403 protein-coding genes, 1 tRNA gene, 2 pseudogenes and 1 riboswitch (1 of these 407 only partly in view) are annotated in these 440622 nt (G+C 61.4%); of the genes and pseudogenes, 228 read left to right on the top strand and 178 right to left on the bottom strand.

Features of this window, described 5'->3' with window-relative positions; all coding sequences use genetic code 11:
• The 8 genes from BLS60_RS02400 to BLS60_RS02435 form a co-directional block, all read left to right on the top strand.
• Positions 1-109: the 3' end of a FecCD family ABC transporter permease gene (locus tag BLS60_RS02400; protein WP_092364217.1), read on the top strand. The gene continues 905 nt to the left of window position 1, outside the view; the window shows 109 of its 1014 coding nt (coding positions 906-1014); its start codon lies off the left edge, out of view; the stop codon is at positions 107-109.
• Between the two features lie 8 nt (positions 110-117).
• A complete protein-coding gene (locus tag BLS60_RS02405) occupies positions 118-1161 on the top strand; it encodes a FecCD family ABC transporter permease (RefSeq protein WP_420848391.1) in 1044 nt (347 codons plus the stop codon).
• A 40-nt stretch (positions 1162-1201) separates the two neighbouring features.
• Positions 1202-2020: an ABC transporter ATP-binding protein gene (locus BLS60_RS02410; RefSeq protein WP_092364222.1), complete on the top strand. Its 819-nt coding sequence runs from the start codon at positions 1202-1204 to the stop codon at positions 2018-2020.
• 196 nt (positions 2021-2216) lie between these two features.
• Positions 2217-3122, top strand: a complete 906-nt coding sequence (cysM, locus tag BLS60_RS02415) for a cysteine synthase CysM (protein ID WP_070881724.1) — start codon at positions 2217-2219, stop codon at positions 3120-3122.
• Positions 3122-4471, top strand: a complete 1350-nt coding sequence (gene rlmD / locus BLS60_RS02420) for a 23S rRNA (uracil(1939)-C(5))-methyltransferase RlmD (protein WP_092364225.1) — start codon at positions 3122-3124, stop codon at positions 4469-4471. Before cysM ends, rlmD begins: the two co-directional genes overlap by 1 nt.
• A gap of 118 nt (positions 4472-4589) precedes the next feature.
• A complete protein-coding gene (gene relA, locus BLS60_RS02425) occupies positions 4590-6836 on the top strand; it encodes a GTP diphosphokinase (RefSeq protein WP_092364228.1) in 2247 nt (748 codons plus the stop codon).
• A 54-nt stretch (positions 6837-6890) separates the two neighbouring features.
• The gene (mazG, locus tag BLS60_RS02430; protein ID WP_092364231.1) at positions 6891-7721 is read left to right on the top strand and encodes a nucleoside triphosphate pyrophosphohydrolase; all 831 of its coding nucleotides are present in this window, start codon (positions 6891-6893) and stop codon (positions 7719-7721) included.
• A gap of 78 nt (positions 7722-7799) precedes the next feature.
• Positions 7800-8339, top strand: a complete 540-nt coding sequence (locus BLS60_RS02435) for a DUF2058 domain-containing protein (RefSeq protein WP_092364234.1) — start codon at positions 7800-7802, stop codon at positions 8337-8339.
• Positions 8340-8397: 58 nt separating this feature from the next.
• Here the strand turns inward: BLS60_RS02435 and BLS60_RS02440 are convergent, their stop codons facing one another.
• The 4 genes from BLS60_RS02440 to purM form a co-directional block, all read right to left on the bottom strand.
• Complete coding sequence (locus BLS60_RS02440; protein ID WP_070881719.1) at positions 8398-8580, bottom strand: hypothetical protein; 183 nt, start codon at positions 8578-8580, stop codon at positions 8398-8400.
• A gap of 220 nt (positions 8581-8800) precedes the next feature.
• Positions 8801-9517 carry a DUF3108 domain-containing protein gene (locus tag BLS60_RS02445; RefSeq protein ID WP_070881718.1) on the bottom strand — a complete coding sequence of 239 codons (717 nt, stop codon included), beginning with the start codon at positions 9515-9517 and terminating at the stop codon, positions 8801-8803.
• Positions 9502-10176: a phosphoribosylglycinamide formyltransferase gene (gene purN, locus BLS60_RS02450; protein WP_092364237.1), complete on the bottom strand. Its 675-nt coding sequence runs from the start codon at positions 10174-10176 to the stop codon at positions 9502-9504. The genes BLS60_RS02445 and purN overlap by 16 nt, the downstream gene beginning before the upstream one ends.
• Positions 10176-11234 (bottom strand): phosphoribosylformylglycinamidine cyclo-ligase, encoded by a 1059-nt coding sequence (purM, locus tag BLS60_RS02455; protein WP_070881716.1) that lies wholly within the window; start codon positions 11232-11234, stop codon positions 10176-10178. Before purM ends, purN begins: the two co-directional genes overlap by 1 nt.
• Positions 11235-11535: 301 nt before the next feature.
• On the opposite strand from purM, the gene BLS60_RS02460 reads away from it, so the two are divergent.
• The 3 genes from BLS60_RS02460 (at position 11536) to hda (ending at position 14685) form a co-directional block, all read left to right on the top strand.
• The gene (locus BLS60_RS02460; protein ID WP_070881715.1) at positions 11536-12630 is read left to right on the top strand and encodes a DUF2066 domain-containing protein; all 1095 of its coding nucleotides are present in this window, start codon (positions 11536-11538) and stop codon (positions 12628-12630) included.
• Between the two features lie 110 nt (positions 12631-12740).
• Positions 12741-13811 carry an AI-2E family transporter gene (locus tag BLS60_RS02465; RefSeq protein ID WP_070881714.1) on the top strand — a complete coding sequence of 357 codons (1071 nt, stop codon included), beginning with the start codon at positions 12741-12743 and terminating at the stop codon, positions 13809-13811.
• A 169-nt stretch (positions 13812-13980) separates the two neighbouring features.
• Positions 13981-14685, top strand: a complete 705-nt coding sequence (gene hda, locus BLS60_RS02470) for a DnaA regulatory inactivator Hda (protein WP_070881713.1) — start codon at positions 13981-13983, stop codon at positions 14683-14685.
• Positions 14686-14781: 96 nt separating this feature from the next.
• Here hda and BLS60_RS02475 read toward each other — a convergent pair whose 3' ends face one another.
• From BLS60_RS02475 to arsC, 3 genes are read right to left on the bottom strand one after another with little or no spacing between them, the layout of a single operon-like run.
• The gene (locus tag BLS60_RS02475; RefSeq protein WP_244153344.1) at positions 14782-15204 is read right to left on the bottom strand and encodes a DUF2069 domain-containing protein; all 423 of its coding nucleotides are present in this window, start codon (positions 15202-15204) and stop codon (positions 14782-14784) included.
• A complete protein-coding gene (wrbA, locus tag BLS60_RS02480; protein ID WP_092364243.1) occupies positions 15188-15802 on the bottom strand; it encodes an NAD(P)H:quinone oxidoreductase in 615 nt (204 codons plus the stop codon). Before wrbA ends, BLS60_RS02475 begins: the two co-directional genes overlap by 17 nt.
• Positions 15799-16152, bottom strand: coding sequence for an arsenate reductase (glutaredoxin) (gene arsC / locus BLS60_RS02485; protein ID WP_092364246.1), 354 nt, complete (start codon positions 16150-16152; stop codon positions 15799-15801). Before arsC ends, wrbA begins: the two co-directional genes overlap by 4 nt.
• A gap of 230 nt (positions 16153-16382) precedes the next feature.
• Here arsC and BLS60_RS02490 point away from each other — a divergent pair, with 230 nt between their 5' ends.
• A complete protein-coding gene (locus BLS60_RS02490; RefSeq protein ID WP_070881709.1) occupies positions 16383-17612 on the top strand; it encodes a YihY family inner membrane protein in 1230 nt (409 codons plus the stop codon).
• Positions 17613-17952: 340 nt separating this feature from the next.
• On the opposite strand, the gene BLS60_RS02495 is transcribed toward BLS60_RS02490, so the two are convergent.
• Together BLS60_RS02495 and BLS60_RS02500 are read right to left on the bottom strand one after the other, a co-directional pair.
• Complete coding sequence (locus BLS60_RS02495; RefSeq protein ID WP_092364249.1) at positions 17953-18351, bottom strand: hypothetical protein; 399 nt, start codon at positions 18349-18351, stop codon at positions 17953-17955.
• Positions 18352-18455: 104 nt separating this feature from the next.
• A complete protein-coding gene (locus BLS60_RS02500; RefSeq protein ID WP_092364252.1) occupies positions 18456-19847 on the bottom strand; it encodes a PilZ domain-containing protein in 1392 nt (463 codons plus the stop codon).
• Between the two features lie 30 nt (positions 19848-19877).
• On the opposite strand from BLS60_RS02500, the gene BLS60_RS02505 reads away from it, so the two are divergent.
• Positions 19878-20357, top strand: a complete 480-nt coding sequence (locus BLS60_RS02505; RefSeq protein ID WP_092364255.1) for a TlpA disulfide reductase family protein — start codon at positions 19878-19880, stop codon at positions 20355-20357.
• A gap of 75 nt (positions 20358-20432) precedes the next feature.
• Here the strand turns inward: BLS60_RS02505 and BLS60_RS02510 are convergent, their stop codons facing one another.
• The 3 genes from BLS60_RS02510 to BLS60_RS02520 all read right to left on the bottom strand — a co-directional run bounded on the left by BLS60_RS02510 (position 20433) and on the right by BLS60_RS02520 (position 24687).
• Positions 20433-21386 (bottom strand): hypothetical protein, encoded by a 954-nt coding sequence (locus BLS60_RS02510; protein WP_092364258.1) that lies wholly within the window; start codon positions 21384-21386, stop codon positions 20433-20435.
• 17 nt (positions 21387-21403) lie between these two features.
• Entirely contained in the window at positions 21404-23119 is a 1716-nt protein-coding gene (locus tag BLS60_RS02515) for a proline--tRNA ligase (protein ID WP_092364261.1), read from the bottom strand.
• A gap of 272 nt (positions 23120-23391) precedes the next feature.
• Entirely contained in the window at positions 23392-24687 is a 1296-nt protein-coding gene (locus BLS60_RS02520; RefSeq protein WP_092364264.1) for an OprD family outer membrane porin, read from the bottom strand.
• 671 nt (positions 24688-25358) lie between these two features.
• Here BLS60_RS02520 and BLS60_RS02530 point away from each other — a divergent pair.
• Together BLS60_RS02530 and BLS60_RS02535 are read left to right on the top strand one after the other, a co-directional pair.
• On the top strand, positions 25359-25784 hold the full coding sequence (locus tag BLS60_RS02530; protein WP_092364269.1) for an HIT family protein: 426 nt from the start codon (positions 25359-25361) through the stop codon (positions 25782-25784).
• Positions 25785-25991 (top strand): SlyX family protein, encoded by a 207-nt coding sequence (locus BLS60_RS02535; protein WP_070881700.1) that lies wholly within the window; start codon positions 25785-25787, stop codon positions 25989-25991.
• A 57-nt stretch (positions 25992-26048) separates the two neighbouring features.
• Here the strand turns inward: BLS60_RS02535 and BLS60_RS21945 are convergent, their stop codons facing one another.
• Both BLS60_RS21945 and BLS60_RS02545 read right to left on the bottom strand, forming a co-directional pair.
• The gene (locus BLS60_RS21945; RefSeq protein WP_092364272.1) at positions 26049-26651 is read right to left on the bottom strand and encodes a cold-shock protein; all 603 of its coding nucleotides are present in this window, start codon (positions 26649-26651) and stop codon (positions 26049-26051) included.
• A 252-nt stretch (positions 26652-26903) separates the two neighbouring features.
• The gene (locus BLS60_RS02545; RefSeq protein ID WP_070881698.1) at positions 26904-27374 is read right to left on the bottom strand and encodes a Dps family protein; all 471 of its coding nucleotides are present in this window, start codon (positions 27372-27374) and stop codon (positions 26904-26906) included.
• A 304-nt stretch (positions 27375-27678) separates the two neighbouring features.
• Here BLS60_RS02545 and aspS point away from each other — a divergent pair, with 304 nt between their 5' ends.
• The 15 genes from aspS (at position 27679) to BLS60_RS02620 (ending at position 39682) form a co-directional block, all read left to right on the top strand.
• Entirely contained in the window at positions 27679-29454 is a 1776-nt protein-coding gene (aspS, locus tag BLS60_RS02550) for an aspartate--tRNA ligase (protein ID WP_070881697.1), read from the top strand.
• Between the two features lie 101 nt (positions 29455-29555).
• A complete protein-coding gene (locus BLS60_RS02555) occupies positions 29556-30305 on the top strand; it encodes a YebC/PmpR family DNA-binding transcriptional regulator (protein ID WP_070881696.1) in 750 nt (249 codons plus the stop codon).
• Positions 30306-30446: 141 nt separating this feature from the next.
• The gene (ruvC, locus tag BLS60_RS02560) at positions 30447-30971 is read left to right on the top strand and encodes a crossover junction endodeoxyribonuclease RuvC (RefSeq protein ID WP_092364275.1); all 525 of its coding nucleotides are present in this window, start codon (positions 30447-30449) and stop codon (positions 30969-30971) included.
• Positions 30972-30995: 24 nt separating this feature from the next.
• Entirely contained in the window at positions 30996-31601 is a 606-nt protein-coding gene (gene ruvA / locus BLS60_RS02565) for a Holliday junction branch migration protein RuvA (RefSeq protein WP_070881694.1), read from the top strand.
• Positions 31602-32657 carry a Holliday junction branch migration DNA helicase RuvB gene (gene ruvB, locus BLS60_RS02570; RefSeq protein ID WP_092364278.1) on the top strand — a complete coding sequence of 352 codons (1056 nt, stop codon included), beginning with the start codon at positions 31602-31604 and terminating at the stop codon, positions 32655-32657. It begins immediately after the preceding gene.
• 50 nt (positions 32658-32707) lie between these two features.
• Positions 32708-33160 carry a tol-pal system-associated acyl-CoA thioesterase gene (ybgC, locus tag BLS60_RS02575; protein ID WP_092364281.1) on the top strand — a complete coding sequence of 151 codons (453 nt, stop codon included), beginning with the start codon at positions 32708-32710 and terminating at the stop codon, positions 33158-33160.
• A 2-nt stretch (positions 33161-33162) separates the two neighbouring features.
• Positions 33163-33858, top strand: a complete 696-nt coding sequence (tolQ, locus tag BLS60_RS02580) for a protein TolQ (protein ID WP_070881691.1) — start codon at positions 33163-33165, stop codon at positions 33856-33858.
• Between the two features lie 33 nt (positions 33859-33891).
• Complete coding sequence (gene tolR, locus BLS60_RS02585; RefSeq protein WP_070881690.1) at positions 33892-34350, top strand: protein TolR; 459 nt, start codon at positions 33892-33894, stop codon at positions 34348-34350.
• Positions 34347-35360, top strand: a complete 1014-nt coding sequence (tolA, locus tag BLS60_RS02590; RefSeq protein WP_092364284.1) for a cell envelope integrity protein TolA — start codon at positions 34347-34349, stop codon at positions 35358-35360. The genes tolR and tolA overlap by 4 nt, the downstream gene beginning before the upstream one ends.
• Positions 35357-36655 (top strand): Tol-Pal system beta propeller repeat protein TolB, encoded by a 1299-nt coding sequence (tolB, locus tag BLS60_RS02595; protein WP_092364287.1) that lies wholly within the window; start codon positions 35357-35359, stop codon positions 36653-36655. The genes tolA and tolB overlap by 4 nt, the downstream gene beginning before the upstream one ends.
• A gap of 58 nt (positions 36656-36713) precedes the next feature.
• Positions 36714-37211 carry a peptidoglycan-associated lipoprotein Pal gene (gene pal, locus BLS60_RS02600; RefSeq protein ID WP_042553163.1) on the top strand — a complete coding sequence of 166 codons (498 nt, stop codon included), beginning with the start codon at positions 36714-36716 and terminating at the stop codon, positions 37209-37211.
• A gap of 6 nt (positions 37212-37217) precedes the next feature.
• Positions 37218-38036 carry a tol-pal system protein YbgF gene (gene ybgF / locus BLS60_RS02605; protein ID WP_092364290.1) on the top strand — a complete coding sequence of 273 codons (819 nt, stop codon included), beginning with the start codon at positions 37218-37220 and terminating at the stop codon, positions 38034-38036.
• Between the two features lie 187 nt (positions 38037-38223).
• Positions 38224-38871 (top strand): 7-carboxy-7-deazaguanine synthase QueE, encoded by a 648-nt coding sequence (gene queE, locus BLS60_RS02610; RefSeq protein ID WP_092365292.1) that lies wholly within the window; start codon positions 38224-38226, stop codon positions 38869-38871.
• A 1-nt stretch (position 38872) separates the two neighbouring features.
• Complete coding sequence (queC, locus tag BLS60_RS02615; RefSeq protein ID WP_070881686.1) at positions 38873-39568, top strand: 7-cyano-7-deazaguanine synthase QueC; 696 nt, start codon at positions 38873-38875, stop codon at positions 39566-39568.
• Positions 39569-39606: 38 nt separating this feature from the next.
• Positions 39607-39682: transfer RNA gene (locus BLS60_RS02620), tRNA-Lys, on the top strand.
• Between the two features lie 132 nt (positions 39683-39814).
• Here the strand turns inward: BLS60_RS02620 and BLS60_RS02625 are convergent.
• The gene (locus BLS60_RS02625; protein ID WP_070881685.1) at positions 39815-40834 is read right to left on the bottom strand and encodes a branched-chain amino acid aminotransferase; all 1020 of its coding nucleotides are present in this window, start codon (positions 40832-40834) and stop codon (positions 39815-39817) included.
• A gap of 399 nt (positions 40835-41233) precedes the next feature.
• On the opposite strand from BLS60_RS02625, the gene nadA reads away from it, so the two are divergent.
• On the top strand, positions 41234-42292 hold the full coding sequence (gene nadA / locus BLS60_RS02630; RefSeq protein WP_070881683.1) for a quinolinate synthase NadA: 1059 nt from the start codon (positions 41234-41236) through the stop codon (positions 42290-42292).
• 129 nt (positions 42293-42421) lie between these two features.
• Here nadA and BLS60_RS02635 read toward each other — a convergent pair whose 3' ends face one another.
• Positions 42422-43858, bottom strand: a complete 1437-nt coding sequence (locus tag BLS60_RS02635; protein WP_092364293.1) for a M48 family metalloprotease — start codon at positions 43856-43858, stop codon at positions 42422-42424.
• 108 nt (positions 43859-43966) lie between these two features.
• Between BLS60_RS02635 and BLS60_RS02640 the strand changes: the two genes are divergently transcribed.
• A complete protein-coding gene (locus BLS60_RS02640) occupies positions 43967-44218 on the top strand; it encodes a sulfurtransferase TusA family protein (RefSeq protein WP_092364296.1) in 252 nt (83 codons plus the stop codon).
• A 59-nt stretch (positions 44219-44277) separates the two neighbouring features.
• Here the strand turns inward: BLS60_RS02640 and BLS60_RS02645 are convergent, their stop codons facing one another.
• Both BLS60_RS02645 and BLS60_RS02650 read right to left on the bottom strand, forming a co-directional pair.
• The gene (locus BLS60_RS02645; RefSeq protein ID WP_070881680.1) at positions 44278-44748 is read right to left on the bottom strand and encodes a peroxiredoxin; all 471 of its coding nucleotides are present in this window, start codon (positions 44746-44748) and stop codon (positions 44278-44280) included.
• Between the two features lie 10 nt (positions 44749-44758).
• Positions 44759-45316, bottom strand: a complete 558-nt coding sequence (locus tag BLS60_RS02650; RefSeq protein WP_070881679.1) for a glycine cleavage system transcriptional repressor — start codon at positions 45314-45316, stop codon at positions 44759-44761.
• A gap of 225 nt (positions 45317-45541) precedes the next feature.
• Here BLS60_RS02650 and dapA (BLS60_RS02655) point away from each other — a divergent pair, with 225 nt between their 5' ends.
• From dapA (BLS60_RS02655) to BLS60_RS02670, 4 genes are all read left to right on the top strand, one after another.
• Positions 45542-46420: a 4-hydroxy-tetrahydrodipicolinate synthase gene (gene dapA, locus BLS60_RS02655; RefSeq protein WP_070881678.1), complete on the top strand. Its 879-nt coding sequence runs from the start codon at positions 45542-45544 to the stop codon at positions 46418-46420.
• 17 nt (positions 46421-46437) lie between these two features.
• On the top strand, positions 46438-47556 hold the full coding sequence (bamC, locus tag BLS60_RS02660) for an outer membrane protein assembly factor BamC (RefSeq protein WP_092364299.1): 1119 nt from the start codon (positions 46438-46440) through the stop codon (positions 47554-47556).
• 218 nt (positions 47557-47774) lie between these two features.
• Complete coding sequence (locus BLS60_RS02665; protein WP_092364302.1) at positions 47775-48641, top strand: phosphoribosylaminoimidazolesuccinocarboxamide synthase; 867 nt, start codon at positions 47775-47777, stop codon at positions 48639-48641.
• Positions 48642-48829: 188 nt separating this feature from the next.
• Positions 48830-49600 (top strand): SDR family NAD(P)-dependent oxidoreductase, encoded by a 771-nt coding sequence (locus BLS60_RS02670; RefSeq protein ID WP_092364305.1) that lies wholly within the window; start codon positions 48830-48832, stop codon positions 49598-49600.
• Positions 49601-49740: 140 nt separating this feature from the next.
• On the opposite strand, the gene BLS60_RS02675 is transcribed toward BLS60_RS02670, so the two are convergent.
• Positions 49741-52503, bottom strand: coding sequence for an NACHT domain-containing protein (locus tag BLS60_RS02675; protein ID WP_092364308.1), 2763 nt, complete (start codon positions 52501-52503; stop codon positions 49741-49743).
• A gap of 495 nt (positions 52504-52998) precedes the next feature.
• Complete coding sequence (locus BLS60_RS02680; RefSeq protein WP_092364311.1) at positions 52999-53706, bottom strand: abortive infection family protein; 708 nt, start codon at positions 53704-53706, stop codon at positions 52999-53001.
• Positions 53707-53940: 234 nt separating this feature from the next.
• On the opposite strand from BLS60_RS02680, the gene BLS60_RS02685 reads away from it, so the two are divergent.
• Positions 53941-54561, top strand: coding sequence for a tyrosine-type recombinase/integrase (locus BLS60_RS02685; RefSeq protein WP_092364314.1), 621 nt, complete (start codon positions 53941-53943; stop codon positions 54559-54561).
• 210 nt (positions 54562-54771) lie between these two features.
• Here the strand turns inward: BLS60_RS02685 and BLS60_RS02690 are convergent, their stop codons facing one another.
• A complete protein-coding gene (locus BLS60_RS02690; protein WP_092364317.1) occupies positions 54772-55743 on the bottom strand; it encodes a LysR family transcriptional regulator in 972 nt (323 codons plus the stop codon).
• Positions 55744-55889: 146 nt separating this feature from the next.
• Here BLS60_RS02690 and BLS60_RS02695 point away from each other — a divergent pair, with 146 nt between their 5' ends.
• The 8 genes from BLS60_RS02695 to BLS60_RS02730 all read left to right on the top strand — a co-directional run bounded on the left by BLS60_RS02695 (position 55890) and on the right by BLS60_RS02730 (position 79044).
• On the top strand, positions 55890-56681 hold the full coding sequence (locus tag BLS60_RS02695; RefSeq protein WP_092364320.1) for a response regulator transcription factor: 792 nt from the start codon (positions 55890-55892) through the stop codon (positions 56679-56681).
• A gap of 104 nt (positions 56682-56785) precedes the next feature.
• On the top strand, positions 56786-59053 hold the full coding sequence (locus BLS60_RS02700; protein ID WP_167357638.1) for a hybrid sensor histidine kinase/response regulator: 2268 nt from the start codon (positions 56786-56788) through the stop codon (positions 59051-59053).
• Between the two features lie 23 nt (positions 59054-59076).
• Complete coding sequence (locus tag BLS60_RS02705) at positions 59077-61392, top strand: TonB-dependent receptor (protein ID WP_092364326.1); 2316 nt, start codon at positions 59077-59079, stop codon at positions 61390-61392.
• A gap of 439 nt (positions 61393-61831) precedes the next feature.
• The gene (locus BLS60_RS02710) at positions 61832-69073 is read left to right on the top strand and encodes a DUF7933 domain-containing protein (protein WP_092364329.1); all 7242 of its coding nucleotides are present in this window, start codon (positions 61832-61834) and stop codon (positions 69071-69073) included.
• A 2-nt stretch (positions 69074-69075) separates the two neighbouring features.
• Positions 69076-73278: an OmpA family protein gene (locus BLS60_RS02715; RefSeq protein WP_167357639.1), complete on the top strand. Its 4203-nt coding sequence runs from the start codon at positions 69076-69078 to the stop codon at positions 73276-73278.
• Between the two features lie 593 nt (positions 73279-73871).
• Complete coding sequence (gene putA / locus BLS60_RS02720) at positions 73872-77048, top strand: bifunctional proline dehydrogenase/L-glutamate gamma-semialdehyde dehydrogenase PutA (protein WP_092364335.1); 3177 nt, start codon at positions 73872-73874, stop codon at positions 77046-77048.
• Positions 77049-77239: 191 nt separating this feature from the next.
• Positions 77240-78730, top strand: coding sequence for a sodium/proline symporter PutP (gene putP, locus BLS60_RS02725; protein ID WP_092364338.1), 1491 nt, complete (start codon positions 77240-77242; stop codon positions 78728-78730).
• Positions 78731-78831: 101 nt separating this feature from the next.
• Positions 78832-79044 (top strand): VF530 family protein, encoded by a 213-nt coding sequence (locus tag BLS60_RS02730; RefSeq protein ID WP_092364341.1) that lies wholly within the window; start codon positions 78832-78834, stop codon positions 79042-79044.
• A 200-nt stretch (positions 79045-79244) separates the two neighbouring features.
• On the opposite strand, the pseudogene BLS60_RS02735 reads toward BLS60_RS02730, so the two are convergent.
• A pseudogene (locus tag BLS60_RS02735) lies at positions 79245-82354 on the bottom strand (transglycosylase domain-containing protein).
• Positions 82355-82552: 198 nt separating this feature from the next.
• Here BLS60_RS02735 and BLS60_RS02740 point away from each other — a divergent pair.
• Positions 82553-83374, top strand: coding sequence for an aldo/keto reductase (locus tag BLS60_RS02740; protein WP_092365295.1), 822 nt, complete (start codon positions 82553-82555; stop codon positions 83372-83374).
• Between the two features lie 411 nt (positions 83375-83785).
• Here the strand turns inward: BLS60_RS02740 and rapA are convergent, their stop codons facing one another.
• A complete protein-coding gene (rapA, locus tag BLS60_RS02745) occupies positions 83786-86629 on the bottom strand; it encodes an RNA polymerase-associated protein RapA (RefSeq protein WP_092364344.1) in 2844 nt (947 codons plus the stop codon).
• 175 nt (positions 86630-86804) lie between these two features.
• Here rapA and BLS60_RS02750 point away from each other — a divergent pair, with 175 nt between their 5' ends.
• The 7 genes from BLS60_RS02750 (at position 86805) to BLS60_RS02775 (ending at position 91451) form a co-directional block, all read left to right on the top strand.
• Positions 86805-87101, top strand: coding sequence for an aspartate-semialdehyde dehydrogenase (locus BLS60_RS02750; RefSeq protein ID WP_070881669.1), 297 nt, complete (start codon positions 86805-86807; stop codon positions 87099-87101).
• Positions 87102-87136: 35 nt separating this feature from the next.
• The gene (locus BLS60_RS02755; RefSeq protein WP_092365298.1) at positions 87137-87733 is read left to right on the top strand and encodes an alpha-ketoglutarate-dependent dioxygenase AlkB family protein; all 597 of its coding nucleotides are present in this window, start codon (positions 87137-87139) and stop codon (positions 87731-87733) included.
• On the top strand, positions 87730-87888 hold the full coding sequence (locus BLS60_RS21440) for a hypothetical protein (RefSeq protein WP_092364347.1): 159 nt from the start codon (positions 87730-87732) through the stop codon (positions 87886-87888). The genes BLS60_RS02755 and BLS60_RS21440 overlap by 4 nt, the downstream gene beginning before the upstream one ends.
• A 215-nt stretch (positions 87889-88103) precedes the next feature.
• Positions 88104-88220 carry a cytochrome c oxidase subunit CcoM gene (gene ccoM, locus BLS60_RS21700; RefSeq protein ID WP_276325639.1) on the top strand — a complete coding sequence of 39 codons (117 nt, stop codon included), beginning with the start codon at positions 88104-88106 and terminating at the stop codon, positions 88218-88220.
• Between the two features lie 192 nt (positions 88221-88412).
• A complete protein-coding gene (locus BLS60_RS02765) occupies positions 88413-90398 on the top strand; it encodes an FUSC family protein (protein WP_092364350.1) in 1986 nt (661 codons plus the stop codon).
• Positions 90385-90588, top strand: coding sequence for a DUF1656 domain-containing protein (locus BLS60_RS02770; protein WP_092364353.1), 204 nt, complete (start codon positions 90385-90387; stop codon positions 90586-90588). The genes BLS60_RS02765 and BLS60_RS02770 overlap by 14 nt, the downstream gene beginning before the upstream one ends.
• Before the next feature lie 11 nt (positions 90589-90599).
• Positions 90600-91451 carry an efflux RND transporter periplasmic adaptor subunit gene (locus BLS60_RS02775; protein WP_070881666.1) on the top strand — a complete coding sequence of 284 codons (852 nt, stop codon included), beginning with the start codon at positions 90600-90602 and terminating at the stop codon, positions 91449-91451.
• A gap of 251 nt (positions 91452-91702) precedes the next feature.
• On the opposite strand, the gene codA is transcribed toward BLS60_RS02775, so the two are convergent.
• The 6 genes from codA to BLS60_RS02805 form a co-directional block, all read right to left on the bottom strand.
• Positions 91703-92938 carry a cytosine deaminase gene (codA, locus tag BLS60_RS02780; protein WP_092364356.1) on the bottom strand — a complete coding sequence of 412 codons (1236 nt, stop codon included), beginning with the start codon at positions 92936-92938 and terminating at the stop codon, positions 91703-91705.
• The gene (locus tag BLS60_RS02785) at positions 92935-94176 is read right to left on the bottom strand and encodes a PucR family transcriptional regulator (RefSeq protein ID WP_092364359.1); all 1242 of its coding nucleotides are present in this window, start codon (positions 94174-94176) and stop codon (positions 92935-92937) included. Before BLS60_RS02785 ends, codA begins: the two co-directional genes overlap by 4 nt.
• Complete coding sequence (codB, locus tag BLS60_RS02790) at positions 94173-95444, bottom strand: cytosine permease (RefSeq protein ID WP_092364362.1); 1272 nt, start codon at positions 95442-95444, stop codon at positions 94173-94175. The genes BLS60_RS02785 and codB overlap by 4 nt, the downstream gene beginning before the upstream one ends.
• Positions 95445-95689: 245 nt before the next feature.
• A complete protein-coding gene (locus BLS60_RS02795; protein WP_092364365.1) occupies positions 95690-96196 on the bottom strand; it encodes a DUF1993 domain-containing protein in 507 nt (168 codons plus the stop codon).
• 259 nt (positions 96197-96455) lie between these two features.
• Positions 96456-96926, bottom strand: coding sequence for a MaoC family dehydratase (locus BLS60_RS02800; RefSeq protein WP_092364368.1), 471 nt, complete (start codon positions 96924-96926; stop codon positions 96456-96458).
• On the bottom strand, positions 96923-97897 hold the full coding sequence (locus tag BLS60_RS02805; protein WP_092364371.1) for an alpha/beta hydrolase: 975 nt from the start codon (positions 97895-97897) through the stop codon (positions 96923-96925). The genes BLS60_RS02800 and BLS60_RS02805 overlap by 4 nt, the downstream gene beginning before the upstream one ends.
• Before the next feature lie 148 nt (positions 97898-98045).
• Between BLS60_RS02805 and fadD2 the strand changes: the two genes are divergently transcribed.
• Both fadD2 and fadD1 read left to right on the top strand, forming a co-directional pair.
• Complete coding sequence (gene fadD2 / locus BLS60_RS02810) at positions 98046-99734, top strand: long-chain-fatty-acid--CoA ligase FadD2 (RefSeq protein ID WP_092364374.1); 1689 nt, start codon at positions 98046-98048, stop codon at positions 99732-99734.
• Between the two features lie 426 nt (positions 99735-100160).
• Positions 100161-101849: a long-chain-fatty-acid--CoA ligase FadD1 gene (gene fadD1 / locus BLS60_RS02815; RefSeq protein ID WP_092364377.1), complete on the top strand. Its 1689-nt coding sequence runs from the start codon at positions 100161-100163 to the stop codon at positions 101847-101849.
• Positions 101850-102422: 573 nt separating this feature from the next.
• Here the strand turns inward: fadD1 and uvsE are convergent.
• Together uvsE and BLS60_RS02825 are read right to left on the bottom strand one after the other, a co-directional pair.
• Positions 102423-103451: a UV DNA damage repair endonuclease UvsE gene (uvsE, locus tag BLS60_RS02820; RefSeq protein ID WP_092364380.1), complete on the bottom strand. Its 1029-nt coding sequence runs from the start codon at positions 103449-103451 to the stop codon at positions 102423-102425.
• Between the two features lie 170 nt (positions 103452-103621).
• The gene (locus BLS60_RS02825; RefSeq protein ID WP_092365301.1) at positions 103622-104374 is read right to left on the bottom strand and encodes an AraC family transcriptional regulator; all 753 of its coding nucleotides are present in this window, start codon (positions 104372-104374) and stop codon (positions 103622-103624) included.
• A gap of 159 nt (positions 104375-104533) precedes the next feature.
• On the opposite strand from BLS60_RS02825, the gene BLS60_RS02830 reads away from it, so the two are divergent.
• Positions 104534-105754 (top strand): MFS transporter, encoded by a 1221-nt coding sequence (locus tag BLS60_RS02830; protein WP_092364383.1) that lies wholly within the window; start codon positions 104534-104536, stop codon positions 105752-105754.
• An 18-nt stretch (positions 105755-105772) separates the two neighbouring features.
• Here BLS60_RS02830 and phnE read toward each other — a convergent pair whose 3' ends face one another.
• Genes phnE through BLS60_RS02850 form a run of 4 tightly spaced genes read right to left on the bottom strand, consistent with a single transcriptional unit; the run spans position 105773 to position 109003 of the window.
• Entirely contained in the window at positions 105773-106540 is a 768-nt protein-coding gene (gene phnE, locus BLS60_RS02835; RefSeq protein ID WP_092364385.1) for a phosphonate ABC transporter, permease protein PhnE, read from the bottom strand.
• Complete coding sequence (locus BLS60_RS02840) at positions 106537-107364, bottom strand: PhnE/PtxC family ABC transporter permease (protein ID WP_092364387.1); 828 nt, start codon at positions 107362-107364, stop codon at positions 106537-106539. Before BLS60_RS02840 ends, phnE begins: the two co-directional genes overlap by 4 nt.
• On the bottom strand, positions 107358-108155 hold the full coding sequence (locus BLS60_RS02845) for a phosphonate ABC transporter ATP-binding protein (protein WP_092364389.1): 798 nt from the start codon (positions 108153-108155) through the stop codon (positions 107358-107360). The genes BLS60_RS02840 and BLS60_RS02845 overlap by 7 nt, the downstream gene beginning before the upstream one ends.
• The gene (locus tag BLS60_RS02850; RefSeq protein ID WP_092364392.1) at positions 108152-109003 is read right to left on the bottom strand and encodes a putative selenate ABC transporter substrate-binding protein; all 852 of its coding nucleotides are present in this window, start codon (positions 109001-109003) and stop codon (positions 108152-108154) included. The genes BLS60_RS02845 and BLS60_RS02850 overlap by 4 nt, the downstream gene beginning before the upstream one ends.
• A 233-nt stretch (positions 109004-109236) precedes the next feature.
• Here BLS60_RS02850 and selD point away from each other — a divergent pair, with 233 nt between their 5' ends.
• The 3 genes from selD to BLS60_RS02865 all read left to right on the top strand — a co-directional run bounded on the left by selD (position 109237) and on the right by BLS60_RS02865 (position 112348).
• On the top strand, positions 109237-110271 hold the full coding sequence (selD, locus tag BLS60_RS02855) for a selenide, water dikinase SelD (protein WP_092364395.1): 1035 nt from the start codon (positions 109237-109239) through the stop codon (positions 110269-110271).
• Positions 110271-111362, top strand: coding sequence for a tRNA 2-selenouridine(34) synthase MnmH (gene mnmH, locus BLS60_RS02860; RefSeq protein WP_092364398.1), 1092 nt, complete (start codon positions 110271-110273; stop codon positions 111360-111362). The genes selD and mnmH overlap by 1 nt, the downstream gene beginning before the upstream one ends.
• A gap of 452 nt (positions 111363-111814) precedes the next feature.
• Positions 111815-112348 (top strand): REP-associated tyrosine transposase, encoded by a 534-nt coding sequence (locus BLS60_RS02865; RefSeq protein WP_092364401.1) that lies wholly within the window; start codon positions 111815-111817, stop codon positions 112346-112348.
• A gap of 101 nt (positions 112349-112449) precedes the next feature.
• Here the strand turns inward: BLS60_RS02865 and BLS60_RS02870 are convergent, their stop codons facing one another.
• A complete protein-coding gene (locus tag BLS60_RS02870; RefSeq protein ID WP_092364404.1) occupies positions 112450-113619 on the bottom strand; it encodes a cyanate transporter in 1170 nt (389 codons plus the stop codon).
• Positions 113616-114518: a DMT family transporter gene (locus tag BLS60_RS02875; RefSeq protein WP_092364407.1), complete on the bottom strand. Its 903-nt coding sequence runs from the start codon at positions 114516-114518 to the stop codon at positions 113616-113618. Before BLS60_RS02875 ends, BLS60_RS02870 begins: the two co-directional genes overlap by 4 nt.
• Positions 114519-114601: 83 nt before the next feature.
• On the opposite strand from BLS60_RS02875, the gene BLS60_RS02880 reads away from it, so the two are divergent.
• The 5 genes from BLS60_RS02880 (at position 114602) to BLS60_RS02900 (ending at position 117470) form a co-directional block, all read left to right on the top strand.
• Positions 114602-115099, top strand: coding sequence for a MarR family winged helix-turn-helix transcriptional regulator (locus BLS60_RS02880; protein ID WP_092364410.1), 498 nt, complete (start codon positions 114602-114604; stop codon positions 115097-115099).
• A 17-nt stretch (positions 115100-115116) separates the two neighbouring features.
• Positions 115117-115239 carry a hypothetical protein gene (locus BLS60_RS21705; protein ID WP_276325640.1) on the top strand — a complete coding sequence of 41 codons (123 nt, stop codon included), beginning with the start codon at positions 115117-115119 and terminating at the stop codon, positions 115237-115239.
• A 673-nt stretch (positions 115240-115912) separates the two neighbouring features.
• Entirely contained in the window at positions 115913-116458 is a 546-nt protein-coding gene (locus BLS60_RS02890) for a PAAR domain-containing protein (protein ID WP_092364416.1), read from the top strand.
• Complete coding sequence (locus BLS60_RS02895; protein ID WP_092364419.1) at positions 116455-117177, top strand: N-acetylmuramoyl-L-alanine amidase; 723 nt, start codon at positions 116455-116457, stop codon at positions 117175-117177. The genes BLS60_RS02890 and BLS60_RS02895 overlap by 4 nt, the downstream gene beginning before the upstream one ends.
• Entirely contained in the window at positions 117174-117470 is a 297-nt protein-coding gene (locus BLS60_RS02900; RefSeq protein ID WP_092364422.1) for a hypothetical protein, read from the top strand. The genes BLS60_RS02895 and BLS60_RS02900 overlap by 4 nt, the downstream gene beginning before the upstream one ends.
• 180 nt (positions 117471-117650) lie before the next feature.
• Here the strand turns inward: BLS60_RS02900 and BLS60_RS02905 are convergent, their stop codons facing one another.
• Positions 117651-119684 carry an HD domain-containing phosphohydrolase gene (locus BLS60_RS02905; RefSeq protein ID WP_244153345.1) on the bottom strand — a complete coding sequence of 678 codons (2034 nt, stop codon included), beginning with the start codon at positions 119682-119684 and terminating at the stop codon, positions 117651-117653.
• 159 nt (positions 119685-119843) lie between these two features.
• On the opposite strand from BLS60_RS02905, the gene BLS60_RS02910 reads away from it, so the two are divergent.
• A complete protein-coding gene (locus tag BLS60_RS02910) occupies positions 119844-120308 on the top strand; it encodes a FecR family protein (protein ID WP_070881640.1) in 465 nt (154 codons plus the stop codon).
• A 13-nt stretch (positions 120309-120321) separates the two neighbouring features.
• Positions 120322-120915: an OmpA family protein gene (locus BLS60_RS02915; RefSeq protein WP_092364428.1), complete on the top strand. Its 594-nt coding sequence runs from the start codon at positions 120322-120324 to the stop codon at positions 120913-120915.
• A gap of 17 nt (positions 120916-120932) precedes the next feature.
• Here the strand turns inward: BLS60_RS02915 and BLS60_RS02920 are convergent, their stop codons facing one another.
• Positions 120933-123053 (bottom strand): CHASE2 domain-containing protein, encoded by a 2121-nt coding sequence (locus tag BLS60_RS02920; protein ID WP_244153346.1) that lies wholly within the window; start codon positions 123051-123053, stop codon positions 120933-120935.
• 477 nt (positions 123054-123530) lie between these two features.
• Between BLS60_RS02920 and BLS60_RS02925 the strand changes: the two genes are divergently transcribed.
• From BLS60_RS02925 to BLS60_RS02950, 6 genes are all read left to right on the top strand, one after another.
• A complete protein-coding gene (locus BLS60_RS02925) occupies positions 123531-123821 on the top strand; it encodes a hypothetical protein (protein WP_092364431.1) in 291 nt (96 codons plus the stop codon).
• A 421-nt stretch (positions 123822-124242) separates the two neighbouring features.
• On the top strand, positions 124243-124545 hold the full coding sequence (locus BLS60_RS02930) for an ArsR/SmtB family transcription factor (protein ID WP_092364435.1): 303 nt from the start codon (positions 124243-124245) through the stop codon (positions 124543-124545).
• Positions 124546-124697: 152 nt separating this feature from the next.
• Positions 124698-125672 (top strand): zinc-dependent alcohol dehydrogenase family protein, encoded by a 975-nt coding sequence (locus BLS60_RS02935; protein ID WP_092364438.1) that lies wholly within the window; start codon positions 124698-124700, stop codon positions 125670-125672.
• A 37-nt stretch (positions 125673-125709) separates the two neighbouring features.
• The gene (locus BLS60_RS02940; RefSeq protein WP_092364441.1) at positions 125710-126042 is read left to right on the top strand and encodes an antibiotic biosynthesis monooxygenase family protein; all 333 of its coding nucleotides are present in this window, start codon (positions 125710-125712) and stop codon (positions 126040-126042) included.
• A gap of 323 nt (positions 126043-126365) precedes the next feature.
• Positions 126366-130469, top strand: a complete 4104-nt coding sequence (hrpA, locus tag BLS60_RS02945) for an ATP-dependent RNA helicase HrpA (RefSeq protein WP_092364444.1) — start codon at positions 126366-126368, stop codon at positions 130467-130469.
• A 41-nt stretch (positions 130470-130510) separates the two neighbouring features.
• Positions 130511-131395, top strand: a complete 885-nt coding sequence (locus BLS60_RS02950; protein WP_092364447.1) for a serine hydrolase domain-containing protein — start codon at positions 130511-130513, stop codon at positions 131393-131395.
• A gap of 154 nt (positions 131396-131549) precedes the next feature.
• Here the strand turns inward: BLS60_RS02950 and BLS60_RS02955 are convergent, their stop codons facing one another.
• Positions 131550-132455 carry a LysR substrate-binding domain-containing protein gene (locus BLS60_RS02955; protein ID WP_092364450.1) on the bottom strand — a complete coding sequence of 302 codons (906 nt, stop codon included), beginning with the start codon at positions 132453-132455 and terminating at the stop codon, positions 131550-131552.
• A 159-nt stretch (positions 132456-132614) separates the two neighbouring features.
• On the opposite strand from BLS60_RS02955, the gene ycaC (BLS60_RS02960) reads away from it, so the two are divergent.
• The 4 genes from ycaC (BLS60_RS02960) (at position 132615) to BLS60_RS02975 (ending at position 137583) form a co-directional block, all read left to right on the top strand.
• Positions 132615-133247 (top strand): isochorismate family cysteine hydrolase YcaC, encoded by a 633-nt coding sequence (gene ycaC, locus BLS60_RS02960; RefSeq protein ID WP_092364453.1) that lies wholly within the window; start codon positions 132615-132617, stop codon positions 133245-133247.
• 252 nt (positions 133248-133499) lie between these two features.
• Complete coding sequence (locus tag BLS60_RS02965) at positions 133500-135857, top strand: FdhF/YdeP family oxidoreductase (protein ID WP_092364456.1); 2358 nt, start codon at positions 133500-133502, stop codon at positions 135855-135857.
• A 190-nt stretch (positions 135858-136047) separates the two neighbouring features.
• Positions 136048-136953, top strand: coding sequence for an SDR family oxidoreductase (locus tag BLS60_RS02970; protein ID WP_092364459.1), 906 nt, complete (start codon positions 136048-136050; stop codon positions 136951-136953).
• A gap of 78 nt (positions 136954-137031) precedes the next feature.
• Entirely contained in the window at positions 137032-137583 is a 552-nt protein-coding gene (locus tag BLS60_RS02975) for an ATP-dependent Clp protease proteolytic subunit (protein WP_092364462.1), read from the top strand.
• 45 nt (positions 137584-137628) lie between these two features.
• Here BLS60_RS02975 and BLS60_RS02980 read toward each other — a convergent pair whose 3' ends face one another.
• Positions 137629-137853 carry a hypothetical protein gene (locus BLS60_RS02980; protein WP_092364465.1) on the bottom strand — a complete coding sequence of 75 codons (225 nt, stop codon included), beginning with the start codon at positions 137851-137853 and terminating at the stop codon, positions 137629-137631.
• A gap of 195 nt (positions 137854-138048) precedes the next feature.
• Here BLS60_RS02980 and BLS60_RS02985 point away from each other — a divergent pair, with 195 nt between their 5' ends.
• Positions 138049-138489 carry a hypothetical protein gene (locus tag BLS60_RS02985; protein ID WP_070881626.1) on the top strand — a complete coding sequence of 147 codons (441 nt, stop codon included), beginning with the start codon at positions 138049-138051 and terminating at the stop codon, positions 138487-138489.
• Between the two features lie 9 nt (positions 138490-138498).
• Here BLS60_RS02985 and BLS60_RS21785 read toward each other — a convergent pair whose 3' ends face one another.
• Together BLS60_RS21785 and BLS60_RS02995 are read right to left on the bottom strand one after the other, a co-directional pair.
• Positions 138499-138747: a DUF1652 domain-containing protein gene (locus BLS60_RS21785; RefSeq protein ID WP_143024568.1), complete on the bottom strand. Its 249-nt coding sequence runs from the start codon at positions 138745-138747 to the stop codon at positions 138499-138501.
• A 109-nt stretch (positions 138748-138856) separates the two neighbouring features.
• Entirely contained in the window at positions 138857-139081 is a 225-nt protein-coding gene (locus BLS60_RS02995) for a PLD nuclease N-terminal domain-containing protein (RefSeq protein ID WP_092364471.1), read from the bottom strand.
• 433 nt (positions 139082-139514) lie between these two features.
• Here BLS60_RS02995 and BLS60_RS03000 point away from each other — a divergent pair, with 433 nt between their 5' ends.
• Positions 139515-139862, top strand: a complete 348-nt coding sequence (locus BLS60_RS03000) for a hypothetical protein (protein WP_070881625.1) — start codon at positions 139515-139517, stop codon at positions 139860-139862.
• Positions 139863-139999: 137 nt separating this feature from the next.
• Here the strand turns inward: BLS60_RS03000 and BLS60_RS03005 are convergent, their stop codons facing one another.
• The 3 genes from BLS60_RS03005 to BLS60_RS03015 all read right to left on the bottom strand — a co-directional run bounded on the left by BLS60_RS03005 (position 140000) and on the right by BLS60_RS03015 (position 144367).
• Positions 140000-141796 (bottom strand): methyl-accepting chemotaxis protein, encoded by a 1797-nt coding sequence (locus tag BLS60_RS03005; RefSeq protein WP_092364474.1) that lies wholly within the window; start codon positions 141794-141796, stop codon positions 140000-140002.
• A 249-nt stretch (positions 141797-142045) separates the two neighbouring features.
• On the bottom strand, positions 142046-143206 hold the full coding sequence (locus BLS60_RS03010) for an L-talarate/galactarate dehydratase (RefSeq protein ID WP_092364477.1): 1161 nt from the start codon (positions 143204-143206) through the stop codon (positions 142046-142048).
• Positions 143207-143326: 120 nt separating this feature from the next.
• Positions 143327-144367, bottom strand: coding sequence for a LacI family DNA-binding transcriptional regulator (locus tag BLS60_RS03015; RefSeq protein WP_092365307.1), 1041 nt, complete (start codon positions 144365-144367; stop codon positions 143327-143329).
• 171 nt (positions 144368-144538) lie between these two features.
• Here BLS60_RS03015 and BLS60_RS03020 point away from each other — a divergent pair, with 171 nt between their 5' ends.
• The 7 genes from BLS60_RS03020 (at position 144539) to BLS60_RS03050 (ending at position 149856) form a co-directional block, all read left to right on the top strand.
• Positions 144539-145705, top strand: coding sequence for a zinc-dependent alcohol dehydrogenase (locus tag BLS60_RS03020; RefSeq protein ID WP_092364480.1), 1167 nt, complete (start codon positions 144539-144541; stop codon positions 145703-145705).
• A gap of 357 nt (positions 145706-146062) precedes the next feature.
• Positions 146063-146416 carry a DUF3509 domain-containing protein gene (locus tag BLS60_RS03025; protein WP_092364482.1) on the top strand — a complete coding sequence of 118 codons (354 nt, stop codon included), beginning with the start codon at positions 146063-146065 and terminating at the stop codon, positions 146414-146416.
• Between the two features lie 102 nt (positions 146417-146518).
• On the top strand, positions 146519-147019 hold the full coding sequence (locus BLS60_RS03030) for a YciE/YciF ferroxidase family protein (protein ID WP_092364485.1): 501 nt from the start codon (positions 146519-146521) through the stop codon (positions 147017-147019).
• Between the two features lie 236 nt (positions 147020-147255).
• Positions 147256-147765 (top strand): ferritin-like domain-containing protein, encoded by a 510-nt coding sequence (locus BLS60_RS03035; RefSeq protein ID WP_092364488.1) that lies wholly within the window; start codon positions 147256-147258, stop codon positions 147763-147765.
• A 222-nt stretch (positions 147766-147987) separates the two neighbouring features.
• Positions 147988-148467: a RipA family octameric membrane protein gene (locus tag BLS60_RS03040; protein WP_092365310.1), complete on the top strand. Its 480-nt coding sequence runs from the start codon at positions 147988-147990 to the stop codon at positions 148465-148467.
• 115 nt (positions 148468-148582) lie between these two features.
• The gene (locus tag BLS60_RS03045) at positions 148583-149185 is read left to right on the top strand and encodes an SCO family protein (protein ID WP_092364491.1); all 603 of its coding nucleotides are present in this window, start codon (positions 148583-148585) and stop codon (positions 149183-149185) included.
• A gap of 29 nt (positions 149186-149214) precedes the next feature.
• Positions 149215-149856, top strand: a complete 642-nt coding sequence (locus tag BLS60_RS03050; protein ID WP_092364494.1) for a cytochrome c oxidase assembly protein — start codon at positions 149215-149217, stop codon at positions 149854-149856.
• A 45-nt stretch (positions 149857-149901) separates the two neighbouring features.
• Here BLS60_RS03050 and BLS60_RS21950 read toward each other — a convergent pair whose 3' ends face one another.
• The gene (locus tag BLS60_RS21950; protein ID WP_092364498.1) at positions 149902-151548 is read right to left on the bottom strand and encodes a methyl-accepting chemotaxis protein; all 1647 of its coding nucleotides are present in this window, start codon (positions 151546-151548) and stop codon (positions 149902-149904) included.
• Positions 151549-151880: 332 nt separating this feature from the next.
• Here BLS60_RS21950 and BLS60_RS03060 point away from each other — a divergent pair, with 332 nt between their 5' ends.
• From BLS60_RS03060 to BLS60_RS03090, 7 genes are all read left to right on the top strand, one after another.
• Positions 151881-152732, top strand: a complete 852-nt coding sequence (locus BLS60_RS03060; protein ID WP_070881609.1) for an STAS domain-containing protein — start codon at positions 151881-151883, stop codon at positions 152730-152732.
• A 4-nt stretch (positions 152733-152736) separates the two neighbouring features.
• Positions 152737-153099 carry an STAS domain-containing protein gene (locus BLS60_RS03065; RefSeq protein WP_070881608.1) on the top strand — a complete coding sequence of 121 codons (363 nt, stop codon included), beginning with the start codon at positions 152737-152739 and terminating at the stop codon, positions 153097-153099.
• On the top strand, positions 153096-153500 hold the full coding sequence (locus BLS60_RS03070) for an anti-sigma regulatory factor (RefSeq protein ID WP_070881607.1): 405 nt from the start codon (positions 153096-153098) through the stop codon (positions 153498-153500). The genes BLS60_RS03065 and BLS60_RS03070 overlap by 4 nt, the downstream gene beginning before the upstream one ends.
• Complete coding sequence (locus BLS60_RS03075) at positions 153497-154507, top strand: ATP-binding protein (protein ID WP_092365314.1); 1011 nt, start codon at positions 153497-153499, stop codon at positions 154505-154507. Before BLS60_RS03070 ends, BLS60_RS03075 begins: the two co-directional genes overlap by 4 nt.
• A complete protein-coding gene (locus BLS60_RS03080; protein WP_070881606.1) occupies positions 154500-155375 on the top strand; it encodes a sensor histidine kinase in 876 nt (291 codons plus the stop codon). The genes BLS60_RS03075 and BLS60_RS03080 overlap by 8 nt, the downstream gene beginning before the upstream one ends.
• A complete protein-coding gene (locus BLS60_RS03085) occupies positions 155365-157308 on the top strand; it encodes a response regulator (protein ID WP_092364501.1) in 1944 nt (647 codons plus the stop codon). Before BLS60_RS03080 ends, BLS60_RS03085 begins: the two co-directional genes overlap by 11 nt.
• A gap of 200 nt (positions 157309-157508) precedes the next feature.
• Positions 157509-159971, top strand: a complete 2463-nt coding sequence (locus BLS60_RS03090) for a PAS domain-containing protein (RefSeq protein WP_092364504.1) — start codon at positions 157509-157511, stop codon at positions 159969-159971.
• Between the two features lie 23 nt (positions 159972-159994).
• On the opposite strand, the gene BLS60_RS03095 is transcribed toward BLS60_RS03090, so the two are convergent.
• Both BLS60_RS03095 and BLS60_RS03100 read right to left on the bottom strand, forming a co-directional pair.
• Entirely contained in the window at positions 159995-160381 is a 387-nt protein-coding gene (locus tag BLS60_RS03095) for an NUDIX hydrolase (RefSeq protein WP_092364507.1), read from the bottom strand.
• A 477-nt stretch (positions 160382-160858) separates the two neighbouring features.
• On the bottom strand, positions 160859-161260 hold the full coding sequence (locus BLS60_RS03100) for a DoxX family protein (RefSeq protein WP_092364510.1): 402 nt from the start codon (positions 161258-161260) through the stop codon (positions 160859-160861).
• Positions 161261-161526: 266 nt separating this feature from the next.
• Between BLS60_RS03100 and ycaC (BLS60_RS03105) the strand changes: the two genes are divergently transcribed.
• Positions 161527-162159, top strand: a complete 633-nt coding sequence (gene ycaC, locus BLS60_RS03105) for an isochorismate family cysteine hydrolase YcaC (RefSeq protein ID WP_092364513.1) — start codon at positions 161527-161529, stop codon at positions 162157-162159.
• A gap of 369 nt (positions 162160-162528) precedes the next feature.
• Here ycaC (BLS60_RS03105) and BLS60_RS03110 read toward each other — a convergent pair whose 3' ends face one another.
• The gene (locus BLS60_RS03110; protein WP_083328652.1) at positions 162529-162705 is read right to left on the bottom strand and encodes a con-10 family general stress protein; all 177 of its coding nucleotides are present in this window, start codon (positions 162703-162705) and stop codon (positions 162529-162531) included.
• Between the two features lie 379 nt (positions 162706-163084).
• Here BLS60_RS03110 and BLS60_RS03115 point away from each other — a divergent pair, with 379 nt between their 5' ends.
• Both BLS60_RS03115 and BLS60_RS03120 read left to right on the top strand, forming a co-directional pair.
• Entirely contained in the window at positions 163085-163351 is a 267-nt protein-coding gene (locus tag BLS60_RS03115; protein WP_092364516.1) for a DUF1652 domain-containing protein, read from the top strand.
• A gap of 39 nt (positions 163352-163390) precedes the next feature.
• Complete coding sequence (locus tag BLS60_RS03120) at positions 163391-163645, top strand: hypothetical protein (RefSeq protein ID WP_070881600.1); 255 nt, start codon at positions 163391-163393, stop codon at positions 163643-163645.
• A gap of 22 nt (positions 163646-163667) precedes the next feature.
• Here the strand turns inward: BLS60_RS03120 and BLS60_RS03125 are convergent, their stop codons facing one another.
• Complete coding sequence (locus BLS60_RS03125) at positions 163668-166214, bottom strand: PAS domain S-box protein (RefSeq protein ID WP_420848420.1); 2547 nt, start codon at positions 166212-166214, stop codon at positions 163668-163670.
• A 230-nt stretch (positions 166215-166444) separates the two neighbouring features.
• On the opposite strand from BLS60_RS03125, the gene BLS60_RS03130 reads away from it, so the two are divergent.
• Positions 166445-166963 (top strand): hypothetical protein, encoded by a 519-nt coding sequence (locus BLS60_RS03130; RefSeq protein ID WP_092364522.1) that lies wholly within the window; start codon positions 166445-166447, stop codon positions 166961-166963.
• Positions 166964-167230: 267 nt separating this feature from the next.
• Positions 167231-169081 carry a sensor domain-containing phosphodiesterase gene (locus BLS60_RS03135; RefSeq protein ID WP_092364525.1) on the top strand — a complete coding sequence of 617 codons (1851 nt, stop codon included), beginning with the start codon at positions 167231-167233 and terminating at the stop codon, positions 169079-169081.
• Positions 169082-169223: 142 nt separating this feature from the next.
• Here the strand turns inward: BLS60_RS03135 and BLS60_RS03140 are convergent, their stop codons facing one another.
• From BLS60_RS03140 to BLS60_RS03150, 3 genes are all read right to left on the bottom strand, one after another.
• On the bottom strand, positions 169224-170690 hold the full coding sequence (locus tag BLS60_RS03140; protein WP_092364529.1) for an alanine/glycine:cation symporter family protein: 1467 nt from the start codon (positions 170688-170690) through the stop codon (positions 169224-169226).
• Between the two features lie 255 nt (positions 170691-170945).
• A complete protein-coding gene (locus tag BLS60_RS03145; RefSeq protein ID WP_092364532.1) occupies positions 170946-173066 on the bottom strand; it encodes a TonB-dependent siderophore receptor in 2121 nt (706 codons plus the stop codon).
• 570 nt (positions 173067-173636) lie between these two features.
• Complete coding sequence (locus BLS60_RS03150; protein ID WP_092364535.1) at positions 173637-174698, bottom strand: SDR family oxidoreductase; 1062 nt, start codon at positions 174696-174698, stop codon at positions 173637-173639.
• Positions 174699-174783: 85 nt separating this feature from the next.
• Between BLS60_RS03150 and BLS60_RS03155 the strand changes: the two genes are divergently transcribed.
• Positions 174784-175164, top strand: a complete 381-nt coding sequence (locus BLS60_RS03155; protein ID WP_092364538.1) for a winged helix-turn-helix transcriptional regulator — start codon at positions 174784-174786, stop codon at positions 175162-175164.
• A gap of 63 nt (positions 175165-175227) precedes the next feature.
• On the opposite strand, the gene BLS60_RS03160 is transcribed toward BLS60_RS03155, so the two are convergent.
• Positions 175228-178428, bottom strand: coding sequence for a hypothetical protein (locus BLS60_RS03160; protein WP_092364541.1), 3201 nt, complete (start codon positions 178426-178428; stop codon positions 175228-175230).
• 319 nt (positions 178429-178747) lie between these two features.
• On the opposite strand from BLS60_RS03160, the gene BLS60_RS03165 reads away from it, so the two are divergent.
• Positions 178748-179647, top strand: a complete 900-nt coding sequence (locus BLS60_RS03165) for a glycoside hydrolase 64/thaumatin family protein (protein ID WP_092364544.1) — start codon at positions 178748-178750, stop codon at positions 179645-179647.
• 114 nt (positions 179648-179761) lie between these two features.
• Here BLS60_RS03165 and BLS60_RS03170 read toward each other — a convergent pair whose 3' ends face one another.
• Together BLS60_RS03170 and BLS60_RS03175 are read right to left on the bottom strand one after the other, a co-directional pair.
• Positions 179762-180100, bottom strand: coding sequence for a hypothetical protein (locus BLS60_RS03170; RefSeq protein WP_070881590.1), 339 nt, complete (start codon positions 180098-180100; stop codon positions 179762-179764).
• A 58-nt stretch (positions 180101-180158) separates the two neighbouring features.
• The gene (locus BLS60_RS03175) at positions 180159-181604 is read right to left on the bottom strand and encodes a SulP family inorganic anion transporter (protein WP_070881589.1); all 1446 of its coding nucleotides are present in this window, start codon (positions 181602-181604) and stop codon (positions 180159-180161) included.
• A gap of 398 nt (positions 181605-182002) precedes the next feature.
• Here BLS60_RS03175 and fabV point away from each other — a divergent pair, with 398 nt between their 5' ends.
• Positions 182003-183208 carry an enoyl-ACP reductase FabV gene (gene fabV, locus BLS60_RS03180; RefSeq protein WP_092364547.1) on the top strand — a complete coding sequence of 402 codons (1206 nt, stop codon included), beginning with the start codon at positions 182003-182005 and terminating at the stop codon, positions 183206-183208.
• Positions 183209-183281: 73 nt separating this feature from the next.
• Here the strand turns inward: fabV and BLS60_RS03185 are convergent, their stop codons facing one another.
• The gene (locus tag BLS60_RS03185; RefSeq protein WP_092364550.1) at positions 183282-184388 is read right to left on the bottom strand and encodes a Gfo/Idh/MocA family protein; all 1107 of its coding nucleotides are present in this window, start codon (positions 184386-184388) and stop codon (positions 183282-183284) included.
• A gap of 202 nt (positions 184389-184590) precedes the next feature.
• On the opposite strand from BLS60_RS03185, the gene BLS60_RS03190 reads away from it, so the two are divergent.
• Positions 184591-184989, top strand: a complete 399-nt coding sequence (locus BLS60_RS03190) for a DUF1090 domain-containing protein (protein ID WP_092364553.1) — start codon at positions 184591-184593, stop codon at positions 184987-184989.
• 71 nt (positions 184990-185060) lie between these two features.
• On the opposite strand, the gene BLS60_RS21955 is transcribed toward BLS60_RS03190, so the two are convergent.
• From BLS60_RS21955 to BLS60_RS03235, 9 genes are all read right to left on the bottom strand, one after another.
• Positions 185061-187004, bottom strand: coding sequence for a methyl-accepting chemotaxis protein (locus BLS60_RS21955; RefSeq protein ID WP_092364556.1), 1944 nt, complete (start codon positions 187002-187004; stop codon positions 185061-185063).
• Positions 187005-187147: 143 nt separating this feature from the next.
• Complete coding sequence (locus BLS60_RS03200) at positions 187148-187978, bottom strand: metal ABC transporter permease (RefSeq protein WP_092364559.1); 831 nt, start codon at positions 187976-187978, stop codon at positions 187148-187150.
• A 2-nt stretch (positions 187979-187980) separates the two neighbouring features.
• The gene (locus BLS60_RS03205) at positions 187981-188835 is read right to left on the bottom strand and encodes a metal ABC transporter permease (protein ID WP_167357640.1); all 855 of its coding nucleotides are present in this window, start codon (positions 188833-188835) and stop codon (positions 187981-187983) included.
• 6 nt (positions 188836-188841) lie between these two features.
• A complete protein-coding gene (locus BLS60_RS03210) occupies positions 188842-189723 on the bottom strand; it encodes a manganese/iron ABC transporter ATP-binding protein (protein WP_092364565.1) in 882 nt (293 codons plus the stop codon).
• Entirely contained in the window at positions 189723-190628 is a 906-nt protein-coding gene (locus BLS60_RS03215; RefSeq protein ID WP_070881581.1) for a metal ABC transporter substrate-binding protein, read from the bottom strand. Before BLS60_RS03215 ends, BLS60_RS03210 begins: the two co-directional genes overlap by 1 nt.
• A gap of 302 nt (positions 190629-190930) precedes the next feature.
• Complete coding sequence (locus BLS60_RS03220; protein ID WP_070881580.1) at positions 190931-192031, bottom strand: polyamine ABC transporter substrate-binding protein; 1101 nt, start codon at positions 192029-192031, stop codon at positions 190931-190933.
• Positions 192032-192077: 46 nt separating this feature from the next.
• Positions 192078-193106, bottom strand: coding sequence for a histone deacetylase family protein (locus tag BLS60_RS03225; protein WP_092365317.1), 1029 nt, complete (start codon positions 193104-193106; stop codon positions 192078-192080).
• 127 nt (positions 193107-193233) lie between these two features.
• Positions 193234-194238: an AraC family transcriptional regulator gene (locus BLS60_RS03230; protein ID WP_092364568.1), complete on the bottom strand. Its 1005-nt coding sequence runs from the start codon at positions 194236-194238 to the stop codon at positions 193234-193236.
• A 336-nt stretch (positions 194239-194574) separates the two neighbouring features.
• Entirely contained in the window at positions 194575-195372 is a 798-nt protein-coding gene (locus tag BLS60_RS03235; protein WP_070881578.1) for an undecaprenyl-diphosphate phosphatase, read from the bottom strand.
• Between the two features lie 244 nt (positions 195373-195616).
• Here BLS60_RS03235 and BLS60_RS03240 point away from each other — a divergent pair, with 244 nt between their 5' ends.
• Both BLS60_RS03240 and BLS60_RS03245 read left to right on the top strand, forming a co-directional pair.
• A complete protein-coding gene (locus BLS60_RS03240; protein WP_092364571.1) occupies positions 195617-196900 on the top strand; it encodes an MFS transporter in 1284 nt (427 codons plus the stop codon).
• Between the two features lie 73 nt (positions 196901-196973).
• Complete coding sequence (locus tag BLS60_RS03245; protein ID WP_070881576.1) at positions 196974-197414, top strand: HIT family protein; 441 nt, start codon at positions 196974-196976, stop codon at positions 197412-197414.
• 271 nt (positions 197415-197685) lie between these two features.
• Here BLS60_RS03245 and BLS60_RS03250 read toward each other — a convergent pair whose 3' ends face one another.
• Positions 197686-198621, bottom strand: coding sequence for a DMT family transporter (locus BLS60_RS03250; protein ID WP_092364574.1), 936 nt, complete (start codon positions 198619-198621; stop codon positions 197686-197688).
• 102 nt (positions 198622-198723) lie between these two features.
• Between BLS60_RS03250 and BLS60_RS03255 the strand changes: the two genes are divergently transcribed.
• From BLS60_RS03255 to BLS60_RS03265, 4 genes are all read left to right on the top strand, one after another.
• Positions 198724-199524 (top strand): AraC family transcriptional regulator, encoded by an 801-nt coding sequence (locus BLS60_RS03255; RefSeq protein ID WP_070881574.1) that lies wholly within the window; start codon positions 198724-198726, stop codon positions 199522-199524.
• Positions 199525-199631: 107 nt separating this feature from the next.
• Positions 199632-200057, top strand: a complete 426-nt coding sequence (locus BLS60_RS03260; protein ID WP_070881573.1) for a 3-isopropylmalate dehydratase — start codon at positions 199632-199634, stop codon at positions 200055-200057.
• A gap of 74 nt (positions 200058-200131) precedes the next feature.
• On the top strand, positions 200132-200302 hold the full coding sequence (locus BLS60_RS21580) for an FAD-dependent oxidoreductase (RefSeq protein ID WP_244153347.1): 171 nt from the start codon (positions 200132-200134) through the stop codon (positions 200300-200302).
• A gap of 7 nt (positions 200303-200309) precedes the next feature.
• Complete coding sequence (locus tag BLS60_RS03265; protein WP_244153348.1) at positions 200310-201446, top strand: FAD-dependent oxidoreductase; 1137 nt, start codon at positions 200310-200312, stop codon at positions 201444-201446.
• Here the strand turns inward: BLS60_RS03265 and BLS60_RS03270 are convergent.
• Both BLS60_RS03270 and BLS60_RS03275 read right to left on the bottom strand, forming a co-directional pair.
• Entirely contained in the window at positions 201419-202618 is a 1200-nt protein-coding gene (locus BLS60_RS03270) for an MFS transporter (protein WP_070881571.1), read from the bottom strand. The two genes, BLS60_RS03265 and BLS60_RS03270, sit on opposite strands and share 28 nt — an antisense overlap.
• Before the next feature lie 88 nt (positions 202619-202706).
• Positions 202707-203438: a substrate-binding periplasmic protein gene (locus tag BLS60_RS03275; protein WP_070881570.1), complete on the bottom strand. Its 732-nt coding sequence runs from the start codon at positions 203436-203438 to the stop codon at positions 202707-202709.
• A 253-nt stretch (positions 203439-203691) separates the two neighbouring features.
• On the opposite strand from BLS60_RS03275, the gene ahpC reads away from it, so the two are divergent.
• Together ahpC and ahpF are read left to right on the top strand one after the other, a co-directional pair.
• Positions 203692-204255, top strand: a complete 564-nt coding sequence (gene ahpC, locus BLS60_RS03280) for an alkyl hydroperoxide reductase subunit C (RefSeq protein ID WP_070881569.1) — start codon at positions 203692-203694, stop codon at positions 204253-204255.
• Positions 204256-204501: 246 nt separating this feature from the next.
• Positions 204502-206055 (top strand): alkyl hydroperoxide reductase subunit F, encoded by a 1554-nt coding sequence (gene ahpF / locus BLS60_RS03285; RefSeq protein ID WP_092364582.1) that lies wholly within the window; start codon positions 204502-204504, stop codon positions 206053-206055.
• A gap of 66 nt (positions 206056-206121) precedes the next feature.
• On the opposite strand, the gene BLS60_RS03290 is transcribed toward ahpF, so the two are convergent.
• Positions 206122-206517 (bottom strand): hypothetical protein, encoded by a 396-nt coding sequence (locus BLS60_RS03290; RefSeq protein WP_092365320.1) that lies wholly within the window; start codon positions 206515-206517, stop codon positions 206122-206124.
• Positions 206518-206654: 137 nt separating this feature from the next.
• Between BLS60_RS03290 and BLS60_RS03295 the strand changes: the two genes are divergently transcribed.
• Positions 206655-207785: a M14 family metallopeptidase gene (locus BLS60_RS03295; protein WP_092364585.1), complete on the top strand. Its 1131-nt coding sequence runs from the start codon at positions 206655-206657 to the stop codon at positions 207783-207785.
• Between the two features lie 22 nt (positions 207786-207807).
• On the opposite strand, the gene BLS60_RS03300 is transcribed toward BLS60_RS03295, so the two are convergent.
• Positions 207808-210177 carry an ATP-dependent DNA helicase gene (locus tag BLS60_RS03300; protein WP_244153349.1) on the bottom strand — a complete coding sequence of 790 codons (2370 nt, stop codon included), beginning with the start codon at positions 210175-210177 and terminating at the stop codon, positions 207808-207810.
• Entirely contained in the window at positions 210174-211814 is a 1641-nt protein-coding gene (locus BLS60_RS03305; protein WP_092364588.1) for a VRR-NUC domain-containing protein, read from the bottom strand. The genes BLS60_RS03300 and BLS60_RS03305 overlap by 4 nt, the downstream gene beginning before the upstream one ends.
• Before the next feature lie 150 nt (positions 211815-211964).
• Here BLS60_RS03305 and BLS60_RS03310 point away from each other — a divergent pair, with 150 nt between their 5' ends.
• From BLS60_RS03310 to BLS60_RS03340, 7 genes are all read left to right on the top strand, one after another.
• On the top strand, positions 211965-213134 hold the full coding sequence (locus tag BLS60_RS03310; protein ID WP_092364591.1) for a two-component system sensor histidine kinase NtrB: 1170 nt from the start codon (positions 211965-211967) through the stop codon (positions 213132-213134).
• 100 nt (positions 213135-213234) lie between these two features.
• On the top strand, positions 213235-214677 hold the full coding sequence (locus BLS60_RS03315) for an ATPase domain-containing protein (RefSeq protein WP_070881750.1): 1443 nt from the start codon (positions 213235-213237) through the stop codon (positions 214675-214677).
• Positions 214678-214705: 28 nt separating this feature from the next.
• Entirely contained in the window at positions 214706-215068 is a 363-nt protein-coding gene (locus BLS60_RS03320) for a response regulator transcription factor (RefSeq protein ID WP_092364594.1), read from the top strand.
• 334 nt (positions 215069-215402) lie between these two features.
• Positions 215403-216905 carry an ATP-binding protein gene (locus BLS60_RS03325; RefSeq protein WP_092364597.1) on the top strand — a complete coding sequence of 501 codons (1503 nt, stop codon included), beginning with the start codon at positions 215403-215405 and terminating at the stop codon, positions 216903-216905.
• Between the two features lie 475 nt (positions 216906-217380).
• Positions 217381-218487 (top strand): nitroreductase family protein, encoded by a 1107-nt coding sequence (locus BLS60_RS03330; protein WP_092364600.1) that lies wholly within the window; start codon positions 217381-217383, stop codon positions 218485-218487.
• Positions 218484-219800 (top strand): flippase, encoded by a 1317-nt coding sequence (locus BLS60_RS03335; protein WP_092364603.1) that lies wholly within the window; start codon positions 218484-218486, stop codon positions 219798-219800. The genes BLS60_RS03330 and BLS60_RS03335 overlap by 4 nt, the downstream gene beginning before the upstream one ends.
• Position 219801: 1 nt before the next feature.
• Complete coding sequence (locus tag BLS60_RS03340; RefSeq protein WP_070881560.1) at positions 219802-220995, top strand: polysaccharide pyruvyl transferase family protein; 1194 nt, start codon at positions 219802-219804, stop codon at positions 220993-220995.
• 103 nt (positions 220996-221098) lie between these two features.
• Here BLS60_RS03340 and BLS60_RS03345 read toward each other — a convergent pair whose 3' ends face one another.
• The 18 genes from BLS60_RS03345 to rfaH all read right to left on the bottom strand — a co-directional run bounded on the left by BLS60_RS03345 (position 221099) and on the right by rfaH (position 241751).
• Positions 221099-221890: a WecB/TagA/CpsF family glycosyltransferase gene (locus BLS60_RS03345; RefSeq protein WP_244153350.1), complete on the bottom strand. Its 792-nt coding sequence runs from the start codon at positions 221888-221890 to the stop codon at positions 221099-221101.
• 289 nt (positions 221891-222179) lie between these two features.
• Positions 222180-223163: a phosphoribosyltransferase family protein gene (locus tag BLS60_RS03350; RefSeq protein WP_070881558.1), complete on the bottom strand. Its 984-nt coding sequence runs from the start codon at positions 223161-223163 to the stop codon at positions 222180-222182.
• A 257-nt stretch (positions 223164-223420) separates the two neighbouring features.
• Positions 223421-224851, bottom strand: a complete 1431-nt coding sequence (locus BLS60_RS03355; protein WP_070881557.1) for a mannose-1-phosphate guanylyltransferase/mannose-6-phosphate isomerase — start codon at positions 224849-224851, stop codon at positions 223421-223423.
• Positions 224848-225600, bottom strand: coding sequence for a WecB/TagA/CpsF family glycosyltransferase (locus tag BLS60_RS03360; protein WP_244153351.1), 753 nt, complete (start codon positions 225598-225600; stop codon positions 224848-224850). The genes BLS60_RS03355 and BLS60_RS03360 overlap by 4 nt, the downstream gene beginning before the upstream one ends.
• 62 nt (positions 225601-225662) lie before the next feature.
• Complete coding sequence (locus BLS60_RS03365; RefSeq protein WP_070881556.1) at positions 225663-226427, bottom strand: glycosyltransferase; 765 nt, start codon at positions 226425-226427, stop codon at positions 225663-225665.
• Positions 226390-227673: a hypothetical protein gene (locus BLS60_RS03370; protein WP_092364612.1), complete on the bottom strand. Its 1284-nt coding sequence runs from the start codon at positions 227671-227673 to the stop codon at positions 226390-226392. Before BLS60_RS03370 ends, BLS60_RS03365 begins: the two co-directional genes overlap by 38 nt.
• Positions 227674-227743: 70 nt before the next feature.
• Positions 227744-228205: a GDP-mannose mannosyl hydrolase gene (locus BLS60_RS03375; RefSeq protein WP_092364615.1), complete on the bottom strand. Its 462-nt coding sequence runs from the start codon at positions 228203-228205 to the stop codon at positions 227744-227746.
• The gene (gene fcl / locus BLS60_RS03380; RefSeq protein ID WP_092364618.1) at positions 228205-229182 is read right to left on the bottom strand and encodes a GDP-L-fucose synthase; all 978 of its coding nucleotides are present in this window, start codon (positions 229180-229182) and stop codon (positions 228205-228207) included. Before fcl ends, BLS60_RS03375 begins: the two co-directional genes overlap by 1 nt.
• Before the next feature lie 2 nt (positions 229183-229184).
• Complete coding sequence (gmd, locus tag BLS60_RS03385; protein WP_092364621.1) at positions 229185-230309, bottom strand: GDP-mannose 4,6-dehydratase; 1125 nt, start codon at positions 230307-230309, stop codon at positions 229185-229187.
• A gap of 60 nt (positions 230310-230369) precedes the next feature.
• On the bottom strand, positions 230370-231524 hold the full coding sequence (locus BLS60_RS03390) for a glycosyl transferase family 2 (RefSeq protein WP_092364624.1): 1155 nt from the start codon (positions 231522-231524) through the stop codon (positions 230370-230372).
• A gap of 31 nt (positions 231525-231555) precedes the next feature.
• Complete coding sequence (locus BLS60_RS03395; protein WP_244153352.1) at positions 231556-232920, bottom strand: lipopolysaccharide biosynthesis protein; 1365 nt, start codon at positions 232918-232920, stop codon at positions 231556-231558.
• Between the two features lie 22 nt (positions 232921-232942).
• Entirely contained in the window at positions 232943-234289 is a 1347-nt protein-coding gene (locus tag BLS60_RS03400; RefSeq protein ID WP_070881549.1) for a UDP-glucose dehydrogenase family protein, read from the bottom strand.
• A 56-nt stretch (positions 234290-234345) separates the two neighbouring features.
• Positions 234346-235737: an undecaprenyl-phosphate glucose phosphotransferase gene (locus BLS60_RS03405; RefSeq protein ID WP_070881548.1), complete on the bottom strand. Its 1392-nt coding sequence runs from the start codon at positions 235735-235737 to the stop codon at positions 234346-234348.
• Between the two features lie 234 nt (positions 235738-235971).
• The gene (locus tag BLS60_RS03410) at positions 235972-236697 is read right to left on the bottom strand and encodes a tyrosine-protein phosphatase (protein WP_092364630.1); all 726 of its coding nucleotides are present in this window, start codon (positions 236695-236697) and stop codon (positions 235972-235974) included.
• A gap of 49 nt (positions 236698-236746) precedes the next feature.
• The gene (locus BLS60_RS03415) at positions 236747-238978 is read right to left on the bottom strand and encodes a GumC family protein (RefSeq protein WP_092364633.1); all 2232 of its coding nucleotides are present in this window, start codon (positions 238976-238978) and stop codon (positions 236747-236749) included.
• A 2-nt stretch (positions 238979-238980) separates the two neighbouring features.
• Positions 238981-239520 carry a polysaccharide biosynthesis/export family protein gene (locus tag BLS60_RS03420; RefSeq protein ID WP_070881545.1) on the bottom strand — a complete coding sequence of 180 codons (540 nt, stop codon included), beginning with the start codon at positions 239518-239520 and terminating at the stop codon, positions 238981-238983.
• 132 nt (positions 239521-239652) lie between these two features.
• Complete coding sequence (locus BLS60_RS03425; RefSeq protein WP_092364636.1) at positions 239653-240813, bottom strand: outer membrane beta-barrel protein; 1161 nt, start codon at positions 240811-240813, stop codon at positions 239653-239655.
• A 425-nt stretch (positions 240814-241238) separates the two neighbouring features.
• Positions 241239-241751 (bottom strand): transcription/translation regulatory transformer protein RfaH, encoded by a 513-nt coding sequence (gene rfaH, locus BLS60_RS03430; protein ID WP_092364639.1) that lies wholly within the window; start codon positions 241749-241751, stop codon positions 241239-241241.
• A gap of 404 nt (positions 241752-242155) precedes the next feature.
• Here rfaH and BLS60_RS03435 point away from each other — a divergent pair, with 404 nt between their 5' ends.
• Positions 242156-243199: a glycosyltransferase family 2 protein gene (locus BLS60_RS03435; RefSeq protein ID WP_070881543.1), complete on the top strand. Its 1044-nt coding sequence runs from the start codon at positions 242156-242158 to the stop codon at positions 243197-243199.
• Here BLS60_RS03435 and rfbC read toward each other — a convergent pair.
• The 5 genes from rfbC to BLS60_RS03460 form a co-directional block, all read right to left on the bottom strand.
• A complete protein-coding gene (gene rfbC / locus BLS60_RS03440) occupies positions 243193-243741 on the bottom strand; it encodes a dTDP-4-dehydrorhamnose 3,5-epimerase (RefSeq protein WP_092364642.1) in 549 nt (182 codons plus the stop codon). The genes BLS60_RS03435 and rfbC overlap by 7 nt on opposite strands.
• Positions 243738-245099: an NAD(P)H-dependent oxidoreductase gene (locus tag BLS60_RS03445; RefSeq protein WP_092364645.1), complete on the bottom strand. Its 1362-nt coding sequence runs from the start codon at positions 245097-245099 to the stop codon at positions 243738-243740. Before BLS60_RS03445 ends, rfbC begins: the two co-directional genes overlap by 4 nt.
• A 13-nt stretch (positions 245100-245112) precedes the next feature.
• Positions 245113-245889 (bottom strand): glucose-1-phosphate cytidylyltransferase, encoded by a 777-nt coding sequence (gene rfbF, locus BLS60_RS03450; RefSeq protein WP_070881540.1) that lies wholly within the window; start codon positions 245887-245889, stop codon positions 245113-245115.
• A 71-nt stretch (positions 245890-245960) separates the two neighbouring features.
• Complete coding sequence (locus BLS60_RS03455; protein WP_092364648.1) at positions 245961-247007, bottom strand: NAD-dependent epimerase/dehydratase family protein; 1047 nt, start codon at positions 247005-247007, stop codon at positions 245961-245963.
• A gap of 296 nt (positions 247008-247303) precedes the next feature.
• Positions 247304-248275, bottom strand: a complete 972-nt coding sequence (locus BLS60_RS03460) for a D-2-hydroxyacid dehydrogenase family protein (RefSeq protein WP_092364651.1) — start codon at positions 248273-248275, stop codon at positions 247304-247306.
• A 322-nt stretch (positions 248276-248597) separates the two neighbouring features.
• Between BLS60_RS03460 and BLS60_RS03465 the strand changes: the two genes are divergently transcribed.
• The 11 genes from BLS60_RS03465 to BLS60_RS03515 all read left to right on the top strand — a co-directional run bounded on the left by BLS60_RS03465 (position 248598) and on the right by BLS60_RS03515 (position 258640).
• Complete coding sequence (locus BLS60_RS03465) at positions 248598-248909, top strand: YgaP-like transmembrane domain (RefSeq protein WP_070881537.1); 312 nt, start codon at positions 248598-248600, stop codon at positions 248907-248909.
• Positions 248910-248977: 68 nt separating this feature from the next.
• Positions 248978-249304: a thioredoxin family protein gene (locus tag BLS60_RS03470; protein ID WP_092364654.1), complete on the top strand. Its 327-nt coding sequence runs from the start codon at positions 248978-248980 to the stop codon at positions 249302-249304.
• A gap of 83 nt (positions 249305-249387) precedes the next feature.
• Positions 249388-249825, top strand: a complete 438-nt coding sequence (locus BLS60_RS03475; protein ID WP_092364656.1) for a phosphotransferase system, HPr-related protein — start codon at positions 249388-249390, stop codon at positions 249823-249825.
• A 142-nt stretch (positions 249826-249967) separates the two neighbouring features.
• Positions 249968-250351: a MerR family transcriptional regulator gene (locus BLS60_RS03480; protein WP_070881534.1), complete on the top strand. Its 384-nt coding sequence runs from the start codon at positions 249968-249970 to the stop codon at positions 250349-250351.
• Positions 250352-250397: 46 nt separating this feature from the next.
• Positions 250398-251582, top strand: a complete 1185-nt coding sequence (locus BLS60_RS03485) for an isovaleryl-CoA dehydrogenase (protein ID WP_092364659.1) — start codon at positions 250398-250400, stop codon at positions 251580-251582.
• Positions 251583-251626: 44 nt separating this feature from the next.
• Positions 251627-253234, top strand: coding sequence for a carboxyl transferase domain-containing protein (locus tag BLS60_RS03490; RefSeq protein WP_092364662.1), 1608 nt, complete (start codon positions 251627-251629; stop codon positions 253232-253234).
• Positions 253235-253255: 21 nt separating this feature from the next.
• Positions 253256-254044, top strand: a complete 789-nt coding sequence (locus BLS60_RS03495) for a gamma-carboxygeranoyl-CoA hydratase (RefSeq protein WP_092364665.1) — start codon at positions 253256-253258, stop codon at positions 254042-254044.
• 5 nt (positions 254045-254049) lie between these two features.
• Entirely contained in the window at positions 254050-255963 is a 1914-nt protein-coding gene (locus BLS60_RS03500) for an acetyl/propionyl/methylcrotonyl-CoA carboxylase subunit alpha (protein WP_092364668.1), read from the top strand.
• Positions 255960-256862 (top strand): hydroxymethylglutaryl-CoA lyase, encoded by a 903-nt coding sequence (locus tag BLS60_RS03505; protein WP_092364671.1) that lies wholly within the window; start codon positions 255960-255962, stop codon positions 256860-256862. Before BLS60_RS03500 ends, BLS60_RS03505 begins: the two co-directional genes overlap by 4 nt.
• 262 nt (positions 256863-257124) lie before the next feature.
• The gene (locus BLS60_RS03510; protein WP_070881528.1) at positions 257125-257862 is read left to right on the top strand and encodes a BamJ family beta-barrel-assembly machinery protein; all 738 of its coding nucleotides are present in this window, start codon (positions 257125-257127) and stop codon (positions 257860-257862) included.
• 346 nt (positions 257863-258208) lie between these two features.
• Positions 258209-258640, top strand: a complete 432-nt coding sequence (locus tag BLS60_RS03515; protein WP_092364674.1) for a YkvA family protein — start codon at positions 258209-258211, stop codon at positions 258638-258640.
• 43 nt (positions 258641-258683) lie between these two features.
• Here the strand turns inward: BLS60_RS03515 and bdcA are convergent, their stop codons facing one another.
• Positions 258684-259397 (bottom strand): SDR family oxidoreductase, encoded by a 714-nt coding sequence (bdcA, locus tag BLS60_RS03520; protein ID WP_092364677.1) that lies wholly within the window; start codon positions 259395-259397, stop codon positions 258684-258686.
• A gap of 33 nt (positions 259398-259430) precedes the next feature.
• A complete protein-coding gene (locus tag BLS60_RS03525) occupies positions 259431-260636 on the bottom strand; it encodes an MFS transporter (protein WP_092364680.1) in 1206 nt (401 codons plus the stop codon).
• A gap of 110 nt (positions 260637-260746) precedes the next feature.
• Between BLS60_RS03525 and BLS60_RS03530 the strand changes: the two genes are divergently transcribed.
• Positions 260747-261352 carry a TetR/AcrR family transcriptional regulator gene (locus BLS60_RS03530; RefSeq protein ID WP_092364683.1) on the top strand — a complete coding sequence of 202 codons (606 nt, stop codon included), beginning with the start codon at positions 260747-260749 and terminating at the stop codon, positions 261350-261352.
• Between the two features lie 51 nt (positions 261353-261403).
• On the opposite strand, the gene BLS60_RS03535 is transcribed toward BLS60_RS03530, so the two are convergent.
• Positions 261404-261697, bottom strand: coding sequence for a hypothetical protein (locus BLS60_RS03535; protein WP_070881523.1), 294 nt, complete (start codon positions 261695-261697; stop codon positions 261404-261406).
• 92 nt (positions 261698-261789) lie between these two features.
• Positions 261790-262971, bottom strand: a complete 1182-nt coding sequence (locus BLS60_RS03540; RefSeq protein ID WP_092364686.1) for an acetyl-CoA C-acetyltransferase — start codon at positions 262969-262971, stop codon at positions 261790-261792.
• Positions 262972-263149: 178 nt separating this feature from the next.
• Here BLS60_RS03540 and BLS60_RS03545 point away from each other — a divergent pair, with 178 nt between their 5' ends.
• The 3 genes from BLS60_RS03545 (at position 263150) to BLS60_RS03555 (ending at position 265627) form a co-directional block, all read left to right on the top strand.
• Positions 263150-263431 carry a DUF2218 domain-containing protein gene (locus BLS60_RS03545; RefSeq protein ID WP_092364689.1) on the top strand — a complete coding sequence of 94 codons (282 nt, stop codon included), beginning with the start codon at positions 263150-263152 and terminating at the stop codon, positions 263429-263431.
• 78 nt (positions 263432-263509) lie between these two features.
• Positions 263510-264430 carry a lipid A biosynthesis lauroyl acyltransferase gene (locus BLS60_RS03550; RefSeq protein ID WP_092364692.1) on the top strand — a complete coding sequence of 307 codons (921 nt, stop codon included), beginning with the start codon at positions 263510-263512 and terminating at the stop codon, positions 264428-264430.
• A 24-nt stretch (positions 264431-264454) separates the two neighbouring features.
• Positions 264455-265627 (top strand): patatin-like phospholipase family protein, encoded by a 1173-nt coding sequence (locus BLS60_RS03555; RefSeq protein WP_092364695.1) that lies wholly within the window; start codon positions 264455-264457, stop codon positions 265625-265627.
• A 125-nt stretch (positions 265628-265752) separates the two neighbouring features.
• Here BLS60_RS03555 and zapE read toward each other — a convergent pair whose 3' ends face one another.
• From zapE to BLS60_RS03570, 3 genes are read right to left on the bottom strand one after another with little or no spacing between them, the layout of a single operon-like run.
• Complete coding sequence (gene zapE / locus BLS60_RS03560) at positions 265753-266880, bottom strand: cell division protein ZapE (RefSeq protein WP_092364698.1); 1128 nt, start codon at positions 266878-266880, stop codon at positions 265753-265755.
• Complete coding sequence (locus BLS60_RS03565; RefSeq protein ID WP_092364702.1) at positions 266877-267074, bottom strand: helix-turn-helix transcriptional regulator; 198 nt, start codon at positions 267072-267074, stop codon at positions 266877-266879. The genes zapE and BLS60_RS03565 overlap by 4 nt, the downstream gene beginning before the upstream one ends.
• Positions 267071-267445 (bottom strand): hypothetical protein, encoded by a 375-nt coding sequence (locus tag BLS60_RS03570; protein WP_092364705.1) that lies wholly within the window; start codon positions 267443-267445, stop codon positions 267071-267073. Before BLS60_RS03570 ends, BLS60_RS03565 begins: the two co-directional genes overlap by 4 nt.
• A gap of 50 nt (positions 267446-267495) precedes the next feature.
• Between BLS60_RS03570 and BLS60_RS03575 the strand changes: the two genes are divergently transcribed.
• Positions 267496-268092 carry a GNAT family N-acetyltransferase gene (locus tag BLS60_RS03575; RefSeq protein WP_167357641.1) on the top strand — a complete coding sequence of 199 codons (597 nt, stop codon included), beginning with the start codon at positions 267496-267498 and terminating at the stop codon, positions 268090-268092.
• 30 nt (positions 268093-268122) lie between these two features.
• On the opposite strand, the gene BLS60_RS03580 is transcribed toward BLS60_RS03575, so the two are convergent.
• A complete protein-coding gene (locus BLS60_RS03580) occupies positions 268123-268674 on the bottom strand; it encodes a flavin reductase family protein (protein ID WP_092364710.1) in 552 nt (183 codons plus the stop codon).
• 151 nt (positions 268675-268825) lie between these two features.
• On the opposite strand from BLS60_RS03580, the gene BLS60_RS03585 reads away from it, so the two are divergent.
• Positions 268826-269257 carry an acetyltransferase gene (locus BLS60_RS03585; protein WP_092364713.1) on the top strand — a complete coding sequence of 144 codons (432 nt, stop codon included), beginning with the start codon at positions 268826-268828 and terminating at the stop codon, positions 269255-269257.
• A 100-nt stretch (positions 269258-269357) separates the two neighbouring features.
• Positions 269358-270329, top strand: a complete 972-nt coding sequence (locus tag BLS60_RS03590; RefSeq protein ID WP_092364716.1) for an aldo/keto reductase — start codon at positions 269358-269360, stop codon at positions 270327-270329.
• A gap of 1 nt (position 270330) precedes the next feature.
• On the opposite strand, the gene BLS60_RS03595 is transcribed toward BLS60_RS03590, so the two are convergent.
• A complete protein-coding gene (locus tag BLS60_RS03595) occupies positions 270331-270849 on the bottom strand; it encodes an O-acetyl-ADP-ribose deacetylase (RefSeq protein ID WP_092364719.1) in 519 nt (172 codons plus the stop codon).
• A 214-nt stretch (positions 270850-271063) separates the two neighbouring features.
• Here BLS60_RS03595 and pdxY point away from each other — a divergent pair, with 214 nt between their 5' ends.
• From pdxY to rbsD, 8 genes are all read left to right on the top strand, one after another.
• Complete coding sequence (pdxY, locus tag BLS60_RS03600) at positions 271064-271942, top strand: pyridoxal kinase PdxY (protein WP_092364722.1); 879 nt, start codon at positions 271064-271066, stop codon at positions 271940-271942.
• Positions 271943-272084: 142 nt separating this feature from the next.
• Positions 272085-272306, top strand: coding sequence for a hypothetical protein (locus tag BLS60_RS21265; RefSeq protein ID WP_143024569.1), 222 nt, complete (start codon positions 272085-272087; stop codon positions 272304-272306).
• A 196-nt stretch (positions 272307-272502) separates the two neighbouring features.
• Positions 272503-273459 (top strand): sugar ABC transporter substrate-binding protein, encoded by a 957-nt coding sequence (locus tag BLS60_RS03605; protein ID WP_092364725.1) that lies wholly within the window; start codon positions 272503-272505, stop codon positions 273457-273459.
• Complete coding sequence (locus BLS60_RS03610; protein WP_476742259.1) at positions 273456-275024, top strand: sugar ABC transporter ATP-binding protein; 1569 nt, start codon at positions 273456-273458, stop codon at positions 275022-275024. Before BLS60_RS03605 ends, BLS60_RS03610 begins: the two co-directional genes overlap by 4 nt.
• Positions 275021-276001 (top strand): ABC transporter permease, encoded by a 981-nt coding sequence (locus tag BLS60_RS03615; RefSeq protein ID WP_092364728.1) that lies wholly within the window; start codon positions 275021-275023, stop codon positions 275999-276001. Before BLS60_RS03610 ends, BLS60_RS03615 begins: the two co-directional genes overlap by 4 nt.
• Before the next feature lie 6 nt (positions 276002-276007).
• Positions 276008-277006, top strand: a complete 999-nt coding sequence (locus BLS60_RS03620) for a LacI family DNA-binding transcriptional regulator (protein ID WP_092364731.1) — start codon at positions 276008-276010, stop codon at positions 277004-277006.
• 49 nt (positions 277007-277055) lie between these two features.
• Positions 277056-277964 (top strand): ribokinase, encoded by a 909-nt coding sequence (gene rbsK / locus BLS60_RS03625; RefSeq protein ID WP_092364734.1) that lies wholly within the window; start codon positions 277056-277058, stop codon positions 277962-277964.
• Positions 277961-278365 (top strand): D-ribose pyranase, encoded by a 405-nt coding sequence (gene rbsD / locus BLS60_RS03630; RefSeq protein ID WP_092364737.1) that lies wholly within the window; start codon positions 277961-277963, stop codon positions 278363-278365. Before rbsK ends, rbsD begins: the two co-directional genes overlap by 4 nt.
• Before the next feature lie 183 nt (positions 278366-278548).
• On the opposite strand, the gene BLS60_RS03635 is transcribed toward rbsD, so the two are convergent.
• The 6 genes from BLS60_RS03635 to BLS60_RS03660 all read right to left on the bottom strand — a co-directional run bounded on the left by BLS60_RS03635 (position 278549) and on the right by BLS60_RS03660 (position 284173).
• On the bottom strand, positions 278549-279202 hold the full coding sequence (locus BLS60_RS03635; protein ID WP_092364740.1) for an HAD family hydrolase: 654 nt from the start codon (positions 279200-279202) through the stop codon (positions 278549-278551).
• Positions 279203-279468: 266 nt separating this feature from the next.
• Positions 279469-280455, bottom strand: coding sequence for an ABC transporter ATP-binding protein (locus BLS60_RS03640; RefSeq protein WP_092364743.1), 987 nt, complete (start codon positions 280453-280455; stop codon positions 279469-279471).
• Positions 280452-281249 (bottom strand): ABC transporter permease, encoded by a 798-nt coding sequence (locus tag BLS60_RS03645; RefSeq protein WP_092364746.1) that lies wholly within the window; start codon positions 281247-281249, stop codon positions 280452-280454. Before BLS60_RS03645 ends, BLS60_RS03640 begins: the two co-directional genes overlap by 4 nt.
• On the bottom strand, positions 281236-282084 hold the full coding sequence (locus BLS60_RS03650) for an ABC transporter permease (protein WP_092364749.1): 849 nt from the start codon (positions 282082-282084) through the stop codon (positions 281236-281238). Before BLS60_RS03650 ends, BLS60_RS03645 begins: the two co-directional genes overlap by 14 nt.
• Positions 282081-282887, bottom strand: a complete 807-nt coding sequence (locus BLS60_RS03655; RefSeq protein WP_092364752.1) for an alkaline phosphatase family protein — start codon at positions 282885-282887, stop codon at positions 282081-282083. Before BLS60_RS03655 ends, BLS60_RS03650 begins: the two co-directional genes overlap by 4 nt.
• A 227-nt stretch (positions 282888-283114) precedes the next feature.
• Complete coding sequence (locus BLS60_RS03660) at positions 283115-284173, bottom strand: ABC transporter substrate-binding protein (protein WP_092364755.1); 1059 nt, start codon at positions 284171-284173, stop codon at positions 283115-283117.
• A 301-nt stretch (positions 284174-284474) separates the two neighbouring features.
• Here BLS60_RS03660 and BLS60_RS03665 point away from each other — a divergent pair, with 301 nt between their 5' ends.
• Entirely contained in the window at positions 284475-285191 is a 717-nt protein-coding gene (locus BLS60_RS03665; RefSeq protein ID WP_070881496.1) for a UTRA domain-containing protein, read from the top strand.
• Between the two features lie 19 nt (positions 285192-285210).
• Here BLS60_RS03665 and BLS60_RS03670 read toward each other — a convergent pair whose 3' ends face one another.
• Positions 285211-285912 carry a potassium channel family protein gene (locus BLS60_RS03670; RefSeq protein WP_070881495.1) on the bottom strand — a complete coding sequence of 234 codons (702 nt, stop codon included), beginning with the start codon at positions 285910-285912 and terminating at the stop codon, positions 285211-285213.
• Positions 285902-287230 (bottom strand): TrkH family potassium uptake protein, encoded by a 1329-nt coding sequence (locus tag BLS60_RS03675; RefSeq protein WP_092364758.1) that lies wholly within the window; start codon positions 287228-287230, stop codon positions 285902-285904. The genes BLS60_RS03670 and BLS60_RS03675 overlap by 11 nt, the downstream gene beginning before the upstream one ends.
• Positions 287231-287698: 468 nt before the next feature.
• Between BLS60_RS03675 and BLS60_RS03680 the strand changes: the two genes are divergently transcribed.
• The gene (locus BLS60_RS03680; protein WP_070881493.1) at positions 287699-288889 is read left to right on the top strand and encodes a sugar transporter; all 1191 of its coding nucleotides are present in this window, start codon (positions 287699-287701) and stop codon (positions 288887-288889) included.
• A 16-nt stretch (positions 288890-288905) separates the two neighbouring features.
• Here the strand turns inward: BLS60_RS03680 and BLS60_RS03685 are convergent, their stop codons facing one another.
• Positions 288906-289454, bottom strand: a complete 549-nt coding sequence (locus tag BLS60_RS03685) for a GNAT family N-acetyltransferase (RefSeq protein WP_092364761.1) — start codon at positions 289452-289454, stop codon at positions 288906-288908.
• A gap of 74 nt (positions 289455-289528) precedes the next feature.
• Positions 289529-290119 carry an NADPH:quinone oxidoreductase MdaB gene (gene mdaB, locus BLS60_RS03690; RefSeq protein WP_092364764.1) on the bottom strand — a complete coding sequence of 197 codons (591 nt, stop codon included), beginning with the start codon at positions 290117-290119 and terminating at the stop codon, positions 289529-289531.
• A gap of 154 nt (positions 290120-290273) precedes the next feature.
• On the opposite strand from mdaB, the gene BLS60_RS03695 reads away from it, so the two are divergent.
• Complete coding sequence (locus tag BLS60_RS03695) at positions 290274-290597, top strand: putative quinol monooxygenase (protein ID WP_092364767.1); 324 nt, start codon at positions 290274-290276, stop codon at positions 290595-290597.
• 113 nt (positions 290598-290710) lie between these two features.
• A complete protein-coding gene (locus tag BLS60_RS03700) occupies positions 290711-291295 on the top strand; it encodes an eCIS core domain-containing protein (protein ID WP_092364770.1) in 585 nt (194 codons plus the stop codon).
• Positions 291296-291301: 6 nt separating this feature from the next.
• Here the strand turns inward: BLS60_RS03700 and BLS60_RS03705 are convergent, their stop codons facing one another.
• The 5 genes from BLS60_RS03705 to BLS60_RS03725 all read right to left on the bottom strand — a co-directional run bounded on the left by BLS60_RS03705 (position 291302) and on the right by BLS60_RS03725 (position 293891).
• The gene (locus tag BLS60_RS03705; RefSeq protein ID WP_092364773.1) at positions 291302-291658 is read right to left on the bottom strand and encodes a DoxX-like family protein; all 357 of its coding nucleotides are present in this window, start codon (positions 291656-291658) and stop codon (positions 291302-291304) included.
• Positions 291651-292076 carry a thiol-disulfide oxidoreductase DCC family protein gene (locus BLS60_RS03710; RefSeq protein ID WP_092364776.1) on the bottom strand — a complete coding sequence of 142 codons (426 nt, stop codon included), beginning with the start codon at positions 292074-292076 and terminating at the stop codon, positions 291651-291653. Before BLS60_RS03710 ends, BLS60_RS03705 begins: the two co-directional genes overlap by 8 nt.
• A gap of 46 nt (positions 292077-292122) precedes the next feature.
• The gene (locus BLS60_RS03715; RefSeq protein ID WP_092364779.1) at positions 292123-292605 is read right to left on the bottom strand and encodes a hypothetical protein; all 483 of its coding nucleotides are present in this window, start codon (positions 292603-292605) and stop codon (positions 292123-292125) included.
• Between the two features lie 84 nt (positions 292606-292689).
• A complete protein-coding gene (locus tag BLS60_RS03720) occupies positions 292690-293268 on the bottom strand; it encodes a hypothetical protein (protein WP_092364782.1) in 579 nt (192 codons plus the stop codon).
• Positions 293269-293282: 14 nt separating this feature from the next.
• The gene (locus tag BLS60_RS03725) at positions 293283-293891 is read right to left on the bottom strand and encodes a hypothetical protein (protein ID WP_070881484.1); all 609 of its coding nucleotides are present in this window, start codon (positions 293889-293891) and stop codon (positions 293283-293285) included.
• A 414-nt stretch (positions 293892-294305) separates the two neighbouring features.
• Here BLS60_RS03725 and BLS60_RS21960 point away from each other — a divergent pair, with 414 nt between their 5' ends.
• On the top strand, positions 294306-295619 hold the full coding sequence (locus BLS60_RS21960; protein WP_092364785.1) for a methyl-accepting chemotaxis protein: 1314 nt from the start codon (positions 294306-294308) through the stop codon (positions 295617-295619).
• 51 nt (positions 295620-295670) lie between these two features.
• On the opposite strand, the gene BLS60_RS03735 is transcribed toward BLS60_RS21960, so the two are convergent.
• Positions 295671-296108 (bottom strand): Lrp/AsnC family transcriptional regulator, encoded by a 438-nt coding sequence (locus BLS60_RS03735; RefSeq protein ID WP_092364788.1) that lies wholly within the window; start codon positions 296106-296108, stop codon positions 295671-295673.
• Between the two features lie 129 nt (positions 296109-296237).
• Here BLS60_RS03735 and BLS60_RS03740 point away from each other — a divergent pair, with 129 nt between their 5' ends.
• Positions 296238-297137 (top strand): DMT family transporter, encoded by a 900-nt coding sequence (locus BLS60_RS03740; RefSeq protein WP_092364791.1) that lies wholly within the window; start codon positions 296238-296240, stop codon positions 297135-297137.
• Between the two features lie 25 nt (positions 297138-297162).
• On the opposite strand, the gene BLS60_RS03745 is transcribed toward BLS60_RS03740, so the two are convergent.
• Positions 297163-299166 (bottom strand): peptidase U32 family protein, encoded by a 2004-nt coding sequence (locus BLS60_RS03745; protein ID WP_092364794.1) that lies wholly within the window; start codon positions 299164-299166, stop codon positions 297163-297165.
• 272 nt (positions 299167-299438) lie between these two features.
• Here BLS60_RS03745 and BLS60_RS03750 point away from each other — a divergent pair, with 272 nt between their 5' ends.
• The gene (locus BLS60_RS03750; RefSeq protein ID WP_092364797.1) at positions 299439-300080 is read left to right on the top strand and encodes a YecA/YgfB family protein; all 642 of its coding nucleotides are present in this window, start codon (positions 299439-299441) and stop codon (positions 300078-300080) included.
• Positions 300081-300620: 540 nt separating this feature from the next.
• Here the strand turns inward: BLS60_RS03750 and BLS60_RS03755 are convergent.
• The 3 genes from BLS60_RS03755 to BLS60_RS03765 form a co-directional block, all read right to left on the bottom strand.
• Positions 300621-301442, bottom strand: coding sequence for an HDOD domain-containing protein (locus BLS60_RS03755; protein ID WP_092364800.1), 822 nt, complete (start codon positions 301440-301442; stop codon positions 300621-300623).
• A gap of 240 nt (positions 301443-301682) precedes the next feature.
• A complete protein-coding gene (locus tag BLS60_RS03760) occupies positions 301683-302408 on the bottom strand; it encodes a hypothetical protein (protein ID WP_143024570.1) in 726 nt (241 codons plus the stop codon).
• A gap of 143 nt (positions 302409-302551) precedes the next feature.
• Complete coding sequence (locus tag BLS60_RS03765; protein WP_092364806.1) at positions 302552-302899, bottom strand: cupin domain-containing protein; 348 nt, start codon at positions 302897-302899, stop codon at positions 302552-302554.
• A 235-nt stretch (positions 302900-303134) separates the two neighbouring features.
• On the opposite strand from BLS60_RS03765, the gene BLS60_RS03770 reads away from it, so the two are divergent.
• On the top strand, positions 303135-303785 hold the full coding sequence (locus BLS60_RS03770) for a DUF2076 domain-containing protein (RefSeq protein ID WP_092364809.1): 651 nt from the start codon (positions 303135-303137) through the stop codon (positions 303783-303785).
• Here the strand turns inward: BLS60_RS03770 and BLS60_RS03775 are convergent.
• Positions 303782-304975 carry a GGDEF domain-containing protein gene (locus BLS60_RS03775; RefSeq protein ID WP_092364812.1) on the bottom strand — a complete coding sequence of 398 codons (1194 nt, stop codon included), beginning with the start codon at positions 304973-304975 and terminating at the stop codon, positions 303782-303784. The two genes, BLS60_RS03770 and BLS60_RS03775, sit on opposite strands and share 4 nt — an antisense overlap.
• Positions 304976-305205: 230 nt before the next feature.
• A complete protein-coding gene (locus BLS60_RS03780; protein WP_092364815.1) occupies positions 305206-305868 on the bottom strand; it encodes an ion channel in 663 nt (220 codons plus the stop codon).
• A gap of 341 nt (positions 305869-306209) precedes the next feature.
• On the opposite strand from BLS60_RS03780, the gene BLS60_RS03785 reads away from it, so the two are divergent.
• Complete coding sequence (locus BLS60_RS03785) at positions 306210-306953, top strand: class I SAM-dependent DNA methyltransferase (RefSeq protein WP_092365326.1); 744 nt, start codon at positions 306210-306212, stop codon at positions 306951-306953.
• Between the two features lie 125 nt (positions 306954-307078).
• Here the strand turns inward: BLS60_RS03785 and BLS60_RS03790 are convergent, their stop codons facing one another.
• On the bottom strand, positions 307079-308107 hold the full coding sequence (locus BLS60_RS03790) for a hypothetical protein (RefSeq protein ID WP_092364818.1): 1029 nt from the start codon (positions 308105-308107) through the stop codon (positions 307079-307081).
• Positions 308108-308455: 348 nt separating this feature from the next.
• Here BLS60_RS03790 and BLS60_RS03795 point away from each other — a divergent pair, with 348 nt between their 5' ends.
• Positions 308456-310552: a TonB-dependent receptor gene (locus tag BLS60_RS03795; RefSeq protein ID WP_092364821.1), complete on the top strand. Its 2097-nt coding sequence runs from the start codon at positions 308456-308458 to the stop codon at positions 310550-310552.
• A 60-nt stretch (positions 310553-310612) separates the two neighbouring features.
• Here BLS60_RS03795 and BLS60_RS03800 read toward each other — a convergent pair whose 3' ends face one another.
• From BLS60_RS03800 to BLS60_RS03810, 3 genes are all read right to left on the bottom strand, one after another.
• The gene (locus BLS60_RS03800) at positions 310613-311131 is read right to left on the bottom strand and encodes a hypothetical protein (protein WP_092364823.1); all 519 of its coding nucleotides are present in this window, start codon (positions 311129-311131) and stop codon (positions 310613-310615) included.
• 91 nt (positions 311132-311222) lie between these two features.
• The gene (locus BLS60_RS03805) at positions 311223-311531 is read right to left on the bottom strand and encodes a hypothetical protein (RefSeq protein WP_092364826.1); all 309 of its coding nucleotides are present in this window, start codon (positions 311529-311531) and stop codon (positions 311223-311225) included.
• Positions 311532-311699: 168 nt separating this feature from the next.
• Positions 311700-312392: a GNAT family N-acetyltransferase gene (locus BLS60_RS03810; protein ID WP_092364829.1), complete on the bottom strand. Its 693-nt coding sequence runs from the start codon at positions 312390-312392 to the stop codon at positions 311700-311702.
• Positions 312393-312609: 217 nt separating this feature from the next.
• Between BLS60_RS03810 and BLS60_RS03815 the strand changes: the two genes are divergently transcribed.
• The gene (locus tag BLS60_RS03815; RefSeq protein WP_244153353.1) at positions 312610-312996 is read left to right on the top strand and encodes a hypothetical protein; all 387 of its coding nucleotides are present in this window, start codon (positions 312610-312612) and stop codon (positions 312994-312996) included.
• Complete coding sequence (locus BLS60_RS03820) at positions 312980-313165, top strand: DUF1289 domain-containing protein (protein ID WP_092364831.1); 186 nt, start codon at positions 312980-312982, stop codon at positions 313163-313165. Before BLS60_RS03815 ends, BLS60_RS03820 begins: the two co-directional genes overlap by 17 nt.
• Before the next feature lie 177 nt (positions 313166-313342).
• Here the strand turns inward: BLS60_RS03820 and BLS60_RS03825 are convergent, their stop codons facing one another.
• From BLS60_RS03825 to minC, 9 genes are all read right to left on the bottom strand, one after another.
• Positions 313343-313867, bottom strand: coding sequence for an REP-associated tyrosine transposase (locus BLS60_RS03825; RefSeq protein WP_092364834.1), 525 nt, complete (start codon positions 313865-313867; stop codon positions 313343-313345).
• A 393-nt stretch (positions 313868-314260) separates the two neighbouring features.
• Positions 314261-315007 carry a hypothetical protein gene (locus BLS60_RS21270; RefSeq protein WP_143024571.1) on the bottom strand — a complete coding sequence of 249 codons (747 nt, stop codon included), beginning with the start codon at positions 315005-315007 and terminating at the stop codon, positions 314261-314263.
• A 105-nt stretch (positions 315008-315112) separates the two neighbouring features.
• Entirely contained in the window at positions 315113-316366 is a 1254-nt protein-coding gene (locus BLS60_RS03835) for a ribonucleotide-diphosphate reductase subunit beta (protein ID WP_092364840.1), read from the bottom strand.
• Between the two features lie 176 nt (positions 316367-316542).
• Positions 316543-319455, bottom strand: a complete 2913-nt coding sequence (locus tag BLS60_RS03840) for a ribonucleoside-diphosphate reductase subunit alpha (RefSeq protein WP_070883878.1) — start codon at positions 319453-319455, stop codon at positions 316543-316545.
• Between the two features lie 772 nt (positions 319456-320227).
• Entirely contained in the window at positions 320228-322390 is a 2163-nt protein-coding gene (locus tag BLS60_RS03845; protein WP_092364843.1) for a TonB-dependent siderophore receptor, read from the bottom strand.
• Positions 322391-322715: 325 nt separating this feature from the next.
• On the bottom strand, positions 322716-323351 hold the full coding sequence (locus BLS60_RS03850) for an RluA family pseudouridine synthase (protein WP_092364846.1): 636 nt from the start codon (positions 323349-323351) through the stop codon (positions 322716-322718).
• 184 nt (positions 323352-323535) lie between these two features.
• The gene (minE, locus tag BLS60_RS03855; RefSeq protein WP_070883881.1) at positions 323536-323790 is read right to left on the bottom strand and encodes a cell division topological specificity factor MinE; all 255 of its coding nucleotides are present in this window, start codon (positions 323788-323790) and stop codon (positions 323536-323538) included.
• On the bottom strand, positions 323787-324602 hold the full coding sequence (gene minD, locus BLS60_RS03860) for a septum site-determining protein MinD (RefSeq protein ID WP_070883882.1): 816 nt from the start codon (positions 324600-324602) through the stop codon (positions 323787-323789). The genes minE and minD overlap by 4 nt, the downstream gene beginning before the upstream one ends.
• 214 nt (positions 324603-324816) lie before the next feature.
• Positions 324817-325551, bottom strand: a complete 735-nt coding sequence (minC, locus tag BLS60_RS03865) for a septum site-determining protein MinC (RefSeq protein WP_092364849.1) — start codon at positions 325549-325551, stop codon at positions 324817-324819.
• A 248-nt stretch (positions 325552-325799) separates the two neighbouring features.
• Between minC and BLS60_RS03870 the strand changes: the two genes are divergently transcribed.
• From BLS60_RS03870 to BLS60_RS03885, 4 genes are all read left to right on the top strand, one after another.
• On the top strand, positions 325800-326315 hold the full coding sequence (locus BLS60_RS03870; protein WP_092364852.1) for a GNAT family N-acetyltransferase: 516 nt from the start codon (positions 325800-325802) through the stop codon (positions 326313-326315).
• 30 nt (positions 326316-326345) lie between these two features.
• The gene (locus BLS60_RS03875; protein WP_092364855.1) at positions 326346-327251 is read left to right on the top strand and encodes a LysR family transcriptional regulator; all 906 of its coding nucleotides are present in this window, start codon (positions 326346-326348) and stop codon (positions 327249-327251) included.
• Positions 327252-327427: 176 nt separating this feature from the next.
• Complete coding sequence (locus BLS60_RS03880; protein WP_092364858.1) at positions 327428-328642, top strand: MFS transporter; 1215 nt, start codon at positions 327428-327430, stop codon at positions 328640-328642.
• 285 nt (positions 328643-328927) lie between these two features.
• A complete protein-coding gene (locus BLS60_RS03885; protein WP_070883887.1) occupies positions 328928-329596 on the top strand; it encodes a TIGR04211 family SH3 domain-containing protein in 669 nt (222 codons plus the stop codon).
• 241 nt (positions 329597-329837) lie between these two features.
• On the opposite strand, the gene BLS60_RS03890 is transcribed toward BLS60_RS03885, so the two are convergent.
• Positions 329838-330737, bottom strand: coding sequence for a LysR family transcriptional regulator (locus BLS60_RS03890; protein WP_092364861.1), 900 nt, complete (start codon positions 330735-330737; stop codon positions 329838-329840).
• A gap of 140 nt (positions 330738-330877) precedes the next feature.
• Between BLS60_RS03890 and BLS60_RS03895 the strand changes: the two genes are divergently transcribed.
• Positions 330878-332152, top strand: a complete 1275-nt coding sequence (locus BLS60_RS03895; protein WP_092364864.1) for a glucarate dehydratase family protein — start codon at positions 330878-330880, stop codon at positions 332150-332152.
• A gap of 41 nt (positions 332153-332193) precedes the next feature.
• Here BLS60_RS03895 and BLS60_RS03900 read toward each other — a convergent pair whose 3' ends face one another.
• Positions 332194-332763: a cysteine hydrolase family protein gene (locus BLS60_RS03900; RefSeq protein WP_092364867.1), complete on the bottom strand. Its 570-nt coding sequence runs from the start codon at positions 332761-332763 to the stop codon at positions 332194-332196.
• Between the two features lie 246 nt (positions 332764-333009).
• Here BLS60_RS03900 and BLS60_RS03905 point away from each other — a divergent pair, with 246 nt between their 5' ends.
• A complete protein-coding gene (locus tag BLS60_RS03905) occupies positions 333010-333360 on the top strand; it encodes a hypothetical protein (RefSeq protein ID WP_070883891.1) in 351 nt (116 codons plus the stop codon).
• Between the two features lie 95 nt (positions 333361-333455).
• Here the strand turns inward: BLS60_RS03905 and ppk2 are convergent, their stop codons facing one another.
• Positions 333456-334373 carry a polyphosphate kinase 2 gene (ppk2, locus tag BLS60_RS03910; RefSeq protein ID WP_070883892.1) on the bottom strand — a complete coding sequence of 306 codons (918 nt, stop codon included), beginning with the start codon at positions 334371-334373 and terminating at the stop codon, positions 333456-333458.
• 218 nt (positions 334374-334591) lie between these two features.
• On the opposite strand from ppk2, the gene pstS reads away from it, so the two are divergent.
• From pstS to BLS60_RS03940, 6 genes are all read left to right on the top strand, one after another.
• Positions 334592-335623: a phosphate ABC transporter substrate-binding protein PstS gene (pstS, locus tag BLS60_RS03915; RefSeq protein ID WP_070883893.1), complete on the top strand. Its 1032-nt coding sequence runs from the start codon at positions 334592-334594 to the stop codon at positions 335621-335623.
• 75 nt (positions 335624-335698) lie between these two features.
• Entirely contained in the window at positions 335699-336664 is a 966-nt protein-coding gene (pstC, locus tag BLS60_RS03920; RefSeq protein ID WP_070883894.1) for a phosphate ABC transporter permease subunit PstC, read from the top strand.
• Positions 336664-337557, top strand: coding sequence for a phosphate ABC transporter permease PstA (gene pstA / locus BLS60_RS03925; protein WP_070883895.1), 894 nt, complete (start codon positions 336664-336666; stop codon positions 337555-337557). The genes pstC and pstA overlap by 1 nt, the downstream gene beginning before the upstream one ends.
• Positions 337558-337633: 76 nt before the next feature.
• Positions 337634-338395, top strand: coding sequence for a phosphate ABC transporter ATP-binding protein PstB (pstB, locus tag BLS60_RS03930; protein ID WP_070883896.1), 762 nt, complete (start codon positions 337634-337636; stop codon positions 338393-338395).
• Positions 338396-338494: 99 nt separating this feature from the next.
• Complete coding sequence (locus BLS60_RS03935; protein WP_092364870.1) at positions 338495-339193, top strand: hypothetical protein; 699 nt, start codon at positions 338495-338497, stop codon at positions 339191-339193.
• Positions 339193-339828 (top strand): hypothetical protein, encoded by a 636-nt coding sequence (locus tag BLS60_RS03940; RefSeq protein WP_244153354.1) that lies wholly within the window; start codon positions 339193-339195, stop codon positions 339826-339828. Before BLS60_RS03935 ends, BLS60_RS03940 begins: the two co-directional genes overlap by 1 nt.
• A 112-nt stretch (positions 339829-339940) precedes the next feature.
• Here the strand turns inward: BLS60_RS03940 and pgm are convergent, their stop codons facing one another.
• Complete coding sequence (gene pgm, locus BLS60_RS03945) at positions 339941-341605, bottom strand: phosphoglucomutase (alpha-D-glucose-1,6-bisphosphate-dependent) (RefSeq protein ID WP_092364873.1); 1665 nt, start codon at positions 341603-341605, stop codon at positions 339941-339943.
• Positions 341606-341920: 315 nt separating this feature from the next.
• Here pgm and BLS60_RS03950 point away from each other — a divergent pair, with 315 nt between their 5' ends.
• Together BLS60_RS03950 and BLS60_RS03955 are read left to right on the top strand one after the other, a co-directional pair.
• Positions 341921-343558: a methyl-accepting chemotaxis protein gene (locus BLS60_RS03950; RefSeq protein ID WP_092365331.1), complete on the top strand. Its 1638-nt coding sequence runs from the start codon at positions 341921-341923 to the stop codon at positions 343556-343558.
• Positions 343559-343635: 77 nt separating this feature from the next.
• Entirely contained in the window at positions 343636-344037 is a 402-nt protein-coding gene (locus BLS60_RS03955; protein WP_092365334.1) for a hypothetical protein, read from the top strand.
• 19 nt (positions 344038-344056) lie between these two features.
• Here the strand turns inward: BLS60_RS03955 and BLS60_RS03960 are convergent, their stop codons facing one another.
• Positions 344057-344506 (bottom strand): Rrf2 family transcriptional regulator, encoded by a 450-nt coding sequence (locus BLS60_RS03960; protein ID WP_070883901.1) that lies wholly within the window; start codon positions 344504-344506, stop codon positions 344057-344059.
• Positions 344507-344651: 145 nt separating this feature from the next.
• Between BLS60_RS03960 and BLS60_RS03965 the strand changes: the two genes are divergently transcribed.
• The 4 genes from BLS60_RS03965 to epsC all read left to right on the top strand — a co-directional run bounded on the left by BLS60_RS03965 (position 344652) and on the right by epsC (position 349388).
• Positions 344652-345539, top strand: coding sequence for an NAD(P)/FAD-dependent oxidoreductase (locus BLS60_RS03965; protein WP_092364876.1), 888 nt, complete (start codon positions 344652-344654; stop codon positions 345537-345539).
• A gap of 138 nt (positions 345540-345677) precedes the next feature.
• Positions 345678-346103 carry a c-type cytochrome gene (locus BLS60_RS03970; RefSeq protein WP_083328776.1) on the top strand — a complete coding sequence of 142 codons (426 nt, stop codon included), beginning with the start codon at positions 345678-345680 and terminating at the stop codon, positions 346101-346103.
• Between the two features lie 129 nt (positions 346104-346232).
• Entirely contained in the window at positions 346233-348308 is a 2076-nt protein-coding gene (gene treS, locus BLS60_RS03975) for a maltose alpha-D-glucosyltransferase (protein ID WP_420848407.1), read from the top strand.
• Positions 348309-348431: 123 nt separating this feature from the next.
• Positions 348432-349388 carry a serine O-acetyltransferase EpsC gene (epsC, locus tag BLS60_RS03980; protein ID WP_092364879.1) on the top strand — a complete coding sequence of 319 codons (957 nt, stop codon included), beginning with the start codon at positions 348432-348434 and terminating at the stop codon, positions 349386-349388.
• A gap of 305 nt (positions 349389-349693) precedes the next feature.
• Here epsC and BLS60_RS03985 read toward each other — a convergent pair whose 3' ends face one another.
• The 9 genes from BLS60_RS03985 to BLS60_RS04025 form a co-directional block, all read right to left on the bottom strand.
• Positions 349694-350584 (bottom strand): metal ABC transporter solute-binding protein, Zn/Mn family, encoded by an 891-nt coding sequence (locus BLS60_RS03985; protein ID WP_092364882.1) that lies wholly within the window; start codon positions 350582-350584, stop codon positions 349694-349696.
• On the bottom strand, positions 350581-351480 hold the full coding sequence (locus tag BLS60_RS03990) for a metal ABC transporter permease (protein ID WP_092365339.1): 900 nt from the start codon (positions 351478-351480) through the stop codon (positions 350581-350583). The genes BLS60_RS03985 and BLS60_RS03990 overlap by 4 nt, the downstream gene beginning before the upstream one ends.
• The gene (locus tag BLS60_RS03995; protein ID WP_092364885.1) at positions 351480-352235 is read right to left on the bottom strand and encodes a metal ABC transporter ATP-binding protein; all 756 of its coding nucleotides are present in this window, start codon (positions 352233-352235) and stop codon (positions 351480-351482) included. Before BLS60_RS03995 ends, BLS60_RS03990 begins: the two co-directional genes overlap by 1 nt.
• Positions 352232-353167 (bottom strand): metal ABC transporter substrate-binding protein, encoded by a 936-nt coding sequence (locus BLS60_RS04000; protein WP_092364888.1) that lies wholly within the window; start codon positions 353165-353167, stop codon positions 352232-352234. The genes BLS60_RS03995 and BLS60_RS04000 overlap by 4 nt, the downstream gene beginning before the upstream one ends.
• Before the next feature lie 35 nt (positions 353168-353202).
• Positions 353203-353769, bottom strand: a complete 567-nt coding sequence (locus BLS60_RS04005; RefSeq protein ID WP_092364891.1) for a DUF6162 family protein — start codon at positions 353767-353769, stop codon at positions 353203-353205.
• Positions 353766-354092, bottom strand: a complete 327-nt coding sequence (locus BLS60_RS04010; RefSeq protein WP_092364894.1) for a hypothetical protein — start codon at positions 354090-354092, stop codon at positions 353766-353768. Before BLS60_RS04010 ends, BLS60_RS04005 begins: the two co-directional genes overlap by 4 nt.
• On the bottom strand, positions 354092-354634 hold the full coding sequence (locus tag BLS60_RS04015) for a thiamine pyrophosphate-binding protein (protein ID WP_092364897.1): 543 nt from the start codon (positions 354632-354634) through the stop codon (positions 354092-354094). The genes BLS60_RS04010 and BLS60_RS04015 overlap by 1 nt, the downstream gene beginning before the upstream one ends.
• Positions 354631-355818 (bottom strand): PepSY-associated TM helix domain-containing protein, encoded by a 1188-nt coding sequence (locus tag BLS60_RS04020; protein ID WP_070883909.1) that lies wholly within the window; start codon positions 355816-355818, stop codon positions 354631-354633. Before BLS60_RS04020 ends, BLS60_RS04015 begins: the two co-directional genes overlap by 4 nt.
• A 201-nt stretch (positions 355819-356019) precedes the next feature.
• Positions 356020-357078, bottom strand: a complete 1059-nt coding sequence (locus tag BLS60_RS04025; RefSeq protein WP_092364900.1) for an AraC family transcriptional regulator — start codon at positions 357076-357078, stop codon at positions 356020-356022.
• Between the two features lie 199 nt (positions 357079-357277).
• Between BLS60_RS04025 and BLS60_RS04030 the strand changes: the two genes are divergently transcribed.
• The 3 genes from BLS60_RS04030 to BLS60_RS04040 all read left to right on the top strand — a co-directional run bounded on the left by BLS60_RS04030 (position 357278) and on the right by BLS60_RS04040 (position 361792).
• Positions 357278-359308, top strand: a complete 2031-nt coding sequence (locus BLS60_RS04030) for an NADPH-dependent 2,4-dienoyl-CoA reductase (protein ID WP_092364903.1) — start codon at positions 357278-357280, stop codon at positions 359306-359308.
• 186 nt (positions 359309-359494) lie between these two features.
• Positions 359495-360784, top strand: coding sequence for a chromosome partitioning protein ParA (locus tag BLS60_RS04035; protein ID WP_092364906.1), 1290 nt, complete (start codon positions 359495-359497; stop codon positions 360782-360784).
• 72 nt (positions 360785-360856) lie between these two features.
• Entirely contained in the window at positions 360857-361792 is a 936-nt protein-coding gene (locus BLS60_RS04040) for a 1-aminocyclopropane-1-carboxylate deaminase/D-cysteine desulfhydrase (RefSeq protein ID WP_092364909.1), read from the top strand.
• A gap of 12 nt (positions 361793-361804) precedes the next feature.
• On the opposite strand, the gene BLS60_RS04045 is transcribed toward BLS60_RS04040, so the two are convergent.
• Positions 361805-362755: a DUF1853 family protein gene (locus BLS60_RS04045; RefSeq protein WP_092364912.1), complete on the bottom strand. Its 951-nt coding sequence runs from the start codon at positions 362753-362755 to the stop codon at positions 361805-361807.
• Positions 362756-362861: 106 nt separating this feature from the next.
• Between BLS60_RS04045 and BLS60_RS04050 the strand changes: the two genes are divergently transcribed.
• From BLS60_RS04050 to BLS60_RS04110, 16 genes are all read left to right on the top strand, one after another.
• Positions 362862-363752, top strand: a complete 891-nt coding sequence (locus tag BLS60_RS04050) for an NAD(+) kinase (protein WP_042552833.1) — start codon at positions 362862-362864, stop codon at positions 363750-363752.
• Positions 363752-364726 (top strand): metallophosphoesterase, encoded by a 975-nt coding sequence (locus tag BLS60_RS04055; protein WP_070883915.1) that lies wholly within the window; start codon positions 363752-363754, stop codon positions 364724-364726. Before BLS60_RS04050 ends, BLS60_RS04055 begins: the two co-directional genes overlap by 1 nt.
• Complete coding sequence (locus BLS60_RS04060) at positions 364723-365592, top strand: rhomboid family intramembrane serine protease (protein WP_092364915.1); 870 nt, start codon at positions 364723-364725, stop codon at positions 365590-365592. Before BLS60_RS04055 ends, BLS60_RS04060 begins: the two co-directional genes overlap by 4 nt.
• 72 nt (positions 365593-365664) lie before the next feature.
• A complete protein-coding gene (locus BLS60_RS04065) occupies positions 365665-365928 on the top strand; it encodes a YeaC family protein (protein ID WP_092364918.1) in 264 nt (87 codons plus the stop codon).
• Complete coding sequence (locus BLS60_RS04070) at positions 365928-366761, top strand: DUF2797 domain-containing protein (RefSeq protein WP_092364921.1); 834 nt, start codon at positions 365928-365930, stop codon at positions 366759-366761. The genes BLS60_RS04065 and BLS60_RS04070 overlap by 1 nt, the downstream gene beginning before the upstream one ends.
• Before the next feature lie 66 nt (positions 366762-366827).
• Positions 366828-369491, top strand: a complete 2664-nt coding sequence (gene pepN / locus BLS60_RS04075; RefSeq protein WP_092364924.1) for an aminopeptidase N — start codon at positions 366828-366830, stop codon at positions 369489-369491.
• Between the two features lie 628 nt (positions 369492-370119).
• Positions 370120-372063: a DUF1302 domain-containing protein gene (locus BLS60_RS04080; RefSeq protein WP_092364927.1), complete on the top strand. Its 1944-nt coding sequence runs from the start codon at positions 370120-370122 to the stop codon at positions 372061-372063.
• 14 nt (positions 372064-372077) lie between these two features.
• Complete coding sequence (locus BLS60_RS04085) at positions 372078-373439, top strand: DUF1329 domain-containing protein (RefSeq protein ID WP_092364930.1); 1362 nt, start codon at positions 372078-372080, stop codon at positions 373437-373439.
• Positions 373440-373591: 152 nt separating this feature from the next.
• Positions 373592-374635, top strand: a complete 1044-nt coding sequence (locus tag BLS60_RS04090; RefSeq protein ID WP_092364933.1) for a WD40/YVTN/BNR-like repeat-containing protein — start codon at positions 373592-373594, stop codon at positions 374633-374635.
• A gap of 19 nt (positions 374636-374654) precedes the next feature.
• Positions 374655-377033 carry an efflux RND transporter permease subunit gene (locus BLS60_RS04095; RefSeq protein WP_092364936.1) on the top strand — a complete coding sequence of 793 codons (2379 nt, stop codon included), beginning with the start codon at positions 374655-374657 and terminating at the stop codon, positions 377031-377033.
• 270 nt (positions 377034-377303) lie between these two features.
• Positions 377304-377606 (top strand): hypothetical protein, encoded by a 303-nt coding sequence (locus BLS60_RS21275; protein WP_143024572.1) that lies wholly within the window; start codon positions 377304-377306, stop codon positions 377604-377606.
• A gap of 74 nt (positions 377607-377680) precedes the next feature.
• Entirely contained in the window at positions 377681-378037 is a 357-nt protein-coding gene (locus BLS60_RS04100; protein WP_070881743.1) for a hypothetical protein, read from the top strand.
• Positions 378038-378131: 94 nt separating this feature from the next.
• Positions 378132-378716 (top strand): hypothetical protein, encoded by a 585-nt coding sequence (locus tag BLS60_RS21280; protein WP_143024573.1) that lies wholly within the window; start codon positions 378132-378134, stop codon positions 378714-378716.
• A 22-nt stretch (positions 378717-378738) separates the two neighbouring features.
• Complete coding sequence (locus BLS60_RS04105; RefSeq protein WP_143024574.1) at positions 378739-379230, top strand: hypothetical protein; 492 nt, start codon at positions 378739-378741, stop codon at positions 379228-379230.
• A gap of 462 nt (positions 379231-379692) precedes the next feature.
• Complete coding sequence (locus tag BLS60_RS21285; RefSeq protein WP_143024575.1) at positions 379693-380409, top strand: hypothetical protein; 717 nt, start codon at positions 379693-379695, stop codon at positions 380407-380409.
• 219 nt (positions 380410-380628) lie between these two features.
• Complete coding sequence (locus BLS60_RS04110; RefSeq protein WP_092365342.1) at positions 380629-381216, top strand: LysE family translocator; 588 nt, start codon at positions 380629-380631, stop codon at positions 381214-381216.
• Between the two features lie 386 nt (positions 381217-381602).
• On the opposite strand, the gene BLS60_RS04115 is transcribed toward BLS60_RS04110, so the two are convergent.
• The 8 genes from BLS60_RS04115 to BLS60_RS04150 all read right to left on the bottom strand — a co-directional run bounded on the left by BLS60_RS04115 (position 381603) and on the right by BLS60_RS04150 (position 391306).
• The gene (locus tag BLS60_RS04115) at positions 381603-382421 is read right to left on the bottom strand and encodes an AraC family transcriptional regulator (protein WP_244153356.1); all 819 of its coding nucleotides are present in this window, start codon (positions 382419-382421) and stop codon (positions 381603-381605) included.
• A 13-nt stretch (positions 382422-382434) separates the two neighbouring features.
• Positions 382435-384075: a BatD family protein gene (locus BLS60_RS04120; RefSeq protein ID WP_070882835.1), complete on the bottom strand. Its 1641-nt coding sequence runs from the start codon at positions 384073-384075 to the stop codon at positions 382435-382437.
• A complete protein-coding gene (locus BLS60_RS04125) occupies positions 384072-385829 on the bottom strand; it encodes a VWA domain-containing protein (RefSeq protein WP_092364945.1) in 1758 nt (585 codons plus the stop codon). Before BLS60_RS04125 ends, BLS60_RS04120 begins: the two co-directional genes overlap by 4 nt.
• Positions 385826-386857, bottom strand: a complete 1032-nt coding sequence (locus tag BLS60_RS04130; protein WP_092364948.1) for a vWA domain-containing protein — start codon at positions 386855-386857, stop codon at positions 385826-385828. The genes BLS60_RS04125 and BLS60_RS04130 overlap by 4 nt, the downstream gene beginning before the upstream one ends.
• A complete protein-coding gene (locus BLS60_RS04135) occupies positions 386850-387344 on the bottom strand; it encodes a DUF4381 domain-containing protein (RefSeq protein WP_092364951.1) in 495 nt (164 codons plus the stop codon). Before BLS60_RS04135 ends, BLS60_RS04130 begins: the two co-directional genes overlap by 8 nt.
• On the bottom strand, positions 387341-388294 hold the full coding sequence (locus BLS60_RS04140; protein ID WP_092364954.1) for a DUF58 domain-containing protein: 954 nt from the start codon (positions 388292-388294) through the stop codon (positions 387341-387343). Before BLS60_RS04140 ends, BLS60_RS04135 begins: the two co-directional genes overlap by 4 nt.
• Positions 388294-389253 (bottom strand): AAA family ATPase, encoded by a 960-nt coding sequence (locus tag BLS60_RS04145; protein WP_070882840.1) that lies wholly within the window; start codon positions 389251-389253, stop codon positions 388294-388296. The genes BLS60_RS04140 and BLS60_RS04145 overlap by 1 nt, the downstream gene beginning before the upstream one ends.
• Positions 389254-389422: 169 nt before the next feature.
• Positions 389423-391306, bottom strand: coding sequence for a methyl-accepting chemotaxis protein (locus BLS60_RS04150; RefSeq protein ID WP_092364956.1), 1884 nt, complete (start codon positions 391304-391306; stop codon positions 389423-389425).
• Positions 391307-391586: 280 nt separating this feature from the next.
• On the opposite strand from BLS60_RS04150, the gene BLS60_RS04155 reads away from it, so the two are divergent.
• Positions 391587-396455, top strand: coding sequence for an NAD-glutamate dehydrogenase (locus BLS60_RS04155; protein WP_092364959.1), 4869 nt, complete (start codon positions 391587-391589; stop codon positions 396453-396455).
• 78 nt (positions 396456-396533) lie between these two features.
• On the opposite strand, the gene BLS60_RS04160 is transcribed toward BLS60_RS04155, so the two are convergent.
• Positions 396534-397532 carry an alpha/beta fold hydrolase gene (locus BLS60_RS04160; RefSeq protein WP_244153357.1) on the bottom strand — a complete coding sequence of 333 codons (999 nt, stop codon included), beginning with the start codon at positions 397530-397532 and terminating at the stop codon, positions 396534-396536.
• Positions 397533-397629: 97 nt separating this feature from the next.
• On the bottom strand, positions 397630-398493 hold the full coding sequence (locus BLS60_RS04165) for a DUF6685 family protein (protein ID WP_092364965.1): 864 nt from the start codon (positions 398491-398493) through the stop codon (positions 397630-397632).
• Between the two features lie 165 nt (positions 398494-398658).
• On the opposite strand from BLS60_RS04165, the gene BLS60_RS04170 reads away from it, so the two are divergent.
• Both BLS60_RS04170 and BLS60_RS04175 read left to right on the top strand, forming a co-directional pair.
• The gene (locus BLS60_RS04170) at positions 398659-398880 is read left to right on the top strand and encodes a DUF2835 domain-containing protein (RefSeq protein ID WP_070882845.1); all 222 of its coding nucleotides are present in this window, start codon (positions 398659-398661) and stop codon (positions 398878-398880) included.
• Positions 398881-398993: 113 nt separating this feature from the next.
• Positions 398994-400016, top strand: coding sequence for a quinone-dependent dihydroorotate dehydrogenase (locus BLS60_RS04175; protein WP_092364968.1), 1023 nt, complete (start codon positions 398994-398996; stop codon positions 400014-400016).
• A 91-nt stretch (positions 400017-400107) separates the two neighbouring features.
• Here BLS60_RS04175 and rmf read toward each other — a convergent pair whose 3' ends face one another.
• Positions 400108-400323 (bottom strand): ribosome modulation factor, encoded by a 216-nt coding sequence (rmf, locus tag BLS60_RS04180; protein WP_073268316.1) that lies wholly within the window; start codon positions 400321-400323, stop codon positions 400108-400110.
• A gap of 423 nt (positions 400324-400746) precedes the next feature.
• Between rmf and rlmKL the strand changes: the two genes are divergently transcribed.
• Positions 400747-402993: a bifunctional 23S rRNA (guanine(2069)-N(7))-methyltransferase RlmK/23S rRNA (guanine(2445)-N(2))-methyltransferase RlmL gene (gene rlmKL / locus BLS60_RS04185; protein WP_092364971.1), complete on the top strand. Its 2247-nt coding sequence runs from the start codon at positions 400747-400749 to the stop codon at positions 402991-402993.
• 89 nt (positions 402994-403082) lie between these two features.
• Here rlmKL and dacB read toward each other — a convergent pair whose 3' ends face one another.
• Positions 403083-404561 carry a D-alanyl-D-alanine carboxypeptidase/D-alanyl-D-alanine endopeptidase gene (gene dacB, locus BLS60_RS04190; protein WP_070882848.1) on the bottom strand — a complete coding sequence of 493 codons (1479 nt, stop codon included), beginning with the start codon at positions 404559-404561 and terminating at the stop codon, positions 403083-403085.
• 226 nt (positions 404562-404787) lie between these two features.
• Between dacB and BLS60_RS04195 the strand changes: the two genes are divergently transcribed.
• Entirely contained in the window at positions 404788-405132 is a 345-nt protein-coding gene (locus BLS60_RS04195; RefSeq protein WP_070882849.1) for a YggL family protein, read from the top strand.
• Between the two features lie 17 nt (positions 405133-405149).
• Here the strand turns inward: BLS60_RS04195 and BLS60_RS04200 are convergent, their stop codons facing one another.
• From BLS60_RS04200 to BLS60_RS04230, 7 genes are all read right to left on the bottom strand, one after another.
• Positions 405150-406865, bottom strand: a complete 1716-nt coding sequence (locus tag BLS60_RS04200; protein WP_143024576.1) for a cache domain-containing protein — start codon at positions 406863-406865, stop codon at positions 405150-405152.
• A gap of 116 nt (positions 406866-406981) precedes the next feature.
• Entirely contained in the window at positions 406982-408079 is a 1098-nt protein-coding gene (locus tag BLS60_RS04205; RefSeq protein WP_092364977.1) for an FUSC family protein, read from the bottom strand.
• 2 nt (positions 408080-408081) lie between these two features.
• Positions 408082-409413, bottom strand: a complete 1332-nt coding sequence (locus tag BLS60_RS04210) for a deoxyguanosinetriphosphate triphosphohydrolase (protein WP_070882852.1) — start codon at positions 409411-409413, stop codon at positions 408082-408084.
• Positions 409414-409542: 129 nt separating this feature from the next.
• Positions 409543-410703 carry an EAL domain-containing protein gene (locus BLS60_RS04215; protein ID WP_092364980.1) on the bottom strand — a complete coding sequence of 387 codons (1161 nt, stop codon included), beginning with the start codon at positions 410701-410703 and terminating at the stop codon, positions 409543-409545.
• Between the two features lie 82 nt (positions 410704-410785).
• A complete protein-coding gene (locus tag BLS60_RS04220; protein WP_092364983.1) occupies positions 410786-411127 on the bottom strand; it encodes a hypothetical protein in 342 nt (113 codons plus the stop codon).
• Positions 411124-411510: a phage holin family protein gene (locus BLS60_RS04225; RefSeq protein ID WP_092364987.1), complete on the bottom strand. Its 387-nt coding sequence runs from the start codon at positions 411508-411510 to the stop codon at positions 411124-411126. The genes BLS60_RS04220 and BLS60_RS04225 overlap by 4 nt, the downstream gene beginning before the upstream one ends.
• 12 nt (positions 411511-411522) lie before the next feature.
• Positions 411523-411852 carry an ElaB/YgaM/YqjD family protein gene (locus BLS60_RS04230; RefSeq protein ID WP_070882856.1) on the bottom strand — a complete coding sequence of 110 codons (330 nt, stop codon included), beginning with the start codon at positions 411850-411852 and terminating at the stop codon, positions 411523-411525.
• Positions 411853-412219: 367 nt separating this feature from the next.
• Here BLS60_RS04230 and BLS60_RS04235 point away from each other — a divergent pair, with 367 nt between their 5' ends.
• From BLS60_RS04235 to BLS60_RS04250, 4 genes are all read left to right on the top strand, one after another.
• Entirely contained in the window at positions 412220-413428 is a 1209-nt protein-coding gene (locus BLS60_RS04235; RefSeq protein ID WP_092364990.1) for an ammonium transporter, read from the top strand.
• Positions 413429-413536: 108 nt separating this feature from the next.
• Positions 413537-414661: a DUF5610 domain-containing protein gene (locus tag BLS60_RS04240; RefSeq protein ID WP_092364993.1), complete on the top strand. Its 1125-nt coding sequence runs from the start codon at positions 413537-413539 to the stop codon at positions 414659-414661.
• A 60-nt stretch (positions 414662-414721) separates the two neighbouring features.
• Positions 414722-414958: a glutaredoxin family protein gene (locus tag BLS60_RS04245; protein WP_070882859.1), complete on the top strand. Its 237-nt coding sequence runs from the start codon at positions 414722-414724 to the stop codon at positions 414956-414958.
• Positions 414959-415041: 83 nt separating this feature from the next.
• Positions 415042-415929, top strand: a complete 888-nt coding sequence (locus tag BLS60_RS04250; protein ID WP_092364996.1) for a chemotaxis protein CheV — start codon at positions 415042-415044, stop codon at positions 415927-415929.
• A gap of 41 nt (positions 415930-415970) precedes the next feature.
• Here the strand turns inward: BLS60_RS04250 and BLS60_RS04255 are convergent, their stop codons facing one another.
• Positions 415971-416465: a SprT family zinc-dependent metalloprotease gene (locus BLS60_RS04255; RefSeq protein WP_092364999.1), complete on the bottom strand. Its 495-nt coding sequence runs from the start codon at positions 416463-416465 to the stop codon at positions 415971-415973.
• 88 nt (positions 416466-416553) lie between these two features.
• A complete protein-coding gene (locus tag BLS60_RS04260) occupies positions 416554-417132 on the bottom strand; it encodes a DNA-J related domain-containing protein (protein ID WP_092365002.1) in 579 nt (192 codons plus the stop codon).
• 155 nt (positions 417133-417287) lie between these two features.
• On the opposite strand from BLS60_RS04260, the gene ttcA reads away from it, so the two are divergent.
• The 15 genes from ttcA to BLS60_RS04335 all read left to right on the top strand — a co-directional run bounded on the left by ttcA (position 417288) and on the right by BLS60_RS04335 (position 430278).
• Positions 417288-418112: a tRNA 2-thiocytidine(32) synthetase TtcA gene (gene ttcA, locus BLS60_RS04265; protein WP_092365005.1), complete on the top strand. Its 825-nt coding sequence runs from the start codon at positions 417288-417290 to the stop codon at positions 418110-418112.
• Between the two features lie 20 nt (positions 418113-418132).
• On the top strand, positions 418133-418852 hold the full coding sequence (locus BLS60_RS04270; protein ID WP_092365008.1) for a DNA-3-methyladenine glycosylase I: 720 nt from the start codon (positions 418133-418135) through the stop codon (positions 418850-418852).
• Positions 418852-419640 carry an NAD-dependent deacylase gene (locus BLS60_RS04275; protein WP_092365011.1) on the top strand — a complete coding sequence of 263 codons (789 nt, stop codon included), beginning with the start codon at positions 418852-418854 and terminating at the stop codon, positions 419638-419640. Before BLS60_RS04270 ends, BLS60_RS04275 begins: the two co-directional genes overlap by 1 nt.
• A gap of 45 nt (positions 419641-419685) precedes the next feature.
• Positions 419686-420318: a C40 family peptidase gene (locus tag BLS60_RS04280; RefSeq protein WP_092365014.1), complete on the top strand. Its 633-nt coding sequence runs from the start codon at positions 419686-419688 to the stop codon at positions 420316-420318.
• Between the two features lie 137 nt (positions 420319-420455).
• A complete protein-coding gene (locus BLS60_RS04285) occupies positions 420456-420983 on the top strand; it encodes a C40 family peptidase (protein WP_092365017.1) in 528 nt (175 codons plus the stop codon).
• 34 nt (positions 420984-421017) lie between these two features.
• Positions 421018-421248: riboswitch (cobalamin riboswitch) on the top strand.
• A gap of 144 nt (positions 421249-421392) precedes the next feature.
• Complete coding sequence (gene cobO, locus BLS60_RS04290) at positions 421393-422019, top strand: cob(I)yrinic acid a,c-diamide adenosyltransferase (protein WP_092365020.1); 627 nt, start codon at positions 421393-421395, stop codon at positions 422017-422019.
• Positions 422020-422027: 8 nt separating this feature from the next.
• The gene (locus BLS60_RS04295) at positions 422028-423344 is read left to right on the top strand and encodes a cobyrinic acid a,c-diamide synthase CobB (RefSeq protein WP_092365023.1); all 1317 of its coding nucleotides are present in this window, start codon (positions 422028-422030) and stop codon (positions 423342-423344) included.
• Positions 423341-424006, top strand: coding sequence for a 5,6-dimethylbenzimidazole synthase (gene bluB / locus BLS60_RS04300; RefSeq protein ID WP_070882870.1), 666 nt, complete (start codon positions 423341-423343; stop codon positions 424004-424006). Before BLS60_RS04295 ends, bluB begins: the two co-directional genes overlap by 4 nt.
• 12 nt (positions 424007-424018) lie before the next feature.
• A complete protein-coding gene (gene cbiB / locus BLS60_RS04305) occupies positions 424019-424927 on the top strand; it encodes an adenosylcobinamide-phosphate synthase CbiB (RefSeq protein ID WP_092365026.1) in 909 nt (302 codons plus the stop codon).
• Complete coding sequence (gene cobD / locus BLS60_RS04310; protein WP_092365028.1) at positions 424920-425912, top strand: threonine-phosphate decarboxylase CobD; 993 nt, start codon at positions 424920-424922, stop codon at positions 425910-425912. The genes cbiB and cobD overlap by 8 nt, the downstream gene beginning before the upstream one ends.
• Positions 425909-427432 carry a cobyric acid synthase gene (locus tag BLS60_RS04315; RefSeq protein ID WP_092365031.1) on the top strand — a complete coding sequence of 508 codons (1524 nt, stop codon included), beginning with the start codon at positions 425909-425911 and terminating at the stop codon, positions 427430-427432. Before cobD ends, BLS60_RS04315 begins: the two co-directional genes overlap by 4 nt.
• Positions 427420-427941, top strand: a complete 522-nt coding sequence (gene cobU, locus BLS60_RS04320) for a bifunctional adenosylcobinamide kinase/adenosylcobinamide-phosphate guanylyltransferase (RefSeq protein WP_092365034.1) — start codon at positions 427420-427422, stop codon at positions 427939-427941. The genes BLS60_RS04315 and cobU overlap by 13 nt, the downstream gene beginning before the upstream one ends.
• Positions 427938-428993, top strand: coding sequence for a nicotinate-nucleotide--dimethylbenzimidazole phosphoribosyltransferase (gene cobT / locus BLS60_RS04325; protein ID WP_092365037.1), 1056 nt, complete (start codon positions 427938-427940; stop codon positions 428991-428993). The genes cobU and cobT overlap by 4 nt, the downstream gene beginning before the upstream one ends.
• Positions 428990-429556, top strand: coding sequence for an alpha-ribazole phosphatase family protein (gene cobC / locus BLS60_RS04330; protein ID WP_092365040.1), 567 nt, complete (start codon positions 428990-428992; stop codon positions 429554-429556). The genes cobT and cobC overlap by 4 nt, the downstream gene beginning before the upstream one ends.
• On the top strand, positions 429553-430278 hold the full coding sequence (locus BLS60_RS04335) for an adenosylcobinamide-GDP ribazoletransferase (RefSeq protein WP_092365044.1): 726 nt from the start codon (positions 429553-429555) through the stop codon (positions 430276-430278). Before cobC ends, BLS60_RS04335 begins: the two co-directional genes overlap by 4 nt.
• Here the strand turns inward: BLS60_RS04335 and BLS60_RS04340 are convergent, their stop codons facing one another.
• Positions 430279-430608 (bottom strand): four-helix bundle copper-binding protein, encoded by a 330-nt coding sequence (locus BLS60_RS04340; RefSeq protein ID WP_092365047.1) that lies wholly within the window; start codon positions 430606-430608, stop codon positions 430279-430281.
• A 129-nt stretch (positions 430609-430737) separates the two neighbouring features.
• Between BLS60_RS04340 and BLS60_RS04345 the strand changes: the two genes are divergently transcribed.
• From BLS60_RS04345 to BLS60_RS04355, 4 genes are read left to right on the top strand one after another with little or no spacing between them, the layout of a single operon-like run.
• A complete protein-coding gene (locus BLS60_RS04345; RefSeq protein ID WP_092365050.1) occupies positions 430738-431142 on the top strand; it encodes a MarR family winged helix-turn-helix transcriptional regulator in 405 nt (134 codons plus the stop codon).
• A 58-nt stretch (positions 431143-431200) separates the two neighbouring features.
• Positions 431201-432403 (top strand): MFS transporter, encoded by a 1203-nt coding sequence (locus tag BLS60_RS04350; RefSeq protein ID WP_092365053.1) that lies wholly within the window; start codon positions 431201-431203, stop codon positions 432401-432403.
• On the top strand, positions 432400-432525 hold the full coding sequence (locus BLS60_RS21715; protein ID WP_276325642.1) for a hypothetical protein: 126 nt from the start codon (positions 432400-432402) through the stop codon (positions 432523-432525). The genes BLS60_RS04350 and BLS60_RS21715 overlap by 4 nt, the downstream gene beginning before the upstream one ends.
• A gap of 28 nt (positions 432526-432553) precedes the next feature.
• Complete coding sequence (locus BLS60_RS04355; protein ID WP_092365056.1) at positions 432554-433105, top strand: glutathione peroxidase; 552 nt, start codon at positions 432554-432556, stop codon at positions 433103-433105.
• Positions 433106-433167: 62 nt separating this feature from the next.
• On the opposite strand, the gene BLS60_RS04360 is transcribed toward BLS60_RS04355, so the two are convergent.
• Positions 433168-434400 carry an OmpP1/FadL family transporter gene (locus BLS60_RS04360; protein ID WP_092365059.1) on the bottom strand — a complete coding sequence of 411 codons (1233 nt, stop codon included), beginning with the start codon at positions 434398-434400 and terminating at the stop codon, positions 433168-433170.
• A 614-nt stretch (positions 434401-435014) separates the two neighbouring features.
• Here BLS60_RS04360 and dapA (BLS60_RS04365) point away from each other — a divergent pair.
• The 7 genes and pseudogenes from dapA (BLS60_RS04365) to BLS60_RS21445 all read left to right on the top strand — a co-directional run.
• Positions 435015-435869, top strand: coding sequence for a 4-hydroxy-tetrahydrodipicolinate synthase (gene dapA, locus BLS60_RS04365; protein WP_092365062.1), 855 nt, complete (start codon positions 435015-435017; stop codon positions 435867-435869).
• A gap of 56 nt (positions 435870-435925) precedes the next feature.
• Positions 435926-437059: a ribonuclease D gene (gene rnd / locus BLS60_RS04370; RefSeq protein WP_092365065.1), complete on the top strand. Its 1134-nt coding sequence runs from the start codon at positions 435926-435928 to the stop codon at positions 437057-437059.
• Entirely contained in the window at positions 437056-437349 is a 294-nt protein-coding gene (locus tag BLS60_RS04375; RefSeq protein ID WP_070882885.1) for a YcgL domain-containing protein, read from the top strand. The genes rnd and BLS60_RS04375 overlap by 4 nt, the downstream gene beginning before the upstream one ends.
• 15 nt (positions 437350-437364) lie before the next feature.
• Positions 437365-438294, top strand: a complete 930-nt coding sequence (locus tag BLS60_RS04380; RefSeq protein ID WP_070882886.1) for a D-2-hydroxyacid dehydrogenase — start codon at positions 437365-437367, stop codon at positions 438292-438294.
• An 84-nt stretch (positions 438295-438378) separates the two neighbouring features.
• Positions 438379-438828, top strand: a complete 450-nt coding sequence (locus BLS60_RS04385) for a YcgN family cysteine cluster protein (RefSeq protein ID WP_070882887.1) — start codon at positions 438379-438381, stop codon at positions 438826-438828.
• Between the two features lie 136 nt (positions 438829-438964).
• Positions 438965-440191: a gluzincin family metallopeptidase gene (locus BLS60_RS04390; RefSeq protein ID WP_092365068.1), complete on the top strand. Its 1227-nt coding sequence runs from the start codon at positions 438965-438967 to the stop codon at positions 440189-440191.
• Between the two features lie 240 nt (positions 440192-440431).
• Positions 440432-440622 (top strand): annotated as a pseudogene (locus BLS60_RS21445) (hypothetical protein); the annotation flags it as partial.

Below are 440622 nucleotides of genomic sequence, written 5' to 3' on the forward strand. Positions count from 1 at the left end.
GCGCCTGCTGGTCAGCCCCTACGAGCTGCCGATTGGCGTGGTGACCGCGCTGATCGGTGCACCTGTGCTGATCGCCGTGGTGCGCAGCCACCGGTTGCCAACCTTATGAGCCGCACCATGCCCCAGGCACCGAGCGGCTACTGGCTGCTGGCGTTCGGCGCGCTGCGCATACTGTTGAACAGGCGTGGCGTGTTCGCCGCACTGGGGCTCTCGGCTGCCTTGCTGATCATCGCCGGCGTCAGTCTTGCTTCCGGTGCCGCTGGATTGTCACCGTGGACAGCCCTGGCCGCCGCCTTCGGCCAGGGTGAGCCGATGCATGTGTTTCTGGTCCAGGAGCTGCGTCTGCAGCGCCTCGTTGCGGGGTTGCTCACGGGCGCGGCGTTCGGAATTGGCGGCTGCTTGCTGCAGACCTTGGCGCGCAATCGTCTGGCCACGCCGGGGGTGATCGGCATCGATGACGGCGCTACGGCGTTCGCGGTGGCGTCCATCGTTGCGGTACCGACGACCCTGGCGCCCTCGGCGCTGGCGTTGACCGGTGCGACCACCGCCGCGGTGCTGGCGTTCGGCTTGAGTGCCGGCGCGGGCGCGCGCGGCTATCGCTTCATTGTGGTCGGTATCGCTGTGGGCGCGGTGTTTGGCGCGCTGACCAACCTGATGCTGGCGCGCGCCGATATCGATGCCGCCAACGTGGCCTATCCGTGGACGGTCGGCAGCCTCAACGCACGGCCGGCGCTGGCGGTCTGGTTGTTGGGCATCGGCTTGATTGTATGCCTGCCGCTGGTCAAATACCTGGCTCAGCGCCTGGACCTGATGCGCTTTTCCGACAGCGTGGCGGTGGGCCTTGGCGTGCAGCTCAAGTCCATGCGCCTAATGACGCTGATCACCACCGTGCTGCTCACTGCGCTCGCCGTGGCGGTGGCTGGCCCGGTAGGGCTGGTCGCCCTTGCAGCGCCGGAAATGGCCCGTTACCTGAGCGGCCACCGCGGGGTGCCGGTGTTGTGTTCAGCATTGGCCGGCGCGCTGCTGATGACCAGCGCGGACTGGGTAGGGCGCACCTGGCTGGCGCCGATCGAGATTCCCGTCGGGGTGATCACCGCCGGGGTCGGCGGGCCTTACCTGCTGTGGATCCTGTTGCGCCAGCCGTCGCGCAGACTGACATGAAAGGCCACCCGACCCCGGTGGCCACTGTGGAAACGAGCCTATGACCACCTCCAACCTGTTCGCCACCCGGCCCGAGGCCGAGGTCACCCTGCACGCCGAGAAACTGAGCCTGGGCTATCCCCACGCGGCGATCATCGAGGGGCTGTCGCTGCGCATTCCGTCGGGCCAGGTGACGGCTATCGTCGGCCCTAATGGCTGCGGCAAGTCGACACTGCTGGCCGGCCTGTCGCGCCTGCACAAACCGAGCGCGGGCGCGGTGCTGCTCAACGGCAAGGCCATCGGCAGCGTGCCGTCCAAGCAGGTGGCGCGCCAGCTGGCACTGCTGCCCCAGGACGCCACGGCGCCAGATGGGCTGACCGTCTCCGAGCTGATCCGTTTCGGCCGCCAGCCGCACCAGAGCCTGCTGCGCCAGTGGTCAGCGGAGGACCAGGCCATCGTCGACGAAGCGCTGCGCGTAGCCGACTTGCAGGCCCTGGCCGAGCGCCCGTTGGAATCGATGTCGGGAGGGCAGCGCCAGCGCGCCTGGATCGCCATGGCGGTGGCCCAACAAACGCCGTTGCTGCTGCTCGATGAACCGACCTCTGCGCTCGATCTCGGCCACCAGATCGAGGTGTTCGAGCTGATTCGAAGCCTGGCTTCGGTCGGCAAGACGGTAGTCATGGTGGTGCACGACCTGTCCAGCGCCTGCCGCTACGCTGATCACCTGGTGGCCATGAAGGCGGGGTCGATCATTGCCGAAGGCGCGCCGGTCGATATCGTCACGCCGACGCTGGTCGAGGCCCTATATGACGTGCGCTGCACGCTGATGCGCGACCCGGTCAGCGGTACGCCGGTGATCGCCGGCATCACGCGCGGTTAGACGAATCGGTTATCAGGTTAGATCGGTTGGTTTTTTCAATTGTTCGTGGTGGCGCTGAAGGCGCGATATAGCGGGCTGTGTGGCTTATATGAAGCGCCGGCATTCAATCCAGGCGGTCTGTCGTCGGTAGTAGGGCTGGCACCGTTTTGCCGGTATCATGGCCGCCCCCTGCACCCGTCTGGACTCGATCGACGCTATGACCCCGCAATACCCCACGATCGCCGAATGCGTCGGCAACACGCCACTGGTCCGCCTGCAACGTTTGGCAGGCACGACCAGCAACACCTTGCTGGTAAAGCTCGAAGGCAACAACCCGGCCGGTTCGGTAAAGGACCGCCCGGCGCTGTCGATGATCACCCGTGCCGAACTGCGCGGCGACATCCAGCCCGGCGATACGCTGATCGAGGCAACCTCGGGTAATACCGGTATCGCGCTGGCCATGGCGGCGGCGATCAAGGGTTACCAGATGGTCCTGATCATGCCGGACAACTCCAGCGCCGAGCGCAAGGCGGCGATGACTGCCTATGGCGCCGAGTTGATCCTGGTGAGCAAGGAAGAGGGCATGGAAGGTGCACGCGACCTGGCGCTGTCCATGCAGGCTGCCGGCCGCGGCAAGGTGCTCGACCAGTTCGCCAACGGCGACAACCCGGTCGCCCACTACACCGGTACCGGCCCGGAAATCTGGCGCCAGACCGCTGGGCAGATCACTCATTTCATCAGCTCCATGGGCACGACCGGCACCATCATGGGTGTGTCGCGCTACCTCAAGGAGCAGAATCCAGCGGTGCAGATCGTTGGCCTGCAACCTAAAGAAGGTGCAGCGATTCCCGGCATCCGTCGCTGGCCGGAAGAATACCTGCCGAAGATATTCGAATCCGAGCGTGTCGACCGCATCGTCGACATGGCGCAGGCCGAGGCCGAGGACGTGATGCGCCGTATGGCACGTGAAGAAGGCATCTTCTGCGGCGTTTCCTCGGGTGGCTCGGTCGCCGCCATGCTGCGATTGTCCCAGGAGGTCGAGAATGCGGTGCTGGTCGCCATCATCTGTGATCGCGGCGACCGCTATCTGTCCACCGGCGTATACGACGCCCCGGAGCGCTGATGGCCCGCAAGAATGGCGGCTTGCGCTTCCAGCCCAGTGGCGGAACGCGTGCAGCACAGGTGCCGGTCGGTAAAAAGCAGCGCCTCAAGATCGAGCGCCTGGCCAACGATGGTCGCGGTATCGCCTTCATCGACAACCGCACCTGGTTCGTCAGTGGTGCGCTGCCGGGCGAAGAGGTCGAAGCCCGTGTGCTCGACGCCCGCAGCAAGGTAATCGAAGCGCGCACCGAGCGCGTCTTCCAGGCCAGCCCTGAGCGACGCGAAGAGCCCTGCGTGCACGCCCGCGTTTGCGGTGGTTGCAGCGTGCAGCACATGGCACATGAACAGCAGCTGGCCCTCAAGCAGCGCATGCTCGCCGAGCAACTCCAACGCCTCGCCGGGTTGCAGCCCGAGGTATGGGCCGAGCCGCTGAGCGGCCCCGAATTCGCCTATCGTCGCCGGGCGCGTATCGCCGTGCGTTGGGATATGCGCGAGAAACGGCTGGAGGTCGGTTTTCGCGCTGCGGCCAGCCAGGACATCGTCGCCATCAGCGATTGCCCGGTGCTGGTCGAGCCGCTGCAGCCGATCCTGCGTGCGCTGCCCGCATTGCTCAGCGGCCTGCAGGCGCCGCGCGCAATCGGTCACGTCGAGCTGTTCCAGGGTACCGCCAGCGCGGTGCTGGTGCGCCACACCGAAGCCTTGAGCGAGGTCGATCTGGCCCGTTTGCAAGCGTTCTGCTCGGTGCACCACGCTCAGTTATGGTTGCACGGCGAAGGCGAACCGCAACCGGCGGATGCAACGCATGTGCTGGGCTATCGTCTGGACACCTGGGACCTGCAGCTAGCCTATCGACCCGGAGACTTCGTGCAGGTCAACGCTGCGGTCAACGAAGCGATGGTGGCCCAGGCCTTGCAATGGTTGGCGCCGCGTAGCGATGAACGCGTGCTGGATCTGTTCTGCGGGCTAGGCAATTTTGCCTTGCCGCTGGCCCAGCAGGCGCGTGAAGTGATCGCCGTGGAGGGCGTTCAGGCCATGGTTGAGCGGGCCGCCGGCAACGCCCGTGACAACGGTCTGGGCAATGCGCACTTTTATCAGGCCGACCTGTCCAAATCGCTTACTGACGCGGGCTGGGTAGACGGTGGTTTTGACGCCGTCCTGCTCGATCCGCCTCGCGATGGTGCGCTGCAGGTGGTGCAGCAGATCGCAGCGCTCGGCGCCAAGCGTCTGGTGTATGTGTCGTGCAATCCGACCACCCTGGCGCGAGACAGTAGCGAATTGATTCAACAGGGCTATCGGCTTAAAAAAGCCGGTATTCTGGACATGTTTCCACAGACGGCACACGTGGAGGCGATGGCGCTGTTCGAGCGCTAAGATTCAAGCAGTACATGCAGTGGCGCACCGGATTGCGCCGATGTGGTCAAACCGACCGGCTCGCAGAAGCCTGGCGACATTTAGCGGGGTGATGCTCCGCGGTAGGGAAGGTAGCAAGATGGTTCAGGTTAGAGCTCACCAGCCCATCAATGATGATGGCAGTATCAACCTTGAGGCCTGGTTGGAGCACGTTACCAGTGTCGACCCGGCACTCGATCTCGATGCCCTGCGCGACGCCTGCGAGTTCGCCCGAGCGGCGGAGCAGCAGGCCAACGCGGCGCAGAACCTGTGGACTGAGGGCGCGTCCAGCTTCAGTGCCGGGCTCGAAATCGCCGAAATTCTCGCCGACCTCAAGCTCGATCAGGACTCGCTGGTCGCCGCCGTCATCTACCGCGGCGTACGCGAAGGCAAGATTCCCCTGGCTGACGTTCGCCAGCGTTTCGGCCCGGTGGTGGCCAAGCTGATCGAAGGCGTACTGCGCATGGCCGCGATCAGCGCCAGCCTCAACCCGCGCGGCGAATCGCTGGTGCTGGGCTCCCAGGCGCAGGTCGACAACTTGCGCAAGATGCTCGTGGCCATGGTCGACGACGTACGCGTCGCGCTGATCAAACTCGCCGAACGAACCTGCGCGATCCGTGCGGTAAAGGATACCGACGAGGAGCGCCGCCAGCGCGTTGCCCGCGAAGTCTTCGATATCTACGCGCCACTGGCCCATCGCCTGGGTATCGGCCACATCAAGTGGGAACTGGAAGATCTGTCCTTCCGCTACCTGGAGCCGGAACAGTACAAGCAGATCGCCAACCTGCTGCACGAGCGCCGGCTGGACCGCGAGCACTACATCAATGAAGTGATGGAGCAACTGCGCGAGGAGCTCGACGCGACCGGCATTCAGGCGGACATCAGCGGCCGCGCGAAACACATCTATTCGATCTGGCGGAAAATGCAGCGCAAAGGCCTGCAGTTCAGCCAGATCTACGACGTGCGCGCGGTGCGGGTATTGGTTCCGGCGGTGCGCGACTGTTACACCGCGCTGGGCATCGTGCACACGTTGTGGCGGCACATCCCCAAGGAGTTCGACGACTACATCGCCAACCCCAAGGAGAACGGCTACCGCTCCCTGCATACCGCGGTGCTTGGCCCTGAAGGCAAGGTGCTGGAAGTGCAGATCCGCACCTCCAACATGCACGAAGAAGCCGAGCTTGGTGTCTGCGCACACTGGCGCTACAAGGGCACGGACGTCAAATCCGGCTCCAATCATTACGAAGAGAAGATTTCCTGGCTGCGTCAGGTGCTCGAATGGCACGAGGAACTGGGCGACATTGGCGGCCTGGCCGAGCAGTTGCGCGTCGATATCGAACCGGATCGGGTGTACGTATTCACTCCGGATGGCCACGCCATTGATTTGCCCAAAGGTTCGACGCCGCTGGACTTCGCCTACCGCGTGCACACCGAGATTGGTCACAACTGCCGTGGCGCCAAGATCAACGGCCGCATCGTACCGCTGACTTACAGCCTGCAGACCGGCGAGCAGGTGGAGATCATCACCAGCAAGCAGGGCACGCCGAGCCGCGACTGGCTGAACTCCAACCTGGGTTACGTCACCACCTCGCGGGCGCGGGCGAAGATCGTCCATTGGTTCAAGCTGCAGGATCGTGACCAGAACGTCGCGGCCGGCAAGGCGATGCTCGAACGGGAGCTGGCGCGGGTAGCGTTGCCACCGGTGGACTTCGAAAAACTTGCCGAGAAGGCCAACCTGCGCACCGCCGAGGACCTTTTCGCCTCGCTCGGTGCTGGTGACCTGCGCCTGGCGCAACTGGTCAATCTGGCGCAGCAACTGGTCGAGCCTGAACGCGGCAACGAGCAGCTCGAGCTGATTCCTCGCAAGGCCCTGGGCTTCAAGCCCGGCAAGCGCGGCGACATTCAGATTCAGGGCGTCGGCAACCTGATGACGCAGATGGCCGGCTGCTGCCAGCCGCTGCCAGGCGACCCCATCGTCGGCTATATCACCCTCGGGCGTGGCGTCAGTATTCACCGCCAGGATTGCGCCGCCGTGCTGCAACTCGGCGGGCGCGAGCCGGAACGGATCATCCAGGTCAGCTGGGGGCCGGTGCCGGTACAAACCTATCCGGTGGACATCATCATCCGCGCTTACGACCGCTCCGGGCTGCTGCGCGACGTCACCCAGATGTTGCTCAACGAGAAGCTCAACGTGCTGGCGGTCAATACCCGCTCCAATAAGGAAGATAACACCGCCTCGATGTCGCTGACTGTCGAGATTCCCGGTCTGGATGCCTTGGGCCGTCTGCTCGGGCGCATCTCGCAGTTACCCAACATTATCGAGGCGCGGCGTCACCGGGCGCCGTGAGTTATCTGGCGCGAGGTGCAACAGTGTCTCGAGCCGCATCGACTGGATCACACCATGTATCAACTCAACGATCTGCTCGCCCTGATGGCCCGCCTGCGCGACCCGCAGCACGGCTGTCCCTGGGACGTGAAACAGTCCTACGCGAGTATCGTCCCGCACACCCTCGAAGAAGCCTATGAAGTAGCGGACGCCATCGAACGCGAGGCGTTCGATGAGCTGCCGGGCGAGCTCGGCGATCTGCTGTTTCAGGTGGTCTATTACAGCCAGTTGGCGAAGGAGGAGGGGCGCTTCGATTTTGCCGCGGTGGTCGATGGCATCACCCGTAAACTGGTACGTCGCCACCCCCACGTGTTTCCCGACGGCGATCTGTATGGCCCGCTCGATCAGCCGCGGCTGAACGAAGCCGAGGTCAAGCAGCGCTGGGAGGCGATCAAGGCCGAGGAACGGGCCGAGCGGTCGGCGGCGCCGCAGCAATTGTCGCTGCTCGATGACGTGCCGAACGTGCTGCCGGCGCTGAGTCGTGCCAAGAAGCTGCAGGGCCGTGCGGCGCGGGTTGGCTTCGACTGGCCCGATGCTCTGCCAGTACTCGACAGCGTGCGAGAAGAGCTCGATGAAGTGCTCGAAGCGATAAGCGAGAATGACCCGCACGCCATTGCCGAGGAGATCGGAGATTTGCTGTTCAGCGCCACCAATCTGGCGCGCCATCTCAAGGTCGACCCCGAGGCAGCGTTGCGCGCCGCCAACGGCAAATTCGAACGGCGCTTCCGGTTTATCGAGCAGGCATTGCGCGAAGCGGGTCGGCCCATCGAGAATTGCACCCTGGATGAGCTCGACGCTCTATGGGGCGAAGCCAAGAAGAACGAGAAGCAGCGCGGCGGTTGCTGAGCAGGGGCGCATCGGTCGCCTCGACGGAATCCGATGGGCGTGGCCCATCTCTTTAAATTGTCTGCGAATAGGTAGGTTATGGCGATTTCATTACGTGACCAGTTGCTCAAGGCCGGATTGGTCAACGAGAAGCAGGTCAAGCAGGCCAGCAAGCAGCAGCATAAGCAGCAGCGGATGGTGAAGAAGGGACAGGCCGAGGAAGACAACGCCGGTCAGTTGGCTGCCCAGCAGGCCAAGGCCGAGAAAGCAGCGCGTGATCAGGAGCTGAATCGCCAGCAGCAGGAAAAGGCCGAGCAGAAAGCCCGTGCTGCGCAGGTCAAGCAATTGATCGAGATATCCCGGTTACCAAAGTTGACCACCGAGGACTACTACAACTTCGTCGATGACAAGAAGGTCAAGCGCCTGTCGGTCAATGCGCTGATGCGCGACAAACTGAGCCGCGGCTCGCTGGCCATCGTGCGCCATGGCGGCGGTTACGAAGTGATTCCACGGGAAGCGGCGTTGAAAATTCAGGAGCGCGATCCGAAACGCATCCTGCTGCTCAATACGCCAACCGAGGCTGCCGATGAAGATGATCCGTACGCGGCTTATCAGGTGCCTGATGACCTGATGTGGTGAGTGTTGCGCCAGAGCATGAGAAAGCCCGCGATCAGCGGGCTTTTTTGTGTCGATCCAATCAGTGCGTTTGTGCGACTTCGGAGGATTTCAGTTCTGCCTGGTAGGCGACTGCCTCTTCTTCAGAGGGAAATATGCCGACCAACTGGTCGTTCTGATGGACGTCCCAGATGCGTTTTCCTTCGGCCTGGGCTTCATGAGACATGTGGTGTTCGTCACGCTCGGTCACTACTACTACGCTCATTCTTCTTACTCCAGATTTGCCGGATAGATGCGGCGCAAAGCCTTAACGTGCGTGCTTAGTCTGCTAAGCAACGACACAGTTACGACTGTAGTATTTAGTTACAAGTTCCGCAAGCGCTCCGTTTGTCTGTTTTCGATTTGCCCGAGTGGGGGCGAATGAGGCAAATCCCAGGCGTAAAAAAGCCGGGACAAGCCCGGCTTCTTCAGGTGTGGCTTCGGTGTCAGTCGCGACGACCTTCGACGGTCTTGCCGTCGACCGTGCCTGACTTGAGCATGATCTGGTATTCCTTGCCGTCCTTCTCCACTTGATGCAGGCGCACCAGCAGGTGATCCCAGTCCTTGGCGAACCAGAGGATGGTCTTGCGGCTGCTTTGCGTGGGGTCACGGACGCGCTCGACCTTGATCGCATCGATCAAGCCGGCGCTGGTGCGCACCACTTCTTCGCCCAGCACACGGAAGTCGTAGGTTTCGATCTCGTCACCATCGACCACCTGGTAGCTCATGCTTTTCTCGCCAGCGGCAACGTCGTGCTGCAGGGCCAACTGGTAGGTCGACTTGTCCTGCATGCCGCGGTTGAGCGGGAAGCGCACGGGATCGCCGCGGTCGCTGCCGATCACCTGCTTCTGCGACCAATCAAAGTCGAACTCGACGTCCTTGCTCTTGCCCAGGCCGCTGCGCTCGAATTTGTAACTCTGTGGCAGGAAGGCGTCGCCTTCGACCGTAAAGGTACTCTGCTCAGTGAGACCGGCAACCAGCATGGAGGCCTTGAAGACCAGCTGCCAGCGCCCGTCTTCGAGCTTCTGCAGACTACGTTCGGCAGAGCCGCTAACCGGCACCTGTTTCCAGTCCGCGGTGTAATTGGCAGAGAAGGGCTTAGGCTCTTCGGCGAGGGCAGGCAGGCTGAACAACGCCAGGGCTAACATTAAGGCGCGGCGCATGGAGTCTCCTTGCTGTTGATGAGGTAACCGGTGGCCGGAAGGGGATTGCCATCAAGCAATGGACCCGAATCACCGAGGCGTAAGCGGCCCTCGGCAAACCAGCGTACGGCGAGCGGATAAACGTGGTGTTCCTGAGTGTGAACCCGCTGCGCCAGGCTGGCGGCAGTGTCCTGCGACTGTACCGGCACTACTGCCTGTACGACCAGAGGGCCACCATCGAGTTCCTCGGTCACAAAGTGCACCGTGCAGCCATGCTCGGCGTCTCCGGCTTGCAGAGCGCGCTGATGGGTGTGCAGGCCTTTGTGGCGGGGCAGCAGCGAGGGGTGAATATTCAGCAGGCGCCCGTGATAGTGCCGTACGAACGCGGGAGTGAGGATGCGCATGAAGCCGGCGAGAACCACCAACTGCGGCGCAAAGCTGTCGATGGCCTGCATCAGCGCCTGATCGAAGGCGTCGCGGTCAGCAAAGTCGGCATGCTCGAGAACCTGCGTCGCGATGCCTGCTTGCCGTGCACGCTGCAAGCCATAGGCATTGCTGCGGTTGGCGATAACCGCAGCAATACGTGCCGGGTTCCCGCCGTCGCCAGTGCTGTCGATCAGCGCCTGAAGGTTGCTACCCGTTCCGGATAGCAGCACCACCACGTTGCAGGGTTGCGGCATCAGTGGCTTTTCAGGTTGTTCAGCACGACGCGCTCGGCATCTTCGCCAGCTTCAGCGATCTGGCCAATGACCCAAGGCTGCTCGCCAGCGGCACGCAGGGTTTGCAGGGCGATTTCGACCTGATCCTGCGCCACGCAAATGACCATGCCGACGCCGCAGTTCAGCACACGGTGCATCTCATGCTCGTCGACGTTGCCTTTTTCCTGGAGGAAGTCGAACACCACCGGACGCTGCCAGCTGGCCACGTCGATGATTGCCTGGGCGTTGTCCGGCAGTACCCGTGGGATATTGTCGAGCAGACCGCCGCCAGTGATGTGGGCCATCGCCTTGACCGCGCCGGTATCTTTGATGAGTTGCAGCAGCGGCTTGACGTAGATGCGTGTTGGCGCCATCAGCAGGTCGGCGAGCGGCTTGCCATCGAGCTCGGTTTTTTCGATATCTGTGGCGGACACTTCGAGGATCTTGCGGATCAGCGAGTAGCCGTTGGAGTGCGGGCCGGAGGAGGGCAGTGCGATCAGCGCGTCACCGGTGGCAACTTTCGAGCCGTCGATGATCTCGGCTTTTTCCACCACGCCGACGCAGAAGCCAGCCAGGTCATAGTCCTCACCTTCGTACATGCCTGGCATTTCAGCGGTTTCACCGCCAACCAACGAACAGCCGGCCAGTTCACAGCCGTCGCCGATACCGGTGACCACGGTGGCTGCCACATCGACATTGAGCTTGCCGGTCGCGTAGTAGTCGAGGAAGAACAGCGGCTCGGCGCCGCAGACAACCAGGTCGTTCACGCACATGGCGACCAAGTCCTGGCCAATGCTGTCGTGCTTGTTGAGGTTCAAGGCAAGGCGCAGCTTGGTGCCCACGCCATCGGTGCCGGAAACCAGAACGGGCTGCTTGTAGCCGGCCGGGATCTCGCACAGGGCGCCGAAGCCACCCAGGCCACCCATGACTTCAGGACGGGCGGTGCGCTTGGCTACGCCCTTGATGCGCTCGACCAGGGCTTCGCCCGCGTCGATGTCTACACCTGCGTCCTTGTAGCTGATGGAGGGTTGCTTGCTCATAGATCCAGGCCTTTGGAAGGAGAAAAGTCGGAATAGCACCGGCCTTTTGGGGCCGTTCTGCGAAGGCGCGCGATTTTATCAGGCTTGCCCGGCAGCGGCCAGCCACAGCGCCGGGTGGCGGCTGATGTCCGTCTGCCGGGGGCAGGCAATGAAACCCCTATCGGGCGATCGGGTCACAAACCCAACGAACCTCAGCGCCTGGTGAGGTTTGCCCGCTTGCGATGCGGTGGCAACAGCCCCTAAGGTATAACGTCCCGGCTTTTACCGCGCGCCGCCTTCTTTTCGTCGAGAGTTTTATTCCATGCGCCCGACCTTCCGCCCGTTGCTTCTTTGCCTGTCGCTGTTCAGCCTGCCAACTCTGGCAGCCACCGTCAGCGACCTTTATCAGGTGCGGGAAACGGTCGCCAGCCAACAGCCGGAGGAGCGCGATGCCGCTCTGCAGCGCGCGCTGGAGACTTTGGTGCTGCGCCTTACCGGCAAGCCGGAGGCAGCCAAGGGCGACGCGCTCGCGCAGCTGCGCAAGGACCCGCAACAGATCATCAGCCAATACGCTTACGAAGATGACCATCTACTGGTCGATTTCGATGCGGTGTCCACGGACCGCTCTCTACGCCAGGCCGGCTTGCCGCTGTGGGGCGTCAATCGTCCGGCCATTCTGGCCTGGTGGCTGAACGATACCGCCAATGGCGCGAACATGGTTGGTGATGGCCAGGCCAGCGCTGAGCCACTGCGCCAGGCTGCGCAACACCGTGGCCTGCCGTTGCGCCTGCCACTCGCCGACCTCAGCGAGCAGTTGCTGGCGACCGAAGAGAATCTCGCCGCCAAGCAGCCTGATGCCTTGCGTACTGCCAGTGAGCGCTACGGTGCGGACGCGCTGCTGGCGGTTCGCGCCCGTGAAGCAGACGGCGCATGGCAAGCCAGCTGGCAGTTGTGGTTGGGTGAGGAACGCGAGCAAGGCAAGGCGGAAGGTGCCGACCGTACCGCCCTTGCCGATGCCGTGCTGTTGGCAGTGAGCGAGCGCCTGGCGCCGCGTTTCGTGGTCGCCCCGGGGGCCAGCACCGCGCAAACCGTGGAAATCATCGGTGCCGATCTGTCGCGATACGCCGAGTTGCAGCGTGTAATGGAGCCTTTTGGCGCGCAGCTGCAATCGGTGCAGGCTGATCGCCTGGTCTACACAGTCAGTGCCAGTGCTCAGCAGCTGCGCACGCAGCTGGCGCTGTTGCAACTGCGCGAAGTGTCGGCCGATGAGCTGGCGGCCGAAGCGGCAGCCGGCGCCGAGCAACCCGAGCCGGTGGATGCCAGCCAGGCGCCTGTCGAGCCGCAAGCCGAACAGCCTGACAAACCCGCTGCGCCGAGCATTGTGCCGCGTGACGATGTCCTGCGGTTTCGCTGGTAGACTTCCCCTCCTTTGGCTGAACCGCTTCGCTGGCGAGTCCGGGCTTGCTGCTGCTTGCCCGGTCATTGCCCAGTTCGCCTTGATTCATCACTTCCCTTTGAGGATTGAGCATGCCCCTTTCGTCTCGCTGGCTATGGATTGCTGCGTTGCTGGTGCTGGGTGGCTTCCTGTATGTGCTGCATCCGATTCTGTCGCCGTTCCTCATCGGCATCCTGATCGCCTACATCGGCGATCCGCTGGTGGATCGTCTGGAGCGTCTGAAGCTGTCACGCACTTGGGGCGTGATCGTGGTGTTCGCACTGTTCACCTTGCTGATGGCCGTGGCGATGCTGGTGCTCATTCCCATGCTGGGCAAGCAGCTGGCACGCCTCTATGAGCTGCTTCCGCAAATCATCGACTGGACGCAGAACCAGGCGTTACCGTGGGTTCAGGTCAAGCTGGGGCTGAATGAAGGCTTCTGGCGCTTCGATCAACTAAAAGCCGCGATCTCCGGTCATCTGGGGCAGACCACTGATATCGCCGGGCTGATCCTTTCCCAGGTAACCGCCTCAAGCCTCGCGCTGATGGCTTGGGTAGCCAACCTGTTGCTGATTCCCGTCGTCAGTTTCTATCTGATGCGTGACTGGGATCTGCTGGTCGCCAAGCTGCGCGGCCTGGTGCCGCGGGAAAAGGAAAGTGTGGTGGTCAAGCTGGTCGGTGAATGCCACGAAGTGCTCGGTGCGTTCCTGCGCGGGCAGCTGCTGGTGATGTTCGCGCTCGGCGTGATGTACGCAGTGGGGTTGATGGCCATCGGTCTGGAGCTGGGCCTGTTGATCGGCGTGCTAGCCGGCCTCGCCAGCATCGTTCCCTATCTAGGCGTAGTGGTCGGCATTGGCGCCGCGCTGGTTGCCGGGTTATTCCAGTTCGGCGGGGAGCCGTTCCCGTTGTTGGCCATCGCCGGTGTGTTCGTGGTTGGTCAGATGCTCGAAGGCATGCTGCTCACGCCGTTGCTGGTGGGTGATCGTATCGGTCTGCATCCGGTGGCGGTGATTTTCGCGATCATGGCGGGCGGGCAGTTATTCGGGTTCACCGGCATTCTGCTGGCCCTGCCGGTCGCGGCCGTGATCATGGTGCTGGTGCGCCACATGCACGAGTTGTACAAGAACTCCGATGCGTATGGCGGGCACAACCCTACAGTCTGATAATACGGGTCGCTGCAAGCGGTCAGCAGGCACGCCAAGCACCGCTTTTGAGCGCGTAAATCCTTGTATTAGCTTGGGAAGTGCAGCAATGACAGGGCGCGGCTAAGGGTATAGACTTTGCCACCCTTACCCAGAGCCTTTATCTGGCTCCGACGAGCCTTGCCCCAGCATGAAGCCGATTCAGTTGCCCTTGGGTGTGCGTCTGCGTGACGACGCCACCTTCGCCAATTACTACCCGGGCGCCAATGCCGCTGCCCTGGGGTACGTCGAGCGCCTGTGCGAAGCAGAGGCGGGCTGGACGGAGAGCCTGATTTATCTGTGGGGCGGTGAAGGGGTCGGACGCAGTCATCTGCTGCAGGCGGCCTGTTTGCGTTTCGAGCAGTTAGGCGAGCGTGCTGTCTACCTGCCGCTTGCACAAGTGGTGCAGTACGGCACGGAAATTCTCGACAATCTTGAGCAGTTCGAGCTGGTCTGTCTGGATGATCTGGAAGCGGCTGCCGGTCAACGCAACTGGGAAGAAGCGCTTTTCCATCTGTTCAATCGTCTGCGTGACAGCGGTCGTCGCTTGCTGCTGGCGGCCGATGCGTCGCCGCGTGAGTTGGCGATCAAGCTGCCCGATCTCAAATCCCGCCTGACGTTGGCGCTGGTGTTCCAACTGCAATCGCTGTCCGATGAAGACAAGCTGCGCGCCTTGCAGCTGCGCGCCTCGCGTCGCGGGTTGCATATGAGTGAGGAAGTCGGGCGCTTCATCCTCACGCGGGGAGAGCGCAGCATGAACGCCCTGTTCGATTTGCTCGAGCGGCTCGATCAAGCGTCATTGCAGGCGCAGCGCAAGCTGACCATTCCGTTTCTGAAAGAGACGCTCGGCTGGTAATCGACGCCTCGGCTTGTTCGCCGGATGCACGCGCCTTCCATTTAGCCTGCGCTGCCGACCTTTGTCAGGCATAGCGGACACTCAAGGTCAGCGCATCTAACGCCGCTGCACTTCCTCGGTATTGCCAATACGCTGGTATTGCGCGCACCAGCGCGTGTAGAGCAATGCGCTGACGAACAGGCTCAGGCTGAGCAGAATTTCCAGCCAGCCGAATAGCCGTTTAGACGGGTCGAAGGCAGCCAGCACGCCCTGGATGAAGTACAGATTGACCACGAAACAGGCCCAGGAATGGGCGCGTGGGTGGCCGCCGATAATGCCAGGGGCAAGCAGCAACAGCGGCAGCATCTGGAAAGCCAGCACCGCCCATAGCAGCGAACCGGGCACCGCTGCATAGCCCAGGTTCCAGATCAGCAGCAGCGCGGCCAGCAATAAAAAGCTGAGCAGGCTCAGAAGGCGGCAAGCGCGCAGGCGCGGTAACAACCAGGCGATGCTGGGAAGGGAATCAGCGGTTAGGGCCACGGTCGTTTCCCAGCTTGAGGGCGATCGTCGCCAGGCGTTGGCCGAGGGCCCGGCACAGGGTGATTTCGTGTTCATCCAGAGCGCGTTTGCCGTCCGCACCTGCGTGATGACTGGCCCCATAAGGCGTACCGCCACCGTGCGTCTCTACCAGCGCGGATTCGCTGTAGGGCAGGCCGGCAACCAACATGCCGTGATGCAGTAGAGGCAGCAGCATCGACAGCAGGGTACTTTCCTGGCCGCCGTGCAGGCTGGCGGTGGAAGTGAATACCCCTGCGGGCTTGCCGACCAGGCTGCCAGTCAGCCACAGGTTGCTGGTGCCGTCGAGGAAGTACTTCAATGGCGCCGCCATGTTGCCGAAGCGCGTGGGGCTGCCCAAGGCCAGGCCGGCACAATTTTTCAGGTCATCGAGGCTCGCGTAAGGGGCGCCTTGTGCTGGAACGCTATCGCTTACCGCTTCGCAGTCGGCCGATACGGCGGGTACGGTGCGCAGGCGAGCCTCTACACCGTGCATTTCTACGCCGCGGGCGATATGCCGGGCCATCTCGGCGGTCGCCCCGTGGCGGCTGTAATAGAGAACAAGAATGTAATCGTCAGTCATGGCAGCAGTTCCAAAACGTTTTCAGGCGGGCGACCGATCACGGCGCGCTCACCGGCGACCAGGATCGGCCGCTCGATCAGGCGCGGATGAGCGGCCATGGCATCGATCAGGTCAGCATCGCTGAGAGCGGTATTCGCCAAGTTCAGCTCACGGTATTCGTCTTCGCCCGTGCGCAGCAATTGCCGAGCGGAGATGCCCAGCTTGCTGAGCAGGTCACGCAGTTGCTCTGCATTGGGCGGCGTTTCCAGGTAGCGCACCAGTGTCGGTTGTACCCCGCGGTCTTCGAGCAACTGCAGGGTGCTGCGCGACTTTGAGCAGCGTGGGTTGTGGTAGAGCGTCAGATCGGTCATCAAGGGTGGTCGCTTCTGGCGGCAGATGACCGCTATTCTAACCCTGTCGAGGCGGTGCGCTGAACTGGCTGCGGCATTGAGGGCGAACCCGGCAGTCGATGGTGTGTCTGTTGTGCGTCGATATCATCAGGCCGAACCGTTGTAGGTGAGCCTAGCGGCGTTCTTGCGAATGTTTTTTCCAGTGCAGTCCGTTGCTCATATTGACGACCAACGGGCGCCAAGGAGTAGGTATGCAACAGCGTTTGCGTGACTGGCTGGAATTCTGGCGATTTCTCTGGCATCGATTTTTCGCCAACCGCGGCGCCGATAACGCGGCTGCGTTGACCTACACCACGCTATTCGCCGTGGTGCCGATGATGACCGTGACCTTTGCCATGCTTTCCGCGGTGCCGGCTTTCCAGGGCACGGGGGAGCAGATCCAGGCGTTCATTTTTCATAACTTCGTGCCCTCTGCCGGCGAAGCGCTGCAGCAGTACCTGCGCGACTTCACTACCCAAGCGCGTCAGCTGACCTGGATTGGCGTTGCCGTGCTGGCGGTGACTGCATTCTGGATGCTGGTGACCATCGAACGAACCTTCAATACGATTTGGCGGGTGCGTCAGCCGCGACGAGGTATCTCAACCTTCTTGCTGTACTGGGCGATTCTCAGCCTGGGACCGATGCTCCTTGGGGCTGGCTTTGCCATCACCACCTATATCGCCTCTTTGTCGGCGCTCAGCGGGCCCAACGCGGTGGCCGGCGCGCAGACCTTGCTACGGTTCACGCCGCTGCTGTTCAGCGTGGCCGCTTTTACCCTGCTGTACGCCGCAGTGCCCAACGCTCGTGTGCCGCTGCGGCATGCCTTGTTGGGCGGCGTGTTCACGGCCGTGTTGCTGGAGCTGGCCAAGGCCCTGTTCGGGATCTACGTGAGACTGTTTCCGGGTTATCAGTTGATTTACGGCGCGTTTGCCACGGTGCCGCTGTTCCTGCTGTGGATTTTCTTATCGTGGCTCATCGTGCTGCTGGGGGCTGAGTTGGTGTGCAACCTGGGCGTTTCGCTGCAGTGGCGCAAGCGGGCCTTGCCAAAGCTGCTGGTGCTGCTGGGTGTCATCCGGGTTTTCCAGGTGCGTCAGCGCTCCGGTTTGAAGGTGCGCCATCGCGATGTACAGCGCCAGGGCTGGCTGTTACCAGAGCACGAGTGGGAGGAGGTGTTGAACGTGCTGGAGGGCCAACGGCTGGTGGCCTGTACGGGTGGTGACAGCTGGGTACTCGCGCGTGATCTCAGTAGTTACTCGCTGCAGCAACTGCTGCACCGCAGTCCGTGGTCACTGCCACACCTTGAGCAATTGCCCGACGATTTGGAAGAGCCTTGGTACCCGGCGTTACGCCAGGCTTTGCAGCGCCTGCATGAAGAGCAGGAGTTGCTGTTTGGCGACAGCCTTGCGCATTGGCTGGAAGGTAGCGGAACTGACAAAAAATGACAGTTTCTAGCCTCGGAGCAGCATGCCCCGAGGCGAGCAGCTGGCGGGTGCCCCGATGTTGCAGACGATTCGTTGACGTCAGAGTAGTGGCATGATTCTGGCTTTCATTCTGTGAGTACTGTCTTTGTATCAATGCTGAGGGGCGCAACGTGAATAATCGCTTGGGAAATGTAGTCATGCTTCGACCTTGCGATAGCAATGACGCGCTGGCCAGCCTCAACCGCATCACCGGGCTTGGCTTCAGCCGCTGGCCTGAATCCCTCGTACAGACCGTGCAGCAAAACGGGTACGAAAGCGCCCAGGACTGTCAGGCAAGATCCAGCGCATGTGACCCTGTCGGTCAGGCGTACGCTTGATCGCCCGAGGCATTGGCCAGCACCGGTTCGACCGCTTGCACGAACAGTTCTTCCACTTTTACCGCAACATGCGGCAGTGCTGAGCGCAGGCGTATTTGCATGTCTTCTATGCGATGAGCGACGGGAAGGCGCGCAACACCGGAAAGTAGAATTCTGTCCTGAGCGCCCACTTTGGCGTGATCGAGGTTGACCGAGCGCAGCTCCTTGCCATCGCGATAGCTGACCTGCAGCGATACCAAGGTATTGGCCTGGCCAGGTAAATGCAGCCAGGCAGCGATATTGAACTCAGCCACGCGCCCGTCGTAGGTGGTGAGGTGTAAGCGCGCGCTTTGGGTGATGTGGGCCGGCACTTGGCCAATCAGCGTATCGTGGGCGTTGGGCATGGGTCTTGTACCGGGCGGCTAATGTCGTCAGCGGCAAATTATAAAGACGCACCATGCCCCGGGACTGTGCGCCAGGCCAGCGTTCGACGTGACCGCTCTCTCATTTATGGCAGTTCGAGCGGATGGCGGCTGGCCGTTGCACTCATCAGGTTGCAGGGTGGCAGCTGCAGACGGTTCTGGTTGACTGCATTAGGCAATTGCAGCCACAGACTTTCCTGCTCGGCGAATTGATCGCGCGGTAACCACAGGCCATGGTGCCAGCCCGTTCGAGGCTTCGGTGTGCTTTGCAGGATGCCAAGGTGCGCCTGACTACTGGGCGCGCGCCTGACCCAAGTCGGTTGTGCCAGGCCTTTGAGATAGCGCAGGCCGAGATGAAGCCCATCGGCATTCAGGTGTCGCCAGCAGACCAGTGCCAGTACGTCGCTGTCGACGATTAACAGCACCAGTTGGCCGATAGGCAGCGTATCTGCGGCATGGATCGAACAGAGCAGGCGCGCGCCGCCCGGCCCGATATCAAGTATTTTTGCAGCCAGGCAGCGAGGGCGATGCTCCAGCAGCTGAGCGTGAATCGCTGGCATGCCGATGGCCAGCCTGCAGTCGCTCTGCTGAGGCGTCCGCACATGACGCCGCTGATCACCGCCAAGCCAGTGATGCTGCACGCGCTCGAGCAGCTCTTGTTCGGCGGGGCTCTGCAGCGGTGCCGGCTCGTTGAGCGCTACCATGAGTGCGCCCAGCTCAAGACGGCGCAGGGTGTCAGAGCCTGTGTCTGGCCGCTGTCGGTAGTTCAGGCAGTGCTGGGCGTGCTGCAGATCGATCAGCACACCTTCTGATTTATCCTCCGCATCCCAGGGCAGCAGACGAGCGTTGGCTGCCAGCGGTGCTAGAGCGGCAAACAGGCGACTGCTTTCTTCAGGGTGCAACTGCGCTGGATTGCTGAGCGCTAGTAGCAGTATCTGCTGATAGAGCCCCCGCAGGGTGTCGGCGGGCGTTGGCATGAAGGAGGCCGCCATAGGCTCGTCCAGGCACCCTTGCTGCTCGCCCAGCCAATACAGCAAATGACTGTCGCGCCATAGTTCGGCGGCTGGCTCCTGATAGCGTTGGTAGTGGCGCAGCAGCGTTTGCGCGACGAAATGCTGTGCCATGTACAGGCACCATGCCAAATGAGGAGGCGAAGGCTTATGTCCTTGAAGAATTTGCAGCAGCAAACGCTTGAAGCCGATAGCCAACTCACTGCACAGCGAGGTCAATGAAAGGGTGTCGCTTGCGGCTAACGTGTAGCGGCGATACTCATCACTGAAATTTTGCAGCGCGCGCTGCCTTTCGAGTAAGGTCATCGCACTGCGGTTGAGGTGCGAAAGCAGCGTCAGCACTTCCTGCAAGCCCGCTTCTGCAGGCTGTTGCCGAGCTACGCTCAGCTGCTCGGTCAACTCGGCCTGAGTGATCGGCGTGGTCTGCAGCACGTCGGGCACGTCGAGCTGCGCGGCATCGAGCGTCATAGCAACCTTACCGGTATGAGGACCGTTTCCATGGTACAGCGACTCCAGGCAATCATTCGGATCGTGATAGTGCTCGTCGCCGTAACGGCGCTGGCCGGGTGCGGAGAGGATTTAGGTGTCGACCAACATGGGCGAAAGGTAGCGGCTGAGCGCCTCGATGGCCAGTGGCTGGTTATCAATTATTGGGCTGAATGGTGCGGCCCTTGCCGTTCCGAGATTCCCGAGTTGAACGCCCTGGCGCCCGAGCTGGAGAAGCAGTCGGTTGGCGTGTTCGGGGTGAACTTCGATGGCCTGCAGGGTGAAGAACTCACCCGCGCCGCCCAGGCACTGGGCATCGAGTTCACGGTACTGGCCAAAGACCCTGCCGAGCGCTACGAGCTACCGCCCAGTGATGCGCTGCCGGTGACCTATATCGTGGACGACAAGGGCAAGGTACGTGAGCGTCTGCTTGGCGAGCAGACTGCCGAAGGCTTGAAAGCACGCTTGCAGGCGCTGCGCCAGGAAGGTTGAAGGCGTGACTGTATGAGGCAAGCCAAGGCATAGCGGCTGCGGCGGAGGGGCGTGATCAGCGTATTCGCGGCGATGTTAATCTTCGCCAGGGTCGGCAACCAATCGGCCAGCATCGTCAATTAGTGCCTTGAGAAATGCCGCCTGCAGCTCAGGATCGTTGCGGGTCAGCTCGATCAGGCTCTGCTCGAGCTCACTGGCTTCCTCCTCCAGGCCCAACTCCGACAGGCGCTTGACGCGATGCACCCATTGCTCGACTTCCGCGCCTTCCAGGTCGTCGTAGATCAGGTCATGAGCTTCACGCAACTTGCCACGCAGCGTGCGGCTGACCGCGAGGGTGGCTTCGCTGCTGGTCGAGTCCTGGTCGTCGGCAACTGTCAGCAGCAGTGTGCCGACGCGGGCTATATCCTGATCGGCGAACGGCCCGTCAAGCAGGTTCAGGTGCAACACCCCGTTGCGATCGGTGAGTAGCTCGTGGGTTTGCTCGCCAGCTTTGACCAGTACCGGCCGTTCGGCCCAGGGCAGGCTGGAGTATTCAGTGCGAGTATCCAGGCGCTTCTCGTCGATAGCAGCAAGGTTCTGCTGCGAGCGACCATTGGATTCGACGTTCATGAACGGGTTGATGCCCGCCACACCGTAGCTGATCCAGTCCTTGGTGGCTGTGTCGGGGAGTCGCCCCAGCGCTACGACGTTGAGCACGTTGGCACCAACGCCACCGACAATGGCCACTGCGCCCAGCGGCACTTCGTAAAGCTCGCGCCATGGCTGGTAGGGCGTGTAGCGGTCGTAATGACGCGTGACCTCGAAGGGTGTCACCTCGAAGACCTTCTGCTCGTGCACGCGGACACGACGCTGCGGCAGCTCCAGTATCTGCAGCTGCCCCACGTCGATCTGCAGGCTATGGCTCAACAGTTTGCGCTCGATGCGCTCCTCATGCTCACTGCGCTGTGGCAAATGATTGGCACAGCCTGTGAGGAAGAGGGCGCCACAGGTGGTGGCGCCGACGAGGCGTAAGGTGCTTCGCTTGAACATGACGGCTCTTTGGCGGGTCAGCGGCGGATACGGTTCTGGATGAACGACAGGACATCGGCAACCGCAATCGGCTGAGCCTCGGTTTCCACGCGGCTCTTGTACTCCAGATTGCCTTCGGCGAGGCCGCGGTCGCTGACCACGATGCGATGCGGGATGCCGATCAGTTCCATGTCTGCGAATTTGATGCCCGGACTGGTCTTTTTGTCACGGTCATCGAGCAGTACTTCAAAGCCGGCCGCGGTCAACTCTGCATACAGCTTGTCGGTCGCCTCACGCACTGCGTCGGTTTCGTAGCGCAGCGGTACCAGAGCAATCTGGAAGGGCGCCAGGGTGTCGTTCCAGATGATGCCGCGCTCGTCAGAATTCTGCTCGATAGCTGCAGCTACCACGCGGGAAACGCCGATGCCGTAGCAACCCATGCTCAAGGTCACAGGCTTGCCGTTCTCGCCCAGCACCTGGCAGTTCATTGATTCGCTGTATTTGCTGCCCAGCTGGAAGATATGCCCGACTTCGATGCCACGCTTGATCTCCAGGGTGCCCAGGCCATCCGGGCTTGGATCACCGGCCACGACGTTGCGCAGGTCGGCAACAGTCGGCACCGGCAGGTCGCGTTCCCAGTTGACGCCGAAATAGTGCTTGTCGTCGAGGTTGGCACCGATGGCGAAGTCGCTCATCAATTCGACAGAGCGATCGATGATGATCGGCAGCGGCAGGTTCAGCGGGCCCAGAGAGCCCGCGCCCGCGCCGATCGCATCGCGCAGTTCAGCGTCGGAAGCCATTACCAGCGGGTTGGCAACGCCCGGCTGATTGGCAGCCTTGATTTCGTTCAGTTCGTGGTCGCCACGGATGATCAGGGCGATCAGCTTGCCTTCTTCTTCGGCATGCACGATCAGCGTCTTGATGGTGCGCTCGATCGGCAGATCGAAGCCATCGACCAGTTGCTGGATGGTTTTCGCGTTGGGCGTATCGACCAGGCGCAACTCTTCGGCGGCAGCCGGGCGGGTGGATTCACGGGGAATCGCTTCGGCCTTCTCGATATTGGCTGCGTAGTCAGAAACGTTGCTGAACACGATGTCGTCTTCGCCAGATTCGGCGAGTACGTGGAATTCATGGGAGCCCGCACCACCGATCGAGCCGTTGTCGGCTTCGACAGGGCGGAAGTTCAAGCCCAGGCGGCTGAAGATATTGCAGTAAGCCTGATGCATGCGGTCATAGGTCTGCTGCAGAGAGGCTTGGTCAGCATGGAAGGAGTAGGCATCCTTCATGATGAACTCGCGACCGCGCATCAAGCCGAAGCGCGGGCGGATTTCATCGCGAAATTTGGTCTGAATCTGGTACAGGTTCAGCGGCAGCTGTTTATAGCTGTTCAGCTCGTTGCGGGCCAGATCGGTGATGACTTCTTCGTGGGTCGGGCCCACGCAGAACTCACGGTCATGGCGATCCTTGACACGCAGCAGCTCGGGGCCGTACTGCACCCAGCGCCCGGACTCCTGCCACAACTCGGCGGGTTGAATCGCGGGCATCAGCACTTCCAGAGCGCCGGCTGCATCCATTTCTTCACGCACGATCTTCTCGACCTTGCGCAGGGTACGCAGGCCCATCGGCAACCAGGTGTAAAGGCCGGAGGCGAGCTTGCGGATCATCCCCGCGCGCAGCATCAACTGATGGCTGATGACGACAGCATCGGAAGGCGTTTCTTTGAGGGTCGAAAGCAGGAACTGACTGGTACGCATGATGGGCCGTTCTGTCGGTTGCAAAGGAGTTTTATAGCCGAGCATTGTACGGCTAGAGCACTGGTGCGTATAGGACGCAGAGTAGAGGGGCTTGCTGGCTCCGGCGAACGCTCCAGGTCCGTAGTTGGTGAGCTGCCTGGCGTGGGTGTCACAAGGGAGCTTCACAGAGTGCGCATTACCAGTGGCATCATCAGGGCAGGCTCGTTTTTTGCCGCCAATAAAAAACCCGGCCGAAGCCGGGTTTTCTGAGCTGTTATCAGGCTTACGCGAGATTACAGAACGCTGAGCGGGTAGTTGACGTAGAAGCGAACTTCGTTGGTGTCGGTACCAACTTCCGAGTTGGCGCGCAGAAGCGAGCTGCGAAGACGGAAGGACAAATCCTTGGCTGCACCGCTCTGAACGGTATAGGCCACCTGGTTGAAGAATTCGTGCTCTTTGCCATTGGTGGCGGAAATTACGCCCTCGTCATCACGAGACGTGATGTTGTCGGCCCAGATGTAGGCAGTTTTGAAAGCCAGGCCCGGAACACCGTACGATGCGAAGTTGATGTCGTAGCTGGCCTGCCAGGAGCGCTCGTCTTCTTGGTTGAAGTCGGACAGGAAACTATTGGCTACGAAGATCGAACCGCCACCGTCGCCGTAGCCGTAATCGAAGCCACGGTCACCGGTGTTTCGCTGATGAGCAATCGTGAAGGCGTGTGCGCCAAGGCTGTACTTGGCTGCCAGGCTCCAAATGGTGTTGTCGCCGCCACCTACTAGCTTGTCGCTGCTACTGCGGAACTGGTTGTCGTAGTCGCTCTTGTAAATATTGAAGTCAAAGCTTAGAGCTTGTTCTTCGGTGAGCGGCAGGTTGTAGTTCAGGTTCGCGTATTTGCGCTTGTAGGAGTCTTCCAGGTCGCTGTAATACAGTGCAGCGCTGAAGTCTTCGGTAAAGGCATAGGAACCGCCGGCTACGTTGATAGACTTCAAGCCAGCGCTATCGCGACCAGACTGGCGCATGGCATTTTGAGCAGTGAAGCGACCTGCGTTCAGTTCGAGACCTTCGATCTCGGTGCTGGTGATCATGGTGCCTTCGAAGGTTTCCGGCAGCAGACGACCGTCATCGTAAGCCAGAACTGGCAAAGCAGGCATTTGCGAACCGTAGGTCACTACGGTGTTGGAGAAACGGGCCTTGACCGCAGCATTGGCGATGGTCAGGTCTTTACCTTCGTTCTCTGGGAGCATATTAACGCCGCGACGGCCGCTGCCAGTGTCCAGTTGGAACAGGGTGCCAGCATAAGCGTTTACGCCGAAACCAACGGTACCCTGAGTGAAGCCCGATTCGAACACGGCACGAGCGCTGGCGCCCCATTCCTCGGCATAGCCACTTTTGAAACCGCTACCATCAGCTTTAGCGTTAAAGCCAGCGCCATTACGAGCATCACGGTTGTAGTACATGCTGCGCGCAAGGAGCGACAGGCTGCTGTCTTCGACGAAACCCTTGGATTCGGACTGGTCCGAAGCCACTGCCATCTGAGAGGTACCCGCGGCTACTGCCAGGGCCATTACGCTCCACTTCATCACTCGCATCGTGATTGCTCCTTTGGTTTTAGAAGAGTACTTCCGCTGCTCAATTGGTTGTTATGGCGAGCAGCTCTATTTCTTTTTATGTCGGTTGGAACTTATAGCACGATGAGGTTTCTTGGCGATAGTTTCGATCTATCCACTTGTCGCTGTGCCCCGTATTGTCGCAACCAGGCTACAACGCGTCGCTATTTTCCAAGTTGCCGTACGTGCGCGTCCTGCCGGCCACTATTTTAGCCCTCGATCAGCTTCGAATGCGTTACCGCATGGGCCTGATTTAGAGCGCTGCGAGCTTCAAAGCAAAAGTCATGCTCAAAGTCCCGAAAACCTGAAAAAAAGTGGATTTATAGGTGCTCGACAGCTGAAGCTGGCGATGAAAATACACAAGTTCGACATTAATTTTCCCAGCACGTCTGACTGTTAGCTTCCTCATAAATAGGGAGGGTTCATAGTTCACTCGATGCATGAAACTAATTATCATTCCTCGCCTTCGGCTGGGGCACCATTATTACTTCGCGAAACAAAATGGTGCATTGGTACGGGGTGTTACTCCCGATAGCGCGCATTTTTGGTGCGGGCGGGCGATTTAATTTTTTTGTCCGTCCTCGGTATGCTGCAGTCTGTTCCGAGACGCCCAACTTTCTCGGCGTCCCCTTTTACGTTAAGTGGTGAAGTAGATGTTTGATCTGGATCCTCGCCTGCAGCAAGACACCCTTTTGCTGGGAGATTTTCCCCTGAGCCGGCTGTTGCTGAGCAACGACTCGCGTTACCCGTGGTTCATCCTGGTACCGCGACGCGAAGAGGTCAGTGAGGTGTTTCAGCTTGGTGCCGAAGATCAGCGTGCCTTGTGGGCGGAAACTGCTTTGCTGGCTGAAGTGCTGAAGGACGCCTTCAACGCTGACAAGATCAATATCGCGACTTTGGGCAATGTGGTTAGCCAGCTGCATATGCATGTGATCGTGCGTTATCGGGACGACGATGCCTGGCCAGCCCCGGTATGGGGGCGCCATCCGGCCAAGCCGTACGAGCCCGATCAACTGGCGGCACTGAGGGATCGGTTGAAGTCGGTGATGCCCGAGCAATTCCAATTCGGGGGTCTATAAATGAATGGTCTCGAAGAGCGAATTGTCGAGCTTGAGAGTCGCCAGGCTTTTCAGGACGACACCATCCAGTCGCTCAACGATGCTCTTATAGGGCAGCAAAAGCTTATCGAACGGTTGCAGCGGCAAGTGCAGGCGTTAGCCAAGCGGCAGGATGAAGCCAGTCAGTTCGGTATCGCTCAGGATGATGCGCCGCCGCCTCACTACTGATTTTCGGCTGCAAAACGAAAAAGCCCGCATCGCTGCGGGCTTTTTGTCGTGCAATGCTCAGCGTCGGGTTGGTAACGCTGCAATCACGTCTTCGGCTTGCAGGCCCTTGTCACGCTGCATTACCGAAAACTCCACGCGTTGCCCTTCGACCAACACGCGATGGCCTTCACCGCGGATGGCACGGAAGTGCACGAAGATATCCTCGCCCACGTCGCGGGAAATGAAGCCAAAACCCTTGGACGTGTTGAACCACTTGACCGTACCGGTCTCGCGATCACCTAGATCCTGCGGCACGGATGCTTTCTTGGTATCGAAACGCAGGTTGGTGGCCAGATGCAGGGCAACGGCGGCGGCCACGGTCATCAGGCTGAACAGCAAGGCGGGTTGCTCGGCAATCAGTGGCAGCGGTGCGAGCAGAATCAGTGCTTGCAGCAGCGTGCCGAGAATCAGCAATGCACACACCAGGTTTTGCAGTTGTTGACGCAGGTTGTTGTGCCAGAGCGGGAACTGAGTGGCCAGGAGAAGATTGAGGCAGCCGAAGAGAGCCAGGCACAGCGCATCCGGGTGTTGCAGGAACGGCTGGGCATCATCGCTCAGGCTGGGTATGGCAGATAACAGCAGGGCGCTAAGCCCTACCAGCAGGTGGACAATTTTCAACATGTTAAACGCACTCACTTGATAAAGGATCACCAGGAAGAGCTGGCTCCACACGATTTGCCGTGAGGTAAGGGCGATGGAATATACGAGAGGGGCCAGCCTATGCGCCTGCCCGAGAACTCGGGACGACGGCACGGGGCGTATTTAACAGCAAAGGAGGGGGCTTCTCAAATCAAGGTGCGCACTGTGGCGAACATCCAACAGGCGCATGCGGCTGCAACGGCTGTCGGGCGGCAGCCGTTGCGCGCGTCCAGCTTAGGACGCCAGCAGGCTGCGCAGCATCCATGCGGTTTTTTCGTGAACCTGCATGCGCTGCGTCAGCAGATCGGCGGTCGGCTCATCACTGACCTTGTCCAGCAGCGGGAAGATGCCACGTGCAGTGCGCACTACGGCTTCCTGGCCCTGAACCAGCAGCTTGATCATTTCATCGGCGCTGGGAATGCCTTCTTCTTCCTTGATGGAGGAGAGGTTGGCATAGGCCGCGTAAGTGCCAGGAGCCGGGAAGCCCAGGGCGCGAATGCGCTCGGCGATCTGATCGACTGCTAGCGCCAGCTCGGTGTACTGACCTTCGAACATCAGGTGTAGGGTGTTGAACATTGGCCCAGTCACGTTCCAGTGGAAGTTATGGGTCTTCAAGTACAGGGTGTAGGTGTCGGCCAGCAGGCGCGACAGGCCTTCGGCAATGGAGGCACGATCCTGTTCGGCGATTCCGATGTTGATTTCCATGGATTTTTCTCCTGTTGGTGGTGAGGGCGTGTGGCCCAGCAGATGGGCAGAGCCTATCACGGTGGCTGAGAGTGGCTGCGTGCTTTGTATCAATCATTGCGATCACTGAAAACTATGGGTAGCGACCGGCGATGACTTGCTCGGCTGCGCAGTGTTGCTTAACCATATATAATCGCCTGCTTTGCTGCAGCGGCTGATCGTCTCGCTTGTTCGGGTAAATCCCGGCAATGCCATTGCTGGATCGGACGAAAGACGCTGGCTCGCGGTTCAATGAATTTCAGACTCAAGAGAAGCGATTACCACCATGATGCGCAGCCACTATTGCGGCCAGTTGAACGAAAGCCTGGACGGCCAGGAAATCACTCTTTGCGGATGGGTGCACCGTCGTCGTGACCACGGTGGCGTGATTTTCCTCGACATCCGTGATCGCGAAGGCCTGGCCCAGGTTGTGTTCGATCCGGATCGTGCCGATACCTTCGCCAAGGCTGACCGTGTGCGCAGCGAGTACGTCGTCAAGATCACCGGCAAGGTGCGTCTTCGTCCTGAAGGCGCGCGCAACGCGAACATGGCATCGGGCGCCATCGAAGTGCTCGGCTATGAGTTGGAGGTGCTCAACGAAGCGGAAACCCCGCCGTTCCCGCTCAATGAATATTCCGATGTCGGCGAAGAAACCCGCTTGCGCTATCGCTTCATCGATCTGCGTCGCCCGGAAATGGCCGAAAAGCTCAAGCTGCGTTCGCGCATCACCAGCAGCATCCGCCGCTACCTGGACGACAACGGCTTCCTGGACGTGGAAACACCGATTCTCACCCGCGCCACGCCGGAAGGTGCGCGCGACTATCTGGTGCCTAGCCGCACGCACGCCGGCAGCTTCTTCGCGTTGCCACAGTCGCCGCAGCTGTTCAAGCAGCTGCTGATGGTTGCTGGTTTCGATCGTTACTACCAGATCGCCAAGTGCTTCCGCGACGAAGACCTGCGTGCCGACCGCCAGCCGGAATTCACCCAGATCGACATCGAAACCAGCTTCCTTGATGAAGCCGATATCATGCATCTCACCGAAACCATGATCCGCAACCTGTTCAAGGAAGTGCTGGGCGTCGAGTTCGCTGAGTTGCCGCACATGACTCTGGCCGAAGCCATGCGTCGTTTTGGTTCCGACAAGCCGGACCTGCGCATCCCGATGGAGCTGGTCGATGTTGCCGACCAACTCAAAGACGTCGACTTCAAGGTGTTCTCCGGCCCGGCCAACGACCCGAAAGGCCGTGTTGCCGCGCTGCGCGTTCCAGGCGGGGCAAGCATGCCGCGCAAGCAGATCGACGACTACACCAAGTTCGTCGGCAACTACGGCGCCAGGGGCCTGGCTTACATCAAGGTCAACGAGCGCGCCAAGGGCGTCGAGGGTCTGCAGTCGCCGATCGTCAAGAACATCGCCGAGCCGAACCTCAACACCATCCTTGATCGCGTTGGCGCGGTCGACGGCGATATCGTGTTCTTTGGGGCCGACAAGGCCAAGGTGGTTTGCGACGCACTGGGTGCACTGCGCATCAAGCTCGGCCATGACCTGAACCTGTTGACCGCCGAATGGGCGCCACTGTGGGTCGTCGACTTCCCGATGTTCGAAGAGAACGACGACGGCAGTCTGACCGCCATGCACCACCCGTTCACGTCGCCGAAGTGCTCGGCCGAAGAGCTGGAAGCCAATCCGGCCGCTGCGCTGTCTCGCGCCTATGATCTGGTGCTCAACGGCACCGAACTGGGTGGCGGCTCGATCCGTATCCACGACAAGGGCATGCAGCAGACGGTCTTCCGCGTGTTGGGCATCAGCGAAGACGAGCAACAGGAAAAGTTCGGCTTCCTGCTCGACGCACTGAAATACGGCGCGCCACCTCACGGTGGTCTGGCCTTTGGTCTCGATCGTCTGGTGATGCTGATGACGGGGGCAAGTTCGATTCGTGAAGTGATCGCCTTCCCGAAAACTCAGAGTGCTGCCTGTGTCATGACTCAGGCGCCGGGTCTGGTGGATGCCAAGTCGCTGCGCGAACTGCACATTCGCCTGCGTGAGCAACCCAAGGCCGAATAAGCCGACCCCAAGAAGCCTGGTTTTCCAGGCTTCTTTCGTTAAAGGGTGGAGAGGCTCGAATTCTCACACCTTGCACCCAAGCAGAAAAATTGGAGTTGAATATGGCCGGTCATTCCAAATGGGCCAACATCAAGCACCGCAAGGGGCGCCAGGACGCCAAGCGCGGCAAGATCTTCACCAAGCTCATCCGTGAGCTGACTGTCGCTGCCAAGCACGGCGGCCCGATTCCGGCAGATAACCCGCGTCTGCGTCTGGCGGTCGACAAAGCGCTGACCAACAACATGTCGCGTGATGTGATTGATCGCGCCATTGCCCGCGGTGCCGGTAACAACGAAGCCGACAACGTCGTCGAGTTCAGCTACGAAGGTTACGCCCCGAGCGGCGTGGCGATCATCGTCGAGGTGATGACCGACAACCGCAATCGTACCGCCGCCGAAGTCCGTCATGCGTTCACCAAGTGCGGCGGCAACCTCGGCACCGATGGCTCGGTAGCCTACATGTTCGAGCGTAAAGGCCAGATCAGCTTTGCATCCGGTACTGACGAAGATGCGCTGATGGAAGCAGCGTTGGAGGCTGGCGCCGACGACGTGGAAATGGGCGAGGAGGGCGCGGCATTGGTGTCGACCAGTTTCACCGAGTTCCATGCGGTGAACGAGGCCCTTGACGCTGCAGGGTTCAAGGGCGAAGAGGCAGAAATCGCAATGATCCCGTCGATCAGTGCGCCGATCACCGATCTGGAAACCGCCCAAAAGGTGTTCAAGCTGATCGATATGCTCGAAGACCTGGATGACGTGCAGAACGTGTACCACAACGCCGAAGTGTCCGACGAGATCATGGAACAGCTTGGCTGAGCCTGCTTTGTACATAAGCCGGAAGTGCCTATGGGACTTCCGGCTTTTTAATGCCTGGGTGACGGCACTCTCGATGGCCCCTATACTCGCGCACTGGATATGTAGACAGTATGGGCGTGCCGCTGTGCATGAGATAAGCACATGACATTGATTCTGGGCATCGACCCTGGCTCACGAATTACCGGCTACGGCGTGGTACGCGAAACGGGGCGTGGTTGTGAATATGTCGCTTCCGGCTGTATACGCACCGGCAACGGACCGTTACCTGAGCGCTTGCAGATCGTTTTCCGCGGTGTCAGTGAGGTAATCAGTACTTACGGGCCGGTGACCATGGGCATCGAGCAGGTATTCATGGCGCGCAACGCGGACTCGGCGTTGAAGCTTGGGCAGGCGCGTGGTGCGGCTATAGTCGCCGGAGTGGAAAAAGGCCTGGATGTGTCCGAGTACACCGCGACTCAGGTCAAGCAGGCGATCGCCGGTACTGGCGGTGCGGACAAGCAGCAGGTGCAAATGATGGTGATGCACCTGCTCAAGCTAATGCAGAAGCCGCAGATTGATGCCTCGGATGCCCTGGCTATAGCGATCTGCCACGCTCACCATCGACAGAGTCTGATTCCCCATGGGCTTGCGGGCGCTAAAAGGCGCGGCGGTCGTCTTCGTTTGTAGTTTTCTTATTGAAGGAATGCGCCGGTGATCGGACGTTTACGCGGCACCCTGGCGGAAAAGCAGCCGCCGCATTTGATTCTGGATGTGAATGGTCTGGGCTATGAGCTGGAAGTCCCCATGACCACGTTGTACCGTTTGCCCTCGGTCGGTGAGCCGCTGACGCTGCACACTCATCTGGTGGTGCGTGAAGATGCGCATCTGCTGTACGGTTTTTATGAAAAACGCGAGCGCGAGCTGTTCCGCGAGCTGATCCGCCTGAACGGTGTCGGCCCGAAACTGGCACTTGCGCTGATGTCCGGGCTTGAGGTTGATGAGCTGGTACGTTGCGTTCAAGCCCAGGACACGGCTGCGCTGGTGAAGATTCCTGGCGTCGGCAAGAAAACCGCCGAACGCCTGCTGGTGGAGCTCAAGGATCGCTTCAAAGCCTGGGAGACCGTACCCGGCATGGCGAGCCTGGTGGTTGAACCTCGTGCAGGTGGCGCAGTCTCAAGCGCGGAGAATGATGCGGTCAGTGCGCTCATCTCGCTGGGCTATAAGCCGCAGGAAGCCAGTCGCGCCGTAACGGCGGTCAAAGAAGATGGGTTGAGTAGTGAAGACATGATTCGCCGCGCGCTGAAGGGAATGCTGTAAATGCTCGAAGCAGACAGGCTGGTTACGGCCGGTGGTCGTGACCGCGATGAGCAGGTCGACCGCGCCATTCGTCCGCTGTCGCTGGCGGAATATATCGGTCAGCCCGTTGTTCGCGAGCAAATGGAGCTGTTTATCCAGGCTGCGCGGGGCCGTAAGGAATCGCTCGATCACACGCTGATCTTCGGCCCGCCGGGGCTTGGTAAAACCACCCTGGCGAATATCATTGCTCAGGAAATGAACGTTTCCATCAAGAGTACCTCCGGCCCCGTATTGGAGCGTCCCGGTGATCTGGCTGCGTTGCTGACCAATCTAGAGCCGGGAGATGTGCTGTTTATCGACGAGATTCATCGCTTGTCGCCCATTGTCGAAGAAGTGCTCTACCCGGCGATGGAAGATTTCCAGCTCGACATCATGATTGGCGAGGGGCCGGCAGCGCGTTCCATCAAGCTTGATCTGCCGCCTTTTACCCTGGTTGGCGCGACCACGCGGGCCGGCATGCTGACCAACCCGCTGCGCGACCGCTTCGGTATCGTTCAGCGTCTCGAGTTCTATGGCACCGACGACCTGGCAACCATCATCACCCGCGCCGCTGGGATTCTCGGCCTGCCCATCGAGGCGAAGGGGGCGTTCGAGATTGCTCGCCGTGCGCGGGGGACGCCGCGGATCGCCAATCGACTGCTACGGCGCGTGCGGGATTTCGCCGAAGTCCGCGGGCAGGGCGACATCACCCGGCAAATCGCCGACCTTGCGTTGAATCTGCTGGATGTAGACGAGCGCGGCTTCGATCATCAGGATCGCCGGCTGTTGTTGACCATGATCGAGAAATTCGACGGTGGCCCGGTCGGCATTGATAGCCTCGCCGCAGCAATCAGCGAAGAGCGACACACCATCGAGGATGTTCTGGAGCCTTACCTGATCCAGCAGGGTTACATCATGCGTACGCCGAGAGGGCGAGTGGTGACGCGGCATGCCTATCTGCACTTTGGGCTTAACACGCCAAAGCGCATGGATGAGCGGCCAACCCTCGACATGTTTACCGATGGAGAGGCGCAATGAAAAAAATACTTGTCAGGCCGATTGGCAAGACTCGGGACTGGCACTAGAGTATGCGCGCGCAATACGCTGGTCAGCCGTTCGCCCATCGCTGTCGTGTTTATTACGAAGACACCGATGCCGGGGGTGTCGTTTATTACGTCAACTATCTCAAATTCATGGAGCGGGCTCGCACCGAGCAGTTGCGTGAGCTGGGTTTTTCCCAGTCGACGCTGGCTGGTGAGGGCCTGTTGTTCGTCGTGCACTCCAGCGAGGCGCGCTATCACGCGCCGGCGCGTTTGGACGACGAACTGCAGGTAAGCGCTGAAGTAACTGAATTGAACCGCGCCAGCCTGCGCTTTCGTCAACAGGTAAGGCGGGTAGCGGATGATGCGCTGCTCTGTGAAGGGCAGTTTCTGGTGGCCTGTGTGCGCGCCGATACTTTCAAACCCCGGGCCATGCCCTCGTCCATGCGAACAGCCTTCGCCGGACAGGCGGGTACCGGTCTATCTATTGCAGGAGAGTAAGCGTGGAAGCCAACGCCGTTGACCACATGTCGATGTGGAGTCTGATCAGCAACGCCAGCCTGGTGGTGCAGTTGGTGATGCTGATCCTGGTGGCCGCCTCGGTCACTTCGTGGGTCATGATTTTCCAGCGCAGCAGCATGCTGCGTAGCGCCAAGCGCGCCCTGGATAGCTTCGAAGAACGCTTCTGGTCCGGTATCGACCTGTCCAAGCTGTATCGTCAGGCGGGCAGCAATCCCGATCCGGATTCCGGCATGGAGCAGATCTTTCGCGCCGGTTTCAAAGAGTTCTCTCGCCTGCGTCAGCAGCCTGGCATGGACCCTGATGCGGTGATGGACGGCGTTGCTCGTTCCATGCGCGTGGCCATTTCCCGTGAAGAGGAAAAGCTCGAGCAGAGCCTGCCATTCCTCGCAACCGTCGGCTCCACCAGCCCTTATATCGGCCTGTTCGGTACCGTCTGGGGGATCATGAACTCTTTCCGCGGTCTGGCTCAGGTTCAGCAGGCTACCCTCGCAACCGTCGCACCCGGCATCGCCGAGGCGTTGATTGCCACCGCCATCGGCCTGTTCGCAGCGATCCCGGCTGTTATCGCTTACAACCGTTTCGCCGCCCGTGGCGAAATGCTGATCTCGCGTTATTACACCTTTGCCGATGAGTTCCAGGCGATCCTGCACCGCAAAGTACACAGCAGCGAAGAATAAGCTTCCGGCGCACTCAATACAGGTTTCAAAACCATGGCCAGAGCCAGAATTCGCAACAGACGCAAGCCCGTCGCCGAGATGAACGTGGTGCCCTACATCGACGTGATGTTGGTGCTGCTGGTCATCTTCATGGTGACCGCGCCAATGCTCAACCAAGGCGTCAAGGTCGATCTGCCCCAGGTCAGCAGTGAAGTGCTGCCCCAGGACAACGACTCGCAAGTACTGACGATTTCCATCAAGTCCGACAAGTCCTATTACTGGAACATGGGCACTGAGGTGGATACCGACACCGTTCAGGACCGCGCCCTCACGCTCGATGAAATGACTCGCGCTGTCACCGCGATCATCAATCAGACCCGCAGCCAGGGTAAGCAGGTTCAGGTGTTCGTGCGTGGCGACAAGGCCGTCGATTACGGCACCGTGATGTCCGCCATGGGTGGCTTGCAGCAGGCTGGCGTGGGTAACGTCGGTCTGATTACCGAGGCGCCCTGATGCAGCAGCGTGAACGCTCACCTTCGGAAAGCCTGTTCTGGCCGGTGGTCTGGGCTGTAGGGCTGCACGTGCTGATGTTTGGCCTGCTGTTCGTCAGTTTCGCCTTCGCGCCTGATCTGCCGCCTGCAAGACCGATCGTGCAGGCTACTCTGTACCAATTGAAATCGCAGAGCCAGGCGACCACCCAGACCAATCAGAAAATTGCCGGCGAAGCCAAGAAAACCGCTGCGCCGCAATTCGAGACTGAGCAGCTGGAGCAGAAAAAGGCCGAGCAGGAAAAGCAGGCTCAGGCCGAGGCGCAAAAGCAGCAGGCTGCGAAAGCAGCGGAACAAAAGAAAGTCGAGGAAGCTCGAAAGGCCGATGCAACGAAAAAGGCGGAGGCTGATGCCGCGGCGAAAGCCGCCGAGCAGAAGAAGCTGGCCGATGTTGCCAAGGTCAAAGCTGCGTTGGAAGCCGACAAGAAGAAGGCCGCTGACGCAGAAGCGAAGAAGAAAGCCGCCGAGGACGCCAAGAAAAAGGCAGCCGAAGAGGCCAAGAAGAAAGCGGCAGCCGATGCAGCGAAGAAAAAAGCTGCCGAAGATGCCAAGAAGAAAGCCAATGCGCAGGCAGCCGAGCGCAAGGCGGTAGAGGACAAGAAAGCAGCGGCGCTGGCCGAATTGCTGTCCGATGACACTGAGCGGCAGCAGGCACTTGCCGAAACACAAGGCGATCAGGTAGCGGGGAGTCTCGATGACCTGATCGTCAAGCTGGTCAGCGAGCAGTGGCGTCGTCCGCCGTCAGCGCGCAATGGCATGAGTGTGGAAGTGCTGATCGAGATGTTGCCCGATGGCACCATCACCAATGCCAGCGTCAGCCGCTCCAGTGGTGATTCACCGTTCGACAGTTCAGCAGTACAGGCAGTACGCAACGTGGGGCGTATTGCAGAAATGCAGCAACTTGATCGCGCCACGTTCGATCGGCTTTATCGGCAGCGTCGTGCCGTCTTCAAACCGGAGGATTTAGGTCTGTGAATACCCTGATGCGAATCGTTGTGCTGGGCCTGGCCATGCTGGTCGGTACCGTGCAGGCGGCTGATCCACTGGTGATCAGCACCGGCACTGACCGTGCCACGCCAATTGCCGTGGTGCCGTTTGGCTGGCAAGGCGGCAACGTGTTGCCGGAAGATATTTCCACCATCGTCGGTAACGATCTGCGCAACTCCGGCGTATTCGAACCGATTGCGCGTCAGAACATGATCAGCCTGCCGACTCAGGGCAGCGAGATCATCTACCGTGACTGGAAGGCGCTCGGCGCCCAGTACGTGCTGGTAGGCAACATCGTGCCGAACGGTGCGCGGCTGCAGGTGCAGTTCGCTTTGTTCAACGTAGCCACCGAACAGCAGGTGTTGACCGGTAACGTTGGCGGCAGCGCCGATCAGTTGCGCGACATGGCGCACCACATCGCTGACCAGTCGTTCGAGAAACTCACCGGGGTCAAGGGTGCGTTCTCCACTCGCATGCTGTACGTCACGGCAGAGCGTTTCGGCGTGAACAACACCCGCTATACGCTGCAGCGTTCGGACTATGACGGTGCCCGCGCTGTCACGCTGCTACAATCGCGTGAGCCGATCCTGTCGCCGTCGTTCGCCTCGGATGGCAAGCGCATCGCTTATGTGTCATTCGAACAGAAGCGTCCGCGTATCTTCGTCCAGCACATCGATACCGGCCGTCGTGAGCAGGTTACCAATTTCGAAGGCCTGAACGGCGCGCCCGCCTGGTCGCCAGATGGCAGCCGTTTGGCGTTCACGCTGTCGCGTGACGGCAACCCGGAAATCTATGTCATGGACATGGGCTCGCGGAATCTGCGCCGCATCACCAACAATTCCGCCATCGATACCGAACCCTTCTGGGGCAAGGACGGCCAGACCATCTACTTCACGTCTGACCGCTCGGGCAAACCACAGATTTATAAGACCAACATCAATTCTGGTGCGGTCGAACGAGTGACCTTCGTCGGTAACTACAATGCCAACCCTAAGTTGTCTGCTGACGAGAAGACCCTGGTGATGATTCATCGCCAGGAGGGTTACACCGTGTTCAAGGTCGCTGCACAGGATCTTGAGCGTGGCAATCTGCGCATTCTTTCAGACACAAGTTTGGATGAGTCGCCTACTGTTGCGCCCAACGGCACCATGATAATCTACGCTACCCGCCAGCAGGGGCGGGGAGTCCTGATGTTAGCGTCCGTTAACGGTCGCGTTAGGCTCCCTCTTCCTACCGCTCAAGGCGAAGTTCGAGAGCCATCCTGGTCCCCCTTCCTGAACTGATGCGCGGTGCTTCACCTGTTTGTATGCTTAACACACTGGGGTTCATTAGGAGTTACACATGGAAATGCTGAAATTTGGCAAGTTTGCTGCACTGAGCCTGGCTCTCGCCGTGGCTGTTGGCTGTTCCTCCAAAGGCGGTGACACCGCTGGCGAAGGCGCTGTAGACCCGAACGCTGGCTACGGTGCTAACACCGGCGCTGTCGACGGCAGCCTGAGTGAAGAAGCCGCTCTGCGCGCTATCACCACTTTCTACTTCGAATACGACAGCTCTGACCTGAAGCCGGAAGCCATGCGCGCTCTGGACGTTCATGCCAAGGACCTGAAAGGCAACGGCGCTCGCGTCGTTCTGGAAGGCCACGCTGACGAGCGCGGTACCCGCGAATACAACATGGCTCTGGGCGAGCGTCGCGCCAAGGCCGTTCAGCGTTACCTGGTACTGCAAGGCGTTTCCCCAGCTCAGCTGGAACTGGTTTCCTACGGTGAAGAGCGTCCGGTTGCCACTGGCAACGACGAGCAATCCTGGGCTCAGAACCGTCGCGTCGAACTGCGTAAGTAATTCGATATGCGAATGTGCCAGCGTGTAGTAACCGTTATGGCTCTGAGCCTGCCGCTTGCGGTGTGGGCTCAGGTTCCCGTACAGGATGGCAGCACCGGTAACGGTGGTGGCAACTCGAATGCCGGTTACGGCACGTCTGGCGCCTATGCTGGAGGTGGGGTGCAAACCCCATCTACAGCGCAGGGCATGCTGTTCAGTCAGCTCCAGCAGATGCAGCAGGAAATTGCGCAACTGCGTGGCATGCTTGAAGAGCAGCAGAATGATATTCAGCGTTTGAAGAAAGAGGGTCTGGAGCGGTATCAGGACCTAGACAAGCGTTTGAGTAGTGGTGCCGCAGCAGGTGCTGCAGGTACACAGAATTCTCCAGCCGCTGGCGTCAGCAATGGCGCCGGTGGTTCTTCCGCTGGTGATGCAGGGCAGGCGCAAGCCTCCGGCGAGCCAGCAGATCCTGCGAAGGAAAAGCTGTTTTACGACGCTGCCTTCGACTTGATCAAGGCCAAGGATTTCGACAAGGCCAGCCAGGCCTTCGCGGCGTTCCTGCGTCGTTATCCGAACAGCCAGTATGCTGGCAACGCGCAATATTGGCTGGGTGAGGTGAATCTGGCGAAAGGCGATTTGCAGGGCGCTGGCCAGGCCTTTGCCAAGGTCAGCCAGTCTTATCCGCAGCATGCCAAAGTGCCGGATTCGCTGTTCAAGTTGGCTGATGTCGAAATCCGCTTGGGTAACAACGACAAGGCCAAAGGCATACTGCAGCAAGTGATCGCCCAGTATCCGGGTACCTCGGCAGCCCAACTGGCGCAGCGCGATCTGCAGCGCATCCAGTAATCTATTCGGCTCAAACGAAACCCGCGCCTGTCGCGGGTTTTTTGTGAGCGTGGTTTGATGTCATGCCCCGGCGAATTGTCGCGGGCATCATCGGAAACGCCTTTTGCCCATTTTTTTCGTTTAGAATCGCCGTCCTTTTTCGCAACGGAGGCGGATGGCCTGTTTCGCCGTCACGCCCGTGGCCCTTATGAAAGATACCCTGCGCATTACCGAGATATTTTTCTCGTTGCAGGGGGAAACGCGTACTGCCGGCTTGCCGACTGTATTCGTGCGCCTGACCGGCTGCCCCCTGCGCTGTCAATATTGCGATACCGCTTACGCCTTCAGTGGCGGTGAAGTCCTCTCGCTCGACGACATCCTCGAGCAAGTGGCGAGCTACCGCCCGCGCTATGTCTGCGTGACCGGAGGCGAGCCGCTCGCGCAGCCCAATTGCATCCCCTTGCTCGAGCGTCTGTGTGACGCCGGCTACGAGGTGTCGCTGGAAACAAGTGGCGCGCTGGACGTTTCTGCTGTCGATACACGGGTCAGCAAAGTCGTTGATTTGAAGACCCCCGGCTCGGCCGAGATGGCGCGCAATCGTTACGAAAACATCCAGTACCTGCAGCCTCGGGATCAGGTGAAGTTCGTCATCTGCTCACGGGAAGACTACGACTGGTCGGTGAGCAAGCTCATCCAGTACGGTTTGGCTGACCGGGTCGATGAGGTGCTGTTCTCGCCGAGTCATCAGGAAGTGAGCGGCAGGCAGCTGGCTGAATGGGTGATTGCCGACAACTTGCCGGTACGTATGCAACTGCAGTTGCACAAGATTCTCTGGAATGACGAGCCGGGGCACTGACATGAGTGAAAAAAAAGCGGTCATTCTATTGTCCGGCGGTCTGGATTCCGCGACGGTCGTCGCCATGGCCAAGGAGCAGGGTTATACCTGCTACAGCATGAGCTTCGACTATGGCCAGCGGCACCGCTCTGAGCTACAGGCCGCCGAACGTGTCGCGCGGCAGTTGGGCGTGGTCGAGCATAAGGTTATCGGCATGAACTTGGGCGGTATTGGTGGTTCGGCGCTGACCGATTCGAGCATCGACGTGCCGCAGAGCCCGACCACCGGCATTCCTGTCACCTACGTGCCAGCGCGCAATACGGTATTTCTCGCGCTGGCGCTGGGCTGGGCCGAAGTGCTGGAAGCGCAGGACATCTTCATTGGCGTCAATGCGGTGGATTACTCCGGTTACCCCGATTGCCGACCGGAGTTCGTCGAAGCCTTCGAGCGTGTAGCCAATCTGGCGACCCGAATGGGCGTAGAAGGGCAGAGCATCCGTATCCAGGCGCCGCTGCAGATGATGAGCAAGGCGGAGATCGTCCAGGCAGGCTCGCGCCTCGGCGTGGATTATGCGCTGACTGTCTCCTGTTACCTTGCAGATGACGATGGTCGAGCATGCGGTAGATGCGACAGCTGCCGACTGCGCTCTGCCGGCTTCGCTGCTGCCGGTGTGTCAGATCCGACCCGCTATCAAGAAAAATTTTCCAGCGGGTGTTGAATTTCTGAGTTAAATCAGTATCATAGCGCTCGCACCACGGGTCGTTAGCTCAGTTGGTAGAGCAGTTGGCTTTTAACCAATTGGTCGTAGGTTCGAATCCTACACGACCCACCATCTTAAGCCTTTCAACTGAAGGCACACAAAAAAGCCCGAATCTCTCAAAAAGATTCGGGCTTTTTTGTTTCTGGCTCAGAGCGGCGGCACACGGAGTGCTGGCGAGCTCAAGAGGCCCGCCAGCACGTCGCATCACACTTTGACGATCCAGCCTTGCGGTGCTTCCACATCGCCGGATTGCACGCCAGTCAGCTCGCTGTACAAGCGGCTGATGGTCGGGCCAACTTCAGTCTCGCTGTAGAACACGTGCAACTTGCCCTGGTACTCGATACCGCCGATCGGGGTGATCACCGCTGCAGTGCCGCAAGCACCGGCTTCCTTGAAGTCACTCAGGCGATCAATGAACACGTCACCTTCGATGACTTTCAGGCCGAGTCGGCTCTGTGCCAGTTCGATCAGGGACAAGCGAGTAATACCCGGCAGCACCGACGGCGATTTCGGGGTGACGAACTCATCGTTGTGGGTGATGGCGAAGAAGTTCGCCGAGCCCACTTCCTCGATTTTGGTGTGAGTCTGCGGATCGAGATAGATGCAGTCGGCGAAGTTGTTTTTCTTGGCTTGCGAGCCCGGCATCAGGCTGGCTGCATAATTGCCACCGACCTTGGCGGCGCCGGTGCCCTGCGGGGCCGCACGGTCATAGCCGGAGATCACGAAGTTGTTCGGCTTCATGCCGCCCTTGAAATACGGGCCGACCGGGATGCAGAACACCGAGAAGATGAACTCGGGCGCGGTGCGCACGCCGATGTTGTCGCCCACGCCGATCACGAACGGGCGCAGATACAGCGCGCCGCCAGAGCCGTAAGGCGGGATGAAACGCTCGTTGGCGCGCACCACCTGCTTGCAGGCCTCGATGAACTGCTCGTTCGACGGCGCTGGCATCAGCAGGCGCGCGCAGCTGCGTTGCATGCGCAGAGCGTTCTGGTCCGGGCGGAACAGGTTGATCGAGCCATCTTTGCAGCGATAGGCCTTGAGGCCCTCGAAGCACTGCTGGCCGTAGTGCAGGGCGGTCGAACCTTCGCTGATATGCAGCACGTTGTCTTCGGTCAGGTGGCCCTGGTCCCACTCGCCGTCGCGCCAGTGCGACAGGTAGCGTTGGTCGGTCTTGATGTAGTCAAAACCGAGCTTGTCCCATTCGATGCTTTCGTAAGCCATGACATCCTCAATCGCTGAACGACCACTGCGGGCGCGCGCGTGGTCGGTGTTTACAAAGTGGTAATGCTGATCATCCACAGGCCGCAGGTGAGTTCCCATCGGTGTGCGTCTGCACAGCCCGATTCGGAAACTCGCGGCTGCCTGGCGTGCTGATCGCGCTGACAGTGGTGTTCTGGTGCTGATGATGCGGCGGTTTATCGCGGCGATCAACCGATGGATCGATTGCCGCGCCTGTGTGATTGAAAAAACTCCCGTAATGCACTTAACATGCGCGCCCGCGCAAGACGGGCGTCTGCCGTTTTAGCTGGCGCGCGCCTCTTCTGGATGTACCCGACCAGCCCGCACGTCTGGCGGTATACTTTCGTTCCGTGCTGATAGACCTCGATAGGGCCTGACGACATGACGCAGATTGCCGAACGACTTCTTGTCCAAGCTCATCTTGACGCCAAGCAGCCAGAGACGCTGACGGCGGAGCAGGAAGCGTTCTACCGTGATGAAATTGCGCAAGAGCTGAAGCGCCAGAACGCCGTGCTGGTGGCCCACTACTATTGTGACCCGGTGCTGCAGGCGCTTGCCGAAGAAACCGGTGGCTGCGTGTCCGACTCGCTGGAGATGGCCCGCTTCGGCAATCAGCATTCGGCGCAGACCGTGCTGGTCGCCGGCGTCAAGTTTATGGGCGAGACGGCGAAGATCCTCAATCCCGAAAAGCGCGTGCTGATGCCGACGCTGGAGGCCACCTGCTCGCTGGACCTGGGTTGCCCGGTCGATGAGTTCGCCGCGTTCTGCGATCAGCATCCACAGCGCACCGTGGTGGTGTACGCCAACACCTCTGCTGCGGTGAAGGCGCGCGCCGACTGGGTGGTGACCTCCAGCTGCGCGGTCGAGATCGTCGAACACCTGATGGACAACGGCGAAAGCATCATCTGGGCGCCGGATCAACACCTGGGGCGCTACATCCAGAACAAGACCGGCGCCGATATGTTGCTGTGGGACGGCGCCTGCATCGTTCACGAAGAGTTCAAGGCCCGCCAGCTGGAAGAAATGAAGGCGCTGTACCCGGACGCTGCGGTTCTGGTGCATCCGGAGTCGCCGACTGCGGTGATCGATCTTGCCGATGCGGTGGGCTCGACCAGCCAGTTGATTGCTGCCGCCCAGCGCATGCCCAACAAGACCTTCATCGTCGCCACCGATCGCGGCATCTTCTACAAGATGCAGCAGCTGTGCCCTGACAAGGAGTTCGTCGCCGCGCCAACTGCCGGTAACGGCGCTGCCTGCCGCAGTTGCGCCAACTGCCCCTGGATGGCGATGAACACCCTGCAGCGCACTCTGCAGTGCCTACGCGAGGGCAGCAACGAAGTGTTCGTCGACCCGGCGTTGATCCCGCGCGCGATCAAGCCGCTGAAGCGCATGCTGGATTTCACCCAGGCTGCACGGTTGAAGCTCGCAGGTAACGCCTGATCTGAAGGGCGGGGAAGAACAGCGTTATTCTCGAATGAACGCTGGCTCGGGCGGGTAGCTGTGGCTCTTCTCCACGAGGAGTGCCACCATTTTCATGGATAACCCTCATCTACCCGGTCGCGCTCTGGCTTAGCCGCGGAGCATTTCCTCGGTCATCCGCTTCTCTTCGATCAACTCCTTCTGACGCGCGTCGATACGCGAAGCCATTTGGAAGTTGTTGGCAGCGCGGCGCTTGGCGAAGTCGAGCTGTTCGATGGCCTGATTGAAATCGCCCACCAGGGCGAAGAACTCGGCGCGGGCCTGATGCAAGCCGATGGTGTTGCCGCTGAGGCCGCGAACTTCCGCCACTTGATACCACACGTCCGGGTCCTTCACGCGGCGCTTGAGCAGCTCGTTCAGGGCGCGCTCTGCTTCAGGAATCTTGCGCTGTTTAAGCAGCAGGTCGATCCGCGCCTGGTTCATGGGGTAATTGCCAGGGTACAGCTCGAGCAGGCGGTTGATGCGTTGCTCGGTGGCCGGTAAACGGTTGGCGGCGGAGTCCAGGCTGATCTGCGCCAGGTTGTAGGTGACGTCGTCCGGCGCCTTCTGCAGCAACGGCGCGAGGATGTCGCGCGCTTCGTCGAACTGGCTGCCCTTGATCAGAGCGATGGCCAGGCCGTAACGCGCGGCGTCCATATTTGGGTTTTCATCGAGCTGGGCGCGGAAGCGCTTGGCGGCGATGCCTGGCGTTTCCTCATAGGTCAGCTGTACGCGGGCGCGCATCAGTTGATAACGCAGGCTGTCTTCGGTACCGCCCGGCTGGTATTGCTCGGCGCGGTTGCGGGTATCGGCGATACGCGACTCGGACACCGGGTGAGTCAGCAGGAATTCGGGTGGCATGCGGTCGTAGCGGTACTGGCGCATCAGACGTTCGAACATGCTCGGCATCGAGCGCGGGTCGTAGCCGGCCTTTTCCAGGTTGACCAGGCCGATGCGGTCGGCCTCCTGCTCGTTCTGCCGAGAGAAGCGTCGCTGCTCCTGAATGGCCGCCGCCTGGGTCGAGGCGATGGCGGCGATGCCGGCATCACCGGCGCCGGCAGCGGCTGCAACGATACCGGCAAGCATGGCGGCCATAACCGGCAGCTGCATGCGCTGCTGAGCTTCCAGGCCGCGGGCGAAGTGGCGTTGCGACAGGTGAGCGAGTTCGTGGGCGAGTACCGAGGCGTATTCGCCTTCGGTTTGGGCGTACAGGAACAGCCCGCCGTTGACACCGATGATCCCGCCGGGCGCCGCGAAGGCGTTGATCTGCGGGCTGTTGAGCAGCACGAATTCGAGGCGGCGGTCCTGTACCTGGCTGGTCTCGGCAAGGCGGTAAACGCTGCTCTCGACGAAGTCCTTGAGCTGCGGGTCCGACAGCTGGCTGACCTGGCCGCGGACGATACTCAGCCAGGCACGGCCGAGCTGGTATTCCTGTTGCGGAGAAACCAGCGCGGAGCTGGCGTCACCGAGCGACGGCAGGTCGCTGGCCATCACCGGTTGGGCCAGCAGGCAGGCGAGCGTCAGCAGGGTAGGGCGCAGAACATTCATGCATGGAGCTCTTGTTGGATCAGTGCCGTACTGTAGCTGGGCAGGTACTTGCCTGACCAGCGTCGACGGGCCTTGGGTTATGCTGTCGCGCAGGAAATAGGAGGCGCTATGAACGATGTACCGGTGTGGCAGGGCGAGCATCAGCATGAACTGGATGCCTGTGGCCTGAACTGCCCGCTGCCCTTGCTGAAAGCCAAGATGGCCCTCAATGGCCTGGCCAGTGGCGAGGTGCTCAAGGTGCTGGCCACGGATGCCGGGTCGCAGCGCGACTTTCGTGCTTTCGCACGACTGGCCGGCCACCAACTGCTTCATGAAGAAACCGAGGGTGAGGTGTTCAGTTACTGGCTGCGTAAAGCGTGATGCACGCCTGACCCTGCAGCAACAAAAATGCCGCTCGAGAGCGGCATTTTTTTGTTGTATCAGGCTTTGTTCAACGCCTGAGCGGCGGCAAGCACCTCGTCGACATGGCCGGGCACCTTCACCCCGCGCCATTCCTGGCGCAGCACGCCGTCCTTGTCGATCAGGAAGGTACTGCGGTCGATGCCCAGGTATTCCTTGCCGTAGAGCTTCTTCAGCTTGATCACGTCGAACAGTCCGCAGACGGCTTCGTCCTTGTCGGAAATCAGCTCGAACGCAAAGCCCTGCTTGGCCTTGAAGTTCTCGTGAGTCTTCAGGCTGTCGCGGGAGACGCCAACGACCACCGTATTGGCCGCTGCGAACGCCTGGTGGCTGTCGCGAAACCCTTGGCCTTGGGTGGTGCAGCCTGGCGTGTTGTCCTTCGGGTAGAAGTAGATCACCAGTTGCCTGCCCTTGTAGGCGGCCAGGTTGAACTCGCCGCCGGTGGCGGGCGCACTGAAATCGGTGACCGGGGAATCGATAGCGATGGCCATGAAACGCTCCTTATGGGTTCTGCGGACGCCAGGGTTCGATCAATGCATCCAGATTCAGGGCATCGGCGAAGTCCAGGAACTGGTCACGCAGCCAGCTGATCTGGGTGCCAGCGGGCAGGGTGACGGTCAGCGTGGCGTTGAGCATGGTGCCGCCAGTCTGTGGCGCTTGGTAAGTGTCGCAAGTCAGCGCCTCCAGCTCCACGCGATGATCGAGGAAGAACTGGCACAACTCGTTGAGGATGTCCGGGCGGTACACCGAGCTGACATAGGCCACGTAGGGCAACGCCTGCGGACGCACTTCCGACGCGCCGCTGCGGATTACGTTGGCGGTGAACTCGTGCTTTTTGGACAGCGCCGGCAGGCCGGCTTCCAGGCGCGCCAGGGCATCCCAGTTGCCCGAGATCTGCAGCACCAGTGCACTGAATTCCCCGTGGCGGCTCAGGCGCGTGCTGATGACCGCGCAGCGGTTTTCATGGCTGGCTCGGCACAGCACATTGGTCAGCTCCATGGCGTTGGTGCCGAGTGCACTGATGACGAGGAATTGTTCGCGAACTGGGGGGGTGGACATGCAGCCTTCCTAAACGTTGAACGCTCGGCGCTATAGACAGTGCCAAACAAACTCGCAGGGTAGCGAAAAGCGCCCGTCAGGGGAATGACCAGATACTGTTATCGGAACTGGCCTGTGGCGCCCAGTGCCAGAAATAACGGTGCTTCACGCCGCCTGCTACTTCGCTTGTGCAAGGCTGGTGGCGCCAGTACCATTACGGCTCTCTTTTTCGGCAGGAGCGGTTGCATGATTGCGGGCAGTATGGTGGCACTGGCCACGCCCATGGATGCACAGGGTAATCTCGATTGGGACGCCTTGAGCAAACTGGTGGACTTCCACCTGCAAGAGGGCACCAATGCCATCGTCGCGGTCGGCACTACTGGTGAGTCGGCGACGCTCGACGTCAACGAGCATATCGAAGTCATCCGTCGCGTGGTTGACCAGGTTGGCGGCCGTATTCCGGTTATCGCCGGCACGGGTGCCAACTCCACCCGCGAGGCCGTCGAGCTGACCCAGAACGCTAAGAGCGCTGGCGCCGACGCTTGCCTGCTGGTTACGCCTTACTACAACAAGCCGACCCAGGAAGGCTTGTACCTGCATTTCCGGCATATCGCCGAAGCCGTGGCCATTCCGCAGATTCTCTACAACGTGCCGGGCCGTACCGCCTGCGACATGCTGCCGGAAACCGTCGAGCGTCTGTCGCATGTCGACAACATCATCGGTATCAAGGAAGCCACCGGCGACCTGCAGCGCGCCCGTGACATTCTCGACCGCGTCAGTGCCAACTTCCTGCTGTACTCCGGCGACGACGCCACCGCCGTGGAGCTGATGCTGCTCGGCGGCAAGGGCAACATCTCGGTCACCGCCAACGTCGCGCCACGTGCCATGAGCGACATGTGCTCGGCGGCCATGCGCGGCGAAGCGGCGATTGCCCGGGCGATCAACGACCGGCTGATGCCGCTGCACAAGAACCTGTTCATCGAAGCCAATCCGATTCCGGTGAAGTGGGCCCTGAACGAAATGGGCATGATGGCCGACGGCATTCGCCTGCCGCTGACCTGGCTGAGCCCCCGTTGTCACGAACCGCTGCGTCAGGCCCTGCGCCAGTCCGGTGTATTGGTCTAATCGAGGAATTACGACGCATGAAGCGACTGGCCGGACTTTCCGCACTTGCTCTGATCATCACCAGCACCAGTGGCTGTGGCTGGGTCTGGGGCGAAAATGGCTACTTCCGCGATCGCGGCAGTGATTACCTGACCGCACGGCAGACTGCGCCGATGCAGCTGCCCGCCGATGTCGAGGCCAAGCGCCTCGACCCGTTGCTGCCGGTTCCCCAGCACATTCGCGACAGCGACGTGCAGGGCGAGTACGACGTACCGCGCCCGCAGGCACTGGCCGTGGCGGGTGACGTCAGCGAATTCAGCCTGCAGAACAGTGGCGACTCCAGCTGGCTGGTCGCCCAGCGGGTTCCGGCTGAAGTATGGCCTGGCGCCCGACAGTTTTTCGAAGACGGCGGTTTCCGCATCGTCGACGAGCGCCCGCAGACCGGCGAATTCAGCACCGACTGGCAGCGCTTCGACGCCTTGTCCAGCAGCATGCAGAGCCGCCTGAGCGGCCGCGTGGCCGGGCTCGACAACAACACCGAAACCCGTGTGCATGTGCGCCTCGAACCTGGCGTACAACGCAACACCAGCGAAATCTTCGTGGTGACCGCGCAGCGTCCGGCAGGTAGCAGCGCTGACGTGCCGTTCACCGAGCGCAGCGTCAACAAGGCGCTGGACGCCGCGCTGCTCGACGAATTGCAGGTCAACCTCTCGCGCAGCGTCGAGCAGGGCGGTTCCGTATCCCTGCTGGCGGGGCGCGACTACGACGCACCGAGCCGCGTGAGCCTGTCCGAAGATGGTAACGGCAATCCCGTGCTGAACCTGAGCACCGACTTCGACCGCGCCTGGTCCGGCGTTGGCCGCTCGCTGCGTATGGCTGAGCTGCGCATCGACGACATCAACCGGACGCTGGGCGTCTACTACGTCAACCTGGCCGAAGGCCCGCAGCGCGCCAACGAGAAGCCCGGCTTGTTCAGCCGCATGTTCGGCGGCTCGGAGAGCAAGGACGATATCGAAGCCCGCGCCGAACGCTATCAGGTTCGCCTGACTGCAGTGGGCGACACCGTGCAGGTGACGGTCGAGAAAGACCTCAACACCGTGGCACCGTCCGACGTGGCTCGCCGCGTTCTCGGCATGATCCAGGAAAATCTCGGCTAAGCCATTTGGGTCGAGCGATTGGCGATAGGCGAAACCTCCCGGGGTTTCGCCTTTTGTTTTCATAGACAGGCCACTTGGGAGCCTTTAGAAACGCAGCGATGACAACGCAGATAGTTTCTAGAGGTGCCCCTTGGCGCTAGTTTGTTATCTACCAGGCCGTCGGTCGTCACTTAGACGAAGAGCGGCGCGACTTTCACGCGACAAGGCGGAATCTCGATATGACCACACCTTCCCTGAGCCTGAAGAAGATCTATTCGGGCAAAGTCCGCGATCTCTACGAGATCGATGACAAGCGCATGCTGATGGTCGCGACCGATCGCCTGTCGGCTTTCGACGTGATTCTTGAGCAGCCGATTCCGGAGAAGGGCAAGATCCTCACCGCCATCTCCAACTTCTGGTTCGACAAGCTGGCAGACGTGGTGCCCAACCACTTCACCGGTGATCGCGTCGAAGACGTGGTGCCGGCTGCCGAGCTGCCGCTGGTCGAAGGCCGTGCCGTGGTCGCCAAGCGCCTCAAGCCGGTCGCCGTGGAAGCCATCGTACGGGGCTACATCGTCGGTTCCGGCTGGAAGGAATACCAGAAGAGCGGCACCGTCTGCGGCATCCAGTTGCCGGCCGGGCTGAAGGAAGCCGCCAAGCTGCCGCAGCCGATCTTCACCCCGTCGACCAAAGCCGCCGTCGGCGATCATGACGAGAACATCAGCTTCGAACAGTGCGAAGCGATCATCGGCGCCGAGCTGGCCGCCAAGGTGCGCGACACCTCCATCGCCCTGTACGTCGCCGCAGTGGAATACGCTGCCACCCGCGGCATCATCATCGCCGACACCAAGTTTGAATTCGGCCTCGACGAAGACGGCACCCTGACTCTGATGGACGAAGTGCTGACCCCCGATTCCAGCCGATTCTGGCCCGCCGATAGCTACGCCGAAGGCACCAACCCGCCGAGCTTCGACAAGCAGTTCGTGCGCAACTGGCTGGAATCCACCGGCTGGAACAAAGAGCCACCGGCTCCGGCCGTACCGGCCGACGTCGCCCAGAAGACCGCTGACAAGTACCGCGAGGCGCTGACTCGACTGACTACTTGAGTGTTTCGTCTGGCATCAAGAAAGCGCCGCCGACCCAGCAATGGGCGGCGGCGCTTTTTGTTAGGTGGTAGGGTTTAAGCAGGTGCTGACCGCCAGGAAGCGGCTTTTTAAAGCCATCAAGATGGGAGCGTATCTGTCCTTTTTTTCCTGGTTCCCACGTACTTCAGCCACGCTCCTCAAGGTGCCTTATGAGTTTGATACCCGAACTGAACAACGAAGCGGACGTGCTCATATGCGGAGCCAGCCGAGGCATCGGCTTGGCACTGTGCGCGGCTTTGCTCCCTCGCGGTGACGTAGCCCGCGTGTGGGCAGTCGCGCGAAAAGCCAGTACCTCCCCAGAGCTGGCAGCGCTTGCAGGGCAATATGGAGAGCGCCTGAAACGAGTCGACTGCGACGCGCGCGATGAGCAATCCCTGGAAGCGCTGGTGAGCAAGGCGCGTGAAGAATGCGATCACCTGCACCTCGTCATCAGTACGCTAGGCATTCTTCATCAAGACGGTGCAAAAGCAGAAAAGGGTCTGGCACACCTGACGCTTGCGAGCATGCAAGCGAGCTTCACGACCAACACCTTTGCGCCGATCCTGTTGCTTAAACACCTGCTCCCGCTGTTGCGCAAACGACCGTCTACCTTCGCGGCGCTCTCCGCGAGAGTTGGCTCTATTGGCGATAACCGATTGGGTGGCTGGTACAGCTACAGATCCAGCAAAGCGGCGCTCAACCAGCTGTTACACACGGCCAGTATCGAACTAAAACGCCTGAACCCTGCCGCTACCGTGCTGGCAATACATCCAGGCACAACCGACACGGATCTGTCTCAGCCATTCCAGGCGAACGTTCCCGAGGGACAGCTGTTCGAACCGGCGTTCTCAGCGGATCGCATTATCGAGTTGGTAGGGGCGCATGGACCGGCCGACAGCGGCACGTTCTGGGCTTGGGACGACAAACCCATTGTCTGGTGACTTAGGACGCGAATACATGAAATCCATCTGCTCAACTGGCCCGTCTGGCCGGCTGCTCTCGGCCAGAAGCGGACGTAAGTAGTGATTGCTTGCGACTCAAAGCTGTCTGTTGCCACACAATCGGTAGTCGTTCCTGAGCATCAGACGGCGATCAATTTTTCTGTCAACGATTCAATTTCATCATTTGGAAGGCTTTGAGTCAGAAAATCCTTAACGCCTTGCATGTGTCTTGGATGTAGGCGATACCCATCGTCGGAGGAAGTTTTGGATGGCTCTTTGACCAGGAAGCCTTCGGCTATGAGCAGGTCTAGAAGACTAATAAGGTTTATTTTTAGTTTCAGGGTTCCGCATTTTTGCTTATAAACGGAATCCGATTTCCATACGAACGATCCACCTGCGAAGCCTACACGAAACACTTTTTTCAAGTCGCTAATGACGTGGTCGGTTCGCTTCTCTTTATCACCAGCGGATATCTCTATTGCATCCAGAAGGCCTTGGCATAGCACGCAGTCACTATCGAAGTTAGCGGAGCTTATAATATTTTTACCGAAATGCTTTTTCTCAATGTTGTGGAAATGGCATGACTTAAAAATTACTTCGCCTTCAGGTATTGCAGACTTGCTTAAAGCGGTGTAGTCGTCAAAGTGGCCGTCTCGAATCGTGAAGAAGCTGAAGTCGAGTGGATAAAACTCTCCATAAATAGCAATATTTTTTAGCTCTTGCCCATGTTGCCGGTCGAGCAGCTGAAGTATGCGTTCAGAGTTCTCAGCTCGATTGAGGTTGGATCCATCAAAGTAGATGTAGAGAAGGGCGGATGCCAACTTTCGATTGGTGACATTGGTAGGGGCACGATCCGTTTCGCTCAGTTCGCTCAGAAGTGCTTGCTCATATTTAGATCCAGGATTTTTATACTTGCAGATTTCTTTGACAAGCGCGCCTCCACGATAACAGTTTTGTGCAAGCTCTCTACGAATGTTGTTATCGCTCTCTTTGTCGCGGGTATTGATAAGATAAGTAAGGTATCGGGCCTTAATCAGATATTCGATAGTATCGTATTTGATCTTAAATCGGTCGCCTTGGCGAGCCAGAAGGGTCGACGTATGATAGTTTTTGGCCGTTTCCTCTGTGATAGCGGCACCGTTACCAGCTGCGGCGATAGCGATGAGATCGAAAAGTTCAGCGGAGCTAACTTGCCCTCCATTTTGAAAAATGACATCGCTCAAGATTGTAAAATACTGATCACATGTGTTGATTCCGAGGGACTGCTTTCCTATTTCTCGGTCCATTAAGCGATAGACGATTTTGTCCAGCGGCTCGTTTAGCTTGAGGTACATACTCTTTTGATGGTGCGGTAACGCCTTAGTTGGTTCGCTGGCTAGTTCGCAAGCCAGTCGCAGGATAAGTGGTGTCACTTGAGCATCAGTGCCGAGGCTAGCAATAATTTCTTTTGCTGTGAGGATTTTCCGGCCCTCGCCTGGGAAGCGTTTGTGGAGATATTTATCGATCAGCCGCTGGTCAAAGCCCTTGATATAAAAAATTTTAACATCATCAATCTCGAATGCAGCCTTGTTGATTTCTCGCGATGTCAAAATTACAGAACAATTTTGGTAGGTGTCGTTTAGCTCCTTGACCGAGTCAATAAACTTCTCCAGCGAGAATCGCTCTTTCATTTTCGACTGAATTTCGTCGAGGCCATCAATGATAATCAAGATATTACCCGAGCTGATGTTCAATCCCAAGCTATTTGGGTCGATATCCAAATCGGCAACTAGTGAATACAGCGTTTGTAGTGAGTCGACCACAGTGCCTGCAGGGAGTTCTTCTGGAATATCGAATGACGATATGAGTATGGCTTTTTTCTTAAGGCCGCTGCTTTGATACTTGTTTACAAGCTGAACGGTTTGCTCGCAAAATGTGGTTTTTCCTGCTCCGCCTTCCCCGAATACCACATATATTGGTTTTTTCTCGCGAAGTTTATTTTTAACTAAAGACTCCACAAAATCCAGGCTCAGCATACTTGGTGAGTCAGAGTGCAGGTTTTGATCGATGAAGTATGGTACTTCCGGAAGTTTGGTGATTTCTTTTGCAATTTCTGGCAAACATCTATCCCAAATGTAATCCTCGATGAACTCGTAAGTGCACGACATTCTGGGCAGACAATCTGTGAACTCTTTCGATATCCGCATAATACTGTCTTTCCGATTTCGTACAGGTGTTCGTGTCGTCGTGCTGATCTCCACTGGAAAGAGAAACGTCAAGCTTGAAAGCTCCGCTATTTTCTCGAATGCGAAGACGGTTTCAAAAACTTGATTAAAGGTTATATTTCGGCCGAGGAATAGAATTCCGATTTTTCTACCATCAGCTTCGTTCAGCGCAAAAAATTCAAAATCTTTGGAGGATTGATGAAGGTAGATCTTTCGATTTGGATAAACAATAGAGACAATTTTTTCGCAGCGCCAATTTTCCGTTTCAATGACGGACTTATGGATTTTGTAATATATTTCATCTGGTATTTTTTGGTCGATGTAAAACTTTTCTTTCGAGTTGAAAACCAGTTGGATTAAGTTGTCGAGTGCTTGCTTGACTCGCTCAATCTCATCCTCTTCAACAATATCGTCGGTGTCATGCGACTCAATATTTCCGTAGCTTTGCAAAATACCCAGATCTGTTTTGATGCGCTTCAAATGGTTTTTTGGCATCGACTGAGTTGCTGGCGATAGGCTATTCAATAAAGTGTTAAATTTTTCGGCTTCAGCTTTAGCGCGGACTTCCTCCGAGTCAGAGCTCAACAGGATGATTCTGCAGAATGCTTCGCCCGCTTTTCTTGCGCAATTTAAATCGTGAGTCCTATCGAATTCGGCAATATAACCGCCCAGACGTGATACGACATTTCCAAGATCCATCTCGCCGCTCCAGTTTTAGCATATCAAAGTAATGTCATTATGGCATTATTGCTTTGGGTTGTCATCAATCTACGTTTTTGGGTTTAGCCCAGTGCGACGATAACGCGGAGAGGTTGAATTTAGCCCCCGAGACAAAAAGTTGGTGTTTGTTCTCGGAGTTTTTAGTGGTATTAGATTGTCGGTTAGTCTCGGCGACTCTTGTAGCGACAACCTTTATCTGATCTGGAACAAGACTACAATGTACAATGCGCACATCGTGTATGTTCAGGATTTCATCTGTGATTATTATTTGCTTACGTCGATTAGCTGTCTGCTACGGGTCGATAGTGGTCGATCACGAATGACCGACACCGAGTCAAAGCCGCCTGTTGTCTTATCTGTGAAACTAGGTCGATTCAGGTGCTGATTGGATATGGGACTTCACCACACATAGAAAACATCTCACTGCTATATCGGAGCATGTTAATTATATATCTTGGTGTATTTTAGTGAGGATCACTCACCCGACTCAAACTCCTCCAAAAGATATAAAGCCGCTGCCCCTGCAAGGTTCACACAGAAACCTGCTTCACTCTTTGTAGGAGGTATACTGCTCGATGCCGCACCATGCGCATCTCCGTGTTTGTTTCTCATATCACCAATGCCCCAAATGATTGAACTCAGACCTTCAATGGTTTTCTCAATAGGTTTTCCTTTGACCTCTACACCAAGGGCGTCAATCGCTCTGCTGAATAGTTCTTTATTACTTTCAATAGCTTTTCCACCACGCTGCTCAATGATCCATTTGAGCGTGGTTTCAAGCAGACTTCTTGCAGCCGTTATCGCACCACTTGGGTCTGTTATGCGGCGATGGAGCGCTTTTTCCCATTTTTCTCGAATGCTATAGCTTGGAGTTCGGTCAAGCAGCTCAGCCAAAGCCTCATCGGCTGGTGTCGGCTCGCCGGAAGACTCTTGTAAGAGACGTTCACCCTCGTAGGTAAGCCCCCCGTTTACGAGTATTACAGCATAATATCCATTACCAGACATGGATTCCTTTCTGGGAATCATTTTTTCTATGTAACCTTGGCTGTACGCGTGAACTACTGTCTTTGCAATATCCTGGAATTTCTTTAAGTCGTTGGGTGACGAACTTTCAGGTCCAAAGGACTTCACTCCCGAATGAATTTTGCGGAGTACCTCATGTAATAATATATCTATACTCACTGTGCCCACTCCTCACTGTATCCCCAGTATATTAAGTCCCAGCCCGGATGTGGCTTTATGCGGCTCCACTATATTACCAGTGAGTTAAAAGTATGCGAGCTAGGGAGAGCGCGATCTCACCGGTCCAATAAAAAATGGGACAGATTGATTTGCTGCTGACCGGCCGCTCCTGGCCGGTTAGCGACCATTGCTCTGGCGAGCCATCTTTGTACTCCCACACGTGGAGGACTCGCCATGAACATCATCACTACCTGCAGCCGTCAGCCCTGGAACAAAGGGAAATTGGTCGGGCAGAAAACCCCGCTCCGACTGAGAGATATCTGGGCGATCCGAGTAAGGCTGCAAATTGCAGAGAGAACCCGTGATCTGGCCCTCTTCGATCTGGCTATCGACAGCAAGCTTCGGGCTTGCGACTTAACCAAGCTGCGTGTGCGCGACGTAGCTCATGGCGAACTCATGTCATCGCGAGCTATGGTGATGCAGCAGAAAACGCAGCGGCCAGTGCAGTTCGAGATAACTGAGCAAACACGGTCTGCTCTCGCAGCCTGGATACATCAAGCACAGCTCCGTAGCGAGGACTGCCTTTTTCCGAGCAGGCTGCACACCTCAGAGCATCTATCTACGCGTCAATACGCTCGTATCGTGAAAGGCTGGGTGAAAGCTATTGGCCTTGATCCTGCCATGTATGGCACTCACACAATGAGACGTACGAAGGCATCACTTATCTATCGCAGAACGAAGAATCTGCGGGCGGTTCAACTGCTGCTCGGCCATACGAAGCTGGAGAGCACCGTCCGATATCTTGGGATTGAGGTCGATGATGCTTTGGAAATGGCGGAGCAGACCGAGGTCTGACCATGTAAAGCGGCGGTCGATGCCAGGCCGTCGCTAACCGGCCAGAAGCTGACGTTCGCAAACAACCACTCGCTTTCGGCTGCGGCCGAGATATACAGCATTGCGTATCAGGGCAGATGCACTTTGAATCAGAGCGCCACCTTGACGGCTTCGACTTTTTTCTTTGCCAGCCCGGCCCACCACAAATCAGGCCGCTAGCAAAACAGCGTTTCAGATTACCCTTACCCCATCCGGCAACGCAGTGCTGAATGATGCCTTTATATGGTCGATCAGGTATCGAGCAGTGGAAGTGATGCCTTTGTGGGGAGGTGTTATCGCGTAAAGCTTCGCCGGCCTTAACGCTTCGCTTTGGCAACTAGGCAACAGCTCTTTCACGGCGAGGTGCGCGGAGCAGGTGTGACGCGCTATGTACGCGAGGCCCAGGCCAGCACGTGCTGCGCTGAGGAGCGTTTGGCTCGAGTCAACGATAAGCGCGGGGTGACTGATGGTTTTGTCCCCCTTAACCAATTTCCATGGGGCAGGGCGCGCTGGAGTACCGGTGGTCAATAGGGCGCCGTCGGGAATTCCGTTGAGCGTGCTTGGATGGCCCAATCGAGCGAGAACGGCAGGCGTGCCTACGATTACCATTTCCAATTCGGCTAACGGTCGTGCGACGATCGAGCTACTCATCTCTGGAACTGCGTCAAGCGTGAATGCCAGATCCAGGCGCTGGGTCGCTAAGTCAATTTGCCCGTCTTCGAGGGTGAGAGAGAATTGCACCCGTGGATGCAGCTTTTGGAAATCAGCCATCGTAGCCAGCATCCACGACGCCATGGCACTTGGTACTGCTAGTTTCAGAAGTCCGCTCGGTGTATCTGTTGACTCCTGTGCTGCCCGCATCGCTGATTCCAGCGAACTGATCACATCGAGCGCGTACCGGTAGACCTGCTCACCGATAGTCGTCATGGCGCATAGACGTGCACTGCGATTGAGTAACTGGACCTTGAGTTGCCGTTCAAGGTGGGCAATACGTCTGCTCAGGCTGGACTTGCCTACGCCTGTTTGTTCCGCTGCTGCGGAGAAACCACCCGCTTCGATGATTTGCACGTACCAGTAAAGATCTGTCAGAACGGCCGCTTGGCTTGCTGGGTTAGGTTGCTGTTTAAGCAACGCATCGTTGGTCTGATTAGAACGCCTTGTCATGTTTCCCCCCGCGGTTATTGCGTTATCTTATACGCCCGCAAGCGGAGTGCCTTTGAATGCGCGTATCTGGCTTTTGTTTGTAGGGACGCTGTCGAAACAAAAAATAATGAAGTCGACAGCGCTGTCTTAACCAGGGGAAGCAGGTGATGAAGGGTGGCTCGGTGGCAGGTCATGTGCCTCAGATTCTGGTCATTGATGATGTGCCGGAAGATATCCGCTCACTGCTGATATTGTTGCGCGCTCAACCGTGGCGTCTCTCCCTGGCCACTGACGCCAGGCAGGGCTATCAGCGTGCAGTGGCGCTGCGCCCCGACCTGATTTTGCTCGATGTGCGCATGCCGCAAATGGACGGGTTCACCCTAGGGCGCCTGCTGCGTGAGTCTCCGGCGACTGCCCGCATACCGCTCATTTATCTGACTTCGGCCGGGGCGCTTGAAGAGCGTCTTGAGGGGCTTTCTCTGGGTAGCGTGGACTATGTACTCAAGTCGTGTGCGCCCGAAGAGGTGCTGGCGCGCATCTGTATCCATCTGCAACTGGCGTGGCGTGAACTCGCTGCGCCTGCTGCTGGATCAGAGCAGCCAACCGATGATGACTCATTGATCCTCCGGGCTGCGATGCGCCTGATTAACCAGAGTCTTGACGAACTGCCATCACTGGCCGAGATTGCGCGCAAGGTCGGCACCCACGACAAGCGCCTGTCCGCGATTTTTCGCGAGCACCTTGGCACGACAGTGTTCGCTTACGTGCGCGATGCGAGGATCCGCCGCGCTCAGGAACTGCTGGTCGATAGCGCTTTGAGCATGCAGGACATTGCCGAACTGGTGGGATTTCGCAGTGCTTGTAATTTCACCACCGCGTTTCGCGAGCGTCAGGGCATGACGCCCAGCCAGTTTCGCCAGCAGATGCGTGGCGCGCCGGCTACGGTGCTGGGAAGTTGATGATTCGACTGATCCTGCTCGTAATATCTCTCTGCCTCGCAGGTGCCGCCTCGGCGGCGTCCTTGTGCACCACCGGCCAAACCAACCTTTCTGAGCATGCAGGCTTGCTGGACGATCACGGTGGAGTGCTGGATGCCGAGCAGGTGCTGGTCCTGGGAGGCGAAGCATTCGCCCCCATGGACGAGCCTCCACTGGTGCGCGAGTACAGCCGCAACGCCTACTGGATGCGCATTGAGCTGCACAACGATAGTTCGCAAGACTGCCTGCGGTGGCTCACCGTGGGCGACCCTCGTCTGCAGGACATTCGCGTGTACGTCGTGCGGGCTGGCGGCATGGAGGCCATGCGCGCAGGTAGTAACTACCCGCTGGATGAGTGGCCGGTCGCCGACAGGCAACCTCGTTTTCCTTTGGCGTTGGCGCCTGGCGAGCAAACCACCGTGTTGATTCGTGTTGCGGGTGCTTCGCTGTTTATTCTGTCGCCCACGCTCTGGACGAATGACGCCTTGCTGGAGCGGCGCCAGTCGGTATACCTGTCCGATGGGATCACCCTGGGTATCGTGTTGTTGATAGTGCCCTTCAGTCTCGTCGTCGGCTGGATCCTGGGCTCGCGGCTGCTTCAAGTCCATGCCGCATCCGTGTTCAGCTATGTGTTGCTGACGGCCGTGATCAATGGCTATCTGGTTTTCTGGCCATCAATGCTGCATTGGACTCAAGAGTTAACGGCGCTTATCAGCATGGTGTCGTTCATTTGTGTGCTGGCCTATGCACGAGTGCTGCTTCGGGTACGACAGTTGCCTCGGCTCTGGGGCCTGCTATTCAATGTTCTCCTGCTGGCTTATTTGGGCGGTTATGCCTGGGATTGGTTCGTCGCCCGTCCTGACGGGCGTATCGTCGTCGAATGGGTGATGCGCATTGGGGTCTATGCGCTGTTACCCGCTACGCTGCTGGCCGCTTGGTACCTCGGCCTTCGGCTGCGCTGGATGGCTTGGGCAGTGCCGCTTCTGTTTTTACTGCAGTTCGTGATTCGCTACATCCTGAATCTGAACGACGTAGTGCCGGGTCAGTCTCGCGACGCCTTTCTTAGCTTGGCATCGACCTTGCCCGGTATCGTGTTGTTGGTGTGCACGCTGATAACGGAAGTGACGCTGAGTCGTCGCCGGGAACACCGTGCCTTGAGTGATCTGGATGCTCAGCGTCAGGCCGAGCACGATCGTCTGGAAAGCACGGTGGAGCGCCGCACCCGCCAGCTCAGGGATTCGTTACGTGCTCGTAGCTCGCTAATGGCCCGTATCAGTCATGACTTGCGTTCGCCGTTGATTGGCATCGTTGATTACGCACGTCTGCTGCAGTGCGGAGAGCTGCGTGACTACCCACGCAAGATCGAGCGTCACGCGCGTCAGCAGCTTGAAATGATCGACGAGCTGCTGGAATTCTCCCGCAGCGAATTGCAGCACATGGAACTGACACTGGCGCCGGGATACCTGTATGGCTTCTTGCAGGAAATAGAGGAGGAGGCAGCCTTTCTTGCCGAGCGTCAGGGCAATCGGTTTGTCTGCCACATCGCGGCTGATTTACCGCTGTTGGTCCGTGCCGATTTTCAGCGCTTGCGCCAGGTATTGATCAACCTGTTGAGCAATGCCGCCAAGTTCACCCGTGACGGCGTTGTGCAATTTGATGTGAGTTGCCTGAGTTGCGAGGCTGGCATGGCGCAGTTGCGTTTCGGCGTGACGGATACCGGAATCGGTATTCACCCGGACGAGCGCGAGCAATTGCTGCTGCCATTCCGACGTGGCCGCAATGCCGGGGATTTCCAAGGAACCGGCCTGGGCTTGTCGATCGTTACCCAGCTGCTGCACCACATGGGCGGTGAGCTGCACCTGGACGCACCCGCGGGGATCGGCAGTCGCTTCGTCTTCGAGCTGAGTTTCGAGCAGGCTGGGGAAGAGGATCTGGAAGGCAATCTGGTCGAGAGCCACAGTGCGGCGGTTGACGGCGCCGGGCGTCGCGTCCTGTTCGTCGACGATGTGGCGCATAACCGGGAAGCGCTGTTCGATCTGCTAGCCGGTTACGGCTTTGATGTCGACGTGGTCGGCGACGGCGACAGTGCGCTGCAGCATCTCGCCGACTCGCCTTACGCCTTGCTGATCACTGACCAGATGATGCCGGGCATGGATGGCTGGGCTTTGCTGAGCGCGGTGCGCCAGCGTCACCCCGGCTTGCCCGTGATGCTCTATTCCGCCGCGCCGGCAAGGCCGCCGGTGGGCGAGCCCGGCCGTTTTGATGCGGTGCTGCTCAAGCCTGCAACCAGTGCAGAGTTGCTGGCGTGCATCGAACACCTTTGCCCTCTGGGTGCGCCAGGTGGTGTCGCTTGAGGGGGCGAGGGTTTGTCACGCCGATGTTGCTAGCCGCCTGGGTACCGGCTTTTGCGCCTGGCCAGGTGATGGCCGAACAATCGGCGCCCGAGCGGGTTCTCCAGCTCGATGAAGTGCGGGTTACCGCGCGGCATCGCAATGAGCAAGCCGAAGACGTGCCCATCGCCCTCAACGTGCTGGACGGTAGTCGCCTCGACGATGAGGCGCTGCACCGCCTGGAGGACATACAGCAGGCCGTGCCGTCCTTGCTGGTATCGGTACCCAATGCGCGCTTCGCCAGCTACGGCATTCGCGGGCTCGGCTCCAGCGCCTACAATGACGGCCTTGAGGGCAGCGTCGGGATATTTCTCGATGGGGTCTACCTGGGGCGCGGCGGCATGGCGGCTTCCGAACTGGCGGATATCGAGCGGGTGGAAGTGCTACGCGGCCCTCAAGGCACGCTCTTCGGGAAGAACACCACCGCTGGCGCCGTGAACATGTTCAGTCGCGCCCCGACCTTCGAACCGGAGGGGAGCGCCGAGCTGACGTACGGCCAGCAAGGTCTTCGCCAGTATCGAGGTAGCTTTTCCGGGGCGCTTGTCGACGAGGTTCTGGCGGGCCGTTTTACTGCCTACGATTCGTCCCGTGATGGTCAGATCGAAAACCTTCACGATGGTCGTGACCTCGGTAACCAGCAGCGTCAGGGGTTCCGCGGGCAGCTGCTGTGGACTCCCAACGAGCGTTTCAGTGCACGGTTGATCGGGGAGTACGCTTGGCAGCACGAGCACAGCAATGTCTTCCTGCCCAGCCATTACAGCCAGCAGACGCTGGCGCGAGCCGCCTACGTGGGCTATCGGCCGTTACCTGCCGATCCCTACGCCCGCGAGGTGCAGCACGACCAACGCAACGTCACCCAAACCCGGCAGAACGGCCTGACCCTGCAGCTTGATCATCAGTTGGACAATGGCATGACGCTGACCAGCATCAGTGGCTATCGGGATTGGCATTACCAGGCCGACCTGGACGCCGACGGCGGCGCGCTCGATGTCGCCGAGGTCGGCGCGCGGCTCGACCAGCACCAGTTCAGCCAGGAGCTGCGGTTGAGCGACTCGTATGGCGAAACGCTTGATTACGTGGTCGGCCTCTATTACCTGCGCCAGCATTTCAATCGGCGGATCGGCGTTGGCTTCGGCGAAGATGCCGCGTCGTTCTTCCTGGGTGATCGGCCGGAGCTCCAGGCGCTGGGCATCACCCCGGCAATGATTCCCGCCTCGCTGCTGTCCGGTACCCGACAGGCCTTCGACGGCGAGCAACTGAGCGAGAGTCGGGCGGTATTCGGCCAGTTCACCTGGCACGCCACGCCACGCCTGGCGATTACCCCAGGCCTGCGTTACACCCAGGAGCGCAAGCGCGGCTGGCTGTCCCGTGATGTTTCGGGCCTGGCGCCGCTGGGCAACGATCTCGTCTCGCTGATAGGCGGCGCGCAGCTGCGTGAGACCACCTTGGGCGGTGCTTATTACCGGAGGGACGGCATCGAGGAAGGCAACTTGTCCGGGCAGCTTGCCGTCAGTTATCGCGTTAGCGATGACCTGCTGGGCTACGCCAGTTGGTCACGCGGGTACAAGGCCGGCGGCATCAACCTTGAAGTGATACAGCCCGGCGCGCAGCCAACCTTCGATGCCGAGCGAGCGACGGCTTATGAGGTGGGCCTCAAGCACACCCTGTGGAACGAGCGCGCATCGATCGACCTGACGCTTTACCAGACCGACGTGGACGACTACCAGGCGCTGTCCAACAGCGCACCGGTGGACGAATTCGCGCCGCCGATTCGCAACAACCTCATCAACGTCGGGAAGGTTCGCCTACGAGGCATCGAGCTGGAAGGGGCGCTGCGCGCCAGCGAGCGGCTCGACCTCCGGCTCGGCGTCGCCTTGAGCGATGCCCGCTACCGCGAGTTCGCCAATGCGCCGTGCAGCCCGGGCGTGCAACGTGTGTCATGCGACCGTGGTGGCGAGCGGCTGTTCAACGCACCGCGCTGGAGCGCCAGTGCCGGCGTGGATTACCGCTACCCGTTGAGCGCTGGTTGGCAAGCCTACAGCGGGCTGGACTACAGCTTTCGCAGCGGCTACCAGGGCACTCTAGAAGGTGGGCCGGGCAGTGAGCTGCCGGCTCGCTCGCTAACCAACACACGCCTCGGGTTGCGCCAGGGCGACGGGCGCTGGGAGGCCGAACTATGGGTGCGCAACCTGTTCGACAAAGAGTACCTCACCGCCGTATACGCGCAGCTCGGCGCGGGTGACTACGGCGTACTGGTGGGCGACTCGCGCAGCGCCGGAATGACTCTGCGAGCACGCTGGTAGTTCCGCGTCACTCGTCGGGTTTTTGCTTTGCTGCGGCTGCGCCATCGCTTCGGGCCGTCCGCTTTGGCAAAGGTCGGTTCAGCGCGCCGCAACCCTGCCAGGCGCCGTTATTACGGGCGCGCCTGTCTGCCAGGCCAAGTATTTGGCTTTCGCTGACCTTTTCTCGCGCGGACGATCGTGTGTTCACGCGCAACGCTACTTCCCGCTTGGCCGTCTTGTTGCCGGCGCCTCCAATCACCACTCTGCCGCCCTTTCTTTGACGTCGGTGAGCGTGTCATTCCCAGGACGCCAGGGGCTGCAACCAGCATGTGAAGCGCCACCGGTACGGCGTCGTTCACTGCGCGATGCACGCTGCTGGTAACGGCATGACAGGCGCACCACGAAACCGCAGGGGAGCGTCGTGGTGGCAGGTTGTGTTCGCAGGAAGCGCCTATTACAGGTGTTGATAGGGAGTTTCTGGGTAGGTCTGGGCCTGCTGCCGCTGGCCGCCAATGCGGAGCTCGGCGTGAGCAAGACCCGCGCAGCGGGCTTTGCGGATCCGAAGTTCGTCGGCGACACCGACGGCTTTTTGATCCACCTGACCAACAGTTACCCCACCGGCGACATCACCAACGTCAGCTTTACGGACACGATGCCGGCGGGCTTCCGCGTCGCTGGCGCCGGTTTGGTGTCGAGCCAGTGCCGCGACGGAAGCGGTGCCGCGCAAGCGTTCCAGGGCAATATCGTCGCGCCACTGGGCAGCAACACCATCGCCCTCAGCGGCGGGGTGATCCCCGCGGTCAATGGCGGCAACGAAGCCGGTTACTGCGACATCATCGTGCAGGTCACCAGCCTCACAGGCAACGGTACCAACCTGATTCCCGCCGGCTCGGTGACTGGTCAGCATGCCGGCAACTCGGTCACCAACGCCGATTCGGCCCAGCAATCGCTGAACTTCAATACCCTGACCGTACCGAGCATCAGGAAGAGTTTTTCACCCAGCTCCATCGTCAAGGCCGACCAAGCGACGCGCCTGACCCTCACCATTACCAACAACGCGTCGCAGCCATTGCCGCTGAACACGGCGGGCGACACGCCGGCATTCGCTATCCGCGACCCTCTTGGCGACTTCGGCCTGCGGGTTGCTCCGGCCACCGGCGTCAACCCGGGCGGCCCCGACGTGCAGATCAACTGCGGCGCCAACCCGCCGAGTTTCACGCCCGTAGCCGGCGACACGGAGATCCGCGCCGTTGGCGGCATCATCGCGCCGAACAGCGCCTGTACGCTCAGCGTGATGGTAGTAGCGGACGGCTCCGACAGCAGCTACTCGACCACGGTCAGCAACGTCATCAACCGCACCACCGATTTCGCCAACCAACGTAGTCTGGTGCCGACGAGCAATGCCACGGCCAGTCTGACGGTCACCGCACCACTGCGCGTGGCGAAGGCGTTCTCGCCGGGCACCGTGGCCAAGGGCCAGGAAGCGCAGCTCAACATCACCCTGGCCAACGCCAGCCCGCTGAGCAGCATGGCGCTGGGCGGCTTCAGCGATGTCATTGATGGCGGCGCCGGATTGCTGGAAATCACCGGCATGCCGACCGCCACCTGTAGTGCGGGCTCAAGCCTCAGTGGCTTGAGTGGCGTTGGCACCTCGACTCTGCAGATGACCGGCGGAACCCTGGCTGCCGGCGGCAACTGCGTGATCGCCGTGCCTTACACCGCTGACCTGGCGGTGGCCGGCACGCCGCAATCCTTCACCAACACCATTCCGGTTGGCGCCGTGACGGTAACCAGCCCTGCCGGGGTTATCAGCCAGGGCGTGAGCGCCTCGGTCAATGTCGTCGACCAGTTCCTGGTGGAGAAGACCAGCCTCCCTACGACCGTGACGCCCGGCAACCCGGTGCTGTTCACCGTCACCACGAGGAACTACTCGACCAGCGCCCAGAGCGGCGTGGCCCTGACCGACAACCTGCCGGACGGCATGTTGCTTCTCAACCTGCCGCAGAAGCCCGCGCCGACCTTGACCGGCAGCGGGTGTAGCGCGCTGACGCTGGGCGGAACCGCAAGCGACCCCGTGTTCACCTTCGACATGCCAGCAGGCAGCGCCGGCAATCCGGCCAGTTGCGCCGTGATCTTCTGGGCCATGGTCCCGGCTGGCGCGGCCGCCGGCGCCATCGTCAATCGGATCCCGGCAGGTGGCGTCTGTAGCCCCGGCAATATCTGCAACCATACCTCGAGCGAGGCGCAATTCAGAGTCAGCAGCAGCGCGCTGACCGTGGAGAAAAGCTTCGACGCCAACTCCAAGCCCGAGGGCACCGCGGCGACCATGGCCATCGAGTTGGTCAACCTGTCAGCACAGCCGCTCACCAGCGTCAGCCTCACCGACAACCTGCCGACGGGCAGCAACGGCACACCGATGCTGGTTGCCTCGCCGAACAATGCATCCAGCACCTGCGGCGGCATCATCACCGCCGTGCCGGGTAGCGATCAGGTCGTGCTCACTGGCGCCACGGTGCCAGCGCGTGCCGGTGGCGGCCTGGGCGATGCCGGGCGCTGCCGCCTGCGCGTGAATGTCAGCGGCGCCGCCGGCCAGTACGACAACCGCGTATCAGCCAGCGCCACGCAGACCTTCGCCGATGGCAGCACCGATAGCCTGACCAGCCCCGAAGCGGTGGCAACCATCAACTTCCTCTCGGCGCTGAGCGGCAGCAAGTCGTTCACGCCCAATCGCATTCAGCCCGGCGGCCGCTCCACGGTCACCCTGAGCCTGAGCAACAGCGAGACCGGGGTGATGAACAACGTGGCGATAACCGACAACCTGCCTGCCGGCATGACGGTCGCCAGCCCAGCCAACGCTTACTCGACCTGCGCCGGCTCGCCGCAGATATCCGCAGCGCCGGGGGCTGACGTGGTCGCCCTGAGCGGGGCGCAGATCGCCGGTAATGGCACCTGTGCGTTGTTGTTCGATGTCACCGCCAGCGGTGGCTCCGATTGGGTAAACAGCATCGCACCTGGCCAGCTCACCGCTGCCGGCGGCGTGCAGAACGTGGCTGCGTTTGGCGCGACGTTGCAGAACGCCAGCGGTGGCGGCGTCACCGTGGGTGTCAACCACGCCAGCGCCAGCGTCGCGGCACCTGGCGCAGTTACTCAGCTGACCCTGACACTGTTCAACAGCGGCAGCCTGGACCTGACCAATCTCGACCTTGGCAACTTCTTCACCAATACCGGCCTCGCTGGTGGCACCCCAACCGGCGAGCGTATCGCCAGCGTGCCCAATGCCGTCACCAACTGTGTGGGCGGTATCGTCAGCGCCAGCCCCAATTCCACTTCGTTCAGCCTCAGCAACGTCAGCCTGGCGGTTGCCCAAACCTGTACCGTAACCGTCGACGTGACCATGGTCACCACCGGTACCGTAACCGACACCGTTCCGGTCGGTGCAATCACTACTGACCAGGGCGTGAGCAATACCGCGCCGGCCTCGAGCAGCCTGCAAACCAGTACCGGCCTGGGGGTAACCAAGCAATTTACCCCGCGCGTCGTCGCGCCCAATGAGCGTTCGCGCTTGCGTATCACCTTCTACAACCCAACGTCGCAGGCGATCAGCAGCCTCTCGCTCACCGATACCTATCCGGCGGGGCTGACCAGCGCCAGCCCGGCCAATGCGCTGACCACCTGCCAGGGCAGCGTCAGCAGTGCAACTGGCCGGGTCACCGTCAGTGGCGGCAGCATCGCTGCTGGCAGCAGCAGTGCACCGGCGAGCTGCTTTGTGGAAGTCGATGTGCTATCGACGACCCAGGGCGATTACCTCAATGTCATCCCGGCCAACAGCGTCTCTGCCACCGCCGATGGCAGCCCGATCAGCAACAACGAACCGACCAGCGACACCCTGCGCGTCAAGGCGCCCATCCTCGTGCACAAGGCAATCGCCACCCGCACGCTGGACACCGGCAACCCGGTGGGCTTCACCACTGGAACCGCCAGTGGTAATGCCGGCGCGCCATACACCTTGAGCATCCGCCTGGACAACCCGAACAGTTCGCCGCTCACCGGCCTGTCCTACCTGGACAGCCTGCCCAGCGGGCTGGTGGTGGCTCCGACTCCGTCCGTGATCAACAGTTGCGGGGGGAGCGTCGGTGCCACGCCGTCCGGTACGTCAGTACGCCTGGCCGGCGGTAGCCTTGCGGCCAATGGCAGCTGTACGGTCAGCGTGGCCGTGCTGAGCAACATCGCGGGCACCTACACCAACACCATCGAGGCTGGCGGCGTGACCAGTTTCGAGGGCGTGAGCAACGCCGAACCAACCCGCGCCCGGCTGGTGATATCCAGCGCGCCAACGGTGACAAAACAGTTCGCGCCGGCGGTCATCGCGCAGGGCGGCATCTCCAAGTTGACCATCTTCGTCAACAACCCGAATGCCGTGGCAATGAACCTGACTGCGGCGCTTACCGACAACCTGCCGGATTCTCCCGGCCAGGTGCGCGTCGCAGCCACGCCGAATATCGGCGGAAGCTGCCCGGCGGGCAGGGTTACCGCCACTGCCAACACCACGCTGGTGCGGCTGGCCTCCGGTACCGTGGTGCCGGCAGGGGGTTGCACCATCGAGGTGGATGTAACTGCCGACACCGCTGGTGAGCACACCAACGAGATTCCCGCCGGCGCGTTGCAGACCGACCTGGGCATCAACCCACAGCCGGCGTACGCCACGCTGAGTGTGAGCACCCTGGGCTACATTTCCGGCCGTGTGTACCTGGATAACGACCAGAGTGGCACCTACCAGGCCGGCACCGACAACCCGCTGAGCGGCGTCGCCATCGAGCTGCGCAGTGGTGCGACCTGCGCCAGCGGCGCTCCCGTCACCGGCATCAATGGCCTGCTCAACCCTGCCACTACCGATGCGGCGGGCAATTACCTGTTCGCCGGCCTGCCAGCCGGCACGTACTCGGTCTGCCAGGCCGCGCAACCGCCCGGCACGCTCAACGCGCCACCGGTGGCCGGTAGCATCACCCCGTCCAATGGCAGCAGCGGTGTGCCCGGCACGGGCAGCAACGCCACGATGACCAGTAGCCAGATCAACGGCATCGTCCTCAATGGCGACGGTGTCGCGGGTGAGATCAGCGGTTCACAGCGCAACGACTTCCCTGAAGTCGCGCCGGCCAGCATCAGTGGCGCGGTGTTCATCGATCAAAACAATGACGGCATCCGTCAGGGCGGCGATTCTGGCCTGGCTGGCGTGGTTATCAACCTCACGGGAACCGACTGGCAGAATCTGCCGGTAACGGCGGCCACCACCACCGACAGCAACGGCCTGTATCGTTTCGATGGCCTGCAGCCAGGCACGTACACGGTGACCGAACCGACCCAGCCGGCTGGAACCGCCAATGGTCAGACCGTCGCTGGCAACAGCGCCAGCGGTGTGCCAACGGTGACCGCACCCGGCAATGTGCCGAGTGTGATCAGCGGCATCACGCTTACGCCGGGCTATGCCTCGCAGGACAACAATTTCGCCGAGATCGTCACCGGCCGTAGCATCTATGGCCAGGTTTTCCACGACCGTGACACCAACCGGGCGCCCAGCAGTGGCGACAGCGGGCTGGGTGGGCAGACCATGGAGCTCAGTGGCCTGGACATCAACGGCAACCCGGTGACGCGCACGACGGTCACAGCCAGCGACGGTACCTTCAGTTTCCTCGGGTTGCCGCCGGGTACCTACGACCTGGTCCAGCCTAACCAGCCAACTGGGCTGATCAACGGCTCGACCACCGCGGGCAGTGCCGGTGGCGTGGTCAGTGAAGGGCCGAGCCGTATCAGTGGCATCGACCTGACCGGCAACATGCTGTCGGTCGACAACTGGTTTGCCGAAGTCACCATTCCCGGCCTGTCTGGCACGGTGTGGATCGACAGTAACCACGACCGCGTACTCGATCCGGGCGAAACGCTTCTGGCGGGTTGGACGGTGGAATTGCTGCGCGCTGGCGCCGTCGTCGCTACAACCCAATCCGATGCCAATGGTGCTTACGCGTTCGACAACCTGACGCCGGGCAGCGGCTACGAAGTGCGCTTCCGTCACCCGGAAACCGGCACGCTGTTTGGTCGCCCCGTGACCAACGAGCAGGGCACCACATACACGCCGGGCACTGCCGGGCCGGGTAACCCGGCGGGTGCCGATAACCGTGACGGCACCCTCAGGGACATCACCATCACCGCGGGCCACAACGTCGTCGAGCAGAGCCTGCCGATCGACCCTGCCGGGGTGGTGTATGACGCCATCAGCCGTCAGCCGGTCCGTGGCGCGGTCGTCAGCATCAGCGGCCCAGCCGGCTTTTCCGCCGCGCAGGTGCTAGGCGGTTCGCTGCAGCAGACCACCGCTGCCGACGGCCTGTATCAGTTCCTGCTGCTGGCGGGTTCGCCGGCGGGCACCTACACGCTTACCGTCACGGCTCCAGCGGGCTATGTGCAGGGGCCATCCGGTTTGATTCCAGCGTGCAACAACACGCTGACCGTTACCGCGATTCCCGACCCGGCGCTGGTGCAGACCGGTAATCAGGCGCCGGCCGAGGCGGTAACCCAGCACGACGCCGCCACCTGTCCGGCGAGTTCGGCGGGGCTCGCCGCGAGCAACAGCACCACCCAGTACTACTTCAGCTTCGTGCTGGGCGCCGGCTCAGCCGACGTGGTGAACAACCACATCCCGCTCGATCCGATTCTCGGTGGCGCCATAGTCATGACCAAGAACACGCCGAAGGTCAACGTGACCCGCGGCGAGCTGGTGCCCTACGTGCTGACCGCGCGCAACACCCTGTCGACCTCGCTGGCCAATATTGCCATCGAGGATCAGATGCCGCCGGGCTTCAAGTATGTCAAGAACTCCGCGCAGCTCGACGGCGTACCGGTGGAGCCACAAGTCGAGGGCCGGCGTCTGCGCTGGCCGGACCGTACGCTGGTCGGTGGCCAGGTGGTGACCATCAAGGTGCTGCTGGTGGTCGGCTCAGGTGTCGGCTTCAACGAGTACGTCAACCAGACGTGGGCGCTGAATCTTATCGCCAATTCGCGTGTGTCCAATGTGGCTACCGCCAGCGTGCGAGTGGTTGCCGATCCGACGTTCGACTGTTCGGATCTGATTGGCAAGGTCTTCGATGACCAGAACCGCAACGGCTACCAAGACGAAGGTGAGCCCGGTATCCCCGGCGTACGCCTGGCCACGCCGAAGGGCTGGCTCGTTACCACCGACGAGTACGGCCGCTATCACATCGCCTGCGCCGACGTACCCAGCGAGATGCGCGGCACCAACTTCATCCTCAAGGTTGACGAGCGCACCTTGCCGAGCGGCTATCGCATCATCACAGAGAACCCACGCGTAGTGCGCATGACCCAGGGTCGCCTGGTCAAGGCCAACTTCGGCGCAAGCATCCACCGTGTCGTGCGCCTCGATCTGAGCAGCGATGCCTTCGAAGCGAACAATCAGCTGACCGCACCGTATCAGGCACGCCTCGACGAGGTGCTGCAGCTGTTGTACGCCGAACCGTCGATCCTGCGCATCGGTTACCGCATGCCGGTGGACAGTGAAGTGAGCGACGCGCGTAAACGTGTCGGCTATGTGAAGGACTGGATCAAGGAGCATTGGGAGCCCCACGACTGCTGTTACGACCTGCAACTGGAAGAAGAAATTGTGCCGGCGACTGACAGCGTGGAGGTGATCCAATGAGCATGCGTAATCTAATTGTGTGCGGCGTCGCCGCACTGACCCTGAACCCGCTGGCCGTCGCTGTATCAATCGCCGCCGAGCGGTGCGAAGCCGGTAAAGGCTGCGGCCTGCAAGGCCCGCGTGGTGCCATGGAAGACGAGTCGCTGCTGCAGCGCCGTCCTTTTACTCTGGGTGACTTACCGGCCTTGCCCGCCAACGCCGAGCGCGAGTTGCCACGCGAGAAACTGATTCTGTGGCAACTCGACGGCGCGCTTGGCGAGCGTGAGCAGTTGGTCGCGGTAGGCGAGGAAAAAATCAGTTCGGTGGTGTTGCGTGATGGTCTGCCGGTGGTGCGTTTCGCCTCCGGCCGTTCGGGGGTGCCGGAACGTGACAGCGATGCCCTGACTGCCCTTGTGAACCGCCTCGCGGGCAAGCGCAACCTGCGCCTGCGCCTGATCGGCCATACGGATCCACAGCACCTGTCGTCGCGTAGCCAGGCTATCTATACCGATAACCAGGGCCTGGGCTTGCAACGCGCCAAGGAAGTCGGCGAGGTCTTCCGTCATCGCCTGAACCTCAAGCCGGAGCAGATCCAGCTCGACAGCCGCGGCCCCAGCGAGCCGCTGCTGCAGGGCGACAGCCCGGAAGCCTGGGCGCTGAACCGCCGCGTGGAAGTGGAAATCTGGTACGACGAATCCGTCGTCGGCACTCCAGCCAAGCCGCAAGCTTGCGCGCCGGGCAGTATCGCCAAGGAGGGCATGACGCCGTTCCGCATCAGTGTCGATGGCCAGCCCCAGGGCTCCGGCGCAACGGCGGGCAGCGCCGACACCCAGCGCTGCGTTGACGTGGCCCTGGCCAGCGACCTGCTGCAGGTGCGCTTCGACAACCTGTCGGCGCAGCCGCGGCTGAACCTGGTTTCCGGTGCGCGCGTCGCCCGCATCGGCGAGCCACAGACGTTCAGCGCCTATAGCAACTACCTGCATTGGATCGAGCGTGCAGAGGTGCGCATCATCGGCAAGAAAAGGCTGTTAGGTGAGCCGCGGGTATTGGAAACCATCACCCTGGACTCGGAGCTCAACGGCAGCTGGACGCCGCCGCCTAGTACGCCGGAGCGTGTCTACTACCAACTGCGCGTGTACGACGATCAGGGGCGTTACGACGAAACCAGCGTACAGCTGCTCAACGTCGCTCGTGGCGAATTGCCTGAGGAGTCGGCTGAAGAAGTCTCCGCTGATCTGCTCGCCGGTTACGGTGGCAACCGTCTGCAGCGCCACACCATTCCGGTGGCCGGCGGCACGGTGACCATCAACGGGAAGCAGGTGAAGAACGGCCAGCATGTGTTCGTGATGGGGCACCCGGTGCCGGTGGACGGCAGCGGTACGTTCGCCAGCGCACAGATCATCCCGCGTGGCCTGCACAACGTTGAAGTGGCGGTGCTCGACGATCAGGGCAAGGGGCGTATCTATCGCCGCGACCTGCGCCTGCCACAGGATGATTGGTTTACAGTCGCCATCGCCGACTTCACGGTCGGTCAGCAGGATACGAGCGGCCCGGCGCGCTTGGTCACTCAGGAAGACCGTTACTACGACGACAAGCTGTATGCCGATGGGCGCCTGGCCTTTTATACCAAGGGCAAGGTGGACGACAAGTACACCATCACCGGCAGTGTCGACACCGGTGAAGGGCCGGCCGGCAGCCTGTTCAGCAACTTCAACGACAAGGATCCGCGGGAATTTCTGCGCCGCATGAGCTCCGACTCGGACAAGGGTTGGGCGACCTTTGGTGACGATTCGACTTTGGTCGAAGACGCACCGACGCGGGGTAAATTTTACGCCAAGGTCGAGGACGAAAAATCCCATGCCATGTGGGGTAACTTCCGTGCGCAGATTCGCGATACCGAGCTGACCCAGATTGACCGCAGCCTGTATGGCGCTCAGGTGCGCTACCGCGACGATGCCTTCACTGCCTTCGGCGAGCGCCGCATGCAGGTCGAAGGGTTCGCCGCCGAGCCAGGCACCGCCTCTGCGCGAGAAGACTTCCGGGGTACCGGTGGTTCGCTGTACTACCTGCGCCATCAGGACATTACCCAAGGTAGCGAGCGCGTGCGCGTCGAGGTTCGCGACAAGGATTCCGGGCTGGTGCTGCACAGCCAGGACCTAGTCGCCGGCATCGATTACGAGGTCAATTCACTGCAGGGGCGGGTGATCCTCACTCAGCCGCTGTCGGCCACCGCCGACGGCAGCACGCTGATCCGCTCCGGCGGCAGCCTGTCCGGCAACCCAGCGTTCCTGGTGGTCGGCTACGAATATTCGCCAGGCCTGGATCAGCTCGATGACCTCGCCTTTGGTGGGCGTGCGGCCTACTGGGTGAACGATAAGGTGCGTGTCGGCGTGACCGGCAGCATGCAGGAGCAGACGGGTCGTGAAGACCAGACGCTCGGCGGCGGCGACCTGTTGCTGCGCCACAGTGAAGGCACCTGGCTGAAGCTCGAGTCAGCGCAGAGCGAAGGCGACAGCCTTGACCAGCGCTTCTCATACGACGGTGGTTTCGGCTTCGCTCAGGAAGTCGCCGGCACCGACTCGCGAGCCCGCGCCAATCGCATCGAGACGGCCTTTGACCTGAAGGATGTAGTTGACGACGCCGACGGTCGCGGCACCTTCTACTACGAAAGCCGTGATGCCGGCTTCTCTGCGCCAGGGCGGCTGTCCGAGCTGGCCAGCGACCAGGTTGGTGGCAGTTACACCGCACCGCTCAGCGAGAAGACCGAGGTGACCATCAAGGCCGACCAGACCGAGGAGGACGGCGGCCGTTCGCGCCGTTCGGCTGAAGGCATCGTCGCCCATGACCTGAGCGACGCCTGGCGCCTGTCCGCTGGCCTGCGCAACGATCGGCAGACCTACGGTGGCTCGTATCGCAACCTCTACACCGGCACGTATGCCGGCTACGACGGTGGCAACTATGACGAGGGCGAGCGCAACGACGCACTGCTCCAGGCGCTTTATCACGCCGAAGAGGACTGGTCGGTGTACGGCTTTGGCCAGGGCACCGTCAGCCGCGACGGCGGCCGCCAGGCGAACAATCGCCTCGGGGTCGGCGGCGACTATCGGCTCAATGAACGCACCTCGCTCAACGGTGAGCTGTCGGGCGGCAACCTGGGGTTGGGTGCCAAGGCCGGGGTCGGCTACGACGCCTCCGATCGCACCAATGTCTACCTCAACTACCAGCTAGACAGTGACCGAAGCGATGATGGCTTCGCCAGCCGCAGCGGTCTGGGCGGCAGTGGCCGTACCGGGCAATTCGTCTCTGGCGCTCGTTCTCGCTGGACCGACAGCACCAGCGTGTACGCCGAGCAGCGCGTGCAGCATGGCGATCAGGCGGGCCTTATCCAGGGTTACGGCCTGGACTTCGCCCCGGATGACCATTGGAGCTATGGCGTTACCACCGAGTTTGGCACCTTCAACGAAGAGACCGACTACGCCCTTAAACGCCGCGCCATCGGTGGCAAGGTCGGCTACAGCAATAACGACCTACGCTATGCCAGCCGCCTGGAGTACCGCGAGGACAGCAGTGCCGTGCAGGATCTCAGCGTGTGGTTGATGCGCAACAACATCAGCTACAAGGTCAACCCCGACTGGCGATTCATCGGCAAGCTGGACTTCTCGGTGGGCGATTCTGACCGTGGCGATTACTTCGACGGCGATTTTGTCGAAGCCTCGCTGGGCTACGCCTACCGCCCGGTGTTCAACGACCGCCTCAACCTGCTGGCCAAGTACACCTACCTGGCGGATCTGCCGCCCCCGGACCAAGTTTCGACCGCAACCGGCAGTACCGTGGACTATGCCCAGCGCAGCCACGTATTCGCCATCGACGGTATCTACGACCTCAGCGAGCGTTGGAGCGTGGGCGGCAAGTACGCGTATCGCCTGAGCGAGTTGCGGATGAGCCGTGATACCTCGGCAGACTGGTTCGACAGCCGTGGGCAGTTGATTGCCGCGCGTGTGGACTGGCATGTCGTGAAAAAGTGGGACCTGATGACCGAGATCCGCCGCCGCGACGAATTCGCCGCGAAGGACAGCCGAGTAGGTGCTCTCGTTGGCGTCTATCGGCACTTCGGTAATCACTTCAAGGCTGGCGTGGGCTACAACTTCAGCGATTTCAGCGATGATCTGACTGACCTCTCTTATCGAAGCCAGGGTTGGTTTTTCAATGCTGTCGGAAAATACTGAGGTTCGCAGGGTATCGCAGCTCTCGGATCCTGAAGTTAGCTGGTGGTGGGGCCGTCTCAGAGCACAGTTGAGTGATAGTCGGAACGGCTAAGGTGAAGTCGCTGACCATGCAATTGGGAGGCGACTTACTATCTGTTCGCAGGATCCGCACGCCCCGGCGTGGTGGACTCACATAATGACTCGCTGTACACGAGCGCAACTCATTATGGCGACTTAGGCCCTGTTGCTGCGCCGGGGTTGTCTCAATGATTCGCCATTTGCGCTACGCAGGTAACTGCTTTATCTGACCGGCCGATAATGGCCGGGTGCCGTCGTCGAAATCAGCTTTTCGTGAGTGGCAGCTGTTAGCCGACAGCCAACACTCCCCTCAGTCCTTCCTGCTCGCGGCTTTACTGCTTCCCTGTAAGCACTCTCCGCCTCACGCTCTGGAGCTTTCTGCAAAAACTCCAGAGCTTTTCGCAAGAAACCATCCTCCATCTGCCTCTACATTCCGCCATCCGCTTCTGCAAGCCGGGATCGCCAGATCACCGTATCTGGGCTAGACCCAAAGCAGGGGTACCCCCATACATAATCCCTACAAGAGGATGGGCGTGATGTTCAAAGCCAGTCACGTCTTGCACCAGGAGTTCCTCGACCGGATCTCCGCTGCCAAGGCCGCCGATTTCTTCCCCACCATCAGCGCCAACTACAACGTTGACGAGGCCGCCTACCTGGGCGAGCTGCTGCAGCTTGCCGACCCCGGCGCTGCCGGTATCGAGAGTGTTCGCCAGCAGGCGCGCAGCCTGATTCAGGACGTACGCAGCCGTGACAACGCCGTCGATACCCTCGACGCATTGCTGCGCCAGTACAGCCTGGATACCCAGGAAGGCCTGATGCTGATGTGCCTGGCCGAAGCGCTGCTGCGGGTGCCGGATGCGGCGACCGCCGATGCGCTGATCCGCGACAAGCTCAACGCCGCCGAGTGGGAACGCCACCTGGGCAAGAGCGACAGCGTGCTGGTCAACTTCGCGGCCTGGGGCCTGGTGATGACTGGCAAGGTCGTGGACCCGCAGACCGCTGATGGTCGTCCGAAGAACGTGCTTGGCCGGCTGATCCAGCGTTCCGGCGAGCCGGTGATCCGCGCGGCGATGAACCAGGCCATGAAGCTGATGGGCAAGCAGTTCGTGCTGGGTCGCACCATCAGCGAAGCGCTGAAGAACGGTCGCCCGGAGCGCGAGAAGGGCTACACCTACTCCTTCGATATGCTCGGTGAAGCGGCGCTGACCGCCGAAGACGCCGAGAAATACATGGCCGACTACCGCAAGGCCATCGACACCGTCGGCGCCGAGCCGCAGGTTGGTCCAGGCCCCAAGCCGTCGATCTCGATCAAGCTCTCGGCGCTGCACCCGCGTTACGAAGTGGCCCAGCGCGAGCGCGTGCTGACCGAGCTGTTCGCCAATGTGCGCGAGCTGGTGATCCGTGCGCGCAAGCTGAACGTCGGGATCTCCGTGGACGCGGAGGAGGCGGATCGCCTCGAACTGTCTCTGGAACTCTACGAGAAGCTGCTGCGTGATCCGGCCGTTGCTGGCTGGGGCGAGTTCGGGCTGGTGATCCAGGCGTACTCCAAGCGCTGTCTGCCGGTGCTGGTCTGGCTGACCCTGCTGGGCAAAGAACTCGGCGAGAAGATGCCGCTGCGCCTGGTCAAGGGCGCCTACTGGGACAGCGAGATCAAGCAGTGCCAGGTGTGGGGCCTCGATGGCTACCCGGTGTTCACCCGCAAGGAAGGCACCGATACGTCCTATCTGGCTTGCGCCCGTTACCTGCTCAGCGAGTTCACTCGGGGTGTGATCTACCCGCAATTCGCCAGCCATAACGCGCACACCGTCAGCTGCATCCTGGCCATGGCCGCCGAGCAGGCGTCGCCGCGCGAGTTCGAGTTCCAGCGCCTGCACGGCATGGGCGATGCGCTGTACGACACCGTGCTGGAGAAACACCGCAAGACGGTGCGTATTTATGCGCCGGTCGGTGCCCACAAGGATCTGCTGCCATACCTGGTGCGCCGCCTGCTTGAGAACGGCGCCAACTCCTCGTTCGTGCACCAGTTGGTCGACCCGAGCGTGCCGGTCGAGTCGCTGATCGATCACCCGGTCACCCAGCTGAGCAAATTCGCCAGCCTCGGCAATAACAAAATCCCGCTTCCGCCAGCGCTGTACGGGGGCACACGGAAAAATTCTCAGGGCATCAACATGAATATCCAGAAATCGCTGACCGAACTCGAAAACGCCTACACGCCGCAACTCGACCGTCAATGGCAGGCTGCCCCGGTGATCAACGGCCAGACCTTGAGCGGCACCGCCGAGGAAGTTCGCTGCCCTTATGACCTGAACAAGCTGGTCGGCACCGCCCAGTTCGCCACCGCCGCCCAGGCCGCCCAGGCGCTGGATGGCCTGAGCGCCGCCTGGCCGCGCTGGAATGCCGTCGCTATCGATGAACGCGCGAGCATTCTCGAGCGCCTCGCTGATCTGCTGGAAAGCAACCGTGCCGAGTTGATGGCGCTGTGCACCGTGGAAGCGGGCAAGTCCATGCAGGACGGCATCGACGAAGTGCGCGAGGCGGTGGATTTCTGCCGTTACTACGCGCAGCAGGCACGCCTCAAGCTAGGCCGCGAAGAGCTCAAGGGCCCGACTGGCGAGCGCAACGAGCTGTTCCATGAAGGCCGCGGCATTTTCGTCTGCGTCAGCCCGTGGAACTTCCCGCTGGCCATTTACCTGGGCCAGATCAGCGCTGCGCTGGTGGCGGGTAACGTGGTGCTGGCCAAACCGGCCGAGCAGACCAGTCTGATCGCCGCCCGCGCTCTGGAATTGATGTTCGACGCCGGCCTGCCAAAGGATGTGATCGCCTTTCTGCCCGGTGACGGCGCCACCCTTGGTGGTGTTTTCTGCCGCGACCCGCGTGTGGCCGGCGTGTGCTTCACCGGCTCCACCGACACGGCGCGCATCATCAACCGCCAGTTGGCCGAGAAGGACGGCATGATCGCCACCCTGATCGCCGAGACCGGTGGCCAGAACGCGATGATCGTCGACTCCACCGCACTGCCCGAGCAGGTGGTCAAGGATGCCGTCGGCTCGGCGTTCACCAGCGCCGGTCAGCGCTGCTCGGCACTGCGCGTGCTGTATGTGCAGCGTGATATCGCCGACCGGGTGATCGACCTGCTCAAAGGCGCCATGGCCGAACTGAAGATCGGCCCGACCCATCTGCGCGAGAACGACATTGGCCCGGTGATCGATGCCGAGGCCCGTGAAGGTTTGCTGACGCATATCAATCAGCTCAAGGGCGAAGGCAAGCTGATTGCCGAAGCCTCGCTGCGTGCCGATCTGAACGGCCATTTCATCGCACCGGTGGCGTTCGAGATCGGCGGGATCGATGAGCTGAAGAAGGAGCAGTTTGGCCCGGTGCTGCACGTGGTGCGCTATGACGCCGCCGATCTGGAGAAGGTGGTGGCCGCCATCAACGCCACGGGCTATGGATTGACCCTTGGCATCCACAGCCGAAACGAGGAAACTGCCGCCCGCATCGAAAGCCTGGCGCGCGTCGGCAACCTTTACGTGAACCGTAACCAGATCGGCGCGGTGGTCGGCGTACAGCCATTCGGCGGCTGCGGCCTGTCCGGTACTGGCCCGAAAGCCGGCGGCCCGAGCTACCTGTTGCGCTTCGTCAACGAGCGCACCACCTCTGTGAATACCACGGCGGTGGGCGGTAACGCCTCACTGCTGTCGCTGGGCGACGAGTAATCACAAGCGGGCGGGAATCATCAGGTTTCCGCCCGTTTTGCTATTGGGGGCTGATGCCCCGAATCGGTAACGCCATCTGCTGTTAGAAGAATGGCTTATCTGGAGCACGACCGTGACCGATGGTCGTGATGTGCCAACTGGGCCGGGCAACCCCCGGTTCGAATAAAAACAAACGAGAGGGGCATTCCCCAATGACTGCAAGTACTCCCATGCTGGTCACCTTCGTGGTCTATATCCTGGCCATGGTGCTGATCGGATTCATTGCCTACCGCGCGACCAAGAATTTCTCCGACTACATCCTCGGTGGCCGCAGCCTCGGCAGCTTCGTCACGGCGCTGTCTGCCGGCGCGTCCGACATGAGCGGCTGGCTGCTGATGGGCCTGCCAGGCGCCATTTTCATCGCCGGTATATCTGAAAGCTGGATCGCCATTGGCCTGATCCTCGGTGCATGGCTGAACTGGCTGTTCGTTGCCGGCCGCCTGCGTGTGCACACCGAGCACAACAACAATGCGCTGACCCTGCCTGACTTCTTCACCCATCGTTTCGAAGACAGCAGCAAGCTGCTGCGCATCTTCTCGGCGCTGGTGATTCTGGTGTTCTTCACTATCTACTGCGCATCCGGCGTGGTCGCTGGCGCCCGCCTGTTCGAGTCGACCTTCGGCATGAGCTACGACACCGCCCTGTGGGTCGGTGCGGCGGCAACTATCCTCTACGTGTTCGTGGGCGGCTTCCTCGCGGTGAGCTGGACCGACACCGTGCAGGCGACGCTGATGATTTTCGCGCTGTTGATCACCCCGGTTTTCGTGATCCTCGCCCTGGGCGATTTCGATGCCGCCATGGTGACCATCGAGCAGGCCAACCCGGCCAACTTCGATATGTTCCGCGGCCTGTCCTTCGTTGCCATCATCTCGCTGCTGGCCTGGGGCCTGGGCTATTTCGGCCAGCCGCACATCCTCGTGCGCTTCATGGCGGCTGATTCGGTGAAGTCGATTCCGGCCGCTCGGCGCATCGGCATGACCTGGATGATCCTCAGCCTGGGTGGTGCAGTAGCTGTCGGCTTCTTCGGTATTGCCTACTTCGCCAACAACCCGGCATTGGCCGGTCCTGTCGGTGAGAACAGCGAGCGCGTGTTCATCGAACTGACCAAGATCCTCTTCAACCCGTGGATCGCCGGCCTGATCCTGTCGGCCATTCTGGCGGCGGTGATGAGCACCCTTAGCTGCCAGCTGTTGGTTTCGTCCAGCGCCCTGACCGAAGATTTCTACAAAGCGTTCCTGCGCAAGAATGCCAGCCAGACCGAACTGGTCTGGGTCGGCCGTGGCATGGTGCTGCTGATCGCGCTGGTGGCCATCGGCATCGCCTCCAACCCGGAGAGCAAAGTATTGGGCCTGGTGTCCTACGCGTGGGCTGGTTTCGGCGCGGCCTTCGGCCCGGTGGTGATTCTCTCGCTGGTTTGGAAAGGCATGACCCGCAACGGCGCGCTGGCCGGCATGGTCGTTGGTGCGGTCACCGTGGTGGTGTGGAAGAACTTCATCGGCCTGGGCCTCTACGAAATCATCCCGGGCTTCATCCTCGCCACCCTGGCTATCGTGGTGTTCAGCAAGATCGGTCGCCCGGCAACGCCGACCATGGTCAAGCGTTTCGACGAGGCCGAGAAGGAGTACCAGGACGCGCATCTCTGATCGCGTTTCGGTAACCGGTTGGTCAAAAGGCCCGGACGGTTGTCCGGGCCTTTTCGTTAGCGTCGTCTGGTAAGCTGCCGCGCCGCGATAGGGAGAGACCCATGAGCACAACCAACGACCCGCTACACGGCCTGACGCTGCAGGCCATCCTCACCGATCTGGTCGAGCACTACGGCTGGGACGGTCTGGCCCAGCGTATCGACATCCGCTGTTTCAAGAGCGACCCGAGCATCAAGTCGAGCCTGACCTTTCTGCGCAAAACGCCGTGGGCGCGGGAGAAGGTCGAAGCGTTGTACCTGCAGCGCAGGCGTTAGCTTCTATTGGGGTAGTGACCGTCGCGAACAAGGCGATAGCGGACGTAGGGTGGATGACGCCTCACCTACGCGGCCCGATCCGTCCACCGCTATGCGATTGCAATGGTGGATGAAAAGAGCGTCATCCACCCTACGTCTGCTTCCGCCACATTGCTGCCTGTCTTTACGGCGGCTCGCTTTACTGGCTATAAAGCTGGCCTTTAGCGAGCCGGTTGCGCGGTTGCTTCCTGCGGCGGCGGGGCGCAGAGGGTGCGGGCCGCGGTTTGCAGGCAGGGGGCAAGAATCGGCTGCATGCCTTTGAGCACCTGTACCGGTAGCGCCGAGGTGAAGCGGAAGTTTTCTGCTGCGCGGCCGGGCACGAAGGCGGTTAAGGTGCCGAAGTGATCCGGGCCGAGAAAGAACACGAACGTAGCCGTGCGGTTCTGCACCCGCGAGCTGATCACCTGGCCGCCGCGGCCCACGCTGGTCAGGCGGTTATCGCCGGTGCCGGTCTTGCCGCCGAGGGTCAGCGGGCTGCCATCGGCCAGGGTGAAGGTGCCTTGCAGGCGCCGCGCCGTGCCGCCATCCACAACCTGTGACAGCGCCCCGCGCAACGCGGCGGCGACTTCCGGCGCCATTACCCGTCGGCCGGGCTCCAGCACATGACCCAAGCGCGTTTCGTAAGGCGTATCAGTGGCGAAGTGCAGGCTGTCGATGCGCACCGTGGGCAGGCGCAGGCCATCGTTCTGGATGATGCCGATCAGCTCCGCCAAAGCAGCGGGGCGGTCGCCGGAGCTGCCGATGGCCGTGGCCAGGGACGGCACTAGATACTCGAAGGGATAACCCAGATTTTGCCAGCGCTGGTGAATGTCGAGAAACGCTTCGACCTCCAGCATGATGCGAATGCGGCTGTCCCGTGCGCTCTTGTGGCGGCTCTTGAACAGCCAGCCGTAGACTTCCTGGCGCTGGTCGCGGCTGGCGGTCACGGCGTCATCGAAGGCGGCTTGCGGATGGTCGATCAGGTAGGCGAGCAGCCACAACTCCAGCGGGTGAACCCGGGCGATATAGCCTTGGTCCGGCAAGCTGAACGCGCCCGGCCCGTAGCGCGTGTAAAGATCGTCGATGCGCTTGGCACTTGGCGGCTCACCCGGCAGGTGGGCCTTGAGAAAGCCGGCAAAGGTGGCTTTATCGACATCGGGCATCAGGTAGCGGTGCACTGCCGCCAGGCGCGTGTCGGTAAGGCGCAAACCGCCGATGAAGGTGTCCAGTCGCTGCTGTGCAGACTGCCCCTGGTACTTGCGCCAGAAGCGCAGCAGAAAGGTGGTGCCTTCGCGGTCGGCAAAGCGGCTCAGGTACTCCTGGCGCCGCGGGTCCTTGTCGTCCTTGAGCAGGGCGGCGCTGTTGCCCGGTGCCTGGTAGGTGCTGTAACGCACCAGGTCACGCATCAGGCGAATGAACGGCAGGTTGATTGATTCCTGCAGAGACTCACGCAGGGTCGGTCGCCGGCCGTTGTCCTCGCGGCGGAAGTTACCGAAGGTGTGCAGGCCGCCGCCTGTGAAGAAGCGTTCGGCCGGGCTGGCCGAGTAGCGCCGCTCCAGCGCCGCATCGAGCATTCCGCTGAGGTCGGCATCGGGGTTGCGCAGCAGGTAATCGATGGCCCAACGGCTGAGCAGATCCTGCTCGGCAACGTCCTGGGCGCGCAGTTGGGCGGCGCTCATGCCGGCATGCCGCGCATGCAACTCGGCAATCACCTCCAGGTAGGTCGCCATTACCCGCAGTTTGGCGGTGGAGCCCAGTTCCAGCTTGCTGCCTTCATTGATGTCGAACGGCTGGTGGGTGTTATCGGTTTGCACCCGCACCTGGTTACCGTTGGGGGTACGTTCGAACAGAGTGAAGCTGTAACGCACATCGGCGGTCTTGCTGGGCGACAGCAAGCGGTCGCCAAACAGCCCTACGGCTTCGGCGAAGGTGGGTCGGCGAGCTGTTCAAGGTACAGGCTGACCTCCTGTTGCAGGTCCGAATTGAGGCTGGCGCGAGCATCCAGATCGAGGCGGTCGAGCTGGTAATAGGACAAGTTGAGCAAGCTCGCCAGTCGTGCCCGCGCCATGCTGATGCCTTTATCGGTGTCGACAAGTTGCAGGTTGGGGTCGGTCTGCCAGTCGCGGTAAGTCGCCTGTTGCGCCAGGGCGGCGTCGCGCAAGTCGGCATCCAGCACGCCGCCACTGGCCAGCAGGCGCAGGTGGCTGTCGGTCAGTTCGGCCAGTTCGGCGCGACCCCGGGACAGGTAGTAGGACGGTCGACGCTGGGCGATCATCAACGACAGCACCTGCCGCAGGGCCAGGCCGCGCTCTGCCAGGCTGGCATCGGCGGAACGCTGCGGGTCGAGTAGACGATTGGTGGTGGCGAAGTCGGCGCCGTACCAGATGCGCAGGCCATCCGCGAGGCCGTGTACTTCACCATGCCCGGGCGCGGCCGAAAGCGGCACGCTGTTGAGGTAGTCACGCACGATGTTTTGCCGGGCTTCGAGGGTCTGCGGGCCACCCTGATAGGCGCGCACGCTGGCGGAAACCATCTGCCGCAGTTTCTCCGCAGGTGCGTGGGTGATGCCATCCGGCGAGTGGCGATACTTCTCCAGTTGCGTGGCCAGGGTGCTGCCACCGGCAGACTGATCCTGCATAGCGACGTACTTGCCGGCCTGCGACAGTGCAGCTTTGACGAAGCGCGGCCAGTCCACCGCCGGGTTGGCCTCGGCGGGTTCGCCGGCCAGTAGCTTGCGGTCTTCGATGAACAACAGGCTGCCGACCACCAGCGGCGGGATCGCATCGAAGCTGGGGTAACGCTGGCGCGGATTGCGCACGGTGTAGAAGGGCGTGCCGCGGCAGTCTTCGATGGCCACGCCGGTCTGCGCCTTTTCATCGAACGGCGGAAAGAAGCCCCGTTCGGCGTAGCGCATCAGCGCGGGAGAGAACTGGCTCTGCTGTAGCACCTCGAAGCCTCGGCTCTGCAGGCGCTCGATAAAGGTGGGCAAGCGGCTGTAGCCCATACGTTGGTCGAACGGGCCGGCGCCGGGGTAGATGATCGCGTCGCTGGAGCCGCTCTCGACTTGATAAGTGAGCTGCGCGGCGTAGCGGCTCAGCTCGGTGGACTGGAAGTAAGCGGTGCGCAGTTCATAGACCAGCAGTGCCACACCCGCCACCAGCACGAACATCAGGATGATGCCGACTGCCCAACGCACAGCGTGGGACTGCCGCCGAGGTTCGAGCTGCACCGCGGTAGCGGCTTTTCGCGCGCTGACAGGCGGTGCTGAGTCGGATCGCCATAGTGCGCCCATCGTGAAGTGGCCCTGGCTTGTCCTTTAACTCCAGCGTAGTCGCTGGACCACATTGTGCTGTGCCCGTCGAGCGGAAAACCCGTGTCGGAACCTCAGTCGGGGGCGTGTGCTAGACGCGTCGCGCCAATCCTCGGCAGGTAAGGAGATGAACCTGAGTGCCGGGCATGGGTCAGCATGCATTCAGTAGGAGGACGCATGATGAGAACATTGGAAATAGCCGGTATTCAGGTACCGGTGATCGGCCAGGGCACCTGGCGCATGGGCGAGAAACCGGACCAGCGACGTGGCGAAGTGGCGGCGTTGCGCGAGGGTATCGAGCGTGGCCTGCGGCTGATCGACACCGCCGAGATGTATGGCGAGGGCGGCGCCGAAGAGGTGGTCGGGGAGGCCATCGCTGGCCAGCGTGATCAGGTGGTGCTGGTCAGCAAGGTCTATCCGCACAACGCCACTCGCACGGGTGTGGCAGCGGCCTGCGAGCGCAGCCTGAAGCGCCTGGGCACCGAGTACATCGACCTGTATCTGCTGCACTGGCGTGGGCAATACCCGTTGGCGGAAACGGTGGAGGCATTCGAGCGCCTGCGCGAGCAGGGCAAGATCGGCCGCTGGGGCGTTTCCAATTTTGATCTGGATGATCTTCAGGAGCAGGATCTGCCTGGCTGCGCGACCAACCAGGTGCTGTACAACCCAGAAGAGCGGGGCGTGGAGTTCGACCTACTTCCCAGGCAACAGCGCCTGGGTATGCCGCTGATGGCTTACTGTCCGTTGGGGCAGGGCGGTGCGCTGCTGGCCAACCCGGCGTTGCGCCAGGTGGCTGAGGAGCACGGCGTGAGCACTGCGCAGGTAGCCTTGGCCTGGGCGCTGCGCCAGCCCGGGGTAGTGGCGATTCCGAAAGCAGGCGACCCACGGCATCTGGCAGAGAATGCAGCCGCCGCCGATCTGCAGCTCAGCGAAAACGATTTGCGGGTGATCGACAGCGCTTATCCGGCACCGACGCGCAAGCAGCGGTTGCAGATGGTATAGAGCGTGGTTTTCAGGGTGGCGTTGAGCGAAGCGATACCCGTGTAGGTGCGGCGTTGAGCCCCAGTGGCGTGGCGAGGCCGCAATCGTTCGCGCCGGGGGTGACGCTCCTACGCGATGGGTGGTGATGCCGCGATCACTTGTAGGAGCCGCGACCCCGCGGCGAATGGTGGCCGTGATGCGGTGATGCGGTATGGCCGCAATCGTTCGCGCCGGGGGCGACGCTCCTACACGATGGGTGGTGACGCCGCGATCATTTGTAGGAGCCGCGACCCCGCGGCGAATGGTGGCCGTGATGCGGTGGTGCGGTATGGCCGCAATCGTTCGCGCCGAGGGCCGAGGGGCGACGCTCCCAACGGGTATTCAGACAATCGGCCCAGCTCCTGCCCTCCGCTTGGAAGGCAGGAGAACGGGTCAGCCCGCGACCAGTACCCGAATGGCTTCAAGGCGCAACGCCGCTTTGTCGAGCATCGCTAGGCCCTGTTCGCGCTGCTCACGCAGGGCGGCCAGTTCGCTGTCACGCACGCTCGGGTTGACCGCTTGCAGGGCGGTCAGGCGGGCCAGCTCTTCGTCCAGCTCGGCTGCCAGGCGACGCTTGGCTTCGCTCACGCGTTCGATGTGGCGCGGCTGGATCTTCGCTTCACCGGCAGCGATCTGCGGGTTGAGGGCGTCACGCTGGGCCTGCACGAACTTGTTGGCGCTGGCACGCGGCACGCTTTCCAGCTGGTCGTTGAGAGTCTCGAAGGACACCTTGCTCGCCAGGTCATTGCCGTTGCCATCGAGCAGGCAGCGTAGTGCAGCGGGTGGCAGATAGCGACCCAGTTGCAGGCTGCGCGGCGCAACCACTTCGCTGACGTAGAGCAGCTCGAGCAGCACGGTGCCAGGCTTGAGCGCCTTGTTCTTGATCAGCGCCACCGAGGTGTTGCCCATCGAGCCGGAGCGCACCAGGTCCATGCCGCCCTGCACCATGGGGTGTTCCCAGGTGAGGAATTGCATGTCTTCACGCGACAGGGCCAGGTCGCGGTCATAGGTGATGGTCACGCCTTCGTCGTCGCCGAGCGGGAAGCTGGCATCGAGCATCTTCTCGCTGGGGCGCAGGATCAGGGCGTTATCGGAGTGGTCCTCGCTGTCGATGCCGAACGCGTCGAACAGCTGCTCCATGTACATCGGCAGGGCGAACTGGTCATCCTGCTCGAGGATCGCTTCGACCAGCGCTTCACCTTCACCCGCGCCGCCGGAGTTGAGCTCCAGCAGGCGGTCACGACCGGCGTGCAGCTCACTTTCCAGGCGCACACGCTCGGTGGTGGCTTCGTCGATCAGCGCCTGCCACTGGCCATCGTCGGCGTTTTCCAGCATCGGCAGCAGGCGGCTGCCGAACCGGTGTTGCAGGGCGTTGCCGGTCGGGCAGGTGGCCAGGAAGGCGTTCAGTGCCTGGTGATACCACTGGAACAGACGCTCCTGTGGGCTGTTTTCCATGTACGGCACGTGCAGCTGAATCTTGTGCTTCTGGCCGATCCGGTCGAGGCGGCCGATGCGCTGCTCGAGCAGATCCGGGTGGGCTGGCAGGTCGAACAGCACGAGGTGGTGGGCAAACTGGAAGTTGCGGCCTTCGGAGCCGATTTCCGAGCAGATCAGCACCTGGGCACCGAATTCTTCGTCGGCGAAGTAGGCCGCGGCGCGGTCACGCTCGAGGATGCTCATGCCTTCGTGGAACACCGTGGCCGGGATGCCGGAGCGCACGCGCAGCGCGTCTTCCAGATCCATGGCGGTTTCGGCGTGAGCGCAGATGACCAGGACCTTGAATTTCTTGAGCATCTTCAGGGTATCGATCAGCCACTCGACGCGCGGGTCGAAGCGCCACCAGCGCTGCTCTTCCTCGATGTCCGCCTGGCCCTGGTAGCTGACTTCCGGGTACAGCTCGGCGTGTTCGCCCAGCGGCAGCTCCATGTATTCGTTGGGGCTCGGCAGCGGGTAGGCGTGCAGCTCGCGCTCCGGGAAACCCTGTACGGCGGCGCGGGTGTTGCGGAACAGCAGGCGGCCGGTGCCGTGGCGGTCGAGCAGCTCGCGGGTCAGGCGCGCACTGGCCTCGATATCGCCGTCGGCGACCGCGGCCAGCAAGGCTTCGCCCTCGGCGCCCAGAAAGCCGTGGATGGTCTTGTGCGCGGCATCGGAAAGGCGGCCCTTGTCGAGCAGCTCCTGCACTGCTTCGGCGACCGGCTGGTAGTTGGCGCTCTCGGCACGGAAGGCTTCCAGGTCATGGAAGCGGTTCGGGTCGAGCAGGCGCAGGCGCGCGAAGTGGCTGTCCTGGCCAAGTTGTTCCGGGGTGGCGGTGAGCAGCAGCACGCCAGGGATGACTTCGGCGAGCTGTTCGACCAGGCTGTATTCGCGGCTGGCCTTTTCCGGGTGCCAGACCAGGTGGTGGGCTTCGTCGACCACCATCAGATCCCAGCCGGCGGCGAACAGCGCGTCCTGGGCTTTCTCGTCTTCGCACAGCCATTCCAGCGCGACCAGGGCCAGTTGCGCGTCTTCGAACGGGTTGCTGGCGTTGCTTTCGATGAAACGCTCGGCGTCGAACAGCGCGACTTCAAGGTTGAAGCGGCGGCGCATTTCCACCAGCCACTGGTGCTGCAGGTTCTCCGGTACCAAGATCAGCACACGGTTGGCGCGGCCGTTGAGCAGTTGGCGGTGGATGACCAGGCCGGCTTCGATGGTCTTGCCCAGGCCCACTTCGTCGGCGAGCAGAACGCGCGGCGCGATGCGGTCGGCCACTTCGCGGGCGATGTGCAACTGGTGGGCGATGGGTTGGGCGCGCACGCCACCCAGGCCCCACAGCGAGGACTGCACCTGCTTGCTGGTGAATTCCAGGGTGCGGTAGCGCAGCGAAAACCACGGTAGCGGGTCGATCTGGCCGGCGAACAGGCGGTCGCTGGCCAGGCGGAATTGAATGAAGTTGGACAGCTGGGTTTCCGGCAGGGTGACGTTCTGGTTCTGCGCATCCAGGCCGTGATAGACCAGCAGGCCGTCGACGTCATCGACTTCGCGCACGGTCAGCTTCCAGCCTTCGAAGTGAGTGATCTCGTCACCCGGCGAGAAACGCACGCGGGTCAGCGGCGCATTGCGGGTGGCGTATTGGCGGGTTTCGCCTGTGGCCGGGTAGAGCACGGTGAGCATGCGGCCGTCCTGCATGAGGATGGTGCCCAGACCCAGTTCCGCTTCGCTGTCGCTGATCCAGCGTTGCCCCGGTTGATACTCCGCCATGCTGCCTGTCTCCACCTGTGAAAAAGCCGGCTATGGTACCGGAAACGCCGGCCCTCGGCCAAAGGTGCATGGTGTGGATTTGGCACTTACTGACCGATACCCGGTCAGAAGTGTAGCGATACGACGCTAAAGCTGCCTGCCCGGCTGCCGACAAGCGTACAAAGGGAGCGCTTTTATGTTGCCGCCGATTCCACAAGGCCTGATTCCGGTCACTGCCCAGCAGGACGTGGTCAAGCCGCGCCCGGAAATCGCTCCGGTGACGCCAACGGCCGAGACCGCCCAGGAAGACGCGGTCGGATTGGAAAAACGCCATCCTCAGGAAGTCGAAGAGCGCCTGCGTGAAGAGCAGCGGCGTCGGCAACGGCGTGGTTACACCGCCGCCGAGCTGGCCGAAGGCGACGTGGATGAACAGGATGAGCCTGCCATCGACCAGTTGCCCCGCCAGGGGCTGTGGGTGGATGTTGAAGTGTGAGCAACGTTGACCCCGCCTCCAGCGCCCAGGGCGCTCTGTTCGACCCATCCGATCTGAATCTGCCCGACGCTGACCTGACGTACCTGCCCGCCTGGCTCGACCGCGCCACGGCCGATCACTGGCTCGACCAACTGGTCCGCGAGACGCCGTGGCAGCAGCCCGAGGTGGTGCTGTTTGGCAAGCGTCATCCAGTGCCACGGCTGTTGGCCTGGTATGGCGACGCCGAGGCCCGTTATCGCTATTCCGGGGTGGTGCATCAGCCGCTGCCCTGGACGCCGCTGCTCGCCGAGATCCGCCAGCGCCTGGTCGACACGCTGGAGCGGCCGCTCAATGGCGCGCTGCTCAACTACTACCGCAATGGCCAGGATTCCATGGGCTGGCACAGCGACGACGAGCGCGAGCTGGGCGAAGACCCGCTGGTGGTTTCCCTGAGCCTGGGCGGCGAGCGGCGCTTCGACCTGCGCCGCAAGGGCCACACCCGCATTGCCCATTCGCTGATGCTGGCGCACGGCTCGCTACTGGTCATGGGCGGCCAGACGCAGCATCATTGGCAGCACCAGGTGGCGAAAACGCGCAAGCCGTGCGCGCCGCGCCTGAACCTTACATTTCGTCTGATCCGGGCGCCGCTATGAGTAACGATGTAAAGCTGATCGACTTTGCCGCCGAGCGCGACAAGCGCATTCACGACCTGCGTGACAAAAAGCTCGAGGACATGCGCAATGCCTTCGAGCAAGCGCTGCCGCTGCCCAAAGGCAAGAAGAAGGTCAAGAAGCCAAAGAAGCGCTGAGCAGTATTTTTCCCTGACGGAGTGGGCTCTCTGCTTCGTTTCCCTCCTGTTGCGTATCCAGCTCATAGGTACGTGCGCAGATTTCCCGTTCCGCATCTCCTCATGATCCCTGACTGTTTCGGCAGGCCGTGCGTTGCCCTTGATCTGGGTCAATGGCGCGCGGCGCAGCGCTGTTAACGTAGCCCCATACCCGAACAACAGGTGCAGGAGGCAGCATGTTCGTCGATGGAGTGGTTCTCGCCGGCATCGGTACCGTGGGGCTGATGCTGCTGTTCTGCGCCGGGTTCGCTTATTTCATCTGGAGAGACGCGCGCCGCAAACCGCCGCGCTGAATCCGGATTCACAGGCACGCAAGGCATTGGGGCGACTTCGGTCGCCCTTTTTTTATGCGCGATTTTTAAAGGGTGCTGAGGGGCAGGCTCTGGACAGTGATAGTTAGCTAGCTAATAATTGGCAGTCCGCACGGAGGCGGAACCGTTTAGCGACAGCTATGTTCACAGCTGAGACCCCTTTAGGTAACCAACGTGCGTGATTCCCTGCTGGCGTTCATTGCGCCGAGCTCGCAAGCCATCCAGTTCGCGATCAAGACCCTGCTTGGCGGTGGTCTGGCGCTTTGGCTCGCCCTGCGATTGGGCCTGGAGCAGCCGCAGTGGGCGTTGATGACAGCCTTTATCGTCGCCCAACCGCTCTCCGGCATGGTGGTGCAGAAGGGCCTTGCGCGCCTGCTCGGCACCCTGGTCGGCACCTTCATGGCCGTGGTGATGATGGCCTTGTTCGCCCAGACGCCGCTGCTGTTTTTGCTGGCGTTCGCGCTTTGGCTGGGCTTGTGCACGGCAGCGTCGACCATGCTGCGCAGCTCGTGGTCCTACGCCTTCGTGCTGGCCGGCTATACCGTGGCGATCATTGGCTTGCCGGCCATCGGCAAGCCTCTGGTGATCTTCGACGAAGCCATCGCCCGCTCCACGGAAATCTGTCTGGGCATCATTTGCGCCACGCTCAGCAGCGCCTTGCTGTGGCCGCAACGGGTCGAGCGACAGCTGGCGCAGCAGGCCCGCGCGGCGCTGCAGACCGGGATCAAGGCGGCGCGCCAGGCGTTGACTGGCGAGGCCGAGGCACGCCAAGGGCTGCTGGAGACGCTGTCGCGTATCGTCGCCGTCGACGCCCAGCGCGAGCACGCCTGGTTCGAAGGCGAGCGCGGTCGCCAGCGAGCGGTGGCGCTGCGCGTCCTCAGCCGCGACCTGCTCGGCGTACTGCGGCTGGCCCGTGGTGTGGCGCGCCAATGGCGGCAGTTGAGCGGCAGCGAAGCCGAGGCCGTCGCGCCCTGGTTGCAGGAAGTGGATGAGCATCTGCAAGAGTGGCAGGGCGACCTGCCGGCGTTGGTCGAGCGCCTGCGCCAGGCGGCCCAGGACGAGGAGTTGAACAGCGGCCAGCAGCTGTGCCTTGAGCGCATGGCCGTTCTGCTGCTGCGCATCGAAGATGCTGGCCGGGCGCTGCTGGCGGTCGAGGAGGGCCGCGCACCGGTCGACGCGCCACGGGCGCTGTCCTGGCACTACGACTGGCAGAGCGCGCTGGTCTACGGTTCGCGCAGCGCCCTGGCGTTCCTGACCCTGGCCACATTCTGGCTGGCCACCGCGTGGACGCACGCCATCGGCGCCATGCTGCTGGCCTGCGTGGTCTGCAGCCTGTTCGCCCGGCTCGAGGCAGCGCCGCAGATCGGCATGATGTTTCTGCGCGGCATCCTCTACGCGCTGCCGGTGGCGTTCTTCGTCGGGCAGATACTGATGCCGCAGATCGATGGTTTCGTGATGCTCTGCCTGGTACTCGGCGTGCCGCTGTTCTTCGGTGTACTGGGCATGGCCAAACCGCCGCTGGCCGCTACCTCGACTGCCTTCTGCCTGCACTTTATCGTGCTGTGCCTGCCGGCGCCGGGCGTTGGCTACAACGTCGAGTTCTTTCTCAACGAAGCGCCAGGCATGCTCATGGGTGTCGGCATCGCCGTATTGGCGTTCCGTCTGGTGGTGCTGCGCAACCCGGTGTGGCATGGCCGCCGCCTGATGCATGCCACGCTGGTCGACCTCGGCCGCCTGACCCGGCGGGAGCTGGGCCGCGCGGAAAACTGGTTCGGTGGGCGCATGGCCGACCGCCTGCTGCAGCTTGCCCGGCACTATCCGGCGCGCCCGGACCAAGCGCGCAGCCGCTGGGACGACGGCGTGGCGGGTCTTGACCTCGGCGATGAGCTGCTGCACTTGCGCGCCTGCCTGGCCAATGCCGACCCTGAACTTGATCGTTCGCAGCGGCGTTTTCTGCGGCGCCTGGATGATGCACTGGAACGCGGCCCGGCGCCGGGTCGCGAAGGTGATCTGGATGGGCCGGTAACGGATTTGCAGGCGGCCTTGCGCGCCTGTGCGCCAAGTGTCGACAAGCGCCTGGCCGAGGCCGCGCTGCTGCAATTGCAAACCGGCTGGCGCCAGTGGTGCCAACTCAGAGGAGAAACCCATGGGCTTGCATGAGTGGTCGCTGGGCGGCGTATTGCTGAGCCCGATGGCGGCCTACGCGGTATTGGCGCTGCTGCTCACCGGCGTTATACGCCTGGGGCTGCAGCGCGTGGGATTGGCGCAGTGGATCTGGCACGAAGCCCTGTTCGATTGCGCCCTGTTTGTCTGTGTTCTGGCGGTCATAATTGCCGTGCTGGCACGTTGAGGAGAGAAAGCATGCGTTCGACGATTCGCGTCGGCATCACCCTGGCCATGGTCCTGGCGGCGATTTTCGCTGGCTCCTGGATCTGGCAGCACTACATGTATTCGCCGTGGACCCGCGATGCGCGGGTGCGTGCCGACGTGGTGACCATCGCCCCCGACGTATCGGGGTGGGTGGTCGAGCTTACGGTGCGCGACAACCAGCAGGTAAAGGCCGGCGATCTGTTGATGACCATCGACCGTGATCGCTACCAGGCCGCGGTGGAAAAGGCCCAGGCCGTGGTAGACATCCGCAAGCAGCAGCTCAGCTTGCGCGAGCACGAAGCTTCCCGGCGCGCGCGCCTTGGCTCCCAGGCAATCAGCGCCGAGCTGCGCGAGAACGCGCAGATTAATGCCGAGATGGCGCGCAGCGAATTTCGCGAAGCTCAGGCCGATCTGCGTATCGCTCAGCTCAACCTGGCGCGCAGTGAAGTGCGGGCGCCACGTGACGGGCAGATCACCAATTTGGTGCTGGCCCAGGGCAATTATGTGACGGCAGGGCAGGCGGTGATGGCGTTGGTCGACACCGGCTCGTTCTACGTGCAGGCGTACTTCGAGGAAACCAAGTTGCCACGCATCCAGGTCGGTGCGCCCGTCGAGGTATGGTTGATGGGCGGCGAGCAGGAAATTCGCGGCGAAGTGCAAAGCATCAGCCGCGGCATCACCGACCGCAACGCCAGCCCGGACGGCCAGTTGTTGGCCAATGTCGAACCGACCTTCAACTGGGTGCGACTCGCGCAACGCATTCCGGTGCGCATCAAGCTCGATGCCATGCCCGAGAACGTTCAACTGAGCGCCGGTATGACCGCCAGCGTGCGGGTGGAATAAACCCGCAAATTTCTCTTTCGTAGGCTGGGTCGAGCGCAGCGACGCCCGGGAAATTGCCCTGGGTATCGCTGCGCTCAACACCAGGCTACGGGTGGATGATTTTCGGCGTGCGGATGGCATCACTCTCGGTAGGCGCCACGACCCCGCGGCGAATGGAACAGGCAACACCGATATCGAGTTGTGCCCACGATTCGCCCGGGGCCGGGGCTGCTACAAAGGTAGCGTCTGGCGATCCGGTATGTGCTCGCGGATCAACCGCGCTGCACACTCGCCGGGGTTCTGCGCATCAGCACTTCGCCGTTGCGGAGCGACACCAGGGCATAACCCTGGGTGCGGATCATCTCGTAGTCGTCGGGCGCCGAGAGGATCAGCAGATTCGCCGGGCGGCCCACTTCCAGGCCGTAGCGCTCGCCCAGGTGCAGGGTGCGAGCGCTGTTGTCGGTAATCAGGTCTAGGCTGCGCTGCAGGTCGCTGTAGCCGAGCATATGGCAGATGTGCAGGCCCGCTTCGAGAATGCGCAGGATGTTGCCGTTGCCCAGCGGGTACCACGGGTCGACGATCGAGTCCTGGCCGAAGCAGATGTTCATGCCGGCGCGGTCGATCTCCGCGACACGGGTCAGGCCGCGGCGCTTCGGGTAGCTGTCGAAGCGGCCCTGCAGGTGGATGCTCTCGGTCGGGCAGGAGACGAAGTTGATCTTCGACATCTTCAGCAAACGAAACAGCTTCGAGCAGTAAGCATTGTCGTAGGAGCCCATGGCCACGGTGTGGCTGGCAGTGACGCGTTCGCCCATGCCGCGCACGCGGGCCTCTTCAGCCAGCACTTCGAGAAAACGCGACTGCGGGTCATCGGTTTCGTCGCAGTGCACATCCACCAGGCAGCCCGTGCGTTCGGCCAGGTCCATCAGAAACTTGATCGAGCTGACGCCCTGGTCGCGGGTGTTCTCGAAGTGCGGAATACCGCCAACCACATCCGCGCCCAGCGCCACCGCCTGCTCCATCAGCGCGCGACCATTGGCATAGGATTCGATGCCTTCCTGCGGGAACGCGACGATCTGCAGGTCGATCAGGTGGCGGGTTTCCTCGCGCACCTCGACCATCGCCTTCAACGCCGCCAGGCTCGGGTCGGTGACGTCGACGTGGGTGCGCACGTGCTGGATGCCATGATCGACCAACATGTCGATGGTCTTTCTGGCGCGGGTCTTGGTGTCTTCGTGAGTAACCAGCGCCTTGCGCTCGGCCCAGCGCTCGATGCCTTCGAACAGCGTGCCGCTCATGTTCCAGGCCGGCTCGCCAGCAGTCAGGGTAGCGTCGAGGTGAATGTGCGGCTCGACGAAGGGCGGCACCACCAGATTGCTGGCGGCGTCGAGGTCGCCTTCTGGCGCGATGACGGCAGCCGGCTGCGCGCTGATGGCGGCAATCCGTGAGCCGTCCAGGGCGATATGGAATAGGCCTTCGCGGCCACGCAGGCGGGCGTTGACGATGTTCATGGGGTACTCCTTGGCAGGCTATGAGACGACAGACGGCGAATCAGCAACGCAATGCTGATATTCAACCGGTCGTGTGGATCATCGAACGAGCAGCCGGTCAGCGCTTCGATACGTTGTACACGGTAGCTCAGGGTGTTGCGGTGCACGCCCAGGCGTTGTGCGGCCAAGGCCAGGTTGGCGTTCTCGTGAAACCAGGCTTCCAGGGTTGGCATAAGCACCGGCTCATGCCGCGAATCATCGCCGATCAGCGGGCCCAGCGTGCGTTCCACGAAGCGTTCGAGCAGGCTGCGGTCGCGAATGGCGCCGAGCAGTTCGATCACCCCCAGCTCATTGAAACTGCACAGCCCCAGGCGCTCGGGAAAGGCCTGGGCGGCGACCAGTGCCTGGCGGGCCTGACCTAAAGCACGGGCAAATTGTTCGGGCTCATGGCTGCCGCTGCTGAGGCCGAGCACCAAGCGCTGCGGCTGCAGGCGCGGGTCCAGTTCGGCGAGCAGATCCAGCAGCAGGCGCCGGTTGCGTTGTTCGTCCTGGCTGCTGGTGCAGGGCAGCAGGGCGATCCAGTGCTCGCCCTGGCTGATCAGCGGCAGCGCTTCACCCAGTTGCTGCAGGCACTGCTCCAGGCGCTGTTGCAGACACTGGCGGTTGTCGCGCAACAGGCGTTCGCCATTGTCGGCCGCTTCGCCATCGAACAGCTGTTCACTGTTCTGCAGACGCAGCAGGGCGACCTGACGGGGCACACCGAGCGGCAGGTCGAGGCTGGCGGCGCGCTGCAGCAGCACGTCGAGCGACTGGTAATCGCCTTCCAGCAATTGCTCCAGCACATGCTGGCGCGAACTGCCCAGCATCTGCTGCTGCACCAGCGCGGTTCCGATCGCCTGGGTGACCACCACCATCTTCAGCCCGTAGGGCTGCTCCAGCAGCGGCAAACCGAGGCGCTCGGCTTCGGCGATCACGCTGGCTGGAATCTGTTGGATGTATTCGGCGCCGGTGAGTATCACCAGGCCGGCGGTGGCGCGCTCGACTGCCTGGCGCACCAGGAGCAGCAGGTTGGCCTCATCACGCGGATGGTTGATGCCAGTGACGAAGACCAGCTCGCCGCCCATCACCCAGTCGGCAATATCGGCGTTCTCGGCCACGTACGGCCAGCGCACCGGGTTGCCCAGCGCCGCCTGGCCGGCGCGCAGGCGCAGGTCATGCAGGCCGGGCAAGGCCAGAATATCGGTGACGCTCAGGCTCATGCGTCGGCGACCAAGCCGCGGGCGGCGAAGACTTTCTTCGCTTCGAACAGCGTTACGTAGACCAGCGCGGCGACGGCGATGCCCACCAGCGGTGCGACCCAAGGCGAAAAGTATGCGCACAGCGCACCGACGCCATAGGCGCCCAGGCCGACCCAGTTGAATGCCGGCAGCCGGGCGGTGGCGAGCAAGGGGTAGCGACCCTTATGGCCGTAGAAATAGTCCGCCATGATCACGCCGCCAATCGGCGGGATGATCGAACCGAGCAGAATCAGGAAGGGAATCAGCATTTCGTACATGCCGCCGATGGCCAGCAGCGTGCCGATGCCGGCGCCCACCACGGTGACGGTCTTGCGGCGACCGGTGCGCAGCAGGTTGCAGCCGGCCGCGGCGAAGTTGTAGATGGTGTTGTCCTGGGTGGTCCACAGGTTGAGGAACAGCATCACCACCGCGGCGATGGACAGGCCTTGCAGCACCAGCACTTCGACGATGTCCGGTTGTTGGTAGACGATGGCGCCATAGGCACCGGCGACGATCATCAGGCCGTTGCCAAGGAAGAACCCGACCATGCTGGCCATCACCGCGATACGGCCGCTACGGGCGAAACGGGTCCAGTTGGTGGCCTGGGTGGCGCCGCTGACGAACGTGCCGAAGACCATGGTGATGGCGACGCTCAAGGTCATGCTCTGGGTCGGCTCGATGGCCAGCAGCGCGCTGATGCCGCCCACGTCATCGGTGGCGATCCACAGCGAACAGACCAGCAGGGCCAGCATGGCCGGTACCGAGATGCGCGAGAGCATGTCCAGGCCCTTGTAGCCGATGAAGGCGGTGAGGCAGAAGCCGAAGCCGAACAGCACCATCAACGGCATGGTGAGGCTCTCGGGTAGGCCGAGGATCTTTACCAGCACGATGGCGACCGTCGCGGTGCCCCATGCGTACCAGCCGATCTGCGTGAAGCCCAGCAATACGTCGGAGAGCTTGCTGCCCGCTTCGCCAAAGCAGAAACGGCCCATCAGTACTGAATTCAGGCCGCTGCGACAGGCGATCAGGCCCAGTATCGCCGCGTAGGCACCGAGCAGCAGGTTGCCGATGATCGCGGCCCAGATCAGCGTCTTGAAGTCGAAGGCCATGCCGATCTTGCCGCCGGCAAACATGGTGGCGGTGAAGAAGGTGAAGGAGAACAGCATGATCGAGGTGGAGAACAGCCCCTTGCGGGCGCCGGTCGGCACTTCGCTCAAGGGGTAGTCGCTGTCGGTGGTGGGGTGCGTCATGGCCTAGCTCCACGGGGTGAGAGAAGGCTTGGCTATAGCAGGTGACGTGCCAACTGATCAGTTCGGCAGCTCGTACAGTGCGCGTTGTGCGAAGTGCACAATGAAATGCGGATTTTTAGCGTACAGGCTGATTTTACTTGTTGGCTTTTAACAAGGTTGACCTGTCTTGGTGCGATGCCCGGCGGGCATGCACCAAGAGGTCACGACAGGCAGGGGAGCCTGTCCATCATCTGGCGAGCAGGTGCTCAGCGGGTGCCGAGGAAGTCGCGCTTGCCCAGCTCCACGCCATTGTGGCGCAGGATGGCGTAGGTGGTGGTCAGGTGGAAATACAGGTTCGGCAGCACGTGGTCGAGCAGGAAGGCCTGACCCTGGAAGTGAGTCTCCTTGTCACGGCGCTTGAGGGTCACGGTGCGATCTTCGCTGCCGTCGAGCTGGGCGGCGCTGATGCCTTGCACGAACTCCAGGGTCTTGGCGATGCGCGCCTGCAGCTCGGCGAAGCTGGTTTCGTCATCGGCATGGCTTGGCGCTTCGACGCCGGCCAGCAGGGCGGCGCCGGCTTTTGCGGTGTCGCAGGCGATCTGCACCTGGCGGGCGAGCGGGAACATGTCCGGGGCCAGGCGCGCGTTGAGGAACACGCTCTGCTCGATCTTGCGGGTTTCGGCGTTGGCGGCGGCGATGCCGAGGATGGTCGACAGGTTGTTCAGTTGGCGGGTGAAGACCGGGATGGAAATGGAATGCATGGACAGTGGCATGGAAGGCTCCAGAAAAATGTACGTCGTATGAAATCGCAGGATGGGTCGGGCGGCGTAGGTGAAACCCATCGATCCGGTGATGGGTTTCACCTACGCGGCCCGACCCATCCTACGGACTATCTATGGCCTCAGTGGCCTTTTGTAGGGTGGACGACGCTTCATCCGTCCACCGTTTCGCACTTGTAATGCTGGACAAAAAAGCGTTGTCCACCCTACGTCCAGCTAGAGATCGTGAACAGGTTCTAAGGCTGCAAAAAAATCAGCCGATGCTGATGGGCGGCAGGGTCGCGAGCTCGACAGTAAAGGCTTTACGTGGCGCGATGATTTCAGCTTCGCCGTCGACCACCAGTTCTTCGTTCTGGTTGAACACGCGGGTGGCAATCAGTACGCGGAATTTCGGACGCTTCTCGAGAATCTCCAGACGCACGGTGAGGGTGTCGCCGAGCTTGACCGGCTTCTGGAACGTCATCTGCTGGCTGACGTAGATGGTGCCAGGGCCGGGCAGGGTGCAGGCGACAGCGGCGCTGATCAGCGCGCCACTGAACATGCCGTGCGCGATGCGCTCCTTGAACATGGTGGTGGCTGCGTATTCGGCATCCAGGTGCACCGGGTTGTGGTCCCCGGAGACGGCGGCGAACAGCAGGATGTCGCGTTCTTCCACTGTCTTGCTGAAGGTGGCGGTCTGGCCGACTTCGAGTTCTTCGTAAGGGGTGTTGCTGCTTTGCGTCATGGCGTGGATTCCTGAGGAAGTGATGGTCGATGGCGGGGCTGCTCCAGTGCCTGTTCCAGCCAGTCGATCAGGTCGCGGGTAACCTCGTCACGGTTCAGTTCGTTGAGCAGTTCGTGACGGGCCTGGGAATAGTGTTTGAGGGTGGTGCGGGCATGCCCCGAACGAGTCAGTGCGTCGGCCAGTTGCTGCGGGCGCTGGCCCTTGCTCACCGGGTCACGCTCGCCCGCAATGATCAGCAGCGGCAGTTGCGGGTCGATCTGCTTCAGGTCGGCGATGCGGCCGATGCGCTGCAGGCCGCCGAGCAGGTCGAGCCATAGCTGGTTGCTGCAGCGAAAGCCACACAGCGGGTCGGCGATATAACGGTCGACCTCGCCGGTATCGCGGCTCAGCCAGTCGAACGTGGTACGCGCCGGTTCGAACGGTTTGTTGAAGGCGCCGAACGACAACCAGTCGATCAGTGCGCTGCGCCCGGTCGGGCCCTGTCGCCAGCGCTCGAAGCGGGCGACCAGCGCGGCGGCCTTATAAACATGTACCGGCTGATGGCTGGTGCCCGAGAGGATCGCCCCCTGCACGCTGCTGCTGTGGTGCATCAGGTAGGCGGTGGCGATGTAGCTGCCCATGCTGTGGCCCAGCAGGAATATTGGCGTCTGCGGGTACTGCTGGCGGATGTGGTGATTGAGCGTGGAGAGGTCGCCGACCACGCGCGCCCAGCCATCTTGGTCGGCGTAATGCCCGAGGCTGCCATGCTGCGCCGTGTGCCCGTGGCCACGTTGGTCATGGGCGTAGACATCGAATCCGGCCGCTACCAGCGCCTCGGCAAAACGCGCGTAACGGCCGCTGTGCTCGGCCATGCCGTGCGCCACCATCAACACCCCGCGCGCGGGCACGCCGAGCACGCCTTCGGCACGCCAGTGATTGACGTACAGGGGTACGCTATCGCTGCTGTCGAGCCAGAAGGTGCGGTGCTGCATGGCAATTCCTTGAGCCTGCGGGTGCCGCGCATTGTAGACCGCGCAGGGGCTGAAATTCACGGTATTGATTGTCGGTTTGCGAGCGGGTGCCTTGCTGCTAAGTTCGCTGAAGCTTATCCACGCTATTCAGGGAATGAGGACAACAACAATGCAACCTGATTTCTGGAACGACAAGCGCGCCGCCGGTGTGCCCAACGACATCGACATGAGCGCCTACCAGTCGGTGGTCGAAGTATTCGAGCGCTCCTGCAAGACGTTCGCCGACCGGCCCGCCTTCAGCAACCTGGGCAGAACCCTGAGCTACCGGGAGCTGGACGAACTGTCCGCCGCATTCGCTGCCTACCTGCAACAGCACACCGATCTCCAGCCCGGCGACCGTATTGCTGTGCAGATGCCCAATGTGCTGCAGTACCCCATCGCCGTGTTCGGCGCGATGCGCGCCGGGCTGATCGTGGTCAACACCAACCCGCTGTATACCGCCCGCGAAATGCGCCACCAGTTCAAGGACGCCGGCGTGCGCGCACTGGTGTACCTGAACATGTTCGGCAAGCTGGTGCAGGAGGTGCTGCCCGACAGTCCGATCGAGTACCTGATCGAGGCGCGCATGGGCGACATGCTGCCGAGCCTCAAGGGCTGGCTGATCAACACCGTGGTAAAGAAGGTCAAGAAGATGGTGCCTGACTACCACCTGCCCCAGGCACTGTCCTTCAAGCAGGTGCTGCGCGACGGTGCCCGCCAGGCGGCACGACCGGTTGCAGCCACCCGGGACGATATCGCCGTGCTGCAGTACACCGGCGGCACCACCGGTGTAGCCAAGGGCACCATGCTGACCCACGGCAACCTGATCGCCAACATGCTGCAGGCCGATGCCTGCATGTCACAGCACGGCCCCGACGGCACGTCGCTGATGAAGCGCGGGCAGGAGGTGATGATCGCGCCGCTGCCGCTGTATCACATCTATGCCTTCACGGTTAACTGCATGTGCATGATGGTCAACGGCAATCACAACGTGTTAATTACCAATCCGCGCGACATTCCCGGCTTCATCAGGGAGCTGGGCAAGTGGGAATTCTCCGCGCTGCTCGGGCTCAACACGCTGTTCGTGGCGCTGATGGACAACCCGGGCTTCAAGAACCTCGATTTCAGCCACCTCAAGGTCACCAATTCCGGCGGTACCGCACTGGTCAAGGCCACCGCCGAACGCTGGCAGAGCCTGACCGGCTGCACGGTGGTGGAGGGCTACGGCCTCACCGAAACCTCGCCGATCGCCAGTGCCAACCCCTACGGTGATCGCGCCCGGCTGGGCACCGTAGGTATTCCAGTGCCGGGCACGGCATTCAAGGTCATCGACGACGACGGCAACGAACTGCCGCTCGGCGAGCGCGGCGAGTTATGCATCAAGGGCCCGCAGGTGATGAAGGGGTACTGGCAGCGCGAGGAGGCCACCGCGGAGGTGCTGGACGCCGAGGGCTGGTTCAAGTCCGGCGACATTGCAGTGATCGACGAAGACGGCTTCGTGCGCATCGTCGACCGCAAGAAAGACATGATCATCGTCTCCGGCTTCAACGTGTACCCCAACGAGATCGAAGACGTGGTGATGGCCCATGCCAAGGTCGCGAGTTGCGCGGCCATCGGCGTGCCGGACGACAAGTCCGGCGAGGCGGTCAAACTGTTCGTGGTCAAACGCGACAGCAGCCTGACCGCCGAGGAGCTGAAGGCCTATTGCAAGGACAACTTCACTGGCTACAAGGTGCCGAAGCACATCGTCTTCCGCGATTCGCTGCCCATGACCCCCGTGGGCAAGATCCTGCGCCGCGAGCTGCGCGATCAAGCGTAACGGCAGGTGCAAGGCGCAGCGACAGCCGCAAATAGCGCCTGTCGCTGCGTTGTCGATGTCCATGATCTCTGCAGGCGCCTGACCAGGCTGCTGCGGCAGACGTTGTCCCGGCCTCTTTTCCGCCACTCCCTCCCGATTGCCAAATCACTCGCGGCATAAAAGGTCGCAGGCGTCTATCATGGGCGTTGCCTGCTGTTTCACGGTGCCTGCCGCACATCGCGCGGACAGCAAAAAACTGGTTATGACTATTTTTATGGTTGCGGTCACTTTCGATACCGGTGGGCCTTTTCGAGCCCTGGTCGGTATCTGGCAACTCTGCTACTCTCGGCCCCGCTTTGCGCCTCACAGGGGCGAAAGGGCAGGCATACATACAACAAACAACCGCATACGCGGTGAAGACAAGCAGTTGCTTAGGAGTGGGTGTCCATGACCGAAAACTTCTGGACGGACAAGTATCCCGAGGGGATCGCGGCCGAGATCGATCCCGACCAGTACCCCAACGTTCAGGCGGTGCTGAAGCTGTCCTGCCAGCGGTTTGCCGACAAGCCCGCGTTCACCAACCTGGGCAAGACCATTACCTACGGCCAGCTGTACGAGCAGTCCGGGCACTTTGCTGCGTACCTGCAGCAACACACTGACCTGCAGCCCGGCGATCGCATTGCCGTGCAACTGCCCAACGTCCTGCAATACCCGGTGGTGGTATTCGGCGCGCTGCGCGCCGGCCTGGTGGTGGTCAACACCAACCCGCTGTACACCGCGCGGGAGATGGAGCACCAGTTCAACGATTCCGGCGCTAAGGCGCTGATCTGCCTGGCCAACATGGCTCACCTGGCCGAGCAGGTGGTGCCCAAGACCGGCGTGACCACGGTGATCGTCACCGAAGTCGGCGACATGCTGCCGCCGCTCAAGCGCCTGCTGGTCAATGCCGTAGTCAAATATGTGAAGAAGATGGTGCCGGCCTACAACCTGCCGTCTGCCATCAAGCTGACCGATGCCCTCAGCCAGGGCCGCGGTAAGCCGGTGAGTGAGGCCAATCCGGCCGCTCATGAGGTCGCCGTGCTGCAATACACCGGCGGCACCACCGGCGTGGCCAAGGGCGCGATGCTGACCCACCGCAACCTGATCGCCAACATGCTGCAATGCCGCGAGTTGATGGGCTCCAACCTCAACGAAGGCAACGAGATTCTCGTCGCGCCGTTGCCGCTGTACCACATCTACGCCTTCACCTTTCACTGCATGGCGATGATGCACTGCGGCAATCACAACCTGCTGATCACCAACCCGCGTGATCTGCCGACCATGGTCAAGGATCTCTCCAAGTTCCAGTTCAGTGGTTTCGTTGGCCTCAACACGCTGTTCGTGGCGCTGAGCAACAACGAGGGTTTCCAGAAGCTCGACTTCTCCAAACTGAAGGTCACCCTGTCCGGCGGCATGGCGCTGCAGCAGGCGGCTGCCGAACGTTGGAAGCAGGTGACCGGCTGCGCCATCTGCGAGGGCTACGGCCTGACGGAAACCAGCCCGGTGGCCTCGGTCAACCCGATCACCAATATCCAACTGGGCACCATCGGCATTCCCGCGCCGTCCACGCTGTTCAAGGTGATCGACGACCAGGGCAACGATCTGGCACTGGGCGAAACCGGCGAGCTGTGCATCAAGGGCCCGCAGGTGATGAAGGGCTACTGGCAGCGCCAGGACGCCACCGATGAAGTGATCGACGCCAATGGCTGGTTCAAGACCGGCGACATCGGCATCATCCAGCCCGACGGTTACATTCGCATCGTCGACCGCAAGAAGGACATGATTCTGGTGTCCGGCTTCAACGTCTACCCGAATGAGCTGGAAGAAGTGCTGGTGACTCTGCCGGGTGTGCTGCAGTGCGCCGCCATCGGCGTGCCGGACGAGCGCTCCGGTGAGTCAATCAAGGTGTTCGTGGTGGTCAAACCGGGCATGACCCTGACCAAGGAGCAGGTCCTGCAGCACATGCACGACAACCTCACCGGCTACAAACGACCCAAGCAGGTCGAGTTCCGCGAGAGCCTGCCCACCACCAACGTCGGTAAGATCCTGCGCCGCGAGCTGCGTGACGAAGAGCTGAAGAAGCTCGGCAAGAAGTAAGCTTTCGCGCCGTAGCAAAAGGCCCTGCACTGCAGGGCCTTTTGCATTGTGGGACGGGCAGTTTCGATTTCGTAGCCTGGTGTTGAGCGAAGCGATACCCAGGGCATTTTCCCAGGTGTCGCTGCGCTCGACCCAGGCTACGAGCTGCATCGCCAGGTGCTGCATTGGAGTAGGTGTGTCCCGGTCTTGGCGTTGCCTGCGCGATTCGCCGCGGGGGGCGGCTCCTACAGGTTGTGGTGCTACCCACAGGCTTATCGTCATCGCCGTAGCCCGGCGTTGAGCGCAGCGATACCCAGGTTTATTTCTCGGCTGTCGCTGCGCTCGACCCAGGCTCCGAACTGCATCGCCAGGTGCTGCATTGGAGTAGGTGTATCCCAGTCTCGGCGTTGCTTGCGCGATTCGCCGCGGGGGCGCGGCTCCTACAGGTTGTGGCGCTACCCACAGGCTATTGGTCATCCTCGTAGCCTGGCGTTGAGCGAAGCGATACCCAGGTTGATTTCCCGGCTGTCGCTGCGCTCGGCCCAGGCTACGAACTGCATCGCCAGGCACCAAGAGCGGTTTGGCTGCGATCCGCTAGCGGTCGGGTTGCAGGTAGCGTGCGTAGAATTCCAGGGTCGCGACGTTCTTGTCCTTGGCCTCGAACATGATGTCGAAGCGATCCAGGAACTGCAGCACGTACTGGTTCGTCCAGTCGTTCCACATGCGTGCGCTGTGGCCATACAGCTCGCGTTTGGGTACCACCTTCAGCACCTCGGGCATTTCCAGTTTACGCTCGGCGCTGAGCCCCAGTTCTTGCAGGCGTTCCTGCGGCTGTGACAGGTGCATGGTCGGCCGCACCCCGCGCCAGCTGTCGATGATGCGGGCCACGCGCTCGGCCTGCGGATCGATGTAGCCGTTCTCGTGAATCCAGCAGTGGTGCACGTCGAGCACCACAGGCGCCAGGTCGGCGAGTGCCAGGCAGTCATCGACGCCGTAGGTCTTCTCGTCGTTCTCGAAGGTGATGCACTGGCGCGCCTCATGGGAAAGCCGCGGCCACACCGCGCGAATGCCGTCACCGCCAAGCTTGCCGGCGATGTGCAGGTTGCATTTGAAGTCTTGGAACTGCCGGCCGTAGCCCATCATGCGGATCATGTCGGCGTGGTATTCGAACTCGGCGACGCTGTTTTCGACCACCTCCGGCCGGTCCGAACCCAGCACGCAGTACTGACCAGGGTGCATCGACAGGCGAATGTCCGCTGCGCGCGCTGCTTCGCCAATCGCAGCAAAGCCTTCACCCAGGCGCAGCTGGATCGCCGGGTCCTGATAGAAGGCTGCCACCTTGGGATGGCTGTAAAACGGCAGCAGGTCGCTGCTCAGGCGCAGCATGCGCAGTTCCGGTGGCAGGGTAGCCACATAGGCGAGCAGCCGCAGTTGGGCCTGTAGGTTGTGCTCGACGATTTCGACCAGTTTGGCATGCGCGACCGGCTGCGCGACGCTGTCCATCCAGCGAAGCGTGGTGGTGCGTGGGTTCAGCGCCGCCTCGATGGTTTTCAGCTCACCCGCGCTCAGGCTGCGGTCTGGGTGGCGGTAGAGGCAGGCGAAGCCTATCCGGGGTGACGACATGGAGAACCTCGAATCGATGGATTGCTTACTCAGACAGGCCGCTGGGCGGCTTACTCAGTGTTTGGATGATGCACTGACACGCTGGTCGTTGGCGGGCGTGCAAGACGCCAGCTTGCCAGGGGCGTCAGGTGGAGGCGAGGGGCGAGCTTGAGCCCGGTTGCCAGCCGAGTTCACCTGAAGAATTGGCTAGGCGTCGTGCCGAACTGTTTCTTGAACATGGCGCTGAACGCGCTGGGGCTGTCGTAGCCCAATTCGCCGGCCACGTCGATGATCTTCTCGCCCACGGCGATGCGCTCCAGGGCCAGCAGCAAGCGTGCCTGCTGGCGCCACTGGCCAAAGGTCATACCGGTTTCGCGGCGAAACAGGCGCTGGATGGTCTTGGCATCCATGTTCAGGCGGCTGCTCCATTCCGCCAGCGTCGAGCCGTCTCGCGGGTCGCGTCGCAAGGCATCGCAAATTGTCTGCAGGCGCGCCTCGGTAGGTTGCGCAAGGTTCAGCGGCAGCGTTGGCAGCACTTGCAGTTCATCAAGGATCAGGCGCATCACTCGGGCGTCGCGTGAGTCGGTGGCATACGGATGGCGAACATCGACGGAGGCCTTGATCAGCTCGCTCAACAGGGATGAAATGCTCACCGCTTTGGTCTCCAGCGGCAGATTCAATTGCGCGTCGGGCCGTACGAACACGCTGCGCATTTTCACTGCGCCCACGCAGCGAATGGAGTGGACTTGCCCCTGAGGCATCCAGATGCCTCGGCTGGGCGGCGCGGTCCACTGGCTCGACGCGGAGTACACCACCATCACGCCCTCGATGGCATAGATCAGCTGATGCTTGGCGTGAGCATGCGCCTCGATGAAACAGCCTTCGGGGTAGTCGGTAGCGCTGCTACTGACGGACCAATCTCTGGCATCGATATCAAGCAGCATTTCATTCAGTAACTTGATGTTATTGCCCTTTTTACGATAGTCGATGTCTGATCCGCGCGAGACAGGCGGGTTGGCGGCGCCTAGGATAAGCCGCACCACGCAACCTGTCAGCGGCGTCGCTGCGTCGCTTCTTGTTTTCCTGCCCTGGAAGCTCCACTCATGTCATCCAGCACCACCGCTCCTTCCCTGTCGGCCTCCGCCACCGTGGCCAGCCAGGCCAGCCCGTTGGTCATGCGCGTGATTGGCGCCTGCGCCCTGGCTCACCTGATCAATGATCTGATCCAGGCCGTGCTGCCGGCGATCTACCCGCTGCTCAAGGCCAATTACGGGCTGACCTTCACCCAGATCGGGCTGATCACGCTGACCTTCCAGCTCACTGCCTCGTTGCTGCAACCCTGGGTCGGCTTCCATACGGATCGGCATCCCAAACCCTGGCTGCTGCCGGCCGGCATGTTGTGCACCCTGGTGGGCATTCTGATGCTTGCCTTCGTCGGCAGCTTTGCGCCGATCCTCGTGGCCTCGGCGCTGGTGGGGATCGGTTCGTCGACCTTTCACCCGGAGACGTCGCGCATTGCACGCTTGGCCTCGGGCGGGCGGTACGGGTTGGCACAATCGACGTTTCAGGTCGGTGGCAATGCCGGCAGCGCGTTCGGGCCGCTGCTGGCAGCGGCCATCGTGATTCCCTACGGCCAGGGACAGGTCGCCTGGTTCGGTCTGTTCGCGGCCTTTGCGATTGTCGTCGGGTATGGGCTCAGCCGCTGGTACCGCAACCACCTCAACCTGTTCCGCCTCAAGCAGGGTGGGGCCGCCACCCATGGGCTGTCGAAGCGGCGCGTGACATTCGCCCTGGTGGTGCTGGCGCTGCTGGTGTTCTCCAAGTACTTCTACATGTCCGGCTTCACCAGCTACTTCACCTTTTACCTGATCGAGAAGTTCGATCTGTCGGTGGCGAGCTCGCAACTCTATCTGTTCATGTTCCTCGGCGCCGTGGCGGCCGGTACGTTCTTCGGCGGGCCGATTGGCGACCGGATCGGCCGCAAGGCGGTGATCTGGTTTTCGATCCTTGGCGTGGCGCCATTCACCCTGGCGCTGCCCTATGTCGACCTGTTCTGGACCGGCGTGCTGAGCATGATCATCGGCTTCATCCTCGCGTCGGCATTCTCGGCCATCGTGGTGTTCGCTCAGGAACTGGTCCCAGGCAATGTCGGCATGATTGCCGGCGTGTTCTTCGGGCTGATGTTCGGTTTTGGCGGCATTGGTGCGGCGCTATTGGGGCATCTGGCCGACATTCACGGAATCGAGTACGTGTACAAACTGTGCTCGTACTTGCCGCTGCTCGGGGTGCTGACCATCCTGCTGCCGTCTACCCGCACGCGCTAGCCATGCGGGGTGCGGCGGTCAGTGGCGTACCCAGCGTTGCCGGGTCCAGCCGCTGAACGCATCCACGGCCAGCACCAATAGCAGCATGCAGAGAATCACCGTGCTGGCCTGGGCCTCCTGGAACAGGCTGAGGCTGACGTAAAGCATCTGGCCCAGGCCGCCGGCCCCGACGAAGCCCAATATCGCGGCCATGCGGATATTGTTTTCCCAGCGGTACAACGTATAGGCAAGCAACTGCGGCCAGAGGTTGGGCAGGGTGCCGTAACAGAACGCCATCCACGCGCTGCCACCTTGCAGGCGAATGGCTGCGGCGGGTTCTGACGGTGTGTTCTCCAGCGCCTCGGCGAACAGTCGACCGAGCACGCCGGCAGTGTGCAGCGCCAGCGCCAGCGTGCCGGCATTGGGTCCCAGGCCCGCGGCCAGCACCATCAGCACCGCCCATACCAGCTCAGGAATCGCGCGTAGCACGTTGAGCAGCAGGCGCGTGATGCCCTGCAGGGGCCAGCCAAGTCGTCCCGCGGCAGGCAGCGCGAGGAACAGCCCCAGCACGGCGGCGAGCAGGGTGCCTAGCGCCGACATGGCCAGGGTTTCCAGCGCCCCATGGCCAATCGCCCGCAGGTGCGCAGCGCTGAGGTCCGGGCTCATGAAGCGCTGCGCGTAGCTGAGCATCTGCTCCAGGCTGTCGCCGCTGGCAAGGCCGAGCAGGTCGATGCCGAGGTAGACGAACGAGCCGCCCACCGCCAGCAGAATGGCCAGTACCAGCACGGTGTTACCCAGGCGCCTCATGTGAACCTGCCGCGCAGCAGCCGGCTCAACTGGTCAGCCAGCAACACCAGAACCAGAAAGATCAGCAGCATGCTGGCCACTTCTGCGCCTGCGAACATGCGCATCGACAGGTCGATCTGCTGGCCCAGCCCTCCCGCGCCAACGAAGCCCATCACCACCGAGGCGCGTATCGCACATTCCCAGCGGTACACCGTGTAGGACGTCAGTTCGGAGGCGGCATTGGGCAGGATGCCGTAGGCGAACGCCGCCAGGCGCCCGCTACCACTCTGTAACAGGGCGTGCGCGGGGCGTTGATCGACCGATTCGAAAATCTCCGCATAGACCTTGCCGAGCATGCCGGCATAAGTGATGGCGATGGCTAGCACGCCGGCGGTTGGGCCGAGGCCCACGGCACGCACGAACAGCAGCGCCCAGACGATTTCCGGCACGCTGCGCAGAAAGATCAGCACACCGCGTACCGGCCAGCGCAGGTATTGGCCTGGCAGGCTAGGCCGCCCGTGGCGCGCTGCCGCCGACAACGACAACGCACGGCTGGCCAGCAGGCTCGCCGGCACGGCCAGCAACAAGGCCAGCGCCATGCCCGCAGTGGCGATGGCCAGGGTCTGCAGGGTTGCGTCCAGCAGCAGTGCAAGGAATTCCGCGTCCCGCGCTGGGGGCCAGAAGTCCTTGAGAAAACTGCCCATCGACTGGGCGCTGTCCGGCTGCACCAGCACCCCAAGATCCAGCTCCGCGAGTTGGATGCCCGGCCACAACAGGACGATCGCCAACAGGGCGAGGAGCATGCGTGGGCCGGCCGCGGGGTCGCGGGTATCGGCTCTCAGCATCGTGTCGCCCAGGTCGTGGCAGCGGACGCGCCAGGGCTCGCGGCGCTGAGCTGATCGTTTTCGTACAACGCATCGAGCCGCTGGCGGTCGACATCGCTGGCGGGCAGGTCGAACACGATCTGCCCGTCACGCAGGCCGATCACTCGTGGGAAATGTGCAAGTGCCAGTTCCACCGTGTGCAGGCTGGCGACCAGCGTGACCTGGCTGGCCTGCGCGTGGCGGCACAGCAGCGACAGCGTATGGTCGGCCAGGCGTGGGTCCATGGCCGACACGGGCTCATCCGCAAGAAGCAGTTCCGGCGCCTGATACAGCGCACGCGCGATGCCGACCCGTTGCAGCTGGCCGCCCGATAGCTCGCCGCAGCGGGCGAACAGCTTGTCGGCCAGATCGAGCTTCGCCAGCTCGGCGCGCGCGCCGGGAATATCCAGCGGGTGCAGTAGGTTGAGCAGGCTCTTGCCCAGGCTCCACTGGCCGAGTTTACCGGCCAGCACGGCGGTGACCACCCGTTGCCGCGAGGGCAGCGGTGGCGCCTGGTGGATCAGCCCGATACGCGCACGCAGGCCTTGCCGTTGGCGGCTCGACAGCTGCCAGGGGCGCTTGCCGAGCACCTCGACGTCACCCGTACTGGGCGCCAGCGCGGTAGCCAGCAGGTTGAGCAGGCTCGACTTGCCCGCGCCGGACGGACCGATGATCGCCACCCGTTCGCCGCGCGCAATGTTCAGCTGCAAACCATCAAGTGCCTGAACGCCGTTGCCGTGCCGCAGGCCAATGCCGGACAGGCGCAGGGTCATTTCAGCAGGTCGGCAGCGCGGGCAGCCTCTTCGATGCCGGTGTAGTTCTCAGGCTTGGTAGCGATGAAGCGGCTGGCGGCCTGCAGGTCGAGAATCGCCTTGTGCTCCGGGTTGGCCGGGTCGAGCGCCAGGAATGCCTGCTTGATCTTCTCGGCCAGGGCCGGGTCGAGGCTGCCGCGCACGGTCCAGTTGTAGTCGAAGTAGGTCGGCGTGGTGGCGAATACCTTGACCTTGTTCGTGTCGACCTTGCCGCTGTTGACCAGCTTGTCCCACACGCTGGCGTTGAGCACGCCGGCATCCACCTTGCCGGCCTGGACCCAGGCAGCAGTGGCGTCGTGAGCGCCCGAGTAGGCCACGCGGCTGAAATAGGCCTCCGGCTTGATGCCGTCCTTGAGCATGAAGTAGCGCGGCATCAGGCTGCCCGAGGTGGATGACACCGAACCGAAGGCAAAGGTCTTGCCCTTCAGGTCGGCCAGGGATTTTACGCTTGGGTCCGAGGTGATGAATTTGCTGGTGAATTCGGCATCCTGCTCGCGCTGTACCAGCGGAATGGCGTTGCCAGTCTTCAGGTGCACCTGCACGAAGGTGAAGCCGCCCAGCCAGGCCATGTCGAGTCGGTCGGTGGCCAGCGCTTCGACCACCGCCGGGTAATCCGCCACCGGGACGAACTCGACTTTCATGCCCAGCTGCTGCTCCAGGTACGCGCCCAGCGGCTTGAACTTGCGCAGCAATTCGGTCGGTGCTTCGTCGGGAATGGCCGACACGCGCAGGGTGTCAGCGGCGTGCGCGGTGAGAGCGGACAAGGACAGGGCGAGGCCGGTGACCAGCGACAGGGTGCGCTTGAGCATGGAGTTCTCCGGTTCAATAGCGGAAAAAACGGCTGGAAGGCGCTCATCGGTGCGCGTTCCAGAAGTGGGTAAAGAGCGCGGCGATTATAGGAGGCGCCGCGAGAAAGGCCAGCTTTGCCGGAGTTTGTAGTCGTTTCATGGAGCGCAGCGGGGGCGCGGACGCGCGGCCGTGAATCAAATGGCCGCAGCCCCTATAATCCCAGGCCTGTTTCCCAGCTGTCGAGAACGTTGCCATGAGTGAGCCGATCCGCCTGACCCAGTACAGCCACGGTGCTGGTTGCGGCTGCAAGATTTCCCCCAAGGTGCTGGAGGTGATCCTCGCCGGCAGCGGCGCGCAGAACCTCGACCCCAAGCTCTGGGTCGGCAACGCCTCGCGTGATGACGCCGCGGTGTATGCGCTCGACGACGAGCGCGGCGTGGTATCGACCACCGACTTTTTCATGCCCATCGTCGACGACCCGTTCGACTTCGGCCGTATCGCCGCCACCAACGCGATCAGCGACATCTACGCGATGGGCGGCGATCCGTTGATGGCCATCGCCATCCTGGGCTGGCCGGTCAACCTGCTGCCGCCAGAAGTCGCCCGCGAAGTGATCCGCGGCGGCCGTGCGGTGTGCGATGCCGCCGGTATCCCGCTGGCTGGCGGGCATTCCATCGACGCGCCGGAGCCGATCTTCGGCCTGGCGGTGACCGGCGTGGTGAACAAGCGGCACATGAAGCGCAACGACACCGCCCAGGTTGGCGACACCCTGTACCTGACCAAACCGCTAGGCATCGGCATCCTCACCACGGCCGAGAAGAAGGCCAAGCTGCGCGCCGAAGACATCGGCCTGGCACGCGACTGGATGTGCACCCTGAACAAGCCGGGCAGCCGCTTCGGCAAGCTCGAAGGCGTCAACGCGATGACCGACGTGACCGGCTTCGGCCTGCTCGGCCACCTGGTGGAGATGGCTGACGGCTCCGGGCTCAGCGCGCGCGTGGATTATGCCGCGGTGCCGCGCCTGCCGGGCGTCGAGCATTACCTGGCCGAGGGTTGTGTGCCGGGTGGCACGCTGCGCAATTTCGACAGCTATGGCGAGCGCATCGAGGCGCTCAGCGACGAGCAGCGCGACCTGTTGTGTGACCCGCAGACCAGCGGCGGTCTGTTGATCGCCGTCAGCGAGCAGGGCGAGGCCGAGTTTCTCGCGGTCGCCGCCGAGCTGGGCCTGGAGCTGGCGCCCATCGGCGTGCTGGTTGAGCGACAGCGTCACGCCGTCGAGGTGTTCTGATGCGCGACGACGCCCGCGATTACCGCGATCTGTTTTTGCGCGATGTGCCGATGATGGATACCCGCGCCCCGGTGGAGTTCGTCAAAGGTGCTTTTCCCGGTGTGCTCAACCTGCCGCTGATGACCGACCTGGAACGCCAGAAGGTCGGCACCTGCTACAAGCAGCACGGCCAGGAGGCGGCCATCAAACTGGGCCATCAACTGGTCGGCGGGCAGACCAAGGCCGAGCGGGTCGCGGCCTGGGCCGCGTTCGCCCGCGCCAACCCCGACGGCTATCTGTACTGCTTTCGTGGCGGCCTGCGCTCGCAGATCGTCCAGCAGTGGCTCAAGGAAGCCGGCATCGATTACCCACGCGTGGTCGGTGGCTACAAGGCGATGCGCACCTTCCTGCTGGACACCCTCGATGAAGCGCTGGCGCAGTGCCGGTTCGTGGTCGTCGGCGGCATGACCGGCACCGGCAAGACCGACGTGCTGGCGCAACTGCCCAATGCGCTGGATCTGGAAGGCCATGCCAATCACCGCGGCTCCAGCTTCGGCAAACGCGCCACCGGCCAACCGGCGCAGATCGATTTCGAGAACGCCCTGGCCATCGACATCCTCAGAAAGCGCGCGGCAGGCATCGAGCAGTTCGTGGTGGAAGACGAAGGCCGCATCGTCGGCAGTTGCAATGTGCCGCTGGCGCTGTACCAGGGCATGCAGGGTTATCCGCTGGTGTGGCTGGAGGACCGTTTTGACAACCGCGTCGAGCGCATTCTGCGTGATTACGTGGTCGACCTGTGCGCTGAATTCATCGCCGTGCATGGCGAGGAGCAGGGCTTCGTGCTGTTCGCCGAACGCCTGCTGCAGAGCCTCGACAACATCCACAAACGCCTCGGCGGCGAGCGGCACCAGCGACTGCTGGCGATCATGCAGGCGGCCCTGGACGAGCAGCAGCGCAGCGGCGCGGTCGAGCTGCACCGCGGCTGGATAGAAGGCCTGCTGCGCGAGTACTACGACCCGATGTACGCCTACCAGCGCGACAGCAAGGCCGAGCGCATCGAGTTTGCTGGCGACGAAGCAGCCGTGGTCGCCTACCTGCGCGAGGTGAACTGACGGCCTTAGCCATATAGGGCGTACGCGAAGCAGTACGCCGCGTGCCGGTAGGGCGGACTGTTCGCTGGCGCTCCTGAGTCCGCCCTACGTGGAGTACTGGCCTGACGAGCACGGACGTAGGGCGTACTCGCGAAGCAGTACGCCGTGTGGCGGTATGGCGGACTGTTCGCTGGCGCTGCTGAGTCCGCCCTACGTGGGGAGTACTGGTCTGACGAGCACAGACGTAGGGCGTACTCGCGAAGCAGTACGCCGTGTGCCGGTAAGGCGGACTGTTCGCTGGCGCTCCTGAGTCCGCCCTACTTGGAGTACTGGCCTGACGGGCACAGACGTAGGGCGTACTCGCGAAGCAGTACGCCGTGCGCCGGTATGGCGGACTGTTCGCTGGCGCTCTTGAGACCGACTTGCGTGGTTGGTCTAGGCTCTACTCGTTAGAAACGTCAAGGACGACGCATATGCCCAACTATCGCCGTGTATGGCGCCCTGGCGGTACCTACTTCTTCACCCATACCCTGCGTTTTCGACGCGGCAACGATCTGCTCGTGCGCCACATCGACACCCTGCGTGAAGCCGTGCGTGTCGTCCGGCAACGTCACCCGTTCGAGATACACGGCTGGGTGGTATTGCCCGATCACTTCCACTGTCTGATCGAACTGCCGCAAGGCGAGGTCGATTTCGCACTGCGCTGGCGCTTGATCAAGATGGTCTTCTCCCGAGCTGTACCGGCGGACGAGTGGCGTTCGAAGATTCTCCGGGATCGTCGGGAGCGGGGCATCTGGCAACGTCGTTACTGGGAGCACCTGGTACGTGACGAAAAGGATTTCAGGCGTCATCTCGATTACATCCACATCAATCCGCTCAAGCATGGCCTGGTGCCGCGAGTAGGCGATTGGCCATATTCCACGTTTCACCGGGATGTCGAGCGCGGGCTCTATCCCGAGGACTGGGCCGGACCCCCGGAGACCGACGCAAGCCTGTATGACGATTGACCTGGGCCAGGAGCGATCATGACACCCGATTCGCCACGTAGGGCGTACTCGCGAAGCAGTACGCCGTGAGCCGGTAGGGCGGACTGTGCTCCTGAGTCCGGCTAGTTGCTGAGTCGCGTATGGAAGTGCCCGCTGCCCGGCTTGAAGCGCGCGGCCATGACCATCAGCGCCAGGGTCGCCACGGCCATGGCCAGCCAGCTCAGTCGCAGGTCATCGGTGTACTGGCGCAGCAGCCCCGCCAGCAGCGGCGAGCAGGCGGCGATCAGGTAGCCGCCGCCTTGCACGAACGCCAGCAGGTCGCCGGTCTGCCGTGGATCATCAAGATGATCCTGAGCCACCACCAGCGAGAGCGGGAACAGCGCACCGATACCGATACCCACCAGGATGCAGATCGGCACGACCAGTTGCAGCGGTGCGAACAGCAAACCCAGCAGGCCGGCCAGCAGCGACAGCAGCACCACGGCCAGCAGCGGGCGGCGATCCGGGTAGCGCGCCAGCAGGCTCGAGGCCAGTAGGCCGGCGGCCACCTCGCAAAGCGTCAGCGCGGCCAGCAGCAAGCCGCTGGACTGCGCGCTCCAGCCCAGAGCGGTGTAGTAGGGCGGCAGCCAGGCCAGCACCAGGGTGTAGCCGGCAGTGCCGACGCCGAAGAACGCCATCAGTAACCAGGCTCTCGGCGAGCGCCAGGCGTCGAGGTGTTGCACCTCGCCAGGCGGTGGCGCGCTATCGGCCGGTGCCGCTTTGTTCCACAGCAGGCTCGCGCCGGCCGCTGGCAACGCCCACAGTGCCAGCGCCCAGCCCCAACCGATCCAGTGCGCGAACCAAGGCGTGAGCGCCGCGCCAAATGCCGCGCCGCCCATGATCGCACAGCTGTAGAAGCCGATCAGGCGGCCACTGTCGTTGCTGAAGCGTGCCTTGATCAGACCAGGCAACAGCGCCTGCACGAACGCAATACCGGCACCGGCCAATAGCGCGCTGACGATCAGCGGTGCCGCCTGAGGCAGCACGCCGCGGATTGCGCAGGCGAGGGCGATCAGCACAACGCCGACAAGAATGCCGTTCTGCTCACCCAGGCGCCGGCGCAGCACGCCGGCCGCCAGCGCCCCGAGGCCCATGATGACGATAGGCAGGCTGGTCAACAGGCTGGCGCCGACATGGCCCAGACCGGTGTCGAGCTGGATGCGGTCGAGCAGCGGGCCGAGCGCAGCCAGCACCGGGCGCAGGTTGAGGCCAAGCAGCACGATGGCGAGTAACAGCAGGGGCTGGCGTTTCATGACTTGTTCTCCTGCGCACCGCGCCACGCCACCAGCAAGACACCGCCGACGATGCACAGCGCCGCCAGCAACATCGACAGGCTGCCGTGCTCGCCCAGCAGGGTGACGGCCATTGCCGCACCGAGCATCGCTGCCACCGAACCGATCTGGCTGAGGTATACCGCGCCGGCCAGCTTCTGCAGCACGAAATACAGCGCGTAGACGATGGCGAACAGCGCCATCTGCACCAGCAGCAGGCTGACCGCCGGCCCGCTGTGCAGCGCCGGGGCGAGCGTCACGTCGAACAGGGCCAGCGGCAGCAGGAGCAGGGCGCCACCCAGCAGCATGCCCGGCGCCAGCGACAGCGGGCTGGCACCGGCCGGCCAGCAGCGCGAACGGTAGATGTTGCCCAGGCCGAGAAAGACCGGCACCGCCAGCGCGGCGAGAATCCACAGTAACGGGCTGTCGCCGCTGTGCATCTTGTCCAGCGCCAAAAGCAGGCTGCCGCTCAGGCCAATGCAGATACCCAGCAGGCGCACCCGGCTCAACGGCTCCATGCGCAGTGCCAAAGCCAGCAGGTAGGTGATCAGCGGCGGAAATGCCAGGCACATCGACGCGAAGCCCGCACCCACATGGGGAATCGAGCTGAACAGCAAGCCATTGGGCAGGGCGATGCTCAGCAAGCCCGAGGCCAGGTAGTAGCGTTGCAGGCGAGGGCTCAATCCTGGCGCTTCGCCACGCAGGCGGGTGAACAGCAGCAACAGCAGGCCGCCACCGAGCAGGCTCCAGAGCAGATAGGCCACCGGCGACCAGCCCGCGGCGCTGGCCAGTTTCACCAGGTTGCTGGTCAGCCCCATCAGCGCGCCGATGCCGAGCAACAGCAGAAGTGACAAGAGCGGTCGTGATTGTGGGGCGGCCATGGCTGGTTCCATCCAATGAATACGCTAAGATGGAAACATTCTTTTTGAAAAGTATCTTGATGGCAAGATAAATCGAGGGCGATATGCAAGATCGTGCACAATTGGCCGCCGAACAGTGGCAGCAGCAACGCCCGGACCTGGACGGCTTTTCCATGGCGGTGATCGGCCGCCTGGCCGAGCTGTCCCACGTTATCAGCCGCGACCACCTGCTGCCGTTCTTCGCCGAGCACGGCCTACAAGCCGGCGAGTTCGACCTGCTAGCCACCCTGCGCCGCTCGGGCGAGCCCTACGCATTGATGCCCACTGCGTTGTACGAGAGCGCGATGATTTCCTCGGGCGGTATGACCAGCCGCATCGACCGCCTGGAAAAGGCCGGATTGATTGAGCGCCGCCGCCACCCCAGCGACCGCCGCGGCATTCTGGTGGCGCTGACACCTGCCGGTTTTGCACTGATCGACAACATGCTCGTCGCCCACGTCGCTAATCTACAGCGCGTGCTCGCTGCCCTCAACGACGAGGAAAAACAGCAACTGCACGCGATCACCGGCAAGCTGTTGGGCAGCCTAACTGCAAGCGGGTGAATCAGGAGAAGCGAGCCTTGTTGCTCACGGTATTGATCATTGGCGTGACCGCCCAGTTGTTCTTCGCCGGCCTGCTGCTGGTGGGCTACCTGAGCCGGCGCCGCGGCTGTCCAACCTTTGGCATCTACTGCTGGTCGTAGGGTTCGGTCTGTATCTGCTCTATGTGAATCACTGAGGTAGAACTGTCCAGAATGAATGTTAGGGGAGAGATAGATCATGGAGGGATGTTCAACGTCATCGGTTTCATATTTGAGGTCGCATTCAGGGCACTTGGGCTCTGGGTATTGAAGGTGATGACGTTCGGGCATTATCGCGATACCAACAGCTATCTGTATTTCCTACCGAACTTCGTTGGTTGCGTATTTTTTCTTGTGGTGCTGTTTGTCGTTGCGCTGTGTTTATCGGATTAAAGGGCCTCATGTAGCTAACTGCCGCTGCGGATGAAACTCGTAAGGTGGACGACGCGTTATTTGTCCACCATTGGGTGGTGGCGACGCTGGATCAACGATCAGCTAGGTAGCGTGGATCGGGGCGAGCAGCTGACGCCTCATCCGTCCCTCGGAAACGCAAGGGGGAACGCGTCAGGATCGCTCCCGCGCTTCAGCGAGGTAGCACAGTCCAGGGCGCTCCGCGCCCGTACGGGCCGGTGACATGCACCAACAGCGGGCGCAGAGCGTCCTGGAAGTCGTTGCCACGCGGAGCGTGGCAACGATCAGTAATAGTGACATCCCCCGATTTGCATATCGCGCGGGGTTTCCACGATAAGGCGCAGGTAGTATCCGCTTTCTGTCTGTGTATCCAAGGAGCTTCACCATGAGCGGAAGGCCGGCGGCTCGCCAAACTGACCCCACCTCTTGTCCACTGCCAGGCCATGGCGTCAACCCCGTTGCCATCGGCTCACCCGATGTGTTGTTCGACAATCTGGCAGCCGCGCGCGAGACTGACACAAGCGCTTGTGGAAGCCCCCTAGTGTCGGGGTTATCCTCGACCGTAATTATCAATGGTTTACGCGCCGCCACTGTGGGCAGCAGCGGCTCTCATGGCAATACGGTCATCATGGGGTCTGGCACCGTGATAATCGGTGACAGCCATACCCCCGCGTCCTTCACTGCGCCAGCTCCGCTCCAGTTTCAGAAAACCTTCGCCCAAGTATTCAGCATTACCCATAGTGAAACCGGTAGCCTGCTCGCCTATCGAGAGTTCGTCGCAGTGGTGGATGGGCGTGAAACGTTTGGAGTGACGGATGGCAGCGGCCTAGCCCATATACAGGCGCCTTCAGCAGACTCTGCAATTTCATTGCACGTCTTGTTCAAATCCCCAGCACGCACGCTCAAGGAACTGTCGGAGGGCAACCAATGACCGGCAAATCTTTCAAGACTACGACCAAGGCTCAAGAAGTGAAGATTGGCCAGCCGCTCGATCCAGTAGCGGTCATAGTTGATGACCGAGCTGCAACTCGCGAGGCAATCATCCGAAAGGTACGCTCTTTAGAACATCAGTTTGTCGAGCGTTCCGAGTGGGGAGCCATCTCAGCAAAGGACCGGATGGCGTCAGATTGGGATTATTCAATGATTGCTTTTCACCATGCTGGACGCAGCTACAGCTGCGGGCATGGAGCTGATCAGATGAAGGACACTCAAGAAGAACAAGTTGGCAATAAATATGACGACATCGCATATCACTTTGGGATTGATTGCAGTGGGGTTATTTATGAAGGTCGGGATATTCGCCTAAAGGGCGGCAGTGTTCGAGGATATAACACCGGTGTTATTGGGGTGGTTTTCTTGAATAATCTCACCATTGCCGCCGAGGGGGATGATATTTGGGCATTGGGGCGTGAGACCATCGAGCGCCTGGGAGTTAACACGACCGACGTCATACCGTCTCTCCAGATTGATGCAGCCACCAGTTTGATCAGTGCTCTTAAAAGCGTATTTTTGATTAAACAATTGGGCGGGCATCGTGAGTTTCCGGGACGAGCTGCCGACGGAAAAATTTGCCCAGGCAATGTTGGGATGGAATTTGTTAGGAACATGAGGGTGGTTACAGGCTTACTGCCGCCGCCGACTTTACCATGAAAAAAAAGATGATCCTTGTTTTGATGATTTTTGCATTTTTACTTTTATGGCTGAACATCGGCGTTTATGAAACACACTTCGCTGAAGATAATCGCGCTGTGTTTTTTATCAAAAAACATCCAGCGTTACAGGTTAGGTTCGAAAATATCTTCCTGACGGATGAAGATGACAAACCGATCGACCGGCTGAGCAACGAGGAGCGGAGCGTGGTAATAAATTACTGCAAGTACAGGCTGGGTATTAAAACCGAACTGAAAACGCAGGAAGAATTGGAAGTTTGCAAGTTCATGTGATTTCCCCGCAAAGTTAAACATTGGGAGAGAAAAGGGGTGGATTTATTTATTGGCAGGAAGGCCCGCCTCTGGTCATTAGCTGCAAATAACCTCCGACGGTAGTTCAGCCTAAAGACGCCAAACCTCAGGCTAATCTCGTGCGCCTTGAGCATTCATCTTGAGAAGCGCGCCTCCTTCAGCTTAAGACGCTGGTTCCTCGGGCAGGAAGCGGCGAACGTCGATGGCGTCGATCTGGTCGGGGTGCAGGTGGCGTTCGGCGTAACGCATCGGCAGGCCTGCCTGCAGAAAGAGGGCGAACAGGTCGGCATCGATGTGGCCCTTGTCGCGCAGGTTGGCGAGTATTCCGATCGACTCCGACAAAGTCTTTGCCCGCTTGTACGGCCGGTCGGAGGCGGTCAGCGCCTCGAAGATATCGGCGATGGCCATGATGCGTGCGGGGATGGACAGCTGGCTTTTGTCCAGTTGCCGCGGGTAGCCCGTGCCGAGAAGGGTTTCGTGGTGGGTGCCGGCATACTCCGGCACCCGCTTGAGGTTGGAGGGAAGCGGCAGGTTTTCGAGCATGACGATGGTCTGGATGATGTGTTCGTTGATCTTGAAGCGCTCTTCCTCGGTGAGCGTGCCGCGGCTGATACTCAGGTTGTAGAGCTCGCCGTAGTTATAGAGGTGCTCTGGCACGTTGATCTTGAAGCCGTACTTGGGGTCGAGCGCTTTGGTCTCGGGGCGTGGGAAGATATGTTGTTGCTTGTCTGCCAGTAGCCGCTCAACTGCAGGCAGCGGTGCCACGGGCAGTTCGGCAACACGCGCCAATTCGGCAGGGGAGAGCCCGAGTCGATCATCGAAATGCCGCAGCCACGTACGTTCACCCGCTTTATGAAGGGTGCCGACGTGCTCCGGGTTCATCAGTTCGCCGCCGATGTTGCACTCGGCAATGAACGCAAACTCGTTCTGCAGCGTCTGGACGAGGTCTTGATACTGCGTATCGGCTTCCAGTCGATCATGGCCGTCTAGCATGCGTTGTAGGCGCTCGATCTGCGCATCGCGCAACAGCACTTCAAAACGCATGCGCACTTCATGGATGCGGTTGTAGATCGTCTCCAGCTTGGTGGCTTTGTCGACCACGTGTTCCGGCGTGGTGATCTTGCCGCAGTCGTGCAGCCAGGCACCGATCCGAAACTCGCGCCATTCGTCTGCAGTGGTAAAGCGGAAGTTTTCCAGCGGCCCTTCGCTGACATTGCTGGCAGCCTCGGCGAGCATCATCGCCAGCTCCGGCACACGTTCGCAATGCGCGCCGGTGTAGGGGCTTTTGGCGTCGATGGCACCGGCGAGAATTTCGATCATGCCGTCGATCAAGGCACGCTGCGAGTCAATCAGATTGTGGTTTTCCAGCGCAACGGCTGCCTGGGAAGCCAGTGCGCCGATGAACGACACCACTTGCGGCGAGAAGGCGATCACCTCACCTGTTTCGGTGTCCAGGGCGTTCATGAACTGCAGCACGCCGATCACTTCGCCGCCGCGTGGCGCCAGGGGTACGGTGAGCATGGAAACGGTATGGAAGCCGGACTCGCTGTCGAAACTGCGCGTGCCGCTGAGGTCGAAACGGCTCTCGGCATAAACGTCGTCTATCACCACGGTTTCGTTGTGCAGTGCGGTGTAGGTCGACACGTGCCGCTCGTTGGGCAAGCCGGTTTGCGGGTCGTGCAAAGGGATTTCAATCGTCGGCAGCTCGTCATCCATGGAGCGCAACGCGAAGCGCAGGGTGTTGTGCTCGGTTTTGAGGTACATGGTGGCGGCTTGGGCATTGCAGATGCGTTTGCCCTGCATGAGGATATGGCGCAGCAGCGCATCCCGGTTGCGCTCCGAGGACAACAGCAACCCATTCTCGACCAGGCTGGAAAGCTTCATCTGCGAAATCTGCAGCGCTCGGGTCTGGCTTTGCAGGGCCGCTTTCATCTCGATGTGGTTGCGGTTGAGGGTTTCAATTTCGGCAAACATCGACGCCGGCTGCAGCTCACCGGAAAAATCCATCTGGCGGATTTTCTGCGTGTCTTGCACCAGCGACTTGATGGTGCGATCGAGGCTTTCCATGCCGTTGAGCACCAGCGGCATGGTGCACAGCACGATGCCGATCGACAGACAAAGCGAAACCACTGGTGGTACGCCCACGGTTAGCGCCAAGATAGGCGCCAGCTGCAAAAGCAGGAACGTGGTGATCACCAGATTCCTGCTCTTGAACCGTAGCCTGAATCGCTGCTTGATTTGCCCTAATGACATACTGCAACCTGCGCTCGGATCCCATCGCGTGCTACTTGTACAGCCAGCCACGCAGCGGTCTGCGGCCGTATGTGCAACGCTCAGTTCAATCAGGGAAATAGAATGAAAAAGAAGATTACTGTGTTTGCTCGCTTCACGATATGGCCGCTTGCTGGCGCCTTGCTGACTTCGGCCGCGCTCGCGGTTGAACCAGCCACATCAATAGGTTACGTGATGAAGGTACAGGGAGAGGCTACCGTCAGCATAGATGGCACAACGCAATCAGCGACGATTGGTACCCCGTTGTACGTCGGCAGTGTGGTGAAAACTGGTCCGGCGGGGTCGATGGGGGTAACGCTGAGGGACAACACATTGATGTCTTTCGGCCCCAATAGCGAAATGACCCTCGATGAGTTCCTGTTCGATCCAGCCCAGGAGGAGTTGAAGCTCAGTGCCAAGATTACCCACGGCACGCTTGACTACATTTCCGGCACCATCGCCAAGCTCAAGCCCGAAGCGGTGGAGATCAACACCCCGACCGGCACCATCGGCGTGCGCGGCACACACTTCCTCGTCAAGGTTGATTGAGTTCGGATACGGCATGTCTCGACAATATACCCACGCAGTCGCCCTGTTTTTTCTTGCTTTGCTGGGCGGATGCGCGTCCAAACCGTATGTAGTGCTGGTCGCCAGCCCCGACGGAAGTACCGGTGCGATTGAAGTTCGCACCGCCAAAGGCATCACGCGGGTGGACCGGAGGGACCATGCCGTCAACCTCGACGGCAGCAGTGCCACGTCTTTTCAGGTGGCTGAACCCAAACTCGACAAGGACTTCTCCGCCGCACGAGCCGCGCAGCCGGCGTTGCCGAAAAGCTATCTGCTGTACTTCAAAACCGGTGGCACCAGCCTGACCGAGAAGTCCCAGGCGGAAATTCCGGAGGTGCTGCAGACCGTGAGGGAGCGTGGGCCGTCGGCGGTTTCCGTGATCGGCCACACCGACACGGTTGGCAGCAAGGCTTACAACGAAAAGCTGGGGCTGTCGCGCGCCCGTGATATCGCCCGTCAGTTGCAGGAAAACGGCCTGCAGGCGCTTGAGCTCGTCGTTACCTCGCACGGCGAAGACAACCTGTTGCTGAAGACGCCCGATAATACTCCCGAGCCCACCAACCGCCGCGTCGAAGTCACCGTACGCTGAGCCTGCTTCGGCAGGCTTTACTTGCGGCGCATTTCGAAGCGGATGCCGTGTTCGTCGTTTAGCAGGCGACGTAGGTGAAAAGCGACCAGCCCGTCCCATGGGCGCTGGTCGCTCAGCGTGACGAACGCCGACACGGCAGTAGGATCACCCGCTTGCAGGAGCCGATAGGCCGCCTCGTACGCCTCGTCGCAAGTGCCAATGGATTTGACCATCGCCTCAACCGGCTCGAACACCTGCACGGACTCGTCCTTTCCCTTGAGCCGTACCTCGCCGACGGGCCGCATTGGCACCTGTGGGCAGCTCTGGCGAATCGCCTCGGAGGCGCACACCAGAGTGCCGAGCTGCTTGTTCAAGCTCTCCAGACGTGCCGTGGTGTTTACCGGATCGCCGAGCGCCCGGTAATCGAAAATCATCGATCCACCAAAGTTACCCACCACCACTTCGCCGCTATGCACACCGATGCGTGTGTGCCCGAAATCGATGCCTTGTTCGCGCAGTGATTCCACGTAGGACTGGGCGAAACGATTGATCTCCAGCGCGCATGAAAGCGCGCGCTGCTGGTGGTCAGCCTGCGGGATAGGGGCGGAAAACATGATCGCCACTGCGTCGCCAACGATTCGATCCAGGGTGCCTTCATGGCGGAACGCGATGGCGATGACCTGCTCTAGGTATTCATTGAGCAGGCTGACCGCCGATTCGGGCGTACGACGCTCCATCATCGAGGTAAACCCGGTGATGTCGGTGAACACAAAGCTGCACATCTGTCGCTGGCCGCCGAGTATCAGTCGCTCCGGATGGGCCACCAGGTGCTTGACCAGGTTAGGGGATACGTAGCGAGAGAAGGCTGCGTGTACCCAGCGCTGTTCGCGCTCGGCAGCCATGTGGCGGACGATGCTGGCGGCGCCATACACCAGCATCAACCCGATCGACGGGGTGAACAGGTCGAGCAGCAGCCTGTGCGCCACGAAGCCATACCAGGCCGCCGCGTTCAGCAGCGCGACCAGCACGACCATGAGCACGGCCGATGCCAGCGCAGGAATACTCAACGCCAGCAGCCCCAGCGCCAAACCACCCAGCAGCAACGTCAGGCTCTCCACCGCCAAGGACCAGCCCGGCCGAAGCAACAGGGTATCCGTGAGTATCTGCTCGAGCGCCTGGGCGTGGACCTCCACCCCCGGGATGATCCCGCCCAGCGGACTGAAACGCAGGTCCTGCAGTCCTTGTGCTGATGTGCCGATCATGATGATTGCGCCTGCAACAGGCGGCGCAGACCCTTCGAGTACCTGCCAGGCAGGTAGGCTACGGCTGGGTTGTGGGCCGGTGAAATACACCCAGAGTTCGCCGCTTGCAGCAGTGGGAATCTGTAAGCGGCCAATGTCGACGCGCTGAACCCCGGACTCGCTACTGATGATCCGGTATCGACCACTGCGCTGCGCTACGCGCAGGGCTTCGGCCACCAACGATGGGCGCAACTCCCCAGCCAGCGACACGAACAGCGGCACGCGCCGCACTACACCGTCGGCATCAGGCCTGAACGTCATGGCACCAACGCCACGGGCCGCTTGCTCCAGCTCTGCCAATGGGCGGCTTGCACCTTGGAAGGCAGGCACGAATGAAAGCGGCGACTGGCCTTGCAGCACCAGGCCGAAGCGGCTCAGCGGCGGCCCGACGGCGCTGCTGCTTTGTTCGGCGGCAAAGCCGAGCACCGTGTTACCGGGTTTGAGTACGTCGGCGAGCTGCGCGTCATGATCGGGCAAGGCTGCCAGCTCGGCGGCCAACCCCGGTGGCAGTTGATTGCCACGCAGCAGTTGACTGGGCGAGGTGCGGTCCGGCTCGGCGAACAGCACATCGAACACGATCGCGGCTGCGCCGGCCTGCTCAAGCTTATCCACCAGCGCCGCGACCTGCGTGCGGGGCCAGGGCCACTGGCCGATGCGCCTCAGGCTTTCTTCATCGAGGTCGACGATACGCACGGGCGCATCCTGATAAACGCGTGGATGCCAACGCTGGTACTGGTCGAAAACCGCGTTGCGGACCTTCTGTACCGGCATCGGATCGAGCAGAAACACGAACACAAGGCCCAGCAAGACGGCAAGGCAAAAGCCGCCTCCCAGTGGAAACAGACGGAATCTAGGCACGCTCAACGCTCTGGGCAGGATGGAGAAACAGCAACTTGGTCAGCGAAGATACCGAAAAAAGAGCTGCATAGGGCGGGTACATCCTATCCGCGACAGTGCTGCTCCTTGCTTCAACGAGTAAAGCCGATCTCGTACCAACCGCCTACGCTCGAATTACCCGGAACCGGCTGCGAACCCGCTGCAGATCGTCCTTTGTCAGGCAATTGAGACGAGGCCAGGAGAGCGGTGGCTTACCCTCGCTGGCAAGTGGATTTGCAGCTGTACCAGCGGGTTGACGATACCGTCGGCTGCCAATGAACCACCTGCTGAATCCGAGCCAGGGGGGCTGACCACGCCTATAAACGCTTGGCATCAACGCCGCGGGCCTACGATTTTGTGAAGCAGGCCGCACAAAGTACCAAGGTCTTCCGCGCAGACTCAGCGGCGGCTTCTCAGAGCATCACCGGTCGATTACCCACGGCTAATTCAGGAATTGGAATGATGATCTTCATCGGCGGATTGATCGAATGGATTGTAGATTTCGTCACTGACGCCTGGCTTGTGCGGAAGCGGCGCTCCCTGAATAAACGGGCCGATACCTCCTGGCGAGGGGCAGGGGCGGACGTTGCCTTTCTGGACGGGCTGACAGTGATGTTGTCAGCCTTCGCGGTGGTTAGCTTCGTCGTGCTGTATTTCAGCTTTGAGCTGTCATTCGGCCTCGCCTTTTTCGTCTCAGCGGTGCCGGTTGGGCTTTACATCGCTTACCGGTGGATCAGGTTAATGAATTGATTTCCGAGCTGTTGTCTTTCCTTGGAGTCGCCAGGATGGGCAGCATGGTGAATTTCTTTCAGCTCTGCCAACGGTCTGCGCTGGGTCGGGTCGTGCATCCGCAGTCTGTGTACCGTCCTGGCCAATTTATACCCGTGCAATAACGCTATTTGCATGCCCGAACCCCGAGCGTGATTGATGCCCGTTTTGCTGGACACGACGGCTAAGCCTCCACTGGCGATACGCATGGGCTGCATCGACCTGTGCCGACATTTCCAAGATGTCATCCATTTCTCCTCTCGGCAGCGAAGCGCCAGTGGTTGCGGGTTCTTTCTCCGGCAGAGGATACGAGGTGGACCGTAAGGGCAGCATCCCCGATGGCTGCCTGACGAGCGGGTGACTATAGAATTGACATATCGGTAAATCTCGATATTATCGAGTCATGGAATTAATCAACGTATTCAAAGCGCTCTCGAATCCGACCCGCCTGCAGATCCTGAAGGGCTTGAAGGATCCCGTGAAGAACTTCCCTCCACAGGATGAAGGGGACGTTCATACAGTGGGCGTTTGCGTCAGCAGCATTCAAGAAGGTATCGGGCTGTCGCAGTCAACGGTGTCTGGCTATCTGGCGACGTTGCAGAGAGCTGGCCTGGTCAAGGTCAGGCGCATCGGTCAGTGGACCTATTACCAGCGTAATGAAGAAAGCATCCGTGCTCTTGCCGAGATCATTGGCAAAGAGTTGTAGTCATTTAAGTGGAAATATCGACAAATCTCGATATCCAATTTTAACGAAACGGGAATTTTCTATGACCTGAGATCGCACAGTAACCGCGTAAATTTCAAACCTTTTATATCGAGAAATAGCGATATCTAATTTAAACGAAACGAGGAATTACCATGAAAGCGATGATCCTTACCTCATTTGGCGGCCCCCAATCATTCGAGCTGCGCGAGGTGCCCAAGCCGGTTCCGCAAGCGGGACAAGTTCTGGTCCGTGTCCACGCCACCTCCATCAACCCTCTGGATTTCCAGGTCCGCCGTGGTGACTATGCCGATCTGGTGCAGCTGCCGACGATTACCGGGCATGACGTGTCGGGGGTAGTCGAAGAAGTCGGGCCGGGCGTGACGAGCTTCGTGCCTGGCGACGAAGTCTGGTACACCCCGCAGATTTTTGATGGCCCTGGTAGCTACGCCGAGTACCACGTGGCGTCGGAAAGCATTGTCGGTAAGAAGCCTGCTTCGCTGAGCCATCTCGAAGCGGCCACCCTGACCCTGGTTGGCGGCACGGCCTGGGAAGCTCTGGTCGTGCGTGCAGGACTGCGAGTGGGGGAAAGCATCCTGGTGCACGGCGGCGCGGGAGGCGTCGGCCATGTGGCGATCCAGTTGGCAAAAGCGATAGGCGCGCGAGTATTCACCACCGTGCGCGAAGAGAACTTTGAGTTCGCGCGCAGCATGGGTGCCGACGTGCTCATTGATTACACAACGGAGGATTACGTCGAGGCCGTTCTGCGCGAAACCGGTGGCCGCGGTGTGGACGTGGTGTTCGACACCATTGGCGGCGACACCTTGACCCGTAGTCCCGATGCGCTCGCACAACTGGGCCGCGTGGTCTCGATTGTGGACATTGCAAAGCCACAGAACCTCGTTCAGGCGTGGGGCAAGAACGCCAGTTATCACTTCGTTTTCACCCGACAGAACCGCGGCAAGCTTGATGAGTTGAGTGCGTTGATCGAGCGCGGTCAGCTACGGCCACATGTCGGCGCGGTCTATTCGCTTGCTGACCTTGCGCTGGCACATGCCCGCCTGGAAAGCCCCAACAATGGCCTCAAGGGAAAAATCGCGATTGCCATCGAGCCATCGCTCCTCCCGTAACAGCACGTAGCTGCCCACGTCATTTTTGGAGAACGCCATGATTTATGAAATTGCTCTGCTGCCTGTTCACAAACAACACATTGAACAGTTCAAACGTGTATTCGCCGAGGTTGCTCCGTTGCTCCAGCGCGCAACGGGTTACGACGGCCACATGCTCGCGAAAGGGATCGAGACACCCGAGCACCTCAACTTGATCGTGCGCTGGCGATCACTCAATGATCACCTCAGCTTCGAGGCGAGCGAAGACCATCGGGTGTTCATGCTGGGTCTGGAGGAATATTTCTCCGCAGAGCCAACCGTCTACCACATTGAGGGTGCAGCGTTTATCACCGGCGAACAGGCTGACCAGAGCAATGCCTTTGGCAGCTGATGGGGCATTGCTGGTTTGCTTTAAAGGGTCTGTCGTTGTGAGCTATAGGCAACTTGATGCGGGTAATTGGTAGTGGTTGTGATCGATCTGACAGCCCCGCTTGCAGTCCGGGGCTGTCAGGTCAAACCCAGTTATTCAGGGCGCTGACTGCTTGCGGCTAGCCGCATGAGGCCCAGAGCAAAAGACTGCGCCGACCGGCTGCTGCTGGCGAAAGTCGCCGCTCTCGATAGCCCGCTCCGCCACCGTCCCTCGGCCGCCTGGCCTGCACGCGCAGGGGTGTAATCTGCGACAATCGCATCTTTATCCGCGACTGCCCGAGCCTGATGACTGACGCCCCCTTCGATTTCGCTGCGCTGCAGAAGAACCTCGACCACGCCATGATTACCGACCGCCATCGCCTGCGGCGGCAGTTGCATGAGCTGCAGAAAAAGCCCGACGACGCCAAGCAGGCGCAGTGGCTGGAGCGCTTTCAGGCGTCCTGCGCCAAGGTCGAGGCGCGGCGCTTGAGTGTGCCGGTAATGCGTTACGACGACGCGTTGCCGATCGCGGCCAAGCGCGACGAGATCAAGGCCGCGTTGGAAAAGCACCAGGTCCTGGTGATCGCCGGCGAGACCGGTTCGGGCAAGACCACTCAGTTACCGAAGATCTGCCTGGAGATCGGTCGTGGTCAGCACGGCCTGATCGGCCATACCCAGCCGCGGCGTTTGGCGGCGCGCAGTGTGGCGACACGGGTGGCCGAGGAGATCGGCACGCCGTTGGGCGAACTGGTCGGCTATCAGGTGCGTTTCGAGGACCAGAGCAAGGACACGTCGCTGATCAAGCTGATGACCGACGGCATTCTGCTCGCTGAAACCCAGCACGACCGTTTTCTGGAGAAGTACGACACTATCATCGTCGACGAGGCCCACGAACGCAGTCTCAACATCGACTTCCTGCTCGGTTACCTGAAAACCCTGCTGCCGCGCCGACCCGACCTCAAGGTGATCATCACCTCGGCGACCATCGACCTGGAGCGCTTCTCCAAGCACTTTGGCGGGGACGGGATGCCGGATGCGCCTATCGTCGAGGTCTCCGGGCGCACCTATCCGGTGGAAACCTGGTACCGGCCGCTGGCTGCCGAGGTGGACGAGGAAGGTGAGCGCCTGCTCGATGACCTCACCGTCGATCAGGGCATTCTCGCTGCGCTGGACGAGATCGACGCCCATGAGAAAAGTGTCGGTCAGCGCCCCGGCGACGTGTTGATCTTCCTGCCGGGCGAGCGCGAGATTCGTGACGCTGCAGAAGTGCTGCGCAAGGCCAACCTGCGCTTCACCGAAGTGCTGCCCTTGTATGCGCGGCTGACGCCGGCCGAGCAGCAGAAGATTTTCGCGCCCATGGCCGGGCGCAAGATCGTGCTGGCCACCAACGTCGCGGAAACCTCGTTGACGGTGCCCGGCATTCGTTACGTGATCGACAGCGGTACCGCGCGCATCAGTCGTTACAGCTACCGCGCCAAGGTGCAGCGCCTGCCCATCGAGGCGGTTTCCCAGGCCAGCGCCAACCAGCGCAAGGGCCGTTGCGGGCGGGTCGAGCCGGGCATCTGCGTGCGCTTGTACAGCGAGGAGGATTTCCTCGGTCGGCCGGCATTTACCGATCCGGAAATCCTGCGTACCAACCTGGCGGCGGTGATCCTGCAGATGCTGCACCTGCGGCTGGGCAGCATCGAGGATTTCCCCTTCATCGAGCCGCCGGATGGCAAGGCCATCAGCGATGGTTTCAACCTGCTGCAGGAGCTGTCCGCGGTCAATCGCGAAGGGCAACTGACCCCGCTGGGCCGCCAACTGGCGCGCCTGCCCATCGATCCGCGCCTGGGCCGCATGGTGCTCGAGGCGGCCAAGCTCGGCAGCCTGCCAGAACTGCTGATCGTCGCCAGCGCCCTGTCGGTGCAGGACCCGCGTGAGCGGCCGATGGACCGTCAGCAGGCGGCTGATCAGGCCCATGCGCAGTGGAAGGATGTGGATTCCGACTTCGCCGCGCTGATCAACCTGTGGCGCGGCTTCGAGGAGAAACGCCAGGAGCTCGGTTCCAATCCGCTGCGCAGCTGGTGCAAGAAGAACTTCCTCAACTACATGCGCCTGCGCGAGTGGCGTGATGCCCACCGCCAGTTGGTACTGCTGGCCAAGGATCTGCAACTGGCGCCCGGCAAGTCATCAGCTTCCCAAACTCATGACGTGGGTAGGGCGGACAACGCCGCAGGCTTGTCCGCCAAGGTGGACGGCTCCGGCAGTACGCCCTACGAGAAAGGCGAGCGTGCCGCGCCGACCACCGACACCAAGGTCAATGTGATCCTGCGCGAGCAGGCCGAGGCCAGCGAAGCCGCGCAGCGCGCCAAGGGCTACGCGGCCGTGCACAAGGCGATCCTCAGCGGCCTGCTCAGCCAGATCGGCCAGAAGACCGAGGAGGGCGACTTCCTGGGTGCCCGCCAGCGGCGCTTCTGGGTGCATCCGTCGTCGGTGATCGGCCGCAAGAAGCCCAACTGGATCATGGCCGCCGAGCTGGTCGAGACCACCAAGCTGTTCGCCCGCCAGGTCGCCAAGATCGAGCCGGACTGGATCGAGCCGCTGGCCGGTCACCTGATCAAGAAGAACCACTTCGAGCCGCACTGGGAGAAGAAGCGCGGCCAGGTTGTGGCGTACGAGCAAGTCACCCTGTACGGCATGATCATTGTCGGTCGTCGCCCCGTGCATTACGGGCCCATCGACCCGCTGGCGTCCCGTGAACTGTTCATCCGCGAGGGGCTGGTGCGTGGCGAAATCAACAGCCGCACCAAGTGCCTGAGCGCCAACCGCGTGCTGCTGGAAAAGCTCGACGAACTGGAAGCCAAGGCGCGCCGCCGCGACATTCTCGCCGACGAGGAAACCCTGTTCGCCTACTACGAGGCGCGCATTCCCCAGGACATCTACCAGACCGCGACCTTCGAGAGCTGGTACAAGCGTGAGAGCGCCAAGGATCCGCAGCTGCTGATGATGCGCGAGGAGGATGTGCTGGCCCGCGAGGCGCTGGAAGTCACCGCGACCCAGTATCCGGATACCTTGCACATCGGCGAGCTGCAGCTGCCGCTGACCTACCACTTCGAGCCCAATCACCCGCGCGACGGCGTGACCCTGCGGGTGCCCGCGCCGCTGCTGCCACAGTTGCCGGGCGAGCGCCTGGAGTGGCTGGTGCCGGGGCTGATCGAGGCCAAGGCTATCGACCTGGTGCGCGGCCTGCCCAAGGCGCTGCGCAAGAACTTCGTGCCGGTGCCAGACTTCGTCGGCGCGGCGCTGAGCAAGCTGACCTTCGGCCAGGGCAGCCTGCCGGAAAGCCTCGGTCGCGAACTGCAACGCATGACCGGCGCGCGGATCAGTGAAGAGGCATGGGTCGAGGCGACCCGCCAGCTCGAACACCACCTGAAGATGAACATCGAAGTGGTCGACACCCACGGCAAGCCCCTCGGCGAAGGCCGCGACCTGGCCGAACTGACCGCGCGCTTCGCCGAGGCCAGCCAGGCTGCGTTGGCCATCCCGCAGACCGACAAAGTGCAGAAACCGGTGGAGGCCAAGGGCTTCGCCCAGGTCGCCGAGAAGACCCAGCAGAAGGTCGCCGGGCTTTCCATGACCGTGTTCCCGGCGCTGGTGGAAGAGGGGGGGATAGTCAAAGAGGGACGCTTCCCGACCCAGGCCGAAGCCGAGTTCCAGCACCGCCGCGCCCTGCAGCGCCTGTTGCTGCAACAGCTGGCGGAGCCTGCCAAGTTCCTGCGCGGCAAATTGCCGGGGCTGACCGAACTGGGCCTGCTTCACCGCGACCTGGGCCGAGTCGATGCGCTGGTCGAAGACATCCTGCTGGCCAGCCTCGACAGCTGCATCCTCGAAGGCGAACAGCCGCTACCGCGCGACGGCGCCGCATTGGCCGCCCTGGCTGAGAAGAAACGCGGCGCCTGGGCTGACCACGCCGAGCGGCTGGCGCGTTTGACCCTGGAAATTCTCAAGCTCTGGCACGGGCTGCAGAAGCGCTTCAAGGGCAAGATCGACCTGGCCCAGGCCGTGGCGCTCAACGACATCAAGGCGCAGCTCGGCAATCTGGTGTATCCCGGCTTCGTGCGTGAAACGCCGGGCGAATGGCTCAAGGAAGTGCCGCGCTACCTCAAGGCCATCGAACAACGCTTCGACAAGATCGCCGCGCAACTGCAGCGCGACCGGGTGTGGAGCGGCGAGTTGGCGGGCTACTGGGAGCAGTACCAAGCACGCCTCGGCAAGCACCTGCAGGAAGGCAAGCGCGATCCCAACCTGACGCTCTATCGCTGGATGCTCGAGGAGTACCGCGTGTCGCTGTTCGCCCAGCAACTGGGCACTAAGATGGCGGTGTCGGACAAGCGCCTGAGCAAGCAGTGGAGCCAGGTCGAGGGTTGATGGAGCTTTTGTAGGGATTGGGCGTTTCAGGAGAGAGTTGGATGTCGACATTTGCATGCTCGCTCGTGGTGAATGGCCAGCTCTCGGTTGCTGACCGCCAGGAACCACTCGTACCCTGGTGGAGTTTCACCAAAACGGTATTGGCTGCAACCGCGCTGACCCTGGTGCGCGATGGTTTGCTGTCGCTTGACGAGGTCGTGCTGGGCGGCCCGTTTACGCTGCGGCAACTGCTGAAGCACGAAGCTGGCCTGGCCGATTACGGTGAGCTTGCCGACTATCACGCCGCTGTTGCCCGGGGCGACGAGCCCTGGCCAGCCAGCGAAATGCTCGAACGCCTAGACGCAGCGCGTCTGCGTTATCAGCCTGAAGTGGGCTGGGGTTATTCCAATGTTGGCTATCTGTACGTCGCCAGAATCATTGAGGCACGCACTGCAACTTCGCTGGAGAGCGCCATCCAACAGCGGGTACTACAGCCGCTCGGCGTAACATCTGTTCGCCTGGCGAAGACGCCTGCCGAATTGGCCGACGTCGATATGGGCAGCGCTGCTGGCTATCACCCTGGTTGGGTTTATCACGGGCTGGTGGTCGGCTCGTTGTCCGATGCTGCGTTGCTGCTGGACAGGTTGCTGGGTGGCAGTCTGCTGCCTGCAGAGCTGTTGGCGCAGATGCAGGAACGGCGGGTTTTGGGTGGGCCTCTTCCTGGTCGTCCATGGATCGTGGCTGGCTATGCACTGGGTTTGATGCAGGGTGATATCGAGGGGGATATCTTGCTCAGCGGTCACACCGGGGCTGGCCCGGGCAGCGTGATTGCGGTTTATCGCTGCATCACGGACGCCGGTCCGGCGACCTGCGCGGTATTTCAGAAAGACGCTAAAGAGGGTGATGTGGAAGCTCACGTGGTCGCCGCGCTTCGTCACTGCCGCTGAGACGTTTCTCGTAGCCTGGGTCGAGCGCAGCGATACCCAGAGCGATTTCCCTGGGTGTCGCTGCGCTCGACCCAGGCTACGGCGAGTGGAGGGATAACCAGCGTTGCGAGCCAAGTAGGGTGGATGGCGCGTCTTTCATCCACCGTTTCATCGATCACGCCATATCGCTCTCGCGAAACTCCTCGGCGAGAAAGTCGATCAGCGTACGCACCGATGGCAGCAGGCCACGGCGTGACGGGAAGATGGCGTGGACGATGCCGCACTTGGGTTCCCAGCCCGGGAGCATTTCCACCAGGGTGCCGGCGTCTAGGTCTTCACGCACCGCGACCCTCGGCACGTGGGCGATACCGACGCCGGCCAGGGCGCCATGGCGCAGGGCGATCAGGTCATCGGTGACCATGCGCGGGCGGTGTGTGATGACCCGCTTGGCATTCTCGGGGCCGAGCAGTTCCCATTGGTACTCACGCTGCGAACCGCCCCAGTGCAGGCTCGGTAGCGTGCCGAGGTCTTCGGGTGAAAAGTCTTTCGGTAACTGCGCCAGAAAATCCGGGCGGCCCACCAGGCATTGCCGGCTGTTGCCCAGCACCTTCATCACCATGTCGGTGTTCTCCAGCGGCGGGAAGCGCACGCGCAGGGCGATATCGAACCCCTCGTGGAGCAGGTCGACGCGCCGGTTGGTGCTCTCGATGAACAACTCCACGGCCGGGTAGCGCAGCATGAAGCGGGTCAGCATCGGCCCGACCCAGGAGTTGAGCAGGGTGGTCGGGCAGGCCAGGCGCACCAGGCCACGGGGCTCGGCGAGGTTACGTTCGATCACCTCGGCGGCGCCTTCCGCCTCCACACGCATGGCCACGCAGCGCTGGTAGTACGCCTGGCCTATCTCGGTCAGCGAGCAATGCCGACTGGTGCGGTGCAGCAGGCGCACGCCGAGGCGTTCTTCGAGCAGGGCGATGCGCCGGCTCAGTTTCGATTTGGGGATATCCAGTGCACGCCCGGCCGGTGCGAAGCCGCCGTGCTCCACCACCTGGGTAAAGTAATAGAGCGTGTTCAGATCTTCCATAAATTATCCGTTCTAATAATGGAACGCTGTGGGCGATTTTTGCCGTCTGGTGCGCGAAGGGTGTCGAATTTAATCTTTATCACACGCAGCGACAACTGCACGACACCAACCAATTCCAGCCGAACGAATCGGCAGCTCACTAAAATCGAGGACCGCGCCATGACCACTTCCTACACCTACAACCGCCTGGACAAAGACAACGCTGCCGTTCTGCTGGTCGATCACCAGGCCGGTCTGCTCTCCCTGGTGCGCGATATCGAGCCGGACAAGTTCAAGAACAACGTGCTGGCCCTGGCTGACCTGGCCAAGTTCTTCAACCTGCCGACTATCCTCACCACCAGCTTCGAAACTGGCCCCAACGGCCCGCTGGTACCCGAGCTGAAGGAGATGTTCCCGGACGCGCCGTACATTGCTCGCCCTGGCCAGATCAACGCCTGGGACAACGAAGATTTCGTCAAGGCGATCAAGGCCACTGGTAAGAAGCAGCTGATCATCGCCGGCGTGGTGACCGAAGTCTGCGTGGCGTTCCCGGCGCTCTCGGCCCTGGAAGAAGGCTTCGACGTGTTCGTGGTGACCGATGCCTCGGGCACGTTCAATCAGATCACCCGTGACGCCGCCTGGAACCGCATGGCGGCAGCCGGTGCGCAACTGATGAACTGGTTCGGCGTGGCGTGTGAGCTGCACCGCGACTGGCGCAATGATGTGGAAGGGCTGGCGAAGATCTGCTCCGACCACATCCCGGACTACCGCAACCTGATGACCAGCTACAACGCGCTGACTGGCAACAAATAACGCACCGCTCATACCCGCAGGCACCTCTCAGGTGTCTGCGGGTGTTTGTTTTTACCTCAGTCGCTGGCGGCAGGCAGCACCGTCAAATGCGCTGAATGGACGGGCTTGTCCGCGTATCTACTTGAGCCGCTGCGCTTGCTCAGACTGATTACCCGCGTGCCTGAGCGCCCCTCCTGACCGTAGGGCCATTTACCCGAACCTTTCCCGACAGGGTTTCGTCGTACCTGTACAGACCACGTGCAGGAGAGGGGAATGCTGACTGATCCGAAAACCCGCTACCGACCCTATACCCATGCTTCCGGAGGCTGGGGCTCTGCCAAGTCGGTGGCGAGTATTCTGTGGCAAGAAAAAGCACTGGCGAAAATCGGTGCAGCCCTGGCCAGGCAGAACAAGCCCAAGGGCTTTGCTTGTGTGAGTTGCGCCTGGGCCAAGCCTGACGATGCCCATCCTCTGGAGTTTTGCGAAAACGGCGCCAAGGCGACCGCTTGGGAGCTGACGGCAAAACGCACCCCTCCGGCGTTTTTTGCCGAGCACAGCGTCACCGAGCTACGGGGCTGGTCGGCTTATGCACTCGAGCAGCACGGCCGGCTGACTCACCCTCTGCGCTACAACGCCAGCACGGATCGTTACGAAGAAACCAGTTGGGAGACTGCCTATCAGGAGATCGGCGCAGGTCTGCGCGCGCTGGAGCCTAAAGAGGTGGTGTTCTACGCCTCTGGGCGCGCCTCGCTGGAGGCGTCATTCATGTACCAGCTGTTCGCCCGCGCTTATGGCAGCAATAACCTGCCGGACAGCTCCAACATGTGCCACGAGAGCACCTCGGTAGGCCTGCAGGAGAGCATCGGTGTACCGGTCGGCACCGTGACGCTGAACGATTTCGAGCACACCGACTGCCTGTTGTTCTTCGGCCAGAACGTTGGCAGCAACAGCCCGCGCATGCTTCATCAGCTACAGGAAGCGCGCCAGCGCGACGTGCCGATCATCACCTTCAATCCGCTGAAGGAGCGTGGTCTGCAGGAATTCGTCAATCCGCAATCGCCTACGCAGATGCTCGGGCCTGAGTCGACGCAGATCAGCACCCAGTATCACCAAGTCAATATCGGCGGCGACACGGCGGCCATCACCGGTATCGCCAAAGCGTTACTGGAAATGCACGACAGTGCGTTGCAGCGGGGCCAGCCCGGTCTGCTCGACGAGAATTTCATCGCCACGCATACCAGCGGTGCGGAAAGCTTCATGCGCTACGTACGTGAGCAGAACTGGGCGAGGCTGGAGGCAGTCACCGGCCTCACTCGTGCCGCCATGGAAGCGACGGCCGTGACCTACGCCAAGGCGCAGCGAGCGATGATCGTCTACGGCATGGGCCTGACCCAGCACCGCCAGGGTGTGCAGAACGTGCAGATGCTGGTGAACCTGTTGCTGCTGCGCGGCAATATCGGCAAACCCGGTGCCGGTATCTGCCCGGTGCGCGGGCATTCCAATGTGCAGGGGCAGCGCACCGTCGGAATCACTGAAGATCCGGCCAAGGTGCCCGGTGAGTTGATCGAGCAGCACTTCGCGTTCAGCGTACCGGAAGAGATGGGCACGTCCACGGTGGATGCGTGCAGCGGCATGCTCGACGGCAGCGTGCGCGGCTTCGTCAGTCTCGGCGGCAACTTTCTGCGTGCCGTGCCGGATACGTCGCAGATGGAACCTGCCTGGCAGCGATTGAAGCTCAATGTGCAGGTAGCCACCAAACTCAACCACTCTCACCTGTTACCAGGCGAGCAAGCCTGGCTGCTGCCGTGCCTGGGGCGTATTGAAATCGATCGCCAGGATGGCATCGAACAGTGTCACAGTACGGAAGACAGTACCGGTTGTATCCATGGCTGGCAGGGTGTCAGCGAACCGGCCAGCGAGCACCTGCGCTCGGAGCCGGCGATCATCGCCGGTCTGGCGCGTGCCACTTTGTCGCCGCAAGTCGCCATCGACTGGGAGGCCTGGCGCCGGGATTATTCGTTGATCCGCAAGGCGATCGCCACGATCTACCCGGAAATCTTCCATGACTTCGAGCGCCGCATGTGGGAGCCGGGCGGCTTTCATCGCCCGTTGGGCGCGGCCAAACGAGAGTGGGCCACCGAGAGTGGCAAGGCGCAGTTCGTCACACCCGAGCACCTCATCGCCGATGATGACGTGCAGGCGCCTTATGCGCGACGCGATGTTCTGCAACTGATGACGATCCGCAGTAACGACCAGTTCAACACGACCGTTTACGGCTACGACGATCGTTTTCGCGGCGTACATGGCACCCGCTCGGTCATTTTCATGAACACCGACGATATCGTTCGCCTCGGCCTGGCGGGGGGCGATTGGGTCGATGTGACGACGGCCGTGGAGCCGGAAATCGAGCGCCGGGTCGGGCCACTGCAGATCCTCGCTTACGACATTCCGCAAGGTTGCTGCGCGGCCTATTACCCGGAATGTAATGCGTTGGTGCCGCTTTGGCACCATGCCGAGCGCAGCAAGGTGCCGGCCGCCAAATCGATACCGGTGACACTGAGCTTGAGCACGGCAAGCGCTCCGGGCGACACGTTGCCGGAGCGTGGGCGGGTGATCGCCGCGCAGGGCTAGCCGTCGCTATGCGGCGCCCAGCCCAACTGCTAATCCCGAAAGTGGAGCTATCACGCTCCACTGCTCGGAAGGGTGGAACTTCAAACGGCGGCGTTTTTTCCTAATTTCGACGCGGCAATTTCAACCGCAGCGATTGCGCCTCGACCAGCGCAACTGCTGTGAGACCACCAGCCACCGGCAGGAGTAACTAATGAACCGTAATACCTCCAACCAATACGCCATGCAGAACCCGCTGACTCAATATCCTCAGCCCGAGTTTCCGCCTCAACATCAACCCGAGCCTGGCTTGGACAGCAAAATGGCCCCGGAGCCCGACCATGGCGAAGAGAGCTATGTGGGCTTTGGTCGTCTGGCTGGGCGCAAGGCGCTCGTCACCGGCGGCGACTCCGGCATTGGCCGGGCTGCCGCTATCGCCTTTGCCCGTGAAGGCGCCGATGTGGCGATCAATTACTTGCCGGAAGAAGAGTCGGATGCTCAGCAAGTGGTGCAGCTGATCCAGGCCGAAGGGCGCCGCGCGGTAGCCATTCCGGGCGATCTCAAGGATGAAGCGTTCTGCGTTTCGCTGATCAAGGTCGCGGTCGAGGCACTGGGCGGCCTGGATATCCTGGCCAATGTCGCCGGTAAGCAGATCGCTCAGCAACATATCTCCGAGCTGACTACCGAGCAGTTCGATCACACCTTCAAGACCAACGTCTACGCGCTGTTCTGGCTGTGCAAGGCTGCAGTGCCGCACATGCCGCCGGGCGCGACAATCATCAATACGGCGTCGATCCAGTCTTATGACCCGTCCAAGACGCTGCTCGATTACGCCTCGACCAAGGCGGCCATCGTGGCCTTCACCAAGGCACTGTCGAGCCAGGTGATCGAGCAGGGCATTCGGGTCAATGCGGTTGCTCCAGGGCCAATCTGGACTGTGCTGCAGCCCAGCGACGGGCAGCCGCAGGAGAAGATTCCGACCTTCGGTTCGCAGACCCCCATGAAACGCCCAGGCCAGCCAGCTGAATGCGCGCCGCTTTATGTGATGTTGGCGTGTCAGGAGTCCAGCTACATCACTGGCGAAACCTTCGGGGTGACTGGCGGCAATCCACTGCCTTGACCCTGGCAAGCCTGCCGCTCGTCTGCGGCGGGCTTTTCTGGCTCAGGCGTCACACGCATTCGACTAGTAGAGGTGACCATGACGACCCATGTCATTCATTTCACTGCGCCGATCAACTCCAACACCTGTGGGCAACTGATCGACTGTTGCACCAGGTCCCTTCAGCAGGGTGCCAGTGAAATCGTGTTGAAGATCGCCACCATGGGCGGCGAATGCAGCTACGGTTTTTCGCTGTACAACTTTCTGATCTCCCTACCGATTCCCGTAACGACCCATAACCTGGGCACTGTAGAGTCGATGGGCAATATCATTTTCCTGGCTGGCAGCCGGCGCACGGCCTGCGAATACAGCAAGTTCCTGTTTCATCCCTTCCATTGGAACCTCAATGGCTCCGTCGACCATGCGCGTATGGCCGAGTATGCGATGAGCCTGGATTACGACATGCATCTGTATCGCGCCATTGTCGAGGAGCGCACGCGCGGTGCCGCGCAGCCTCTGGATATCCTCGGTTGCCTGACCGCTTCCCCGCGTATCGTCAACGCCGAAGAGGCGCTCGCCGCCGGGCTGATCGACGAGGTGGATTGCCTTACCGCTGACGCCAGTGCGGTGCAATGCGCCATTCATTCCTGAGGTTGTGTAAACCGCCGACCGACGAGGACTCGGTCGGCGTCACTGTCACTCCTGCCCGTCGATCTTGCGCTTGGCTTCATCCGCGGCCTGCTTGATCTTTTCCGCCTCCTGCTCCTTGGTCTTGATAGAGGTCGGGGTAAGCACACGGTCGACAGTTTCGGTCTTCTCCCCAGACCGCTGGTTTTCTTTCTTCACCACATTGACCTTGTCGCCGTCCAGGTCCTCTGCCGGCTTGTTGGGCGGGGTGCGGTCGATCGATGAATCGCTCATGGCGTGCTCCTAGTGCTGATGGGTTCTACAGTTAGGAGGCCGAGCGGACGGCGGAGTTCGGGGTAAATACCGTCTGTTTCCGGATGCTTCGAAACGGCCTTTTCAGCGCCTTGCGGAGGCAGAAAATCGGAATCTATCTGCGCCATCTGGATCGAATGCCGTGACCCTTCGACAACCACAATGCTGGAGAAACACATGGGCGAATTCAGGATTTACCTCGACGATGAGCTGCAATGCAAAACCACCTCGCCAGTCCTGGCGCAGGCGGCATGGCATCGTGCGTCACGAAATGGGCGCGTTGCCGAGGCGGGTGGATTCGTAAAAGCCTATGAAGGCGAGGTGACCGTTGCCGAAATGCACCCCGAGGCACGTGTCGGCCATCCCTGGCCCGATGGTCGCGATCATCAGGCCGATCTGCGTGATGTGTGGGACAGTCTGTTGCGCGTGCTCAAGCAGCAAGGCCTGGATGATCAAACGCTAACCGGCGCGCTGAACCGCTATGGGCTGACTACCAGCAGTGTGGAGGCAGCTGTGCAGGACGAGCTGGGTGGCCGCACCGTGCCATCGGCAGCGGAAGTGGTGGTGCTGCTCGAAGCGCTTTATCAGGATCGCCAGAACGCCGTACCGGATGCGTGAGAGTCGTCTTCAAGGGCGGCGCATCGTATGCATGCGGTGGTAGTCGAAAAGCTCAGGCCTGCTGATTCGAACCCGGTCTTCAATCAACTGAATGATTTCGAACACTTCCTGTGGAGTCAGTGAGGTTTTACAAGGAATGTCACTGACGTGAATGGATGTGCAAGAGCCGGGTTCTTTAAGTGTCACGCTCATACTGAAAGGCGAGTCCAGAGATACCTGTACAACAATGGGCGTGAAATAGTTGTACAGCAGTGACATTGCGTCCAGGAATCTCAGGGTCGCCACAATAATTATCTCGATGTAACTCCTTTAGTGGTCGCCATAGTGGCTGAATGAGTGCGCTTGTCAATTAATGCAAGTCGTTGGGCTACTTGCTCTGCTCGGGTGACGAAGGTGGCTTCGGCATGCCGCGTGGCCCTGCATAACCCCATGCAATGAGTCCGATGACAGGCAATATTATTATCAGTAGCGCCCACATCAGCCTTGTGTTGAAACTCTTTTCACTGCGCCACAAGTTCATGATGGCGACTAGGTCGACGAAGGCAATGACGACAATGGCGCCCAGCCAAAAATACACAGAGGGATCGCTCACGGTTGGTCTCCTGCGCGGGTGAGAGAGCCTGGCTGGCTCCTCGCAAAACTCAAAGGCTTGCGGCAGTTGTTCACGTTCAATTCAGGGCGCAAACAGGCTGACGTAAACCCTCTTTATCAAGGCATATGCCCTAACAATTACGAAGTAACTCACTGTATTAAGTTCGTCTGAAATTATTCAGCGGCGGATAAACGGTCAATAGCGGGGTAGGGTGGTTTCATACTGATATCATCGCTGCGTGCACGATGCCTGCCTAATAAATGGCCAGTCATGCATTCTGCACTGGCCGATCAATTAATTATTCGGTAATCGCCAGCAAAGCCGGGCACTTTCAAGTTATTAAAAGTTGGCATGTGTGATGCACCTGTCTTTGGCAACGCTTCAACTCCTGCGCCATAGCCAATAAGACCACTGCCCGATAAGGATTGCCCCGATGACTCTCGCTGCCATTAACCAACTGACGACCGTTCTGCCTGATCATCAGGTTTCCATCACACCGCGTCCGGATGGCATGTACCTGCTGACCATCAGCAAAGATGGCGCCGCCATTTTTGCCAAGGCGATCGATAAGCAGACCATGAGCAAAGAGGGGATCAATGCGCTGCAGCACGAAATTTTACGCGACCGCAAGCTGATCAGTGGGGAAGTAAATTGGAAGGGTACGGGCGCGCAGTGGGTATCCCGCCAGCTGCCTACCTTCACGGGTGCGCCTGTTAACCCTACTGCCGCGAAAATGATGTGGTCGCGCCGCAACCTGGACCGCATGCGCCCAACGGCCTGATCCATCGGTTGGATCACTGAGCCCCGCTAGTCGGGGCTTTTTTTCGCTTATTTTTCGGCAAAGCTAGGCGCCTTTGCGCTCAGTGCATTGAATCGACATTTGCCGATTCGGCCAGTCACACATTCATTGCCTGTCGATCACTTGGCGAGCAATTTCGACGCATCGAAGCCCATGCGCATATTGCCCCAGTGACGGCCGTCGAAAATGAACGGCACGTCGATCTCGGTCATGATCTCGCCGGTGTCGCGCAGGTAGGTCTGCAACAGAAAACGCTGCGTATTGGTGGCTGCGCGCAACCCGACCGGATCGGAGAACATGCGCTTGTTGCGACACACCGGCAGGTCGGTGACGCGGTTGCCGGTCGGTGCCTTGGACACCCAACTGTTGTTCACCGGGCAATAGCCTTTGGTGTCGACGATAAAGGTCACGATGCCGCCCGGCGTGCCCTTGGTCAGCCTGTCGATCTCTTCCTGGCAGATCTGCGCGAAGCGATCCGTGTAGCCGGTCATGTACTGCTTGGGATCAGTGTTGGGGATCAACCGGTAGTTCTGGTCGAACAGATTGACGCCTTCGCGCTGCAGCGCCGCCAATCGCACTTGCAGGGCGTCGCGGCATTGGCTGGCGCGAGTGATGGCGGCATCCAGCTCGCCCTGGCCCAACACGAAACGACCCAGCAACGTCTGCACCCGCTCGGCAACGCCGGAGAGATCGCGGGTCGCGGTGGCGGAGCGCTGCATGCGCTGGTCGATGGCCTGGCTGTCAGCGTGAATCTGCGTGACGCGCTCGTTGATGCCGGTGTTGGCGTCGGCCACCTGCTGGATGTGCTCGGCAATTTCTGCGAGCTTGCCGTTGGTGGACTCGAAGTCGACGATCATGGTTTCGAAGTGCCCGGTGGCACGTTCAACCACCACCTGGGTTTCGCGCGCGCTGTTGCTGATCAGCGCGGTCTGCTCGTGGGTCGAGCCGACTTCCTTGAGCATTGCATCGATGTTCTGGGAAATATCGCCGGTAGCGCGGCTGACGTTTTGCGCCAGGGTACGCACCTCGTCGGCCACCACCGCGAACCCCCGGCCGCTCTCGCCGGCGCGGGCCGCTTCGATGGCCGCGTTGAGGGCCAGCAGGTTGGTTTGCGAGGAGATCTGCTGGATCAGCCCGACGATGGATTTGATGTTCGACGACCGTTCGTTGAGCGCCGAAACCAGGGTGCTGAACTCATTGAGGCTGTTGGAGATGGCGCCGATGTTGCCGGTCACCTCCAGCAGTTCGGCGTAGGAGTCGCGGGCCATGCTCAGGTTCTGCGCGGTGGTACCGGAGATCGCCTGGGTCTGCTGCGACACTTCCTCGATGCGGCCAACGGCGCTGTTGCTCTCGCTCATCACTTCGTTGGCGAAGCGCGCCTGGTGCGTGGCGCTTTCACTGGAGTCACTGATGTTCTTCAGTGAGCGGGCAGACTCTACGGCGATCTGCACGGTGAGCGCCTGCACGTTACTGATGATCTCGCGCTGCTTGGCCAGGAAGCGGTTGCAAGTGCTGGCCAGCGTGCGGATTTCATCGTGGGTCAGCAGCGGCAGGTCGCGGGACAGATCGCCTTCGCCGTTGGCAATTTCTTCCAAGGCGCGGGTCATGTTGTCGACGGGGCGCACGATCAGGTGACGGAAGTACCAGACCATGAAGCTGACCATGGTCAGGGTGAACAGCGCGCTAAGCAACAGGGCGGTGCCCAGGGTGTCGAGTTTGGCCTCGATCTGGCCGAGCAGTGCAGCGTCGATCTGCGCGGCGTGCAATTGCTCGAGAATGTCAGCACGCAGGCTGATGGCAACCCAGCACAGCAGCCCGCTGACCACGACCAGTAGAAACAGACTGGACAGTTTCTTGGTCAAGGTATCGAAAAAGTGCATCTCGATGGAATCGTACAGCGCCTTTAACGACTGCATGCAGCAGCTCCTGGCAGATAAAGTCTACGGGTTGGTAGTTAGTTCGACCGGCAGCGCCGAATCTTTAATTAAAGGCTCAGCTTCGGCGACGTTGCAGGCGTTATCCGGGGGGAGACGGGCTGGCGCGGGCGGGCGGCAGTGTAGAGCGTTGCTCAGGGGGATTAAAGAACCAAAGATGTGAAAAGCTAGGCCCGTTCACACCGATGCCGGCAAAAGGCCGGCATCGGGGATAAACGCAAGAGAGTGAGCTTAGGCGCGCTGGCCGATCTCCACGTGCTGCGCCGTCCAGCCGGCCACCCGATCACTGAGCGAAAGGCCAAGGCCGGGACGGGTGGGCACCAACATGCGGCCGTCACGAGTTTCCAGGCGCTCGTTGAACAGCGGCTCAAGCCACTCGAAATGCTCGACCCAGGGCTCGGTCGGATAGGTAGCGGCGAGGTGCACGTGCAGCTCCATGGCGAAATGCGGAGCGAGCATCAGGCCTGCATGCTCGGCCATCGAGGCGATTTTCAGGAACGGGGTGATGCCGCCCACGCGCGGCGCATCCGGCATCAGGAAATCGGCGCCGCGTTTATTGATGAACTCGGCATGCTCGGCCACGCTGGTGAGCATTTCGCCGGTGGCGATCGGCGTGTCGAATGCCGCTGCCAGGGCCGCGTGGCCTTCGGCGTCGTAGCAGTCCAACGGCTCTTCGATCCACACCAGGTTGTATTCTTCGAACTTGCGGCACATGCGCTGGGCGGTCGGGCGATCCCATTGCTGGTTGGCGTCGACCATCAGCGGGAAGTCGTCGCCCAGGTGGCGGCGCACGGTACTGACGCGTTCGATGTCGATGGCCGAGTTGGGTTGGCCGACCTTGAGCTTGATGCCGCCGATACCTTTTTCACGGGACAGATCCGTGTTCTTCATCAACTGATCGAGCGGCGTGTGCAGGAAGCCGCCCGAGGTGTTGTAGCAGCGCACCGAGTCGCGCTGAGCGCCGAGCAGGCGTGCCAGGGACAGGCCTGCACGCTTGGCCTTCATGTCCCACAGGGCGACGTCGAAGGCGCCGATGGCCTGGGTCGACAGTCCGCTGCGGCCGACCGATGCACCGGCCCAGCACAGCTTGGTCCAGAGCTTCTGGATGTCGCTGGGGTTTTCACCGATCAGTGCCGGCGCGATCTCTTTGGCATGGGCGAACTGGCCTGGGCCGCCCGCGCGCTTCGAGTAACTGAAGCCAAGGCCGCGATGGCCATCCTTGCTTTCGATCTCCACGAACAGCATGGCGATCTCGGTCATCGGCTTCTGCCGGCCAGTCAGCACCTTGGCATCGCTGATCGGGTTGGCCAGGGGCAGAAACACCGAGGCGATGCGGATCCAGGCGATCTGATCCTGGTCGGCGCAGGGTTGGGAAAGGGCTTGCTCACTCACACGGATTACCTCACTTGACGGTCTTGTTCGAACCGCAGGCGGCTGGCGCGACCTGCTGTGATCTCGGACGTTAAGCTGATTACGTAATCATGCAAGCGCGTGGCTTGCCCTGTTCTCTAGCTAAGCGCTCTGCCTTTCAACAAGGGTGAAGCCGGTGTCGATGTGCACTTTCACCGGCTCCTCATTGGGGTGTTCGAGGCGCTGGAGCAGTGCCCGGGCAGCCTGAATGCCGATGTCCGCTCCGTTGATGCATACCGTGGAGAGAGAAGGGTGCAGGTGAGCGGCCGTACTCAGGTCGCCAAAGCCCATCACCGCCAGGTCATCCGGTACCCGCAAGCCCAGTTCGGTGGCTTCTTCAAGAATGCCGTGGGCCAGGGTATCCGAGCTGCACACCACCACATCCGGGCGTTCGCCACTGGCAAGCAGACGCTGCAACCCGTCGCGGCCAAGATTCACCGTGGCGGGCGGCGGCAGTACCACGCGCGGCACGCCGGCGATGCCCTGGCTGGCGAGTTCGCTGATCAGACTGTCGCAACGCCGCAGCCCGCGCGGGTCATCCAGGGTCACCACGGCGAAGCGCCGATAACCTTTGCCCGTCAGGTACCGCGCAATGGCCACGCCGACCGCCTCGTGGGAAAAGCCCACCAGCATGTCCAGCGGTTTGGGTGCGAGGTCCCAGGATTCGACAATGGGAATGCCCGAGCGCGACAGCCGCGTGCGGCTGGCTTTGGTGTGCAGCGTGCCGGTGAGCACGATGCCATCGGGGCGGCGTCGCAGGATGGCATCGAGCAATTGCTCTTCGCGTTCAGCGCTGTAGTTGGTCAAGCCAATCAGGGTTTCGTGGCCGGCTTCGGTAAGGGTGTCGATCAGTGCCTGCACCGTGTCCGAAAAGATCGAATTGGCGATGGTCGGCACCAGCAGGGAAATCAGCCGGCTGCGCTGCTCGGCTGCGCCGGTCAGCATGGCCGGCACGTAGCCGGTCTTGTGCACGGCGCGAAAGACCTTCTCGCGAAGCGCCGGGCGGACAATTTCCGGCTGGTTGAGGGTGCGCGACACGGTGATCGGCGAGACCCCGGCGACCTTGGCCACATCAGCCAGCGTAGGCGCCTTGCCAGGGCTGGCGGCTCGGCGTGGGAGCGGAGGGTGGTTGTGGTCGCGCATCGTAAATGTCTCGGGCAGCATGATCCGGCTCCGCGGATGGTAGCCGAATCGCTGCTCCGTTTGCTCATGCCGCACCTGCAAGCGGCCACTTATCCTCAGGCGTGAACTTAACGTCAGCGGCTTTTTCGGTATCTAGAACGGCACTCGTTGCCCCTCGATCTGGAGAGCACTATGCGCGCATTGACCTATCACGGCAGCCATGACGTTCGCGTCGACAACGTAGATGACCCGGTGATCCAGGAGCCGGATGACATCATCCTGCGTGTCACCGCCACGGCTATCTGCGGTTCCGATTTGCATCTGTATCGCGGCAAGATTCCTCAGGTGAAGCATGGTGATGTGTTCGGCCATGAGTTCATGGGGATCGTCGAGGAAGTCGGCAGCGCAGTGACGGCGGTGCGCAAGGGCGACCGGGTGATCGTACCGTTCGTGATCGCCTGCGGTAGCTGCTTCTTCTGTGACATGAACCTGCACGCGGCCTGCGAAACCACCAACAAGGGGCGCGGCGCGATTCTCAACAAGAAGCAGATTCCTTCCGGCGCCGCGCTGTTCGGCTACAGCCACCTGTACGGCGGCATGCCGGGCGGTCAGGCCGAGCTGGTGCGGGTGCCCAAGGCCAACGCCGGACCCTTCAAGATTCCCGATGAGCTCGATGATGAGAAGGTGCTGTTTCTCACCGACATTCTGCCGACCGGCTATCAGGCGGTGCTCAATGGCGGCGTGCGCGAGGGCAGCAGCGTGGCGATCTACGGTGCCGGCCCGGTCGGCCTGATGGCTGCTGCCTGCGCGCGCATGCTCGGCGCCAAACAGATCTTCATGGTCGATAACTCGCCGTATCGCCTGGAGTACGCGCGTGTGACCTATGGAGCGATTCCGTTCAACTTCGATAAGGTCGATGACCCGGCCGAGGCAATTATCGAGCAGACCGAAGGTCATCGTGGGGTGGATTGCACCATCGACGCGGTGGGTTTCGAAGCTAAAGGCAGCGCCACGGAAACCCTGCTTACTCAGCTCAAACTGGAAGGCAGTAGCGGCAAGGCGCTGCGCCAGTGCATCGCCGCCGTGCGCCGTGGCGGCACTGTGAGTGTGCCGGGCGTCTATGCGGGCTTCATCCACGGCTTCCTGTTCGGCGACGCCTTCGACAAGGGGCTGACCTTCAAGATGGGGCAGACCCATGTTCATGGATTGCTACCCGACCTGCTCGACCGTATCCAGACCGGTGTGCTGCAGCCGGAAATCATCATCAGCCACCGCATGAACCTCTCGGACGCCGCCGAGGGTTACCGGATGTTCGACAAGCAGGACGATGAGTGCCGCAAGGTTATTTTGCGGCCTTAACTATTGATCTACTTATTTTTGTAAGGCCGGCTCAAGCCGGCTTTTTTAGTTCTAGGTCACGAGGGTAGTTTGACGTGCGGCATTGTCATGCATAACTACCGCTTCGCTTAATTGTAAGCTTTGTAAATGCAGGCGGTAGGGTGATATTGAAGTGCCTTATTCAATGTGGTGTGGTTGTATTTTGCCGGCATGCAGAATGCGATGCGGCAAACTTGTTATCTTGCACTTTGCAATGAGTGATAAAGGTTTGATTTGTTCAGGCCCTTGATTTAAGCGGTTATCGCCTTCTCGCAAAATTGGCACGCGCCATGCAATTACAGGGAACGTTAAACGTCATTTCACTCAGGGAGTTTTCCGATGACTGCTGTTGCTATCGACATACTTGCCGCTGCGCTTCCCAATCATGAAATCAGCCTGACGCCGCGCCCGGATGGCAAGTTTCTGCTGACAGTCGTTAAAGACGGTGCCACCAAGTTCATCAGGGCGATCGATCACAAATCGGTGACTGATGAAGTGGAGCTTCGTGCCCTTGCACATGAGTTCGAGCGTGACGAGAAATTGGTCAGCGGCGAAATCTCCTGGAAAGGCACGGGCGCGCGTTGGGTGAGACGAAAACTACCTACCTTCACCGGTGCGCCTGTGAGCCCCACCGCAGCCAAGATGATGTGGTCACGCCGCAGTTTGGACCTGCGTCAGCGCCCGACAGCCTGAGGATCTTTCACGCCCCATATGTAGTGGGGCTTTTGGACACCTCGGAGTACTACAGGGCTGGACGGCATCTGGCCTTACTCGCAACCGTCAACGGAGAACATCATGGCTCGTAAAACGATCGAAGATCTGTTCATTCACGAATTATCCGATGTTTACAGCGCGGAGAAGCAGGGCGCAAAGGCGCTGCCACGTTTGGCTCGCGCGGCCACTGATCCGGCCCTCGCCGACACCTTCACCCGGCATCTTGAAGAGTCCCATGGGCAGATTGAACGCATCGACCAGTTCATCGACCTGACCGGTCTCAAGCTCAAGCGCATGAAGTGCGTGGCCATGGAAGGATTGGTCGAAGAATCCAAGGAAATCCTGGATGAAATCGATAAAGGCCCTGTGCTGGATGCCGCCCTGATAGCTGCTGCTCAGAAAGTCGAACATTACGAAATTGCCAGTTACGGCACATTGATCGCTATGGCAAAACAGCTAGGTCTAAAAGCCGAGGCCGTCAATCTCCTCAAGCAAACATTGGCAGAAGAAAAGGCCAGCGATGAGAACTTGACTCGGATCGCCGAAGAAGGCGGCAATCAGGCAGCAGCCAAGAAGTCCTGATTGGCAGAGGCGGCGCGTTAGTGATTGCCGTTCCGTGTTGGAACTACCGCTTCGCTTATTAGCCACGAGGTTAATAGTTATGACTGGGTAGTGCGCTGACGCGACTGCCTGTCAGGCGGAAACACATAGTTAGTTGATCAATTCAATAATTGACCATTCGGCCCGATTATCGAACGGATGATAGGTGGGCTGGTTCCGAACCAGTGACTGAATTAATTGATACCAGGAGAATTCAGATGGCAACTAAAAGCGAGAACCTGCTGAGTTGGTTGCGTGATGCGCATGCGATGGAGCAACAGGCCGAGCAAATGCTCAAAGCGCAAGCCTCGAGACTCGAGCATTACCCCAAGCTGAAAGCACGTATCGAGCAACACATCGAGGAAACCCAAGGCCAGCGTGAGCTGCTGGAAGACTGCTTGGAGCGCCTGGGTGAGAAGCCGTCGATGATGAAAGATATCGCCGGCAAGCTCACTGCCTTCGGTCAGGCTGTGGGCGGTTCGGTCATGAGCGACGAGGTTATCAAGGGTGCAATGAGCGGGTACGTTTTCGAGAACCTCGAAATTGCTTCCTACACCGTGTTGCTCGCTACGGCCAAGTCGGTTGGTGATCACGAAACGCGGCGCGTGTGCGAAACCATCCTGCCGCAGGAAGTGGCAATGGCCGAGTGGATCAAAGATCACCTGCCAGAGCTGACCGAGGCTTTCCTGGCTCGATCCGAAGCGCCGGATACCGAAGCCAAGCGGTGAACACGGAGCGCTCCGCGGTTGCCAGCTGCGGAGCGTGTTGCGGGAGCCATCCGTAGCGCCTTGTCGCAGGTCTATCGCGACTGTTTTTCTCTACAACTGGCCCGGCTGATCTCAGCCCAGCGTCGACAATTACTTGTGTGGTAGCCCAGCGTGTCCATAGTCATCCCTTCTGCCAACGAACCCACCCCGCCTGCCGACAACACCGACGTCTCCGATTCGCTGATGTTCGGCACGCCGAAGGAGCGACTCGACTTCTATCGTCGGGAAATCCATTACGAGACCAATCTGCTGGCGGACCGCACCAACGCCTACCTCGCGGCGCAATCTTTTCTGGTCATCGCTTACGCTTCTTCGATGGCCAACACCAACGCATCCTGGGGTGATCTGTTCACCTTGGTGGTGCCCGCCTTGTTGGCGTTGTTGGGGATCGTCAGTTCCTTGAATGCCTGGCCAGGCATTCGTGCATCGGCGGCAATCGTTGGTCACTGGCACTTCAAGCAGAAGCAATTGCTGCACAGCGAGCCCAAGTTCGGCCATGCCTACGACGAATCACCTTTATTCAGTGAACATGAGTCCAGCGAGGACAGGTACTTCAAGTCCCTCAGGTTTTCGATGCGCTCACCCTGGCTGTTCATGTTTTTCTGGACTGTGCTGGGGGTCTTCTCGATATGGCTGCAGCTGTCTACCTCGGCCAAGCTATAGCGATTGCAGCCCCTGGTAACAATCATTTGCCCGCACCCCTTTGCACAATGGTGGTCTGTAGCCTGATGAAAGCGCGCGGATTGCCCGTTCGCTGAATCCTGGGGAACGCGTCACGTTGAATCGCACCTGGATTGTTTGCGCGGTTGTCATCCTGCTGCTGCTTGCCGCATTGCCCGTGTCCTATCAGTTATGGCCGGCCCGTACGCCGGTTGCCGCTGCAGTAGAGAGCGGCGCGCGGATAGGTGGGCCGTTCGAACTGCAGGATCAGCACGGGCGGATGGTCAACGAGCAGACCTTTAGCGGGCAATGGTTGTTGGTGTTCTTCGGGTTCACCCGCTGCGCCGATGTCTGCCCGACCACGCTGGTGCATATGGCCAAGGTCCTCAATGGCCTGGGCGAGCAGGCAGAGCGGGTGCAACCGCTCTTCATCAGCCTTGATCCGGAACGCGACACGCCCGAGGTGTTGGCGAGCTATACCGAGTTTTTCGACCCGCGCATTCTCGGCCTCACCGGCAGCCCCGCGCAGCTTCGCCAGGTTGCCGATGCCTACAGCGTGTACTTTCAGAAAGTACCGATGGGCGATACCTACATGCTGGATCACACAGGCTCGATCTACCTGATGGGGCCGGATGGCGAATTGGCCGAGCTGTTCTCTCAGCAAACGACTGCCGAGGCAATGGTGGCGGATATCTCCCGCATCATCGGTGCGAGCCGGTGATTGTCGACCGGGGGGATCGAGCGCTTGCCGTGGATAAACGCTCACGCAATTGGCCGCTGATTTTCGGTTTGGTAGTGCTCGCCGCTTGTTGGCTCGGGCCGTTGCCAGCCATGAGCCGGACGGCATTTTCTGCACATATGCTGCTGCATCTTGGTGTGGTCGCGCTTGCGGCGCCGCTGCTGGCCATGGGCTTGGCACGTTCCGGTGTTCGACTCGACGGGCTGCCGTACATCCGCGTCTGGACATTTCTGGTGTTCACTGCCGAGATGCTGGTGGTATGGGGCTGGCATGCGCCGCTGCTGCACGAAGCCGCGGCCATTCATGTCTGGGCGTTTGTCGCTCAGCAATTCAGCTTCCTGGCCGTTGGCCTTGCGGTATGGCTGCTGGGTTTTGCCATTCAGTCGAGGCACGGGACGGTGGCGGCGATGTTCGGCTTTTTCCTGACCTTCGTGCACATGACCATGTTGGGCGTAGTGCTGATCATGGCGCCCAAACTGATCTATCCCGCAGAGCTGTGCCTGGGCGCGTTCGGCTTTGCGCAGCTGGAGGATCAGCGTTTCGGTGGCATTCTGATGGCCGCCTGGAGTGGCGTGGTTTATCTGGGCGGGGCCGTCGCGCTGGGCGCCCGGCTGCTGGCGGAGGGCGGCGGCGAAGCCGACAGCCGTTCCTGATACGCGACATCACCCGATGCATCGGGTGATGTCGCAGTCGGTGGGTTACAACTTGAAGTTGCCGACCAGGTCGTCGAGTTGCCTAGAGAGGTTTTGCAGGTTGGTGCTGGCATCATTCAACTGATCAGCGATCACCGTGGTTTCCTGGGTGAACTGATTGATCTGCTCGACGTTGCGATTGATCTCTTCGACCACGCAGGACTGCTCTTCGGTCGCGGTAGCCACCTGGATGTTCTGGTCACTGATCTGGCTGATGTGGCCGGTGATCTGCGCCAGCGCGACAGAGGCCTTGCCAGCGTACTCAACGACCCGCTCGCTTTGCTGGCGCCCCTTGTCCATGGCCTCCACAGCCGAACGGGATTCGGCCTGCAGGCGGTCGATGACCTTCTGGATCTCGTCGGTCGAAGCCCCAGAGCGGCTTGCCAGAGTTCGCACCTCATCGGCGACTACCGCGAACCCGCGGCCTTGCTCGCCGGCACGTGCGGCCTCGATGGCGGCATTGAGGGCAAGCAGGTTGGTTTGCTCGGAGATGCTGCGAATGGTGCCGAGGGTGGCGCTGATGGCGTTGATTTGGCCGGCCAGCGCACCCACGACCCGAGTCGCCTGTTCCAGCTCGCCACTGAGGGCGTTGATCTGCTGATTGGCCTGTTCCACTACCTCGCGTCCGTCGTTGGCGTGTTCGGTGGCCTCGCGCGCCACTTGCGCTGCGTTTTCCGCGTTGCCGGCAATCTCGTTGACAGTCGACCCCAGCTCGTGAATCGCAGTAGCCACCTGCACGGTGCGGTCACTCTGCGCGGTGCAATTGCTTTGCGTCAGTTGTGCCCGCTCAGCTACCTCACGCGCCATGACGGAGAGCTGCCGCGAATTGCCGGCCAGCTGCTGCATGATGCCGTGGACCCGATCCAGAAAGCGGTTGAAACTGTGGGCGATATCGCTCAGTTCGTCGCTACCGCTCAGCTCGATGCGCGCATTCAGCGCCAGGTTATCGGCGGCGTTGCCCAGGCTGTTTTGCAGTAGTGAGACCCGGCGGCGCAGGTTGGCAACGATCAGCCACGAGGCTATGAACGACACCAACAGGCCGAGCACGATGATGCTCAGCTGACGCAGGCGGCCTTCTTCGTAGTTGTCGGTGCTGCGCTGATTTTGCCGCTCGGCTTGCTGCAACAGTGCGTCGAGCAGTTCGTTGGCGCCCAGGCGCATCACGCCGTAGCTCTTCGCGTACTGATCGCGGTAGATCTGCTGGGCTCTGGCCATGTCGCCGCTGTCGAGCGCCTGGAGCATCGGTGTGAGTTCGTTGTTGACTACCGTCTCGAACTGATCGAGCAGGCTCTGTGCCTGCGCCCGCCGCTCTGGATTGACCTGCGCCTCGACCGCGTCGCGCATCGCCTTGCGCATGCCGGGAATGTCCTCGTTGAGGGCTTCCTGGACCCGGGTCTTGACCCCGCGTTCGTCACGCAGCGCGGTGTCCTGCAGCAGCATCATATCGATGCCCACGCGCATGCGCGGAATGCGTGACGCGGCTTCCGCCATCGCGCGCATCGGTGCCGACGTGTTGAGGTAGAGCGCGTTGGCCTCCTTCTGCATGTTGGACATGCTGTTGAGGCTGGTCACCGCAACCAGAACCAAGGCGATGCAAGGAATGGCCACCGCGATGATCAGGCGGGTCTTGAGTGTCAGCGTGTCGAGGCGCATGGGTCTGGTTCCATGTCATTAAAGTGGCGTCAGTATACGGTTGCTTTGGGTTTCCCGCTGCAATCACTCGTCGGTTGTTCAGCGGGTTTTCTATTGTCCCGTGGGGCCTCGCCGACGCGCTCGATACGCAGCGTGGTCAGCGCCGCGCACCGCTTATCAGCCGGGTGGGGCGTGCTGTCATTTTGGCGTCAGTTTCCGCTTCTGCGTCGAGATGGTTTGCTCTTATGATGCGGGCGCAAGAACTACCTCCAACTATTCCGGACGACTCATGTCACTGTCTCACGCCGGTCAGTTCGGAGAACGGCACGTATTTGTTTAGGAGTTAATGGCATATGGCTGCATTGCAGGTTGGTACCGTCGAGGCGATCAAGAACAATCAGGCGCAACTGCTCAGCGAATGGATCCAGGCCCTGGAAGCGAGCGGCTCGACCCGCAATCTCAAGGAGCAGGATCTGCAGCAGCAGGCCGCAGAGTTTCTGCAGTTGGCGGTGGCAGGCCTCGAGAAAGGCAACGGCACCAGCGTAGCGGCTGCTGGCTGGGAAGAGTCTCGCCAGTTTCTGGAGCGCCTGTCGTCCAGCCGTGCGCTGCTTGGTCATGATTCCCAACAGACCGCCAGTTTCATCTTTGCCTTGAAGGGACCGTTGTTCTCGCTGCTGCAGCGCCAATACCAGACGCAGCCCGAAGCGCTGGCGCAGCAGTTGTGGGAAGTGTCCGAGCTGTTCGACAGCTTCGGTATGCACACCATCCGCACCTTCCAGAAATCCCGTGAAGCAGTGATCAAGCGTCAGCAGGAAGAGCTGCTGGAGCTGTCCACCCCGGTGGTCAAACTGTGGGACGGCGTACTGGCACTGCCAATGATCGGCACCCTCGACTCGCAACGCACCCAAGTGGTCATGGAGTCGCTGCTGCAGCGCATCGTCGACACCGGCTCGGAAATCGCCATCATTGACATCACCGGTGTGCCGACCGTTGACACCCTGGTTGCCCAGCACCTGTTGAAAACGGTCACGGCGATTCGTCTGATGGGCGCTGACTGCATCATCAGCGGCGTGCGCCCGCAAATTGCCCAGACCATCGTGCACCTCGGCCTCGACTTGCAGGGCGTGGTGACCAAAGCCAACCTGGCCGACGCCCTCAAGCTGGCCCTGAGCCGCCTGGGCGTGACCCTCAGCAAAGTAGGCTGACACGATGGAACGCATTCCGATTTTGCAAATGGGCGAGTTCCTGTTGGTGACCATTCAGGTCGATATGCATGACCAACTCGCGCTGACCTTGCAGGACGATCTGTCCGAGCTGATCAGTAAGACGTCGGCTCGCGGTGTGCTGATCGACATTTCCGCGCTGGACATGGTGGATTCGTTCATCGGCCGGATGATTGGCACCATCTCCGGCCTGTCCAGGATCATGGACGCCGAAACCATGCTGGTTGGCATGCAACCAGCCGTGGCGATCACCCTGGTGGAGCTGGGCATGACATTGCCCGGCGTCAGCACGGCGCTGAACGTCGACCGCGGCATGAAACTGCTGCGGGAACGAGTAGCCCAGCGATGATCGTGCGCAGCAGTGGTACCCAACCGATCAATATCGAGCAGGACGTGGTACTGGCGCGCCAGACCGCGCGCAAACTGGCCAGCGAATGCGGCATGCGCTTGATCGACCTGACCAAGCTGGTCACCGCCGTCAGCGAGCTGGCGCGTAATACCATGGTCTACGGGGGTGGCGGGGATATGGACTGGCAGGTGCTCGAAGACAGCACTCGAGTGGGCCTGCGCCTGACGTTCCGCGACGAGGGCCCCGGTATTCCCGATTTGAAACTGGCCATGACCGATGGCTGGACCTCAGGCAACGGCCTGGGGCTTGGATTGACGGGCGCCAAGCGCCTGGTCGATGAATTTGAACTGGATACCGCGCCTGATCAGGGCACACGCATCACGATCACTCGATGGACATGATTATCAGGGGCAGCCTGACTCACGTGCTGCCCATCGACGACGTCAGCCAGGTTGGCCACGCTCGACGTACTGCGCAAAAGCTGGCCGAGAAACACGGTTTCGATGAGCGCGATGCCGGCCGCGTTGCCCTGGTCACCACCGAGCTGGCAAGCAACCTGCTCAAGCATGCCGGCCGCGGCGAGCTGCATGTGCGCGTATTGCCACGCCTGCAAGGTGGCGGTATCGAAGTGCTCACGGTGGATCGAGGTAAAGGTTTTGACCTGAATGCCTGCCTGGCCGATGGTTATTCAACCGGCGGCACTCAAGGCATCGGCCTTGGTGCCGTGTCGCGCCAGGCCCAGGTCTTCGATGCCTATGCCGACGCCCGCGGCGCTGTGTTGCTGGCGCGTTTTTACCCACGAACGGACACGCAGCCGGATTGGCGTTTCGGCGTCAGCCAACACTCGCTGCACGATGATCCGGCCTGCGGCGATACCTGGCTGCTGGCGGCCAATGACACGGGCATCAGCGCGCTGATCATCGATGGTCTCGGCCATGGCGAAGAAGCCGAGCGCGCGGCGCAGGCCGGCGAGAGTATGTTCGCGCTGGCGCCATTCAACGATCCGTTGCTGTTGCTCGAAGACATGCATCGGGCCATGCAGGGCTCCCGAGGCGGTGCAGTTGCCATCGCTCAGGCACGGCTGGACAGTGGCAGCCTGCGTTTCGTGGGCGTCGGCAATATCAGCGCCAGCGTGCTCAGCGCTGAAAAGTCCCGCGGCATGGCATCGCACCCCGGCATCGTTGGTGGTCAATACCGAAAGGCGCAGCCATTTGACTACGACGGGATCAGTGGCCAGTTGCTGATCATGCACACGGACGGCCTGCAGTCGCGCTGGAGCGTGAAAGATTATCCCGGCCTGGTGCACTGCCATCCTGCGGTGATCGCCGCCGTGCTGCACCGTGATTTCTGCCGCGGTCGTGACGATGTCACGGTCGTGGTCATTGCCTTGGAGGCCGTCAATGGCTGAATCCACCGACTTGAGCCACGCCGACCAGGCCGCATTGATCGCACGACTGCAGAGCGAAAGCGCGGCGCTGCGCGATGAACTCGAGGAAACCAATCAGGGCGTGCTGGCGCTTTATGCCGAGCTGGACAATCAGGCTGATGAGTTGCGCCAGGCATCGGATCTGAAAAGCCGCTTTCTGTCCTATATGAGCCACGAGTTTCGCACGCCGCTGGGCTCGATCCTGAGCATCACCAGCCTGCTCACCGACGAACTCGACGGGCCGTTGAGTGAGGAGCAGCACCGCCAGGTGGCGTTCGTCAGCACCGCCGCGCGCGAGCTGAGCGACATGGTCGACGACTTGCTCGACCTGGCCAAGATCGAGGCCGGGCGGATCAACATTTCGCCGGCGTGGTTCGACATGCTGGACCTGTTCTCTGCGCTGCGCGGCATGTTCCGACCGATCGTCAACGCCAGTGCCGTGGACCTTATTTTCGAGGAGCCGGTGGGGCTGCCGCGGCTGTTCACCGATGACAAGAAGCTCGCGCAGATCCTGCGCAATTTCATTGCCAATTCGCTGAAGTTCACTGCCCGCGGTGAGGTGAGGATTTCTGCACGACGAGAAGGCGAAGACAAAATCCGCTTCGCCGTCAGCGACACTGGAATTGGTATCGCACCAGAGCTGCACGGCACGCTGTTCGAGGATTTTTCGCAGATCGACTCGCCGCTGCAGAAACGCTTGCGCGGTACTGGTTTGGGGCTGTCGCTGTGCAAGCGTTTTGCTGAGCTGCTCGGCGGCGAGGTGGGTGTGGAAAGCACGCCGGGCGTGGGGTCGGTATTTTTCGTGGTGATCCCCCTGGCGCTCGCTCAGGAGCCGCCCCATGAAGCCTGATCTGCGCCTGCTGATCGTCGATGACAACGTCGCCACCCGCTATGCGTTGCGCAGGCGCCTGGAGCGCCATGGCTACCTGGTCGCGGAAGCCGGCACGGGCACCGATGGCCTGGCAATGATCCGCAGCGAGACGCCGGATGCGCTGATTCTCGACGTCAACCTGCCCGACATGAGCGGCTTCGACATCGTGCGTATTCTGCGTGCGGAGCCCGGTACTGCGTTGTTGCCGGTGATCCACGTATCGGCGGCATCGATCCATACCGGCGATATCATCACCGGTCTGAACGCCGGCGCCGACGCCTACCTGGTCCACCCGGTGGACGCGGACGTGCTGCTGGCGACGTTGCGCACCCTGCTGCGCGTGCGCGACACGGAAAATGCGCTGCGCCAGAGCGAGGCGCGCTTTCGCGAGATTTTCGCCAACGTCTCGGCACCCATCGCCGTGCTCGATTCCAGCCTCAAGGTGCACGAGTGCAACCACGCCTTCGCGCAACTGATCGAGGACGATCCCGACTCGCGCATTCTCGACGAATGCTTTGCGGAGGATCAGGCCGAGCTGCTCGAAGAGCTGCGGCTGCGGCTAAAGGCCGGTGAGCGCTGGAAGGGCTCGCTGAACATGCGCGTTCGGGGCGACATGCGCGAGACCGAGTGGCAGATATCGCCTTATCACACCCCTGAACTGAGCCTGGTGTTCGTTGAGGATGTGACCGAGCACCGGCGCCGTGAACGCCTGCACTTGGCGCAACTGGATGACGCGACCAGCAAGCTGGCCATGGAAATCGCCGAACGTGCGCGTACCGAGGCGCAGCTGCTGCAGGTACAGAAAATGGAGGCGCTGGGTAACCTTACCGGAGGTATCGCTCACGACTTCAACAACATGCTCACGGGCATCATCACCAGCCTCGAACTGATCCAGAAACGCGTCTCCGAGCAGCGCCTGGATCGCGTGCAGTTGTACGCCGAAGCGGCATTGAACTCGGCAATGAGCGCAGCCGCGCTGACCCATCGCCTGCTGGCGTTCGCCCGCAAGCAGCCGCTCGACAACCAGGCGGTCGACGTCAACGAGCGCGTGCGCTCGCTGGAAGAGATGCTGGTGCGCACCATCGGCGAGCGAATCACGCTTACGCTGGAGCTGACCGGTAAGCCGGCAATCGCGCTGGTGGACCCCAGTCAGTTGGAAAGCGCCGTCCTCAACCTGGTCATCAACGCCCGGGATGCCTTGCCCCAGGGCGGCAATATCTGGGTCAACACGTATACCGCTCACTCCCACGGCGATCCCAATCTCGCCGATGGGATCTACGTGGCGCTTTCCGTGCGCGACGATGGCACAGGTATCGACCACCACCTGATCGACAAGGTGTTCGATCCGTTCTTCACCACCAAACCGGTTGGCCAGGGTACGGGCCTTGGGCTGTCGACCATCTATGGTTTCGCGCGTCAATCCGGCGGTAACGCGAGTATTCGCAGCACCACCCGGCGCGGTACTGAAGTGACCATCATGCTGCCGGCCAGCAGTGAGCTTGTGGTGGCCGAGAGCGTGGTCGAGCTGGTTGAGCACCGCGGCGCCGGGCAACATGTGCTGATCGTCGAAGACGTGGCCACAGTGCGTGTGTTCGCCGCGGAAGTGCTGGAAGAGGCCGGTTACCGCTGCACCCAGGCCCCGGATGTGGAGACTGCACTCACTCATTTGCACAGTGATGTGGCGATCGATCTGTTGCTCACCGACGTGGGCCTGCCGCGCATGGATGGCCGTGAGCTGGCGCAGACGGCGCGCACATTGAGGCCGGCGCTGCCGGTTCTGTTCATGACCGGCTACGCCGAAAACGCCCTCAATCGCCAACAGTTTCTCGATATCGGCATGGACCTGATGACCAAGCCATTCAAGATGAATGAGCTGCTCGAGAAAGTGAGTCGCTCGCTGCCCGAGCACTGAGCCGGCTGTCGGGGCCGCAACAGAGGTCGGCTATCGCCGGTTTACCGCTGCCTGACCGGCTGAAAGCCTACCGGCGCCGCCCCGGTCGTGCAGCAGGCGAAACGTGCAGGAAAAAGCCGCTGCGCCAGTAGCAAAAAGCCGCATTACGGGCTTCAATAGCGGCGCTTCGCTCTCTTTTTCCTGCCTGCTCGGTGCCTATCGTGATACCTGATGACGCCGACGCGATTCGGCAGCGGTTGCAAGTGCTCGAAGATGAAAACGCCCAGCTGAAAGCCCGCTTGGCGATATACGAAGGCGAGCGCTGGACGGCGGACCGTGAAGGTCGTTTCCAGCAGATCTTCGAGCAATCGCCGGCATCGATGGCCGTGCTGCGCGGCGAACAACTGCGCTTCGAACACGTCAATACCGCGTACCAGCGCGCGCTCAGCCTGGGCGATGTGCTTGGCAAGCCGGTGCGCGAGGTATTGGGCGGGCGTATCGAGCGGCGCTTCATCGAACTGATGGAAGAGGCCTATCGGCGTGGCCGCGGGGTGCGCGCGCGTAACTTCCAGATGCCTGGCGACGAAGGCTCTCAACGGGACTTTCTATACCTGCCGCAGTTCGATTCGTTGGGGCGGGTGGACGGTATCTTCGTCCAGGAAAACGACATCGCCGAGCAGCGCCGCGTCGAGAGCGCCTTCGCTCAGGAACGCGAGCGCTACGAGTTTCTGTTCAATACCATGGACGAAGGCTTCTGCGTCATCGAATTCTTCGACGGCCCCCATGGCCCGCTCAGCGACTACATCCATATCGAAGCCAACCCGGCCTACGCCGAGCATGCCGGCATTCGCAATGTGGTTGGCCAGACGCTGCGCGAGATGGTCGGTGAAGAGGCCGACAGCTGGGTTGCCCGCTACGCCCATGTACTGCACAGCGGCGAATCGATTCGCTTCGAGCAGGAGTTGATTGCCACCGGTCGCCACTTGGAAATCAGTGCATTTCGTGTCGGCCCTGCGAGTCGCAAGCAGGTGGCGGTGCTGTTTCAGGACATCACCCAGCGCAAGCAGGTTGAAGAGTCGCTGCGTCAGCTCAACGAGACCCTGGAAAGGCGCGTGCGCGATGCCAACGAGGCGCGTCGGGTGCTGGTCGGCGTGGTGGACGGTGCCGATGCGCTGATCTTCATCATGGGCTTCGATTACCGCTGGATCGCCATCAACGGCTCGGGGATGCGTGAATTCGAGCGGGTGTTCGGTGTGTGCCCACAGATCGGCGAGAGCATAAAAGACAACCTTCACGCGCAACCGGAAAATCTGCAGGCGGCGCTCGCACCATGGGACCGCGCGCTCGGTGGCGAAGAGTTTGTGGTAGTCGTGCCGTTCGAAACCGAGGACGGCACGCGCCATTACGAGATGCACTTCAGCCGGCTGAACGATACCGAGGGGCGGCAGATCGGTGCCTATCAGTTCGTCTACGACATCACCGAGCGCCTGCAGGAGCAACAGCGCTTGAGCATCGCGGAGGATGCATTGGGCCAGTCGCAGAAGATGGAGGCGGTCGGTCAACTAACCGGCGGCATCGCCCACGACTTCAACAACCTGCTGACCAGCGTCAGTGGCTCGCTGGAATTATTGCAGATGCGCCTGAGTCAGGGCCGCCTGGCCGATGTCGACCGCTACGTCGGCGCCGCCCAGAGTGCTGCCCGGCGCGCATCAGCGCTGACCCATCGATTGCTGGCGTTCTCGCGCCGGCAGACACTCGACCCCAAACCGACCAACGTCAATCGCCTGGTGGTTGGCATGGAGGAGTTGGTACGGCGTAGTGTCGGTCCGCATATCAGCACCGAAGTGACACTTGCCGCAGAGCTGTGGTCGAGCTTTATCGATGCCCCGCAACTGGAAAACGCGCTGCTCAACCTGTGCCTCAATGCCCGCGATGCGATGCCCGATGGAGGGCGCCTGAGCATCGAAACCAGCAATCAATGGATCGATGACCACGCCTCGCACGGGCGCAACGTACCGCCCGGCCAGTACGTGTCGTTGTGCGTCACCGACACCGGTACGGGCATGACCGAGGAAGTCATCGAGCGCGCTTTCGAGCCGTTTTTCACCACCAAACCGATGGGTGAGGGCACCGGCCTTGGTCTGTCGATGGTCTACGGTTTCGTGCGTCAGTCCGGCGGCCAGGTGTTCATCCACTCCCAACTGGGGCAGGGCACCACCATGTGTCTGTACCTGCCGCGCTATCAGGACGGTGACGAGGCGGAGGTCGAACCCGCCTGCGAGCCGAGCAGTGCCCGCACCGACTCGCGGGAGACCATCATGGTGGTCGATGACGAACCGGCGATTCGCATGCTGGTCATCGAGGTGCTCGAGGAGCTGGGTTACACCACGCTTGAGGCCGGTGATGGAGCGTCAGGCTTGAAGATTCTGCAGTCCGGGGTGCGCATCGATCTGTTGGTGACAGACGTGGGCCTGCCCGGTGGCATGAACGGTCGCCAGCTCGCCGACCTGGCGCGGGTCGAGCGTCCGGATCTGAAGGTGCTGTTCATCACCGGCTATGCGGAGAACTCGGTAATCGGCAACGGCCATCTGGCGCCAGGCATGCGGGTTCTGACCAAGCCTTTCACTATGGAAGCGGTGGCCAGCCGTATCCATGAAATGATCGTGGGCGACAATGCGGTCTGAAGAGATTGCCTGCAAGGTCGGCCTCAAGCCTGTTCCTGGCGGCCCGTGGCGAAGTACAGCTCGAGCAGTTTGCGCGTGGGCTTTTTCACTGCCTTGTCCAGGTCGACGGAAGAAAACCAGCGGCAGTCGGCTATTTCATTCCTAGGCGTGGCGCTCAGCGCGTCCGCTACGGTGGCGCGGAAAACGTGATGAGGACGGCTATCGAATTCGTGCAGCGCAAGGAACTCTAGGACGTCGGTGTCCAGCCCGGTTTCTTCGGACAGTTCACGCAGAGCGGCTTGCGCCGGGCCCTCATTGGCTTCGATCTTGCCTCCCGGCAAGGTCCATTTCGCTTGTGCTTTGCGCACGAGCAATACCTTGTCCTGCTGCTGGCAGATCACGGTGGCGCGGTGTTTGGCGGTTTTGATCATCGGTGTCCCAACGCTTCTGCATCTGAAGATAAAGGGCGTTGGAGGGGCGAAAAGTTCGGACTTTTTGACCAGCGACCTTTACGGCCATCGCATCCTCGATAACCGCATGGCAGAGCCATGCATCGATCATTCCACAATGACCGGATGGGAACGTGTCGAAGGCGTCACGCTGTAGCAAGACGGTGGTAGCCGCTTGTACATATAAACGACCAAATCGGCAAACCGAGCCTCGGTTAAAGCTCGGAATCGCGACACGCTCGCATTCAACTCCACGGCCAAACATGACAATTCCTGACTCGACTTTGGTCCGGCGTTGGCAACGGCCTGCATGGACGAGTCGCGAACGCGACCTGATTGCGATCCATTTCCCAGGTGGTCTGACAGTGCCGACGAAGTATCTGCGGTAGCGCGGCCTCGCCGGGGAGGGCAGCGGTGCCCTCTAAGGGGTGGCGGCGTGGCGTGCGCTATAGGCCGTTATTAAAAGGGCAGGCGTTTGCCAAAGGCGATGCGGCCGGGACCGCCGATCAGCAACGTGGTGAAAAGGATGGCCAGTAACCAGGCGAATTGGCCTTCACCGAGGCTCCATTCGGGGTGCACGAGCACCAGCGATACCAGCAATACCGCCAGTATGGGCAGGGTGGCGAGGCGCGTGAACGGACCGAGGATGATCAGCAGCGGACACAACACTTCAGCAAATATGGCCAGGCATAGCGTAACCGAGGGCCCCAGGCCCAGCGGGTCTTCGATCAGGGTCAGTTCCGCCTGCATGTTCAGCAGCTTCGGCAGGCCATGAACGGCGAGCAGCAGCAGGCTGCCGCTGATACGTAGAAAGAGCAGCGCCCAGTCGCTGCGGTCACGGGCCGGGTTGGCTGCGTGCATGACAAAATCTCCAGTCGAAAAGAACCGTGACTGTGAGCTGGCAGCAGGGCGCCGTCTTGGATGGCTGTGCGGCTTTTTCGGCGTTTATTGCAAAGCACTGAAGCTGTCTTCTTTCGTTCCTTAAATAGAACGCTGTGGGCGATTTTTGCCGTCTGGTGCGCGAAGGGTGTCGAATTTAATCTTTGTCACATGCAGCGACAACTGCACGACACCCATCAATTCCAGCCGAACGAATCGGCAGCCCACTGAAAATCGAGGACCGCGCCATGACCACTTCCTACACCTACAACCGTCTGGACAAAGACAACGCTGCCGTTCTGCTGGTTGATCATCAAGCCGGTCTGCTCTCTCTGGTGCGCGATATCGAGCCGGACAAGTTCAAGAACAACGTGCTGGCCCTGGCTGACTTGGCCAAGTTCTTCAACCTGCCGACCATCCTCACTACCAGCTTCGAAACTGGCCCCAACGGCCCGCTGGTACCCGAGCTGAAGGCGATGTTCCCGGACGCGCCGTACATTGCTCGCCCTGGCCAGATCAACGCCTGGGACAACGAAGATTTCGTCAAGGCGATCAAGGCCACCGGCAAGAAGCAGCTGATCATCGCCGGCGTGGTGACCGAAGTCTGCGTGGCGTTCCCGGCGCTCTCGGCCCTGGAAGAAGGCTTTGATGTGTTCGTGGTGACCGATGCCTCGGGCACGTTCAATCAGATCACCCGTGACGCCGCCTGGAACCGCATGTCGGCAGCCGGTGCGCAACTGATGAACTGGTTCGGCGTGGCGTGTGAGCTGCACCGCGACTGGCGCAATGATGTGGAAGGGCTGGCGAAGATCTGCTCCGACCACATCCCTGACTACCGCAACCTGATGACCAGCTACAACGCGCTGACCAGCGGTAAATAAACGCGATTGCGCTAAAAAGGGGATCTTTCGGGGTCCTTTTTTTTGCGCTTTTTTTTAGGAGGCCGCGGAAGTAGTGGCGTTTTAATTGGCCAGGGTGTTTGGTGTGCACGCATAAGTAATGTGTACGCTGCTTATACAAATTATGCGGTGTCGATGAGTTTGGTTGGTGCGGTATGTACAGTTGGTCGTACAACTTGCTCAATGAGCAACTGCTGTCCAGTTATTTGTATAAGCTGCAGGCGCAGTTCTCGAGTAGTGTGTCGACGCAATCGGCTGAGCATTAAAAGACAGGGTGTTTGAAGCGGGGAAGTACAGGTATCGTTTAATGAACACAAGGCCCGCAAGCGCTGGGCCTTGGGTCAGCCCTGATCAGGATGAGCGCTTGCCGCCACCACCGTGGCTGTTCTGACCGCCTTTGCGGCCGGCTTCTGCAGCCTTTTGGCGGTCATTGGCGAAGTTTCCTCCGCTATGTTGACCCCCTTTACGGCCCGCCTCGGATGCTTTTTGCCGATCATTAGCGAAGTTGCCAGGATTCTTGTGAGCCATGTTTCATTCCTCGTTAATTGTTTAGTGAGGCGGCGCCTCATGGATTACGAAGCGTATTGGCTGCTAATAGTTCGAGCGTTAGAGCAGCGGTGCCGATAAGTGGTAATTATCATATTGAAATAAGATCATTTTGATTGCATTACTTGCCGCCATGATGGCGTGCAAAAAGCCATGCTATTTAATGTGCGTCTTGCAATTTGCAATGCGGATTTCCCTGGCTTTCTACTGTTTGAGCAGGGCGATATATGGCATTGCTAATGCATATCTGGATTTCGTGCGTCGAGTATCGAGGTGTCGAGCCGCTTCGTTATCACCACGCAGACACAGAGCGGAACCTGCGCTCGCCGATATTCAAGCCACTAAATCGAGGTGCGCTGTGATGATGTCTATTTTGGAACAGAGGCAGATCATCGAATCTGCCTTCCTGCCCCTGCAATGCAGATGCAGTATCGAGGCCGGTGACACCGTCGCCATTCAGATCCGCTCTCCGGAAGATGGTCAGGTGTTGTTGGACGTAGCGGGAATCGAGCGCTCGGAGCTGTCCAGCTCCCGAAGTATTTCTCAGCTGGTGCTGAGCCTGCGCCATCAATTAGGAAACCCTGGGCAGAGCATGGGGCAGCCGCAGCGCGCCAGCAGCTTCGTTTAGAACAGGCATTCAAGAAAACCAGTCAGTCGAGGTAACCCGATGAGCAATGATCAAATGCAGACGCTATGGGCTGAGCAGCGCAGTGGCATTCTGGCTGAAGCGCTTGGCATCAGCCGAGAAGAGGTCGAGCAGTGGGTGATTGAGGACTATCCGGACGCCAGCGATGAAGGGTTGGTGGCCGGCCATGTCGTGGAAATCTCCGATGAAGCGCCGCCCGCGCTTGTCGATAAGCTGGGCGGCACCACCGTAAAGCTGCCTGCGCTGAGCTTCAAGCAAGGCCTGGAAGGGGCTTGAGCGATCCCGCGCCTCCGGGCCATCAGGCGGGCCCGGAGGCGGCGCACATCTGCGCGAGCCGTGCGGCGATATCGCGGCGTCGGAAGGGTTTGGCCAGTACCTCGAAGTCGCTGATTTGCATGGGCGTCAGATTGGCGTAACCGGTGATGATCAATACCGGAAGATCCGGCATTTGCTGCCGCAGCTCCTGCGCCAACTGTGCGCCGGTCTTGTTCTCCATGATGTGATCGGTTACCAGAACGTCAGGTACCAGGCCCCCTTCGATAAGCGCCAACGCCGCCGCGGCTGAATCCACATCGGTTACTTCATAACCAAGGTCATGCAGCTGCAGGCTGGTGGTTTCTCGCACCAGGGCTTCGTCGTCGACCAGCAACACGTGAACGGGCCGCGGAGCCAGCGGCACATCCTCACCAACCTCCGGTTGCTCGCATGTGGCTGGCGCCTCGGTGGTCGGCAGCCACAAGCTGACGCGCGTGCCCTGGCCCAGGTCAGACGCAATATCGAAGCCACCACCCGATTGCATCAGCAGTCCTTGCACCATCGATAACCCGAGGCCCGTACCTTTGCCTACACCCTTTGTCGAGTAGAACGGCTCGACGCAGTGACGCAACGTCTCTTCGCTCATGCCACTGCCGCTGTCCACTACCATCAGGTGCACGTACTGACCGCCGCTCAAACCGATTATGGCGTTGTCTGGCAGGTCGTTGAGTTCAGCGACTATCTTCAGACGGCCGCCGTCTTGCATGGCATCGCGGGCGTTGACCGCCAGGTTGAGGACGGCCAGTTCAAGCTGATGCGGGTCGATGAACACCGTCGGCAGGTCGTTGGGAATGTCGATTACCACCTCGACCAACGGCCCCAGAGAGCGCTGGATCAGGTCACGCATCTCGCGCATCAGCATCGATAGCGTGACGGCTTGCGGCTTGAGGGTTTGCCTGCGGGCGAAGGTCAACAGGCGACCGACCAGAATGCGTGCGCGATCAGCGGCCTGCAGCGCGCCGTCGATGAGCTTGGTGTAGCGTTCATCGGGCAGGCGTCGGCGGATCAGTTCCATCGACGCCATGATCGGTGTCAGCAGGTTGTTGAAGTCATGGGCGATACCGCCGGTAAGCTGGCCAACCATCTCCATCTTGTGCGCCTCGTGAAGCTGCGCCACGGCAGCCTCGCGCTGGGCAACCATGGTGGCGACGCGATCTTCCAGGCCTTCGTTCAGCTCGCGCAGTTCTGCTTCGGCGCGCACGCGCTCGCTGATGTCCACGCATACGCCGATCATCCCGGTGACTGCACGCTGCTCATCGAGCAACGGTGTCATGTGGTTTTGCACCCATACGCTGGTGCCGTTGGGGCGCTCGTAGCGACGGGTATTTTCGAACGGCTGACCACTGCCGAGGCGCTGTTCGCACTCGCTGTTTGCGTCTGTTGGGTTCAGCTCCTGGAACTCGCGCCCAAGCAGTTGTTCTCGACCACGGCCGACTATTTCGCAGTAACGGTCGTTGATTCGGCTGAGCCGCCAGGTATCGTCATATACCGCGATGCCAGCGCCGGCCTGATCGAACATCGCCGATAGCTGCGCGGAGCTCGCACGCAACGCTATTTCAGCTCGTGCGTGAGTGATCCAGCCCCAGGCGAGCTTGGCGGTTTCTTCAGCCAGTTGAGTGGCGAATTCGGAGAACAGCTGCAAGGCGCGGCACTCGATAACCAACACTGCTTCGAGTGCCCCATTACGCACCACGGGAATGTGCAGCACATTGAAGTCGCGGTCGGCTGCCGACTGTGCCAGTGGGTGGCCGGCGAGCAGCCGCTGCTTGTCGGCGGGTGAGTAGGGCGCCAGGGTGGGGTTGCGCCCAGGTGCTGGTGGGTGGCTCTGCTGCACGCAGAGCGTCGTGTCCCCCGCATGGTGTTCAGCGAAGTACACCCGCCTGGCATCCAGCTCTTCGGCAAGCCGGCGCAGCACGAACGCTGTGAGGTTGGCCGGCTCGGTAATCGAAGGCAACGCCTGGCTGAGCTCGAGCAGGAACGCCTGGCGGTGCTCGAACTGCACGCGCTGAGTGGTTTCGGTCACCACGCAGAGCACGCCGCCCACTGAGCCGTCCGCTTCTCGCACGGCTGAATAAGACACATCGAAGTAAACGGTTTCACCACAGCCATGGCGTTCGATGTAGAAGGGACGATCCTTGGCCGAGAAGGTTTTGCCACTCTCCCGTACGCCGCGCAGCAGCGGCTCCAGGTCATCCCACAGTTCTGCCCAGTTCTCTATGGCCGGTCGGCCGAGAGCGCGAGGGTGCTTTTCGCCGATGCTCGGTGCATACGCCTCGTTGTACAGGGCTACGAACTCCGGCCCCCAGAACAGCACGATCTGGGCTTCCACTGGGAGCACGGTGGCCATCAGGGTCTTCAAGCTGGGCGACCAGTCTACGGGTGAGCCAAGCGGAGACCGGCTGAAATCAGCGTTTCGCAACAGGTCGGCGATCTCCCCGCCATTGGCAAGGAAGTCGAGGCGCTCAGTGATGCGTTGTTCAGGTGCGGACTTGGTTAACGGATCCATATCATCGGTGAGCGCGACAGTTATTCGGGAAGGACAGGTAGGTCTTGCCTTTATGAGCGGCAAAGCCGGCGTTGCGTTCCACCGGTTTTCTCCTGTTGGGCGCCAACGGATGCGCTGCTGATGGATTGCCGGGCCGAGCGCCGGCTGTCAGGCTCAGGCCTCTGATGACCAAAGGCTGCCGCTGATCTTCTAATGGAAACCCGCGCTGTCGGCTACGGGTCGGTTGTGTAACGGCGACCGAGAGGATGCTTGTCATGAGCAGCACTGCGAAAAAGACCGACCCGGCGCTGTGGGCGCGCATCAAAGCGCGCATCACCCAGGGTGATAAGGGCGGTAAACCGGGGCAATGGTCGGCGCGCAAAGCTCAAATGGCGGTGCAGGCCTATCAGAAGGCAGGCGGTGGATACGTCGGCAAGAAAACCGCTGACAACCACCTCCAGCAATGGACCGAGCAGGACTGGGATACCGCGTCCGGCCAGCCGTCGGCAGAAACGGGCGAGCGCTACTTGCCACATAACGCCCGCGAGCACCTGAGCCAGCGCGATTACGACCGCAGTACGCGCAAGAAACGTGCGGATAGCCGGGCAGGGCGCCAGCATTCGGCGCAACCTGCAGACGTCGCGGAAAAGACTGCCCACCACCGCACACCATCGCTCGGCGGCTTGACCAAGGCCGCGCTGATGAAACGCGCCGCTAGCCAGCAAATTCGCGGGCGCTCGCGCATGACCAAGGCGCAATTGGTAACTGCCCTGGAGCGAAATGGCGCGCAGTGAAGGATTTTCACACTATGCAGCTTCAGGCGATCCATCAGGCCTTTGAAAGCTGCGAGCCGCCGGCAAGTGCATGCATGAAAAACAGGATCGCTGAGCGCTGCGCGCGTAGTTGCTGGCCATCGCAATGCACAAGGTTCTCAGCCGCCCAACGGTCATTAATCTATATGCAACGCCCTTTGGGCTGTGATGTCATTTCGTTATCATGCGCCGTAGCTTATGTGGAATGTGCAGCTGTGGCCGTTTCGAGCAATGACTGAGAGATGACGAATGCTGGCTCCCTATCCTCCCGTTCCGTTGAATGAACTGAGCCGGCAAGTGCTGCTCGATGAGCATCCCTGCCTCCTCGAACAACGCCCCGACCCGCTTCTCGACGAAGTGGTGAAGATGGCCGCCAGCTATTTCAATACGCCCATTTCGCTGATCACCATCCTCGACCGCAAGCGCCAGTGGTTCCGCGCACGGGTGGGCACTGCGCTGCAGGAAACGCCGCGCACCGATTCGTTCTGCGCATACAGCGTGGCGATCGGCGCAAGCATCGAGGTGTGCGACGCCAGCCAGGACGAACGTTTCCGTGATAACCCGCTGGTCACGGGCGAGCCTGGCATTCGCTATTACGCTGGAGTGCCGCTGGTGTTCGAGAGTGGGGTGATTCTCGGTAACCTCTGCGTGATCGATACCGCGCCTCGGCCGCCGATGTCGGCGGCCGACATGACCATGCTCACGCACATGGGCCGCCTGGCGATGAGCCGCCTCAACGATATGCGTATCGCCGCCTTCACCGATACCACCACCGGCTTGCCCAACCGTGCCCAGCTGGATGAAGACATCAGCCAAGCGTTGAGTGAGGGCCACAGCCCGCTGACCGTCGCCATCGAGCTGGTTTCGCCCGAGCAAATGAACGGTATGCTCAAATCGCTCGGTTTTCATTACCTCGCAGGCTTCACGCTGGCTGCGAAGGATACGTTGCAGAGCTTGCTGCCCACTGGCTGGTCGCTTTACAAGATCAGTGCACTGCGTTTCGCCTGCACCGTCCCTGCCAGCCAACAGGCCCAGGCCGAGCAGGTGTTCGCCACGCTGGTAAAAACCCTGGGTAAACCCATTCACTGCGAGAAGCTGCCCGTGGTGCCCCAACTCGGTATCGGTGTGCTGCGGCTCGACGCAGGCACCCTGCAGCAGGACTGGATGCGCCTGATCGTCTGCGCGGCAGATGAAGCGCGTAGCTCAGGCCGCGGCTGGGCCTATTACGACCAGCAGATGGATGCCGCGCAGCAACGCAGCACGCGCTTGGTCAATGATCTGGGCGATGCCGTGCGCGCTGATGACCAGCTGCGTTTGGTGTTCCAGCCGCGGGTCGACCTGCATAGCGGCGCTTGTGTTTCCGCAGAAGCCTTGCTGCGCTGGACGCATCCGAGCCTGGGCGAGATCAGCCCGGCCGAGTTCATTCCGCTGGCCGAGAAAACCGCGTTGATCCATGCGGTCAGCTTCTGGGTCGCCAAGCAGGCCATTGCGCAAATCGACATGTGGCGGCGCAGCGGCCTCGAGCTGACCGTCTCAATCAACGTGTCGGCAGCGGACCTCAACGATCATCACCTGACCGACGAAATCATTCGCTTGCTGGCCTGCCATGACCTGCCCGGCAGTTGCCTGGAGGTTGAGTTCACCGAAAGCGTGCTGGTCGGCGATTTCTCAATGGTTATCCCGCAGCTCGAGCGCCTCAAGGCCGTCGGTGTCGCTATCGCCATCGATGATTTCGGCAGCGGCTACAGCAACTGGGCCTACCTGCGCGACATTCCAGCTGACACCGTAAAGCTTGATCGCTCATTCATGGACAACCTGCGCGCAGGGCAGAAGGACTGGATCATCGTGCGTGCGCTTATTTGTCTGGCCAAGGAACTTGGGCTGCACATCGTCGCTGAAGGCATCGAGACGTCCAAGACCATGCAGGTCATCGGCGAATTGGGCTGTGAAGAAGCCCAGGGCTTCTTCATCTCCCGGCCGTTGGAAAGCGCAGCCTTGGTAGCGTGGCTGGCAAAGCGGGCGGCCAGCACTGATGCAATGCCGAAGGTCGCTGACGCGCCGGCGCCGTTCAGCACCAGCCTGGTGACCTGGCGCGCCTGAGGGCAGTGAGTCGCGTTGGCCCGGGGCTGCAATGATGCGCTGATCGGTATCGAAGCAGCTTGCAGAGAGCAGAACGCCGACCCAGTGGTCGGCGTTCTTGCATCAGCGACGTGCAGGTCGCAGCGCGCGGAGCCGCTGTAGGCTAATTCTTCAGCGCCTGCGTCGCTGCGGCGCTGTAGGTTTCCGCGCGGGTGGTGGGGTCGCTGCCGTCCCAGCATTCGATGTTCTTCAAGTCCGGCATGTCATCGCGGTGGAACACCGGCTCCACACCCTGGGCACGTTGAGCCCGATAGTGTTTGAGCAACCGGGCAACGATGCCGGCCAGCGGCAGAATAGCGATCAGGTTGGTCAGTGCCAGCAGTGGCATGAACACATCGGCCATCGACCACACCACCGAGACTTTGACGACCGAGCCGATCATCACGAACGCCAGTACCAGCACCCGGAACAGTTGCAGCCACAGCTTGCCGCCAAACATGTACTGGATGTTCGACTCGCCGTAGTAGTAGTTGCCGACCACCGAGGTGAAGGCGAACAGCAGAATGGCAAAGGTCAGAAAGTGAATTGCCCAGTTGCCGAGCTCCTCGGCCAGCGCCCACTGCGTGAGGCTGGCGCCCATCGCGCCATCGCCGTAGGCGTGGCTGGGGTCGGCCAGCAGGATGATGATGGCAGTCATGGTGCAGATCACCATGGTGTCGAAATACACGCCCAAGGTCTGCACCAGGCCCTGCTTGACCGGATGAGAGACCGACGCCGTGGCGCTGGCATTGGGCACCGAGCCCATGCCCGCTTCGTTGGAAAACAGGCCGCGGCGCATGCCCATCATGATCGCTGCGCCGACGCCGCCGCCGGCTATCTCACGAATGCCGAAGGCATGGGCAAAAATCTCGCCGAACATCGCCGGCACGCGGCCGATGTTGAGGATGATGACCAGCGTGCCGATGCCCAGATACAGCACCGCCATCACCGGCACCACGGTCACCGATACCTTGGAAATGGTCTGCACACCGCCAAAGATGATCACGCCAGTCAGCGCCGTCAGCACGATGCCGATGCCCCACGCCAGTGTCTCGCTACCACCTTCGCCGCCGAACGAGGTCTGCATCGCATCGACGATGGAGTTGGCCTGCACTGAGTTGAACACCAGGCCATAGGTGATGCTGATCATTACCGCGAAGGTCACCGCCAGCCAACGCCAGCCCAGGGCCCGCTGAATGTAATAGGCCGGGCCGCCGTGGTAGCGGTACTGCTTGTCGGACTTGTAGAGCTGGCCGAGCGTGGATTCGACGAACGCCGTAGCGCCGCCGAGCATGGCCACCACCCACATCCAGAACACCGCGCCCGGCCCGCCCAGCGCGATCGCCGTGGCCACGCCAGCGATATTGCCGGTGCCGACCCGCGACGCCGCCGAGATGGTGAAGGCCTTGAAGGAGGAAATCGCCTCCTTGTCGCCATGGTTGCTCTCGAGAATGACCCGAAACATTTCGGGGATCATCCGCAGCTGCACGCCACGACACCTATAGGTCAGATAGACACCGCTAAGCAGCAGCATGGGAATCGCGAGGTAAGTCCAGAGCAGGCCGGAGAAGGCATCGAGCAACGCAGACACAGGCGTCTTCCTTTGGTCGTCTTTATTCGAAGGGGCGCGAGGATAGGGCAATCCGCCCAAATCCCCAAACCTGATTCCACCATCGCAGGCCGAGACGGCTATCTTGATCCGCTGCAGCGTTACTGCGTTAGGGCTGGGAACAGGGCGATGGTTCAGGGAAACGAAGCGGCGAGCGCCGCTGCGTTGCATGCCTTTCAGGAAGCGCTGGCCAATGCCGTGTTGGCCAGCGAGCCGGAATCGGCGTGAAGCGGGGCTTTAGAACGCAGTGCGCAATACTGCGGTGAAGCTACGCGGCTCCCCATAGATGTTGTAGCCGTTGAGGTTGCCGACTCGGGCGTAATAATGGCGGTCGAACAGGTTGTTGCCCATCAGCGCAATCGACGTTTGTTGGCTGAACTCGTAGCCGATCTGGCCGTTGGCTACCGCATAGCCGCCTTGGCTACGTAGCGGCGAGTCGCTGCTGCCGTCGGTGCCGCTGCTGATGTGCAGGCCGCCGCCGACAAACATCCCTTTGGCCGCGCCGTCCAGTATTCGGTATTTGGCATACGTCTTGAGGGAGTGGCGAGGCTCGTAAAGCGAGAACTTCTCGCCGCTTCGGCTTTGGTCTTCGACGTAGTGACTGGTCAGGTAGCTGTAACCGACGGAGAGATTCAGGCTGTCGCTCGGGCGCCCGGTGACCTCCATTTCCCAGCCTTCCACACGCACTTCACCGGCCGGCAGATAGAAGTTGGGGTTGTTCGGGTCAGCCATGGCGCGGTTGGTGTCGGTGGTTCGGAAGAGCGCCACGGACGCGCCAACGGTGCCGTCCAGGAACGATGCCTTGAGGCCCGTTTCCCATTGAGCGCCTACTCGTGGCTCCAACGTGGACCCGCTGGCCGTCTCCTGGCTTTGTGGCACGAAAATGTCCGAATAGCTGACATAGCCGTTGAGCGTGTCAGTGAAGGCGTAGATCAGCGCACCGTAGGGTGTGAATTCGCCGGTTTCTTTCTGCGTCGTCCGCCAGGCCGTAGCGGTGGCCGGCGCGACGTTGCGACTGCGACGTTCAAAGTTGCTGCTGCGGCCCCCGACTACCAGCGTCAGCGGGTCGGTGAGTGACCAACGCAACTGACCATACACGCCGTTCTGCTTCACCTCGTTTTCGGTACCGTTGCTGTAGACAAAATCCGGCTCGGGCACGAGGTCCGGATTGTTCAGCGGTACACCGCGCAATACCGGCGCGTTGACGCTGCGCGCGTGGCTCAGGTAACGATCCCGATTGAAGCCTATGGTTGCGTGGTGCGTGCGGCCGAGCGCAGCGAAAGGGCCGGAAAGATAAAGATCGAACGCGTTGCGCTGGTTATCGCTGTCGTTGCTGCGGCGGTTGTAGCTGGCGATCATGCCTGTGTTGGGGTCGACGCCCGTGTTGGGTGAAGGAAAGGCATCCTTCCAGAATTTGTCCTGGGTGCGGTTGAGTAGCTTGCCCTTGAGCTGCCAGTCATTGGCGAAGGCATGTTCGATGTCCAGTGCGACCTCGGTGGTCTCGTAGGAGAAGCGGCTCCACTTGGGGTAGACATGAGTCGAGCGCGGCACGTCGAGGAAACGGCCGTCGCTATAAGCTGGGAGCCCCATGCTCGGTGAGTCCATGTGGTCTTCCTGGTGCGCGCCGCTCAGCGATACCACGGTATCCGGCGTGAGCTGGTAGTCGAGCGTGGCGTAGGTCAGCCATTTCTTCTTGTGGCTTACATCCCAGAAATAATCTTGCTCCTGCCAACTGGCGACGACGCGGCTGCGCAGGCGCCCTTCGGCGTCCAGTGGCGCACCGGCATCGACGGTAACGCGGTGGTTGTCCCACGAGCCTGTGGCGGTGCTAAGTGATACGCCAGGCTCGCTCAGGCCACGCTTTCTCACCATATTCACCAAGCCGCCTCCCTGACCGGAGCCCATGAACAACGCCGCCGGGCCGCGCAGTACTTCGACGCGGTCGTAGATCGCCATGTCGAACTCCTGAATGCCGGAGCTTCCGCCGTAGACCGGGATGCCGTCGTAAGCCATGTCCAGCGAATAGCCGCGGGAGTAGTACTGGTGCGTGATCGAGTCCCACGGCGCTACGGAAACGCCCGTCACTTCGTTGAGCACGTCGGCGAGGGTCAGCAGGTTCTGGTCGGCCATGCGCGTTTGAGTCACCACGCTCACTGACTGCGGCACATCAATCGGTGCCAATGCGACCTTACTGCCGACGGTCACGGTATCGGCCTGGTAGCTCCCCGGAGCATCGGTCTGCCGGGCACTCACCACGGTGCCGGGCAAGACCGTTGAGCGCTCGTCGGCCCATAGGTCAGGGGTAAAGGATACCAATGCCGATAAAGCGAAATAGCGGTAGTAAGGAGCTTTGCTCATGGTGGATATCCAGCGCGGATGGCCTGTGGGAGCAAAGGGGAGGCCCCTTCGCGACAAAGTTGCGAAGGGTATTTGATATGTTATGTTATATCAATATTGATGTGGGCAGCGTTTGCCATGGCCGCACGGTGTATGACCCAGCTCTCATTTGCGATCGTTCCCACGCTCTGCGTGGTAACGCATTGGCAGGATGCTCTGCATCCATACATTGATCTCTGAGCCCGCAAACCGTGGCGCAAAGCGCCATAGATTGAGTGCCCACGCAGAGCGTGGGCACTATCGGCTGCCAGACAGTCGGCCCAGCAGCCGATCTACGGAATCAGCTTGGCGGCCCGTAGCTGCTCGAACACCGCGAAGAACGCGTCGTCGCTGGCCTGGTAGTCGAGGAAGCCCAGCTTCGACTTTTGCGATCGTTCCCACGCTCTGCGTGGGAACGCACCGGGCAGGACGCTCTGCGTCCATACATCGGTCTCTGAGTTCGCAAATCGTGGCGCAGAGCGCCACAGGCTGAATGCCCACGCAGAGCGTGGGAACTATCGGCTCGCTTGGCGAGATGGCACCGTCAATCTGTTACGGAACCAGCTTGGCGGCCCGTAGCTGCTCGAACACCGCGAAGAACGCGTCGTCGCTAGCCTGATAGTCGAGGAAGCCCAGCTTGCGGCTTTTCGACATGTCGGTGACCACTTCGATGGGGCGGCCCAGGTCGGCGTCGGTGTGCCACGGGGAGATCAGGCGGGTGATGTCGGCTTCGGCGAGGCGTTGCTCGGCGGCAAGCTTGCGCCAGATGTCAGCATCGCCGGCCATCTGCTCTTCCAGGGGCGCGGGTTGGCCGTCGAATGCAGCGGCTTCGATGCCGAACCACTCGGCGATACGCTGCCACATCCAGCTCCAGCGGAACACGTCACCGTTGACGATATTGAAGGCCTGGTTGGCGGCTGCCGGGGTGGTCGAGGCCCAATGCAGCTGCTTGGCCAGTTGGCGCGAGTCGGTCATGTCGGTGAGGCTGTTCCACTGCACGGCTGAACCCGGGAAGCGGAACGGCCGGCCGGTTTCGCGGCAGATTGAGGCGTAGACGGCGAGGGTGGTCGCCATGTTCATCGCGTTGCCGACTGCCACGCCGGTAATGGTGTGCGGGCGGTGAACGCTCCAGGTGAAGCCATCGCGCTCCGCAGCGGCGAACACTTCATCTTCCTGGGCGTAGTAGAAGTTTTCCACGTCCAGACGGCCCTGCTCCTCGCGGAACGGTGTCTGCGGCAGGCTGCCCTTGCCATAGGCTTCGAATGGGCCGAGGTAGTGTTTGAGGCCGGTAACCAACGCGACGTGTCTGACGCTGCCAGCCGCGCGCAGTGCGTCGAGCACGTTGCGAATCATCGCCGCGTTGACGCGAATGTTCTCCGCCTCAGTGGCCTGGCGTGCCCAGGTGGTGAGGTACACGTGGGTGGGCTTCAGGCCTTCGAGCGCGGTTGCCAGCGAGGCCAGGTCGAGCAGGTCGGCGGCCAATGGGGTGATGTTGTCGGCGGCCTTGGGGTTACGGGCAAGGCCGGTGACCTGCCAACCCTGGTCGGCCAACAAGCGGGAGGTGGCGCTGCCAACGATGCCGCTAGCGCCAACAACCAGTGCGTGATGTGTCATTAGATATTCCTCTGCAGATAGAGCATTGGCACCATAGCGAGGCTGTGAACTCAAACCAAGACGGCACCAAAAGGTAACCACCCCGATGCAAACCGGAACACCCGAAGAACAATGGCGAGAAGACTGCGCGCCGCGCCGTGTGCTGGAACTGTTTTCCACCAAGTGGACGAGCATGATCCTGCACACCGTGCACGCACGCCACGGCGGCAGCGCCCGCACGGGCGTGCTGCACCGCAGCCTGCCCGGTATTTCGAAAAAGATGCTGGTACAGACGCTACGCGAACTGGAGTCCAGTGGCCTGATCAACCGGCACGTGCACGACAGCGTGCCGCCTACGGTCGAGTATTCGCTCACCGAACTCGGTCAGCGTCTGGTCGAGCCCATCGAACTGATCTACGACTGGGCACGCCTCAATGCACCTGCACTCGATGCGTTACAACCGCGGCAGTCATCGCGCAGGCGTTGAGCGGTCGTAGCGCGCTGAGAGGATCGTTCCTACGCGGCGCGCGGGAACGATCGCCGATCAGTTTCAGGAACCGACAGTCGAACCGCGGTCCATGCGGGTTTCCAGGTTGTCGCCGTCGCCTTTGTAATCGTCGTGTTGGCCGTCCCAGTAGGTGTGGCCGCGGTCGACGAAATAGTCGTATTCGTCGCTGCGGTATTCGAAGATGCTCTGGTCGTCTGGCGTGTCGCGCTGGCCGTAGCCGTGCATGTATTCGTCGAGGAATTCGAAACGGCGCAGACCGTCGTCGGTGAGCAGGTCATCGCCTTCCAGGTCGGTGAACAGATCCTTGAGGCTGTCGCGGTAGTCGTCGAGTTTCTTGTTGTACTTGATGTCTTCGATGATGGTGAAGGGCAGGGTTGCGATGGTCAGTGCGGCGGATATCCAGAACAGTGGGCCGACTGCGGCGCGAGCGAAGCTGATCTTGGCCAAGGCACCGGCCGAGGCCGCACCACCGCCTACACCGAAGGCGCCTGCAGCCACGGTGATGGCGCCTTGGGCAATCATCGCCTTGTCGCCGCTGTCGGCACCTTTCTTGATCATCAAGCCGCCTAGCACGGTGTCAGCCACGCCGACAAAGGTATTGGCGCCAGCATCCAGCACACGCAGGAAAGCGCCCGCGCCGCGGCTGAAGGCGTTGGAGTCGGCGAGCACCGGCGTGCCACTGAAGCCTTCTTTCATGCCCTTGATGACTTCCTTGTAATCGGATTGCGACAGGTCGAGCTTGTCGGCCATCTTGGCGTCGTCGGCCAGCGGTGCGCTGGCCAGCAGTTCGTCGAGGTTGGTCTGGAAGCGCGCGCCAATTTCGGAGGTGAACGGGCGAGTGTCTGGCAGATCCTTGCCAAAGATTTCCGGCAGCGATTTGTCCAGCCCAAGCATGGCGTTGACGTGGCTGCCGTTGACGGTGTCGAGGATGTTGGTGCCCAGGTTGACGAAGTGCTGGCTGGCGCCGAAGAAGGCGACCATCTCCTTGGCGATGGCCAGGCGTTCTTCCGGCGTACCGCCAAGCTTGCCGCCAGCCATCTGGTAGATGCCCGAAGCCAGGGAAATCAGCCCGCCAGCCGAGCCCAGGGTACCGTTGCTGTTGAGCACGCTGATGGCCGAGAGCATGCCGCCCCCGGTCTTTTCGTTGAGCGCTTTGTAAACGTCCTTTTTCATCAGGTCGTCGATATCGCCCTGGGTTACTTCGCCATTCTTGATGAAACGGTCACCCAACTCCTGCAGCGCCTTGCCGAAATCCTTGGCGGTCTGCTTGTCACCGAGGAATTCATTGATGAACTTGTCGAGGCTTTCGGCGGTGCGCCGCGGCAGATCCACGCCTGCTTTTTTCAGGGCGGTGAGCACCGTCTTGACCACATCCTGGGTGGCCAGGGCGAGGTTGTCGTCGTTGACCAGCTCAGGGTTGGCCATGAGCTTGTCGAGGTCGACGATGGTGGCATCGAGCTGCAACTTCTGGGCGAACTCGGCCGCTTTTTCCGGGTTGGCGATCGCCAGCTGCGAATAGGTTTCGCGGATGTCGGCGGCGGCCAGGTCGTCTTTGTTGTTTTCCTGCAAGTCGCGGATGTGTTTGACGTATCCCTCGCTGAAGGCCATGTCTTCGAGCTTCTTGATGACCTCGTCCTTGTTGGGCAGGGTATCGAGTGCGCTTTTCTGCGCCTCGAGGAAATCCTTTTGCACGGCTTCGCTGGAAAACAGCGTGGTCAGCTGCTCGTCGACCTTGCGACCGTCGATGATGGTTTCGAAATCGTCCCCTTTGGTCCCACTGGTGCTCTGGCCCTTGCCAATGTCGAGGGTGACCATATCCAGGCCACCATCCAGGGCGCCCTGGGCGCGCAGGGCGCGGAACATTTTGGCGCGGTCGTCATCATCCTTGATCGAGCCGTCTTCGATGCCCTTTTTCCAGCCGTCGATGACCTTCTGCCAGGTCAGTTCGCTGACGGTGAGCGTGCGCTTGCTGTCTTTGGGGTCTTTTTCGCTGGTCTCCATGTTGCCGATATCCAGCTCTCCGGTTTCCGGCAGCTTGCTGTCGCCGCGCGCGTCATCGACCATCTCTAGGTTGTTGCGTCGGCCCTGGTCTTCCGCGACGAGGCGCTCGTACATCTGCGGGCTCAGCTCGCGCGACACGATGACCTTGCGGCTGTTATCGCCGTCGAAGATCTCAGCCCGAACGAAGCCATCGCCGACTTCGCCTTCTACGCCGATGGTGGCGCCGGAGATTTCCTCGCTGGTCAGGTAATCGTCCGGGTGCAGCATGGCGTAGCCTTCCTTTTCCTGCTCATTGGCCTTGAGCATGATCTCGGCATTTTTCTTGAGTTGGGCGAACAGTTCCGGGCTCACGGCTTCGGCGACCGCGACCTTGTCGCCGTCCCAGGTTTCGTAGGTGATCAGCCCGTTATCGCCGACATTGCCTTCCCAGCGAATGGCCTTGTACTCGGCGTAGTCAGGCGCGTCGCCGTCACGGCCGAGTAAGCTGTGGCCGTCTGCCTGGGCACGGTCCATGGCGCCGCGGGAGTCGGGGTTGCTGATGAGGGTTTCCATTTTGCTCAGGTAGTCGAACAGGCCGGGGTTGTCGTCCTTGTGCAGTACCACCTTCTCGTCGCCATTGTGGTAACGGATCACGCCGGGGCCCATCTCGTCGACCTTGCCAACACCCAGGCCGCTGTAAGGCGGCCATTGTTCGTTGTCGGTGGCGCGCCGGTAGCCGTCTTCTTCGCTGGCCTTGATGCCATCGAGCGACTCCTTGAAGCCCTCGAGCTTGGCGAACAGTTCCGGGTTGTCAGCCTTGGCGAGCACCACGCCGTCACCGTCGCTGTTGCGGTAGCGAATCACCTCGGGAGAGAGGCTTTCAATTGCCTGGTAGTCGCGCAGGCTGTCCGGGGCGGTGTCGTCCTTGCCTGCTCGGCGGTCACCATCGTCGGTAGCCTGGTTGAGGGTCTTGAGGGTTTCGAAATCCTTTTTTACCTGCTCGAACAGCGCCGGCGAAGTCGAGCGCAGCACGATGACCTGTTCGCCACTGTGGGTTTCATAACGAATGGTGTCGTTGGCCACTTCGTTGGCCGGGCCGATGCTCTTGTAGTCGGCAAGCGCAGGCGCCTTGGCATCTGACGCGGCGGGTTTGTAGTGCGCCGCGTTCTTGCGTGGCTTGGTTTGCGCGACGGCCAGGTTGGCGTCGAAGGTTGTTTCGGAAGACTGTGGAGGCGTTTTCGACAGACGCGGAATGCTGCTCATGGTGGGCTCCATTCGACCAGAGTTTGCGAGATGCCTGACAGCATCGACTCCCATCACAGAGCCGAGACAAGCACGAGAACCACGGGCGCGCCGCGGCAACCGGGACTGTGCGAGGGGCGGATGACAGAATGATTGCAGCGCCGACCGGAGAGAATACGGCCCGCGTGACGGTAAAGCAGCGATAGCCAGTGCAGCCGCGGCGATGGGCTGAATCTGCGGCTGGGGGAGGTTCGTCCTGTTTAACAGTTTTTCACAGCGAGTGGGCTCGGCAGGGCGCTAGGGTTGCCTACATAGCCAGGCGTGAGCGAGGGAGCCAGCCATGACGGTCGAGAATGTAGGGCAGCTGAACACGGTGCCGGGGCAGGGCGATGCTGGCCCGGCATTCGACGCTGCACTAAACGGCGCCTGGCAAGGCGAATGGGCGCGGCGTGAAGAGGCTCGCGACCAGGCGAAAGCAGCGGGTGACGAGGGCTTGGCCCAGCATTACCAGAACGAGCTGGATGTGCTGCGCTTGATGATGCCTGGAGCCGTGCCAGCGCCCGGCGAGGCGCCGCTGCCGTCGGTGCCTGGCAACCTGGCAGAGTTGCCGACTCAACAGCAGGCCCTGGTCGTGGACGAGCCGGTAACGAAAAGCGCGCCGCCTGCCACACCCATCGGCAGCCTGGAGCGCAACGCTGCGCTTGCCGAGGGCAACAGCCTGACCTTCGTCAACGAAGGCGATACGCCAATGACCATCGAATTCACCGCAAATGCCGGTCAGGCTGGCATCGCGTCCATCACCCTGCAGCCCGGCGAAACCATGGCGCAGAGCTTTCCCGAGGGCTGGTCCGGCAACTTCCGCAGCTCGGCCGGTGATGGTGCTCACGTGACTTTGGGCGAGGTGGCGTTCAATGGCGGTGTGGACGGTAATCAGACCTTCTATGACGTCAGCTACATCGAAGGCAACAATGCGCGCATGACCATCGAGCCGAGCGAAGGCGGGGCGGTGTCTGGCACGCTGGAGGATATCGTCAGTGACGCGCCGGAGGCGCTCAAGGCGCGAGATGAGCAAGGCAATGTCTACGGCCTGAAGAAGACCACCACCGCGGAGGTCTTCGATGATCCGGTAATCGACTATTACCGCCGCGCCGTGGGCGAGGGTGAAGGGTATGTCGTGCCCAAGGACGACATCAGCACCCTGGGTACGGGCTCCAACAGCCTGACCATACGCGTCGCCTGATGCGGGCTGACAGGCCAGGTTAATTCAGTCGTCTGGCACTCATTGTCGGCTTCCACGTTCCAGGGTGGGAGCCGAGGGTGCGCTCCATTCAGGATTCGCTGAATTGCTGGTGAATCACGGCGCTGTCTTGGCCTTTACGGACTGCGGCTTGGCCATGCCTTGCGGCCAATAAACAATGCAGCCAGCGGGGGCGTTGCCATAGCAGTTGTATGAGTTGTAGCTGGAAAGGTTGGGTTCGAAACCCATGTCACGCATGCACTGCGCCTGCTCATGGATCTTTTGCACGCCAGCACTCATGTAATCAATGAAATCGCATTGCTTCAACGCTGTTCTGACGTCGGTTTTAGCCTGTTTGGTGGGTTCCCACATGACCTGTGCAGGTTGTGCGGGTTGGTAGGACGAGACACAGCCTGTGAGGCTGGCAACGATTATCCCTGCGACCAATTTTTTCATACGTCTCTCTTCCGTGTAGTGACTTTAAAAGGGGGATTCCTGATACCGCCCGCGTGAATCAGGCCGGGTGCATGCCAGAGCGCTTGAGCAGTTGCTTGCAGCGCTCGGACAGGTGAATCACCCGCAGGTGCTTGCCGGCTTTGCTGTAGCGCTCGCGCAGGGTCATCAGCGCGGCGATGGCCGAGTAATCAACGAAGCTCAGGTGACGACAGTCGAGGGTGACCTCGGCCGGGTCATTGGCGGCGTCGAAGAGGTTGAGAAACGGCGCGGTAGAGGCGAAGAACAGCGTGCCGTGGGGCAGGTAGAGTTTGCTGCCGTCGGCTTCGACATGGCTATCGGCATACAGCTCGCGGGCGTGGTGCCAGGCGAAGTTCAGCGCGGCAATGATGATGCCGCACAGCACCGCGGTAGCCAGGTCGGTGAGCACGGTGATGACAGTGACCGCAATGATCACCAGCACATCGTTCATCGGCACCTTGCCGAGCACGCGCAGCGAGGCCCAGGCAAAGGTCTGCTGGGCGACCACGAACATCACACCGACCAATGCCGCCAGCGGAATCAGCTCGATCAACGGCGACAGGAACAGCACATAGAGCAGGATCATCACCCCGGCGACGATGCCGGACAGGCGACCACGGCCGCCGGAGCTGAGGTTGATCATGGTCTGGCCGATCATCGCGCAGCCGCCCATGCCGCCACACAGGCCCGAAGCAATATTGGCGGCGCCCAGGGCCACGCACTCGCGGTCCGGGTGGCCGCGGCTTTCAGTGATTTCATCGGTGAGGTTGAGGGTCAGCAGGGTTTCCAGCAGACCCACCATGGCCATCAGTACCGCGTAGGGCAGGATGATCCACAGGGTCTCCAGGCTCCACGGAATCTGCGGCAGTGCCAACTCTGGCAAGCCGCCAGCGATCTTCGCCATGTCGCCCAGGGTATGCGTGGGCAGCTGCAGAAAATAGGTCAGCAGACCCACACCGAGAATCGCCGCCAGGGCTGGCGGGATGGCGCGAGTCAGGCGCGGCAGAATGTAGACGATGGCCATGGTCAGCGCTACCAGGCCGAGCATCAGGTACAGCTCGTTGCCTTCGATCCAGTGCCCATCGTGCTGGAAGTGCTCCAGCTGGGCGGCGGCGATAACGATGGCCAGGCCGTTGACGAAGCCGAGCATCACCGGGTGCGGCACCATGCGCACCAGCTTGCCGAGGCGCAGCAGCCCGAAAGCCAGCATGATCAAGCCGCCGAGCAACACGGTGGCTAGCAGGTATTCAACCCCGTGCTGCACCACCAGCGCGACGATGACCACCGCCATGGAACCGGCGGCACCGGAGATCATCCCCGGTCGGCCGCCGAACAGCGCGGTGATCAGGCAGATGAAGAAGGCGCCATACAGCCCCATCAGCGGGTTGACCTGAGCGACCAGCGCGAAGGCGATGCACTCCGGAACCAGGGCGAAGGAGGACGTGAGACCGGCCAGGACATCGGCACGCAGACGGGCGATTTTCATGGATTACCTGAATCAAGCAAGACGGACGCGCCTGCGGCTGCAGGGCGTGGCTCGGCCTGTGCGGCCTTGGAATTGGAAGGTTGCCGATGGTAAGGAATCGCGTGGGCGAAGGCCAGTGCGGGGGATGGCTGGGGAAAAGATTCCCGGGTTTCGCTGCGCTCTACGCCGGGCTACGGACCACCGCCATGCGCCCGTAGCCTGGGTTGAGCACCGCGATACCGGGGGATCTGGATGGCGCCACTCACAACGTCGTCGAGACCCTGCGACTAAACAACCAGGCAACGAAATGTGGCCTGGCTGGCATTTGGAGCGACCAATAGGTCTAATCTCCTTTTTCTCCGGCGACCAATCGACATTACACTGTCGCCTGCCCAAAAAACGATGACGAGGTAAGCACGTTGATTATTCACCCTAAAGTTCGTGGCTTCATCTGTACCACCACCCACCCGCTGGGTTGCGAGCGCAACGTGGCCGAGCAGATCGAGGCGACGCGCAAACTGGGCGTGCGTAATGATGGTCCGAAGAAAGTGCTGGTGATCGGCGCTTCCAGTGGTTACGGCCTGGCTGCGCGCATCACCGCCGCGTTCGGCTTTGGCGCCGACACCCTGGGCGTGTTCTTCGAGAAGCCGGGTACTGAAACCAAGGCCGGAACCGCTGGCTGGTACAACTCGGCGGCGTTCGACAAGTTCGCCAAGGCCGATGGCCTGTACAGCAAGTCGATCAATGGCGATGCGTTCTCCGATGAGGCGCGGGCCAAGGTCATCGAGCTGATCAAGAACGAAATGGGCGGCAAGATCGACCTGGTGATCTACTCTTTGGCGTCGCCGGTGCGCAAGCTGCCGCAGACCGGCGAAGTGATCCGCTCGGCCCTCAAGCCGATTGGCCAGCCGTACAAGTCGACCGCCATCGACACCAACAAGGACGTGATCATCGAGGCCGCCATCGAGCCGGCCAACGAGCAGGAAATCGCCGACACCATCACCGTGATGGGCGGCCAGGACTGGGAGCTGTGGATCAACGCCCTCGAGCAGGCTGACGTGCTGGCGCCACAAGCGCGTACTGCCGCGTTCAGCTACATCGGTACTGAAATCACCTGGCCGATCTACTGGCACGGCGCCCTGGGCAAGGCCAAGCAGGACCTGGACGACACCGCCATTCGCCTCGACAAGCGTCTGCAGGCCAACGGTGGCGGCGCCAACGTGGCGGTGCTGAAGTCGGTCGTCACCCAGGCCAGCGCGGCCATTCCGGTGATGCCGCTGTACCTGTCGATGGTCTTCAAGATCATGAAGGAAAAGGGCCTGCACGAAGGCACCATCGAGCAACTGAACCGTACCTTCCGTGATCGCCTGTACCGCGCCGATGGCCAGCCGGGCGACGTCGACAGCCAAGGCCGTCTGCGTCTCGACGACTGGGAATTGCGCGACGACGTGCAGGACGCCTGCAAGGCCCTGTGGCCGCAAGTGACCACCGAGAATCTGTTCGAGATGACCGACTACGCCGGTTACAAGCACGAGTTCCTCAAGCTGTTCGGCTTCGAGCGCAGCGACGTGGACTACGACGCTGACGTGGCCACTGATGTTCAGTTCGACGTGGTGCAGCTGTAACCGACCGCCAGCGGTCATAAAGAAGGGACGCTGCGGCGTCCCTTTTTGCTGCCTGGCTAATGACGCGACCGCTTCAGGCCACTGGCTCAGTGGTGTTCACGTAGGGCGGCACCTTCGCCAAGGGCAGGCGACGTGCCTGCTCGACGCTGATGCCGGGGCGCTTGGGCAGCGGGTCGAGGCGCTGAGGTTGGCCGCTTTGCAGCGCCCGCTCGATGGCCGCGAGGATGCGCACGTCGCGCCAGCCCTCGTCGCCATCTGGTTCAGGCTCACGGTTCTGCAGGATGCAGTCGGAGAAATATTGGGTTTGGCCACCAAACTGATCGACCACTGGATGCTCGTGTTCCTTGGTTTCACCATCAATGGTCGAGCGGTAGCTGATGGCGACGCCATCCCCGAAGCCGAAACAGTGTGAGGCCTCGAATTCGCCTTTGCTGCCGATCACCTGGAAACGCTCGCTGCTCGGCAGGCTGTAGCTGACCGTGAATACCGCCATGCGCTCTTCGGCAAAGCGCAGGATGACGGTCACGGTGTCTGGCGTATTGATCTCGCAGCCTGGGGTTTGTACGGCAACGGCACGCACTTCCAGTGGCTCGTCGTCGAACAGGTTGCGCACCGCATTGATCGGGTAGGGGCCCATGTCGGTTACCGGGCCGGCCCAATAGCCACTCTGCATGCGGTGATTGGCCGGGTCGACGGTCTGTGTAAAGGTCGCGGTGAATAGCCGTGGGTCACCAATATCGCCAGCGCGGATGCGGTGCACCATCTCCACCGTACCGGGCTCGAAGTGCAGGCGGTAGGCGATCATCAGTTTGGCGCCGGAGCGCTGCGCCGCGGCAGTGATCGCCTGGCAATCCTCTTCGCTGGTGGCCATGGGCTTTTCCAGCAGGACGTGGATGCCGGCTTCAAGCGCCGGTTCGGCGAACTCGCGGTGGCGGAAGTTAGGCGTTGCCAGGTAGATGGCATCGATCTCGCCCGATGCGAGCAGCGTGGGAAATTCTTCGTAGCTGTAGCTCTTGATGCCATATAACGCGGCCAGTTTGTCGGCCTTGACCGGATCGCCGGTGACTAGCGCGGTGATCACCGAGTTGTCGGTCTGCCCGACACCGGGCATGAATGCGCCCTGAGAAATCCAGCCACCGGCGACCACCGCATAACGAACCTTATCTTGAGCTTCGGGCATTTCATCGACTCCTGTGCAACACCGAACCGCATTGTTCGGCCTGTAGTAGTCGGCAGGTCGTGGCCGGTGAAGTTCATTAAAAGCGCTTGCCGGTTGGCTGCGGTCTGACGGTTGCGTGGCACCGGGAAATCATCTGGCTATTCTGTTGTCTGTATCCGCGTCATACGGATCCAGCCGTTCTGCAGTTTTATGGAGTGTTGTAATGAAAGCCCTGATTTCCAGCCTGTTGCTTGTCGCCGCCATACCGGTATTGGCCGATTCGGCGTCCAACCCACGTTGCGAGGCGAAGGCGGCGGACATTCAGCAACAGATCCAGGCTGCCGAGGCAGCCGGCCATGATGGCAAATTGAAAGGGCTCAATACCGCGCTGGAAAAGGTGCGCAGCAATTGCACCGACAAAGAGCTGATGCGCGAACTGGAAGGCAAGGTGAGGGCGGCGCGGGGCGAGTTGCGTGAACGCGAGGCGGACCTGCGTGAAGCCGAGCTCAGCGGTGACCCGAGCAAGATTGCCAAGCGCCAGGCCAAGCTCGAAGAAGCGCGTGCGGAGCTGCAGCAGGCCGAGACCGAGCTGACTGAAGCGCCCAGGCCGCACGCCGAATGAAAAAAAGGAGGGTGGCCGCCCGGCCATCCTCCCTGTTGCTAACGTAGCGACGGATTGCCCGGCGCCTCACGTCAGGTTTTGAAACGTCCCACCAGACCGTTCAGCTCGCCAGACAGCGCCTCCAGGCGCTGCGAGTCGCTACGCGCCGAGTGCGCCAGTTCCTCTAGCAACTGCGCATCGGTGTGGATCTGCGCGATGTGCCGGTTGATGTCTTCGGCAACGTGGTGTTGCTCTTCGGCGGCCGTGGCGATCTGGCTGTTCTGATCGCGGATTTCGTCCACCGAGGTGCGGATCTGTTCGAAGCTGTCGCGGGCCTGCTGAATACGCTCGACGCTTTGTTGCGACATGCTCAGGCTGCTTTGCATCTGCTTGGTCACGTCCTGCGTGCGCTTGGCCAGGCCGCCGAGCAGGCTGTCGATCTCGCCCGTAGAGTCGGCGGTACGCTTGGCCAGCGCGCGTACTTCATCGGCGACCACGGCGAATCCGCGACCCTGCTCGCCAGCACGTGCGGCCTCGATGGCGGCGTTGAGGGCCAGCAGGTTGGTCTGTTCGGCAATCGAGCGGATGGTGTCGAGGATGGCGTTGATGTTCTTGCTGTCCTGTTCCAGCACCTGCATGGCCTGGGCCGATTTCTGCAGGTTTTCGCTGAGTTTGGTGACGCTGCCGGTGGCTTCGTCGATCTGCAGCTGACCGTCATGCACCTGGCGCTGGCCAGAGTCGGCTGACGAGGCCGCATGGCTGCAGGAACGCGCCACTTCGTTGGCCGTGGCGACCATCTCGTTGAAGGCGGTGGATACCAGCTCCACGGCCTCGCGCTGACGGCCTGCGGCATCGTTCATGTCACGGGCCACGCGGGTGCTGGCGTCCGAGGCGTTCTGCAGGTCCGCCGAGGCGCTGCCGATGCGTTGCACCAGGGTGCGGATGGCGCCGAGAAACTGGTTGAACCAGCGGGCCAGCAGCGCGGTTTCGTCGTTGCCGCGCACGTCCAGGCTGCGGGTCAGATCGCCTTCGCCCTGAGCAATGCCTTCCAGGCCGCCCGCCACGCTACGGATCGGTTTGACGATCAGACCGGCGAAGCTGGCCCCGACGATGGCGAACAGCACGGCCAGCACGGCGGCGATGATTGCGATCTGCCAGGTCAGGCTGGTGGCTTTGGCCATCACCTCGCTGCGCTCGATCAGACCGATGAAGCGCCAGCCAAGGGTGCTCGACGACCAGACGTTGGCCATATACGGCACGCCGCCCAGCTCCACCTCTACCAAGCCACTTTGCACGCCGGCCAGCTGCGTGTAGCCATCGCCCAGCTCGCTGATCAGCTTGAAACCATGGGAGGGATCGCGAGGGTCGACCAGCACGTTGCCGTTATTCTCCAGCAGCATCAGGTAGCCGCTCTCGCCGAGCTTGATCGCCTTGACCAGTTCGGTCAGCTGCTTGAGCGACACGTCCAGGCCGACCACGCCGGCCGGCTGGCCCTGGGCGTTGTCGACAGTGTGCACGGTGCCCATCAGCACCACGTCATCGGGCGCCCAGTAGTACGCGGAGGTGCGCACGGTTTTGCCTGGCGTGGCCATGGCCGCCTTGTACCAGGGGCGCACACGCGGATCGTAGCCGCTCAGCTTGGCGTCGTCCGGCCAGGATGCATAACCGCCGTCGGGCTTGCCGATCGACAGGTAGGCGGTGCTCGGGTGGCTGGCCGCGAATTGGCCGAACATCTGGAGAAACTTCTGATTTTCTTCCGTCAGCGGTATCTGTGCGGCATCGGTACCCGAGTAGTTCTTCAATTCGCCCGCGTTGCGAACGTCCGGATGCTTGGCCAGGTACTCGACGTTCTGCGCGATGGCGTCGAAGAACTGGTTCATGGCGTTCTCGATCTGGCGTATCTCGCGGCTGCTGCTGTCGAGGAAGTCTTCCTGCGCCTGAGCCCGCAGGTTGACCACCACCACAACAGCGACCAGTACGACGGGCACACAGGCGATGGCCGCGAAGGCCCAGGTGAGTTTCTGTTTGATGTTCACGGGAAGTTCCTGCTCGAGCGAGAGAAGTTGTTGTTGAAGCGAGAGGCAGTAAGAGAACGATCGTCAGGCCTTGTACCAGCCTGTGAACACTGAGTCGGCACGCCGGAGGGGAACTTGAGAGGTATTGCGCGAGCGCCGCGTGTTTACTGCAGCGCGGAGCGCCGACGCTCGCGGCGGCCTGAGAGGATGAACACCACCACGAACACCGTGCTGAGCAGTATCACGATGGTCGGCCCGGGGGCACTGTCGAGGAAGAAGCTCAGGTACACGCCGCTGAGCGCTGCGCCGACGGCGATGCCCACGGCAGTGAACAGCATGGCGCCCATGGTACGGGTGAGCAGGAAGGCAATGGCGCCGGGGGCGATCAGCAGGGCCACGGTAAGTACGATACCGATAGCCTTGAGTGCGCCGACGATGGTCAGCGACATCACCGCCAGCAGGCCATAGTGCAGCACGCGCACCGGCAGGCCGACGGTGCGCGCCTGTACCGGGTCGAAGGCGTGCAGCAGCAGGTCGCGCCATTTCAGGCCGATGAATGCGCTGACCGCCAAGGCAATCAGGCCGCTCTCCAGCAGGTCGGGCCAGCCGATACCGAGCATGTCGCCGAACAAGATGTGGTCCAGGTGCACGTCGCTGTGAATCTGCGTGTACAGCAGCAGGCCGAGGCCGAACATGCCGGAAAACACCACACCCATGAGGGTGTCCTGCTTGATCCGGCTGTTTTCCTTGAGGTAACCCGAGGCGACGGCGCACAGCATGCCGGCCACGAAGGCACCGAGCGAGTAGGGCAGGCCGACGATGTAGGCGATGACTACGCCGGGAAATACTGCGTGAGCGGTGGCGTCGCCCATCAGCGCCCAGCCCTTGAGCACCAGAAAGCACGACAGCAGCGCGGCCGGAATGGCCACCAGCACGGCGATCAGCAGGGCGTATTGCATGAAGTCGATTTGCAGCGGCAGGAGCAGCATGTCCATGGTCACATCTCCAACCGGGCCAGGGCGGCGCGGCGGCGGGCGGCGAGCAGGCCATGCTTGGGCGCAAAGACGAAGGCCAGCAGGAATACGCAGGTCTGCAGCACGATGATGATCGCCCCGGTGGCGCCATCGAGAAAGTAGCTGGCGTAGGCACCGACGAAGCTGCTCAGGCCGCCAATAGCGGCGGCGATCAGCAGCAGCCGCTCGAAACGGTCGCTGAGCAGGTAGGCAGTGGCGCCTGGGGTGACGACCATGGCGATGACCAGAAAGGCGCCGACGGTCTGCATCGCCGCCACGGTGCAGGCTGACAGCAGAATGAAGAAGATCGCCTTCAAGCGCGTCGGGCTGAGACCGATGGAGCGGGCGTGGTGTTCGTCGAAGAACACCACCATCAGGTCCTTCCAGCGCAGCGCCAGCACCGCCATGGTGATGCCGGCAATCAACAGCAGCTGCAAGGTGTCAGCGGGCGTGATGGCGAGAATGTTGCCGAGCACGATGGTCTGGATGTTCACCGAGGTGGGCGACAGCGAGACCATGAACAGGCCCAGGCCGAAGAACGACGAGAAGATCAGCCCGATGATCACGTCTTCCTTGAGCTTGCTGCGCTGATTGAGAAACAGCATGGCGCCCGCCGCCAGCGTGCCGGCGCCGAAGGCACCGAGGGCGAAGGGCAGGCCGAGCATGTAGGCGCCAGCGACGCCGGGCACGATGGAGTGGGCCAGGGCGTCGCCGATCAGCGACCAGCCCTTGAGCATCAGGTACACCGACAGCAGCGCGCAGACCATGCCGACCAGGGTCGACACCCACATGGCGTTGACCATGTAGCCGTAGGAAAAGGGTTCGAGCAGGATGTGCATGATCGCTTACTGATCCTTCTCGTCGACGCGGCCGCGAATGGTCGACTTGCCGTCGTAGAGCACCAGCGGGCGCTCGTCATCGGTGATGATGCCGATCAGCGGCGATGTGCTGTGTCCCTCACCAGGCAGCTCGAAATGGCGCAGCACCCCGCCAAAGGTGCGCTCGAGGTTCTCGCGGGTGAACACCAGTTGGGTCGGGCCGTAGGCGAGTACGGTGCTGGCCAGCAGCACGGTGCGGTCGCAGAACTCCGGCACGCTGCCCAGGTTGTGTGTCGACACCAGCATCACCCGGCCTTCGTCGCGCAGCTCGCCGAGCAGCCGCACGATGGCGTCTTCGGTCTTCACATCGACCCCAGTGAACGGCTCGTCAAGGAGGATCACCCGCGAGTCCTGCGCCAGGGCGCGGGCGAGGAACACGCGCTTCTTCTGCCCGCCGGACAGCTCGCCAATCTGCCGTTTGCGCAGGTCGCTCATGCCGACCCGCGCCAGTGCCGTGTCCACGGCTTCGCGGTCGGCGGCACGCGGGCGACGCAGCATGCCCATGTGGCCGTAACGTCCCATCATCACCACGTCTTCGACCAGCACCGGAAAATTCCAGTCGACGTCTTCGCTCTGCGGCACGTAGGCGATCAGGTTGCGCTTGAGGGCATCGCGCACCGGCATGCCGAGCACGCTGATGCTGCCCTGAGCCAGGTTCACGAAACCCATGATGGCCTTGAACAGCGTCGACTTGCCGCTGCCGTTGACGCCCACCAGCGCGGTGATGCTGCCGCCCGGGCTGCCGAAGCTGGCACTGCGCAGGGCGGTGTGGCCGTTACGGTAGGTCACGCTGATGTTATCGACGCGAATGCCGTTGGCGCTGTCTTCTTCGTGCAGGGCGTTGGGCATTATTCAGCCAACCCGTCGGCGATGGTTTGCGAGGTGACGCGCAGCAGGTCGAGGTAGGTCGGCACCGGGCCGCTCGGCTCGCTGAGCGAGTCGACATACAAAACGCCGCCGTATTTGGCGCCGGTTTCCCGGGCGACCTGTTGGGCTGGGGAGGCGGAAATAGTGCTTTCACTGAAGATCGCCGGAATCTGGTTGGCGCGCATCGCGTCGATCACCTTGCGCACCTGTTGCGGTGTGCCCTGCTGGTCGGCGTTGATCGGCCACAGGTACAGCTCCTTGAGGCCGAAATCCCGCGCCAGGTAGCTGAAGGCGCCTTCGCTGGACACCAGCCAGCGGCGGTTTTCCGGGATCGCCTGCAGGCGCTCACGAATCGGCGCCACGGCCGCCTGGATACGCGCCTTGTAAGCCTCGGCGTTGGCCTTATAGGTCGCGGCGTTGGCGGCGTCGTGCTCCACCAGCGCATCGCGGATGTTGTCGATGTAGATCATTGCCGAGTCAGGCGACATCCAGGCATGCGGGTTGGGCTTGCCCCCATAGGGGCCATCGGCGATGCCGATCGGCTCGATGCCATCGCTGAGAGTGACCGCAGGTACGCCCTGCAGGCGCTGCAGGAAACGTTCGAACCATAGCTCCAGGTTCATGCCGTTACGCAGGATCAACTGGGCATCGCGGGCCTTGAGAATGTCGCCTGGGGTGGGCTGATAGTTGTGAATCTCGGCACCGGGTTTGGTGATCGATTCGACCACCGCCGCATCGCCGGCTACTTCGCGGGCCATGTCGGCAAGTACGGTAAAGGTGGTGACAACCTTGAACTTACCGTCGGCGGTGGCCAGTTGTGGCAGCAGGATCAGCAGGAGGGCGGCGAGCAGGGGGGCGCAAGTGCGCGAGCGGATCCGATTGAACATCTTCGTCCTCGTATGGCTTGGCCGGTCACATCATCGGGAGGCGTCGATACCCCCCGGACAGGGTTGCCACTCTACTGATAAATAGTCGCTAATGAAAACTATTGGCATTAAAGGTTTTGTTTTGCTGCATGTCGTTCCGCGATGCGCTAGCTGTGCGCCTGAGGCACTACGCAGCATAGCTGTTGGGACGCTTGCATGTGAGCGGTCACGCGGGCGGCAGGTTCCGCCAACGTGACATCTCGGCATGGGAAATAAGGCGGGAAATGGGCCACCCGCACTGGCGCAGGCGGCGAAGGGAGGGCTCAGCTGCCGCTCTTGATCTTGGTCCAGGCACGGGTGCGCACCCGTTCGACTTTCTGCGGCAGCGGTTCGACGCTGTAGAGGGTTTTCTGCGCCTCGGCGGTTGGGGTCAAGTCGGCGTTGGCACTGATCGCCTTGTCCACCAGCAGCATGCCCGGCGTGTTGGGGTTCGGGTAGCCCAGGAAGTCGCTAATCGGCGCGATCACCTTCGGGTCGAGCAGGTTGTTGAGGAACTCGTGCGCTTCCTCGACATTCTTGGCGCTGACCGGAATTGCAAAGGTGTCGAACCAGATCGGCGCACCTTCTTTTGGCAGACGCCACTCGACATTCACGCCGTTGCCGGCTTCTTTGGCGCGGTTGGCGAACTGGTAGAAGCTGCCCGAGTAGCCGATGGCCACGCAGATGTCGCCGTTGGCAATATCGGTCATGTACTTGGCCGAGTGGAAGTAGGTCACGTACGGGCGGATGCTCATCATCAGCTCGGTGGCCTTGTCGTAGTCCGCCGGGTTGGTGCTGTTCGGCGGCAGGCCCAGGTAGTGCAGCGCCAGCGGCAGAATCTCGTTGGGCGCATCGAGCATGGCGACGCCGCATTGCTTGAGCTTCTCCATGTTCTCGGGCTTGAACACCAGGTCCCAGCTGTCCACGGGGGCATCGGCGCCGAGGGCGGCCTTGACCTTGTCCGGGTTGAAGCCGATCAGCACGGTACCGTACATGTAGGGCACGCCGTACTGGTTGCCGGGGTCGTTGGTTTCCAACAGCTTGAGCAGCGCCGGGTCGAGGTTCTTCCAGTTCGGCAGCTTGCTCTTGTCGAGCTTCTGGAACACACCGGCCTTGATCTGCGTGTCGAGGAACATGTTGGACGGCACCACCAGGTCATAGCCCGAGTTGCCGGTAAGCAGCTTGGCTTCAAGGGCTTCGTTGGTTTCGAAAGTGTCCCAGATCAGCTTGATGCCGCTTTGCTGCTGAAAGTCCTTGAGCGTCTGCGGCAGGATGTAATCGGCCCAGTTGTAGACTCGCAGTTCACGCGTTTCGGCCATGGCACTGCCGACCAGCAGGGCTGCGCCACACAAGGTCGCGCCGAACAGGCTGTGGAAATTTTTCATCTGCATGTGCTCCGTTATAGGCTGTTATCGGCAGTGTTGTGCGGGCTCAGGCGCCCTCGAAACCTTCCAGTACGTTCACCGCATTGACACCGATTTCCTCGACGGCATAACCGCCTTCCATCACGAACAGGCTGGGCTTGCCGAGGCAGGCGATGCGTTCGCCCATGCGCAGGTAGTCGGGGCTGTCGAGCTTGAATTGCGAGATCGGGTCCTCCTTGAACGTGTCCACGCCGAGCGATACCACGATGACGTCGGGCGCGTAGTCATCGATGCGCACACAGGCGCTCTCCAGGGCCGCGCTCCACTGCGCCCAGGTACTGCCGGCAGCCAGTGGCAGGTTGAAGTTGAAACCCTCGCCCGCGCCTTCGCCGGTTTCGTCGGCATAGCCGAGGAAAAATGGAAATTCGAAGGAAGGATCGCCATGCAGGGAGACGAACAGCACGTCGCTGCGGTCGTAGAAGATCGATTGCGTGCCGTTGCCGTGGTGGTAGTCCACGTCGAGGATGGCCACGCGTTTACAGCCCTGGTCGAGAAACGCCTGGGCGGCGATGGCGGCGTTGTTCAGGTAGCAGTAGCCGCCCATCAGGTCGGCCGCGGCATGGTGGCCGGGCGGGCGGCACAGGGCGAACGCGCTGTTGGCGCCGGCAGTGATCAGCTGCTGCCCGGTGAGGGCGACCTGGGCGGCACTCCAGGCGGCTTGCCAGGTGCCCGCGGTGATCGGTGCGCCGCCATCGAAACTGTAATAGCCCAGCTGGCCGTGCAGGTTGTCCGGCACCACGCTGCGCAGCGTGCGGGCGGGCCAGGTGAAGGGCATCAGATCACCTTCGCGGCCCATCGCCGCCCAGCGATCCCAGGCGCCCTGGAAAAAACTCAGGTAGTCGCGGTGATGGACACGTTCGATTGGCGCTCGGCCAAAGTCGCCGGGGGCGATGACCTCACCGAGTTGCTGCTGGCGAACACGCGCCAGCACATGGTCGGCGCGTGAGGGCATTTCAAAACAGGGTTTGAGTTCACCGTCGATGATTTCGCAGCGGCCGTGGTGCAGGTGGTGATCATCGCTATAAATCGTGCGCATGGTGAGCTTCTCCGGCTGTGACACCTGCATTCTTGGCCTGCGCTGCGCTTGGCGAAACGAGCGCAGCGGCCAAAAAGGGATAGATGTGGCCACGAAGTGGCGCGCGGCGATCCGTATCGGTGCGTATTTACGCGGCTGGTCGGCGATAGCGGCTCGGTGAGGTGCCGCTCCAGCGCTGGAAGGCATGGCGGAAGCTGGCGGTTTCGCTGTAACCCAGCGCCTCGGCGATATGGGCGATGGGCAGCCGCTCCTGGCCGAGCATCAGGCGGGCCTGCTCGAAACGCAGTTCATCGAGCAGCGTCTGGTAGCTGGTGCCGACTTCCTGCAGCTGCCGACGCAGGGTGCGTGACGAACAACGCAGCTGGCGCGCCAAGTCATCCAGGCTCGGCACGACTGTCAGATGGGCGGCAAGCAACTGGCGCACGCGGGATACCAGCGCCAGGTGGGAGATGAATTCGCGGTTCAACTGGCGGCAGCGTTCCAGCGTATCGCGGTGAGTCACCGGGTCAGCCAGCGGCAGGCGTCGATCCAGCCAATGGCTGTCGAACACGATGGCATTATCCGCCGCGTTGAAGTGCACCGCGCAGGCAAAATCTCGCGTGTACTGGCGTTGATAGCGCGGGGCTTTATGGCCAAAGCGCGCGCCCTCGAGCGGCAGCGGGCGGCCGAGCAGGTCGTCGCAGATCAGCTTCAGCGAAGCCAGGCAGAACTCGGTATTGAAGGTCGCCAGCTCGGGTGTGTCGCGATAATGGCTGGCCTCGATCCACGCCTGCGTGCCGTCACGGTGCAGGCGCAGATCGAAGAGGGTGCCGAGCAGTGCCGGGAAGCCAAAGGCTACTTCCAGCGCTTCGCCGAGTGTCGACGCCGAGAGCAGGCTGAAGCCCAGCAGGCCATAGGACGACACATGCATGCGGCGGCCCAGCAGCAGGCCGAGGTCTTGGCGCTTGCCGGTGGCATTGCGGAACACCTGGCGCTCTTGGGCAATGCTGATGCGCATCTCGGGGCGCTGCAGATCGCCCGCGTCGATGCCGCTGCCACTGAGCAACGCCTCCACTTCGCAGTTGTCGTTCTGGCACAGGGTGTCGAGGGCCAGCACGACGGCATGCAGGGTAGTCAGGTGGGCATGGAGCATGGCAAACGCACCTTCTCGGGACAGACCCGAGAATCAGGCAATAAGCGTGCCTCGCGCGCTCGGCAGGCCCGCGCCCGGCCTGCTAGCGGTATGGGCAGGTCGGGCGTCTACAGCAGTGTTGGAGAAGGTAACGTCATCGCCGCAACGGCCTGCCGGAGGCGCTTGCGCGAACCCACAGGCGATTTCCCGGGTTGCGACGCCCTCGGGGCAGGCTACGGAGTAACGCTGTTATCGATTGGGCGATGAACACACCTCGGGCGTAGCCTGGGTTGAGCGGGCGATACCCGAGTCGATCTCACCCGTTTGAGAACGAAGCCTTACCCGGCTGCCGGTGAATTACAGCGCGACAAACAGCAGGAACGCACCGAGCAGCAGGCGATAGATCACGAACGGCAGCATGCCGATGCGGTCCAGAGCGACCAGGAACAGCTTGATGCACAGGAACGCCGAAATGAACGACAGGCCGATTCCCCAGAAGATGTCACCCCAATGGGCGCCGTTGCCTTCCTGAACCAGATGCACGGCCTTGAGGCCGCCCGCTGCGAGAATCAACGGGATCGATAGCAGGAACGAGAAGCGTGCAGCGCTCTGACGGTCGAAGCCCAGCATCAGGGCGGCGGTCATGGTGATGCCCGACCGTGATGTACCGGGAATCAGCGCGAGCATCTGCGCCATACCAATGAACAGTGCTTGTCGCCAGCTCATGCGCGCCATGTCGGCGTCACGGCTGCCGGTGGCGTCGGCCCACCACAGCACCAGGCCAAACACGATGGTTGCCACGCCGATCACCAGCACCGAACGCGTGTAGTGCTCGATCATCGACTCGAACATCAGGCCGGCCAGCGCCGCGGGGATGGTCGCCAGAATGATCATCCAGCCCATGCGGCTTTCTGCGGTGACCCTGCGCTTCAGCACATGCCCCAGCCAACCTTGGATGATGGCGATCACTTCGTGGCGGAACGCCAGAATCACAGCCATCAGCGTGCCTACGTGCACGGCTACGTCGAACGCCTGTCCCTGGTCTTCCCAGCCCAGCAGTTGCGAAGGCAGGATCAGGTGGGCCGATGAAGAGACAGGGAGAAACTCGGTAATACCCTGGATAAGCGAAAGGAAAAACAGTTGTAGCCAGTCCATGAGGTTCCTTAACGATGAGCGCGGAGATTTAGCGGACTGCGGTATGACCTGACGACGACGGTTTTTATCCGTGGCACAGGACGATTCCAGGGGCACGGCGCGCATTCTAGACATCTCGGCCCGGTCACAGCCAGCGTTGCAGGGTTGTTGGCGCTTTCAGCCGGCGTCGAGTTTGCTATCGTGTGCGCCCCAAGGCCGGATGCTCTCGGCCGATGCCCTTCGCATACCGATGAGATTGCTCCCCATGCACCGCCCTGCATCACCGGCACCTGGCCGGCCTTTGACCCGTAGCGATTACAAGACCCTGTCCCTGTCGGCACTGGGCGGCGCGTTGGAATTCTACGATTTCATCATTTATGTGTTTTTCGCTACCGTGGTCGGCAAGTTGTTCTTCCCGCCGGACATGCCCGATTGGCTGCGCATGCTGCAAACCTTCGGCATCTTCGCTGCCGGCTACCTGGCGCGCCCGCTGGGCGGCATCATCATGGCGCATTTCGGTGACCTGATCGGCCGCAAACGCATGTTCACCCTGAGCATCCTGATGATGGCGGTGCCCACGCTGATCATGGGCCTGCTGCCGACCTACGCGCAGATTGGCATCCTCGCGCCGCTGCTGTTACTGGCGATGCGCATGATCCAGGGCGCGGCGATCGGTGGCGAAGTACCGGGCGCCTGGGTGTTCGTTTCCGAGCACGTGCCGGCGCGCTACATCGGCTACGCCTGCGGCACGCTGACGTGCGGTCTAACGGTCGGCATCCTGCTCGGCTCGTTGATGGCCACGCTGATCAACAGTGTCTACACCGAACAGGAAGTGCTCGACTGGGCCTGGCGCCTGCCGTTCCTGCTTGGTGGTGTATTTGGTCTGTTCGCGGTCTACCTGCGCCAGTGGCTGCACGAAACGCCGGTGTTCACCGAACTTCAGCAGCGCAAGGCGCTGGCCGAAGAGCTGCCACTTAAAACCGTGGTGCGTGACCACCGTGCGGCAGTGGCGGTGTCGATGCTGCTGACCTGGTTGCTGTCGGCCGGCATCGTGGTCGCGATCCTGATGACCCCGACCTTTCTGCAGACAATCTATGGTTTTGGCGCAGTGACCGCACTGCAGGCCAACAGCCTGGCCATCATCATGCTCAGCATTGGCTGCATCATCAGCGGTGCGCTGTGCGACCGCGTGGGTGCCGGCCGGGTGCTGGTGGTCGGTTGTAGCGCGCTGGCGGTCTTCGTGTGGTTGTTTTACAGCGGCCTGCACGCCAACCCGCACTGGCTGTTCCCGCTGTATGCGCTGGTCGGCCTGTTCGTCGGCACCATCGGTGCGGTGCCGTTCGTGATGGTCAATTCGTTTCCCCCACGGGTGCGCTTCAGTGGGCTGTCGTTCTCCTACAACATGGCCTATGCGGTGTTTGGCGGGCTGACGCCGGTCACCGTGTCGCTGCTGGTCAAGTGGAGCCCGCTGGGCCCGGCTTATTACCTGATCGCCCTGTGCGGCATGGGTGTGGTGCTCGGCCTGAGCCTGCTGCGCAAAGGCCGATGAACGACCGGCTATTCCGTTTCATCCGGCCGAGCCGGTATGGTGCTCAATCGAACAAACTGCTACGGAGAAGACCATGAGCCTTTACGGCGATTACGATTCACAGAACATCTTCGCCAAGATCATTCGCGGCGAGATGCCGTGCTACAAGCTCTATGAAGATGACGATGTGCTGGTGTTCCTCGACCTGTTTCCGCAGTCCTATGGGCATACTCTGGTGATCCCCAAGCGCGCCGAGGCGCGCAATCTGCTCGAGATCGACGCCGACAACCTGACCCGGTTGACCCTGGCCGTGCAGAAGGTCGCCCGTGTGTTGGCCGACGAGCTCAAACCCGACGGCGTGCAGATCGCCCAGTTCAATGGCGCGCCTGCCGGGCAGACGGTGTTTCACATCCACATGCACGTAATTCCGCGCTTCAGCGGTGACAAGCTCGACGCCCACGCCAGTGGCAAGGCCGAGCCAGCTGAGCTGGAGAAATTGCAGGCACGGCTGGTGGCGCGGTTTCAAGAGGCTTGAGACGGCGCCCTGATTCGGCAGGCTGAAACACACTGGAAGATGCACAACCGTTGATGGGTATAGGTGCGCTCAACGCCATCCTGTGAAAGCGCTCTTGAAGGCTTCAGGTGCCACCGCTTCATGCCGTAGGGTGGACAACGCTCTTCTTGTCCACCACTGCGATCACGAGCAATGAGCGGATCGGGCTGCGAAGCGCCGCTACCCATCACGGTCATATGCGCAACCGTTGATGGGTATCGCCGCGCTCAACGCCATCCCGTGAAAGCGGTCTTCAAGGGTTCACGCGACGCCGCTTCAGCCACTGGCTCAACCACTCGTAACCGCTGACCATCACGATGCCGCTGAGCACCAGCAAAGCGCCGACGATGAAGCTGGTTTCCAGCGGCTCGCCCAGCAGCCACACGCCAAACACGATGCCGAACATGGGCGTCATGAACGACAGCACTCCAAGCCGCGAGGCGAGGTAATTGCGCAGCAGCCAGAACCAGGCCAGGAAACTGGCAAACGATACCAATAGCGCCTGGAATACCAGGCCGCCCAATGCAATGGGTGTCGGGTTGAAGCGCAATTGGCCGGTGAGGGTGGACACCAGCATCAACAGCAGGAAACCGCCGAGCAACTGATACAGCAACGTCTGCGTGACCGGGGCACTGGACAGCCGTGAGCAGCGCACCACCACGGTGGTGGCGCCCCAGGCCATCGCGCCGAGCAGGCCTAGCACGTCACCGAACATCTGCTGGCCGGCGTCTCGTGTTTCACGTTCAGGCTCACCCCCAGCGAAAGACACCACGATGCCGATGAACGCCACGCCGATGCCCAGCCACTGGAGGGGTTTCAGGCGCTCGGCCGGCAGCCGCCAGTGCAGCCCAAGGGCGGCGAAAATCGGTGCGGTGTAGAGGAAAATCACCATGTGCGACGCGCTGGTGTGGCGCAGGCCTTCTCCGACCAGCATGAACTCCAGGGCAAATAGAAACCCCACCATCAGGCCGGGCCGCCAGTTGCCTTCGCGCAACGACAGGCCGTCTCGGCGCCAGACCATCAGCAGCCCGACCAGCACGGCAGCGATGCCCGAGCGCAGGGCAAGCATCATCACTGGCGCGACGTCGTCGGCAGCGGCCTTGAGCACCACCTGCTGCATGCCCCAGATCATGCACAGCCCGACCATCATGGCGCCGGCCAACCCGTCGATGTTCTTGCGCGTGTCCATGTTGAACTCTGCCCGTGAAGTTGAATGACCATTATGGTGCTGGCGATTTCTGTTGATATAGTTCAAAACCGACAGTGCATAGCGGTTATCCGCCAGTTCGCAATGAAGAGCCAACAACCGCTTCTGCAAATCCCTCCCTTTAGCGACGCGCTGCCCGCGCCGCTGTTCTTTCGCACGGCCAGCGTGCCGGCGCATGCGACTTACCCACGCCATCGCCACGCCTGGGGTGAGTTCGTCTATGCCTTCAGCGGTGTGATGGAGATCGAGGTGGCGGGGCGGCATTACCTGGCACCGCCGCAATATGGCATCTGGCTGCCGCCGGATCTGGAGCACATCGGCTTCAACCGGCATGAGGCGTGTCACTGCTCGGTGTATGTCGCGCCCGAGCACTGCACCGGGTTGCCTACCGAGCCCTGTGCGCTGAGCCTGAGCCCGCTGGTGCGTGCCTTGCTCGATGATTTGCGCGAGTTCCCTGGTGACGCCGAGCGCCAGGCCGAGCATGCACGGCAGCTGCAGTTACTGCTCGACAAGCTGGCACGCGCACCCAAGGTAGGCAGCTACCTGCCCAGCTCCAGCGACTCGCTGCTGGAACCGGTTTTGCGACAACTGGCCGGCAACCCCGCCGATACGCGCTCGCTGGCCCAGCTGGCCAGCCTCGCGAACACCACCGAACGCACCCTGATGCGCCGTTGCCAGCGCGATTTGGGCATGTCGTTCGCGCAATGGCGCCAGCGCCTGCGTGTGGTCGCAGCGCTGGCGGAGCTGGAACGCGGGCGTACCGTGGAGGCCATCGCGCTGGATCTGGGTTACAGCAGCGCTTCGGCGTTCATCGGCATGTTCCGTCGGCTGATGGGCGTGTCACCCGATGAATACCGCAAGGGCAACCTGCCGCGGCAGCAGTAGTCGCCACGCGGAAATATCCCGGTGAGTCCCGGCAGGATTTATGGCACTGTCATGGCCATGTGCTGGTCATACCCGACACTTCACTGTGCTTCCCATGGAGGGAACCCATGCGTTCGATCTTTGCCGTATTGCCGCTGCTGGCTCTGGCCGGTTGCTCCTCGTATCAGGCTGACCCCGACCAGGTAACGGCTGTGCCGGCTGATCGCCTGCTGGGCTATCAGACGCCCGTCAACGGCGGTGGTGAGGTGGTGGTCACCCGCGATCTCGGCTTGATGGGCGGTGGCTGCTATGTGGCCGTGCTGGTCGACCGCAAGGTGGCTGCGCGCATCGCGGTTGGTGAAGAGGCGCGCTTCCAGGTGCCTGCCGGCAATCGCATCCTTGGCATCACGGCCGATAAACAGGATGAAACCCTGTGCGGCAAGGGCCGTTTGAATCGGGAAGTGGCCGTGAAGGTCGAGCCGGGCGGCAAGGCGGATCTGCGTATCATCAGCCAGAACCAAGGCGGCTTCGATATCAGGCCCATGGAGAAATAAGCGGTCGTCGCCAGTTTCGAAGGGCGTTGGAGCAGGTAGAATTCTCGCCGGATTTGTCAGGTAAGGGACAGCCTGTGAAGGATTTATCCATTGCAATCGTAGGTGCAGGCACCGCGGGGCTGGCGACGGCGATATTGCTGGCTCGTCAGGGCTGGCGGGTCGAGGTGTTGGAGCGCGTACCCAGCTTGCAGCCGGTCGGTGCCGAGGATTCTGCTCCAGCCCTCCGGGCTTGCCGTTTTACGTGAGCTTGGGTTGTTCGACGAATGCACCGGGCTGGGCGCGCCGGTCGCTCGGCTGTTTGGCACATCTGCCTGCGGCAAGCGGGTGATTCTCGATACTCAGTACCAACATTGGCAGCCAGGGAGTTACGGCCTGGGCATCCATCGAGGCGTGCTGATGCAGGCGTTGTTGGAAGCTGCCAAAAGCGCAGGCGTGGTGATTCGTACCGGCGTCAGCATTGCTCGCTTTCAGCAGACCGTGCAGGGCGTCACCCTGTTCGCCACTGTTGAAGGAACGGTTGAGCAACCCTACGGTGATTACGGCGCGCTGATTCTTGCCGACGGCACGCGGTCACATTTGCGCGCGCAGATGCGCGTGCGTCAATGGGTGAGGCCCTATCCCTGGGGTGCACTCTGGAGCATCGTACCGACCCCTGCGGATGCCGACTCGACCGACTTGCGGCAGTGGTACCGGGGCTGCTCGCAGATGTTCGGTATCATGCCCACCGGGCGAACCCATGAGGCGCCCGAGCAACGTGTCAGCAGCCTGTTCTGGAGTTTGCCAACAGCCGGCTATGCTGCCTGGTGCGAAGCCGGCCTTGGCGCCTGGAAAAACAGCGTGACACAGCTCGCCGGGCCTCAGGCCGATGCTTTTCTCGCCCACGTTCACTCACCGGCGCAACTCACCCTGGCTACTTACGCTGATGTACGCATGCAGCAGTGGCACGACTGCCGTGTGTTGGCCATCGGCGACTGCGCGCATGCTATGAGCCCACAGCTGGGGCAGGGCGCCAACATGGCGTTGGTGGACGCAGCGGCCCTCGCCGCCGCCTTGCGGCGCGGCACCTCGGGTGATCTACCGGCAGATTGGCCAGCGGTGTTTGCCAGCTACGCCAAAACGCGTCGCCAGCACCTGCGCTATTACCGCCAGGCCAGCCGGCTGCTGACGCCCTTGTTCCAGTCCAACAGTGCGGCGCTGGCTGTGCTGCGTGACAGCGCACTGTTTCTGGCCCGGCATCTGCCCATGGGGCGCAATCATGCGGTCACCACCCTGGTAGGCGGGCGTACGGGCTGGCTGTTCGGCCGTACGCCCGACACCTCGTTGCATGTCTGGCGGCACGACAGCTCGTTGCGACCACCCGATCAGCCAGCCGCTTCAGTTGCCGATTGAACCTTCCACGCCCAGGCGAAGATCGCCAGGCCAGCCAGCGCGGTCACCGCGCCGATATATCCCGTCGAGGTCCAGCCGAACCCGGCGCTGATCGCCAAGCCGCCGAGCCACGGCCCGAGGGCGTTGGCGATATTGAAGGCCGCATGGTTAGAGGCCGCAGCGAGGGTCTGCGCGCCAGTTGCCACATCCATCAGGTGGGTCTGCAGGGCTGGCGACAACGCTGCGATTGTTCCGAGGGCAAGAATTGCCGGCAGCATGGTCCAGATCGACTGTGTGGCAGAGGGCAAGACCAGCAGCACCAGCGCGCTCCACAACAGAATCCAGGCCACCGACTTGAATTGCAGGCGGTCGAACAGCCAGCCGCCCGCCATGTTGCCAAGGATGCAGCCGACGCCGAACACCGCCATGGCTACGGGGATCATGCCCGGGTTGACCTGGGTGACTTCCAGCAGCGTCGGGGCCATGTAGCTGAATACGCAGAACATCCCGGCGAAGCCGATCGAGCCGATGCCCAGCGCCAGCCAGATGGGCGCGCGGTTAAAGGCGCGCAATTCGTTGATCGGGCTGCTGCGTACCTCGTTGCGGTCGACCGGCAGGAAGATCGCCACCATCGCCACGGTGAGCAGGGCGATTACGCTGACCAGGGCGAAAGCGTAGCGCCAACTCATGCTCTGGCCCAGCCAGGTCGCCAGCGGGTTGCCGATCAGAATCGCCACGCTCAAGCCCATCAGCACCCGGCTGACCGCCTTGGCGCGCTTATGCGGCGGCGCCATGGAGGCCGCGACCAGCATGGCGACGCCGAAGTAGGCGCCATGCGGCAGGCCGGCGAAAAACCGGAATACCAGCAGCGAGCTGTAATCAGGCGCGAGGGCGCTGGCGAGGTTGCCAACCGCGAACACGCCCATCAGCAACAGCAGCAGACTCTTGCGCAGTAGACGAGCGCCGAGCAGCGCCAGGATAGGCGCGCCGACCACCACGCCGAGGGCGTAGCTGCTGATTACATGACCGACTTGCGGTTCGCTGACGTTCAGATCCTGCGCCACGTTGGGCATCAGGCCCATGATCGAGAACTCGCTGGTACCGATGGCGAAGCCGCCAAGCGCTAGCGCCAATTCGATCAGCAGGATCGCGCCCGCGCTCAGGCGTGTGGCGTCGTGGGCTGGGCCACTCATGTGTCTACCTCGATAACGTGGAGCGAATCAGGCGGGGCATTATTCACGCAAAGATGCGCCGAGAGAACTGCTTTGTGGGCAGCTTCGTTCAGCGATAGCGCTGCAGGATGGCCTCGAATTCGCCGTCCTGCTTCATCTCTTTCATAGCGCGCAACAGCTGCTGGGTGGGCACGTCGGGTGCATCACGCACCAGGCAGAAGGCCGGGTCGCTGGCCAGTTCGTGCACCTCATAGAGTTTCTGCGCCGGGTCGTTGTGACGGTTGTGCCAGAGCAGCGCCAGTTCGTTGCTGATCGCATAATCGTAACGTCCGGCAGCGAGTTTGGTGAGTACCAGACCCTGGGTGCGCGCGTTGTCGCGCAGCAGCTTGCCAGACATGAACAGCGGATTCAGGCTTGGGTAGTAGAAGCCCAGCACGGTTCCGATGCGTTGCCGGGGGAGTTTTTCCGGTGTTATCGGCTCCCGGCGCCGGCTGACCACCAGATCACGCTGCACCATAAAGGGGATGCTCCACAGGTAATTGGGCGTTGCTTCGTTCAGCCACACCGGACTCGCGTAGCAGCGCACATCGATTTCGTTGTGCAGTTGGGTGTGTTGTACACGCAAACGGGGCATCACCAGCAGCTCGGCGCGTCGGCCGAGCTTTTCTGCCAGGCGCATGGGCAGGTCGTAGAGGATGCCGCCGACAGCTTTGCCGTTGCGGATATCCACCAGTGGCATCACCCCGCTTTCGGTTATCGAGAAGCGCAGCGGGCGTTCCTCGGCAACGCAGCTGAGGCTCAGCAGGACAAGCGCAGCGACGATGGTCTGGACAGGGGACATGAGACGAACCAGGCAAGATGACATGGTGTCAGACAGCGTAGGTGGTTCACAGTTGGCTCGCTGGCAGGCTGTCGCCACAACGTGACTCACCGGTTGCAGCGCACTGCAGCTTCAGATTACTGTTTTAAAAGGATTTTTAAGTAGGTCGATTGAGTCAGTTAATTGAAACCATGGTTTCAATCAATGGGCTCTTTGGTCCGGATGGGGCTACTATCTGCCCTGTAAATTTTTCAACCCTCGCAGGAGTTCACAGATGTCTTTGATTAACACCCAAGTTCAGCCGTTCAAGGTCAATGCATTCCACAACGGTAAATTCATCGAAGTCACCGAAGAAAGCCTGAAAGGCAAGTGGTCGGTACTGATCTTCATGCCGGCAGCTTTCACCTTCAACTGCCCAACCGAGATCGAAGACGCTGCCAACAACTACGAAGCCTTCCAGAAGGCTGGTGCTGAAGTGTACATCGTCACCACTGACACTCATTTCTCGCACAAGGTATGGCACGAGACTTCTCCGGCTGTCGGCAAGGCTCAGTTCCCGCTGATCGGCGACCCGACTCACCAGCTGACCAACGCATTCGGCGTGCACATCGCTGAAGAAGGTCTGGCACTGCGCGGTACGTTCGTGATCAACCCGGAAGGCCAGATCAAGACCGTCGAAATCCACTCCAACGAGATCGCTCGTGACGTGGCCGAGACCCTGCGCAAGCTGCAAGCCGCTCAGTACACCGCTGCCCACCCGGGCGAAGTGTGCCCAGCCAAGTGGAAAGAAGGTGCCCAGACTCTGGCTCCTTCCCTGGACCTGGTCGGCAAGATCTAAAAACGGCCGGGAAACTACTGCGCGTCGCTGATGCTGCGTTGAAATCAGGCTCGGGCTCGTCATTTACAGCTCGTAAACTCCTCGCCCGAGCCTGATCTCGCCTTGCCTCAACACCGCTCGCTACGTTTCCCAATCCGTTTTACGCGCTGATCAAATCAACAACTGATTTTGGAAGCGCGCCCGAACGCCCGGGCGTAACCCGTCCGGGCGTTTTATTGCCCGAATTTCGTCATTGAGGACCCGTATATGTTGGACGCAACCCTTAAAACCCAGTTGAAGGCGTACCTGGAAAAGGTCAGCCAGCCGTTCGAGATCGTCGCGTCCCTCGATGACAGCGACAAATCTCAGGAGCTCAAAGGCCTGCTCGACGATATCGTCAGCCTGACCGACAAGATCACCCTGAAGACTGACGGCACCGACGCTCGCGTGCCGTCGTTCGCCCTGAATCGCCCGAACGGCAACATCAGCCTGCGCTTCGCCGGCCTGCCGATGGGGCATGAGTTCACCTCGCTGGTGCTGGCCCTGCTGCAAGTCGGTGGCCACCCGTCGAAGCTGGCGGCTGAAGTGATCGAGCAGATCAGCAGCCTTGAAGGTGAGTTCAACTTCGAGACCTACTTCTCGCTGTCCTGCCAGAACTGCCCGGACGTGGTGCAGGCGCTGAACCTGATGGCCGTGCTCAACCCGAACATCCGTCACGTCGCCATCGACGGCGCGCTGTTCCAGGATGAAGTCGAGTCCCGGCAGATCATGTCGGTACCGAGCATCTACCTGAACGGCGAACTGTTCGGTCAGGGCCGTATGGACGCCGAGCAGATCCTCGCCAAGATCGACACCGGCGCTTCAGCCCGTGACGCTGCCAAGCTCAATGCCAAGGACGCCTTCGATGTGCTGGTTATCGGTGGTGGCCCGGCGGGTGCTGCAGCAGCCATCTATGCTGCGCGTAAAGGCATCCGTACCGGTGTTGCAGCCGAGCGTTTCGGCGGTCAGGTGCTGGACACCATGGCCATCGAGAACTTCATCTCGGTGCAGGAAACCGAAGGCCCGAAACTGGCCCGCGCCCTGGAAGAGCACGTCAAGCAGTACGATGTCGACATCATGAACCTGCAGCGCGCCAGCGCGCTGATCCCGGCGTCCAGCGCCGGCGGCCTGCACGAAGTGAAGTTCGAGAGCGGTGCGAGCCTGAAGGCCAAGACCGTGATCCTCTCTACCGGCGCACGCTGGAGAGAGATGAACGTGCCGGGCGAGCAGGAGTACCGCAACAAGGGCGTGGCGTACTGCCCGCATTGCGACGGCCCGCTGTTCAAAGGCAAGCGCGTTGCGGTCGTTGGTGGTGGTAACTCCGGTGTGGAAGCGGCCATCGACCTGGCCGGTATCGTCGCCCACGTTACCCTGCTCGAGTTCGACAGCAAGCTGCGTGCTGACGCGGTGCTGCAGAAAAAGCTCTACAGCCTGCCGAACGTCAAGGTGATCACCAGCGCCCTGACCAGTGAAGTGAAAGGCGATGGTCAGAAGGTCACTGGCCTGGTCTACAAGGATCGCAACTCCGACGAGTTCGTCCCGTTGGAGCTGGAAGGCATCTTCGTGCAGATCGGCCTGTTGCCGAACTCCGAATGGCTGAAAGGTTCGGTGGAGCTGTCCGATCGCGGCGAGATCATCGTCGACGCTCGTGGCGAAACGTCGCTGCCGGGCATCTTCGCTGCCGGTGACGTGACCACCGTGCCGTACAAGCAGATCGTCATCGCCATGGGTGAAGGTTCGAAAGCGTCGTTGAGCGCCTTCGACCACCTGATCCGCAGCTGATCGATTGCAACGCACTGAAAACGGGCCCAATCGGGCCCGTTTTTTTATGCCTGTGACACGCCGTGGTCAGTCGGTTTCTTCATCGCGGATCAGGACGAAGCTGGAGCCTTGTTGGTCGTCCAGGCGCTCGCAGACAAAGTACATCTCCACCTTCCCGGCGTTCATGGCAGCCAGCAGGTCGCCGGACTGCGGCATGAAGAACGCCTTGGAACCGGGCTTGGCTTCACTGGCGATCAGTGCGGTGAAAAACAGTGCCGGATCGATGCCATCGAAATAATCATCGCGTTCAGCAGCATCCCATTCCTGGGGTGGCTCGAAGGGTCCGGTGAACAGCACCTTGGCATCGCCCAAGTCCTGCTCTTCGGCGTCGAGATCGTCCTCGTCGGGGCGATAGACCGTGCAGTCCAGCGATTCGGTGGCATCCAGCACGCGCTGGCGTTGTTGATCATCGGCTAGGGACATGGTGGCTCCGGGCATCTGCATAAGTGAGGCCTGCAGTGTGAGGCGCACCACGATCAGCTGCAATCAGTGCCTGTGGATTTCCCGTTGGCCCGGAAACTGAGATGCTTGTGCGACCGTGACCAGCGTTGGGAATAACCATGAAGATCAGTTCGGATTTCGACAGCGGCAATATCCTCGTGCAGGACGCCAGCGACCCGCACAAGGTGTTGTTGGCCATGCGCAAGGACCTCAATAGCGACCATTTCCAGTGGTTTCACTTCCACGTCGAGGGCCTGACGCCTGGCGCACGCCACGACTTCAGCATCACCAACGCCGGGCAGTCCGCCTACCGCAATGCCTGGGCGGGCTACAACGCGGTGGCGTCGTACGATCAGCGCAGCTGGTTTAGGGTACCGAGCCAGTTCGTCGACGGCGCCCTGCAGTTCGGCCTGGAGCCTCAGCACGCGCAGATGTGGTTCGCCTATTTCGAGCCCTACAGTCGCGAGCGGCACAGCGCATTAATCGCTCAGGCGCTGGCGATACCCGGTATCGAATTGCATGCGTGCGGGCGCAGCCTCGAAGGGCGTGATATCGAGCTGCTGCGTGTGCACCGGCATGCGCAGGCCAGTCGCAAGGTGTGGATCATTGCTCAGCAGCATCCGGGCGAGCACATGGCTGAGTGGTTCATGGAGGGCGTGATCCGCCGCCTGCAGGACACCGGCGACGCCGAAATGGATGCGCTGCTGCAACAGGCCGACCTGTATCTGGTGCCGAACATGAACCCGGACGGCGCTTTCCGTGGCCACCTGCGCACCAATGCGGCAGGGCAGGATCTCAATCGTGCCTGGCAGTCGGCCAGTCTCGAGCGCAGCCCGGAAGTGCACTTTGTGCAGCAGGCAATGCGGGAAACGGGCGTGGACCTATTTCTCGATATCCATGGCGACGAGGAAATTCCTCACGTATTCGCAGCGGGCTGCGAAGGTAACCCCGGCTTTACGCCACGCCTGGAGGCGTTGGACCGTGAGTTCCGTAGCCGGCTCGTCGAGCGCGGGGCTGAATTCCAGACCCGCTTCGGCTATCCGCGCAGTGCGCCCGGCCAGGCGAACCTGGCGCTGGCCTGCAATTCGGTGGGGGAGGAGTTCGACTGCCTGGCGTTCACGCTGGAAATGCCGTTCAAGGACCACGACGACGCGGCGAACCCGCAGACGGGCTGGAATGGTGAGCGCTCGATGAAGCTGGCCGGGGACATGCTTGGTGTGGTGGCGGATGTGGTCGATCGGCTGCGCTGATTAGTTTTTCGCGAACAGCGCGTCAGTCAAGGTCGAACAGACCTTGTTGAGACGCTACGGGGGGCGCAGGTAGAACGGCTATCGGCAGCACCTTGCGGGTAATAGATGGCACATGAACCTGAGGTGCGTGGGGGACTCGGCTGCGCTGCACGTGCCACCAGCCGGGGAGCAGGGCACGTACGTCCGGCAGGGTAAAGCGGTCGTCCATGAGGTGCACCACGCCGCTGTCCTGCGGGGTGCGAATCACCCGTCCGGCGGCCTGCACGACTTTCTGCAGGCCGGGGTACAGGTAGGTGTAGTCGTAGCCGCTGGTGAACATCTCGGCCATGCGCTGCTTGATCTGTTCATTGATCGGGTTGATCTGCGGCAGCCCCAGGGTGGCGATAAACGCGCCGATCAGGCGGTCGCCCGGCAGGTCGATGCCTTCACCGAACACGCCACCGAGCACTGCGAAGCCGATTCCTTGGCCGCCGGGCTGGAAGCGCTCGAGAAACTCCTGGCGCTGGCTTTCGTCCATCTGCCGGGCCTGTACCCAGTATTCAATGCCTGGGTGCTGATGCTCGAACAGCTCCAGCACCTGCTGCAAATAGGCGTAGCTGCTGAAGAAGGCCAGGTAATTGCCGGGCCGCTCGGTAAATTGCCGGGCCATCAGCGCGACGATGGGCGCCAGCGAGCGCTCGCGATGCTGGTAGCGGGTCGACAGGTTGCTGACGGCGTGAACCTGTAACTGGGCGGCCTGGAACGGCGATTCTACGTCCAGCCAGGGCGTCGCCTCCGGCAGGCCGAGCAGGTTGGCGTAATAGTCGGCAGGGCTTAGCGTGGCTGAAAACAGCGTGGTGCTGTGGCTGTTCTCGAAGCGCGGCGCGAGAAACGGTGCCGGCACGATATTGCGCAGGCACAGTGTTGAATAGCTGCGCCCGCGGACGGCTGACTGACGACTGATATCGAACAACGAGTGCGGACCGAAGGCTTCCGCCAGGCGACAGAATGCCATGGCGTCCAGGTAGAACTGCAGCAGCTCGCCATCGTTGCCGGTGGGCTGGTCGGTGAGGTGATCGGTGATCGCGCTGACCGCCTTTTGCAGCGACAACAGTAATAAATCCGGCGGTTGCGGATAGGTCCGGTATTCCTCGCGTTGCTCTTTGTGCAGCTGTTTCCAGTGCCGGCTGATACGCGTCAGCACCGCGCTCAAGCCCTTTGGGGCATTGCTGCGCATGGCCTCGAAGCGCGCCTGGTCGAGTTCGGCGCTGTACATGCGACGAGCGCGCTCGATCAGGTTATGGGCTTCGTCCACCAGCAGCGTGACCCGCCATTCGTTGATCAGCGTGAGGCTGTAGAGCAGTGCGCTGAGGTCGAAGTAGTAGTTGTAGTCGCATACCACCACGTCGGCCCAGCGGGTCAGTTCCTGGCTCAGGTAGTAAGGGCAGACCTGATGCTGCAGGGCGATGGCGCGTACCGCGGCCTGGTCCAGCCAGGTGCACTCGACAGCGGCCTGGCGCGCGGCGGGCAGGCGGTCGTAGAAGCCTCGGGCCAGTGGGCAGGATTCACCGTGGCAGGCTTTGTCCGGATGCTCGCAGGCCTTGTCCCGCGCAACGTGTTCCAGCACGCGCAGCGGCAGCGTGTCGCCTCGCAGCGTTTGCAGCGCGTGCAGGGCCAACTGGCGCCCTGGCGTTTTGGCGGTTAGAAAGAACAATCGATCCAACCCGTGTTCGGGAAAGGCCTTCAATTGCGGGAACAGCGTGCCGAGCGTCTTACCAATACCGGTGGTGGCCTGCGCCATCAGGCAGTGGCCGTCGCGGGCGGCGCGATACACGTTTTCTGCCAACTGGCGCTGACCCAGGCGAAACTCGGCATGCGGGAAACGCAACTCGCTCAACGCGTTGTCACGGCGCAAACGGTGCGCCTGCTCCTGTTCGGCCCAGGTGATGAAGCGGCCGCACAGCTCGGCGAAGAACGCCTGTAATTCCGCCGCCGTGCGGGTTTCGCGAAACACGCTTTCCTTCTGAGTCAGGACGTTGAAATACACCACCGCAAGATCGATCTGCGGCAGGTCACGGCCTTCGCACAGCAGCCAACCGTATACCCGCGCTTGAGCCCAGTGCAGTTGCCGGTGGTTATCGGGGATGCGGCTTATATCGCCGCGGTGGGTTTTTATTTCTTCGAGCAGGTTGCTGTGCGGGTCGAAGCCATCGGCGCGGCCGCGTACCTGCAGCGAACGGAACTCGCCTGCCAGTGGCACTTCCGCTTCGTAGTGCTCACCGCGGCGGCTGACCACGGTGGCGTGTCCAGCCATGCCTTCCTGGGCAGTGGGTGACGGCGTGAAACGCAAGTCGAGGTCGCCGCACTTGGCGGTGAACTCGCACAGCGCGCGCACCGCCACGCGGTAGCTCACGCGTCGGCCCACTGCACGTAGCAGACGTCTACCGGCATGCCGTGTTCGGCACAGAACGCCAGCCAGCGGCGTTGATTATCATGGAGCCGATCGCCCGGGCCTTTCACCTCGATCATGCGGTAGCGTTTCTCCTCAGGCCAGAACTGGATGAGGTCTGGCATGCCCGCGCGATTAGCCTGGATATCCCCGAGCAGGCGTCGAAACCACGCCAGGAGATGGGCGGCCGGCAGGCAATCGAGCGCCTGTACCAGCAATGCTTCGCTGAGCGCGCCCCAGTGCACGAACGGCGACTGAATGCCGAACTTGTCGCGGTAGGTCTGGCGGATGCTGTCGCGGTAGCTGCCATCCTCCAGTTGCGCCAGGCAGGTGGCGAACAGCGCGCGACGACGTGGATAGAAGTCGGCAGTGAGCAGGTCAGCCGGGCCGTGCTGGAAGGGATGAAAGAACGCACCTGGTACCGCGGCGAAGATCGCTGGCCAGCAGAGCAGCCCGAACAGGCTGCAGATCAGCGTGTTCTCGACGTAATGCACCGGCGCTTCGTTGCGCTGCAGGTGCAGTTGCACCCGTTGCTCGACTGCCAGCGATGGCAGCCTGGGCAATTGCAGATCGAGACGCGCCGGTGCCGGCGGTTTGCTGCGTTTTGCAATGGGTAGCCCAAGCTGTCTGGCCAGTCTCACTCCAGCGCGTTGCGCGAGTTGCAGCTCGCCATCACTGGTGGGCGCCAAAATCGCCTGGCTGGACAGCTCGAACGCTTCCTGAAAGCGCATGGTGCGCTCCAGAACACGGATCTGCCGTTGCCGCGCCGCGCCATAACCGCTGCTGGCGTAAACCTCTAGCGCCTGCTCGAAGTCAGCGCAGCGCTCCAGGTGCTGGCCGATGCGAAACAGCAGCTTGGCACGACGCTCGGCGATATAGGGATTGTCGTAGCGCCGGGTATCGATACAGGCGATCAGCGCGGGCGAGGCATCACCTGCTTCAAATACTTCCCGGCAGCGCTGCAGGTGCAGGTAATCATCGACATCCTCACGGCAGCGCAGCGCCCGCGAGTCCGGCGGAAAGTCGACGCTTTCATAACGGAAGATACCCAGGTCGGCCAATACGAACTCCGACCATTCCTGGCGCAGATTGCCAAAGAACATCAGTCGCAGGCGCTCGCTGAGGTCATTGATGGCCAGGCTGTAGAGCGCGTCGTCGAGCGTCGGGCACCAGTCGCCAAAGGTCAGTGCCTGGTCAAACTGCGCGGCAAGCTGCTCCAGCAGGTCGCTTTTGCGGGCGCGACGGTCACTGATCCGGTCCGCGAAACAATCGAGAACCTCGTCCTTGCGCAGCAGCGTCAGCAGCTCATGCAGGTGCAGCGCAGCGTCGCGTACCACCCAGCCGTTGGCGATCAGCGCCACAGCGGCCTGGCGGCAGCAGCCAATTTCCTCGTAGTTGAGCTTGCTGGCTCGAAAGTGCACGCCTTTGCGCATGATCATCCGCACCAACAGCGCCTGGGCCGGGCCTTCGAGGGCACTGAAAGCTTGCAGAAACGCCTGCTCACGTGCGTTCAGCAGATCGGCATGACGCTCGCCGATCCATGCCAGAGCCTTCTGGAAGTTGTGCAGATAATAGAAGCGCGGGTCGCTGGAGAAAGACATTGAGGCTGCTGAGTACTGTTTTTATATACAGATATCAGGCTGGATGGTATCTGGCAATCGACACGAGATGGGCGGGACGCATATCGCGCTGTCGTTCGATGCGCTTAGCGGACTAAACTGCACCTCCATCGCCGCCTTGCACAGGCCATCATGAGCAGCCAATCAGCCCCCCTTTCTCCAAGTACGTTGACTGAACGGCATTATGAGTTGCTGGTTCAGGCTGTGGTCGACTATGCGATTTTCATGCTCGACCCCGATGGCCATATTGTCTCGTGGAATGCCGGTGCGCAGCGCATCAAGGGTTACGAAGCCGGCGAGGTGATCGGGCAGCACGTGTCGGTCTTCTACACCGACGAGGACCGGCACAGCGGCAAGCCCAGGCAGCTCATCGAGCGGGCGTTGCATGACGGCCGCGCGCAGGACGAAGGCTGGCGCATGCGCAAGGACGGAACGCGTTTCCGGGCGCTGGTGGTGATTGATGTGATTCGCGATGAAGCAGGCATGGTCATTGGCCTGGCCAAGATCACCCGTGACATTACCGACCGCCACGAAGCCGATATGCGCTATGACGCGTTGCGCGCACAACTATTTCAGGCGCAGAAGCTCGAGGCCCTGGGGCAACTGAGCGGTGGTATGGCTCACGATTTCAACAACCTGCTGACGATCATTCTCAGTGCCGCCAAACTGGCCAGCCGGGCCAACAATCCAGAGCGCCTGGCCAGCCTGCTCGCCAGCATCCAGGACGCAGGCGAGCGCGGCGCGCAGTTGACCCGCAATCTATTGACCTTCGCTCGCTGCGAGCAGATGCCCCGACGCCTTGTCGACCTGAATGAGCTGCTCGATGTCGCGTATGCCTTCATCAGCCAGGCGCTGCCCAAGACGATGAAGCTGCAGATGCGCTTTGCGCCCGGCTTGTACCGTGTCGAGCTGGATCCCGGCCAGCTGGAAATGGCAGTGCTCAACCTGGTGCTCAACGCCAGAGATGCGATGCAGGGCAATGGCGTGGTGCAGTTGCATGCGGAAAATCGCACGCTGCACGGCGATATTGACGGCCTGCACGGTGAATTCGTCCTCATATCCATCATCGACCATGGCACCGGCATCGATCCGGCCATTCGTGCGCGACTGTTCGAGCCGTTCTTCACCACCAAGGACATCGGCAAGGGCACGGGGTTGGGCCTGAGCCAGGTTTATGGTTTCGCCCGCCAGGCAGGCGGCTGCGTGCATGTCGAAAGCGTCCCAGGGCAGGGCACCACGATGATTCTTTGTTTGCCGATGGCTGGTGGGGAATCAGCAGTTGCAGGTGTACGAACATGTTAGTATCCGCAAACCGCTTTTCCGGTCAGTGCGTTAGCCAGTGGGAAGAGCACTTTCAAGCGTGGATTTTTACTGCGTATTTTCGACTGAGGCAGACCAGAACTTGGAACAGCTACAACGCCTAAGAAGTGGGATCGAAGGGCTGGACGCTTTGTTGAAAGGCGGCCTGGTTGCTGGCGCATCCTATATCGTTCAGGGACGCCCCGGCTCGGGCAAAACCATCTTGGCTAATCAGGTTGCGTTCAATCATGTGCGCGACGGTGGCCGTGTTCTCGTCGCCACGTTGTTGGCCGAATCCCACGAAAGGCTCTTTCAATTCCTTTCCACGATGACATTTTTCGATCCGGCCAAGGTCGGTGCCGAAATCCAGTTCGTCAGCGCGTTCGACACGCTGGAAAACGAAGGGCTGGATGAAGTCGTGAAATTGCTACGTCGCGAGATCAGTCGGCAAAAAGCCACACTGCTTATCGTTGATGGCCTGCTGAATGCCCGCTCCAAGGCGGAAAATCAGATCGACACCAAGAAATTCATTTCCGAACTGCAGGGTCATGCCGCATTTGCCGGCTGCACCGTGCTGTTCCTGACCAGCTCGCGTCTTGACGATGGCAGCCCCGAGCACACCATGGTCGATGGTGTGATCGAGCTGGGCGAAGAGCTTGTCGGTGCGCGCTCGGTACGCCGCATTCACCTGCGCAAGACCCGCGGCAGCGGCGCGTTGTCCGGCCTGCATGAGTGTGAAATCACTGATGACGGCCTGGTGATTCACCCACGCCTGGAAAGCCTGTACAGCAAGCCTACCTACCCCGACAGTGTTGATTTGGTGCGTGTTTCCAGCGGCGTGCAAAGCCTGGATATGCTCATCGGTGGAGGGCTCTCCGAGTCGTCCGCTACCTTGGTCATGGGCCCGTCGGGGGTTGGCAAGACCAGCCTCGGATTGAGCTTCCTGGCCCAGTCCACGGTCGAGTCGCCGGGCCTGCACTTCGGTTTTTATGAAACGCCGCAGCGCCTGCGCCTCAAGGCCGACGCGCTTGGTCTGGATCTGCGTGCGCTGGAAGAAACCGGCGCGCTGCACATCATGTGGCAGCCGACCACCGAGGGCTTGCTCGATGGCCTTGGCGCACGGTTGATCAAGACCGTCGAAGAAAAGGGTATCAAGCGCCTGCATATCGACAGCCTGGGCGGTATGGCCCGTGTGGCCACTAGCAGCGCGCGATTGATTGAGTTCTTCAGCGCCATGATGAGCCAGCTTCGTTCCATGGGCGTGACGGTTTTCGCCACCTGGGAGATGCGTGATCTGTTCGTGGCCGAGATCAATGCACCGGCACCCGAGTTGTCGAGCATTGTCGATAACCTGATTCTGATGCGTTTCGTGGAAAAGGATGCTGAACTAAAACGCCTGTTGTCCATTCTGAAAATGAGGGATAGCCATTACGACGCGTCTCTCCTCGAAGTGGTCATTAGCGATCATGGTATTGAACTGAGCAAGGCATTTAAAAACGATGCAGGTGCCTTGTCAGGGACAGCGTTACCGGCTCAGGAAGCCTGAGCAATATGCCTGATCGAGCCTACGGACTATGACAACCATCCTAATAGTCGATGACGAATATCTGATTGCAGATATTCTCGGCTATGCCATGGAAGACGAAGGCTACATGGTGGTCAAGGCGAGCAACGGCCGCAGAGGCCTTGAAGTACTCGACCGCGAACGGCCTGAGTTGGTGATTACCGACTTCATGATGCCGATCATGGATGGCCTTGAGTTCGCCCGCGCAATACGGGCGAGAGCACCTTCGGTCGATCTCCCCATTATCCTCATGAGCGGCGCGCAAGGCAGTGTCGGGCGCTCCAGCCCCGAGTTGTTCGCGGCGGTGTTCGACAAGCCTTTCGATATCAATCAGGTTATTGCCAAGGTCAAGGAACTGATCGGCCCCTGCTGATTCATCCGTCCTGATATCGGCGTGCACTGCGCCTTGCTGACTTCCCTCCTAACGCTGTTATTGCTGGAACGCGCCACTTCCGTGGCGGTCGAACGCTGCGTATACCTTTCGGGTCTTGAGCGCGCCTATGCGACTCGAGCCGCACGTTGTGTCGAGAGCAGAAATCCATGGATGAGGTCGTAGTACGGGCGCTTGTTGTTGCCCGGTGGAGCATTTGCCTCTTTGTGCAAACCATCAATGCAGGCTGGTCGAGTGCCTGTCACGCGCGCGCGCAGGCGATCGCCGCTTCGTCTTCCCTGCACAGCGCTGCAACGTTTCGCGCAGGGTGCTCAATATGCGCGTGCTGATCTGTAGTGACGAAGCAGACCTCTTGCTGCCGTTGCTTGCCTCATTGGATTTGACCATCGATCTGTGTGACAGCGGCGCCATGCCGGGTGCGCTGACACCTGAAGTGGGCGCCGCATTGATCGCCGAAGAGGCATGGGCCAGGCTGGGTGAGCAGCTGCGCGCTGAGTTGCAGCAGGCAGCGATTCCACTGATCGTGCTCGGGGCCGCGACACAGGCGCAATCTTGCGCGACGTTCAGTACCCCCGGCGTCATCGTGCTGGAACGGCCATTCACCTCTCGATCGCTGTGCAGCTGCCTGACGGCATCGATCAAGCGTCCGACAGATGCTCTGGGAGACGGCGATATCGACCTGGCGTTGCTGCAGAGTCGCAAGATGACGGCTATCGCGTCGCTGACCGGCGGCATTGCCCATGACTTCAACAACATGCTTACAGGCGTCATCGGCGCGCTCGATATCATGAAGCGTCGTGTCGCCAAGGGTCAGTTGGACGGCATCGAACGCTTCATCAAGGCCGCCAGCGTTTCTGCGGATCGAGCCAGTGCGCTGACTCAGCGGCTGTTGACCTTTTCTCACCGACAGCCGATGGATGCCAGGCCTGTCGAGGTCGATCCGCTGCTCGCCTCGCTCGAGCTTCTGATCCGCCGCACGGTGAGTGAAGGCATCGCATTGCGCAGTGACTATCAGCATGGCAATGCGAGGGTCGTGGTGGACACCCGGCAATTGGAAAGTGCCATCCTGAACCTCGCCATCAATGCGCGCGATGCGATGCCCGATGGTGGGCAGATCAGCCTGCAGACGTCGTTGGTCACCTTGGGGCAGAACAGCATCACGGCCTTGCCGGCCATGCTGCCGGGCAGATACCTGCTGATGGCTTTTTCCGATACCGGGGTTGGCATGGACAGGGACGCGCTGGAGAAAGCCTTCGATCCCTTTTACACCACCAAGTCATTGGGGCAGAGCAGCGGCCTTGGCTTGTCCATGGTGTACGGATTCGCTCGCCAGAGCGGGGGGCAGGTGACCATTCACAGTACGCCGGGTACGGGGACAACGGTGCGCCTTTATTTGCCGGTCGATGAGCAGTTTTCGACCGAGCAGCCGCTGACTGACGAGGCACAACCACAGGCCGTGGCGGCACATCGCGTGTTGCTGGTCGAAGGCGACTCGGCGGTGCGCCTGCTGGTTTCCGAGGTGCTGGCTGCCATGGGCTGCGACGCCGTCAATGCTGCCGATCCATTAGCTGCTATCGATTTGCTGGCCTCCACCGCGCCGTTCGATCTGCTCATTGCCGATAACGACTTGCCCGGTATGACCGGCGTGCAGCTATTCGATATCGCTTACCAGCACAGGCCCGACTTGCCGGTACTGCTGATAGCAGGGAAGGGCGACTCGCTGCCCACCATGGCCCACCCACTGAAAACCATTGGCAAGCCATTTTCCATGCGCGAGCTGAGCGAAAGCCTTGCCGACATGCTGCCCCCGAGAGGCTGACGGCATCGCCCAGCCAGTTGCCTCGGGGCGCGGATTGATCTCGAAGGCGCTACCGATTCCTCTCACCACCCGATCAAGAAGCCCGTTCTAGAAGCTGGCGGGCGGGCGCCGAGAACCTTCCAGCAACTTTTTGACAGGAATGTACCCCGGCGCGGAATCAAAGCGTTGCTCCGTAGTCCTAAACCGTGACAACGAACAGCGGCCGCCCATAACGCTGCTTCCAGCCTGCGAAGCGCTGGGTTGGCCATCCCCCTGCCTAAGGCTATCAGTCAGCCGATTTTCCTTACGCTCCAGGCGAAGGGGCGCTGAAGGGGTGCGGTGGACGGCGAGCTGTTTGCGCTCGTCAGGAAGGGTATTGGCGGCGCACGGGTGCTTGCGGTTCAGCTGGTAACTGCCTGCGCCTATCAATCAATGTCGCCGTACCGCTACGGCGACGGTGGGGGAGATATTAACCATTGAACGGTAGACACGGCCTATGAAAATGTTGAAGGAATCCCTCAAGAAGGTATTACCTCGGGACAGCATCGACAGCCTTAAGGGGTTGCAGAAGAAATTCGCCATAGGTTGGATTCGGGCGCTGTCGCGGTCGGCCACGCTGCGCCGCTTTCACTATTCGTTCTTCTCCTCGGCGTTCGACCGCGAAGCCTATGCAGTGGTGGTCGGCCACTTGCAGCATGAAGAAAATCTCTCCGGCGCTGAGCCGGTGAACTATTTCCTGCGCCGTGCCGTGCACCGTATCGAGAAAGGCCTGATCATGCAGCCTCGGCGCGAGGTATTCGCCCTGGACTACATTGGTGACACGGTCGACAGCTACATCGCCTCGCTCAACGGCAACGTGGATCGCGACGAGGTCAGCTGGGCGCACGATGTGCTCGCCGAGTATTTTGCGGTGACCAGTGAACACCCGGTAATCAATCGAGCGCGAGAGAAGTTCGCGCGTATCGAACGACCGGCCGGTTCGCCAAGCAGCCTGCGTACCCCTGGTGCCAACCGCGTGCCGTTTGTCGCGGACGTGAGCACGCCAAGCGTGGATTACACCGCCATGCGTCAGCTGTCGATGAAGCGCCGTTCGGTGCGTTGGTACCAGGATCGCCCGGTGCCGCGCGAGGTGATCGACAAGGCCGTGGAAGTCGCCGTGCAGTCACCGAGTGCTTGTAACCGTCAGCCTTATCGCTTCCTGATTTTCGACGATGCTGTGTCGGTGGCGCAGGCATCACGCCTGCCTATGGGCGTTGCTGGTTTCGATCACAACTTCCCGGCGATTGTCGCCGTGGTCGGTCGTCTGCGCGCCTATCCACACGTACGTGATCGTCACGTCATTTATATCGACGGCGCGTTGGCCGCGATGTCGTTCATGTTCGCGCTGGAAGCCCAGGGGGTTTCCTCCTGCTCGATCAACTGGCCGGACATTCCCGAGCGTGAGGAGGCTGCTGCCAAGCTGCTCAAGCTCGATCCGGACGAGCGCATCGTCATGTTCATCTCGCTTGGCTACGCCGCGGACACCGGTCTGGTGCCCTATTCGCAGAAGCTGTCGCTGGAAGAGGCCCGTACCTACGGGCAGCTGGAGACGTCCAGTCGATGAGCGCTTCGCGTGTCCAGGAGGGCATGAAATACCTCCTCAATTCGGGTTGGATGCTCGCCGAGAAGTTTCTGATGCTGGCCATCGGGCTGGCGACCACAGTCGTACTGGCCAGATACCTGGGGCCTGAAGACTTTGGTTACCTGAACTACGCGCTGGCGCTGCTGGGTTTGCTCAGCATCGTCGTGCACCTCGGGCTGACGGGGCTGGTGGTCAAGGAGCTGCGCAGCAACCCGGAAAACGAAGATCAGATCCTGTCCACGGTGTTCGTGATCAAGGTGAGCTGCTCGGTGGTCGCCTTCGCGATCATGATGGGCACTTACTTCCTCGGTAACGACCGCAACTTTCTGGTGCTGCTGTTCACCGCGCTGGCGTTGTTCTTCACGCCGTTCGAAATGCTCATCGACTGGTTCCAGGCGCGAGTACAGGCCAAGTATGCGGCGGTGGCAGGTTTCGTCGGGCAGTTGGGCGGCAACGGTCTGAAGATGATCCTGGCCATCGCCGGTGCGGGCCTGGTGTATATCGCCCTGGCCCACGTCGTGGTGGTGATGGTGACCTCGGCGATTCTGGTGTGCTACGCGGTGATGCTCAAACGGTCGTTCCGTTTCGACTTCTCCTGGCCGCTGGGCAAGGCACTGCTGAAGAAAAGCGTGCTGATATTCCTTGGTTCGCTGTCTGCGGTGATCTACCTCAAGGTCGATCAGATCATGCTGCAGTACATGCTCGGCGACTACGCCGTTGGCGTGTACTCGGCGGCGTCGCGCTTATCGGAAGCCTGGTACCTGATCCCGACCATTCTGATGGCTTCGGTCTTTCCCAAGATGATCGACCTCAGCAAGACCGATACGGCCGCCTACAACCGTTTTATGCAGGTGGCGCTGGACGTGTTGTTCTTCACGGCCTTCGGCTTGGCGGTGGTGGTTTTCCTGTTGTCCGACTGGATCGTGTTGGGCCTGTACGGCGAGCAGTACCGCGACGCCGGCGCTGTGCTGGCGGTGCATATCTTCGCGGCGACTTTCGTGTTCATGCGTGCGCTGTTCAGCAAGTGGATCATCATCGAAGAGGCGTTCATCTTTTCTCTGGTCACCCAGGGGCTCGGGGCCGTGAGCAACATCGTGCTCAACTACTTCCTGATCCGCAGCCACGGTGTTGTCGGCTCTGCCTGGGCGACGCTGATTTCTTATTCCATCGCCGGTTACGTGAGCCTGCTGCTGTCACGCAGGACACGGCCGCTGTTCATCATGATGACCAAAAGTATTTGTTTGCACGCCTTCATCAGCGTGCCTCAGTTGATTCGTGAATTCAGGAGAACGTGATATGTACGTCGAGATTCGCAAAGCCGGTTTCGTCAACAAGGGGGCTGCATTGATGTTGCACGCGGCCCTGCAACAGGTGCAGCGCAATCTTCCCGCTGCCAAGGTAGTGATGGAACCTGGTCGCGCCAAAAGCCCCTATCCGTATGTCAACCGCGCGTCTCTTGGCCTGTATCAGAAAGCCTGGCTGTGGCGCGCCGGCATCCCGTTCGGTGACCTGGCGGCGGTGGTGCCTGCCGGCATTCGCGAGCAGTACGGCGTGGTGCTGGACAAGGAAGTGGACGTGGTGCTCGACGCTGCTGGCTTCGCCTACAGCGATCAGTGGGGCCCGGATCTGTCCGAGGAGTTGGCGCGTTCCAGCAAGCGCTGGAAGAAGAACGGCAGCAAGGTGATTCTGTTGCCCCAGGCATTCGGCCCGTTTCGTGACCAGAAGAGCAAGGACGCGGTTAAGGCCTTCGTCGAAAACTGCGACCTGATCTTCGCCCGTGAGCAGATCTCCTACGATTACCTCACCGAGATCGTCGGCGAGCGTGACAACATCAAGCTGGCGCCGGATTTCACCAACCTGATCACCGGTACGCTGCCGAGCTATTTTGACCCTGAGATTCATCAGGTCTGCGTGGTGCCCAACTGTCGGATGCTCGACAAGACTGGCGACAGCGTTGCCCAGGGTTACGTGCCATTTCTGCAGCGCGCGACCAAGATGCTGGTGGAACGAGGCGCCAAGCCGTTCCTGCTGATACACGAAGGCGAGGGCGATGCACGCGTGGCCGAACAGGTGTCGCAAGCGGTCGGTGGCCTGCCGATCCTGCGTGAAACCGACCCGCTGGCCATCAAGGGTATTCTTGGCGCCTGTCGTGGCACCTTGGGCAGCCGTTTTCACGGTCTGGTCAGTGCGCTGTCGCAAGGCGTGCCATCACTAGCCACTGGCTGGAGCCACAAATACCAGATGCTGTTCGCCGATTACGGATTCGCCGAAGGCGTGCTGAACATCAACCTCAGTGACGAAGAGCTGTCCAGTGCCCTCGACTATCTGACGGATCCTGCACAGATGCAGGCGCTATCGACGCGCCTGAATGCTCACTCGGGCGAGCTGAAAACACGTACTCAGGCGATGTGGAACGAGGTGTTCGAGCTGATCGGGCAGCATGGCAGTACGCAGCTAGCCAAGGGCGTCGCGCTGGGCGCCGGCCGCTGAGCATAAAGCCGTCTGGTCAACCCAGGCGGCGCATCTCTATAGGCACCATAAAAATGCCCCGGTTGAGCGATCAGCCGGGGCATTTTCGTTTCGGGCAGCCTGCTCAGGACTTACGGTTGTAAGCACCCTGCTCGCTGACGCGGACTGTACTGCCCAGGCCGTTGCGTACCACGTAGTAAAAAAACTGCGGAATCCCGATCACGTAGCGCTTGAACAGGCGACGGGGCTCTTTGACAAGCCGATAGGCCCACTCCATGCCAATCTTGCGAACCGGCAGCGGGGCGCGGCTGAAACGCTCTGCGGAGAAGTCGAGGATCGCACCACCGCAGATCATCAACGCCGGACCTTTCAGCGCACGCTGCAGCTTGATGGCGACTTCTTCCTGCTTGGGCATGCCCATGGCGAGAACGATGATTGGCGTCTTGCCTGGCTGGAGGTGCTCGGCGACGAATTCAGGGTAGCTGTCTGCATCGCGAAAACCATCCGCGGCGGTGAAGGGCCGCCCCTTGAACAGGCGGGCAGCGCCCTCGCTGAGCCAAGGCTCTTGAGTGCCAAGGGCGAAGAACTGAAACCGCCCGGTATCACCGTCCAGGTGCTCGATGAGATCGGGAATGAAATCCGTACCGTTGAGGTTCGCGCGCGGTTCCCTGCCGTTCAGCTGGCACGCGACCTTCACGCCGATGCCATCGCGCAGCAGATAGTTCAGGCGCAGGAAGTTGCGTCGTACATCCTTGTCGGCATGAGCGATGTTATAGCCATGTTGATTGAGGAACCCTAGAGTCGTGGGCGTCTTGACCTCACGCAGCTCGGTCAGCAGGAGCTCCTGCTTTCCTTCATCAACCAGCTTCAATTTCGTTATCAGCGGGTCGTAGAGCTTGGGGAACGTAAATTTCACAGCAAGAACCTCGGTCATAACGTTGCGATCAAGTTATTGGTACATCGTCACGAGGGTAAGTTCACCACCCCCCGATGAAGTTTTAAATAACCTCATTGGCCATTTAGATGACTTCAAGCGGATAACGCTGCATGCGCCCGGTATCGCGGGCTCAGGCGGAGGGAATCGAAACTGATGGCCAATTGCAATTTATGCGTGTCCGACAGGCGGATGCTGGCACGCGGTCAGCATCGCTAAATCGGTGCGTAAGCACCGATTTAGCGCGCTCGAGCGGGGACTGAAGTTTTTACTAAGCGCTGTTGGTATCAACCGGGCGAGTGAACCGGGTCAGTAACCGGCGTACTTTATTCGCTAAACGCTGTTTGAAATTACGCGCTTTTCGTACGGCTTTTATTTGTAAGGTTGCGAAACTTCGGCCTGGTACATACATGCGATTGTTTTCAATGCAGTAAACAGGTTTATTGGATTGCACCATGATTTCCACAGCCTGGTGTTGTTCGCTTTCAACGAAGAGCATGGAGGCGTGCATACGTTTATATACACCTGCCTTGAAGGCATGGTGAATATTCAAGCGTCGACGTTCTTCCGCGGTGGGCAAATCAAGCATGTGCAATTGCCCATACTGAACGTTATTGGCGCTGAGCCAGGCTTCGGTCTGGGGCCGATATTTTTCGAGGCGACTGGTGACTAGGTTGGCCACCTTGACCGATGGAATGAACAGCGGTTTGGCGGTGTTGAGGAAGTTGACGTACAGCGGGCCGTCGTCGTTCTGCTCGGGTGTGGGATCTTCACAGAGGACACCGTCGATATCCAGGCAGGCGTTCTCGATGAAGTGGTGATGCATGATGTTCCACTCGAATACTCGGGGTTGTTCGAGTTCTTCGAGGTGCACGTCTACCCGATGGCTGTTACCTGGCGTGGCGAATGCCGCGAAGGTCAGCACGGCACCCTGATACACATCGACCACTTTGCTTACCGCCTCCTGCATGGCTGCGCCCGTGGCAATGCTGTCGTCGACCAGAAGAATTCTGGTTGCGTCCCATGCCTGCTGCAGATGGCCGAACTTGTAGGTGCGCGTGGAGCCGCGTTTGAGCGCTTCATTGCGCAGAAATGACTGCAGATCAATTAGCGGCAGGTTCAGCTTCAACGCAATGATGCTGGCGACGAGCATGCCGCTGCGCGGTATACCGACAATCAGTTCAACATCCGGGGGTATCTTGCCGGCCTGCTTGTTCACCAGATCAGATAGGTCGCTAATACTTCTGTAGTTCATGGAAGCTCTCCTTTATGGCTTCGAAATCAGCTTTGGTAATCCGATGTTTTATCGAGTCGCATGGGTACGCGTCAGCGCGGAAAGCGCCGATGGGCAGGTGCAGCAATAAAAAGGTGCAAGTGTCCGGGGAGGACATCTTCGATAACCGGAACAGTGCAGAGAGGGCTGCGGGGGGCGTCCGGCGGTTAAGCGGTTAAGCGGTTGAGGGTTGATGGGAAAACGGTAGCGTCAGGTTGCCCTGACGCTACCGCGGATGATCAGGCCGCGGAAACCTTGAGTTCCTTGACCCGGCCATAATTGTCGGAAAAACGAACGATATCGTCTTCGCCGAGGTAGGTGCCGGACTGTACTTCGATCAGCTCAAGCGGAATCATGCCCGGGTTTTCCAGGGCGTGAATCTGGCCGATCGGAATGAAGGTCGACTGGTTCTCCGTGACCATGTAGGTCTCGTCGCCGTTGGTCACCTGAGCGGTGCCGCTGACCACGATCCAGTGTTCGGCGCGGTGGTGGTGCATCTGCACCGACAGCTTGGCGCCCGGCTTAACGGTGATGCGTTTAACCTGATAGCGCTGACCCTGGTCGATCGAGTCGTACATACCCCACGGGCGATACACCTCGCGGTTGTTGAGGTGCTCGCAACGCTCTTCGCGCTTGAGCTGCTCGACGATGCGTTTGACCTCCTGGGCCTTGTCCTTGTGCGCGACCATGATCGTGTCTTTGGTTTCGACGATGATCAGGTTTTCGACGCCCACGGTGGTGACCAGGCGGTAATCGGCGTGTACGTAGTTGTTGTGGCTGTCGTGGCTGAGCACGTCGCCCTTGTGCACATTACCCTGGGCGTCCTTGTCGCTGACATCCCACAGCGCGGACCAGGAGCCAATATCGCTCCAGCCGGCGTCCAGCGGCACCATTACCGCATCTTCGGTTTTTTCCATTACGGCATAGTCGATGGAATCTTCCGGGCAGGCCGCGAATGCTTCCTTGCCGATACGCACGAAGTGCATGTCCTGCTCGCTCTGGGCGGAAGCACGACGGCAGGCGTCGAGCATTTCCGGCTGCCAGCGCTGCAACTCTTCGAGGTAGCGGCTGGCGCGGAACATGAACATACCGCTGTTCCAGAAATGTTCACCGGAGGCCAGATAGCGCTCGGCGGTCTCGCTGTCGGGCTTCTCGACGAAGCTCTGCACGGCATAACCGCCTTCGCCAGCGGAGGCGCCTTTCTGCAAATAGCCGTAACCGGTTTCTGCGTGGGTAGGCACGATGCCGAACGTCACCAGCTTGCCGGCCTGGGCGAAGGGCAGGGCGGTTTCGATGGCGCGGTGGAAGGCGTCGACGTCCTTGATCAGGTGGTCGGCAGCCAGCACCAGCAGCACCGGGTCATGTTCTTTTTCCAGGGCCTGGATGGCCGCCAGGGCGACCGCAGGCGCCGTGTTGCGGCCAACAGGCTCAAGCAGAATGCTGGCGTTGTCGATGCCCAGCGTGCGCAGCTGCTCAGCGGCGAGGAAACGATGCTCCTCGTTGCAGATCAGGCACGGCGGACTGACTTGCAGGCCGTCCAGGCGGCGGATGGTCGCCTGCAGCATGGACAGCGAATCGTCGGCGATGGGCAGGAACTGCTTGGGGTTCAGTTGACGCGAAAGCGGCCACAGGCGCGAGCCGTTACCGCCGGAAAGAATGACAGGAATCATCGTGGAGCTCCTCCCATGAAGAGTGATTGCCGTAGTTTGAATTCCCTGAGCAGGATCGGCAGGATGCGAAACGCGTCGCGCGCGTAACGGCCTACCAGCCGGCGCGGCTCGGTGAAGGCGCGGTGCAGCCATTCCAGGGAACAATGTTGCACCCACAGGGGAGCACGCTGGATTTTCCCGGACAGAAAGTTGATCGATGCACCCACGCACAGGCCGATGCCGACAGCCTGGTCGGTTTCGAGGATTTTCTGCGCGAGGATTTCCTGGCGCGGGCAGCCCACCGACAGCACGACCAGATTGGACGGGTGATTGACCACGAAGGAAAGGCACGCCTGGATTGCTTCTTCGCTGTCGATAAAGCCCATCGGTGGGTTGTGGTGGTGAAACGTAATGTGCGGATAGCGTGCGCGCAGTTGCTGGATGTCGGCATCTTCGCAGCCGATAACCGTCACGTTCCAGGCGCGAGCCTCGGCGATGCCAATCAGCTCCTCGGTGAGGGTGCTGCCCGGAATGGCGTCCTGTACCGGCACCTTGAGCATGCGCAGCAGGGGTAGCAGTACGCGGCTGTCACAAATGCGATGGCGAGCTACGGCATACGCGCGCTTGAGGTCGCGATCGGTTTCCAGCTGCACCACGTGGTTCACATTGGGCGTCACGATAAAACTGTACTTGTCGGTGCTGTGCTCGACCAAGTCATCAATCAACTGTTCTTTTGAGCCTGCGTAGAACTCGATATCAAAAGCTTTCATCAACACTTCCTTGCGCCACTGGCGCGTGCTGCGCACGGGTATGGGCTGTTGTTGCTCGCGGTTCATTTGCCCAATGCCGCTTTCAACAACTTGCTATGGGTATGCACGTAGTGCAGGACATACAAAGAGATACTGTGCAGCGGTGATAGTTTCATGACCTCCCGACGGATGCGCATGTCTTCCTTCAGCGCATCGAAACGGCGGCTGGTGGATACGCCGGTGGTGTCGAAGATGCACAGCGGCGAGGCGACCTTGAGAACGTCGCGCTTGTGGTCTTGGCCCTGGAGGAATTCGACGATCATGCAGTAGTCCGCCGACAGCTTGTAATCGTCGCGAAAACGCACGCTGCGCAGCCTTTCGTTCTCGAAATACATCGCCTGGTGGCTGGATGGCATGCCCAGCACCAGGTGCTCGATCTTCTTGGCGCTCTGCGGAGTGAGGCGGCCTTCAGCGTTTTGCAGGTAATAGTCGCCGTAGACGTAACGCGGCTTGCTTGGCGCGCGCTCGATGGCGTCGGCAACCTTCTGCAACACGTTTTCGTCGTAGAACGAGTCACCGCTGTTCAGGAACAGGGTGTAGCCCTCGGTGGCCGATCCTTTGATCAGGCCTTTGTTCATGGCGTCATACAGGCCCTTGTCACGCTCCGAGGTGATCTCGGCGTAGGGCTCGTCAACGGTCGCCAGCCACTCGGCGCCACCGTCGGTGGAGGCGCCGTCGACGACGATCCAGCGGAAGTTGCGGTAGGTCTGGGCGGCCACACTCTGGTAGGTCTGTTTGAGGCCTTCCAGATTATTCCAGTTGATGGTCACGATACTGAAGGTTGTCATGGCGTGTGCCTCTGAGCTCTCGAGTCGGGGATTTTTCCGTTGCGTAAGCGCGGGAGAAGTAAAGGAAACAGGCGGCGCCGATGCCCAGTACATCACCGCCGTACATCAGCGAGTTGGACAGGAACATGTTGAGCATCTGGAACCAGAAGACCAGCTGGAACGCGCTAAGCAGCGGACCTTTTTGCGGGCAGCGCTTCATGATGCGCAGGTAGCCCGCATAAAAGATCAAGGCGATCAGCGGCGTGAGGAATCCGTAGCGGTAGTACACGCCGAAGATGCCCACATCCGACAGGTAGAAGTGCTGGTTATAGAGCGCCCCGAAGCCGCCTTTCCATTGCAGCGACAGCGAGCCCATGCCGATGTACCAGTTGTCGGCGACTGCGCCCAGGATGATCGCCGTGGTGGTGTCACGCACGCCTGGCCCGGTGGTCGCTTCATCAAGCAGCGCCTCGAATTTGGCGAACTGCTCGTAGTAGAACTCGGGAAAGATGAAATACGAGGCCACCAGGATCGTGGCTGCCAGCAGGCCGAGTTTGATCAGCGAGTCGATGCGGTCGCGGAAGATCCACAAGCCGGCCAGGCACCAGATGATCATGGTTTGACGGGTCTGCAGTACCAGCCATAAGTAGGAGGCGAAAAACAGCAGGGTGCATACTTTGAACAGCGAGATGCGTTCTTTCATGCTGTACATCAGCATGAATGCGCTCAGCGTCACGTAGCTGGAACCGATACGGAAACGGTTGGGCCGCAACAGCACGTCGCCGGCATCCTTGGCGTCCACGGTGAACGAAACGTTGCCGTTTTCCGGGATGATACCGAAGTAGTAGCAATAACCGACAAACGCACAGGCCAGGCCCGAGTAAAGGAAGAACGTCTCCAGATGCTTTTGCGTCGGTGACGTCTTGATCATCAAGAACAGCGCCGGGAAGAACACCAGATATGCCAGGCTGCGACGCTCTTCGAGCAAGCCGTAGAGGAACGGCTGATCGAAATTGAGGTTGGCCAGAATCGCCGAAATCACCGGCAAGGCAAGCCCCATGAAGAGAATCCATAGGCTGGTTTTGGACTGGTAGACGCGTCTCCAGACCAAAAACAGAGCCGCAGCGCTGCCCACCACAGCGAGCAGATACATCTCGCGCAGGAAGGGGATGCCGGCTTTCTTGTCATCGGTCAGGAAGAAACAGGCCGAGTTCAGAACGAACAAGATCAGCAGCAGATTGCGGTATGCCAGGAGTTGCTTGAACAAGCTCGCGTTCCCATATCGAAATTGTCTTGGCTCGCAAGCCGGTACCGCAGAGGTGCGGCTTGCGAGTGCTTCAGTACAGCGCCTGCAGGTAGTCGCGCGTATTGCTGTGGATACGCGGTTCGTCGCGCATTGCCTCCAGCGGCCACCAGCGGTAGCGACCATGCTGCACGCTGGGCGGTTGCACGGTTTGCTCGGCACTCAAATCCAGAGCGTAAGCGATTACCACGTAGTGAGTGTCTGGCGCATCGCCAAACACGCTGTCGTCATAAAAATGTTCGTACACGCCGAGTAGCTTGCCCTGGGCGCGTTTGAATGCCTGGCCCAGTTCATCCTGGGTCAGGCGTTCGAAGGCAGCATCCAGGCGTTCATTCTTGAGAATGCGCCCACCTGGTGCGAACCAGCTGCCCTGGGCGGGGCGGTTGAGCCGCTCGCCCAGTAGCAGCTCGCCCGCTGCGTTGCGAACCAGCAGATCGATAGACACCAGCGGGGTGCTGGCGACTACCGTCTTGAAGGTGTCGGTCGGCAGGAACATCAGCTGCGCACGTCGTCGATGTGCTCGACGAACCAGCGATACGCATCGCGCAGGCCGGTTTCCAGGTCGATGCTCGCCGTCCAGCCCAGCTTGGCCAGGCGCGATACGTCCATCAGCTTGCGTGGCGTACCATCGGGCTTGCTGCTGTCGAAGCTCAGGCGACCCTGGAACTCGGTGACCCGCGCGATGGTTTCTGCCAGCTCGCGGATGGTGCAGTCCTGCCCGGTGCCGACGTTGATGTGCGAGAGCATCGGCTGGGTGTGCGCCTGGTAAGTGGCGTCATCCAGATTCATCACGTGGACGCTGGCGGCGGCCATGTCGTCGACGTGCAGGAACTCGCGCATCGGCGTACCACTGCCCCAGATCACCACCTCATCATCGCCACGCAGGGTCGCTTCATGGAAGCGGCGCAGCAGGGCGGGGATGACGTGGCTGTTTTCCGGGTGGTAGTTGTCGTGCGGGCCGTACAGGTTGGTCGGCATCACGCTGCGGTAGTCGCGGCCAAACTGGCGGTTGTAGCTTTCGCACAGCTTGATCCCGGCGATCTTGGCGATCGCGTAGGGCTCGTTGGTCGACTCCAGTACACCGGTCAGCAGCGCCTCTTCACGCATTGGCTGCTCGGCATGCTTGGGGTAGATGCACGAGCTGCCCAGCGACAGCAGCTTGTTCACGCCGGCGTTATGCGCGGCGTGGATGACGTTGGCTTCGATCATCAGGTTCTGATAGATGAAGTCGGCCGGGTACTGGTTGTTGGCGTGGATGCCGCCGACCTTGGCGGCGGCCAGGTAAACCTGGTCGATGCGCTGGTCGGCGAAGAAGCGTTGCACGCTGGCAGGGTCGACCAGGTCCACGCTTTCACGCGGCGCGGTGATGATGTTCTGGTAGCCCAGGCTCTGCAGGCGGCGCACGATCGCCGAACCGACCATCCCGCGATGGCCGGCGACGAAGATGCGCTGATCGAGAGAAGTCGCGCTCATCCTCAGTTCTCCACGGACACCGGCATGTCGTGGCCGTGTTCCTTGAGCAGGGCATGGCGCTGAGCGACCTTGAGGTCTTCGCGAACCATTTCGGCGCACATTTCCTGCACGGTGATTTCCGGCGTCCAGCCCAGCACGGTCTTGGCCTTGGTGGGATCGCCCAGCAGGGTTTCCACTTCGGCAGGACGGAAGTAACGCGGGTCGATGCGCACGATCACGTCACCGACCTTGAGAGCCGGGGCCTTGTCGCCGTCGATACGCTCGACGATGCCTTGCTCGTCCACACCAGTGCCTTCGAAACGCAGGTGCACACCCAACTCGGCCGCCGACCAGGTAATGAATTCACGCACCGAGTACTGCACGCCGGTGGCGATCACGAAGTCGTCTGGCTGCTCCTGCTGCAGCATCATCCACTGCATGCGCACGTAGTCCTTGGCATGACCCCAGTCACGCAGCGAGTCGATGTTGCCCATGTACAGGCACGGCTCGAGACCCTGGGCGATGTTGGCCATGCCGCGGGTGATCTTGCGGGTCACGAAGGTCTCGCCACGACGCGGCGACTCATGGTTGAAGAGGATGCCGTTGCACGCGTACATGCCATAGGCTTCGCGGTAGTTGACGGTGATCCAGTAGGCGTACAGCTTGGCGACCGCATACGGCGAGCGCGGGTAGAAGGGAGTGGTTTCCTTCTGCGGGGTTTCCTGCACCAGGCCGTACAGCTCGGAGGTCGAGGCCTGGTAGAAGCGGGTTTTCTTTTCCAGGCCCAGCAGGCGGATGGCTTCGAGGATGCGCAGGGTACCCATGGCATCGACGTCAGCGGTGTATTCCGGTGCTTCGAAACTGACCGCAACGTGGGACTGCGCGCCGAGGTTGTAGACCTCGTCAGGCTGCACTTCCTGGATGATGCGGGTCAGGTTGGACGAGTCGTTGAGGTCGCCGTAGTGCAGGATGAAGTTCTGGTTGTCGACGTGCGGATCCTGGTAGATGTGGTCCACGCGCTGGGTGTTGAACGACGAGGCACGACGCTTGATGCCATGCACCTGGTAGCCTTTTTCCAGCAGGAATTCGGCGAGGTAGGAGCCGTCCTGGCCTGTGATACCGGTGATGAGCGCTTTCTTCTGTTCCATTGCAATACCTGCGATGTTCAATTGATTGGGGGGCTAAGTTCGGTTGCTGAACGCGGTCCGTTAGGTCGCACGCTTGAACAGCAACTGAAGACGTTCCATGACGCCAAAAAGAATGATCCGTACCGACGGAAACTTGTAAAAAAACCGGTAGATGTCGTACTCCGTTTTGGGCCGCGACAGGCTGGCGCCGTCGATGTCGGCCGAGTCGATCAGGGCTAGGCCCTCACCTTCGATGTTGTGCAGGATGCTCAGTTCCATGGGCTTCATGGAAAGGCTGAAATTGTGCAGGCCACGGGCTTCCGTGCGGGTCAGTTGCAGCCCGCTGCGGCAGGTTTTGCAGCCATAGAGATTGACCGTGAAATCGTAATCGGCAAGCACCGGGTTCTGACGTTTGACGCAGGCGGGCAGCAGCTCGCAGAAGGCGTCATAGATCGACACGCTGTTCTCACGTTTGGCGAACTGGTAGTCGATCGGCTGCTGTTGAATCGGCACTTGGAAGCGCGAAGAGGCGATATTGAAGTGCTGGCCCGGGTCGCCGAAGTTGGTGCTCAGCGAGCGGAACGGATACACGAAGTACAGATCGTGGGAAATGATGTAGGCGGTAAACAGCTTGAGCCATGACGATTCCGGCCAGCCGCGGATATCCGCCGGGATACCCTCAATGTGACTGATATCGGTGCCATTGCTTGCCAGCCATTGGCGGAAGCCCTGCCAATGTTGGCGCGACCAGGCCTGGCCCCAGGACGCTGCCATCTGCATGAAATGCACGGCCGAATCGCCATCGTCGATCGGCGTGAAGGGCAGGTTGGCGGTCTGGTTGAATTGCACGCTGTACAGGCTGATGCCGGCCACGCCGGCATCGTCGGCATAGGCTTGCAAGGCACGCGAGGTGTACTCGTAGAAGAATGGCGACACGAACAGGTCGTCTTCGAGAATGATCACGTCGCCGTACTGCTCGGTCAGGTCGCCGCAGCTCAACACGTGCTGGCGCAGGCCCAGGCGCTCGGGGTGGGCGATGATGCGCTTCTCGCCATGCGGCCAGTCGAATGCTTCAGCGACCTTGCGCGGCTCGGGGTTGCCGGAGTTGTCCAGGCTGATCACCAGGCGAATATCGCCTTCGGGATAACGCGCCTTGATCAGCGAACCGAGCAGGCGGCTGAGGCTTTTCGGCCGGTTGTAGCCGATGACGACGATAGTGGGCAAAGGTGCGGTCATAGGATCGAAGCCAGTCTCTGATGAAAAAGGATTAGGGGCGATCACGGCGCGTCTGCCGATCTGCCTTGCTGTGCCAGTTGCGTGCGGCGAACAGCACGCTGGCGATCAGGCTCAGGTAGATCAGGATGCCGGCCGTAGCGAACGCCATGACGGTCTGTTCGGCCTGTTCCAAGAACAGCGCGCCAGCCATCAGGGCAGCGATGCGCAGCACGGTGCTGAGCACTTCAAAAACGAGAAATTGACCTTGTAGGGCGAGGGCCGGTACGGCGACGGTGCACGGGCGGCTGACGAAAATCATGTATTCGGCCAGGGCCAACCAGCGCGCGTACTCACCGGCCATCGCCCACTGCTCGCCGAACGCCAACGCGAACAGTTGCGGGCCGAAGCAGAACACCACCGCGAATGGCACCAGGCCTACCACAGCCAGCGCGCCTGTGGCCTTGGCCAGCATGGCGGCAATCGGCTGGTGGTCGTTGACCGCAGCGCTGATACGCGGGTAATAGACGTCGGCGACCGATTTGCCAATCAGTTGCGTCGGCACATTCAACGCTTGTTTGCACAGGGCAAAGAAGCCAGCCGCGACCGGGCCGAAGAACACCGCGAGGACCAGCGTCGGCAGGTTCTGCGACACTGCGTTGATAAGCATCTGCGGGGCGCGATAGAGCGGAAAGTCCTGGTAATGCGCGGCGAGCTCACGGGTACCCATGGCCTGCTGCTCGGCCGTCGCCGGGCTGGCATCGGCAACCGAGCTGCGACGCAGCCCCCAGTTCAGCATCGCGGTATGTAGCAGTGGCCCGAAGGCGGTGCTCAGCAGCAGGGTGGCGGGGCTGGCATGCGCCAGGCCGACTGCGATGCGCAGACCGTTGTGGGCGATGGCCTGCTGTACCGCTACACCTGCGGTAAGGCGGTAGCGCTGCTTGCGAATCAGCCATTGCTGGGTGACTTCGAGTGCTGCGCTGGCCAGCAGCACCAAGGGCAGCAGCATCAGAAAAGGGGTGATCTGAGTGACGCCCGCCTGGCTGGCGAGCGTTTCGCCGAACAGGGCGATGAACACCGCCGCAAGCAGCGAGAAGCCGCTGGCAATCAGCAGTGACAAACGAATCAGACCACGGGCATCGCTATCGCGCCTGGGCAGCACGATGGCGATCGGATAGGTGAGGGCGGCAATCGGGACAAGCATGAACGCCAGGCTCATGAACACCCCAAGGACGCCGTAAGCCTCGGGCCCGTAGAGGCGAGTGATCACTGGCATCAACGCCAGGGTGATCACCTGCGCGCCGGCAGTGCCGGAGGCGACGGTGGCGATGTTGCGCAGCACCGGGCTGCGCAACGCCGCCCGGCTGGTTGCGCCGAGGCGCGTCCAACGGGTGGCGGGTGCCGAGATTTTAGGTTCCATGACGTCCATTGTCGGAATGGTCTCAGCCGTTCACTTGCTTGCGGCCGATGCCGTAGTAGTCGAAGCCTTCACGGTTCACCTGGCTGAGGTCGTACTGGTTACGGCCGTCGATGATGACCGGCTGTTTAAGCAGCTTCTTGAGCGCCTTGAAGTCCGGGCGGCGGAAGGGCTTCCACTCGGTGACCAGCACCAGTGCGTCGGCATCGATGGCCGCTTCGTATTGACCGTCGACAATTTGCAGGCGGCCTTCGCTGAGCCAATGCTCGGGGAACTCGCGCACGGCGGTTTCGCGAGCGATGGGGTCGAACGCTTTGACCTTGGCACCGGCGTTGATCAGGCTGTTGATCAGCACCACGCTTGGCGCTTCGCGCATGTCATCGGTACCCGGCTTGAAAGCCAGGCCCCAGACGGCGAAAGTGCGGCCTTTGAGGTCGCCTTCGAAGTGCGCGGCCAGCTTGTTGAACAGCGACTGCTTCTGCTGTTCGTTGCGCGCTTCAACGGCTTGCAGCACCTTGGGCTCGAAGTCGTTCTGATGGGCGATGCTGATCAGCGCCTTGACGTCTTTCGGGAAGCACGAGCCGCCGTAGCCGCAACCGGCGTAGATGAAGTGGTAGCCGATGCGCTGGTCCGAGCCGATGCCCAGGCGCACGTTTTCGATATCCACATCCAGACGGTCGCAAAGACCAGCGATCTCGTTCATGAAAGAGATCTTCGTTGCCAGCATGGCGTTGGCGGCGTACTTGGTCATTTCCGCATCGCGCACGCCCATGAACTTGATACGCGGGTTGTTGCGAATGAACGGTGCATACAGCTCGCTCATGGCCTGGCGAGCGCGTTCGCTGTCGGTGCCGATGATGATGCGATCCGGGTGCATGAAGTCATCGACCGCGGCGCCTTCCTTGAGGAATTCCGGGTTGGAGACCACATCGAAGCTGATGTCCTTGCCGCGCAGTTCCAACTGCTCGAGGATCTCGGCACGCACCAGATCAGCGGTACCCACCGGTACTGTGGATTTGTTGATCACGGTGGTGTGGCGGGTCATCAGGCTGCCGATCTGGCGGGCTACTTCCAGCACGTAACGCAGGTCAGCGGAGCCGTCTTCACCAGGCGGCGTGCCGACGGCAATGAAGATGATGTCCGACTGTTCCATGGCTTCCGGCAGTGCGGTAGTGAACAGCAGGCGACCGGCCTCGAAGTTCTCTTCCACGACGGTATCCAGACCCGGTTCGTAGATCGGCAAAACGCCGCGCTTGAGGTTTTCGATCTTCTTCGGATCGACATCCACGCAGACAACCGTGTTGCCCATCTCGGCGATACAAGCGCCGGTGACGAGGCCGACGTAGCCGGTTCCAACGACAGTGATGTTCATGGATACAAATTCCTTGAGTGAGCGTTAATCGTTACGAGGCGCCAACGGGGCGCCGTTTAATAAATGTCGCGAGAGAACAGGGTGAAGGGCGTCTTCACCAGAATCTTGATGTCCAGCCACAACGACCAGTTGTTGATGTAGGCCAGATCCTGTTCCACGCGCTGTTGCATCTTTTCCAGCGTTTCGGTTTCGCCGCGATGACCGGTCACCTGAGCCAGACCGGTGATGCCCGGCTTGAGACGATGGCGGGCCATGTACGCGAGGATCTTGTCGCTGTAGTAGTTGTTGTGCGCCACCGCGTGAGGGCGTGGCCCGACCAGCGACATCTCGCCGCGCAACACGTTGAGCAGCTGCGGCAATTCGTCAATCGAGGTGCGGCGCAGGAAGCGGCCAACCGGGGTAATGCGCGGGTCTTCACGCGTCGCCTGCTTGACCTTGCCGTCGTCGTGCATGCGCATGGAGCGGAATTTCCAAACCAGAATCACGCCACCGTTCCAGCCGTGGCGCGGTTGCAGGAAGAACACCGGGCCGGGCGAGGACAACTTCACTGCGATCGCCGCGACGATGAACACCGGGCTAAGTGCAACCAGCGCCAGGAAGGCGAGGGTGCGATCCATCAGCTCCTTGCTGAACACCGCCGCAGGGTGCGAGCTGACCGGGCTCTCGTTGAGGTAGATGGCCGGCAGCTGTTCGATCTGCGAGATGGACTGGTTGAGCAGCGGCATGCTGCCAAAGTCCGGTACCCAGACGACGTCGACGCTCATGTCGAGCAGGTCGATATAGAGCTTCTCGATGTGCGAAATCTCGTCCAGCGTCAGCGCGATGTACACGCGGCGCACGCCGTACTGTTCAGTGACTTCACGCAGCTGGTGCAGCTGGCCAAGGATCGGGAAGCGGCCATCCTGAGTGTGCGCGTCGTCGCTGGAGGCCAGCAGGCCGATCAGCGGCACGCGGTTGGACGCCGTCAGGCGTTCAGCCAGTTCATGGGCCTTCTGGCCCGAGCCGATGATCAGCGAGGCACGTTCATTGCGCAGCTTTTCCGAATGCAGGCGGGCGAAATAGCGCAGCGGAATGAACGCTATGGCCTGGGCCAGGAAACCCAGCAGCGCCCATTCACGCATGATCTCGAACGAGAAGCGCTCCAGGCTCTGGCTGAAATAGGCGATGAACAGCAGGCCGCCGAGGAGGGTGAGCCAGCCGGCCAGCAAGTGGGCCAGTCCTGTCAGGTAGCCGAAGCGTTTGTGGTAAACGCGCAGGAAACCATAAGCCGGCACCGAGCCGAGGACCGTCAGGACGATCAGCAGGCGATACTCGCTGGGCACGTCACCGTAGCGCTGGATGACCAGGTAGCAGAGCAGCATGCTGACCAGAGTAATGGCACAGGTCCATTGACCCCAGAACGTCAGCCCCCTGCGGTTTTCGGCAGGATTGATCCGTTTGGAAATCATTTGCGGCGATCCTCGTGCAAATCTTCTGTGAAGTGGTGTGCCCCCGGAAAACCCACGAGAGGCAAGCTGTCCTTGTGCGATGCGTATGGCGCGCACTGGGGCGAACCCGCGGCATGCACCAGTTGGTAGCTGTGGTGCGTCCTGTTGCTCATCGGTCGACGCATGGTTTGCAACCTCCAACAAATACGAATCCAGCAGCCTCAAACCAACAGGGCCGCGTTATCAGGCAGTCAACTAAGCGAAATGCTGGTGTGCGATGCGCCAGGGCGTGTCGATGACCAGACGTTCGGCCTCTCTATCGCCCAGGATCCGGGCGGCTTGCAGGAGACCTTCTTGTAATTGGGGGGGGCGGTGATCCAGGTTGTGGGCATCAGTCGCCATAATGCTGACAACGCGATGTCTCAGCAGTTCGTGAGCCAGGTGCATTGCACGTTCACCAAAGCGACCAGCGGCGGATGCCGCGGTAACCTGCAACAGGCAACCCTGCTCGATGAAGGGCTTGAGCTTGCTTGGCGTGTCCATCAGCACTTTGTTGCGCTCCGGGTGCGCGATGATCGGTACCACACCGTTGTCGAGCAGCCATTGAGTCAGCCGCTCGGCGCCAAATGGCATCTGGCCGTGAGGAAACTCCAGCAGCAAGGCCTTCTTTCCTTCCCACTGGCCGAGAAACGGAATGCTGCCGTCCATCACGCGAGTCATCAGCTCGCCGGAAAAACGCACTTCAGCTGCGGCGCCCACATGCAGGTCGATGCCCGCCGCACGCAGCGCCCGGTTGAAGTCCGTGCAGGCCTTGAGAATGCTGGTGCTGTCGTTGTCGTAGCGGCCAGCGTGAATGTGCGGCGTGCACACCACGTGACTGATGCCGTTGGCAACGGCCATGCGCGCCATGTCCAGCGCCGTGTCCAGGTCTGCCGGGCCATCGTCGATGCCCGGCAGCAGGTGGTTATGCAGATCAATCATCAGATACCTCCTCCTGCCCGATGCATTGGTTGATGGCCCATCTCGCTGATCAGGCCTTGCGGTCGCTGTAGCCGTAGTGGTCGTAGTAGCCGCTGTAGTCGCCGGAACGGGCGGCTTTTTCGACGTCTACCTGATTGAGCACTACACCCATAATCGAGGCGCCGCTCTGCAGCAGGTGACCGACACCACGCTGCGCCAGCGGGATTGAAGTGGCTTCGGACTTGACCACATAGATCACCGAGTCGGCGAAGGTCGACAGCAGCGAGGCATCGCTGACCGCCTGGCTTGGCGGCGAGTCGATGATGACGTGGTCGTAGCGTTCCTTAATCATCTCCAGGAACTTGGCGAAGCGTGGCGAGGCCAGCAGTTCCAACGGGTTCGGCGGTACCGCACCGGCCGGCAGCATGTCCAGGTTGTTGCCCATGTTGTGGATGCAATCCTCGACCTTGGCGCTGCCGGTGATGAGGTTGGCCAGGCCGGGCGTACCGACCGGGAAGTCGAAGCTCTTGGCCAGGGTAGGGCGACGCAGGTCGGCGTCGATCAACAGCACACGCTGCAGCTGGCTGAGCGCGAAGGCCATGTTGGCCACCAGGGTACTCTTGCCTTCGCCAGGCGAGGACGAGGTCACCACCAGCACCTTCTGCGAGCGCGACGTGTCGGCGAGCATCAGGCTGGTTCGAATGGTGCGGATCGACTCGCAGAAGCGCGCGTCCTCGCCATGCTCGAAGAGATGTGCGGCGGTGTACTTGGAGTTGTTGGCGATAAGCGGCACGATACCGAGAACCGGCAGGTTCAACTTGTTCTCGACGTCGTCCACGCTCTTGAAGGTGTTGTTGAGAATGTCGCGGATCACTGCCAGGGCGAGCGCGAACACCAGCGCCAGACCCGCTGCAAGCACGATCAGCAGTTTCTTGTTCGGTGCGCTGGCCTGCATCGGGGCAATCGCCTTGTCGATGATCCGCGCGTTGCTCGAATTGACATCCTGAGTGGCCGCTGTTTCGCGCAGGCGGGTCATGAAGGTGTCGTACAGCGAACGGTTGCTCTCGACGTCGCGGGTGAGCTCACGGACCTTGAATTCCTTGCGCGAGATGTCCTGGATCTGCTCCTTGTTCTTGTTGAACGAGGCATTCAGCGAGTTCTCGTTGGCGACGGCCAACTGGTAGTTGCGCTCGATGCTCGCCACTACCTGCTCGACCTGAGCACGCAGGCTCGCGGAGGCAGCACTGAGGTCCGATTTGGCTGCCGCCATAGCTGGATGGCGGTCACCGTAACGGCGCGACAGCTCTTCCACCTTGGCGCGGGCGCGGGCTTCTTCAGCTTTGAACTGTTGAATCAGCGGGTTGCCCAGCACGGCCGGCACGCTGGACAGGCGACGCCAGTCACCCGAACCCATGGACTGCACTTGGCGATACTGGCTTTCGGCTTCGGCACGCTGACGGCGCGCATCGATCATGCGGTCGCCGGTCAGCGACAATTCGTTGTTGCTGATGGTGGCCACGCCGTTGACGTCGACCAGGCCTTCAGCCTCACGGTAGGCCTGCAGGCGGTTTTCGGCTTCTTGCAGCGAGCTGCGCAGCTCGGTCAGGCGGGTATTCATCCAGGTGGTCGCCGACAGCGACATTTCCATCTGCGCTTCGAGCTGGCTGTCGATGTAGTTGCTGGCCAGGGAGTTGGCAATCTCTGCGGCGGTCAGGCGATCCGGCAGCTCGACGGAGATGCTCACCAGTTGGCTCTTGCCTTCGACCCAGATGCTGGTGCGGTCCATCACCATCTTGGTGACGATGTCCAACAGCTCGGCTTCGGTCATCGGCGTCGCCGGCTCTGGCGCGTCGACCAGGCCGGTAACCGACAGCATGCCCTGCAGGCTGCGCACGAAACCGCTGATGTTGATCAATGGTTGCGGCTGCTGGCGTGGGTCGAAATCCGGGTGCTCGGTGAGGCTGAGCTCGCGCACGACCTTTTCGGCAACGACGCGGCTCTTGATCAGGCCCAGTTGAGTCTGCAGGTATTCGTTCACGGCACCGGTGGTGTCATAGACCTGCTGGAAGGACACCAGCTGGGTGCCTTTGGTCTCGATCATCACCGTCGAAACGGCCTTGTAAACCGGCGTCATCCGAGAAACGGCAAACGCGGTGAGCAGGGTGACCACTACCACGAACAGGGCGATGGCCCACTTGCGCATCCAGATGGCATTCCAGATACGTCGCAGGTCGATGTAATCGCTATCTGCTTCCGACGGCGAAGGCTGCCACTGTCGGATCGTGCGTGCAGGACTGTTCATAGTTAGAAGAACCCTTGATCAATGGTGATGGTGTCGCCCGGCTTGACCAGGGTGTCGAGTGTGGCCTTTTCCGAAGCACGTTCCTCACCGTTACCGCGCGCGATGGTGATGCGCTTGGTCGATGCGCGTTCAGTCAGGCCACCGGCCAGGGCAATGGCGCGGTCCAGGGTCAGGCCGGGCTGATAGGGGTAGCCGCCAGGCGCTTTCACTTCGCCGCTGATATAGAACTCGCGGTAAGTGGTGACAGCGACGGAAACGCGAGGGTCGACCAGGTAACCGTCGGCCTTGAGCTTGTCGGTCAGGATGCGTTCTATATCGCCGGCGGTTTTGTCGCGGGCTTCAATCGATCCCAGGAAGGGGTAGGAAAACATGCCAGCGTCATTCAGGCGGATTTCCTCGAACGACAGATCGGGCTCACCAAAGACGCTGATCTTGATCACGTCGCCAGAGCTCAGTCGATACTGTGGATTGGCCTGGGCGCCGGCCGCAAACGCTAGCAACAGCAGCAGCGAGAAGGCTTTGAACAGACGGTGGACTGACATCCGCGTACTCCTTGTGGTTGGTTTGTCTCTGGCGCCGGGAAACGCGGCGCCACCGCTCACCTGCAAAGGCGAACGGGTAAAGGTTGAAAGGGTTGATGACGGGATCGTCACCCTGGCCGAGGAGCCTCGGTGCTAGAGGCTCAAGCTCAACGACAGCTGATAGATGTTTCGGTCATAGGATTTCTCGCGCACGCTCGAATCGTTTTCGGTGTGACGGTAACCCAGCGATACATCGACCCAGCGATCCGGGGAGTAGGTGACCCCCAGGCCATAGCTGGTGCGGTCGTCCTGACGTTCGATCGCCTTGTAGTCGCGTTCCGAGTAGCGGTAATCCAGATCCGTACGGATAAAGGCCGACCACTCATGTTCCCAACTCAGGCGGGTGGTGGTGTCCTGAACGGTGCTCGCACCGTCGTCACCTTCATCGAAGGCGCGACGGGTGTTGAGTTTGACTACAGAATAAGTACGCGGCTCCCAGGCCACACCGACTTCCCACATCGGGCTGGTGTAATCCTCGCGCGTATTGCTGTCGAAGTTCTTGCGCTCGGCGCCCAGGCGCAAGGTGCCGGAGGTCTTGGCGGTCGCTTCCCAGGTGGCGCCGAACAGCGCAGCATCGTTGGTGCTGTCGCGGTTGCTGCCGCTGCGCACATAGTCGTGATCGGTGTGGCGCAGCTCTACCAGCGAGCGCGTGCTACCGCCCAGACGGTGATACCACACGGTGTTGAACATCGTGCTGTCGCGTTCTTCGTCGGCGTTGAGGTCGCCGCTGTTGCGATAGCGGATGCCTTCGCGATTGATTCCGAAATCCAGCTGATTCAAACCGCTTAACGTGCCGTAGCTGTACGTGGCGCCCGCTACGCTGCGGTCGTACTTGTCGTTTTCATTGTCATCGGGATCAGCCAGGTCGATGGTTTCCTCGATGCGGTGATAGCCGAGGTTCCAACGCAGGCGATTGCGCGAGTTGAATTCGAGAATGCTGCGAAAACGCAGGTGGTGGTCGGTGTGGCTGGCGCGATCATCGGAGTGGTAGGTCTGGTCGTCGAATTCGTATTCGAGCTGGTAACCACTGTTACGCGTCTCGGCGCTGAGCAGAAATTTCGGGTTGACGCTGGTGACCCAGGAAGAGCCAGCGCCATCACGCAGGCCGCGGTAGTTGTCGTCGTAGCTCTCGGTAAGATCGAGGGTCGGCGTGAACTCGAAGCCGGCCAAGTCAATGCTCGCCGGGTCGGTAGCCCAACTGGCTGTAGACAACGTACCTGCTAACGAAGCCGTCAGTATCTTGGAGAGTTTCATGGTGCCAAATCCCTTCCTGGGGTTGATCGCTGTAGTGGGGTGGCCAATCACTGCGTCGGTTGACGCAGTGGTAAAAGGTAAGCCGATAGCTCGTAGGCAGTTACCTACCGCACTGGCTAGCGGCCATTTTTCATGAGTCATTGGTTGTCGGCTCCCGAAAGAAGTTCCCTGACCGCCGTGAAACTCATCACAGGCAACTCGACAAAGAAAAGTGGAACTTTTTTCGCACTCTAATGGTTCGCCCTCATTATGAATGCTGCATTTGGATGCGATGGGGATGGGCTGTCGGGCACGCTACCGCCCCAAGGCCATGCTTCTTAAGGGCTTTAAAGCGTGTTAGGCGCCATATAACGGCGGGCGCGGGCGTCAAACCGACAGGCTAATCGCTGGGCATTACAGCCATGTGAATTGCTATTCAGCAACTTTCATGCCGGCAAACTTCGCAGATGCGAGAGGGGCACTTTTATAGGCCTCTCTCGGTTAAGAAGGCGCAATAAAAGCATCACTCTATGCTCACCGTCCATTGCCATAAAAATCGCCTCCATGTCCGCCAATGGACCGGCGCCAATATGTACTCTATCGCCCGGTTCGAGTGTGGTTTTTTGAACCACTTCAAGGTGGCGATCTTTTAACTTCTGAATAATGGCGTCATCTATTTGGCATGGCTTTCCGCAAAAGCTCACCACTTTGTTCACTCCGCGGGTAGAACGCAACTTCGCCCAGTTACCTTCCGCCTTCATGTGCAAAAAAATATACCCGGGGAACAGCGACTGATTGAGCTTGGCGGCGGCTCCCGCTGTTGCTGGGTGATGAATAACGCGCGGTAGGAAACACTCGAAACCCTGTCTTTCCAGATGTTCCAAGGCTTTTTGGTCGCTGCGGGGCTTGCACTGAATGAGGTACCAGGCGAGTTCGGCGAGTTTGCTGTCAGTTTTCATAAACCTCTGCTTTCCATGCGTTTGAGGCCGTTGTAACTCGGTATTGTTGCACCTAAGCGATTGTAATTTTTTTGATGATTCTTTGGGGTTTTAGCGACGAGTGGATGCTGTTCGAACTGTGCCAGTAAATCCGACAAGCGGCAATAAAAACTCTACCAGTGGAGGCGCTTTTATCCGCTGGAAACATGCATAGTAGGGGCGTATTCCGCGGAGCTGAAAAGTTCCCTGGAGAGTTGTAAGTAATTTTTATGGCGCCTGTTTTTTGATGTTTTTCATCTCGACGTACAGGTTGTCGATTGTTCTGAACGGATTGCCGGGTCGCGCATCTGCATACACAGAACGAGTGAATAATATCGAGCCATGATGGCCAAAAGACATCAACCCTCATTAAGGATGATAAATTTATGTCGCATATATACGCCGTGGTTCTTACTTATAATCGTAAGGATTTGCTCAAGCGTTGCCTGGATGCGTTGCACGCACAAACCAGACCCTGCGATGGCATTATCGTGATTGATAACGCCAGCACTGATGGTACGGAGCAGATGGTGCTGGACTTGGCGTTACCCGGCCTCGAACTCTATGTTCTTTCCAACAACGTCGGTGCATCAGGTGGGTTCAACGCCGGCTTTCGCATGGCGTACCAGCGTGGAGCTGATTTCGTCTGGATGATGGACGACGATGTGATCCCCAATCCCGATGCATTACAGCGGCTGGTAGAAGCGGACGAGCTGTTGGCAGCGCGTGATATTCCGCGCAGCTTCTTGTTGTCTGGTGCCTATACGCAAGACGGCCTGGTCAATAACTCGCCCGCGCTGGATCAGCGTCGTAACCGCATCGACTATGAATGCTGGCCAGCCACGGTGGAACTCGGGGTAATGCCCGTGTCGCGGGCGACCTTCGTGTCTATTCTGGTGCCGCGGGCTACGCTCACCGAGCACGGCGTGCCGATCTCTTCGATGTTCATCTGGGGTGAGGATACCGAGTTCACGTTGCGTGTTACCCGTAATGCGCCGGGCTATCTGGTCGGTGCCAGCAAGGTGCTGCATCTGCGCCAAGAGGGCGGCGGGGCGATCAATATTCGTACTGAGAAGAGTCCTGCGCGAATTGGCTATCACCGGCACTTCGTTCGCAACGAGTTGTTCATCACGCGCAAGTACGCCAGCCGCCGCCGGATGGTGAAAACCCTTACCTACCGGTTGTGGGGCATGTTCAAGCTGGTGATGAGTGGGGAGATCCGCAAGGCTCGTGTCGTTCTGGTCGGCTTGCTGGAAGCGCTGGCATTTTCGCCGCGGATCGAACCCGCTGATGCACCGCTGGAAACCTTGCGTGTGCAGGTCAGGCGGGCGGCAGCGCCAGCATTCGAGATCGCGGCCCCAGCGCCCATGCCGGTAAACATGGATTCCATCTCCGACTTCCTGCAGCCGGAGATGATGGCGGCTCAGTAAAGCTTTTCGGTGCGGTCGGCGATCAATGGCCAGGCCGCATCCTTTTCTGAAATCGTGGTCACGGCGAGTGGCCAGTCGATGCTCAGCCGCTCGTCGTTGTAACGCAGACCACGTTCCGCGGCGGGTGTGTAAGGCGCGGACACCAGATAGCTGACTTCCACATCGTCGCTCAGGGTCTGGAAAGAATGCGCGAAACCCGGCGGTACATAGAGCTGACGGTGGTTGTCGGCGGTCAATTCGAATGCCTCGTGCTGCAGATAGGTCGAGGAGTCCTCACGCAGATCCACGATCACGTCGACGATCGCGCCCTGGGTGCAGCGCACCAGTTTGGCTTCGCCGTAAGGCTGCATTTGATAATGCAGCCCGCGCAAGGTGCCGCGGCGCGCCGAACGTGATGCATTCTGCTGCACGAATTGACTGAGCAAACCGTGGCGCTCGAATTCTTCGGCACAGAAGGTGCGCGCGAAATAACCGCGCTCGTCACCGCGCGGTTCCAGCTCGATCAGCCAGGCATCGTTGAGTGTGGTGGGGTGAAAAATCATGACTGCTCCTGGCCGGTGGTCATACGAATGCGTTGTGTGCTGGCGGCGCCTGCTGCGAACAGGCTTTCCTGCTCCACATACAGGCGATCAACAAGTCGTCCTGGCGGAAACTGCACGTCATCGAAGGTCAGCGGTGCATCCTTGGCAACGGCGCGCTTGAGCGTGCAGCCGAGCGCGAGGCCAATGGGTAATAGATTCTCGTCGCGAATGGCTGCCATGTTTTCAGCAACGCCGTACGCTTCGTACCCGCCAAAGTCCTCGATGCAGTCGCCTGGGCTGAGGTCTTTCTTGGCCACTGCAATTACGCCCACGGTCGGGCCGCCGCGGGGCGTCAGCACCGGGTCACCAAACAGCACGGCGCGAGCCACCGAGTTGGGCACCTCGAAGTGGCACAGGTGATAAGGCGTGTAGAAGCTGTAGTAGGGGCCCTTACCGAGTTTGTAGAGCTCCAGGTAATGGCGCTGCCGCGGGTTTTCCAACGTGCCGATGACGAACACACCAGGGCCGGGGCGCGCACCGACGACGTAATCCACCAGGCCGGGCTCACCCGGGTCGAGGTACGGTTCGAAGGCGCTCAGGGTGTCCTCGATGGGAACCAGTGGCGCGCCAGGGTTGCCGCCGGAAAAGTCCGGGCCGAGCATGCCGCGGCGAGCCACGCGCATGCCTGTGGCGTTGGCGACAATGGCCTGCTCGAAGGAAATCTTGGTGCCATCGGCGAAGGAGGCGACCATCGCTGGTTTCTGACCCCAACGGCGAGCAAATTCTTGCTGAGTGGTCGGGTTGCGATAAGGATCATGCAAGCCCTTGATGTTGCCGCACAGCACCGGCTTGACGCCCAACCCTGCGACGAAACGGTAGAGGTTCATCTGCACGCCCGGCTGGTCACCGTCCGAAAAGGTGTAGATGACGCCAGCCTGGTCGGCTTTGTGCTTGAGAATCGGGCCGATGGTGCCATCCAGCTCGGCGTTCATTTGCACCACGTGCTTGCCGGCTTCGAGGGCTGCCAGCACAGCGTGGGCGGCATATTCGATGGAGCCGGTCACTTCGATGATGGCGTCCAGGCCCGCGGCGCGTGCCAATGCCTGTGCGTCTTCGGTAACTGCCGGGGTTCCGCTGGCAATGGCACGCTCCAGTTCGGCCTGTGTATCACAGCGCAGTGGCTCGATGCCCGCCTGGTCGTAAACGCCGACAGCGCTGCCGATGTTTCGGTTAGCGACGGCGCACAGGCGCATGCCGGTGGTGGCAGTGAGAATCTGCAGGGCAATGCCGCTGCCCTGAAAGCCCGCGCCAATCATGCCCACGCGAATGGGGTGGCCCTCGGCTTCGCGCTTGGCCAAGGCGGTATCAACGATGATCATCGGTGTTGCTCCTTCAGTCTTTCCACTGCTTCCAGGGGGCGCCGCTGGCCCAGGCGGTTTCCAGGGTGATCTTGTCGCGTAGTGAATCCATGCTCTGCCAGTAGCCGCTGTGGTGATAGCTGCCGAGCATGTCGCGCTCTACCAGGCGATCCATCGGCTCGTTTTCCCACGTGGTCTGGTCGTCGTCGATCAGCTCGAATACTTCAGGTTCGCACACGAAAAATCCGCCATTGATCAGGCCGCCATCAGCCGCGCCTTTCTCACGGAATGCCTCGACGCGGTTGAGGTCTTCGTTGAGGCGCAGCGCGCCGTAGCGGCCGGGTTGGGTGACGGCGGTCAGGGTGCACCAGCGTTTCGAGGCCTTGTGCACCTCGACCAATTCGCGGATGTTCACGTCGCTGACACCGTCGCCGTAGGTCAGGCAGAAGGGGCCGTCACTGAGCAAACGCATGGCGCGCTTGAGGCGCCCACCGGTCATCGAGTCGGCGCCGGTGTCGAGCACGGTGACGCGCCAGTCTTCGCTGACGCTCTCCAGCCAGTCGATGTTGCCGGTCTTCAGGTCGATGGTGTAGTCGGTCCGCTGGGCGCGGTAATTGAGGAAATAGTCGCGGATGTAGTCGACCTTGTAGCCGCCAAGCACCACGAAGTCGTTGAAGCCATGGTGCGCGTACATTTTCATGATGTGCCAGATGATCGGCCTGCCGCCGATTTCGACCATCGGCTTGGGACGGATTGCCGTCTCCTCGCTCAATCGTGTACCGAAGCCACCTGCAAAGATTGCGACTTTCATGATGGTATTCCTCCCTGATGAGTGGACGCTGAATCGGAAAAACGGCCGGGTAAAACCGGCAGTACCGGGTGCTAGCGGGAATGCCAGCGCAGATCTTCGGACAAGCGACCACTGTCGATGTGGCCCTGCAGCACACGCAGGCGCACCAGTGGCGAGGTGCGGAACTGGGTGTCGGCGAAGTTCATGCCCCGCAGACCCTCGACCAGCTGGCTGATCGACTTGGCCAAGGTCATTTGCGGTTGGTGGTGGGGGGCGAGGCGGGCGAACAGGCTGAAGTCGACCTGATAGGAGCGGCTGTCGACCGGCGCTTCGGTATTGATGCTCACCTCGGTGCCCGGCAGCGCTTCGGCCACGGCTGCGGCAAGGTCGCGCACCTGGTGGTTGCGTTCGTTACAGCCGGTATTTACCCGCAGGATGCGCCCGCCATTGTCAGCGCTGCGCTGGATCGCCCAATCGATGGCGCGGGCCATGTCCGCCACATCGATCAGCGGTCGCCAGGGCGAGCCGTCGCTGAGTACCGTGATACGGCCGTCGCTGAGCGCACCCGCGACGAAATCATTGAGCACCAGGTCCAGGCGCAAGCGGTCGGACATCCCGCAGGCGGTGGCGAAGCGCAGGCTGGTAATCACCATGTCGCCGTCGATATCGGCGAGGGCATCTTCACTGCCGATCTTAGAACGCGCATAGGCGGTCATGGGTGCGACCGGATCAGCTTCCGTGCGCGGGCCGCCCTCGGCCACGCCATAGACACTGCAGCTGGAAGCGAAGACGAAATTGCGCACGCCGGCGCGTGCCGCGGCCTTGGCGATGCTGATGGTGGCGTCCTGGTTGATGGCCTCGGTGACGCCGGCGAAACGATCTCCCATGGGGTCGTTGGACACGGCTGCCAATTGCACCACCGCGTCGTAGCCGGCCAGTGCCTGCTCCGACAAATCGCGCACGTCTCCAAAGAACTGCTGCGTCAGCCGCTGTTCGGGCAGCGTATGGGCGTTTGTAAGGCAGTGCGCGAAGTAGGCGTTGTCGTAGCCATGCACGATTGCCGAAGGGTGGCGAGCCGTCAGCTCGCGGATTACTGCGGGGCCGACATAGCCCATGTTGCCAAGAACCAGAATCTTCATATGCCATCCTTGCGCCGCCGCCCGGGATTGGGCCGGCATCCAACGATGGGCTGATGATATTCTCGCGACAGAAAAATGCTTATTTTTTCTGATGAATGGTTTTGTTTATATAAGTGCCTGATAAATAAAGATATTTATATAATTTAATGATTTTATTGGCTTTTTTCCACCGTCCTCGACGCCTAGGATTGCCAGTGAACAGCCAGCAGACCCCCGAAAAACCTGGCGATTATGAGTTTCAAAGGCTCTGGAATGGGCTTTGTGGGGGATCTCACAAAAATGAAATTTAGTCGTCATCATGCCAATGGGCGAGCTTCCGGGTTAGCCAATGTGCATTGTTCACCGTTGAAAAACGCCTGCACGTTGGCAAAGGCATCACCGAAATACAGTTCATACCCTTCGCGTTCTACGTATCCAAGGTGAGGTGTGCAGAGCACGCCTGGGTGCTTAAGAAGCGGATGCGCGGGATCGACAAGGGGTTCCTGTTCGAACACGTCAAGCGCTGCAGAGCCCGGCCGGCCTAGGTTTAGTGATTCGAGCAAGGCGCCGGGCGCGACCAGCTCGGCGCGACTGGTGTTGACTAGTAGTGCTGTTGGTTTCATGTTCGCCAAATCTTTGGCGGTCACCAGATGGCGAGTGCTCTCGACCAGACGCAGGTGCAGGCTGAGCACATCGGCCTGCGCAAAAAAAGCCTCGCGCGATTCGGCGGCCCGATGGCCATCGGCGATGGCTGCCTCGCGGGACGTTTCACTGCCCCACACCAGTACGGGCATCTCGAAGGCCTGGGCATAACGCGCCAGGCGCTGTCCGATCTTGCCGTACCCCCAGATGGCCAGCGTTTGCCCGGCCAGGCGCTGGCCGAGGTTGACCTGCCACTGGCCGGCGTACATCGCTTGCATAGCCGGGAACAGCTGACGCCTGGCATTGATGATCAACGCCCAGGTCAATTCGGCTGGCGCGATGGGCGAACCTCGCCCTTCCATTACCGCGACGCCGTGCCGCGTGCAGGCGGCTACGTCGAGATGACTGGAGACCTTGCCGGTCTGGCTGATCAGCTTGAGCTTCGGCAGGCGCGCGAGCAGCGCTTCATCGATGCGCGTGCGTTCGCGGGTCAGCACCAGCGCGTCGGCATCGGCAAAGCGCGCGGCAAGCACGTCGATGTCGTCCACCGCGTCGTGATGAATGCTGACCTGGTGATCGGCCAGGAGGGCAAAGCAGTCGAGCGTGCGGATGACGTTCTGATAGTCATCGGGAATGACGATATGCATGGGTGGGACTCCGGGGTTGATGCAGCTAGCGCGACTCCGCTGCAATGGCGTGCTGGCCGAGCGATTGATTTGCGAGGCTATCACTGATTCGCGTGAGCCAGATTTACCCTGATACGGGCTCACTGGACAGCCCGACCTGCTCCAATCGGCGCCCTGGCGATACACCGCGTATCGCCAAAACGTTGCTGCGAGTGCGCGGATAAAGGCGTGCGGTTTGCCATCTCTATTAACGTGTGGGTTCCCGCCTGTCGGAGCGGCAGAACGCTGGCTGTCCCCGGTGAGTCCGTTGTGAATCACAGGAAAACAGACTGGAGCAGATGTCATGTCCACATTCGAGAAGCAAGGCGGCAGTAACGTTCAGGGTTGGGAGCGTGCGCTTTCCATCGGTAGCGGCATTGCGATGGCGCGAGGCGGCCTGAAGCGGGGCGGGGTAATCGGCCTAGCTCGTGCAGCGTTCGGCGGCCTGCTGGTCGCACGTGGGTTGAGTGGGCATTGCAAGCTCAAGGGCCTTATGGAAGATGCGCGCTCCATGCGCCCTGATGTGGACAGCATCGCCGAGAAGGTCACGCGCCTCGAAGGCGAAATCGCTGATCGGGTGAAGCCGGTCGTCAAGCAGGTTCGCGACAGCGTCTGATACGCTGACTGACCAGGCCGGCCCGCTTCTGCGGGCCGGTTGCGTTTCGCCCAGCCTCAGGAGGCAGCATGAGCAATGAATACAGCAGCACGGCGCCGAGCGCCGCCGATGTGCAGGCGATGCCCGGCATGACCCTCATTGAGTTCGGTACCGACTGGTGCGGCCACTGCCAGGCCGTGCAGCCTTTGCTGGCCAAGGTATTGCCGGATTATCCGGAAGTCACGCACCTGAAAATCGAAGACGGCAGCGGCCGGCCACTGGGGCGCTCGTTCAAGGTCAAGTTATGGCCGACGCTGGTGTTGCTGCGCGATGGCTTTGAGGTCACTCGGCTGGTGCGACCGACCTCCGTGAGTCTTGTCGAAGAAGCTTTCGAGCAACTGGTGGGCGAGGGCTGAGCGCTCGATGGCACCCCGTCAGTTTCCCTGAATTTTCCCGCTATGGGTCGAGTCCACCGAACAGACCCATACTGGAGAATGTCATGAGCACACCCAAGCAACCCGCCACGCCTCAGGAAATCGACGACATCGAGGATCGCGTGGGGTCGATCGAACAGCTGGATTTCAGCGACCGTAAGGATGATCGCGAAGGGCGCATCGGTGACACCCGTCCGCTGGACGAAGTGCAGCACGAGTACCCTGATGAGCGCGTCCGCGAAGCGGGGCAGAGCGGTGGCGAAACCCTCAGTGAAGGCCGCCACGAAGATGGCGTCAGTCTCGACGACCTCAGCCCAGAAACCCTGATCGATGACACGGGTGCACGTTCGCCTTCCGAGCGTGGCGATGACGAGCCGCTGGACCGCGATCTGACCATCGTAGGTGAAGAAGACATCGGCGGCGGCTCGGGGCTGGATGAAGCCGAACTGGCTCGAAAGCGCCCCCTCGACGGCGAGCCCTGGGATGGCGAACCGCAGTCCTGATCGCACTGATGCTTGCAAGGCATGGCCGCAAGGGCCATGCCGCTTGGCCTGAAAGCATCTCCCCGTTATTACCCGTACCGATTTGACAGCGTCTGATTGCAAGTTTACGTTTACGTAAAGGTTATTACGAGTCGCTTGCACCATGAGCCATTGCTACAGCATTTCGGACCTGGCCCAGGAACTGGGCGTCACCACCCGCACCATCCGTTTTTACGAGGAGCAGGGCATGCTCGCGCCTGAACGCAGAGGGCAGGAGCGTATCTACAGCGCCCGGGACCGGGTGACGCTGATGCTGATTCTGCGCGGCAAGCGCATCGGTTTCTCGCTGGCCGAGTGCAAGGAACTGATCGACCTCTATGACCCGAGTGGCAACCGCAAGCAGCTCGACTACTTTCTGGAAAAGATTATCGAGCGCCGTGAGCAGCTCGCCCGGCAAATGCTCGATATTCAACAGATGCAAGAGGAGCTGGATACCGCCGAGCAGCGTTGCCTAAGCGCCATGAAGGAGCTGCCCGCAGCCTCCTGAATTGCCGTCACCGCATCTCACAATTACAAGAATGGAGAGCCGTTACATGAGCGTTAACCTGCCAGGCCTGAATTTCTTCCTCGGTGAGGACATCGACATGCTGCGCGACGCAGTTGCCGGTTTCGCCGCCAAGGAAATTGCCCCGCGCGCCGCCGAGGCCGACCGCAGCGACCAGTTTCCGATGGACCTGTGGCGCAAGTTCGGTGACATGGGCCTGCTCGGCCTGACCGTCAGCGAGGAATACGGTGGCGCCGGCATGGGCTACCTGGCGCACATGGTCGCCATGGAGGAAATCTCCCGGGCTGCAGGTGGCATCGGCCTGTCTTACGGGGCGCATTCCAACCTCTGCGTGAACCAGATCAACCGCAATGGCAGCGAGGCGCAGAAGCGCAGCTTCCTGCCGAAGCTGATCAGCGGCGAACACATCGGCGCGCTGGCCATGAGCGAGCCCAACGCCGGCTCGGACGTGGTGTCGATGAAGCTGCGCGCGGACAGAAAGGGCGACTGCTATGTGCTCAACGGCAGCAAGATGTGGATCACCAATGGCCCGGACTGCGACGTGCTGGTGGTCTATGCCAAGACCGACCTGGCTGCCGGTGCCAAGGGCATGACCGCGTTCATCGTCGAGAAGGGCACAAAGGGTTTCAGCGTCGCGCAGAAGCTCGACAAGCTCGGTATGCGCGGCTCGCACACCGGTGAGCTGGTGTTCCAAGACGTCGAAGTGCCGGCGGAAAATGTACTGGGTGGCGTCGGCGAGGGCGCCCGGGTGCTGATGAGCGGACTGGACTACGAAAGGGCCGTGCTCTCCGGCGGCCCGCTCGGGTTGATGCAGGCGGCGATGGATGTCGTGGTGCCGTATATCCATGACCGCAAGCAGTTTGGCCAGAGCATCGGCGAGTTTCAGCTGATCCAGGGCAAGCTCGCCGACATGTACACCACTCAGCAGGCATGCCGCGCCTACCTATACGCCGTCGGCAAGCAGCTGGACGCGCTGGGCAGCGGCCACGTACGGCAGGTTCGCAAGGACTGCGCCGGCGTCATCCTCTATGCCGCGGAAAAAGCCACCTGGCTGGCCGGCGAAGCGATCCAGATTCTCGGCGGCAACGGCTACATCAACGAATTTCCAGTCGGTCGCCTGTGGCGCGACGCCAAACTCTACGAGATTGGCGCCGGTACAAGCGAAATCCGCCGCATGCTGATCGGTCGCGAGCTGTTCAACGAAACGGCTTGATCCAAACCCCACGCTTTCAGGTGCCCTTCAGGCGGAGCCATGCCATGGCAATACTGCACACGCAACTGAACACCCGCTCTCCCGAGTACGCCGCCAACCGTGACGTGATGCTGGCTCAGGTCGAGGAGCTGCGTACCTTACTGGCCCGTACCCGTGAAGGCGGCGGCGCCAGGGCGCAGGAGCGGCATACATCGCGCGGCAAACTGCTGCCGCGCGAGCGTATCGATCGGCTGCTCGATCCAGGTTCGCCGTTCCTGGAGATAGGCCAACTGGCTGCCTACCAGGTGTACGACGAAGACGTCGCTGCGGCGGGCGTGATCGCCGGGATTGGCCGCGTCGAAGGCGTTGAATGCATGATCATCGCCAACGACGCCACGGTGAAGGGCGGCAGCTACTACCCGTTGACCGTGAAGAAACACCTGCGCGCCCAGGCCATCGCCAGCCAGAACCGGCTGCCGTGCCTCTATCTGGTCGACTCGGGCGGCGCCAACCTGCCGCGCCAGGACGACGTATTCCCGGACCGTGAACACTTCGGACGGATCTTCTTCAATCAGGCCAACATGAGTGCCCAAGGCATTGCGCAGATCGCTGTGGTGATGGGTTCGTGTACCGCTGGCGGCGCCTATGTGCCGGCGATGAGCGACGAGACCATCATGGTCCGCGAGCAGGCGACCATCTTTCTCGCCGGCCCGCCGCTGGTCAAAGCTGCCACCGGCGAAGTGGTCAGTGCCGAGGAACTCGGTGGCGCCGACGTGCACTGCAAAACCAGCGGGGTTGCCGACCACTATGCCGAGAACGACGAGCACGCTCTGGCGTTGGCGCGGCGCTGCATCGCCAACCTCAACTGGCGCAAACTCGGCGAGCTGCACACCCAGGCGCCCATCGCGCCGCGTTATGCCGCGGACGAGCTGTACGGCGTCATTCCCGCCGACCCCAAGCAACCGTTCGACGTGCGCGAAGTGATCGCACGCATCGTCGACGACTCGCAGCTCGATGAATTCAAGGCGCTGTTCGGCACTACGCTGGTGTGCGGTTTCGCGCGCATAAACGGCTACCCGATCGCCATCCTGGCCAACAACGGCATCCTCTTCGCAGAGGCCGCGCAAAAGGGCGCGCACTTCATCGAGCTGGCCTGCCAGCGCGGCATTCCGCTGCTGTTTCTGCAGAACATCACCGGCTTTATGGTGGGCAAGAAATACGAGGAAGGCGGTATCGCCAAGCACGGCGCCAAGCTGGTTACTGCGGTGGCGTGCGCCCGCGTACCGAAATTCACGGTGATCATCGGTGGCAGCTTCGGCGCGGGCAACTATGGCATGTGCGGGCGTGCCTTCGACCCGCGCTTTCTGTGGATGTGGCCGAACGCCAAGATCGGCGTGATGGGCGCGCAGCAGGCTGCCGGTGTGTTGGTACAGGTGAAGCACGAGCAGGCGCAGCGTGCCGGCCAGGTATTTTCCGCTGAGGACGAGCAGCGTCTGAAGCAGCCGATGATCGAGCAGTACGAGCGTCAGGCGCATGCCTATTACTCCAGTGCCCGGCTGTGGGACGACGGCGTGATCGACCCGGCGCAAACGCGCGAGGTGCTGGCGCTGGCCATTTCCGCAAGCCTGAATGCGCCTGTCGAGCCGACACGTTTCGGCGTGTTCCGTATGTAAACCAGCTTCGAGGCCTGAGCGATGATCGACTTCACTACCATCGAATTGCACACCGATCCGCGCGGCGTGGCCACCTTGTGGCTGAACCGTCCGGACAAGCACAACGCCTTCAATGCCGAGATGATTGCCGAACTGATCCAGGCGCTGCGTCAGGTCAGTGAGGACGACAGCGTGCGTTTCTTGCTCCTGCGAGGACGCGGCAAGCACTTCTCGGCAGGCGCCGACCTCGCCTGGATGCAGGCGTCGGCGCAACTCGATTACGCCGCCAACCTGCGTGACGCCCATGAGCTCGGCGAGTTGATGAGCCTGCTTTATCACCTGCCGTGCCCGACGCTGGCCGTGGTGCAGGGCGCTGCGTTCGGCGGTGCAGTGGGCCTGACGGCCTGCTGCGATATCGCCATCGGTGCCAGCGAGGCGACGTTCAGTCTGTCCGAAGTACGCATCGGCCTGGTTCCCGCAGTGATCAGCCCTTACGTGGTGCAGGCCATTGGCGAGCGCGCGACCCGACGCTATGCGCTGAGTGCCGAACGTTTCAATGGCGAGTGCGCCCGCGAGCTGGGGCTGCTCGCCGAGTGCTATCCCGCCGCCGAGCTGGAAGCCGAGGTGGAACAATGGATCGCCAATCTGCTGCTCAATAGCCCGCAAGCCATGCGTGAGAGCAAGGCACTGCTGCACAGCGTTGGCAGTGGTGTGCTCAGCGATGCCCTGCGCCAGCGTACGGAAAGCGTGATTGCCGGCATTCGCGTCAGTGAAGAAGGGCAGGAGGGCCTGAACGCCTTTCTGCACAAACGCAAACCGGCCTGGCAGTGACGACCATGAAAACCACCACGATCACCACGCTCCTGGTCGCCAACCGCGGCGAAATCGCCTGCCGGGTGATGCGCACCGCCAAAGCATTGGGGCTGACCACCGTCGCCGTGCACAGCGACATCGATCGCAACGCCCTGCATGTGCGTGAGGCGGATCTGGCCGTCAGCCTGGGTGGTGCCAAGCCCAGTGACAGTTACCTGCTGATGGACAGGATCATCGAAGCCGCCGAGGTCAGCGGTGCCCAGGCCATCCACCCCGGTTATGGCTTTCTGTCCGAGAACGCCACCTTCGCGCGCAAGCTCGAAGCGGCCGGGTTGATCTTCCTCGGCCCGCCGGCCAGCGCCATCGATGCCATGGGCAGCAAGTCCGCTGCCAAGGCGCTGATGGAGAGCGCAGGTGTTCCGCTGGTGCCGGGCTATCACGGTGCCGCTCAGGATGTAGAAACCTTTCGCAAGGCAGCCGCGCAAATCGGTTATCCGGTCCTGCTCAAGGCAACCGCTGGTGGCGGTGGCAAGGGCATGAAGGTGGTCGAGCGCGAGAGCGAGCTGGCTGATGCGCTGGCGTCGGCGCAGCGTGAGGCGCAGTCGGCGTTCGGTGACGGGCGCATGCTGGTGGAGAAATACGTGCTCAAGCCACGTCATGTGGAGATTCAGGTATTCGCCGATCAGCATGGCAACTGCCTGTACCTCAACGAACGCGATTGCTCTATCCAGCGTCGCCACCAGAAAGTGGTCGAGGAGGCGCCCGCACCAGGCCTGTCGCCGGAACTGCGCCGGGCCATGGGCGAATCCGCGGTGCGCGCCGCCCAGGCCATCGGTTATGTCGGTGCAGGCACCGTGGAGTTCCTGCTCGATGCCCGCGGCGACTTCTTCTTCATGGAAATGAACACCCGTCTGCAGGTCGAGCATCCTGTGACCGAGGCAATCACCGGTCTCGATCTGGTGGCCTGGCAGATCCGTGTCGCGCGCGGTGAGCCGTTGCCGATCACCCAGGCCCAGGTGCCGCTCAATGGGCATGCCATTGAGGTGCGCCTGTATGCCGAGGACCCGGATGGCGGCTTTCTACCGGCCAGCGGTCATCTCGACCTCTACCGCGAACCGGCAGCCGGCCCAGGGCGGCGGGTCGACAGCGGCGTGGAGCAGGGCGACGAAGTGTCGCCGTTCTACGACCCGATGCTGGCCAAATTGATCGCCTGGGGCGAGAACCGCGAAGAGGCCCGCCAGCGGCTGCTGGCCATGCTGCGGGAAACGGTGGTGGGCGGATTCAAGACCAACCTGACGTTCCTGCAGCGCATCCTGGCCCACCCGGCATTCGCGGCGTCGGAATTGGATACCGGCTTCATCGAACTCCATCAGGCGCAGCTGCTGCCGTCTGCCGATGAATTGCCGGAGGCCTTCTGGCAGCGTGCAGGCGCTGCGTTTCTGGCCACCGACGCGCAGCGGCAGCGGGCAGACGACCCGCATTCGCCATGGGCAGCCCGCGATGCCTGGCGCAGCGCATCGCCGGCGCAGACGCACCTGACCCTGGTGTGTGGCGACGTGCGCCGCAGCGTGGCGCTTGAGGTGGGCGGCGCCAGCGCGGCACGTCAGGCCGATGTCGTGCGCCAGGGCGACGTGGCTTATCTGCGTTGCGGCGTCGAGTGGCTGGCGGTGCGGCGCTTCGATCCCATCGCCGCTGCCGAGGCCGGCAACGCGCATCAGGGCGGTCTCACCGCACCCATGAATGGCAGCATCGTCCGGGTGCTGGTCGTGCCGGGCCAGCAGGTCGAGGCGGGCGCTGCGCTGGTGGTACTGGAAGCCATGAAGATGGAGCACAGCATTCGGGCGCCGGAGGCGGGCACGATCAAGGCGATTCATTGCGCCGAGGGCGAGCTGATCGGCGAAGGCGCGGTACTGGTCGAGTTGGAGGCGCAGCCATGAGCCTGCCCAGCCATGTGCGTTTGGTGGAGGTTGGTCCGCGGGACGGCCTGCAGAACGAGAAACAGCCGGTTAGCGTTACTGACAAGGTGCGTCTGGTGGATGGCCTGAGCGCGGCCGGGCTCGGTTATATAGAGGTGGGCAGTTTCGTATCGCCGAAATGGGTGCCGCAGATGGCCGGCAGCGCCGAGGTGTTCGCTGGCATCGAGCAGCGGACCGGCGTCGTCTACGCCGCACTGACGCCGAACCTGAAAGGGCTTGAGGCGGCCATCGAGGCAGGCGTGAAGGAGGTCGCCGTGTTCGCGGCGGCGTCCGAGTCGTTCTCGCAACGCAACATCAATTGCTCGATCGCCCACAGTCTGGTGCGCTTTGAACCGGTGATGGAATTGGCGCAGCAGCGCGGTATTCGCGTGCGCGGCTATGTGTCGTGCGTGCTGGGGTGCCCCTACGACGGCGACGTCTCGCCGCATCAGGTCGCAGCCGTCGCGTTCGCCTTGCAGGCCATGGGCTGCTACGAAATTTCCCTGGGCGACACCATCGGCGTCGGCACCGCCGGCAATGTGCGGCAGCTATTCGAGGTGGTCGGCCGTGATGTGCCGCGCGAGCGCCTGGCAGGACACTTTCACGATACCTACGGCCAGGCCTTGGCGAATATCTACGCCAGCCTGCTGGAAGGCGTCGCCGTGTTCGACAGCTCGGTCGCCGGGCTCGGCGGCTGTCCCTACGCCAAGGGCGCCACCGGCAATGTGGCGAGCGAAGACGTGGTCTACCTGCTGGACGGGCTGGGCATCGAAACCGGCGTCGATCTTTCTCGGTTGATCGAGGCGGGGCAGCGCATCAGCCGAACCTTGGGGCGAGAGACGGCTTCGCGCGTGGCACGGGCTCGATCAGTTGCGCAGTGATGCCAATTTGCCTTGCCCCTCAGTGAACTTCCTTGGGCAGAAAAACTCATACCGGCTAGTCAGTTACACCGTTGCTTCGGCAAATCGGCACGGTGAACTGAATGATCCGGTCAGCTTTCTGCTTCACCTCGCCACTTCCCGCAGCGCATGCGTGATCTGCCTGGATAATTCACGGTAACGCGGCTTGCGTTGCTACACCTACACCCCCTAAGCTCGCGTCTTCACTCGATTGCCCTAGGGCGCAGCGAAACAAGGAATCAGCATGAAACAGCATCGTTTGGCAGCAGCGATCGCCCTGGTGGGCTTGGTGCTCGCCGGTTGTGATTCGCAAACCAGCGAAGTCAAACTGGAAACCCCGGCTCAGAAAGCCTCCTACGGCATCGGCCTGAACATGGGCAAAAGCCTGGCTCAGGAAGGCATGGACGATCTGGACCCCAATGCTGTCGCTCAAGGTATCGAGGACGCCATCGGCAAAAAAGAGCAGCGCCTGAAAGACGAAGAGCTGATCGAAGCCTTTGCCTCGCTGCAAAAGCGTGCTGAAGAGCGCATGACCACCATGAACGAAGAAGCGGCTCAAGCCGGCAAGAAGTTCTTGGAAGAAAATGGCAAGCGTGACGGCGTGACTACCACCGAATCCGGCCTGCAGTATGAAATCGTCAAGAAGGCCGACGGCGCTCAGCCCAAGGCTGATGACGTGGTTACCGTTCACTATGAAGGTAAGCTCACCGACGGCACCGTATTCGACAGCTCCATCGAGCGTGGTACGCCGATTGATCTGCCAGTTGGCGGCGTAATCCCGGGCTGGGTTGAAGGTCTGCAACTGATGCACGTTGGCGAGAAGGTCAAACTGTACATCCCGAGTGAGCTGGCCTACGGCGCCCAGAGCCCGAGCCCGGCAATTCCTGCCAACTCGGTACTGGTGTTCGACCTGGAACTGATCGCGATCAAGGATCAGGCTGCTCAAGAACAGGCTGCACCTGAGGCTGCTCCGGCTCAGTAAGCGTTAGCTGTTCCGCGACAACGCCCCGTTCTTCGGGGCGTTGTTGTTTCTGAGGTCTTTTGCCTAGCCGCAACGCGCTGCGAATGCAACCCCCGCGTTACGGTTATGCACATTGCAGCAAGCCTTCTCATTTACTTGGTCAGGTTTTTATAAAAATCTTTTGATTTTTTTAAATTATTGATTTAGTTGTATTTTTTCCGCTGGATAAAAAATGTCCGATCTGTGGCAAGGCCGCATGGCAAGGGCGTTTGGTAAGCTAATCCCATAACTGTTCACAAGGTTATCCACAGCTATGGTGGATAACCACAGACAACCCAGCAGCGATGCGGGTTGACGAGGAGTGGTCATGAAAGCGCCGTGGAATTTCGCCCGTTACCTGCCGATCGCACAACGTTTCCTCAAGCGCGGTCGCCTGCCAGCATTGCTACTGGCGGTAGCCCGTAAAAGTCGTGGTGGCGGTGCCAGCCTGGCATCGTTGCGTAGCGATCTGGGCTTGCTGCAGCAGCTGTGTGTGGCGTGGTGGCAGGGCAGCTACCGGGCAATCAATCCGCAGGCACTGCTCGCCATCGTGGCCGGGTTGCTGTACTTCGTCTCGCCGCTGGACGCCATCCCCGACTTCATTCCTGGCCTGGGGCTGGTGGACGACCTCGCTGTACTCGCCTGGGTAATGAAAACCTGGGGCAATGAACTGGACGCCTTCCGTGTCTGGCGCGACGCCCAGGACCGTGAAACCCGTGAAGCGATTGCCACGCTGCCAGTGGCGGAACGGGTGAACTAAGCGGTCTGTTACCCGACTTGAGGTTGAAGCAAGTCAGTGGTGGTCAGGCTGCGAAACCGCCGTCGAGAGTGAGTGCAACACCCGTCACCATTGCGGCTTCGGCACCTGCCAGCCAGGCCACCATGGCCGCGATTTCATCGCTGCGGGCGTGTCGCTTGATCGCCATGAAGCTGTGCATCAGCTCGTTCAGCGGGCCGTCGGCCGGGTTCATCTCGGTGTCGGTCGGGCCTGGCTGCACGACGTTGACGCTGATGTCACGGGGGCCGAAGTCCCTTGCCAGTCCTTTGGCCATGCCACTCAGTGCGGCCTTGCTGGCGCCATAGGCGGCCATGCCCGGCATCGCTGCGCGGTCGGCGATGTTCGAGCCGATCAAGATGATCCGGCCGCCGGCTGGCATTTGCCGCGCCGCGCTGACCGCTGCATGGTAGGGCGCGTTGATATTGATGGTGAAGAGCTGGTCAATGCTATCGGCATCCAGCGCCAGCGGGTCGCCCGCGACGAACACGCCGGCGTTGACCACCAGCACGTCAATGGCTCCGAGGCTGTCGATCATGGCAGTCAGGGCGGCACGATCAGCGCTGTCCACTTGCACGGCGCGGCTACCCGTTTCCTCTGCCAGCAGCTTTGCCGGTGCCGCCGAGTTAGCGTAAGTGAAGGTTACCTGCGCGCCATCGCTGGCGAAGCGACGCACGATGGCAGCACCGATACCGCGGCTGCCGCCGAGTACCAGAACGGATTTGCGACCTGAATGGGACATGATGGTTATCTCCTGTTTGGCAAAGGTGGGTGATCAGTGTCCGGCGACGACCACGTCGCTACGCCGTTGCCCAGACGGAAAACCGTGGCGGCTGGCCGCTGAGGCGATCCATAGGGCAATCAGCAGCAGGGCCAACATCACCCACGGGAAGGAGCCGACACCGAACTGGCCGAGCAGCACACCGCCGGTCAGGCCCGCACCGGCGATGGCGCAGTTCCAGACCACCACGTTCATCGACATCGCCACGTCGGCGCCAGGGCCGGCTGCGTCTGCCAAGGCGGTTTGCAGCAGGGTGGCAGCGCCGCCGAAGGTCAGTCCCCAGACGAACACGCCGATGTACAGCACAGCGATCGATTCGGCGTACAGGCCGAACAGCAGGGCGACCAGTGCAAAGGCGGCAAGGCTAGCGAGTACCGCCTGGCGCAGGTGGCGATCGACCAGTCGGCCGGTGATCCAGATACCTGCCAGGGCGGCGACGCCGAAGGTCAGCAGGACGACATCGACCTGGCTGCCCAACCCGGCAGGGGCGACGAAGGGGGCGATGTAGGTGTAGAGCATGTTGTGGGCGAGCATCCAGGTCAGCACCACGGCGAGAACGGGGCGCACACCGGGCGTCAGCAGTACCGAACGCAGGGCAATGCGCTGGGTTCGCGATTGCCCGGGGTAGTCCGGCACCTTGACGAGTACCCAGACGATCAGCCCGATGCTGAGCACGGACATCAGCCCGAACGCGGTACGCCAGCCCACCATGCCACCGAGCCAGGTGCCGATCGGTACCCCCAGGGAAAGGGCGATGGGCGTGCCCACCATGGCCAGGGCCAAGGCCCGACCCTGCTGGTGCGGAGCGACCATGCGCCGGGCGTAGCCGGCGATGAGGCTCCAGGCCAGCCCTGCGGCCATGCCGGCGAAGAAGCGCGCGACCAGCGTCAGTACATAGTCCGATGACCAGGCAGTGATCGAGTTGAACACTAGAAAGCCGATGATCGACAGCAGCAATACATTGCGCCGTCGCCAGCCCTGGGTGGCGATGGTCAGTGGGATGGCGGCCAGCAGCGAACCTAGGGCATAGAGGGTGACCAGTTGCCCGGCCAGAGCCGGGGAAACGTCGAGGCCCGCGCTGATTTCTGGTAGCAGACCAGCTGGCAAAGTCTCGGTCAGAATGCAGATGAAGCCTGTCATCGCCAGGGCCAACAGCGCTGAAATGGGAAGGGAATCGCTTTTTTTCGGGGAGTCAGTCATGGATTGCTTCTCAGATATGTATCGATTGGTACAAATGTAGTTCGGCAGAGATCCATGGTCAACGACTTTTGTATCGACTAGTATTTAAGTGGTTATCGAGGAGGACCGACATGGCACAGATGGGGCGCCCGCGCACATTCGACCGTGATGCAGCAATTGTCCAGGCGATGCACCTGTTCTGGGAGCATGGCTATGAATCCACATCCCTGAGCCAGCTCAAGGCCGGTATTGCCGGGGGTATATCCGCGCCCAGTTTCTACGCCGCTTTCGGCTCCAAGGAGGCGTTGTTTCAGGAGGCGTTGGCGCTGTACCAGAGCACCCACGGGCAGGTCATGGAAAGCCTTTTCGACGGCACGCTGCCCGCCCGTGAAGCCGTCGAGCAGGCGCTGCGCCGCTCCGCCAGGATGCAGTGCGAGGCTGGGCATCCGCGTGGCTGCATGGTGGCGCTGGGCGTCATCGGTGTATGCGCGCCGGAGCAGGGGGCGACGGCGTTGAGTGCGGCCCGTGAACGCACGCGACGTGGCATCCGCGCGTGCATCGAGCGGGCAATCGCTGACGGGGAGTTGACCAGCGACACTGATTCAAGCGCCCTGACATCCGCGTTCGACAGCTTTCTACTGGGGCTTTCGACCCTCGCTCGAGACGGCATCGAACATGCAGTGCTGGATGCGGCAGTCAGCCAGGTAATGAGAATGTGGGACGCCTGTCGGCGCTAGACCGGCGGGCACTGACGCTCATGCGTAGCCTGCTGAACACGTAGTCGGCGATTACTCGATGGTGCGGTCGATGCGGGCGATTTCCCGGGCCGACAGGGGGCGCCAGTCTTCTTCGGTGATTCCGTGATCCTCAAGCGCGGCCTGCTTGGCCTCTTCGAGCGTCAGCCACAGGTGATCACCCTCGGCTTGGCCATTGGCGTAGTCGATGTAGCGGATTTCCAGATAGACCACATCGTCGTCTTCGCACAGCAGTGCGAACAGCACGAGGGAGGTGACCTGCGGGCGCAGCGGGCAGGTCGTGCGGCATTCAGCGAAGAGATAGGTGAGGGCGGGGAAATCGTTCATTGCTGCGCTCGATAAGGTGGAGCCTGATCTTAGCGCGAAAGGGCGACCCTGTTACGAGAACACGAGGCCCACCGGCGTGGGCCTCGTGGTTTTCAGTCGCGCTCGAGCAGCAGCGCCACGCCCTGACCGCCACCGATGCACAGGGTGGCCAGGCCTTTCTTGGCGTCACGTTTGAGCATCTCGTGCAGCAGGGTGACCAGCACGCGGCAGCCGGATGCACCAATCGGATGGCCAAGGGCGATGGCGCCGCCATTGACGTTGACCTTGGCTGTGTCCCAGCCCAGCTCCTGGCCGACCGACAAAGCCTGGGCGGCGAAGGCTTCGTTGGCTTCGATCAGGTCAAGCTGGTCGAAGGACCAGCCGGCCTTCTCCAGACTGCGGCGGGTCGCCGATACCGGGCCAATGCCCATGATCGCCGGGTCGACGCCGGCATTGGCGTACGCCTTGATGCGTGCCAGCACGGGCAGGCCGAGCGCCTTGGCTTTGCTGGCGCTCATCAGCACGACCGCCGCCGCGCCGTCGTTCAGGCTCGAAGCATTGCCCGCGGTGACGCTGCCGTCTTTCTTGAACGCCGGCTTGAGCTTGGCCAGTGTCTCGGCAGTGGTGCCGGCACGCGGCTGCTCGTCGGTGGCGAAGGCGATGGGCTCGCCCTTGCGCTGGGGGATCAGGATCGGGGTGATCTCATCGGCGAAGCGCCCCGATTCGATGGCCGCCAGGGCCTTCTGTTGCGAGGCGGCGGCGAAGGCATCCTGGGATTCACGGCTGATGGCGTATTTGGCCACCAGGTTCTCGGCGGTGATGCCCATGTGGTAATCGTTGAAGGCATCCCACAGGCCGTCACTGATCATGCTGTCGACCAGTTGCCCGTGGCCCATGCGCAGGCCGGTGCGTGCCTTGGGCAGCACGTAGGGCGCCAGGCTCATGTTTTCCATGCCGCCGGCGATGATCACCTCGGCGTCGCCGCAGCGAATCGCCTGGGCACCGAGATGCAGCGCCTTGAGGCCGGAGCCGCACACCTTGTTGAGCGTCAGGGCCGGTACTGCATGTGGGAGACCGGCAGCGATGGCCGCCTGGCGAGCGGTGTTCTGCCCGGCACCAGCGGTGAGCACGTGGCCGAGAATCACTTCATCCACCTCGCTGCCCTGCAGACCGGTCTGTTCGAGCAGCCGGCGGATCACGGCCGCGCCCAGTTCGGTGGCCGGGATATCCGCCAGCGCCCCCTGAAAACTGCCGATGGCGGTGCGGGTGGCGGCGACGATGACGACATCTTGCATGGGGTTCTCCTGGCCGTAATGGGACGGATATTGTTATTGGCTGGATACGATCCTGACGCTCGGTTGGCCGGCATGCAAGTCCAGACTTTTCGATGGGAACGATCAGCAATGGCGCATGCCAGGCTGCGGAACCGCGTGATAGATTTCGCCCTCAATCACTTCATTCCGGAGTCCCCGCATGCCCGAATCCCGTGCAACCGTCAGCACCGAACACGCCGTGCGCTGCGTGACCCGTCTATGCCGGCACTGGAGCCACAAGTTTCAAGTGAGCTTCGATGAGAGCCGTGGCGAGATCTTCTTCGATCCGGCGCGTTGCGTCCTGACGGTGATCGAAGGCGGCCTGCAGGTACTCATCGAGGCGCCTGATGAGGCGACGCTGGATCAGTTGGAACCGGTGGTCGCCGATCACCTGCAGCGCATGGTCGCTGACGAGGCCCTGCAGATCAGCTGGCAGCGTTGAGCCCGAACGCATGGCATTCACGAGCGAATGGCCGGTGCTGTTAGACTAAGCGGCTTTGAACGCCATCCAGGATCGTCAATGGATCGTCCCGTATTTCGTCGCGCCTTTCTTCATCCGCGCTTCTGGCCATTGTGGCTCGGCCTTGGCTTGCTGTGGCTGGTCGTGCAGTTGCCGTACCGCGTACTGCTGCGCCTGGGCCGTGGTCTGGGTTGGCTGATGTATCGCGTTGCCGGCTCGCGGCGGCGTATTGCCACGCGCAACCTGGAGCTTTGTTTTCCGCACATGCCGGCCGCTAAGCGCGAGCAACTGCTGAAGGAAAATTTCGCGTCCACCGGCATCGCCTTCTTCGAGATGGCCATGAGTTGGTGGTGGCCGCGCGATAAGCTCGCGCAGCTGGCGCACATCGAAGGTATCGAGCATCTCCAGCATGCCCAGGCCCAAGGGCAGGGCGTGATCCTCATGGCGATCCATTTCACCACTCTGGAAATCGGCGCCGCCTTGCTCGGCCAGGTGCACACCATTGACGGCATGTACCGCGAGCACCGCAACCCGCTGTTCGACTTCGTGCAACGCCGTGGTCGCGAGCGTCACAATCTGGATGCCACCGCCATCGAGCGCGAGGACGTGCGCGCGATGATCAAGGTGCTGCGCAAAGGCCGGGCGATCTGGTACGCGCCCGACCAGGATTACGGCCCCAAGCAGAGCCTGTTTGCGCCGCTGTTCGGCGTGCAGGCGGCCACCGTAACGGCGACCACCAAATTCGCCCGCCTGGGCCGCGCCATTGTGCTGCCATTCACCCAGCAGCGCCTGCCGGACGGTCAGGGCTATCGCCTGACCATTCACCCGCCGCTCGACGACTTCCCTGGCGAGACCGAGGAAGCCGATTGCCTGCGCGTCAACGCCTGGGTCGAACAGGCGATTGTCTCCTGTCCTGCCCAGTATCTGTGGGCCCACCGCCGCTTCAAGACCCGTCCACCAGGCGAGCCCAAGCTCTACTGACAACCTCGAATTGGAATCGCCGTGATGACGCAGGATGCCGCTAGCCCCCCGGCCACCACCGGGCTGATCCTCTCTGGCGGTGGCGCCCGCGCTGCCTATCAGGTCGGCGTGCTCTCGGCGATCGCCGACCTGCTGCCCGAGTCGTCAGGCAATCCGTTTCCGGTGATCGTCGGCACCTCCGCCGGTGCCATCAACGCCGTCAGTCTGGCCTGCGGTGCTTTGCACTTTCGCGAGGCGGTGCGCCGGCTGAGTAGCGTGTGGCGCAGCTTTCATACCGATCAGGTGTACCGCAGCGACTGGCCGGGCGTGCTGCGTCAGGCCAGCCGTTTCATTGGCCACAGCATGCTTGGCCTTGGCAAACAGGTGCCGGTGGCGCTGCTCGACAGTTCGCCGCTGGCGCGCATGCTCGAACGTGAGCTGGATTTTTCCGGCATCGCCGCGGCCATACGTCATCGCCAGTTGCGTGCGGTGGCGGTTACCGCCTTCGGGTATGAATCGGCCCAGGCGGTAACCTTCTATCAGGGCCGCGCGGCCATCGATCCCTGGTTCCGTCACCGCCGTGTCGGCGTACCGACCCGCCTGGCGTTGCCGCACCTGCTGGCCAGTACCGCCATTCCGCTGATCTTCGAGCCGGTGAAGATCAACCGCGAATATTTTGGTGACGGCGCGGTGCGGCAGATGGCGCCGATCAGCCCGGCGCTGCACCTCGGTGCGACGCGGGTGTTGGTGGTGGGCGTGAGCGGTAATCCGGTGGGCGATCAAGCCAACCCGGCTGCCGCGACCCCACCGCCGGCCGGGCGCATGCCGAGCCTGGCGCAAATCGCCGGGCACATGCTCAACAGCACCTTCATCGATAACGTGGAGAGCGACATCGAACTGCTGGCGCGCCTCAACCAGCTAGGTCGCCTGGTGCCGGCCGAGCAGCGCAGCCGCGCTTATGGCCTGACGCCGGTGGAAGTGCTGGTGATTTCTCCCAGCCAGCCACTCGACGTGATCGCCGCCCGCCACCGCCGGGAAATGCCCGCCGCGTTGCGCCTGTTCCTGCGCGGCCCCGGCGCGACCCGTGATGGGGGCGGCGGGGTGCTGAGCTACCTGCTGTTCGAGCCGGGTTATTGCAGCGAGCTGATCGAACTGGGTTACCAGGACGCCATGGCCAAGAAGGCCGAGCTGCTGGCCTTTCTCGGGCTGGCGCCGTAGGTCGAGAAGTACCCGCACCGCAGCCACGTAGCCTGGGTTGAGCCTGCGCTACCCAGGAGCGAATTCCCCGGGTGTCGCTTCGCTCGACCCAGGCTACGGTGTGTTTTATGAGCCCGCGCTATCCATCAGCCGAAGCGCTGTAGCTGCATCTCCTGCAGGCGGCTCAGGGTACGGCGGAAGGCGAAGGATAGGTAGCCTTCGGTGTACAGCGCCTCCAGCGGTACGTCCGCTTCCAGATACAGCGGCACGCGGCGGTCGTAGCATTCGTCCACCAGGGCGATGAAGCGGCGCACCGCGTTGTCGTGGATCGACAGGGCGGGCAACTGCCGGTCACCGGCGATCACGCGCTCGGCGGCGTCTTCGGTGCCGCGGGCGATCCTGGCGGGTTGCTGCTGGGCACTCAGTGCCGGCACGTCATCGAGCAGAATGGCCTTGAAGCGGTCGCACAGCGCAATGAAATCCTCGGCCGACAACGGCTGCACGCACAGCTGGGCGAAGCTGCAATGCAGCACGCTGGCGCTGTGGCGCCGCACGCCGATCAGCCGGTGATTGATGGCCAGCGCGTCGTTGCAGGCGGTTTCGCCAGTGCTCAGCGAATCGAACAGCGCGGGCAGGGCGCTGGGCTGGCCAGGCTCGCGCACCCAGTAGCGCTGGCACGCCTGGCCTGGATGCTGGCGGTGATCCTGGCTGCCGTCCACGGCAACCACCTGCATGTGCTGCTGCAGCGCGGCGATAGCGGGCAGGAAGCGCTCGCGATTGTGGCCGCCAGCGTACAGCTGGTCCGGTGGCTGGTTGGAGGTGGCGACCAGCACCACGCCTTCGTCGAACAGCGAACGAAAGAGCCGGCCGAGCAGCATCGCATCGCCAATGTCGCTGACGAACAGTTCGTCGAAGCACAACACGCGGATCTCGCTGGCCAGCTCGCGGGCCAGCACGGTAAGCGGCTCGGCGGTGCCGCTCAACGCGAACAGGCGGCGGTGCACCCATTGCATGAAATGATGAAAGTGCTGCCGCCGCGCCGGTACCTGCAGCGACTCGTGGAAACTGTCCATCAGCCAGGTCTTGCCACGGCCGACTGGCCCCCACAGGTAGACGCCCAGGGCTGGCTGCCTGGGTGTTGCATGCAGCGCGTCGTGGCAAACCTGCAGCACCTGTGCGGCGCGTAGCTGCGCCTCATCGGCGGCGAAGCCCTGATGCTCGACGGCATGCTGATAACGCTGTAGGGGCGAACGTGGTAGTTCAGGCGCGCTCATTCTTCTGGCGCCTGGAACAGCGCTTCGATGCTCGATTCGAACAAGCGGGCAATCTTGAAGGCCAGCGGCAGGCTGGGATCGTAGCGCCCGGTCTCGATGGCGTTGATGGTCTGCCGCGAAACGCCCAGCTTCGCGCCGAGCTCGGCCTGTGACCAGCCGCGTTCAGTGCGCTGTTCGCGTACCTGGTTGATCACCGGTAACGCCTCCAGGCGAGGAAGGTGCCCATTGCCCAGAGCGGTGCCATCAGGCTCCATACCAGAAACATCGACAAACGCGGGAAGCCGGCGGTTTCCAGAAAGCCATAGCTGAAGGTGATCAAGGCCGTGCCGACGAAGGCGACCGCCAAGCCTTCCAGATGAATCATTCTGGCCAGTTCATCGAGTTGCCGAACCTGGCGGATGACCACAATGGCCACGGTGATCATGGGCAATACCGGCAGCAACGCCGAAACGGTGCGCACGATACCCTCCGGGACGTTGATGAGTAGCAGGGTGCTGATGATCACTGCGCTGACGTAGGCAACCATCGCCAGGGCAAAGTGGGCGAGAAAACGGTTATGGTGCATGGCGCACCCCCTTTATGGAAAGTGTGCTTTACATTAAGAGAGCCTCCTTCATGAGTCAAGCTAGCTTTACATCGCATGGCGACACTGGCCTGCTTTCAGGCGGCATGGACAACGATGCCAGCAATGAACAGAGCATGCAGCTGCGCAGGATTCGTATGGGCGACCTCGACGCCTTCCATGACCTGTTCGGTCAGGTGGCGGCCGAGGGGCTCTACTCGTCCCGTCCCTTCGCGCCGCCCAAGGCCGTGATCGCCCGTGCTCTGCAACGCGCGGACGAAGCCGGCTGGGCAGTGTTCGTGATTGAACAGGCCGGGCGCATCATCGCCACCGCTGAAGCTTACCCGGACAGCCACTGCCGACCGGAGGGCGATGCGCACGTCGGCGTGCTCGGCATGCAGGTGCACGCCGACTGGCGGCGCCAGGGGTTGGGGCGGCGTCTGCTGGAAGCGGTGATCGGGCATTGCCGCGAGCAGGGCATGCACAGCATCGAGCTGAACGTGTTCAAGTCCAACCACGCCGCGCTGGCCCTGTACCAACGATACGGTTTCGTCTGGGTCGAAGACCTGCCAGCCCGTCAGCTACCGGCCGGGCATCGCGACCAACCGCAGCGCATGCGGCTGGTTCTGGGAACGAGCCACGGCGTTTAGTGCGCGCCACGTCTACCAGCCATGCTGCGGCTACAGCTTCTCCGGCTTGAAGCGGCCGCGCCAGCTGATCGAATCGCCGGCCACCATGAATTCGCCATCACCCTGGTAATGTACGGTCTTCGGCTGCCGGGGCGATACGGCCACGTGGGCCTTGACGATGTCCCAGATGAACAGCCCGTGGCGGTCGATCTGGCTGGCATCGGCCAGGCGGCATTCGAAGTTGGCGTAGCACTCGTCGATCAGGGGCGCGTCGACCTGTTCGGCCGGCTTTGCGGTCAGGCCGAAGCGCGCAAATTTGTCGGCCTCGGCGCCGCTGCAGTTGCCGACGTCGACCACCGTATCGATGATGTCCACGGTCGGCAGGTTGATCACGCAGGCTTCGCTGTTCCTGAGCATGTCGAAGCTGTGGTTGGCGTCCCAGATGTAGCAGGCCAGCGACTGATACCGAATCATCATGTGCCAGCCCATGGTCATGATGTTGTGCCGGCCTTGCCAACTGGTGCTCACCAGCACGATGGGGCCGGGTTCGAGGTAGCGGCGAACCGCATCCACGGGGTAATCCTGCTTCTGGTAGCGTTTCATCGACGCGGCTCCTGTGCTGACAGTGGTCTGTGAGCGGTGGACAGAAGCTCGCTGCCCAGCGTTCGAATGAATCGCCCAGTGGCCGGCTTGCGTAGGCGCTCGGTCACTCATTACGCTGCGCGGCGGACATTGCCTGCCAACGGAGCGCCTCATGCCCATTCGCCCACGCCACCCCGACGATAACCCGCGGCTGCTCGAAATCTGGCACCGCGCCGTGCTGGCGACGCACCATTTTCTGTCCCAGGCGGATGTCGATGCGCTGTACGGGCAGATGCGCGATCTGTATCTGGATGCCGTGGCCATCTCCGTCTACGTGGGTGAAAACGGACAGCTGGCAGGCTTTATCGGCCTCACCGAACGGCACGTGGAGATGCTCTTCGTGGACCCCACGCAACATGGCCAGGGCATCGGCTCACGGTTGCTAGACGACGCCCGCGCGCGTCTTGGCGAGCTGACGGTGGACGTCAATGAACAGAACCCGGCCGCCCATGGTTTTTACCGCCGCTATGGCTTTCACGATACCGGCCGCAGCGAAACGGACGGCCAGGGCCGACCGTTTCCGTTGATTCATATGAGCTTGTAAGATTCGGCCTGTATTGGCATCAGTTGATCCGACGCAACGAACGAACTGCAATCACGGCCTGTCCCCATGCATGACGACACATTTGCATTATGGAGGCAGCATGCGCATCACTCTTCCGGCGCTTGGTTTCGGCGGCGCACCGCTCGGCAACATGTTCCACGCGGTCGATGAAGACCAGGCCCAGGCCACCCTGGCGGCGGCCTGGCAGGCCGGTATCCGCTATTACGACACCTCGCCGCACTACGGCGCCGGGCTGTCCGAGGCGCGCTTCGGGCAATTCCTGCGCGGCAAGCCACGCGACGAATTTCTGCTCAGCACCAAGGTCGGTCGCCTGCTGCAGCCAACCGACGCGCCAGAGAACGCCAAGCCGTTCGTCAACGAGCTCGCCAACCAGCGCATCATCGATTATTCGGCAGACGGCGCACGGCGTTCCATCGAAGACAGCCTGGAACGCCTTGGCGTGGACCGCATCGACGTGGTGTTCATCCACGACGTATCCGAAGACCAGCACGGACCGAAATGGCGCGAGTATTTCGCCGAGGCCATGCAGGGCGCGGCGCCTGCGTTGACTCGCATGCGCGAGGAAGGGCTGATCGGCGGCTGGGGACTTGGCGTGAACCTGGTCGAGCCCTGTCGCCTGGCGCTCGAACAGGCTGACCCCGACGTGTTTCTGCTGGCCGGGCGCTACACCCTGCTCGATCATCGAGAGGCGCTGGATACCTTGTTTCCGCGTTGCGCCGAGCGGCAGGTCGGTATCGTCGTGGGCGGGCCGTTCAACTCCGGTGTGCTGGCCGGTGGCGAGCATTACGAGTACGACCGCGTACCCGATGCGGTTCGCCAGCAGACCGCGCGTCTACAGGCCGTGAGCGAGCGTTTCGGTGTCGACATTCGCGCTGCGGCCCTGCAGTTCTGCCTGGCCAATCCGGTGGTGCAATCGGTGATACCCGGCAGCGCTTCGCCGCAACGGCCTGCGCAGTACCGTCAGCAGCTCGGTGAGTCTATTCCGGCTGCATTCTGGGAAGCGCTGCGCGAGGAGGGCATCGTCCCAGGGGATGCTCCGTTGCCCGCTTGAGTCAGGTGTTCAACTCGGCCAGCGTGCGCTGGTACACCGCCAGGTCGTTGGCCGAAAAGCAGCAGAACAGCACCTCGGTAATGCCCGGCAGGCTGGCTATTTCGGCCTGGACGGTCGCGACTGCGATCTGCGCCGCCTGAGCCAGCGGGTAGCCATAAATGCCGGTGCTGATACTGGGAAAGGCAAGGCTGCTCAGCCCGTTGTCCGCCGCCAGGCGCAGCGCGTTGCGGTAGCAGGATGCCAACAGCTGCGGTTCGCCCTGGCTACCCGAGCGCCACACAGGGCCGACCGTATGAATGATGAAACGGGCCGGCAATCGGTAGCCGCGAGTCAGCTTCGCCTCGCCGGTATCGCAGCCGCCAAGCTGGCGGCATTCCTCCAGCAGCTCACGGCCAGCGGCGCGATGAATGGCGCCGTCGACACCGCCGCCGCCAAGCAGCGAGGAATTGGCAGCGTTAACGACGGCATCAACGTCGAGAGTGGTGATGTCGCCCTGCAGGGCAATCAGGCGTGCGGACATTCGACGGCTCCTTTCTCAGGTGGGTGCCTGCCCTTGAGCGAGGTTGCCTCACGGGCAGCACTCTTGTTCCGACTGGCCCGGCTCGACGCTGTTCAGCCAATTAGATGACGGCCTACAAGGCATCCAGCACCGTCAGGATGGTGCCCAACGTTGTTATTGACGAATAATGCTGTCATTGGCTTTTGCGCCGCCCCGACACAGGATTCGATTTCCCATGAGCGCCTCCACACCGCCATTCGTGCTGTCCATCCAGTCCCACGTTGCCCTCGGCCACGTTGGCAATGATGCCGCCGTGTTCCCTCTGCAACGGCTGGGCTTCGAAGTGCTGCCGGTTCACACGGTGCAGTTCTCCAACCACACCGGTTACGGCCAGTTTCGGGGGCAGGTGTTCGATGCCGAGCACATCCGCGAGGTACTCGCCGGCCTACGCGACCGTGGTGTGCTGTCACGGGTCTCGGCGGTGCTCTCCGGCTACCTGGGCGACGCGGCGATTGGCGCGGTGATCCTCGAGGCGGTGGACGAGATTCGCCGCGACAACCCGGGCGTGCGCTACCTCTGCGATCCGGTGATGGGCGATGTCGGCCGCGGGGTATTCGTCAACGCGGCGATCCCAGATTTCCTGCGTAACCTGGCGATTCCCTGTGCCAACATCATCACCCCCAACCAGTTCGAGTTCGAGCTGCTGACCGGCAGCAAGCTCGACAGCGTCGACGAAGCCGTGCGTACCGCGCGGCACTTGCGTGGCCGCGGGCCGGACGTGGTGGTCATCACCAGCCTGGCCACACCAGACATTTCCGCCGATCAACTGTGCACCCTGGCCGTCAACGGCGAGGGCGCGTGGCTGGTCAGCACGCCGCGCCTGGCCTTGCACCCGCTGCCCAACGGCATGGGTGACGTGTTCTCGGCGACGCTGCTGGCCCGCCTGTTGTCTGGGCATGCCTTGCCGCAGGCGCTGGAACTGGCCACCGCCACGCTGTATGCCTTGGTGCAGAGGACAGCCGAAGGCTCTCGCGATCTGCCGCTGGTGGTCGCGCAGGAACAGATCGTCGAGCCGCAGCAGCGTTATGCCGCGACAGAAGTGATCGTCAAATGAAACGCCACCTGGCGAGCATCACCGGCTTGCTGTTGGCGAGTGGTTTGCCAAACGCCTGCGTCGTGACACGAAGGCGGTTGTTCGCGACACCTCCCATGGCAACTACGTCTTTGCCGTGCGCGTCGCAGCGGGCGAGCGCTGCGTGATTCTTGATCACCTCACGGAGGAGGGGCGCAAAACGCGCAATGAGATGTGGTTGCCGGTGGAAAAGCTCGGCAGCAGTGCGCCGAAGCTGGGGCGCATCAAGCACGAGTATGAGGTTGAAGGAGATGCCGTCACGGTGGACCGATTCATCTATCTGTCGGGTGACACGGCCTGCGAAGACGCCGTGCTGTTCGCAGGCTTTCCCGATGGCCAGGAATGACGGCCGTGGCGTACCGCATCCGCATCGAATGATCGGCAGCGGCATGCGCATTCAACTCTGAGCCTCCAGCTTAAGCGGCTGTTGCGCCGCCCAAAGCGTTTCATATCGTTTGACAAAGTGCCGGCGGTTTCTTAGCTTTGTCTTTACGCAAACGTTTGCGTCCCAATAAAAATGACAATATTCACGGAGTTCGCCCATGTCCGGTTTCCGTCCTGCCCGTCTCTGCGCCGCCATTGCCCTCTGCGCCGCCGCCCTTGTCAGTTTCTCCAGCGTGCATGCCGCCGAAGGTGAAACACCTCGCGTCGCGCTGGTTATGAAGTCCCTCGCCAACGAGTTCTTCCGCACCATGGAAGATGGCGCCAAGGCCTACCAGAAAGAAAACCCCACCCAGTTCGAACTGATCGCCAACGGCATCAAGGACGAAACAGACACGTCCGCGCAGATCCGTATCGTCGAGCAGATGATCGTTGCCAAGGTCGATGCGCTGGTCATCGCGCCGGCCGATTCCAAGGCGCTGGTGCCGGTGATCAAGAAAGCCAGCGATGCCGGCATCAAGATCGTCAACATCGACAACCGTCTCGACCCCGAAGTGGTGAAGAGCAAAGGCCTGGACGTGCCGTTCGTGGGTCCGGACAACCGCAAAGGCGCGCGTCTGGTCGGTGAGTATTTGGCCCAGAACAAGCTCAAGGCGGGCGACGAAGTCGGCATCATCGAAGGCGTTTCCACCACCACCAACGCCCAGCAGCGCACCGCGGGCTTCAAGGACGCCATGGAAGCGGCCGGCATGAAGATCGTCGGCGTGCAGTCGGGCAATTGGGAAATAGACCGTGGCAACGCGGTGGCCTCCGCCATGCTCAACGAATACCCCGACCTCAAGGCACTGCTGGCCGGCAACGACAGCATGGCGCTTGGCGCGGTGTCTGCGGTACGCGCGGCAGGCAAGAAAGACCAGGTGCAGGTGGTCGGTTACGACAACATCAACGCCATCAAACCGATGCTCAAGGACGGCCGTGTGCTTGCCACTGCCGACCAGTTCGCCGCTCGCCAGGCGGTGTTCGGCATCGAAGCGGCGCTCAAACTGGTCAAGGGTGAAGCCACCGACGCCAAAGACGGTGTGATCGAAACCCCGGTCGAACTCGTGACCAAGCCGTGATCCATGCGGTAGTGGCCGGCGAGACCGTTCTCGCCGCCCGCAATATCGGCAAGACCTACGTCCAGCCCGTGCTGGGCGGGGTCGAGCTGGAGCTGCGCGCCGGTGAAGTGCTGGCGCTGACCGGCGAGAACGGCGCCGGCAAAAGTACCCTTTCAAAGATTTTCTGTGGGTTGGAACAACCGACTACTGGCTCACTGACTTTCCTTGGCCAGCCCTATGCACCAGCCAGCCGTCGCGAGGCCGAGCGCCTTGGCGTGCGCATGGTGTTGCAGGAACTCAACCTGCTGCCGACCCTGACCGTGGCCGAGAACCTGTTTCTCGACAACCTGCCCAGCCGTGGCGGCTGGATTGCCCGTGGTCGCCTGCGCGAGATGGCGCGTGAGGCCATGGCGCGGGTCGGCCTGGAGGCTATCGACCCGGATACCCCGGTGGCCGCGCTGGGCGTCGGCCATCAGCAGATGGTCGAGATCGCCCGTAACCTGATCGGCGATTGCCGCGTGCTGGTGCTCGACGAGCCAACGGCGATGCTCACCGCCCGTGAGGTCGATTTGCTGTTCGAGCAGATCCAGCGCTTGCGCGATGCCGGTGTGGCCATCGTCTATATCTCCCACCGTCTGGAAGAGCTGGCGAAAGTGGCCCAGCGCGTGGCCGTGCTGCGCGATGGCCAGCTGGTCGCCGTGGAGCCCATCGACCGTTACAGCAGCGACGAGCTGGTCACCCTGATGGTCGGCCGCGATGTCGGCGACTCCATCGATCTGGGCGAACGGCAGATTGGTGCGCCGCTGTTGCAGGTCAGCAATCTGTGCCGGCGCGGCAAGGTCGACGATGTGTCCTTCAGCGTGCGGGCAGGGGAGATCTACGGCATTTCCGGTTTGATCGGTGCCGGTCGCACCGAGTTGCTGCGGCTGATCTATGGCGCCGACCCCGCTGACAGCGGCCAGGTGGCCATCGGCACTCCGCCTGTGCCGGTGCGCGTGCGCTCACCCGCTGAAGCGGTGGGCCATGGCATTGCCTTGATCACCGAGGACCGCAAGGGTGAAGGCCTGCTGCTCGGCCAGCCAATCGCCGCCAACCTGGCGCTGGGCAACATGCCGGCGGTTTCCAGGCATGGCGTGATGCGCCCGGCGGCGGAGCAGGCATTGGCGCAGCGGCAGATCGATGCCATGCGCATTCGTTGCAACGGGCCCCATCAGGCCGTGGCCGAACTCTCCGGTGGCAACCAGCAGAAGGTGGTCATTGGCCGCTGGCTGGAGCGCGACTGTCGCGTGCTGCTGTTCGACGAGCCGACCCGCGGTATCGATGTCGGTGCCAAATTCGAAATATACGGCCTGCTCGGCGAGTTGGCGCGCCAGGGCAAGGCGCTCGTGGTGGTGTCCAGCGACCTGCGCGAGCTGATGCTGATCTGTGATCGTATCGGCGTGCTGTCGGCCGGCCGCCTGATTGAAACATTCGACCGCGATGACTGGAGTCAGGATCGTCTGCTGGCCGCTGCCTTCGCCGGCTACCGCAGCCGTGAAGCCATGCTTGGCGAGGTCGCCCCCCCGTTACAGGAGCTTTCCCAATGACCACCCCATCCGCCACGCCGACCAAGCGCAGTGGCACCCATAAGGGCCTGGGCACCTACCTCGGCCTGGCTGGTGCGCTGCTGGCGATGATCGTGCTGTTTTCTTCGCTGAGCAGCCATTTTCTGTCCTACGCGACCTTCACCACCCTGGCCAACCAGATCCCCGACCTGATGGTGCTGGCGGTGGGCATGACGCTGATCCTGATCATCGGCGGCATCGACCTGTCGGTGGGCTCGGTGCTGGCCCTGGCAGCTGCGGTGGTCAGTGTGGCCACCCTCGGCTTTGGCTGGGGCATCGTACCCGCGGCGCTGCTCGGCATGGCCTGTGCGGCCCTGGCTGGCAGCGTGACCGGGATCATCACGGTGGCCTGGGGCATTCCCTCGTTCATCGTCTCCCTCGGCGTATTGGAGATGGCACGCGGCCTGGCTTACCAGCTCACCGACTCGCGCACCGCTTATATCGGCGACGCCTACGCCTGGCTGTCGACGCCATTCGCCGCCGGTATCTCGCCATCCTTCGTGATCGCATTGCTGGTGATCGCCGCCGCGCACCTGCTGCTGACCCGCAGCGTGTTCGGCCGCTACCTGGTGGCCATCGGCACCAACGAGGAAGCGGTGCGCCTGGCTGGCATCAACCCCAAGCCATACAAGGTCTCGGTGTTCGCACTGATGGGCCTGCTTGCCGGTCTGGCTGCGTTGTTCCAGATATCGCGCCTGGAAGCCGCCGACCCGAATGCCGGTTCCGGTCTGGAGCTGCAGGTGATCGCCGCGGTGGTCATCGGCGGCACCAGCCTGATGGGCGGCCGTGGCTCGGTGATCAGCACCTTCTTTGGCGTGCTGATCATTTCCGTGTTGGCCGCGGGGCTGGCGCAGATCGGCGCCTCGGAACCCACCAAGCGGATCATCACCGGCGCGGTGATCGTGGTCGCGGTGATCCTCGACACCTACCGCAGCTACCGCGCCAAGCGCAGGGGCTGATCATTCATGGCCACCATCAAGGATGTCGCCGCACGGGCCGGTATTTCCTACACCACGGTGTCCCATGTGGTGAACGGCACCCGGCCGGTGAGCGACCCGGTGCGTAGCAAGGTCGAGGCGGCCATCGCCGAACTGGGCTACGTGCCCAGCGGCGTGGCGCGCTCGCTCAGGGCCCGTGCCACCGGTACCCTCGGGCTGCTGGTGCCGAACGCCAGCAACCCGTATTTCGCCGAGTTGGCGCGCGGCATCGAGGACCACGCCGAGCGCAACGGCTACAGCGTGATCCTCTGCAACTCCGATGACGACATCGACAAGCAACTGCGCTACCTGCGCGTGTTGCTGGAGCGGCGCATCGACGGCCTGATCGTCGCCACGGTGGCCAGCGACGCGGCTTTCGCCCAGGCCTTGGCCGCGCTGAAAGTGCCGCTGATGCTGGTCGACCGCTCCCTCGATGGGGTGACGGCCGATCGCGTGCAGGTGGATCATGAGCGCGGCGCCTACCTGGCGACGCGTCACCTGCTCGAACTGGGTCACCGCCGTATTGCCTGCATCGGCGGGCCGGCCAGCACCCAGGTGGTGCAGTTGCGAGCAGCCGGCTATCGGCGCGCGCTGGGTGAAGCGAATATCGAAGCGCAGCCGGTGGTGGACTGCGCTTTTACTAGCCCGGCAGGGCACGCCGCTGCCCAGGTGCTGCTGGCTGGCCGCGAGGTGCCCACGGCGATTTTTGCCGGCAACGACATGATCGCCCTGGGCGTGCTGCGCGCCGCTGCCGAACTCAAGGTAAAGGTACCGCAGCAGCTTTCGGTGGTGGGTTTCGACGACATCGAAGTCAGTCGCTACCTGCACCCGGCACTGACCACGGTCGGTCAATCCATCGGCCAGCTCGGGGAGACCGCCGCTGCCCGGTTGCTGGCGCGTATCCGCACGCCCGGCCTGGAGGCTGAGCAACGACTGATCGAACCCACCCTGGTACTGCGCGAGTCCAGCGCAGCGCCACTGACTTGATTATTTCGAAGCGCCCACGCGTTTCGGCTGACGTAGAGGAACATCTGCAATGCACGCGAAGGTAGTGGTGGTGGGCAGCCTGAACATGGACCTGATCGTTCGCATGCCGCGGTTTCCGGTCGCCGGCGAGACGCTGGCCGGGCACGGTTTTGCTACCGCGGCGGGCGGCAAGGGCGCCAACCAGGCCGTGGCTGCCGCGCGGCTCGGCGCCACTGTAGCGATGGTCGGCTGTGTGGGCGATGACGCCCATGGTGCCGAACTGCGAGCCGGGCTGCTGGCGGAAGGCATCGACTGCACGGCGGTGGCGAAGGCGCCGGGAGTGGCGACCGGCATCGCGACGATTCTGGTCGATGATGCCGGCCAGAACGCCATCGTCATCGCGGCGGGCAGCAACGCTGAAATGACGGCTGAGCGCCTGGCCGACCATGATGGTCTGCTGGCAACGGCCGATATCGTCATCGCCCAGCTGGAAGTGCCCACGGCCACCGTCGAGGCCACCTTGCTACGTGCCCATGAGCTGGGCCGCACGGTGATCCTCAACCCGGCACCTGCCGTTGGGCCGTTGCCAGCCCACTGGTACGGCTTGATCGACTACCTGATTCCCAATGAGAGTGAAGCGGCGCTGCTGACCGGCATCGCGGTCGACTCGCCGCGAAGCGCACATCAGGCTGCGGAGCAACTGCTCGCGTGCGGCGCCAAGCGGGTGCTGATCACCCTCGGCAGCCAGGGCGTTTTCTACGCCGATGGCGAGCGCCACCTGCACCTGCCGGTCGAGCCGGTCGTGGCGGTCGATACCACCGCCGCGGGCGACACCTTCGTTGGTGGCTTCGCCGCCGGTCTGGCCGAAGGCCTGCCGCTGGAGGGTGCCATCCGCCTGGGCCAGCAAGCCGCCGCCCTGGCCGTCACCCGGCCGGGCGCACAGCCATCCATCCCTCATCGCCACGAGTTGCCCGCATGAAGAAAACGCCCCTGCTCAACGCTGCACTTTCCACTGCTATTGCCCGGCTGGGCCATGGCGACATCATCGTGATTGGCGACGCCGGCATGCCGGTACCGGCAGGCACGCCGTGCATCGACCTGGCATTAACCGCCGGCGTGCCGGACTTCGTCACCACGCTCAAGGTGGTGCTCAGCGAGATGCAGGTGCAGGGCCATCTGCTGGCCCGGGAAACCCTGGAAGCAGCACCGCTGGCACTCGCGGCCATCGAAGAACTGAACGCCAGCGGTGCGCTGGGCGAGCGGCAGCTGGTCAGCCATGACGAACTCAAGGCCGCCTGTGCCAAGGCTCGCGTGCAGATTCGTACCGGTGAGTGCCGGCCGTACAGCAATATTGCGCTGATCGCGGGTGTGACGTTTTAAGAGGCGGTTGACGATCTTCTTTAACACGCCGCTTGGGCTGCTCCAAGGCAGAAGCGGCCTGTCGTAGGGGGACGACGCCTCACCTACGCGGCCCGACCCGTCCACCGCTCTGCGATCGCAATGGTGGATGATAAGAGCGTCATCCACCCTAGGTCTGCTTCCGCTACCTTGCTGCTATCGTGCTCAACTCCAACTCAAAATCGGCCAGCCCTCGCGCTCGGCATGTTCGCGCAATACCGCGTCGGGGTTCACCGCGTGGGGTTTGTCGACCCGTTGCAGCAGCGGCAGGTCGTTGCGCGAGTCGGAGTAGAAGTAGGCGCCGTCCAGGCTTTGGCCGTGTTCTTCGAGCCAGGCATGCAGGCGGGTGACCTTGCCTTCGCGGTAGGTCAGCACGCCCTCGGTCTTGCCGCTGTAGTGGCCGTACTCCTCATGCAGGTCGATGGCCAGCACCTCTTCGACCTTCAGCCGTTCGGCGATGGCGCTGACCAGAAAATGCGCCGAAGCGGAAATGATCAGGATGCGGTCGCCGGCCTGGCGATGGGTCGCCAGGCAACGAGTCGCGTCGCTGAAGAAGATCGGCTCGATCACGTCTTCCACGAAGGGCTCGACCACGAAGGCGACTTCCTCCGGCGTGCGCCCCACCAGCGGCGACAGGCTGAAGGTCATGTAGTCCTCCATGGCCAGCTTGCCTTCGGCGTACAGCGCCATCAGCTGGTGATCCTTGGCGATGAAACTCTCGCCGTCGACCCAGCCCAGCGTGGCCATGTGCTCGCTCCACAGGCTGGCGCAGTCGCCGTTGATCAGGGTTTCGTCGAGATCGAAAATTGCCAGGGCCATGAGGGTTTGTTTTCCTTTCAGTACGACCGCGCCGGTGCCCATTTTTTTGCGAGGCAAGGCGCGAGCTGCGAAGTTTGGTGGGCCAAATGAGTCAGCGAGAAACGCAGTATCGCGAAAAAATAGGCCCGTCCCAAGGGGTTGCGCGGGAAGTTTCACCCGCTGCCGTGACACGATGAGGGAGCTGGTTCAGCTATTGCCTGCGTCTTGCGCCTAACCGGGTGAAAGTTCTCGCTGCAACGCGGCTTGTGCTGAAAGGTGAACGGACCCTATCCCACCTCTTTTACGGCGCTCGCCGCGATATCCAGTGAGATCGAGTGGCCGTTGGCGTGCAGGTCGTCGGCGCTGCGGTTGAGCACGTCGACCAGCAGTTCCACACCGCCGGCATCCACCCGGTAGCGGATGATATTACCGAGCAGGCTATGGCTGCGAATGATTGCGCTGATCGGGCCCTGGCCAAGCACGATGGCTTCCGGGCGGATGGCCACCTGGCTGCTTACCGGGTAGCCGAGCAGGCGGCTGGCGGTGGCGGCGTCGAGCAGGTTGTAGTTGCCGATGAAGCCGGCCGCGAAGGCATTGGCAGGCGCGGTATAGAGGGTTTCCGCGTCGCCGCTCTGGACGATGCGCCCGGCATTCATCAGGAAGATGCGGTCGCTCATCACCAGGGCCTCTTCCTGATCGTGGGTGACGAAAATCGTCGTCAGGCCGAGTTCCTGCTGGATGCTGCGGATCTGCTCGCGCAGGTGTTTGCGGATGCGCGCGTCGAGCGCCGACAGCGGCTCGTCGAGCAGCAGCAGGCGCGGGCGGGTGACCAGCGAGCGGGCCAGGGCGACGCGCTGGCACTGGCCGCCGGACAGCTGATGCGGGTAGCGGCTGGCGAAGTCGCCGAGCTCGACCATGGCCAGCGCTTCCTGCACGCGCTGGGCGGATTCGCCCTTGTTGATCTTCTGCATGCGCAGGCCAAAGGCGACGTTCTGCGCGGCGGTCATGTTGGGAAACAGCGCATAGCTCTGGAACACCATGCCGATGCCGCGCTTCTGTGGCGCCAGGGGCACTAGGTCTTCGCTACCGAGCAGGATCCTGCCGCCATTGACCTCGGTAAGGCCGGCGATACAGCGCAGCAGGGTGGATTTGCCGCAGCCCGACGGGCCCAGCAGGGTGACGAATTCGCCCTGCTGGATCTCGGCGTTGATGTCGCTGAAGATCGAGGTGCTGCCGTAGTTCTTGTGCAGGTTCTGGATGCTCAGGAAGCTCATGCCTTGTCCCTGTTCAGTCGATTGGCCGCCCAGGTGAACACCAGGACGAAAAAGAAGTAGGAGATCACCAGGGCGCTGTTGAAGTGGCCACTGCTGTTCTTCATGTTGTTGAGGTACACCTGCAGGGTTTCGTAGCGTGTGCCGACCAGCAGGTTGGCGAACACGAATTCGCCGAACAGAAAACTGAAGGACAAGAACAGCGACACCATCAGGCCCTTGCGCAGGTTGGGCAGCACCACCAGAAAGGCGGCCTTCCAGGTGCTAGCGCCGAGCAGGTGGGCGGCGTCCATCAGGTCGCGAAGGTTGATCGCCTGCAGGTTGTTGGTGATCGCGCGGTACATGAAGGGCAGGGCGATGGTGAAGTAGCAGCCGATCAGGATCCACGGTGTACCCACCATGGCCAGCGGGCCGGAGCCATACAGCTGCAGCAGACCCACGGCGGAGACCACCGGCGGCACGGCGAACGGCAGCAGGATCAGCACGTTCATCACCGCGTCGAGTTTGGGAAAGTGGTAGTGCACCACGAACAGCAGCGGCAGGATCAGCACCACCGACAACGCCAGGGCGCCGAAGCAGACCAGCAGCGACTGGCCGAACGCCTTGAGAAAGCGCGGCTCGCCCCACAGCTCCAGGTACCACTTGAACGTCAGGCCGTCCGGCAGGATGGTCGCCGACCAACTGGTGGACAGCGAGTAGAGCAGAGTACCGGCCAGCGGCAACAGCAGAATCAGGAACAGCAGCCAGACCACCACGCGGTGGTAAAGGCTAGCGGTGCTCGCATCAGCGCGGGACATGGTAGCTCCTCCGCAACAACAGCTGATGGACCAGGGTGATCGCCGCCATCAGGCCGACCAGGATCATCGCCAGGGCGCTGGCCATGTTCGGATCGAGAGAAATGTCCCCGGAAATCATCGCGGCGATGCGGATCGGCAGGACGTTGAAGTTGCCGGTGGTCAGGTAATACACCGTGGCGTAGGCGCCCAAGGCATTGGCCAGCAGGATGACGAAGGTGCCGAGCAGCGCCGGGGTCAGCACCGGCAGGCCGATGTGCCGCCAGAAATCCCAGGTACTGGCGCCGAGCAGCGCGGCGGACTCGCGCCAATCCTGGCGCAGGGCGTCGAAGGCGGGGTAGAGCAGCAGCACGCCGAGGGGAATCTGGAAGTAGGTGTAGAGCACGATCAGGCCGTTCTTCGAGTACAGGTTGAAGCTCTCGATCAGTCCGGCCTGGATCAGCAGCAGAGTCACCGCGCCGTTGAAACCGAGCAGGATGATGAACGCGAAGGCCAGCGGCACGCCGGCGAAGTTGCTGGTCATGTTGGAAAAGGCGATCACGAAGTCACGCAGTTTCGAATCCACCTGGCGCAGCGAGTAGCTGCCGATCAGGGCGATGAGCATGCCGAATACACTCGACCAGAAGGCGATCTGCAGGCTGTGCTTGACCGCCTGCATGTAGAACTTGGAGGAAAACGCCTTCTCGAAATTGCCCAGCCCCCAGCCATCCGGCGTGTTCAGGCTGTTGAGCGCAACCCACACCAGCGGGGCGATCTGGAAGGCGATGAAAAACACCGCGAAGGGCAGCAGGCACAGCAGTGCCAGCCATTTGCCCTTGGATTTGTGGGTGGCGCTCATCGCAGCAGCTCCCGGCACGAGGGTTTGTCATGGGGCACGCCGAGCAAGTCGCAAACGATGCCGCACAGTTCGATCTGCCTGGGTGTGGCCGATTCGCTGAGGCTGAAGGCGCTACCCAGCACGAACAGTGGTACTTCGCGCTCTTCGGGCAGCAGGCCATTGTGCGAGCGGTCGTCGTTCATGCCATGGTCGGCGGTTACCAGCACCTGATAGCCCGCGTCGAGCCAGCCCTGCAGGTAATTGGCGATGAGAATGTCAGCGACTCGCGCCGCATTGCGGTACTGGCTGCTGTCGAGGCCGTGCTTGTGACCGGCGTCATCGATGTTCATCGGGTGCACCAGAAGAAAGTCCGGCGCGTGCTGCAGGCGCAGGCTCTCGGCATCGTCGAACAGGTGCGAGTCCGGGTAGTGGTCGGCGTAGTAGAAGTGCCCGTGCTGGATCGGCAGCTCGACATCACGGGTATGCCGGTCACGAGCGGCCACGAAGGGCGCGCGGTTATACAGCTCGCTCATCCAGTGGTAGGCGGCAGCCGCGGTACTCCGCCCGGCGGCGCGGGCATAGTGGAACACGCTGCGCTCCGTGCTCAGGCGCACCACGTTGTTGTGCACAATGCCGCTATCGATGGGCGTCACGCCGGTAAGAATGCACTCGTAGAGCGGCCGCGACAGTGACGGCAGCTCGCACTCGAGTTTGTAAAACGCAGCACGGCCAGCGGCGCGATAGGCCTGCAAGTGGCCGAGCGCATGCCGGGCGACCTCGAAATTGAGGCCGTCGAGAATAACGAGGATGACCTTGGACGGCATGGGTAATCCTGGAGGAATAGGGTGGATGACGCTTCTTTCATCCACCACTGGGATATCAAAATGGTGAACGGATAAAGCGTCGTCCACCCTACAAGGCTGGTTTGAGAGGGTTGATCCTGGCTCTCGCAATGTCGTAGGGCGTACTCGCGAAGCAGTACGCCGTCGAACAAGGGGAGCCAGCATGGCGGACGGGGAGCGGCCGGCGAACCGGTCCGCCCTAAGCCCGATCACTCCATATTGATGATTACGTTTTCCTGCCACTGCTGCGGCAATGCCTTGGAGGTCGCTTCCCAGGCAGCGGCGTCCTTGATCGGCTTGACCTTGGCGTATTGCTCGTTAGGCAGCAGCTTGGCCTGCACTTCGGCCGGCAGGGTCAGGTGCTCGGCACGGATCGGCCGGGCGTTGCCCTTGGCTAGGTTGATCTGCCCGGCATCGCTGAGGATGTACTCGCGGGCCAGCTTGGCAGCGTTGGGGTTCTTGGCGTACTTGTTGATGATGGTGGTGTAGCCGGAGATTACCGAGCCGTCAGACGGGATCAGCACCTCGAAGCGGTTCGGGTCGATCTGGTCACGGTAGGAAAGGCCGTTGAAGTCCCAGACGATGCCGACTTCCACTTCGCCTTTTTCCAGGGTCTGGATGGTCGGGTTGGCCAGCGACAGGCGACCCTGTTCGGCGATTTCGGCGAAGTAGTCCAGGCCCGGCTGAATGTTCTTCTCGTCACCACCGTTGGCGATGGCTGCAGCCAGCACGCCATTCACCGCCTGGGCGGCAGCGCTGACGTCGCCGATGGCCACGCGGTACTTGCCGGTTTTCAGGTCGGCCCAGCTTTTCGGGGTGTCCTTGACCAGCTGCTTGTTGACGATGAAGGCGATGGAGCCGGTGTAGGCGAGCATCCAGTGGCCGTCGGCATCCTTGGCCCACTCCGGAATCTGGCTCCATGTGGTCGGTTTGTAAGGCTGGGTCACGCCCTGCTGCACGGCGATGGGGCCGAAGGCGGCGCCCACGTCACCGATGTCGGCGCTGGCGTTGTCCTTTTCGGCGGCGAACTTGGCGATTTCCTGGGCCGAGCTCATGTCGGTGTCCATGTGCTTGAGGCCGTACTTGTCGCTCAGGTCCTGCCAGGTGTCTTTCCAGTTGGCCCAACTGTCCGGCATGCCGACGCTGTTCACGGCGCCTTCTTTGCGTGCGGCCTGTTCCAGTGCACTTATATCCGTCTCGGCGGCCATGGCGTGGGAAGCCAGAGCGATGGCGCTGCCCATCAGCGATGCCAGTAGCAGTTGTTTCATTGGAAACTCCTTTGCGTTGAGGGTTGGTCTAGATCAGCAAGACCCAAGCCAATGTAGGCGGCAGCGATGACAATTTTGTGTCGGTGTTGCCGCAAGCGGACTTCAGGCACGTGACAGCACTCCGCTCAGCAAGCGTAGACCAGGTTAAGCCGCTGAATTGGCTGGCATGCGCCATGCTTGCAAGCAGGCTGTCATCTGCTGGTCATCGCGCATGCCTAGGCTTGCGAACGACGATGGCAGTCAGCAATGACTGTTGCATGCCCCGTATTGGGGCTGGTCTAGTCCAAAAGGAATCAGCGTGATGCGCGATGACACGCCGCGAGCCGTCACCACTATTTGCCGGGCACTTCAGGAGCAGATCGAGCACGGCCTGCTGCCTGCCGGTGCGAAGTTGCCGGCTGAGCGGCGTTTGAGCGAATTGTTCGACACAACACGGATCACCCTGCGTGAGGCGCTGGGGCAACTGGAGGCGCAGGGCCTGGTGTACCGCGAAGAACGCCGCGGCTGGTTCGTCTCGCCTGCGCGGGTCGCCTACAACCCGCTGGTGCGCACCCACTTTCACGCCATGGTCGCCGAGCAGGGCCGGGTGCCGGCCACCGAGGTGTTGAGTGCGCGACTGATGCCGGCACATTCGCAGGTCTGCCAGTTGCTGGGCTTGTCGGCGCTCTCCAGCGTGTACCAGATCCGCCGGGCACGGCGGATCGACGCGCGGCTGGTGCTGTATGTCGAGCACTACCTCAACCCCGACTATTTTCCCGGCATCCTCGATTTCGACCTGACCCGTTCGCTGACCGAGCTGTATGCCAGCGAGTACGACGTGCACTACGGCCGCGTGCGTTTCGACATGGTGCCCACCGCGCTGCACGCCGATGCCGCCGCCGCGCTCAAGGTGGCGCCCGGCAGCCCCGCGCTGCGCATCATCCGGGTCAACCGCGACCAGCGCGGCCGCCTGATCGACTGCGACCTCGAATACTGGCGCCATGACGCGATTCACATCAGCGTGGAAGTGCCGGACTGAGCGCAGCGTTCTGCAATGATCAGCGGGTTTTCGAACGCCCGGCGAACTTCTGGATCAGGTGAGTTGCCCCGGACACGATCAGCAGATCACCCGTCAGTATTTGCGTACCCGGCGTGGCGTGCTGGAAGTCTTGATTGGCGCGTTTCAGGCCCACCACCGTCACGCCATGGACTTCGCGAATCCCCGATTCGGCCAGCGTCCGATTATGCGTCGATTGCGGGGCGTGGATCTTGGCGATGGCGAACCCGTCATCGAATTCGATGAAGTCGATCATTCTGCCACTGATCAGGTGAGCAACCCGTTCGCCCATGTCCGATTCGGGATACACCACGTGGTGAGCGCCGATGCGCTGGGCGATGCGCCCGTGCTCCTCGGTCAGGGCCTTTACCCAGATATCCTTAATACCCAGTTCGGTCAGCGCCATGATGGTCATCAGGCTTGCCGCCAGGTCCGTACCAATGCCCACGATGGCGTGGGAAAAATCCGCCACGCCAAGTTGGCGCAGGACCATCACGTTGGTGGTGTCGGCCTGCACGGCGTGGGTGATCAGGTCCGCCCAGCGATGTACTGGCTCGGGATCGCGGTCGATGCCCATCACGTCGTGGCCGAGGCGTATCAGCGACTGGGCAACCGAGCTGCCGAAGCGACCGAGGCCGGCTACCACCACGCTGTCGCCCTTGGAAAATGCGAACTGCTCGGTAAACAGGAATTTAGCCGACAATGGGATGCTCCTCTGGATAGCGATAAGGCATGCGGCGCTCACCCATGGCCAGGGAAACCGCAAGGGTTACGATGCCGACACGGCCGACATACATCAGCAGGGTCAACATCAATTGACTCGATTCCGGCAGGTCAGCGGTGATGCCCGTGGACAGGCCGACCGTGCCGAAGGCGGAAACCACCTCGAAGATCACCTTGTCGGTGGCGATATCAGTCGTGCGCAGGATGAACAGCGTGCCGATCACCACCATCGCGCTGCCCAGCACCAGCACGGTAATGGCCTGGCGCTGAGCCGCGGCGCAGATGCGTCTGCCGAAGGCTTCCGTATCACCACGGCCACGAATTTCGGCGATCACCATCAGCAGCAGAATGGCCACCGTGCCTACCTTGACGCCGCCGGCCGTGCCGGCGCTGCCGCCACCGACGAACATCAGCAGATAATGCAGCGCCCAGCTTTCATGGGTGAGGGCGCCGATATCAATAGAGTTGAAGCCTGCGGTGCGCGCCGACACTGACGCAAAGGCCGCTGACAGCACCTTGTCGGCGACGCTCATTGGCCCGAACGTTGCCGCGTTGGACCACTCGGAAAGCAGCAGGCCGACGAAGCCACACAGCAGCAGCACCGCTGTGCCGCTGAGGGTCAGCTTGGTATGCAACGACCAGTGCCGAGGGTCACGGAGCCGGTTGCGCAGGTCGTGCAGCACCGGGAAACCGATGCCGCCGATCACGATAGCAGTCATCACCGGCAGCAGAATCAGCGCGTCGCTGGCGTAACGCATCAAACTGTCCGGGTGGATGGAAAAGCCGGCGTTATTGAAGGCGGATATCGCGTGGAAAAGCCCACTCCAGGCGGCTTCGGTCAGGGGCAGGTCGTAGGCCAGGTGCAATCTCAAGGTCAGCAGCAGGGTGATCAGCAGTTCCATGCCGAGCGTGACCACCAGCACCAGCTTGGCCACGCTGCCTACATCACCAATCGCCAGCGTGCGCGACTCCTGTTGCGCGACCATTTTGGTGCGCAACCGAAACGATCGGTTGACCATCAGGCCGAGCAGCGTCGCCAGGGTCATCATCCCAAAGCCGCCGAGCTGGAAGAGCATCAGGATCACCACCTGGCCGAACCCCGACCAGTAAGTGCCGGTGTCCACCACCACCAGACCAGTGACACACACCGCAGAGACGGCGGTAAAGAAGGCAGTGACCCAGGGCGCACTGATGCCTTCGGCATGGGAAATTGGCAGCATCAGCAGGCCGGTGCCCAGCAGTATCACCAGCAGAAACACCAGTGCGACGACCCTGGCGGGATGCAAAAGAGCCTTCATGGACGGGAGACCAGGCAGGGCAGTAAATGGAAAGCAGGGCTTGCCGTCATCGGATGGCGCTTCACGCAATGGATGTTGTGCGGATGCTACCTTCGCGCGGTTAGGGCGCGGAGAGGGCAGCGCTAAAAATTACGGTTTTTTTACGATGGGCGAGCGCCACATGGAGGGCGTCTAACGCTGCATTCAACCGGCTGTCGGTCGCGTGCTAGAAGGTCTCCGGAGCATATTGTCGAGGTGCCGGGCCGCGCGTAGAATCGCCGCCGCAGGCCATCCTCATACTTATAATTTTCCGCTCTCCGCATCGCCACTCCCCGCTTTTTATAGCGTTGGAGCGCGAGCTGCCGTGTGCGTGTTCGTCGTGTATGGGGTTCTCTTTTTTCTGTTCGCGTTCTACAGCCGCTCGCTGCCATTCAGGCCGCGGGCGAAAGGCCGTTGTAGGCAGCGTTCCCCATGCATGGACTTACCCAAATGAACACACCCGAGCAGACGCACAGCGGCAGCTGGCTGAGCGTCATCGCCCTGGCGCTGGGCGCCTTCATCTTCAACACCACCGAATTCGTGCCAGTGGGGTTGCTGAGCCAGATCGGCCAGAGCTTCGACATGACCACCGCCAGTGTCGGCCTGATGCTGACCATCTATGCGTGGGTGGTGGCGCTGGCATCGCTGCCGCTGATGCTGCTGACCCGCAACATCGAGCGGCGCAAGCTGCTCGGTTTTGTGTTCATCCTGTTCATCGCCAGCCATGTGCTGTCGGGGATCGCCTGGAGCTTCAGCGTGCTGATGGTCAGCCGTATCGGCATCGCCCTGGCCCATGCGCTGTTCTGGGCGATCACCGCATCCCTGGCGATCCGCGTGGCGCCGGAAGGCAAGCAGGCACAAGCCCTTGGCCTGTTGGCCACCGGCAGCGCGCTGGCCATGGTGCTGGGCATTCCGTTGGGCCGGGTGATTGGCGAGGTGCTGGGCTGGCGCACCACCTTCACCACCATTGCCGTGGTGGCAGGCGTGGTGGTGCTGTGCCTGATGAAGAACCTGCCGTTGCTGCCGAGCCAGAACTCCGGTTCGCTGCGCAGCCTGCCAGTGCTGTTCAAGCGCCCGGCGCTGGTCACCGTGTATGTGCTTACCGCGCTGGTGATCACCGCGCATTTCACTGCGTATACCTATATCGAGCCGTTCGCGTTGGAAGTTGCCGGTATTGCGGGCGACATGATCACCGTGTTGCTGCTGCTGTTCGGCTGTGCCGGCATCATCGGCTCCATCCTGTTCAGTCGCTACAGTGCCCGCTACCCGCGCGGTTTCCTGATCGCAGCGATCAGCGTGCTGAGCCTGTGCATGTTGTTCCTGCTGCCGGTGGCCCGCGAGCACGCTTATCTGGCGACGCTGAGCGTGGTGTGGGGCATCGCCATGATGTGCTTCGGGCTGACGCTGCAAGCCAAGGTGCTGAACCTCGCCTCGGATGCCACCGATGTAGCCATGGCTCTGTTCTCCGGCATTTTCAATATCGGTATCGGTGCAGGCGCTTTGCTCGGCAGCCTGGTGAGCAGCCAGCTGGGCGTAGCCAATGTCGGCATTGTTGGCGGCCTGCTCGGTATCGGCGGCCTGCTGCTGTGCTGCGTCACCACCTACCGTTTTTCCCGGCCATTGCGCGCGCAGCCGATGTGAGGCTCGCGGCAGGACTTCAAGTCTGCTGCGTGGTCAGCCATTCTTCCCGGCTGATTTCCCACAGTTGCGACGGCAACCGGCCGGCGACGTAATCACTCTCGCCGGTTTCCACCAGGCGCATGCCTTCGCGTTCGGAAAGCCGCTGTGACGCGATGTTGGCAGCGGCCTTGGGCACACGCATCAGCAGGCGTTGCAGCACCTCGAACCAGTAGCGATTGACCGCCGCACAGGCTTCACTCATCAGCCCCTGGCGCTGCCAGGCCGGAGCGATCCAGAAGCCGCGGTTATTGCCCGGCGTATCCATCAGGCTGATCACGCCGATCAGCCGTTCGGCGTCGTTGGCCGGGCGCAGCGTCCAGTGCCATTCACTGCCGCTGGCCATGGCCGGCAGCGCGGCATTGCGCAGGTAGCTGAGCGCACCATCGGCCGGGTAGGGCCACGGCACGGCGCTGTTGAGGTAACGCACCACGTCCCAGTTGGCGAACAGCGGCTGGATCTGCTCGGCATCTGCCAGTTGCAGGGGCTGCAAGAGCAGGCGCGGTGTGCTGAGAGTGGGGAGCGTCATGGCACGGTCCTTCGCCTTGGATTAACAGCCGATAGTGCCGTGCCTCCGCGCGCTTGTCATGCCTCCCCGCAGGATCAGGCCGCTGAGTGCAGCACGCGGGCCAGGTGCTGGTGATAACGGGCGACGTCGCGTTCAACATCCGGGCGCTTCATCACGTCGACGCACAGGAAGGTCGGCAGCGAGCTCATGCCGAGAAACTGCTGGGCCTTGTGGAATGGGAAGTAAACGGCATCCACGCCTCGGCCTTCGAAGAAGTCGCTGGGGTCGTCAAAGGCTTGCTGCGGGGCGTTCCAGGTCAGTGAGAGCATGTACTGCTTACCGTGAATCAGGCCGCCGCTGCCGTACTTCTGCGAGGCATCGGAGCGAGTGCGACCATCGCTGGCGTACAGGCTGCCGTGGCCTTCGGTGAACACTTCATCGAGGTACTTTTTGACGATCCACGGTGCGCCCATCCACCAGCCCGGCATCTGGTAAATCACCACGTCGGCCCAGAGGAATTTCTGCACTTCGTCAGCCACGTCGTAACCGGCATCGATCTCGGTGGTCTTGAATTCGACGCCCGCCTGGTCAAGGAATGCGGCGGCGGTGTCGTGCAGGGTGCGGTTGAGTCGGCCATCGGAGTGAGCGAACTGCTTGCCGCCATTGAGGAGCAGGATCTTCTTCATGGTGATTTCCCGGAACTGATTGAATGGCGACAGGTTACGAGCTATCGCGGGAGGGAAAAATGCCCGAGCGGGCAAATCACTAGTGACTGAAAGGCATGAATCCCGCGTAATTACTTGCTGTAGGGTTTAAGCACATCTGTTACGGAGGTTTTTCATGTACGGTTTCATTCTGCACGCCCACACCCGCCCGGAACGGGCACATGCCTTCGAGCAGCTGTTTCGCGCCTACGTCGAACCGAGCCGTGTCGAGCCCGGCTGCATCGAATACCACATGCTGCGCGACGCCGAGGACCCCACGCTGTTTATCTTCTTCGAGGTTTGGCAGTCCCGCGAGCACTTGGCGGTGCACAGCGCCTTGCCGCACATGCGCGACTTTCACCAGCAGCGCATGACGTACCTGCGCCGCGACTTCGAGATCCGCGAGATCGAGATGCTCAGCCAGGCAGCCACAAACAGCCGTCCTACGCTGAGGGCGTGAACGCAAGCGGCTGAGCATTCAATCTGCAAAAAGGCAGCGCTAGGTGATCGCCGCACTGGACAAGCGCGGCGGCTAACGCCAAGGTCGCCTCTTTATGAAATCGAGAAGTCCCGATGTCGAAAGTTGGCTTGGCGCTGGTTCTGTTGACTGTCTTTCAAGCCGCTCCCGTACTGGCCTGCGCGCCTGGCGAAACCCAGGTCTGCCTGGGTGGCTGTATCTGTGTGCCCGACCCCAATGGTGTACTCGGGCCGATGCAGGAACGTGCCGGGGCGATCACCGCGACCGCGCTGGAGGGCTGGATACTGCGCTCGCGCGAATCGGCTGCTCGGGAGGGCGCGCTGCCGATTCCGGCCGAGATCCGTCGGCAGTTGCTGCCGTTCTATACGGCCGAACTGCTCGATTCGGTGCGCTACAAGGTCGGCGACACCGATGAACTGAGCGCCGCGCGCAACGTGATGCAGAACCCGGATATCAAGGCGGTTACCCTGATCGACATCATCGTTTTTCGCACCGCGCAGATGGCCGAACAAGATGCCGCGTTATGGGCTCACGAGTTACTGCACGTGCAGCAGTACCGGGAGTGGGGCACCGCCGGCTTTGCGGCGCGTTACAGCCGTGACGTCAACGCAGTGGAAGCGCCGGCCTATCGGCGCCAGGCAGAGATCGCGCGGCTGCTTCATGAGCAAGCGCGTAACTGAGTTGGCCTAGGCGATACGCCTGGCGCGCAAGGCGATCACACACAGCACCCCGGCTGCCAGATTGAGTGTCAGTGGATTAAAGGCTTCGCTGAGCAGCGCTGGCGCGAATATCGCCACGTCCACCAGCAACAGGACCAGCGCCGCCAGTGCCAGCCAGAGCGGCCAGCGCTGGCGACGCAGCAGCAGGATGGCCAAACCCAGGATAATTTCCCCGGCGCCTGCAGTCGCTATCAGGCTGTGCGGTAACCCGTGCAGGTCCATCAGCCTCATCTCGGTGGTGTTTTGCATCAACAGCTTCGGCACCAAACCGTGATAGATGAAAATAACGCCGAGTGTCAGGCGGGCCAGCAGGGCATCAGTCATGCAGAAAGCGCTCGCGGTCTTGTGGACGGGGTAACTGGCAGTGCGCGTGGCGACCGAACAGGCGATAACGGTTGCGGGCGATGGGATCGTAAGCCCGGTCGCGCACGCCTCGTGGTATGACGCGCAGCGCCCCGAGCCACCGCCACGGAGCCGGTAACTGTCGAAGGATCGCCAAAATCGCATCGCTGCGCTTCAGCGTCTGATCGCCCTCGACATAGAGCAGCGTATCGAAATGATCCAGCGGCATGCCGAACCAGGCGAGGATCGCCTGGCCTTGAGCGGATTGCATGCTGCACAGCTTGAGCTTGCCGGCACGGTCATGGCGAATCAGAAAGCGGCTCCAGCCGTTGCACAGCTTGCACACGCCATCGAACAGCACCACCCGATCACCGGCCTGCAGGTAAGGTGGATACGCCATACATGCCTCCAGACTTCCAAGTCGCCCGCGTGGCGCAACTGCGCGCTCAGTAATGGATATCGTCGCGGGCGTGGGAACACTGCCTGACCAGCGCGTAAATCGACACGGTAAGCAACAGCATAATTGCTGCGACGCAGGACGTGAACACCAGGAAGTTCATGCGGCTACCTTCATAGATTTCACGCGGCAGGTGAAAGCTTGGCAGCAAAGCGAAGTGCTTGATCTCGATGTTCTGACCAACCGAGTACTGCGCGGAGGCGGGCGTACGATACTGCTCGGCAGCGCCAATGAACTGCTGACCGTCTGGCGTGTTGAAACTGTATTCATATAGCTCGACGCTGTCGTTACTCGGCACAGCCTGCACCGAGGTCACTACGCCTTCTATCGTCGCCGGCCATACCTTGATAATCGCAATCGTAGCGCCGCTCTGCGCCAGAAAGGCGATAAAAGCGAAGGCGGGGATCATCCAGATGGAGAGGGAGGACAGGGTGAACAGGAAGTCACGCTGCTCTTCTCTGGGGTAGTACATGTTCATAAATCCTTGACCGCTGCGCGCCGTCATCCAAGTAGGCTGCGCGGGCGGCGAGTCTTGCCCGCAGCCCGCCTCATGACATTAGATCAGCTTCTGACGCACCGCTTCTTCCAAGCTGCTGCGGGTGAGCTGGACGAGGATGTTGTCTGCCGACTCGTTGAACGGCACTGCGAAGATCAACAGCAATTGCATCCACGTTGTGATGGTTTCGCTCTTCTCTACCTTGCCGAGCAGTTTGCCGTCGGCGTCCTTGAACCGCATTTCCATGGTCAGCTCATTCTTGAAACGGCCGGGAATGATGAAGAAGGTGGCGCCGGTGACGACCGCGCTGAATATGCTGCCGCGCTCATGGTTGGTCACACGTGCATTGATGTAGACGTCCGAATGCTGCTTGGCGGTGGTTATCGCGCTGAAGCGTCCGCTGTCCTTGAGTTGCTGAATCAACAGGTTTTCAAGGTTGGTCTGATCGAAGCCACCAGCACGATTCTGTTCGTTGAACAGATAGCGGCTTTCGACTTTCAACTGAGCGGTCGGTTTGGCCTCGGCAGGCGCTGCCAACGGCCATTGTTCGACCGGTGCCAGCTCGTGATTCGAGTAAGACGCACAGCCCGTAAGCGCGAGCAGGGCAACGCCCAGAATGACGGTAAACAGCTGTTTCATGGCGTACATCCTTGTCAGGGTTTGGCGAGTTTGTGAGTGGCGTCCTGCAGCAGTTGCTCAACCAGCTGGTTCAGCTGATCGGTGCCTAGCGAGGTGTTGAAGTAATCGTTGTCCCACAGGCCGGTGTTCTGGTTCAGCTTCACCGCCTGCTCGCTGCTGCTCAGCAGCTTGCCCTGGGCGTCGACGATCTGCAGGTTGCCGGCGAGGTCGTATTTATCCACGTAGATGGGGCCGTTGACCCAGATCCATACGGTCAGTGTCAGCAGTGCTCCGGGAAAGTAGGCCGGGTGCGGCGTGCGTTTGGCTTTCAGCGAGGTAAAGGTGAATTTCAGCGCCACGTCCTTTTCGCCAAGGGTGGCGGGGAAGCTGATCACTTCCTCGAAGTACTCACCGCGCTCGACACGGCGCGCCAGTTGCTCGGTGAACTGGGCGCTGAGCGTCTTGCGCAACGCGTCCTTGACCTTGCTGTCGGTGATCACCACGTCCTCGACCATGGCAGCGCGCGCCTGGGTGGTGGTTGCATGTTGGGCAGGATCACCGATAGGACCTGCCGGCACGAAGGACACGCAACCGGTGAGGGTCAGCAACAGCGAAATCGTGCTGAGATAGAGCAGCTTTTTCATGCTTCTTCCTTGAAATACATAGGACGAGGGAGCGAGGCCTGCGCAGGCCATGACCGCCAAGCCTGCGAAAGGGGCGCCATTCTAGGGAGGCGTCAGCCTCAAAACCAGCACTTAACTGCCGGTTTGTGACTTGCGCCTGACCAGGTGTGACCGGACGCCAGGCAGGGTGGCGGAAATTACTTGCGGCAAGGTCATTTTCGTCGCACTTTCACTCGCCAGTAGTGTCAATTTGCCTTCACGCGATTCCAGTCCGTTGAATTGCGTAATTTTTTCCTAAAAACAATCGCTACTGCGCCCGCGCCTTCTACGCTTGAGGCAGACGGTTAGGCGGTTGTGTTTTTCGTCGAGGCCCGCTCAATAAAATTCAGGGGCAGCCGATTACCTTCAACAAGATGTCCTTCGGAGATACAGAGCATGTTCGGTAGTCGCTTGAAAAAAGAATTGGTGGCCAAGGATGCCGAACTATCGCTCCTCCGGCAGCTGTACCACGGTATCCAGACCGAGATGATTAAGCTCACGGTCGACTCCCAATACCGGATCATTGATTTCAACGCCAACTTCGCCAGTTTCGTCGGCTACGGTCAGGAGCAGCTGAGCAACCGGCCAATGAGCGAAATCGTACCCTCGTACGTGAAAACGCTGCCGTGTTTCCGGAATCTGCAAGAAGCGATGAGGACGGGGCGCTCGGTGCGTGATCGTTATCGTTTCGTGCGTTCAGATGGCGCTCTGGTATGGATGCAGGCGTGCTGGCTGCCGGTGGTTGACGACAAGGGCGTGGTCACCGAGATGCAGTGCTTTGGTTCTGAGATTACCGAGAGCATGAACCGGGCGCGCGAGAACGAAGACTTCATCAATGCGTTGCTGCGCTCTACCGCGGTGATTGAGTTCGACCTCAACGGTACGGTCTTGAACGCCAACGATCAGTTCCTGCAGGCGATGGGTTACGGCCTGGACCGCATCAAGGGCAAGCACCACAGCTTGTTCTGCGAATCCCAGGAAACCAATTCCATTCAATACAAACAATTCTGGGAGCGGCTCAACCGTGGCGAGTTCGTCGCCGGGCGGTTCAAGCGTGTCGATAGCCATGGCCGAGTAGTTTGGCTGGAGGCGACCTATAACCCGGTTCACGACACACACGAAAAACTCTACAAGGTGGTGAAGTTCGCCACGGTGATCACCGATCAGGTCAACCGCGAAGAAGAGGTCAACGACGCTGCAGGGATCGCTTACGGCATTTCCCAGCAGACCGACACCACTGCCCAGCGTGGCGCCCAAGTGGTGACTGACACGGTGCAGACCATGCAGCGCATTTCCGAGGAGATGTCGTCGGCGTCGCAAGGTATCGAGGCGCTGGGCAAACAGTCGGTGCTGATCAGCACCATGGTGCAAACCATCGGCAGCATTGCCCAGCAGACCAACCTGCTGGCGCTGAACGCCGCCATCGAAGCAGCACGTGCCGGTGAGCAAGGCCGGGGATTCGCTGTGGTGGCCGATGAAGTCCGCCAACTCGCCAGCCGCACCAGCAACGCCACCGAAGAGATCGTCGGTGTGGTGCAGGAAAACCAGAAGCTGGTGGATGCCGCCGTGCGCGACATGGCCAGCAGCCGCGTTCAGGCCGAAACGGGCCTGGAATTGGCTAATCAGGCGGGGGAAGTGATGGTCGAAATCCGTCAAGGCGCTAACCAGGTACTCGCTGCAGTGCAGCGTTTTGCCAGTCAGTTGAAGTAGCCGGATCTCGAGTCGCGCCAGGCCATTCGCTTCCGTGCTCCCCGATGGCTATCAAGTCATCGGGGGCAGGCGCCGTTTCACGGTGGTCTTCTTGACGATGGCAGTATTGGTCCGCGCGTAGATATTGATTCGATCAAGTATCTCGTCCAATTGCTCCATCGAACGAACGTGAAGTTTCGCGATGAAGCAATCCTCTCCTGTGACCTTGTCGCATTCGGTGAATTGCGGAGTCGCTTCTATTTGCCGTTCCACTTCATGCAGCTGCCCAGGTAATGGACTGATCCGTACGACCGCCCTTATTTGGTAGCCGAAGGCGTGGGGGTCGACTTCCACGCTATAGCCTTTCAATACGCCGCGCTCTTCGAGTTTACGAAGGCGCTCGGCAACGCTGGGTGACGAAAGGCCGGTGATCTGTGCCAGTGCCTTGAGTGAACGCCGTGAGTCATCAGTGAGCGCTATGATCAGCTTTTGATCTATTTCGTCGGTCATGAGCATGCCTTAGGCTAGTTACCAAATAGACCTTGATAGTAGAGGCTAGATCGGAGTTTTGCCTTTCTTTCGCCATGGAGTGCCTTAATTCGCCTTGCCATACTTTGCGCAACGCAAAGGAGTCGCCCGATGGAGAAGAACGTGAAGCGAGGCTCGTTGGAAATGATTGCTGCCATGCTCATTTCCGGCACGATTGGTTGGTTGGTCATGCTGTCGGGCCAGGCGGTAATCGATGTGGTGTTCTGGCGCTGCGTGTTCGCCGCAGCAACTCTGTTACTGGTCTGCGTCTGGATGGGGTTCTTGCGCCCCGGCCTTTTAACTCGCACTACCTTGCTATTTTCGGTAGTCAGCGGCGTGGCCATCGTCGGGAATTGGCTACTGCTATTCGCCTCTTACTCGCGTGCCTCGATCGCCATTGGCACGGCGGTTTACAATGTTCAGCCGTTTATATTGGTTGGGCTAGCCGCGCTGTTTCTCGGGGAGAAACTCACTCTTCAAAAACTTGCATGGTTATCGGTGTCTTTCCTAGGCATGCTGGCTATTGTGAGTGCACACGGCGGCGAGGAGCAGGGCGGTGGTCACTATCTGCTAGGTATCGGACTGGCACTAGGGGCTGCGTTTCTTTACGCAATTGCAGCCTTGATCATCAAGAAATTGAGCGGCGTACCGCCGCATCTGATCGCCCTTATCCAGGTCAGCGTCGGCGTTCTGATACTGGCGCCACTGGCCGATTTCTCCAGCCTCCCGCAGGGCGAGAGGGTCTGGTCGATTCTGATCACGCTCGGCGTTTTACATACCGGCGGTATGTACGTGCTGTTATACGGCGCCATTCAGAAACTGCCCACGGCGCTGACCGGCGCGTTGACGTTCGTCTACCCGATTGCCGCGATTGCTGTTGACTGGATCGCTTTTGATCACCAGCTCAACAGCCTGCAATGGCTCGGTGTGGCAGCAATTCTGTTGGCCGCAGCTGGGATGCAGCAGGGCTGGGGCGTGCGGCTCGGCGGCTGGCGTCGCGTCAGCCGTTGAGAGCCGACGCTGCGCCTGCTATGCCTCAGTGCGGCGCGCGCTGGCGTGCAGTCTTCATCAGGTCTTCCGGGGTGATATGGCCGACCACTTGGGCCGCTGCGCTGCCGGGCAGTGGCAGGTCGAGGATGTGGCCTTTCATCTTGCCGATCACGTGCATCTCGCAGGGTTTGCAGTCGAACTTGAGGGTCAGCACTTCATCGCCGTGCACCAGTTGCATCGGTGCGACCTTGGTCTTCACGCCGGTGACACCTTTTGCCTGCTTCGGGCACAGGTTGAAGGAGAAGCGCAGGCAGTGCTTGGTGATCATCACCGGCACTTCGCCGAGTTCCTCGTGGGCCTCATAGGCCGCGTCGATCAACTGCACGCCGTGGCGATGGTAGAACTCGCGCGCCTTGTGGTTGTAGACGTTGGCCAGAAACGACAAGTGCGACTCGGGGTAGACCGGCGGCGGGCTGCTTTCGGCCTTGCGGCCGCCGCGCGGGTGGGCGGCAATGCGCGCTTCGGTCAGCGCTTCGATGACTTCGCGGCGCAGGCCCTTGAGCTGCGAATTGGGCACGAAGAACGCCTGCGGTGCATCCAGCTCGACGCTCTGAGCGTGGTAGATGGTGGTGCCTAGCTGAGTGAGCAGATCACGCAGGCCGTCCAGTGCCTGTTCCGGCTTGTTGGCGGCGCCGAACGGGCCATCCAGTCTGGCGGTGGCGCTCAGGCCTTCTTCGCTGGTCGCGGTCAGGGTCAGTCGCAGCTCGCGCAGCTCGGCTTTCCATTGAATGCCGATGCGGCGCTCGGCGCTGGTTTTGAGTAACGCCTGCTGCCAGTTGTGATCGAGGTTGCGCGACAGCGGATGATTGGGGCGCAGGCGGAACATACCAGCCGGCATCTCGTTGGGCTCGACGCGGTAGCGCCAGCGCTTCTCGCCGTCTTCTTCGAACTCGTCTTTCAACTCGGCGATGTTGGTGCGAAAGCCAACGACTTCGCGTTTGACCAGCACATTCAGGCCGTCGCCATTGGACAGCGGCTCATGGGTGACGGCGATCAGGTCGCGTTTGTTGACCTTCTCGACGTGGCCAACGGAGAGCCCGGTGAAGGTCGGCGAGTCGAAGGCACCGATATCGACCTTGCGGTCGGTAACGAAGTAGTCGGTGCTGCCGCGGTGGAAGGTCTTGTCCGGATCGGGCAGGAAGAAATGTGCGGTACGGCCGCTGGAGGCGCGTGCCAGGTCCGGGCGATCTTCGAGAATGTCGTCGAGGCGCTGGCGGTAATAGGCGGTGATGTTCTTCACGTAGCCCATGTCCTTGTAGCGGCCCTCAATCTTGAACGAGCGTACGCCGGCCTCGACCAGCGCACGCAGGTTGGCGCTCTGGTTGTTGTCCTTCATGGACAGCAGGTGTTTCTCGAACGCGACCACGCGGCCCTGGTCGTCTTTCAGGGTGTAGGGCAAACGGCAGGCCTGTGAGCAGTCGCCGCGGTTGGCGCTGCGGCCGTTCTGAGCGTGAGAAATGTTGCATTGCCCAGAGAAGGCCACGCACAACGCGCCGTGAATGAAAAATTCGATGGCGGCATCGGTTTCATCGGCGATGGCGCGGATTTCCTGCAGGTTCAGCTCACGGGCCAGCACCAGCTGCGAGAAACCGGCCTGATCGAGGAACTTGGCCCGGTTCAGGGTGCGGATGTCGGTCTGCGTGCTGGCATGCAGTTCGATCGGCGGGATGTCCAGGTCCAGCACGCCCAGGTCCTGCACGATCAACGCATCCACGCCCGCGTCGTAGAGCTGGTGGATCAGCTTGCGCGCTGGCTCCAGCTCGTCGTCATGCAGGATGGTGTTGATGGTGGTGAATACCCGGGCGTGATAGCGGCGGGCGAACTCGACGAGCCCGGCAATATCGCTGACCTCGTTGCACGCGTTGTGCCGCGCGCCGAAGCTCGGGCCGCCGATGTAGATGGCGTCGGCGCCATGCAGGATGGCCTCACGGGCGATGCTGACATCGCGAGCAGGGCTGAGCAGTTCCAGGTGATTCTTGGGCAAGGACATGGTTTTTCTTTTAGGCAGTGAGGGGCTTACAAACCTGGTGAGCGGTGGTCAGGCAAGCTGGAATCAGCTGGACCTGAACATCTTGCTGCTGATTGCAACGCAGCATCGCTGAGCGCAGTGGTTTACAGGCACCCTCTTGGGCACGGTCGAGGCGCGTATTGTAGCTGGCCGAAGCGGGTAGGGCACCCGCGACGTGCCGGACGGCTGCCGAGGCTGTTGGCGCGCGGCCATCTGTGGGAAAGTAGCGGCCTTTTTTGCAGGTGGGATTTCTGATGGACAACAAGGGGCTGGTAAAGCTTGACGAGCTGCTGCTCAAGTACGGCAACGATGACTCGATTCTGTCTGCCAGCGAGCTGGACGGTTATTTCGCCGCTGTCGTTTCCGGCCCACGGCAGATCGATCCCGGCCTTTGGTATCCGCACATCTGGGCCGAGCAACTGCCGAAATGGCCGAGCGACAAGGAAGGCGAGCGCTTTACTAAGCTGGCCGTCGAGTTGATGAGTGAGGCGGCGTTCATGCTGGACGAGGAGCCGGATGACTACGAAGCGATCTTTCTGGCCGACGATAATGGCAAGGGTGAAAAGCTCATCGTTTCGCAGTGGTGCGCCGGCTACCTGCGCGGTGCCGAGGTGGCAGGCTGGTTGGGTGAGGAAATGCCCGAGAACATCAAGGCGGCGCTGGAGCTGATCACCCTGCATGGCGCCGAGAGCGGTGCCGATGCGCTCAACGCCATGTCGGATGACGAGTACGACGCTTCTACCGCCGCCATCGAGCCGGCTGCTGTGGCGATTTATGCCTACTGGCAGGAGCATCTTCAGCCAATAGTGCCGGTGCGTCGTGAAGAGGCCAAGGTGGGCCGGAATGATCCGTGTACCTGCGGCAGCGGTAAGAAATACAAGCAGTGCTGTATGTAGTCAGCCCGCCCCAGGCTCTTGCTGCGTAGGAGCTAGCGTGCCGGCGATTGGTAAGCCTGTCGACATTTGCAGAGTGGCCGCAATCGATTCGCCCCGAGGTCGGGGCTCCTACTGATTTGCTGGCTCACTCGATCACGTAGGAATCGCGCCCCCGCGGCGATTGGGAAGCATGTCGGCATTTGCAGAGTGGCCGCACTCGATTCGCCCCGAGGTCGGAGCTCCTACAGATTTGCTGGCTCACTCGATCATGTAGGACCCGCGACCCGCGGCGATTGGTAAGCGTGTCGGCATTTGCAGAGTGGCCGTACTCGATTCGCCCCTAGGTCGGAGCTCCTACAGATTTGCCGGCTCACTCGATCATGTAGGAGCCGCGACCCCGCGGCGATTGGTGGCCATGATTCGTTGTTGCGGTGTGGCTGCCATCGCACTGCACCGACGTCGACGCTCCTGAGTTAGTGATGGACATGCCGCCCCTTGGGCTAAGACGACCATGACGCGTTGTTGCGATATGGCGCCATCGATCTGCCTGCAAACGCGTGCCTATGCGAGCAGTTCTTCGAACGCCTTGTCGGCTTCCAGCACTGCAGGCAACGCCTCGAACAGCTTGGCCAGACCCACACCTTCGAACAGCGGGCCTTCCAGTTCTTGCCGGGCCTGGTCCGTCAAGCCATGGGTTTCGAGGCTTTCTTCGACGTGAATGGCTTGCGCCACCAACCGCGCATATTGGCCGCCATCCGGCGCCTGGGCGGGTTTGTTCTGGTAGGCGATGGCGTTCTGAATTATGGCCGGCAGCTGCCAGCGGCGTGCCAGTTCGGCGCCTACCTCCGGGTAGCCAAAGCCCAGCTGCAGAGTTTGTTCGGCGGCTTGAGCGGCGGCTTCACGGTGCGGGTGACGGTTCAAGTGGCGGGCGAAATCTGGCGCACCGCTCTGAATCAGCAGTTCGCCAATGTTGTGCATCATTGCGCAGGTGAACGCCGCGTCAGCATCGATCTTCTGCAGGCGCGCGATGGTGCGGGCAATGCTGGCAACGCGGAAGCTGCGAATCCAGAAACCTTTCAGGTCGAAACCTGTGTCCACTTTGAAGGCGCCGGTCATCGCCGAGGCCAGCACCAGCGTGCGCAGGGTATTGAAGCCCAGGCGCATGGCAGCGTCCTCGACACTGCTGGCTTCCCGCGAGCCGCGGAAGCGCGCCGAGTTGGCCAGACGCAACACCTTGGCGGCAATAACCGGGTCGCGCTCGATATTGCGTGCCACGCTTTCCAGGCTGGTGGCCGGGTTGTCGAATTGCTGGATCAGATCCTGAGCGACCTTGGGAACGCTGGGCATGTTGTGCAGTTCTGCGAAGAGGCTGGCGATATCCATATGGAGCTCCTGGGGAAGTGTCTGCGCGGGGGTGCCATGGAGTTTCAGCATAGCTGCGCGCCCGGTGGCCGCCAGGCTTGTCGTGGGCTTTTTCGCGATAGCGGAGCAGTCAGAGGAGGTAGTGAGTAAACGCCGGGAAAAAGCAGCAGACAGACGCCCCGGCAACTGCGTCGCTACCCACATATCCCGCGCTTCAAGGCCGCAGGGCCTGCCTGCTACCACGGCTATGAAAATGCGCTGCTAGTCGCTATAGCTCGCCAGCTGTTTGCGCAGCATGGGGCGCATATCCAGTGAGGCCAGACAGCCATGCTGGAATGCTAAGTCCAGCCAGCGCAGATTGCGTTCGACTGCCTCGCGGCTCTGCGGGGGTTGGCTGCTGCCGAGAATGTATTCGGCTTCGGCACGGAACTGGCCGTGGGTCAGCTCGTTCATCTGGGTGGGCGCGGCGGCAAAACATTGGCTGGCTCTGATGGGCAGCGGGTAATACGCGATGCCAGGGTCCCGGCGCTTTAGCGACTGTTCCAGCGCCTCCATCACTGCGCGGTGTTCAGGGCTGCTGTATTCGAAGCGCTTGTAGCCCGTATCGCATTCCTGAGTATTCAGCACCGCTGCGGCCACGAAACCCTTTCTCGCCATGGCGTCCAGTGAGGCACAGCCCTGGCGCCTGTTCTCCAGCGTTACGGCTGGGTCCTTGCTGCGTTGCTTCAGCAGCTTGTGAGCCTCAAACAGGGCAGCGGCCGGGTGCCCGAGCTGGGCAGCGCGCGCCATGTTGGCGTCAAGGTTGTTGAGGTGGCGGGTGAGCTCGTCGGCATCGCCGCTTTGCTCTGCTGTCAAGCGTTGCATGTGCTGCAACGCCTGGACGCCCTGATCGTAAAAGGCGTCGCCGGCCTCAGGGTTCGCCGCGGCGTGCGCTGAGCAGCCAACGATAACCAGGGCGAAGAGGTAAGCGAGCGATAATTTATGCATGTAGGCCTGCTGACGTGAATCCTGAATGTAGGCGTACGACTGCGCTTTGGCTTGAGGATTCGACGTAAGCGACATTTGTTGCTGGCAGGCGCGCACACCCGTGCGCGCCTGGTCATTGAATGCCGCGGATGCAGGCGCTGCCGTCAGGCGAAGACGAAATACTTGCGCACCGTTTCCACCACTTCCCACGTGCCTTTCATGCCCGGCTCGACGATGAAAATATCACCGGCCTTGAGGTGAATGGGCGCCATGCCGTCCGGGGTGATGATGCAGTAGCCCTCTTGAAAGTGGCAGTACTCCCATTTCACGTAGTCCACACGCCATTTGCCCGGTGTGCAGATCCAGGTGCCCATGATCTTGCTGCCGTCATCGGACGTGTAGGCGTTGAGGTTGACGGTATGTGGTTCGCCTTCGATACGCTCCCATTTGCAGGCATCGAGTAGGGGCATCGGTTGGGTGTCGCGCAGCACCGTGATCGGTTGGTTGGCCATGTTCGGCTCCGTTGAGCGGTAGAGGTCGTTCACCATAGGGCGGTGCCGCGTCGGCCAATTGTCTGGGGTCGACATGCGAATACTCATACGCGCTGTCGGCGGGGGCTGGCTTTAGTGCGGCCAGCCCGGAACTTGTTTTTTTCTCCTTCAGTCCAACCCCCAAGCAGCGGCGCCGTGGTGCCGCGTGAGTGAGCCGTATCGGCACGTCAGTTTTCAGTGCTCAATCGAGGCGCCCATGAATTCCCAAGAGCAAACTCTGATCGATGGCCTGTTTTCCCGCCTGCAGGAGGCCGAGCACGAGGGTGGTTTACGTGATACCGAGGCCGAAGCACAGATCAAGACGCACCTGGCCCGCCAGCCTGCTGCGCCGTACTACATGGCCCAGGCGATGCTGATTCAGGAAGCAGCGATCAAGCGCCTGGACCAGCGCGTGCGTGAGCTGGAGGCCCAGGCCGCCGATCAGCAGCGCCAACGCCCGAACAACGGCGGCTTTCTGGCTGGCCTGTTCGGCGGCGGGCAGGCCAGCGCCCCCCAACCAGCGCAGCGCCCGGCGGGGTGGGGCGAAACGCGGTTTTCCCAAGGGGCGGCAGCAGGAATGAATGCACCGGGCGCAGTACCTGCAGCTCAGGGCGGTGGCTTTATGCGCGGCGCCCTGCAGACGGCCGCCGGTGTGGCCGGCGGGGTGATGGTGGCGGATCTGCTGACCAACATGTTCCATCACGACCAGCCTCAGGAAATCGTCGAAGTCATCCACGACGACCTGCCGCCCCAGGCCGACAGCTTTGCCAGCGGGCTCGACGATTCGCCCTATGGCGGTGGTGAGGACATCGACACCGATGCCTTCAACAGCTCGGACTTCTTCGACGACGACAGCTCGTTCAGCTAGCGCAGGGAACGGTTAAGCTCTGCCGGCTGTTCAGTAGTAGCGACGGTGCGGTCCACCAGGCGGATGCTGTTACGTCCGCCACGCTTGGATTCGTATAGCGCCACGTCGCCTTGCTCGATCAGCGCCGCCAGGCTCGCTGGTGGCTGGTCGAACAGGCTGGCGCCGATACTCAGGGTGACGGCCTGTGGCGTGGCGAAGGTCCGTGCGGCCATGTCGTGGAATTGCTGGCGCAGCATATCGCCCAGCGCGACGATGCGCTCGGGCGAGGCATTTCTCAGCAGAATCACGAATTCATCACCGCCCAGGCGGGCTGCCAGCGCGCCCTCCGGCAACCCCACGCGGATCATCTCGCCAAGTGCCACCAGCAAACGGTCGCCGGCGGTGTGGCCGTGCAGGTCGTTGACCAGTTTGAAATTGTCGATGTCGATCAGTAGCAACGCGCCGGGGCGTGCTGGCGAGGCCGAGAGCAACAGGTGCGGCGCTCTTGCCTCCAGCGCCCGACGGTTGTACATGGCTGTCAGCGGGTCGCGCGCGGCCAGTCGCTCGATGCGCTTTTCGCGCCGGTAGCGCACGGTGCCGGTCATCGACAAGGCGATCAGCATGATTGCCATTGCCCCTTCTACCAGGGATACCTGGATAATCTCGCCGCGAAACGCCGCCAGGTCGATCAGCGTGCCCGGCACCAGCACCGGGATGGTCTTGGCGATGTAGAAAAGCCCATGGCCGAGCAGCACATACCGTAGCTGCACCACACCCACGCCCATGGAGCGGCCCATGGGCCGTAGCAATTGGCTGGCGCGCAGCGTAACCAGCGCCACCAGCAGCGAATTGACCAGCAGCATGACCTTCGACCACGCCGGTCCTTCCGGTAGCAGCAGCATGGCTGCCCAGGCGACGAAAATCAGGTACCAGGCGCGCGACAGGCGCGCTTCCGTAAAACGTGCGACACCCAGCAGGAATAACCAGTGCGCGGTGATCAGCAAGCCGTTGGCGAACCAGATGCCAACCAGCAGCAGGCCGCTGTTGCGCAGCAAGGCCAGCGTGCAGCCGATGCTGATCAAGGCGAACCCGGCACTCCAGAACAGCAGCGGGGACTCACGGGCGGTCTGCCATTCGATCGCCAGGTACAACGCCGCCGCCAACGCCAGGGCGATGGTGATCGTCAGCATGGTTGAGGGGTCGAGCGCCATGTCTGTCAAGGCCTGCCTGTTCGAGTCTGGGACGTTGTGGAGCGTGCGAGCGGGGTCGCTTTTCGGCCGCGATTGTAAAGGTTCGAGCATCGATTGCAGACCATGCGGCGCTGCAAAGGGATGTATGGCACGGCTTCTCGTCCGCGCTCACCGGGCAGCGGCTTGTATCACGCGCTGATCAGTCTGGCAGACGGCAGGCGCTTTTCAACTGTCCGCCAGTGCACTCACGCTTAGCTAGAGCGCTGCCTGACCGTCAGCGTGACCAGGCGTGTTACCACCAGGCCGATGTACATGACTCCGGCGAACTGCTCCAGCATCACCAGGGCGCGGGCGAAGGGTTTTAGCGGCAGGATGTCGCTGAGGCCCACACCTGAAAGCACCGTGAAGCTCAAGTACAGCAACTCTACCCAGGTGCGTGCCGCCTCTGGGTTGACTGCCGCGGTGAAGCTGCCAGGCAGCAATAACTGGCACACCGAAAAGGCGTGGGCAAACGCCCAGGCCAGCAGGGTAAAGGTAGCTCCGACGGCGAACAGCTCATCGGTGCTCGCTCGCAGGTCTTCCATCATGTAGGCGATCAGGCCACCGGCGGCATAGAAATAGAAACTCGACTCCATCCCCGCGAGAAGCACCGCCAGCAGCGTGCTGTACTCGTATTCCACCGCGATGGTCAGCGCCAGAATGCAGGCCGCTTGGGTGAAGGCGATCCACTGGATGGTCGGGCTGCTGCGCACCATGCGCAACGACATCGCCAGCACCACGATGCCGAACGCGCCAACAATTGCCCGACCTTGCGACAGCTGACCCATGAAGGGGTAAAGCACGATGCCCAGCAACTGCACGAACAGCAGGCTGGCCGAGGGATAGCGGATCAGGTAGGTGTGAACCTTGGTCATCGAGTTAAGCCGAGGTGAAGGGAGCGGGCGATTTCGCCGCGCAGTCTAATGCATCGCGGCTACTACGTATGCTGTCGCACGCAGCCCTTGGTCGCACGCTGATCAGAAGAGCCAAGGCGCTTATCTGATCCACCGCGAATCGCGGATTTTCCTTGGCGCTATCCGGTGGCGTGTCGTTGGAAGAATGGAGCGTTCCAACCTTCGGTATGCCCGTTTCGCAACAGTGGCCGCGTGGGATGAGCCCATGTTGCGGGCCGCCGATGAAGATCGGCGAGTGGCTAGGGAATACTTCGGCTATGATCCGCCACCCTCACCATCCGCCCCTATATCGTCAGGTCGCCATGCCCGTTAATGCCCTCTACACCGACCTGTCCGATTACTACGATCTGATGTGCGCCGATATCGACTACAAGGCCCAAAGCCATTGCGTGCACCGGCTGCAGCAGATCTTCGGCAACGGCGGGCGCCGACACCTTGACCTTGCCTGTGGCACCGGCCCGCACGTGCGGCATTTTCTCGATGCTGGCTACCGCAGCAGTGGGCTCGACATCAACCAGCCGATGCTCGACAAGGCAGCGCTGCGTTGCCCCGAAGCGCAGTTTTCCCTGCAGGACATGTGCGGCTTCAGCGCGGGCGAGCCGTTCGACCTGATCACCTGCTTTCTCTATTCCGTTCACTACAGCGGCAGCATCGAACGGCTCAAGGCATGTATCGCCAGCGTGCACGCTACACTGGCGGTCGGCGGGCTGTTCTGCTTCAACGTGGTCGACAAGAGCAGGATCGACAACCGTCTGTTCGCCAGCCACAGCGTGGCGCATGAGGGCAGCCAGTTTTCCTTCCAGTCGTGCTGGCATTACCGCGGGCAGGGCGAGGCGCAATCGCTGCGGCTCAGCATCGAGCGCACTTGCGCCGCTGAAACGCAGGTCTGGCAAGACGAGCACCCGATGGTCGCGGTGACGTTTGGCGAATTGCAGGCGCTGCTGCAGCCGTACTTCGACGTGCAGGTGCTGGAGCACGATTACGAGCGCATCGCCCCCTGGGATCAGACGTCCGGCAATGCCTTGTTCGCCTGCGTGAAAATCTAACGCGGCAGGGCAGTCAGCATCGCCTGCCTACCGATACCACCTCGCCGAAATGACGATGCCCGCAACGACGGTAGTCGTTGCGGGCATCGTGTCGGCCAGGTTTCAGCCAATGCAGCAAGGGTGGATCAGACTGCCGCCACTACTTTGGCTGGCGGCTGAGTGCGGCGACCCAGGACGCCTGCACCGGCGGCCACCAGGCCGGAAATCACCAGCGATATCAGCAGAATCCAGGCACCCTGGGAAACACGTTTGGCTGCCACTTCGGCTGCTTCACGGGCCTTCTGCTCGGCCTGTGCTTTCAGCTCTTGGTATTTGGCATACGCCTCGCGGTAGCTGGCCTGGGCTTGATCGACGATCTGGTTGGCCTCGGCGTCGGTCTTGTTGCCCCGCGCCTTGATCAGGTTGACCAGCGCTTCGCGGTCGGCAGCGTCCCAGGCCTGATCGCCCTTGGCTTTGATGCGATCGAGCAGGCCGCCGAGTTGTTCAGTGGCCTGCTGCGGATTGTCGACGCTGCGTTGCGCGGTATTCTGCGCGTCCTGCTGCGTGGCTTGCGCCTCCTGATTGAGATTCTCAGGGCTCAGCTCCGCCTTGCCGGTCTGGCGCATGGCTTGCTCGAGCTCGCCCTGGATGTCGTCCAGATTGAATTCGATGCCCTGTTCGCGCAGCTCGTCCTGAATTTTGCCGCCCAAGGCTGGCGCCACCTGAGCGATACCGCTACCCAGCGCCGAAGCGCCGCTGCCGGCCAGGTCCAGACCGCCACGTACGATGCCGGTTACTGCACTGGAAACAAGGTATACGGTGATCAGCGACACGCTGGCCCACACCAGCAGCCCGTGAAACGCGCCTTCACGTTGCGCCAGGCGACCCGCGGCCCAACCGCCGATGAACAGCGAAATGACCGAGCTGACTACCACCCAGATGGCGGCACCGGTGCCCACCCCAGAGACCGGGTCGGCTTCCTGCAGCGGGTCGATACTGGCACTGCCAATGGCGGTGCCCAGCAGACTGAGCAGCAGCGACACCATCATCGCTAGCACCACCCCAGCGAGCACTGCGCTCCAGGAAATACGTTTGAGCAGCGGCGCTACTGAGGCCGTGCCGTGGTAGACAGGGTCGGTGTATCCGTTTGGAGCACTACGATCGTCGCGAATCATGCTGGCAGCCCCTTGGTGAAATGGCAGTACGAGCGAAGCACTCGTACTCAGATGACTGTTGTGAGGGCTGGGAAGTTAAATATATATCCGCATATGTTCACTGCGCGTCGCGGAGCCTGAGCGCGCTTCGGCCAGAAAGGCTTGCGCTAGAGCGAGGGCGTATTCACCGCGGTCGAACAGGCTAGCCAGAGGGTTTTCCAAACAGCGGCATGCGCGAGCCTATGCGTCAACAGCACCGCTTCTAATTATGTATGTAAATAAGAATGGGAAACTCTGTTGCAAGTAAATATTAAGCATTATCATTCGCGCCCCTGGACATGATCCTCTCTCTCGGATGCGCCCCTCTAAATGCCTGCCTTTTTGCGTCTCAACTCTGTTTCGCTTGGCTTTTCCGTTCTACTGACCACTGGTTTTGCCTGCGCGGCGCCGACTCTGCTGCCGGAAACATCGATTAACGCCGACCGTGAAGCGGAGGCCGACAGCCCTCGCGTCAAGGAAGTCAGCACCGCCACGCGGACCGCGACGCCGGTTCGCTACGTGCCCCAGGCAATCGACTCGGTGAAAACAGCCGCCGTGCTCGACTACGGCACCAACGACCTGGGCACCGCGCTCAGCGGCATCCCCAACGTCAGTAGCGGGGCGGACACCCGCTTCGACAGCCTGCGCATCCGCGGCTTCGATGCCAGTAACGATTTCTATCTCGATGGTGTGCGTGACGACAGCCAGTATGTGCGCGACCTGCACAACATCGAGCGCATCGACGTGCTCAAGGGCCCGGCTGCAGTGCTTTATGGGCGCGGTAGCCAGGGCGGCATCGTCAATCGCGTCAGTAAGGCACCCGAGGCCGGTCGCCGCTCCAGCATCGAGGCCCAGGGCGGTAGCGAGGATATGCGCAGCCTGTACGCCGACCTCAGTGCGGACGCGACTGAGAACATCAGCCTGCGCCTGAACATGGGTAATCAGGACAGCAACAGCTTCCGCGACGACGTGTCCAGCCACCGTCAGCTGTTCGCACCTTCGATCAGCTGGCAACTGACGCCACGCCTCAACTGGCTGGCCCAGTACGAGTACAGCCGCTTCGACCGCACGCCGGATCGTGGCATTCCTGGCGTGAACGGCCGCCCGGCCGATGTGAAGCGCGAGACTACCTACGGCGACGACCGCGATTACATCGACGACAAGGCCCAATCGCTGCGTTCCAAACTCACCTACGAGCTGAACGACAACTGGCAACTGCGCCAGACGCTGAGCGTGTTCAAGCTCGACAGCGACTTCGACAACACCTACCTCACTGGTGTCAACGCGGTGACCAATCGTGTGAGCCGTGCGCGCTTCCAGCAGGACCTGCAAACCCGCAACGTCTTCAACAATCTCGAGGCTGAAGGTACCGTCGACACCTTTGGTTTTGAACATCGACTGCTGACCGGCGTGGAGATCGGCAGCCAGCGTCGTGATCCGAAACTCTATGCCGTCGCCACTACTGGGCCGGGTCGGCAAACCGTGCCCACGCTGGATCTGTTCAACCCGGATCGCAACCAGAGCCACACTGGCACGATGGTGCCTTCTAGCGACAACCACACCGAAGTCGAAAGCCGGGCGATCTACGTGCAAGATCAACTGCGTTTGAACGATCAGTGGCAACTGCTGGCAGGCCTGCGTTATGACCGCTTCGAGGTCGAGACCACCAACATGGCAGGTATCAAGGATGGCCGCGATGACAACAGCATCAGCCCGCGCGTCGGCCTGGTCTGGACGCCGCTGCAGAATCACTCCTTCTACGCCTCGTGGAGTAAGAGCTACGCACCGGTCGGCGGCGGCCAGATCGGTATCACACCAAACGTGACCAGTAACGCCAACGACTTGGATCCGGAGCTGACCCGCCAGAAGGAAGTCGGCGTGAAGAGCGACTGGCTCGATGACCGCTTGAGCACCACCTTCGCCGTGTACGAGCTGGAACTCTATAACCGCCGTACCTCCGACCCGGTCGACCCGAGGCTGACCATTCTCACTGGCTTACAACGCTCGCGCGGCATCGAACTGACCGCCACCGGGCAGCTGGTTGGCAACTGGTACCTGCGCGGCGGCATTGGCCTGCAGGACGCCACCATCGTCAAGGACAACAACGGCCTGGAAGGCAACCGCGTCAGCAACGTCGCCAAACGCAACGGCAGCCTGTTCCTGACCTGGAAACCGGAGCAGGGCTGGTACGCCGAAACCGGCCTGACCCTGGTGGGCAGTCGCTTTGCCGACAACCAGAACACCACCGTGCTGCCGGGTTACGGCCGCTGGGATGCGCTGGTCGGTTTCCGGCAAAAAGACTGGGACCTGCGTGCGGCGCTGAACAACCTCACCGACCGCACCTATTACAGCTCTGCAACCAGCGCCGGGCAGATCCGCCTCGGCGAGCCGCGCAACGTGGTGGTAACCGGTACCTATAGCTTCTGATGCCTGGGCCGGCGGAGCGGGGCGCGTGGTTGCCCGCTCCGCCCCGTGTTGCGGCGCCTGCTAGGTTGCTTGCGCCGTAGAGCGCTCGGCGGCTGCGCTTCTTACCTTCGCCGCCAGCACGGCAGCGCGGATGGCCGCCAGGCTGCGTTTGGCCGCTGGTGATTCGAACACCGCGCTCTCTACCAGCGTGTACACGCGCTCGCCGTTATGCAGGGTGAATTGCAAAAACGCCAGGTGATCGGACCACGAACGATAGCGCCGCACCATGAACAAGCTGTGCATGGTAGCGACTGCCTGAACGCTGCTCAGCGCAATCCGCCGGTCACCGTGTGGGCTGGCAACGATCAGCTCCTCCTCATGCATCGAAGCGGGCCCGGCCTTGCTCAAGCGCCGCCATTCCAAGGCAAATCGCCACGCCATGATCAGCAGGCAGCCGCCGACCACCATCAGCTCGGGCAGGCGCGTGTCTGGTGCTCTGACGATCACCAGCACGCCGGCAGCCGCCAGAATAGCCAGGGTGATGGAACGGTAGAAATACACGTTCTGAAACTCGGGGAAGGTCAGAAAACGGATGTCCATAAACATAACTCCTTCCAAGCGCCGGTCGTGCCCGACCAACCGGGGCGATCCTGCTTTATCTGCCGAATTCGATTGCAACGATGCAGCGCGACTAGCGCTCTGGCTTCCCTTCGAAATGCCGCGCAACCCAACCCATTACTAGCCCCGCAACGATACCTATGGCGCCGCAGGTCAAACCCATAGGGCGGTTGGTCATGAAGCCGACGTTTTTCACATGGGTGGGCAGGCCAAGCAGGCCGGTGAACAGCAGCATTGCTGCAGACAACGTCACCAGAAAGACGGCACCCGCTCGCCAGGATTGGGTGGGAATACTCTTGCGACGGCAATAGGCGTAGGCGAGCCCCAACGGCAGCACGAGCTGTGTCACGAAGAAGAGGATCAGGTTGCTGCCGTCGTTCATCGCAGTCTGCTCAAGGTGGGCTTGCTTAGCGTAGTGCATCTGCCGGCCACGCTGCGTGATGCGTCACGCAATCCAATGCAATGCAGCGCAGCAGGGTGAGCCAAGGCCGCGCAGCCAGCGCTTCTGCATTCGCCGTATCGGCAGCGGATCGCGCCTGCTTCGCCGCCGTCAGTGAATCGTCGGCGTGAGACGTTCGCTGACCAGTTGCTGCGCCTGATAGGTCATCTGGTCGAGCAGACGGTCGCGCTTTTTCTCGGCTTCGGTCATGGCCTTCTTGCCGTGCTGCTTCAACAGGTACGCATGAATCTGCCGCACTTCGGTGGACTGGTAGATGGGTTCCAGGTCCTGCACCGCCACCATGCCGTCCGAGCGATAGTCGCGGGTGTTCATCGATACCTGCGGGCCCTGCGCCGCCAGCACCTGAAAGCCCAGTGCCTCGAAGGTCGGCACCTGGCCGGTCGAGCAGGCCAGCTCGACATGCGGGTGGCGCTCGATGATCTGCTGCAGCATGGCCCGCGCAACACCCTTGCGGCGATGGCTGGCCTGCACGGCCAGGTAAGCCAGGGTGCAGGCCTCCGCATCATCGGCGCTCGGCAGGTACAGGGCAAAGCCCAGCACCACGGCGGGGTCTTCGTCGTCCAAGGCCAAAATCAGCTGCGTCGGGCTCGCCGGCTCGCCGTTCATGGCCTGCAGATACAGGTGCACCTCGAAGCCGATCACGTACTGGTACAGCTGATACAGCGGGTTACTGGGCGTGAGCGACACGGGGCTGATATCGCTGAAGTAGTCCACCACCATCTGCAGCACCTGGCTTTTCAGGGACTCGGGCGGCGTTGTATCCAGGTGAACGAGAGTGAACATCGACAAGCAGGCTCCGGTAGCGGCCCAGTGAAATAGGCGGGCGGCATTGTAACGCTTGCAGCCGGGCGGGTGGTTCGGAGTGCAAGCGGTTGCGCTCACGGCCGAATGGGCAGCTGTTGGTGTCCGCGCTTTGCGGCCACACGAAACACCGACCCGGTGCTTCAGGTAAAGTTACCCACCCCGTTGCACAGCCCTGACAGATCCATAGAAGGCAATGATGTCATCGAAACGCACGCACACCGCCATGGAGCGAGAGCTGGCCCGTACGCTCACCACCGCCTGCGAAACCGCCAAGAGCGAGATCGTCGGGTTCCAGTGGCTCACCCATGACGTGGACTACGACGCCTTCCCGCGCAGCCTGCAGGTGACCTGGGTGTTCGATACCGAGGCCCGCATGAACAGCGCCCTCGGCAGCCCGGACAAGGCGCGCATGCTCGAACTGACGCAGGCCGCCTTCGACGAGATCGGCATCACCGTCTCGAACATCGCCGCCCACGTCGCCTTTCGCGCCGAACAACGCTTGGCTGCCAGGCCGCACGATAGCGGGCCGGTGGCATTGGATTCATCGCGGCAGGCAAGGGGCAAACGTGGCCAAGGACATTGAAAATCCCTGCGTCTCGCTGTGCCAGCTCAACAGTGAACTGTGCGTCAGCTGCGGCCGCACCCGAGAAGAAATCCGCAAATGGCGCGGTATGAAACGCCCCGAGAAGATGGCCACCGTGCAGAAAGCGGCTGCGCGGATGAAGGCGATTGCCAAGAAGAAAAGCAAATGAGCAGGGCAGAGAATGATCGTTCCCACGCTCTGCGTGAGAATGCAGCCTTTGACGCTCTGCGTCACGAATACCAACGATCTATCTCGATCAGTGCGTAGGGTGGATGACGCTCTTTTCATCCACCAAACAAATCTGAGCGCAACAGCTGTCGTCCGTATGCCACAGAGATTCGGCCTCTTACTCGCCGTAATCGCCATCATCCACTTCGGCACACCAGTCTTTCGGATAAACGCCCATTGCCACTGCTCGATGGAAGCTTGAATAGGGCCAATCCACCAAGTGTTCAACATGCCCATGTTTTATCGGGTTGACGTGGATGTAATCGAAGTGCCGCTGGTAATCCAGCTCATCACGAATCAAGTGCTCCCAGTAACGCCGCTGCCAGATACCGCGCTCGCCCCGACGCTGCTGATTGGCTGTGCGTGTTTCGGTGATGGGCAAGCGTTTGGCGAAGGCGAATTTGATGACTTTCCAGCGCAAGGCAAAGTCGGCATCGCCTTGCGGTAGAGTCCATAGGCAGTGCATATGCTCGGGCAGCACCACCCAAGCATCGATATGGAAAGGGTGTCGCGAGCGTGTGGCCCTTACCGTCTCACGCAGCAGATCGATCTCTCGGATCAGCAGATCGCTGGTGCGGTCACGCAGATTGACGGTGAAGAAGTAAGTAGCGCCGGGAACACGGGCGCGACGGTAATCGGGCATGGCGGCTCATCCTTGAGCGTGCGGGTGTTTTCACCATGGTGGACAAGCTTCGCGTTGTCCACCCTACATCCTACATCACCACCGCAGTTGCCCTACGTAGGGTGGATGACGCCTTTTTCATCCACCATTGCGATGGTAGTCCGGGCTACTTGCTTCGGGCTCCCGGCTCACGGCTCACGGCTCCCGTAGGGTGAATGACGCTTTTTTCATCCACCATTGCGTGGATTGTCCGGGCTACTTGCTGATCGTTCCCACGCTCCGCGTGGTAACGTTTTCTGAGGACGCTCCGCGTCCCGCTCTCTGGTTTGCAGATTAGCTGATGTGTCAGTCAGGGGAGTGATCGACGCAGAGCGTCGAGAGCGGCATTACCACGCGGAGCGTGGGAACGATCAATCAAATTGACGATATGTAGAGCGGGTATGCTAATAAGTCATTAACTCGCATTTTTCTAGCTTTATAAAAGTAACTCTGCTCGTCTGTGATATAGCGTCTCATGTAGAGAGTTTTTATAGGCCTGGTTTCTCCTGTTGTAAATGCCCCAATACTGCCTAATTTTATTCCCGGATGGTCATGGTTCCACCTTCCATAAGGCTCTCTTCCCCAGTTCTCGTTATCAAATAAATTTTTCCCAGTTGCCATATTTACAATGGCCTGTAGGGCTGAGCATCCCGATATTGTTGTGCAATAGGTGTTTCTAGTGTCTTCGTATAAGGTTTCAACCAAATACAGGAATGTGCCCCTGTATTCATAGCTTTTTTCTGAGAAAGTCGATGGGTCGGGATCGGATATCCATACGGAAATTCCCTTTAAGTCCGGGAAAGGAAAGTTTTTTGTTATGGGGATATGATATTTTTTTGCTGTTGTACTCTCTAGGAAAAAATTATTTTCATGCTTGTCATTTTTGTCGATAGGCCGTTCGTGGTGGATTTTATTGTTTTTTCTATAATGCTTCTCTATGGCTTCAATTTTTTCTTCTGCACTTGGTTGTGCTCTGATCCTTTCTATTTCAAGTTCAAATTTTGGGGAAAAATTTTCAATGGAGAGTTTTCCCTTGCTATTAATCTCTGTTCTTGCCTTGGGTGGGAGTTGGTTGTAGGAGCTCTCAATAAGGTTTTCATTAATATAGATATAGTTTTTCATTTTTTTTCCAAAAAAAACCCCGCACAGAGGCGGGGTGTCTTTCTCCGTGATCCCGAAATTTCTATCAGGCCGAAGTATTTGTAGTTCCTAATTGTCGGCTCAGAATCAATCCCAGCTCAACGCCCCACCAGTCTGATACTCGATCACACGGGTCTCGAAGAAGTTTTTCTCTTTCTTCAAGTCCATGATCTCGCTCATCCATGGGAACGGGTTGCTGGCGCCTGGGTATTCTTCTTTCAGGCCGATCTGGGTCAGGCGGCGGTTGGCGATGAATTTGAGGTAGTCCTCCATCATCGCCGCGTTCATGCCGAGTACGCCGCGGGGCATGGTGTCGCGGGCGTATTCGATTTCCAGCTGGGCGCCCTGCAGGATCATCTGGGTCGCTTCGTCTTTCATCTGCGCGTCCCACAGGCTCGGGTTTTCGATCTTGATCTGGTTGATCACGTCGATACCGAAGTTCAGGTGCATGGACTCGTCACGCAGGATGTACTGGAACTGCTCGGCGGTGCCGGTCATCTTGTTGCGGCGGCCCATGGAGAGGATCTGGGTGAAGCCGCAGTAGAAGAAGATGCCTTCGAGTACGCAGTAGTAGGCGATCAGGTTCTTGAGGAACTGGCGATCGGTTTCTGGGGTGCCGGTTTCGAACTTGGGATCGGAGATCGAGCGGGTGTACTTGAGGCCCCAGGAGGCTTTCTTCGCGACGCTCGGGATCTCGTGGTACATGTTGAAGATCTCGCCTTCATCCATGCCCAGCGATTCGATGCAGTACTGGTAGGCGTGGGTGTGGATCGCTTCCTCGAAGGCCTGGCGCAGGATGTACTGGCGGCACTCGGGGTTGGTGATCAGGCGGTAAACGGCCAGTACCAGGTTGTTGGCAACCAGGCTGTCGGCGGTGGAGAAGAAGCCCAGGTTGCGCATGACGATGCGGCGCTCGTCTTCGCTGAGACCGTCTGTGGATTTCCACAGCGCGATGTCGGCGTTCATGTTCACTTCCTGCGGCATCCAGTGGTTGGCGCAACCATCCAGATACTTCTGCCAGGCCCAGTCGTACTTGAAGGGTACGAGTTGGTTGAGGTCGGCGCGGGCGTTGATCATCTGCTTGTCGCCGACTTCCACGCGGCCGGAGGCGCCTTCCAGATCGTCCAGACCTTCCTGGATGTCGAGGTCGTTCAGGGCTTTCTTGGCACGGGCGACTGCATCGGAGTCGCTGGCGTCGATGGCGCGTGCTTCGAGGGCGGCGTTGCCACCGACCTGATTGAGTTTGTCCAGGCTCATGTCGGCACTGGCTTGTGCTGCGGTCTGTTTTGGAGCGGCGGCTTCTGCGCCGTCTTCCTTATCGAATTCATCCCAGCTCAGCATGGCTTGGCTCCTGCTTGAGGGCCGGCGTGTGGCCGGCCTGTATGGATAGTGGCTAATCATGTGTGGCTCGCGGTGCACGCAGAGCGCTACGGCTGATTATCAGAGGCCAGGGCGTGCCTGGCTTTTGCGTTATGCGTGCCGGGCGGCAGTGATGGCTGCAACCCGGCGGAAGCCTCTTATTGGCAGGCTTCGCAATCCGGCTCGTCGATGGCGCACGCCTTCGGAACCGGAGCGGGGCCTGGCGAGGCCTCTTGGGCTGGCGCGGCAGCAGGGGCTGCGCTGAAGCCTTGGTCGCCACCGCTGGACACGGCATTGAGCTTGCCGGTGTTGACGGTCGACTTCTCGGTGCTGGTCGCAGCCAGGGCACGGAGGTAGTAAGTGGTTTTCAGACCACGGTACCAGGCCATGCGGTAGGTCACGTCGAGCTTCTTGCCCGAGGCGCCAGCGATGTACAGGTTCAGGGACTGAGCCTGGTCGATCCACTTCTGGCGACGGCTGGCGGCATCGACGATCCACTTGGTGTCCACTTCGAAGGCAGTCGCGTACAGCTCTTTGAGCTCTTGCGGGATGCGCTCGATCTGCTGCACGGAGCCGTCGTAGTACTTCAGGTCGTTGATCATGACCGAGTCCCACAGGCCGCGCGCCTTGAGGTCGCGAACCAGGTAGGGGTTGATCACGGTGAATTCGCCCGAGAGGTTCGATTTCACGTACAGGTTCTGGTAGGTCGGCTCGATGGACTGCGACACGCCAGTGATGTTGGCGATGGTTGCAGTCGGCGCGATGGCCATGATGTTCGAGTTACGAATACCTTTCTGTACGCGAGCCCGTACCGGTGCCCAGTCGAGGGTTTCGTTCAGGTCGACGTCGATGTACTTCTGGCCACGCTGCTCGATGAGGATCTGCTGCGAATCCAGCGGCAGCACGCCCTTGCTCCACAGCGAACCCTGGAAGGTTTCGTAGGCGCCGCGCTCGTCAGCCAGGTCACAGGAAGCCTGGATGGCGTAGTAGCTGACCGCTTCCATGGATTTGTCGGCGAAGTCGACGGCGGCATCGGAGCCGTACGGGATGTGCTGCAGGTACAGCGCGTCCTGGAAGCCCATGATACCCAGGCCGACCGGACGGTGCTTGAAGTTGGAGTTACGCGCCTGCGGTACCGAGTAGTAGTTGATGTCGATGACGTTATCGAGCATGCGTACTGCGGTTTTCACGGTGCGTGCCAGCTTGGCGGTGTCCAGCTTGCCGTCATTGATGTGGTTCGGCAGGTTGATCGAGCCCAGGTTGCAGACGGCGATCTCATCCTTGTTGGTGTTCAGGGTGATCTCGGTGCACAGGTTGGAGCTGTGGACCACGCCCACGTGCTGCTGCGGGCTGCGCAGGTTGCATGGGTCCTTGAAGGTCAGCCATGGGTGGCCGGTTTCGAACAGCATTGAGAGCATCTTGCGCCACAGGTCTTTGGCCTGGATGGTCTTGAACAGTTTGACCTTGCCTGGGTACTCGGTCAGGGCTTCGTAGTACTCGTAGCGCTCTTCGAAGGCTTTACCAGTCAGGTCGTGCAGGTCCGGCACTTCGCTTGGCGAGAACAGGGTCCACTTGCCGTCGTCGAAGACGCGCTTCATGAACAGGTCCGGGATCCAGTTGGCGGTGTTCATGTCGTGGGTACGGCGACGGTCATCACCAGTGTTCTTACGGAGTTCGATGAACTCTTCGATGTCCATGTGCCAGGTTTCCAGGTAGGCACAGACAGCGCCTTTGCGCTTGCCACCCTGGTTGACCGCTACGGCGGTGTCGTTGACCACTTTCAGGAACGGCACGACGCCCTGGGATTTGCCGTTGGTGCCCTTGATGTAGGCGCCCAGCGAACGAACCGGGGTCCAGTCGTTGCCCAGGCCGCCAGCGAATTTGCTCAGCAGGGCGTTGTCGCGGATGGCGTCGTAAATGCCGCCCAGGTCATCCGGTACGGTGGTCAGGTAGCAGCTGGACAACTGCGGGCGCAGGGTGCCGGCATTGAACAGGGTCGGCGTGGAGGCCATGTAGTCGAACGACGACAGCAGGTTGTAGAACTCGATGGCGCGGTCTTCGCGGTTCTTCGGCTCTTCAATCGCCAGGCCCATGGCCACGCGCATGAAGAACACCTGCGGCAGTTCGAAACGGACGCCGTCCTTGTGGATGAAGTAACGGTCGTACAGGGTCTGCAGGCCCAGGTAGGTGAACTGCTGATCACGCTCGTGGTTGATCGCCTTGCCTAGTTTTTCCAGGTCATAGGTTTTCAGTTTCGGGTCGAGCAGTTCGAACTCGACGCCGGCTTCGACGTAGGCGGGCAGGGCCTTGGCGTACAGCTCGGCCATCTCGTGGTGAGTGGCGCTGGCGGCGACGTTGAGGAAGCTCAGGCCTTCGGCGCGGATGTTGTCCATCAGCAGGCGGGCGGTGACGTAGCTGTAGTTCGGCTCACGCTCGACCAGGGTGCGCGAGGTCATCACCAGGGCGGTGTTGACGTCTTTCTGGGCAACGCCGTCATAGAGGTTCTTCAGGGTTTCTTTCTGGATCAGCGCGCCGTCGACTTCCAGCAGGCCTTCACAGGCTTCGGTGACGATGGTATTGAGGCGACCCATGTCCAGCGGCGCCATGCTGCCGTCAGCCAGGGTCACGCGGATGCTCGGGTGCGGCTGGGCGATGCCGTCGGCTGCGCTGGCGGTTTTGCGCTCCTGGCTGCGGGCTTCGCGGTAGATCACGTAGTCGCGGGCAACTTTCTGCTCGCCGGAACGCATCAGGGCCAGTTCGACCTGATCCTGGATCTCTTCGATGTGGATGGTGCCGCCCGACGGCATGCGACGCTTGAAGGTCGCGGTGACCTGCTCGGTCAGGCGCGCAACGGTGTCATGGATACGCGACGAAGCGGCGGCGTTGCCGCCTTCCACTGCGAGAAACGCCTTGGTGATCGCGACGGTGATTTTGTCACCGGTATAAGGCACGACGGTGCCGTTACGCTTGATCACACGCAGTTGGCCTGGCGCGGTAGCGGCCAGAGACTGGGTGGCGTCGCCCTGAGGCAGATTGGCCTGAGGGTTCTCGCGAGTGGTGTCGGTGTGCATGAAGGTCTCCATGATCAATGAAATTTTTCCGGGATAAGCGTTCTGCAGCGGTTCGTTCGGTACCTGGCTTTCATTCCAATCGACAAAGCCTGAAGCCTGCACAAGGCTGGCAGCAGGGTGTTGCAAATAGGCGGTTAGAACTGCCTCGCGAAGTGCGCAGCGGCAGTGGGTACTGTCTCGATGCCGGAACACGTCATCCCTGGCGTTACTGGTGCTTCCTGCTGAGCACGGCCACTACATGTAGTGGTGCCTGTGCAAGCGCGGCGAGCGATGTTTCGTGATAGCCATACGAGCCAAGTCGTTCAGGCTCGTGCTGCACATTTTGCCAACGCGCTGTTCCCGCTGCTGATTCAGTGCACCGAAAAAGCGCTAGGTATGGACTTTCTCAGCGTCTTTATGCTTGTGTCCATTTTGGCCAAAAACCCAACATGTAGGGGTTTGGCGCGATGGGGATACAAGATAGTGCGATGGTGGGGCTAAGGCAAGCCCTTCGGTCTGTGGATAAATCTGTGGGTGAAAACGGGGTAAGTGGCGCAAATGCCCATGAATACTGGGATGCCGGTCGAGGCGTCGAGCGGGTGGGCGCAGTTGCCGCAGGTAGATTTTTTTTAGCGATTGGCGCGCCGATTTCACTTCGTCACATAAACACAATATGTAGGGTTTTCTTGGGGCGTTCTGGCCTGCAATGTGCAGTGTCTGGCGGCCTTTATAGTGCGAGGTGATGCGCCGCCGTCATCTCGACGTGGCGGCGCCTCTTTGCTACCCAATTACTTCAGAAATTCACCGTGGCGGACAGGCGCGCCGTGCGCGGGTCGCCAGGGAACAGGTAGCCATCGCCCTGATAAGCACCTGTGTCGCGCCAGTAGCGCGTGTCGAAGAGGTTGTCGACGGTCAGGCGCAGCACCGCTTCGTAGCCTTCGATGCGCGTGGTGTAGCGGCTGCCGAGGTTGAAGACGGTGTAGTCGCTGACCTTCACCGTGCCGCTCGGGTTGGCGTACTTGCTGCCGCTGTACTGCAGACCGCCAAGCAGCGCCAGGCCCTGAATGCCCGGCACCCGATAATCCCCGGACAGGCTGGCGCGCACCCTCGGCACGTTCACGGCCTGGTGGCCTTCGTACGCTTCGGTGCCAGTGTTGATTGCCCGCGCGCGGATAAAGGCGGTGCTGGCGGATAGCTGCAGGTTGTCAGTGGCCTGGCCGCTGGCATTGAATTCCAGGCCGATATTGCGCTGCTTGCCCTGTTGCACGTAGGTCGGCAAGTCGCCATCGTTCGGGCGGCTGTATTGCAGGGCCTGGTCGATACGAAACAGCGCAGCGCCCAGGCTCAGGCCTTGCCAGTCGCGCTTGAGGCCGGCTTCCAGTTGGCGTGAGGTGGTCGGAGCCAGCGTTTCATCCACACCATCGCGGACGTTGGTAGTGAACCAGGGCGCTTCGCCGCCAAGCGCTAGCCCTTTGCTGTAACTCACGTATAAGGTGGTGTCGGCCTGCGGCTTATAGAGCAGCGCGGCGTTGGGCAAGAACTCGCTGCGTTGAGTATGGCGCTGGCGCATGCCGTCGCTGTCGAACGCTTCTTCGTCCAAACGTACCTGGCGCCCGCCCAGCAGCACCTGCCAGTGCTCGTCGAAGCTGATCCGGTCGCTGAAGAACAGGCCGTACTGTCGGCTGTCCAGGCGGCGGTGCTTGGAATTGAGCGGCAGGCCTGCCGGGGAGAATTCGGCGGGATGCTGATCGATGTCGGCCGAGCCGATCTGTACGTTGATCGCCTCGCGACGATCCACGGTGCGGCGCAGGGCGCTGCTGCCGACGGTCATCTCGTGGCCAATGGTGCCGGTGGCAAAGGCGCCGGAAAGGGTGGCCTGCAACTCGTCATGGCGGCGCCTGTCATCCGGGCTGCGGTAGTCATATAGGTCATAACCGCCTTCGGGGCTGAAATGAGTCAGCCAGTCGCTGCAGCCAGAGGCAGGGCTGCAGCCGTACGGGAAGCTGCTGTAATCATCGATCACCACGTTGCTGCGCGAGGCATCCAGCGCCGCCTTCCAGTTGTCATCGAGGCGGTACTCGAAGCGCCCGCCCAGGTTCAGCGAATCGATGCCCACCGGTTTTGCCCAGTTTTGATGGCCCAGGCGTTTATCCGGGTTGACGCCGCTGGGCACCTGACTGCCGCCCAGCAGCTGGTAGCCGGCCACCGAGCGATGCTCGCGAGTCTGGTATTCGGCGTCCAGCTGCAGCGTGGCGTCCGGCGACAGGTTCCAGTCCAGGGCGAGAGAAACGAAGTCGCGCGTGCCGTCCGCATGCTCGACGAAGGAGCGGATGTCTTCATGGGCCAGGTTAAGGCGCAGGCCCAGTTGCTGTTCGCTTCCAAACCAGCGGCCGAGGTCGGCGGCGATATAGCGCTCACCATCCTGATTGCTGGCCACGCTCAACGAGCGCACGTTTTCGGCTCGTTTGGTCACGTAGTTGATCAACCCGCCGGGCTCAGTGACGCCGCTCTGCAGGCCCGAGAGACCCTTGAGCAGTTCGACCTGCTGCTTGTTTTCCAGCGCCACGTTCTGCTCGCCCACCACGCTGCGGCCATTGACCCGGTAGCTGTTGGCGGCATTCAGCGAGAAGCCGCGCACCACGAAGTTTTCGTAGTAGCCAATTGGCGCGTAGGCCTCGCCCACCGATGCATCGTTCTTCAGCACATCGCTGAGCAGGCGGGCCTGCTGGTCATCGATCAATTGCCGGGTGACCACCGACACGGAGGCCGGCGTATCGAGCAACGGCGCATCCGCGAAACCACCGACCGACGCGCTGCGCGCCTGGTACTCGCCGCTGGCCCGTTCTTCGATGGTGGTGGCGTCGAGGGCCACTACCGAGTCGGCGGCCCAGGACAGCATTGGGCTGAGCGCCAGGGTGAGCAGAGTCGGGGCGAAACGCGGGCGAGGCAGGGCCATGCAAGTTTCCTTGGATGCGGGGGTCGGCGGTGGGCTATCCGGTACGCGGGCGATTTGTTGTCGGCACGAGGCGGCCATCGCTTGGCGGGGCGGCATTGTCCTTCATAAGCGCTGCCGTTGCCATGCCGGTTCTCGGTGTCCGTAGCCTGCGGATGTCGAGGCGATACCGAGGCGTCGTCCCCGGGTTTCGCTTCGCTCTACGCCGGGCTATCAGAGCAGCGATCAGCCCGTAGCCTGTGGTTGAGCGAAGCGATACCCAGGAGCTGTTCCCGGGCTTCGCTACCCCCCCCCTGCCGGGCTACCAGGCGGGATTAGCGCTTACCCATCAGAACGGCGCCGGGCACTCGAAGCGCAGGCGTTCGCCGGTTTGCGGATGGGTCAGGCTGAGCATGCTGGCGTGCAGGCACAGGCGCGGGTAGGCGGCCAAGGCCTGTTCGTGGGCGTAGAGGCCATCACCAAGCAACGGGTGACCGATGGACAGCATGTGCACGCGCAGTTGGTGGGAGCGGCCGGTGATCGGCGTCAGCTCGACACGGCTGTGCTCGGTATGGCGCTCCAGCACGCGCCAGAAGGTCAGGGCGTGTTTGCCCTGCTCATGGTCGACCACGTGGCGGGGCTTGGTCGGCGGGTCGTAGCGCAGTGGCAGGTCGATGCTGCCGCTGTCACCTTCAGGCGAGCCCCAGCACAGCGCGGTGTAGGCCTTTTCCGTTTCACGGTCGTGGAATTGCCGGGACAGTTCGCGATGGCTGTCGGCATCGCGGGCGAGCACGATCAGCCCGGATGTTTCCCAGTCGAGCCGATGTACGATGCGCGCTTCTGGGTAGCCGTTTTCCTGCAGGCGGGTGACCAGGCAATCCTTGTTGTCATCGGCGCGGCCGGGTACCGAGAGCAGCAGGGTGGGTTTGTTGATCACCAGCAGGGCGGCGTCTTGGTGGACGATTTCGATGTGGCTGAGCGGCATGGGCATTCTTTGGTTGGGCGATAAAAACGAAAGGCGGCCATCGAGGCCGCCATTCGTAGAGTTGTTTGCTGCAAAGGATCGATGTTGCTTCTGCTATCGCTTGGTGGGTTACGCAGCGCATTGGCTCTGGCGGTGAATTAAAACTCATCACCAGGCGCCGCTAACCCACCTTACGGTACGCGGATCAACGATCCGGCAGGGTGATGTTCAATTCCAGAATCGAACAGCTGCCCTGGTTTTCCAGTGCGACCTGAACCTGGTCGGAGTCGATGTTGACGTACTTGCGGATCACCTCGACCAGCTCCTGCTGCAGGGCAGGCAGGTAGTCCGGTTGAGTGCGCTGACCACGTTCGTGGGCAACGATGATCTGCAGGCGCTCTTTGGCGATGGAGGCGGTGGCTTCCTTCTTGCGCGAACGCAAGAAGTCAAAAATATTCATTCTCGACCTCCAAACAGACGTTGCAGGAAGCCCTGCTTTTTAACATCGAGGAAGCGGTGGGCCACTTCCTTGCCGAGCAGACGATCCACGGCATCGCTGTAGGCCTGGCCGGCATCGCTCTGGTCATCGAGGATCACCGGCACGCCCTGGTTGGAGGCCTTGAGCACCGCCTGGGATTCCGGGATCACGCCGAGCAGGCGGATGGCGAGGATTTCCTCGACGTCTTCCACACCGAGCATTTCACCTTTGGTAACGCGCTCCGGGTTGTAGCGGGTCAGCAGCAGGTGTTCCTTGATCGGGTCGCCGCCTTGTTCGGCACGACGCGATTTGCTGGCCAGCAGGCCGAGCATGCGGTCGGAGTCGCGAACCGAGGAGACTTCCGGGTTGGTCACGACGATCGCTTCGTCAGCGAAGTACATGGCCAGGTGGGCGCCTTTCTCGATACCGGCCGGCGAGTCGCAGACCACGTATTCGAAGTTTTCGCGCAGCTCGTTGATGACCTTCTCGACGCCTTCCTGAGTCAGCGCGTCCTTGTCACGGGTCTGGCTGGCAGCCAGTACATAGAGATTCTCGAGACGCTTGTCTTTGATCAGGGCCTGGGTGAGGGTGGCTTCGCCGTTGACGACGTTGACGAAGTCATACACCACGCGGCGTTCGCAGCCCATGATCAGGTCGAGGTTACGCAGGCCGACGTCGAAGTCGACGATGACGGTCTTGTGGCCGCGCAAGGCGAGGCCGGTACCGATGGCAGCGCTGGTGGTGGTTTTACCGACGCCACCTTTGCCGGAAGTGACTACGAGGATCTTGGCCAAGGTGATTCACCCCAAAAATGAATAAAAGCGAGAACCTGCCAGTAACTGGCGGTCTGTCGAAAAAATCGATGGCGCTGAGCGTCGGGGCGCGTCGAGAAGCAGAGAAGCGATTGCCCAACGTGCCGGCCGGTGCGGATTCAGTGATTCTTTTGACAGCCCGCCTGATGGCTTCCAGGTGCTCTTTGTGTCCGTTTAAAGTGCCGGGCAGTATCCGTTAAAGACGGGTGATGTTCAACACGTCGCCCGTCAGGCTGACCTGTACCGCACGGCCCCAGTTCGGGTCACGGCGCAGGTCTTCGGCAACCTTGTACTGACCGGCGATGGAGAGCAGTTCGGCGCCCATCTGCTGGCAGAAGATACGTGCCTGGCGATTGCCCTTGACGCCAGCGAGCGCGCGGCCGCGCATCGGTGCGTAGACATGGATGTTGCCATCGGCGAGAAGTTCCGCACCGGCACTGACCGGAGCCAGTACCACCAGATCGCAGCCCTGGGCGTAGATCTGCTGACCGCCGCGCACCGGCGTAGTGATCACGCGGGTCGGTTTCACTTCTGGCTCCGGCGGCTTGGCCGGTGGCTCTGGCGGTTTCGGTGCGGGATCGATGATTCGCTCGCGGGCACCGGATGGCGGCAGTACCGGCAGGTCCAGCGCATTGGCGGCGGCGATGTCGGCGTCGCGGTTGGCGCGCACGGCGAGGGTGCGCAGGCCGTGCTTGCGGCACAGGGCCATCAACTCGCCAAGATCGAGGGTGCCTTCATCCTCTGGCAGCTTGTCGAGGGCCAGCACCAGCGGCGTGTTGCTGAAGAAGTTCGGCGCCTGGGCGACTTTCTCCGCCAGCTGCACGTCGAGGCGTGCGAGGTCGTTGTGCGCCAGCTCCATCACGGTGATGGCCAGCATGCTGCCTTTGAGCTGGAACACAGGGTCTTGGTCGAGGAGATCAGCTTGGCTCATGGTCTGCCTGATGGGCCTTGGAAAAGTAGCGGGACTTATAACGAGAACGGCGGCGAGGCTCAAGGGTAAAAGCAGCGGCGGCGATTCGATGACCGGGCTTTCACTGACAGCGTGACCGGTCATTGGTGCCTCGCCCACCTATATAAGCAGAGCTGCACGCTTGCGAGCCGGTGAGTACGAGGCTATGTTGCCGCACGTCTCGCTGCGGCCAGCCTGGCCGGCAGCCTGCGGCGCCACTTGGGAGGGGCATGAGCAAGTCACCGATCCACATTGCCCGCGTGCAGCCGGGCGATATAGCCGACGTGGTGGCGTTCGTCATGGCCGCCCGCGCGCAGATTTTCCCGATGCTCGACGCCCGCGTGCTGCCCAATGACCTGGCGCATTTCCAGCAGGTGTATCTGGATGGCGACGATGGCCATTTCTGGCTGGCTCGCTGTGAAGGCGAGGTAGTGGCCGCTGTCGGTTACCTGCCCTTTGATCACCGCTTCCCGCAGCTCGATTACCACGGCATGCGCACGGTGGAGATCGTACGGCTGTTCGTGGCGCCGGCGTTTCGCCGTGGTGGCTTGGCCAAGGCACTCTACGCACGGCTGCGCGAGCATGCCGAGGCGGCGGGTGTGCAGGCGCTGTACCTGCATACTCATCCGTTTTTACCGGGTGCGGTTCGTTTCTGGGAGCGTCAGGGCTTTACCATCGTCGATGTCGAGGCAGACCCGCTCTGGCAAACGACGCATATGCAATGCCTGTTGCCCACGCTGCGCTAGAGTCATCCCCAATCACTACGGACGCCTGCCATGGACAAGCTGCTGGCCCTGAAAGCCTTCGTTGAAACGGTGCGCTGCGGCGGTTTTTCTGCGGCAGGTCGTGCGCTCGGCATGGCGACATCGTCGCTGACGCGGCTAGTCAGCGCTTTGGAGGCCGAGCTGCAGAGCGTGCTGCTCAACCGCAGCACCCGGCAAGTCAGCGTGACCGAGGCCGGGCGAGCCTATTACGAGCGAGCCGTGGCGATTCTCGAGGCGCTCGACGAGGCGGATGCGGCCATCGCCGACCGCGGCAGCCAGGCGCGTGGCCGATTGAATGTCAGTGTGCCGGTGGAATTCGGTCGGCGGATCATTGCGCCGCACGTGGGCCGCCTGCTGGAACGGCACCCGGAACTCGAGTTGAACCTGCGCCTGAACGATGAGGTGGTCGACTTGCTCGGTGAGCGCGTCGACGTTGCCGTGCGCCTGGGCAGCGCAGTGGTCAGCGAGGATGTGGTCAGCCTGCGGGTCGGCCAGTTCCAGCGTTGGTTGGTGGCCAGCCCGGATTACCTGGCGCGTAGCCAGCCGGTCAATGAACCGCAAGAATTGCTGGCGCATGATTGCTTGCGCTTCGATTTTGGCGCGGCCGGCCAGCGCTGGCAGTTCAGCGCGGCCGGCGAGGTGCAGCAGGTGGCCGTGCGCGGGCCTCTGCAAAGCAACAACGGCGACGTGCTGCGTGAAGCAGCGTTGGCCGGGCAGGGCGTCACGCTGTTGGCGGACTGGCTGGTGCGAGCAGACGTGGCCAGTGGCGGGCTGGTGCGTCTGCTGGCGCAATACGAGGTGGCACCGGGTGCGATGAGCGGTGCGATCAGCGTGCTGTATCTGCCCAATCAGCGCGGCTCGCGACGGGTCGCCGCGTTCATTGCCTTTCTGCGTGAGGTGCTGGACGCCGAAGCCTGAGCGGCAGCGTTCGATTCTGCGCAACGCTGCGTTGCGTACCCGACGGATTCTCCGGCGAGGCTTTGCGCCGTACCGTTGCCTCACCTGAACCGGCCAGCCTGACGCTGGTGACGCCAGAGCATTTACAGATCGTTGCCCCGGGCGACGGTCCGCACCGAACCATCGCGAGGACCACCATGAACACATCCACTTCCCGTCAGCACCACGGCCTGTCGCCCGCGCTGGTGCTGCTGTTCGCCTTCTGCTGCGGCGCCATCGTCGCCAATCTCTACTATGCCCAGCCAATCATCGAGCTGATCGCCCCAGCGGTGGGGCTGTCGATGCACAAGGCCAGCCTGATTGTCTCCCTGACCCAGATCGGTTATGCCGTGGGGCTGCTGTTTCTGGTGCCGCTGGCCGATCTGCTGGAAAACCGTCGGCTGATGCTACTGACTACGCTGGCGGCGATGGTCTGCCTGCTCGCAGCCGGGTTTTCAACGTCCCCGGGATTGTTTCTGGGCCTGTCGTTGCTGATCGGCCTCAGTTCGGTATCGGTGCAGATGCTGATACCCCTCGCTGCTCATTTGGCGCCGGAAGCCACTCGGGGGCGGGTGGTCGGCAATATCATGGCCGGCCTGCTGCTGGGCATTCTGCTGGCACGCCCGGTGGCCAGCCTGATCGCCGAGTACTTCGGCTGGCGCGCGGTGTACTTCTCCGCGGCAGCAATGATGCTGGGCATCGTAGTGGTGATCGCCACCACCATTCCTCGCCATGCGCCGGACAATCGAGGCCATTACGGCCAGCTGTTGCTGTCGCTGTTCGGCCTGTTGCGCCGCTATTCCACGCTGCGCCAGCGAGCGTTGTACCAGGGCCTGATGTTCGCCTCGTTCAGCCTGTTCTGGACGGTGGCCCCGCTGGAGTTGGTGCGCCATTACGGCTTCAGCCAGACCCAGGTGGCGCTGTTTGCCCTGGTGGGCGCCATCGGTGCCATTGCCGCACCGATTGCCGGTCGCTTGGCCGATGCTGGTCACACGCGGCGTGCCACCCTGGTGGCGCTGATTCTTGCGCCGCTGGCGTTCGCGTTGACGCTGGCCAGCCCGCTGGCCGGGGTACTCGGCCTGGTGCTGTGTGCCGTGCTGCTGGATTTCGCCGTGCAACTGAACATGGTGCTCGGCCAGCGTGAAGTTTACGCACTGGAGCAAAACAGCCGCGCGCGCCTCAATGCGTTGTACATGACCAGCATCTTCGTTGGCGGCGCCACCGGTTCGGCCATCGCCAGCCCGATCTACGAGAACTTCGGTTGGCAGGGCGCCGCGCTGATTGGTGGCGCGTTCCCTGCGGCGGCTCTGTTGCTCGCGCTCTGGGCCGGCTGGCGTGCTGCTGCGTCGCAACATGCGCTGCCCAGCAAATAGCAGCCTCGCCGCGCATCCGCCTGCTTTTTACGAGGCAGGCGATGCGCATTCAGCGCGGTATCGCCGTGCCTGCCGCGCGTCTGCCATCTAGGCAGATCGCGGCGATCTACCGGCTGCTGAGGAACCAGGCCGATTCACCGCGGTCTTTCAGCAGTCGGCCAAACCGGGCGCAAGGCATGGCGTTACGCCAGTTACATGACCTTGACGACCCCTAGAACAATTCACCTGGCCGACGTTAGCGCGCTGCGTCGCATTGTGTTCCACCGCCGAGTGAAGATCGTTTTTATGTCCCTAGCCCGCCCTTTTTCCGTCTCCCTTTCCCTGTCGCAGGTTCGCGTGCTCGGGGCTTCGCTGCTGTCCGGTTTGCTACTGGTAGCTGCACCGGTGCATGCCCAGCAGGCCAGCGACAACGTGCGCTGGGTCAGTGACAGTTTGAATACTTATGTGCGCAGCGGCCCGACCGATGGCTACCGCATCGTTGGCACGCTGAGCTCCGGCATGCGCGTGCAATTGCTGCGCACCCAAGGCGATTACAGCCAGGTTCGCGGCGAAAACGGCGATGCCGTGTGGATCGCCAACCGTGACCTGCAGGAAGTGCCCGGCCAGGCCGAGCGACTGCCAGCGCTCGAACAGAAAGTCACCGAACTGAGCGCCGAACTGGCGGGCATCAACGACACCTGGGAAACCCGCGTGCAAGGCATGCAGGAGACCCTGGATGCGCGCAAGACACTGATCGACGAGTTGGAAGCCGGGCGCAGTGCCCTGGATATCGAACTGAACCAGGCACGCTCGCAGTTGCGTGAAGCCCAGGCGCAATTGGGCGACGAGCAGAAACAGGTGTTGATGCGTTATATGGTGTACGGCGGCAGCATCGCCGGTGCCGGCTTGCTGGCCGGGTTGATCCTGCCGACCATGTTCCGCATCCGCCGCAAGCGTAACGATCAGTGGGTGTAAGGGTTAATCAGCGGCTTTCCGGGTAGCCCGGGTCGAGCGAAGTGACACGCGGGACGGGCAAACCTGGGTATCGCTGCGCTCAACCCAGGCTACGGTTCTGTCTGTCGCCCTATGACGAGTGATCAAGACCTTCTTTGGTAGCTCGGGTCGAGCGAAGCGACACGCGGGACGGGCAAACCTAGGTATCGCTGTGCTAACTCAGGCTACGGGCCAGACTCGCCCTTGCGTCTGCTCTCGCGTGTCAATGCATGTCTGCCGCCACTGCGGCGCGGATCGCTTCAAGCAGCATCATGCAGGCCGGGTTGTCATTGTTGCTGCGCCAGCTCAGATGCAGTTCGCTCTGAATCCCTTCGCCGAGGTCGATTTCGCGGAAGGTCACGTCCTTGAACACCACATTGGTGGCGCAGCGTGGCACCAGCGCCAGCCCCATGCCGGCGTTGACCAGCGCCAGGATGGTCAGCGATGAGCCCAGCCACTGCACGTATTCAGGTGCCACGCCAGCCGAGCGGAACATGCCGGTGAGCAGCTCGTTGAAGGGCGGATAGGCAGCGTGCGAGTACATCAGAAACGGCGCGCCATCGAGATCGTCGACGTTTACCCGGGCGGTGTTAGCTAGCGGGTGTTGGCTCGGCACCGCGAGCACGAACGGCTCGCGAACCAGGCATTCGTTTTCATAACCCGCCTGCAGCAGCGTTTGGCGCACGATGCCCAGATCGATGCGGCGGGTACGCAGCGCTTCGTGCTGCTGGTGAGTATTCATCTCACTCAGGGAAATTTTCACCTGGGGCTGACTGAGCCGTGCCTCGGCGATCACCTTGGGCAGAAATTCATACACCGCACTGCCCACGAAACTGATGCTCACCGAGCCGATGTCGCCTGCCGCGAAGCGACGGGCCGAGGCGGCAGCCTGGTGGGCGCGCTCCAACAGGTGCTGCGCCTCGATGAAAAATGCCCGGCCTGCGGCAGTTAGCGCAACGCTGCGGGTGCTGCGAGTAAACAGCTCGACGCCCAAACTGTGCTCCAAGAGCTGGATCTGCCGGCTGAGCGGCGGTTGGGTCATATTGAGCCGCTCGGCGGCGCGGCGGAAGTTGAGTTCGATGGCGACGGTGGTGAAGCAGCGCAGCTGGGCGAGTTCGAACATTGATCTAATCCAGGTATCAATCGAATGCCAATCTAGATTAGACGGGATCAATGCTCGCGTACATCATCAGCGTTGCGTTACAGCAGCCACCCACGGCATTGGTGATGACAAGGCCACGCCGACGATTTCGGAGATGAATCATGAAGATCAAACAGGTACGCGTAACGCCGATTGCGTTTCGCGACGCACCACTGCTCAACGCCAGCGGCATTCACGAACCCTACGCGCTGCGTTCGATCATCGAAGTGGAAAGCGACAATGGCACGATCGGCCTCGGTGAAAGCTACGGTGATGCGCCGGTGCTCAGCGTGCTACAGGCCATGCAGGAGTCGCTGGTCGGGCTCGACCCGTTCGACCTCAACGGCCTGCGTGCGCGTGTGGTAAAAACCGTCGCCGCGCTGAAGCCCGGCACGGTTGGCGCCGAGTTGGCGCCTGGCTCGCACCCGAGCAAGCAGGTAGCGAACGCTTATTCAGCCTTCGAGGTGGCTTTTCTCGACCTGCAGGCGCGCTCACTGGGCATGCCGCTGGTGGATCTGCTGGGCGGTGCGGTGCGGGACAAGGTGCCGTTCAGCGCTTACCTGTTCCTCAAATACGCCGAACATGCGGGCTCGCCTTACAAGCCGGATCGCTGGGGCGAGGGCATCAGCCCCGAGCAGATCGTCGCCCAGGCGCGCACCATGATCGAGGAGAACGGCTTCAAGAGCATCAAGCTCAAGGCCGGTACCTTGCTCGGCCCCGAGCACGAAGTGGCCTGCATCAAGGCGCTACGCCAGGCGTTCCCCGGCACACCGCTACGCATCGACCCCAACGGCAACTGGTCGGTGGAAACCTCGCTGCGTATGGCCGAACTGATGGGCGATGACCTGCAGTACTACGAAGACCCATGCCCCGGTCTAGAGGGCATGGCTGAGGTGCACAAACGCACCGGCATCCCGCTGGCGACCAATATGGTGGTCACCGATTTCGACGAGTTCCGCCGCAGCGTGGCCCTCAACAGCGTGCAGATCGTGCTTGCCGACCACCATTACTGGGGTGGCCTGCGCGATACGCAGATTCTCGCACGGATGTGCGACACCTTCGGTCTGGGTGTATCGATGCACTCCAACTCGCACCTGGGTATCAGCCTGATGGCCATGACTCACGTGGCGGCGGCCGTGCCGAATCTGTCCTACGCGTGCGACACCCATTACCCGTGGCAGGAGCCGGACGAGGAGGTGATCAAGGGCGGCAAGCTGCCGATCGTCGATGGCTGCGTGAAACTCACCCGTGCACCTGGCCTGGGTGTCGAACTGGATTACGATCAGTTGGCCAAGCTGCACGAGCAGTTCCTCGGCTGCGGCATTCGCCAGCGCAACGACGTGACCCAGATGCAGAAATACGACCCGAGCTGGAAGGCCCTCAAACCACGCTTCTAGCAGTGGTTCAGCGAGGCGGCCGGCATGGCCGCCTCGTTCGTTCAACCAGGCAGCTCGGAGGTTTGCAGCAAAGCTGCTGCATCGGCGCTGTCGATGATCCTTGCGTACTCGTCCTGCAGGTTGGCCAGCGCCATGGCATGCACCTCTTCGGCGCTGCGCAGCACCCCGTTATAGTCCGCTTTGGCGAACGTGAAGCACGCATCTGCCAGCACATAGGTCTTGAACCCCAGGTTACCCGCCGAGCGTGCAGTGCCCTCCACGGAGTTATTGGTGCTGACCCCGCCAATCACCACAGCCTCGATCCCGCGTACTCGCAACCAACGCTCCAGCCCCGAGTTGATGAAAGCATCCGGCACGTTCTTCTCGACCACATGCTCGTCCGGCAGTGGATAGAGGGATGGCTGGAATTCGACGCTGGGTCGCCCCGGTGCGAAAAGGGTGGTGGTCGCTCGCGATATATGGCGCACATGCACGATTGGCGCGCGGGCCTGCCGCCAGGCGTGTAGCAATGCCGTGAGGCGCTCTGGAGCGTCAGGGTTGTTGCGGTCACCGGCTGCGGGCTCAAGCATGCCACGCTGCATATCGATGATGATCAGAGCCGGTTGAATCATGGTGATATCTCGCTTTGCAAAGGGCAGGGCACTTCTTCGCAGAATTCCTCTCTACAGAGTATGCCCAACCGCGACAGACCTTGCATCTTGCACGACCGATTAATGGGTACCGTGCAGGATGCATAGTTCAATTGATTTTTGAATAAAATAAATGCTTTAAAATCAGCATGTTAGGAATTAACAGAAGCTGGCATGCACTCTGCAATATCCCTCTTATAAAGAAACACCACACAGAGGGTACGAGCCATGCAATACGCCATCCAGCAGCTGATCGAAAATCTCCCGGATCACGTAGTCGATTTCAAAAAGCGTCCTGATGGGATGTTGCTGATGACGTTGCGCAAGGACAATGAGGTGGTTTTCGTGAAGGCGATTGACCGCCAGACCATCGTCTGTGAAACCCGCGTTCAAGCTCTGCTGCATGAAATCATGCGTGACAGCAAACTGGTCAGCGGCGAAATCAACTGGAAAGGCCAAGGCGCCCAGTGGATTGATCGCACCCTGCCGACCTTCACCGGCGCACCGATCAACCCGACCGCCGCCAAGATGATGTGGGCCCGCCGCACCCGTGACGGTGGCTACCGCGCTACTGCATAAAGCAGCAAATGAATTGAAAAGCCTCGCTTGAGCGGGGCTTTTTTGTGCGGCCTGTTTGTACGCGCATGCTGTGCCAAGCGCCACTCGCGCTTCGTTCAGTACACCTGCGGCACGATAAGCTCGGGTGGCGTCGGGCTGCGTGAATAGTCCTCGCGCCTAACCCGTTCCGGTAGTTCGATTGATGGATGCTGCACTTCTTCGTAAGGCATCTGGCCGAGCAGGTGATGGATGCAGTTAAGGCGCGCCTTCTTCTTGTCATCCGCCTGAACCACCCACCAGGGTGCTTCGGCAATATGAGTGCGATCGAGCATGATTTCCTTGGCCTTGGTGTAGGCCTCCCAGCGTCGCCGTGACTCCAGGTCCATGGGGCTGAGCTTCCATTGTTTGAGTGGGTCATGAATGCGGCTCAGAAAGCGCAGGTGCTGCTCTTGATCGGAAATGGAAAACCAGTACTTGATCAGTTGAATACCGGAGCGCGCGAGCATTCTTTCGAACTCGGGTACGGTACGGAAAAACTCTTCGTATTGATCCGCGTTGCAAAAGCCCATCACCTGCTCGACGCCCGCACGGTTGTACCAGCTGCGGTCGAACAACACGATTTCACCCGCTGCGGGCAAGTGCGAGACATAGCGCTGGAAGTACCATTGCGTACGTTCACGGTCATTGGGCGCAGGCAAGGCAGCGACCCGGCAGACACGGGGATTCAGGCGCTGGGTGATGCGCTTGATCACACCACCCTTGCCAGCGGCATCCCGGCCTTCGAAAAGAATCACTACCTTGTGGCCGGTCTTGACCACCCAGCTCTGCAGTTTTACCAGCTCGCCCTGCAGGCGGAACAGCTCGGCGAAGTACATCCGTCGAGCATCCTTCTCGCTGCCTTCATACGTCTGTGTATCTAACAGTGCATCCAGGTCTTGGCCATCCTCGGCTAACTCCAGCTCCAGCTCTTCGTCACTGTGGTCAAGCAACTCGCGGTGAATACGCTGTATCAGGCTGTCTGCAGTTACGGACATGAAAGGGCGCTCGAGTGGCAGATGGAGTGGCCAGAGATAGAGGCATTTTGTGACGCGGTAATTACACACGCGTCGGCCTGAGAGGCTTGAGGGACGGGCACCGACGGCTCAAAGCAGTGCCTGAGCAAAGTCGCATGAAGGCCATTTGCTCCTGGCTGTCACAAAATCTTCACGAAATTGCTGCAGAGTTCGGGCTCCGTCTCACAAGGAGTTCCCTCATGAAAAAGTTGATCACGTCTGCTGCGCTCGCCTTCACGGTTTCTCTTTGTGCGACCTCGGTATCTTTCGCAGCGGAAAGCGTGCGCCTGACCGGTTCGGGCGCCAGCTTCCCAGCGCCGATCTACCTGACCTGGTTCAAGGATTTCAGCAAAAAAACCGAAGGGGTCACCGTTGATTACCAATCCAAAGGCAGCGGTGCCGGTGTGCAGGACTTCCTGAACAAGACCGTCGATTTCGCCGCCAGTGACTCGGCAATGAAAGACGAAGACATCGCCAAGGTTGCCGAAGGCGCACAACTGCTGCCGATGACCGCTGGCGAGATCGTGCTGGCCTACAACCTGCCGGGCAACCCGAAGGGCGTTAAGCTGCCGCGCGATGTTTACTCCAACATCTTTCTGGGCAAGATCACTCAGTGGAACGATCCGCAGATCGCTGCTGCGAACCCCGAGCTGAAGTTGCCTGAGCTGCCGATCACCGTTGTCGTGCGCGCCGACTCCAGCGGCACCACTGCCGTGTTCACCAAGCACCTGTCTGCCATCAACGCAGAATTCAACAAGGCGCTGGGCGAAGGCAACACGGTCAACTGGCCAGCCAGCGACAAGTTCATCAAATCGCCGAAAAACGATGGTGTAACCGCCACCGTTCGCCAGACTCCGGGCTCCATTGGTTACATTGAGTACGGTTTCGCCAAACTGGCCAAGGTTGACTTCGCCGTGCTGCAAAACAAGGCCGGTAAATACGTCGTGCCGAACGCTGAAAGCGGTGCCGAGGCGCTCGCCGCGGTGGACATGCCGGAAAACCTGGTGGCCTGGCTGCCGGATCCGGACGGTGCCAAGTCCTACCCGATCACCACCTACACCTGGATGATCTTCCGCAAGCAGAACGACAATCCGGCCAAGGCCAAAGCCATGCGCGACATGGTCGAGTACAGCCTGACCGAAGGTCAGAAGATTGCTGATTCGATGGGCTACATCCCATTGCCGCAGTCGGTCATCGACCGGGTTCGCGAAGCGTCTGCCAACATCCAGTAATGCTCGCAAGGCCTCTTCCAGTGTGGGCTGTTTGCCACGAGGGGAGAGGCCTGCACACGCGCCGGAACCTAGCCAATGACCAGCCCTTTCGTTGTACCGGACAATCCGGATTCTGCCTGTCAGCCTCCCTCCGCCAAGGATATGCTGGTTGACCGCGTGTTCCGCGCAGTCGCCCGAGTGGGCGTGATACTGATTCTGGCCGTGGTGTTCGCCCTGATATTCGAAGTCGGGCGCAAAGCACTTCCCGGCATGCAGGAGCACGGATTCGACGTGCTGCTTGGCAGCGTCTGGGACGTCAATCAGAACAAGTACGGCATTCTGCCGGCCATTTGGGGCACGCTTTACAGCGCCCTTATCGCTCTGGTGATCGCCGGTTTCTTCGGCATCAGCATGGCGATCTTTCTGACCCAGGATTTTCTTCCCGTGAGACTCGCGGCGGTGTTTCGCACCATCGTCGAACTGCTCGCGGCCATCCCCAGCGTGGTGTACGGCCTGTGGGGCATCTATGTGGTGATCCCGGCGATCAGACCGCTGACCACCTGGCTGCACAGTGAGCTCAGCTGGATACCCTTTTTCGGTACCTCCCTGAGCGGCCCTGGCCTGCTGCCTGCCTCGCTGGTGCTGGCGATCATGATTCTGCCGACCATTGCAGCGGTGTCTCAGGATGCGCTCACCAGCGTGCCGATGAAGACCAAGCAGGCCGCTTACGGCATGGGCACCACCCACTGGGAGGCGATTCTCAAGGTCATGGTGCCTTCCGCTGCAACCGGCATATTCGGCTCGCTGGTGCTGGGCCTCGGCCGTGCGCTGGGTGAAACCATGGCCCTCGCCATGCTGGTCGGCAACGCCAACAACATTTCCCTCTCGCTGTTCGCGCCCGCCAATACCCTGGCTGCTCTGCTGGCGCTGAACTTCCCGGAAGCGGGGCCGAAGGAGGTCGAAGTGTTGATGTACGCCGCACTGGTGCTGATGCTGATCACTCTGATCGTCAACATCATCGGCTCGATGCTGATGGTCTATGCCCAGCGTGGGAGTAAATGATGACGAGCCTTACTTCTCCTGATGTCGCGATGCCAAGCCTGCAGCGCCGTTTCGAGGGTCGCGCACTGCGCAGCCTGGTATTGACCACGCTGGTCTGGCTGGGCGCGTTGTTGGCCAGTGTGCCGCTGCTCTCGGTGCTGTACATGCTGATCACCCGTGGCGGTGCTCGCCTGAGCCTTGAAGTGTTCACCGAGTTGCCACCCACCGGTTTCGAGACCGGTGGCGGCTTCGGTAACGCGATGGCGGGCACCTTCGTGATGGTCGGTATCGCTGCCGCCATTGCGGTGCCGGTCGGCATCATGGCCGCGGTTTTTCTAGCTGAGCTGGGACCGCACAGCAAGCTCGCCAACGCAGCGCGTTTCGCCGCCAAGATGCTCACCGGGCTGCCGTCGATCCTCGCCGGCGTGTTCGCCTACGCACTGGTGGTCGTGACCACCGGCACCTATTCGGCACCGGCGGGCGGCGTGGCACTGGCAGTACTGATGCTGCCCATCGTCGTGCTGACTGCTGAAGAGTCGATGAAAATGGTGCCCAAGATCATGAAGGATGCCGCCTACGGCATGGGCTGTACCCGCTCGCAGGTGATCTGGAAGATTATTCTGCCTACCGGCCTGCCGGCGATCCTTACGGGCGTCATGCTGGCTGTGGCACGCGCTGCTGGTGAAACCGCGCCGCTGTTGTTTACCGCGCTGTTCAGTAACTACTGGATCTACCACGACGGCGAACTGGCCGTGATGAATCCGACGGCATCGCTTGCCGTACTGATTTACAACTTCTCCGGCATGCCGTTCGACAACCAGCTCGAGCTCGCCTGGGCGGCCTCGCTGGTACTGGTGATGATTGTGCTCATCGTGAATATCGTCAGCCGTATTTTCGGCAAGCCTAAGTTTTGAGAATGGGAGCACCGTGATTGTGAATCAATTATCTGCACAAATAGCCACCCCGTTCGAGATCCAGGCTCCTGTGGTCATGGACTGCAAGCTGGACAAGATCTTCTACGGCAACTTCCTGGCGGTACGTGACAGCCATGTACCGATCGAGAAGAACAAGATCACCGGCTTCATCGGGCCTTCCGGCTGCGGCAAAAGTACCGTGTTGCGCAGCCTCAACCGCATGAACGACCTGGTCAAAGGGTTCCGCTTCGAAGGGCACGTGCATTTTCTCGGGCAGGACGTCTACGGCAAGGGCGTTGACCCGGTCGTGGTGCGCCGCTACATCGGCATGGTGTTCCAGCAGCCCAACCCGTTCTCGATGAGCATTTTCGACAACGTTGCCTTTGGCCTGCGCCTCAATCGCTACAAGGGCGACCTGGGTGATCGCGTCAAGCATGCACTGCAGGGCGCCGCGCTGTGGGATGAGGTCAAGGACAAGCTCAAGGCCAGCGGCCTGTCGCTGTCTGGTGGTCAGCAGCAGCGTCTGTGTATCGCCCGCGCTATTGCCACCGAGCCTGAAGTGCTGCTGCTGGACGAGCCGTGCTCGGCACTCGACCCGATTGCCACACGCCGGGTCGAGGAACTGATGGTCGAGCTGAAAAAGGACTACACCATCGCCCTGGTCACCCACAACATGCAGCAGGCCATTCGTGTGGCCGACACCACGGCATTCTTCTCGGTAGACATTTCTCAGGGCACCCGCACCGGTTACCTGGTCGAGATGGGAGCAACGACCCAGATCTTCCAAAGCCCCCGAGAAAAAATGACCGAGGACTACATCTGCGGCAAATTCAGCTAGCCAAGGATTGCCTGCCAAGGCCGGATACCACCAGCCGCCCACAGGCGCTGGCGGCTATCCGGCTGTTTTTGCCGTTTCATGTTTTCCTCAGGAATGCCAATGCCTGTAAAGCGTCGTCTTGATTTACCAGCGGTTGAGCGGGCACTGCGCGAAGTGCAAGGCCATTTCGTGGAACTCAGCAGGCACTTTACCGAGCCACGTGATCCGCTGACGGATGAAGTGCTGGAAAATGTGCTTGAGGGTTATGCGCTGATTGACGACTATGTCGCGCGCGATATCGACCTCTTCGAGCTGCAGCATCTGAACCTGATGCTCGAGCTCAATGCCACTGTGTTGTGTGGCCAGAAGCCGACAGGCCGACTGGAGTACGCCCAGCACCTGGCGGCCACTGAAGCGCATTTCTTCAACAACATCGAAGGCGGTATCAAGGACGTGTTCAATTGGTACTGTGCGCACCGCAACGAGTCGGTGTGGAAGCGCGCCGCGGGCGTCTATGTGAGAATTCTCAGCAAGCCGCAGCTGTTCATCGAAGGCAACAACCGCACCGGCTCGCTGATTGTCAGCTACTTGCTGATGCGTGCCGGGCTGCCACCGTTCGTGCTCAGCTTGAAAAACGCAGAGGGTTACTTCAACCCCTCTTCAGTGATCCGCAATTCCGCCAAACATGGTGTCAAGGCCTTGTACGAGCTGCCCAAGATCAAGAAGAAATACGCCGCCTTTCTGGAAGAGCAATCGCCTGAACCGAAGAAATTTTTCCTCAGCGAAAAGAAGCTCGACGCCGAGCGGAGGAAGGCCTGATGGGAAAGCGCATGCTGCTCCGTTCCTGTCACGCCACGGGCTTGCAGATCAGGCGGGCGGCCAAAAGCCTTGTGCAATTGCTCCCGTTCAGGCGCCAACGCCTGCGTATTTCCTTCGATATCGACGACACACTGGCCTGCCAGGCGCTGCACAGTGACGCCGAGCCCAGCAGGCTGCCGGCGTTCATTCACCGTTGGCTCGGCGAGCCGCTACGTATCGGTACACGTTCACTGATTCGCGAACTGCGGCGCCAGGATTGCAGTGTCTGGGTCTATACCTCCTCTGGTCGCACGCCGGCCTATATCAGGCGCTGGCTGATGCTTCATGGCATCCACGTCGACGGGGTAGTCAACAGCGTTCGCCACCGGCATGCGCTGACCGCTCGCGGGTTGTCGAACGCCCCCTCGAAGCTGCCTTGCGCATTCGATATCGACCTGCACGTCGACGATTCCGAGGGTGTGCAGATGGAAGGTCAGCATCATGGCTTTCGCGTGGTTGTCGTGCGTCCTGATGATCAACAGTGGGCGCAGCAGGTGCTGGATGCCGTTGCGCAGGTGCAGCGGCAACTGGCCCGGCAGCAACTGGTTGGCCGTCAGGTGACTGTGCCGCAACGTGCAGAGGTTTTTTCGTCCTGAGCGGTTGTTCGGTCTGTCCAGCCGAGGTGCAGGCGCTCACCGTCATCACTGGCGTGGCGCCGCCATGCAGAGCAGTAATACAACGCCCGGCATGAGCCGGGCGTTGTCTTCATCAGCCAGCTAGCACGCTGTCGACCAGCGCCTTGGCTTCGTCCTGAATGCGTTTCAGGTGGGCGTCGCCCTCGAAGCTTTCCGCGTAAATCTTGTAGACGTCCTCGGTGCCGGATGGCCGAGCGGCGAACCAGCCGTTATCGGTAACCACCTTGAGCCCGCCGATAGCGGCGCCGTTGCCCGGTGCCTCGGTGAGAATTGCGGTGATTGGCTGGCCGGCCAGTTCGCTGGCGGTTACCTGGGACGCCGACAGCTTGCTCAATCGCGCTTTCTGCTCACGGTCCGCCGGGGCGTCGATGCGTTGGTAGACCGGTGCGCCGAAGCGTTCGGTCAGCGCCTGGTAGCGCTCGCCTGGATCCTTACCGGTTACCGCGGTAATTTCCGCTGCCAGCAGGCCGAGGATGATGCCGTCCTTGTCGGTCGACCACGCGCTGCCGTCCTTGCGCAGGAACGAGGCACCGGCTGACTCTTCGCCGCCGAAGCCGAAGCGGCCTTCGATCAAGCCGTCAACGAACCACTTGAAGCCCACCGGCACTTCCACCACCTCACGGCCGATGCCCTTGGCGACACGGTCGATCATCGACGACGACACCAGGGTCTTGCCGATGGCGGCTTGGGCAGCCCATTGCGGACGGTGAGTGAACAGGTACTCGATGGCCACAGCCAGGTAATGATTGGGGTTGAGCAAGCCCACCGAGCGGGCAACGATGCCGTGGCGATCGTGGTCGGTGTCGCAGGCGAAGGAAACGTCGAAGCGATCCTTGTTCTCGATCAGCCCGGCCATCGCATGGGGCGAGCTGCAATCCATGCGGATCTTGCCGTCCCAGTCGACACGCATGAAGCGGAAGGTCGGGTCGACGCGGGTCGACAGCACCTCCAGCGGCAGGCCGAAGCGCTCGGCGATGCGCGTCCAGTAATGCACGCCGGCGCCGCCCAGCGGATCGACGGCGAATTTCAGGCCTGAGCCACGAATCGCCTGCAGATCCAGCACCTGCTCGAGATCGCCGACGTAATTGTCGATGAAGTCGTAACGCTGGGTGGTCGGGGCTTTCAGGGCGCTGGCGTAATCGACGCGCTGCACGCCGTTGAGACCAGCCACCAGCAATTCGTTGGCGCGCTCCTGAATCCACTTGGTGACGCCGGTATCCGCCGGGCCGCCATTGGTGGCGTTGTATTTGAAACCGCCGTCGGCAGGCGGGTTGTGCGACGGGGTGATGACGATGCCATCGGCCAGCCCGCTGCTGCGACCTTTGTTGTAATCGAGGATCGCCTTGGAAATCGCCGGGGTAGGGGTGTAGCCCGGCTCGCCGGCGGTTTCGCTGCAACCGGCATCAATGCGCGTTTCAATGCGGTTGGCGGCCAGCACTTCCAGTGCGGAGACGAAGGCAGGCTCGGACAGCGCGTGGGTGTCCATGCCGATGAACAGCGGGCCGTCGATGCCCTGGCCCTGGCGGTAATCGCAGATCGCCTGGGTCACGGCGAGAATGTGCCATTCGTTGAAACTGTTCTTCAGGGATGAGCCACGATGGCCCGAGGTGCCGAATGCCACCTGCTGTGCGGGGTCGCTAGGGTCCGGACGTTCGCTGTAGTAGCGCGATACCAGGCGTGGCAGGTTGGCCAGGCTATGTTCGTCGGGAAGGCGTCCCGCGTTGCTGTGGATGCTCATCAATCGTTCCTTTGATGGGATGAAAGGGCCACGCGGTCATGGCGGCGCGCGCGGCATCGGGGTTTCGACACCACAGCGGTGGTAGGGAGTTCCCCATACTCGCGGGCGCGGATGATAAACACTGCGTAACAAAGCGCCAGCACCAGCGTTACATCGGGTTGCGTCGACCGGCGGCGCGCATAATTTCCGCTGGTCGGCAGGCGATACGAACGGTGATGTCGTTTTGATATTGTTCTGGCGCGCTACAAGCCGTTAGCGCGTTGCGTGGCCGACAGGGAGGGGTTGGTTAGACACTCCTTTTTGATCGGTGCCTTCATGAACCTCCGTACTATCAATATCGCGCCTCGCGCTGCGTTCTGCTTCGCCCTCATTACCTTGCTGGTGATCGGGCTCGGGGTCTTCTCACTGTTCAAGCTTAACGACCTTTACCAGGCAGAGAAGGAAATCGAGGCCAACTGGATGACCAGCATCCAGGCAACCGGCGAGATGCAGAAGGATCTGCTCAACATACGCCTGGAAACGCTTCGTTTGCTTGCCGTTGGCGAGGGTGCTGCCCAGCAGTCAGTCGACGAAACCGCGGCGCAGAAATACCGCAGCGCCCTGGATGTCGCCGTGAAGAAATACCAGGACGAGCTGGTCTCCAGCGAGGAGGAACGGAATTTTTTCTCCAAAGTGAGCAGCGCCACTCAGGCCTATCTGGCCGGCCAGCAACGAATCATCGATTTGCTTCATCAGAATCAGGTTCAACAGGCGCTGAGCCTGGCCAATGGTCAGGTTCGTACTGATGGTGAAACGTTGCAGCAGCGCTTAGACGAACTGGTCAATTTCAACATGCAGGGTGCTGAGCAGGCGGGCATTTTTGCCACTGCGACTTATGAAAATGCACGCACCGGCGTAATAGTGACCATTGCCGTGGCGGTGGTCCTGACCGTGTTGTTGGCCATGCTGCTAACGCGTTCGATTGTCGGGCCGATCAACGAGGCGCTGCTGAGCGCCGAATCCATTGCCGCGGGCGACCTGACCCGTGTCGTCACGGTCAGTGGCAAGGACGAAGCAGGGCGCCTGCTGGCGGCTCAGGCGGTGATGCAGAACAACCTCAACGACGCTATCCGGCAGATCGCTGATTCGTCCAACCAGCTTGCGGCGGCGGCTGAAGAAATGGCCGCGGTGACCGAAGAAAGCACCCGCGGCCTGCACAGCCAGAATGCCGAAATCGATCAGGCCGCCACAGCCGTGACGCAAATGAGTGCTGCGGTCGAAGAAGTGTCGCGCAATGCCAGCAGCGCGTCGGAGGCGGCCCGGGATTCGACCGTGTCAGCCAATACCGGTAGCCAGCATGTATCACGCACTGTGGCAGCGATTCATCAGCTGTCGGGCAATGTGGTCGAGGCATCCGATCAGGTTCAGGGGCTCGCGGCCCAGGCTCGGGACATCAGCAAGGTCCTCGACGTGATTCGCAACGTGGCCGAGCAGACCAACCTCCTGGCACTCAACGCGGCAATCGAGGCGGCGCGTGCCGGCGACCATGGCCGTGGCTTCGCGGTGGTGGCAGATGAGGTACGCGGGCTGGCCCATCGCACGTCGGCGTCCACCCAGGAGATCGAGCAGATGATCGCCGCAATCCAGGCGGGAACCGAAAAGGCCGTAGTGGCCATGCGCACCAGCAATCAGGAGGCTACCAACACGGTGCAGGTGGCTGATGAAGCACGCCAGGCGCTTGAGCAGATCGTCGATTCGATTGCCATGATCAATGAGCGCAACCTGCAGATTGCCACCGCATCTGAAGAGCAGGCTCATGTGGCCCGTGAGGTTGACCGCAATCTGGTGAGCATTCGCGACCTGTCGATCCAGAGCGCCTCTGGCGCCAACCAGACGGCAGTTGCCTGCAGCGAGCTGGCGCGTCTGGCGCAGGGGCTGAATACCCTGGTAAGCCGGTTCAGGCTGAGCGCCTGATTGCTCGGTAAGCAATGGCGAGCAATGGTGAGTCGGCCGATGGTCAATGAGCCTCAAGGCTGGCTATGATGCAGGCCATGAGCCTATCTATGCCGATCCGTCATCCCTGTCCGCCCGGCGCCTGCGACTGCGAGCGAGAGCAGTTGCTGGAAACGCCTGGCGGTGATCAGCGCATCCTGCTACTGACCAAAGCAGAGGAAAAGCGCCTGCTCGAGCGTCTGGAAAATGTCGCTAGCCTGGCGGAGCTTGAGCGTTTGCAGCAGCGTATGCACGAGCAGCTGGGCATCCGGGTAGAGGTTGCCCCAGGCTTCAACGAAGTACGCAGCATGCGCGGCATCGCCATCGAGGTAACGGCCTTTCCCGGATTGTGCCGCAAAACCCGCCAGGCCATTCCCGCCGCGATTCGTCGTGGTCTGGAGCAGCGTCCGGAATTTGCTTACGCATTGCTCGACGCACAGGGTCTGTTTCGCGACCTTTGAGGCGGGTGCTGAGAGGCCGTCAAGACGTCGTGCATGGCACTTCCAGCGCCCGATAGCGCGCATCGAAATCTTCTGCCAGCGCAGCGACCGTGATCGAGCCCAGCCGCTGCAACAGCAAGGCCTGAGCTTCGTCGAACGCCTGGGTGAGCGCTTGGTTCACCGCCTGTTCGACCAGGCATTGGGGATGGTCGGTGGCCATGCCAATGCTGAAAATCGATTGTGCGCCCAACGCCTGATGGATATCCAAGAGGGTGATTTCCGTCAACGGTTTGGCCAGTGCCCAGCCGCCGTTGTGGCCTTTGTCGGAGGTTACGTAGCCTTTTTCACGCAGCAGGCCCATGGTGCGCCGCACCACTACCGGGTTGGTGTCGAGCATGCGCGCAATGGTGTCCGAGGTGGTGCGCTGCTTGTGTCGATCCATGTGGATCAGCACGTGCAGCATGCGTGACAGCCGGGTGTCGTTTCTCATGGGCAGCTCGGAATGTGCGATGGTAGCGAGAAGTATGATTCGTAATGCGTAAAGTTACGAGAGGTTGACGTGCTCAGTTATTGTAACTTATGGTGTTTCGTGAAGGCCTGGGCATCATCCAGGCTCCCCATGGAGGAACAGCGCCATGAGCTATGACGCAATTATTATCGGCGGCAGCTATGCCGGCCTGTCTGCCGGGCTGCAATTGGCGCGAGCCCGCCGCCGCGTGCTGGTTGTCGACGCCGGTGCGCGGCGCAATCGTTTCGCCAGCCACTCCCATGGCTTCCTTGGCCAGGATGGGCGGCCACCCGAAGAAATCGCCGCCGATGGCCGTGCCGAATTGATGGACTACCCCAACGTGACCTGGACGGTGGGCGAGGCGACCGCCGCCGACTCGGAAGGCGATGGCTTCCGCGTGACCCTGGGCAGCGGCGAGGTTGAGCAGGGCCGCCGGCTGATTCTCGCCGGTGGTGTACGCGATGAGCTGCCGCCCGTCGATGGGCTTGCAGAGCGCTGGGGGCGCAGTGTCTTTCATTGCCCTTATTGCCATGGCTACGAGCTCGATCTGGGCCGCATCGGTGTGCTGGCTGTTTCGCCCATGTCGATGCATCACGCCATGATGCTGCCGGACTGGGGCAGCACCACCTTGTTCACCAATGGCGCTTTCATACCCGATGCTGAACAGCTGGAGCAGCTGGCACGCCGTGGTGTGGTGGTAGAGCCGGATGCCGTGAAGTCGATTGGCGGCGAGCGAGCCGACATCAACCTGGCCGACGGTCGCTGCGTGGCACTGGATGGTCTGTTCGTATTGCCGCGTACCCATATCAACAGCCCGCTGGCCGAACAATTGGGCTGTGCGTTGAACGACGGCCCGATGGGCCGCTATCTGCAGGTTACCGAAACGCAGGAGACCAGCGTGCCCGGGGTGTTCGCGTGTGGCGATGCAGCATTGACGGCCGGCTCCGTGGCTCTTGCCGTTGGCACCGGCGCCAGAGCCGGGGCAGGGGCGCATCAGTCGCTGATTTTCCGCTAGTGCAAGTGAACGATGAAAAGTCGCGCGTTTGAGCAGGCAGCACATTGCAAAGGGCTTGCGCAGCGGCACAGGTCAATGAATGGAATCGAGCGCTGGGGCATACTGTGATTCCTACCTCTGTTTGAATTGTTCGTGCCGATGCCAGCATCCCGCAGTAGAAAGATTGTCGCGTCCCGGTCTCCCGTTCATCTGCTCGGCTGTTGCCTGCTGGCAGCCGTTGCCGCGCTCGCGCTACCGAGTGCTCGCGCCGACGCAGACATTGCCGCTGGGGAAGCACTGTTCAAACGCAATTGCGGTAACTGTCACGCCGTTGGGCCCGGCGCGCGAGCCGCGTTCGGTCCGCAGCTCAACGGCATCTTTGGCCGCCATGCTGGTGCAACGGACTATCGCTACTCGCCTGCGATGCAGGCCGCCGAGGTGGTCTGGGATCACGACACCCTCAGCGCCTTCATCAAGGATTCCGATGAGGTGGTGCCGGGTAACAAGATGCGCTTCTGGGGAATCGGCAGCCAGGAGAAGATCGACAATCTGCTGATTTACCTGCAATCCCATCAGGAGCATTGAGCTTCCGCTCGAAGCCTCAGGCATTCAGTCTGAACGAAGCACCCGGTGCCGGCTCTGAAAATGCATACGCATTGCAACCGGGAACGGCCTGGCCGTTCGCGAGCCTCACTCTCGAACCACGGGATCGCTATGGCAGATGAACAGTACATTAACTGGTTGGTCGAGCAGTCCATGCTGCATACGGCCCGTCAGCGCACACGCCTGTATTCAGGCCAGGCACGTCTCTGGCAGCAACCCTATGCACTGGCCAGGCCGCGCAGCGTCACGGCCGTAGCCTCGGTGTGGCTGGCGGTCTACCCGGCGGCAATCATTACCGAGCCGGGTGGTTCGGTGCTGCAGGCGCTGGGTGATGAGCGGCTGTGGGCCGCGCTTTCCGAGCTTGGCGTGCAAGGCATCCATACCGGTCCGCTGCGCCGTGCTGGTGGGCTGCAGGGCCGTGAGTACACGCCGACGGTCGACGGCAACTTCGATCGCATCAGCCTGGAGATCGACCCGCAGTTCGGCACCGAGGAACAGCTGGTGCACCTCAGTCGTGTGGCGGCTGCGCACAACGCGGTGACCATCGACGATTCGATTCCTTCGCACACCGGCAAGGGTGCGGATTTCCGCCTGGCGGAAATGGCCTATGGCGACTATCCCGGCCTGTATCACATGGTGGAGATCCCTGAGTCCGACTGGGAGCTGTTGCCGCCATTGCCTGAGGGGCGAGACTCGGTGAACCTGTCACCGGCGGTGGTCGATGCGTTGCGCGACAAGCATTACATCGTGGGTCAGTTGCAGCGGGTGATCTTCTTCGAGCCTGGCGTCAAGGAAACCGACTGGAGCGCCACGGGCGAAATCACCGGTGTCGATGGCAAGGTCCGGCGCTGGGTGTACTTGCACTATTTCAAGGAAGGTCAGCCATCGCTGAACTGGCTGGACCCGACTTTCGCTGCCCAGCAACTGGTCACCGGCGAGTCGCTGCACGCCATCGACGTGATCGGTTCGCGGGTGCTGCGCCTCGATGCCAACGGCTTTTTGGGCGTCGAGCGACGTGCGCAGGGCAATGCCTGGTCGGAGAGCCATCCGCTGTCTCTGACCGGCAACCAGCTACTTGCCGGAATGATCCGCAAAGCCGGGGCGTTCAGTTTTCAGGAGCTTAATCTGACGCTGGATGACATCGCCGCCATGTCCCAGGGCGGCGCCGACATGGCGTATGACTTCATTACCCGGCCGGCCTATCAGCATGCGCTGCTGACCGGCGACGTGGAATTTCTGCGCCTGATGCTGCAGCAGATGCATGATTTTGGCATCGACCCGGCATCGCTGATCCACGCGCTGCAGAACCACGATGAACTGACCCTGGAGCTGGTGCATTTCTGGACGCTGCACGCCAACGACACCTACGTGTTCCGCGGCCAGAGTCTGCCAGGCAGCATCCTGCGTGAGCATATTCGTGGCGAAATGTACGAGCGACTGACTGGCGACCATGCGCCGTACAACCTGAAGTTCGTGACCAACGGCGTGGCTTGCACCACGGTGAGCATCATTACCGCGGCGCTGGGCATCCGTGACCTGAGCGCCATCAGCGAAGCCGATATCGAGCAGATTCGCCGGGTGCACTTGTTGCTGCTGATGTTCAACGCCATGCAGCCTGGCGTCGTGGCGCTATCGGGCTGGGATTTGGTGGGGGCGCTGCCGCTAGAGCCGGAGCAGGTGGCCGAGTTGATCGCCGAGGGTGATACGCGTTGGATCAACCGTGGCGGCTACGACCTGGTGGACCTTGACAGCGATGCCTTGCTGTCCGCCGAAGGCCTGCCTCGGGCTCGCCAGCTTTACGGTAGCCTCAGCGAACAGTTGCAGGACCCGCAATCCTTCGCCTCGCAGGCACGACGCATGTTCGCGGCGCGGCGCTCCCACGGCGTGGCATCCAGCCGACAAATTGCCGTGCCCGTGACCGAACACCCGGCGTTGTTGATCATGGTTCACGAGCTACCAGCCGGTCGTGGCATTCAGGTAACGGCGCTGAATTTCGGAGCAGAGGCATTGAGCGAGGTGATCACTCTGGAGCATGTCGAACCAGGCCCGGTGGTGGATATCATCCATGAGCGACTGCTTGGTGACCTGTCCGCCGATGGTCAGCTGCATATCCAGCTCCAGCCCTATGAAGGCCTGGCACTGCGTATCGCCAGCATGGCACCGGGAATAATGCCGGTCGACCACTGAGGCATATACCTGCGAAGCCTAAGCAAAGAAGCATTGGGTATTTGAGACGGCAGGGTGGCGCGCCGTATCGTCGCGCTTCACCGCGCGCCATGGGTGCCGTCGGCAGTCTGAATCGAGGTTTCAATGAACAGCGAGTTTGCCGCCAGTGGCGGCACCGAAGTAGACAGCTCACCGCAGTCGATCAACTGGCAGCTCGGGCAGACGGTGGCGAGTTTGCGCGACGCACGAACCGAGTGGCGCGACCGCTCCGGGCGTAATTCCGAGTTGGGTGGCCGTGAGCTGCCGTCTCGGCAGGCAATGGCCGCCGTACTCAACGGGCTGTGTGGTGCACTGTTCCCGATGCGCCTTGGGCCACCTGAGTTGCGCGAGGAGAGTGAGGACTATTACGTCGGTCACACCTTGGATCGGGCGCTTAATGGGCTGCTGGCGCAGGTGCGTCTGGAACTGCGTTACGCCGCCCGGCAGGCGGGCGGAGTTGCTGGGGACCTAGAACAGCAGGCGGTGTCCATCGTTCGTGATTTCGCCGCCGCGTTGCCAGCGCTTCGCCGCATGCTCGATGAGGATGTAGTTGCTGCCTACAACGGCGACCCGGCGGCGCGTAGCGTCGATGAAGTGCTGCTCTGCTATCCCGGTGTGCTGGCGATGATCTATCACCGCTTGGCCCATCACCTGTACCGCGCCGGTTTGCCACTGCTGGCGCGCATCGCCGCGGAAACCGCGCATGGCGCTACCGGCATCGACATTCACCCCGGCGCGCAGATCGGTCATAGCTTCTTTATCGATCACGGCACTGGCGTGGTGATTGGCGAGACCGCGATCATCGGCAACCACGTGCGCATCTATCAGGCCGTTACCCTCGGTGCCAAACGCTTTACCAGCGACGAGAGTGGCCAGCTGCACAAGGGGCAACCGCGTCACCCGATCGTCGAAGACGATGTGGTGATTTATGCCGGCGCGACGATTCTGGGGCGCATCACCATCGGCAAAGGATCGGTGATTGGCGGTAACGTCTGGCTGACCCGCAGCGTCGAGCCGGGCAGCAACGTGTCTCAGGCCAGCGCTCAACAGCGTGGCTGCTGAAACCACGCGGGCTTGATCGGTGTCACAGGATAGTCACCGAGTGCTTTTAGACTCGAGGCAAGACCAAAGGAAAAGCGAGGAGAACAGAGATGGATGATTATCAGGAAGAGTTGCTCGAGTCCCGCGCGGTAGAGCAGGACGCGCCCGAGTTCGCCGAAGACGCGACCGAGCTCTGAATACGGGTTTGCAGTGATCGCAGCGGTGCGCTGATTCCTTCAACCCGCTAGCTGCCAGCAGTCATTTACAGCAAAAGGCCCGATGCTCGCGCATCGGGCCTTTTCGTTGGCAACAGCCTTACACGGCCGTTATGGGTTGATCAGCGCTTTCACCACGCTGTCGACGTTGCCTTCCAGTTCAGCCAGCGGATCGTCGCTGTCGGTTTCCAGTACCAGCAACGGTACTCCGGCAGCCTTGACTGCGTCAGCCACCGGCTGCGGTGGCTGACGATGGCTCAGCACCAGAGCGACGTCGTCATCCTGCAGGGCGCTGGTCAATGCTTGCAGGGATTCAGCGTCCCATTCGCGATCATCACGGCTGTCGCTGCTGACCAGGTCAAGGTTGAGGCCGCTGATCAGGTAGTCCAGGCGGCTGCTCAGGCTATACACCGACAGGTTGTCGGCCTTGGCCAGTTCGGCTTCGCTGCTGGCGTTGAGCTTGAGCAGGCGCTGTTTGAAGGTGGCCAGGTTCTGTTCGACCTTGCTCTTGGCATCCGGCGCCAGGCGCACCAGGTCGGCGGCCGTTACGTCAGCCATGCGCCCCAGGTTGTTGATTGCCAGCCACGGGTAACTCTCCAGATCATTATCGCCCGCGGTCTCGGCCTGGGTAGCAATGCCGGGCAGGGCGCCGTCCACCGGCCGGGCGGCATCGATTTCGACGATACGGATATTGCTGCGGCGGGCCATGGGATACAGCGGGTCTTCGGACCAAAGCGAGCGCAGGCCGATGGCTGCGTCGGCGTCGAGCGCGACTTTTTGCAAGGCGCTGGCGCCACGGCCGGCGAAATACGAGACCTGGCGGCTGGCCGGCAGATTGGCCGGCGCGGCACGCTGAATGTGCACCTGGGTGCCTTCCAGCAGATCACTGGCCAGGCCGAAGGTGATCGGTTGCGAAACCAGAACGGTAACGTCCTTGGCCAGGGCAAGGCCAGGCAGGCTGAGCAATAGCGCGAGGCCGAGGTGGTGAAGTCGATGGGTCATCCCAGGTTCCCTTTCAGGCTTGGTACGACGCCGCGCGCAATGGCGGCGAGGGCGAAGGCGATACCGGCGATCATGATGATCGCGGCACCGGAGGGGATCGGCAGGTCCAGCAGGATTGGCAACATGATGCCGAGCAAGGTGCTGACGGTGGCGATCAGCACCGACAGCCAGAAGAAGCCTTTCAGCGATTGGCTGAGCAGGCGCGCCGCGGCGGCCGGAATCACCAGCAGGGCACCGACCAGAATCGCGCCGATGACCTTGACTGCGGCCACGGTGATCAGTGTCACCAGGATCACGAACAGGTAATCCAAGGTCTTCACGGCCACGCCACGTACGGCCGCCAGTTGCGGGTTGAAACTGGCCAGCATGATGCGGTTGTAGAGTGGCAGGGCCAGGCCCATCACCAGCGCACCGACTACCAGCAGCACCAGCAGGTCAGTGCCGTTGACCGTCAGCACCGAGCCGAACAGCACGTTCTCGAGGATATGCACATTGATGCGCCCGGCGAGAATCAGCAGCAGGCTGGCGCCCATCGCCAGTGACACCGACAGGAACACGCCGATCAGCGTATCCGGGGCGAGGCCGGTGCGGTTGCGCAGGTAGTTGAGCAGGATGCCGAACAGCAGCGCGTAGCCGAACAGCGCGCCATACGGTCCGGTGTACGGCTCGCCGAGCAAAATGCCGATGGCCACGCCGGTGAGGGCAGCGTGGCCGACCGCTTCGGAGAAGAAGGCGAAGCGCTTGACCACTACCAGCGTGCCGAGGCCGCCCAGCACCGGACCGATCAGCAGGCCGGCAAGCAGCGCGTTGATGACGAAACCGTAGGCCAGCGCTTCCGGCAGATAACCGGAAGACGCCCAACCCTGGATCATCAGGCGGAACTGTTCGTAGTCCATCATGGCTGCGAGGTCTCCGTGGCGCGTGCATGGGTGGAGAACAGGCTGAGCAGGCGCTCCGGGGTCAGCGCTTCAGCGGGCGGCGCGTCGAACAGCACGCGGCGGCTAAGGCCGGTGACGCGGTCGGCGAGGCGCTTGACCGCCTCCAGATCATGCTCGATCCACAACACGCTGATGCCGGCACGGCGCCAATCACCGAGCAGGCGCTCGAACACCTGGATGCCAGCTTCGTCCAGCGCCGACATCGGCTCGTCGAGCACCAGCAGCTGTGGCGCAGGGATCAGCCCTTGGGCCAGCAGTACGCGCTGGCGCTCACCACCGGACAGCGCGCCCATGCGGCGTTTGCGCTTCTCAAGCATGCCGACGCGCGCCAGAGCTGCATCGATGGCCTGCACATAGTGCTTCGACAAGCCAAGAAAGGCTGGGCGGCGCTGGCACATGGCGGCCATGAAATCGTCGACGGTCATCGGCAGGCCGCGGTCGAATTCCAGCGCCTGCGGCACATAGCCGATGGTGCCGACGGCGCCTGGCCATGCCAGGCTGAGTTTGCCCTGGTGCGGCATCTGGCCAAGCAGAGTCTTGATCAGCGAGCTCTTGCCGCCGCCGTTAGGACCAACCAGCGCGTGTACGCTGCCGGGCTGCACCTTGAAGCTGACGTTGTCGAGAATCTGCGTGCGGCCGAGCACCAGGCTGACCTGCTGAAAGTCGATGGTCGGGCCAATGGCAGCGACGTTGAGGTTTTCGGCTGCAGTCATTTACCGGCGTCCTGAATCGCGCGCACCACGGTGTTCATGTTGTTGGTCATCTCTTTCTCGTACTTCTCGGCGCTGTATTCGCCGTAGGAAATGTGCGAGAGCGGATACAACTTCACGCCAGATTCACGCTGAATGGTATCGACGTAGGTGGAAGGGAAGTCCAGTTCGGAGAAGATCACCTTCACGTCCAGCTCGCGCAGTTGGTCGATGGTCTTCTTCAGCTGGCTGGGGCTTGGCTCGATGCCATGGGCTGGCTCAACCACCGCAGTGACTTCCAGGCCGAATTCACGCAGCAGGTAGTCATAGGCAGCATGCACGGTGGCTACACGCAGGTCGGCATTGGGCGCTTCGGTCAGCTGGGCGAGGGCATCGGCGCGCAGCTTGCGCAGGCGTTTGCCATAAGCGCGGGCGTTCTGGGTGTAGGTCTTGGCGTTGTCCGGGTCGAGCTTGCCCAGTTCGCGGGCGATATTGTTGATCTGCGCGATGGAGGCGCTGATCGACAGGAACGTGTGCGGATTGACCACCTTGCCGGCGCCACGCGCGGCGATACCGGTGGCAGCCAGCAGCGGCACGTTGGCGTTGGCTTCGATGATCTCGATATCCGGTTTCTCGCTGGCGGCGATCATCCGATCGGCGAAATCGTCATGGCCGACGCCGTTGAGCACCACCACGTCCAGCGAGCCGATGCGCTTGATGTCTTCCGAACGCGGCTCGTAGGCATGCGGGTTGAAGCCGGCTGGAATCAGCGGCACCACTTCGGCCTTGTCGCCGACGATATTGCTCACATAGCTGTAATAGGGATGCAGGGTGATGCCGATACGCAGGCGCTTGGCATCAGCGGCACTGGCCGCACCGACGAACAGCAGGGCGAACAGGCCGATAGCCAGGCGTGACAGCAGCGGGCGAGCGCGAAACAAATGGGAAATAAGCATTGGCGGGCGGTCTTCTGTCGGTGAATCGGAGGCGGTCAGTGGCGATGTTGCCGGGTGACACCTGCGTCGTACTGGGAGGCGATCTGCTGCCAGCCGGCAGCGATCAGGCTTTGCGCGTCGAGGCTGGACGGCTCCTCGCTGCTGGTGCGGTTGAGCCAGATATCGGCCTGGGCCTGTTCCGCGTCGCCGAGCATCAGCAGGGAGCCGGCCACATCGAGTGCCTGGCTCGCACCGAAATACGCCAGCTCATCGCCAGGCAACTGCTGCCACTGATGGCTGCCGCGGCTGACCGCGCTGGCGTCGTCGACAAAAGGCGGGAAGCCTTCGTCGGCCATTTCTTCAGGGCTCAGCAACGTCTGCTCTTCATCGCGGCGGATCTGGATCTCATCGAAGGCAACACGCAGGTCAGCGTAGATGCCTTGTTCCGCAGGCGTGAGGTCTCGGCGAGCATCGATCTGGTGGCTCTCGATGCTGGTTTCGCTATCCGTTTCACTGTGCCAGGCCACTACCGAGCCGGCCGCCAAGAGGATAGCCAGGCACAGCAGGAGCACGTACAGGGTTTCATGACCAGCACCAGCAGGGCGTACGACCTGAACCGTCATGGAGCCTCTATTTCTGTGTGGTCGATTTCCACGATGTGGCCGGGGCCGGCATCGAACAGCACGTAGAATTCGCCCTCGGGGCGCTTGAAGGTGATGGTCGAATCATCGGCCAGCTTGCCGGGCACCAGGATGCTTTCGTCATAGCCGATCACGTCAAGCGTCACTCCGGCGGCACCGCTGCCATCGGAGAAACCACCGGTGCAGCGGATGTTCTCGGCGTCCAGGTCTTCGCACTGGCACATCGGGTTATGCGCCAGAGCGGCGCCGCTGAGGGCCAGCAGCGCGGCGCCTGTGGCCAGGCGTAGGGATTTAGCGTTGATCATTACTTGCCTCCTTGTTGTTTCTTCAGCCAGGCGACGGTAGAGGGAGATGCCTGCTCGAGCGGCACGGAGGCCTGGTGCACGGAACCGTCCCAGCCCTCCATGGTGATCCACAGCTCGGCATTGGGCTTGGTGCGCGCCGGCAGCGGCACGGTGGCGCCCATGCGGTGAGCGGTACCGAAGAATATGCCACCGGCAGCGCGCAGGCTGCGCGGTTTGCCGATGCGCAGGTAGGTAGCCTTGACCTGGCTGGCGCATTCGGCACAGAGCGCGCCATTGAACGCCTTCATGTAGCCCGCCGGGCCATCGAGTTCCGGCGGCGCAGCGCGAAACTCCGCCAGGCGAATCGCCCAGGGGCCTACCGGCACTTCACCAATCGTTCGTTCGCCCAGCCCGCTGGTGCCGCGAAACAGTGCCACATCGGCAAAATACTTGGGCATGAACGCCAGCGGAATGATCACCAGCAGGACGTTGATGTGGAAGCGCCACTTGTACCAGAAGCGGCTCAGCGGCGAGGCAGGTTGCGCTGCAATGGCCTTGCTCATGCCTTGACCTCCCTGTTGTCGGTGACGGAACCAGCCTCACGCACCCGGGCCGGGCGTTTGATGACCTTGGCAGTGGCTTGCGCGGTGCGCTTGGTCCAGATCAGCAGGCCGCTGAGTACCATCATGCTCAGCATCAGGCCGAAGAAGAACCAGATCATCTTGATCCAGATGCCGCCGAAGTCGCCGGTGTGCAACGGGCGCATGGATTCGGTGACGAACTCCAGCTTGGAGCGATCCTCGAGCAGGCGCTGTTGTGCCACTTCGCCGGTATAGGGGTTGATGGAGGCGCTCTGGAACATCAGCGGGTACCAGCCGCGGCCACTGACGGAAATGTGGTCATAGGCGTTGCTCGGCAGACGGGTGAAGCTCACGTCCAGGCTTGGCACCTTGCTGATCGCAATCTGCGCGGCTTCATCCAGGCCGATCATCGGGATCGGCTCGCCGGGCCTGACGTTAGGCACGTCTTCACGAGCGACCACGGCAGGTACGCCCTCGGTGGAGATGGAAATCTGGTTGTCGAACAGGATCGCCTGGATCAGGAACCATATACCGGTGATCGACACCACGGCGATGAACCAGATCGACCAGATGCCGCTCAGCCGATGGAAGTCGCCCCAGAACACCCGAGCGCCCTGGTTGAAGCGCAGGCGTGGTTTGAAGAAGCCCTTCCAGAACTTCTTGTAGACCACCAGGCCAGTGATCAACGACAGCAGCATGGGGATGCCCATCATCGACACCAGGTACCAGCCCCAGCTGAAACCGTTGGTGAACGGCACCAGCCACCAGCCGTGCAACGCACGGGTGAACTGGCGGAAGTCGAATTGCGGGCTGACGCCCTGAATGTCGCCGGTATACGGATTGACGTACAGCGTCGGCATACTGCCGTCGGGGTAGGCAACGCGGGCGGTGAGGGCAAAGTGCGACTCGTCCGGGCGGCTGATCGACTGCACGATGAGCTGCGGTTCGGCCTTGTTGATCGCGGCGAGAACCTGGCCGAAGGTCAGCAGTTCGGCATCGTCGGATGGCTTGGTGGCGCGCACGTCCGGGTTGGCCAGCCAGACGATTTCCTGGCTGACCACCGCCAGGGTGCCGGTGACACAGACGATCAGCACGAAGAACCAGATAGGCAGTGCGAGCCAGCTGTGAACGAGGAACCAGATTTTCGAGCGCGACTTTTTGGACATTGAATATCAGTCTTGTTGGGAGGCCATGGCCGCTGGCGGCACAACGAACAGGGCTCTTTATTAACGGACAAAACCCCGTCGGCCCGTTAGGCGACGAGGGAGTAACCACATGACGGACGAGCAGATGATGTGCGCGTTGCGTATAGGTTACTGATTAAGACGAATGAGAAGCGTAAATCCCGCAGCTGCAAATGAAAATAATTATTTCATAGATTCAGACGCGCTGCTCTGCAGCCGATCAGCGCGTCGCAGTTCACCTGGGGTTTGCTGCAGCCAGCGCTTGAAGGCCCGTTGGAAAGCCTCCGCCGAGGCGAAACCGAGCAGGTAGGCGATTTCGCCGAACGACAGCTCGGTATCGCGCACATAGGCCAGCGCGAGATCGCGGCGGGTTTCGTTGACGATGGTACTGAAGCGTGTGCCTTCTTCGGCGAGGCGCCGGCGCAGTGTCCAGCTCGGCAGTTGCAGGTGCCTGGCAATCTCGTTCATGTCGGGCTCGCTGCCGTGCAGGCGCGGGCCAAGCAATTGGCTGACGCGCTCGCGCAGGCTGTGTGTGCGGGTCAGGCGCTGTAACTCCAGCTCGCAGAGCCGCTGCAGTTCTTTCCAGGTGCCAGGGCAGTGCAGCGGGTTGCGCAGTTCCAATGTCTGCCGATCGAGTCGCAACCCGTTGAAGGGCGCATCGAAGGTAGGTGAGCACTTGAACGGATGCTCATAGCGCTCGGCGTAGCCAGGCGGCGAAAACTCCAGGTGCAGCGCTGCGGCCGTCAGTGGCGCCTCGGCGAGTGTCGCCAGCTGCTGCAGCCAGCCGGCAAGAACTGCATCGACCACGAAGCGGTTGTAGGCGTTGTACGGGCCGATCGAATGAAAGCGCAGCCAGGCACCGTCATCGTCTTCATCCACGCTTGACTGCCCACGATAATTGGATGCGTACAGCAGTTCGAAGCGAATCAGCGTCCGTGCAGCCTCGCGTACCGTTGGCGCTTGGGCCGCGGTGATGCCAGCCAAACCCAATTGATGCAGGCGCATGCAACGGCCCATCAGCAGGCCCAGCGCGGGCTCGCCTGTCAGCTCGATGGCGCTATGCCCCAGGTGCATGTAGCGGGGGATGGACAGACGCGCACGGGGCTCTGCCAGCCGCTCGGCATCCAGGCCATAACGTGCCAGTAGCGGCTGCGGGGCATGCCCCAGTTGGCGCATGGCATCGGCAAGGCTATAGATAAAACCGACCGAGAGGTCGCCCAGACGGATACGTGAGGAGTTCATGGACGCATGACGGCAAATGGTCGAGCCTGCAGATTACGTCGCTCAGCGGCAGGCTGCCAGCACTGCTGTTATTTTCGATCAGTAACTTGTCAGTTTGGGTCATTGAGCGAGGCGCTGTGCTTCACTATCGTCTGCTGCATATCGATCGCCGCCCACAGAGGCGGCGGCACTCCGTGATCAACGCCGATGGATGCCTGACATGACCGCCTACCCGCATTTGCTCGCTCCTCTGGACCTGGGTTTCGTGACCCTCAAGAACCGTACGCTGATGGGGTCGATGCACACCGGCCTGGAAGAAAAGCCCGGTGGGTTCGAGCGCATGGCTGCGTACTTCGCCGAGCGGGCTCGGGGCGGCGTTGGCCTGATGGTCACGGGCGGCATCGCGCCCAACGAAGAAGGTGGCGTGTACGCTGGCGCTGCCAAACTGAGCACTGCCGAGGAGGCCGACAGGCACCGCATCGTCACCCAGGCGGTGCATGAGGCGGATGGCCGTATCTGTCTGCAGATCCTGCATGCCGGGCGCTACGCCTACAGCCCCAAGCAAGTCGCGCCGAGCGCCATTCAGGCGCCGATCAACCCATTCAAACCACGCGAGCTGGACGAGGAGGGCATCGAGAAACAGATCGCCGATTTCGTCAATTGTGCCGTGCTGGCGCGCCAAGCCGGGTACGACGGCGTCGAGATCATGGGGTCCGAAGGCTACTTCATCAATCAGTTCCTCGCGGCTCATACCAACCAGCGTACTGATCGCTGGGGCGGCAGCTACGAGAACCGCATGCGCCTGCCGGTGGAGATCGTGCGCCGGGTGCGCGAGGCGGTCGGCAGCGATTTCATCATCATCTATCGGCTGTCGATGCTCGACCTTGTGGAAGGCGGCAGCGACTGGCAGGAAATCATCGTGCTGGCCAAAGCCATCGAGGCGGCGGGAGCAACCCTGATCAACACGGGTATCGGCTGGCACGAGGCGCGTATTCCGACCATCGCCACCAAGGTGCCGCGCGCGGCCTTTACCAAAGTGACTGCCAAGCTGCGTGGCGAGGTGTCGATTCCGCTGATCACCACCAACCGCATCAATACCCCGGAGGTGGCCGAGCGCGTCCTGGCCGAAGGCGATGCCGACATGGTATCCATGGCTCGGCCATTCCTCGCTGACCCTGAATTCGTCAACAAGGCGGCAGCCGGTCGAAGCGATGAAATCAACACCTGCATCGGCTGCAATCAGGCCTGCCTGGACCACACCTTTAGCGGCAAACTGACCACCTGCCTGGTCAACCCGCGCGCTTGCCATGAAACCGAGCTGAACTACATCCCGACTACCGCAGTGAAGTCGATTGCTGTGGTCGGTGCCGGGCCAGCGGGTCTGGCTGCCGCCACGGTAGCCGCAGAGCGCGGCCACCGCGTCACGCTGTTCGACGCTGCGAGCGAAATCGGTGGCCAGTTCAATGTCGCCAAACGCGTGCCCGGCAAAGAGGAGTTTTTCGAAACCCTGCGCTACTTCAAGCGCAAGCTGGAAACCACCGGCGTCGACCTGCGCCTCAATACTCGGGTCAGCGCCCGCGAGCTGCTCGAGTCTGGTTTCGATGAAGTCATCCTCGCTACCGGCATCGTGCCGCGTACGCCAGCGATTCCAGGCATCGAACACCCCAAGGTGATCAGTTATCTGGACGCCATCCTGCAGCGCAAGCCGGTCGGCCAGAAGGTTGCGGTCATCGGTGCTGGCGGTATCGGCTTCGACGTCAGCGAATTCATCAGTCACGCGGGCCCGGCTACCAGTCTGGATCGTGATGCGTTCTGGCGAGAGTGGGGCATTGATCCCGCACTGGAGGCTCGCGGCGGAGTCGCCGGTATGCAGGCCGAAGTCGAGCCTGCTGCGCGCCAGATTTTTCTGCTGCAGCGCAAGAAGAGCAAGGTCGGTGACGGCCTGGGCAAGACCACCGGCTGGATTCACCGCGCGGGCCTGAAGAACAAGCAGGTGCAGATGATCAATGCGGTCGAATACCTGAAAGTCGACGATGACGGCCTGCACATTCGCGTCGCCGAGGGCGAGCCGCAGGTATTGCCGGTCGATACGGTAATTCTCTGCGCGGGCCAGGACCCACTGCGCGAGCTGCAGGATGAACTGTTGGCCGCCGGGCAAGCGGTGCATCTGATCGGCGGCGCCGATGTGGCGGCCGAACTGGACGCCAAACGTGCCATCGGCCAAGGTTCGCGCCTTGCTGCATCCCTCTAACGCGAGGCTGTGCAAGAGGCTCTACCGAGCGGGTCACAGTTCGGCGCTGCCATTCGTCCTGGGGCTGAATGACTGCCAACCGGGTCACACAGTCCATGCTGCGTTCTCGCCTAGACTTGCCTGACCGCAGCGGTAGGGCTGCGGCTGGCAGGCAACCGAGCGCCATCATTCGTCTGGAGAACATCGATGAGCAAGCCGCAACAGATCGAGGCCGTGATGTTCTTCGCCGAAGACGGCAGCGTCGGCAAGCAGATGTTCTACACGGAGTTCGAAACGCTGCTCGATGGCCTGGTGAAGATGCCGGATTTCGCCGATCAGCAGGTGCGCGCTACCTATCTGATGATCAATGCACGCTTGCAGATTCGTTCCGCCGTGTTCTTCTATCTGGACTTCGACGAAAGCGGCGCGCCCGACAGCGGCTGGAATATACCGCTGCAACAGATGGCCGAGCGCGCTGGACGGGGTCCTGATCTGGGCGCCGGGCCAATCCGGCTCGCCTGTCGTAGCCAGTGCCCGGTTTCCTGGCACCAGATGCACCTGTGGGACCCCACCCTGGCCGCCGGCAACAACGATCTGGCGCTGTTGCGTGACACCGTCAAGGTGAACAGCCTGGGCATCGTGCTCAAGGAAGAGGAGAGCAGAACAGTTGCCCCTGGGCGCTTACAGGTTGCCTCCGAGGATCAATGGTACGCCGTGGACTCGTCCCGCGACCTTGCCGAAAAGGTCGCCGAGCGGCTGTCCCACGACTATCGCCAGAAAGCTGCGCAGCTGGTCAAGCAGCAGCGTGAACGACTTGCCCATTTGAATCAGGAACACCAGGCCGAGCTCGCCCGCGTTGCGGCAACAGTCGCAGCGCAGCGCGTTGAACTGCAAGAGCAGATGCAGGCGCTGCACCAGGCCCTGCGCCAGCAGGAAGCCCACAACCAAACCCTGAAAAACCAGCTGACCGAACAGCTTGCTGCGCAGCAGAGCGAGCGTGACGAAATGGCCATTCGTCTACGTGGCGCGGAGCGTCATGCGCGCACTGAGCGGGAGGTTCTGCGCGAGCAGTTGGATGAAGAGTTGCGTGCTCACGTTCTCGCCGCTCAGATAGCGGCCGAAGAGCAGGCCCGGCATCGTGAAGCGCAAGCAGCGCAGCGCGGTGCCCATGGGGTACTCGAACGACTAGCCGGGCAGGGCGTGGTGTTCGTGGTGTTCCACCCAGGCGCCGGCCACCTTACCGTGCCGTTGCAGGATGTCGATCGCTACCTGGCCAGCCCACTGGGCTACGCGGCTAGCAAGTGTTTCGTGCCCGAGCCGCAGTACCGGCAATGGCTGGCCCATTATCAGCGGCCGCGTTGCGATGGCCTGCATGCCGATGGCCAACGCTGCGACACGGTGCTGGAGCGCGTCGAAGCGCCAGGGCGCTTTGTTTCGGGTGAGTCCAATTGCTGCCTGCTGCACAAAGCTGCGGCGCGGTTGCGTACCGTGAGCTAGAAACTGACCTCGGCGGGTGGACAAACCGCTGGGATACACTGGCCGGCCCCACTCCAGCGGCAGCGTACTTTCATGGATTCAACCTCACTCGCTACCGTAACAAGCTGGTGCCCACACGCACCGCTACAGCGCGTGTCTTTCGACTGGCTGGCCGGGGTCGAATTGGCGGTGTTGCGGCTCGACCTGATCGATCCGCTGATCAGCGGCAACAAGTGGTTCAAGCTCGCCCCGCATCTGCACGCTGCCGCGCAGCAGGGTGCGCGCGGCATCATCAGCCTGGGCGGCGCCCACTCCAATCACCTGCATGCACTGGCTGCCGCTGGCCAGCGGTTTTCGTTTCCCACCGTCGGTCTGTTACGCGGTGAACCTCAGGACACGCCCACCGTCCGCGACCTGCAGCGCTTCGGTATGCAACTGCACTGGCTGGGCTACGGCGGCTATCGTGCGCGGCACCGTGAGGGTTTCTGGGCGGACTGGCACGCGCGCTACCCTGAGTTCTGCGCCGTGCCGGAAGGCGGCGGCGGTTTGTTCGGGGCGCAGGGCTGCACCACGCTGGTCGAATTGACGAACGAGCAGTTGGCGGTGCTCGGCTGGGCGGATTACCACGGGTGGTGGCTGGCAGCCGGCACCGGTACCACGCTGGCGGGATTGGTGATGGGCGAGGGCGGGCGTCGGCCGGTTTACGGGGCGCTGGCGGTACCGCTCGATCACGGCGTGCCGGAGCAGGTTCAGGCGCTGCTAACCCAGGCGGGGCTGGCGAATGCGGGTTATCAGCTGATCGACGCCAGTCGCGGCGGTTTCGCCCGGCGCGATGCCGAGCTGCTTGCTTTCATGGAGCAGTGTGAGCAAGAGAGCGGCTTGCCGCTCGAGCCGCTGTATACCGCCAAAGCGTTGATGGCGTTGCGCGAGGCGATCAGCAATGGGCTGATCAGGCCCGGCATGCGGTTGGTTTTCGTGCATACCGGCGGCCTGCAGGGACGCCGAGCGGCGTTACTGGCGGGCGTTTGAACAGGCTTTCGATCAGCTCGGCGGGTTGCTGTTCGGCCAATCATCGGCGACCAGAAACAGTCGGCTGCGCTCCTGCAAGGAGCCTTCTGCATCGGGCTGCAGATCGACCAGCAATTGGGCGCCGGCGTTTTCCGGTAGCGCCTCTAGCCAGGTTTGCAGGCGTTGCCGCGACCAGCCTTCCTCCAGCGGCAGGCGCGCCGGCGACAGCCAGGCGTGGCGCGGCAGCGGTTGCCAGCACCGATCGGCATCGGTTGCCTGGAACGCAAGCCAGTCACGTCGATGCAGCCAACCGCCGCGATGATGGTCAGGGTGCACACCGTCGGGTGGCTGGCAGTGGCCAAACTGGGGGTAGAACAGATAACCGCCTACCCACATGCCGGCCTTGATCGCTTCGCGGGTCAAGGCGTCCAGTGCCGGGCGCGCTTGCGGATGGGCAGACAACGGCAATTGGCGGCTTACCAGGTGATCGAGCTTGAGATCCAGGCGGTCGTGGCTGCCCGGGCCGATCCATTGTGTCGGCCCAACCTGGTTGGCTGATGGCTTGCCAAGGTAGAACTTGATAGCCAACTCCAGGTGGTGCACGCCGCTGGCGTCGCGCAGCAGCAGATCCAGTTCGCCCAGTGTGTGGCCGCTCTGACGGATCGGCAGATTGGCTGCGAGGATCTCGACGCCCGGCGCGGCGTGCAGGGCGAACTGCCAGAGGCGCTCATAGTAGAGGCCGAGGCGACGGATCGAGCTGCGTGACAGCCAGGCGAGCAGCGGCGCCGGCTCCTGGTCCTGGCGCAGTAACCAGTCGGCCAGCAAGCCCGGCTCGTGCGCCCAAGGGCTTTCGGCCAGCGGATACCGCTGCCAGGTGGACGCTTGATCGAGCAAAGGCGGCGACACCAGCGCCCAGGCCAGGTCGCGCACCGCAGGTTGGGTCAGGCGCTGGGGCAGGTCGGTGATAGCGGCGAACGGATTCATGCGTGCAGCATAGGGGCTTTTGCTGGATCGGTGGGAGGGTTTGCCGCTGCAGCAACCTTTCACCCATAATCGAGTCATTAAAGAGACAGAACGTCGCGGGAGCCCCATGGAGCAGTTTCGTAATATCGGCATCATCGGTCGCTTGGGCAGTACCCAGGTGCTCGACACTATTCGCCGGCTGAAGAAATTCTTGCTCGAGCGCCAACTGCACGTAATTCTCGAGGACACCATCGCTGAAGTGCTGCCCGGCCACGGCCTGCAGACGTCGGCGCGCAAGCACTTGGGCGAGTTCTGCGACCTGGTGATCGTGGTCGGCGGTGACGGCAGCATGCTCGGCGCCGGGCGCGCCCTGGCGCGGCACAAAGTGCCCGTGCTGGGTATCAACCGCGGCAACCTGGGGTTCCTCACGGACATCCGCCCGGATGAGCTCGAGTCCAAGGTCGCCGAGGTGCTGGAAGGCAATTACCTCACCGAAAACCGCTTCCTGCTCGAAACCGAAGTGCGTCGCCATTCCGAGGCCATCGGCCAGGGCGATGCGCTCAACGACGTGGTACTGCACCCCGGCAAGTCCAACCGGATGATCGAATTCGAGCTGTATATCGATGGCCAATTCGTCTGCAGCCAGAAGGCCGATGGCCTGATCGTCGCCACCCCGACCGGCTCCACCGCCTATGCCTTGTCGGCAGGCGGGCCGATCATGCACCCCAAGCTGGACGCCATCGTCATCGTGCCGATGTACCCGCACACGCTGTCCAGCCGGCCGATCGTGGTGGACGGCAACAGCGAACTGAAGATTGTCGTCTCCAAGGATCTGCAGCTTTATCCGCAGGTGTCTTGCGACGGGCAGAACCATTTCACCTGCGCGCCCGGCGACACCATCACGGTGCGCAAGAAATCCCAGAAGCTGTGCTTGATCCATCCGCTGGACCACAACTACTACGAGATCTGCCGAACCAAGCTGGGATGGGGTAGCCGACTCGGCGGCGGGGGCGACTGATGCAGCTCGACCCGTCTCGCGGTTACGACCTGATCGGTGACATCCACGGCTGCGCCACTACCTTGGTGCATCTGCTCGAGCGCCTGGGTTATCGCCGCCAGAACGGGGTGTGGCGACATCCGCAACGGATGGCGATTTTCCTCGGTGACCTGATCGATCGCGGCCCGCACATTCGCGAGGCGGTGCACCTGGTGCATGACATGGTGCGTGCTGGCGAGGCGCTGTGCATCATGGGTAACCACGAGTTCAACGCGCTCGGCTGGATGACCCCGGCTCCGCCCGGCAGCGGGCGAGATTATGTGCGTGAACGTACCGAGCGGCATGCGCTGTTGATCAACGAGACCCTGACGCAGTTCGAGGCCTATCCGGATGAGTGGCGCGATTTCCTCGCCTGGTTCTACGAGTTGCCGCTGTTTATCGACGCCGGGCATTTTCGCGTGGTGCACGCCTGCTGGGATGAAGGGATGATCGCGCCGTTGCGTCAGCAATTCCCGAACGGCTGCATCGACGAGCATTTCCTGCAGGCTTCCGCAGTGCCCGGCAGCTACGCCTGCACCGTGCTGGACCGCCTGCTGCGTGGCACCGACATGCGCCTGCCCAACGGCCTGAACATGACCGGCGGGGATGGCCTGACCCGTTCGTTCTTTCGCACCAAGTTCTGGGAGGACAACCCGCAGACCTATGGCGATATCCAGTTCCAGCCCGATGCCTTGCCTGAGTCAGTGGCGCACATGCCGCTGAGCGAGCGCCAGAAGACCGAGCTGCTGATGTACGGCGCCGACCAGCCGCTGCTGTTCGTGGGCCATTACTGGCGCAGCGGCGTACCCGCACCGATCCGCCCGAACCTGGCCTGCCTCGATTACAGTGCGGTGTTGGCCGGCAAGTTGGTAGCGTATCGGCTGGACCAGGAAACCCGCCTGGATCCGCGCAAGTTCGTCTGGGTGGACGTGGAAAACCCAGGGGCGCTGCAATGAGCGCTGTGATCGCCCTGCGCGCGCCGCTCGATGAGGATCTGACCGCGTTCGTACAGTCGCTGCGCAGCCTGGGTGTCGCGCACCGTGTGGCCGAGCAGGGCAACGAACAGGTGCTGTGGGTACCTGATGAGCAATTGGCCGCTCAGGTGCGTGAATTGTATGCCCGGGCGCCCCAGGGTGATCCCGGTCTGCAGCCGGCGCATGCGTCAGCGCAACGCGCGCGGCCGGGTTTTCTGGCGCAGGCGAAACACAGCCCGCTGACCCTGCTGGTGCTGGCGTTAACCCTGCTGGTCGCGCTGCTGACCTGGGGCGGGGAGAATTACGATGCGGTTCGTTGGCTGAGTTTCGTCGACTTTCATATCGACGGTCAGTACATCTACTTTGGTTCGTTCGCCCAGGTCATCGATAGCGGCCAGTGGTGGCGCCTGCTTACGCCGATGTTGCTGCACTTCGGCCTGTTGCACCTGGCCATGAACAGCCTGTGGTATTGGGAGCTGGGCCGGCGCATCGAGGTGCGTCAGGGCGCAGTGATGCTGCTGCTTCTGACCCTCTGGTTCGGCCTCGCAGCCAATGTGGCGCAGTACGTGTATGGCGGGCCTGCGTTGTTCGGTGGCCTGTCCGGCGTGCTCTACGGCTTGCTCGGGCACTGCTGGCTGTTTCAGTGGCTGGCGCCGAATGCCGCGTACCGGCTGCCGCGAGGCGTGCTGGTGAGCATGCTGATCTGGCTGCTGATCTGCATGACCGGCGTGTTCGAGTTGCTGCAGTTCGGCGCCATCGCCAATGCCGCGCATGTTGGCGGCCTGATCGCCGGCTGCCTTACTGGCCTGGTTGGCGGCCTGCTGGCGAGGCGTCTGCAGCGGCGCTGATCCGCCGCGGGCGCCTCGGCTTGCCAGGCCAGATAGGGTAGAATCGGGGCTTTCCCAGTCCTGGAGCCGGCCATGTCCTCCTTCGTCGAATTGATCCGCAACATCACCCCGGACGTGTATGAAAGCCTCAAACTGGCCGTGGAAATCGGCAAGTGGCCGGACGGCCGCAAGCTGACCCAGGAGCAGAAAGAGCTGAGCCTGCAGGCCATGATCGCCTGGGAGACGCAGAACCTCCCGGAGGATCAGCGCACGGGTCACATGGGCACTTCGGAATGCGCCTCGAAATCCGAGCCGATTCCCAATCTTCTGTTCAAGTCCTCGGAAACCCTGCACTGATGATTGAAGTAGGCCGTGGCGCCCTGAGCAAGATGACCACCCAGCTCGATGCGCCGGTGCAGTATGCGTTTCGCCTGGGCGACGAGCAGGTTGCCGTCAACCCGATGATCGGCAAGACCGTGCGCCTCGAGTTCCTCGGCGCGATTCACTGCAGCCACTGCGGTCGCAAAACCAAGACCAGTTTCAGCCAGGGCTATTGCTACCCGTGCATGCAGAAACTCGCCCAGTGCGACCTGTGCATCATGAGCCCGGAACGCTGCCATTACGACGCCGGTACCTGCCGCGATCCCGGTTGGGGCGAGCAGTTCTGCATGACCGATCATGTTGTGTATCTGGCCAACTCGTCAGGCATCAAGGTCGGCATCACCCGCGCCACGCAGATTCCCACCCGCTGGATCGATCAGGGTGCCACCCAGGCCTTGCCGATCATGCGCGTTGCCACGCGCCAGCAGTCGGGTTTCGTCGAAGACCTGCTGCGTTCTCAAGTGGCGGACAAGACCAATTGGCGCGCCTTGCTGAAGGGCGATGCAACGCCGGTCGATCTGCTCTTCGTGCGTGAACAGATTTTCCACGCCTGCGCCGAGGGGATCACTGCCCTGCAGCAGCGCTTCGGCTTGCAGGCCGTACAGCCGCTCAACGAGCAGAGCGTGGTGGAAATCCGCTATCCGATCGAGGGCTATCCGGCCAAGATCACCAGTTTCAACCTGGACAAGAACCCGGTCGCCGAAGGCACGCTGCTCGGCATCAAAGGCCAGTACCTGATGTTCGATACCGGTGTGATCAACATCCGCAAGTACACCGCTTACCAGATCGCAGCCAGCTGCGCCGCCTGATCGGCAGGCGCAGCCGACGTCATTCACCTGTCTGCCACGCCCGCGCGTGGCATCGAAGAGGTTCCCATGCGCACCGAGCAATCAAAGACCATCTATCTGAAGGACTATCAGGCACCCGATTACCTGATCGACGAAACTCACCTGACCTTCGAGCTGTTCGAAGATCACACCCTGGTGCACAGCCAATTGGTGATGCGCCGTAATCCGGCGTTGTCGGCGGACCTGCCGCCGCTGACTCTCGATGGCCAGCAGCTCGAGCTGCTTGAGCTCAAGCTCGATGATCACGAGCTGAGCGCTGCCGATTACACGCTGACCGACAGCCACCTGACCCTGCAGCCGACCCAGGCCAGCTTCGTCATCGACAGCAGCGTGCGCATCCACCCGGAAAGCAACACCGCGCTGGAGGGCCTGTACAAATCCAGCGGCATGTTCTGCACCCAGTGCGAAGCCGAAGGTTTCCGCAAGATCACCTATTACCTTGACCGCCCGGACGTGATGAGCAGCTTCACCACCACGCTCAGCGGCGACAAGCAGAAATACCCGATCCTGCTCTCCAACGGCAATCCGGTTGCCAGTGGCGAGGAAGACGATGGCCGTCATTGGGCGACCTGGGAAGACCCTTTCAAGAAGCCGGCCTACCTGTTCGCGCTGGTCGCCGGTGATCTCTGGTGTGTGGAAGACACCTTCACCACCATGAGCAGCCGCGAGGTGACGCTGCGCATTTATGTCGAGCCGGAGAATATCGACAAGGTGCAGCACGCCATGGACAGCCTGAAGAAGTCCATGAAGTGGGACGAAGAGGTGTATGGCCGCGAGTACGACCTGGACATCTTCATGATCGTCGCGGTCAACGACTTCAACATGGGCGCCATGGAGAACAAGGGCCTCAACATCTTCAACTCCAGCGCCGTGCTGGCTCGCGCTGAAACCGCCACTGACGCCGCGCATCAGCGGGTCGAGGCGATCGTTGCCCACGAGTATTTCCATAACTGGTCAGGCAACCGCGTGACCTGCCGCGACTGGTTCCAGCTGTCGCTCAAGGAAGGGTTTACGGTGTTCCGTGACGCCGGATTCTCGGCGGACATGAACTCGGCCACGGTCAAGCGTATCCAGGATGTCGCCTACCTGCGCACCCATCAGTTCGCCGAAGACGCCGGCCCCATGGCTCACCCGGTACGCCCTGATGCGTACATGGAAATCTCCAACTTCTACACCCTGACCATCTACGAGAAGGGGTCTGAAGTTCTGCGCATGATCCACACGCTGCTCGGCGATGTGGCCTTCCGCAAAGGATCGGATCTGTATTTCCAGCGCCATGATGGCCAGGCGGTGACCTGCGACGATTTCGTCAAGGCCATGGAAGATGCCAGCGGCGTCGACCTGACCCAGTTCAAGCGCTGGTACACCCAGGCCGGCACGCCGCGCCTGGCCGTCAGCGAGCACTACGATGCTGCCGCCAAGACCTACACCCTGACCTTCGCGCAGAGCTGCCCGGCCACGCCAGGCCAGCGAGAAGGCGACAAGCTGCCGTTCGTGATTCCGGTGGAGCTGGGCCTGCTCGATGCGCAGGGCAACGACCTGCCGCTGCGCCTGCAGGGCGAGGCGGTGGCGGTCGGCAGCAACCGCGTGCTGTCGGTGACCGAGGCGCAGCAGTCGTTCACGTTCGTCGACATTGCCGAGAAGCCGCTGCCCTCACTGCTGCGTGGTTTCAGTGCGCCGGTGAAACTGAGCTTCGCCTATGACCGTGATCAGTTGATGTTCCTGATGCAGCACGACAGCGACGGCTTCAATCGCTGGGAAGCAGGCCAGCAACTGAGCGTTCAGGTGCTGCAGGAACTCATCGCCCAGCACCAGCGTGGCGAGCCTTTGGTGCTGGAGCAACGCCTGGTCACTGCACTGCGCACCCTGCTGCAGGACGCGTCGCTGGATCAGGCGATGGTTGCCGAGATGCTCTCGCTGCCGGGTGAGGCGTACCTCACCGAAATCAGCGAGGTGGCCGATGTCGAGGCCATTCATGCCGCTCGCGAGTTTGCGCGTCAGCAATTGGCCGAAGCGCTGTTCGAGCCGTTGTGGCAGCGCTATCAGGCTAACCGCGAGGTGTCACGCACCACTGCGTATGTGGCCGAGGCCGAGCATTTCGCCCGACGTGCGCTGCAGAACATCGCGTTGTCTTACCTGATGCTGACCGGCAAGCCGCAGGTGCTGGCGGCGACGCTGGAGCAGTACGAGGCATGCGACAACATGACCGAGCGTCTCGCCGCCCTGGCGGTGTTGGTCAACTCGCCGTTCGAGGTCGAGCGCGCCAAGGCGCTGGAAGCCTTCGCTGAACACTTCAAGGACAACGCGCTGGTCATGGATCAATGGTTCAGCGTGCAGGCCGCCAGTACGTTGCCGGGCGGGCTGGCTCGCGTTCAGGCGCTGATGGAACACCCGGCGTTCACCTTGAAGAACCCCAACAAGGTGCGTGCGCTGATCGGCGCCTTTGCAGGCCAGAACCTGGTGAACTTCCACGCCGCCGATGGCAGCGGTTATCGCTTCCTGGCTGATCAGGTGATCGTGCTCAACGCGCTCAACCCGCAGATCGCCTCGCGTCTGCTGGCGCCGTTGACTCGCTGGCGCAAATACGGCCCGGCGCGTCAGGCGTTGATGAAGGCCGAGCTGGAGCGCATTCTCGCATCCGGCGAGCTGTCGGCTGACGTCTATGAAGTGGTCAGTAAAAGCTTGGTGTAAGCGATGAGAGGGCATCGGCGAGGTAATCTCGCCGGTGTCTGGACGAGTGAGCGATAACTGAGTTTTCCGGGTATCGCCGCTTGCTTTTGCGATGGCGCGACTGTTGGCGTCCCGTCGAGTTAGGGGTGCTGCGGAGTCTTAGCAAGGCACCAAGAGTATTTCTCTGCATTCCCCGTGCTAGAGCGATTTCCTTCTGCTTCATCAGCCGTTAATCTGCGCCCCGCCGAATGGCTGTTACCCGGCAAACTCGCGGTAACAGATAACGTTACCCGAAGAAATAAAACGCAACTTTCTTATGAGTTTATTGGCCTGTTTTCGCTTGCCTTTTGTCGGCTGGCGCGAATGGTTGTGCGCGTTCGGGCTGCGCTTCTGGGGAGACGCGCCGATATAAGCGCCGAAATCGGGATTATTGATCAGTGGACGATCAGTCACAAAAAGACGGTACGGAACTGCTCTGGAAAAGCACTTTCGGCTAATACGATCGTTTGAATTGGCACCAAGGTTGCACTGTACTAGGCAGTGACGCCAGCCAGTTCGACGCAAGAGCAGGGTGCCCGATGGGGCATCCACCAGGCCCACCGATATGGGCCGGATAGAACATCGACTGTCTGTCAGCGGAGTAGATTCAATGCGTATCAAGTCCTTTGCACCGGCCTTGCGCCAAATGCCGGCGAAGGCGGGCTATACCCTGGCAGGTTTTTTACCCCTGCTCGCGGGCTTACCCGCACAAGCGGTGGAGTTCAGCTTCGCCGATAACGAAGTCAGCGGATCGCTCGACAGCACATTGTCGTATGGGCAGCTTTGGCGTGTGCAGGGGCAGAGCAAGAGCAACGATGACGTCAACCTTAACGACGGCAATCGCAATTTCGACACCGGTCTGGTTTCCGAGGTGTTCAAGATCACTTCCGATCTGGAAATGAACTACCAGAACTATGGCCTCTTCGTGCGCGGCACGGCGTTCTATGACACGCAGATCATGGACAAGCGCAACGACTTCAACAGCGGCAACCGGCCCGCCCAGCCAAGCCAGAATTTCCCTCAGGACGACCGCTTCACCCGTGACACGCGGCACAAGGCCGGGCGCGACGCACAGATTCTAGATGCCTACGTGTACGGCAACTGGGATGTCGCCGAGCGCCCGGTCGGCGCGCGGTTGGGGCGCCAGGTGTTCAACTGGGGCGAGGGCCTGTTCTATCGCGGCGGCGTAAATACCAGCAACCCGGTGGATGGCGCGCGTTTCCGCCTGCCCGGCTCGGAAATCAAGGAAGTGCTGATTCCGGTCGAGGCGGTCAGCTTCAACATCGGCCTGACCGATAACCTGTCGATGGAAACCTTCTATCAGTTCAACTGGAAGGAAACCGCCATCGACCCGGTGGGCAGCTATTTTTCCGAGACCGACCTGTTTGCCGAGGGCGGCAACACCGCGTATTCGCTACAGCCTGCGTTGATTCCTCTGGCCGGGCTGTACAGCGGCCTTGGCTCCACGGGTGGGCTGCAAGGCGGGCGTAATGTCGACGCCAACGGTTATATCAAGGTGGCGTCTATCGGCCAGGACATCAATGCCAGAGACGATGGCCAGTTTGGTGTTGCCTTCCGCTACATAGCCGAGCAGTTGAACTCGACCGAGTTCGGCTTCTACTTCGTCAACTATCACTCGAAGGAGCCGACCGTTGCGGCGGACCTGGGTGATTATGCCGGCCTCGATCTCGCGCAGATTGCCCAAGGGGCTTGCATCGCCGCAGGTCTCGCCGGTGCGTGCGTTGACCCTGCTGTTCTGGGCGGATTTGCCAACGCGGCCGGTGGCCTGGCTACGTTGGATGCTGCCAACGCCGTCACTGCCCGCCGCGAATACGCCGAAGATATCCGCATGTATGGCGTCAGTTTCAACACCACCGTGGGCGATGCCTCGGTATTTGGCGAGCTGGCGTATCGGCCCAACCTGCCAATTGGCGTCGCGGCCACTAACGACCTGCTCGGCGATCTGTTGCGTCAGGCGCCGCAGCTGGTGCAAGGGCAGCAGGGCAACATCGGTGGCAGTACGCTGCAGCTGGGCGACCAGATTCACAACTATGAGCGGGTCGAGGCCTACAACGCTTCGCTGGGCACCATTTATAACTTCGGCCCGTCCCTGGGCTTCGACGCCCTGACCGGCGTGGCCGAGCTGGCGTCCGAGCACCTGCGCGGCACTGACCTCAAGTACACCGCCTACGACGGTTCGACCCGCTATTACGTCGGCCGCGGCGACTCGTCCTACGTGTTCGGCTATGGGCGCAGCTACCAGGCTAATAAAAACGCCTATGGCTACACCCTGGTGCTGTCCGGTACCTGGAACGACGTGATCGGCGGCGTGAACCTGTCGCCCTTTGCCGTTTACAAGGACGATTTCGAGGGTAACTCCTACCAGACCGGCCGTTTCATCGAAGGCCGCAAGGCCTACACCGTCGGCATGAAGGCCAGCTACATGAACAGCCTGGAAGCGGAACTGCAGTACACCGAGTTTTCCGGTGGCGGTAACAACAACGCCGTGCGCGACCGCGACAATATCGGCCTCAACGTCAAATACTCCTTTTGAAGCGGAGAAACAGGATGCTGAACATCAAAGGCGTTGCCGTCGCGCTGGTTCTGCTGACCGGCAACAGCCTCGCGGCAGTTGCCCCGCAGGAAGCGGCCAAGCTGGGCTCCAGCCTGATGCCGCTCGGTGGTGAAAAAGCCGGTAATGCGGCGGGTTCGATTCCAGCCTGGACGGGGGGGATTACCCAGGTGCCGGCCGGTTATCAGGGCTCAGGCAAGCACCATGTCGACCCGTTCGCGGACGACAAGCCGCTGTTCACCATTACCAAGGCCAACCTGGCGCAGTACCGGGACAACCTGACGCCCGGGCAGATCGCCCTGTTCGAAGCTTATCCGGATACCTACCAGATGCCGGTTTATGTCAGCCGACGCTCCGGTTCTGCGCCGCAATGGGTCTATGACAACACTGCGAAAAACGCCGTTAGCGCCAAGCTGCTCAATGGCGGCAACGGTTTCGCGGACGCCTACGGCGGCATTCCGTTTCCGATTCCGCAGAGCGGCGTCGAGGCATTGTGGAACCACATTGCCCGGTATCGCGGCACCTATGTGGTGCGCCGCGCCTCGGAAGTAGCGGTACAGCGCAACGGCTCCTACTCGCTGGTCACCTCGCAGCAAGAAGCGCTGTTCAAGTTCTACGACCCCAAGGGCAGCTTCGCCAACCTCAACAACATCCTGTTCTACTACCTGTCGTTCACCCGCAGCCCGGCGCGGCTGGCCGGTGGGGCGGTGCTGGTTCACGAGACCCTCGATCAGGTCAAGGAAGCGCGCCAGGCGTGGGGCTACAACGCAGGCCAGCGTCGCGTGCGTCGTGCGCCGAACCTGGCTTACGACACGCCAATTTCCGCCGCCGATGGCCTGCGCACGGCCGACGATACCGACATGTTCAACGGTGCGCCGGATCGTTACGACTGGAAGCTGCTTGGCAAGCGGGAAATCTACATTCCCTACAACAACTACAAGGTCACCAGCCCGCAGGTCAGCTACAAGGATCTGCTGCAGGTCGGTCACCTCAATCCCGCCTTTACGCGCAACGAATTGCACCGCGTGTGGGTGGTGGAGGGCACGCTCAAACCAGGCGCCCGGCACATCTATTCCAAGCGCAGGCTGTACCTCGATGAAGACAGCTGGCAGGCCGCTGCGGTCGATCAGTACGATGGTCGCGGTGAGCTATGGCGCGTGTCGCTGGCCTATCTGAAGAACTACTACGAGCTGCCGACTACCTGGTCTGCACTGGATGTGTTCCATGATCTGCAGGCGCGTCGCTACCACGTACAGAATCTGGACAACGAGGAGGCCAATACCATCGACTTCAGCCAGCCGATGGCAGATGACGGCTACTTCACGCCGGCAGCGTTGCGTCGTCGCGGTACGCGCTGAGCCAGCGCGGCGGCTGTCATTCGTGCGGTGGATAACACGGGCTTTTTCTTACAAAACAGCAGATCGTGGTGGCTAACCAATATCTGCAAAGGCCGATAGCATACGTGGCGCTCTGCAGGCGCTGGCGATAACAAGAAGAAGGGGAGTTTTGTATGTGTGAGCCCATTATGTGGCGCGTGAGGAGCACAAAGGTCATGCGGCCCATGCTGCAGGCGCTGTCGCTGTTCGCGCTGCTGGCCGGCGCCGCGCCGCTCGTGCAGGCGCAGGCTCCTGAGCAGCCCGTCTATTCAGTGCCATCGGCCAAGGCAGCCTCGAGTTTGCTGCTCGATATCGCCCATGCCGGCAAGCGTCTGGTGGCGGTGGGTGAGCGCGGCCACATCCTGTATTCCGACGACGACGGCACCCGCTGGGAGCAGGCCAAGGTGCCGACCCGGCAGATGCTCACCGCTGTGTTCTTTCTCGATGACCAGCATGGTTGGGCGGTCGGCCACGATGCCCTGATACTCGCGACCAGCGATGGTGGTGCGACCTGGAACAAGCAGTTCGAGGATCTGCAGCGCGAAGCGCCGCTGCTCGATGTCTGGTTCAAGGATCTGCAGCACGGGCTCGCCATCGGCGCCTACGGGGCTCTGCTGGAAACCACCGACGGCGGCAGCACTTGGGAGGACGTCAGCGATCGCCTCGACAACGAGGACGCATACCACCTCAACGCCATCACCGACGTGAAGGATGTCGGCCTGTTCATCGTCGGTGAGATGGGCAGCCTGTTCCGCTCCGCAGACGGCGGCGAAACCTGGGAAACCCTTGAAGGCCCTTACCAAGGCTCGCTGTTCGGCGTCTTGGCCACGGGCGAGCCGCAGAGCCTGCTGATCTACGGCTTGCGTGGTCACCTGTTTCATTCCGCTGACGGCGGTGACAACTGGCAGCAGATTGAGCTGAGCACTGCCAACGGCGGCACCCTGGAGTTCGGTCTTTCCAACGCCGCATTGCTCGACGACGGCAGCATCGTGGTAGTCGGGCATGGCGGTAGCGTGCTCAGAAGCAGCGATCATGGGCGCAGTTTCAGCGTGTTCAATCGGGCGGATCGGGTCTCGCTGGCGGCGGTAACTGCAGCCGCCGACGGCTCGCTGATTCTGGTGGGGCAGGGCGGCGTACGCCTGACCTCTTCGACCGGTGCCAATCCAGGCCAACAATAACAAGCTGGGGTAGTGTTCGATGAGTAACCATCACCAAGACAAAGCCAGCCTGCTCGAGCGGCTGATCTTTAACAACCGGCCGGCGGTGATCCTGATCTGCCTGCTGGTCAGCGTCTTTCTGTTCTTCCAGGCTTCGCAGGTGCGCCCGTCGACCAGCTTCGAGAAGATGATTCCGCTCAGTCATCCGTTCATCCAGAACATGATGGAGCACCGTAACGACCTGGCGAACCTCGGCAATACCGTGCGTATTTCCGTCGAGGCCAAGCAGGGTGACATTTTCAGCAAGGAGTACATGGAGACGCTGCGTCAGATCAATGACGAGGTGTTCTATATTCCGGGTGTCGATCGCTCAGGCCTGAAGTCGCTGTGGAGCCCCAGCGTGCGCTGGACCGAGGTGACCGAGGAAGGCTTCGCCGGCGGCGAGGTGATACCGCAGACCTATGACGGTAGCCCGCAGAGCCTGGAAGCGTTGCGCAACAACGTGCTCAAGTCCGGGCAGATTGGCCGGCTGGTAGCGAACAACTTCAAATCCAGCATCATCGACGTGCCTCTGCTTGAGGCCTACCCGGACCCTGAGGATCAGGGCCGCCTGATCAAGCTCGACTACCAGCAATTTTCCCACCAACTGGAAGAGAAGATCCGCAACAAATACCAGGCGCAGAACCCGGATGTGCAGGTGCATATCATCGGCTTCGCCAAGAAGGTCGGCGACCTGATCGATGGCCTGGTCATGGTGGCGCTGTTCTTCGGCGTGGCGTTGTTGATTACCTTTGTGTTGCTGTACTGGTTCACCTGGTGCGTGCGCAGCACCATCGCCGTGCTGATCACCACCCTGGTCGCGGTAGGCTGGCAACTGGGCTTGATGCACACCGTCGGTTTCGGCATCGATCCCTACTCGATGCTGGTGCCGTTTTTGATCTTCGCCATCGGCATTTCCCACGGCGTGCAGAAAATCAACGGCATCGCCCTGCAGTCTAGCGAAGCCGACAACGCGCTGACTGCCGCGCGGCTGACCTTCCGGCAGTTGTTCCTGCCGGGCATGATTGCCATCCTTGCTGACGCCGTGGGTTTCATTACCTTGCTGCTGATTGATATCGGCGTCATTCGTGAGCTGGCGATCGGCGCGTCCATCGGTGTCGCAGTCATCGTTTTCACCAACCTGATTCTGTTGCCGGTAGCGATCTCGTACATCGGCATCAGCAAGAAGGCGGTGGCGCGCAGCAAGCGCGACGCGGTCAGCGAGCATCCGTTCTGGCGCCTGCTGTCGAACTTCGCCAGCTCCAAGGTAGCGCCGATTTCCGTGACGCTGGCGCTGGTGGCCGGTATTGGCGGCTTCTGGTACCAGCAGCAGAACCTGCAGGTCGGTGACCTTGACCAGGGCGCGCCGGAGCTGCGCCCGGATTCGCGCTACAACCTCGACAACGATTTCGTGATTCGCAACTACTCGACCAGCTCCGATGTGCTGGTGGTCATGGTCAAGACGGCGCCCGAAGGCTGCTCGACCTATGAAGCCATGGCGGCCATGGACGAGCTGATGTGGACCATGGACAACACCGCTGGCGTGCAGTCGTCGATTTCCATGGTCAGCGTGTCGCGCCAGCTGATCAAGGGCATGAACGAGGGCAACCTGAAATGGGAAACCCTGTCGCGCAACCAGGATGTATTGAACAACTCCATCGCCCGGGCTGATGGGCTGTACAACACCGATTGCTCCGTGGCGCCGGTGCTGGTGTTCCTCGAGGATCACAAGGCCGAGACGCTCAAGCGCGCGGTGGCGGCGGTCGAGGGTTTTATCGCCGAGCATGAGTCGGAGAATGTGCAGTTCCTGCTCGCAGCCGGTAACGCCGGTATCGAAGCGGCAACCAACGAGGTGATCAGCACGTCCGAGTTGCTCATTCTGGTGCTGGTCTACCTGTGTGTCGGCATCATGTGCATGCTGACCTTCCGCTCGTTCGCCGCGACCATCTGCATCGTGCTGCCGTTGATCCTCACCTCGATCCTCGGCAATGCGCTGATGGCATTCCTCGGCATCGGTGTGAAAGTCGCAACCTTGCCAGTGATCGCCCTCGGCGTGGGTATCGGCGTGGACTACGGCATCTATATCTACAGCCGCATGGAAACCTTCCTGCGCGCCGGCCTGCCGTTGCAGGAAGCCTATTACCAGACGCTCAAGTCGACCGGCAAGGCGGTACTGTTTACCGGTCTGTGCCTGGCCATCGGCGTGGCGACCTGGATGTTCTCGGCGATCAAGTTCCAGGCCGATATGGGGCTGATGCTGACCTTCATGTTTATCGTCAATATGCTGGGCGCTCTGTGGCTGCTGCCAGCTCTGGCGCACTTCCTGATCAAACCGGAGAAACTGGCCGGCAAGAAGGGCGGTTCGCTGCTGTCGCATTAAAGGGCTGGTTTTGTAAAGGCGCGACCTCTACGGCATTTGCATGCCGTAGAGGTCGTTTCGCTACTGCAGGATAGGGCTGGTTTTTATAGGGCAGTGCTGGCCGTGGAAAAGCGGAAGTCAGGCGAATGCAGGTGGTACCGCGCTTTAGGTCGGTAAGTTTTTGATTGGTATGTATTTTAATTTCTGGGAATACGGGTAGGGCGCGCTTATACAGAACGCTTTACTATCGTGTTAACGCAGAATTCTGTCTAATCACTGTTAGGAGAACTCATGCAAAATCTTGCAGACTCCCTTTTGAATTACCTTTGGACTCTGAATTTCTCAAGTGATGACATAGGATTTGACGAAGACTGGGCCGTAAAAGAAATTGAGTCTTTAGCTCATGAGATAGAACACAATTTCACTGACGCAGAGCGCCAAGCTCTTAAAGACTCTGCGAGCCGATCCCTGGCGAGATGGCTAAGAGAACCTGATGAACACGGCTATACGCCACGTAAGCTTCTTAAACCAGAACAAAGAATTTTTCTTGAATGCATAGCATCAGGAAAATTTAGCGGCCCAGAGCTCTCCTAACAATGCACTCAAATCGCTCACTTCGTTCGCTGGGACGGGCTAACGCCCGCCCCTTAGCTTAATCGTTAGAAGCTATGTATCAAATACCCAAAAAACTAGACTTGTCGGAAGCAATAGGCCAATGCACAACGCAGCTCCGGATTGGGCCATTCGATATCCAATTCAGCTTCGGCAAGGTCAATTTCAATATTCAGTCGCGAGTCGTTCTCAAATCTGATGGCAAGATTATCGGGCAGTGGGAAGAAGGCTCATGGCCTGATGCAACCTTCTATGAGGTTTTTAACCGCGCCATGGTCAATTGGCAACTTCAAGAAAACAGCATTATTTTGAGCTTAGAAAATGGAATAGAGATGCAGCTAATTGCAGGCAACGATGGATATGAATGCATACAGATCTCTATCGAAGAGCAGAATATTCTCTGGGTCATATAGCCGCTTCTAACAAATGGTTCAAATCGTTCGCTTCGCTCACTGGGACGGGCTAAAGCCCGCCCCTTAACCAAACGTTATAAGCCAAGGTGGCATGGTGAGTAAATTTACAATCGCAATTATTATCTTTGTAGCAACTTTCCTCGCTGGGTGCTCTGATGGATTTGAAGAAAATGGCTACACAGTAGGCCCCAAGGGGGAGCCACCAAAGGCTTTGAAGTTAGGTTACTCAAGAAAATTTACCGTAGAGCAAAAAAATTACGTCAAGGCGCTAGGCGAAATTCACGCCTTTTTAATAGAAAACAAATTTTCCCCTTACTACCGCCCATGCTTTTCTGATGTTTTAGATATAAGAGTAACCGCCAACATCAAAAAGAACAAAGAGACATTTCCTTGCGTACTAGTTGGCGCCGCAAAAGGCGAGCTAACCAATGTATACTTCAATGTCACCATAGACGATGTAATGTTTAATCAGCTCGACAATAACAACAGGCTAATACTCACCGTAAACATGTACGGAAAAGATGGTCTCGCTGCTCCTTTCTCAAAAAATATTGAGCCAAAGCTTACAAAACTTTACCAACCCCCCACAGAGCGTAAATGTGCGTGTTGGCTTATAACAATGCGCTCAAATCGTTCGCTCCGCTCACTGGGACTGGCTAAAGCCCGCCCCTTAGCTTAATCGTTAGAGGTATAGCTCAGCCATGGGTCTACAAGCAGCTCTTGTTAGGGATGGGCTTCGACTTGGCTTATGCGAGGTGCGAGATGTTGTTCAGTGGGCGGACCATCAACTAGCCCGTTTGGAAAATCCACCTTATGAGCTGATTGAGCTTTCATTGCTAGGCAGCAGTGTTCATGACGCTGAAAGTAAGTTGCGCGAACTCAGCGAAAGCATCTCGGTCGCTGAGACGCTTCCGGTGCTGCTTTCAGCAGCCAACAAACGTCTTCAGACAGAGACCGAATTTGGCCCGAGACTGGCTGAAGCGCTGTATCAAATATACATTCAGAACAGCGCCATTCTCTCAGAGTCTTTTTCTATGTGTGGCTACTTCGACGATGCGTACAGCCTTGCTAGTTCTGGAACTTTTGGGACGTTAGGGGGCGTGTACCGGGAACTGCTTGAGTTTACGGCAGGGTTCAAATCCTCCTCTAACAAGTGGTTCGAGTCGTTCGCTTCGCTCACTGGGACGGGCTAAAGCCCGCCCCTTAACCAAACGTTAGGTAATACATATGAAGTGTCCAATATGTACCGGACCTCTCCAAGAAATTGAGGTAACACCATGCTATGACTGCGGCCATGAGCCTAATGAACTGGAAGATCTGAAAAACGAAGAACACGAATACTATTTATTTGAGTTATGGGCGACCGAAATAGTGCTTTGTGATTTTTGCGATCCAGACTTCGGCTCTTACCTCCCTAGGTACTTTGGACTACCTGACAACGCTTCAACAGACTATCCATTAACGCTCATAAGAAAGATTGAGACTCCTGAAACCGTTCGTGACTTGTACTGCGAAAAATGTAAGCGTCGACTAGACTTTTTGAAATTCTTAGAAAGTGCACGCCGCCATAATAAAACCTAACAAATGTTCAAACCGTTCGCTTCGCTCACTGGGACGGGCTAAAGCCCGCCCCTTAACCAAACGTTAGGTTGCAAATGGCAAATCGATCATATATCTGGAACACAGCAACACCAGGCGCCAATCCTTGGAATCATTTGGATGGTTTAAATCAGGGCATTGAATTCGTTGAAATTGCTGATGCATCTAATAGAATTCCTGTTCCTTGGCTATGTTGTTTTAGAGGGGCAGAGCTGAATAAGGTCAGTATTCCACTTGAGCCTCATGACAATGGCTTCCAACCTGAACCATTGATTTTCGAACTTCCATGGATTGAAGTTTCTACTGCGCAGAAAAACCTTCAGGAAAGCCTTCACATATTTCAAGAACTAACTGGCGACTTGCTCCTAGGAGAAGGCTGTTGGGATTATGCCTGTATAGGTCTCGTAGATCTTCCCCTGCCATACTTAGTGCTTAACCCAATAGATGTTTTCTTTATGAATGATCCATTGGAAGAAGCTGAAAAATTCGCAAGATGTTTACACGAATCTTCAGGCTCAATGGAGCTAATTAAGCATTTATCGTTTTTTAATGAATACTTTCCGGCATACCCTGCACATGATTTTTATTCTTTACCCTTCAGCGAGCTAAATCATCAAGCCCGCCTGGAATCATCCAGAGCTTTAGATGCGGCATATTTGGGAAAGAACAATTGGTACTGGCATCGGGCAATTGAACAGAAGCACACCCCGCCTGAACCTCCAGTGCAGAACAAAGTAGCTCGCGAAAAAAAGCAATGGTGGCGTTTATGGTAGAACCTAACAACTGGTTCAAATTGCTCGCCGAGCTCGCTGGGACGGGCTAAAGCCCGCCCCTTAACCAAACGTTATGTGAACCCATTGAGATGATCGGCAAATGAAAAACCGCCGCCTGTCCGCGGTTTTCGCATTTTAGAACGTGCGAATTTTCTTCAATACTCCCGCCCGGGCGCTGCGTAACCTGCCTCACTCGATCAGCAGTGAGGTAGGGTGATGATAAGTCTTTATCTGTCCATGGCGGCCTTTGCGCTGGCCGCTTCCATTTCGCCCGGGCCGGTCAACCTGGTTTCGCTGAGGACTGGCGCACGCGAAGGTTTACGGGTGGCGCTGCGCCATGTCGCGGGTGCCACGCTGGGCTTCACACTGCTGCTGGTTCTGATCGGTCTGGGGTTGCACACGCTGTTGAGCGTCTTGCCCTGGTTGACCAGTGCCATCCGCTGGGCGGGCGTGGCGTTTTTGTTTTACCTGGCCTGGCGCCTGACCATCGACGATGGAGCGCTGCAGGCCCGTGCCGGCGCGGTGGTCAGCCCGTTCATGCAGGGCGCGCTGATGCAGTGGCTCAACCCCAAGGCCTGGCTGGCGGCGATTGCCGGCTTGGGCGCGTTCGTGGCGGACGGCGATGTGATGCTGCTTTGGCAATTCGCGTTGATCTATTGCCTGGTTTGTTACCTGTCGCTGGCGTGCTGGGCCTATGCCGGCACCTGTCTTCAGCCCTATTTGCAGGAGCCGCATCGGGTGCGGGCTTTCAATAGGGTATTGGCGGGATTGCTGGTGGCCAGTGCGGGGTATTTGCTGCTGGTATAAGCCCGTTAGAACCTGTTCACGATCTTTATGCGCGAGACGCGGCAACTTCAAGGCAGAGGCGGTCGCTCAGCGATTGCGTGGGAGTGGCTTTAGCCGCGAGTTTTTTATTAAGACAAACAAAGGGCACGGGGCTAAAGCCCCTCCCACGAGATCGCGAACAGCACGGCGTACTCGCGAAGCAGTACGCCGTTGCGGTGGTGTCAGGATCGGCATGAATTGGCGGACTGTTCGCTTCGCTCCTGAGTCCGCCCTACGAGCTGGCCTGAGCCGACATTCGTAGCCCGTGGTTGAGCGCAGCGATACCCGGTGGCCTTGCGACGGCTACCTGGGTATCGCTGCGCTCAACGCCAGGCTACGGGGTTGGGGTAGATGCGGCGTGGCTGTCGCTAGCCGCGGTACTGGCCGGGGGTGGCGGCGAGGAAGTGTTTGAAGGTGCGCTGGAAATGCGCTTGGTCAGCGAAGCCGGCTTCCAGGGCTACCTCGGCAAGCGGGGCACCGCTTTTCAGGCGCGAGTGGGCGAACTGGATGCGGCGGTTGAGCAAGTAAGCATGGGGCGTCATGCCGTAGCGTTGTTTGAAGCCGCGAATCAGCTGGGACGGGGAGAGCTCGGCCGCTTGGCACAGGGTATCCAGGTTAAGTGTTTCGCCGCAGTGCTGATGGATCAGGCGAGCGGCCTGTTCCAGGCGCGGATTGATACTCTCGTCGTGCTCGCCCTCCAGCGGCAGCCGCTCCAGCATCAGGCTGAAGAACGCCGTCGCTTGGGCAATCTTGTCGCGCGCACCGTGGGCGGGGTCGAGCAGCGTATCGCGCAAATGCAGCAGGCGCTGATACAGCTCGGCATCTTCGCTGGCGATGCAGGCAAAACGTTGAAACGTTGGCACGTCGGTCTGCCCCCGAGCCTGTTGCAGGCCACCCAGCCAGTGCGGATCGACATACAGCATCAGGTACGACCAGGGTTCGCCGTCAATGGGATTGCACGCGTGTACGTCACCAGGGTTCATCAGCACTATAGTGCCCTGGCTGACAGGCCGGTCGATCTCGCGATTGCTGTAGGTGCTCTGGCCGTGGGTGATCGCACCGATGGAGAAAGTCTCGTGGCTGTGTCGGCCGTAACAGACCTGGCGACCGTCCTCGATAGAGCGCATCTCCAGAAAGGGCACGGCGGCGTCGCGCCAGAAGCTGGGGATGGAGATGCGCTCGATCATCGACATGTCCTGTTCAACGTGGATAAAGCGGCGGCAGTTGCGTGGCTTCCTGGCCGTTTTCCTGGGCTTTTTCGGCTGCTGGTAATTCGCCAATCGCCTGCCACAACTGGGCGCCCTGCCAGTGTTGACCCGCTTCGCTGTAGAGCGCGCCGTTAAGGCCGTCCAGCGCTTCGGACAGCGGTGGGAAACGGGCTGCCATATCAGCGAGCGTTTCCGGTTGCTGGCGAGCCCAGGCGTCCAGCGCTTGCCGCGTGGCGTGGCTGTCATTAGCCAGGCAGGCGCGCTTGAGGTCATCAAGCAAAGTGCGCGGGCTCGGGCCTGTCTGTGCCGCACGCTGGATGGCCGGCTGGCGCCGGGCATGCCACCACAGGCCAAAACCTAATGCGGTGGTCAGCGCCAATAGTACGGTGCTCAGCTGCCACGGCCACAGCAGCACAGCCTCGGCCGGTTCGCTACGTGGCCGAGGCTCGACCGGTTGCTCCACGCTCATGGCCGGATCGGCTGCAACCTCCAGGCTGCGCCCAGGCAGGCTGGTGCGTTCGAGGCGATCCTCGTGGGTGTTCCACCACACCAGTTCGACGGCCGGCAGTTGCAGCGTACCGGCCTTGCTGGCGACCAGGGCTTCCCGTTCCTCGCGGCTGCCAATCACCCCGCGCTCGCTGCTTTCATTGGTCAGCTTGGGCTGATCCGGGTAGCGGCGCAGGCCATCGACCGTGGTGGCCGGCAAGGGTGGCAGCTGCGCGCTGGAAAGCCCGTCGGCCTTGAGCATCAGGCTGCGGGTCAGCGAGTCGCCCACCTTGACCTGGCCAGGCTCCGGGCTCCAGGCCTCCGCCAGGCTCAGAGCCCGGGCCGGCAACCACGGCACATCGGCGGGGTAGTCGGCTGGCTTGGCCTTGACCGTCAGCGGTATCTCCGGCGACTTGACCCGCGTGACCTTGCCGGGCCGTGGTCCGAAGGGCAGGTAGTCGTTCTTGTTGGAGCGGTCGACCAGGGTGGCGGTGAATACCTGCCCCGGAATGCTCAGCTGGCCGCTCTTCTGCGGAAAAATGGCATACCGCAGTTCGATCACGCCGTGGCGAACCCCGCCGATGTCCTGCTCGTAAGTGCGCGGCTCGCCGAGGGATTCAACGCGCGCATCGGCAATTTCCAGTGGCGTCAGGCTGCTGTCGTCATACAGCGACACGGAGTGGTAGATGCGCAGTGTCAGCACGCTTTGCGCCTGCACATAAACGCTCTCATGGTCCAGGCTGGCATCGATGAACACCGGCGCCATTTGCTCCTTTGCCGTCTGAGTGGTGGATTCCAGCACGTGCAGGCTGATCGGCTGGCTCTGCGAATCGCCGAGGCGCAGCGGCGGCACTACCACGTAACCGCTGTGGCGCGGGCGCAGAGTGACGATCCAGCGCGTAGCCGCATGCGCCTGGCCGCCCAGGGTGGTCAGGCGATTGACCTGGCGCGTACCGAGCACTTCAAACAGCTCATCGAGTGGTGCCAGATCGGGCTTGCCGAACTGGGTGGAGTCGGTCGACTCCAGCGTCAGGTCGACGCTTTCGCCGAGGTTCAACCGGCTGCGGTCTACGCTGGCGATAAAGTCCTGTGCGCCGGCCTGAAACGCCAGCAGGCAGAAGAGCAGGGTGCAGAGCAGGCGGGTCATCGTGATTGTTCCTGACGCTGTTGCTGTTCGTACCAGAATTTGCGGCGCAGCAGCTCGCCCGGGTCATCGGGGATCTGCCGCAGCCATTGCTCGAGGGCCTGGCGGCGCTCGCTGTCGAGCGGTGTATCGGTTTGTGCTGGGCCTGTATCAGCGGGTGGTGATTCGGGAGGTTGGCCGCTTTCACCCTGCTCGGATGGCTGAGCAGGCGGTGTTGATGCTTCACTCGGTTGTTGCTGATCGTCCGGGGTGCCAGGCTGACCCTGACTCTGCTGGCGCTCATCCGGCGTCGGCGCTGCCGACTGTCCGGGCTGCTGCTGTTCGTCGCTGTCGTCGCGGTTCTGCTCGTCGGGCTGGTCCTGCTGCTGCGTCTGCTGTTGCTCGCGCTGACGCAGCAGTTGCTGAACCAGTGCCTTGTTCTTCTCGGCCTGTGGCAGTTGCGGGTCGATTTCCAAGGCTCGTTCGTAGGCATCGACCGCAGCCTCCAACTCGTTACTGCGCGCCAGGGCGTTGCCGCGGTTGTAGAGCGAGGCGGCGCTGTCGCTCAGGGCGAATTGCTCGGCGGCAGCGGCGTAGTCGCCGGCTTCGTAAAGTGCCAGGCCGCGCCATTGCGGATCGCTGAAACGCTCTGCAGCTTCCTTAGGGCGTTGTGCCTCGAGCAGGCGCTGGCCCTGCTGATCCGCGCGCAGCCAAAGGTCGTCGAGGCTGAAGGCCATGGCCGTCTGCGGCGTGCCGAGCAACAGCAGCAGCGGCAGACACAGCAGCCAGCCGCGGCGCCCGGCGCAGGCTGCCAGCAACAACAGCGGCAGCAACAGCCAGTGGCCCTGATCGGCCCAACTGCGCAGTTGGGTCTTCTGGCCGTTGTTGCGCATCTGTTGCGGACCGTCGAGCAGACCCAGGGTGCGCAGGTCGCGCTCATCGAGGCTGATGCCGCGGTACTGACCGCCGACCTCTCTGGCGAACTGGCTCAAGCCAGCAGCATCCAGGCGCGGCACGAGGATCGCACCCTGATCATCCTTCATGAAGGTGCCATCTTCCTGGATGATCGGCGCGCCTTGGCTGTTGCCGACTCCGAGAATGCGCAGACGCTTGCCACGGCTGCCGAGTAGCGTTTTGATCGCGCTGCGCTCGTTGTCGTCGAGACTGCTGGTGATCAACAGCAGGCGACCCTGGCCCTGCGCGCCGCCCTTGAGCAGGTCCAGGGCCTTACCCATGGCGAGATCGGCACGTTTGCCCGGCTCCGGCATGATCGAGGGCTTCAGTGCTTCGAGCAGGTTGCGGCTGGTACCCAGGTCATCCGACAGCGGCACCACGGTGTGGGCGCTGCCGGCATAGACGACAATGGCGGTCTGCGCATCGCCACGCGCCTGCAGCAGATCGAGCAGCTTGCGGCGCGCCTGGGCCAGGCGATTGGGCGAGGCATCGCTGGCCAGCATCTGCGGTGTCAGTTCGAGCATCACCACCAGCGGATCGGCCGGCTTCAAGTCGTTCTGTTCGATACGTTGCCAGCTCGGGCCGAGCAGGGCCACAACCGCCAGCAGCCAGGCCAGACCGAGGGCGATCCACGGCAGGCGGCTGGCGCGGCCCTGACCACCACGCAGCAGCACGGCGTGGAAAGCGGGCGGCAACAGGGTCTGCCAGCGGCCGCTGCGCTGTTCCCGATGGGCAAGCAACCACAGCAGCCAGGCCATCAACGGCAGCAGCAACAGCCACAGCGGGCGCAGCCAGTGGGGCCACAGGCCGGTGAATTCGATCATGGTGCCTTGCGCCTCAACCGCTGCATAAGGTTGAGGCGCTGCTGGCGCAATTGCGGCCACAGGCTACGCATCACCAGGGCAAGGCTGAACAGCACCGCGGCAGCCAGTGGCCAGACGTAAAGGGCTTGCGCCGGCCGCGCCAGCGTTGGTTGTTGATCGACCGGTTCGAGGCGGTCGAGGGTCGTTTCGATGGCCTGCAATTCGTTCTGATCGCGCGCGCGAAAGTACTCACCGCCGGTGAGCTCGGCGATGCCGCGCAGGGTCGGTTCGTCCAGATCCAGGCTCGGGTTGAAGCCGAACGCGGCGAAGTTGCCGCCTTGCTGCGGATCGGCGCCTATGCCGATGGGGTAGATGGTTACGCCTTCTTCGGCGGCCAGGCGGGCAGCAGTCATCGGTTCGATTTCGCCGCCATTACTGGCACCATCGGTAATCAGCACCAATACGCGGCTGTTTGCCGGGCGCTGGCGCAGGCGCTTGACGGCCAGGCCGATGGCGTCGCCAATCGCGGTGTTCTTGCCGGCGATACCGATCACCGCTTCATCGAGCCAGGTGCGTACGGTCTGTCGGTCGAAGGTCAGGGGTGCCTGTACATAGGCCTGGCTGCCGAACAGAATCAGGCCGAGACGATCACCGCTGCGGCCTTCGATGAAATCGCCGATCAGGTGTTTTACCAGGGTCAGACGGCTGACTTCTTCGTCCTCCCAGCGCATGTCGGCGTAGTCCATGGAGCCGGACACATCCACAGCAATGAGCAGGTCGCGGCCGCTGGCCGGCAGCGGCAACGGCTCGCCAACCCACTCCGGGCGCGCTGCAGCAATCAGCAACAGTAACCACAGCAGGGCGAAATGCAGTTGCTTCTTCCAGGGCGGTAACTGCAGGCGAGCGCGGCGGCCGGAGAGGTTTTCCAATTCACCGAGGAAACTCACCTGCAGCGCCGCCTCGCCGCTGTCGGCAGGCGGCAGCCACAGGCGCAGCAACCAGGGCAGGGGCGCCAGCAAAAACAGCCACGGCCAGGCGAACTCAAACATGCTTGCGAATCCAGATGGCGACTGCCCCGTTGAGGCCTTCGATAGCTTTGTCGTCTAGATGGCACTGTGGCTTGTAGGCGCCCTCGACCAGAACCATCCAGCGCGTCAGGCCGGCCGCCGGACAGCGGTTGTCGAGAAAGGCCAGCCAGGCGCGGCTGCTCAGGGTATGGCTGTGGCTGTCCGGGTAGCGCTCGCGGCACAGGCGTTTGAGCAGTCCGTTGATCTGCTGCAGCCAAGGACCGGCGGGCGCGCCATCGTAGGGCTTGCTGAAGCGTTGCAGCTCCTGCAGTGCGGCCTCGCGTAACGGGTCGAGGGGCTGCTCGACCACTTGTCTACGCCGCGCCGTGGGCAGCCGCTTGAGCTGGCGCCAAGCGCCCCAAAGTACTAGCGGAAGCAGCAGCGCAAGTAACCACCAGCCCGGCGCAGGCGGCCACCAGCCGATAGGCGCGGGTGTGATCAGGGGTTCGAGCTGATCCAGTGGGTTCATGCCGATTTCCCGGGGCGCAGGTTGTTCAGGTGCTCGCGCAATTGATCCAGCAGCTCATGGGCGGTGGTCAGCGACAGCAGCGGCACGCCGAGCTTTTGCGCCAGGCGCTGCCAACGAGCCTGACGCACCTGTGCTTGAGCGGCGTAGCTGCGCTGCAGATCGGCGTCCTCGGTGTCGACTTCCAGCAGGGCATCACCATCGGCGAAACGCAGCAGGCCGGAGGCAGGCAGCGCGTGGTCCAGCGGGTCGGAAACCGGCAGCAGCAACAGGTCGGTGTGGCGGGCCAGCAGGATCAGTTGCTGCTCACTGCTGTCGCTCAGCGTGCGTTCGTCGCAGAGGATCACCACTAGGCTGCCGGGGCGCAGCACCTCGCGGGCACGGCGCAGGGCCTGGCCGAAGCTGTCGCGGTACAACGGCACCTCACTGGACAGCGCCTGATTGGCACGGGCCAGCCGGCTGAGCAATTGCAGCAGGCTTTGCTTGCTGCGTCGCGGCTTGATTTCGTGGTGCTCCGCGCCGCCGAACACCAGGCCGCCAATGCGATCGTTATGGCCCAGCGCCGCCCAGCCGATCAGACCGGCCGCACGGGCGGCGAGTACCGACTTGAACAACAGGCCGGAGCCGAAGAACAGCTGGCGGCTTTGTTCGACAAGGATGTAGATCGGCCGCTCGCGCTCTTCGTGAAACAGCTTGGTGTGCGGCTCCTGGGTGCGCGCGGTCACTCGCCAGTCAATGGTGCGTACGTCGTCACCGGGCTGGTAGACGCGCACCTGATCGAAATCCACACCGCGCCCGCGCAGTTTCGAATGGTGCAGGCCGATCAGCGGGCTGCGCTGGCCGGGTGTGGAGAACAGCTGCACTTCGCGCACGCGGTGGCGCATGTCGATCAGTTGATGAAGATCGGTACGGATGCCCGCCTGCAGCTCAGGGTTATCCGCCTGCGCTTGCATCAGGCCACCGCGACCACGTCGAGGATGCGCTGGATCACACGATCCTGGTCGATCCCCGAGGCCTCCGCCTCGAACGACAGGATGATGCGGTGGCGTAGCACGTCGAACAGCACCGCCTGGATGTCTTCCGGGCTGACGAAGTCGCGCCCGGCCAGCCACGCGTGAGCACGGGCGCAGCGGTCCAGGGCGATAGAGCCACGCGGGCTGGAGCCGTGGGCAATCCACTCGGCGAGTTCGGCGTCGAACTTGCCGGGCGTGCGCGAGGCCATCACCAGCTGCACCAGGTATTCCTCCACCGCATCGGCCATGTACAGGCCGAGGATTTCCTTGCGGGCGGCAAAAATCGCCTGTTGGCTCAAACGATGATCCGGCTTGGTTTCACCGTGCAACGCTTCGCCACGGGCCTGGGCGAGGATCTTGCGTTCCACGCTGGCATCGGGGAAGCCCATCTTCACATGCATCAGGAAGCGGTCGAGCTGCGCTTCGGGCAGAGGATAGGTGCCTTCCTGCTCGATGGGGTTCTGGGTGGCCATGACCAGAAACAACGGCGACAGATCATAGGTGCTGCGGCCGACCGACACCTGACGCTCGGCCATGGCTTCGAGCAGCGCTGACTGCACCTTGGCCGGGGCACGGTTGATCTCGTCGGCGAGCACCAGATTATGGAAGATCGGCCCCTGCTGGAACACGAAACTGCCGGTTTCCGGGCGATAGATCTCGGTGCCGGTGATATCGGCGGGCAGCAGGTCCGGGGTGAACTGGATGCGGTGGAACTCGGCTTCGATACCCTCTGCCAGTTCCTTGATCGCTTTGGTCTTGGCCAGGCCGGGGGCGCCTTCGACCAGCATGTGGCCGTCGGCAAGCAGGGCGATCAGCAGACGATCAATAAGCTTTTCCTGACCGAGAATCTGGCTGGCCAGGAAGTGGCGAAGGGCGAGCAGCGCGTCTCTGTGTTCCATAGGTTTTCCAGGATGGAAATCGCGAGCGACGACCCCGCTCGTCAGGGCCGACCATGATAATCGAAGCCAGGGGCATTAAGCCATGTAGCCCATGACAGACTGCGCATATCAGGGCTTGATAGCGCAGCAAGCGTGGATCGGTTCACGCTGCTGCGGGTAGTGCTCGGGTTCAGGCGATACGGAACTGATTGGCGCTCTGGTTGAGGGCTTGCACCTGGCGCGACAGGCCCTGGGTGTGCTCGTCCAGGCCCAGGCGCAGGGTCTTGGTCTTGCCAGTGTGCAGGTTGATGTCCTCGACCTTGGTGGCGATTTCTTCCGTGCTGCAGGAAACCTGCTCGATGGCCACCACCACCTGGCTCATCTGCGCGTTGAGCTGCTCCATGGAGTCGGTGATGCCTTCGATGGCACTGGCCACTTCACCGGAGCTGCGCTGGCCCGCTTCCGCCAGGCTCAGGCCGCTGGTCATCAGTTGATCCATCTGCTGCGTCTGCTGCCTGAGTTCGTTGACGATGGCGGCGATATCGGTAGTTGCCGACATGGTTTTCTGCGCCAGCGAGCGAACTTCATCCGCCACCACCGAGAAACCACGCCCAGCCTCACCGGCCCGCGCCGCCTCGATGGCGGCGTTGAGGGCGAGCAGGTTGGTCTGGTCGGCCAGGCCGTTGATCACGCCGATGATGCTGGTGACCTTGCCGCTGGACTGGGTGAGGGCGGTGACCTGGGCATGGGTGTTCTGAATCAGTTGCGCCAGCTGGTTCATGCTCTCGGCGCTGGCATTGATCACGTTGCCGCCATTGCGCGCTGCGTCGTAAGCGCTGTGGGTGGCATTGCCAACTTCGGCGGTGCGCTGCGCCATGTCGTTGAGCGTGGCGCTGATCTGCTGCGAGGCTGCTGCTGCCTGCTCGGTCTGCATTTCCACCTGCGTGCTGTTATCACCGAGCTGGCGCATGGAGTCATCCAGGTGACCATGCAGGCGATTGAGCTCGCGATTGGCTTCCATCACCTGAGCGACGATGCGACCGATACCGTGGATCATGCTGTTGGCAGCAGACGCCAGTTGATTGAACTCATCCTTGCTGTTTGCGCCGACCGGCAGACTGCGGGTGAGGTCGCCGGAGGCAACCTGGCTGAGCAATTGCGTAACGTTCTCCAGGCGCTTGACCAACGTGCGTGAAGCCTGCAACAGGGTCAGCGAGAGCAGGGCGGCGACTGCGGCGAAGCTCAGCCCCATCAACCAGAGCGATGACACGCGCGCTTGTTTGGCTTCCTGAGTGCGTTGCAGCAGCAAGCCGTTCTGCAGGTCCTGGGTTTGCGCTTCGATGCGCGCCTGCAGTTGCTCACCCAGTTCGTTCAGTTGGGTGTTGGTGGCACTCAGTTGCTCGATGCTGCTCTGGGTTTCGCCAAAGGTCTTGTTGAACAGGGACACGGTCTTGCCGACAGGCGTATCTCGCCATTCAAGGTCATCGATCTGCGCTTGCAGCTTGTTGATGGCCGCATGGGTCATCTCCGCGTACACAGGGTCGGAGGTGGCCAGGTAGTCGCGTTGGCTGCTCAACGCGCCGGTGACTGAGGCTTTGATCATGTCGAAGCTGATCGCCTCGAGCGCTTTGCTTTTTTCACTCAATGCTTTGCGCTGTCCTTCGAAAGGCGTGAGGCCTAGCGTTTGCTTGAGGTTGAGCAAACGACGCTGTTGGGCGACTTCCTGCTGCAGCACGGCCTGGATTTGCCGGGCATGTTTCAGGGTATTGGCATCGCCGAGCGTCTCGGCCTGCGCTGGCAGCCTGTCGACAAGCGTCTGCAGTTCATCCAGGCCAGCGGCGAAGGCAGCCTGGTTGTCGGGCGTCAGCTGCTGGCGTAGCGCGTTGCTGCGCCACCACTGATTCATCAGCGTTGTGCTGGCGTTGACATAGGCCGCTGCATCCTCCCTGGCTTGCAATGAGGAGTTCAGCCGCTGGCTAGCCCAGAACGAGGCTGCGGTGAGCAGCGCCAGGCTGGTCAGGGTAACGAGAATAAGCAGACGAAACTTCTGCTTCCAGGACAGGAAGAGCGGCATGGGAGGGATCCAGTGGCATTATTTTTATTGACGCCAGACTTTAGGCGTTGTGCCACTACGTTGCAAGCGGTTGTATGACGTCTGCTGAGTTGCGAGGCCCGTGAACGAAAATGTCGCCGCACCGCAAGCGCTTGTAACCGTTGCCTCGTTAAGCTCAGCGGCACCTGTGACCGGGGAGTCATTGCGCAATGCAGGTAGCGTTTGAGGGGAGCCGGTCTAAGGTTGAACTACGCATGGAAACATGAATCGCAGATACCAAGCCCATAGACGGAGCATAAACATGGCGTTCTTCACCGCGGCCAGCAAAGCCGACTTTCAGAATCAACTGCAAGCGGCCCTGGCGCAGCATGTCAGTGAGCAGGATCTGCCCAAAGTGGCCCTGTTCGCTGAACAGTTCTTCGGCATTATCGCCCTTGAGGAGCTGACGCAGCGGCGCCTCTCCGATCTGGTTGGCAGCACCCTTTCCGCCTGGCGCCTGCTGGCCACGTTCGATCCCGCCCAGCCCCAGGTGCGTGTATTCAACCCCGATTATGAAAAGCACGGCTGGCAAAGCACGCACACCGGCATCGAAGTGCTGCACCCGGACATTCCGTTCCTGGTCGACTCCGTGCGTATCGAACTCAAGCGCCGCGGTTACAGCATCCATACCCTGCAGAACAGCGTGCTCAGTGTTCGCCGTGACGCTCAGGGCGCGCTGATCGACTTGCTGCCCAAAGGCACCATCGGCGAAGGCGTGAGCCGCGAATCGCTGATGTTCCTGGAAATCAATCGCTGCGCCAGCAACACCGAGATCAAGTCGCTACAGAAAACCCTGCTCGATGTGCTGGAAGAGGTGCGTCTGAGCGTCGCCGATTTCATCCCGATGAAGGCGAAAGCCCAGGAACTGCTGACCAAGCTGGGTGATGGCTCGTTTGGCCGTGGCCAGACCGACACTGCCGAACTGGACGAGATCAAGGTGTTTCTCGATTGGCTGCAGGATGATCATTTCACCTTCCTGGGCTACGAAGAGTTCACCGTTCACGAGGCCGATGACGGTGGCTATCTGCAATATGACGAAGGCTCGCTGCTGGGCCTCTCGAAACGCCTGCGCAGCGGCTTGAGCAAGGAAGATCTGCACATCCAGCCTTACGCGCTGGCCTACATGCGCGAGCCCAGCCTGCTGTCGTTTGCCAAGGCCGCGCAGCCGAGCCGTGTGCATCGCCCGGCTTACCCGGATTTCGTCTCCATCCGTGAAATCGACGGCGACGGCAAGGTAGTCAAGGAATGCCGCTTCCTGGGCATTTACACCTCTACGTCCTACAGCGAAAGCGTGCGCGAGATTCCTTATATTCGTCGCAAGGTTGCCGAGGTGGAGCAGCGCTCCGGGTTCATTTCCCAGGGTCACCTGAGCAAGGAGCTGGTCAAGGTTCTCGAAGTATTGCCACGCGACGACCTGTTCCAGACGCCGGTGGACGAGCTGGCCAGCACCGCGCTGTCGATCGTGCAGATCCAGGAACGCAACAAGGTGCGCGTGTTCCTGCGCTTCGACCCCTATGGGCGCTTTGTCTATGCGCTCGCGTATGTACCGCGTGACATCTATTCCACCGAAACTCGCCTGCGTATCCAGCAGGTGCTGGTCGATCGCCTGCAGGCCAGTGACTGCGAATTCTGGACCTATTTCTCCGAGTCGGTGCTGGCGCGCGTGCAGTTCATCTTGCGCGTCGACCCGAAAAACAAGCTGGCCATCGACACGCAGCAACTCGAGCGCGAGGTCATTCAGGCCTGTCGCTCCTGGACCGATGACTACGCCTCGCTGGTGGTGGAGAACTTCGGCGAAGCCAAGGGCAGCCGCGTACTCACCGATTTCCCGAAAAATTTCCCGGCCGGTTACCGCGAGCGTTTCCCTGCGCATTCGGCTGTGGTCGACATGCAGCACCTGCGTAGCCTGAACGATGAGCGCCCGCTGGTGCTCAGCTTCTACCAGCCGCTGGTGCCGGGCGAGCGCCAGTTGCATTGCAAGCTGTACCACGCCGACACGCCACTGGCGCTGTCCGATGTACTGCCGATCCTGGAGAACCTTGGCTTGCGCGTGCTGGGCGAATTCCCTTATCGCCTGCAGCACCAGAGTGGCCGCGAATTCTGGATTCACGACTTCGCGTTCACTTACGCCGAAGGTCTCAAGCTGGATATCCAGCAACTCAACGACACATTGCAGGACGCCTTCGTGCACATCGTGCGCGGCGATGCCGAAAACGATGCGTTCAACCGTTTGGTACTCACTGCCGGCCTGCCATGGCGCGACGTTGCTTTGCTGCGTGCGTATGCCCGTTACCTGAAGCAGATTCGCTTGGGCTTCGATCTCGGCTACATCGCCAACACGTTGCTCAATCACGCCGACATTGCCCGTGAGCTGGTGCGCCTGTTCAAGACGCGCTTCTATCTGGCGCGCAAGCTCACTGCCGACGATCTGGCCGACAAGCAGAACAAGCTCGAGCAGGCCATTCTCGGTGCGCTGGACAATGTCGCGGTGCTCAACGAAGACCGCATCCTGCGTCGCTACCTGGACTTGATCAAAGCCACTCTGCGCACCAACTTCTATCAGCCGGATGCTCAGAGCGAGGCGAAGAATTACTTCAGCTTCAAGTTCAACCCGAGCGCGATTACCGACCTGCCACGACCGGTGCCGAAATTCGAAATCTTCGTCTATTCGCCACGCGTGGAAGGCGTGCATCTGCGCTTCGGCAACGTCGCGCGTGGTGGTCTGCGCTGGTCCGACCGCGAAGAGGACTTCCGTACCGAAGTGCTCGGCCTGGTCAAAGCACAGCAGGTCAAGAATGCGGTCATCGTGCCGGTCGGTGCCAAGGGCGGTTTCGTACCGCGTCGGCTGCCGCTTGGTGGCGGCCGCGACGAGATCCAGGCCGAGGCCATCGCCTGCTACCGGATCTTTATCAGCGGGCTGCTCGACATCACCGACAACCTCAAGGAAGGCGAGGTCGCGCCGCCCGCCAACGTGGTTCGCCATGATGCGGATGATCCTTACCTGGTCGTTGCTGCTGACAAAGGCACCGCCACGTTCTCGGACATTGCCAACGGCATTGCTATCGAATACGGCTTCTGGCTGGGTGACGCGTTCGCCTCGGGTGGCTCGGCAGGCTATGACCACAAGGGCATGGGTATCACCGCCAAGGGTGCGTGGGTGTCCGTGCAGCGACATTTCCGCGAACGTAACGTCGATGTGCAGAAAGACCTGACCACGGTGATCGGCATTGGCGACATGGCTGGCGACGTGTTCGGCAACGGCCTGTTGCTGTCCGAGTCGCTGCAGATGGTCGCTGCGTTCAACCACCTGCATATCTTCATCGACCCGAACCCGGATGCGGCGCGCAGCTTCGTCGAGCGCAAACGACTGTTCGACCTGCCACGGTCGAGCTGGGCCGATTACGACACGTCGCTGATTTCCCAGGGCGGCGGCATCTTCCTGCGCAGTGCCAAGAGCATCGCCATCAGCCCGGAAATGAAAGCTCGCTTCGACATCCAGGCCGACAAGCTGGCGCCGAACGAATTGCTCAACGCCTTGCTCAAGGCACCGGTGGATCTGATCTGGAACGGTGGTATCGGCACCTACGTCAAATCCAGCCGCGAAACCCACGCGGACGTGGGCGACAAGGCCAACGACGTGCTGCGTGTCGACGGCCGCGAGTTGCGCGCCAAGGTGGTGGGTGAGGGCGGCAACCTGGGCATGACCCAGCTAGGCCGTGTCGAGTTCGGCCTCAACGGCGGCGCCAGCAACACCGACTTCATCGACAACGCCGGTGGTGTGGATTGCTCCGACCACGAGGTGAACATCAAGATCTTGCTCAATGAGATCGTCACAGCGGGCGACATGACCGGCAAACAGCGCAACACGCTGCTGGCCGAGATGACCGAGGATGTCGGCAGCCTGGTGCTGGGCAATAACTACAAGCAGACTCAGGCACTGTCGCTGGCCGAGCGCCGTGCCCGCGAGCGCCAGGGTGAATACAAGCGTCTGATGGCGGCTCTGGAAGCTTCGGGCAAGCTCGATCGCGCGCTGGAGTTCCTGCCCACCGAGGAGGAACTCAATGAGCGCGCGACCAAGGGGCAGGGGCTGACCCGTCCGGAGCTGTCGGTGCTGATTTCCTACAGCAAGATCGAGCTGCAGGAGTCACTGATCAAATCCGATATTCCGGATGATGAGTACCTTGCCCGCGAGATGGAAACCGCCTTCCCGGCCCGCCTGGCGCAACAGTACGGTGAGGCGATGCGCCGGCACCGCCTCAAGCGCGAAATCGTCAGCACGCAGATTGCCAACGACCTGATCAATCACATGGGTATCACCTTTGTTCAGCGTCTCAAGGAGTCCACCGGTGTGGGTTCGGCGCAGGTGGCCGGCGCCTATGTGGTGGTGCGTGATGTGTTCCACCTGCCGTTCTGGTGGCGTCAGATCGAGGCCCTGGATAACCAGGTTCCAGCAGATCTGCAGCTGACCATGATGGACGAGCTGATGCGCCTGGGGCGTCGTGCTACGCGCTGGTACCTGCGCAGCCGCCGCAACGACATGGATGCTGCTCGTGATGTCGCCCACCTTGGGCCGCGCGTCAAGGCGCTGGCTATGCGCCTGGACGAACTGCTCGAAGGGCCGGCTCGCGATCAATGGATGGCGCGCTATCAGACTTACGTCGAGGCTGGGGTTCCGGAGCTGCTGTCACGCGTGGTAGCGGGTACCGGTCACCTGTACACGCTGCTGCCCATCATCGAATCGGCGGACCTCACCGGGCGCGAGCCAACGGAAGTGGCTTCCGCCTACTTCGCGGTGGCGGATGCGCTGGATCTGTCTTGGTACTTGCAGCAGATCAGCAGCCTGAGTGTCGAGAGCAACTGGCAGGCGTTGGCCCGCGAGGCGTTCCGTGATGACCTGGATGCTCAGCAGCGCGCGATTACCGTTGCCGTCCTGCAATTGCCGGGCGGCCCGGAGTCGGTCGAGGAGCGCATGGAGGCCTGGCTGGAGCAGAACCGTCGCCTGGTCGAGCGTTGGAAAGCCATGCTCGCCGAGCTACGTTCGGCCAGCGGAAGCGATTACGCCATGTATGCCGTGGCCAATCGTGAACTGAGCGACCTGGCGCAAAGCCAGCTCCCGGTCCTGCCAAGCTGATCGTTTAAGGCGCCCCAGGAATGAAAACGCCCCGACTGGTTCGGGGCGTTTTTTTTGCTGCACAGTTGCGTCGTCAGTTCACCGCTTGAGCTGCAAGCCCTCGAGCAAGGCTTTGTGAAAACGCTCGGGTTGCTGGATCTGCGGCGAGTGGCCGAGGTCGGCAAAGGTCACTAGGGTCGCATCGGGAATACGCTGCGCGGTTGCCGGACCCAGTGCCTTGTAGTTGCCTAATTTGCTGCGCATGGCTTCCGGCGCGGCGTCTTTGCCGATGGCCGTGTTGTCCTTCTCGCCGATCAATAACAGCACCGGCATTTTAAGGTTGGCGAACTCGTAGACCACCGGCTGGGTGTAAACCATGTCGTAGGTCAACGCCGAATTCCAGGCGACGATTTCCTTGCCCGGCCCCTTGAACATACCGGCCTGCATATCAACCCAGCGGTCGAACTCGGCACGCCACTCACCTGCGTAATAGGTGTTCTTCTGGTAGTTGCGGCTGGCTTCAGCACTGGTTTTCAGTTCGCGCTGATACCATTGATCCACGCTCAGATAGGGCACGCCCAGGGTTTTCCAGTCTTCCAGGCCGATGGGATTGACCATTGCCAGCTGTTCCACCTGATCGGGGTAGAGCAGTGCGTAGCGCGTGGCGAGCATGCCACCCATGGAATGGCCCATGACCGTCACCTTGTCGATGTCCAATTGCTCGAGCAGGGCGTTGGTGTTACTCGCCAGCTGCTGGAAGCTGTACTGGTAATGGGCGGGTTTGCTGGATTTGCAGAAGCCTACCTGGTCCGGCACCACGACCCGATAGCCAGCCTGAGTCAGCGCCTTGATGCTGCCTTCCCAAGTCGCACCGCAGAAATTCTTGCCGTGCATCAGTACGACCGTTCGGCCATTGGCTTTTTCCGGCTGCACGTCCATGTAGGCCATCTGCAGTGAGCTGCCTTGGGAGTCGAAGTTGAAGCGTTTGATTTCGTGCGGGTAATCGAAACCCTGCAATTCAGGGCCGTAGCTCGGGGTTTCGGCAGCAAGAGCGGGCAGCGTGCCAGCAATCAGCAAAGTGGCAAGGGCAATGCGCACGGGAAAATCTCCAGACGGTTGGTAGAGCAAAGACTGACAGCGCTGCACCATGGGCGTCTCTGCCAAGTCTTTACAAAACCTGTCTGTGTAGCGGTCTTCAGGCCAGTTGGCGTACGTAGTCCAGCATGTCCGGGGCTCCGGCCTGGCGCAGGCCTTCCCCCAGCGCCGAGGCTTGTGGTGACTGCTTGGGCAGCAACAGGAATTCGGGAGCACCCGGCGTGCGCAGCAGGCTCAAGCGCGCATACGGCACGTGATGCTCCATCAACAGCTGCATGAACAGGGCATCGCTCCAGGCTTCGCTGGGCATCGCCAGCGCGTGGTAATGCTGTTCAAGCTCACCTAGCCCGGTGGAGCTGATGCGATAGCGAGTGATTTCCGCCGGCAGGCTGATTTCCAGACCGCGCAGGCGCGCATAAGCCACCGCGCTGGCAAAGGCTTGCGGGTGCAGCTCTCCGGCCCAGAAAAGCCGCTCGCCGCGCCACTGCGCCTGATACAGATCGAGGCGTGCGTCGGGAAAGTTGGGCAGCGACTGGCTCAGGGTTTTCAGAAAATCCCTGTAGCTGATGATGCGGATCTTCCGGCAGGCATCGCTGGCCGCGTAATCCTCAAGGCTGGCGTGGCGCTCATCGCAATGCACCAGGCTGTCGACGTGGCGCAGGTCAAGCGCGTCGACCTGCTCTCGTTCGGCCTCGATCAAGCCGAGCAGGGCAGCACGTGCTTCAGCTTTGTCTTCCTGCACCGGGCCGGACAATGCGCCGCGTGGCAGGTCCATAAGGCGCTGCAGAGGAGGGCCGCCGAGCCAGCAGATGTTGTCGGTGAAGGAGGGGATCGCGGCAAATGGCAGATGCAGCTGGCTGGCACGCTCGAAAATCGGCTTGCAGCCACGGCCCAGCAAGCCCACACGCTGTGCGAGAGCGGTGAGACGTGAGGAGAATGGGCTGGGCTGTTCAGGCAGACTCATGGCAACTCGCGGACTTCATTTATGCCTGTGCGAGTGTGGCAGAGCTGGCCGCGTCTTGCACCTGGCGGGAGAGCGTTCGAGCCCTGCGGAGCAACGGCGAATCTTGCCGGTGCACCCAGGCGACACTGTGGCAGAATCTGTTCATCTAATTGCACGGGGGCCTCCATGGCCAGTCTGGTTCTGGATATCGCACTGTCTGCCGAGCGTCTGCGGGTTCTCTATCAGGGACGTGCCAACCGCATTCAGGCGCTCAGCCGCGATGGCCGTCGCGTGAGCATTCCGGCGCATCACTTTCGGTCTTTTCTGACTCATGAAGGTCTTTACGGTTCCTTTGAGCTGCAGTTCAGTGCCGAAGGCGAGCTGCTCGGCCTGCGTCGCCTGCCCTGAGAGATGGCTTATGGGCTTAGCGGTGTTACGCCCTGCTAAGCCTCGCTAGGAGGGCGCCTGGACGGCTATAATTCGCGCCTTCCGATTTCGCCACCAACGAGCTAAGCCTGCCCATGTATAACCTGGCCCGCGAGCTGCTGTTCAAACTGTCCCCGGAAACATCCCATGAGCTGTCCATCGATTTGATCGGCGCTGCCGGCCGTCTGGGGCTTGCCGAGCGTTTGTGCAAGGCGCCCAGTAGCTTGCCAGTGACGGTGATGGGCTTGCAGTTCGCCAACCCGGTAGGTCTGGCGGCTGGCCTCGACAAGAATGGTGATGCCATCGATGGGTTCGCCGGGCTGGGTTTCGGTTTTGTCGAAATCGGTACCGTGACGCCGCGTCCGCAACCCGGCAACCCGAAACCGCGGCTGTTTCGCTTGCCGGAAGCCGAGGCGATCATCAATCGCATGGGCTTCAACAACCAGGGCGTCGATCATCTCCTGGCTCGGGTGCAGGCTGCTAAATACCGTGGTGTGCTGGGCATCAACATCGGCAAGAATGTCGATACGCCGGTCGAGCGGGCGGTAGATGATTACCTGATCTGTCTCGACAAGGTCTATGCCCATGCCAGCTACGTGACCGTCAACGTCAGCTCGCCGAACACGCCAGGGCTGCGCAGCCTGCAGTTCGGCGATTCGCTCAAGCAATTGCTGGATGCCCTGCATGTGCGGCAGAACGAGTTGACCATGACTCATGGCCGCCGCGTGCCACTGGCCATCAAGATCGCGCCGGACATGACCGATGAGGAAACCGTGCAGGTCGCTGCTGCGCTGCTGGAAAGCGGCATGGATGCGGTAATTGCCACTAACACCACATTGAGCCGTGAGGGCGTCGAGAATCTGCCGTTCGCCAACGAGGCCGGGGGCCTGTCAGGCGCGCCGGTACGTGACAAGAGCACGCACACGGTAAGTGTGCTGGCGGCTGAGCTGGGTGGACGCCTGCCAATCATCGCTGCTGGCGGTATCACCGAAGGTCGTCATGCTGCCGACAAGATTGCCGCAGGGGCTAGCTTGGTGCAGATCTACTCCGGGTTCATCTACAAGGGACCGGCGCTGATTCGCGAAGCTGTGGATGCGATTGCCGCAGCGCGCCGTTAAGGGGATATAAAAAGGGCTCCCTCAGGGAGCCCCTGGGCTTGCGCCCGCCGCTCGGATGGAGCGTGCTTGGTGAAGTCGGTAGGTCCTTGCGTTAGCCGACAGCGCGAAGTTCGTTAAGTCGATGGATGCCGGCAGTGCCGGTTAAACCGTCCCAGTTGTCACCGCGGCCTTCACGCCAGCCATTGAGCCAGGCCTGACGCACGGACGGAAGAGTGAAAGGACACAGCTCGCGGGATTTGCCACTAATACCGTACTGATAGCCGCGCAAAAAAGCTTTTTCTAACGGATCACGCTTAAGTCTTCTCATAGGGTGTTGCCCTCACTTGTTGACTGTTATGTCCCGTAGACCTCTGGGAGGTCAGGCAGAAGGTTCTGCCGTGGAGTCCGCTGCCGGCGTCGCGAGCCTCCTGTGCCTTCGTCATTGCAACGAAGGCCTGGGGTGATTTCTAACCAATGCATGTACCCATGTGAATGATCGATTTGTCATAAGGACGTAACCTTTTTAAGGGCTAAGCCATAAGGTCCGCTGCGGCCCTGGACAGGTGGAGAGCGACAGGCGCGCAATCACTGGCTTGGCGTGACGTTTGCTGGTGTTGTGCCATCGGGAATGGCAATCGATTGCAGCGGCTATTTATTCCGACGAAGGGTCGCTTTGCGACTTTTTGTCACTTATTTTGGTTGTGCCTGTTGAAGGCCAGCCCACTACTGCCTTCTTGGCACTGGATTTATGATGTCGGACGATAACGAACTCTTCCTCACCTGCCCCAAAGGTCTGGAGGGGCTGCTCCTCGAGGAAGCCACCGCTCTTGGCCTGCTGCAGGCCCGTGAGCACACTTCGGCCATTCGCGGCCTGGCAAGCATGGAAACGGCGTATCGCCTGTGTCTGTGGTCGCGCCTGGCCAACCGGGTGCTGCTGGTACTGGCGCGCTTTCCAGTGCGTGATGCCGAGACGCTCTACGAGGGCGTGCTCAATGTCGATTGGTTCGAGCACCTCGAGCCGAGTGGCAGCCTGGCGGTGGAGTTCAGTGGCAACGGCTCGGGCATCGACAACACACATTTCGGTGCATTGAAGGTCAAGGACGCCATCGTCGATAAGTTGCGTCAGGCCGACGGTACCCGTCCCTCGGTAGACAAGCTCAATCCTGATATGCGGGTGCACCTGCGCCTGGATCGCGGTGAGGCGATCCTGTCGCTGGACCTGTCTGGCCACAGCCTTCACCAGCGTGGTTATCGCCTGCAGCAGGGCGCCGCGCCACTCAAGGAAAACCTCGCCGCTGCTGTGCTGATCCGCGCCGGTTGGCAGCGCATCGCTGCCGAGGGCGGCGCGCTGGCTGACCCCATGTGCGGTGTGGGCACCTTCCTGGTGGAGGCAGCGATGATCGCCGCCGACATCGCGCCGAACCTGACGCGTGAACAATGGGGCTTCAGCAACTGGCTCGGCCACGTGCCGGCCACCTGGAATCGCCTGCGGGCCGAAGCCGAAGAGCGCGCGGCTGCCGGTCTGGCCAAGCCGCCGTTGTGGATTCGCGGCTATGAAGCCGACCCGCGCCTGATCCAGCCCGCTCGCAACAACATCGACCGTGCCGGGTTGAGCGACTGGATCAAGGTCTATCAGGGCGAAGTCGCCACCTTTGAACCACGCCCCGACCAGAACCAGAAAGGTCTGGTGATCAGCAACCCGCCTTACGGCGAGCGCCTTGGCGACGAGGCGAGCCTCTTGTACCTCTACCAGAACCTTGGCGAGCGCCTGCGTCAGGCTTGCATGGGCTGGGAGGCAGCGGTATTTACCGGTGCGCCTGACCTGGGCAAGCGCATGGGCATTCGCAGCCACAAGCAGTACGCGTTTTGGAACGGTGCCTTGCCGTGCAAGCTGTTGCTGATCAAGGTACAGCCCGAGCAGTTCGTTACCGGTGAGCGTCGCACCCCCGAGCAGCGTGAGCGCGAGCGCGAGCAGAGCGAACTGCAGGTCGAGGCGCCGCAGCTCAATCGCAACGGTAATCCGATCAAGTCGGCCCCGGCTCCTGTCGAGCAGGCGCGCCTCAGCGAAGGCGGGCAGATGTTCGCCAACCGGTTACAGAAGAACCTCAAGCAACTCGGCAAATGGGCGCGCCGTGAAGGCGTCGACTGTTACCGCCTGTACGATGCCGACATGCCTGAGTACGCGCTGGCTGTGGATCTTTACCACGACTGGGTGCACGTGCAGGAATACGCCGCACCACGCTCCATCGATCCGGAAAAGGCCCAGGCACGCCTGTTCGATGCGCTGGCGGCAATTCCCCAGGCATTGGGCATCGACAAGAGCAAGGTGGTGATCAAGCGTCGCGAACGTCAGAGCGGCACCAAGCAGTACCAGCGCCAGGCCGCACAGGGCCAGTTCATGGAAGTGAAGGAGGGCGGCATCAAACTGCTGGTCAACCTGACCGACTATCTGGACACCGGCCTGTTCCTCGATCATCGTCCGTTGCGCCTGCGCATCCAGAAGGAGGCGGCGGGTAAGCGCTTCCTCAACCTGTTCTGCTACACCGCTACGGCCAGTGTGCACGCAGCTAAAGGCGGCGCCCGCAGTACGACCAGTGTCGATCTGTCGAAAACCTACCTGGATTGGGCGCGGCGCAACCTGTCGCTCAATGGTTTCTCCGACAAGAACCGTCTGGAGCAGGGGGATGTGATGAATTGGTTGGCTGATGATCGGGGCGAGTACGAGCTGATCTTCATCGACCCGCCGACCTTCTCCAACTCCAAGCGCATGGAAGGCGTGTTCGACGTGCAGCGTGACCATGTCCAGTTGCTGGATCTGGCCATGGCGCGTCTGGCGCCGGGCGGCGTGCTGTACTTCTCCAACAACTTCCTCAAGTTCCTGCTCGACGAGCAACTGCCGTCGCGTTACCAGGTGGAAGAGATCACTGCCTCGACGCTGGATCCAGATTTTGCGCGCAACGCCAAGATTCACCGCGCCTGGAAGCTGATGGCCAAGTAACGCCGCAACGCAGGTAACCGTAGCCTGCGCAGCGATACCCAGGGCAATTTCCTAGGTGTCGCTGCGCTCGGCTCAGGCGACCTCGGTCTTTACCTGGCAGCAGCTTTCGGCTGCTTGTAGAGGTCGAGCAATACCTGGTCGAGAATCACCGAGGCGCCCCAGGGTTTCGGGTCGTTGAGAATCGCCACAACCGCCCAGCTGTTGCCGTTGTTGTCGCGACTGAACCCGGCGATTGCACGCACATTGTTCAAGGTGCCGGTCTTGATGTGCGCCTGGCCGGCCATCGGCGTGTTGCGCAGGCGTTTGCGCATGGTGCCGTCCAGCGCAACGATCGGCATGGAGCTGATGAACTCCGCGGAATAGGGGCTCTTCCAGGCCGCCTCGAGAATACGGCCCATTTCTCGGGCGCTCAGCCGTTCGGCGCGGGACAGGCCGGAACCGTTCTCCATCACCAGCTGTGGCGCGGTAATGCCCTTGCGGGCCAGCCAAGCACGGATCACCCGCTGTGCGGCGTGAGCATCATCGACATCGGCTGTAGTACGGTTCTGTGCACCAATGCTGAGGAACAACTGGCGGGCCATGGTGTTGTTACTGTATTTGTTGATGTCGCGGATGATCTCTACCAGATCGGGCGAAAAAGCGCGCGCCAGCAGGCTCGCACTCTTTGGCACTTCGGCCTGGCGATTGCCGCCCATGATGTTGCCGCCCAGTTCCTGGAAGATCGCCCGTACGGCACCCGCGGCGTAACCGGGATGATCGAGCAGCGACAGATAGGTTTGGGCGCTACAGCCATCGGTCAACTGACCCGTGACGATCACGCGGGTACCGTCGAATTCCTTGACCGGGTTGTAGCGTACATCGGGCCAGGCGGGGCACTTGCCGGCCTTGAGCACCTTAACCTGATTATCCAGAGTCAGGCCCGCCAGCGGTGGTTCGGCAGCAACGGTGACCTTGCCGTCCTCGGCGCGGGCAATGAAACGCAGCGCCTTGAGGTTGACCAGCAGCGAATCCGGTGTGACAAGGTATGGCTTGTTGGCATCGCCGCCGTCGTCATTGAAGGCGGGCAGATCCGGCTGCGCGAAATAACTGCGGTCGAGCACCAGATCGCCGGTCACCTGACGTACACCATTGGCGCGCAGGTCGCGCAGCAGCAGCCACAGCTTTTCCATGTTCAGCTTGGGGTCGCCGCCGCCCTTGAGGTAAAGATTGCCGTTGAGCACGCCGTCCTTGAGTTGGCCGTCGGTATAGAACTCGGTCTTCCACTGGTACGTCGGGCCAAGCAGCTCGAGCGCTGCAAAGGTGGTCAGCAGTTTCATGGTCGAGGCCGGGTTCACCGAGACATCGGCATTGAACACTGTGCCATTGCCAGGGCCGGTCAGCGGCAAGGTAACCACCGACAACGACTGCTGACCGATCTTGTTGGTCTTGAGGCTTTTGGCCACGCTTTCGGGCAACGTGGTGCTGGGCGCCGCAAGGGCGGGAAGGGCCACCGGCAATACAAGGCAGGCGAGGGCCAGAGGGCGCAGAATGCGCAGCCTCCGTACGGCAGGTACTACAGAAAATCGCATCACGGGCTCCCACGGCAGTTCGGGACAATGCGACGCATTATGCCCGACGGCCAGGCGGTCAGGGCCTCGATTGTGGCTTTTTTATGCCTGTGATGGTTGACGGAGGCGGCGAGACAACTCACGTTGCGCCAGTTGTCGTCGCGCCTATTTTTCGTCGGCTGACGGGCATCGCGGCCGCTAAGCTGGTAGAGTGCCGCGCGTTATCACTCTGCAAGGATTTTTACCCATGGCTACCAATCGTTCCCGTCGTCTGCGCAAGAAACTCTGTGTAGACGAATTTCAGGAGCTGGGTTTCGAGCTGAACCTGAACTTCAAGGAAGACCTGAGCGACGAAGCCGTCGATGCCTTCCTCGATGCGTTCCTGAGCGACGCCATGACTGCCAATGGTCTGGGCTACGTCGGCGGTGACGACTATGGTCTGGTATGCCTGTCCAAGCGTGGCTCGGTCAGCGAAGAACAGCGCGCTGCGGTCGAAGCCTGGCTCAAGGGCCGCTCGGAGCTGGTGGATTTCACCATCAGCCCGCTGATCGACGTTTGGTATCCGGAAAACGAGATCAACTCGGCTTCCTGATCCAAGCAAGGGCCTCGTCAGAGGCCCTTTTCATGTCGAGTCGCTTCCTGACGACTCTCCAGATGCCGCGCGGCAATAGCCGCAACGGCCTCGCTGAATGCCACGCACTGTTCGCTGCGGATACCTGCGTCGCCATCCAGTGCATCTTCGCGCTGAAGCAGCACCCACATGCCGAGCAGTTCCCCGCGCCGGTCATTCAGGGCGATCGCCAGCAGATTTACTCGCGGCGCGCCGAGCTCGCTGAGCAGCGGCTGAAAATCTCCCGCCTTGTCGAACCCTAATGAAATCGATGCGCGTCCTGTCACCAGCGCCTGGCGCAGCCATGCCGGTATGTCTGGGCTGTCCAGCAGGTGCTTGTTCAGGTCGCGACTGCGCAATTTGTGGTTAGCTGGTTCGAACTGCAGCGTATCGGGTGCCAGGTAACCGTCATCGCGCAAGTAGACGATAGCTGCCTGAGCCTCGACCGCCTGCAGGGTTTGTTGGGCGATCCAGTTCAGCAGTGCCTGGGTGCTCGGTTGGTGACCCAGCTCGGCGATGATCGCCTGGTAGCGGGCGAGGGCGCGATTCGTTTGGGTCATGGACTGGGCGAGCCAGTCGACTTCTAGCACCGAGGAGCGCAAGCCACCGCCCGCGGCGAAATCAAAACGCCCGGTCGCTTCGGTCTGTTCTTGCAGCCCCGCAAGCGGTCGGGTGATGCAGCGTGACACGAGCCAGGCGATGGGCAGGCACAGCAGCAAGGTAGTGAGCGTGATCAGTGCGCCTTGCCAGCGAATCCGGTACGCATCGGCGAGCAATTCGTCCTCCGGCACCAGCAGGGCCAGGTACAGGCCGTCAGGGCTACCTTCCCTGAGGTGGTGGCGAGAAACTACCCAGCGACGTTTGTTCAGCGTTTCGATGCCTTGTTGGTTGAGACCCGGCGTCAGTTCTTCAAGCGCCTCGGCCAGTTCAGGCAGCAGTTCGGTTGCCGGTTTCAGCCTGGGCTCAGCGCCTGTGGTCAGCAAGCGCTGGCTGTCAGGGTAGGCGACCGCCAGGCCTCTGGCATCGAACAGTACGACCTCGCTGCCGGGCGTGACTTTGTGCTTGATCAGTGTGTTGGAAAGGTCTTCAAGGGTGAGATCGGCGGCGATTACCGCCTGCTCGCCGACGGCGTTAGCCAGTGTGGTGCCGATTGCGCCAGAGGAAAAAAATACATAGGGCGTCGTGGTGGCAATGCCCGGCTGGATGCTGGCACGGACGTACCACTCGCGCATCCGTGGATCATAAGCATGGTCGTGCAGCGAACGACGTTCCAGCAGGTTGAGCGCTTCATCGAAAAACAGGTATTCGCCTGCCGGGTTGGCGCCTGCCAGCTCTATTGACCAGATCTGCAGCGAAGCACTGGGTGGTGCCTGGAATTGGCGCTGCAGGGATGAATTGCGCAGGGCGCGCACCATGAAGAAGTCGCCGTTCTGGTAACCGACATATAAAGAGGCCAGCTTGGGGTTGTCGCGCAGCGCCCGAGCGAAGGGTGCTAGCAGGGGAAGCCGGGTCTGCAGGTCGCTGCCGCGCGTACCTTCTACGAACGCCAGCACGCCGAGCAAATGATCAATCGGCTGGTAGGTGGCACTGATGTCCTGCTGCACCTCCTCCTGAATGCGCTCGAACAAGGTGGCGCTACTGGAAAAGATGATCGCAGTGGTCTGGCGATAGTTGAATATTCCCAGTACGCCGCCGGCAAGCAGCAGCATCAGCATGAACAGCACGCTGATATGAACGTGCAGAGGAAACCTGCGTTCTCTGCGGCGAAAGCTGCTTGGCATCGCGCGTCGCTCCCTGTTTGCGCCAGTCAAAGGCCAGCATAGTCAAGCGTTTACAGCTCTGTCGACTTGGGCGACGATACGTTGTCATTGTTGCGCACGGTTCGCTGTTTTGCTGCTGCGCGGTTGCCCAGCCACTGCCGCAGCCCATGCATCAGCAGGGCGATGAACAGGGTCAGGAGAATTCCGAGGGTGACGTTGAACAGGCGTACCTGTGGCAGATGCCAGTCCTTGGCCAGGCTCTCGGCGAGCAGCACGAAGCAGACGGTGGTCTGTAGTACGAACAGGCCATAGTTATGGGCTTGCAGTGCGCGACTGAGGGTGATCAGCGGCAGCATGATGGCCACCATCAGCGGTGGGCTCTGTAGGCTATTGCCAAACAGGATCAGCAGCCCGGCGGCGCTGAGGCTGGCCATGCTCGCCTGCAGTGCGCGCACCAGGCTGCCTCTGAATTCCATTTGCAGGGTGGTGACGACCGCGAGCGTCAGCCAGTAGCCCCTTTGCAGATGCGCCAGGTTGACGATCAGGCCGGCCAGCGAAACAGCGAGTGTGCAGCCCAGCGCATACAGCCACCATTGCTGACGTGACTGTCGGCGTGCATGCCGGCGCAATACCTTGAGCAGGCTCACCACGCGCGGCATGTAGGGCCACATGCGCAGGCCGTGAACACCGCGCAGGCCAAATGCCAGAAGCATCACCCACAATCCGCCAAGAATGAACAGCATGGCGATCGCATAGGGGTTGTTCAATGCGCTGCTGCCGTATTGGCCTTGGCCGAGGCACAGACACACCGTGAGGCCGATACCCAACTTGCCGGCTTCGGTGCCGTAGCGCTGCAGCCAGGCCAGCAGCAGGCCGAAGCTGGCGAACAACCCCAGGCTGATCAGCGGGTGGGTCGCCGACCAGAAGCCCAGGCCCGCGCTGCAAGCGCCAAGTGCGGTGAGCAGGAGCATGCGCAGCATGCCGAAGCGGTGCAGCGGGTTGGCCTGGGCCGCCTGGAAGGCGCCGACCGAAGCCCATAGAAAACCCGGGTGCGCGCTAAACAGTCCCAACAGCAAAGGCAGAGCACAGCCCAGGCCCGCTACCACAGCCGGGCCCCAGGCTGGCGGCCCGGCGTGCCAGCTGAACAGCTGTCGAAGCACCTTGCGCATGGTCAAACCGGGCTCGAGCGACCGGTCATTTCGCGCGCCATTTCGGTGGCGTAGCTGTCGGTCATGCCGGCGATGAAATCGATCATGCGCATGAAGGAGCGGTACAGCGGCCACTGCGGATCAGGCGCGTTATGACCGAGCAGGTCGAGGATACGACGGTTCTTGAACGACAGGGCGCCGCCACCATGTTGTTCCAGGGCTGCGCCACAAAAGGCGTTGAGAAGAATTTCCAGAGTGGTGTAGGCGCCAATCTCATGGAGGGTCTTGCGTTTGTCCTGAAAGATCTTCTCTCGGGCCAGTCCCTTGGCGGCTTGTACACAATGCTTGGCAGGGCCATGCATGTGTTCGACCAGATCACCTTCCAGGGTGCCGGCGAGCAGTGCCGTTTGCTGCTCGACGAAGGCGTGAGCCGCCGAATTGGTCAGGTGCTCGATGGCCTTGCCGCGCAGGATCGCCAGCTTGCGTCGGCGCGAGTCGTTGGGGCCCAGCTGGCGATAGGTTTCAGGCAAGTCATCACCCACCAAATCGAGCAGCAATGACTCCACTTCGGCGTAGTCGAGCAACTCCATTTCCAGGCCGTCTTCCAGGTCGATCAGGCCGTAGCAGATGTCATCTGCCGCTTCCATCAGGTAGACCAGCGGGTGCCGAGCCCAGCGCTGTTCTTCGAGTTGTGGCAGACCTAGCTTGCTGGCGATCTGCTCGAGCAGCGGCAGCTCGCTCTGGTAACAGCCGAACTTGTGCTTCTTGTAGCCCAAAGCCTCGGCGTGGCGGGACGTCCAGGGGTACTTGAGGTAAGCGCCGAGGGTCGCGTAGGTCAGCCGTGTGCCGCCATCGAACTGGTGGTACTCGAGCTGGGTAAGTACGCGGAAGCCTTGGGCATTGCCTTCGAAACTGAGGAAGTCGCCGCGTTCGGCTTCGCTCATGGCATCCAGCCAGCCACGACCGGCCGCCTGTTGGAACCAGTGGCGGATAGCGTCCTCACCGGAATGGCCGAATGGCGGGTTGCCGATGTCGTGGGCCAGGCAGGACGATTGCACCACCATGCCCAGGTCGCTCGGCTCGCACCAGGCCGGCAGATCGCTGCGCAAAATCTCGCCGACGCGCATGCCCAGGGAACGGCCGACGCAGCTCACTTCCAGAGAGTGGGTCAGGCGCGTGTGGATGTGGTCGTTGCTGGATACGGGATGCACCTGGGTTTTACGGCCCAGACGGCGGAACGCGCCGGAAAAGATGATCCGATCATGATCCTTGTGAAACGGGCTGCGGCCCAGTTCATCGGCGCTGGGCGACGGTTTGCCTAGACGTTCACGGGTGAGCAGGGTTTGCCAGTCCAAGCGTGCTTCCTTTGCCGGGGACGATGGCTCAGCCGTCGTCGGTCAGGTGCGTGCGTTGCCAGCGGCAGCGCATATGCGAATTGCCCGTTAGCTTCCCTGTTCGCTGAAGCAACTGCAAGGCCACATCCACTAAAGTCCACGGGCGTCGATATCGACCAGCAACAGACGGGCACCGTTGTCGATGAATTGTCCGGCAGTCAGGCAATACTGGTTACTCGTAGCGTCGCGGTAAGTGCTGGAAAGGATCAGGCGGCGTTCTTCCCAGCCCTCGGCGAGCACTTGGTAGAAATACGGCCGCCACGACCAGTTGTGGCCCAGGTAGCGGCTGTCGGTCTGCCAGATGCCGTCACGCCATTCCAGATTGGGGGTGATTTGCGTGCCGTGGCGATCACATTGATACAGGCGCAACAGCCATGGGTACGCGGTTGGCGGCGCCAACGCCGTCGGCGTGGCGCTTTCGAGGTGGGTCTTGAGCTGTGCGAACAGCTCGGCAAGCTGCTTGCGCAGGACCATCAGGCGGGCACGCTCGGCCAGCTTCTGCTGCACATATTGATCGCGCAGGCTGGCGAAGCGCTTCAGGAAGGCGTCGTTATGAAAGAATTCGCGCTCTGGCTGGGCAAACAGGTAGCCCTGTACATAGCGGGCGCCGCATTCGAGAGCGAAATCCAGCTCCGCACGGGTTTCAACGCCTTCAGCGATGATCCAGCAACCGGTTTTCTCGGCCATCATGGCAAGTGCTTTGACTACCTCGCCACTCGGCCCGCCACGGGCTGCCTCCTGAAACAGGCGCATGTCCAACTTGAGGATGTCGGGTTGGAGCGCCAGAACCCGGTCGAGCTGCGAGTAACCGGCGCCGAAATCATCAATGGCGATGCGCGCCCCTGCTTCGCGGTAGCGAGCGACTACGCCGGGCAGGCGCTGGCTGGCGCCGCCCAGTTCAGTGATCTCGAACACTATTCGCCGCGGGTCGATGCCGCTGCGCTCAAGCTGTTTGAGGCTTGGCAATGGCTGCTCCGGGCGCAGCCGGCTGATCCAGCGCGGCGAGATATTCAGACTTAGGAACCATTGCGCTGGCGCTTCATGAAAGCGCATCAACGCTTGCCCGCGAACGTCCCGATCAAGTCGGCGCAGCGCGGCAGGAGGCGTTTTGGGGTTAGCGAACAGCGGGCCAGCGGAGTGCAGCCGACCCTGCGCATCACGCACGCGGGCGAGTGCTTCAACACCGGCTATCTGGCCCGTGGCCGTATCGATGAAAGGTTGGAAGACGGCGAGCGGTTGACCGTCGAGCACCGAACACATCCTTAGTAAAGAGAACGGTAGAGGCCGGGCGCACCCGGCTGCAAACCATTACCGCTAGCAAGAATGTAGCCAGTCAGGCCGAGTCGGACGCTTTTTCCGGTTTTTCGCTCTGCGCAGCTGCAGCTCGTTTGCGCAAATTAGGAAAGGTCTCAAGGGCGATACGCAACCAGCGCCGCCACTGACCGCCGCGCATCCCCAACAGCGTCAACGCGAATGCCCCGCCGGTGATCCATAGTGGCGCATTGCTGCCTTTGAGTTCGTCACGCCAGTGATTGCCGAAGTCCTTGGCTTTCTGCAGGGGCTGCAGGATGACCATGGTTTCGTGACGAATCTCCTGACGATGCATTTCCAGGCGCAGGCGCAGCATGGTTTTGCGCAATTGCTGGGTAGACGCCTTGGCGTTGGCACGGCTCATGGCAGCAGTTGCTCCCTGTCACGGGCAAGCTCTTCGAGGCTGGCGCTGAAAGGCGCAGGGGCAGTGCGCATGCGCTGAACGAGGCTAGCAGCGCAGCCCAGCAAACCCAGTGCATAGAAGAGGCAGAGCAGTGAGATTACCCAGAAGCGGTAGCTGTCCCAGAACAGGATCAGCAACGCGGCAGACAGGCCGACGATCAATAACAGCCCGAACAGCACGCACAGGCCGGTGAGAATCAGCAGGGCGACCGTGCGCGCCTGCTGTTCCCGGATCTCTTCGCTGAAGAGGGCCACATGGCCATGAACCAGCCCGAGCAGGGCACCGGCCAGGCGCCGCGGCGAAGGGCCACGGCTGGGAGGTGCTGCTGTCTGGCTGTCATCCATGTGCTGTCCTGATCAACGTCGGCTAATGAGCATGCCGACCAGTATACCGATGCCAGCGGCGATGCCGATGGTTTGCCACGGATGCGTCTGTACATAGTCTTCGGTCGCGCCGACCGCGGCCTTGCCGCGCAGTACAACGGACTCTTCAGTGTTTTTCAGCGTGGAGCGCGCACGACCCAGGCTTTCTCGGATCTGCGCACGCAGTTCTTCGGCTTGGTCGCCGACCAGGCTGGCCGAATGCTGCAGCAGTGTTTCGGTGTCGCGCACCAAGGCTTGGAACTCTTCTAGCAGCTCTTCTTTATTGGCAGGTGTAGCCGGACGCGATGGAAGTGGGCGGGCCATAGATCGTTCTCCTTTAAGTGTGATGCGGTGTAAGGGTTCGAGTGGCAGTGGATTGGCAGGTTCACTCTATCTGCGAATCGGTCGAAACAGGGCAGGGCATAGAGGCATAAGGATTGCATTTGCAGGGTTCGGTCACCCAGGCCATGCATGGTTGTGGTGCTTTGGCTGAAAGCCGGGCTACATGCTGGTGCGCTTATAACCTATTGATAAAGAACGGATAACTAGCAATTGGTGAAAAATGCCAGGCACCAAATCGGCGCCCGGTATAGCGAGCTGGCGGATTGTGATGTGCGGTGACGCCTCCTAATGGTGCTCACTGGCGTGGCTGTGATCTTTTCTGGTGCCTTTTTTTGGAGCCTCTGCCTCGATGGAAAATCTCAACAGTGCCGTGCAAACCCTGATTCACGGTTCCAACACCTTGTTCATCCTTATCGGCGCGATCATGGTCCTAGCCATGCACGCTGGTTTCGCGTTTCTCGAAGTGGGCACGGTGCGGCAAAAGAATCAGGTCAATGCGCTGTCGAAAATACTCTCCGATTTCGCCATTTCTGCCATGGCGTATTTCTTCGTCGGCTACTGGATCGCCTACGGCGTCACCTTCCTGCATCCAGCCAGTGTGCTGGTCGCAGGCAACGGCTACGCCTTGGTGAAGTTCTTTTTCCTGCTGACGTTCGCCGCGGCCATTCCGGCCATCATTTCCGGGGGTATCGCCGAGCGCGCGCGGTTCGGCCCTCAGCTTTGTGCCACGGCACTGATCGTCGCATTCGTCTATCCGTTCTTCGAGGGCATGATCTGGAACGGCAACTTCGGCTTGCAGGGCTGGCTGGAAGCGCAGTTCGGTGCGCCGTTCCATGATTTTGCCGGTTCTGTGGTGGTGCATGGTGTTGGCGGCTGGCTGGCCTTCACCGCAGTGCTCCTGCTCGGCCGCCGCGATGGCCGTTATCGAGATGGCCGACTGGTTGCCATGGCACCATCGAGCATTCCTTTTCTGGCGCTGGGTTCTTGGATTCTGATCATCGGCTGGTTCGGCTTCAACGTGATGAGCGCGCAGACGCTGGGCAGCATCAGTGGCCTGGTAGCGGTGAACACGCTGATGGCCATGGTCGGTGGCACCCTGGCTGCGTTGATTGTCGGGCGCAATGACCCTGGCTTCCTGCACAACGGACCGCTGGCCGGGTTGGTGGCCATCTGCGCGGGTTCAGATCTCATGCACCCAGTGGGTGCGCTGGTCACCGGGGCGATCGCTGGCGCACTGTTCGTCTGGGCGTTTACCGCGACCCAGGTCAAGTGGAAGATCGACGACGTGCTGGGTGTCTGGCCGCTGCACGGGCTGTGCGGTGTCTGGGGCGGCGTCGCCTGCGGCATCTTCGGCCAGACTCTGTGGGGCGGCCTGGGCGGTGTCAGCCTGGTCAGTCAACTGCTTGGCAGCGCCTTGGGCGTGGTGGTGGCATTGGTCGGCGGTTTCCTGGTGTATGGCGTGCTCAAGTTGGTCGTCGGCATCCGCTTGAGTCAAGAGCAGGAATATTACGGCGCCGATCTGTCGATCCATAAGATCGGTGCGGTCAGTCAGGACTGAGGTTGTTGCGAAAAGGACCGCCCCTTGATCGATTGTCTGTCGGGCGGCCCTAAACTTTTACCGGAAGCTGCCGTCAACCTTGCACATGCTCCGTTTCGGTGACTTGCCATGACTGTTTCCCTTCCGCTGTCGACCGCAACAACAGGCCGTTCTCCTCAGATCGGTTCTCAGACCCCCATCCGCAACGCGGCTGATGCTCAGGTCGCGTTGTCCAACCGGCTTGCTGAACGCCTCGGTTTGCCAGCGGGCTCGCTGACGGCCAAGCAGGATGACTTTTCGCCGGAGAAGGTGGCGGATCGCGTGCTCGGTTTCATCGAACAGCGACTGAAGAGCGAAGCTGCCGGCGGCGCCGACCCCGAGAAGTTGCAAAAGCTGTTGGATCAGGCGCGTTCAGGTGTAGAGAAGGGCTTCGGTGAAGCCCGCAAGATTCTCGACGGCATGGGCTTGCTACAAGGCAAGGTCGCCACTGACATCGACGATACCTTCCAGCGTATCCAGCAGGGTTTCGCCGGGCTCGACAAACAGTACGGCGCCGCGCCAGCAGCCGGGGGCAATAGCGGCGTCACGCCGAGCTCCAGCGATCGTTTCGCGGCGGTAGCGGAGAGCTTTGAACTGGACATCACCACCCGTGACGGCGACCGTTTGCGGGTATCCATCGCCCAGGCATCGGCCGCTTGGTCGCGTACCGAGGGCGCTAATAGCCAGTCTGGCAGTATGCAGATCGGTGGCTGGCAGGTAGAGGTGGAGGGTGACCTGGATGATCAGGAGAAGGCCGCACTGGAAAAGCTGTTCAGTCAGGTGCAGGACCTGTCCAACTCCTTCTACTCTGGCGATGTGGGCGGCGCTTTCGATCGTGCCATGTCGCTCGAAATGGATGGCTCGCAACTGGCCTCCATGTCGTTGCGCCTTACCCAGACCAGCGTACGCCAGGCCACCGACACCTATGGGTCGGTATCCAGCCAGGGCGGCCAGCCGGCCAGTGCGGTCAACGGCGCGCTAACCGACTACGCGCAGGGCTTGCTGGACGCAATGCGTACGGCAAATGAGTGGGTCAGCGACGGTAAAGGACTGCTGCAGGATCTGCTCAAAGGGGGCTTCTCTCTGGACGAACGTTTCGACACTGCGCGGCTGGAAAAGGCCGAGCAACTCAACGGTCGCTTGCTTGATGGGCTGCAAGGATTGCTGAGCTCCACCCTGGCGCCGAAAGCAGGCGAGGGTGCGGCCAACGCGTGAGGCGGCAGGTTCGGGTGGTAGTGGTAGACTGCCACCTTTGTCATCGTGGAGGCATGAGTCATGCTCCCTGAGTGCCAATTACTGGGCACCCTTGGTTGCCATCTGTGCGAATACGCCGAGGCGGTATTGATGCCCTTCGTGGAGCGTGGCTTGCTGGTTGAGTTGGTCGACATCGCCGACCGTGAAGAGTGGCTTGAGCACTATGCGCTGTTGATTCCGGTGCTCAAGCGCACCGATACGAATGCCGAGTTGCTCTGGCCCTTCGACGCACCGCAGGTAGCCGCCTTTCTCGGCTGATCAATTGCTTGAACAACGACGAGCCTGACGCATAGCAGTCCGGCCGGGTTTTATTTTTTTGGAATGACTGGGGAGTGAGATCCATGAGTATGGTGCTGGGCGATGCGCTATCGCTGTTGCTGTTTCGTTTGCACAGTGGCCGGTTGCTGGGCATCAATCTGCTCAAGGTCAACGAGATCATTCCTTGTCCGCCGCTGACCAAGATGCCCAGCCGGCATCCTCATGTACGCGGCGTGGCGACTTTGCGCGGTGCGGCACTTACTGTCATCGACCTGGCGCGGGCGATCGGCGAACGCGGCGGCGGCGATAGCCAGGACGGATGCCTGATCGTTACCGAGCTGAGCCGCTCGCGGCAGGGGCTGCATGTGCACAGCGTCGAGCGCATCGTACAGTGCTCGACCCGCGACGTGCGCCCACCGCCCGCCGGCGCTGGGGGCCGGGCCTTCATTACCGGCGTGACGCAAATTGACGGCACCATCGTGCAGATTCTCGATATCGAGAAAGTGCTCCACGAAATCGCCCCCGCTCCCGTTGAAGAGGTCGCCGAGCAGTTACTCAGTCCGGCAGAGCGACAGCTTCTGCAAGGTCGCCGCGTGCTCGTCGTCGATGACTCTCAAGTAGCGCTGCAGCAGACGCTGATCACCTTGCGCAAGCTCGAGCTGGATTGCCAGGCGGTGCGTAGCGCCGCGGCCGCGCTGGAACTCCTGCACGCGTCGCAGCGCGACGGCCAGCCAATCGAGGTGCTGGTGTCAGACATCGAAATGCCGGAAATGGATGGCTACGCTCTGGTGCAGCAGATCCGCAAGGATGCCGTGCTGGGCGAGACCTATGTGCTGCTGCACACCTCGTTGGACAGCACCATGAACACCGAAAAAGCCCGCGCCGTGGGCGCCAACGACGTACTCACCAAGTTCTCCAGTGTCGATCTCAGCAAAGCCCTGCTGCGCGCTTTCCAGCGTCTCGACGACTGACCCGGGTGCGTCAACAGGGATGAGCGGGCGCGCTCATCAAGCTATTCGACGCGCTGCTCGCCGCTGAATTGCAGGGTGATCTTGCAGCGTCGGCAGAAATAGCGGCGTCCTTTGACGACCAGCGCGTGGCGCTGGGCCGAGAAGGGAAACTCGCCTTGCGGGCACTGGCAGCGGTAGATGAATCGGCTGACCTGCCGACGTTTCACCTCATAACTATGGCAGCGATGGGGCGGCAGTTCGTAAACCCCGCGCATTATCAGCTGCCATTCCTCGCCGTGCGGCTGGATGCTCAAGCCGAACAGTTGATGGGCGACCAGATGCGCTACCTCGTGGGGGACCGTCTGGCGCAGGAAGTCTTCCTGGTTGTCACGATAAAGCTGCGGGTTGAAGCGCAGTTTGTTTTCCGTGAGATGCGCCACGCCAGCCTTCTGCCCGCGCAGCTTGAAGCTTACCTCGGGGCGTTTGAAGGATTGCTTGAAGAAGTTTTCGGCCTGCTGATAGCAGGTTTCGACGCGGGCATGGATCTGGTCGGGCATGAGGGCTTCGGAGGCAGGTGACTGTCGTCGATTATGCCGCAGATCGGTGCTTCTCGCAGTGTGGAAAGGCTGAGCGGTGTTCACCCCTTCATCGGTAATAGCGCTGCAGGGTTTCCATGGCGTGATTGATCCGTTGCAGGTGCTGCGTGCTGCCGCCGCGGTCTGGATGATGAACGCTCACCAACTGACGATACCGCTGCCGAATGGTCGCCAGGTCGAGCTCGCCGCCCTGTGGGTCGAGTTCGAGTGCCGCCAGGGCGAGCTGTTTTTCTTCGCCACCTTGCAGGCGCATCCAGAAATTACCCAGCAGCTTGTGCACGTCTTCCGCGCCGGTATCACGCAGCTGAGTCAGGTCGAGGTAGTAGTCGCGCAGCGGATCGTTTTCACTGAGCGCACGCTCGCCCTCCTGATAGGGCAGCAGACGAATGCACAGCGGGCTGATCTGCAGCAACGCCGAGCCCTGCCCATGCAACTGATCGCGTAGCGTATAGAGCGTATGAAACAGCAGGAAGTGCGTGCGGAACAGTTCCAGCGGATCGGTCGGCAGGCGTTCATCTGCGCCTTGCCAGCGGCTCAGGCGCAGCAGCAATTCATACTCGGAAAGGCCTTCGGGAGCGGCCTCCAGCAGTTCGAGCAATTGCGGAGTTGGAGCAATTTCTTCGTTCATCGCATCACCTTAGCCGAAGGCCGGCGGGCTTGCACAATGAAGCGGCGACGGCGTTTAGGTCGATCGGCGACGGTTGGTGCTTTTGTGGCTGGGGTGCGCCTGGTTTTCTGGGTAAAATGGGCGGCTTCAGTACTTCTAGCGGATTTTTGCGCGCCATGGGCACCCTCTCGGTCAATCAGAACAAGCTGCAAAAACGCCTGCGTCGTCAGGCCGGCGAAGCCATTGCCGATTTCAACATGATCGAGGAGGGCGACAAGGTCATGGTCTGCCTGTCCGGCGGCAAGGACAGCTACACCATGCTCGATATCCTGCTGTACCTGCAGAAGGTCGCGCCCATTCACTTCGATATCGTCGCGGTGAACATGGATCAGAAGCAGCCCGGCTTCCCTGAGCACGTGCTGCCGGCCTACCTGGAATCCATCGGCGTGCCTTATCACATCGTCGAGAAGGACACCTATTCGGTGGTCAAGGAGAAGATTCCGGAAGGCAAGACCACCTGCTCGCTGTGTTCGCGCCTGCGCCGCGGCACGCTGTACACCTTTGCGGATGAAATCGGCGCGACCAAGATGGCCCTCGGTCACCACCGAGACGACATTCTCGAGACCTTCTTCCTCAACATGTTTTACGGCGGTACCCTCAAGGCTATGCCGCCTAAGCTGCGTGCGGACGATGGGCGCAACGTGGTGATTCGCCCGCTGGCGTATTGCAACGAGGCCGACATCGAGGCCTATAGCACGCTCAAGGAATTCCCCATCATTCCGTGCAACCTCTGCGGCTCCCAGGAGAACCTGCAGCGCCAGGTGGTCAAGGAGATGCTGCAGGATTGGGAACGCAAATCGCCGGGCCGCACGGAAATCATGTTCCGTGCCTTGCAGAACGTGGTGCCGTCGCAACTGGCTGACCGCAACTTGTTCGACTTCGCCAGCCTGAAAATCGACGAGCAGGCCACGCCGCGCTTTCTGAACGTGATGAACCTGTAATCCGAGGACTGGCCGTAACGATGCACGACTACCGATGGATGCATGAATACTGCGTCAACCGTTTCGGCTCGGTCGAGGCGCTAGAAGCGCGCCTGCCGCAGCCGGCATCTGACAAGAAGCTGCGGGCTCTGAGCGATGACCGCTACCTGTCTATCATGAGCCTGCGCATTTTTCGCGCAGGGCTCAAACACAGCCTGGTGGATGCCAAATGGCCGGCTTTCGAAGAGGTTTTTTTCGGTTTCGATCCTGAGAAGGTTGTGTTGATGGGCGGCGAGCGCCTCGAAAGGCTGATGCAGGACGCCCGTTTGATTCGCCACCTCGGTAAGCTCAAGAGCGTGCCGCGCAATGCGCAGTTCATTCTCGACGTGGAGCGCGGCGCATTGAGTGGCCCGGCCGCTGCGGTGAAAACCATCACGCCGAAGCCAGGCTTTGCCTTTGGTGCGCTGATCGCCGATTGGCCGGTGACCGATATCGTCGGCCTGTGGCATTGGCTGGCCAAGCAGGGTACGCAGCTTGGTGGTCTCTCTGCGCCACGCTTTCTGCGTATGGTCGGCAAGGACACCTTTATTCCCACCGATGACATGGTCGCTGCGCTGAAAGCGCAGAAGATCATCGACAAAGCGCCGACCAGCCAGCGCGATCGTGCGGCGGTGCAGGCGGCTTTCAATCAATGGCATGAGCAGAGCGGGCGCCCGCTGTGTCAGCTGTCGGTGATGCTGGCGCACACGGTCAATCATTGATGCATGAGCAACTTCTGCGTATCGCTTCGGCTATCGGCGAGGCACGGCGGATGCTGATTATTACCGGGGCTGGGCTGTCTGCCGATTCGGGGTTGCCGACGTACCGCGGTATCGGTGGTTTGTACAACGGCCATACCGACGAGGGCCTGCCAATCGAGGTGGCGCTGTCGGGCGATATGCTGCGCAGCGACCCGGCCCTGTGCTGGAAGTACCTGGCGCAATTGGGCGACGCCTGCCTTGGCGCGCAGCCGAACGAGGGTCACAGGGCCATTGCCCAACTGCAGGCCCTGAAGCCTGATTGCTGGGTGCTTACTCAGAATATCGATGGCTACCACCGCGCAGCGGGCAGCCCGCCAGAACGGCTGATCGAAATTCATGGTGAGCTTGCGCCGTTGCTCTGTCAGCAGTGCGGTGCTGCGGATGAACAGCTTCATGAGCATCTGCGGCGAGTGCTGCCGCCGTTGTGCGGTAATTGTGGTGGTGTGCTGCGTCCGCCAGTGACGCTTTTTGGCGAGATGCTGCCGCAGGCTGCTGTCACGCGTCTTTACGCCGAATTGGAAAAGGGTTTCGATCTGGTGATGAGCGTCGGTACCAGTGCCAGCTTTCCTTATATAGTCGAACCCGTGTGGCGGGCGCGCCAGTCAGGTGGAGTGACTGTAGAAGTCAATTTGTCGCACACTGCGGTCAGCGATCTGGTGAATTACAGGGTGGCGGAAAGGGCCTTAGATGTTTTTCCGGAACTACTGAGTCACATTAACGCTCATAATATTTGCAAATGGACCGGTTAGTGGGCATAGTCGCGGCTGTTAATTTTTCCCGCCACGGTCGTGCCCATGCGCAAACGCTTCGCACCCCTCGTGCCTCTCGCACTGACAATGGTTCTCGCCGCCTGCGCTAACCATGCCCCGCAATCCGAAATCGCCGCTCCCGCCCAGGCATCGTTGCCTTCCAGGCCAGTAGTCGCAGCGCCAGTTCTGAATCAGAACGAGGCGAATGAAGATGACGCGGTCGCTGATTTTGCTGGTCACGCACCTTATCAATTGCCGCAGTTGGCAGACAGCGTGCTTGAAAAAGGCATCTCTCTCATCGGTACTCGCTATCGCTTTGGCGGCAATTCGGTAAAAACCGGTTTCGATTGCAGCGGGTTCATTGGTTACCTGTTCCGTGAAGAGCTGGGCATGGAACTGCCGCGTTCGACCCGTGAAATGATCAATATCGACGCTCCGTTGGTTGAGCGCAAAGCGCTTGAGCCGGGCGATCTGGTCTTCTTTAGTACCAATGGCCGCGGCCGCGTCAGCCATGCCGGTATCTACCTTGGCGACGATCAGTTCATCCATTCCTCCAGCAGCCGCAGCGGTGGCGTGCGCATCGACAGCATGGATGATCGCTACTGGAAGCGTACCTTCATCGAGGCCAAGCGGGTTCTGGCGATGGCACCGACCGAGCACGCGGCGTCCCAGCACTGAGATGATAATTGCCCGATGCGTATAGTACGGGCAACATCTTGATAGTTTTCAATCGACTGCAGCGTAAAGCTAAAGCTTGCACTGCAGTAGTGAACCCGGCAGAGTAGGGCGCATTCAGGCTCCAGGATCGTCCGTCCATGACTGCCACCATCCGCATCGCCTTCCTGCTTGTTGCCGCACTGCTCAGTGCCTGCTCCAGCCGCGCCCCCGTACCTGCTCCGCAACCCGTCGTGGTAGCGCCCTTGCCTGGCAATTATCAGGGTGGCGCCGACGATGTGCTGTTCCGTGCCCTGGGCTTGGTCGGCACACCTTACCGCTATGGCGGCAACACGCCAGCCAGTGGTTTCGATTGCAGCGGCCTGATCGGCTTCGTCTACCGTGATGCCGCGGGTATCCAGCTGCCTCGCTCCACCCGTGAGCTGATCAGCATGCGCGCGCCGGTAGTCGGTCGGGATGCGCTGCGCAGCGGTGATCTGGTGTTCTTCGCCACCAATGGTGGTAGCCAGGTCAGCCATGCCGGCATCTACGTCGGCGAAGGGCGCTTCGTGCATGCGCCGTCCTCCGGTGGCACCGTACGTCTCGATAGCCTCGGCAACAGCTACTGGCAGCGCACCTATATCGAGGCGAAACGGGTTTTTCCTGTCGAGTTGGCTAGCCATCCCTGAGTCTTAGATTGACGCTGGCGCGGCCAATCCTTACCCTTCCGGGCTTGCTTCAGGTGTCCCTGGTTCCAGCTGGGGGTGAAACTGGGAAGTCGGTGCGCCACTGCTTCAGCAGGCAGGCAATGCCGACGCTGCCCCCGCAACGGTAAACGAGCCAAGCCACGCTTTTCGCCACTGTATCGTCGATACGGGAAGGCCGCGTTGGTGGCTGCGCCTTCAGGGTGCGGCGCTCGCAAGCCCGGAGACCGGCCTGTCGCTTTTCCAGAGTTGCGCGGTGGGCGCGGCCGGCGCACGACCGACCCGGTCAGCTCCTGCCCACTCCAGCGTGATTCTTTATCGTCCGGCATGAACCTTCGTTCTGTCGGAACGTTTCACTTGCGTGCGCCTTATGGCCCAGCGCTGAGGAGAGCCCATGACCCCGACCCCAAGCCGTGAATCCGCAGAGCGCGACGCGCGACATAATGCCCGTATGACTCGCAAAAAAGCCCTGATGGACGAGAAGATCGCCCAGGCTCAGGACGAGTACGGTCTGTTGCTGGTGCACAGCGGTAATGGCAAGGGCAAGAGCAGCTCGGCTTTCGGCATGGTCGCCCGCGCGCTGGGACACGGGCTCAAGGTCGGCGTGGTGCAGTTCATCAAAGGCGGCATGAGCACGGGTGAAGAGCAGTTCTTCCGGCGCTTCCCCGACGAGGTCAGCTATCACGTGATGGGTGAGGGCTACACCTGGGACACCCAGGATCGCCAACGCGATATCGAGAAGGCTGTTCAGGCCTGGGACGTCGCGCGGCAGCTGCTGAACGACCCGCATATCGCCTTGGTGGTGCTGGATGAGCTGAATATCGCCCTCAAGCACGGTTACCTGGATGTGGACGTCGTGTTGCGTGACATCGAATCGCGCCCCGAGCTGCAACATGTTGTGGCTACTGGCCGAGGGGCGCCGCCCGCGCTGCTCGAAGCCGCTGATACCGTCACCGAGATGACGCTGGTCAAGCACGCCTTCAAGTCCGGCGTCAAAGCGCAGAAAGGCGTCGAGTTTTGATAAACGCCATGTCGACATGCGGAGCGGATCAACGCGCCCCGCGCCACTGCCCGGCGTTACTGATCGCGGCACCTGCATCAGGGCAGGGCAAAACTACCGTCACCGCAGCCTTGGCGCGCCTGCACACGCGCCAGGGAAAGCGCGTGCGGGTGTTCAAGTGCGGGCCCGACTTTCTTGACCCGATGATCCTCTCGCGTGCCAGTGGCAATCCGGTGTATCAGCTGGACCTGTGGATGGTCGGCGAGGCCGAAAGCCGTCGTCTGCTGTGGGAAGCGGCCGGTGAGGCAGACCTGATTCTTATCGAAGGGGTGATGGGCCTTTTCGATGGCTCGCCATCCGCTGCCGACCTGGCACGTCGTTTCGGCGTACCGGTGTTGGGCGTGATCGACGGTTCGGCGATGGCGCAGACCTTCGGCGCTTTGGCGGTCGGGCTGGCCAGCTATCAGCCGGATTTGCCGTTTTCCGGCGTGCTCGGCAATCGCGTCAATCCGGGGCGCCACAACGACCTGATTCGTGACAGCCTGCCGGCCTCCATCCGCTGGTACGGCTCGCTGCCGCGCAGTGCAGCGATCGAGTTGCCGAGCCGCCACCTGGGCCTGGTGCAGGCCGCCGAACTCGCCGACCTCGACGTGCGTCTGGACACCGCCGCCGACGCCCTCGCGCAGACGGCGACGGTAACACTGCCGCCACCGGTTACGTTTTCGGCTCCTGCGGTTGCGCCGCTGCAGCCGTTGCTCGAAGGTGTGCGTATCGGCGTGGCGCGCGATGCCTCCTTTGCGTTTACTTACCAGGCCAACCTCGACTTGCTCGAGCGGATGGGGGCATGCCTGCAGTTCTTCAGCCCGCTCACTGACCGCGCGTTGCCAGAGGTGGACAGCCTGTATCTGCCCGGTGGCTACCCGGAGCTGCACCTGCAAGCGCTGGCGGAGAATCGCGCGATGATCGAGGCCATCACCACACATCAGCAGGCCGGCAAGCCGACTCTCGCCGAATGCGGTGGCATGCTCTATCTGCTCGAATCGCTGAGCGACGTGGCGGGTGAGCGCGCCGAACTGGCTGGACTGGTGCAGGGCCACGCGCAGATGCAGAAGCGTCTGGTCGCCCTCGCGCTGCAGGCAGTGACGTTGCCGGAAGGGCTGCTGCGCGGGCACAGCTACCATCACTCGCGGCTCGAGTCTGACCTGCAACCGCTGGCTCGCGGCGAGTGCCCCAACGACAAGCCCGTGAGCGAAGCGGTGTTTCGCCTCGGTCGGCTGACCGCGTCCTATATCCACTTCTACCTGCCATCAAATCCGGCGGCCGCAGCGGCCTTGTTCCGTCCATGAGCGAACACGCCTATAGCGTTGAAGAGCGCGCCGCGGTCTACCGGGCCATCGCCGAGCGCCGTGACATGCGTCACTTCAGCGGCGGCGAGGTGGCACCCGAGCTGCTCGCCAAGCTGCTCGAGGCCGCGCACCAGGCACCCAGTGTGGGCTTGATGCAGCCGTGGCGCTTCATCCGCATCACTCGCCCGGCGTTGCGTGAAGAGATCTACCAGCTCGTCGAGACCGAGCGGCGGCTGACGGCCGAGGCCCTTGGCGAGCGTTCTGACGAGTTCATGCGGCTCAAGGTCGAAGGTGTTCGTGAGTGTGCCGAGGTACTGGTCGCGGCGCTGATGGAGGGCCGCGAGGCGCATGTGTTCGGGCGGCGCACACTGCCGGAAATGGACATGGCGTCGCTGTCCTGCGCCATTCAGAATCTCTGGCTGGCTGCCCGGGCTGAAGGCCTGGGCATGGGCTGGGTGTCGTTGTTCGATCCCATCGCCCTGGCAGAACTACTGGGCATGCCATCCGGCAGCAAGCCCGTGGCGGTGCTGTGCCTGGGCCCGGTGCAGGCATTCTACCCGGCGCCAATGCTTGTTCAGGAGGGCTGGGCCAGCGTGCGGCCATTGAACGAACTGCTGTTTGAAGATAGCTGGGCATCACAAGGCGGGGAGCCACATGAATAGCACAGAGCGTTTATGAGCCTGATCCTCAGTGCAGTCGCTGGCGTGGCGCTGGATGCCGCCCTCGGTGAGCCAAAACGCTGGCACCCGCTGGTAGGCTTCGGCACCTTGGCCAATCGCCTGGAGCAGCGTTTCAACCCATCCGGCGGCGGCTGGCGCAGCCACGGCGTGAGCGCCTGGTGCCTGGCCGTGCTGCCGCTAACCCTGCTCACCGTCCTGCTGGTGCAACTGCCGTGGATTGGCTGGCTGGTGCAGATCATTGCTTTGTACGCGGCCCTCGGCCTGCGCAGCCTTGACCAGCACGCTCAGCCAGTGGCCCAGGCGCTGCGCCTGGGTGATCTGTCGCTGGCCCGCCAGCGCGTCGGTTACATGGTCAGCCGGCGCACCGAGGAGCTGGACGCCACCGGCGTGGCGCGTGCCGGTACCGAGTCGGTGCTGGAGAATGGCAGCGATGCGGTGTTCGCCGCACTGTTCTGGTTTCTCGTCGCCGGCGCGCCCGGTGTAGTGCTGTATCGCCTGAGCAATACCCTGGATGCCATGTGGGGTTACCGCAATGATCGCTTTGAGCGCTTCGGCTGGGCCGCCGCGAAGATTGATGACGTGCTCAATTACGTGCCGGCGCGCCTCGTGGCCTTGACCTATGCGCTACTGGGGCGGACCACCACCGCGATGCGCTGCTGGCAGCGCCAGGCACCCCGGTGGGACAGCCCCAATGCCGGCCCGGTGATGGCCGCAGGTGCCGGCGCTCTGGGCGTGAGCCTGGGCGGTGCTGCCGTCTATCACGGTGAACGGCACCAGCGCCCCGAGCTTGGCGAAGGCCCGCCACCTCAGGCGCGTGATATCGAGCGAGCGATGAATCTGGTCTGGGGCGGTGTGCTGCTGTGGCTATTGTTGATGCTGATCGTGGAGGTGTGCGTTGCTTGAACATGGCGGGCGACTACGACGTGCAGCCCTGCAGTACGGCATTGCGCTGACCGACTGGCTGGATCTGTCGACTGGCGTGGCGCCTTATGGGTTACCGCTGCCGGCGATCCCCGAACAGGCCTGGGCGCGCCTGCCCGAACAGGATGACGGGCTTGAGGCGGCCGCTTGCGCCTATTACGGCGTCGATCATCTGCTGCCGGTGGCCGGATCGCAGGCAGCCATTCAGTGTCTGCCTCGGCTGCGCCGTGAAGCTCGTGTCGGCATCGTTTCGCCGGCTTACGCCGAACACGCGGCCGCCTGGCAGCGCGAGGGGCATCGGGTGCTGGAAATCAGCGAGGCCAGCGTCAACCGCGCGCTGGAGCGGCTCGACGTGTTGTTGCTGGTCAATCCCAACAACCCCACCGGGCGACGGTTCTCCCCACAACAGCTGTTCGCCTGGCATGCGCGCCTCGCCGAGCGTGGCGGCTGGCTGATCGTCGACGAAGCCTTCATCGATTGCACACCGGAGCAGAGCCTGGCGGCTCACAGCCATCTGCCAGGGCTGATCATCCTGCGCTCGTTCGGCAAGTTCTTTGGTATGGCCGGCGCGCGGCTGGGCTTCGTGCTGGCCGAGCCAACGCTGCTGAGTGAGCTGGAAGAGCTGCTCGGGCCGTGGACGATCAGCGGGCCAACGCGGTGGCTCGGGGCTGGTTTGCTGGAGGACCGCACTGGTCAGCAGGCGCTGCAGCAGCGCCTGACTGGCGATGGGCAGCGCCTTGCCGAGCTGTTGCGCGAGCACGGCCTGCCGCCCACGGGTGGCTGCGCGCTGTTCCAGTGGATTGCCAGCGAGCACGCGGCCTTGCTGCATGAATTCCTCGCCTGCAATGGCATTCTCACCCGCCTGTTCGAGCAGCCACCCAGCATTCGTTTCGGCCTGCCAGCGGACGAGGAAGGCTGGCAGCGCCTGGCGCGGGCGCTGGCGGTATTTGCCGAGGAGTCGCGATGAGTCAGTCTGAGGCAAGCACTGCCGGGTTGGCGCCGGGCGCGACGTTGATGGTGCAGGGCACCACGTCCGATGCCGGCAAAAGTACCCTGGTTACCGCACTGTGCCGCTGGCTGCATCGCCAGGGCGTCAGTGTGGTGCCGTTCAAGCCGCAGAACATGGCGCTCAACAGTGCGGTGACCGCCGACGGCGGCGAGATCGGTCGCGCTCAGGCGGTGCAGGCCCAGGCGTGCGGTCTGGCGCCACATACCGACATGAACCCGGTGCTGCTCAAACCGAACAGCGACACTGGCGCCCAGGTGATCATCCACGGGCAGGCGGTGGGCAACATGAACGCCGTGGCCTACCACGACTACAAGCAAGTCGCCCGCGAGGCCGTGCTGGCGTCCCACCGGCGTCTACAGGCTACCCACCAGGTGGTGATGGTAGAGGGCGCCGGCTCGCCCGCAGAGATCAATCTGCGCGCCAACGACATCGCCAACATGGGCTTTGCCGAGGCGGTCGATTGCCCGGTGATTCTGGTCGCCGATATCGACAAGGGCGGGGTCTTCGCCCACCTGGTCGGCACCCTGGAGCTGTTGTCGCCGAGTGAGCAGGCGCGCCTCAAAGGCTTCGTGATCAACCGTTTTCGCGGCGATATTGCCTTGTTGCAACCGGGGCTTGACTGGCTCGAGCAGCGCACCGGCAAACCCGTGCTCGGCGTGCTGCCGTACCTCATGGACTTTCATCTGGAAGCCGAAGACGCCATCGATCGCCGCCAGGTGAGCAAGGCCACCGACGTGCTCAAGGTGGTGGTGCCGGTGCTGCCGCGCATCAGCAACCACACTGACTTCGATCCACTGCGCCTGCATCCGCAGGTCGCATTGACCTTTGTCGGCCCAGGCGAGGCGATCCCGCCCGCTGACCTGATCATCCTGCCTGGCTCTAAGAGTGTGCGCGCCGACCTTGCCTTCCTGCGTAGCCAGGGCTGGACTGACGCAATCGACCGGCACTTGCGTTATGGCGGCAAGCTGCTCGGTATCTGCGGCGGGCTGCAGATGCTCGGCCGCCGGGTCGAGGACCCCGAAGGCCTGGAAGGGCCGGCTGGCGGCAGCGACGGCCTGGGCCTGTTGCAGATCGATACGGTGCTGGAACCCCACAAGCAACTGCGCAATGTTCGTGGCCGTCTATGCCTGGAGGATGCTGCGATCAGCGGGTACGAGATTCACGCCGGCGTGACCAGTGGCCCGGACTTGCAGCGCGCTGCGGTGCAGCTCGATGGCGGTCGCGCAGATGGTGCGCAGAGCGCCGACGGCCAGGTCATGGGCACGTATCTGCATGGTCTGTTCGAGTCGTCGGCGGCCTGTTCCGCGCTGCTGCGTTGGGCTGGTCTGGGCGAGGTGCAGGGGGTGGATTACCACGCCCTGCGCGAGCGCGATATCGAGCGCCTGGCCGATCTGGTCGAGGCGCATATGGATCTGTCGGCCCTGCGTGCACTCTGCGGACTGGACGCTGACACGGAGATTGATACATGCAGGAACTGATTCTTGGCGGTGCGCGTTCCGGCAAGAGCCGGCTGGCCGAGCGCCTGGCCGGTGAGTCGGGCCTTGAGGTGATTTACATCGCCACCAGCCAGGCGCTCGATGGCGAGATGAGCGAACGCATCCGCGCGCACCGTGATCGTCGCCCGGCGCAGTGGGCGCTGGTCGAGGAACCGCTGCAGCTGGCGCGAGTGCTAAGCGAGCAGGCGTCAGCGCAGCGTTGCCTGCTGGTCGATTGCCTGACCCTGTGGCTGACCAATCTGTTGGTGCTGGACGATGACGCACGCCTGCAGCACGAGCGTGAAGCGCTACTGGCCAGCCTGGCGAACCTGCCGGGGCGGCTGATTCTGGTCAGCAACGAAACCGGCCTGGGCGTGGTGCCGATGGGCGAGCTGACCCGCCGTTACGTCGACGAAGCCGGCCTGCTTCACCAGGCTATCGCCGAACGTTGCCAGCGCGTGGTCTTCACGGTCGCCGGCCTGCCCATGGTACTCAAGGGAGACCCGTTATGAATCTCGATTGGTGGCTCAACCCCGTGCAGCCCATCCACCTGGTGGCGCACGCGAAGGCCGAAGCGCGGCAGGCTCAGCTCACCAAACCCGCCGGCTCGCTTGGCGAGCTTGAGCGTCTGGCGACTCGACTTGCCGGGCTGCAAGGGCGCGAGTGTCCGAGCATCGATCAGGTATGGATCGCCATTTTTGCAGGCGATCACGGTGTGATGGCGGAAGGTGTATCGGCCTATCCGCAGGCGGTGACCGGGCAGATGCTGCGCAACTTCGTCGGTGGTGGCGCGGCGATCAGCGTACTGGCCCGGCAGGTGGGCGCGTCGCTGGAAGTGACCGATCTGGGCACCGCGCTGCCGCTCGAGCCGCTGCCGGGCGTGCGCCACCTGCACGTCGGTGCAGGTACTGGCAATTTGATGCGCGAAGCGGCGATGACGCCTGCCCAGGCGCTGATCGCCCTGCAAGCCGGGCGCGATAGCGTCTCCCGCGCCGCAGCGGATGGCTGCGAGTTGTTCATCGGCGGCGAAATGGGCATCGGCAACACCACGTCGGCCACTGCGCTGGCCTGCCTGCTACTGGATTGCCCTGTGGCCGAGCTGGTCGGTCCAGGTACTGGGCTTGCCACAGCCGGTGTCGCTCACAAGGCGCAGGTGATCGAAACGGCACTGGCACTGCATCGCGACGCTGCGGGCGAGCCGATGGAAGCGTTGCGCTGCCTGGGCGGTTTCGAGATCGCTGCGCTTACCGGCGCCTACCTGGCCTGCGCTCAGCAGGGCGTAGTGGCGCTGGTCGATGGCTTCATCTGCAGTGTCGCCGCCTTGTTGGCGGTGCGCTTGAATCCGGCATGCCGCGACTGGCTGCTGTTTTCCCACCAGAGCGCCGAGCCTGGTCATCAACGCCTGCTTGCCGCCCTGCAGGCCACGCCGATCGTCAGCCTGGGCCTGCGGCTGGGCGAAGGCAGTGGGGCTGCGCTGGTGGTGCCGATGCTGCGCCTGGCCTGCGCGCTGCACAATGAAATGGCCACCTTCGCCGAGGCTGCCGTGGCGGATCGCGCGCCGTGATTCTGCATCTGCTGCGTCACGGCGAAACGGAGCAGGGCGGCGGCCTGCGAGGCAGCCTGGACGACGCGCTGACCGAGGCAGGGTGGGCGCAACTGCGCGCCGCGGTGCAGGCCGATGAGCACTGGGATGCACTGGTCAGCTCGCCGCTGCAGCGTTGCGCGCGCTTTGCCGAGGAGCTAGCCGCCGCTCGCGAGCTGCCCCTACATTTTGAGGCGGGCTTGCAGGAGCTGCATTTCGGCGAGTGGGAGGGCCGCAGCGCCGCGCAGTTGATGGAAACTGACGCCGACGACCTGGGCCGCTTCTGGGCGGACCCGTATGCCTTCACACCACCAGGCGGTGAGCCACTGCTGGCCTTCGAGGCAAGGGTACTGGCGGCCATCCAGCGCCTGCAGACCGATTATCAGGGACAGCAACTGCTGGTGGTCACCCATGGTGGAGTGATGCGTCTGCTGTTGGCGCGCGCCCGGGGCCTGCCCCGTGAGCAACTGCTGCAGGTCAGCATTACTCACGGCCAGCGGGTGCACCTGCAGGTCGATGCTCTGGGAATGCGAGAATTGTCATGACGCCGTTGTGGATTGCTCTGCAGTTTCTCACCCGCCTGCCGGTGCGCCTGGCCGGCATGCCCACCCCTGAGCAGACGGGACGCTCGCTGCTCTGTTATCCGCTGGTAGGAGGGGTGATCGGCCTGCTGCTGCTGGTTGTGGCGCAGTTGCTCGACGCAGCGCCTGTGCCCCTGCAGGCGGCAATCCTGCTGGCCGTGTGGGTTGCCCTGACGGGTGCCTTGCACCTCGATGGTCTGGCCGATAGCGCGGATGCCTGGATGGGCGGCTTTGGCGACCGTGAGCGCACCCTGACGATCATGAAGGATCCGCGCAGCGGCCCGATTGCCGTGGTCGTGCTGGTGTTGCTGCTGCTGCTCAAATTCGTCGCGTTGCTGGCCCTGGTCGAGCAGGGTAGTCACCTCGGATTGCTGCTGGTTCCGGTGCTGGGGCGCGCTGCGCTGCTGGCGTTGTTCCTGAGCACGCCTTACGTGCGCGCAGGCGGTCTCGGCGAGGCGCTGGCGAATCACCTGCCGCGTTCGGCAGCGGTCGTGGTGTTGGCGCTGACGTCCCTGGCTTGCCTGCTATTCGGCGGCTTCTGGATGATGCTGACAGCTGCGGGAATCTTTTTCTGGCTACGGCGGATGATGCTACAGCGCCTCGGCGGTACCACGGGCGATACCGCCGGGGCGTTGCTGGAAGTGCTGGAGTGCAGCACGCTGCTGGCGCTGGCGCTCGCCGGCTGATCAGGCTGCCATCGCCAGGCATTCGTCCGCGCAGCGCTGGCACGCCTGCGCACATTGCTGGCAGTGATCGTGGTCGTGTTTGGCGCATTCTTCCGCGCATGCCTGGCAGGCCTTGGCGCACAGCCTGCAGAATTCTTCAGCCAATGGGCTGTTGCGCAGCATCAGGGCTTCGGCCAAACGGCACATGTCCGCGCAATCACGATCGAGTTGAATGCAGGCGCGCATCATCTGCAGGTCCGGTTCGGCCAGGCAGGCTGCTGCACAGGTTTCGCAGGCGATTGCACACGCGCTGCACGCCTGGATGCATGAAGCATAGTGGGGTGAAAGCATGGTCAGTCCTCCTCGTAGTCAATGGGGTGCCGCGAGCGGTTGACTGGGTAGTGTCGGCAACGTTCGGAGTTTCTGACGAGACCACATTTCAGGTTGCGCCGGTTATGGTGCGGGTATATACATGCATCCATGTTGCCAACCGAATGCCTCTGCACACGCTTGCGCCGCGCCAGCCGCGGCGTCAGTAAACTCTACGACGATGCCCTGAGCGAAATCGGCCTTAACGTTGCCCAGTATTCGCTGCTTCGCCACCTGCAACGTCTCGACCGGCCCAGCATCACCGACCTGGCCGAGGCCATGGGCCTGGAACGCAGCACCCTGGGCCGCAACCTTCGGGTGCTTGAGGGCAGAGGGATGGTCGGGTTATCCGGCGGTGCCGATCAGCGCAATCGCCTGGTGGTGCTGACGCCAGCAGGCGAGCGGCTACTCGGCGAAGCACGCGGCGCCTGGCAGGCGGCGCAGGTGGAGTTGAAGCAGCGCTTGCAACCGCAACACCTCGACGCACTGGACGAGCTGCTCGCCAGCCTCGATTGAACAAAGGGGCAGGTCAGTGCTGCTGCCGTTTGCCCCGATAACAAGAAAAGGACACCCAATGAGTTTGGTACGGCGCGCAAGTTTTTGGCTGATGCTGGGAGCCTCTCTGATTCTCGCCCTGTCCCTCGGCACCCGTCACGGGTTCGGTCTGTTCCTGTCGCCGATGAGCGATGACTTCGGTTGGGGGCGTGGCGTGTTCGCCTTCGCCATCGCCCTCCAAAACCTGATCTGGGGCATCGCACAACCCTTTACCGGCGCCCTGGCTGACCGCTTCGGCGCGCAGCGGGCGATCATCATCGGCGGCCTGTTGTATGCGGTCGGGCTGGTGTTGATGGGCCTCTCGGATTCACCTTTGTCGCTGTCGTTGAGCGCGGGCCTGTTGATCGGTATCGGCCTGTCCGGGACATCGTTCTCGGTGATTCTCGGCGTGGTCGGCCGTGCGGTACCGGTGGAGAAACGCAGCATGGCCATGGGCATTGCTGCGGCGGCGGGCTCTTTCGGCCAGTTCGCCATGCTACCAGGCACACTGGGCCTGATCGGCTGGCTGGGCTGGTCCGCAGCGTTGGTGGCGCTGGGTCTGATGGTGGCGCTGATCGTACCGCTCGCCGCCATGGTCAAGGATCGCCCGCAGGTATCCCAGGGGCCGCAGCAAACCCTGGGTGAAGCGTTGCGCGAGGCGTGCAGCCATTCCGGTTTCTGGCTGCTGGCACTGGGTTTCTTCGTGTGCGGCTTTCAGGTGGTGTTCATCGGCGTCCATCTGCCGGCTTATCTGGTCGACCAGCATCTGCCCGCCATCGTCGGAACCACGGTGCTGGCCCTGGTCGGGTTATTCAACGTATTCGGCACCTACGTTGCGGGCTGGCTGGGTGGCAGGCGTTCCAAGCCGCGACTATTGAGCGCACTGTATCTGGCGCGCGGCGTGGTCATCACACTGTTCATCAGCGTGCCGCTGACCGTCTGGACCGCCTACGCCTTCGGTATCGCCATGGGCCTGCTGTGGCTATCCACGGTGCCGTTGACCAACGGCACCGTGGCGACCATGTTCGGTGTACGTAACCTGTCGATGCTCGGCGGTATTGTCTTCCTGTTCCATCAACTGGGCTCTTTTCTTGGCGGCTGGCTCGGCGGTTACCTCTATGACCACACCGGCAGCTATGATCTGGTATGGCAGATATCCATCCTGCTCAGCGTATTGGCCGCAGCGCTGAACTGGCCGGTTCGCGAGCAGCCTGTGGCGCGCTTGCAAGGAGTCCAGGCATGACCGTTAACCCATGGATCGCTACATGCGCCGGTGTTGTCGGCCTGTTGCTGCTGGCCGCGATCTTTTGGGGCTGGCGGCAGGGTGGGTTGGCAATCATGCAGCTGGGCATGAGCCTGTGCTGAGCATCTCCATCGATAAGGAAACCACCTGATGCGTGTGTCATTGTTTGCTCTGCCGCTGGTCCTGCTGGCGTTCACGGCGTCCGTGCAGGCCGCTGAGTGCCCGATGTTGCTGCAGGGCGAACTGCCCAAGCTGCGCTCCAAGGAAACCATCAACCTGTGCGAGCAATTTGCCGGCAAGCCGCTGGTGGTAGTCAATACGGCCAGTTTCTGCGGCTTTACCTCGCAGTTCGAAGGGCTGGAGGCGTTGAACCAGCGCTATCGCAATCAGGGCCTGGAAATTCTCGGTGTGCCGTCCGACTCGTTCAAGCAGGAGTCCGATGACGCTGAGGAAACCGCCAAGGTCTGTTACGTGAATTACGGTGTGACCTTCACCATGAGCGAAACTCAGCCCGTCACCGGCGACAACGCCATCCCGCTGTTCAAGGAGCTGACTCGGCAGACGGCTGCGCCCCGCTGGAATTTTTTCAAGTATGTGGTGGACCGCAAGGGCCAGGTGATCGCGCGTTTTTCCAGCATGACCAAGCCGGATGACCCGGAGTTGCTCGCGGCGGTGGAAAAGGCGATTGCGTCCAAGCCGTGACCTGCGAATCAGCGGAATAAAAAAACGCGGCCAAGGCCGCGTTTCTTTTCACTGATCTGCGCTTAGAAGCGGTAGGTAAGAGAAGCACCCAAACCATGGGCGCTGTTTTTGTAGGTCGCACGGTAGGTATCTTGATTGACGTGGACTTCTTCTTCTTTGAGATATGAATAAGCTAAGTCGATGGTCATTTCATCACTAGGGCTCCAGCCTGCACCAAAGCTGAGGATCGTACGATCACCAGATGGAATGCGCGGTGACCGATTGGTGTTATTGACTGGCGATTGGTCATAAGCAAGGCCGGTACGCAGTACCCACTGCGGGTTAAGTTTGTAAGAAACTCCAACAGCATGCGCCCATGTGTCGTGCCAGTTCTGCTCCTCAACTATAGAGCTGAGGTTAGCCGGGGCGTTTTCGTTATCTACTCGGATCTCCTTGAGGCGGCTCCAGCGCGTCCAGGTGCTGCCCACATACAGTGTCCAGTTGTCATCGATCTCATGGGTGAAAGACATATCCACAGACTCAGGCGTGGTTACGTCTAGAGACGCGTCGTACTTGCCTCCCAGAGCAGCTAGCGGACCGCTCGCTGTAACCTTAGTATCGCCTTCGAGTTCGTACTTGACTCTCGAGTGATAGGTGACACCAACACGAGTTTGCGGCGTCAACTCATAGAGCACCCCAACGTTGAACCCGACGGCGACATCGTCGCCTTTGATCTTCACTTTTGCGTCAGGCGCTCCTGCGAAATTGGGAATCGCCGAAGTCAGTTCCCCATCAATACGGTTGAACGTCGGCCCGAAACCGACGGAAAGTTGATCATTGAAGCGATAGCTGAGGGTCGGCTGAATAGTGACGACGCGAACAAAGCTCTTTTCTGCTTCGTAACGACCCATGAAGCCATTCTCGTAATCGGTGGATAGGCCGAAGGGCGCATATACACCGATACCAAAAGCGACTTTCTCGTCCAGAGGTTTCACGTAATAGCCCATTGGGACGCCAGTGGTCGGAACCATGTCGCCATCATTGGTGCCACCGCCGATACCGCTAGCGTTGCTGATGCTGCTCTTGGCATGAATGGCAGCAACACCGAAATTAACCTGCTCACGCTTGATGCGTGCCATGCCCGCCGGGTTGCCGAACACCGTGCTGGCGTCCTCTGCCGAAGACGAGCGCCCAGCGAACGACATGCCCATGCCTGCAATGCTCTGCTCGTTGAGCGCGAAGCCGCTGGCCAGGCTGTAGCTGGACGTGGATGCGATGGCGATTGCCAGACCGGTTCTTAAGATTCTTGTATTCACGGGTTGCTCCTTGGCGGGGTCGGAAACTCTCGCTTTGCTGACTCGGCGCCAATCGGGAAAGTTCAGGGTTAAACACGATCCATTGAGGTAAAACTGTCCATCGAGGCAGGATATAGAGCCTCGCGCTGATTGGCACCCATGACTTGGCAGTCAGTTTTGCAGCGGGCGACGGGCGTTCCGAGAACATGGCGATGATCGGCTGAAATGACTTGGCCGCCATTGCCACGGGCAGAAATCTGGTTATGACGCAACGCTTCGAGGGTAATTACGTAACGGCAGAATGCCCTGCGGCTTTTCGCCCTCTGTGTTCAGCGAGGGCGGTTGACACGCCTGACGAGCCTTGTGCAGTATCGATGCCTACACGTCTTGTTCGAGCATTGCATGTTCCCCATCCTCCAGCCTTCGCTTTCTGCGCACAGCCCTTTGGCTGCGTTGCCGCGCGTCTGCCTGGTGGTTGGCAAGTCGAAGAAACAGTCGCTCATTTGACCGGGGCGCGCTGTCCCGTCAGATGGGCTGACAGGACAGAGGCGCGAGGTCGAAGCATCCCTTCGTCACACTCCCTTCCCGCACTCCATCGACGGTGACCGAACGGTCTACACCGAGGAGTTGCAAGCATGTCTACATTTTCTGGAGTCTGGGTCGCCCTGGTGACGCCGTTCCGCGACGGGCAGGTGGATTTCCCAGCCTTGCGCGCACTGGCCGTTCATTTGGTCGACGCCGGTGCGGCAGGGCTGGTGGTGTGTGGCACCAGCGGAGAAGCCGCCGCGCTGGAGGAGGGCGAGCAACTTGCGGTGCTCGATGCGGTGCTTGAGGTGGTGCCGGCTTGCCGTGTGGTGATGGGCCTCAGTGGCAATAACCAGGCCGCGGTGCTGGCGCGTTTGCGGCGCATTCAGAGTCGGCCTCTGGCTGGCGTGCTGGTGCCGGCGCCTTATTACATCAGGCCTTCGCAGCAGGGCCTGCTGACGTTCTTCGAGGCCGTCGCTGACGCTTCGCATTTGCCGATCATTCTTTACGATATTCCTTATCGCAGTGCCGTCAGCCTGGAGCTGGACACCCTCCGACAGCTTGCCAGGCATCCGCGAATCGTGGCGATCAAGGATTGTGGCGGCGATCCGCGCAAGACCCAGTCGCTGATTCAGGACGGTGTGCTCGACGTGCTCACCGGCGAAGACGAACAGCTGTTCACCACCCTGTGTTTGGGCGGTAGCGGAGCGATCTCTGCTGCGGCGCATCTGCGTACGGCCGATTTCGTTGCGGTGGTGAGGCTCTTGCAACAGGGTGATCTGCTTGCCGGTCGCGCAGTGTTCCGTGAATTGCTGCCATTGATCCGTCTGGCCTTCGCTGAGCCCAACCCAGCGCCGGTGAAAAGCTTGCTGGCCATGCAGGGGCTGATTGTCGACGAGCTGCGCGAGCCGATGCTGCGCTGCTCCGATCAGTTGCGTGAGCGTATGCGTGCCGAACTACTGTGAGCGCACGGCACGGGCTCACGGGATATACTGCGCGGCAATCTTTACGGGAGAGCCGCGTGACCATCGAAATTCTCTGGATTCGAGACAACGCCAGCCTCGCCGAGCACTGCTCGGCCTGGCGCAAGCAGCCATTCGTGGCGTTGGACACCGAGTTCATGCGTGTCGACACCTTTTACCCGATCGCCGGGCTTCTGCAGGTCAGCGAAGGCGCGCGCGCCTACCTGATCGACCCACTGCTGATCGACGACTGGTCGTCCTTCGCCGCGTTGCTCGAGGACCGAGAGGTCGTCAAGGTGGTGCACGCCTGCAGCGAAGACCTCGAAGTGCTGCTGCGTCTGACCGGCAGCCTGCCCGCGCCGCTGTTCGACTCGCAACTGGCTGCCGGCTACCTCAACCTGGGTTTTTCGATGGGGTATTCGCGGCTGGTGCAGGCGGTGTTGGACATCGAACTGCCCAAAGGTGAAACCCGTTCGGACTGGCTGCAGCGCCCGTTGTCCGACACCCAGGTCAGCTATGCCGCCGAAGACGTGGTGCACTTGGCGGAGCTCTACCGGCGCCTGCAGGACAAACTCCCGGCAGAAAAGAACGCCTGGATACTTGAAGATGGTGCCGAGCTGGTTGCCAACCTGGGCCGCGAGATCCCGGCCGAAGAGGCTTATCGCGACGCCAAGCTGGCCTGGAAACTGTCACGCGCCCAGTTGGCGGTGTTGCGCGCGCTGTGCACCTGGCGCGAGCGGCAGGCACGGGCGCGCAACCAGCCGCGTAACCGTATCCTGCGCGAGCATTCGCTGTGGCCGTTGGCTCGTCAGCAGCCAAGCGATCTGGTCAGCCTGGCGCGCATTGAGGACATGCACCCGAAAACCGTGCGCCAGGACGGCGAGACCATCCTGCAGATGATCCGCGAGGCCGCTGCTCTGCCGCAGAGCGAGTGGCCACCTGCGTTGCCGGAGCCGCTGCCGCTGGAGTCCACGGCGCTGCTCAAGAAGCTGCGCGCCGTTGGCCAGCGCGAAGGCGAGCGTCTGGATATCGCCCCTGAGCTGATGCTGCGCAAGAAGACCCTGGAAGCGCTGCTCAAAAGTGGCTACCCGAATGGCCCATACCGCCTGCCGGAGAGCCTGCGCGGCTGGCGTCGCGAGCTGATGGGCCAGGCACTGCTCGATTGTCTGGCCGCCCAGGGAGAATCCGCTTGAAACGTATCTGCTCGATCTACAAAAGCCCGCGCAAGGACGGTATGTATCTCTATGTGCTGCGCGCCGATGCCCTGAAGCAGGTTCCCGCAAGCCTGCTGAGCGCCTTCGGTACGCCCGTGCATGCCTTCGACATGGTGCTGACGCCGGAGCGCACCCTGGCGCGTGAGGACATCCACAAGGTGCTGGAAAACCTCGACAGTCAGAGTTACCACCTGCAGATGCCGCCGCCCGAAGAGGATTACATCGAGCACCTGCCGGAAGAACTGCTGCGCCGTAACGATCCGGTCTAAGCGAGGAGGGCTGCCATGCGCGTACTGATTGCCGAGGGGGATCACGCCCTGTATCGGCGTTTGCTGCAAGAGACGGTGCCAGCGCTCCAATTGTTCGCCGGCGACGGTATCGAACTGGCCCAGCAGGCCGGCAGTTGCCCGATCTGGCTCGGTGAGCCGCATCTGTTCGCCGAGTTGCTGCGTGCCGGCCACAAACCCGATTGGCTGCAGTCGACCTGGGCCGGTATCACGCCGCTGTTGGCGGATGATTTACCGCGCGATTATCGACTGACCCGTGCGGTCGGGGTGTTCGGGCAGATCATGGCCGAATACGTGCTTTGCCACATGCTCGCCCACGAGCGCGAACTGACCACCCGGCTGCAGGCGCAGCGCGAGCAACGCTGGGACGGGCGTCTGCCGAGTAGCTTGGCAGGGCGCCGGGTATTGATCGTCGGCACGGGGGAAATCGGCGTGGCGGTGGCGCGTTTTCTACAGCCGTTCAATGTCGAGCTGGTCGGGGTTGCGAGCAGCGCGCGGGTGCTGGCGCCATTCAGCGAAGTGGCCGCGCTTGATGATCTGCCGCGCCTGGTTGCGGAGGCCGATTACGTGGTCAACCTGTTGCCCAATACGCCGGCCACCTCTGATATCTACGACGCCGGGTTGCTCGCGCGCTTCAAGCCGTCGTCCGTGCTTATCAACGCCGGGCGCGGTACGGCTGTAGTCGACAAGGACCTGGTCGCAGCGCTGGCCAGTGGGCAATTGGCCGCAGCAGTGATTGATGTCTGTCGTGAAGAACCGCTGCCTGCCGGGCACCCATTCTGGACGGCCAGGAATCTGCTGCTCACCGGCCATAGCGCGGCGCCGAGCCTGCCGCCGCTGCTGGTCAAGCTGTTCGTCAGCAACCTGCAGCGATACCAGCACGGTGGCGAGTTGCAAGGGTTGGTGGACTTCTCCCGAGGCTACTGAGCCGCGCCGTCGCGCGCGGCTTGTACTGCATGGCCGACGGACCTAGACTGCCGGCCTTTTCGCCCGTTACCTCCTGTCCCGACCATGGCCACGCCCGAACCCAATTTCTGGAAACACAAGACGCTCGAACAGCTCGATACCCAGGAATGGGAATCGCTCTGCGACGGTTGCGGACTATGCTGCCTGCAGAAGCTCGAAGACGAGGACGACGGGGCGGTGTACTACACGCGCGTCGCCTGCAAGTTGCTCGATCTGGATACCTGCCGCTGCAGCGATTATCCGAACCGCAAGACCTTCGTGCCGGACTGTATTCAACTCACGCCCGCCCAGGCGGATCAGTTCCAGTGGCTGCCGCCGACCTGTGGTTACCGGTTGGTCAGCGAGGGCAAGGATCTGCCGCTCTGGCATCATCTGGTGTGTGGTGACCCGCAAGCGGTGCATCGCGAGCGGATTTCTCAGGCGGGGCGCATGCTCAGTGAAAACAGCGTGGCCGAGGATGACTGGGAAGAACACCTGATTTTTCGCGCCGGCTGATTGTCTGTGATGTGCCGCTAGCAGCCCGTTAAGGCTCACTTAAGCGGACCCGTGTCTTATAGCGACATTGCGCGATGCGATTGTTGTGCTCTTATCCCATGGAACGTTCCGATTCGTCTGTTTTGGAGTTGCCTGTATGTCGATGCGCCGCCTGCTGCTGTCCGCTGTTCTGTTGAGTACCGGCACACCCTTGTGGGCAGCCGACAAGGTCGATCTCGACTACAAGGTGAAATTCCTCCCCGAAAGCGACCAGGCTGAAGTCAGCATCAGCGTGGAAAAGGGCGAGCACGTGCGCAGCCTGGACTTCAACCTGGGCGACGACGGTTATTACAGCGACTTCAAGGCGGACGGCGAATGGACGCAGAAGGATCCGCAACGCGGGCTGTGGGTGCCCGGCAAAGGCAAAGCCAGCCTGACCTACAAGGTGCGCATCAGTCACCCACGCGGCGATGATCGCTTCGACGCGCGGATGACCGAGGACTGGGCGTTGCTGCGGGGCGATGACCTGATCCCCAGTGCGGTGCTCAATCAGGTTGACGGCACGGACCTGGTCGCACGCCTCGAGTTTGACCTGCCCAAAGGCTGGCGCAGCGTCGAGACGGGCTGGCCGCGAGTGGGAAAGAACAAGTTCCGTATCGATAACCCGCAGCGCAAGTTCGACCGCCCGACCGGCTGGATTGTCGCCGGCAAAATCGGCACGCGCCGGGCCAAGCTGGGCGAAACCCAGGTGACCATCGCCGCGCCCGTGGGCGAGGGCATGCGCCGCATGGACGTCCTGACTCTGCTGACGTTTGTCTGGCCGGAAATGCAGGCCGTGTTCCCGCGTGATCCCGCCAAATTGCTGGTGGTCGGTGCCGGTGATCCGATGTGGCGCGGCGGCCTGTCGGCACCCAATTCCTATTTCATGCATGCTGACCGCCCGCTGGTCAGCGAGAACGGTACCAGCTCCCTGGTGCATGAGTTGGTGCACGTGTTCAGCCGTATTAGCGATACCGATAACAGCGACTGGATCAGCGAAGGGTTGGCCGAGTATTACGCCATCGAAGTGATGCGCCGTGCCGGTGGCCTCAGCGAAGACCGTTACCAGAAGGTGCGTGAGCACCTGATCAAGTGGAGCAAGCCGGTCAAATCGCTGCGTACCGAGAACTCTACCGGGCCGATTACCGCGCGAGCCGTGCTGATGTTGCAAGAGCTGGATCGCGAGATCCGTCAGGCCACCAAGGATGGCCAGCAGCGTTCGCTGGACGATGTGGCGCGCGGCCTGATGCGCATGGACAAGGCCAGCACCAAGGATTTCATCGAAATCACCGAGAACGTCATGGGCCGCAGCTCCAAAGTGCTGGACACCCGACTGCTGCGTTGAGCCACCCAGGCTGTAGCCTTCAGGCTGCTACTACGCCAGAGATGCTTCTTTTCGATGCCATTACGCCCGAGCCGGTGCTGCAACCGGATCGGGCGTTTTGCTTTAAACCCGCGCCAATGCTGGCGGCGCGCAAGCTATCAATGAAGTCGATCTTTACTATTCCTGGGAACGAGTTTTTGATCAAATTTTCTTGAGTAACATGAGCTCCATACCCACTTACTTCCTCCCAAGGAGCTCGACATGAAAACTGAATTGATTGCTGGTCTGTTCATCGCCACCCTCGCTACCGCCACGTTTGCCTTGCCGCAAGGCCCGGTAGAGGCGACCACCTCCCATGCTGTAGGTGTACAGACAGTCGCCGAAGATGGCTACAAGCGCACCGGCGGCAAGATTGCCGAGAATGGCTTCGAGCGCGTCGGTGGCAAGCTGGT

It is taken from the genome of Phytopseudomonas seleniipraecipitans (genome assembly GCF_900102335.1).
GTDB classification, from domain to species: Bacteria; Pseudomonadota; Gammaproteobacteria; order Pseudomonadales; family Pseudomonadaceae; genus Aquipseudomonas; species Aquipseudomonas seleniipraecipitans.

Excerpts from the sequence above, each read along its gene's own strand:
- BLS60_RS02405 (WP_420848391.1), top strand. The coding sequence starts at position 118 with ATGCCCCAGGCACCGAGCGGCTACTGGCTGCTGGCGTTCGGCGCGCTG.
- BLS60_RS02410 (WP_092364222.1), top strand. The coding sequence starts at position 1,202 with ATGACCACCTCCAACCTGTTCGCCACCCGGCCCGAGGCCGAGGTCACC.
- cysM (WP_070881724.1), top strand. The coding sequence starts at position 2,217 with ATGACCCCGCAATACCCCACGATCGCCGAATGCGTCGGCAACACGCCA.
- rlmD (WP_092364225.1), top strand. The coding sequence starts at position 3,122 with ATGGCCCGCAAGAATGGCGGCTTGCGCTTCCAGCCCAGTGGCGGAACG.
- relA (WP_092364228.1), top strand. The coding sequence starts at position 4,590 with ATGGTTCAGGTTAGAGCTCACCAGCCCATCAATGATGATGGCAGTATC.
- mazG (WP_092364231.1), top strand. The coding sequence starts at position 6,891 with ATGTATCAACTCAACGATCTGCTCGCCCTGATGGCCCGCCTGCGCGAC.
- BLS60_RS02435 (WP_092364234.1), top strand. The coding sequence starts at position 7,800 with ATGGCGATTTCATTACGTGACCAGTTGCTCAAGGCCGGATTGGTCAAC.
- BLS60_RS02440 (WP_070881719.1), bottom strand. The coding sequence starts at position 8,580 with ATGAGCGTAGTAGTAGTGACCGAGCGTGACGAACACCACATGTCTCAT.
- BLS60_RS02445 (WP_070881718.1), bottom strand. The coding sequence starts at position 9,517 with ATGCGCCGCGCCTTAATGTTAGCCCTGGCGTTGTTCAGCCTGCCTGCC.
- purN (WP_092364237.1), bottom strand. The coding sequence starts at position 10,176 with ATGCCGCAACCCTGCAACGTGGTGGTGCTGCTATCCGGAACGGGTAGC.
- purM (WP_070881716.1), bottom strand. The coding sequence starts at position 11,234 with ATGAGCAAGCAACCCTCCATCAGCTACAAGGACGCAGGTGTAGACATC.
- BLS60_RS02460 (WP_070881715.1), top strand. The coding sequence starts at position 11,536 with ATGCGCCCGACCTTCCGCCCGTTGCTTCTTTGCCTGTCGCTGTTCAGC.
- BLS60_RS02465 (WP_070881714.1), top strand. The coding sequence starts at position 12,741 with ATGCCCCTTTCGTCTCGCTGGCTATGGATTGCTGCGTTGCTGGTGCTG.
- hda (WP_070881713.1), top strand. The coding sequence starts at position 13,981 with ATGAAGCCGATTCAGTTGCCCTTGGGTGTGCGTCTGCGTGACGACGCC.
- wrbA (WP_092364243.1), bottom strand. The coding sequence starts at position 15,802 with ATGACTGACGATTACATTCTTGTTCTCTATTACAGCCGCCACGGGGCG.
- arsC (WP_092364246.1), bottom strand. The coding sequence starts at position 16,152 with ATGACCGATCTGACGCTCTACCACAACCCACGCTGCTCAAAGTCGCGC.
- BLS60_RS02490 (WP_070881709.1), top strand. The coding sequence starts at position 16,383 with ATGCAACAGCGTTTGCGTGACTGGCTGGAATTCTGGCGATTTCTCTGG.
- BLS60_RS02495 (WP_092364249.1), bottom strand. The coding sequence starts at position 18,351 with ATGCCCAACGCCCACGATACGCTGATTGGCCAAGTGCCGGCCCACATC.
- BLS60_RS02500 (WP_092364252.1), bottom strand. The coding sequence starts at position 19,847 with ATGACGCTCGATGCCGCGCAGCTCGACGTGCCCGACGTGCTGCAGACC.
- BLS60_RS02505 (WP_092364255.1), top strand. The coding sequence starts at position 19,878 with ATGGTACAGCGACTCCAGGCAATCATTCGGATCGTGATAGTGCTCGTC.
- BLS60_RS02510 (WP_092364258.1), bottom strand. The coding sequence starts at position 21,386 with ATGTTCAAGCGAAGCACCTTACGCCTCGTCGGCGCCACCACCTGTGGC.
- BLS60_RS02515 (WP_092364261.1), bottom strand. The coding sequence starts at position 23,119 with ATGCGTACCAGTCAGTTCCTGCTTTCGACCCTCAAAGAAACGCCTTCC.
- BLS60_RS02520 (WP_092364264.1), bottom strand. The coding sequence starts at position 24,687 with ATGCGAGTGATGAAGTGGAGCGTAATGGCCCTGGCAGTAGCCGCGGGT.
- BLS60_RS02530 (WP_092364269.1), top strand. The coding sequence starts at position 25,359 with ATGTTTGATCTGGATCCTCGCCTGCAGCAAGACACCCTTTTGCTGGGA.
- BLS60_RS02535 (WP_070881700.1), top strand. The coding sequence starts at position 25,785 with ATGAATGGTCTCGAAGAGCGAATTGTCGAGCTTGAGAGTCGCCAGGCT.
- BLS60_RS21945 (WP_092364272.1), bottom strand. The coding sequence starts at position 26,651 with ATGTTGAAAATTGTCCACCTGCTGGTAGGGCTTAGCGCCCTGCTGTTA.
- BLS60_RS02545 (WP_070881698.1), bottom strand. The coding sequence starts at position 27,374 with ATGGAAATCAACATCGGAATCGCCGAACAGGATCGTGCCTCCATTGCC.
- aspS (WP_070881697.1), top strand. The coding sequence starts at position 27,679 with ATGATGCGCAGCCACTATTGCGGCCAGTTGAACGAAAGCCTGGACGGC.
- BLS60_RS02555 (WP_070881696.1), top strand. The coding sequence starts at position 29,556 with ATGGCCGGTCATTCCAAATGGGCCAACATCAAGCACCGCAAGGGGCGC.
- ruvC (WP_092364275.1), top strand. The coding sequence starts at position 30,447 with ATGACATTGATTCTGGGCATCGACCCTGGCTCACGAATTACCGGCTAC.
- ruvB (WP_092364278.1), top strand. The coding sequence starts at position 31,602 with ATGCTCGAAGCAGACAGGCTGGTTACGGCCGGTGGTCGTGACCGCGAT.
- ybgC (WP_092364281.1), top strand. The coding sequence starts at position 32,708 with ATGCGCGCGCAATACGCTGGTCAGCCGTTCGCCCATCGCTGTCGTGTT.
- tolR (WP_070881690.1), top strand. The coding sequence starts at position 33,892 with ATGGCCAGAGCCAGAATTCGCAACAGACGCAAGCCCGTCGCCGAGATG.
- pal (WP_042553163.1), top strand. The coding sequence starts at position 36,714 with ATGGAAATGCTGAAATTTGGCAAGTTTGCTGCACTGAGCCTGGCTCTC.
- ybgF (WP_092364290.1), top strand. The coding sequence starts at position 37,218 with ATGCGAATGTGCCAGCGTGTAGTAACCGTTATGGCTCTGAGCCTGCCG.
- queE (WP_092365292.1), top strand. The coding sequence starts at position 38,224 with ATGAAAGATACCCTGCGCATTACCGAGATATTTTTCTCGTTGCAGGGG.
- queC (WP_070881686.1), top strand. The coding sequence starts at position 38,873 with ATGAGTGAAAAAAAAGCGGTCATTCTATTGTCCGGCGGTCTGGATTCC.
- BLS60_RS02625 (WP_070881685.1), bottom strand. The coding sequence starts at position 40,834 with ATGGCTTACGAAAGCATCGAATGGGACAAGCTCGGTTTTGACTACATC.
- nadA (WP_070881683.1), top strand. The coding sequence starts at position 41,234 with ATGACGCAGATTGCCGAACGACTTCTTGTCCAAGCTCATCTTGACGCC.
- BLS60_RS02635 (WP_092364293.1), bottom strand. The coding sequence starts at position 43,858 with ATGAATGTTCTGCGCCCTACCCTGCTGACGCTCGCCTGCCTGCTGGCC.
- BLS60_RS02640 (WP_092364296.1), top strand. The coding sequence starts at position 43,967 with ATGAACGATGTACCGGTGTGGCAGGGCGAGCATCAGCATGAACTGGAT.
- BLS60_RS02645 (WP_070881680.1), bottom strand. The coding sequence starts at position 44,748 with ATGGCCATCGCTATCGATTCCCCGGTCACCGATTTCAGTGCGCCCGCC.
- BLS60_RS02650 (WP_070881679.1), bottom strand. The coding sequence starts at position 45,316 with ATGTCCACCCCCCCAGTTCGCGAACAATTCCTCGTCATCAGTGCACTC.
- dapA (WP_070881678.1), top strand. The coding sequence starts at position 45,542 with ATGATTGCGGGCAGTATGGTGGCACTGGCCACGCCCATGGATGCACAG.
- bamC (WP_092364299.1), top strand. The coding sequence starts at position 46,438 with ATGAAGCGACTGGCCGGACTTTCCGCACTTGCTCTGATCATCACCAGC.
- BLS60_RS02665 (WP_092364302.1), top strand. The coding sequence starts at position 47,775 with ATGACCACACCTTCCCTGAGCCTGAAGAAGATCTATTCGGGCAAAGTC.
- BLS60_RS02670 (WP_092364305.1), top strand. The coding sequence starts at position 48,830 with ATGAGTTTGATACCCGAACTGAACAACGAAGCGGACGTGCTCATATGC.
- BLS60_RS02675 (WP_092364308.1), bottom strand. The coding sequence starts at position 52,503 with ATGGATCTTGGAAATGTCGTATCACGTCTGGGCGGTTATATTGCCGAA.
- BLS60_RS02685 (WP_092364314.1), top strand. The coding sequence starts at position 53,941 with ATGAACATCATCACTACCTGCAGCCGTCAGCCCTGGAACAAAGGGAAA.
- BLS60_RS02690 (WP_092364317.1), bottom strand. The coding sequence starts at position 55,743 with ATGACAAGGCGTTCTAATCAGACCAACGATGCGTTGCTTAAACAGCAA.
- BLS60_RS02695 (WP_092364320.1), top strand. The coding sequence starts at position 55,890 with ATGAAGGGTGGCTCGGTGGCAGGTCATGTGCCTCAGATTCTGGTCATT.
- BLS60_RS02705 (WP_092364326.1), top strand. The coding sequence starts at position 59,077 with ATGTTGCTAGCCGCCTGGGTACCGGCTTTTGCGCCTGGCCAGGTGATG.
- BLS60_RS02715 (WP_167357639.1), top strand. The coding sequence starts at position 69,076 with ATGCGTAATCTAATTGTGTGCGGCGTCGCCGCACTGACCCTGAACCCG.
- putA (WP_092364335.1), top strand. The coding sequence starts at position 73,872 with ATGTTCAAAGCCAGTCACGTCTTGCACCAGGAGTTCCTCGACCGGATC.
- putP (WP_092364338.1), top strand. The coding sequence starts at position 77,240 with ATGACTGCAAGTACTCCCATGCTGGTCACCTTCGTGGTCTATATCCTG.
- BLS60_RS02730 (WP_092364341.1), top strand. The coding sequence starts at position 78,832 with ATGAGCACAACCAACGACCCGCTACACGGCCTGACGCTGCAGGCCATC.
- BLS60_RS02740 (WP_092365295.1), top strand. The coding sequence starts at position 82,553 with ATGAGAACATTGGAAATAGCCGGTATTCAGGTACCGGTGATCGGCCAG.
- rapA (WP_092364344.1), bottom strand. The coding sequence starts at position 86,629 with ATGGCGGAGTATCAACCGGGGCAACGCTGGATCAGCGACAGCGAAGCG.
- BLS60_RS02750 (WP_070881669.1), top strand. The coding sequence starts at position 86,805 with ATGTTGCCGCCGATTCCACAAGGCCTGATTCCGGTCACTGCCCAGCAG.
- BLS60_RS21440 (WP_092364347.1), top strand. The coding sequence starts at position 87,730 with ATGAGTAACGATGTAAAGCTGATCGACTTTGCCGCCGAGCGCGACAAG.
- ccoM (WP_276325639.1), top strand. The coding sequence starts at position 88,104 with ATGTTCGTCGATGGAGTGGTTCTCGCCGGCATCGGTACCGTGGGGCTG.
- BLS60_RS02770 (WP_092364353.1), top strand. The coding sequence starts at position 90,385 with ATGGGCTTGCATGAGTGGTCGCTGGGCGGCGTATTGCTGAGCCCGATG.
- BLS60_RS02775 (WP_070881666.1), top strand. The coding sequence starts at position 90,600 with ATGCGTTCGACGATTCGCGTCGGCATCACCCTGGCCATGGTCCTGGCG.
- codA (WP_092364356.1), bottom strand. The coding sequence starts at position 92,938 with ATGAACATCGTCAACGCCCGCCTGCGTGGCCGCGAAGGCCTATTCCAT.
- BLS60_RS02785 (WP_092364359.1), bottom strand. The coding sequence starts at position 94,176 with ATGAGCCTGAGCGTCACCGATATTCTGGCCTTGCCCGGCCTGCATGAC.
- codB (WP_092364362.1), bottom strand. The coding sequence starts at position 95,444 with ATGACGCACCCCACCACCGACAGCGACTACCCCTTGAGCGAAGTGCCG.
- BLS60_RS02795 (WP_092364365.1), bottom strand. The coding sequence starts at position 96,196 with ATGCCACTGTCCATGCATTCCATTTCCATCCCGGTCTTCACCCGCCAA.
- BLS60_RS02800 (WP_092364368.1), bottom strand. The coding sequence starts at position 96,926 with ATGACGCAAAGCAGCAACACCCCTTACGAAGAACTCGAAGTCGGCCAG.
- BLS60_RS02805 (WP_092364371.1), bottom strand. The coding sequence starts at position 97,897 with ATGCAGCACCGCACCTTCTGGCTCGACAGCAGCGATAGCGTACCCCTG.
- fadD2 (WP_092364374.1), top strand. The coding sequence starts at position 98,046 with ATGCAACCTGATTTCTGGAACGACAAGCGCGCCGCCGGTGTGCCCAAC.
- fadD1 (WP_092364377.1), top strand. The coding sequence starts at position 100,161 with ATGACCGAAAACTTCTGGACGGACAAGTATCCCGAGGGGATCGCGGCC.
- uvsE (WP_092364380.1), bottom strand. The coding sequence starts at position 103,451 with ATGTCGTCACCCCGGATAGGCTTCGCCTGCCTCTACCGCCACCCAGAC.
- BLS60_RS02825 (WP_092365301.1), bottom strand. The coding sequence starts at position 104,374 with ATGCTGCTTGATATCGATGCCAGAGATTGGTCCGTCAGTAGCAGCGCT.
- BLS60_RS02830 (WP_092364383.1), top strand. The coding sequence starts at position 104,534 with ATGTCATCCAGCACCACCGCTCCTTCCCTGTCGGCCTCCGCCACCGTG.
- phnE (WP_092364385.1), bottom strand. The coding sequence starts at position 106,540 with ATGAGGCGCCTGGGTAACACCGTGCTGGTACTGGCCATTCTGCTGGCG.
- BLS60_RS02840 (WP_092364387.1), bottom strand. The coding sequence starts at position 107,364 with ATGCTGAGAGCCGATACCCGCGACCCCGCGGCCGGCCCACGCATGCTC.
- BLS60_RS02845 (WP_092364389.1), bottom strand. The coding sequence starts at position 108,155 with ATGACCCTGCGCCTGTCCGGCATTGGCCTGCGGCACGGCAACGGCGTT.
- BLS60_RS02850 (WP_092364392.1), bottom strand. The coding sequence starts at position 109,003 with ATGCTCAAGCGCACCCTGTCGCTGGTCACCGGCCTCGCCCTGTCCTTG.
- selD (WP_092364395.1), top strand. The coding sequence starts at position 109,237 with ATGAGTGAGCCGATCCGCCTGACCCAGTACAGCCACGGTGCTGGTTGC.
- mnmH (WP_092364398.1), top strand. The coding sequence starts at position 110,271 with ATGCGCGACGACGCCCGCGATTACCGCGATCTGTTTTTGCGCGATGTG.
- BLS60_RS02865 (WP_092364401.1), top strand. The coding sequence starts at position 111,815 with ATGCCCAACTATCGCCGTGTATGGCGCCCTGGCGGTACCTACTTCTTC.
- BLS60_RS02870 (WP_092364404.1), bottom strand. The coding sequence starts at position 113,619 with ATGAAACGCCAGCCCCTGCTGTTACTCGCCATCGTGCTGCTTGGCCTC.
- BLS60_RS02875 (WP_092364407.1), bottom strand. The coding sequence starts at position 114,518 with ATGGCCGCCCCACAATCACGACCGCTCTTGTCACTTCTGCTGTTGCTC.
- BLS60_RS02880 (WP_092364410.1), top strand. The coding sequence starts at position 114,602 with ATGCAAGATCGTGCACAATTGGCCGCCGAACAGTGGCAGCAGCAACGC.
- BLS60_RS02890 (WP_092364416.1), top strand. The coding sequence starts at position 115,913 with ATGAGCGGAAGGCCGGCGGCTCGCCAAACTGACCCCACCTCTTGTCCA.
- BLS60_RS02895 (WP_092364419.1), top strand. The coding sequence starts at position 116,455 with ATGACCGGCAAATCTTTCAAGACTACGACCAAGGCTCAAGAAGTGAAG.
- BLS60_RS02900 (WP_092364422.1), top strand. The coding sequence starts at position 117,174 with ATGAAAAAAAAGATGATCCTTGTTTTGATGATTTTTGCATTTTTACTT.
- BLS60_RS02910 (WP_070881640.1), top strand. The coding sequence starts at position 119,844 with ATGAAAAAGAAGATTACTGTGTTTGCTCGCTTCACGATATGGCCGCTT.
- BLS60_RS02915 (WP_092364428.1), top strand. The coding sequence starts at position 120,322 with ATGTCTCGACAATATACCCACGCAGTCGCCCTGTTTTTTCTTGCTTTG.
- BLS60_RS02925 (WP_092364431.1), top strand. The coding sequence starts at position 123,531 with ATGATGATCTTCATCGGCGGATTGATCGAATGGATTGTAGATTTCGTC.
- BLS60_RS02930 (WP_092364435.1), top strand. The coding sequence starts at position 124,243 with ATGGAATTAATCAACGTATTCAAAGCGCTCTCGAATCCGACCCGCCTG.
- BLS60_RS02935 (WP_092364438.1), top strand. The coding sequence starts at position 124,698 with ATGAAAGCGATGATCCTTACCTCATTTGGCGGCCCCCAATCATTCGAG.
- BLS60_RS02940 (WP_092364441.1), top strand. The coding sequence starts at position 125,710 with ATGATTTATGAAATTGCTCTGCTGCCTGTTCACAAACAACACATTGAA.
- hrpA (WP_092364444.1), top strand. The coding sequence starts at position 126,366 with ATGACTGACGCCCCCTTCGATTTCGCTGCGCTGCAGAAGAACCTCGAC.
- BLS60_RS02950 (WP_092364447.1), top strand. The coding sequence starts at position 130,511 with ATGTCGACATTTGCATGCTCGCTCGTGGTGAATGGCCAGCTCTCGGTT.
- BLS60_RS02955 (WP_092364450.1), bottom strand. The coding sequence starts at position 132,455 with ATGGAAGATCTGAACACGCTCTATTACTTTACCCAGGTGGTGGAGCAC.
- ycaC (WP_092364453.1), top strand. The coding sequence starts at position 132,615 with ATGACCACTTCCTACACCTACAACCGCCTGGACAAAGACAACGCTGCC.
- BLS60_RS02965 (WP_092364456.1), top strand. The coding sequence starts at position 133,500 with ATGCTGACTGATCCGAAAACCCGCTACCGACCCTATACCCATGCTTCC.
- BLS60_RS02970 (WP_092364459.1), top strand. The coding sequence starts at position 136,048 with ATGAACCGTAATACCTCCAACCAATACGCCATGCAGAACCCGCTGACT.
- BLS60_RS02975 (WP_092364462.1), top strand. The coding sequence starts at position 137,032 with ATGACGACCCATGTCATTCATTTCACTGCGCCGATCAACTCCAACACC.
- BLS60_RS02980 (WP_092364465.1), bottom strand. The coding sequence starts at position 137,853 with ATGAGCGATTCATCGATCGACCGCACCCCGCCCAACAAGCCGGCAGAG.
- BLS60_RS02985 (WP_070881626.1), top strand. The coding sequence starts at position 138,049 with ATGGGCGAATTCAGGATTTACCTCGACGATGAGCTGCAATGCAAAACC.
- BLS60_RS21785 (WP_143024568.1), bottom strand. The coding sequence starts at position 138,747 with ATGTCACTGCTGTACAACTATTTCACGCCCATTGTTGTACAGGTATCT.
- BLS60_RS03000 (WP_070881625.1), top strand. The coding sequence starts at position 139,515 with ATGACTCTCGCTGCCATTAACCAACTGACGACCGTTCTGCCTGATCAT.
- BLS60_RS03005 (WP_092364474.1), bottom strand. The coding sequence starts at position 141,796 with ATGCAGTCGTTAAAGGCGCTGTACGATTCCATCGAGATGCACTTTTTC.
- BLS60_RS03015 (WP_092365307.1), bottom strand. The coding sequence starts at position 144,367 with ATGCGCGACCACAACCACCCTCCGCTCCCACGCCGAGCCGCCAGCCCT.
- BLS60_RS03020 (WP_092364480.1), top strand. The coding sequence starts at position 144,539 with ATGCGCGCATTGACCTATCACGGCAGCCATGACGTTCGCGTCGACAAC.
- BLS60_RS03025 (WP_092364482.1), top strand. The coding sequence starts at position 146,063 with ATGACTGCTGTTGCTATCGACATACTTGCCGCTGCGCTTCCCAATCAT.
- BLS60_RS03030 (WP_092364485.1), top strand. The coding sequence starts at position 146,519 with ATGGCTCGTAAAACGATCGAAGATCTGTTCATTCACGAATTATCCGAT.
- BLS60_RS03035 (WP_092364488.1), top strand. The coding sequence starts at position 147,256 with ATGGCAACTAAAAGCGAGAACCTGCTGAGTTGGTTGCGTGATGCGCAT.
- BLS60_RS03040 (WP_092365310.1), top strand. The coding sequence starts at position 147,988 with ATGTTCGGCACGCCGAAGGAGCGACTCGACTTCTATCGTCGGGAAATC.
- BLS60_RS21950 (WP_092364498.1), bottom strand. The coding sequence starts at position 151,548 with ATGCGCCTCGACACGCTGACACTCAAGACCCGCCTGATCATCGCGGTG.
- BLS60_RS03060 (WP_070881609.1), top strand. The coding sequence starts at position 151,881 with ATGGCTGCATTGCAGGTTGGTACCGTCGAGGCGATCAAGAACAATCAG.
- BLS60_RS03065 (WP_070881608.1), top strand. The coding sequence starts at position 152,737 with ATGGAACGCATTCCGATTTTGCAAATGGGCGAGTTCCTGTTGGTGACC.
- BLS60_RS03070 (WP_070881607.1), top strand. The coding sequence starts at position 153,096 with ATGATCGTGCGCAGCAGTGGTACCCAACCGATCAATATCGAGCAGGAC.
- BLS60_RS03075 (WP_092365314.1), top strand. The coding sequence starts at position 153,497 with ATGATTATCAGGGGCAGCCTGACTCACGTGCTGCCCATCGACGACGTC.
- BLS60_RS03080 (WP_070881606.1), top strand. The coding sequence starts at position 154,500 with ATGGCTGAATCCACCGACTTGAGCCACGCCGACCAGGCCGCATTGATC.
- BLS60_RS03085 (WP_092364501.1), top strand. The coding sequence starts at position 155,365 with ATGAAGCCTGATCTGCGCCTGCTGATCGTCGATGACAACGTCGCCACC.
- BLS60_RS03095 (WP_092364507.1), bottom strand. The coding sequence starts at position 160,381 with ATGATCAAAACCGCCAAACACCGCGCCACCGTGATCTGCCAGCAGCAG.
- BLS60_RS03100 (WP_092364510.1), bottom strand. The coding sequence starts at position 161,260 with ATGCACGCAGCCAACCCGGCCCGTGACCGCAGCGACTGGGCGCTGCTC.
- ycaC (WP_092364513.1), top strand. The coding sequence starts at position 161,527 with ATGACCACTTCCTACACCTACAACCGTCTGGACAAAGACAACGCTGCC.
- BLS60_RS03110 (WP_083328652.1), bottom strand. The coding sequence starts at position 162,705 with ATGGCTCACAAGAATCCTGGCAACTTCGCTAATGATCGGCAAAAAGCA.
- BLS60_RS03115 (WP_092364516.1), top strand. The coding sequence starts at position 163,085 with ATGATGTCTATTTTGGAACAGAGGCAGATCATCGAATCTGCCTTCCTG.
- BLS60_RS03120 (WP_070881600.1), top strand. The coding sequence starts at position 163,391 with ATGAGCAATGATCAAATGCAGACGCTATGGGCTGAGCAGCGCAGTGGC.
- BLS60_RS03130 (WP_092364522.1), top strand. The coding sequence starts at position 166,445 with ATGAGCAGCACTGCGAAAAAGACCGACCCGGCGCTGTGGGCGCGCATC.
- BLS60_RS03135 (WP_092364525.1), top strand. The coding sequence starts at position 167,231 with ATGCTGGCTCCCTATCCTCCCGTTCCGTTGAATGAACTGAGCCGGCAA.
- BLS60_RS03145 (WP_092364532.1), bottom strand. The coding sequence starts at position 173,066 with ATGAGCAAAGCTCCTTACTACCGCTATTTCGCTTTATCGGCATTGGTA.
- BLS60_RS03150 (WP_092364535.1), bottom strand. The coding sequence starts at position 174,698 with ATGACACATCACGCACTGGTTGTTGGCGCTAGCGGCATCGTTGGCAGC.
- BLS60_RS03155 (WP_092364538.1), top strand. The coding sequence starts at position 174,784 with ATGCAAACCGGAACACCCGAAGAACAATGGCGAGAAGACTGCGCGCCG.
- BLS60_RS03160 (WP_092364541.1), bottom strand. The coding sequence starts at position 178,428 with ATGAGCAGCATTCCGCGTCTGTCGAAAACGCCTCCACAGTCTTCCGAA.
- BLS60_RS03165 (WP_092364544.1), top strand. The coding sequence starts at position 178,748 with ATGACGGTCGAGAATGTAGGGCAGCTGAACACGGTGCCGGGGCAGGGC.
- BLS60_RS03170 (WP_070881590.1), bottom strand. The coding sequence starts at position 180,100 with ATGAAAAAATTGGTCGCAGGGATAATCGTTGCCAGCCTCACAGGCTGT.
- BLS60_RS03175 (WP_070881589.1), bottom strand. The coding sequence starts at position 181,604 with ATGAAAATCGCCCGTCTGCGTGCCGATGTCCTGGCCGGTCTCACGTCC.
- BLS60_RS03185 (WP_092364550.1), bottom strand. The coding sequence starts at position 184,388 with ATGCCCGAAGCTCAAGATAAGGTTCGTTATGCGGTGGTCGCCGGTGGC.
- BLS60_RS03190 (WP_092364553.1), top strand. The coding sequence starts at position 184,591 with ATGAAAGCCCTGATTTCCAGCCTGTTGCTTGTCGCCGCCATACCGGTA.
- BLS60_RS03200 (WP_092364559.1), bottom strand. The coding sequence starts at position 187,978 with ATGGACATGCTGCTCCTGCCGCTGCAAATCGACTTCATGCAATACGCC.
- BLS60_RS03205 (WP_167357640.1), bottom strand. The coding sequence starts at position 188,835 with ATGCACATCCTGCTCGAACCCTTTTCCTACGGCTACATGGTCAACGCC.
- BLS60_RS03210 (WP_092364565.1), bottom strand. The coding sequence starts at position 189,723 with ATGCCCAACGCCCTGCACGAAGAAGACAGCGCCAACGGCATTCGCGTC.
- BLS60_RS03215 (WP_070881581.1), bottom strand. The coding sequence starts at position 190,628 with ATGTTCAATCGGATCCGCTCGCGCACTTGCGCCCCCCTGCTCGCCGCC.
- BLS60_RS03220 (WP_070881580.1), bottom strand. The coding sequence starts at position 192,031 with ATGAAAAATTTCCACAGCCTGTTCGGCGCGACCTTGTGTGGCGCAGCC.
- BLS60_RS03225 (WP_092365317.1), bottom strand. The coding sequence starts at position 193,106 with ATGCGCACGATTTATAGCGATGATCACCACCTGCACCACGGCCGCTGC.
- BLS60_RS03230 (WP_092364568.1), bottom strand. The coding sequence starts at position 194,238 with ATGCTCCATGCCCACCTGACTACCCTGCATGCCGTCGTGCTGGCCCTC.
- BLS60_RS03235 (WP_070881578.1), bottom strand. The coding sequence starts at position 195,372 with ATGGACTGGCTACAACTGTTTTTCCTTTCGCTTATCCAGGGTATTACC.
- BLS60_RS03240 (WP_092364571.1), top strand. The coding sequence starts at position 195,617 with ATGCACCGCCCTGCATCACCGGCACCTGGCCGGCCTTTGACCCGTAGC.
- BLS60_RS03245 (WP_070881576.1), top strand. The coding sequence starts at position 196,974 with ATGAGCCTTTACGGCGATTACGATTCACAGAACATCTTCGCCAAGATC.
- BLS60_RS03250 (WP_092364574.1), bottom strand. The coding sequence starts at position 198,621 with ATGGACACGCGCAAGAACATCGACGGGTTGGCCGGCGCCATGATGGTC.
- BLS60_RS03255 (WP_070881574.1), top strand. The coding sequence starts at position 198,724 with ATGAAGAGCCAACAACCGCTTCTGCAAATCCCTCCCTTTAGCGACGCG.
- BLS60_RS03260 (WP_070881573.1), top strand. The coding sequence starts at position 199,632 with ATGCGTTCGATCTTTGCCGTATTGCCGCTGCTGGCTCTGGCCGGTTGC.
- BLS60_RS03270 (WP_070881571.1), bottom strand. The coding sequence starts at position 202,618 with ATGAGTGGCCCAGCCCACGACGCCACACGCCTGAGCGCGGGCGCGATC.
- BLS60_RS03275 (WP_070881570.1), bottom strand. The coding sequence starts at position 203,438 with ATGTCCCCTGTCCAGACCATCGTCGCTGCGCTTGTCCTGCTGAGCCTC.
- ahpC (WP_070881569.1), top strand. The coding sequence starts at position 203,692 with ATGTCTTTGATTAACACCCAAGTTCAGCCGTTCAAGGTCAATGCATTC.
- ahpF (WP_092364582.1), top strand. The coding sequence starts at position 204,502 with ATGTTGGACGCAACCCTTAAAACCCAGTTGAAGGCGTACCTGGAAAAG.
- BLS60_RS03290 (WP_092365320.1), bottom strand. The coding sequence starts at position 206,517 with ATGTCCCTAGCCGATGATCAACAACGCCAGCGCGTGCTGGATGCCACC.
- BLS60_RS03295 (WP_092364585.1), top strand. The coding sequence starts at position 206,655 with ATGAAGATCAGTTCGGATTTCGACAGCGGCAATATCCTCGTGCAGGAC.
- BLS60_RS03305 (WP_092364588.1), bottom strand. The coding sequence starts at position 211,814 with ATGTCTTTCTCCAGCGACCCGCGCTTCTATTATCTGCACAACTTCCAG.
- BLS60_RS03310 (WP_092364591.1), top strand. The coding sequence starts at position 211,965 with ATGAGCAGCCAATCAGCCCCCCTTTCTCCAAGTACGTTGACTGAACGG.
- BLS60_RS03320 (WP_092364594.1), top strand. The coding sequence starts at position 214,706 with ATGACAACCATCCTAATAGTCGATGACGAATATCTGATTGCAGATATT.
- BLS60_RS03325 (WP_092364597.1), top strand. The coding sequence starts at position 215,403 with ATGCGCGTGCTGATCTGTAGTGACGAAGCAGACCTCTTGCTGCCGTTG.
- BLS60_RS03330 (WP_092364600.1), top strand. The coding sequence starts at position 217,381 with ATGAAAATGTTGAAGGAATCCCTCAAGAAGGTATTACCTCGGGACAGC.
- BLS60_RS03335 (WP_092364603.1), top strand. The coding sequence starts at position 218,484 with ATGAGCGCTTCGCGTGTCCAGGAGGGCATGAAATACCTCCTCAATTCG.
- BLS60_RS03340 (WP_070881560.1), top strand. The coding sequence starts at position 219,802 with ATGTACGTCGAGATTCGCAAAGCCGGTTTCGTCAACAAGGGGGCTGCA.
- BLS60_RS03350 (WP_070881558.1), bottom strand. The coding sequence starts at position 223,163 with ATGAACTACAGAAGTATTAGCGACCTATCTGATCTGGTGAACAAGCAG.
- BLS60_RS03355 (WP_070881557.1), bottom strand. The coding sequence starts at position 224,851 with ATGATTCCTGTCATTCTTTCCGGCGGTAACGGCTCGCGCCTGTGGCCG.
- BLS60_RS03360 (WP_244153351.1), bottom strand. The coding sequence starts at position 225,600 with ATGAAAGCTTTTGATATCGAGTTCTACGCAGGCTCAAAAGAACAGTTG.
- BLS60_RS03365 (WP_070881556.1), bottom strand. The coding sequence starts at position 226,427 with ATGACAACCTTCAGTATCGTGACCATCAACTGGAATAATCTGGAAGGC.
- BLS60_RS03375 (WP_092364615.1), bottom strand. The coding sequence starts at position 228,205 with ATGTTCCTGCCGACCGACACCTTCAAGACGGTAGTCGCCAGCACCCCG.
- fcl (WP_092364618.1), bottom strand. The coding sequence starts at position 229,182 with ATGAGCGCGACTTCTCTCGATCAGCGCATCTTCGTCGCCGGCCATCGC.
- gmd (WP_092364621.1), bottom strand. The coding sequence starts at position 230,309 with ATGGAACAGAAGAAAGCGCTCATCACCGGTATCACAGGCCAGGACGGC.
- BLS60_RS03390 (WP_092364624.1), bottom strand. The coding sequence starts at position 231,524 with ATGACCGCACCTTTGCCCACTATCGTCGTCATCGGCTACAACCGGCCG.
- BLS60_RS03395 (WP_244153352.1), bottom strand. The coding sequence starts at position 232,920 with ATGGAACCTAAAATCTCGGCACCCGCCACCCGTTGGACGCGCCTCGGC.
- BLS60_RS03400 (WP_070881549.1), bottom strand. The coding sequence starts at position 234,289 with ATGAACATCACTGTCGTTGGAACCGGCTACGTCGGCCTCGTCACCGGC.
- BLS60_RS03405 (WP_070881548.1), bottom strand. The coding sequence starts at position 235,737 with ATGATTTCCAAACGGATCAATCCTGCCGAAAACCGCAGGGGGCTGACG.
- BLS60_RS03410 (WP_092364630.1), bottom strand. The coding sequence starts at position 236,697 with ATGATTGATCTGCATAACCACCTGCTGCCGGGCATCGACGATGGCCCG.
- BLS60_RS03415 (WP_092364633.1), bottom strand. The coding sequence starts at position 238,978 with ATGAACAGTCCTGCACGCACGATCCGACAGTGGCAGCCTTCGCCGTCG.
- BLS60_RS03420 (WP_070881545.1), bottom strand. The coding sequence starts at position 239,520 with ATGTCAGTCCACCGTCTGTTCAAAGCCTTCTCGCTGCTGCTGTTGCTA.
- BLS60_RS03425 (WP_092364636.1), bottom strand. The coding sequence starts at position 240,813 with ATGAAACTCTCCAAGATACTGACGGCTTCGTTAGCAGGTACGTTGTCT.
- rfaH (WP_092364639.1), bottom strand. The coding sequence starts at position 241,751 with ATGAAAACTGACAGCAAACTCGCCGAACTCGCCTGGTACCTCATTCAG.
- BLS60_RS03435 (WP_070881543.1), top strand. The coding sequence starts at position 242,156 with ATGTCGCATATATACGCCGTGGTTCTTACTTATAATCGTAAGGATTTG.
- rfbC (WP_092364642.1), bottom strand. The coding sequence starts at position 243,741 with ATGATTTTTCACCCCACCACACTCAACGATGCCTGGCTGATCGAGCTG.
- BLS60_RS03445 (WP_092364645.1), bottom strand. The coding sequence starts at position 245,099 with ATGATCATCGTTGATACCGCCTTGGCCAAGCGCGAAGCCGAGGGCCAC.
- rfbF (WP_070881540.1), bottom strand. The coding sequence starts at position 245,889 with ATGAAAGTCGCAATCTTTGCAGGTGGCTTCGGTACACGATTGAGCGAG.
- BLS60_RS03455 (WP_092364648.1), bottom strand. The coding sequence starts at position 247,007 with ATGAAGATTCTGGTTCTTGGCAACATGGGCTATGTCGGCCCCGCAGTA.
- BLS60_RS03460 (WP_092364651.1), bottom strand. The coding sequence starts at position 248,275 with ATGCATATCGTCATTCCCGATGACTATCAGAACGTCATCCGCACGCTC.
- BLS60_RS03465 (WP_070881537.1), top strand. The coding sequence starts at position 248,598 with ATGTCCACATTCGAGAAGCAAGGCGGCAGTAACGTTCAGGGTTGGGAG.
- BLS60_RS03470 (WP_092364654.1), top strand. The coding sequence starts at position 248,978 with ATGAGCAATGAATACAGCAGCACGGCGCCGAGCGCCGCCGATGTGCAG.
- BLS60_RS03475 (WP_092364656.1), top strand. The coding sequence starts at position 249,388 with ATGAGCACACCCAAGCAACCCGCCACGCCTCAGGAAATCGACGACATC.
- BLS60_RS03480 (WP_070881534.1), top strand. The coding sequence starts at position 249,968 with ATGAGCCATTGCTACAGCATTTCGGACCTGGCCCAGGAACTGGGCGTC.
- BLS60_RS03485 (WP_092364659.1), top strand. The coding sequence starts at position 250,398 with ATGAGCGTTAACCTGCCAGGCCTGAATTTCTTCCTCGGTGAGGACATC.
- BLS60_RS03490 (WP_092364662.1), top strand. The coding sequence starts at position 251,627 with ATGGCAATACTGCACACGCAACTGAACACCCGCTCTCCCGAGTACGCC.
- BLS60_RS03495 (WP_092364665.1), top strand. The coding sequence starts at position 253,256 with ATGATCGACTTCACTACCATCGAATTGCACACCGATCCGCGCGGCGTG.
- BLS60_RS03500 (WP_092364668.1), top strand. The coding sequence starts at position 254,050 with ATGAAAACCACCACGATCACCACGCTCCTGGTCGCCAACCGCGGCGAA.
- BLS60_RS03505 (WP_092364671.1), top strand. The coding sequence starts at position 255,960 with ATGAGCCTGCCCAGCCATGTGCGTTTGGTGGAGGTTGGTCCGCGGGAC.
- BLS60_RS03510 (WP_070881528.1), top strand. The coding sequence starts at position 257,125 with ATGAAACAGCATCGTTTGGCAGCAGCGATCGCCCTGGTGGGCTTGGTG.
- BLS60_RS03515 (WP_092364674.1), top strand. The coding sequence starts at position 258,209 with ATGAAAGCGCCGTGGAATTTCGCCCGTTACCTGCCGATCGCACAACGT.
- bdcA (WP_092364677.1), bottom strand. The coding sequence starts at position 259,397 with ATGTCCCATTCAGGTCGCAAATCCGTTCTGGTACTCGGCGGCAGCCGC.
- BLS60_RS03525 (WP_092364680.1), bottom strand. The coding sequence starts at position 260,636 with ATGACTGACTCCCCGAAAAAAAGCGATTCCCTTCCCATTTCAGCGCTG.
- BLS60_RS03530 (WP_092364683.1), top strand. The coding sequence starts at position 260,747 with ATGGCACAGATGGGGCGCCCGCGCACATTCGACCGTGATGCAGCAATT.
- BLS60_RS03535 (WP_070881523.1), bottom strand. The coding sequence starts at position 261,697 with ATGAACGATTTCCCCGCCCTCACCTATCTCTTCGCTGAATGCCGCACG.
- BLS60_RS03540 (WP_092364686.1), bottom strand. The coding sequence starts at position 262,971 with ATGCAAGATGTCGTCATCGTCGCCGCCACCCGCACCGCCATCGGCAGT.
- BLS60_RS03545 (WP_092364689.1), top strand. The coding sequence starts at position 263,150 with ATGCCCGAATCCCGTGCAACCGTCAGCACCGAACACGCCGTGCGCTGC.
- BLS60_RS03550 (WP_092364692.1), top strand. The coding sequence starts at position 263,510 with ATGGATCGTCCCGTATTTCGTCGCGCCTTTCTTCATCCGCGCTTCTGG.
- BLS60_RS03555 (WP_092364695.1), top strand. The coding sequence starts at position 264,455 with ATGACGCAGGATGCCGCTAGCCCCCCGGCCACCACCGGGCTGATCCTC.
- zapE (WP_092364698.1), bottom strand. The coding sequence starts at position 266,880 with ATGAGCGCGCCTGAACTACCACGTTCGCCCCTACAGCGTTATCAGCAT.
- BLS60_RS03570 (WP_092364705.1), bottom strand. The coding sequence starts at position 267,445 with ATGCACCATAACCGTTTTCTCGCCCACTTTGCCCTGGCGATGGTTGCC.
- BLS60_RS03575 (WP_167357641.1), top strand. The coding sequence starts at position 267,496 with ATGAGTCAAGCTAGCTTTACATCGCATGGCGACACTGGCCTGCTTTCA.
- BLS60_RS03580 (WP_092364710.1), bottom strand. The coding sequence starts at position 268,674 with ATGAAACGCTACCAGAAGCAGGATTACCCCGTGGATGCGGTTCGCCGC.
- BLS60_RS03585 (WP_092364713.1), top strand. The coding sequence starts at position 268,826 with ATGCCCATTCGCCCACGCCACCCCGACGATAACCCGCGGCTGCTCGAA.
- BLS60_RS03590 (WP_092364716.1), top strand. The coding sequence starts at position 269,358 with ATGCGCATCACTCTTCCGGCGCTTGGTTTCGGCGGCGCACCGCTCGGC.
- BLS60_RS03595 (WP_092364719.1), bottom strand. The coding sequence starts at position 270,849 with ATGTCCGCACGCCTGATTGCCCTGCAGGGCGACATCACCACTCTCGAC.
- pdxY (WP_092364722.1), top strand. The coding sequence starts at position 271,064 with ATGAGCGCCTCCACACCGCCATTCGTGCTGTCCATCCAGTCCCACGTT.
- BLS60_RS03605 (WP_092364725.1), top strand. The coding sequence starts at position 272,503 with ATGTCCGGTTTCCGTCCTGCCCGTCTCTGCGCCGCCATTGCCCTCTGC.
- BLS60_RS03615 (WP_092364728.1), top strand. The coding sequence starts at position 275,021 with ATGACCACCCCATCCGCCACGCCGACCAAGCGCAGTGGCACCCATAAG.
- BLS60_RS03620 (WP_092364731.1), top strand. The coding sequence starts at position 276,008 with ATGGCCACCATCAAGGATGTCGCCGCACGGGCCGGTATTTCCTACACC.
- rbsK (WP_092364734.1), top strand. The coding sequence starts at position 277,056 with ATGCACGCGAAGGTAGTGGTGGTGGGCAGCCTGAACATGGACCTGATC.
- rbsD (WP_092364737.1), top strand. The coding sequence starts at position 277,961 with ATGAAGAAAACGCCCCTGCTCAACGCTGCACTTTCCACTGCTATTGCC.
- BLS60_RS03635 (WP_092364740.1), bottom strand. The coding sequence starts at position 279,202 with ATGGCCCTGGCAATTTTCGATCTCGACGAAACCCTGATCAACGGCGAC.
- BLS60_RS03640 (WP_092364743.1), bottom strand. The coding sequence starts at position 280,455 with ATGAGCTTCCTGAGCATCCAGAACCTGCACAAGAACTACGGCAGCACC.
- BLS60_RS03645 (WP_092364746.1), bottom strand. The coding sequence starts at position 281,249 with ATGTCCCGCGCTGATGCGAGCACCGCTAGCCTTTACCACCGCGTGGTG.
- BLS60_RS03650 (WP_092364749.1), bottom strand. The coding sequence starts at position 282,084 with ATGAGCGCCACCCACAAATCCAAGGGCAAATGGCTGGCACTGCTGTGC.
- BLS60_RS03655 (WP_092364752.1), bottom strand. The coding sequence starts at position 282,887 with ATGCCGTCCAAGGTCATCCTCGTTATTCTCGACGGCCTCAATTTCGAG.
- BLS60_RS03660 (WP_092364755.1), bottom strand. The coding sequence starts at position 284,173 with ATGAAACAACTGCTACTGGCATCGCTGATGGGCAGCGCCATCGCTCTG.
- BLS60_RS03665 (WP_070881496.1), top strand. The coding sequence starts at position 284,475 with ATGCGCGATGACACGCCGCGAGCCGTCACCACTATTTGCCGGGCACTT.
- BLS60_RS03675 (WP_092364758.1), bottom strand. The coding sequence starts at position 287,230 with ATGAAGGCTCTTTTGCATCCCGCCAGGGTCGTCGCACTGGTGTTTCTG.
- BLS60_RS03680 (WP_070881493.1), top strand. The coding sequence starts at position 287,699 with ATGAACACACCCGAGCAGACGCACAGCGGCAGCTGGCTGAGCGTCATC.
- BLS60_RS03685 (WP_092364761.1), bottom strand. The coding sequence starts at position 289,454 with ATGACGCTCCCCACTCTCAGCACACCGCGCCTGCTCTTGCAGCCCCTG.
- mdaB (WP_092364764.1), bottom strand. The coding sequence starts at position 290,119 with ATGAAGAAGATCCTGCTCCTCAATGGCGGCAAGCAGTTCGCTCACTCC.
- BLS60_RS03695 (WP_092364767.1), top strand. The coding sequence starts at position 290,274 with ATGTACGGTTTCATTCTGCACGCCCACACCCGCCCGGAACGGGCACAT.
- BLS60_RS03700 (WP_092364770.1), top strand. The coding sequence starts at position 290,711 with ATGTCGAAAGTTGGCTTGGCGCTGGTTCTGTTGACTGTCTTTCAAGCC.
- BLS60_RS03705 (WP_092364773.1), bottom strand. The coding sequence starts at position 291,658 with ATGACTGATGCCCTGCTGGCCCGCCTGACACTCGGCGTTATTTTCATC.
- BLS60_RS03710 (WP_092364776.1), bottom strand. The coding sequence starts at position 292,076 with ATGGCGTATCCACCTTACCTGCAGGCCGGTGATCGGGTGGTGCTGTTC.
- BLS60_RS03715 (WP_092364779.1), bottom strand. The coding sequence starts at position 292,605 with ATGTACTACCCCAGAGAAGAGCAGCGTGACTTCCTGTTCACCCTGTCC.
- BLS60_RS03720 (WP_092364782.1), bottom strand. The coding sequence starts at position 293,268 with ATGAAACAGCTGTTTACCGTCATTCTGGGCGTTGCCCTGCTCGCGCTT.
- BLS60_RS03725 (WP_070881484.1), bottom strand. The coding sequence starts at position 293,891 with ATGAAAAAGCTGCTCTATCTCAGCACGATTTCGCTGTTGCTGACCCTC.
- BLS60_RS21960 (WP_092364785.1), top strand. The coding sequence starts at position 294,306 with ATGTTCGGTAGTCGCTTGAAAAAAGAATTGGTGGCCAAGGATGCCGAA.
- BLS60_RS03735 (WP_092364788.1), bottom strand. The coding sequence starts at position 296,108 with ATGACCGACGAAATAGATCAAAAGCTGATCATAGCGCTCACTGATGAC.
- BLS60_RS03740 (WP_092364791.1), top strand. The coding sequence starts at position 296,238 with ATGGAGAAGAACGTGAAGCGAGGCTCGTTGGAAATGATTGCTGCCATG.
- BLS60_RS03745 (WP_092364794.1), bottom strand. The coding sequence starts at position 299,166 with ATGTCCTTGCCCAAGAATCACCTGGAACTGCTCAGCCCTGCTCGCGAT.
- BLS60_RS03750 (WP_092364797.1), top strand. The coding sequence starts at position 299,439 with ATGGACAACAAGGGGCTGGTAAAGCTTGACGAGCTGCTGCTCAAGTAC.
- BLS60_RS03755 (WP_092364800.1), bottom strand. The coding sequence starts at position 301,442 with ATGGATATCGCCAGCCTCTTCGCAGAACTGCACAACATGCCCAGCGTT.
- BLS60_RS03760 (WP_143024570.1), bottom strand. The coding sequence starts at position 302,408 with ATGCATAAATTATCGCTCGCTTACCTCTTCGCCCTGGTTATCGTTGGC.
- BLS60_RS03765 (WP_092364806.1), bottom strand. The coding sequence starts at position 302,899 with ATGGCCAACCAACCGATCACGGTGCTGCGCGACACCCAACCGATGCCC.
- BLS60_RS03770 (WP_092364809.1), top strand. The coding sequence starts at position 303,135 with ATGAATTCCCAAGAGCAAACTCTGATCGATGGCCTGTTTTCCCGCCTG.
- BLS60_RS03775 (WP_092364812.1), bottom strand. The coding sequence starts at position 304,975 with ATGGCGCTCGACCCCTCAACCATGCTGACGATCACCATCGCCCTGGCG.
- BLS60_RS03780 (WP_092364815.1), bottom strand. The coding sequence starts at position 305,868 with ATGACCAAGGTTCACACCTACCTGATCCGCTATCCCTCGGCCAGCCTG.
- BLS60_RS03785 (WP_092365326.1), top strand. The coding sequence starts at position 306,210 with ATGCCCGTTAATGCCCTCTACACCGACCTGTCCGATTACTACGATCTG.
- BLS60_RS03790 (WP_092364818.1), bottom strand. The coding sequence starts at position 308,107 with ATGATTCGCGACGATCGTAGTGCTCCAAACGGATACACCGACCCTGTC.
- BLS60_RS03795 (WP_092364821.1), top strand. The coding sequence starts at position 308,456 with ATGCCTGCCTTTTTGCGTCTCAACTCTGTTTCGCTTGGCTTTTCCGTT.
- BLS60_RS03800 (WP_092364823.1), bottom strand. The coding sequence starts at position 311,131 with ATGGACATCCGTTTTCTGACCTTCCCCGAGTTTCAGAACGTGTATTTC.
- BLS60_RS03805 (WP_092364826.1), bottom strand. The coding sequence starts at position 311,531 with ATGAACGACGGCAGCAACCTGATCCTCTTCTTCGTGACACAGCTCGTG.
- BLS60_RS03810 (WP_092364829.1), bottom strand. The coding sequence starts at position 312,392 with ATGTTCACTCTCGTTCACCTGGATACAACGCCGCCCGAGTCCCTGAAA.
- BLS60_RS03815 (WP_244153353.1), top strand. The coding sequence starts at position 312,610 with ATGTCATCGAAACGCACGCACACCGCCATGGAGCGAGAGCTGGCCCGT.
- BLS60_RS03825 (WP_092364834.1), bottom strand. The coding sequence starts at position 313,867 with ATGCCCGATTACCGTCGCGCCCGTGTTCCCGGCGCTACTTACTTCTTC.
- BLS60_RS21270 (WP_143024571.1), bottom strand. The coding sequence starts at position 315,007 with ATGAAAAACTATATCTATATTAATGAAAACCTTATTGAGAGCTCCTAC.
- BLS60_RS03835 (WP_092364840.1), bottom strand. The coding sequence starts at position 316,366 with ATGCTGAGCTGGGATGAATTCGATAAGGAAGACGGCGCAGAAGCCGCC.
- BLS60_RS03840 (WP_070883878.1), bottom strand. The coding sequence starts at position 319,455 with ATGCACACCGACACCACTCGCGAGAACCCTCAGGCCAATCTGCCTCAG.
- BLS60_RS03845 (WP_092364843.1), bottom strand. The coding sequence starts at position 322,390 with ATGGCCCTGCCTCGCCCGCGTTTCGCCCCGACTCTGCTCACCCTGGCG.
- BLS60_RS03850 (WP_092364846.1), bottom strand. The coding sequence starts at position 323,351 with ATGCCGCTCAGCCACATCGAAATCGTCCACCAAGACGCCGCCCTGCTG.
- minE (WP_070883881.1), bottom strand. The coding sequence starts at position 323,790 with ATGAATATTTTTGACTTCTTGCGTTCGCGCAAGAAGGAAGCCACCGCC.
- minC (WP_092364849.1), bottom strand. The coding sequence starts at position 325,551 with ATGAGCCAAGCTGATCTCCTCGACCAAGACCCTGTGTTCCAGCTCAAA.
- BLS60_RS03870 (WP_092364852.1), top strand. The coding sequence starts at position 325,800 with ATGAGCAAGTCACCGATCCACATTGCCCGCGTGCAGCCGGGCGATATA.
- BLS60_RS03875 (WP_092364855.1), top strand. The coding sequence starts at position 326,346 with ATGGACAAGCTGCTGGCCCTGAAAGCCTTCGTTGAAACGGTGCGCTGC.
- BLS60_RS03880 (WP_092364858.1), top strand. The coding sequence starts at position 327,428 with ATGAACACATCCACTTCCCGTCAGCACCACGGCCTGTCGCCCGCGCTG.
- BLS60_RS03885 (WP_070883887.1), top strand. The coding sequence starts at position 328,928 with ATGTCCCTAGCCCGCCCTTTTTCCGTCTCCCTTTCCCTGTCGCAGGTT.
- BLS60_RS03890 (WP_092364861.1), bottom strand. The coding sequence starts at position 330,737 with ATGTTCGAACTCGCCCAGCTGCGCTGCTTCACCACCGTCGCCATCGAA.
- BLS60_RS03895 (WP_092364864.1), top strand. The coding sequence starts at position 330,878 with ATGAAGATCAAACAGGTACGCGTAACGCCGATTGCGTTTCGCGACGCA.
- BLS60_RS03900 (WP_092364867.1), bottom strand. The coding sequence starts at position 332,763 with ATGATTCAACCGGCTCTGATCATCATCGATATGCAGCGTGGCATGCTT.
- BLS60_RS03905 (WP_070883891.1), top strand. The coding sequence starts at position 333,010 with ATGCAATACGCCATCCAGCAGCTGATCGAAAATCTCCCGGATCACGTA.
- ppk2 (WP_070883892.1), bottom strand. The coding sequence starts at position 334,373 with ATGTCCGTAACTGCAGACAGCCTGATACAGCGTATTCACCGCGAGTTG.
- pstS (WP_070883893.1), top strand. The coding sequence starts at position 334,592 with ATGAAAAAGTTGATCACGTCTGCTGCGCTCGCCTTCACGGTTTCTCTT.
- pstC (WP_070883894.1), top strand. The coding sequence starts at position 335,699 with ATGACCAGCCCTTTCGTTGTACCGGACAATCCGGATTCTGCCTGTCAG.
- pstA (WP_070883895.1), top strand. The coding sequence starts at position 336,664 with ATGACGAGCCTTACTTCTCCTGATGTCGCGATGCCAAGCCTGCAGCGC.
- pstB (WP_070883896.1), top strand. The coding sequence starts at position 337,634 with ATGGACTGCAAGCTGGACAAGATCTTCTACGGCAACTTCCTGGCGGTA.
- BLS60_RS03935 (WP_092364870.1), top strand. The coding sequence starts at position 338,495 with ATGCCTGTAAAGCGTCGTCTTGATTTACCAGCGGTTGAGCGGGCACTG.
- BLS60_RS03940 (WP_244153354.1), top strand. The coding sequence starts at position 339,193 with ATGGGAAAGCGCATGCTGCTCCGTTCCTGTCACGCCACGGGCTTGCAG.
- pgm (WP_092364873.1), bottom strand. The coding sequence starts at position 341,605 with ATGAGCATCCACAGCAACGCGGGACGCCTTCCCGACGAACATAGCCTG.
- BLS60_RS03950 (WP_092365331.1), top strand. The coding sequence starts at position 341,921 with ATGAACCTCCGTACTATCAATATCGCGCCTCGCGCTGCGTTCTGCTTC.
- BLS60_RS03955 (WP_092365334.1), top strand. The coding sequence starts at position 343,636 with ATGAGCCTATCTATGCCGATCCGTCATCCCTGTCCGCCCGGCGCCTGC.
- BLS60_RS03960 (WP_070883901.1), bottom strand. The coding sequence starts at position 344,506 with ATGAGAAACGACACCCGGCTGTCACGCATGCTGCACGTGCTGATCCAC.
- BLS60_RS03965 (WP_092364876.1), top strand. The coding sequence starts at position 344,652 with ATGAGCTATGACGCAATTATTATCGGCGGCAGCTATGCCGGCCTGTCT.
- BLS60_RS03970 (WP_083328776.1), top strand. The coding sequence starts at position 345,678 with ATGCCAGCATCCCGCAGTAGAAAGATTGTCGCGTCCCGGTCTCCCGTT.
- treS (WP_420848407.1), top strand. The coding sequence starts at position 346,233 with ATGGCAGATGAACAGTACATTAACTGGTTGGTCGAGCAGTCCATGCTG.
- epsC (WP_092364879.1), top strand. The coding sequence starts at position 348,432 with ATGAACAGCGAGTTTGCCGCCAGTGGCGGCACCGAAGTAGACAGCTCA.
- BLS60_RS03985 (WP_092364882.1), bottom strand. The coding sequence starts at position 350,584 with ATGACCCATCGACTTCACCACCTCGGCCTCGCGCTATTGCTCAGCCTG.
- BLS60_RS03990 (WP_092365339.1), bottom strand. The coding sequence starts at position 351,480 with ATGGACTACGAACAGTTCCGCCTGATGATCCAGGGTTGGGCGTCTTCC.
- BLS60_RS03995 (WP_092364885.1), bottom strand. The coding sequence starts at position 352,235 with ATGACTGCAGCCGAAAACCTCAACGTCGCTGCCATTGGCCCGACCATC.
- BLS60_RS04000 (WP_092364888.1), bottom strand. The coding sequence starts at position 353,167 with ATGCTTATTTCCCATTTGTTTCGCGCTCGCCCGCTGCTGTCACGCCTG.
- BLS60_RS04005 (WP_092364891.1), bottom strand. The coding sequence starts at position 353,769 with ATGACGGTTCAGGTCGTACGCCCTGCTGGTGCTGGTCATGAAACCCTG.
- BLS60_RS04010 (WP_092364894.1), bottom strand. The coding sequence starts at position 354,092 with ATGATCAACGCTAAATCCCTACGCCTGGCCACAGGCGCCGCGCTGCTG.
- BLS60_RS04015 (WP_092364897.1), bottom strand. The coding sequence starts at position 354,634 with ATGAGCAAGGCCATTGCAGCGCAACCTGCCTCGCCGCTGAGCCGCTTC.
- BLS60_RS04020 (WP_070883909.1), bottom strand. The coding sequence starts at position 355,818 with ATGTCCAAAAAGTCGCGCTCGAAAATCTGGTTCCTCGTTCACAGCTGG.
- BLS60_RS04025 (WP_092364900.1), bottom strand. The coding sequence starts at position 357,078 with ATGAACTCCTCACGTATCCGTCTGGGCGACCTCTCGGTCGGTTTTATC.
- BLS60_RS04030 (WP_092364903.1), top strand. The coding sequence starts at position 357,278 with ATGACCGCCTACCCGCATTTGCTCGCTCCTCTGGACCTGGGTTTCGTG.
- BLS60_RS04035 (WP_092364906.1), top strand. The coding sequence starts at position 359,495 with ATGAGCAAGCCGCAACAGATCGAGGCCGTGATGTTCTTCGCCGAAGAC.
- BLS60_RS04040 (WP_092364909.1), top strand. The coding sequence starts at position 360,857 with ATGGATTCAACCTCACTCGCTACCGTAACAAGCTGGTGCCCACACGCA.
- BLS60_RS04045 (WP_092364912.1), bottom strand. The coding sequence starts at position 362,755 with ATGAATCCGTTCGCCGCTATCACCGACCTGCCCCAGCGCCTGACCCAA.
- BLS60_RS04050 (WP_042552833.1), top strand. The coding sequence starts at position 362,862 with ATGGAGCAGTTTCGTAATATCGGCATCATCGGTCGCTTGGGCAGTACC.
- BLS60_RS04055 (WP_070883915.1), top strand. The coding sequence starts at position 363,752 with ATGCAGCTCGACCCGTCTCGCGGTTACGACCTGATCGGTGACATCCAC.
- BLS60_RS04060 (WP_092364915.1), top strand. The coding sequence starts at position 364,723 with ATGAGCGCTGTGATCGCCCTGCGCGCGCCGCTCGATGAGGATCTGACC.
- BLS60_RS04065 (WP_092364918.1), top strand. The coding sequence starts at position 365,665 with ATGTCCTCCTTCGTCGAATTGATCCGCAACATCACCCCGGACGTGTAT.
- BLS60_RS04070 (WP_092364921.1), top strand. The coding sequence starts at position 365,928 with ATGATTGAAGTAGGCCGTGGCGCCCTGAGCAAGATGACCACCCAGCTC.
- pepN (WP_092364924.1), top strand. The coding sequence starts at position 366,828 with ATGCGCACCGAGCAATCAAAGACCATCTATCTGAAGGACTATCAGGCA.
- BLS60_RS04080 (WP_092364927.1), top strand. The coding sequence starts at position 370,120 with ATGCGTATCAAGTCCTTTGCACCGGCCTTGCGCCAAATGCCGGCGAAG.
- BLS60_RS04085 (WP_092364930.1), top strand. The coding sequence starts at position 372,078 with ATGCTGAACATCAAAGGCGTTGCCGTCGCGCTGGTTCTGCTGACCGGC.
- BLS60_RS04090 (WP_092364933.1), top strand. The coding sequence starts at position 373,592 with ATGTGTGAGCCCATTATGTGGCGCGTGAGGAGCACAAAGGTCATGCGG.
- BLS60_RS04095 (WP_092364936.1), top strand. The coding sequence starts at position 374,655 with ATGAGTAACCATCACCAAGACAAAGCCAGCCTGCTCGAGCGGCTGATC.
- BLS60_RS21275 (WP_143024572.1), top strand. The coding sequence starts at position 377,304 with ATGCAAAATCTTGCAGACTCCCTTTTGAATTACCTTTGGACTCTGAAT.
- BLS60_RS04100 (WP_070881743.1), top strand. The coding sequence starts at position 377,681 with ATGTATCAAATACCCAAAAAACTAGACTTGTCGGAAGCAATAGGCCAA.
- BLS60_RS04105 (WP_143024574.1), top strand. The coding sequence starts at position 378,739 with ATGGGTCTACAAGCAGCTCTTGTTAGGGATGGGCTTCGACTTGGCTTA.
- BLS60_RS21285 (WP_143024575.1), top strand. The coding sequence starts at position 379,693 with ATGGCAAATCGATCATATATCTGGAACACAGCAACACCAGGCGCCAAT.
- BLS60_RS04115 (WP_244153356.1), bottom strand. The coding sequence starts at position 382,421 with ATGATCGAGCGCATCTCCATCCCCAGCTTCTGGCGCGACGCCGCCGTG.
- BLS60_RS04120 (WP_070882835.1), bottom strand. The coding sequence starts at position 384,075 with ATGACCCGCCTGCTCTGCACCCTGCTCTTCTGCCTGCTGGCGTTTCAG.
- BLS60_RS04125 (WP_092364945.1), bottom strand. The coding sequence starts at position 385,829 with ATGATCGAATTCACCGGCCTGTGGCCCCACTGGCTGCGCCCGCTGTGG.
- BLS60_RS04130 (WP_092364948.1), bottom strand. The coding sequence starts at position 386,857 with ATGTTTGAGTTCGCCTGGCCGTGGCTGTTTTTGCTGGCGCCCCTGCCC.
- BLS60_RS04135 (WP_092364951.1), bottom strand. The coding sequence starts at position 387,344 with ATGAACCCACTGGATCAGCTCGAACCCCTGATCACACCCGCGCCTATC.
- BLS60_RS04140 (WP_092364954.1), bottom strand. The coding sequence starts at position 388,294 with ATGCAAGCGCAGGCGGATAACCCTGAGCTGCAGGCGGGCATCCGTACC.
- BLS60_RS04145 (WP_070882840.1), bottom strand. The coding sequence starts at position 389,253 with ATGGAACACAGAGACGCGCTGCTCGCCCTTCGCCACTTCCTGGCCAGC.
- BLS60_RS04150 (WP_092364956.1), bottom strand. The coding sequence starts at position 391,306 with ATGCCGCTCTTCCTGTCCTGGAAGCAGAAGTTTCGTCTGCTTATTCTC.
- BLS60_RS04155 (WP_092364959.1), top strand. The coding sequence starts at position 391,587 with ATGGCGTTCTTCACCGCGGCCAGCAAAGCCGACTTTCAGAATCAACTG.
- BLS60_RS04165 (WP_092364965.1), bottom strand. The coding sequence starts at position 398,493 with ATGAGTCTGCCTGAACAGCCCAGCCCATTCTCCTCACGTCTCACCGCT.
- BLS60_RS04170 (WP_070882845.1), top strand. The coding sequence starts at position 398,659 with ATGGCCAGTCTGGTTCTGGATATCGCACTGTCTGCCGAGCGTCTGCGG.
- BLS60_RS04175 (WP_092364968.1), top strand. The coding sequence starts at position 398,994 with ATGTATAACCTGGCCCGCGAGCTGCTGTTCAAACTGTCCCCGGAAACA.
- rmf (WP_073268316.1), bottom strand. The coding sequence starts at position 400,323 with ATGAGAAGACTTAAGCGTGATCCGTTAGAAAAAGCTTTTTTGCGCGGC.
- rlmKL (WP_092364971.1), top strand. The coding sequence starts at position 400,747 with ATGTCGGACGATAACGAACTCTTCCTCACCTGCCCCAAAGGTCTGGAG.
- dacB (WP_070882848.1), bottom strand. The coding sequence starts at position 404,561 with ATGCGATTTTCTGTAGTACCTGCCGTACGGAGGCTGCGCATTCTGCGC.
- BLS60_RS04195 (WP_070882849.1), top strand. The coding sequence starts at position 404,788 with ATGGCTACCAATCGTTCCCGTCGTCTGCGCAAGAAACTCTGTGTAGAC.
- BLS60_RS04200 (WP_143024576.1), bottom strand. The coding sequence starts at position 406,865 with ATGCTGATGCTGCTGCTTGCCGGCGGCGTACTGGGAATATTCAACTAT.
- BLS60_RS04205 (WP_092364977.1), bottom strand. The coding sequence starts at position 408,079 with ATGCGCAAGGTGCTTCGACAGCTGTTCAGCTGGCACGCCGGGCCGCCA.
- BLS60_RS04220 (WP_092364983.1), bottom strand. The coding sequence starts at position 411,127 with ATGAGCCGTGCCAACGCCAAGGCGTCTACCCAGCAATTGCGCAAAACC.
- BLS60_RS04225 (WP_092364987.1), bottom strand. The coding sequence starts at position 411,510 with ATGGATGACAGCCAGACAGCAGCACCTCCCAGCCGTGGCCCTTCGCCG.
- BLS60_RS04230 (WP_070882856.1), bottom strand. The coding sequence starts at position 411,852 with ATGGCCCGCCCACTTCCATCGCGTCCGGCTACACCTGCCAATAAAGAA.
- BLS60_RS04235 (WP_092364990.1), top strand. The coding sequence starts at position 412,220 with ATGGAAAATCTCAACAGTGCCGTGCAAACCCTGATTCACGGTTCCAAC.
- BLS60_RS04240 (WP_092364993.1), top strand. The coding sequence starts at position 413,537 with ATGACTGTTTCCCTTCCGCTGTCGACCGCAACAACAGGCCGTTCTCCT.
- BLS60_RS04245 (WP_070882859.1), top strand. The coding sequence starts at position 414,722 with ATGCTCCCTGAGTGCCAATTACTGGGCACCCTTGGTTGCCATCTGTGC.
- BLS60_RS04250 (WP_092364996.1), top strand. The coding sequence starts at position 415,042 with ATGAGTATGGTGCTGGGCGATGCGCTATCGCTGTTGCTGTTTCGTTTG.
- BLS60_RS04255 (WP_092364999.1), bottom strand. The coding sequence starts at position 416,465 with ATGCCCGACCAGATCCATGCCCGCGTCGAAACCTGCTATCAGCAGGCC.
- BLS60_RS04260 (WP_092365002.1), bottom strand. The coding sequence starts at position 417,132 with ATGAACGAAGAAATTGCTCCAACTCCGCAATTGCTCGAACTGCTGGAG.
- ttcA (WP_092365005.1), top strand. The coding sequence starts at position 417,288 with ATGGGCACCCTCTCGGTCAATCAGAACAAGCTGCAAAAACGCCTGCGT.
- BLS60_RS04270 (WP_092365008.1), top strand. The coding sequence starts at position 418,133 with ATGCACGACTACCGATGGATGCATGAATACTGCGTCAACCGTTTCGGC.
- BLS60_RS04275 (WP_092365011.1), top strand. The coding sequence starts at position 418,852 with ATGCATGAGCAACTTCTGCGTATCGCTTCGGCTATCGGCGAGGCACGG.
- BLS60_RS04280 (WP_092365014.1), top strand. The coding sequence starts at position 419,686 with ATGCGCAAACGCTTCGCACCCCTCGTGCCTCTCGCACTGACAATGGTT.
- BLS60_RS04285 (WP_092365017.1), top strand. The coding sequence starts at position 420,456 with ATGACTGCCACCATCCGCATCGCCTTCCTGCTTGTTGCCGCACTGCTC.
- cobO (WP_092365020.1), top strand. The coding sequence starts at position 421,393 with ATGACCCCGACCCCAAGCCGTGAATCCGCAGAGCGCGACGCGCGACAT.
- BLS60_RS04295 (WP_092365023.1), top strand. The coding sequence starts at position 422,028 with ATGTCGACATGCGGAGCGGATCAACGCGCCCCGCGCCACTGCCCGGCG.
- bluB (WP_070882870.1), top strand. The coding sequence starts at position 423,341 with ATGAGCGAACACGCCTATAGCGTTGAAGAGCGCGCCGCGGTCTACCGG.
- cbiB (WP_092365026.1), top strand. The coding sequence starts at position 424,019 with ATGAGCCTGATCCTCAGTGCAGTCGCTGGCGTGGCGCTGGATGCCGCC.
- BLS60_RS04315 (WP_092365031.1), top strand. The coding sequence starts at position 425,909 with ATGAGTCAGTCTGAGGCAAGCACTGCCGGGTTGGCGCCGGGCGCGACG.
- cobU (WP_092365034.1), top strand. The coding sequence starts at position 427,420 with ATGCAGGAACTGATTCTTGGCGGTGCGCGTTCCGGCAAGAGCCGGCTG.
- cobT (WP_092365037.1), top strand. The coding sequence starts at position 427,938 with ATGAATCTCGATTGGTGGCTCAACCCCGTGCAGCCCATCCACCTGGTG.
- BLS60_RS04335 (WP_092365044.1), top strand. The coding sequence starts at position 429,553 with ATGACGCCGTTGTGGATTGCTCTGCAGTTTCTCACCCGCCTGCCGGTG.
- BLS60_RS04340 (WP_092365047.1), bottom strand. The coding sequence starts at position 430,608 with ATGCTTTCACCCCACTATGCTTCATGCATCCAGGCGTGCAGCGCGTGT.
- BLS60_RS04345 (WP_092365050.1), top strand. The coding sequence starts at position 430,738 with ATGTTGCCAACCGAATGCCTCTGCACACGCTTGCGCCGCGCCAGCCGC.
- BLS60_RS04350 (WP_092365053.1), top strand. The coding sequence starts at position 431,201 with ATGAGTTTGGTACGGCGCGCAAGTTTTTGGCTGATGCTGGGAGCCTCT.
- BLS60_RS21715 (WP_276325642.1), top strand. The coding sequence starts at position 432,400 with ATGACCGTTAACCCATGGATCGCTACATGCGCCGGTGTTGTCGGCCTG.
- BLS60_RS04355 (WP_092365056.1), top strand. The coding sequence starts at position 432,554 with ATGCGTGTGTCATTGTTTGCTCTGCCGCTGGTCCTGCTGGCGTTCACG.
- dapA (WP_092365062.1), top strand. The coding sequence starts at position 435,015 with ATGTCTACATTTTCTGGAGTCTGGGTCGCCCTGGTGACGCCGTTCCGC.
- BLS60_RS04380 (WP_070882886.1), top strand. The coding sequence starts at position 437,365 with ATGCGCGTACTGATTGCCGAGGGGGATCACGCCCTGTATCGGCGTTTG.
- BLS60_RS04385 (WP_070882887.1), top strand. The coding sequence starts at position 438,379 with ATGGCCACGCCCGAACCCAATTTCTGGAAACACAAGACGCTCGAACAG.
- BLS60_RS04390 (WP_092365068.1), top strand. The coding sequence starts at position 438,965 with ATGTCGATGCGCCGCCTGCTGCTGTCCGCTGTTCTGTTGAGTACCGGC.